We start from the raw sequence: 449,535 nt of genomic DNA on the forward strand, positions 1-449,535 counted from the left end.
TGGCCGTGCAGAATAATGTGGCCAAGCTGATGATGGCGGGCCGCGATGTCTGGCAGTTCGCGCCGGAGAAGGTGCTTGCCGCGCGACATGAGTGGGCCACGCAGAACGAGGACAGCGTGCGTCGCCTGATGCGGGCGGTATACCAAGCGTCGGCCTGGCTTGATGCGCCTGGAAACAAGCCGCTGGCGGTCGAGATTTTGGGCCGCAGTGAACACCTGAGCATGTCGCCCGATTTGATCGATCCGGCGCTGACCGGGCATATCGTCCCCCGAACGGGGGCCTCTCCGGTCACGGTGGACCGGTTCTTGCAGTTCCACAGCCATGCCGCCTCTTTCCCGTGGCGCAGTCAGGCGGCGTGGATCGCGCATCACCTTGGTGCCGACGCCGCGGGAATCGAGAAAGCCAAAACCTGTTTTCGCGCCGATCTTTTCCGCCAGAATCTGTCTGATATCGGCGCTGATATGCCCCAATCCTCCGAGAAAACCGAAGGGGCGATGATGTTTCCAACATCTGTAGCATCTGCACGGGGAGAGATGATTCTTTCGCCCGACGCCTTTTTTGACGGCAGAACGTTTGATTTCACCGCAGCTGTGCGATGAATTCTTAAGCGGCTTCTGCATGGGCCTCTGAAAAGCTGCCGCAATGCAGAAAATTCGTTGCGTGAAGCCGCGTCTATGAGCCACCCTTGATGCCAAGGGACAACGTTGTCCGACCTATACCGCTGACCAATGCTGGTCGCACATCACTCAGAGCAATGCCGCTCGTACGGAGCACGGATTTCTTCCCCGTGAACCATACGTGCGGCTTTTTTCGTTTCTGCCCTTCGGGGCCATGAAAGGACATGACCCATGAAAAATACATTCGCACTCCTGCTCGCCTCGACAAGTCTGCTGGCGACCGCGGCGTCGGCCGAAATGCTGGCGCTCGAGAAAGAGGAGCTGACCTTTGGCTTTATCAAGCTGACCGATATGGCACCTTTGGCTGTGGCCTACGAGCTGGGATATTTTGAGGACGAGGGCCTTTTTGTCAGGCTTGAGGCGCAGGCCAACTGGAAAGTGCTGCTGGACGGCGTGATCGACGGCCAACTGGACGGCGCGCATATGCTGGCGGGCCAACCGCTGGCGGCAACGATCGGCTATGGCACCAAAGCGCATATCATCACGCCCTTCTCGATGGACCTGAACGGCAATGCGATCACCGTTTCCAATGACATCTGGGACGAGATGAAGCCGAACGTGCCCACGATGGACGATGGTCGGCCGCAGCATCCCATCAGCGCCAGTGCTTTGGCTCCGGTGGTTGAAGGCTACAAGGACCGCGGCGAGCCGTTCAATATGGGCATGGTCTTTCCCGTTTCGACCCACAACTACGAGATCCGGTACTGGCTTGCGGCGGGCGGACTGAAGCCCGGCTACTATAGCGCGCAAGATATTTCCGGTCAGATTGATGCGGATGTGCTGCTGTCCGTGACGCCGCCACCGCAGATGCCTGCGACAATGGAAGCAGGGACGATATCGGGCTACGCCGTGGGGGAGCCTTGGAACCAGCAGGCGGTTTTCAAAGGGATCGGCGTGCCGGTGATCACCGACTACGACATGTGGAAAAACAACCCCGAGAAGGTCTTTGGCATTACCGCCGAATTTGCCGAGGAAAACCCCAACACCACGCTTGCATTGACCAAGGCACTGATCCGCGCGGCAATGTGGCTTGATGCTAACGACAACGCCAACCGCGAGGAAGCGGTAGAGATGTTGTCGCGCTCTGAATATGTGGGCGCGGATGCGGATGTGATCGCCAACTCCATGACCGGCTTTTTCGAGTTCGAAAAAGGGGATGTGCGCCCCGCCCCCGACTTCAACGTCTTCTTCCGCTACAATGCGACCTATCCGTTCTATTCAGACGCGATCTGGTATCTGACCCAGATGCGTCGCTGGGGCCAGATCGACGAGACAAAGCCGGATGAATGGTATTTCGAGACGGCTGCAGACGTGTATCGCCCGGACATCTACCTACAGGCCGCAAGGCTGCTGGTGGACGAGGGTATGGCCGACGAAGCGGCGTTCCCTTGGGATAGCGATGGCTTCAAAGCACCGACACCGGCTGCCGATATCATCGACGGGATCAGCTACGACGGACGCGCGCCGAACGCCTATATCGACAGCCTGCCCATCGGTCTGAAGTCCGGTCAAACGGTCGTCGACAGCAAGGTCGAAGGCTAAACCCCGCCCCTCCGCTTTGCCACACTGCAAAGCGGAGGGGGGAGGGAGCCACTTTCATCAAAAGCAGCAATTGGACAGCCGATATGACCGCGATTGACACAAACACACTCGATATCGAAGCCCGCCGCGCGCGGCGCTTTGCCCGGATCAACAAGGCCGACGCATGGTTCAGCGTCTTTGGCCTGTCTTGGATGACACCGATCCTGAAGGCCGCCGCGGGGGATAATCCGCGCGCGCAGGCGGGCGAGATCTGGCGGCTTCTGGGCGTGCCGCTCTTGGCGATTGCGATCTTCCTGACCCTCTGGGCAAGCTTGGCCCCCAAGGTTCAAACCTCGCTCGGGGCTGTGCCCGGCCCTGCCCAAGTCTGGGAGCAGGTGGGCGAGTTGCATCAGGACGCCATCCGCGAGGGCGAACGCGAAGCCGCCTTCTACGAGCGGCAAGAGGCGCGCAACGCCAAGCATATCGCAAGTGGCAACGCAGACCGTGTGCGTGATCGCGCCTATACAGGCAAGCCAACCTACTACGACCAGATCTGGACCTCGATCAAAACGGTGCTTTTCGGTTTTCTCATTGCGTCGATCGTTGCCATCCCGTTGGGCATCGCTGCGGGCCTGTCTGTAACGGCGAATGCGGCGCTGAATCCGCTGATACAGATCTTCAAACCGGTCTCGCCACTGGCATGGCTGCCCATCGTGACCATGATCGTATCAGCCGTCTATAGCACCAATGACGGTATGTTCTCCAAGTCATTCCTCATTTCGGCGATCACTGTTACGCTCTGCTCGCTCTGGCCCACGCTGATCAATACATCCCTTGGCGTCGCCAGCATCGACAAGGATCTTGTCAGCGTCAGTCGTGTGCTGAAAATGAATACCTATACCAAGATCACCAAACTGGTGCTGCCCTCGGCGCTGCCATTGATCTTTACCGGGCTGCGGCTGTCGCTTGGTGTGGGCTGGATGGTTTTGATCGCGGCGGAAATGCTGGCGCAGAACCCCGGGCTTGGAAAATTCGTCTGGGATGAATTCCAGAACGGCAGCTCGCAAAGTCTGGCGCGGATCATGGTCGCGGTGCTGACCATCGGCATCATCGGCTTCCTTCTGGACCGTGTGATGTATGCGCTCCAGTCCATGTTCACCTTCTCGAATAACCGGTGATCGATATGGGTATCTTGAACTTCAAAAATGTCACCAAAACCTATGACACCCAACCCGTTCTCAAGGACATCTCCCTTGACGTTGCCGAAGGTGAATTCGTCGTCATCCTCGGGTTCTCGGGCACCGGCAAGACCACGTTGATCAATCTGATGGCAGGGCTTGAGCAGCCGACCTCGGGCAGCGTGACCTACAAGGGAAAGCCCATCACCGAACCGGGCCGCGAACGCGGTGTGATCTTTCAGAACTATTCGCTGATGCCGTGGCTGACCGTGCAGGGCAACGTCAGGCTTGCTGTCGATACGATGTTCCCTGATCTCTCCAAAATCGAACGGGCGGCCAAGGTCGATCACTATGTCAACATGGTGGGTCTGTCCCATGCGGCCACGCGCCGCCCTGCTGAATTGTCCGGTGGGATGCGCCAGCGGGTCAATGTGGCACGCGCCCTGGCGATGGACCCCGAAATGCTGCTGCTGGATGAGCCGCTCTCGGCGCTCGACGCCCTGACCCGCGCCAATCTGGCGGATGAGATCGAGGCGATCTGGGACGAAGACAAGAAAACCTGTGTCCTGATCACCAATGATGTGGATGAAGCGATCATCCTGGCGGATCGGATCATCGCCCTTAATCCGGACGGCACGCTTGGGGAGGCATTCAAAGTCGACATTCCCCGCCCCCGCGACCGGATTGCGATGAACAATGACGCGGCATTCAAGGCGCTGCGTGGGCAGGTCACGACCTATCTGATGGACATCGGCATCGCCGCGAAAGTCGAAGAAACGCGTATGCTGCCCAATGTCACGCCGATCCATTCAGTGCCCGCGGCAGTCTCCAAGGCGCAGGAAGGTGCCATCCAGGAAAAATTCCTGAATTTCTCGCAGCTCGACAAGGTGTATCCGACGCCGAAAGGGCCGCTGACCGTGGTCGAGAACTTTGATCTCAAGATCAACAGGGGCGAATTTATCTCGCTGATCGGGCATTCGGGCTGCGGTAAATCCACTGTGCTGACGATGGCTGCGGGGCTGAACCCGATCTCGAAAGGGGCGATCCGTCTGGACGGGTGGAACGTCCAAGGTGCAGACCCCGAACGCGCCGTCGTGTTCCAGTCGCCCAATCTGTTCCCGTGGCTCTCGGCCAAGGAGAACGTCGCCATTGGTGTCGACAAGGTCTATCCCCGCGCGTCGCAGGCGGAACGTCAGGATGTGGTGGAATACTACCTTGAACGCGTCGGGCTGGCAGACAGTATGGACAAGAATGCCGCCAGCTTGTCGAACGGGATGAAACAGCGGGTCGGCATTGCCCGTGCCTTTGCCCTATCGCCCAAACTGCTGCTTCTGGATGAACCTTTCGGCATGCTCGACAGTCTGACCCGCTGGGAATTGCAGGAAGTGCTGATGGAAGTCTGGTCGCGCACCAAAGTGACGGCAATCTGCGTGACCCATGATGTGGACGAGGCGATCCTGCTGGCCGACCGCGTGGTGATGATGACCAACGGACCCCAAGCCACCATCGGCAAGATCACCGACGTAAACCTGCCGCGTCCACGCACCCGCAAGGCGCTGCTCGAACACCCCGACTATTACAGCTACCGGCAAGAAGTGCTCGATTTCCTCGAGGAATACGAACACGGCAATGCGCCGAAATCACCTGCCTCCGGCGGGACACCGAAACCCAAAGCAATCGCGGCGGAGTGAGACCATGAAACAGAAACTTGTCGTAATCGGTGCCGGTATGGCCTCCGGTCGGGTGCTGGAGCATCTTCTGGAACAGGACCGCGATGCCTATGACATCACCCTTTTCAACGCAGAGGCACGGGGCAACTACAACCGTATCATGCTGTCCCCGGTCCTGTCGGGGGAGAAGACCTATGCCGACATCGTGACCCATGATGATGGATGGTACGCCGAAAATGACATCACCTGCCGTTTTGGCGAAAAGGTGCTGGAAATAGACCGCGCAGCAAAGACGATCACGGGCGAGAACGGCACGGTGTCCTATGACAAGCTGGTTCTGGGCACCGGATCGAACCCCTTTATGATCCCTTTGCCGGGTCACGATCTGGACGGCGTCATCGCCTACCGCGATCTGGAAGACACCGAACGGATGATGGGGTTGGGCGAAGGCAGTAAATGCGTCGTGATCGGCGGCGGGCTGCTGGGGTTGGAGGCGGCGGCAGGCATGGCGGCCCGCGGCGTCGACGTGACCGTTGTGCACATCATGGGGCATTTGATGGAACGGCAATTGGACGAGGCCGCAGGATATCTGCTGCGCCGCGCCCTGACGGATAAGGGCATCACCGTCAAATGCGCCGCAAACTCCAAGGAGATCCTGGGCGAGAACGGAAAGGTCCGTGCCCTGCTGCTGGATGACGGGACGGAACTGCCCTGCGATTTGCTGGTCATGGCCGTGGGCATCCGCCCCAACGTGGCACTCGGGCAGGGCGCAGGCTTGGCCGTTGGAAAGGGCATCCATGTGGATGACCAGATGGTGACCTCCGACGTCGATGTGCTGGCTGTCGGGGAATGCGTGGAACATAATGGCGCGCTGTTCGGTCTGGTGGCACCGCTGTACGATCAGGCAAAGGTAGCGGCGCAGACCCTGCTGGGGCAGTCATCGACCTTTGTCCCGAAAGAGCTGTCGACCAAGCTCAAGGTGACGGGCTGCGATCTGTTCAGTGCGGGCGATTTTGCCGATGGCGAGGGGCGCGAGGATATCGTCTTTCGCGATCCGGCGCGGGGTGTCTATCGCCGTCTGGTGATCAAGAACAACGTGGTGATCGGGGCGGTGATGTATGGCGACACCGCCGACAGCAACTGGTTCTTTGGCCTGATACGCGACAAGACCGACATCGCGGACATGCGCGATACGCTGATTTTCGGCCCGGCCTACCAAGGGGGGACCCCCCTGGACCCTTTAGCAGCTGTTGCAGCCTTACCGCGTGACGCGGAGATCTGTGGCTGCAACGGTATCTGCAAAGGACAAATTGAAGACGCCATCGCGGCGGGCGCCTCTGATCTGGGCGCGATCAAAGCGACGACCAAGGCCAGCGCATCCTGCGGGACGTGCACCGGGCTGGTCGAACAGGTATTGGCGGTCACGCTGGGGGATGATTTCGTCGTGCCTGCCGCGGCGTCGATCTGCGGCTGCACCGACATGACCCACGAAGACGTGCGGCGGATGATCAAGTCGCAGCGACTGACCTCGATGCCGGCGGTCTGGCAGGAATGCGGGTGGAAGACGCCCGACGGCTGCCATGTCTGCCGCCCCGCGTTGAACTTCTATCTGCTTGCCGACTGGCCGCTGGAATATCGCGACGATCCGCAATCGCGTTTCATCAACGAACGCAAACACGCCAACATCCAGAAGGACGGCACCTACAGCGTCGTGCCGCGCATGTGGGGTGGGATCACCACGCCCGACGAACTGCGTGCCATTGCCGATGCGGCGGATAAATACATGGTGCCGACGGTCAAGGTCACCGGCGGGCAGCGGATCGACCTATTGGGTGTAAAAAGCGAGGATCTGCCCGACATCTGGGCCGATCTGAACGCGGCCGGCATGGTGTCGGGACATGCCTATTCCAAAGGGCTGCGCACGGTCAAAACCTGTGTCGGTACGGATCATTGCCGCTTTGGCACCCAGGACAGCACGGGTCTGGGCATCCAGCTTGAGAAAGAGCTTTGGGGGGCCTGGACGCCGCATAAGCTGAAACTCGGGGTGTCGGGCTGCCCGCGCAACTGCGCCGAAGCGACCTGCAAGGACATCGGCGTCATCTGTGTCGACAGCGGATACCAGATCAGCATCGGCGGGGCGGCCGGTATGGACGTCAGGGAAACCGAATTGCTGATCCAGGTGCCGACCGAGCAAGAGGCGATCAATGTGATCAAGGCGGTGACCCAGCTGTATCGCGAGAATGCCAAATACCTTGATCGCATCTACAAATGGATGGCCAAGGTCGGTCTGGACTGGATCAAGGAACGGGTTGCTGCCGAAGGCGACGCTTTGGTTGATCGCTTCGAGCTGAGCCAAACGATTTACCGCAAAGACCCGTGGGCCGAACATGTGACCCAGCAGGCCGAGCGCTACAAACCCCTTGCAACCCTGTCACTGGAGGCTGCGGAATGACCAGCTGGATCGATATCGCAGCCCTTGAGGAGGTGCCACAGCGCGGTGCGCGTATGATCAAGACCACGCTTGGCTGTGTCGCGGTGTTCCGCACCGCCGAGGATGAGGTCTTTGCGCTTGATAATGCCTGTCCGCACAAGGCGGGGCCATTGGCCGAAGGCATCGTGCATGGCAAATCCGTGACCTGCCCGCTGCACAACTGGGTATTCTCTCTCGAGACCGGAGAGGCGCAGGGCGCGGACGCGGGCCGCGTCGCGACCTATCCGGCGCGGGTGGAAAGCGGGCGCATCCTGCTGGACCGGACGTTCCTGCAAGCGCGGAGCGCCGCATGACCCTCACGCGCACCACTTGCCCTTATTGCGGTGTAGGTTGCGGTGTGCTGGCGGCCGCCGATGGTACAATCAAGGGGGATCCGGATCATCCGGCCAACTTCGGGCGGCTCTGCTCCAAAGGCGCTGCCTTGGGGGAAACCATTGATCTGGACGGGCGGCTTTTGCATCCGCAGATCAACGGGGTGCGGGCAAACTGGGATACGGCGCTGGATATGGTGGCGCAGAAATTCAGCGATGCCATCGCGCAGCATGGTCCGGAAAGCGTCGCCTTTTACGCTTCGGGCCAGATGCTGATCGAAGACTATTATGTCGCCAACAAGCTGATGAAGGGGTTCATCGGGGCGGCCAATATCGACACGAATTCACGTCTGTGCATGGCGTCCTCTGTCGCGGGGCACAAGCGTGCCTTCGGCACCGATACCGTTCCCGGCACCTATGAAGATCTGGAGCAAGCCGATCTGGTTGTGCTTGTCGGGTCCAATCTGGCGTGGTGCCATCCGGTCCTGCACCAGCGTATTGCCGCCGCAAAACAGGCGCGCCCCCATATGCGGATCGTCAATGTCGATCCGCGCCGTACGGCGACCACCGATCTAGCAGATGTGCATCTGAGGATCGCCCCCGACGGGGATGTTGCCTTGTTCAATGGGTTGCTGGCGTATCTGGCAGAGACCGGAAAACTCGACACGGCCTATACGGAAAACCATGTGAACGGGCTGGACGCGGCACTGGCGGCGGCACAGGCCAGTGATCCGGCGGACAGCGGGTTGAACGCTCGGGAATTGGCTGATTTCTATGCGCTTTGGGCAAACACGCCCAAAGTCGTCACCGCGTACTCCCAAGGCGTCAACCAATCGGTCTGCGGCACGGATAAGGTGAACGCGATCCTGAATTGCCATCTTGCCACAGGGCGCATTGGCAAGGCGGGGATGGGCCCTTTCTCATTGACCGGCCAGCCCAATGCCATGGGGGGACGCGAAGTTGGCGGTCTGGCCAATATGCTGGCAAACCACCTAGAGATCGGGGATGAAGCGCATCGCAGCGCGGTGCAGAGTTTCTGGCAAAGCCCGACGATCTGCACCAAACCGGGACTGAAGGCTGTCGATCTGTTCGAGGCCTGTGCCGACGGGCGGATCAAGGCACTGTGGGTTATCTCGACCAACCCCGCGGTGTCGTTGCCCGATGCCGATGGCGTGGCGGCCGCAATTGCAAATGTGCCCTTTGTTGTTACGTCTGACATCATGGAGAAGACGGATACCAACGCGTTGGCTGACGTCCTGCTGCCCGCCACCGGTTGGGGTGAAAAAGACGGGACCGTGACCAATTCCGAACGGCGCATTTCGCGCCAGCGCGCCTTTCTGCCCGCCCCCGGTGATGCGCGGCCCGACTGGCAGATCATCAGCGACGTGGCCAAGCGTATGGGGTTTTCGGGTGCCTTTTCCTATGGCTCATCCGCGGATGTCTTTGCCGAATATGTCGCGCTTGATCAGGCCGCTTCGGCCTTCCCGCGCGATCTTGATCTGAGCATTTTTGCCGATGCGGATTACGCGAAAATGGTGCCGACCCAATGGCCGCGCAATGGGGCGCGTTTCTTTGCGGACGGGCAATATTATCACCCTGACGGCAAGGCGCAGATGGTTGCCGTGACATCCCCTGTGTCGCTGAATTCACGCTTTACGCTCAATACCGGACGGAACCGCGACCAGTGGCACACGATGACGCGCACGGGCAAATCGGCGCGGCTTGGGGCACATCTGGCCGAACCGTATGTAGAGATGAACCCAGTTGATGCCGCCGCATTGGGGGCACTCCCCGGGGCGTTGATCGCGTTGCAAAACAGCCGTGGTCGCGTTTTGATGCGGGCGTTGATCACCCCGCGCGTCGCCCAAGGCGCGTTGTTCGCGCCAATGCACTGGACACGTCAGCGCAGCACCGCGGGCACGGTCAATAGCGTCATGACGCCGCTGACCGACCCGATTTCAGGTCAACCCGCCTTGAAGGCCAGCGCTGTCACTGCCGAGGTTTTCAAGGCGAAATGGTACGGCTTTCTGGCAAGCATCGCGGAACCCGCCCCGCGCACCACCTATGCCGCCGTGGCCCGCACCAATACGGGCTGGCAGGCAGAGCTGGCGGGCAGTAAAAACCCCGAGGATTGGGAGGCAGAGGCCCGTCTTCTGACGGGGCAGGCGGAGGGTGATCTCTCGCTCCAGTCCGACGCGGCGACCGGTGGCGTCCGGATTGCGATAACCCAAGGTGGGCGGATCACCGGGCTGCTTTTCGTATCCCCCAATCCGGTGGTCGTCTCGCGCAGTGCGATTATCTCGCTGATCGGGACGGACACATCGGCGTTGGCGGCGCTCGCCGGGCGCAATGCCGCTGACCGGCCGGACCCGGGTGCTACGGTCTGTGCCTGTTTTGATGTGGGGCGCAACACCTTGCTGGCGGCTATCGCCGGCGGGGCCTCTACCGTCGCGGCCTTGGGCGACGCCACCTGCGCGGGGACAAACTGCGGGTCGTGCAAACCCGAACTCGCCGCCTTGCTGGATCAGACCTTGCAACGGATGGCCGCAGAATGAGCCTGGCCCCCTATGTCCGGATCGTCGCGCGCGGCAAGGGGCGTGCCCGCGCTATGACCTTGGCCGAAGCTCAGGACGCCATGGCGCTGATCTTACGCGGTGATGCTGCCCCCGAAGCGGTCGGCGCGCTGTTGATGGTCATGCGTCTGCGCGGCGAAACCCCCGAAGAGATTGCCGGTTTCACCGCAGCATTGCGCGCACATGTGGTGGGCAAACTGCCCAGAGCGGATCTGGACTGGCCGTCCTATGCCGCAGGTCGCAGCCGGGGGGTGCCGCTGTTCCTGCTTGCTGCGCGGCTGGTGGGGCAGGCCGGTTACAGCATTTCGATGCACGGGTGGAATTCGCATCAATCGGCCAATGCATCGGTGCGCGAAGTGATCGATCTTGCCGGACCGCAGGTGACCTATACCCCGCTTGAAACCCTAAGCCCTGCGGCTTTCAGCATCTTGAACCTGCGCGATACGCTCGGCCTCAGATCGTGCTTCAATACGGTATTGCGGATGTGGAACCCGTCCGAGGCCCCGGCGACGGTGCAAGGTGTGTTCCACCCGTCCTACCGCAGCCTGCAGGCCCAAGCCGCGCAACTGTTGGGCCAGCAGGATCTGAGCATCATCAAAGGGGGCGGCGGCGAATTCGAGCGCCATCCCTCCAAGGACATCACCCTGTTCGGCCTGCGCGACGGGGCGCATATCCAGCAGACCGCCGCGCCAATCCTGGATGACACCCGGCGTTTGCATGAAACAGGCGATATCATCGACCTGCACGGCCTGTGGCAGGGGCGCGTGGACGATCCTTTCGCAATCGCCACGGTGACCGGAACTGCGGCACTTGCGCTGTGGACGCTGAAGGCGTCTCCGACGCTCTCTCAAGCCGACCAAATGGCGCGCAGCCTTTGGGACCAGCGACACCAGTCAAAGGAGCAATCCGCATGAAGACATTTCCAATGTTCCTGCAAATGGCGGGTCGCCGCGTCGTGATCATGGGCGGGGGCGAACAGGCCGCCCAGAAGGCGCGCCTGATCCTGAAAACCGAGGCGACGGTCGAGGTCTGGGCGACTACATTCGATGCCGAACTGTCGGACCTTGCTGCATCGGGCCGTGTCACACTTCACGACGGTCCAATCACCCCGCACAGCTTTTCAGACACCGCGCTGGCCTTTATCGCCACTGGCTGCCCTGGTGCGGACATGGCGCTGCATGTTTTGGCCAAAGAGACCGGGGCGATTGTGAACGTCGTCGACCAGCCACAGCTTTGCGACGCGATCACGCCTTCGATCGTGGACCGTGATCCGGTGGTCGTGGCCATCGGCACCGAGGGGACAGCCCCGGTGCTGGCCCGCCAGATCAAGACGAAAGTAGAGGAAATGCTGGAGCCGCGGCTGGGGGATCTTGCTGCTCTTGCGGGCCGGTTGCGGGGGAAAGCGTCTGCGCGCCTTGATCCGCGCGCGCGTCGCGATCTGTGGCGTTGGGTCTTCAACGACAGCCCGCGCTGGATGTTTGCCGCCGGTGCCAAACGCGCGGCGGCCAAGCGTATCAAGTCGGCCATCGAAACGGGCGACTTCGGCACCGCTGCGGGCGGCAGTGTCAGCCTTGTTGGCGCAGGACCGGGGGCGAAGGATCTGATCACCCTGCGCGGCGTGCAGCGCCTGCAAGAAGCCGATGTGATCTATTATGACCGGTTGCTTGACCCTGAAATCCTTGAATTGGCCCGTCGTGACGCCGAGCGCATTTACGTTGGGAAGGCTCCGGGCTGTCACAGTTGGCCGCAAGAGAAAATCACACAGACCCTGGTGATGGCTGCCAAACGCGGCCAGCGCGTCGTACGGCTGAAATGCGGTGATCCGGGGGTGTTCGGGCGCAGCACAGAAGAAGTCGATGCGCTGAAAGCCAGCGGTATCGCATTCGAGATCATTCCCGGCGTCACCGCGGCCTGCGCCGCGGCCGCGAGCATCGGTGAAAGCCTGACGGATCGGGGCAAGATCGACACCGTGGTGCTGACGACCGGCCATCGCCAAGATGGATATGCGGTGCCCGAACCGATCAAGGATATCAGACCCGGCACATGCGTGGCGCTTTACATGGCCGTGGGTGCTGCGCCACAGATTGTGGATCATCTAAAGACAGCGCATCCGGGGGTTCAGTTCGACCTGCAAATCGCCGTGAAAGCGCAGCGCAAGGATCAGAAGATTTTGCGGTGCTCCCTTCAAGATCTGGAAGCGACGCTGAGCGCTAATAGGATCGCAGGCGAGGCCATGCTGTTCATCCGGTGGCCTCGGGAGGCACAACAGGCCTATATGCCCTTGGTGCAAAGCGCAGTGGGGCGCGTCGTATCGATGGTGCAAGACTGACCCTTGGTGACGATCCCCGCGGGGATGTTGCGGAATTGACTTATCCGAGTAAATTTGTCAGAAAATGGTTTCAGAATTCTGGAGCTGTCTCAGCGCGTCGTCATGTCATCCGCCCCTCTATCAAAATCCTATGTGCCACAGGTTTTTGTCCCTCGTATGGAGGCGCAGACCCGGAACCTGCGCACGATCAAGCCCTTGCGGTTTCGGCCCTTGTCGGGGGCTATCGCAGATGTTTGGCATGTCGACGGGGACCAAGGGGGCGGCGGGTATTACACCGCACCGGATCCGCGCCTTGTGGTCTTTCTGGATGACACCCCGCCGCTGATCGCGCTTCGAACGGGCGAGGGGGCGACGGCCCAATTCGGAACGCGCGCTTTCTTTGTTCCGGCAGGCACCCCGTTGTGGAGCAAGCTGGGCAAGGCCCAAAGGCTCAGCCATATCGATTTCCATTTTGACGCGGCGGCATTGCAGACACGGCTTGGTGCGATCGGCGTATCAGAGCTGCCTCGCCGCGTGATGTTTGCGCCGGAGGATAGCGTGCTGCTGACCCTTGGCCGTCTGGCGGCCAGCGAAGTGGAGACCCCTCAACGTGGGACGATGGTCTTGGAAGGCCTGCTGCAATCGCTTTTGGGCGCAGTGATGGACCCGGCGTCGCAAAACGCCCTGCCTGCGTCCGGCGGGCTGTCGCCTCAGCATATGACGGCCGTGCGGCAGTACATGGCGCAGAATATATTTCGCCCCGTCGGTGTGGGCGAACTGGCAGATTTGGCGGGGCTCTCCGAAAGCTGGTTCAGCCGCGCGTTCAAGCAAACCTCGGGTCTGTCGCCCCAACGCTGGATAGCTGAATGCCGCGTCGTCGCCGCCAAGGAGATGATGGCCGACCCCGGACGCCCCCTTGCCGACATCGCCGCGGCAACCGGTTTTTCCGATCAGGCCCATCTGTCACGGGTCTTTCGCCGGTCTGTCGGGGTGCCGCCATCGCAGTGGCGACGCGATATTCAGTGATACGTTTACAGCGGATTGGGACAAATGACGGCGGATGCGTTCAAGACGTCGCCTTATAGCTGAGTTAAATACTCGGAAAAATAAACAGCGGGACGTACATCCATGAAGTTCACCTTTTTCTTGATGCTGGGGACCAGCGCGCTGGCCCTGTCTGCCGGTGTGGCGACGGCGCAGGACGCCGTTGATCTGGGCGAGATCATCATCCAGTCCGAAGAAGACCCGACCGGCCCGGTGGTGGGCTATGCCGCGGGCACCACGGCGTCGACCAAAAGCGGGCGGTCCTTGCTGGAAACGCCGTCCTCCGTCACGGTGGTCACCACCGACCAGATCGAGGATACGGCCGCCAACAATCTTTCAGAGGCGCTTGGCTATGCGGCGGGTGTCGTGACCGAAGCCTATGGGGCCGATCCGCGGTTTGATTCAATTTCGGTCCGCGGGGCTGACCTGCAAAACCAGATCTACCTCAACGGGTTGCAGTTCAGCCGCTCTACGCGCCCGAACTATGGCGCGCCCTCGCTTGATCTTTACGGCATGGAACGGGTGGAGCTTCTGCGCGGCCCAAATTCGGTGCTATACGGGGCAGGGTCGCCCGCCGGGCTGGTGAACCTGATCCAGAAACGCGCGCAATCTGATGGCGACACGACCGAGCTGGGCCTGCATGCGGATGGCAACGGGTCTTATTATGTCTTTGGTGATGCCAACCGCGTGGTCGATAACCGCTTTGCTTACCGCATCGTCGGCAAGGCGGGCAATCGCGTTCTGGGGATCGATGAATACGACAACCCCGGGGCCTATCTGGGCTTTGCCGCGAAATACCAGGCGACCGATGCTACGACGGTGGAATTCCTGCTGTCCTATCAGGATGACGACCCGGATTCCCCCTCGGGCGTGCCCAACGGGCTGGTCGGCACCCGTTCCGACGAAGACCTGCGCGACTTCTACTTTGGCAATGAGGCATTGGAATACGGCGACCGCAAAGTGCTTAATCTGGGCGCGCAGGTCACCCACACGTTCGATAATGGCTGGCGGCTGGTCAGCAACACGGGCGTGACGAAATTCGACTGGTCCTATTCCAACCTTTCTGTCGGCGGCGTGACCGGCACCGATGTGGCGCGCACACAGCTGTTGCAAGACGAAGATGTGACGTCTTATGCCACGGACCTGCGGCTTGAAGGCTCGGCGCTGACCGGCGATGTGCTGCATAATCTCGCCTTTGGTATCGATGCCAGCCGGTTCGAAGAAACTGCGCTCAGCGTGTTTTACTATGGTCAGGACAGCATTGATTTTGCCGCGCCAGACTACAGCCCGATCACGCCGGTGCGCGACGGGGCAAGCTGGTATGCGAACAAGAATGTGACCGTGGAACAGGTCGGCATCTACGCCAGCGACGAAATCGAATATGGCCATTGGCGCGCGGGTCTGGCCTTGCGCCATGATCGAAACAAATCCGAAGGGCAGTCCAACACCCTTTACACCGTTCCGGGCTCTGGCGGCACGCCCGGCACCGTTGATCTGACACGCGACGACAGCGCCACCACCGGTCAGGCAAGCGTTGGCTATGTCTGGGACAATGGCGTGTCGGCCTATCTGTCCTATGGCACCTCGTTCCAAAGCTTTGCAGAACCGGGCGATACGGGCACAGCGCTTGACCCGACCACGGGCGAGCAATGGGAAGTTGGCGCGAAATACCTGCCCGCCACCCTTGATGCCTATTTGTCGGCCTCGATCTATCAGCTCGAAGAGAAGAACCGCCCCGTCTATGTACAGAATGGGGCCGGGGTGCGGGCCTATGATCAGGTCGGCAAATCCCGCATCCGCGGGATTGAGCTGGAAGGCCGTGCCAATCTGGCCGACGGCTGGAGCGTGACGGGCGGCTATTCCTATACCGATAGCGAGATCATCGGCGGTGACAACAATGGCAACGAACTGGGGCTGACCCCGAAACATACCTTCAAGCTGTGGGCATCGAAAGAGATCCAGGGCGGACCGCTTGCCGGGCTGACCGTGGGCGCAGGCGCGCGGTTCATCGGGGAACGCTATGCGTTTAACGCCAATGCCAATCAGCTCGACTCTGTGACGCTGCTGGATGCGGCTGTGTCCTATGACTTTGACGACGGCACGGAACTGCAGGTCAATGTGACCAACCTGACGGACGAGGCTTATGTCTCGTCGGTGGGCTATTTCTCCACCTACTATGGCGACGGGCGCACGATCTCTGCGACGCTGTCCAAGAAGTGGTAAAACCCCTCGCCCTCACGCGCCGCGCGATCATTGCCACAGGAGCCTGCGCTCTTGTGGCATCTCGCGCGCGCGGCGCACGCGGTTGGGGGGGATCGCGCCTCGCCGCGATTGACTGGGCGATGGCGGAAACCGCGGCCGCCCTCGACCTGCCGCTGGTTGCCGTGGCAGAGAAACGTCAGTTCCTGCGCGGTACGGCGGTGACGCTGCCCCCGAACTGTGCGGATGTCGGGCTGCGCGGCAGCCCCAACCTCGAAGCGCTGAGCCTTGTCGCCCCTGACCTGATCCTGTCGTCGAATTTCTACAGTTTCGTTGAACCGCAGCTGGGACGTATCGCACCGGTGTTCACACAAAATATGTTCATCCCGACCGAACCGGCGCTGCCCAAAGCGCTTTCGGCGCTGGAGACGTTGGCAATACAGCTGGACCGCGGAGAGGTGGGCCATCGGGTGCGTCAGGACTTTGAGACCGCTTTCGATGCGCTGAGCGCACGGGCGACAGGCTTTGCCGCGCGCCCCTTTGTGTTGATGACGGTGGGGGATGCGCGTCATGTGCAGATCTATGGCAGCGACAGCCTGTATGGCGGGGCGCTTCACCGGATCGGTCTGACGAATGCCTGGGGCGGCGATACTGAACTCGGATTCAATGCCCCGGTCCCTCTGTCCAGATTGATCGATTTTCCGCAGGCGCATCTGGTCATCGCGGGCGCTTTGCCAGTGACTGCACGGCGCGCGATTGGCCAAAGCGCGCTTTGGTCCGCGCTGCCGCCCGTGCGGGCGGGTCGCGTGTCGTATCTGCCCGATCAGATGCCCTTTGGCGGCGCGCCTTCCGGGTTGCGTTTTGCGTCCCATCTTGTGACCGCGCTGGAAACCGCATGATCCGTCCGCCCTTTTTGACGCTGCCCCTTGTGGCCGCCATCGGCGCGGCGTGCCTATGGACCATCGCAGCGCTTGCCGCCCTGCCCGCTGCGCAATGGGTGCTGCCCGTCGCAGGTCCGCAAGACCTGTCGCCCGAACAGATCCTCTTTGCCTTCGGGTTGATGCCGAGGGCCGTGATTGCCCTGCTGATCGGGGCGCTTCTGGGGCTGTCGGGTGCCTTGATGCAGGCGGTGCTGCGCAATCCGCTGGCTGATCCAACGACCCTTGGCGTGGCCTCGGGTGCACAGCTGGCGCTGGTCTGCGCCACGCTCCTCTGGCCGAATATGCTCGCCCTTGGTCCCGGCCCTGTCGCATTGGTCGGAGGCGGGCTTGCAGCGCTCATTGTCATGGCGCTTGGCGCGCGGCGTGGCTTTGCGCCTGTTACGGTCACCATCGCGGGGATGCTGGTGGGCATGCTTGCTTCCGCCATCTCTACCGCGCTCACACTGGGGCAGGGGCATTACCTGCTGTCGCTGGTGATCTGGAACGGCGGGGCGCTTTCACAAGACAGTTGGCACGGGGTGACCCGACTGACTGTGGTGCTGGTGCTGGGGGCGGCGGGGGCCGCCTTGCTGGTGCGGCCGCTGGTGGCCCTAAGTCTTGGCGGGGCCACGGCCAAGGCGCTTGGGGCACAGGTCGGGGCGATACGGGTCGCGGCGCTGGCGTTGGCGGTGTTCGTCTCGGCCATGGTCTCTGCCGAGGTGGGGCTGGTCGGGTTTGTCGGGCTGGCGGCACCGGCCTTGGCACGGCGTTTGGGCGCGCGCAGCGTGGCGCAAGTCCTGCTGGCCGCGCCACTGGCGGGCGCGCTGCTGCTGTGGCTGGTGGACAGCGCGCTGCTGGCGCTTGCCGCCTTTGGGCTGCCAGAACTGCCGACGGGCGCGTTGACCGGGCTGATTGGCGGGCCGCTTTTGATCGCTTTGCTCCCGCGATTGCGCAACATTGTCCCGCCCGAGGCTGAACGTAACGACACTTTGCCACCGCGCGCGCCGCACCCGTGGCGGCGGGTTGCTCTGCTGGCCTGCGCGGCGGTCGCCTTTGCCGTGCTGAGCCTGTTTGGCACCCGCGGACCCGAGGGCTGGGGCGTGATATCGGGCGCGATTGCGGCGAGTTTCGTGCCATTGCGGGCCACGGCCATTCTGGCGGCTGCCGCTGCCGGAGCGCTGCTGGCGCTTTCGGGGGCGGCATTGCAGCGGGTGACGGCAAACCCGATGGCCGCGCCCGAGGTTCTGGGTGTGACCGGTGGTGCCGCGCTTGGCTATGCGGCGACGCTGTTCCTGCTGCCCGCCCCGTCGCCCGTGGCGCTGGCGCTCGGATCTTCGGGCGGGGCGGCGGCGACGCTGATCATCCTGTCCGCCTATGCGGCGCGCAGTGATATGGCACCGGCGCGGCTGTTGTTGGCGGGGCTGGCGATCGGAGCCTTCGCCTCGGCCCTTCTGGCAGCGATTATGGCGTCAGGTGATCCCAGAGCATGGTCCTTGCTGGGGTGGCTTGCGGGAAGCGCTACACGGGTCTCGGTCGCAGGGGCGATGGCGCTTGCCGCGATGGCGGTGGCGGCGCTTGGCGCGGCGCTTTTGTTGTCGCGCTGGTTCGACATCCTGCCGCTGGGATCGGGTGTCGCGCAGGGTCTGGGGGTGCCGCTTGGCACCGTGCGGCTTGCCGTTGTGCTGGCGGCAGGGCTGGCCACTGGCGCGGCAAGCGTGCTGGTCGGCCCGGTCAGTTTCGTCGGCCTGATGGCCCCCCATATCGCCCGCAGCCTTGGCCTGCTGCGCCCCGCGCCGTTTCTGGCGGCCAGCTGGTGTCTGGGTGCGTTGCTCATGAGCCTCGCGGCCTTTGGGGCGCGCACCGCCAGCTACCCCTACGACCTGCCGCTGGGGCTTTTCGCGACGCTGATCGGCACGCCCTGGCTTTTCATTGCCCTGCTCGGACGGAGACACGCATGACCCTCTTTACGCTCGAAAATGTCTGCTTTGACGTGCCCAAGCGGCGGCTGGTCGATCACCTTTCCTTGGCGATCAAGCCGGGGATCACGGCGCTTGTCGGGCGCAACGGGTCGGGCAAATCAACGCTGCTGAAAATGCTCGCCGCGCAAACCCGGCCGAGCGCTGGAACCATCCAATATGGCGGCCAAGACCTGAGGGACTGGACGCCGCGGGATTTTGCCCGCGATCTGGCATTTCTGCCGCAGGTGACCCCCTCGACCGAAGGGCTGTGGCTGGAGGAGCTGGTCGCGCTTGGCCGATACCCCTGGCGCGGCGCCTTGGGTCGATTGGGCCCCGAGGATCGCTTTATGATTGATACGGCGATTGCTCAATGTGGTCTGGAGCACAAGCGCGGCCAGATGGTCGACACCATGTCGGGCGGGGAAAAACAGCGGTCGTGGATAGCGATGATGCTGGCGCAGGGGGCGCGTAGCTTGCTGCTGGATGAACCGATTTCGGCGCTGGATGTGGCCCATCAGATCGACGTGCTGGGGCTGCTGCGTGAAACGGTCAACGCCGGTGCGCTTTCTGCCGTGGTGGTGCTGCATGACGTGAATATGGCGGTGCGCTTTTGCGATCATGTTATCGCGCTGGATGCCGGGCGCGTGGCGCTTGAGGGCGCGGCGCACTCCTTGCTCGACCCGGACGCGCTAGGGCGGATCTACGGCCTGCCCATGCAGGTCATCGACACAAAGCCCAGCCCCGTCGTTCATCCGATTTGACCCCGACCACATTTATCCGAAAGCCAGCCTTATGCTCCGCCAATTTTTCGAATACTATCGTCCCCACACGCGCCTGTTCTGGGTGGACTTCGGCTCTGCCGTGCTGTCCGGCTTGCTGGAGCTTGCCTTCCCGCTCGCCATCACCGCCTTCATAGATCACCTGCTGCCGCTTGGCGACCTGAGGCTGACCATACTGGCCGCGATTGGGCTGCTCTTGGTGTATCTGGTCAATACCGCCCTGATGGGGGTGGTGATCTATTGGGGGCACCGTCTGGGGATCGAGATCGAGACCGAGATGCGCCGCCGCGCTTTTTCGCATCTGACCCGGCTGTCTTGGCGCTGGTATGACCGGGCGCGCACCGGCAAGCTTGTCGCCCGCGTGACCCGCGATCTGGAAGAGATAGGCGAGGTCGCGCACCACGGACCCGAAGACCTGTTTATCGCGGTGGTCACTTTTGTCGGGGCCTTTGCGTTGATGATCAATCTGCATGTCACGCTTGCCCTGATTACGGTCGTGATCGTGCCGCTGATGGTCTGGGTGGTGGCCGTCTACGGCGCGCGCATGACCCGTTCTTGGCGCGATATCTATGCGCGTGTGGGGGCCTTTAACGTGCGCCTGGAGGAAGCCATCAGCGGCATCCGGGTCGTGCAGGCCTTTGCCAATGAAGGTCACGAAGAAACGTTGTTCGCGCGTGACAACGCAGCCTATCGCAGGACCAAACTGTCGGCCTATGCGATCATGGCGAAGGCCAGTGCGATCCACTACATGGGCCTGCGTTTCGTGCAGGTTGTGGTGATGGTGGCGGGTGCGGGTTTTGTGCTGGAAGGGTCGCTGACCACGGGCGGCTTTGTCGGCTTCCTGCTGCTGGTCAGCGTCTTTTTCCGCCCGCTGGAGAAAATTGCCGCTGTGATCGAAACCTATCCCCGCGGTATCGCCGGTTTCCAACGCTACACCGAATTGTTGCAGACCGACCGCGATGTCAGCGATCGGCCGGATGCCGTCGCAGTGACCGTCACGCAAGGCGAGGTCGCTTTTGAAGATGTGTCATTTGCCTATGACAGCCCGTTGCCCGTTCTGCACAACGTCACCTTGACCGCCAAAGCCGGTGAGACAGTGGCTTTCGTCGGGCCGTCGGGTGCGGGCAAGACAACGCTTCTGGCATTGCTCCCGCGGTTTTACGACCCTTCCGGCGGGCGGATTACGATTGATGGGATCGACATTGCGGATATGACCCTGAACAGTCTGCGCTCTCAGATCGGGTTGGTCTCTCAGGATGTGTTCCTATTCGGGTCCACCCTGCGCGAGAATATCCTGTACGGCAAACTCGATGCCACGGCGGCGGAACTGGATGCTGCGGTCGAGAATGCCCAGTTGGGCGCGCTGGTCTCCGCACTGCCCGAAGGGCTGGAAACCATCGTGGGCGAGCGGGGTGTCATGCTGTCGGGCGGGCAAAAACAGCGCGTCGCCATTGCTCGCGCTTTCCTGAAAAACCCGCCGATCCTGATCCTGGACGAGGCAACATCGGCGCTGGATCGGGAGACGGAGCGCGACATCCAGCAGGCGTTGGAGCGGCTTTCAAAGGGCCGCACCACGCTCATTATCGCGCATCGGCTCGAGACGGTGAAACATGCCGACCAGATCATCGTCATGGAGGCAGGGCGCAAGGTAGAAGCCGGAACACACGACAGCTTGCGCGCGCGCAATGGCCTTTACGCGCGGCTGACCTGACACGCATTTTATAACGCTTGGTGCTGCTTGGGCTCGCTTCCGGATCAGTTGGGGAAAGTCACCTTAGGCCGTTCGTCGTCTCGGGCAGGCGCAAGACGGCAGCAAAACCGCGCGGGCTCAGTTCCCGGGGTACGTAAATTTCAAGTTGGCATCCGGACTGGGCGCATAGATCTTGTATGATCGACAGTCCCAGCCCGTATCCGTCTGACAGCGCGCCACGCCGGTTGAACCGCTGCTTTATGCGGTCGAGGTCCGCAGGTGAGAGAGGGGCGCAATCGTTCACGACGGCAACTCTCCCCGATTGGCTGGCGTCTACAATCGTGGGCAAAGGGCCGCTAGCGTGCTTCAGGGCGTTGTCGAACATATTGTTCAGGATGATCCCAAGGGCATCCGGATCAACGCGCGTTAAAAAATGTGTTTCGGGAAACTTCAATTCGATCTTTCCCGGGGTGCGGCTTCGGCTGCGCATCTCGGACATCAAAAGCGTGATCACCGGGGAAACATCCGTCGCGACCGCATTGAGGCCCAGTCCTGATTGCGCCCTTGATAATTGCAATAGGCGCTCGATCAAGCGCTCAAGCCGCTTCAGACCTGTTTCGATTTCGACGATATTGTCGATCTTTGCGGGGTCGCTCAGCTTTGCCCGCAGCCGCTGCGCCTGCGCCAGACAAATGGCAACGGGCGTTCGCAATTCATGCGCGGCATTCGTGGCAAAGGCACGTTCTGCGGTGATGGCGCGGTCAAGTCGCCCCATGAGCCCATCAAGCGTATCAATCGCCGGGGTTATTTCGGAAAAGACATTCTCGCGTTCAATCGGAGAAAGGTTGTGTTCGTTCTTTTCTGCGATGTTCCGGCTGAGCTCGGCAATCATCGCGACTGATCGTCGAACCGCCCAGAAGGAGGATAACGCAAAAAGCGCCCCCAACAGGCCAAAACCGATCGCCACAGCGATCACCACATCGGTTATCGCCTCATTGCGTTCCACCATCGGCTCGGCCACAACGACGCTGCCCGTCTCGGGCTGATCTGAACGGAGCATGATAAAGCGATGCCCGGCGGCGGTGCTTAGCCCGGTGGCCAATGGCGTGGGAAGCGCGAAAGCACCAACGCTTTTTGACTGCGCGTAGACCTGACCATCCGGATCCAGATACCACATCAACGCGCGTTCATCCGGCTTACGCAGTTTGCTTTCAAAATCCAGCAAGCCGCCCACGTCAAAGCCCGCGTCGCCTTGGGTCGTTTCGATGAACTCCACCAAGAGATGCGCCTTGCCAATCAGGCTGGCATCAAGCAGCTCGTCATACTCGTCCTTGAAGATATGCTGGACGATCAAAACGCCAATCACCATCACCGCCAGCCCGGGCACAAGCAGCGATCCAAGCAGCGACTGAACCAGACTTTTGTGGCGGCGTGTCATGACGTCAAGGCGTAGCCTAAACCACGGTGCGTGGCGATAAGGTCTTTGCCTAATTTCGTGCGCAAACGGCTGATATGTGCCTCGATCGCGTTGCTTTCGACTTCTTCGCCGTAGTCATAGATGGCAGCTTCAAGGCTCTCCTTCGGCACGATCTGGGGTTTGCGGCGCAGTAGCGTTTCGAAGACACCCCATTCCTTAGCGGTCAGACGTACGGGCTGTTCAGCGCGCATGACGGTGTGATCGGACAGATTGACCACCACATCGTGCAGCTGAACCGTTTGGGCAAACTGGTTGGCGCTGCGTCGACAGACGGTATGGATGCGCGCTTTGACCTCATCTAGGTCAAAAGGCTTGATCACATAGTCATCAGCCCCCCTGTTCAACCCCTCTATCCGGTCCGACACCTTGTCGCGGGCGGTGAGAATGAGGATCGGCGTGCGTATGGCCTTTGCCCGCAGCTTGCTTAAAAAATCCAACCCGTCGCCATCAGGCAACTGCAGGTCCAGAAGTACCACATCATAGGATAGCGTACGCAGCGCGGCGTCTGCCTCGTCCAGGGTGCAGAACCATTCGACAATGTGACGATCCGCCTCCAGATGCTCTTTCAGCGGCCGCGCCAAAGCTTTTTCATCCTCGATCAAGAGTATGCGCATAATGTTACTGTCCAGTTCCCAGACGCGGCTTAGCCAATTCGGCTGCCGCTGACATGATCATAGTTTCAGGCTTAGGGCATTCTATTTTCTGCGACCGGTTCATCGGCATATCTCAGGCCATCCCGAAATAGCGCAAAGCGACCACAGCCATGAAAAAACCGTTCGCGAAAAGCAAACACATGGTCGCGAGCGAACCAAGGTCTTTGGCATCACGGGCGAAAACTTCCCACTGTGGAGCGAGGTGGTCGACGATGCATTCGATCGCCGTATTCAGAGCCTCGACCGCGACAAGAGCGGAAAAGAGGACCAGAAAGACCAGAAAATCAGCGACACCCGCATCCAGGATGTAGAGCAGAACACTACCGACTGGCAGCGCCACAATGATATGCCTGAACGCGGTTTCCATCCAAAGACGTCGCAGCCCGCCAATCGAATAGCCCGCAGCGGCAAACAGATGGGCGACCCCCGTAACGCGTTCGGGTTTCTCAAGCGGTTTGATAATTTCCGGCTTCATATCTTGGCCACCTCAGTATTTGTTTTGCAGGAAGCGAAGATATCCAGATCGGGGTTACGCTCTGCGGTGTTGATGTCGAGCATCCCAAGTAGGGAATGGAACAGGTTGTCGTGTGACAGCGGCTTGTCCTTCTGTTCCGCCACACAGCTTTCATCGATGCCAAAGCGGGTTCGGAATGCGTCTGACATCCATAGGAGCATCGGGACATGGGTCTGCGTGTCCGGGGCCATGAAATAGGGTGCCCCGTGCAAATACAGCCCGCGTTCGCCAAGCGATTCACCGTGGTCGGACACATAAAGCAGTGACGTGGCCAAAGCTTCATTCGCGGCAAGCATTTTTATCGTCTGGGCAAGGATCTGATCCGTATAGGCGATGGTGTTATCATAGGCATTGGTGATCTCCTGCGGGGTGCATTTCTTGAACTCCGCCGTACGGCATGCGGGTGTGAAGCGTTCAAATGCCGCCGGATAGCGCTGATAATAGGTCGGCCCGTGACTGCCGATCTGGTGCAGAACCAAGACCGTGTCCTGCTTGATCGATGCGATGTAGTCTTTCAACGGCTCAAGGAATATGCCGTCGATACATTCACCCGTTGCACAGAACTCCGGGTCGGTCAGATCGTTGAACCTGCGCGTCTTGAAACGTGCGGCAATCGCTTTGTCGCCGGTGTTATTGTCCCACCATTCGACCTGCAGCCCGGCATGCCCGAAGACATCTAGCACATTCTCGGTCGAGGTGCCTTTTTCAAAGCTGTAGTCATCTCGGCTGTATTTTGAGAACATACAAGGCAGTGACACCGCCGTGGCAGTGCCACAGGACTGGATATTGCTGAAGTTGATAATTGGCAGCTTGGACAGCTCTGGGTTCGTGTCGACGCCGTATCCGTTCAAGCTGAAATTCTGCGCCCGCGCGGTTTCCCCCGCAACGACAACGGTCAGCATAGGCTTTTGCGGCGCGTCATAGGCAGAACCGCCCCTTGCATCCGTTCCGGTGCTGGTGAGGACCAGATTGGCCGAACGCGACATCATCTTGGCGTATCGGATCGCGCCTACCAACGGGGCGCCGGGCTGGTAGCTGCTCATGAAATCCTTCCGCTCGCGCAGGATCGACGCATAGGATTTCAGGTCTGACATCAGCAACCCTGCGGCCAATGCAAGGCTGACAACAAAGGTCACTATCGGCGTTACAGCCGCCCTGATCCGCGTCTGGGGTCGAATGGGCACCCACATCACAATGAGCGCGGGCAACACACCGAAGACAATAATATGGGTGATGTAGCCAGGTGTTATCAGATGCCGGGATTCCGCGACGGTGGTCACCATGACATTCTGGATCATATCGCGGTCAACGATAATGCCAAGTGTATCGACGTAATAAGACGTCATGGCGGCCAGTATGAGCATCGAGACCAGAAACGGTTTAACCGTCCATGGGTATGCGAAAAGGCTGAAGGCGGCCAACGTCAAAAAGAACACAGCCCCCATAAAGCCCACGAGCGACAATAGGTGCCCCGAGAAGACATCCCTTGAGATGTTCCAGAATGTGCTATTATCGACACTGAACACGAATGCGATGGAAAGAACGGTCAGCAGCACGGGGGAGATGCTTATCCGTTCACGCAGAACGGCTAGCCGGGATAAAAGGGTCTTCACAGAGGCCATAATAGAGCTTTCGCAGATTTAGATGCGTGCTCATGACCAGCGTAAGCTTACGAAAAGCTTACGATCGGAATTTTTCATTTTTAAAAGGTAAATTGTACATGGAGAACGAAACCGGCGACGCAGCAGTTCGAGAAAGGCCCGGGCTCGTGCGCCTCCTTGCGTGGTACGCGATATTTGGCTGCATCCTGTTTTCGGTGATGATCCTGATCGCGGATTTTGTTGTTCCGGGCCACGACTGGATCGCCGACACCATCAGCGATCTTGGCGCGGGTGAATATGAATATATTGTCGATATCGGCATCTATGCGTTTTCGGCTTCACTGATATCGGTCGCTTTACTTGCCGCGCATATTCATCTGGGCAATTGGCGCTGGAGCGTCGGGATCGTGGGCTTCACCGTCTTGGGGCTGATCGTCTTCCTTGTTGGCGCGCGGAATGAATACGGCGACAACGACAACGATGGCGTCGTGATCCATAGCTACCTGGTCTATGCTCTTGGCCTTCTTATGGCGATCTTGCCGTGGTCCATGTCAGAAGGGGCGCGCTGCTGCGGTGCAATATACGCCAGAATTCTTGTCGGTCTCTCCGCGCTCTGGACCGTCTCGGCACCGGTTTTTTTCATGCTACCCACCGATGTCGATGGACTGTACGAACGGTATCTCGGTGTGATTGCCATGGCGACGGTGATCACTCTGGCGACGTTGTTTCTGCGCCGGCAGGGGCGCGGATAGGGTCACGGCTGCTGCATTCGCTTAGGCCCGCTTCGACGGGCGTGGCTGCGGCATGCGGCAGCTTCTGATGCGTCCGGCGAAAGCAAAGCAGCCCCGCCGGTCATCCGGCAGGGCTGCGCTTTATGTCTTACACGCTCGCGTCCAGGGCGGCGAGGATCGCGTCGCCCATCTCGGAGGTCGAGATGGGTGAGCCGCCTTCGGGGCCCATCAGATCCGCGGTGCGTGCCCCATCGGCGAGCACTTTTTCAACGGCTTTTTCCAGACGCGCGGCTTCATCGCCCTGGTCGAAGGAATAGCGCAGCGCCATGGCAAAGCTGAGGATACAGGCAATGGGGTTCGCCTTGCCTTGACCCGCGATATCGGGGGCAGAGCCGTGGACGGGCTCGTACAGCGCTTTGGGGCGGCCATCGGCATTGGGCGCACCCAGCGAGGCAGAGGGCAGCATCCCCAGCGAGCCTGTCAGCATCGCGGCACAATCGGACAGGATATCGCCGAACAGGTTGTCGGTGACGATCACGTCGAACTGCTTGGGCGCGCGCACCAGTTGCATCGCGCCGTTGTCGGCGTACATGTGGGACAGCTCGACATCGGGGTAGTCTTCGTCATGCACTTTCTGCACGACTTCGCGCCACAGGATGCCGCTTTCCATGACGTTGGCTTTCTCCATCGAGCAGACTTTGTTGCCCCGACGACGTGCCAGTTCAAAGGCTGACCGCGCGACACGGTCGATCTCGGATTCGGTGTAGCGCTGAGTGTTGATGCCGACGCGTTCGTTGCCTTCCTCGAAAATTCCGCGGGGTTCGCCAAAGTAGACACCCGATGTCAGTTCGCGCACGATCATGATGTCGAGCCCGGCAACGAGGTCTTTCTTCAGCGAGGAGAAATCCGCCAGCGCGTCGAAACACTGTGCCGGACGCAGGTTCGAAAACAGGTCCATTTCCTTGCGCAGGCGCAGCAGGCCGCGTTCGGGTTTGACGCTGAAATCAAGTTCGTCGTATTTCGGCCCGCCAACGGCACCCAGCAGAACAGCATCCGCCGCCAGTGCTTTGGCCATCGTGTCGTCATGCAGGGGGGTGCCGTGTTTGTCATAGGCGGCACCGCCGACCAGATCGTGATCCACGTCAAAGGCCAGATCGCGCTTGTCGCCAAACCAGTCGATGATGCGAACAACCTGGCCCATGACCTCGGGGCCGATGCCGTCACCGGCGAGGATTAGCAATGTGGGGTTGGCCATGCGATGTCTCCTGAAAAATACGTTGATAGCGGGGTAGCGCGGGGAGCCAGAGGGGTCAAGAACGGCTAGCGGTCAAGATCGACCCAGACCACGCCATGGCGGCTGGCAGCAGGGTCGCGGGTCACGCCAGCGGCGACGATGCGCCAGTCGGTTGAGGGCAGTAGATAGTCGACACGCATATCGCCCAAACCGTCGAAGGTGACGGTGGGCTGACCCGCTAGCGGGTCTTGCAGCGCGGGGTGATTCAACAGCGTCTGGATCGCGGCGCGCAGCCCTTCGCCTTTCGCCGGATCAAGATTTGCATCCCCGAGCAGGATAAAACGGTCTGTTGGCGGCGGGCCGAAGCTGCCCGCCAGATAGTGATCCCAGAACAGGATTTCATCATGGTTGCGTTTGCCGTTGCGGTCCTCTGGTCCGTCGAACACAGGGGGCGTGGCATAGAAGGTCAGCAGGGTCAGGGGCGCTTGATCTGGGATGTCGAGGGGCACGACCCATGCCCCGTGCGAAGCAAGCCGCTGCACCTCTTGCGCCGCGGCAGAGGGGAAGGGGCGATTGGCCGTCTGCGGCAGCAGCGCATCGGGCAGGTCACGCCACAGGAAATCGCTGTAATCCTGAACGTCGGTGCGCAGCACGGGATAGCGCGACAGGATCGCCATCGCGCCCGCGCCGAAGAAGCGGCCATAGCCCTGACCATCGCGCGCTCCGCCCGTTTTACCGTCGCCGTCCATATCCAGACCCGTGGGCCGTCCCGCATTCGGGGGCAGCGCGAAACGGTAGGGGTAGCTGGGGCCAGCCTCGCCAAGCCTGTCCGCCAAAGCGCCAAGCGTTGTGCCGCCAAGATCGTAATCCACCCCCTGCAGCACGATGATATCGGCAGCAACATTTTCCAGCAAGCGCGTCACAGCGGTAACCTGCGGGTCCGACCCTTTGGCAATGTCGCGCAGCAGCAGACCCGGTCCGGCCCGCGATAATTCGGTGTTGAAGGTGGCGATGCGCAGGGGCTCTGCGACCGCGGGGGATGCGGCCAGCAGAACGCCTGCGATCAGGCTGGCTGCAAGCCGTGATCTTTCTCCGCCTCGTCGGCATAGGCGCGACGGCGTTTCTCTTCGATCATCTCGGCGATCTTGCCCATGGCAATGCCGCGCATGATGATGCTGGCAGGAAGGAAGGCCCATGCGGCGACTGTCCAGATCTGGGTGTGCGGGTTCTGCAATGTAATCGGGTCTAGCAGATCGGCCGCCGCTTTGACTACTGCGGGGATCAGGAAGGGCAGAAGGAAGCCAAGCGCGATATTGATCCGTGCGTCCCGTTGCAGACGATAGATGACATCGCCGCCCGCGGTCGGGTCGAAGAGCGGCAGGTTCACCCAGACGTTAAAGGCCCCCTGACGCACTGGCCAATTCATGATGCGCACCAGCACCAGAAACGCCCCCATCGAGATCAGCGAGATCAGATAGGCCATGCCCGCGGACGTACGGACCGATGTCACCAGCGCGTCGCTGGCGCTTTCGGGCAGCATCAGGACAATCATGCGCACCGGCGAAAAGGGGAAATCCATCGCATTGCCAAGGATCGTCCCGATAGAGGTCATGGCACCGCCCAGAACCGAGGGGCTGACCTTTTGCTTCAGGATCAACGTCAGCAGGATGATCGTGACCAGCAAGCAGACATAGCGCAGCCGGTTGAAGGGGGCCGCGTCGCGGAATTCGATAATGCTGGGGAAGTTCGAGTTGTATTCGATGAACGTGAGGAAACAGGCGATCAGCGCCACCAGCATTGTGATCTGGCTGGAATCGTTCAACGCATCGGGTAACATGAGGGCGGGCGTTGCAATCAACAATGCTACCAGAATGCCACGCGCTGCCGCGCCGGATATACGTGCAATCACAAAACTACCCTTCCAAACTGGCCAGCCACGATTCTTTGCCGCGTACTTGTTCCAACTTGATGCCCTCGGGTGTCGAAGGCCTGCCTCAGAATTGCCTCAATTGTGTCTTCTTTCGCCACATTCCTCAAGCCCGTTCCTGACGATGCGCGCGGATCTGAGACATTTTGAGCGCAGGTGTGGTGCGATATTGCATCATAGCTGCGGCGAAAATGACGCAACCCGCGGTCTGTTGTGGGCAACAAAGCGGTGCCCACAACCATGTATAGAACTCAACCCGTGGTTAGGTCAAGCGCGCCAGCCCGTCGGGCCGGGCCCGTGAGGGTCAGACCCAGGGGCGTGCCTGCGCCGCGGCAGTTTCGAAGCTGTCGATAGAGGCCGCTTTTTCCAGCGTCAGACCAATATCGTCGAGCCCGTTCATCAGGCAGTGCTTCTTGAACGCGTCAACCTGGAAGCTGATGACCTCGCCGTCAGAGCTGGTAATCGTCTGCGCCTCAAGATCCACTTCGATCCGCGCGTTAGAGCCTTTTTCGGCGTCTTTCATCAACAGGTCTACCTGCTCTTGCGGCAGGGCGATCGGCAGGATGCCGTTCTTGAAACAGTTGTTGTAGAAGATGTCCGCGAAGCTGGGCGCGATGACACAGGTGATGCCGAAATCGGCGATGGCCCAAGGCGCGTGTTCCCGCGAAGAGCCACAACCGAAGTTATCGCCCGCCACAAGAATCTGCGCGTCACGGTATTGCGGTTTGTTGAGCACGAAATCCGGTACTTCGTTGCCGTCGCGGTCATAGCGCATCTCGTCAAACAGGTTAACGCCAAGGCCCGACCGTTTGATCGTTTTCAGGAACTGCTTGGGGATGATCATATCGGTGTCGATATTCACCATCGGCATGGGGGCCGCGATCCCGGAAAGCTTGTCGAATTTGTTCATGGTTTTGTTGTCCTTTGATCTGCTGGCCGCTTACGCGTCGAGCTTGCGGATATCGGTCAAACGTCCGGTAAGAGCGGCAGCGGCAGCCATCGCGGGGGACATCAAATGGGTGCGCCCCTTAAAGCCCTGACGGCCTTCGAAGTTGCGGTTCGATGTCGATGCGCAGCGTTCACCCGGTGCCAGTTGGTCGGGGTTCATCGCCAAACACATGGAGCACCCCGCAAGGCGCCATTCGAAACCGGCATCCTTGAAGATATCGGCAAGCCCTTCTTCCTCGGCCTGCGCCCGCACAAGGCCGGAGCCCGGGACGATCATGGCGCGCATGCCGTCCTTGATCTTCTTGCCTTTCAGAACCGCCGCCGCAGCGCGCAGGTCTTCGATGCGGCCGTTGGTGCAAGACCCGATGAACACGGTGTCGATCTCGATATCGGTCAGCGCCATGCCTTCGGTCAGGCCCATGTATTCGATCGCGCGTTTCGCTGCGTCGACCTTGCCGCCGGTAAAGTCCGATGCCGCGGGCACTTTGGCGGTGATGGGCAGAACATCCTCGGGCGAGGTGCCCCAGGTGACGGCTGGCGCGATGTCTTCGCCCTTGATCGTGATGACCTTGTCCCAATGGGCGTCGTCATCGGAATACAGAGTTTTCCACCAATCCATCGCGGCTTCCCACTGGGCACCCTTGGGCGCGTGGGGGCGGCCTTTGCAATATTCAAACGTCTTGTCGTCCGGCGCGATCAGGCCAGCGCGCGCGCCGCCCTCGATGGCCATGTTGCAGACGGTCATGCGGCCTTCCATCGACAGGTCACGGATCGCCTCGCCGCAATATTCGATGACATAGCCGGTGCCGCCCGCCGTGCCGGTTTCACCGATCACGGTCATGGTGATGTCCTTGGCCGTCACACCGGGGGCAAGTTTGCCGGTGATCTCGACCTTCATGTTCTTGGATTTCTTCTGGATCAGCGTTTGCGTCGCCAGCACGTGTTCCACCTCTGAGGTGCCGATCCCGTGGGCCAGCGACCCGAAGGCACCATGTGTCGCCGTGTGGCTGTCGCCGCAGACAACGGTCATGCCGGGCAGGGTCCAGCCCTGCTCGGGGCCGACGATATGCACGATGCCCTGACGCACGTCGGACACGGGGTAGTAGTGCAGGCCGAATTCCTTGGCGTTTGTATCAAGGGCGGCCACCTGAACGCGGCTGTCTTCGGTCATTGTCGCGGCGTTGGCGCGGTCCAGCGTGGTCGGCACGTTGTGATCGGGCACAGCGATGGTCTGGTCAGGGCGGCGCACGGTGCGGCCCGTCATCCGCAGCCCTTCAAAGGCTTGCGGGCTGGTCACTTCGTGGACGAGGTGACGGTCGATGTACAGAAGGCAGGTGCCATCGTCGGCCTCGTGCGCGACATGGGCATCCCAGATTTTATCATAGAGCGTTTTGGGGGACATGTGGTCCTCTCCCGTATGTTATGTAAGCGAAGTATAGGGGTGTACGAAAGACGAGCGCCAAGGCGCGGGCGGGCGTTTATAGTCGCGCCAGCACGGTGTGGGTTGCCCCGAAAAAGCGTTCGCGCAAGCGGGCGCGGTCGCAAATGTCGAACAGATCGTCTGAAACATGTGTCATAGCGGCTTAGCTAGACGCTTTCGGTCATGTGATCAAGGATTCTGACGGTGTGCGGTGGTGGCGCGGTGGTGGCGCGGCTGCATCGGATCACGTGCTTGTGCACGGACGGGGGTATCCCTTCTTGCGCGGTGCGCGGGATTGTCCCACCATTGAAGCCCTGTACAAGTTTGTTGCCTTGAAAGTTCATGATGACCCCAGACCCCTTTGCCCATTTCCTTGAGAGTATCCAGGCGTTGATCGCAGGGGGGATCGGATTGGCGGAAAGCCTGATGCAGCCCGGCTGGCGTCAGTACCAGATGTTCATCCTGCTCGGGCTTGCGCTGATATCATGGGGGCTGCATCACGCCACGGGCAACTGGCTGCAAAACTGGGTCCGCTCGCGCGAGGGGTGGTCCAAGTGGCAGCTGCGCATGGTGGTGCAGGTCAAGCGGCGTCTGGGGCTGATGTGGTTCGCCCTGCTGGCAGGGACGGTCTATCTGGTGATGCAGAACATCACCTGGCCGTCGCGGTCCTATCTGATCGGCATATTCGCAACGCTGGTGGCGGTCTGGGTCTGTATCGCCTTTGCGGCGCGGCTGGTGCGCAACCGCCCCATGCGGCGTCTGGTGACATGGGGGCTGTGGATCTACGCCACGCTCTATGCGCTGAACGTGGTTGATGATGTCTCGGCGTTTCTGGATTCGGTGGCGCTGTCGATCGGGGATTTCCGGCTGTCGCTGCTGACGGTGATCACCGCGCTGGTGGTGATCGGTCTGTTCTTCTCTGTGGCGCGGATCATCAGCCAGACCAGCGCTGCCACGATCCGCAAGAACGAAGACATCAGCCCCTCTATGCAGGTGCTGGCGGTGAAGGGCGTACAGCTGACGCTTTATGGCATCGCGTTCTTTATGGGGGTCAAGGCCGTCGGGATTGACCTTACCGGGCTTGCGGTGCTGTCGGGGGCGATTGGTGTGGGCCTTGGTTTCGGCCTGCAAAAGGTCGTGTCGAACCTTGTGTCGGGGATCATCATCCTCATCGACAAGTCGATCAAGCCGGGGGATGTGATCAGCCTTGGCGATACCTTTGGCTGGATCCAGACCTTGGGTGCGCGCTATGCCTCTGTCGTGACGCGGGACGGGAAGGAATATCTGATCCCGAACGAGGACCTGATCACCGGTCAGGTGGTGAACTGGTCCCACTCCAACGATTTTGTGCGGCTCGATATCTATTTCGGCACGGCTTACGGGGATGATCCCCATGTGGTGCGCAAGCTTGCGGTAGAGGCCGCAAGCGGGGTCGAGAGGGTGCTGAGCTTCAAGGCGCCAGTCTGTCATATCGTGGGCTTTGGGGACAGCAGCGTCGATTATATCCTGCGCTTCTGGATCAAGGACCCGACAGGCGGTCTGACCAATATCAGGGGCAATGTTTATCTGGCGCTTTGGGATGCGTTCAAGGAGCATGGCATTTCGATCCCCTTCCCGCAGCGCGAGGTCAAGGTTCTGGACGACAGCAAGCTCGCCCTGTCCCGCGCGGGTGCAGGTGCCGGATCAACACAGGAATGAGCGGCGGGAATCAGCGGGGCCGTGAACCGGTCGTGACTGCGCCCGAACCGCCATATCCCCCTGTCGCGGGCGCATGGCAGCTTTGCGACGCTGTGGCACGACTGCCAGCCCGAGCCGGACAGATGGCATATGCGCCTATCGGCCAGACCTTCATGGCGCTGCGAGGAGGGTGGTTGTCGTACCCCCTGACAACGCCAGTGCCGTCAGTAAAAATTCACAGCGGACAAGAGTTTGCCCGTCAGGGCGTGCCATTCTCTGGCCGCGTCACGGGCGGCCCGTCAAAGCGGTGGTGTCGCGGCTCTCGGAACGGTCCCGACTGGCGCGCGCCGGTAAATGCCGGTCATGGCCGCTTGTCATTGAAATTTCACTTCGGCGTGCCTATTCTAGGACATCCCCAGCGCCGGGGGACTGTCGGCGCGTCTAAAGGAGGACAATGTCCTGTCAACGCTTTCAAATGCAGTTCCGACTGCTACCCCGCAGGCAGCCCTGATGACTGCTGAACAAAACACAGCCACAAGCGACGCTCTGCTGGCTTCAATCCTTTCCCAACTTGACGACGACAAAGCCGAAGAAGTTGTGCAGATCGATCTGCGCGGCAAAACGGCGATTGGCGACTATATGGTTGTGTGCTCCGGCCGGTCTTCGCGTCAGGTTTCGGCAATCGCCGAAAAGCTGGCCCAGATGGTCAAGGACGACTATGGCCGTTCGCCCAAGGTCGAAGGCAAGGAAACAGGCGACTGGGTGCTGATCGACACAGGCGATGTGATCGTTCACGTGTTCCGTCCGGAAGTCCGCGAATTCTACCAGCTGGAGAAGATGTGGATGACCACAGAAGCCCCAGCCGTGATGCCGCATTAAGCTGCCTTTCAGGCAGGGTTCATGCGTGTTCACATCTGTGCGGTCGGGCGTTTGCGCGCCGGACCGGAAAAAGACCTCATTGATGATTATCTGAATCGGTTCGATCGAACCGGTCGCGCGCTGGGCCTAGGGCCCGCGCGCGTGATCGAGGTTGAGGATAAGAAAAATGGCGGTATGCCCGCCGAAGCCGCGTTGCTGCGCCGTGCCATTCCTGCGGGGTCGTTGATCTGCGTGATGGACGAACGAGGAAAGGTCGAAACCTCACCGGATTTCGCCAACCGTCTAGGGGGCTGGCGCGATCAGGGGCGGGGGGATCTGTGCTTTGTCATCGGCGGCGCAGATGGCATCGACAAAGAGCTACGCCGCGAGGCGGATCATGCGCTGTCATTCGGCAAGATGGTCTGGCCGCACATGCTGGTGCGCGTCATGCTGGCAGAACAGCTGTATCGCGCCGCCTCGATCCTGTCGGGCGGCCCATACCACCGCGTATAAATCCGCCAGCTCTGGGGTCCGGCAGGGCCCAAACCTTACTTGATCTGGACCTTCTTGATCTCCTTCCCCCAACCGGACTGCGTATCGCGGGCCTGAATGCCGACCTCTGTCGTGCCTGCGGGCAGCTCAACGCCGGACAGGGAACGGGTTAGCGGTTGTTCGTCCACGTGGGGGTGGATCAATTCGCGGATTGCCAGCTGGTTGCCATCGGCATCCAGAATGCGCCACGCGTCCGAAAAGTGGTCCCAGCCGGTATCATTATGGCTGATCGTCACGTCGAATTTATAAAGGCCGCCCTCTTTCGACACGCGCACCGAGTTGATGGAGGTCGGGTCAGCCGCAGCGACCTGTGCTGCAACCAGCAGCGGAATGGAAAGGATCAATTTGTACATGAATACACCAATGTCTGAAAACAGACATATAGACTAGCCTTGCTCATTTTCCAATAGAATGCGCCGTGACAGTGACGTGAACTCGCGCCGCCAGATGATGATGACGGTGACCATAGCGGCGATGGTGAGGGGGATCGGGCCGACGATCCAGCCCAGACTGGCCAGCGCAAAATAAAGCGATCGCAACCCCCGATTGAAACTGCGCGCGGCGGTGATGTTGATCTCTGCCGCCTTGGACGCCAGCGGGGGGGCGCGGCGGTCCTCGGGGTCATTTGGGACGGCGGCCATGAGCACCGAACAATAGCCAAACAGCCGGTTTGACCAGACGAATTTCAGAAAGCCGTTGGTCAGAAAGAACAGTGGCAGCAGCATTTTGAATTCCCACACCACGGTGGGCAGCTCGGTCAGGGCAAGGTCTTCGACCACCGTGGACAGACGCTCGCTGTTGCCCAAAAGCGCCAATGTCCCGCCCAAAGCGATCATGCTGGTAGAGGCGAAGAAAGCCGTGCTTTGCCGCAGGGTGCTGATCATCTGCGAATCGAAGATACGCGGCTGACGGGTGATCATCTGGGTCATCCATTCGCGCCGGTATTGCGCCATGATCAGCGACACAGAGGGTTTCGCGGGGTTCGGATGTTCGATGCGCCAGCCAATGGCCAGCCAGGCGCAAAAGATTATCGCCAACGCGGCATAATCCAGCGGTTGAAACAGGGCGATGCGGTCCATCCAAGTCATGCTAAGCTGCATACGCCGACGGGTTCTATGTTGCCAATGTCTTTAATTGGTCATATTATTTTACCAAACTGGAGGTTCGCCATGGAAATGCCCATTCCCAGCCAAGCCGTGATCGCGCGCAAGACGCGCGTGGTTGATCGGCTGCGTCAGGTTTTGCCGGCTGATGCTGTCATCTCGGATGAACGCGAGACGCGGGCCTATGAATGTGACGCGCTGACCGCCTATAAATGTGCGCCGATGGTGGCGGTGTTGCCCTATACCACACAGCAGGTGTCGGACGTGTTGCGCATCTGCCACGAAGAGGGCGTGCCCGTCGTGCCGCGCGGGTCCGGTACGTCGCTGGCGGGGGGCGCGCTGCCCACGGCGGACTGCGCGATCCTTGGCGTGGCGCGTATGAACGAGGTGATCGAAACCGATTACCCCAACCGCATCATCAAGGTGCAAACCGGGCGTACCAACCTGAGCGTCACAGGCGCGGTCGAGGAAGACGGCTTCTTTTACGCGCCCGACCCTTCAAGCCAGCTGGCCTGTGCCATCGCGGGCAATATCGCGATGAATTCGGGCGGGGCGCATTGTCTGAAATACGGGGTGACGACCAACAACCTCATGGGCGTTACGATGGTCTTGATGGATGGCGAGGTGATCGAGGTCGGCGGCGCGCATCTGGATGCGGGCGGGCTGGACCTGCTGGGGCTGATCTGCGGCTCTGAAGGGCAGCTGGGGGTCGTCACCGAAGCCACGCTGCGCATCCTGCACAAACCCGAAGGTGCGCGGCCCGTGTTGATCGGGTTCGACGACAACGAGGTCGCGGGGGAATGTGTCTCTGACATCATCAAGGCGGGTGTTTTGCCCGTCGCCATCGAATTCATGGACCGCCCCTGTATCGAAGCGACGGAAGCCTTCGCCAAGGCTGGTTATCCCATGTGCGAGGCATTGCTGATCATCGAGGTCGAAGGCTCCGACGCGGAGATTGACCACCAGTTGGGTCTGATTTCCGACATCGCGCAGCGGCACAGTCCGGTGGAGCTGCGGCAATCCAAATCCGCAGAGGAAAGCGCCAAGATCTGGCTGGGTCGGAAATCGGCCTTTGGCGCGATGGGGCAGATCAACGACTACATGTGTCTGGATGGCACCATCCCTGTGTCCTCGCTGCCCTTCGTGCTCAAACGCATCAAGGAACTCAGCGATCAGTTCGGGCTGAAGGTCGGCAATGTGTTCCATGCAGGCGACGGTAATATGCACCCGTTGATCCTGTTTGATGCCAACAAACCGGGCGATCTGGAACTGTGCGAGGAATTCGGGGCCGAGATCCTCAAGCTCTGCGTCGAAGTGGGTGGCTGTCTGACCGGCGAACATGGCGTCGGGATCGAGAAACGCGATCTGATGCATGTGCAATACGCCCCCGACGATCTGGAGGCGCAGATGGCGGTGAAGGATGTGTTCGACCCCGCATGGCTGCTGAACCCCGCCAAGGTCTTTCCGCTGGACGCGTCAGAGACACGCCGCGCCGTGGCGCTGGCGGCGGAATAACCCGCGCCAGATTAACTGCTGATCTTCAACAGATCACACGCACGACGAAGGAGCCGAGATATGGCCATCACATCCGAAGAGGCACTGGTCGAAGCGGTCAAAGGTGCCGCTGGCCCGATCTCGGTTCAGGGGGGCGGCACGCGCGGCCTGCCCGCGACAGGTCAGATCATGCGCGTCGCGGGGCTGCAGGGGATCACGCTGTATGAACCCGGTGCGCTGACGCTGGTCGCGAAACCCGGCACCCCCGTGGCCGAGATCGAAGAGGCGCTGGCCGCCGAAAACCAGCGTCTCGCGTTCGAACCGATGGACCATCGCGGACTATTGGGCACCAGCGGCACGCCGACGATCGGTGGGGTGATGGCAGGCAATATCAGCGGGCCGCGGCGGATCTCGGTCGGGGCGGCGCGGGACTTTCTGCTGGGGGTGCGCTTTGTCGACGGGCGCGGTGCCGTGGTCAAGAACGGCGGGCGCGTGATGAAGAATGTCACCGGCTATGATCTGGTCAAGCTGATGGCGGGGTCTTACGGCACTTTGGGTGTGCTGAGCGAGGTATCGATGAAGGTGCTGCCACGCCCTGAAACGCAGGCGACCTTGGTGTTGCACGGGCTGGACGATGGGGCCGCTGTGGCTGCGATGGCCCGCGCCCTTGGCAGCCCGTTCGAGGTGACAGGTGCCGCCCATGACCCTGCCACCCGCGAAACCGCACTGCGCATCGAAGGGTTCGAGGCATCGGTCAGCTACCGTCTGAGCCAGCTTCAATCGTTGCTCGCCGGCGCGGGGGCAGAGGTCGAGCAACGCGATGCAGCGGCGACGCAGGCGCTTTGGTCCGGCATCCGTGATGTGGCGGCGTTTCACGAGGGGCAGGGTGATGTGTGGCGCGTGTCGTGCAAACCCTCTGACGCGCCGGGGATCGCGGCGCGGTCGGGGGCAGAGCGCTGGACCTATGACTGGGCGGGCGGGCTGATCTGGCTGCGTAGCGCCGCGGGCCATGATCTGCGCGCGGCCATCGGGCCGATGGATGGGCATGCAACGCTGGTGCGGGCTGATGCGCAGAGCAAGGCGCGCTTGGGCGTGTTCCACCCCGAACCCGCCGGTGTGGCGCGGCTGACAGCGGCCCTGCGGGCGCAGTTCGATCCCAAGGGCATCTTCAACGCGGGCCAGCTGGACCGCGCGGCATGAGTTTGCTTGCGGTCTTCCTTGTCGTCTTTATCGGCGGGCCGTTGGTGTTCCGCCTCTTGACCCGTGGCAAGCCTGATCGGCGCAGCCTACGTGCGCTGGTGCTCTTGGCTTTTCTCTGTGCCGTGGCGGGGATGGCGATACGCTATGGCGTTGCGCAGTATTGGGGCGAAAACCTGCTCGCGTCGATGGGGGCGATTGCCTGTATCTGGCTGGGCTGGATCGCCGTTCTGGCCTTTGTCGCGCAGGTGTTGCGCCGCGCCTATCCCGGCCCCGTCACGCAGCGCTGGACCAATGTGCTGGGGATCTTGGCCACCACGCTGCCCTGGTTCGGCCTGATCTGGGCCAGCACCGTCGCCGCTTAACTCTTTACCTCGTCAGGGTCTCGTGCCCGCAATGCCGGAGCTTTCATGCAAACCACATTCACCGCAGAACAGTTGAAAAACCCCGCGACGGCGCGCAGCAACGAGATTCTGCGCGCCTGTGTGCATTGCGGCTTTTGCACCGCCACATGCCCCACGTATCAGGTGTTGGGTGATGAATTGGATAGCCCGCGCGGGCGTATCTATCTGATCAAGGACATGCTCGAAAACGACCGCGATCCGGATGAAAAGACGGTCAAACACATCGACCGCTGCCTGTCCTGTCTGGCGTGTATGACGACCTGCCCCTCGGGCGTGCACTATATGCATCTGGTGGATCACGCCCGCGATTACATCGAAAAACGCTACAAACGGCCCTTCAGCGACCGTGCCCTGCGGTGGATTCTGGCGCGTATCCTGCCCTATCCGACGCGGTTCCGGTTGGCACTTCTGGGGGCGAAGATCGGGCGGCCCTTCGCGCGGTTGATGCCCGACGCGCGGTTGCGTGCGATGATCGAGATGGCCCCCAAGACGATCCCTCCGGTCAGCCGCAACGACGACCCGCAGAGCTTCCCGGCGCAGGGGGCACCGCGCAAACGGGTGGCGCTGATGACGGGCTGTGCGCAAAAGGCGCTGAACACCGACATCAACGACGCCACCATCCGCCTGCTGACACGGCAGGGCTGCGAAGTGGTCGTCGCCGAAGGCGCGGGCTGCTGCGGGGCGCTGACCCATCACATGGGCAAAACCAGCGAAAGCCACGCCACCGCGGCGCGCAACATCAAGGCATGGTGCGCCGAGATGGACGGGCAGGGGTTGGACGCCATCGTCATCAACACCTCGGGCTGTGGCACCACGGTGAAAGACTACGGCCATATGTTCCGCAATGACCCGCTGGCGGCGGATGCGGCGCGGGTGTCGGCGATCGCCAAGGATGTATCCGAGGTGCTGCACGATCTTGCGGGGGACGCAGACCCTGTCGCCATGCCCAACCCCGCCAAGGGGGATATCGCGGGCATCGATGCGCCTAAGGCCCCCACGCCTGCCCATCACGGCCTGACCGTGGCCTATCATGCCGCTTGTTCCCTGCAACACGGCCAGCAGATCAAAAGCTACCCCAAGGATTTGCTGAAACGCGCAGGCTTTACCGTGGTCGAGCCTGCGGATTCACACCTGTGCTGCGGGTCGGCGGGGACGTATAACCTGATGCAGCCCGAAATCTCTAAGCAGTTGAAAGACCGGAAGGTCAGAACCCTGCAGGCCAAGAACCCCGATGTGATCGCGGCGGGCAACATCGGCTGCATGATGCAGATCGGATCGGCGGCGGGCGTGCCCGTGGTGCACACGGTAGAGTTGCTGGATTGGGCGTCGGGTGGGCCGAAGCCTCCGGCGTTGTCGCAAGAAAAAGGCACAAACTTGCAGATTCCTCGCCTCCGCTAGGGGTTTCGCCGCATTTTCGCCTTATCTCGCGGCTAGGAGAGGCTAAAGACCAGACCTCACCGAAGTAGGAGCGATATCCGTGCGCCGTTGGGTAGCCATCTCTATCATGTGCCTGACCGTCGCGACGGCTGGGCTTGCTCAGGATGCGCGGCTGCGCAGGCTGGACACGGGAGTGGATGCCGGCGCGTGGGAAGCCGTGGGCCGTCTGGATATCGGCGGTAAGGGGTTTTGCACCGGCGCGTTGATCGCGCCCCGTCTGGTGCTGACGGCGGCGCATTGTCTGTACGACAGGGAAAGCAAGCAGCGCATTGATCATGGCGAGGTAGAATTCCTTGCCGGTTGGCGCAACGGGCGGGCGGGGGCCTATCGCAATGTGCGCCGTGCGGTGGTGCATCCCGATTATGTCTACGACGGCGTCGTATCCTCGGACCGTGTGCGCAACGATCTGGCCCTGCTCGAACTTGACCGGCCGATCCGCAATACCACGATCAAACCCTTCGATACCGCCCGCCGTCCGCGCCGTGGCGACCAGTTAGGGGTGGTGAGCTATGCCAAAGACCGGTCAGAGGCACCGTCCCTGCAAGAGGTCTGCAGCGTGCTGGCCCGCCAAGAAGGCGTGCTGGTGACCACATGCTCCGTTGATTTCGGGGCCAGTGGTGCGCCGATCTTTACCTTTGAAAACGGGGTGCCGCAGATTGTGTCTGTCGTATCCGCCAAGGCCCATGTCGAGGACAAGGAAGTGTCTCTTGGTACCGCGCTTGGCGCGCCGCTGGCCCGGCTTCAGGCGGATCTGGTGGCAGGCAAGGGGGTGTTCCAAGGCGGAGGTGTTGTCAGCAAGCGCATCACGTCAGAGGATCGCCGCCGCACCACCGGCGCGAAATTCGTCAAACCCTGACCTTGTCATCGGGGTGATTTTGTCCCCTTGAAACGCGATTTACCCATCCCCACATGCATGTCACCGGAACGCCTGTTGAGGGTTCCGGCAGACAACCCAGGGTCTGTCCATGGTGGAAGGCCTGAATGATTATCGCTCAAACGAGGATGAATACCTATGCGTAGTTTTGATTTTGCACCGCTGCACCGTTCGACTGTCGGCTTTGACCAGATTGCCAATCTGATGGATCGCGTGATGGCCAACGACGCACCGCAGCCAAGCTATCCCCCTTACAACATCGAAAAACTGAACGATGATTCCTATCGTATCAGCATCGCCGTCGCCGGCTTTACCGAAGGCGACCTGAGCGTTGAAGTCCGTGAAAAATCGCTGATCGTCTCGGCGCGCAAAGCTGATGAGGATACGGACAAAACCTATCTGCATCGTGGCATCGCGACCCGCGCGTTCGAACGCCGCTTCCATCTGGCGGATCACGTGCAAGTGACCGGCGCGGCCCATGCCGATGGTATGCTGCACATCGATCTGGAACGTCAGGTGCCCGAAGCGCTGAAGCCGCGCCAGATCCAGATCGCGCGTGCGCCAAAGGCGATTGAAAAGGATGTGGTTGACGCGAACACCGTTAACTAAGCGACACCTCAGTGACAGACGAAGCCCGGTGCATTTGCGCCGGGCTTTTTTGTGCGCGCATGGGGGCTAGGTCACAGTTGTTGACTTAAAATAGCGCAGTGGGCACAGTGCCCCGATCCAGTCGGGGGAGGAACGCCGGATGTCACTGCAGGAAATATTTGCCACACGCGCCAATCGCATGAAGGCGTCGGAAATTCGCGAGCTGCTCAAGCTGTTGGACCAGCCGGATATCATCTCTTTCGCGGGTGGTATTCCTGACCCTGATCTGTTTCCAAAAACGGCGTTTCAGGACGCTTTTGCCGAGGCGCTGAACGGGCCGATGGCGGCGCAGGGGTTGCAGTATTCCACCAGCGAGGGGCACAAACCTTTGCGCGTCTGGATTGCCGCGCAGATGCAGGCGATCGGTATTCCCGCGACGCCGGACAACATCCTGATCACCTCGGGCTCGCAGCAGGCGCTGGATTATCTGGGCAAGCTGTTCTTGTCGCCGGGGGATACCGCGCTGGTGGGATGGCCGACCTATCTGGGGGCTTTGGGCGCCTTTAACGCCTACGAGCCGCGCTACGACAAGCTGGACCCGCTGAGCAACCGCAGTGGCGCGGATTATACCGCCGCCGCGAAAGAGGCAGGCGGCGCGGCCAAGTTCGCCTATCTTTCCGTTGATTTTGCCAATCCGACAGGGGCCACCGTCAGCCGCGCCGCGCGCGAGCGGGTGATTGATCTGGCCGAGGAAATGGACATCGCCGTGATCGAAGACGCGGCCTATCAGTCGCTGCGCTTTGACGGCGACGCGATCCCGCCGATCCTCGCGCTTGAGGCCGAACGCCGGAACGGTGATCTGGAAGCCTGTCGGACGATCTATTGCGGCAGCTTTTCGAAAACACTGTCGCCCGGGCTGCGTGTGGGCTGGGTCTGCGCCGCGATGCCGGTGATCTCGCAACTTGTGTTGATGAAACAGGCGGCGGATCTGCACAGTGCCACATTGAACCAGATTGCCGTGGCCTCGGTCGCGGAGCAGCATTTCGACAGCCACATCGACACGATCCGAAGCGCCTACCGTGCCCGTCGCGATGCTATGCTGGAAGCGCTGCAGGCGCATATGCCCGATGGGGTGAGCTGGACCAAACCCGAAGGCGGCATGTTCATCTGGGTGACACTGCCCGACACGCTGGACGGGGCCGATCTGCTGAAACAATCGCTGGAAAGCGAACGGGTCGCCTTTGTACCGGGGCACGCGTTTTTCGCGGACGGGTCGGGGCGCAATACATTGCGGCTCAGCTACTCCACGTCGACCGAAGGCAAGATCGCGGAAGGGATCGCGCGCTTGGGCCAGTTGATCACCCGCGCGCTGAACGGCTGATACGAAAAGGGGCGGCAGGATGATCCCGCCGCCCGTTTCTAATCCCAGATGATCCGCAGGTCAGACCGACATGCAGATGTATTTCATCTCAAGGTAATCCTCGATCCCGTGGTGGCTGCCTTCGCGGCCAAGACCGGACTGCTTGACGCCGCCAAACGGCGCGACCTCGGTCGAGATGATGCCCGTGTTCACACCCACGATGCCATATTCCAGCGCCTCTGCGACCTTGTACACGCGGCTCAGGTCTTTGGCGTAGAAGTAGGACGCAAGACCAAAGATCGTGTCATTCGCCATCTCGATCACGTCGTCTTCGTTGTCGAACTTGAACAGCGGGGCGAGCGGGCCGAAGGTTTCCTCTTTCGAGACTTTCATATCCTGCGTCACACCGGTGATGATGGTCGGCGCGAGGAAGTTGCCGTCCATCTTCTCTTCTTTGCTGCCCAGCAGGATTTCGGCACCTTTCGACACCGCGTCCTCGACATGTTCTTTCACCTTCTCGGAGGCATCGCCGTTGATCAGCGGCCCCAGCTCTACGCCGTCTTCAAAGCCGTCGCCGACCTTCATCTTTTCGACGCGGGCTTTCAGCTTTTCAGCGAAGGCGTCATAAACACCGGCCTGCACGTAGATGCGGTTCGCGCAAACACAGGTCTGGCCGTTGTTGCGGAACTTGCACAGGATCGCGCCTTCGACAGCGGCGTCCAGATCGGCGTCGTCAAAGACGATGAACGGCGCGTTGCCCCCCAGCTCCATCGAGCATTTCATGACCTGATCGGCAGCCTGTTTCAGCAGGATGCGGCCCACTTCGGTTGATCCGGTAAAGGTCAGTTTACGCACTGCGGGGTTTTCGCAGAACTCCTTGCCCACGGCAGAAGAAGAGGACGACGGCAGCACGTTGAACACGCCTGCGGGGATGCCCGCGCGTTCGGCCAGCACACCCATCACGATTGCCGACAGCGGTGTTTCCGCAGCGGGGCGCGCCACGAAGGCGCAGCCAGCGGCCAGCGCGGGCGCGGCCTTGCGGGTGATCATCGCGTTGGGGAAGTTCCAGGGCGTGATCGACGCGGCCACGCCGATGGGCTGCTTGATCACGGTGATCCGCTTGTCGCGCTGGTGGCCGGGGATGGTCTCGCCGTAGACGCGTTTGGCCTCTTCGCCGAAGAATTCGATGAAGGACGCGCCATAGGCGATTTCGCCTTTGGCCTCGCCCAGAGGCTTGCCCTGTTCAGCGGTCAGGATGGCCCCTAGATCGTCTTGGTTTTCCATCATCAGGTCGAACCATTTGCGCATGACGCCGGCCCGTTCCTTGCCAGTCCAGCTGGCCCATTCCTTCTGTGCCTTTTCCGCCTGGGCGATGGCACCGGCCACCTGCGCACGGCTGAGGTTGGCGACCTTGGCAATCACATCGCCGCGGGCGGGGTTCACCACATCAAAGGTGCCATCGTCGCCATCCACCCATTCGCCACCGATATAGGCGCGGGTCTCTAGCAGGCTTGGATCCTTGAGCATTGATTTCAGGTCAGTCTTTGCGTCAGTCATTTTGATCTCTCCGCTTTTGTCTGTGGTTACCCAAAGCAACAAACGCTATGATTGTCTAGTTCCAGTTCGTATCGGGACGCTGACGGAGGACCACATGCAGCTAGACGACGCCTATGCCAACGCCGCTTATATCGATAACGCAGAGGCATATCCGCCCCGCTGGAAAGACGCCGCAGCGGCATTCCGCAAGAAGCTGGGGTTTCGTGCGCAAAAGAATATCTCTTACGGGCCGACCGACCGCGAAGTCTATGATCTGTTTGAACCCGAAGGCGTGTCGCGGGGCACGGTGATCTTTGTTCACGGTGGCTATTGGAAAGCGTTTGCTCCTGCCGATTGGTCCCATCTGGCGGCTGGCCCTCTGGCGCGCGGCTATGCGGTTGCGATGGTCGGCTATGACCTGTGCCCCGATGTGCGGATCAGCCAGATCACCGGACAAGTCGCTCGCGCCATTTCCGAGATCGCCAAACGCACCCAAGGTGCGCTGGCGCTTGTCGGCCATTCCGCAGGGGGGCAGCAGGTTGCCCGCATGACCGACCCGCTGATCCTGTCCGGCGATGTCCGCGACCGGATCGAGAATATCGTGTCCATCTCGCCCGTGGCAGACCTGATGCCGCTGTTGCAGACCTCTATGAACGACATTCTTCAGTTGGACGAAGCCGAAGCGACGGCGGAAAGCCCCGTGAACATGACGCCGCCCCATGGGGTGAACGTCACGATCTGGGTCGGGGCCGATGAGCGCCCCGCCTTTCTGGAGCAGGCCGAGCAATTCTCGCGCGTGTGGGGAGCCAAGCAGTTCGTCGTCGAGGGGCGGCACCACTTTGACATTATCGATCTGCTGGAAGACCCCGACAGCGATATGGTGAAAGCGCTGCTTGGCATAAAGTGAGCCTTGATCGGGCCGCGCAAATCGGCGAGACAGGGGGTGGGTTGGGACGATGGCGTCGTCCTGCATTTCACGGCCCTTGCGTCCTGCACGCCGGGACCTTTCTGAGAAGGAGGGTCTGATATGACCAATACATCCAAAACCGCCCGTCCCGATATGTACCGTTTCCATAACGGCACGAAGTCTCCGCTGCCGTTTGACACCGCTGAATACGAAGCGCGTCTGGAAGAGCTGCGCGAACGGATGGATTCGGCCGGTGCGACGGCGGCGGTCTTCACCTCAATGCACAATATCGCCTATTATTCGGGCTTTCTGTATTGCGCCTTTGGCCGCCCCTATGGGCTGGTGGTGACCGAGACAGACTGTGTGACGATCTCCGCAGGCATCGACGCCGGTCAGCCGTGGCGCCGAAGCTTTTGCGACAACATCACCTACACCGACTGGCAGCGCGACAATTACTGGCGCGCCGTCGCCTCGGTTACGGGCAAGGGCGCGGTGATCGGCTATGAAGGGGACCACCTGACGCTAATGCAGCGCGACAAGCTGGAAGATTTCCTTGAGCCGGTGGTGATGATCGACCTGTTCGAGACGACCATGCGCCAGCGGATGCACAAGTCTCCGGCAGAGATTGCGTTGATCCGTCAGGCCGCTCAGGTTGCTGATGTAGGCGGCTATGCGATCCGCGATGCGGTCAAGATCGGCGCGCGCGAGATCGACATCGCAATGGCAGGCCGCGATGCGATGGAGCTTGAAATCGCCAAGCGGTTCCCCGACGCCGAATACCGCGACACCTGGGTGTGGTTCCAATCCGGCATCAACACCGATGGTGCGCATAATCCGGTCACTGCACGGCAGCTGGAGCGCGGCGATATCCTGTCGCTGAACACCTTTCCGATGATCTCGGCCTATTACGTGGCGCTGGAACGCACCATGTTCGCCGGAGAGGTGGACCCCGCTAGCCTGAAAATCTGGGAGGCCAATGTCGCCGCCCATGAATACGGGATGAGCCTGCTGAAGCCCGGTGTCAGCTGCGCCGATGTGACCCACAAGATCAACGCCTTCCTTGAAGAGCGTGATCTGCTGCAATACCGCACCTTTGGCTATGGTCATTCGTTCGGCGTGCTGTCGCATTTCTATGGCCGCGAAGCAGGGCTGGAGCTGCGCGAGGACATCGACACGGTGCTTGAACCCGGCATGGTCATCTCGATGGAGCCGATGCTGACCCTTCCCGAAGGTCAACCCGGCGCGGGCGGCTACCGCGAACATGATATTCTGGTGATCACAGAAGACGGTAACGACAATATCACCGGCTATCCTTATGGCCCTGATTTCAACGTCGTAGGCTGATTGCGCTGCCCCCTTTACGGGGGGCAAACGCCCTTTTGGCGGTTGGGGGTGACCGCGAGTACAAACAGGGAATATGGCTTGACGTACCCTGTCACGTCGATATCTTGACGCATCGCTGTCGCGGGATGGGGGTGTCAGGCCATATCCGTGCCTATCGTCTGCATCCTTAGTCTTGGTTAAAAGTGCTTTCCGCACGCTGTTTCGTGAGTGTTCCCGATGAAAGCATCTTTGATAGAACAAGAAGAAATGCGCCTCGCGTTGCTGCGGGGATATAATATTCTGGATACCGCCCCCGAAGAAGGATTCGATGACATCACGCGCCTCGCGGCAGAGATTTGCGAGGTGCCGATCGCGCTGATCTCTTTGGTGGATGAAGACCGCCAGTGGTTCAAATCCAAGGTCGGGCTTGAAATTGACGGTAGCGACATCACCGACAGTATTTGCGCCCATGCCATCGCGGGCGATGACTACCTAGAGGTGAACGACACCACCGCCGATCCGCGCACCGCTGACAATAATTTCGTCACCGGCGAGGATTCGATCCGGTTCTATGCCGGTGCCTTGCTGGAGGATGACAAGAATCTGCCGCTCGGGACGCTCTGCGTGCTGGATAAGAAACCGCATCAGCTGAATGATTTTCAGCGTCGCGCGCTCAAGGTGCTGGCGGGGCAGGCGATGCGCCAGATCGAGCTGCGCAAGGCACTGGCCGATGCCGAGGTGCTGCGCAAAGAGGTCGACCACCGCGTGAAAAACTCGCTCCAGTCCCTGGAGGCATTGATCCGCATCCAGATCCGCAGCGAAAAATCCCCCGAAGCCCGCGCCGCGCTGGACACCATTCAGGGCCGCCTGTCGACCATCAGTAGCCTGCATGAAGCGTTGTACCTGACTGAAACCGGTGCCGCGGTGGATATCGCAGCCTTCCTGAAGAAGGTCGCCCATTCCACCAGTGAACAATTGCCCGACGGGGTGCAGGTGAACATAGAGGTTGATCAGGCGCATCTGTCGTCCCGCTCTGCGTCATCGGTGGGGATGATCGTGAACGAGGCGATGACCAACGCTGCGAAATACGCCTACGAGGGCCGCAAGCGCGGGACACTCGACCTGCGCGGCGAACGCAAGGGCGGCTTCTACCACCTCAGCTGCATTGACGACGGCCCCGGTATTCCCAAAGATCGGACCACGGGCACGGGGCTCGGCATGCGCATCCTGCTTGCCGCCGCCCAACAATTGGGCGGAGAGCTGGAAACGCCAGAGCGTGAAAGCGGCGGCGAGATCAAGATCGTCTGGCCCGTCACCGACTGACACCCGGCCCGGGGCACAAGAGAGGCGCAGGGATTATGCTGGCTTTGTTAAGGTTGATCGTCATCGGGTTCGTCGTTCTAACGATCATCTATATCGCCCTGTCGATCTATTCGCGTCGGGTACGGCGCGGCAAGCTTTACCAGAAGTGGGCGGACGGGCCGCGTCTTGTGGATCGCGACATTTTCGTGCAACGAGGGCTCAAACGATATGACGGGTCGATCCGTCGCAAGCTGATCCTTGGGGTCTATATTGTCCCGGTGGGGCTGGTCATCCTGACCGTCTACCTCACTAACTTTAACTAAGGGGTAACGCCGATGGCGATCATCAAATGGACCTTCTGGGGTGTGATCTGGCTGATCATTGCCGCGTTCTTTCACTATACGCTGCCTCAGGTCGATATCGTACGGATCACCGACACCTATGAAAAGCGCATCGACTTTGGCGAGAACTCGATCTTCTGGTCACATGCGGATGTGGGCAACAGCACCGCCTTGGGCAACCGCGATGTTTTCTTCATCCAGACGCGTCGGGCCAAAGGCGACGTCATGGTTTACCGCAACGAGGATACCGGCTGGGGCTGGCCGCCGTATTTCAAGTTCGACACGACCAACCTGCAGGCCGAGGCATCTGATCTGAAATCCGCCGCCGGTACGCCGCAGTATGTCGCGGTCAAGCATTACGGCTGGCGCAACGAGTTCCTGTCGATCTTCCCCAACGCGGTGTCCGTGCGCGTGGTGGACGGGCCGGATGCGAGCAAGGGAATCCCGTTCCTGAATATCATCATCCTGATCCTGTTTGCCGCGGTGGTCTATGCGATCTGGGTCCGCTGGCGTCGGTTCAAACGCGCGCGCATCGATCCGACGTTAGAGCGGCTGGAAGATGACATCGCCGAAAAGCAGGGCCGTTTCGCGCGCTGGCGGGCGGGTCGTAAGAACAAATAAGCGCGGCGCAAGATCACGCCGCGCCTTTTGCGCACTGATTGATGTCGTGACGGGTTAGCTGGGGCGCGCCACCATGCGCCCCATGGGCCGACCGCCCAGAATATGCACATGCAGGTGCGGGACTTCCTGAACCCCGTGCGCGCCAGCATTGGCGATCATACGAAACCCTTCGCCCGCGTCCAATGTGACACCTTCGGCTTTGCAGACTTCCGAGATGGCGCGCACATAGCCGACGATTTCGGCATCGCTTGCCTCTGCCGCGAAGTGGTCAAAGCTGATGTAGGGGCCCTTGGGGATCACCAGCACATGCGTCGGCGCTTGGGGTTCGATATCGCGAAAGGCAAGCGCGTGGTCGGATTCATAAACGGTGTTGTTCGGGATTTCGCCGCGCAGGATTTTGGCAAAGATGTTCTGGTCGTCGTAGCTGTAAGCCATGGGATGTCCTTAATCGGTGAAAAGATAATGTGTGTCGGCAATGGGCTGCGCCTGTTCCGGAGAGATGCGCAGGAAAGCGGCCAGCGCCTCGGCATTGTCCTGCGCCGAGGCTGTTTCGCGCATCCGGGCGTAGTTTTCAAACTGCGCGTCGCGGATGCGGTCGGATTCAAGGGTCAGGTCGTTCCGGATGGTGGGCAGCAGCCGTTCCAGCGTGTCAGCCGAGGTGCGTTCGCCCGCCAGCCCCACGCGCATGGCGTGGCCGATCAGGTAGTCATCCGAGAACTGGCATTCGATCTCGAGGACCCGTGTCATCGACCGGTCAGAGGCAAAGTCGTTCAGCAGGTCGATATCGCCGGGGTCCATGCAGACGATCAGCCGGTCGGCCTCGTAATAGTCGAACAGCATCCGCATCAGGGACCGCCGGTGGCGGGTGCGCTTGCCCAGACTGTTCTGGATGCCGCCAAGATCGGGCAGGGGGGTGTCCTGTTCGCTGAAAAGATATTCGATCGCGGGCAGGTTGGTGACCTGACGCATCTGCTCTAGCACGCGTTTGGCGACATGCCACTTTTTGCACACGACAATCAGCAGCTCGCGCTCGCGCCCCAGCGTGCTCTCCGTCTCCCAGAAACGGGTAGAGAACCGCCGCCCGATCCGGCCCCGACCGGTCAGGAGCTTGAACAGGTTACGCCCTTCGTTGCTGATCTGCAGTTCGACATCTTTGGCCGAATAGAGCAACCCCAACCGGCGCTTGAGGTCCGTTGCCTCGCTGCTGATCTTGCGTGCGAACAGATAGTCTTGGGCCAGCAGCAGATCGTAGTGGTCGTTATAGAAGGTCACCGGCATGCCGTAGTCGGTAAACATCAGGAACGTCAGCGTGCGCGCACGAATTTCATTGTCGGGCACGATATGGCGCACGATGGTCTGAAAAAACGTCTCGTCCGGAATCCAGGTGGTCCTGAAAAACCGCATCACGTCTTTGCGCTTGCGGGTGAAGGCCATCACCGCCTCTATGGTCTGGCGGCGCAGGCACCACCACTGGCTGCCGATCTGGATTTGCAGGTCCGCAGGAATGTCGCGCGTCAGGCCAAGGCGTTTCTGCAGCTCGAACATGCCGTAGAACCGCTTTTTCTGGGTGCGCTCGTTGAACCAGTGACGGTAGATTAGCCGCTCTTCCTTCCAGCCGGTCTTGATCCAGTCGCTTTCGAAGTAGTCAAAACTTTCGATAAAATCGACGTCGTTATCATCAAGGTAGTCGTGGATGTATTCGGCGGATTTGATTGCCATGCAATCGCCCGACAGCATGTAGAAGTGTGTGGCACGCGGAAAGGCATCAATCGCGCTTTCGACGGCGTTCAGCGTCGCCTGTACCAGCGACCATTCTCCCCAACCGCAGCGGATGCGTTTGCTTGCGAAGGTCACATTGGGGTTCTTGCCAAGCGCTTGGGTGATCTGTGCGAAATCGGTCGGGCTGGCCGAGGCGTCAAAGTGGATCGACATGTAGTCGCCAGACGCCGTCAATCTCTCCGCCTGCTTGATGATTGCAACGGGGTCTTTGTGACACAAAAGGATATAGGCAATTCTGGCCATCGCGAAACACGCATCCCCTCTGCTCTGGACGAGTTTGTTAGATAAAGGCGAACAGCGATTGAATAAACCGCGAATATTTGCTTTTTCTATATTTCAGGCCATTCTGTCGCCATAAATGGCAGCATAAGTGCGAAAAAATTTAGGAGGCAGAGCCGATTATGGGTTTCCCAGGGACATGGATGACAGAAAGCGAAAGCGTGGTCTACCGCGTGGTGCCCAAATGCGCCTGTTCGACCATCGGGCAGATCATGTTCTATTCGGACCATGGCGAATTCTTTGACGGCGACATCCATGACGCGAAATCGGGCATGCACAAATGGGCGCATGACGACTCTCAGCCGCTGATCACGCGCAATGTGGAAAACCACAAATCCTACGCTTTCACCTGCGTGCGCAATCCATATACCCGCATCCTCAGCTCTTTCTTCGACAAGATCTGCGGCATCCAGCGCAATGGCCGGCGGTATCGCGGCAATCTGGTGCCGCTGCTTGTGCAAAAATATGGGATCGAGGTCGGCGGCGATGACGGCAAGCAAGAGTTTGACCAGATCGCCAGCTTCCGCCGCTTCCTGCTGTTTGCCCGTGACACCATTCGCTGGCGTCGCCCGATGGACCCGGACATCCACTGGTCCGCGCAATCGGGGCATGTCAGCACGTTCATCGTGAACGGCGGCACCTATGACAAGATCATCTGGACAGAGAAGTTCAACGACGGCATGCAAAGCGTGCTGGATGCCATCGACACGCCCCATGCGGTGAACCTGTCCGACATTCCGCGGTTTAACGAATCCGAAGGCCACGGACCCAAGCGCGCCCACCCGGTAGAGGATTACTTCGACGATCTGTCGATGCATCTGATGCGCGAGATCTTCAAAAAGGATTTCGAGCTGTTCAAATACGATTTCGACAATCCGGCAAACAAGATGCCCACGGGCGAGATCGACCTTGCCGAGGTGCACGCCAAGCTGGGCGACTAAGCGGGCAGGGCCGGCGCGCCCCGCCTGATGGTCCATGCGGTTATGCCCGCTGCGGCATCTTGCGCGCAGGGCCGCAACGCCCTACATCCTTGGCATGTCACAGGTTAAATCATCTTCCAAATCCGACCCGAACTACAAGGTCATCGCCGAAAACCGCCGCGCGCGGTTCGATTACGCGATCGACGATGATGTCGAATGCGGCATCATCCTTGAAGGGTCCGAGGTCAAATCCCTGCGCAACGGCGGTGCCAATATCGCCGAAAGCTACGCCGCCGTGGAAGATGGCGAGCTGTGGTTGGTGAACTCCTACGTCGCGCCTTACACGCAGGCCAAGACCTTCACCCACGAGGAACGCCGCCGCCGCAAGCTCTTGGTGTCCAAGAAGGAACTGTCGAACCTGTGGAATGAAACCCAACGCAAAGGCATGACGCTGGTCCCGATGGTGATGTATTTCAATCACCGTGGTATGGCCAAGATCAAGATCGGCATCGCCAAGGGTAAAAAGCTGCACGATAAACGGGAAACCGCCGCCAAGCGCGACTGGTCCCGCCAAAAGCAGCGTCTGCTGAAAGACCACGGCTGACGCCCCGTCCCGCTCTTGGGGCCTGAACGGAACACAATATGCCCATTTCCGGCCTGTGCTGCATGTGCACAGTCGCGGGCTCTTGCTTGCGGGGGCCGTCGCGGGTAGGCATTGAAAAACCTGTTCTAAAAGGGGGTGGACCCATGGCTGACAACCCGAAAACGCTTGTTTCAACCGATTGGCTGGCGCAGCACCTCAAGGATCCCGACCTGCGTCTGCTGGACGCGTCATGGTATTTGCCCGATGCAGGACGCGACCCCAAAGCCGAATATAATCAGGCGCATATCCCCGGCGCCCGCTTTTTCGACATCGACGAAATCTCGGATGGGCGGTCGGATATGCCGCATATGGCCCCGCCTGCTGAAAAGTTCATGTCGCGGATGCGCGGTATGGGTGTGGGCGACGGGCATCAGGTGGTGGTCTATGACGGGGCCGGCTTGCTGTCGGCTGCGCGTGTGTGGTGGCTGTTCCGTCTGATGGGGCAGGAAAATGTCGCCGTGCTGGATGGGGGCCTGCCCAAATGGGTCGCCGAAGGTCGCCCCACCGAAGACATGCCCCCGATCCCCCGCGACCGCCACATGACCGTGCGGTTCCAGAACCAACTGGTACGTGATGTGACTCAGGTCGCTCAGGCGTCCAAGCTCAAGGCACCGCAGATCGTTGATGCCCGCGCAGCAGCCCGCTTTCGCGGCGACGCGCCCGAACCCCGCGAAGGCCTGCGCGCTGGCCACATCCCCGGGTCGCGCAACCTGCCCTACACAGAGCTGTTGAACGACGACAAAACACTGAAATCCGTAGCCGAGACCAAAGCGGCTTTTGAAGCGGCGGGCATTGACCTGTCGCACCCTGTGATCACGACCTGCGGGTCCGGCATCACCGCGGCGATACTCGCGCTGGCACTGGAACGGATGGGCCATACCGATTGGTCCCTTTACGATGGATCTTGGGCAGAATGGGGGATGTTCCCCACCGTGCCCGTTGCGACCGGAGACGCATAATGTTCGAAACCCTACAGGCGCAGCCCGCCGATAAAATCCTTGCCTTGATGCAGATGTACAAGGATGACCCCCGCGAGACCAAGATCGACCTTGGCGTGGGCGTGTACAAGGATGCAACGGGGCTGACGCCCGTCATGCGCGCGGTCAAGGCGGCTGAACACCAACTGTGGGAAGCCCAGACCAGCAAGGCCTATACCGGTCTGGCGGGCGATCCTGCCTTTGGCGATGCGATGGTGCAGATGGTGCTTGGCGATGCGGTCCCCCGCGCACAGGTCGCCGCCGCCGCGACCCCGGGCGGGACCGGGGCGATCCGTCAGGCGTTCGAGCTGATCCAGATGGCGCGCCCGCAGGCGCGGGTGTTTGTGTCGAACCCGACATGGCCGAACCATCTGTCGATCCTTAAATATCTGGGGATGGAGATGGTCCCCTACCGCTATTTCGACGATGAAACCCGTGGCGTTGATTTTGACGGCATGATCGCCGACCTCAAGACCGCGCAAAAAGGCGATGTGGTCCTGCTGCACGGCTGCTGCCACAACCCGACAGGGGCCAACCTGAACGCCGCCGAATGGGACGCGGTGATCAAAGTGTTGCAAGACACCGGTGCCACCCCGATGATCGATATCGCCTACCAGGGCTTTGGCGACGGGCTTGACGCGGATGCGGCGGCCACGCGCAAGGTCGCGGCGGCGGTGCCGGAATGTCTGATCGCGGCAAGCTGCTCCAAGAACTTCGGGATTTACCGCGAACGCACCGGTATCCTGATGGCGCTGTCGGCAGACACCTCGGCGCAAAAGCTGAACCAGGGCACGCTGGCCTTTCTCAACCGCCAGAACTTCAGCTTCCCGCCCGATCACGGGGCCCGCATCGTCACCACCATCCTGAACGATGACGTCTTGCGCAGCGACTGGATGGCCGAGCTCGAAGACATCCGCAACACCATGCTGGGCCTGCGCAGCCAGCTCGCGGGCGAACTTCAGCGTCTCTCCGGCTCTGACCGTTTTGGATTCCTTGCCGAACACCGCGGCATGTTCTCGCGCCTCGGAACCTCGTCTGACATGGTCGACAAGCTGCGCGAAGACCACGGTATTTATATGGTGGGTGACAGCCGCATGAACATCGCGGGGCTGAACGCCGAAACCGTGCCGATCCTCGCCAAGGCGATCATCGAGGTCGGCATCTAACCCGCCGCTTCACCCTTTCAAAAATACTCAAACCGCCGCGCTGGCATCTGGCGCGGCGGTTTTGTTTGGGCGCATTGCCAGCCCTGCCCAGCATAACACGCGCGCAGCAAAAAGCCCGGGCGCGAACGCCCGGGCCTCTGCCTGCCTGCAGGAGTTTAGACCTTAGCTCTTGGAGAACTCAGGGTAGGCTTCCATGCCCAGTTCGGACACGTCCAGACCAGCGATCTCGGCTTCTTCGCTGACGCGGATGCCGGTGGTGGCTTTCAGGATCATCCACACAATCAGCGACACGATGAAGACAAAGGCACCGATTGAGGCAAAGCCGATGATCTGTGTCACAAAGGATGTGCCGTCGGTGTAGACGGGAACAACCAGCGTGCCCCAGAAGCCTGCGATCAGGTGAACCGGGATCGCACCGACCACGTCATCGATCTTGAGCTTGTCGAGGAAGGGCACCGCGAAGACCACGATCGCACCGCCCACAGCACCGATCCAGAGCGCACCGAAGAGCGTCGGGTCAAGCGGGCCAGCTGTGATAGAGACCAGACCGGCCAGCGCGCCGTTCAGCACCATTGTCAGGTCGGGCTTTTTGTACAGCAACTGGGTCAGGACCAGCGCGGCGATGGCACCAGCCGCAGCAGCCATGTTGGTGTTGGCAAAGATCTGCGCAACAGCATCGGCATCGATCATCGACCCCATCGCCAATTGCGAGCCGCCGTTGAAGCCGAACCAACCCAGCCACAGGATAAACGTGCCCAAAGTGGCGAGCGGCAGGTTCGAACCCTGCATCGGGATCACACGACCGTCTTTATATTTGCCGATACGGGGGCCAAGCACCAGCGCACCTGCCAGAGCCGCAAAGCCGCCCGCGGCGTGGACCAGAGTGGAACCCGCAAAGTCGCTGAAGCCCGCCTCAGACAACCAGCCTGCGCCCCACTGCCAGCTTGCTTCGATCGGATAGATAAAGCCGGTCAGTACGATGGTGAAGATCAGGAAGGGCCACAGTTTGATACGCTCGGCCAATGTGCCCGAAACGATGGATGCGGTGGTCGCGCAGAACATCAGCTGGAAGAAGAAATCCGACGCGTTGGAATAGCCGCCCGCGTCAATCGCCGTCTTGATGTCCTTGGTTGCAAAAGTGCCGAACACGCCGGGGATGATCCACGCGTCGCCGGGGTACATGATGTTATAGCCGACCAGCCAGTAGAGAATGGCGGCCAATGCGAAAAGCGCGATGTTCTTGGTCAGCTGGGTGGTCACGTTCTTGGACCGCACCAGACCGGCTTCGAGCATGGCAAAACCCGCCGCCATCCAGAACACCAGGAAGCCGCCGATCAGGAACAGGATCGTGTTGAAAATGAAAGCAGTGTCAGCCGCGGTTGCATATTCGGCCTCCTGCGCGAAACCCAAGGACGGCAGCAGCGTCGCTGCGGCGGCAAGGGGAATAAGAAGTCGTGATGTCATGTCGTCAATTCCTCGGACGTGGGGGTCAGATGGCGTCTTCGCCGGTTTCGCCGGTGCGCACGCGCACGGCTTGTTCAACGTCGAGGACAAAGATTTTGCCATCGCCGATCTTGCCGGTATGTGCGGTGCGGGTGATCGTTTCGACCATCTGGTCGGCCAGCGCATCTGCGACCACCAGTTCAAGCTTCACCTTGGGTACGAAGTTCACGACATATTCAGCGCCGCGGTAGATTTCGGTATGGCCGGATTGGGCGCCAAAGCCCTTGATCTCGGTCACCATCAGGCCACGCACGCCCGCTTCGGTCAGTGCTTCGCGCACCTCCTCGAGCTTGAATGGCTTGATTGTTGCGATAATGAGTTTCACCTATAATCCCTCTTCCAGATGGCAGGTACTTCCTGCGTTATGCCTTGGATAAAAGAGCGGCCGGTGCCCCTTGAAGGAAGGGTGCATCGCGCTTAGTGCCTCTCTGGGCGGGCGTGTTTGCCTGATTATTGGGCGCTGTGGGAAATGTGCCTAATTATTGGGCGTTAATTAGACGGCGCAGCGGGGCGTCTGCGCTAAACAAACCGCGCTGTGCAGGATAGAGTGCGAAAAAAAAGAATGGTTCAGCGAGCAGCATATGAGTGATTCATCCAAACGGAAGCGGCCCTTGGTTGCCGATAAACGCACCGCGGGCAAAGGCGGCAAACCGCCCCGCAAGCCGGTCGCGAAAAAGGCTCCGGCCAAGCGCAAGCCGGCACGTCGTGCGCCTGCGCGCCCCAAGGGGCCTATTGGCTGGCTGGCCGCGCTGGTGCGGTGGGTCTTTCGTTTGATCTGGACGATCGTCTGGCGGGTGACTGCCGTGGCGGTGCTGATGGTTGCCTTGGCCGTCGGCTATTTCTACACCACGCTGCCGCCGCTCGAGGCGCTGCTGGACGGCCGCGCGCGAGGGTCTGTCACGCTCAAGGATCGCTATGGTGATGTCTTTGCATGGCGCGGGGATCAGTTCGGCGGCGTCGTCACCGCAGACAGCGTATCCCCCGCTCTGAAGAACGCGGTAATCGCGACAGAGGACAAACGCTTCTATCGTCACTTTGGTGTCAGCCCGCGCGGCATCGCGTCGGCGGTCAAGATCAACCTGAGCGAAGGCCGCGGGCCGTTGTCCGGTCACGGGGGGTCGACGATCACGCAGCAGGTGGCCAAGCTGCTGTGTCTGGGTGAACCCTATGATGCGTCGTCGGGGCAGACGGAAAAGGAATACGAAGCCGAATGTCGCCGGTCCTCGCTGTCGCGCAAGGGCAAGGAAGCCCTGTTCTCCATGGCGATGGAGGCGAAGTATTCCAAGGATGATATCCTGTCGATCTACCTCAACCGCGCCTATATGGGCGGCGGTGCCTTTGGGGCCGAAGCTGCGGCGCAGCGCTTCTTTGGCAAACCGGCCGCCGCGTTGAAGCCTGCCGAGGGCGCGATGCTGGCGGGTCTGTTGACCGCACCGACCACGCTGTCACCGACCAATAATCTTGATCGGTCGCAAAGCCGTGCGGCAACCGTGATCCGCCTGATGGAGGATCAGGGCTATCTGTCAAAAGCCGAAGCGGATAACGCCATTGCCAACCCCGCCGAGCTGTCAGAAGCCGCAGAGGCCGAGGCGGGTGGCTATTTTGCCGATTGGGTGATGTCGTCGGGGCCGGAGTTCTTTACCCGCAACACGACCGAGGATGTGGTGATCAAGACCACCCTTGACCAAAAGATCCAGCGCGCCGCCGAGGAAGGTCTGAGCTGGGTGTTCGAAAACAAGGTCCGCGAAGGCTCCAAAGCGCAGGCGGCTGTGGTGATCATGTCTGCTGACGGGGCCGTGCGTGGTATGGTCGGTGGGCGCAAGACCAAGGTCGCGGGGGCCTTTAACCGCGCGACACAAGCGATGCGCCAGACCGGCTCTGCCTTCAAACCGTTTATCTATGCAGCGGCGCTGGATCTGGGGTATTCGCCGAACGATCTGATTGAAGACGCGCCCTATTGTCTGAACGTGCCCGGGTCGGGCCAATGGTGCCCGAAGAACTATACCAACAGCTTCAAGGGCAACGTGACGCTCACCACCGCGCTCAAAGATTCGCTGAACATTCCGGCGGTCAAAGTCTCGGAGAGTGTCGGACGCGATGTGGTCAGCCAGGTGGCCGAGCAATTCGGCATCAAAAGCGATCTGGCCGTCGGTCCGGCGCTGGCTCTTGGGGCGTCCGAAAGCACGTTGCTTGAAATGACAGGTGCCTATGCCGGCATCCTGAACGGCGGGTCATCCGTTAAACCCTATGGGCTGATTGATCTGACGTTGCAGGGCGACACTGATCCGGTAATGGGCACGGGCGGCGGTATCGGCGAGCGGGTCATTCAGGAAGATGCCGCGCTGCAACTGGTCTATATGATGGAAAAGGTCGTATCCGAAGGCACGGGGCAGCGGGCGCAATTTGGTGGTCGTGAACTGGCCGGTAAAACGGGCACGACACAGGCCAACCGCGACGCGTGGTTCATCGGTTTTTCCGCCGACTACGTGGCCGGTGTCTGGATGGGCTATGACGACAACACGCCGTTGACCGGTGTATCGGGGGGCGGGTTGCCCACCGAGATCTGGCAGCAGGTCATGATGCGCGTTCACGAAGGGCTGCCGAATACGCCGCTGCCGATGATCGTGCCGGAACCGCCAGTGGTGCAAGCCCCGCCGCAGCCTCAGCAACCGGCGCAGCCGCAGCGGGTGCCGCGTCAGGACAACCCACTGGGCGTCATCGACAGGGTGCTGCGCGATATCTTTGGCGGGTAAACACCCTGCCTCTGCCGCAGCACAGCGCTTTGGAAACGAAAGAAGGGAGGCCGGAATATTCCGGCCTCCCTTCCTTTTGTCGCATCCCCGAAGCCGGTACGAGGAGACCCGCCCCCGGGGGTTTGACGGTCTGGCTTAGAAGCCCAGAACCAGCGACACACCCAGGGTGTTGTCAGTGGATTTCAGGCCCGCAACCGGATCGGTGTTGTAGTCGGTACGGTAGCTTACGCGTGTCGACAGGTTGTCGGACATCTTGTAGTTGATGCCAGCGTCGTTCGACACGATGGTGTTCACATCAGAGCCGACGATGTCGGTGTCCATGGTGAAGGATACGATGTCGTTGAACGCGTAGAAGTAGCGCGACGAGGCGATGAAGCCGACTTCGGTTTCGGAGGTGCCGGTTGCGTCTTTAAAGTAGCGTACACCCGGGCCCGCTTGAACGCGCCATGTGTTGTCTTCTTTATTGATCGCGCGGTAACCCGGACCAAAGCCCAAGAATGCGTCTGTTTCGGAACCGTCAACGGCTGCACCGGATGTGTCGGTCAGGTAACCGTCATATTGATAACGGGCCAGGCCGAACGCATAGAACTCAGGCGTGAAGTAGCGGCTGCCTTCATAGGTACCAAAGAACTTCTCTTCGCTCTTGGTGCCGTTTGCTTCGCCGTATTCTACCGCAAAACCAACCAGGTGGTTCCAGTCGCCGACACCGTATGTCAGGCGGCCAGCGCCCGATACTTCGCCGTTGTCTGTGTTGCCGCTGGTGCCCGATGCGGACAGGGCGAAAGACCCGCGCCAACCTTGGGCAACGCCATTGGCGCCATAACGTTCTGCGTCGGTGCCGCGGGCCAGGTCGGTGTTCACATCATCGGTGATGTCGTCGATCTGGTCGTTCAGCGTTTCAATGCCAAGCGCACGTTGCTGCGCGAAAACTGGAGCAGCAGCCAAGAGTGCGATTACGGAAACCGCGGACGCTTTAAGTACTGTATTCATTGGGGAATCCTTTCCCTTAGAAGTGACCCACCTCGTTGATTGAGGCGAGAGCATCTCTGCTGAGAATGGATTTAAGATAGGGGGTCAGATAAGTGAAATTCGAATAAATCGTGCATGAAGCAAGTATTACTCGTGTTAACTGCCCTTGAAGCGGAATTAAGGCGTGTTCTGCCCGTTGTCCAAGCTCTCGATCAGGATATTTTGTTGATTTTCAGCCGCTTGAGCGAGGTCCATCAAACTACGCCGAGCGATCGACAGCATCTCGGGGTCCAGATCTTCGCGCCAGACCACCCATGCGGGGTACGCAAAGCGTGGGGAATTTGCCACAACATGCAGTTTTCCAACGTCGAGATACCGTTGCACTGCCCGTGCGGGCAGGTAGGCAGCGGCGCGACGGTTGACGATATAGTCGGCCGCAAGCCCGCCAAGGGCCAATGATCGCCCCGAATTGGTCAGATGGGGCAGGGCGCTGGCGTGCATATGCGTAAACTCGGGCCCCCAGTCGACTGCGACATATTCTTTGCCAAGGTCTTTGACGTCCGTTTCAAAGGACGCGACGAGAATCAGTTCTTCCTCCAGCACGGGTTCAACGCGCAAACCGGGGCGCAGCTGCGGGGTGTAAAGCAAGGCGGCCTGAATAACCCCTTCGACCAGAAACCGCGTCAGCCGGTCGGACATGCCCATTTCGGCGTGAATACTAAGTTCGGGCATCATCGCTTGCATCGCGTCGATCCAGCGAAAGCCAAGCTTGTGCCACAGCGCGTGCTGTGCGCCGAAGGAAAAGCTGCGGCTGTATCCTTCGGGGATAGCGATCTGCTGGCGCGCTTCTTCCCATATCTTGAGAAGGCTCAGCGCATATGAGGTGAATTGTTCGCCTTCCGAGGTCAGCACCGCCCCCGCTTTCGATCGTTTGAACAGCGGGTGGCCCAGGCTGTCCTCAAGCCGTTGCACGCGCAGGCTGACAGCGGATTGGGTGACAAACAGCCGTTCGGAAGCAGCGACAAAAGAGCCGGTGTTGGCGACTTCGATAAAGGTTTTGATCAGGGTGATATCCATGCCCTGATCATGATCCTCCGCAGGCCCGTTGCCAAGCTGCCCTGACCTGAATCGCGCGCCCCTATCCGAAAGAGACCGGAAGGGAGGCGCGAGTTATTTAATGCTTAGTCAACCATGCGCGGGCCGGTGGTGGCGGCGATGCTGGTGGGGCGCGCCAGATCGGCACGGCGCTTTTGCAGATAGTCCTTACGTGCCTGGGCATAGCTGTCGCCCGATGCGGAGATTGGCACTTGTTTGCCATTCACGATGCGGCGGTTTTTCTCGAATGCGCTATCGGCATAGCCGGTGACGGTGCCGACGTAGCTTTCGGGGCTATCAAGCGTATAGGACAGCGGGTTGGTGAACAGGTCCACCACGCGGCCGGCGGTGTCGCGGCGGGTCGATGGGCCGATCAGCGGAAGTTCGATATACGGGCCTTCGCCCACACCCCAGACATACAGCGTTTCGCCAAAGTCGGTATCATGCTCGGGCACTTTGAATTCGCTCGCGACGTCGAACAGGCCGCCCATCCCAAGCGTGCTGTTTACCAAGAAGCGGTAGGTAGACAGGCCAAAGCCCGCGACATCGGCCTGCAAGGCGCTGTTGACGGCAGCTTGCGGCATCGACAGGTTCTCGGAGACGTTATGCACGACCGTCTGGAATTCGATCGGCACCGCCCCCAGCACGCGGTTGGGTTTGCCCGATCCGCCGATCTTCTGATTGAAGGCGTGGACCTTGCGGTTACCGACCTCGTGCGGGTCATTGACCCCTGCGGGCTGGGGGCGCGATGCACCGCTACAGGCGGCAAGACCTGCAACCAAAGTGACACCCACAAGGGCGCGCAGCGATGTGGAGAGGGTCGTGGCCTTGAACATGGTATAAATCCCGAAAACGCGTGAAAAACATGGTTTGTTATGCGCAGCGTCCCCGAAATACGCAACATGAGTTTCCTTGGGCATCTCGCGTTGGTGGCAGGTGTTGCAGTTCCTCCCTCTTGGGTCTTTTCGTTTCGGCATCGCATCGCTATCGTCCCGCCAAAGCCATTCATTCCAAGGAAGTCCCCCATGAGCATCACCAGCCGTCTGAACGATCTTGGCGTCACCCTGCCTGACGCACCTGCCCCTGCGGCGAACTATGTGCCCTTCGTGAAAACCGGCAACACGGTCTATGTGTCGGGCCAGATCTCGAACGGGCCGGACGGGTTCATCACCGGAAAACTGGGCGCGGATATGGATGTCGCCGCGGGTGCCGAAGCCGCCAAGACCTGCGCGATCAGCTTGCTGGCGCAAGTCAAAGCCGCATGTGACGGCGATATCGAACGGCTCAAGCGGGTGGTGAAGTTGACGGCCTTTGTGAACTCCACCGCCGATTTCACCGACCAGCCCAAAGTGGTTAACGGGGCCTCTGACTTCCTTGTCGAAGCTTTGGGGGATGCGGGGCGTCACGCGCGCTCGGCCGTTTCTGCCGCCTCCTTGCCGCTGGGTGTCGCGGTCGAGATCGAAGGCATTTTCGAAATCGAATGACCCTACCACTGGCGTTTTATACGACCCCTATTGCGCATCGCGGTTTTCATCACCGCGATGCCGGTCGGCCCGAAAACAGCTTTGCCGCCTTTCAGGCCGCGATTGATCGAGGCTATGGCATCGAGCTTGATGTGCAACTGTCACGCGATGGTGTGGCGCTGGTGTTTCACGACTATGCGCTGGATCGCCTGACAGGCCAGACCGGTGCCATCCGGCAACGCGATGCGGATGACCTGTGCCAGATTACGCTCACCGGCGGCAGCGACACTATTCCCACCCTGCCGCAGGTGCTGGAACTGATCGCAGGACGCGTGCCGCTGCTGGTCGAGATCAAGGATCAGGACGGTGCAATGGGCACGAACATCGGGCCGCTGGAAGATGCGGTGGCAGAAGCCCTGCGCGACTATGCGGGCGATGTGGCTATCATGTCGTTCAACCCCAACAGCGTCGCGCGGATGGCAGAGCTGCTGCCGGATGTGCCGCGTGGATTGGTGACCAGCGCCTATCGCTATGTCGAATGGCCGCTGCCCAAAGCCACCTGTGACCGCCTGCGCGAGATCCCCGATTACGACCGCACCGGCGCGTGTTTCATCAGCCACGAGGTCGACGATCTGCCCCGCCCCCGCGTGGCAGAGCTGCGCGAGGCAGGCGCGATGATCTGCTGCTGGACCGTGCGCAGTCTTTCAGTTGAAAACGGCGCACGTGAATTTGCGCATAATATCACCTTCGAAGGCTATGACGCGCCGCTGCAAGGTTGAACCGTCCGGCTTCGGCCACAGATAAGGCCTATGACAACGGGACATCCAGTATGAACGCGCGCGACGTCGAAATCAGAATTGCCTCGCGCATCGCGCAAATCGGTCAGGCGGAATGGGACGCCTGTGCCTGCCCCGAAGCCGCCGGGGGCGCGCGCCCCGCGGACCCCTTTACCACCTTTCGTTTTCTTTCGGCGCTAGAGGAAAGCGGCAGCGTCGGCCCCGGTACGGGGTGGCAGCCGCAATACCTCAGCGCTGCCATTGACGGTCAGATCATCGCGGTGGCGCCGATGTACGCCAAGTCACACAGTCAGGGTGAATACATCTTTGACCACAGCTGGGCCCATGCTTTTGAACGGGCGGGCGGGCGCTATTACCCCAAGCTGCAGATCGCCGTGCCCCATACCCCTGCCACGGGCCGCCGTTTCCTGACCCGTCCGGGGTTTGAAGAGACAGGCACCGCGGCCCTCATCCAGGGGGCGGTCCAGCTGACGGATTCAAACGGGCTGTCGTCCTTGCACATTACCTTTTGTACCCAGGACGAGGCCGCTGCGGCAGAGCAACTGGGCATGCTGACCCGCAAAAGCCAGCAGTTCCACTGGCACAACGCGGGCTTTGAGGACTTCGACGGGTTCCTTGCCACGCTCAGCTCGCGCAAGCGCAAGAACATCCGCAAGGAACGCCAGCAGGCACAGGCCTTTGGCGGAGAGATAGAGGTGTTCACCGGTGACGATCTTCAGCCCGAACATTGGGATGCGTTCTGGCAATTCTATCAGGACACAGGTGCGCGCAAATGGGGCACGCCCTATCTGACACGCGCATTCTTCGACATCGCCCAGGACCAGCTACGCGACGACATGGCACTGGTGCTGGCCAAACGGGATGGTGCATGGGTGGCGGGCGCGCTGAACTTTATCGGTGCCGATGCGCTTTATGGGCGCTATTGGGGCTGCACCGAACATCATCCGTTCTTGCACTTTGAACTGTGCTATTATCAGGCCATCGATATCGCGATCAAGCTGGGCCTCTCTACCGTCGAGGCAGGTGCGCAGGGGGAACACAAGCTCGCGCGCGGTTACCTGCCACAGGCGACGTGGTCGCTGCATTGGATGCGGGACGAGGGTTTTATGCGCGCTGTTGAAGACTATCTTGTACAGGAACGGGCAGCCGTTGACGAAGAGATAGACATTTTGACAGATTACGGCCCATTCAAAAGGGTCGAGGTTGAGGAACAGGAATGAGCGAAAGATTAAGCGAAGAGACGCGCAAAACCGTATTGGCCCCCTTGTTCAGCACAGGCTGGGCTATGGTGGAGGACCGGGATGCGATCGTCAAAACCTTCAAGTTCAATGATTTCGCGGATGCTTTCGGCTGGATGACCCGCGCGGCGATCTGGGCCGAAAAATGGAACCACCATCCAGAGTGGGAGAACGTCTATAACAAGGTGATCGTTACCCTGACGACCCATGACGTGGATGGCCTAAGCTCGCTTGATGCTAAGCTGGCGCGCAAGATGGATGGATTGATGGGCGAGGTCAAAGCGGGCTAAGGCACCATTGACCGTCGCATTATCCAAAGAAAAACGCAGCCCCGGTGTCCCCGCGGCTGCGTTTTTCATTTTCAGGGTCGTGCCGGATTACATGTTGTCCAGCAGCGCCTCGCCGCCCGACATGTCGCAGACGCCGGGTTGGACCTCGGCCTGGAACAGCGTGACCTTGCCGTCATCCACCAGCATCGCATAGCGTTTGGAGCGCGAGATCAGCCCCGCGGGCTCGGCCGAGAATTCCATGCCGATGGCTTTGGTAAAGGCGCTGTTGGCATCGGCGAGCATGGTGATGCCAGCCGCCGTCGCGCCTGTCGATTCACCCCAAGCGGCCATAACAAAGGGGTCATTGCAGGACACGCAGATGATCTCGTCCACGCCTTTGGCGTCGAACTGGTCCTTGGTGCGCACAAAGCTGGGCACATGGGCGGAATCGCAGGTGGGCGTATAGGCACCGGGCACGGCAAAGACGACGACCTTGCGGCCCTTTAGCTTGTCAGCCATCTGCACAGGCTGCGGGCCGTCCGGCCCCATTTGCACCAGCGTTGCATCGGGCAGCGTGTCGCCTTGAGAAATCGTCATATGCGTGACCTTTCGTGTCATTGCGTTTGTCTTCACGGAAGATATAGGCTTTGCACGCAGGCAGGAACACGGTTTTTTCGAAAGGGGCAAGGATGGGTCATGTGGTGGTGATCGGGGCAGGGCAGGCGGGGTCATCCTGTGTGGCCAAGCTGCGCAACTCCGGCTTTGAGGGTAAGATCACGTTGATCGGGGCCGAAACCGTGCCCCCCTACCAGCGCCCGCCCTTGTCCAAGGCCTATCTGTTGGGCGACATGGCGCTTGAGCGGCTGTATCTGCGGCCCGAGAGTTTTTACGCCGACCACGGGATTGACCTGATGCTTGGCACCACGGTCGACAGCATCGATCCGGCGGCGCAGACCGTGCGGGTGAACGGCGGCGATATGGCCTATGACGATCTGGTGCTGACCACCGGATCTTTCCCGCGTCGTCTGCCCGCGCATATCGGTGGCGATCTGGCGGGCGTGCATGTGGTGCGCGACCTCAGCGATGTCGATACGATGGGCCCGCGCTTTACCAAAGGCGCGCGGGTGCTGATCGTCGGCGGTGGCTATATCGGGCTAGAGGCCGCCTCGGTCGCGGCCAAGCTGGGGTTGCAGGTGACACTGGTAGAGATGGGCGATCGCATCCTGCAACGGGTCGCGGCCCCGCAGACCTCTGACTTTTTCCGCGCGCTGCACGAGGCGCATGGCGTCACCATCCGCGAAGGCGTCGGGCTTGAGCGTTTGACAGGCGACACGCATGTCACCGGCGCTGAACTGTCGGACGGCACGACGCTGGACGTGGACTTCGTGATCGTCGGCGTTGGCATCGGGGCGGCGACGGCGCTGGCCGATGCGGCGGGGATCGTGAATGACAACGGCATTATGACCGACAGCCACGGGCGCACCTCTGCGCCGCATGTCTGGGCTGCAGGCGATTGCGCGTCCTTCCCTTATCGCGGCGGGCGCATCCGGTTGGAATCTGTGCCAAACGCCATTGATCAGGCCGAGCTGGTCGCGGAAAACATCATGGGTGCGGATAAGGAATATGTCGCCAAGCCGTGGTTCTGGTCGGACCAGTATGACGTGAAACTGCAGATCGCGGGGCTGAACATGGGCTATGATCGCGTGATCACCCGACGCAGCGACGCCGATAACGTGGCCTTCTGGTACTATCGCGGGGACGAACTGCTGGCGGTGGATGCAATGAACGATCCGCGCGGCTTCATGATCGGGCGCCGGTTGATCGAGGCGGGCAAATCCCCCGCGCCTGCGCTGATCGAAGACCCGAACACAGACCTAAAGGCACTACTGAAGTCATGAGGATCATCGCTGGCAAACACCGTGGCACCCAACTGGCCGACGTGGGCAAGGGCGATGCGGATGCGCATTTGCGTCCTACCTCTGACCGCGTACGCGAGAGCCTGTTTTCCATGCTGACCCATCACAATGTGATCAACGGCGCGCGGGTGCTTGACCTGTTCGCGGGCACCGGTGCCCTTGGGCTAGAGGCGTTGTCGCGCGGTGCACGCGAGGTGGTGTTCATCGAGAACGGGCGCGTCGGGCAAAAGCTGATCACCGAGAACATCAAGAAGCTGCGGGCCGAGAGCGCGACCACGCTGATGCGCTCCGACGCGACGGCCCTTGGGGGGTGGATCGCGGCGCCGTTCGATCTGGTCTTTCTCGACCCGCCTTATGGCAAGGGGATGGGCCAGACCGCCTTGGTCAAGGCGCGCGCGGGCGGCTGGCTGACACCCGATGCCATGATCGTCTGCGAGGAAAACGCCCCGCTTGATCCGCCACAAGGGTTCACGCGCGAGGACAAGCGCAAGTATGGCGACACCTGGATCACCCTGCTGCGCCAAGACTAGCCCAGTGGCCATCAACAGTTGCCGCTTTGCATTCGCTGCGCTGCGGCCTATGTGCTAACAAAGACGTAAAGGAAAGTAGACCGCCATGAGCCTGAGCATGACCAGCACCTTCATCAAGCCGATGCACCCCGAGGGGCGCAAGTTCGTGGCGATCTTTGCCGCGATCACGCTGGTGCTTTTTATCATCGCTGAACCACTAGGGTGGCTGGGTGTGGGCGCAACCGTCTGGTGCTACTACTTTTTCCGTGACCCTGAGCGGGTGACACCCAAGGGCGATAACCTTGTCATCAGCCCTGCCGATGGCATCGTATCGCTGATCGAACCTGCCGTGCCCCCCGCAGAGTTGGGAATGCCCGACACGCCGCTGACACGGGTCAGCGTGTTCATGAACGTATTTAACTGCCACGTGAATCGCGCCCCCGTCGCGGGCGAGATCACCGAAATCGCTTACCGCCCCGGCAAGTTTTTCAACGCCTCGCTGGACAAGGCGAGCGAGGATAACGAACGCAACAGCCTGCGCATCAAGATGGCCGACGGCCGCGAGGTCGCCGCCGTCCAGATCGCCGGTCTGGTGGCGCGTCGTATCGTGTGTTTCACCAAGAAGGGCGCGCATACGCAGGCGGGTCAACGCTTTGGTCTGATCCGCTTTGGGTCGCGCGTCGATGTCTACCTCCCCGAGGGGGTCACCCCGCGCGTCAGCATCGGTCAGACGATGGTCGCAGGCGAAACCGTGCTGGCAGAGCTTTCCTGAGATGACCGATCAGCCCCCCGTCGCGCCGGATAAGACGAAAACCGAATTCTCGTTGCTGCAGCTGTTGCCCAACATGCTGACCATTGCCGCGATCTGTGCCGGTATTTCCGCGATCCGTTTCGCCGCCGAGGGGAATATCGCGCTGGCTGTGGCGCTGATCACTCTGGCGAGTATCCTTGACGGGATGGACGGGCGCACCGCGCGCTATCTGGGCTTCAACAGCAAGATCGGGGCCGAGCTCGACAGTCTTGCGGATTTTGTGAATTTCGGCGTTGCCCCGCCTTTGGTGGTGTATTTCTGGGGGCTGCAGGATTCCTACCGCGCGGGCTGGCTGGCGGTGCTGGTCTTTGCGATCTGTTGCGTTATGCGGCTGGCGCGGTTCAACGTCGATTCCCGCACCAAAGACCCGCTGGACGATGGCGGCTACTTCACCGGTGTGCCGTCGCCTGCAGGTGCGATGCTGGTGATGCTGCCGATCTATCTGCCCTATGCCTTCGGCCCCGGTGCGGCTCTGCCCGACGTGGTATCCAGCCTGTATATCGTGCTGGTCGGCTGGGTCATGGTCAGCCGCATCCCCACGTGGTCGTTCAAATCGGTCAGCTTTTCGCGCGCCAACGTGACCTATTTCCTGATCTTCTTTACCGGCTTTATCGCCTGCCTGGTCAGCTTCCCCTGGGCCACACTGGTGATCTGCTGCTTTGCCTATGCAGGCAGCGTGCTGTGGGCCGTGATCGAGCTGAAGCTGGCCAAGCGCCGGGGCTGAGGATCAGCCCTGGCTATAGGTCGGGTGGAACATACCGGCGGGGGATTCGGTAAAGATCTCGTATCCGGTTTCGGTCACGCCGATAGAGTGTTCAAACTGCGCTGACAGGGATTTGTCGCGGGTGACCGCTGTCCAGTCATCGGCCAAGACCTTGGTCTCTGCGCGGCCCAGATTGACCATCGGTTCAATGGTAAAGAACATGCCGGGTTCCAGCACGGCACCGGTGCCGGGGCGGCCATAGTGCAGCACGTTTGGCGGTGCGTGGAACACGCGGCCCAACCCGTGACCGCAGAAATCTGTCACAACGCTCATCCGGTGGGATTCCGCGAAGGTCTGGATCGCGTGGCCGATGTCGCCAAAGGTATTGCCGGGCTTCACGACCTCGATCCCGCGCATCAGCGCGTCATGGGTCACGTTGATCAACCGCTCTGCCTTGCGCGACAGCTTACCCGCGACATACATGCGCGAGTTATCCCCGTACCAGCCATCGACAATCACGGTGACGTCGATGTTCAGGATGTCGCCATCCTTCAGCTTTTTGTCACCGGGGATGCCGTGGCAGACGACATGGTTCAGCGAGATACAGCTGGCGTGTTGATAGCCCTTATACCCGATGGTGGCAGACTTCGCGCCGGCGTCTTCGATCATCTGCGTGATCACACCGTCAATGGCACCGGTGGTCTGTCCGACAAACACATGTTCGGCGATGTCATCAAGGATTTGCGCCGCCAGCTTGCCCGCCGCGTGCATCCCCGCGAAATCCGAGGGGTCGTAAATGCGAATGCCATCTTTGGTCTGGCGTCCTCGGTGTTCGTTCATCACCGCTGTCTCCGTCATATGAATTTGGTGCTGTCTAACCCGCTTGGCCCCCAAGAGCCAGTGCAGGCGGGTCGATTAGGGGGATTGCGCCCGCAACGCTGACCCCGAGGGGGCTGATATGGGTGCCGATGACATGGGTTTCCAGCCCCGCGGCGCGGGCGTCGGCAAAAGCGGCGGCATAGGCGGGATCGATATCGGCCGCCACGCTAAAGGCGCTGCAATCGGTCCGCTGCACCAGATAAAGCAGCACGGCGCGGTGCCCGTCCCGTGCCATCTGCGCCAGCTCTCCCAGATGCTTTGCGCCGCGTTTGGTCACGCTATCGGGGAATTCGACCAGCCCCTCGCGGCGCGACAGGGTGGCGGATTTCACCTCGACATAGGCGTCGGGCAGGCCGGGCTCGGCCAGCAGAAAGTCGATGCGCGAGTTTTCACCATATTTCACTTCGGGCCGCACGGTCGTGTAGCCCGCGAACGGGGCGATCTGCCGATCCATTAACGCGGCCTTGATCGCACGGTTCGGCAGCGCGGTATCGACGCCGGTGAAATGCCCGTTCTCGTGGTCAACCAGCCGCCAGCCGTAATTCAGCTTGCGTTTGGGGTCGTCGTTCGGCTCAAGCCAGATTTTCATGCCCGGTGTGGCCAGCCCCATCATCGACCCGGGGTTGGCGCAATGAGCCGTCACCTCGGTCCCGTCCTCAAGCTGGCAATCGGACAGAAACCGTTTGTAGCGGCGGATCAGGCGGGCGGGGACAAGTTCGGTTTGAAAGCGCATGGGGGGTGACCTATACCTCAATCAACGGCCCCTCAAGGAGACAGCCATGCCCAACCCCACTGCTGCGATGATCGTCATCGGCGATGAGATCCTGTCGGGGCGCACCCGCGATTCAAACATGCACCATCTGGCGGGGCAGTTGACCAGCGTCGGGATCGACCTGAAAGAAGTCCGTGTGGTGGGGGATGAAAACGGCACGATCATTGCCGCCGTGCAGGAACTGTCGCGCGTCTATGACAGCGTGTTCACCAGTGGCGGCATCGGGCCGACCCATGATGACATCACCGCCGATTGCATCGCCGCTGCGTTCAACAAGCATATCGACGTGCGCGAGGATGCCCGCGCCATTCTGGCCGACCACTACGCCAAAAGCGCGACAGAGCTGAACACCGCCCGTCTGCGCATGGCGCGTATCCCCGATGATGCCACGCTGATCGACAACCCCGTGTCGGCGGCACCGGGGTTCAAGCTGGAAAACGTCTATGTCATGGCCGGTGTCCCCGCCGTGTTCGAGGCGATGGTCGCCAGCGTTCTGCCAACCCTGACCGGCGGGGCCCCCCTGATCAGCGCCACCCATCGCATCGAACGCGGAGAGGGCGACATCGCCGGACCGTTGGGAGAGTTGGCGCATAGCTATCCCAACCTCTCTATCGGGTCCTACCCCTTCCAGAAAGACGGCAAATACGGCGCGCATATCGTGATCCGTGGCAATGATCAGGCCGAGGTCGACGCGGCGATGGCAAAGCTCGCGCAGGTGTTCCCGTGACCGATCTGACGCAGCTTTATCAGGTCATCGACCACACATGGCCCGCCGTGAAAATCTGGACCGAAACCGGCTGGACCCTGCGGGACGGGCAGGGCGGGGGCAAACGCGTCTCTGCCGCGACGATGGCCGAACCCAATGCGGATATCGGTCTGGCCGAGGCCGCGATGCACGCCATGAACCAGCGCCCGATCTTCATGATCCGCGACGGCGACGACACGCTGGATACAGAACTGGCCGCGCGCGGGTATGACATCGTCGATCCGGTGAATGTCTATATCGCGCCGGTCGGCAAGCTGACCGATGTGCCGATGCCGCGGGTGACCGCTTTCCAGATCTGGGAGCCGCTGGCCATCATGACAGAGATTTGGGCCAAGGGCGGCGTTGGTCCTGAACGGATCAACGTGATGCACCGCGCCGCGACCAAAACCGCGATCCTGACCCGCTGGAACGAGATGCCCGGTGGCGTCGCCTTTGCCGCGCTGCATGATGGCGTGTGCATGGTCCATGCGGTCGAGGTGCTGGAACACCAGCGCGGGCAGGGTGTCGCCAAATGGCTGATGCGCAGCGCCGGTTTCTGGGCGCAGGCGCATGGGGCGACGCAGGTGGCGGTTCTTTGCACAAAGGCGAACGCGGCCGCGAACCGCCTGTATCAAGGACTGGGCTTTGATCTGGTAGGGCACTATCATTACCGTCAATCCCCTGACTAAAGGAGCCGCCCCATGGCGCATGATGCCCCCACTGCCCTGAACCTGCCGATGGTCGATCCGCTGCCCGAGGACACGCAGAAATACTTTGATGTCTGTCAGGAAAAGCTGGGGATGGTGCCGAATGTGCTGCAAGCCTATGCCTTTGACATCGACAAGCTGAACGCCTTTACCGCGATGTACAACGACCTGATGCTGGGCGCGTCGAACCTTTCAAAGCTGGAGCGCGAGATGATTGCGGTCGTCGTGTCGTCCGTGAACAAATGCTACTATTGCCTGACGGCCCATGGCTCGGCGGTGCGGCAACTGTCGGGCAATCCGATCCTTGGGGAACAGATGGTGATGAACTGGCGTGTCGCCGATCTGGATGCGCGGCAAACGGCGATGCTGGCTTTTGCCGAACATCTGACCGTCGCCAGCGCCAAAACCACCGAGGCGGACCGTCAGGCGCTGCGCGATGTGGGCTTTTCCGACCGCGATATCTTTGACATCGCGTCGGTCACGGGGTTCTTCAACATGACCAACCGCGTCGCCAGCGCGACCGAAATGAAACCGAACGACGCTTATCACGCGCAATTCAGATGATCATCTGGCGTGCCGGGCTGATCTGGCTTTTACTGGCGGGCACGGCCCATGCGCTGGACCTGTCGCTGCCCGCTGCGGCGCGGCAGACCGTGACGCGCGATACCGACCCTGACAGCTACCTTGCCCCGACCTCTGCCTTTGAGGACGGCGGCTTTGCCAGCGTCAAGATCGAAGGCGCGGTTGCGCGCTCTGCCTGGCGGTTAGAGGCTCCGGGCCTCACGCCCCTACAGATTATGCGGCCCCTGCGCACCCAGCTAGAGGACGCAGGCTACAGGATCGTTCTGGATTGCAGCGCCGAGGTCTGCGGCGGTTTCGATTTCCGCTTTGCGATCGAAACACTGCCCGCGCCGAACATGTATGTCGATCTGCGCCAGTACCAGTTTGTCACCGCCGTCAAAGGGTCGCTGCAATCACCTGACGCCGTTGCGACCCTTCTGGTCAGCACAACCGATACCTCTGCCTATCTGCAGATCGTTGAGGCGGATGCGCAAGGCCAGGCGTCCAGCCCGTCGGTGCGAGAGGTGGCGGAAGACACCCGGACCTTGGCCCCCGATGCCCCCGCGCAAAGCCAGTCAGAGATGGCTGCGGCGTTGCAGAATACCGGCCATGTGGTGCTGGCTGCGCTTGATTTCGGCACCGGCACCGCGGCCTTGGGGCAGGGGGAGTTTGATGCGCTGGCCAATCTGGCGGCGGTGCTGAAAGACCAGCCCGATCTGCGGATTGTTTTGGTGGGCCACACCGATAGCGTCGGCGGGCTGCAAAATAATATTGCCCTGTCGCGAAGCCGCGCGGCGGCGGTGCGGCGGCGGCTGATCACGGCGCATGGCATCTCGGGCGACAGGATCGAGGCGCAGGGCATGGGCTATCTGTCGCCAATCGCGTCCAACCAGACCAAAGCGGGGCGTGACGCCAATCGACGGGTCGAGGCCGTGCTTTTACCCGCGCCCTGACCCCGAACAGAAAAATCCCCGCATCCCTGAAAAGGGAGCGGGGGCAGCCACATGTGGGCTCAGTTCACCGAGGGCAGTTGGTGATCTCGTGTTACCAGTCCGTTGGACCTTTTTCGGCAAAGGTATGGGCTAGAAAATCAATGAAGGCGCGCACCTTGGGCTGGGTGAACCGGCCCGGAGGATAGACGGCGTAGATGCCTTGGGTCTCAAGCGGGAGATCGGGGATCGCGTCTTCGACCAGCCCTTTCTCCATCGCGTCGGCATACAGAAAGCTCGGCAGGTAGGCGATGCCAAGACCAGAGATGGCGGCGTTCAGCAGCGATTGCCCGTCATTGACCGACAGCCAGCCAGCGGTGCGCACCTGACGCTTTTCGCCCGACGGCGAGGTCAGCTTCCACATATTGCCGCTGGACTGGTTGGAATAATGCAGCAGCTTGTGATCGTTCAGATCGTCGATCTTTTCGGGGCGGCCGTATTTCTCGAAATAGGCGGGCGAGGCGATCATGCGTTTGGTCGTCTCGGTCAGCTTGCGGGCCCGCAGGGTGCTGTCTTCCAGCTCTCCGATACGGACGGCCATGTCGAAACCTTCGCTGATCAGTTCGACGTAGCGGTTGTTCAGCACCATATTGACGGTGATGTCGGGGAAATCGGCCAGAAACTCGGACAGGGCGGGTGACAGATGGTTCACGCCAAAGTCCGTTGCGACCGAGATCCGCAAAAGGCCCGAGGGCGCGGATTGCATAGAGGTCACAAGCGCATCGGCTTCGCCCGCGTCATTCAGCACGCGGCGGGCGCGGTCGTAATAGGCAAGCCCGATTTCGGTCGGGCTGACGCGGCGGGTCGTGCGGTTCAGCAACCGCGCCCCAAGCCGCGCTTCAAGCGAGGATACGTGTTTGGATACGGCGGATTTGGAGATACCCATCTTCTTGGCCGCATCGGTAAAGCCACCCTGGTCCACGACCGTGGCGAATGCTTCCATCTCTGTCAGGCGGTCCATACCCGTCCCCTTTCATCATCTGCGTCTGGAAAGGGTATGGCGGCCAAATCAGGCAGGATCACGGCAGCGGTGAGACAGTGGAGAGGTATTTATAGGGATCGTTCGCGGCGGGGAAACAGGGCGCGGCGTGCTGTGGTCAAATCCAGCGGACCAGTTTCAGGACCAGAAACATAAGCAGCGCCAGCCCCGCCATGCCAAGACAGAGGATGGTAAACGCCCAAGGATGGTCCACCCCCGGCATCCCGCCCACGTTGACGCCGAACAGACCGGTCAGAAATCCCAGCGGCAGAAAGATCGCCGCGGCGACCGACAGCACATAGCCGTGGCGCGCTTGGCGCTGCGCGATATTGGCGTCGTGCTCTTCCTGAACCGACACCAGCCGGTCGCGCAGCTCGTCCAGCTCTTCTACCGCGATCAGCGCGCTGTTGGCCTGCTCGCGCAGCTCAAGCTGGCTTTCGTCGGGGATCAGCGGAATATCAAAGGCGGCCAGCTTGGCCAGCGCCTCGCGTTGGGGGTCAAGATAGCGCCGCAGCCGGATCACGCTGCGCCGGATTTCGGGCAGCTCATGGGGCATCGGGGTGTTCTTGTCCTCTAGATCATCCTCGAAGAACTCCGCCTGTTCATCCAGCGTTGCAACATGTTCCTGCACCCGCAGGGTCAGGCGACCCACGAGCGCTTCGAGGAACTCGGCAGGGCTGGGAGGGGCCTTTTGCGCTTCGGCCTCGCGGCGGATCGCGTCGATGGCAAAGACTTTCTTGCGGCGCACGGTGATAAGCAGGTCGGAATCCACATACATCCGCACCGATACCATTTCATCGGCATCCTGCCCTTCGTTCATATTGATGCCGCGCAGGTTCAGGATCAGCCCGCCTTCAAAGCGGTCACAGCGCGGGCGGGTCTGTTTCTGGATCAGCGATCCGGCGGGGATTTCATGCAAGTGTTCGCGGACCCAGGGTTCAAGCATCGGGTCGGCCAGATCAAAGTGCCACCAGCGGTAGATGCCCGGCCCCGTAAGATGCGTGTCGGTGGGCACTTGGGTCGTGCCATCGGCAAAGATATCGAAAACGCAAATTGGCATGGCCACACCCTGAAACATCTATTGATCCGGGCATTTTGACAGACCGGCGCGGAGGCGCAAGATGTGCTGCCCTTGTGGCGCGGGCGAAAGACGGGGCAGGCCCCGACAGCCTGCCCCGTTTTCGTCGACATACCTTACAGCGCAGCGGCCAGACGGGTGCCTTGGTCAATCGCGCGTTTCGCATCCAGTTCAGCCGCGACATCCGCGCCGCCGATGACATGGCACGGGATGCCCTTGACCTCTAGCGCGTCGGCCAGCGACCGGTCCGACAGCTGACCGGCACAAAGCACGATCGTATCCGCCGCGATCACCTGCGGCTTTTCACGCGCTTCGCCAAAGCTGATGTGCAGGCCCTCTGCATCGATCTTCTCGTAGTTGACGCCCGCGATCATCTGCACGTTCTTCATGGTCAGGGACGCGCGGTGGATCCAGCCGGTCGTCTTGCCCAAGCCCTTGCCGACCTTGGTGGTCTTGCGCTGCAGCATGGTCACTTCGCGCGCGGGGGCGTGCGGCTGCGGACCTTCGGGCGCGAGGCCAGAGCGGTGATCGGCGGGGTCGGTGACGCCCCATTCCTTCATCCATTCGGGCAGGTTGGTGGTGGTGCTGTCCCCGTCATGCACCAGATGTTCGGACACATCGAAACCGATGCCGCCCGCGCCGATGACAGCGACACGCTGACCAGCGGTGACGGTGCCGTTCAGGATGTCAATATAGCTGACCACATTGCCCGCGTCCTGACCGGGGATTTGCGGGTCGCGGGGAATAACGCCGGTGGCGATAATCACCTCGTCATAATCGCCCAGATCATTGGCCGAGACCTCGGTGTTCAGCTTGACGGTGACGTCGTATTTCTTGATCATCTCCCGATACCAGTCGACGAGGCCCCAGAACTCCTCTTTGCCGGCGACCTGCTTGGCAAGGTTCAACTGGCCGCCGATCTCGGCTGCGCGGTCAAACACGGTGACCGTATGGCCGCGCTCTGCCGCGGTGATGGCGGCAGAGAGCCCCGCAGGGCCCGCGCCCACCACGGCGATTGTCTTGGCCGCGTCAACAGGATTGACGCGTAGTTCAGTCTCGTAGCAGGCGCGCGGGTTGACCAGACAGCTCGAGATTTTGCCGCCAAAGGTATGGTCCAGACAGGCTTGGTTGCAGGCGATACAAGGCGCGATCTCGGCCGATTTTCCGGCGGCGGCCTTGGCGACGAAATCGGCATCGGCCAGCATGGGCCGCGCCATCGACACCATATCGGCGCAGCCGTCCAACAGCACCTCTTCGGCGACCTCGGGCGTGTTGATCCGGTTGGAGGTGATCAGCGGGATGTTCACCTGACCCATCAGCTTTTTCGTGACCCATGCAAAAGCCGCGCGCGGCACCGAGGTCTGGATCGTCGGGATGCGCGCCTCGTGCCAGCCGATGCCGGTGTTGATGATCGTGGCCCCTGCGGCCTCTACCGCCTTGGCAAGCTGCACGACCTCTTCAAAGGTTGAGCCGTTGGGGATCAGGTCGATCATCGACAAACGGTAGATGAGGATGAAATCGGGGCCCACGGCCTCGCGGACGCGGCGCACGACCTCGACTGGCAGCCTCATGCGGTTCTCGTACGACCCGCCCCATTCGTCGGTCCGTTTGTTGGTGTGGGTGACGAGGAACTGGTTCAGGAAATACCCTTCGGAGCCCATCACCTCTACCCCGTCATAGCCTGCCTGTTTGGCACGCAGGGCGCAGGCGGCGATATCGCTGATCTGCTTTTCGATGCCTTCCGCGTCCAGTTCTTTCGGGGCAAACATCGAAATGGGGGATTTGATCGCCGAGGGGGCGACGCAATCGGGGCTGAAGGCATAGCGCCCCGCGTGCAGGATCTGCATCGCGATCTTGCCGCCTGCCTCGTGCACGCGGTCGGTGACGATGCTGTGGTTGTCCACGTCCTTTTGCGACAGCATCATCGCGGCACCATGCGCGACCGACCCTTCGGGGTTCGGCCCGATGCCGCCTGTCACCATCAGCCCCACATCGCCACGCGCGCGGGTGGCGTAGAATTCGGCGACGCGGTTCCAGTCCTGTGTTTCCTCAAGCCCGGTGTGCATAGACCCCATCAACACGCGGTTCTTCAACGTCGTGAACCCCAGATCAAGCGGGGCAAGCAGGTGCGGATAGTCGGACATTTGGCAAACCTTTCGAGGGCTGAATGTAGGGTACTGGACCGTTCTGTGCGGCAGTTCACCCCAAGCCTGCGGTTCTGTCACGCACAACGCTGCGTAAGCCAATATACATGGGCGCGGGATTCGTGCTAACGCCGGTATGACTTCTCTTGCCGCGAAAGGCCCCCGATATGACGCCAGAAGAAATCGCCCGACTGCCCTATCGCCCCTGTGTCGGGGTCATGCTGGTCAACGCCGACGGGCATGTGTTTGTCGGGCAACGTCGGGACCGGGATCAGGACGCATGGCAGATGCCGCAAGGCGGCGTCGAAAAGGGCGAACACGCCGAAGTTGCCGCCCTGCGCGAGCTGGAGGAAGAGACAGGCATCCCCCCAAGCTCTGTCACCGTGGTGGCACAGACCGAGGGCTGGTTGCCCTATGACCTGCCGATCGAACTGGTGCCCAACATCTGGAAAGGCCGGTTCCGCGGGCAAGAGCAGAAATGGTTCCTGCTGCGCTTTCACGGGTCGGATGACGAGATCAACCTGGACACCGAACACCCCGAATTCTCGGACTGGCGCTGGTTGCCGGTGCGCGAACTGGTTGACAACATCGTTCCGTTCAAGCGCGAGGTCTATACCGCTGTGGTCAACGCCTTTGTCGAGCATTTCGCCGACGCCTGACAAAGGGGCGGGCCGCGTTCACCCTCTGCCCGATTGCGTAGCGGATATGGGTCAATGTGCATGATCGGAAACCGATTGTGCTGATTTGACCGGCCGCGCAGGCGTCGCGTGTCTTTTTCGGCCGTCGCGAACTTGACGGGGCGGGGGCGGATAGGAAACAGGTGGCTATCGGCGCGCGACGTCGGACCGCTTTGCCACAGGAAAAATCCCGATGAAGACATATGCCCTGACCGTGACCTGCCCCTCTGCGCGCGGGGTTGTTGCGGCGATTGCGAATTATCTGGCCGATCAAGGCTGCAACATCTCGGACAGTGCCCAGTTCGACGATAAGGAAACCGGCGGTTTCTTCATGCGCGTCAGCTTTGAAAGCGAAGCCGAGGTTGATCTGGCGACCCTCTCAGACGGTTTTGCCGATGCGGCGCGGCCCTTTGACATGGCCTATGAGTTCCACGACGAAGCGGTGAAGATGAAGGTCGTCATCATGGTCTCGCGCTTCGGGCATTGTCTGAACGATTTGCTGTACCGCTGGCGTATTGGCGCGTTGCCGATCGATATTGTCGCGGTGGTGTCCAACCATATGGACTATCAAAAGGTCGTTGTGAACAACGACATCCCGTTCCACTGCATCAAGGTCACGCCGGAAAACAAAGCCGACGCCGAGGCGCGGATCATGGCTGTGGTCGAAGACGCGGGGGCCGAGCTGATCGTGCTGGCGCGCTACATGCAGATCCTGTCGGACGAAATGTGCCAGAAGATGTCGGGGCGGATCATCAATATCCACCATTCTTTCCTGCCCAGCTTCAAGGGGGCGAACCCGTATAAGCAAGCGTTCCAGCGCGGGGTCAAGCTGATCGGGGCGACATCGCATTATGTGACCGCTGATCTGGATGAAGGGCCGATCATCGAACAGGACATCGTGCGCGTCACCCATGCACAATCCGCCGAAGACTATGTCTCGCTCGGGCGGGATGTCGAAAGTCAGGTATTGGCGCGGGCCATTCACGCGCATATCCACCGGCGCGTGTTTGTGAATGGCAACAAGACGGTGGTCTTCCCTGCCTCGCCGGGGTCTTACGCCTCTGAACGGATGGGGTGAGCCACGGGGGCGCTAGCCGATGGTCGGCACATGCGCCCCTGCGTCCTTGTCCAACAGATCGATCAGCCGCGGATCATCCGCGACCTCGACCTGCCGCTTGAACGGGGTAAACCCGCTGCGGATGTAAAAGGACAGCGCCTGCGGACTGTCGAGCGTGCAGGTATGTAGATGGAACCGCGAGATCGGCCGCGCCCAAGCCGTGCGGATCGCGTGGTTCATCAGATAGCGCCCGGCACCCGACCCGATCAGCGCGGGGGTCAGTCCGAAATAGGCCAGCTCGCACGTGCCATCAGCCGTGAACTTGAGCTCGAGCAGCGCCTCGTCGCGACCGTCCTTGGTCAGCGTGAAAAACTGCGTGTCCGCATCCGACAACAGCGCCTGCAATTCGGCGTCGGTTTTTGTGAGCCGCCCGAACCACAGCCAATCCTGTCCGACCCGCCGAAAGATATCACGGTACCAGTCCGGTGTCGGGGTCAACGCGCGCAAGGTCACGCCCTCCGGGGCGGGGACATCCCGCAGGGGGGCGGCCTCGCGCATCTCAAGATGTGTGACAACCATCGCCAGCTTGCCAAGCGGTACGTCGTGATATCCGTCGGTCAGCATCAGACCAGCCCTTTTTCCTTGAACAGCTCCATCATCGAGGTCTGCGGGCGCGGGCCAATGTGGCTGATCACCTCGGCCGCGCAGATGTTGCCCATCTTGCCGCATGTCTCGAGGTCGCGGCCCGTGGCCATGCCATAGAGGAACCCCGCCGCGAATTGATCGCCGGCACCTGTGGCATCCACGGGGGTCACCTTGGTCACCGGCACGTCGACACGTTCGCCCTTGCGGATCAGCGTCACGCCGTCGCCGGAACGGGTGCAGACGACCGTGTCACAGATCGCCGCGGTGCGGGTCAGCGCGTCTTCCAGATCGTCGGTTTCCCACAGGGCGCGGATCTCGGCTTCGTTGCCGATGACGTAGCCCAGATCGTTTTCGATCAGCGCAAGGAAGTCATCCCGGTGGCGTTCCACGCAGAAGGGGTCGGAAATCGCGATCCCCGCCATGCCGCCGCCCGCCGTCGCTGCGCGGGCCGCTTCGCGGAAGGCGGTTTTGCCGGCGTCGTGGTCAAAAAGGTAGCCTTCGAGGAACATCAGCTTGGCCCTGGAGGCCACCGCCTGCGGAACGTCGTCCGAGGTAAGCCCAGTGGAGATCCCAAGATAGGTGTTCAAAGAGCGTTCCCCATCCGGGGTCACAAAGATCATGCAGCGCGAGGTCGGGTTCTCGCCCCCGGTCACAGGCGCGTTGACAAAATCAATGCCGATGTCTGTCATCGCTTTGGCATAGAACTGACCCAGCTCATCGTCATTCACCCGCCCGATAAAGGCCGTGGGCAAGCCAAGCGCGCCGATGCCCGCAATGGTATTGGCGACCGACCCGCCGGGGGTCTGCAGACGGTCTTGCATTGTCGCATACAGGTTTTCGGCGCGGTCACGCTCGATCAGCTGCATAATGCCTTTTTCAATGCCGTTATCTTGCAGAAAAGCGTCATCCGCATGCGAGATCACATCGACAACAGCGTTGCCGATGCCAACCACTTCGTATTGGGTCATTCGGTTTTTTCCTCATAGGGGCAAAGGTCACGGATGATGCAGGTTCTGCATAGGGGTTTGCGTGCTTTGCAATGGTATCGCCCGTGCAGGATCATCCAGTGGTGGGCATGGTGTTGGAAATCGACGGGGATATTATCCTCGATCGCGCGTTCTACGGCATCGACGGTTTTGCCGGGGGCGATGCGTGTGCGATTGCCGACGCGAAAGATATGCGTGTCCACCGCCTGCGCCGGATAGTGCCACCACATATTCAGCACGACATTCGCCGTCTTGCGGCCCACGCCGGGCAACGATTGCAGCGCCGCGCGGCTGTTGGGCACGACCCCGTCATAGTCATCCACCAGAATCTGGCTCAGCTTCATCACGTTCTTGGCCTTCTGGCGGAACAGGCCGATCGTCTTGATATGTTCGGTCAGCCCTTCCAGCCCGAGGTCCAGCATCTGCTGCGGGTGCTCGACAATCTCGAACAGGGATTTGGTGGCCTTGTTCACCCCCGCATCCGTGGCCTGCGCGCTCAGCGCGACAGCGACCAGCAACGTATAGACGTTGGTGTGATCCAGCTCGCCTTTCGGTTCCGCCTCGGCGTCCTGAAAGCGGGTGAAAATCTCGCGGATCGTGTGATAATCAAGGGTTTTGGCCATGCGCCAAGGGTATGCGTGGTTTCGCCTCTCAGGGCAAGCCGCGCGCGGCGGATTTTACGGGCGTCGCTGCGGCAGGGGGCTGCGTCATTTGGCGCATGTTTCGGGTCGCGCGGGGGCGGGGCCTGCCGTAGTCTGCCCCTATGACACATGCACAGCACACGCCCCAAACCACCGCCCCCGAAGGTGCCGCCACCGCAGACGGCAGCGCCTATCACTACGGTGTGATGCGGCGGGCGATTGATCTGATCGATGCCGCCGCCGACCCGCTGGCGCTGGATCAGATCGCGGGCGAAATGGGGATGAGCACGGCGCATTTCCAGCGGCTCTTCTCGCAGTGGGTGGGGGTGTCACCGAAACGCTATCAGCAATACCTGATGCTGGATCACGCCAAATCGCTGCTGCGCGACCGCTTTACCACGCTCGACACGGCGCACGAACTGGGGCTGTCCGGCTCTGGCCGGCTGCACGACATGTTCCTGCGGTGGGAAGCCATGAGCCCTGGCGATTTCGCCCGCAAGGGCGACGGGCTTGTGATCTCGTGGGGGTGGTTCGACAGCCCCTTTGGCCCGGCACTGGTCATGGGCACGCCACGGGGGATCTGCGGGCTGGCTTTCTCGGCCGAGATGGGCACCGAGGCCGCGATGGAGGATCTATGCCGTCGCTGGCCGGGTGCGACATTCCGCGAGGATCCGGCGGTGCTGCGCGACTGGGTGCAGATTGCCTTTGGCGTACAGGGAGACGGGACGGACAAAACCCCGATGTATCTGATCGGCGCGCCCTTCCAGATCAAGGTGTGGGAGGCTTTGCTGGCGATCCCGTCGGGTCATGTGACCACCTATTCCGAAATCGCCCAGACCATCGGTACGCCCAAAGCGGTCCGCGCTGTGGGCACGGCGGTGGGGCGTAACCCGATCAGCTGGTTGATCCCCTGCCATCGCGCCTTGCGCAAATCCGGTGGGCTAGGGGGCTATCACTGGGGGCTGCCGGTCAAACGCGCCATGCTGGCCTTTGAATCCGCCCGCGTCGACGCGTGAGGGTATCGGCGGGTTGCTGCCTATGGGTTTGAAGCTGCCGGTTCAACGGGAACAAAGGCTGGTGTAAAGCGTTATGTGACGATTGCCTCGCCCGAACGGGGCCACAACTTAAAGGCAGAATAAGATATGACACTTTCGAAAACCTCCATTGCTGTAGCTCTGACAAGCGTTCTGGCGCTGGCTGCTTGTGAACCCGGTCCGATTGGCGGCAACCCCAACGACCCGAACGCCAACACTCGTAACGGTGCGCTGATCGGTGCAGGTACCGGTGCTGTGATCGGTGCGCTGTCCAAAGGCGACGGCAACCGTGCGCAAGGTGCCTTGGCCGGTGCGGTCGCTGGCGGTGCATTGGGTGCTGGCTATGGCTATTCGCTGGACAAGCAAGAGGCCGACCTGCGCCGTCAGCTGGATTCCGACGTGATCATCACCAACACAGGTGACCGTCTGATCGTGACCCTGCCGCAGGACATCCTGTTCGCGACAGACAGCACGCAGGTTCAGGCCGGTATGCAAAACGATCTGGCCGCACTGGCGCGGAACGTGAACGTCTACAGCAACTCCACGCTGCAAATCGTCGGTCACACCGATAGCGATGGCGAAGCGTCTTATAACCAGCAGCTGTCCGAAGGCCGTGCGCGCGCCGTTGCGAATGTGCTGGTGTCGAACGGCGTTCCCGGCAGCCGCATCCAATCTGTGGGCCGGGGCGAAAGCCAGCCGGTGGCAAGCAACCTGAACGCAGCGGGCAAAGCGCAAAACCGCCGCGTTGAAATCGTGATCCTGCCAAACGCTGCCTAAGCGTTAGCGACATGAACGTGAAAGGGCCTCGGCATCTGCCGGGGCCCTTTTGCGATTAAGAGGTGCCTTAGGGGGCTGACGGGCCGCCGCGGCGCTAGAGGTTGTCTTCGACGCGGAACCCCTCGGGGATGGTATCGCGCCCGTCCAGCATCAGCTCGGCCATGACCTCGGCCACTTTGGGGGCCATGCCGAACCCGATCTTGAACCCGCCATTGGCCACGAACTGCCCCGGAGCGTCGGGCAAGGGCCCCAGCATCGGGGCACGGCTGCGGCTGCGCGGGCGCACGCCGGCCCAGCGGGTGATCACCGGCGCATCTCGCAACACGGGCACCGCGGCACGTGCGGCGGCGATCACGTCATCAAGCTGCGCGTCCGTCTCGGTGGGCGAGGTATAGGCGCGCTCTGTCGTTGATCCGATGGCGGTGGTGCCGTCGCTATGCGGGATGATATGCACACCGCCCGCAAAGAGCTGTGGTAAGCCGCGCGCGTCATAGTCCAGCAGCGCGGCCTGACCCTTGATGCCTGCGCCGACCAGACGGCTGTGATTGGCGGTCATTTGCGTCAGCCCCGCGACGCCCGTCGCCCACAGCACCTGTCCTCGATCTTCGCCTTCCGCCTGCACCGTCACGCCTTTGGCCGCCAGTGCCCGCACCAGCGCGTCGCAGGCGTGGCGGGGGTGGATCAGACCGCTTAGCGTGTCGTGGATCAGCCAGCCGGTGGGGCTGTCGGGCTGCCACGGGGTGTCACTCGCGCGGATCACGGACCATGTGGCCTGACCCTGCCACAGCGCCTTGGCGGTTTCGGCCCGCTGCTGTGCCAGTGCCAGTGCCGCGTCATCGGCCACGGGTTGCAGGCGCCCCTTGCGGGCATAGCCCGCGTTGCCGCCGCCCGCCTGTTCAACCGCTTGCCAGAACCCTTCGGCCATCAGCAGGCTGTCGCGTTGAAAAGCTTTCTTGGCGTTCCAGTTTTCAGGCACATGCGGGGCCAGCGCGCCGACGATGCCGCCGCTGCTGCCTGCGGCGGGCCCATTCGGATCGATCACCTGCACAACCGCGCCGCGTTGCACGCAGGCCCATGCCACGGATAGCCCGAATATCCCCGCGCCGCGTATCGTGATTTCGGCCATTGCCAATCCTTGCCCTTTTTGCGCAGTGTTCGGCATCGCCCATAGCACAAGGCCATCCCATGGAGAACCAGACAGCTGATATCGAATGGAAAGAAAGCGGTGTGCCCGTGTCCTCCAAGTTCGACGACCCGTACTTCAGCCTCGACAACGGGGTAGAGGAAACGCAGCATGTCTTTATTGACGGGAATGACCTGACCAACCGCTTCCGCGACGGGTTCCGCATCGGAGAGTTGGGGTTCGGCACGGGGCTGAACTTTCTCGTGGCTTGGGACGCGTGGGCGCGGCATGGCGCGAAGGGCACGCTGCATTTCACCTCTTTCGAAGCCTTCCCGATGTCCTCCGAGGATATGGCCCAAGCGCATCAGTCCTTTCCTGACTTCGATGGCAAGCGCGACGCGCTGCTGGACGCCTGGTCGCCCGAAGGTGGAGAGATGCGCTTTGGCGATGTGGTGCTGACCGTGGTGATCGGCGATGCGCGGCGCGCGGTGCCCGCGTGGGACGGGCTGGCGGATGCGTGGTTTCTTGACGGGTTTTCCCCCGCCAAAAACCCCGAGCTGTGGGAGCCGGAGCTGCTGCACGATGTAGCACGGCACACGGCACCGTTTGGCACGGCCGCGACCTATACCGCCGCTGGCGCGGTCCGTCGCGCGCTGGAAAGCGCGGGCTTCGCGGTCGAGCGCACGACCGGCTATGGACGCAAGCGACACATGACGCGGGCTGTGCGCGTATGAGCATGGCCACCAACCGCGCGGCGGCTGCGGCGCAGTCGAACAATATCCCGCTTGGCATCACCTTAATGGTGATCACGACCTTTGTGTTTGCGGTGCAGGACGGGCTGTCGCGGCATCTGGCGTCTGAATACAACGTGATGATGGTGGTGATGATCCGCTACTGGTTTTTCGCGGCCTTTGTGATCGCGCTGGCCAAACGCCATGCGGGCGGGTTGCGGGCGGCGGCGCGGACGAGCCAGCCGGTGCTCCAGATATTCCGCGGGCTACTGCTGGCGGCCGAGATCTGCGTGATGATCGTCGCCTTCACGATCCTTGGCCTTGTGGAAAGCCACGCGGTCTTTACCTGTTATCCGCTGCTGGTTGCCGCCCTGTCCGGCCCCGTTCTGGGGGAGAGTGTCGGCTGGCGCAGATGGGCGGCGATCGGGGTCGGTTTTATCGGGGTGTTGATCATTCTGCAGCCGGGGATGAGCGTCTTTGACCCCGCCGCCGTGATCCCGCTGGTGGCGGCCGCGATGTTCGCGGTCTACGGGTTGCTGACCCGCTATGTCGGGCGCAAGGACAAGACCGCCACCAGCTTTTTCTGGACCGGCGTCACCGGGTCAGTGGCGATGACAGCCACGGGGCTGTGGTATTGGGAGCCGATGATCGCCAGCGACTGGCTGATCATGGGGTGCCTGTGCATCACCGGCGTTACGGGCCACTGGCTGTTGATCCGCTGCTACGAAGTGGCCGAGGCGAGCGCGGTGCAGCCCTTTGCCTATTTGCAACTGGTCTTTGCCGCGATCATCGGCATCAGCGCCTTTGGCGAAACCGTGCGCCCCAATGTCGCCATCGGGGCGGCGCTGATCGTCGCGGCGGGGCTATTCACCTTTTGGCGCGAACGGCAAAAGGGTCGTGCCCGTTAGTTCCTCTGTAAAGGGTTGGGGCAGGGGGTCTTTGCCCATGCGCGCGCGGTAAACGGGCAGGCTTTCGGTCACCCGCATCACATAGTTCTGCGTCTCGCGGAAAGGGATCATCTCTATCCAGTCGACGATATCGATGTCGCCCTCGCGCGGGTCGCCGTAGGTGTCCATCCAGCGCGTCGGACGCGAGGGGCCGGCGTTATACGCGGCCGAGACCATGACCACATTCCCGTTAAACCGGCCCGCCATTTGCGACAGGTATTCGGACCCCAGCAAAGCATTGTATTCGGGGTCGGCGGTCAGTCGGTCGGTGGTGTGCAGCGCGCTGATCTCCAGATCGCGGGCGACATCCTTGGCCGTGGCGGGCATCAGCTGCATCAGACCACGTGCGCCCACATGGCTTTGGACCACGGGATCGAATTCGCTTTCGCGGCGGGCGATGGCCAGCACCATCTCGGGGGCCATGTTCAGGTCCAGCTTGATCGCATCATGCAGCGCGTAATAGGGGCCGGCGATGGTGATGCCCCGTTGCGCCACACGTTTGCCGATCATCACGGCCAGATGCGGTTGGCCCACGTCAATCGCGGCCTGTCCCAGAAGGGCAGCGTCTTCGGTGATCAGCTGCTCTGCCAGATGGGTCCAGAACCGTTCGGCGGTCGACAGCTCGCCCGAGGCTTGCAGCAGCAGCCCCGCCTGAAACAGCGGTGCCTGTGCCAGCGCCGATGTGCGCCAGTCCTGTTCAGGGGGCGCGCCCGCAAGGCTTGTATCGAACGGCAGATTGCCCCGCTCTGCCGCAAGCAGACCGTAGAAAGAGGATTGGAACTTCGCACCTTGGGCATAGGCTTTGGTCGCGCCCTCGGCATCGCCCATGGCTTGATACGCGCGGCCCTGCCAATAGCCGGCGCGCCCTTGGCTGATGGGGGATTCTACCGCGCCGTCATGGGCCTGAAAGTGACCAAGCGCCAGCTTGGGGTCTTTGAGGAACCGCAGGGCGATATAGCCCGACAGCCATTCAAGGTCCGCGAAATGTGACCCTTCGGACAGGAAGTGTTTCGACGCCATCTGATAGGCCCGCGCCGGATCGCCATTGCGCATTTCATCCCGCGCCAACGCGCGGCGGCGGTTGGCCCATGCGGCGGGCTGACCAAGGGCCGCAGCGCTGATCGATTGCGACAGCATCAGATCCTTGGCGCTGTCGCCGTAGCCTTTGCGGATGCGCCATTCAAAGCGGTCAGCCTGTAGCCCCGGATCACCGGCCTTGCTGGCGGGCAGCGCGTCGATCAGGGCGTTTACGTCGCCGTCCAGATTTTGCAAGGCGATGCGGGTTTCGGCCAGCGCCTTGTCGGCATCACTGACCAGATCGAACATCTGGCGGGCTTCGGCGTGTTCCCGTTGCCATAGCATCTCGTCCAGACGGGCGGCGTGGTGCGGTTTCAGCAAAGGCCCATGTGCGTCAATAAACTTTGCCTGATCGTTCCCGCTCATGGGGAGGGTACGCCATGCCAGCACCAGCCGCGCCTGTGCCTCGCCCAGACGATCCGCACGCAGCAGCGCTGCAGCATGGGCCAGCACACCCTCGGGCGTCTGCGGGCCCTGACCGGTAAAGAAATCCAGTATCGCCTTGTCACCCTCGCGGATCACGGCCTCTTCGGACTGTCTGCGCAGATAGGCCTCGCCCGGCCAATCAGGGCGGCGGCTAAGGAAATCTGTCACCTCGGCATAGGTGCCCCGTCCGGCGCGCAGGCGGTGCCATTCGATCACATCTACCGCAACGGCCCCGTCACGGCGCGCAATCAGGGCGGCATTATCCCAGCTGCCCGCGCGCATGGCGTCCATCGCCCATCCCAGCGGACGCGGCCTTTCGGCATGGGCCGGAAGGGCGAGGGCAAAAACCATCGTCAGCGTCGCCAAGGCGCGTCTCATCACTTGCATTTCCTACTGGTCAAAGGCTACAGCCTTGCAACATACGGCGCGGCGCGGGGGTTTCAACTCAACTTGCCGCTATCAGCAATTGGGCGCTTGCCCAGCAACGCAAGAATAGGAGCGTGCATATGCTACAAGGTTCACTACCTGCACTCGTCACGCCGTTCACGGACGGCGCGCTGGATTTGGCCACGCTCAAGAAGCTGGTGGAATGGCACATCGCGGAAGGATCGAACGGGCTGGTGCCTGTCGGGACCACCGGTGAATCGCCCACCCTGACCCATGCCGAGCATGAAACCGTTGTCGCAGAAGTCGTCAAAGCCGCCGCGGGTCGTATCCCCGTCGTTGCAGGTGCCGGTTCGAACAACACGACCGAAAGCATCCGTCTGGCCAAACACGCCGAAAGCGTCGGTGCCGATGCGGTTCTCGTGGTCACGCCCTATTACAACAAGCCGACCCAAGCCGGTCTGATCGCGCATTTCACCGCGATCCACGAGGCCTGCGGTCTGCCGATCATCATCTACAATATCCCTGGCCGTTCGGTCGTTGATATGCTGCCCGAAACCATGGCGGAGCTGGCCAAGCTGCCGCGCATCATCGGTGTCAAGGATGCCACCGGCGATCTGGCGCGGGTCTGTGACCAGCGGATGCTGTGCGGGCCGGATTTTGTCCAGCTCTCGGGCGAGGACGCCACAGCGCACGGGTTCAACGCCCAAGGCGGCGTTGGCTGTATCTCTGTTACCGCGAATGTCGCGCCCAAGCTGCTAAGCCAGATGCAGGCGTTCTGCCTTGCGGGGGACTATGCGTCGGCGCTGGAAATCCAGGACAAGCTGATGCCGCTGCACAACGCGATCTTCACCGAGCCGGGCCTGGTGGGTGTGAAATACGCGATGGCGCGTCTGGGGTTGTGTTCAGACGAGGTGCGCCTGCCGCTGGTGCCGCTGACCGATGCCACCAAAGCGCTGGTGGATCACGGGTTGAAGCACGCGGGTTTGCTCGACTGATGTCGCGGTAAAATCACGGTTAAGACGGGGCGGCATCTAGCCGCCCTTTTTTATGGGCGTCACTCAACCCGCCCGTCAGCGCATAAAAAAGGCCCCGGCGAAACGCCGAGGCCTAATGTGAATATCTGCCTTCGGGAGCAGAAAACGCTTATGGGCAAGCAGCCGTGTAACGCTGACCTGCGGAGTTCTGGTAGACACACTGGCCGTTTTTGCCGCGGCCCAGGTATGCACCTGCAGCAGCGCCAGCCAAGCCACCCAGAACGGCGCCTTTGGTTTTGTCATCGTCGCCCGACACGACAGCACCCAGAGCCGCACCAGCAGCAGCGCCGGTTACAGAAGATTGAGTCTGCGTTTCGCAAGCGGCGAGTGCGCCAACCATAGGCAGGACCAAAAGTAGCTTTTTCATGATATACTCCATACTAGCTTCAGTACTTAACGCTATATGACGGGTTTGGTTCCAGTAAGATTATTTTGATCGGCAACAAAGTGCCTGAGCGGCAGCTTATTTGCTGCCGAACACCCGACCCATTGCCCCGTCCACCGCCGCGATGATCTGATCAATATCGTCCTTCTTCGCGATCAATGCAGGGCTGAAGCAGAGCGTGTTGTTCTTGCCCGGCACCGACCGGTTGGTCGCCCCGATGATCACGCCCTGCGCCATACAGTCTGCGACGACCGCCTGAATCTGCGCTTCGACAACGGGAACGCGGGTGCTGCGGTCTTGGACCAGCTCTGCGCCAAGGAACAGACCCTTGCCGCGCACCTGACCGATCACGTCATATTTGTCCGACAGCTCTTCAAGCTCTTCGAGCATGTATTGCCCCATGTCGCGGGTGTTTTGCAGCAGGTTTTCGCGCTCGATAATCGCCATGTTTTCAATCGCGGCGGTGGGGCCCGCGGTGCAGCCCCCGAAGGTAGAGATATCGCGGAAGTAGTTCAGCGGGTCGCTGGCGTCGTCCTTGAACAGGTTAAAGACCTCTTCCGTCGTCACCAGACAGGCAATCGCCGCATAGCCCGAGGCCACACCCTTGGCCATCGTGACCATATCGGGCTGGACGCCGAAATGCTGGTAGCCGAACCATTCGCCGGTACGCCCGATGCCGCAGACGACTTCGTCGATGTGCAGCAGCACGTCATACTTGCGGCAAATCTCTTGCACCCGTTCCCAGTAGCCGTCCGGAGGCGTGATAACACCACCGCCCGCCGTGACGGGTTCAAGGCACAGCCCGCCCACGGTGTCGGGCCCTTCGGCGAGGATGATCTTCTCGATCTGATCCGCGGCCCAAACGCCGTAGTTATCCTCTGGCGCGCCGTCTTGCTCGAACTTGCGATACTCCAGACAGTGGGGGACGCGGACGAACCCGTCGGTGAAGGGGCCGTATTGCGCATTGCGTTCTTCCTGACCGCCCGCAGACAGACAAGCGATGGTCGTGCCGTGGTAGTCGCGGTCGCGATACAGGATTTTGTGCTTCTTGCCGCCATAGCGTTTGTGGGCGATCTGGCGGATCATCTTGAAGGCTTTCTCGTTCGCCTCGGAGCCGGAGTTGCAATAGTACAGGCGGCTCATGCCCGGCATCTTGTCGATCAGCTTTTCCGCAAAATGCGACCCCGGAATAGACCCGGCAGACCCCGCGAAATAGTTCAGCTTGATCAGCTGGTCGCGCACGGCGTTGGCAATGCTTTCACGGCCATAGCCAACGTTGACGGTCCAGACACCACCGGACACCGCGTCCAGATGCTCTTTGCCCTTCTGGTCCCAGACACGCATGCCTTTGCCTTCGACAATGATCCGTGGGTCCGTGGTTTCATAGGCTTTGTGCTGGCTGAGGTGGTGCCAGATGTGCGCGCGATCTGCCTCGACCACACGGGAGATATCGTTTTCGCTAAATGTACCATCCATGTGCGTGACCTTTCCGAGGTTGGGATTGGGGGCGGGTGGCAATGCACCCTGTTTTCAAGGCCCCATCGCAAACGCGCCTCGCGTCTGTTTCGGCCCATGTGCAGTGATTGTTAGGAGCAACTTCCCCCTCTGAAAAGGAAAAACCTGCCACATAGGGGGGCGGGACGGGGAAGATAGACGCAAAAAGGGCCGGAATTGATTAAAATTCCGGCCCCTAAGCGATTGATTGATCTGTATTTCCCCGTTTTCAGACCGGGGGTAGGTCTTGCGGCTTATTTCGGGCGAAAGCTCGACTTGCCGCGTTTGGGGGCTGCATCGCCGCCACCGGCTTTGCCCGAAGGTTTGCCACCCTTGGGTTTCGCGCCCAGTTTGCCCGGTGGGACAAAGCGTTTCGACGGGTCAGCGGCGCGGGCCTTGAACGGTTTATCCGCTGGTTTGCCGTCGCCACGGGGGCGGTCCGCCCCACGATCCGCTGGCTTTTCCTTTTTCCAGACGGCTTTGGCTTTGGGCTTGCCGCCGGGTTTGTCGAAGCTGTCAGGCTTGCCCGCAGACTTGGGTTTAGGCGTGGCACCGGGCTTCATCGGAGACCGTTCGGTCTTGTGCGACTTGGGCGGGCGTTCGCCTTTGGGGGCTTTGGGCTTGTCAAACTTCGGTTTGTCGCCGCGAGGTTTGTCGAACCCTTTGTCGGGGCGCGGGCCGCGAGGTTTGTCGTAGGTAACCGATGCTTCTTCGGTGCTGGCCGCACGTGGTTTGCGCGGTGCACGTGGTGCGTCGGGGTCATAGGGTGCGCGGTCGGGGCGTGGGCCACGATCGGGACGCGGGCCGTTGTCGGAACGGGGGCCGCCACGGTTCGGTTTGGGGCCACGGCCGCCGGGCTTGGGCCCGCGCGACAGATCGGGGGCCTTGTCCAGCTTGGTCACAACCGCGCCGTCTTCGACCTTCATGTCGGGGCCAAGCGCGTTGGTGAATTTATCTGCCGAGGTCGCGAGGATTTCGACAAAGGTATGGCTGGGCTGCACGCGGATCGCGCCCACGTCATCCTTGGTCAGATCGCCCATGCGACAGATCATCGGCAGGATGGTGCGGGGTTCGGCGTCATCATTGCGTCCGATCGAGATCGAGAACCAGACCGACGGGCCAAAGTCGCCACGGGGGCGTTCGTCGGCAGGGGTGCCGGGCTCTGCCAGCTGCTCGGGCGCGGACTGGCGTGCACGGTACAGGTTCACAAAGGCCGTCGCCAGTTGCTCGGCGCTGAACTGTTCGACCAGATTGGCAACAAAGCCCGCTGCGTCATCGGGGATCGGATCAGACCATGCGGAATCGGCCAGCAAACGCTTTTCGTCTTCGGCGTTCACTTCTTCAGCAGAGGGCGGGTTGGCCCATTCGACCTTCAGCTTGGCACCGCCCAGCAGACGGTTTGCCTTGCTGCGCATCTTGGCGGGAACGATCAGCGCGGACACACCCTTGCGACCGGCACGACCGGTACGGCCCGAGCGGTGCAGCAACGTGTCAGAGTTCGACGGCAGATCGGCATGCACCACCAGTTCGAGGTTGGGCAGGTCGATCCCGCGTGCGGCAACATCTGTCGCGATACAGACGCGCGCGCGCCCGTCGCGCAGCGCTTGCAGCGCGTTGGTGCGTTCGGATTGCGTCAGCTCGCCCGACAGCGCCACGACTGAAAAGCCGCGGTTGGTAAAGCGGGTGGTCAGGCGTGCGACGGCGGCGCGGGTGTTGCAGAAGACGATGGCGTTTTTCGCCTCGTAAAAGCGCAGTACGTTGATGATCGCGTTTTCAGTGTCGCGCGGGTGCACGTTCAGCGCACGGTATTCGATGTCGGCGTGTTGTTTCTTTTCGCCCACGGTTTCGACGCGCTGCGCATCACGCTGGTAGGATTTGGCCAGCTTGGCGATCGCCGCAGGCACGGTGGCCGAGAACAACAGTGTGCGGCGCTCTTCCGGCGCTTCGGAGAGGATGAATTCCAGCTCTTCGCGGAAACCCAGATCAAGCATCTCGTCCGCTTCATCCAGCACCACGGCACGAATGTCGGACAGGTTGATGTTGTTGCGTTTGATGTGGTCGCACAGGCGGCCCGGTGTCGCGACGACGATATGCGCGCCACGGTCCAGCGCACGACGTTCGGTGCGTGTGTCCATGCCGCCAACGCAGGTGGTCACGACCGCACCGGCCTTGCCATAAAGCCACGTCAGCTCGCGGCTGACCTGCATGGCCAATTCGCGCGTCGGTGCGATGATCAGCGCGAGGGGCGCGCCGGCGTGTCCGAATTTTTCATCATCGCCCAAAAGGGTCGGTGCGATGGCCAGACCAAAGGCCACTGTCTTGCCGGACCCCGTTTGGGCTGACACCAGAAGGTCGGCTTCGACCAGATCTGGGTTGGTAACCGCCTCTTGGACGGGGGTAAGCGAATCATAGCCTTGGGTGGCAAGCGCGTCTGCGATGGTTTGGATCAAGGGATTGTCCTGTCTGAGAAAATGTCGCGCTACAAATACGCGCGTCGCGGCAAAAGCGGATACGCCAGCCACGTGTTGCGCCCGTCCCTAGTCGGTTGTGACGCAAATGTACATCTCTTTGTCAGATGCGCAGGGCAAGGCAGCTATGCTTGCCCGTGGCTCTTTCAGGCGCTGACGGCATCCCCCCAAGCGGACATCACCTCTGTCACGCCGGTATTTTCGTCGCCTGCGCGCCCGACAGCAGAGGGGCAAGCGAAGTGGTAGGGGAAGATCGTGCGCGGCGCGGTCACCACATTGTCCAGCGTGTCTTGCAGCGTCGCGATCACCTGCGGCGGCAGCGCTTGATCCACGATGGTCACATCGGCAAGGCTCATATCCGTGCGCGGCGCATGAAAGGCGGCTTCCAGATCCATCCCGTAGTCCAGCAGCAGTGAGGTCAGTTCGACCACAGCGGGCATGATCTTGCGCCCGCCAGACGCCCCAAGCGCGAATTGCGCACCGTCGGCACGCTCCAGCAGGGTGGGGCACATATTCGCAAGGCAACGTTTACCCGGCCCAAGCGAGTTCGGCTTGCCCTGTTCAGGGTCGAACCACATGATGCCATTGTTCATCAGGATGCCCGATTGGGGCAGCATCATCCGCGAGCCAAAGATCGACAGCAGCGTTTGGGTGACGGCGACCATATTGCCCGCCGCGTCAACGACGCTGAAATGTGTGGTGCAGGACGGGTCGGGTTCATGTCTGATATCGCCCATCGTGTCATAGCGTTCCTGGTTGGCCTGCCGGATGGCACGGTCATAAGCGATGAACGCCTCGGCGTCGGGGGCGTCTGTGCCGGGCTGCCACGCGGTCATCAGATCAAGGGCGCGGCGCATGGTCGGGCCAGCGGTCAGGGTCGGTGTGGCGATGACCTCGTGCCCGCGGTAGGCATAGTGCATCGCGTCGACCAATGTCGCCTGATACTGCGCCAGATCCTCGGCCGTATGGTGCCCGCCGGCGGCTTGCAGATCGGCCACGATGGACTGCGCCAAAGGCCCCTCATAAAAAGCGCGTGGTCCGTCCTTGGCCACGGTGCGCAGCGACGCGGCAAGACGGCCAAGGTCGCATTTCGTCTCGCCCAAGGCGGTCCAGCCAGAGGATTTGGGAAAGCCGTCTTCGTCCAGAAACGTCTCGGCCGATGCGGGGAAGGGGGCGAGGTCTTTGGCCGAACCACCAAGGATCAGCTGCGTGTACCAGTCCACAGGAAGACCATCATCAGCAAGCTTGATCGCAGGGGCCAGCAGATCGGCCCAAGGTTTCGTGGCAAAGCTTTCATGCGCCAGACCCATGCCAGCGACCTGACCGGGAATGGCAATCGCCTTGGCCCCGAAGACATTGCGATCTTCCAGCACCGAAGGCCAGGGGAACAGATCGCCCGCCTTGCCGCCGACGATGGGGTAGTCCGCGATATCCAGCCCCTTGGGGGATTTCATCCCGAATTCGATGACCTTGGCCGTCTTTTCGCCCGCCATGCGCACGACCATAAAGCCGCCGCCGCCCATACCGCTCATCCAGGGTTCAGCCGCGCCAAGCGCAAAGGAGGTGGCAATTGCCGCATCCACCGCATTGCCGCCCTGCGCCATGACATCCGCCCCGACCTGCGCCGCGACACGGCTTTGCGAGGCGACGATCCCCTTGCGGCTGCGGGTCGCGGGTTTGTTGATCTGCCAAGAGGCATTCTGCTGCTGGGTCATTGGGGGCATCCTGATGTTTAGATGTGCCTACCCAACGCCAGTGTCAGCAGATTTGCAACCTTGAGGGGCGCTGCGGCCCCATTGGTCAGTTGCTTTGTGTCGGTGCCGCTGAAAATGCGAACACGGGGGGCTGCGTCATCTCGTTCGACGGCGCGGATTTCGCATCGGGATAGATGAACCCGTTGATCGGATAGACGCTGCCGTAGGACCCGGCCTGGCTTTCAAGGCGCACATCGGACCAGTCGTTCAGCGGAGATACGTCTTGCACGCTCATTCCAAGCGAGATCTTGTTGCGCTTCCAATTGGCGTGATCGACCTTGATCTCGCGCGGGGAAACGACTTCGGAGACGACGGCAACATGGCCCATAGGGTTCCGGCTGGTGCCTTTGAACGCCATGACCGACCCGACGACGGGTTCTTTGCCGCGCTCGTACAGGCCGTTGGCTTGCGCCCACCACGTATTGGCATTGCCGCGGATTTGAACGCCGCTGGCATTGCGAGCGAAGGGCACGCACCAGACGCGCTGCCCTTTGGATTGCAAAACGCGCACCTCGCGGATTGCCATGGCGTGCAGGTCGGGGTTGATACCCGCCTGACCAATGGTCTGAATTTCAGACGGGCCGCGGGCGCAGGCTGCTGTCATCAGCAGGGCCACACACAAAAAAGGAATTCCGACTTTCGATGACCACTGGCGTTTCACGCTCATTTATCTGTCCTGCTGCCCGTTTCACTCACCTTACTGTCCCAGTAAAGTCCGGCAGACATTCCGCGATTCTCGGCCAAAAACAAAGCGTCAGGATTTTTGTGGGCAAAATTCCGCCGCTATTATTGCAAATTGTTAATTTTCGGGAACCGGGCGGAGGCCGCCGATTTCGACAATCAGGTCCAGCAGCTCTGCCACACCCTTATCGTGTTTCATCTCGGCAAAGAGATAGGGCAGATCGCCGCGCATCCGTTTGGCGTCACGGTCCATCACCTCTAGCGACGCGCCCACATGCGGGGCGAGGTCGGTTTTATTGATGATCAGGATATCCGACTTGGTGATCGCCGGCCCGCCCTTGCGCGGGATCTCTTCGCCCGCAGCCACGTCGATGACATAAAGCGTCACATCCGCCAGTTCGGGGCTGAAGGTCGCCGACAGGTTATCGCCACCGGATTCGATGAGCACGCAGTCCAGATCGGGATGGCGGTCGCGCATCCGGGCGACGGCGGCAAGGTTGATCGAGGCATCCTCGCGGATGGCGGTATGGGGGCAGCCGCCGGTTTCGACCCCGATGATCCGGTCCTGCGGCAAGACCTGAAGCCGCATGAGCGCTTCGGCGTCCTCTTGGGTGTAGATATCATTGGTGATCACGCCGATCGACCAGCGGTCGCGCATGGCACGGCACAGGGCGGCGGTCGTTGTCGTCTTGCCCGCGCCAACGGGGCCACCAATGCCAATACGAAGCGGTCCATGGGGGGAGGTCATGTCTGGAACATCCTTGAGTAAAGCGTTTCATGTCGCATCGACGCGATATCGGCCAGAAAACAGGCGCTGCCGATGTCGTCGATGGTTTGGGTCAGGGCCAGCGTCACCGTGTCGTGGCACAGCGGGGCAAGGGCGGTGATCACCCGCTGCCCGTCCGTTTGCCCCAAGGGCACCGCGCGGATCGCGGCAGACACCAGTGCGCTGACGAAGGCGTGCAGGAACAGCTGCGCGCCTTGTTCTACGGGCAGCCCCTGCGCCGCGCAAGCCGCGCCAAAGGCGACGGGCAGCGTCAGGTCGGGAAGCTCATGCCCCCAGACGTCATTGACCACCCGCACAAAGGCCGCGCCCTGTTGGGCCATCTCGGTCAGCCGCTCTGACGAGGGGGCCAGCGCGCGCGCCAGCGCATCCACCTCGTCCATCCCCTTACCCGCAAAGCCAGCGTTCAGCAGGATCGCATCGGTCCGGCCTGCACCGTGGGTGATGATGTCCGACAGCCACGCCTGAAGGCTGGACGCATCGTGAATGGTGCCGTCCTGCACGGCCATTTCCAGCCCGTGGCTATAGCTGAACGCGCCGATGGGAAAGCTGGGCGACAGCCATTGCGCGAGCGTGATCAGGGCTTGGGTTTGCATCGTCCGGCGGGCCTAATGTGCGTGGCTATGGGTGCGCCCGTGGCCATAGGCACCGCCCTCGGGAATGAACGGTTCGGACACATCTCGCAGTGTCGCGCCGAGCTTTGTCAGCATGTCGCGGATCACGTGGTCGTTCTGGATCAGCAGGCGGGCGGGTTCAAGCTGGCAGGGGCAGTGCCGGTTGCCGATATGCCATGCCAGCCGCACCAGATCGTCGCCGGTGATTTCCAGCAAGGCTTCCTTGGCCGCGATGACCTCGATGATCTGCCCGCCTTCAAGCTCGAACGCATCGCCGTGGTTCAGCGATTCCGTATGGGCGAGGTCCACGAGGAACCCGCGGTTATGGCTGGTCAGCAGGCGTTTGCGGCGCAAGAAGCGGTCATCATAGGTCAGCACGCAGCTGTCATCCGCATGGTCCCACTGGCCGTGGCGCTTGATCGTATGGGCGGGAGGAAGGTCGGTCATCTAGGGGCCTCAGAACATGAAATAGCGTTGCGCCATGGGGACGGTCTCAGCGGGCGCGCAGGTCAGCAGCTCGCCGTCCGCGCGGACTTCGTAGGTTTCGGGGTTCACCTCTACCTTGGGGGTGGCCGCGTTGTGGATCAGATCGGATTTGCCGATATTGCGAGTGTTTTGCACGGCGATGGTCTGTTTACGCAGGCCAAGGCTGTCGCGCAGCCCGTTCGATTGCGCGGCTTCCGAAATAAAGGTCACCGCACAATGCTGGAGTGCACTGCCATAGGCCCCGAACATCGGGCGGGTATAGACCGGCTGCGGCGTGGGGATCGACGCATTCGGATCGCCCATCTGCGCCACGACGATCATGCCGGACATCAATACCATTTCGGGCTTCACGCCAAAAAAGGCGGGGTTCCATAGCACCAGATCGGCCTTCTTGCCCACTTCGATCGAGCCGACCTCGCGGCTGACACCATGAGCAATGGCGGGGTTGATCGTATACTTCGCGATATAGCGTTTGACGCGGAAGTTATCGTTGTCGCCGGTTTCTTCCGGCAAGCGCCCGCGCTGCTTGCGCATCTTGTCAGCGGTTTGCCATGTGCGGATCAGCACCTCGCCCACACGGCCCATGGCCTGACTGTCAGAGGCGATGATCGAGAAAGCACCGATGTCATGCAGGATATCCTCGGCGGCAATCGTCTCGCGTCTGATCCGGCTTTCGGCAAAGGCGACGTCTTCGGGGATGGATTTATCAAGGTGGTGACAGACCATGAGCATGTCCAGATGCTCTTCGAGCGTGTTCACCGTGAAGGGGCGTGTCGGGTTGGTCGAGGACGGCAGCACGTGTTCTTCGCCGCAAATCTTGATGATGTCGGGGGCGTGGCCGCCGCCTGCGCCCTCGGTGTGGAAGGCGTGGATGGTCCGACCTTTCATCGCGCCAAGCGTATGTTCGACAAAGCCGGATTCGTTCAGCGTGTCGGTGTGGATCATCACCTGCACGTCCATATCGTCGGCGACCGACAGGCAGCAGTCGATGGCGGCGGGGGTGGTGCCCCAATCCTCGTGCAGTTTCAGCGCGCAGGCCCCGCCGTTCACCATTTCAACCAGCGCGCCGGGTTGGCTGGCATTGCCCTTGCCCGAGAGGCCGATGTTCATCACCACACCGTCCATCGCCTGCAACATGCGCCCGATATGCCACGGGCCGGGGGTGCAGGTGGTGGCGAGCGTGCCATGCGCAGGGCCGGTGCCGCCGCCAAAGCAGGTGGTCACACCGGAATGCAGCGCGTCCTCCATCTGCTGGGGGGCGATAAAGTGGATGTGGCTGTCGAAACCGCCCGCGGTGAGGATGCGTCCCTCGCCTGCGATCACCTCGGTCCCCGGTCCGATGATGATGTCGACGTTGGGTTGGGTGTCGGGGTTGCCCGCCTTGCCAATCGCCGCGATGCGCCCGTCCTTCAGCGCGACATCCGCTTTGTAGATGCCCGAATGATCCACGATCAGCGCGTTGGTAATCACAGTATCCACCGCACCGTTTGCCCGCGTGACCTGCGACTGGCCCATCCCGTCACGGATCACCTTGCCGCCGCCGAACTTCACCTCTTCGCCATAGGTGGTCAGATCGCGTTCCACCTCGATGATCAGGTCGGTGTCGGCCAGTCGCAGCCGGTCGCCCGTGGTGGGGCCGTACATCGCTGCATATTCAGAGCGGGGGAGTGTGGTGGTCATAGGTCTCTCTTTCCTCGAAGCGCCTTAGAGCGCGCCCATCACTTCAGCGTTGAACCCGTACACCTTGCGGTCTCCCGCGAGCGGGATCAGTTGCACCTCGCGGCGTTGACCGGGTTCAAAGCGCACGGCGGTGCCGGCGGCGATGTCCAGCCGGTGACCACGCGCGGCGGCGCGGTCAAAGTCGAGCGCGGGGTTGGTTTCGGCAAAGTGGTAGTGGCTACCGACCTGCACGGGCCGGTCACCGGTATTGGCAACCATCAGGGTGATGGCCGTGCGATCGGCGTTCAGGGTGATGTCCCCCGCGGCGCACAGCACCTCTCCGGGGATCATTTGCGCGCCTTGCGAGGGGCCTTGACCCGCCCGCGCAGGGCGATGGCCGCGGCGGTTGCGATGACGGCGAGGCCCATGAAGACAGGCATCCATTCGGCCCCGTGAGGGGCGATATGCACACCGGGGTGGGCAAGTGCAGGGCCGGCCATCAGGGCGGCGGGCAGGATCATCAGATGTTTCATAGCAGGGGCCTTTCTTGCGAATGGGGTCTAGCGGATAGGGTTGTGCACGGTGACCAGCTTGGTCCCGTCGGGGAAGGTGGCTTCGACCTGCACGTCGTGGATCATCTCGGCGATGCCCTCCATACAGTCGTCGCGGGTGATGACCTGGGCACCGGCCTGCATCATCTCGGCCACGCTGCGGCCATCGCGCGCGCCTTCGACGACGGTGTCGGTGATCAGGGCAATCGCCTCGGGGTGGTTCAGCTTGACGCCACGGGCCAGACGCTTGCGCGCGACTTCGGCCGCCATGGCGATCAGCAGTTTGTCTTTTTCACGGGGGGTCAGCTGCATGTCAAAGCATCCATGTTTTAGGAGGGGCCGCACCGTGCAGGCGGGCGATGATCGGCACCAGAGACTGGCGCAGGATGTAACTGTCGGGCGCAATGAGCCGCGCATAAAGCACGCCGTCGCGGATCAGGCTGGCACCAGCGCTGGCAGGCAGCAGCGCGCGCAGGGGGGCAAGCAGCGCTTCGGCATCGGGGGCGGCGTAGATCACGCTGGCCATGGCGCAGTTGCCGCCCGCCGTGGCGGTGCCTGCAAGCTGTGCATGGATATCGCCGGACAGACGCACAGCATCGGCAAAGATAGGCTGCCCGTCGCGGCGGATCGTGATGTTATCGGCAAAGCGCGCGTCGCGCAGCGTTTCGCCCATGGAGACGCGGCCAAAGACCAGCGGCTCTACGCCGAAGAAACAGGCATCGCCCGTCAGGTCCACCTCAAGCTTGCGGCGCAGGGCGGAGCCGTTGAACAGGATCGTTTCCTGCGGCAGCCAATCGACCCGTGCCCCCGCTTTAGCCTCCAGCCGCGTGGTCATCTGCGCCATCGGGCCGGGTTGCGCCAGATAGACGCGCTCGGCGGCTTGGCTGGTCAGGGTCAGCCGGCTGCCCGCACCCGCCGTGGCGGTGATCGACAGTTCATCGCCGCCCGTCATCCCGCCCGAGGTATTGAGGAAAACCCCCGTCAGCCCGCCCGCCGCCGCGCGCGGAAACAGCGCTTTGAAGCAGCCTTGCTGGTAGAGATCGCCAATCACGGATGCGCTGCCATAGGTCTTGCTGCTGATGCGCAACGCCCCGCGGGCGCGGGGTTGCATCGGCACGGCAAGAGCCTGATCGGTATGGGCGGCGATGTTGATGGGGGGCCTCATCCAGCTGAAAATAACTCCCATCTGGATAGCGTGATTCCCGTCGGGTGCGATCCGAAACGGGCATTTTTGGCGCAATTTCAGGCTGTATATCGACGGCTGCCTAATATTTGAGCATATCCCGTCAGGGGCTTTGACCCGCAGCCGTGCCGCGGGTCAAGGCAGGTGTTTACAGGTCTACCCGTAGAAATACTTGGGCAGATAGGTCGCGATCTCGGGGATCAGAATGATCAGCAGAACCCCGATCAGCGTCACGATCACGTAAGGCGTCACAGAGGCATAGATATCGCCCATTGTGACATCCGGCGGGGCCACCCCTTTGAGGTAAAAGAGGTTAAAGCCGAAGGGCGGGGTCATATACCCGACCTCCATCATGATGATGAAGAGGATGCCGAACCAGATCGGATCAAAGCCATAACTCTGCACAACGGGCAGGAACACAGGCAGGGTGATCAGCATGATCCCCACCGGATCCAGCACCATCCCAAGGATGAAAAGCACCGCCAGCATGAACACCAGCGACCCCCAACGCCCACCGGGCACAAGGTTCATCATATCCTGGATCAGGCTTTGTGCCCCAAGCGCGGTATAGGCTGTGCTGAAGGCGTGGGCCGCGAAAAGGATCCACATGATCAGCGCGGTCAGTTTCAGCGTCGCGACAGAGGCGTCGCGGATCACGGCCCATGACAGCTGCCGGTTCACGCCCGTGGCGACCATTGCGCCAAAGACGCCGATGGCGGCGGCTTCCGTCGGCGTCGCGTAGCCGCCGAAGATGGCCCCCAGCACGATCACCACGATCAGGATCGGCAGGATCACCGCCTTGAGAGACCGCAGCTTCTGCCCCCAGTTCGCGCGTTCCTCTTTCGGGAGGGCGGGGCCCAGTTCCGGCTGCATCCAGCACCGCCCGCCGATATAGACGGAGACGAGGAAGAACAGCAGCAGACCTGGCCCGATACCGGCGGCGAACAGACGCCCGACCGATACTTCGGTCAGCAGCGAATACAGCACCATCAGGATCGACGGCGGGATCAGGATGCCCCAGCCCCCGCCCGCGTTGATCGCCCCGAGCGCGAGCTTCTTGTCGTAGCCGCGTTCCAGCATCTTGGGCAGCGCGATGGTCCCCATCGTGACAACCGCCGCACCCGAGATGCCCGACATGGCGGCAAAGATCACGCAGATCAACACCGTGCCGATAGCCAGACCGCCGCGCAGACCGCCCCACCATTCGTGCATCATATCGTAAAGGTCATTCGCGACCCCCGATTTTTCAAGCAGGATCGCCATGAAGACAAACAGCGGGATTGCCATCAGCGTGGGGGATTGCATCGTTTCCCACATTTTGGAGGCGAGCAGATAGAACCCCAGATCGCCCATTTCCGCATAGAGGAAGATGACCGATATCCCCCCAAGGGCAAAGGCCAGCGGCGTGCCGAGCATCACAAACAACAGCAGCGCGCCAAAGAACAGCATGGTCAGGATTTCAACGCTCATGACTGGCCTCCTGCGGCTTGGGCGGCTTGGGTGTCGCCGGTGGCCGGTTGTCCAAAGATCGCGGGATCATTGGGCAGCCCCATCAGGGTGCGCACATCGGCCCAAAGGCGTACGAAGCCCTGCAACAGCAGCAGCAAGGCGGCGACGGGGATCAGCGATTTTGTCGGCCACAGCGGGGCCTTCCAGACAGAGTTCGACCGCTCCATATCCGCGATGGCCTCGGACGCGATGTCGTAGCCTTGCCACAGCAGCACGCCGACAAAGATCAGGAACAGCGGCCATGTCACGATGTCCACCAAGGCTTTGCGTTTGGGGGAAAACTGGCCGTAGATGATATCGACGTTCACGTGGCCTCGTTCGGTCAGCAGATAACCGCCCCCGATGATCGCATAGACACCAAAGATCAGCGTCGCCAGCTCGGCAGTCCAGATCGCGGGCTGTCCGATCAGATAGCGCATGACCACATCGGCCAGCAGCAGGGCAAAGATGATCAGCACGCAAAAGCTGATCCAATAGCCGATCATGCGGTTCAATTGCGTGATGAAGCGCGCAAGTTTAAACAAAACGTTTCTCCCTCAAGACATAAAAGAAGCCGCCCGAAATGCAGGGACATGTCAGGCGGCTACATTGATTTTCACTGTGGCATCACCGGGGTTTAACCCCCGGATCAGGCCCCTAGAGGTAGCCGAGGTCGGTCATCAAGGTTTTGTAGATATCAGCCGCCTTGGCCGCGCGTTCGCCTTTCTGCGCCTCTGTGTCGAGGATCTTGGCCGAGGCATCGGCAAGGATCGCCAGAACGTCGTCGGGCAGTTCGGATACTTCGATATCGTTCTCGGCGATGCCCGAAGAAATCGCGATGGCTTCGGCGTGCTGGTATTCGGCCGACCGCTGGAAGAACCGCGTCTCCATCGTGTCGAGCAGGGCAGTGCGCAGATCGTCCTCCAGCCCGTCGACGGCCTCCATATTCAGGATAAAGGCGTCGGTGGTCTGACCAAGCGCGGGTTTGTAGTGGTATTTGCAGACCTCCCAAAGGGACATGGATTTCGCCCCGACGGCAGCGCCCCAATGCGCGCCATCCACAACGCCCGAGCTGAGCGATTGATAGAGTTCGGACCCGGGGATGTATTGCGGCGCGGCACCGGCGGATTGCAGGTAATCCAGCATCGTACCCGACGACCGCAGCTTGAGCCCTTTGAAGTCCTCGGCGGATTCGATCTTCTTCGACACGACGATTTCGACGGGCAGGACCTTTTCCGTCTTCATCATCACGCCATCGGCGTTCAGGTCTTCGTTCACCAGCGCCTCAAGGCCAAGGTTCTTGACCGCGTGTTCCATTTCCCAAGCTTGGCGGAAGGTGCCGGGGATGCCGAACAGGAAGGACGCGGCCTGCGCCTGATCTTGCACATAGGACGGGCTGACCGTCCCCATGGGCACCACGCCCTTGCGCACGATATTGTAGATGTCGGGGCCTTTGGCGAATTCGCCGGCACCCAGCAGATCCATCTTGAACGCGCCTTCGGTGCGCGTCTCAAGCACTTCGGCCAGTTTGCCAAGGCTGTCGGTGAAAGAGCTGGACGCTTTGGGCCAATGCGCTTGCACGCGCCAGTTGACCTTGCCCTGCGCGATCCCTTTGCCGACCAGCGCCGGTGTCGCCAGCGCGCCAAGAGCAGCGCCGCGCAGCATGGTGCGACGGTTCATATTGCCTTTTGTCATTCTATTTCCTCCCAGAAACTTCGGTTTCTCTTATCTGCGCGGCACGGGTTGCGCAGGCTCCCTAACGTCACCTTCACGTATCATTTGGGGTAGGTCAAACGGCTGTTAGCGATAACGGTTAATAATTCTGACATTTGTCAGTTTTGTGAGCACGGATTTGCCCAGCTTTCAACCTGTGGTCCTTTGGCCGCGATCTCAGGTTACGAATTGCTGGCGGTATTGCGATGGGGTCACCCCCTGCACGGTGCGGAAACGGCGCGAGAAATAGGACGGATCGGCAAACCCCAGACGATAGCCAACCTCGGCCACCGACAGGCGTGTAAAGGCCAGCATGCGGCAGGCTTCCTCGACATGGCGGGCTTCGATGTAGGCGGTGGCGGACAGCCCCTTTGCCGCGCGACACAGGCGCGACAGATGTCCGGTGCTGATCCCGAGGGTGCTGGCAAAGTCCTTGGCTGTCCAGCCGGCACTATCGGGATCGCCGATAAGCTGGTCGAGCCGCGACAAGCGATCATCCTGCGGTGCGTCGTTGCTGCGGTTTTGCGTGGTCCCCCATGCCGCGATGCTGGCCAGAACCGCATGCCCCAGCCCCACGGCAATCTGCGCCCGAAACGGTGCCCCCGTCTGGGCCGCCACAGTTTCCAGCTGGGTCATCAGCGCGATCAGCGGGCCCGCGGCGCGACCAACCGTCGGCTTGGTCAGCGCCTGTGCGACCTCGGCATTGACGGGCCCGATGCTGTGCAGGATCGCGATGGGAAAGGATTGCACCATGCCTTGGGTATTGGGAGCGAAGTCGAAACTATGCACCATGCGGGGCGGGATAAAGACGACCGATCCCTGCGTCAGGGCAAATCGGTCGCCATCGATGTTCGCCGTGCCACCCCCCGAAAGGATGTAGAGCACCTGCGCCAGCTGCGCGTGCCGATGCGGCGCGATGTGCCACGCGTGATCCGGCGCGCGGTCCTTAATCCGTTCGCAATGGAGAACATCGGGAAAGCCTTTGGTTTCGCCAAAAAGCGCATAGCTGGGGATCGGGGAAAGCTCTGTCATGCACGGATTGTACCAGCAATTGCGCTAACGATCCATTCATCATGCACGTTCCGTACAATAGGTTAACCCGAAAATCGGGCAGGGAGCAGCTATATGAAAACCGAAGTCGTCATTATTGGCGGCGGGCCATCGGGCTTGCTGCTGTCGCAATTGCTGAACGACGCAGGCGTCAGCACTGTCGTGCTTGAAAGGACCACCCGTGAACACGTGCTGTCCCGCATCCGCGCAGGCGTGCTTGAGGATGGCACAATGAATCTGCTGCGCCATGCCGGTGTCGGTGCGCGGATGGACCAGCAGGGCTTGCCGCACAAAGGCTGCTACCTGTCCGACAACGATCTGATGGTGCATATCGATTTCCACAAGCTGATCGGCAAGAAGGTCATGGTCTATGGCCAGACAGAGGTCACCCGCGATCTGTACGACGCACAGGACCGGATGGGCACTACGATCATTCACGAGGTCGAGGATGTGGTGATCGACGGTGCGGACAGCAATGCGCCCACGGTATCCTTCACCAAAGACGGCCAGCGGCAACAGATCAGCTGCACTTACGTCGCGGGCTGTGATGGGTTCCACGGTGTCAGCCGCGCGACGATCCCCGCCACCAAACGTCGGGAGTTTGAACGGGTCTACCCCTTTGGCTGGCTGGGGATTCTGTCGCGCACGAAACCGGTGAACGATGAATTAATCTATGCCAGTTCGGCGCACGGCTTCGCCCTTGCCTCCATGCGTAGCGCAAGCCTGAGCCGTTATTACATTCAGGTGTCGTCGACCGAAAAGGTCGAGGATTGGAGCGATGACCGCTTCTGGGAGGCGCTGAAGCAACGTTTGCCGCGACCTGTGTCAGAGGCGCTCGTGACCGGCCCGTCGATCGAGAAATCCATCGCGCCGCTGCGCTCCTTCGTGAGCGAGCCTTTGCGGTGGGGAAACCTGTTTCTGGTGGGGGATGCCGCGCATATCGTACCGCCCACCGGTGCCAAAGGGCTGAACCTCGCGGTGTCCGATGTCTTCTATCTGCATGACGCGCTGATCGCCGCGCTGAAGCGAGGGGATCACAGCGGGGTTGACGGTTATTCCGCCCACGCGCTGTCTCGGATCTGGAAGGCGATGCGGTTCAGCTGGCAGATGACAACAATGCTGCATCAGTTCGAGGGCGAAGACAGTTTCGCCCCGCAGATGCGGCGGGCGTCGCTGGCCCATCTGGCGCAAAGCGAAACAGCGCGGCGCGATCTGGCAGAGAATTATACGGGGCTGCCGTTCTAAAGATCGCGGCCACTCAAGCTAGAGTACCAAAATGAAAGCAGGGCGGCCCTTGATCCCGGATCAAGGGCCGCCCCGTTTGGTGCTGTGGTATTCGGCTGCGTTTAGCCGCGGATCATCATCTTGCCGGGGCGGCCCGGTGTCAGCGAGGCTTTCAACGCACCCGAAAGATCATCCAGCCCGAACTGCCCACCGTCTTCCAGCACCAATTCGCCTTTGGCGACCAGCGTGACCAGTTCAGTGATCAGGCGCTTGCGCTCTTCGGGGTCCATATCGCCGCTCACGCGGGAGCCCCAGAAGCCTTTGACGGTGATGTGCTTCATGATCAGCGCGCCAGAGTTCAGCGGCATCGGCGCACCGGTCGCGGTCCCGAACACGACAAGCTCTCCGTCCAGTCCCAGCAGATCGACCAGATCGGCAGAGATATCGCCCCCCACGGAATCGATCGCGGATGCGGCCCCTTTTTCGCCAATGATCTCGCGCGCTTTATCCTGCCAGCCCGCTTCCGAGGTCGACAGCACATTGTCGATGCCCAGATCCGTCAGCTCTTTCACAGCGTCTTCACGCCGCACGAGGTTCAGCAGGTTGATGCCACGGCTTTTGGCGAGCGTGGTCATGATCTTGCCGACGGCCCCGTTCGCAGCGGTCTGGACGATCCAGTCGCCTTTCTGCGCCTTGAGCGTTTCCAGCAGAGAGATGGCGCTGAAGGGCATCGCGATCAACTGTGCGCCAGCAACATCCGAGATCACGTCGGGCAGGGGCAGAACACCAGTGGCGGGGGCGACGAAGTATTCGGCCCATGTGCCATGCACACCCGCGATCGACACACGCTGGCCGATCATCGCGTCGTCCACGCCTTCACCGACAGCCTCGACGGTGCCAAGCGCTTCGCTGCCGGCAATCGCGCCGGGAAGCTCGGGCTTGTAGCCGTAGTTCCCGCGGATGGTCCAAAGGTCGTGGTTGTGGATTGGCGACAGGGTCATCTTGACCAGAACCTCGCCCGCCCCTGCAGTGGGGGTGTCGACTTCGGTCGCTTCGATAACGTCGATGGGTTCGCCAAAGCTGTTGTGCACGGCTGCTTTCATGGGGGTCTCGCTTTCGTTGGTTTATCGTATGGTTAGAAAATCGGTGGTTTCTGACAAAGCCTGCTGCAACGGGACCTGACCCTGCGACAGTTTCGACAGGATCGCGGCCCCCAGAAACTTGGCATAGAGCATCTGCGCTGCTGCCCGCGGATCATCGACCGACGGGACAGAGCCTTCTTCGGCCCCGGCAACCAGCAGCTGCGCAATGCGGCTGACCAGCTGAGCCACGCCATCATCCAAGATGCGCCGCATGTCGTCGGACAGATCGGCAACCTCGGCGCCAAGCTTCACAACGAGGCACTGGTTGGCGATGCCTTCGGAATGGGCATGGGCCAGCCACGCCGACCAGAAGGACAGCAGCTTGTCACGAACAGAACCCGGCCCGCTGCACAGCGCATCCATGCGCGCCAGATAATCGTCGACATAGTCGTGCAGCAAGGCCTGACCAAAGGCATCCTTGGACGGAAAGTAATAATAGAACGACCCCTTGGGGACATCGCTTTCCCTCAGGATGCGCGCCAGCCCGACAGCGCCAAACCCGTACTTGCTGATCAGCGCACGTCCGGCGGTCAGGATCTTTTGCCGCGTTTGATCTGATTTCTTTTGCTCTGTCATACGGGGGAGGTAAGAAGTAATAGACCGGTCGTCTAGTGGCGCGGCCAATTTAATTTTGTGCGCGGCTGTTCCTTGCCGTACAGCTTGAGATGGGGCGGCGTTTCAAGGGGCAGGGTGCGCAATGGGAAAGGTGACGGACCGAGCGGTCGTATGGGTGTTTTGCGTCTCAGGCGTGCTTTGTCTCGGGATCATCGCATTCCTTGCGGTGCAGCACTGGGTCGAAAGCATCCCCTTCGCCGACACATGGGCCTATTTCCGCAACTACCACCCGATCCGGCACAAGCTGCTCGTGGCGTTCGGATGGGTCTGCGCCGCCGTCAGCGTGACCGCGGGCTTTGTATACGTAGGTAGGCTTGCGATGCGTCGAAAACGCTGACGCATGACATCTGTGCTGGCATGTTCGGTGAAGGTTTGGTGGAGCCTAGCGGGATCGAACCGCTGACTCAGAGTGTCCGCCTCGCGGACGCGCGTCAGTCAGCCTCGCGTGGTGCGTGACGTGTATGCTGGAATGTTCGGTGAAGGTTTGGTGGAGCCTAGCGGGATCGAACCGCTGACTCAGAGTGCCCGCCTCGCGGGCGCGCGTCAGTCAGCCCCGCGTGGTGGGTGACGTGTATGCTGGGATGTTCGGTGAAGGTTTGGTGGAGCCTAGCGGGATCGAACCGCTGACCTCCTGCATGCCATGCAGGCGCTCTCCCAGCTGAGCTAAGGCCCCATCGTGGATCAGAGATCCGGGAAGTGTATCAACCATTCAAGGCCGATGCGCCGCTGAATAGGCGGTCGCGAAGGCGGGATCAAGAGGAAAATCTATCCCGCCCTCGCAAAATTCAATCAATCTTCGTCGTCGGATGCAACGTCGGCGATTTCTTCGAGTGGAACGGTATCATCATCGTCGTCGTCATCGTCCAGGATGTCGTCGTCCAGATCCACATCTACATCGTCGTCATCTACCAATGTCTCGTCATCATCCACATCGCCCTTCTTGGCTTTGGCGGTGACGGCATCTTCGGCATCTGCTGCGATCATGCGGGATTTGGAGTTATCCACCTCGACCACTTCGCCGGAGTAAGGGCTGATGATCGGATCTTTGTTCAGGTCGTAGAACCGCTTGCCCGTTGTGGGGCACAGGCGCTTGGTTCCCCATTCTTCATTGGGCATCGAAGTCCCCTTTTTGAAAGTGTTGTTGCGTATAGATGATTCAGGCCAAGTGCCATATGAGATAGGCACTGTCAAAGGCAATCGCCACCCCATCGCGACCCGGAACCCTGAAATGCCTGATCCTGTCCTGCCCGGAAACCCGCCTATCCCGCTGATCATGCGCCGCTCTGCGCGGGCGCGGCGGATATCATTGCGGATATCGCAACTGGATGGGCGGGTGACGCTTACCATGCCGAAACGCTTGAAGGAGGCAGAGGGAATCGCCTTTGCCCGCGAGAAAGAGGCGTGGATTCGGCAACATCTGGAAGCGCGTGGCGCTGATGTTCTGGTGGGCATCGGGGCAGAGTTTCCCTTGGGCGGTCGGATGCTGCGGGTTGAAGCCGGGCAGGGCAGACGGGTGGTGCTGGGGACCGATACGATTTCCGTGCCCGGCCCTGCAGCGCGTGTGCCGACCCGGCTTGCCGCGCATTTGAAAGAGCTCGCACGGGACCGGCTGACTGGCGCCTGCGACGATTATAGTGCGCTGCTGGGGCGGCCGTACAGCAAGCTAACCTTGCGGGATACGCGATCGCGATGGGGGTCTTGCACCTCGGACGGGGGGCTGATGTTTTCGTGGCGCTTGATCCTGACGCCGCCCGACGTGCTTGATTACGTCGCCGCCCACGAGGTCGCGCATCTGGCGCAGATGAACCATTCGCCCGCCTTCTGGGCCGAGGTCGAACGGATTTACGGACCCTATCAAGAGGCGCGTGGCTGGCTGCGCACCCACGGCAGCGACCTGCACCGGTTCAAGTTTACCGCGCAGACATAGGTCTCGCCCGCGTTTGCGACATTGACGCAGCGGCGATTCGTGATCACAACGGCGATATGAACCTGAACCCTCGTCCCCTTGATGCGCATCCTTTGGCCCATGACCGTGTCTATCGGCAGTTGCGGACCCGCATCATGCACGGCGATCTGGCCCCGGGACAGGCGCTGACCCTGCGGGGAATCGGGAAGGAATACGAGGTGTCTATGACCCCCGCCCGCGAGGCCGTGCGGCGGCTGGCGGCGGAAGGGGCGCTGACCATGTCGGCCTCTGGCCGGATATCGACGCCGGAGCTGAGCAACGAACGGATCGAGGAACTGGCCGCCCTGCGTGCCCTGATCGAGGTGGAGCTTGCGAGCCGCGCCCTGCCGCGGGCCCACCTTGCGCTGATCGACCGGATGCAGGCGATCAACAATGCCATCTCGGATGCGGTGATCCACCGTGACGCGGTGAGCTATATTCGCACCAATCTGGAATTTCACCGCACGCTATACCTGCGGGCGCAGGCCCCTGCGATGCTGGCGATGGCGGAAACGGTCTGGCTGCAGATGGGCCCGACGATGCGGGCGCTTTACGGGCGGCTCAGACGGACGGAGCCGCCGCATTTTCACAAGCTGATTATCGCGGCGCTGCGCGCGGGCGACGAACCCGGTCTGCGACTGGCAGTGCGCACCGATGTGACCCAAGGTCTGCGGATGCTGGCGACGTGATGCGCCAGCGGGCGGCGTAGATTACGCCGCCAGCCCCTTGGCCCCGAGGTCGAGGAATTTCTTGCGACGATCTGCCACCAGCGCCTTTGGGTCTTTGCCCGACAGGTCATCCAGCATCGCGGCAATCGCCTTGCGCACCGATGCAATTGCCTCTTTCCGATCCCGATGCGCGCCGCCACGGGGTTCGGGGATGATGCGGTCGTTGACGCCCAGCTGTTTCAGATCTTGCGCGGTCAGGCGCAGCGCTTCGGCGGCCTCGCGCATTTTCTCGGCATCTTTCCACAGGATCGATGCGCAGCCCTCGGGCGAGATCACGGAATAGACGGAATGTTCCAGCATGGCGACGCGGTTCGCCGTGGCAAAGGCAACCGCCCCGCCTGACCCACCTTCACCGATGATGACAGAAACCAGCGGCACACCGATCTGCAAGCATTTCTCGGTCGCGCGGGCGATGGCTTCGGATTGGCCACGCTCTTCCGCGCCTTTACCGGGGTAGGCACCGGGGGTGTCCACCAGCGTGATCACGGGCAGCCCGAACTTGTCGGCCAGTTCCATGAGGCGCACGGCTTTGCGGTAGCCTTCGGGGCGGGCCATGCCGAAATTGCGTTCGATACGGGATTTGGTGTCGTTGCCCTTTTCGTGGCCGATTACGACGACAGGCGTGTCGTTGAACCGTGCCAGACCGCCCATGACCGCAAGATCATCGGCAAAATTCCGGTCCCCCGCCAGCGGGGTATATTCGGTAAAAAGGGCCTCGATATAGTCTTTGCAATGGGGCCGGTCGGGGTGACGTGCCACCTGACATTTGCGCCACGGCGTCAACGACTTGTACAGATCGTCAAGCATTTGGTGGGCTTTTTCGTCCAGCGTTTTGGCTTCGGCGCTCACGTCCATCCCTTCTGAGGACCGCGCCAGAGCGCGCAGCTCTTCCGCTTTGCCTTCCACTTCGGCCAGTGGTTTTTCGAAATCCAGATACTGTGTCATCACCTGCTCCGCGCTTTGTTCAGGGCTATATGGCGTTGATTTGCGGTCTTTGCAACGGAACCTGTCAGCTGGCCGGCCAAAGGGCGGGCAGCAGCGACGCCACGAGCAGCGCGGCCATGGTCACGTTAAACACCCGCAAACGCCGGGGATTGGTTAGAAAACGGGCCATCTGCCCGCCAAGAAGGGTCCAGAGGGTGACCGACGGCAGCGCCATCACCGCCACGACAAGCGCCGTGATCACCAGCGGCAATATGCCGGCAGAGGGCACGTAGATCGTGATGATGCTGAGCCCGAAGGCCCAGGCCTTGGGGTTGACCCATTGAAACCCCGCCGCTTGCAGAAAGCTCAGCGGTTTGGCGTTCGAGTCTGCGCTTTGCACCGGGGCGGCGGTGGCGATCTTATAGGCAAGGTAGATCAGATAGATCAGGCTCAGGATCTTGAGCACCGTATAGATGACGGGAAAGGCGTCAAACACGCGGATCAGGCCAAAGCCCACCAGCAGCAACATGACCATAAACCCAAGGGTGATGCCCATCATATGCGGCACCGTGCGCGCAAAGCCGAAGTTCGCGCCCGATGCCATCAGCATCAGGTTGTTCGGCCCCGGCGTGATAGAGGTGATCAGCGCGAAAAGCGCGAGCGCAGAGAGGACATCGATGGTCATGCTGCCTTGATGCCCCAAGCCGCGGGGCATGCCAAGCCCGCTTTGCTGCGGGGGAGATGGCGCGGCGCGAGGGTCGCCTCGCGCCGCTGTTCAGTATCGCGGGGTTAGCGCGAGGCGATCATCTCGGACTGGCGCACGATGACTTCGGCCTGTTTGATGCTGGCGATATCGACCAAACGGCCCTTGTAGACGGTCGCACCTTCGCCGTTGGCCTTGGCTGTTTCCATCGCGGCCAGAATCTCGCGCGCTTCGGCGACAGCTTCGTCGGAGGGGGTGAACACCTCGTTCGCGACGGCGATCTGCTTGGGGTGGATGGCCCATTTTCCGACCATGCCCAAGGTCGCCGACCGACGCGCCTGCGCGCGGTAGCCTTCGTCGTCCGAGAAATCACCGAACGGACCGTCGACCGGCAGCACGCCATGGGTCCGGCAGGCGGCGACAATGGCGGTCTGCGCCCAATGCCACGGATCGGACCAATGCTTTGCCCCGTCGCGCAGCATGTAATAGTTTTCTTGCGTGCCACCGATGCCGGTCGTCTGCATCCCCATCGAGGCGGCAAAGTCGGCGGCACCAAGGCTCATCGCTTGCAGGCGCGGGCTGGCGGCGGCGATCTCTTCGACGTGGGCGATGCCTGCGGCCGATTCGATAATCACCTCGAACGAGATTTTCTTGGTGCGGCCCTTCGCGGTTTCGATCGCCGTGACCAGCGCGTCGACAGTATATACGTCAGCGGCACAGCCGACCTTGGGGATCATGATCTGGTCCAGACGCTCGCCCGCTTGCTCCAGCAGGTCGACGACATCGCGGTACCAGTAAGGTGTATCCAGCCCGTTGATCCGCACGGACAGTGTTTTGTCGCCCCAGTCTACATCGCTGATCGCCTTGATGATATTGGCGCGGGCGTTGTCCTTGTCCGTAGGGGCCACGCTGTCTTCCAGATCAAGGTTGATCACATCGGCGTCAGAGCTTGCCATTTTTTCGAAGATTGCCGGGCGCGAACCGGGGCCGAACAATTGGCAGCGGTTGGGACGTGCAGGTGCTGTAGGCTGGATGCGAAAGCTCATATGCGGAATCCTTGAGTAATAAAGTTACGACTTGCTTGCCTTGGGTGGTATTAAATTGCGCTGGTCCCTGCAAGGGTGATCTCGCACCTGCAGCATCAGCGGCTGAATTTCTGTGCACAGTTCTTGCTCGCATCGGCAGATACCTGCAAAATTTCTGCGCCATCTCTTGCGCCTACCACTCATTTGCAACCTTATCGCGCCGAAAGGCTGCGAAACTGAGCCAAAGCCAAATTGCAGGAGCATGTGATCATGATCAAAACACCTTATCTTCTTTTTCTGGGCGACGCGCCGGATCACCTTGCGGTTAAAGTGGCGCAGGGCATCAAGGACTGGCGTCCTGAAAATGCCGTCGGTCAGCTGCGGCTGCACGGGTGCAAGGCGGATCTGGGTCTGACCGATATGACGCTTGCGCAAGCGAAAGACGCAGGCGCGCAGACCCTGGTGATTGGCGTCGCCAACCGCGGGGGCACCATCAGCGCCACATGGCGCGCCGTGCTGGTCGACGCGCTGGAGGCCGGTTTCGATCTGGCATCCGGCTTGCATAACCTGCTGCGCAACGAGCCAGAGCTCGTGGCCGCCGCCGAGAAACACGGGCGCAGCTTGCATGATGTGCGTATCCCGTCGGTGCAGTACCCGATTGCGAATGGCGTCAAACGCAGCGGCAAGCGCGTGCTGGCGGTCGGCACCGATTGTTCGGTCGGCAAGATGTATACCGCGTTGGCGCTGGACGCGGCGATGAAAGAGAAGGGGCTGAAAAGCAGCTTCCGCGCGACGGGCCAGACCGGTATTCTGATCACCGGCGAAGGTGTGCCTTTGGATGCCGTGATCGCGGATTTCATGGCCGGCTCGATCGAGTATCTGACCCCCGACAATGACGATGATCACTGGGATATCATCGAAGGGCAGGGCAGCCTGTTCCACGTGTCCTATTCCGGCGTCACCATGGCGCTGATCCACGGCGGCCAACCCGATGCGTTGATCCTGTGCCACGAGCCGACCCGCAAGACCATGCGCGGACTGCCCGACTACACGCTGCCCACGTTGGAAGACGTGCGCGACGTGGCACTGACGCTGGCAAAGGTTGCCAACGCAGGCTGTCAGGTGGTCGGTATCTCGATCAATACCCAGCATCTGTCGGAGGCAGAGGCAGACGCCTATCTGGCCGAGGTCGAACAACGCTTGGGCTTGCCAGCCGTGGACCCGTTCCGCCAAGGTGCCGCGAGACTGGCGGAGGCTTTGGCAGCCCTCTGATCGGCCCTTCGGGGAGAGTTTAAGTTGCAAAATGAAGGAGCGGATATGCGTATTGAGGTAAGCCGGGATGTCTTTCGGCTGGCGCAGGTCTTTACCATTTCGCGTGGATCGCGGACCGAGGCGCAGGTGCTCACGGTGCGGATCACCGATGGCGGCGTGACGGGTTGGGGCGAATGTGTGCCCTATGCCCGGTATGGCGAGACGCTGGAGTCGGTCACGGCAGAGATCGAAGCGCTGCGCGGGCCGCTGACGCGTGATGCGCTGTATGACCTGCTGCCGGCTGGTGCCGCGCGCAATGCAGTGGATTGTGCCCTATGGGATCTGCAAGCCAAGCAGGCGGGTAAACCTGTGTGGGAGCTGGCGGGGCTGGCGCGACCGGGGCCCGAGATCACGGCCTTTACCCTGTCGTTGGATAGCCCCGAAAAGATGCGCGAACAGGCCGCCTTGCATGCGCATCGCCCGCTGTTGAAGATCAAGCTGGGCACGCCGGATGATATGCCCCGCCTTGAGGCCGTGCGCGCCGGTGCGCCTGATGCGCAGATCATCATCGATGCGAATGAGGGCTGGTCGGCTGCGGTATACGCCGATCTTGCCCCGCATCTGGTGCGGCTGGGTGTGTCTTTGGTTGAACAGCCTTTGCCCGCAGGGGATGACGATGCGCTCGTCGGGATGGAGCGGCCCGTGCCGGTCTGTGCCGATGAAAGCTGTCATGACCGTGCGAGCCTTGCTGCGCTGAAGGGCAAATACGATGTGGTCAACATCAAGCTGGACAAGACCGGTGGTCTGACAGAGGCGCTGGCGCTGCGCGATGCGGCTGTCGCGCAGGGCTATGACGTCATGGTGGGGTGCATGGTCGGGTCGTCGCTCGCGATGGCGCCGGCGGTGCTGGTGGCGCAGGGGGCAAAGGTCGTGGACCTTGACGGGCCGCTGCTTCTGGCCGAAGACCGCGACAACGCTTTGACATTTGACGCCGCCGGGGTGCATCCGCCTGCGGCCAAGCTTTGGGGATAAGACATGCGGACTGTATATGTGAACGGTGAATACCTGCCCGAGACCGAAGCCAAGGTTTCGATCTTTGATCGCGGGTTTCTGATGGCGGACGGGGTCTATGAGGTCACCAGCGTGCTGGACGGCAAGCTGATCGACTTTGACGGCCATGCCATCCGGCTCAGCCGGTCGTTGAACGAGCTACAGATGCGCAACCCGATCTCGAAGGAGGACCTGCTGGAGGTCCACCGCGAGCTGGTGCGCGTGAACGAGATCGACGAGGGGCTGATCTATTTGCAGATCACCCGCGGATCGGACGGGGACCGCGACTTTGCCTTCCCCGATCCCGAGACGACAGAGCCGACGATCGTCTTGTTCACCCAGTCCAAGCCGGGTCTGGCCGACAGCCCCGCCGCCAAGAAAGGTGCCAAGATCATCAGCATCGAAGACATCCGCTGGGGCCGTCGCGACATCAAGACGGTGCAGCTGCTGTATCCGTCGATGGGCAAGATGATGGCCAAGAAGGCGGGCTGCGATGATGCCTGGATGGTCGAGGACGGTTTTGTCACCGAAGGCACCAGTAACAACGCCTATATCGTGATGGGCAACAAGATCATCACCCGCGCCCTGAGCAACGAGATTTTGCACGGCATCACCCGCGCTGCGGTTCTGCGTTTTGCCAAAGAGGCGCAGATGGTGGTGGAAGAGCGTAACTTTACCATCCACGAAGCGCAGCAGGCGGATGAGGCGTTTACCACCTCCGCCAGCGCCTTTGTCATGCCCGTGGTCGAGATCGACGGCGTGGCCTTGGGCGATGGAACACCGGGCAAGGTCGCGCCGCGGCTGCGCGAGATCTATCTGGACGAGATGCGCAAGGCGGCGGTCTAACCCGCCTTGCCAAGGGGCTGGCTGCGCGCGGTCAGCCCTTTTCGCCGACGTTCTGTTCGAAGGCGACCTTGAACGCCTCTTTCTGCGCGTCCTTGGCGTCGGTCTGATAGTTGGCTTTCCATGCGTCCATGGTCATGCCGTAGAACAGCTCGCGCGCTTCTTCCTTGCCCATGTCGATCCCGCGTTCGTTTGCGGCTTCTTGATACCAGCGCGACAGGCAGTTGCGGCAAAATCCGGCCAGGTTCATCATATCGATGTTCTGCACGTCCGTGCGGTCTTGCATCAGGTGCTGTTGCAGCCGGCGAAACGCAGCGGCCTGAAGTTCGATTTCCTGTTGTGTGGGCATTATGCTCTCCTGCGTGTGGGGTGGGCCCAAGCTATGGGTTGGCCGGTGCGGGTTCAAGGCGGCGGGCCGTGAATGTGGCACGGCCTTCCGCCGCCCGCTGTCATCGTGCTGTCATATTGTGGTGGGCATAGACGGGGCAGGCGATCTTCGCTAAGTGTTAACGCTAACACATGTTAACGCTAACTTATTTACTATCCACTCTGACCGCCGCGCGTGTTAGACCCGTGGCAATGAGCGCAGGGGCTGCCAAAGCCCGCAGATGAAAAGGGACGTCACCAGTATGAAACGCACGCGGAATGTCAAAGTAGTTGCCACCTTGGGTCCGGCCTCGGACACGCACGAGACGATATCGGCACTGTTTCACGCGGGCGCGGATGTGTTCCGGTTGAACATGAGCCACGGCAGCCATGACGAAATCCGGATCAAGCACCAGATCATCCGCCAGATCGAAGAGGAAACGGGATCCACGATCGGTATTCTAGCGGATCTTCAGGGGCCAAAGCTGCGTGTGGGCGTCTTTTCGGGGGACAGCGAATTGCTGGTCGAGGGCGCGTCCTTCCGGCTGGATCTGGACGAGGCAGAGGGCAATGCCCGCCGCGTGTGCCTGCCGCACCCCGAGATTTTCCAGGCGCTTGAACCGGGCGCATCGCTGTTGGTCAATGACGGCAAGATCCGTCTGAAGGTCAAGGAATGCGGCCCCGATTTCGCGGAGTGCGAAGTGATGATCGGCGGCGTGATCTCTAACCGCAAGGGCGTGAACGTGCCGGATGTGGTGCTGCCGCTGGCCGCCCTGTCGGAAAAAGACCGCGCCGATCTGGAATTCGTGTGCGAGCTGGGGGTCGACTGGCTGGCACTGAGCTTTGTGCAGCGCCCCGAAGATGTGACCGAGGCGCGCGAACTGGCCAAGGGCCGTGCCGCATTGCTGAGCAAGATCGAAAAGCCGTCGGCGGTGGACCGGTTCGAGGACATCCTGGCGGTGAGCGACGGTATCATGGTTGCGCGCGGTGATCTGGGGGTTGAACTGCCGGTACAGAACGTGCCGCCGATCCAGAAACGACTGGTGCGCAAATGCCGTGCGGCGGCAAAGCCGGTGATCGTGGCGACGCAGATGCTGGAATCGATGATCGAAAGCCCGATCCCCACCCGGGCCGAGGTATCGGATGTCGCGACCGCCATTTATGAAGGGGCCGATGCGGTGATGTTGTCGGCGGAATCCGCGGCCGGTGCCTATCCGGTCGAGGCTGTGCGCACGATGGATAACGTGGCCACCGAGGTAGAGCAGGATCCGACCTACACCCAGATTATCGAATCGTCGCGCAAGGTGGACCGCATGACCGTGGCGGACGGTATCGTTGCCGCCGCACGCGAGATTGCGGAAACCGCGAACATCAAGGCGATCTGTTGCTTCACCCAAAGCGGGACCACGGCGCTGTTGACCGCACGTGAACGCCCGCGGGTGCCGATCATCGCGCTGTCACCTCTGGTCAAGACCGCGCGCCGTCTGGCGCTCACCTGGGGCGTAAATTGCGTTCAGACCGGCACGCTGGAACGCTTCAAGATGGCCGTGGTCAGCGCCGCGCGCGTTGCCCGTGACGAAGGCTATGCCGGGCCGGAGGATATGATCGTTGTCACCGCAGGCGTGCCTTTCAACGTCGAGGGCAGCACAAATATCCTGCGCGTCGCACCCTGCGACGAACGATTGATTTTTAATACCGATCCGGAATAACCTCTGGTCAGGTAACAAGAATATATCGAGCAAGGGCAGGAATAATGGATACTGATCTGATTTTGGTGATTGGTCTTGCCCTTGCTGTGCTTTCTATCCCCTCTGTCGTGTCGGCCTTCTCTGATGGCCGTGCGCCGCGCGCGTCGGCATTGACGGTGCTGATCGCGGGCGGGATGATCGTCTATGCCATCAACACCCATCCGGGCGGCTACGCGTTGGAAGACGTGCCAGACGCCGTTTTGCATGTGATTGCGCGCTACAAGTTCTGGTAAGCGCAGGCGTTTCGCGCTTTTGCCCTTGCTTTGGGCCCCTGTCCCTCCTATACGCCAGCTTCGTTCCGCGCGTCCGGCCTTCGTGGCATGCCGAGTCGCGCACTTACCGAACTCAAGTTAAGGAGACGGAAATGCCCAAGATGAAGACGAAATCGAGCGCCAAGAAGCGCTTTAAGATCTCGGCGACCGGCAAGGTCATCGGCGGTCAGGCTGGCAAACAGCATGGTATGATCAAACGGACGAAAAAATTCATCCGTGACGCGCGTGGGACAACAGCTTTGTCTGCACCCGACGCCAAGATCATCAAGGGCTTCATGCCCTACGACCGCTAAGATAGGAGAGCCGATATGTCCCGTACAAAAGGTGGTGTCGTTACCCACGCCCGTCACAAAAAGGTAATCAAAGCAGCCAAAGGTTACTATGGCCGCCGCAAGAACACCTTTAAGGTCGCCCGCCAGGCGGTCGACAAAGCCAACCAATACGCCACGCGCGACCGTAAGAACCGCAAGCGGAACTTCCGCGCATTGTGGATCCAGCGGATCAACGCCGCTGTGCGCAGCCACGACGAAGCACTGACATACAGCCGCTTCATCAATGGTCTGTCCCTGGCTGGTATCGAAGTGGACCGGAAGGTTCTGTCCGACCTGGCCATCAACGAGCCCGAAGCATTCGGTGCCATCGTGAAGCAAGCACAAGACGCACTGGCCGCGTAAGCGCCCTTTGCCGACCCCAAGTTTTAGAACGCCGCCCTGACATCGGGGCGGCGTTTTTCGTTTGTGCGGTGATCAGCCGTGGTCTTGTTGCGGCAGCGGTTTTTGAAACGCCACCACAGCGGCCCCTGTCAGCAGGATCGCAGCGGCAGCCAAGAGGCTGGACCCGATATTGCCCGTCAGGTCGCCCAAGGCACCGGCGGCGAAGGGGCCTGCGGTCTGCGCGATGGCAAAGACCACGGTGAACAGGCTCATCGCGGCGGCCCAGCTTTCGGCAGGCAGGTTCTGGCGGATAAAACTGGTGATCGCCCCGGGGGCCATGAAGACGCAAAGCCCGAAAACCACGGCTGAAATCACCACGGCTCCACCCGCAGGCAGGACGAGCGGCAGCGCCGATCCGATTGCGATGCCGGTCAGGATCATCGCCAAAGGCTTGCCCGAAGCGTGCCGCGCCAATACCCCGCGCCAGACGAAGGGCGAGGCGATCAGCGCCACCCCCATGATGATCCACACCGCCGAGATCAGCAGCGCCGGTGCCTGTTGATCCGTCATCCACGCAGACAGGAACGTCAGATAGACGATATAGCCCATGGCAAAACCGACGTAGCCTGCAAGCTCTCTCCAGATCAGGTGCAGCTTGATGCCGCCGGCTGCTGTATTCCGCTGTGCAGGCACCGACAAACGCGCCGCGGCCCATAGGGACAGGGGCAGGCAGGCGACGCTGATTACGCCGATGATATACCAGCCATAGCGCCATGATCCGGTGCCCCAGAACTCTATCATCAGGGGCAGGGACGCGCCTGCGAGCATGATCCCGATACCGCCGCCCGCGCCGAACAGGATCGCGATCGCCAGCGCATTGCGGCGCGCGTCGCCCGGAAACAGCCGCGCGGTCAGCACCCCTGCGGTGGAAAAGGACATCGCCCCGAACACCCCCGCCGCGATCCGCCAGAAGGTCTGCCAGCCCATCGTCGCCTCGTATCCCGTCGCCAACAGCGTCAGCGTCGTGGTCACCATGCCGAACCCGAACAACCGCGCAGGCGCGATGCGCCCGATCAGCAGCAGCGTCAGCACCGCGCCGATGATATAGCCGATGGCATTCGCCGTGTTCAGCCAGCCCGCCTGCGCATAGGTCCAGTCCAGCTCGGTCTTCATCGCGGGCAGGATCAGCCCGTAGGCAAAGCGCGCGAACCCGTTTGTGACCGTCACCCCCAGCGTCAGGCCAAGCAGCGCCAGCCAGGGCCGTGTGACAGGTCGGGGCAGGGACGGGTTGCCGTCGGGTTGTAAAATCTCTGCCACGCGCGGCACCCCCTTGATGGTTTGCGCCACTATGTGCCCGCGGTTTCAGCATCACAAGACCCGCTTCAAATAGCCCTGCCGCTTGTATTCGGGGCCAATTCTGCTAGCACCAGCCCGAGCAAAAGACATGAGGCCGATATGGACGACCTGAAAGCGAAATATCTGGGCCAGATCGCTGGTGCCGCCGACGAAGCCGCGTTGGAGGACATCCGTCTGGCCGCCGTGGGCAAAAAGGGCGAAGTCGCCCTGAAGATGCGCGAGCTGGGCCGTATGACGCCCGAAGAACGCCAGACAGTCGGCCCTGCGCTGAACGCGCTCAAGGACGAGATCAACTCCGCCATTGCCGCGAAGAAAGCAGCACTTGGGGATGCGGCCCTTGATGAACGTCTGCGCAGCGAATGGCTGGACGTGACACTGCCCACGCGGGCGACGCGTCAGGGCACGATCCACCCCGTCAGCCAGGTGACCGAGGAAGTGACCGCGATCTTCGCCGAGCTAGGGTTTTCAGTCGCCGAAGGGCCGCGCATCGACACCGATTGGTATAACTTCGACGCGCTGAACATCCCCGGCCACCACCCCGCTCGCGCCGAGATGGACACGTTCTATATGGCCCGTGCCGAGGGCGACGACCGTCCGCCCCACGTGCTGCGCACCCACACCAGCCCCGTGCAGATCCGCACGATGGAAGCCGAAGGCGCGCCCCTGCGCATCATCTGCCCCGGTGGCGTCTACCGTGCCGACTATGACCAGACCCACACGCCGATGTTCCATCAGGTCGAAGGTCTGGCGATCGACAAAGACATCTCTATGGCGAACCTGAAATGGACGCTGGAGGAATTCTTTAGCGCGTTCTTCGAGGTCGAGGGCATCAAGACCCGCTTCCGCGCATCGCATTTCCCCTTCACCGAACCATCGGCAGAGGTTGATATCCAGTGTTCCTGGGTCGACGGGCAGCTGCGCATCGGTGAAGGCGACGGCTGGATGGAGGTGCTGGGCTCCGGCATGGTCCACCCGAAGGTGCTGCAAGCAGGCGGGATCGACCCGAACGACTGGCAAGGCTTTGCTTTCGGTATGGGTATCGACCGTATCGCGATGCTGAAATACGGCATTCCTGATCTGCGGGCGTTCTTTGATTCAGACCTGCGTTGGTTGCGCCATTACGGGTTTGCAAGCTTGGACCAGCCGACGCTGCATGGTGGTTTGAGCCGGTGAGGCTGGAGTATGTGCTGGCGCTATTCCGTCCGTATAGGATCAATGCTGCGGAAAGAAAGATTGTCCAGCACAGAGCCGCTCCACTAGGTGGTCAAATGACTATGGATGGGCAGGTTCAGAACGGTGAGCGCTGGATATCCACGTTAGAAACTAAAGCTGGTGTCTTACTCGCTCACATTTCAATGATGATTGCTGTAACGGGGATTCTATTCGCGATTAACGGTGAAGCGGAGGGTTATAGGCTGGTGCTCGCTATCGAGCTGACAGCCTATTTGTTTTTGGCGCTGCTATGCATTCGATGTCAGAACCACTACGGTACAACTGACTTTTTGAAGTTCGTCCGAAAGCACGCTAACCCCAAACACAACGCTGCTCACCATGTCTATCAGAACGCGGTATTTGGGGAGTTATTTTATCGCGAATGGTTGTTTCGGTACATCCAGAGAGGGGTGTACCTTCTGACTTTCGTACTAATAGTTACCGTGTTCTGGGGGCTGTTCTTTGAAAACTTTGGTGCCTTCAATTAGCGGATATTCCTAAATCGCTTCAGAAACTGCTAGATTAGTAGCCTAATCACACCGCCGTCTATAGGGGGCATATGTGCCTAAATTAGTCAGTGGTAAGGCTTCCAAAATGTTCCATTCTATCCGTGAGCTGCGCTGGTGAAATATCTAATACTCCTATTCTGCTTCAGCCTCCTCCTCACCTCCCCCGCCACCGCCCAAGCCCTCCCGCCCTGCGGCGGTGACATCCCCTGCAAGCTCGGCAACCGCAGCTACAACATCCTGATGCCCGACGATTGGGACGGCACATCCCCCCTGCCGGTGATGATGCATTTTCACGCGTTCCTGCGGCGTGGGCGCACGGTGATCCATCATCCGCGCATCGGGTCCGAAACAAAGCCCCGTGGCGTGATGCTAGTAGCCCCGTCGGCACAGCATCGGGCGTGGCGGTTCTGGCAGGATGACCCTGCGGATATCGCCTTTGCCGACGCGGTGCTGGCGGATGTGGCGAAACGCTATCCGGTGGATCAAAGCCAGATCTATATCTCGGGGTTCAGCTTCGGCGCGGCGATGGCGTGGCGTTATGCCTGCGCGCGCGGCGACCGGATCGCGGGGCTGCTGACCATGTCGGGCACGATCAAACAGGCCAGCACCTGCGCCAACCCGCCGCGTCAGGTCCGCCATGTGCATGGGCTCAACGACCTGTGGATGAGCCTGCCGCGCGGGCCCGAACATGACACCACCAATGTCGTAGCACTCTGGCGCAAGGCGTTCCGCTGTGGCAAGGGCCGGCTGGATGGCGCGCTGACCCTCGCCCCGGGGGTAGAGTTCGCGCATTTCACCTGGGACAATTGCGCCGGCGACCGCAGCGTGACGCTGGACATCCATACCGGCGGACATTTCATCCCGACCGGATGGCTTGGCTACCAGCTGGACGGGTTGATGCCCAAAACACCGGGCTAGGCGCAAAACGCAGCCGCACCGCATTGAAACCGCGCCGATTAAACGCTACGCCCTAGCGCAAGCATTGCATGAGGATCACCGCCATGAAATTCACACTGTCCTGGCTGAAGGAACATCTCGACACCACCGCGTCGATTGATGAAATCACCTATGCGCTGACCGATCTGGGGCTCGAGGTCGAAGGCGTCGAAGACCGTGGCGCGAAGCTGGCGGATTTTACGCTGGGCTATGTGCAATCGGCAGAAAAGCACCCCGACGCGGATCGTTTGCAGATCTGTCAGGTGGATACCGACGAAGGCGTGCAGCAGATCATCTGCGGTGCCCCGAACGCGCGTCAGGGCATCACCGTGGTTGTGGCGAAACCGGGCGTTTATGTGCCGGGCATTGATACCACCATCGGCGTTGGCAAGATCCGTGGCGTCGAAAGCTTTGGCATGATGGCGTCAGAGCGCGAGCTTGAACTATCCGAAGAACATGACGGTATCATCGAGCTGCCCTCGGGCAATGTCGGCGACCGTTTTATCGACTGGCTGGCGGAAAACGACCCCGCCAAGGTCGACCCCGTGATCGAGATCGCGATTACCCCCAACCGACCCGATGCCTTGGGTGTGCGCGGGATCGCGCGTGATCTCGCGGCCCGTGGTCTGGGCACGCTGAAACAGCGCGATGTGCCTGCGGTCGAAGGGCAGTTCCCGTGCCCGATCTCTGTTTCGATCGACGAAGACACGCTGGACCAATGTCCGGTTTTCTACGGTCGTGTGATCCGCGGCGTCAAAAATGGCCCGTCGCCGGCATGGTTGCAGGACAAGCTGCGCGCTATTGGCCTGCGCCCGATCTCGTTCCTCGTCGATGTGACGAACTTCTTCACCTATGACCGCAACCGTCCTTTGCACGTGTTCGACGCGGATAAGGTCGCGGGCAACAGCCTGCGCATCCACCGCGCCAAGGGCGGCGAGACCCTGATGGGGCTGGACGACAAGGAATATACCTTCAGCGAAGGCATGACCCTGATTTCGGACGCTGAAAAGGTCGAAAGCATCGCGGGTGTGATGGGCGGCGCGGAAAGCGGCTGTTCCATGGACACGGTGAATGTCTTTGTCGAAGCGGCCTATTTCGATCCGGTGCGCACCGCCTACACGGGCCGCGCGCTCAAGATCAACTCGGACGCGCGCTATCGCTTTGAACGGGGGATCGACCCCGAATGGACGCCCTATGCCATCGAACATGCGACCCAGATGATCCTGGACATCGCAGGCGGTGAGGCGTCCGAAGTTGTCGTCGCGGGCAAGGTGCCGGACTATTCTCGCGCCTACAAGCTGGACGCGGCGCGCGTGCAGTCGTTGGTGGGGATGACCATTTCGGAAAGCGAGCAGCGCAAGACGCTGACAGCACTTGGCTTCCGTCTGGAAGGCGACATGGCGCATGTCCCAAGCTGGCGCCCCGATGTGCAGGGCGAAGCCGATCTGGTCGAGGAAGTCGCGCGGATTGCGTCACTCACCAAGCTTGAAGGGCGCCCCTTGCCGCGCCTGACGACCGGCGTGCCCAAGCCCGTCCTGTCGCCGATGCAGCGCCGCGAGGCGATTGCGCGCCGCGCCTGTGCGGCCTTGGGTTATAACGAATGTGTGTCTTACAGCTTTATCGATCAGGCGTCTGCTGCGCTGTTTGGCGGCGGCACTGATGACACCCGTCTGGAAAACCCGATCAGCAATGACATGAGCCATATGCGCCCGTCGCTGTTGCCCGCCTTGCTGCAGGCCGCGGCCCGCAATCAGGCGCGGGGCTTCCCTGACATGGCGCTGTTCGAGGTCGGCCCCGTCTTCACCGGCGGCGAGCCCGGCGATCAGCATCTGCAGATCAGCGGCCTGCTGACCGGCAGCACCGGCCCCAAAGATGTGCATGGCGCATCCCGTCCGGTCGATGTGTTCGACGTTAAAGCGGATATCGAGGCGGTCCTGTCCGCCATCGGTGCCCCCGCCAAGGTGCAGATCAACCGCAATGGCGCTGACTGGTTCCACCCCGGGCGTCACGGGCAGATCTGCCTTGGCCCGAAAAAAGTGCTTGGCGTCTTTGGCGAAATTCACCCGCGGGTGCTGGCGGCACTGGATGTGAAAGGGCCCGCGATGGGCTTCACCATCTGGCCAGCCGAGGTGCCCTTGCCGCGCAAGTCCGGTGCCACACGTCCCGCGCTGAACACCAGCGCTTTGCAAGCGGTGGAACGTGACTTTGCCTTTGTGGTGGATGCCGATATTGACGCGCTGACGCTGGTCAATGCGGCGATGGGGGCGGATAAGGCCCTGATCGACGATGTGCGCGTCTTTGATGAATTCATCGGCGGTGCCTTGGGCGAGGGGAAAAAATCGCTCGCCCTCACGGTACGGATGCAGCCAAGCGACAAGACACTGAAAGACGCGGATATCGAGGCGGTTAGTGCCAAGGTGATCGACAAGGTGACCAAAGCCAGCGGCGGCGTGCTGCGCGGCTAAAGCGAACGGAGGCGGTATGACACTGCATGTATATCTCTCGGGTGAAATCCACACCGACTGGCGCGATCAGATCATCGATGGCGCGGCAGGGTTGGATGTTGTGTTCACCGGCCCTGTCACCGACCACGCGGCCAGCGACGACTGCGGTGTGGCGATTCTGGGGGCCGAGGAAAACAAGTTCTGGCACGACCGCAAGGGCGCACAGCTGAACGCGATCCGCACCCGCAAGGGCATCGAAGAGGCGGATGTCGTGGTCGTGCGTTTTGGCGATCAGTACAAACAGTGGAACGCGGCTTTTGATGCGGGCTATGCGGCGGCTCTGGGTAAATCGCTGGTGATTCTGCATGGGGACGACCACGCGCACGCGCTGAAAGAGGTCGACGCCGCAGCTTTGGCTGTCGCCCAAGAGCCCGCTCAGGTCGTGCAAATCCTGCGCTATGTGCTGACGGGCACCCTGCCAGAGTAAGCACGCTTTGCACCGGATTGCGCGGTTTTCGCCTCTGTAAGGGGGAAAACCGTGCTTATCCGACAAAAATCCATCGTTATTTGGAAAACTTGTGCTAACGCATGCGCAGTATGTCGTGCGACGTAGCAGACACGGCTTTCAATCATACGAGGGACAGACATGATTCAAGAATTCAAGGATTTCATTGCCAAGGGCAATGTTATGGACCTGGCAGTCGGTATCATTATCGGCGCGGCGTTTACTGCTATTGTGACCTCGCTGGTCAGCGATCTGATCAACCCTGTGATCGGTCTGGTCCTTGGCGGCGTTGATTTCACCAGCATGTATGTGGTGCTGTCCGGCGATGTGCCTGCGGGTACCGGTCTGGACGCGGCGCGCGAAACCGGCGCGGCGATCTTTGCCTATGGCGCGTTCATCACGGCCTGCATCAACTTCCTGATCATCGCTTTTGTGGTGTTCATGCTGGTCAAATCCGTCAACCGGCTGAAATCGCTGGCCGAACGCCCCGATGATGTCGCCCCCGAAGTGGCGACTGGCCCCAGCCAGTTGGACGTGCTGCTGCAAATTCGCGATGAGCTTGCCAAGAAGTAAGCGTTTCAACCGCGTGAAACGAAAAGGCCCGCAGGTGCACTGCGGGCCTTTTGCGTGGTGCGTAGGGGGTGGTTAACCGGCGATGGCCTGATCGGCGGTGATCGCCTCCATCCCGAGCGCTTCGGCCACGGCGGCGTAGGTCAGCTGACCTGCGTGCACGTTCAGACCTGCCTTGAGGTGGGGATCGTCGGCGCAGGCTTGCTTCCAGCCTTTATCCGCCAGTGCCAGCATGAACGGCATCGTGGCGTTGCCAAGCGCGATGGTCGATGTCCGCGCCACGGCACCGGGCATGTTGGCAACGCAGTAGTGCATGATGCCGTCCACGTCGTATACGGGGTCTTGGTGGGTGGTCGCTTTCGAGGTTTCAAAGCAGCCACCTTGGTCAATCGCCACGTCCACCAGCGCCGCGCCGGGCTTGAGCTCGGACAGTTGCGCGCGGCTGATCAGCTTGGGGGCGGCGGCCCCGGGGATCAGGACGGCGCCGATGATCATATCGGCCTCGCGCGCCAGTTCGATCGTATTGCCCGCCGAGGCGTAAGAGGTGTTGAACACGCCGCCATAGATGTCATCCAGATAGCGCAGACGGGGCAGGGACCGGTCAAGCACGGTGACATCCGCGCCCATGCCAGCCGCAATCCGTGCGGCGTGGGTGCCGACAACACCGCCGCCGATCACGACCACACGCGCCGGACCAACGCCGGGGACGCCGCCCATCAGCACGCCGCGCCCGCCGTTGGCTTTTTGCAGCGTCCATGCGCCCACCTGCGGGGCCAGGCGACCCGCGACTTCGGACATTGGCGCAAGCAGCGGCAAGCCACCATTGCGGTCGGTGACGGTTTCATAGGCGATACAAGTCGCCCCGGAGGCAAGAAGATCCTTGGTCTGTTCGGGATCGGGGGCGAGGTGCAGATAGGTGAACAGGATCTGCCCTTCGCGCAGCATCTTGCGCTCGACCGCTTGGGGTTCCTTGACCTTGACGATCATGTCGGCGCTGTCGAAGACCTCTTGCGCGGTGGCAAGGATCGTCGCGCCTGCGTCGGTATAGGCGGCGTCATCAAAACCAGCGCCGATGCCGGCACCTGCTTCGATAACAACCTCATGTCCCTTGTTCACCGCCTCGTAAGCGGCATTCGGGGTCATGCCGACGCGGAATTCCTGTGGCTTGATTTCTTTGGGGCAACCGATTTTCATGAGTTCATCCTATTGAGGGTGCATTTGAATTACGGTACGCCCGTCGATACGCAATTGGGCACGGATTATGGGCCGTTATCCCCCTTGCTCTTCGAATACTCTGCTGCATATTGGTCATTTCACGCGAAAGTATTGCGCCACATGAATCTAGACGACATCGATCGCCGCATCCTTACTGCCCTGCAACGCAACGGGCGGATGTCGAACTCTGACCTGTCGGAAAAGGTACATCTGTCGCCGTCGGCCTGTCACCGGCGCGTGCAGCGGCTGGAAGCCGAAGGGTATATCCGCGATTACGTCGCCCTGCTGAATCCGCGCAAGATGGGCGTCCCCACGACGGTGTTTGTCGAGATCACCCTGCAAGGCCAAGCGGACGAGGTGCTGGACGCCTTTGAAAAGGCGGTTGCGCGTATTCCCGATGTGCTGGAATGCCACCTGATGGCGGGGGCCGCGGATTACCTGCTTAAGGTCGTGGCCGAAAATACCGAGGATTTCGCCCGCATCCATCGCCAGCATTTGGCGCGGTTGCCCGGTGTGGGGCAGATGCAATCCAGCTTTGCGCTGCGCACGGTATGCAACACCACAGCGCTGCCAGTCGGTTAAATCGCGGAGGGAAACAGCGCCATCCAGATGCCGGCGAACATCGCGATGCCGCCGATATTGACCCAAGCGTGCCACGTCGCATAGCGAAAGCGCATGGCGCGGCGCACATAAAAGCCGACGCCGATCACATAGGCAAATGCCCCGCCGATGATGCACCAGAGTGTTGCCAGCGGCACCCCTGTCAGGTCCGGCAGTGCGCAAAGGCCAATGGCGCCCAGCCCCAGATAGGATGCGGTGGACCACTTGCCCTGAACCTGCGGGTCGGTGATTTTTTTGTACATCGCCACCAGCGCCAGCCCCCATGACACACAAAGCAGCGTGATCGTCCATGTCGTGCCGGCCTGCACGAAGAACGGCGTAAAGGTGCCCGCGATGCTGGGATAGATCGCCGCATGATCAATCCGCCGCATGAGTTTGCGCGCGTCATGCCACGGCGCGAAGTGGTAGGCGCAGGATGCAAGGTTTGATGCCAGTGCGCAAAGCACATAGACCACCACCGCGACGGTCACCGCCGTTTGCAGCGATGTGGCCGATTTCATCACCAACGCGCCACCAGCCCCCAGAATCAGCGCAAGCCCCACAAGGTGGACGATCAGATCAGCCCGCCGGTGGATCGGGGCAACGCTGGGGTAGGTGGGCTGGGTCATGGTCTGTCCTGTCTTTGGCCGCTTTGCGATACGCTCTGCCGCCGGGTCCTGTCTACTGTACCCATGCGTCACCACGCGCGCAGCGGCAGACAAAAGAAAACCCCCGGCACCGAAAGGTAACGGGGGTTCGTATTCTTATGCGTCGCTTGGATGATTTACATCATGCCTTCGCGCTGCAATTTCTTCCGTGCCAGTTTGCGGCTACGGCGGATCGCTTCTGCTTTCTCGCGTGCTTTTTTCTCGGAAGGTTTCTCGAAATGCTGCTTAAGCTTCATTTCACGAAACACACCCTCGCGCTGAAGTTTTTTCTTCAGGGCGCGCAGCGCTTGATCGACGTTGTTATCGCGAACACTAACCTGCATGTGGTTTTCACCACCTTTCTAGTTTGAAGTTGCAAGGATTTGCAGGAACTGGCCATATAGCAACCGAAACCTATATTGTCTAGAGCAAAGCCAATCACCCCTTCAGGAGGCCGCTATGACGAACACGTCCCAGACACCGAAAGAACAGCTGCTGGATGCCGCGCTGATGCATGTCGCGTTTGACGGCTGGTCAGAGGCGACGTTCAAGGCTGCGGTCAGCGATACCGGCATGGACCCGACCGTCGCGCGTGCTGTCTGTCCGCGCGGTGCCGTTGACCTGGCCGTCGCCTATCACAAGCGTGGCGATCAGCAGATGATCGATCGGATGAAGGCCGAAAACATGACCGAGATGAAATTCTCGGCCAAGGTTGCCGCTATGGTCCGCTTCCGTCTTGAAGCCGCCACGGACAAAGAGGCCGTGCGTCGTGGGACAACCCTGTTTGCCCTGCCACAATATGCGCCGGAGGGGGCCAAACTGGTCTGGGGGACGGCGGATGCCATATGGGCGGCCTTGGGTGATACGTCCGAAGACGTGAACTGGTACACCAAACGGGCCACGCTGAGCGCGGTCTATTCCTCGACCGTGCTGTTCTGGCTGGGCGATACCAGCGAGGGCCACGCAGAGACATGGGCCTTCCTTGATCGGCGGATCGAGAACGTGATGCAGATCGAAAAGGTCAAGGCGCAGGTGAACAGCAGCCCGACGCTCAGCATGTTGATGGCCGGGCCCAACTGGTTGCTTTCCCATGTGAAAGCCCCCTCGCGGCTGAACCGCAGTGATCTTCCCGGCAGCTGGGGCAGCCCGCGACCCTAGGCTGGCTTTCCTCGCCAGACCAGACCTGCTAGGTGCTGCGGCGTCCGCATCCGGCGCGGGCGCGGCTTATTGGTACTCACGCATATGCACCCGTTTCTGATTGATCTGGACAAGGTTTCCTACACCCCCGAAGGAACCTCGGTGCTATGTGATGTGACACTGCAGGCATCCGAGCGGCGGATTGGTATTGTCGGGCGGAACGGGTCCGGTAAGACATCTCTGGCACGGGTGCTGGCGGGGCTGGTGGCCCCGTCGTCGGGCAAGCTGCGGATCAACGGGGTGGATGTGGTCAAGGATCGCAAGGCGGCCTTGCGGCAGGTCGGCATCCTGTTCCAGAACCCCGATCACCAGATTATCTTCCCCACGGTGGAAGAAGAGATCAGCTTTGGCCTGACCCAGCTGAAACACACCGCAAAAGAGGCCGCAGAGAGAACGGCGGATATCCTTGCCCGCTTTAACCGCAGCCATTGGGCGAAAGCGGCGATCCATCAGCTATCTCAGGGGCAGCGGCAGCTGGTCTGTCTGATGTCGATCCTTGCCATGCAGCCGCGCCTGATCATACTCGACGAACCTTTTGCGGGGCTTGATATCCCGACGATGATGCATCTCACGCGCGTGCTGCACGCGGTAGAGGCGCATCTGGTGCACATCACCCATGACCCCGCGCATCTCGCGACCTATGACCGGATGATCTGGATCGATCAGGGTCGGATCGTGCAGGACGGCGCGGTGCCTCAGGTGACCCAAGCCTTTGTGGCACAGATGCAAGAGATGGGGGAAAGCGATGATTTCACTCACCTCCCCGGTTGAGACCCGCGCACACGGTTGGCCTGCGGGGGCAAAGCTGGCAGCGCTTTGCGTGGCGACGATGGGGCTATTCAGCCTGACCCACCCCGCGCTGCAGGCGGCGGCCTTGGCGGTGACCCTGCTGCTTTATGCGCTGCCGGGATGGCGGTTTTTCAAGGTGGGGCTGGCGCGCTTGCGGGTGCTGCTGCCCTTCGTTGTGCTGATCATGGTCTGGCATATCGTGACCTATGACATCATGGCGGGCGCGACCGTGACGTTGCGGATGATGACAGCGGTGGCGCTGGCGAATCTGGTGACCATGACGACCAAGCTGGCGCAGATGGTGGCTGTGGTGACATGGCTGACAACGCCGCTGCGCCGTCTTGGCATCCAGACCCGAGCGATCGAACTGGGCATCGCCCTCGTCATCCGCTTTACCCCTGTTCTGGCGCAAAAGGGCCAGTTGCTGGCGCAGTCATGGCGCGCGCGATCCACCAAGCGGGTCGGCTGGCGGATGATCATCCCGTTTACCGTGCTGGCGATTGACGACGCCGAACATGTGGCCGAGGCCCTGCGTGCCCGTGGCGGGCTTTGACGTGAGACCCTCCGCGACCTGACGCCTGTCAGTTCGCATTGTGTGTGCCGAAAACCGTGCCTATGGTGCGGCAACACTGATTTACGGAGGAGACGTAGTCGATGACAGAAACCATGCGTGCGATAGAGATCACCAAGGCCGGCGGACCCGAAGTGCTGCAACCCACCGACCGCCCCATGCCTCAGCCGGCCCACGGGCAAGTAGTGATCAAAGTGGCCTATGCCGGTGTGAACCGCCCCGATGCGCTGCAACGCGCGGGCATGTATGCGCCGCCCCCCACTGCCAGCGATCTGCCCGGGCTTGAAGCCTCGGGCGTGGTGTCCGCCGTGGGTGAAGGCGTCAGCGGTTTGGCTGTCGGCGACAAGGTCTGCGCGCTGTTGCCCGGTGGCGGCTATGCGGAATATGTCGCGACGCCTGCGGCCCATTGTCTGCCGGTGCCCAAGGGCATGGACATGAAGGAAGCCGCCTGCCTGCCCGAGACATTCTTCACCGTCTGGTCCAACGTGTTCATGCGCGGTGGCCTGAAAGCGGGCGAACGGTTCTTGGTGCATGGCGGGTCGTCGGGCATCGGGACGACTGCGATCCAGCTGGCGCGCGAATTCGGCGCACGGGTTTTTGCCACGGCAGGGACCGACAGCAAATGCGACGCCTGCGCCAAACTCGGGGCCGAGGCCGCGATCAACTACCGTGACTCGGATTTCGTTGATGTGCTGAAAGCCGAGGGCGGGGCAGACCTGATCCTTGATATGGTCGGCGGCGACTACATCCCGCGCAACCTGCAAGCGCTGGCCGAAGACGGCCGTCTTGTGCAGATCGCCTTCCTCAGCGGGCCCAAGGTAGAGGTGAACTTTGCCACGCTGATGACACGCCGTCTGACGATGACCGGTAGCACCCTGCGTCCGCAAAGCGATCTGGCCAAGGCCAAGATCGCCGAAGAGCTGCGCGAGAAGGTCTGGCCACTGCTGGACGCGGGCAAGATCGCACCGGTGATGGACAGCGAATACGCGTTCGAGGACGCGAGCGAGGCGCATGCCCGCATGGAGACAAGCGGCCATATCGGCAAGATCGTGTTGAAGGTTGACGCCAACGCCTAAGCGGCTGGCAATAATATGACGCAAGGGGCGCTCTGATATCAGGGTGCCCTTTGTCGTTCAGGGGGCGTTACGCCGACAGGCGCGCCTCCCATGCATCAAGGGTTTCGGCCCATGCCGCGGGCACTTTGGCGACCTGATCACGGGCTTTTTCCACGTCGCCCTGTTTGCAGTCCTGTTCGATGGTGGCGAGCAGCGCGTGCATACGCTCTGCGCCGAACATGCCGCACAACCCGGCAAGGTCGTGGGTCTTGCGTTGCAGATCGTCGCGGTCCTCGGCAGAGGCTAGGGGCGGCAATTGCCCCTCTACACGTTGGCGCAGATTGCCAATGCGATCGGCAAGCTTTTCAGGACCAAGTAGTTCGAACAATTCGTTCACCTGATTGGCGTTCAACACCGGATGCTGCGGCTCGGCGTGCATCGCTTCAGCCGCATCAGAGGCACCGTCAGCGGCGGGCATCACAAGCTCGCTTAGCGCGGTTTTCAGACGGCGCGTGTTGATGGGTTTTTGCAGAAAGCCGGTCATCCCGCCCGCGGTAAATGCCGCGCGTTCGTTGGGCAGGGCGTGGGCGGTCACGGCCATGATCGGGGTATCGGCATTGGGCCCGCCCCCTTGAAGGATCACCTGCGTAGCCTGTAGTCCGCTCATCCCCGGCATCGAAATATCCATCAGGATCGCGTCAAACCTCTGTTCGGCCGCGCGATCGATGCCTTCAGGGCCGCTGCTGGCAAGGGTGACCTCGTGACCCAGACGGCCCAGCATTGCCTTAAGCAGGTCGCGGTTGATCTCGTTATCGTCGACAACCAGCAGGTTCATCGCGGGGGTGTCTTCGGTATCAAGCTGCGGTTGGGCGACGGGCTGCGGGGCTTCTGTCTGCACGAAGTCTGCTGGCAGTCGCACAATAAACCGCGCGCCTTTGCCAACCTCCGAGACGCAGGTGATCGTGCCGCCCAGACGGTGCACCAGCCGCCGCACGATGCCCAGCCCCAGACCGGTGCCCCCTGTGCGCCGCTCGTAGCGGCTGTCGAGCGATACGTAATCCTCGAAAATCCGCTTGAGGTCATCGGGCGGGATACCGGGACCATTGTCTGCCACTTCGATATGCAGCATCGGTGCATTGTCCGTTTCCATGTCATAGGTCGCGCTGAGCACAATATCGTCGTCGGGGCTGAACTTGATCGCGTTGCTGATAAGGTTGACCAGAATCTGCTGCACCGCGCGCGGATCTGTCAGGATGGGTGTGTCGGTCAGCCCGTCTTGATCCAGATGTAGCCGCGTGTCCGATGTCTTGGCCAGTGGCGTCATGGTGTTGACCATGCCGGCGGTCAGCGCGACCATATCACTGGCTTGCAACTCGTTGTCGTTGGTTTCGGCCTCGCTGCGTTCGATGGCCAAAACGTCGTCGATATGGCCCAGCAGGATGTCACCGGATTTCAGCGCCGCTTCGACGTATTTGCGCTGTTCGGCGTCCAGCTTGTCGTCATGCAGCAAGTGGATGGCGGAGAGGATGCCGTTCAGCGGCGTGCGCATCTCGTGGCTCATCATCGCGAAGAAACGCGATTTTTCCTGATAGGCATCCAGTGCCTCGTCGCGGGCGCGGATGATCTCTTGCTCTTTTTGCAGTTTGTCGGTGATGTCGCGGATATAGGTGACGAAAACCGGCGCGTCGTTTGACCGCGCCAGCGACACGGAAAGTTCGACAGGGAAGATGCGGCCGGTGCCGTCGATCATCTCTGTCTCGTGACGGCCGGTTTCGGCCAGCCGCGTTTTGCCGGTCTCGTTAAAATGGGCGAGGTTATCCCGTTGGCGATGGCGCAATTTAGGGGGGACCAGCAGTTCGATGTAGCTGCGCCCAAGCGCATGATCGCGCGAGATGCTAAAGACCTCTTCGGCAGAGCCGTTGAAATCGATAATCTCGCCATCCACCGACAGCACCATCACCGCATCAAGCGAGGCGCGTAGCATGGTCGCCAGTTGAGAGTGGTTGCGTTCGACCTCGCGCGAGGCTCGGTTGAGCGTGATCGTCTGGCGCGACAGCCGCAGGATCGCCCCCAGCAGCGCAATGGTCACGGTCACCACGATCACCAGCAAGATCTCGATCAGCTGCGCGATCTCTTTGCGCTCGGCCTCCGCCGCTTTGGCGGCAAAGGAGATGGAGGCAAGCCCGATGTTGCGCGGCATATCCTCGACCGTGTCCAGCGCTTCCGACAGGGCGGGCACACCGGCGGCGAGCGCCTCATCGCTGCCGTCGATCAGGGGGATCTGTGTGTCCAGAACCGCTTGTATCTTCTGGATTTCGCGGGTCAGGTCGCCGCTTTGCTGTACGCGTTCGGCGACTTCGGTGCGGCTGTAGAAGATGTCGAACCGTTTGCGCAGGTTCGCCAGATCATTTTCGGCACCCGACCGTGCCTGTTCAACGGCACCATCCAGTTTGAGAAAGTCGATTTCAAGCTGCGAGAACACCCATTCGGCATGGTCCTGCTGCGCGCTGCCAAGGGCGCGCACGCGGTCCCAGACGTTGAACGCCAGGTAGCCGGCAAGCAGGATGCCGACCATCAGCGCCAGGGCAAGAATATATCTTACCCTGTTGCGCTGTGGGCCGTCCTGCATCAAATCGGCCATGGTAAACATGCCTTGCGGTTACTTGATCGCCAGCCGGTTCAACTGCCAGATAGAACGGCTATAGATCGTTTCTGTCTGGTACTTTACGTCGCTGTCATAGGGATAGACAATCCATAGCGGACCTTTCCCGCGGCGCGACATCTCTTTGTCGTTGTTGGCATAGGCGATGATCGGCCCGTCGGACACCGCATCCTCCATCGGGATTTCGACCGCATAGTCGTTGATCGCGGTTGCTTCGATCATACCTTCGGACACGTCCAGCGTGTCCATCAGATCCTTGAGCGATACGCCCTGAAAGGTCTGCGCGCCTTCGGTCCAGATGGTTTCGGTCTCGAAGCTGGACGACGGCAGTTCTTTCAGCTGCTCCATCGTATAGGTGTGTTCCATGTCGCCTGCCGTGACGGTCAGAACGGCATCTTCTTGTGCACTCACAGCAGTGGCCAATGCGGCACCGCACAGTGCGGCGGTGATTGTCTTGGTGAAAGCTTGAAACGTCATAACTCGGTATCCTTCCCCTGTGTTTGTACATCAACCTTAGGTTAACGCCGTTTGGAGAGCGACTGAGATTAAGGGTATTCTTACTATACGAAGGTATAGCCGTCAAAAATTCGACACAGTTATCCTATCCTCATGTGTGCTATTATTCGCCCATAAGTTGGTCTACGACTACTTAAGCAGCATTGAGGTGGTGGCGAGGGAAGGAAAGAACTTATGGCATTACGGATACTGATTGCGGACGACCACGATATGGTCCGCGAAACGATTGCAATGTTTCTGGACGCCGATGGCGAGACAGAGACGGTTGCAGCAAGCGACCTGCCCGAAGCGATGGCCAAGATAGAGGCAGAGGGGCCGTTTGATCTGGTACTGCTCGACTATACGATGCCCGGCATGAAGGGGCTTGAGGCGCTGCCTAAGGTCATGAAAGCCAACGAGGAAAAGCCTGTCGGTCTGATTTCGGGCACGGCAACGCGGTTGATCGCGGAACAGGCGCTGGCCATGGGCGCGATCGGTTTCCTGCCCAAGACGCTGCCTGCGAAATCACTGGTCAACGCGGTCCGCTTTATGGCCGCGGGCGAGATTTACGCGCCCGTCAACTTTATGTCTGGCAAGGACGATCCCGAAGAAACCGACTTTGAAAAGGCCCTGTCAGAGCGGGAGCGTCAGGTTCTGCGCGGCTTGATGGAGGCGAAATCGAACAAGGAAATCGCCCGCGACCTAGAGTTGCAAGAGGTCACGATCAAGCTGCACGTCAAAACGCTGTGCCGCAAGCTGGACGCCCGCAACCGCACCGACGCCGCAATGATCGCCCGCAGTGCCGGGTTTATCTGATCGGGGTAAACAGCGCGTCGTCCAGCGTGCAATCCTTGATCACGTCGCGCCCGCAAGGCACCGGCTCCAGCGTTTTTGACAGGCATAGACGCACTTCTTGAATGTAGCCGCTTTTGCAGGTGACGGTAACGCCATCGGCCTCCAGCGTCGGGTTTGCTTTCAGAAACGCTTCCTCCACCACCGAGGCGGGCAGGCGGATGTCGCCCGTGACCTTGCGAAAGACCGCAGGGCGGGTCACGGCATCATAGGCCTGACGCGACAGATCGAAATATCCGGTGGCGGGCAGGCCGGTACAGCTGCCGTGTTTCTTCCATTGATGCCACGCCAGACCGGGCGTTCCCATAATGTCAGCCATGGCGGCGGTCATGCTAGGGGTGGGGGGCCGTTCGGCGGTGCGGCAGTAGGAGGGAAACCCCCGATGCAGCTGCGGCCAAAGCCCGTGCATGATCCAGCCGTGATCGTGGCGCGCGTCGCATTGCGCGGAATCGCGCGCATCGCCTTCCAGCGCGCACCAGTTGGGCGACCAGCTGAGCGCCAGCACGTAATAGTCGAATTCCCCTGCAATTTCGCCCTTGGCCGCCGCGGGGCGGGGCATCGCGGCCAGCAACAGACACAGGCAGAGGATCAGCAATCGCATTGGGGTCTTTCCTTATTTTGCCGGTCCGAGTATAAGGCGTTCAAGTTCCCCCACAATGGAAACCGTTCTGCCCCGCAGGACAGCCTATTTCAGGCGACGGGGAAAGTGCGTTTTAAGGAGAGACCGACATGGCAAAACCGATTATGGCCCGCGCCACTGCCGTATGGCTGGTGGACAACACAACCTTGAGCTTCAAACAGATCGCGGATTTCGTGGAAATGCACGAGCTTGAAGTGCAGGGCATCGCGGATGGTGACGTGGCGCAAGGCGTGAAGGGCTTTGACCCGATTGCCAACAACCAGCTGACTGAAGAAGAGATCGAAAAAGGGCAGGCGAACCCGCTGCACAAGCTCAAGCTCAAGTTCAACGCGTCAGCCCAAGGCGAAGAGAAACGTCGCGGCCCGCGCTATACGCCGCTGTCCAAACGTCAGGACCGCCCCGCGTCGATCTACTGGCTGGTCAAGTTCCACCCCGAACTCTCCGACGGTCAGGTCAGCAAGCTGGTCGGCACTACCAAGCCAACCATTCAGGCGATCCGCGAGCGGACGCACTGGAACATTGCGAACATCCAACCGATCGATCCCGTGGCTTTGGGGCTGTGCAAACAGTCCGAACTGGACGCTGCCGTCCAGAAAGCCGCTGCCAAGAAAGCCGCCGAAGGTGGTTTGATGACCGATGACGAACGCCGCCGTTTGGTCAGCACCGAACAATCGCTTGGCATGGATACGGAACCGAAGATGCCGACCTCTATCGAAGGTCTGGAAACGTTCACCCTGTCCGGCAACCCTGCGGATGACGAAGAAAAAGACCACGGCGACTATTCTGACGCCGACAGTTTCTTCAAGCTGCCCGAGGGCGGTTCCGACGCGGATGAAGACGACGACAAGTAATTCGGTTCCGCCCATCTGGCGGCTTCGGAACAAATCCGCTTAACCTTGTGTTGAGCTAGGGGTGCAGGGCAACCGCTCTGCGCCCCTTTTTTGACGTAGGGGGCATGCATGCTGGCGACGATACTACTCGGTCTGTTTTGGGGCGTTGTCGCACTCGTTGCTGCGATCAGCGTGCTTCCCTTTAGCAAGATACCGCACGGCGCGATCCGGGGGATGGCGTTCCCCCGTGAGCAGCTGTTCGTGTTGACCGTCGCGCTGGCTGCCGTGGCGCTGGTGTTTCTTGAGCCCGACCATCGCAACCCGGCGCTGGCGATCCTCGCTGTGATTGCGGCAATCCACACGGGCTACATCCTGAAATTCACGCCGCTCTGGCCGCGCCAATCGGTGGATGCGACCGAGGCACAGGCCGCCGATGCGGAAAACCGTGTCACCATCCTCGCGTCAAACGTGAAACAATCCAATCGCCAGTATCAGCGTCTGATCGACCTGATCCGCACCGAAGACCCCGACATCGCCGCCGCGCTTGAGGTGGACCCAGACTGGGTCGATGCGCTCTATGACGCGCTGAAAGACCAGTATCCCCATTGGGTGAAAGTGCCCAAGGATAACTCCTATGGCGTGGTCATGATGTCCAAGATGGAGCCGTCAGAGACGCAGGTGCGGGACCTGCTGGTTGATGATGTACCGTCGATCCGGACCAAGGTCGCGATGCCGTCAGGGCGGATGTGGCGTTTGTATATCGTGCACCCCGAACCACCCGTGCCCTATCACGACACCAAGGGCCGCGACGGAGAGATCGCGCTGGTCGGCATCGAAGCCAGCAAGGACGATCTGCCCGCGATCGTGACAGGTGATCTGAACGACGTTGCCTGGTCCACCACCACCCGTCGGTTTCAGCGGCTGTCGGGGCTGCTTGATCCACGGGTCGGACGTGGCTTCTATAACACGTTTCACGCGGGTATTGCCGTCATGCGCTGGCCGCTTGATCATCTGTTCCACGATGCAGAGTTCCGCCTGATCCGTATGTCGCGCTTGCCCAATATCGGGTCCGACCACTTCCCGATCCTGTTCTCGCTTGCCCTGACAGAGAAGCCACAGTCGAATTCCACGCCCGAACAAAGCGACGCCGAAGAGCGCGCCGAGGTGCGGGAAATGGCAGCCGAAGAACGCGAAAAGGACCGCGAAGCCATCGGCACGGATTGGGAGAAATAGCCCCGATCCGTCACCGCTCACCGGTACGCAGCGCTTTGCGTGCCTCCTTGAAAAACGAATTGTCGTATCAAGTATTTTGCCACTTGCGCGAATCTGAAAACAGCGTAAATGCGCGCTTACAGACGCCAACGCACGCGCCTCTGGCCGGTCCGTCTGTCCGCGGATTGACCCCGCGCCTATGCAGCGACGGTAACGTCTCTTGAAACGACATGTTAGGGTACTCCCGCCCTTCCTTGCTCTTTGGAGATGACCATGAACGCCACAGCTACCGCCACCGTGAACACATCCGCAGCATCGAACTATGACGAAGCGGCTGATTACATCTGGAACAACAGCTTCGACAAACCGACTCTCGTCGTCAGCCGCGCCCGTGTGGGTGTACAATACGACGCGCTGCAAGCCGGTCTGGGCGATGCACGAATCCACTATGCGGTAAAGGCGAACCCCGCCCCCGAGATCATTCGTATGCTGGTCGAACGCGGCTCGGGCTTTGATGCGGCGTCGCGTCAGGAGATCGAGCTGTGTCTGTCTCAAGGGGCGGATCCTGCGAAAATCTCTTTCGGCAACACCATCAAACGCGGCGTTGATATCGCCTTTGCCCATTCCATCGGGGTGACCATGTTCGCCGCCGACTGCGAGGCAGAGCTCGACAAAATCGCAGAGCACGCCCCCGGCGCGCGCGTCTATATCCGTCTGATCGTCGAGAATTCCATGGCGGACTGGCCGCTGACCCGCAAGTTCGGCTGCGCGGGCTCGCTGCTGCCAAGCCTGCTGGAGTACACCAAATCCGTGGGTCTCGTGCCTTATGGTCTGTCGTTTCACGTCGGGTCGCAAACCCGTCGCGCCGAATACTGGCACCCCGTTCTGGATCAGGTCGCCCCGCTATGGCACGCTGCGAAAGAAGCAGGGCACGACCTGCAACTGCTGAACATCGGCGGCGGTTTTCCTGCCTATCACGGTGATCCGGTGGATGCGCCGCGCGGCTATGCCGCCGCAGTCGTTGCTGCCGTCAAAGAACGCTTTGGCGAGATTCCGGTCCTGATGGCAGAGCCGGGCCGCGGCATGGTCGCAGAGGCAGGGCATATCGCGGCCGAAGTGTTGCTGGTGTCGCGCAAATCGGCAGAGGCGGCGCGCCGTTGGGTCTATCTGGATATCGGGCGTTTTTCCGGTCTGGCCGAAACCGAGGGCGAGGCGATCCGCTATCAGTTTGTGACCCCGCACGACGGCAAGCCCGTCGGCCCCTGTGTGCTTGCCGGCCCGTCCTGCGACAGTGCCGATGTGCTTTATGAAAAAAATCCGGTTGACCTTCCACTTGACCTAAGGGACGGTGACAAAATCATGATCAAGAACTGCGGCGCTTACACAAGCTCGTACAGTTCGGTCGGCTTTAACGGGTTTCCGCCGCTTGATGTACTGGTCCTGTAAGAGGATCATCAACGTCGCGCGGGAAGGGCCGTCTGCTTTGGGAGGAGCAGGCGGCCCATCTATTTTCAGCCCTATGGTTTAACGCGGGGGTTTTACCCGCGGTTTGTGCCGTTTTTACGGGAAACTCTTGACTTCCGCGGCCCCAAACGGTGTACCTGCCCCGAACAGTTCTAGCCCTCGAAAGGGACCCGTCATGCACGCATATCGCAGCCATACATGCGCCGATCTGAGCAAGGAAAACGTTGGCGACAAGGTTCGCCTGTCCGGGTGGGTGCACCGTGTGCGCGACCACGGTGGTATCCTGTTTATCGACCTGCGCGACCATTACGGCATGACCCAAGTGCTGTGCGACCCTGATTCCCCCGTCTTTGCCGAGGTGGAAAAGGTGCGGTCCGAATGGTGTATCCGCATCGATGGCGAGGTAAAGGCCCGCGACGCCGATCTGGTCAACACCAAGATCCCCACCGGCGAGATCGAAGTTTTCGTGCGCGACATCGAAGTGCTGGGGCCCGCGAAAGAACTGCCTTTGCAGGTTTTTGGCGATCAGGAATATCCCGAGGAAACTCGCCTACGCTATCGCTACCTCGATCTGCGTCGCGAAAAAATGCAGGACAACATGGTGCTGCGGTCCGATGTTGTGTCGTCGATCCGCAAGCGCATGTGGGACCAGAACTTCAAAGAATTCCAGACGCCGATCATCACCGCGTCTTCCCCCGAAGGGGCGCGCGACTTCCTCGTGCCATCGCGTCTGCACCCGGGCAAGTTCTACGCTTTGCCGCAGGCCCCGCAACAGTTCAAACAGCTGCTGATGGTGTCCGGCTTTGACAAGTATTTCCAGATCGCGCCGTGTTTCCGGGACGAAGATCCGCGCGCTGACCGGTCGCCCACCGATTTCTACCAGCTCGACCTCGAGATGTCCTTTGTCGAACAGCAAGACGTGTTCGACACCATCCAGCCCGTGCTGACCGGCATTTTCGAAGAATTCGGCGGCGGCAAGGCTGTGGATCAGGAATGGCCGCAAATCTCTTATAAAGATGCGGCGCTGTGGTATGGCTCTGACAAGCCCGACCTGCGCAACCCGATCAAGATGCAGGTCGTGTCCGACCATTTCCGCGACTCCGGCTTTGCGATCTTCGCGAAACTGCTGGAGCAGGAAGGCACCGAAATCCGCGCCATTCCCGCGCCCACAGGCGGGAGCCGCAAGTTCTGCGACCGCATGAACGCCTTTGCGCAAAAAGAAGGGCTGCCCGGCATGGGCTATATCTTCTGGCGCGAGAAAACCGCCGACAGCGTGGCACAGGAGCTGGGCATCACGGTGAAAGAAGCCCAAGCCAAGCTGAAAGCCGGTGAGGTCGAAGGCGGCATGGAAGCAGCGGGCCCGCTGGCCAAGAACATCGGGCCAGAGCGTACCGAAGCGATCCGCCAGCAATTGGGGCTGGACGTGGGCGATGCGGCGTTCTTCCTTGGCGGCAAGCCCAAGTCCTTCGAAGGTGTCGCGGGCCGTGCCCGTAACGTTATCGGTGCCGAATTGGGTCTGACGGACGAAAACCGTTTCGCCTTTGCCTGGATCGTCGATTTCCCGATCTACGAGAAAGACGAAGAAACCGGCAAGATCGACTTTGAACACAACCCGTTCTCCATGCCGCAGGGCGGGATGGACGCGCTGATGGGCGACCCGCTTGAAGTGCTTGGCTATCAGTATGACCTTGCGTGCAACGGCTACGAACTGGTGTCCGGTGCCATCCGGAACCACAAGCCCGAGATCATGTTCAAGGCGTTCGAGATCGCAGGCTACGGCAAGGACGAAGTCGAAAAACGCTTTGGCGGCATGGTGAACGCGTTCCAATACGGTGCCCCGCCCCACGGTGGTTGTGCCGCCGGTATCGACCGGATCGTCATGTTGCTGGCGGAAGAGGCGAACATCCGCGAGGTGATCCTCTTCCCGATGAACCAGCGCGCCGAAGATCTGATGATGAACGCGCCAAGCGAGCCGCAGTCGGATCAGTTGATGGAACTGGGTCTGCGGGTCATCCCGCAGGACTAAGCCCTGCAACATACCCATAGAAAAGCCCGCCTTGGATATGCCAAAGGCGGGCTTTTTCGTTTGAATCTCGTGGTGTCGGGCGGGGGCGGTCAATGTCAGGCAGGCCTGCGCCCAAAGGTCAGAAACCGGCTTGCGCAACCTCTACCACGGTCTGCGCGCCAAAGTCGCGCGCATGGGCAAAAGCCAGTGCCACGATCGCCACACCCACTACATTTGCCGCAAAGACGGTCCAGTCGAAACTGGTTTCCTTGGCGTAGATGCGGCGCAGTTTGGTGAACATGATGTGCCCCTTGGGATGGGTGACGTGGGTGGGTTGGTGGTTGCGGATGCCATCAGCCTCGCAGGGGTTTGTGGCAAAAACAGGACCTTTCTGCGCTCCAGATTGGGTGATGTCATATGACATTCGGGTCTTGGCGCTGACAGCGCTTGGCCTTAACGTAAGCGCATGAAACAAGATGACCAGCCCCCCGGCCCACTTGGTGCCCCTGTTGCAGATTTTTCCGTCCCGCCGCGCCCGCCGCGGACGGTGATGACGGGCCGCTACGCCCAGCTTGAACCGTTGAACGCCGAGGCCCACGCCGCCCTGCTGTTCCGCGCCTTTGAAGGGCAGGATCAACTGTGGCATTATATGTATGACGGGCCGTTCTCATCCTCTGCCCAGTTTCACCGTTGGGTGCGCGAGGTCGAAACCAAAGACGACCCGCTCTTCTATGCGATCAAGAACCTAGAGACAGGGCATATCGAAGGGGTGGCAAGCTATCTGCGCATCGCGCCAGAGGCCGGATCGATAGAGGTCGGGTCAATCACCTTTGGGCCCGCGTTGCAGCGCACGCGGGCGGCGACGGATTCCATGTATCTGATGATGAAATGGGCATTCGAGGCGGGATACCGTCGGTATGAATGGAAGTGTAACGCGCTGAACATGCCGTCACGCCGTGCAGCGCAACGCTTGGGCTTCAGCTACGAAGGCATCTTCCGGCAGGCGGCTGTCGTTAAAGGGCGCAACCGCGATACGGCTTGGTTTGCGGCGATTGACGCCGAATGGCCGGGCCTGCGTGAAGCCTTCGAAGCGTGGCTTTCCCCTGCAAACTTTGACGCAGAGGGTAAGCAGCGCGAACGCTTGGGCGATCTGACCAGCCTCGTGCGGGTGTCCAGTGACCCGCTGACGTGACCCGCGACTAGATCGCGATCTGCCGCATCAGCCGTTGGCGCAAGACCGATCGGATCACCCGTTGTTCTTCTATCGCGGGCAGGCCCAAGGTGCTGCGTGCTGCCAGCGCTGTCGCCGCCTGCTCCAGTGCTGCGTCCCGCGCGCTGCGCGCCACGCCTGTCAGAAACTGCGCGACATATTCCAGCGTCTGAGGCGTACAGGGGCCGGACAGAACGTCATCCATATGCGCCATGTCATCCTGCAACGCGATAGTGTCGGGCGTGATCGTTTCATCGGCAAGCACGGACAGTCCCAGCGGACGGTGATGCTGCGGCAGGGCGGCCAGCACGACCTGTTGAAACTGTGACAAAGACTGCAACGGTTTGCTCATGAAACGGTCTGCTCCTGCGGCCAGCGCATCCGCCGCCAGATGCGTCTCCCCCGAAATCGCCAGTAGCGCATCCACGCGGGGCTGCGATTGTGCCAGTTCCGCAATCAGATCAATGCCGTTTCCGTCTGGTAGCCCCAGATCGGCAATCACGATCGACGGGCGGTAGACCTGCAAATGCCGCCGCGCCGCGCGCAGGCTGTCGGCCCGTCTGATCCGCGCGCCAGAGCGGAGACAGAGCAGGCGCATCGCCTCGCAGGCAAAGCGGCTGTCTTCGATCACCAGAACGGTAAGGCCCAAAAGCGGGCGGTCGGCCGTGGGGGCGGGCAGGCTTTGGGCCTGATGTTCAAGCGTATCCATGATTCCTCCGTTATGCTTTGTGGGTGACCTATGGTTAGGCGCGCTTCGCTAATACGGTGTTAACGTGACGCATTGCTCTTGCGGCAGCGGCAGCCCATAAACCGGGTCAAATGTTGATTTGAGGGAGAAGAATGATGATCGGTCGCCTAAACCACGTAGCCATCGCCGTGCCGGACCTTGAGGCCGCTGCGGATCAATACCGCAACGCTTTGGGTGCGAATGTCGGTCCTGCGCAGGATGAACCCGACCACGGCGTCACCGTGATCTTTATCGAACTGCCCAATACCAAGATCGAACTGCTTTACCCGCTGGGGGACGATAGCCCGATCAACGGTTTTCTGGAGAAGAACCCCGCCGGTGGCATCCACCACATCTGCTATGAGGTCGAAGACATCATCGCGGCGCGGGATCGCCTGAAGGAAAGCGGCGCGCGTGTCCTGGGCAACGGTGAACCCAAGATCGGCGCCCACGGCAAGCTGGTGATTTTCCTGCACCCCAAAGACTTTAACGGCGCGCTGGTCGAGCTGGAGCAGGTGTAACCATGGCCGTCATGTCAGGTATCGTTCTGTTCACCGTGATCTGGTCGATGGTCTTTATGATCCTGCTGCCAGTACGGGTGCAGACCCAGGGGGATTTGGGCCAGATCGTCGAGGGCACCCACGCGGGGGCCCCCGAACATCACCATCTTAAAAAGAAAGCGCTGTGGACGACCGCTGTGTCGATCGTGCTTTGGGCGATCATCGCGGGGATCATCCTGTCGGGCTGGTTCACCGTGGCGGATGTGGAGCAGTGGCTCCACGGGGCGCCGACACCAATTGGTGGAACAAATGGGTAAAGGTCGCCGCCCCTAGGATCGGAATCACCAGATTCAGCAGCGGCACCGACAGGGGAATCGCCATCAACACGCCGGCGGCCCAGATTGTAAGGCCATGTTTCCCGCGCAGACGCTTTGCCTCGGTCCGGCCCACCCGCCGGATCGCGGCAAGCGTGAAATACTCGCGTCCCAGCAAAAAACCGTTCACGCTCCAGAAGATCAGCGGCGCGAAGGGGGCGAACATCAGGTACAGCACCAACGCCACGACGTTCACACCGATCAGCACCCCCATGAAGTTCACCGTGTCGCGCAGCGCATCGCCAAAGGGCACGGGGGTGGCGGGGGGCAGATGGGGGTAGTGTTCGGCCTCTACCGCGTCGGCCACATCATCCAGAAACATCGACGTGATGGCCGAGGCGACGGGCACCATCAGGAACACCGACAGCACCATCAACAGCAGCGCTGCCCCCCAGCTGAACAGATCGTCAAGCCACGAAACCTCGCCCAGAACGGGCAGCCAGTTGTCCTCTCCGGTCAGCCAGTCGATCAGCCAGACAAAGCCCGCAGACGCACCGACCAGCAGCAGCAACGCCAAGCCGACACCCAGCAGCAGCACGCGGCGAAAGCTTGGATCGCCGACTTGTCCAACGGCCAGCCCGAAGGCGCGACAAATCTGTGCTATTGCCATGTGGTGATCGCCGTGATGTCGGGGCGCCCGCGCTCTGGCGGGGCGGAGGTTTCGGTGCCGATATGGATGATGCCGGCGATGCGTTCGTGTTCCGCGAGGTCGAAAGCCTCGGTCATGAAGGCGCGGTCGTGGCTGACCCAACCGCTTAGCCAGTTCGCGCCCCAGCCAGAGGCGAGCGCGGCATTGACCAGCGACAGGCAGACCCCGCCCACGGCATAGGTCTGTTCCAACGGCGGGATCTTGGGCGAGGGTTTCTGCACCTCGACCACCACAACCGCCAGATCGCCCTGATCGAATTGCCCGCGGCCCTTCTGGATCTGCTCGGGGTCGAGCGCCAGGGCGGTGCCGCGTGCCTCGGCGATGTCGGTCAGACGCGCCATCGCGGGCTTTTCGATCACGATAAAACGCCAGGGCTCCAGCATCCCGTGATCCGGTGCGCGCGAGGCCACGGTCAACAGCTCGGTCAGCGTGTCGCGGTCGGGGACCGGTGTGGTCAGGGTCTTGGCGGGGCGCGAACGGCGGGTTTGCAGGAAATGCAGCGCGTCGGGATTGGGTGTCGGCATCGGGGTCTCTCTTATAGGTTCAGCTCTTGCGCCATGTCGTCGATGGACGCGCGCAGGAAAGCGTCGAATGCGGGGCTTGGCTGGCGAATGCGAAAGTTCTTCGCATGGGGATCTGGCGCTGTGATGTCACTGTCTGCGAGGGCTGCGATGGTGGCGTGGCCACAGAAGGGAACATAGGCCTCTGAATAGCCGCCTTCATGAACGAGCACCAGCTTGCCGCCGCAAAGTTTTTGCGCCGCGGCTTTGATCCGCTGTGTCATCTCGGCAAAGGTCTCCGCTGTGGCCTGCATGCGCGCCAGCGGGTCCACGATGGAGGCATCGAAACCGCAGGCGACGATGATCATGTCGGGTTGATACGTGTCGAGCGCGGGGAGCACGACGCGATCGAGCGCATGCAGATAGGCCGTATGCCCCGACCCCGCGTGCATCGGCAGGTTGATATTGTAACCGGCTCCCGCGCCGTCGCCCCGATCCGCCAGCGCGCCGGTATCAAGCGGGTAATTCCCTTCTTGATGGAGCGAGATCGTCAGCACGTCGTCGCGGTCATAAAAGATCGCCTCGGTGCCATTGCCGTGGTGCACATCCCAGTCCAGCACGGCAACGCGGCGCACCAGCCCCTTGGCCTTTGCTGCCTCGATCGCGATGGCGATATTGGCGAGCAGGCAGAAGCCGTTGGGGAAATCAGGCAGCGCGTGGTGCCCCGGTGGACGGCTGAGCGCATAGGCATTGTCGAGGTCACCTTTGGCAACGGCCTCTACCGCGGCGATGGAGAGGCCCGCGGACAGCGCCGCAATCTCGAACCCGCCGGCGGCGAAGGGGGTGCGCAACCCCAGCTCTCCACCGCCCGCGTCGGAAAGGCGCTTGAAGTCGTCTAGATAGGCAGCCGGATGGACGCGCAGCAGATCCTCGCGCGATGCAGGTGCTGCGCTGCGCAGGTCGAGTTCGGCCATCAGGCCGGTGACCTCCATCAGGTTGCGCAGGCGGCGTTTGGTCTCGGGGTTTTCCGGCAGGCCGCCCGCGGCCAGCGGCTGCACCAAGCCGCCCACGGGCATGGTAAAGGCATAGTTGCCACCTGCGTGCCAAAAGCAGCGTTCATCCATGAAAAAACCGGTGGTCATCGTCTATCCCCTTCGTGGTTCGGGCGAAGGCTGGCAAAACGCTAAAGGATTGTCCATGGGGGCAAGGCCCGCAGCCGTGGTGCTGCGGCGGATCTGTGGGAGGAGTATTTGGGAAAGGGTGAAGGGGCGGGCTGGTTTAGCCCACCATGCCCACAATCTCGTAGGTTTTCTTGAGGATCGGCGCGGTGATCTCGCGCGCTTGGGTGGCACCGTGGGCCAGAATGCGGTCGATCTCTGCCTCGTCGGCCATCAGCTCTGCCATGCGGGTGCTGATCGGGGCCATTTTGGCGACGGCAAGCTCAGCCAGTTTGGGTTTGAAGGTGCCGAACTGCTGGCCGCCCACATCGGCCAGAACCTGTTCAACGGTCTGGTCGTTCAGCGCGGCGAAGATATTTACCAGATTGCGCGCCTCTGGCCGGTCCTTGAGGCCGTCCACTTCGGAGGGGAGCGCATCGGCGTCGGTCTTGGCCTTGCGGATTTTCTTGGCGATGGTGTCGGCATTGTCGGTCAGGTTGATACGGCTGGCATCGGAAGGGTCGGATTTCGACATCTTCTTGGACCCGTCGCGCAGGGACATGACGCGGGTTGCAGCCCCTTCGATCACCGGTTCGGTCAACGGGAAGAAATCGACGCCGTAGTCATGGTTGAACTTGGCCGCGATGTCGCGGGTCAGTTCAAGGTGCTGTTTCTGGTCCTCGCCCACGGGCACATGGGTCGCGTGATAGATCAGGATGTCGGCGGCCATCAGCGCGGGATAGGCAAAGAGCCCCAGCGACGCGGCTTCGGCGTTCTTGCCGGCCTTGTCCTTCCACTGGGTCATGCGGCCCATCCAGCCCATGCGCGCCACGCAGTTGAAGACCCAGGCCAGTTGCGCGTGTTCGGGCACCTGGCTTTGGTTGATCAGGATGGATTTATCGGGGTCGATGCCCGACGCGATAAAACCGGCACAAAGCTCGCGCGTGCTGCGCTTGAGGTCCGCAGGGTCCTGCCAGACGGTGATGGCGTGCAGATCGACCATGCAGTAGATCGACTGTACCCCCTTGTCCTGCGCATCGGCGAAACGTTTGAGCGCGCCCAGGTAGTTTCCAAGATGCAAATCGCCCGACGGCTGGATGCCGGAAAACACACGCGGGGTGAAAGGGGTGTCGGTCATTGGATGCTCCGATAAGGCTGGAAACTACGGCCAGATGGGCTTACCCATGCGCACCATGCCCGTCAAGGAGGCCCTATGGAAGACCCAGATTTTCACCCCCCCGTGAACCCGATGCCCGCAACCGTGACGCTGCTTTTTCTGGCGCTGGCGGGGATAGAGGTCGTGCTGTCGCTGGCCGAGGCCGGGATCATCGGCGGTCCTGCTGCTGTGGGCTGGCGTCTGGCCTTGATCCGAGACTTCGGATTTTCGGGCGATGTCTTCGACTGGATGGTCGCCAACATGCAGTTCCCCCTGCGCGACCTGTCGCGGGTGGTGAGCTATAGTTTCATCCATCTGGGGTTCACCCATGCGATCTTTGCCTGCGTGCTGTTGCTGGCGCTTGGCAAGATGGTGGCCGAGGCGATGGGGCAGGTGGCGTTTCTGGCGATCTTCTTTGTGTCGGGCATTTTCGGCGCGGTGGTCTATGCGCTGGTGCTGGATGATCCGGTCTGGCTGGTCGGTGCCTACCCGTCGGTCTATGGGCTGATCGGCGGCTATTCCTTTGTCATGTGGCGCAAGCTGGCGGTGCAAGGGGAACAGCAGTACCGCGCGTTTTCCCTGATTGCCGTGCTGATGGGGTTGCAGCTGATCTGGGGCGTGTTCTTTGACGCGGGCACCCAGTGGGTGGCGGAGCTTTTGGGCTTTGCCTGTGGTTTCGCGCTGAGCTTTGTTTTTGCGCCGGGCGAATGGGGCAGGCTGCGGGAGCGTATTCGGCATCGGTGAGGCTTGCAGGCGGGACAGGCAGGGGGCCAAGCCCCCTGACCCCCGGGATTTAATGCCATTTGGAAGCGGGTCGGGTTAGCCGCGTTTTAGGGCGCGTTTGAATTCGGCCAGTTTGAACGCACCGATGAGCTGGCCGGTGCCGAAGTAGCTGACGGCCGCCAGGGCAATGAGGATCACCAGGGCGACCCCGCGCCACCAGGGTTCGGCGAGCAGGGGTTGCAGGGCCAGGTTGCCGATCCAGAGCGCGCCGCCCATGACCGCCGCCGCCGCCATGATGCGCCAGATGCGTTTGTGAAAACGCGCATCGAATTTCGCGGCAAGCCCGAAACCACGTGCGCCATAGGCCAGCAAGGCAAACATCGCCCATCCCGCCAGTGTCGTTGCGATGGCAGGGGCTATCCAGCCGATCACGGGGCTGAGGCCGACGGCCAGTACCACGTTCACCACCATTGCCACCACTGCAAAGTAGAACGGGCGGCGGGTGTCTTCACGCGCGTAGTAAAGCGGTTGCAGGATCTTTTGCAGCACGAAGGCCGGCAGGCCGAGCCCGTAGATCGCCACCGCAATGGCGATGGCCGCGGCGTCATCTGTGGTTGTGGCCCCGCGTTGGAACAGCACCGTGGCCAGCGTGAAGGGGATCACCATCAACGCAACCGCCGAAGGGATGGTCAGCGCCAGCGACACCTCGGCGGCGCGGCTGATCTGGGTGTGCGATCCCTGTTCGTCTCCGGCCTTGAGCCGTCGTGACAGGTCGGGCAGCAGCACCACGCCAATCGCGATCCCCACCACGCCCAAGGGCAGTTGGTAGAGGCGGTCTGCGTAATTGAGCCAAGCCACGGCCCCTTCGTAGAAGCTGGCGACCTGACGGCCGACCAGTAGGTTGATCTGCATAACTCCGCCTGCCAGGGCCGCAGGGGCGGCGATGATGGCGAGGCGTTTCAGCTCGGGCGTCAGGCGGGGGCGACGGCCGAAGGTCAGTGTGAAGCCCGCGCGTTTCGCGGCCCACCAGACCAGCGCCAGTTGCGCGATCCCCGCCAGCGGGACAGACAGCGCCAGCGTGTCGCCGATCTGCAGGCCAAGGGCCTTGTCGATGCCCATGCCGATCGCCTCTGATCCGTCGCGGCCCAGGGCGGCCCCGATCAGGACGGCGAGGATGAAGATGACGTTCAGCACCACAGGGGCTGCCGCCGCCGCCATGAAGCGGCCCGTGGCGTTCAGCACGCCCGATACAAGTGCGGCGAGGGAGATGAACAGGATATAGGGGAAGGCCAGCCGCCCGTATTCGACCGCTAGATCGAACCGTTCGTCCCCCGCAAAGCCCGAGGCCATCAGCAGCACCAGCCCCGGCATCGCGACGATCCCGATGATGGTGAACAGCGTCAGGATGAACGCCATCCCGACGAAAGCATCCTGCGCGAACTTCTCCGGATCATCGCCGCTTTCGAGCTTTTTCGAGAACATCGGCACAAAGGCCATGTTGAACGCCCCCTCGGCAAAGAAGCGGCGGAACATGTTGGGCAGGGAAAAGGCGACCAGAAACGCTTCGGCTGCGGGGCCGGAGCCAAGGTAGCCCGCGATCATCACATCGCGCACGAACCCCATGACCCTGCTGAGGAGGGTCCAGATCCCGACGGTGAAGAAGCCGGACATAAGGCGGATAGGTTTCATGGTGGTGCTGCCCCGTAACTGCGGTGCGAATGGCCTAGCCGTTGGCGCCGCACTGCGCAATCAGGGAAATGCGAACACAGCCGTCATGCCCGCGCGAAAGCGCCGATGTCAGTCCTGCGCCCGCGCAACACCGTCGATGATCGCCGCGCGCAACCGTTTCTCGAGCGTCTTTTGTTTGCTTTCGGTATAGTATTTCAACCCGAACATATCCTTGACGTAGAAGGTATCGACCACCTGTTCGCCATAGGTCGCGATCACCGCATTGGCGATATAGACGTTGGATTCAGACAGCGACCGCGTGAGGTCATAGAGCAGGCCGGGGCGGTCGCGGGTATCCACCTCGATAATCGTGTAGATCTCGGAGCCTTCGTTATCAAAGGTGATATGCGTGGGCACCTTGAACACTTTCTCGCGCTTTTTCACCTTGTCGCGGGATTTCAGCGCGTCGCGCGCCAGAATTTCACCCTTGAGCGTCTTGGAGATCATCTGCCGCAGCCGTGGCAGGCGCGAGACGTCGTAGGGGTTGCCCTCGGCGTCCTGGATCCAGAACGCATCGGTCACCCAGCCGTCCTTGGTGGTATAGCTGCGGGCATCGACGACATTGGCCCCGACCAGCGCCAGCGCACCGGCGAGCCGTGCAAAGATGCCCGGGTGGTCAGCCATGACAAAGCAGGCGCGGGTGGCGTCGCGGTCATCGTCAGGGTGCAGGTCAATGCGGATTTCACCGTCCTGAATATCGCGGAGCTGTTCGGCGAATACGACCTGAGAGGCCGTATGAAGCCCCTGCCAATAGGGCGGGTAGTGGCGTGCGGTTTCGGCCTGAAGATCCTTGCGCGGCCAATGGGCAAGGGCCGCACGCAGGGCCTTTTTGGCCCCCGCGCCGCGGTTCTCGCGGTTGAGGTCTTCGAGCCCGGTCTCAAGCGCGCGTTTGGTTTGCCGGTAGAGCCCGCGGATCAGCACGGCTTTCCAGTTGTTCCATGTGTTCGGGCCGACGCCGCGGATATCGCAGACGGTCAGCACACACAGCAGATCAAGCCGTTTGACGGTCTGCACAGCCTTGGCAAAGTCCCGCACGGTGCGCGGATCGGAAATATCGCGTTTTTGCGCCATATCCGACATCAGCAGGTGGTAGCGGACCAGCCATTCGACCGTGTCGACCTCGGCCTTGTTCAGGCCCAGACGGGGCGCGATCTTGCGGGCCATTTGGGCCCCGAGGATCGAATGGTCTTCGGGGCGGCCCTTGGCGATATCATGCAGCAATAGAGCCACATATAGCACCTTGCGGTTCACCCCACGTTGCAGGATCGACGAGGCGACGGGCAGGTCTTCTTCCAGCTCGCCCTTCTCGATCAGGGCAAGGTTTGTGATGCACTGGATCGTATGCTCGTCCACCGTATAGCTGTGGTACATGTTGAACTGCATCATCGCCACGATGGGCTCAAACTCGGGGATGAAGGCCGACAGCACGCCCAGTTCGTTCATCCGGCGCAGGCCGCGTTCGGGGTTGCCGTGTTTCAGCATCAGATCAAGGAAGATCCGCCGCGCTTCGGGCGTGTTGCGCATGTCGTCGTCGATCAGGGCGAGGTTCGCTTTGACCAGACGCATCGCATCGGGATGGATCAACATGCCGGTGCGCAATGCCTCTTCGAAGATGCGCAGTAGGTTCAGCTTGTCGCTGATAAACGCCTTGCCATCGGTGACGGCCAGCCGCCCGCCCACGACCTCATAGCCGTCGCGCAGCTTTGGGCGACGGCGAAAGATACGTTCGAGCAGGGGTTCCGCCTTGACGTGCAAGGCTTCGAGCTTGGTGAGGAAGATGCGCGTCAGCTCGCCCACTTCGGTGGCGTGGCGGAAATAGGCCTGCATGAACACCTCGACCCCGCGGCGGCCCCGCGTGTCACGGTATCCCATCGCCTCGGCCACGGCGACCTGCATGTCAAAGGTCAACTGTTCGGTCGCGCGTCCTGAAATGAGGTGCAGGTGTCCGCGTACCGCCCAAAGAAAATTCTCGGCCGCGACGAAGGTCTTGAATTCTTCCTCTAGAAACACGCCGCGGTCGACAAGATCGGCGGCATGTTCGACGCTGTAGATATGTTTGGCGATCCAGAACAACGATTGCAGATCGCGCAAGCCGCCCTTGGCCTCTTTGACATTGGGTTCCACAACATACCGTAGACCCTGCTTGCGGTGCCGCGCGTCGCGTTCCTCCAGTTTGGCTTCGATAAAGCTGCGACCGGTGCCTGCAAATAGATCAGTCTTGAGCGTTTCATCCAGATCCTGCGCCAAAGCCACATCGGCGGCGATAAAGCGGTGTTCCAGCAGGGCGGTCTGGATCGTAAAATCCTCGCGGCCAAGGGTCACGCAGTCGCGGATGGTGCGGGTGGAATGGCCGACCTTCAACTTGAGATCCCATAGCATGTAGAGCATGGATTCGATCAGGTTTTCAGTGCGCTGGCTGGGCGTTTGGGGGATGAGGAACAGTAGGTCCACATCAGAATAGGGGGCCATCTCTCCGCGGCCATACCCGCCGACGCCGATCACGGCGAGCCGGTCGTTCGGGCCAAGCGTTTCAACCGGGTGGAGCCGTTGTCCGGCGATCTGCAGGGTCGTGCGGACAAGCTGATCGGTGAGGTAGCAATAGGCCGACGTCATGGGGCGCGCGTTGAAGGGTGACGCCGCGAAGGCGCGGGCGATTTCGGCGCGCCCGTTCTTTTGCGCGTCTTGCAGGACGGCGACGGCGGCGGCCTGAATCTCTGCCGGATCGGTCAAACCGTCCAGCACGTCCTTGAGCGCGGCGGAAACAGCCGCTTCGTCAAAGATGCGTTTGGGGGTGCTGATCAGGTGACGCGCGGTGGCCTCACCTGATTCTGCTGGTGCAACAAGGGGTTTCACAAAAGGCGGTCCCTTAGAAACCGGCCCCGCCAAAGGCTTGGGGGGCAGGGCTGATGATGACGACCTGCTGATTGCGGATCGTGGCAATGGCAAGGCCGCGTTCGGCGGTGCCGTCCGCCTTGAGGCGGAACACGCCGCTCGCCCCGCGGAAGCCCGCGCCCTGGGTCAGACGTGCCGCGGACAACGCGTCGGATTTGCCGGATTTCGCCAAGGCCCCCACGGCTGCGATCCCGTCAAAGGCCAGACCAGCGATCGGGCCGGGTGTGTCGCCATAGGCTGCGGCATAGCGCTGCGAAAATGCGGTTGTCGCACCGGGATCGGGCAGGGCGAACCAGCCACCTTGCACGCCGGGCAGGGCCAGCGTTTGGGGCGGGATGTCCCAGCGGGTCAGACCGATGTATTGCGTGGTGGCACCGCTGATCCCTGCCTCTGGCAGCATCTGTGCGAAGAGCGGCAGGGCACTGGCCGAGGATGTTGTCAGGAAGATCGCATTCGCCCCGTTGCTTTCTACGGCAGCTTTCACGCGCGGCACGGCAGACATTACGGCTTCTTGGCTCAGCGCGTAATCAACCGTACCGGCAGAGGTCGCCCCGTTTGCGGCAATCGCCTTGAGGATGGCATCGCGACCCAGCTGGCCGGCCAGATCCTGACCGTGCAGTACGAGGATCTTGTCTTTTCCGTTGCTCTTGGCGTAGCGGACCAGACGGTTGGAGGTGTCGTTAAAGTTCTGACCCAGCACAAAGACATTGCCGCCCGCGATGCTGGGGTTGTTCGAGAAGGACAGGACATTCACGCCCTGCGCGGCAACCGCGTTGCCCGCCGCATTTGCGGCCTCGCCATAAAGCGGCCCCAGAATGATCTGAGCCCCGTCGGTGACAGCCTGCGCCGCCGCGGTGCCCGCAGTGCCGGCATTGCCGCCCGTACCATAGACCCGCAGGTCAATCTGCACGCCGCCCAGATCGCGGATCGCCAGACGCGCGGCGTTCTCAAGTTCTTGCGCCAGCAGGTTATCCGCCGCCGAACCGCCACGCGGGATCAGCAAGGCCACCGGAATAGGTTTGCTCGAGTCGACTTTGGGGCCCTTGGACCCGTTCATATTGGTCATCGCCACAGGTTCACAGGCGGCAAGCGCCAATGCAATCAGTGGCAGGATCAAAAGCCGCAGTGGCTTGCGAAGGATGTTGAAAACAGCGATCATAACAGTGTCACTCCATTGGTGGCAGGTCGGCGGCGATGGCCCCGGGGACATATGCACTGATCATAGAGGGTGCGAAAGGCGGGTCCAGCTTGAATTACCAAAAGATTCCCCTTGCGGCGGGGCTTTACTTTGTCGGGGTGCCGATCGGCTCTGCCCGCGACATAACCTTGCGGGCGCTCGACGTGCTGGCCTCGGCTGATGTGCTGGCGGCGGAGGACACGCGGAGCCTGCGTAAGTTGATGGATATCCATGGGGTGCCTCTCAACGGGCGACAGATTGTGGCGTTGCACGACCATTCGGGCAGTGGTGTGCAGGACAAGCTTGTCACCGCGATCCGTGATGGGCAATCCGTCGCCTATGCCTCTGAGGCTGGCATGCCGCTGATCGCGGATCCGGGGTTTGAACTGTCCCGCGGTGTGGGCGAGGCAGGGCTCATGCTGACCTGCGCCCCGGGCCCCTCGGCGGTGCTGACCGCGCTGGCTTTGGCAGGGTTGCCGACGGATGCCTTCTTTTTCGCAGGGTTCCTGCCCAATGCGAAAGGCGCACGGCTCACGGCGCTGCAAAAGTTGAAAGAGGTGCAAGGCACGCTGGCTTTCTACGAATCACCCAAGCGGGTGGGGGCGATGCTGCGCGATGCCGCACAGGCGCTGGGCGGGGAACGTTCCGCGGCTGTCTGTCGCGAGCTGACCAAGAAGTTCGAGGAAATTCAGCGCGGTACCCTGGATGAGTTGACCGAACACTACAGCGGTAAAGCCCCGAAGGGCGAGATTGTTGTGCTGATCGATCGCGGGCGTTTACCGGCTGTTAGCGAAAGTGATCTAACCTCTGACCTTGCGAACGCATTGGAAACGAATTCGATGCGCGATGCCGTCGATATGGTGGCGCAGGCATATGATGTGCCGCGCCGACAGGTGTATCAGGCGGCATTGGAACTGGGGAAAGAAACCTAAGATGACCGACACACTGACGACATTGGCGAAATCCGTTCAAGGGGCTGTTTCCTACCACGCAGGTCGTGCGGCTGAACTGCAGGTTTCGGATGACTACCGCCGCCGCGGCTTTGATCTGGCACATGAACGGTGGCGCGGTAAGGCGGGCGAAATTGATCTGATCATGCGAGACGGCGACGGGATCGTCTTTGTCGAAGTGAAGAAAAGCAAAAGCCATGACAGCGCCCTGCAGCGTTTGAACCGGAAACAGATGCGCCGTATCTATCGATCCGCCGAAGAATTCATTGGCGGCGAACCCAAGGGCGCGCTGACGGATGTGCGGTTTGACGTGGCGTTGGTCGATCAGACCGGTGACCTGCGGATCCTTGAAAACGCCTTCGGGCACGACTGACCCATTGCACCCCACGCCCTGCTGCGCCATCTAGAAAGGAACAACAGGGAGACCCCTTATGAAAATCGCCTTTCAGATGGACCCGATCGGGGACGTGAACATCAACGCGGACAGCAGCTTTCGCCTGGCCGAGGAAGCACAGGCGCGCGGGCACGCGCTGTTCTACTACACCCCCGATCACCTCGCCTATCAAGAGGGGCGCATAACCGCGCGGGGTCATAATCTGACCGTGCAGAGGGTGCAGGGCGATCACGCCACCTTGGGGCCTGAACGCGAGGTTGATCTGGCGGATTTCGACGTGGTCTGGCTGCGGCAGGATCCGCCGTTCGACATGCATTACATCACCTCGACCCATTTGCTGGACCGTCTGAAAGAGACAACGCTGGTGGTGAATGACCCGTTCTGGGTGCGGAACTACCCCGAAAAACTGCTGGTGCTCGATTTCCCGCAGCTGACCCCGCCGACCACAATCGCCCGTGATCTGGACACGATCAAAGCGTTCAAGGCGAAACATAAGGATGTCATCCTCAAGCCGGTTTACGGGAACGGGGGCGCGGGTGTCTTCCGTCTGGACACGAATGATCGCAACCTCAGCTCTTTGCACGAACTGTTCACCGGTTTCTCGCGCGAGCCGTTGATCGTACAGAAATTCCTGCCTGCTGTGTCCAAGGGCGATAAACGGGTGATTCTCGTGGATGGCGAAGCCGTCGGGGCCATCAACCGCGTCCCGGCAGAGGGGGAAACCCGGTCGAACATGCATGTGGGCGGCCGCCCCGAGAAGGTCGGCCTGACAGAGCGTGACCTTGAAATTTGCGCCGCCATCGGCCCGTTGCTACGCGAGAAAGGGCAGATTTTCGTCGGCATCGATGTCATTGGCGACTATCTGACAGAGATCAACGTGACCTCCCCCACGGGCATACAAGAACTGGAACGCTTCGACGGCACCAATATCGCGGCCAAGATATGGGAAGCGATCGAGCGTAAGCGCGCATGAGCCTGCTGCGCCCTCTGCTGAACGGCTATTTACGTTTGGTAGAGAAGCGCAAGCTGGCGCGCTCGCGCGACGTGCACAAGATACGTCGTGATTTTGCGAAAACCGCGCGGCTGCTGTTTCGGGCACCGCGCGGCACCCAGATCACCCGCAGCCGCTTGGTTGGCGCGGGCGATGTTCTGCGGGTGACCCCTGCGCAAACACGCTCTGATCTGGTGATCTTTTACATTCATGGGGGTGGTTTTGTGTTCGGCAGCCCCGATACCCACGGGGCGATGCTGGGGGCCTTGGCGCAGCGTCTGGGGGCTGCGGCGGTATTGCCCTATTACCGTCTTGCCCCCGAAGCGCCGTTTCCCGCCGCAATCGAAGATGTCGCCACGGCCTATCAGGCGTTGCTCGACAGCGGTGTGTCGGCGCAGAATGTCATTATCGGGGGCGATAGCGCAGGTGGCGCGCTGGCGTTCAATCTGCTTAGCCGGCTTTGTGCAGGCAGTCGACCCCTGCCGCGCGCGCTTTTTGCCTTTTCACCGCTGACCGATTTTCTGCACGAGGGGGCCAGCTTCCGCGAGAATGCGGCACGAGAGGCCGTATTGCCGGCCGCGCAGGCCGGTCTTATGGCAGAGATGTATCTGGCAGGTGCCGACCCCCGAGATCCCGATATAAGCCCCTTGCTTGCGAGCTATCCGGGGGCACCGCCAGTCTGGATCACCGTCGGTTCCACAGAGATTCTACGCGATGACGCGCGCCGGATGGCAGCGCATTTGCGGGATCAAGGTGTTAGCGCGTCGTTGGAAGAGGAGCATGACCTGCCCCACGTCTGGCCGATCTTCCACAATACCCTGCCCGAAGCGCGGGTCACGTTGGACGCATTGGCGGCCTGGATCACGCAAGTGCCACCGACGGCAACCGAAAGCTGAGCGCTTCGGCCAGATGCGGTTTGCGCACGTCGCCAGCCCCGTCCAGATCCGCGATGGTGCGCGCCACACGCAATACCCTGTGATACCCACGTGCCGATAGGTGAAACCGCTCTGCCGCGCGGGACAGCAGCTGTCGCGCCTCCGTATCCGGGGCGGCGATCTGTTCCAGCAGGTTCCCTTCGGCATCTGCGTTCAGGGCTGCTGTGGGATGGTCGGCAAAGCGGTCGTGCTGGCGGCGGCGCGCGGCTTGCACCCTTTGGGCGACTTCCGCCGAGCCTTCCGCACTGGGGGGCAGGTCGAGGTCGGTATAGCCCACGGGCGGCACATCTATTCGCAGGTCGAAGCGGTCGCGCAGCGGGCCCGAGACGCGATTCATATAATCCTCTCCGCAAGCGGGGGCTTTGCTGCATGCGCGGGACGGATCGCTGAGATAGCCGCACTTGCAGGGGTTGGCTGCGGCGACAAGCATGAATTTGCACGGGTATTTCACATGTGCATTGGCGCGGGCGATCATCACCTCGCCCGTTTCAACGGGTTGGCGCAGGGTTTCGAGCACGGTGCGCGGGAATTCGGGGAATTCATCCATGAACAGCACGCCGTTATGGGCAAGGCTGACCTCTCCCGGTTTGGCCAGCCGCCCGCCGCCAATGATCGCCGCCATAGACGCCGTGTGGTGCGGTTCGCGGAACGGGCGCAGACGAGAGATGCCGCCGTCATCCAGAAGCCCGGCAAGCGAGTGGATCATAGAGGTGCTGAGCGCCTCTTGTGGGGTCAGCGGGGGGAGGATGGAGGGCAAACGCGCCGCCAGCATGGATTTACCCGAGCCGGGCGTGCCGACAAACATCAGGTGATGACGTCCCGCGGCCGCGATTTCCAAGGCGCGTTTGGCGCGTTCCTGACCTTTGACATCACGCAGGTCATGCTGGCTGGGGCTTTGCGAGACTTCGCCCGGTGTGGCAGGGGGCAGCGGGGTTTGGCCGGTATAATGCCGCACCACCGCACCGAGGCTGGGGGCCGCGATCACCTGCGCATTGCCGACCCAAGCCGCTTCGGCACCAGAGGCAGCGGGGCACAGCAGGCTACGCCCGTTTTCCGCCGCAGCCATCGCCGCAGGCAGCGCGCCGATCACGGGGATCAGGCTCCCGTCCAGAGACAGTTCGCCCAAGGCGACGGTGCTTTGGATGACATCATTCGGCAGGATATCGATCGCCCCCAGCAGGGCCAGCGCGATCGGCAGGTCGAAATGGCTGCCTTCTTTGGGCAGGTCGGCAGGGCTGAGGTTGATCGTGATCCGTTTGCTAGGCAGGGCGATGGCCATCGCACCAAGCGCGGCACGAACCCTTTCGCGCGCTTCCGACACCGCTTTGTCGGGCAGGCCCACGATTGAAAAGGCGGGCATGCCAGCGGAGAGCGCGCACTGCACCTCGACGATGCGCGCGTCGATGCCCTGGAATGCGACCGTATATGCCCGTGCGACCATTCTACCCCTGATGACTTGCGATACCTCAGGGGTAGGGCGGGGGTGTTTAATAAGCGTTAACGGGCGTGGAAAGCGCGGGATTTGAGTTTAATTGGCAAAATGAAGGTAGGGGCGGGGCCGTCAGACCTGATGGTTGATCGTGCCGATGTCCCACCCCTGCGGGGTGATGTGTATATCCGTGACCGACAGGTTGTCGATCTTATGGGCCATCGCGGCATGGGCATCCACACCAAGCGCGCGTTGGACCTGTGTCAGGATCACGCCGAAATGCGCTACGGCGATGATATCTGTGTTCGGATGGGCCTGTGTGATCCGGTCAACGGCGGCGTTGATCCGGCGGGCCGCGTCGTTCCAGCTTTCGCCTTCGGGGGCGGCGATGTCACCCGGGGTGGTCCAATAGGCGCGGCTGAGCTCGGGGTGGCTTTGCGATACATCGCGGGCGTGCATGCCGTCCCACAGCCCGAAATCAAGCTCGCGTAGGTCGCGGTCATGGGGCAGGCGCAGGCGGCTGGCAGAGGCCAGCGTATCGGCGGTGGCAGACGCGCGGATGAGGTCCGAAGATACCATCACGGCCCTCTGCGGAAGATGCGCGTTGAGCCGACCGAGCTGTGCGACATCGGACAGATCGGCAGGGACATCGCGCCAGCCGACAAAGTTTTTCTCGTGGGTCGGGCCGTGGCGCACCCAATGCCAGATAGTCATGATCAGCGCGCCTTATTCGCCCAGTGGTTTGCGATTTATTTAGCGTCATTGTCACAAAGTCAAAGCAAGCTGCGCGGAAAAAAGCCGATTCTTTTTCGATTCCGCGTGAACCAACTGGCGGTTTTCCGCGTTTAGATGAAAAGGCGCAGACAGATGTGCCTCAATAGTAGGGATGGACATCATGACGCTGGCGCAATCACGTGAATTTTCTTTGACCCGCACCGCAATGAAAGCAGAGCTTTTAGATGCGGAGACAGAGCTGAAGCTTGCTTATGCCTGGCGGGACGAACGCGACGAGGAAGCGTTGCATCGGCTGATCACAGCTTACATGCGTCTAGCTATCTCGATGGCGGGTAAATTCAAGCGCTATGGCGCGTCGATGAACGATCTGATCCAGGAGGCCGGATTGGGCCTGATGAAAGCTGCCGACAAGTTCGACCCCGACCGCGGGGTGCGCTTTTCTACCTATGCCGTCTGGTGGATCAAGGCGAGCATTCAGGACCACGTCATGCGCAACTGGTCGATGGTGCGCACCGGCTCTACGTCCTCTCAGAAATCGCTGTTCTTCAACATGCGCCGTGTACAGGCACGTCTCGAGCGCGAGGCCCAGGCCGCGGGCGAGACCCTGGACAAGCATCAGCTGCGTCAGATGATCTCTACCGAGATTGGCGTGCCGATGCATGACGTCGAGATGATGGAGGGGCGCTTGTCCGGCTCTGACTTTTCGTTGAACGCGACGCAATCGGCAGAGGATGAGGGTCGCGAGTGGATCGACGCGCTGGTCGACGACAGTGCGCAGGCCGCCGAACGTGTCGAGGAAAGCCACGACACGCTGACACTGCGCAGCTGGCTGTTGTCGGCGATGCAGGCCCTGAACGAACGCGAACAATTCATTGTGCGCGAACGCAAGCTGCGCGATCAGCCGCGGACGCTTGAAAGTCTGGGTGCCGAGCTGAGCCTGTCGAAAGAACGCGTGCGCCAGCTAGAGGCCGCGGCCTTTGGCAAGATGCGCAAAACGCTTGAGACACAATCCTCCGAGGTGCGCCACTTCCTGATGTGAGCTCCCTGATATGATCCCGCGGTCTGCCCGCTCTGCCGCAGGAACGGGCTGGCGGAAAATGAACCGCCCCCCTATGGTCGGGACGAACACCGACGACGGGGGCGATCATGCTGGCTGGGAAACATATTCTGCTGATAATCGGGGGCGGCATTGCCGCTTTCAAATCCCTTGATCTGATCCGTCGCCTGCGCGAACGCGGGGCCACTGTGACGCCCGTGCTGACCCGCGCGGGCGAAGAATTTGTGACGCCTTTGTCCGTTTCGGCGTTGGCGGGGCAGAAGCTCTATCGCGACTTGTTCGATCTGGGCGACGAGGCCGAGATGGGGCATATCCAGCTCAGCCGTGTCGCGGATCTGGTTGTGGTGGCCCCTGCCACGGGGGATCTGATGGCCAAGATGGCGAGCGGCGTGGCGAATGATCTGGCCTCTACCCTATTGTTGGCGACAGATACGCCGGTGCTGATGGCGCCGGCAATGAACGTGCGCATGTGGGACCACCCCGCGACGCAACGCAACCTTGCGACCCTGCGCGGTGATGGCATCCATGTGGTCGGCCCGAATGATGGCGATATGGCCTGCGGGGAATTCGGCCCCGGGCGCATGTCCGAACCGCTTGAGATCGTCGCCGCGGTCGAGGCGCAGCTGGCCGATGGTCCGCTAAAGGGGCGACGTATTCTGGTGACCTCCGGCCCGACGCATGAGCCGATTGATCCTGTGCGCTATATCGCGAACCGGTCCTCGGGCGCGCAGGGCACAGCGATCGCGCGCGCGCTGGCAGCGTTGGGGGCTCAGGTGATCTTTGTCACTGGCCCTGCCGACGTGCCCCCGCCGGAGGGGGTAGAGGTGATCCGCGTGCAAACGGCGCAGCAGATGCAGGAGGCGGTAGAGGCCGCCTTGCCCGCCGACGCAGGCGTTTTTGCCGCGGCGGTGGCGGATTGGCGCATGGCCAGCGCCAGTGATCGAAAGCTCAAGAAATCGAAAGACGGGCCGCCGGTACTGAGCTTTGCGGAAAATCCCGATATTCTGAAAACCGTCAGCGCGGCGGGGGCGCGGCGGCCCAAGCTGGTCGTGGGCTTTGCCGCCGAGACGAATGACGTCGTTGAAAACGCCACGGCGAAACGGCTGCGCAAAGGCTGCGACTGGATCGTTGCGAATGATGTCTCACCGGCGACAGGCATTATGGGCGGGGCGGAAAATGCTGTGACCCTGATCACGGATGCGGGTGCCGAAAGCTGGCCGCGTAGGGGCAAGGATCAGGTGGCACAGCAGTTGGCCGCACGCATTGCAGAGGCGTTGCGCTAGAGTTTTCTTGCCTTCGGCGAGGATTTAAAACCATTTGGAAAGCGGGCGTGCGGTGGAGCGGATGATGAGCGAGATCAAATTCAAACGGGTCAGCGGCAATGATGATCTGCCGCTGCCGTCCTATGCCACTGCCGGGGCGGCGGGTATGGATTTGCGGGCCTTTCTGCCAGACGGGCCGATGGAATTTGTAAAAGGGCAGATCAGTCTGATCTCTATCGGGTTCTCGGTCGAGTTGCCGCGCGGGACAGAGATGCAGATTCGGCCACGGTCGGGCCTGGCGTTGAAGCACGGGTTTCTGATTCCCAATGCGCCCGGCACGGTGGATGAGGATTACCGCGGCGTGGTGATGGTCGGGCTGTACTATGTAGGGGATGCGCCTTTCGTTATCCGGCACGGGGATAGGATCGCACAGGCTGTTATTGCGCAGGTTCAACAATACGTCTGTGTCGAGGTCGATGCCTTGTCCGATACCACGCGCGGGGACGGCGGATTCGGCTCTACCGGCCTGAAATAGACGAGGATCGTGAAAGGTTCCGCTGTCGTGAAACTTTCATAAAGCTGAAACGAATGTGAATTAATGCCGCCCTAGGTTCCCCGAAAAAAGGGGAACCGAATGCTTCAGCTTCAAGCCGTCACAAAAACATTTGGCGCGAATACAGCCGTTCACGCAGCGAGCTTTTCCGTCGACCGCCCGATGATGATTGGCATCATTGGCAGTTCCGGTGCCGGTAAGTCGACGCTGCTGCGGATGATGAATTGCCTGACCCCTGCCAGTTCGGGCGAGATTCTGGTCAACGGGCGCGACATCACCAAGCTGCGCGGGGCCGAGAAGCGCGATTGGCAATCCCATTGCGCGATGATCTTTCAGCAGTTCAATCTGGTGCCGCGTTTGGATGTGGTGTCGAACGTACTGCACGGCACGTTGAACCGCCGGTCGACATTGGCGACGATGTTCAATCTCTACCCCGAAGACGACATCATCCGCGCCATCGATATTCTGGACCGTCTGGGCATTGCCGAGCACGCTCCCAAACGCGCCGAGGCCCTGTCGGGCGGGCAGCAGCAACGTGTCGCCATTGCGCGCGCACTGATGCAGGACCCCACGATTATTCTGGCCGATGAACCGATTGCCTCGCTTGATCCGATGAACGCACAGCTGGTGATGCAGGCGCTGCGGGATATCCACGAACAGGACGGGCGCATGGTGATCGCGAACCTGCACACGCTGGACACCGCACGTCGCTATTGCGACCGCGTGATCGGCATGCGGCAGGGGCGGATCGTGTTTGACGGCACACCCGCGCAGCTGACCACCGGTGTGGCGCGCGACATTTACGGGGCGGATGCCAGCTTTTCCGAAGCGACGACATCGACCCAGATCGAAACGCTGTCCGCCCGTCCCGAAACGGTGGCGGCGCAATAACCCCAATTATCTTTTCATCCCCAGCCTCCGATCCTCGGGGGCCTATCTGCAAAAAGAGAGACGACCGATGAACAAACTACTTGCTGCTGCTTTCGCGACGACCGCCCTTGCGACGGGTGCTGTGGCCCAAACCGAAGCCATTTCCGAATTCCGCATCGGTATTCTGGGCGGCGAGAACGCACAGGACCGGATGAATTCGAACGAATGTATGCGCGCCATGACCGAGGATGCCTTGGGCGTCCCGACCAAGCTGTTCGCGCCTGCCGATTATAACGGCGTTATCCAGGGTCTGCTGGGCGGCACGCTGGATATGGCATGGTTGGGTGCTTCGGCCTATGCCGCGGTATATCTGCAAGACGCTGAAGCGGTCGAGCCTGTGCTGGTGAAAATCAACGTGGACGGGTCCTATGGCTACCACTCCATCGGGTTTGCCCGCGCCGACAGCGGCATCACCAAGCTTGAAGACGTCAAGGGCAAGGTCTTTGGTTTCGGTGACCCGAACTCCACCTCCGGCTACCTGATCCCGTCGATCGAGATCCCCCAGATGGGCGAAGAGATCACCATGGACTCCGGCGCGTATTTTGGCGAGGTCAAGTTCACTGGCGGTCACGAGCAGACCATCGTTGCGGTCAACAATGGCGACATCGACGCAGGCGTGACCTGGGCTGATGGTCAGGGCAACTGGGAAGACGGCTACAACTCCGGCGCGCTGCGCAAGGCCGTGGACGCAGGCCTGGTCGATATGAACGATCTGGTGGAAATCTGGCGTTCCAAGCCGATCCCTGAAGGCCCCGTCGTGCTGCGCACCAGCCTGCCTCAGGACGTCAAAGACAAGATGACCGCGCTGGTCGACAACCTGTACGAGAACGACCCCGACTGCGCCTATGGCGTGGCGGCGGGCGACAGCCTTGGGTTCGATCCGATCACCCATGACGCCTATGTGTCGATCATCGAAGCCCGCAAGGCAAAATCGAATTGATCCAAGTGATTTAAGCACTGTCGCTGGCTCCGATCCGCATCGGGGCCAGCATTTTTACGTAAGGGCTTCCCATGACCGCGACATCGCAAACCGACCCCGACCTGGCAGGGATCCAGGAAAACTATCTGGCACTGGCCCGATCAAAGCGCTGGATGAATCTGGTGCTGCTGATCCTTTTCGTAGCGCTGCTGGTGGGTGGATTTAACACCGCAGGCAACCGCAATGCGGGCGGGTTCTGGGACGGCTTGCCGAATATTCTGGATTTCCCCGCCGATGTGATCGGCGAAGCGATTGAACGCGGGCACCTGCTGCCCGGCTATATGGCGAAGTACCTGCCGTCGCTGATCGAGACGGTGAACATCGCCGCTGCCTCGACCCTGCTGGGGGCGATGGTCGGGCTGTTCTTGTCGCTGATGGTCACGCGCGGGTTGGCCCCGGTGCCGTGGCTCGTGGGCCCTTTGCGCCGCGTATTGGATCTGCTGCGTGCCATACCCGAGATTGTCATCGCGCTGGTGCTGATCTTTCTGCTGGGGGGCGGGCCAGTGCCTGCGATGATCGCCATCGCGCTGCATACCATCGGTGCCTTGGGCAAATTGTTCTCGGAGGTGAATGAAAACGCATCGCTCAAACCGGTAGAGGGGCTTGCCTCTGTCGGGGCGGGGTGGAGCCAGCGCATGTGGCTTGGCGTGATCCCGCAGGTGGCCCCGAACTACATCAGCTATGCGCTCCTGCGGTTCGAGATCAATATCCGCGCCTCTGCGATCCTTGGCTTCGTCGGGGCAGGGGGCATCGGCTATGACCTGCGCAATACCATGAGCTGGGGGCAGGGCAAATTCGACGAAGCCGCTGCCATCTTCCTGCTGCTGTTCCTGACGATTGTGATCGTCGACCAGCTTTCTTCTGTTTTCCGTAACCGTCTGACCCACGGCCTGCCGAGCGCAAAGGTGACCCTATGACCGCGACCGCCCTTCACACCCAGACGATGGTCCATTTCTCGCGCAAGCGGATGGCTGCGCTGGCGCTGCCCGTGATCGTTCTGGCCTATTTCGTCTATATCTTCTTTGCCTTCGATATTCCGGGGCTGGGGGATCGGATCAACGTGGGCAATGCCCGCACGCTGGTGGCCGATGCCTATAGCTACAAGACCCATGTCACGCAGGACAACCGCGACGGCGCGTTTTCCGTCGCGATCGAAGGCGAGCGTAAGGGCGCATATGAAGCCGGCACGGCCCCCGATTGGGTCACGTTGGGGGATCGCCCTGTCGCGGATCTGGGGGGCGGGCATATCGTGACCTTTGGCCCGCAGGTCAGCTATGACATCCCGGGCTATGGCACGGTCGTGGCCGAGCCGGGGCAGCGCGGCGTTCAGGCGACATTCCCGCCCGGCGACATTCCCGACTATATCAGCGCGTCCAAGAACCGCGTGATGATCAACACCGAGGCAGGGCGGCTGACGATCACCCGCAACCGGACCGAGGTGTTCAAATACGACTACGGGTGGGAGCTGTTCTTCTTCACGCTCGACAGCCCCTATCACGGGCTGGGCCCGGTCGCGCTGATGAGCCGCGCGTTCAGCGGTGAAGCGGGCGCGATCTTCCATGACTTCTGGACCAACCGCATGTGGCGGCACAGTGATGTGGCCTGGGCGCTCTACGAGACTTTGCTGATGGCCTTTCTGGGCACATTCGGCGCAGCGATCATCGCCCTCCCGCTGGGGTTCCTTGCGGCCAAGAACTTTACCCCGCTGCGATCCTTGCGCTTTGCCGCACGGCGGATGTTCGATTTCCTGCGCGGTGTCGACGGGCTGATCTGGACCATCGTCCTGTCGCGCGCCTTCGGGCCGGGGCCGCTGACCGGAGCCTTGGCGATCCTGCTGACCGACACAGGGTCTTTCGGCAAGATGTTCTCGGAAGCGCTGGAGAATGTGGACGGCAAACAGATCGAAGGTATCGCCTCTACCGGGGCCAAGCCGCTGCAACGCTACCGCTTTGGGGTGCTGCCGCAGATCGTGCCCGTGCTGCTCAGCCAGGTCCTCTATTTCCTTGAATCCAACACCCGCTCTGCGACGATCATCGGGGCGATCACCGGCGGCGGCATCGGTCTGCTGCTGACGCAGGCGATTGCCACCCAGAAGGACTGGGAAGAGGTGACCTATTATATCGTGCTGATCGTGCTCATGGTCATGGCGATGGACAGTTTCTCGGGCTGGCTGCGCCGCAAGCTGATCAACGGTGACGAGGGCGGTCACTGATGCCGCGCCTGACTGCCGACAGCCCCTTCATCCACCCCGACTGCGAGATCAAAGATGCCACATTCGGAGCCTATACAGAGGTCGGGCGCGGGTCGCGGATCGCCCACAGCCAGCTTGGCGATTACAGCTATTGCGACCGCTACGCCGACATTGCCAACACCACCGTGGGTAAATTCTCGAACATCGCGGCCTATGTGCGGATCGGGGCCACAGACCACCCGATGGAAAAAGCCAGCCTGCATCACTTTCACTACCGCGCGGGCGACTACTTTGACGGCGCGGCTGACGATGACGCTTGGTTCGCACACCGTCGCAGCCGGCGCGTTACCCTTGGCCATGACACATGGCTTGGCAATGGCGCACAGGTGCGGCCAGAGGTAACGATCGGCCATGGCGCGGTTGTCGCGGGTGGGGCCATCGTGACCAAGGATGTCGCCCCCTATATGATCGTCGCGGGCATTCCCGCGGTGCCGCTGCGGGCGCGGTTCAGCGTGGGCATCGCTGACCGGATGATGGCACTGGCATGGTGGGACTGGCCCCATGACGCCTTGCACCGCGCGCTGGATGATTTCCGCACACTGTCAGCCGAGGCATTTCTGGAGCGCTACGAATAACGCCACGGGATTTCAGGTATCTGCCAGTGTCAGGGTCACCTTGTCCCCCGCAAACCACGTGCGCCCGTATTCCAGCGGTTGCCCCTGATCATCCACATTCAGGTTGATCGTGCGCAAGATCGGCGCGCCCTCGACCACGCGCAGATGCAGCGCCTGGGTTGCGCTGGCGAGCTTGGCGTTGATGCGGGTTGATGCGCGGGTATAATCCGTCACGCCCCCGAGCCGCAGCGCCGCCGTCACCGATTGCGCCTGTTCAAGATGGGCCAGCATGTCGGGGAAGCGCGCGGCAGAGAAGACGCTGCGAAACAGCGCGATCACCTGACCGTCGGCAAAGGACAGCCCCTCGCAGACCTGCACCTGTGCGTTCTGCGCCAGCGCAAGTGCGTCGCTTTCTTCGGAGCGCGCGGTGCGGGTTTCCAACGTCAGGAACTCCTTGCTTGGCATCCGCCCCTGCGCCGACAGGTTCTGGTGAAACCGCACGCGGCGGCCGATGGGGTAATCGGTGGGCGTCGAGGTCACGAACACCCCCGCACCGCGCCGCGGCAACACCAGCCCTTCGCCCGCCAGCGCCTTGATCGCGTGCCGCACCGTATGCCGGTTCACCCCGAACCGCGCGGCCAGCGCGCTTTCGGTCGGCAGCTTGTCGTCGGGGCCATAGACACCCGCTGCGATGTCGCTGCGCAGGCTATGGGCGATGGCGGTCCAGATCGGGGTGCGTTGGGGCATGTCACAAATATTTCGCAAAAGGAGGGCTTGGCGCTGATCGGCGTCACAGGTAGTATTTGTCTAGTTGTATAGACAACTCGAAAAGGTGTCTAGATGAATATGATGAACTCAGAAATCGACCCTCATGCGCGGCGTAAGGCATGGTTGGGTCTGCTTGCCAAATCCCCCGCCGCCGAGGTCGCGCGCCTTTGGGCCGCCTATGGCACCCACCCTGATCACAGCATTCTGCGCGCGCCGGAAATCGGCGGCGTAATGGTGCGCGGTCGGGCAGGGGCCGTCGGTGCCGCGTTCAACCTTGGCGAGATGTCCGTCACCCGTGCGTCAGTCAAACTGGGCTGCGGTACGGTGGGTCACGGCTATGTGCAGGGCCGCAGCAAGGATCACGCGCTGCAGACGGCGCTGATTGACGCGCTGATGCAAACCGATGCGGCGACGCAGGTAGAGGCCGCGATCCTCGCGCCCCTGCGCAAGGGGCGTGACACGGCCAAGGCCACCCGCGCGGCCACGGCGGCGGCGACCAAGGTGGATTTCTTTACAATGGTACGAGGGGAAGACTGATGCAGACCCATGCTTTGGAGGGCGGCTTTACCGACACCCCGATCGACGCCGCCCGCGCCTTTCGCGGGCTGATGACCGCGATGGCACGCCCGGGGACGATCTGTGACGTCTCAGGGGCCACACCGCCCGCCCCGCTTGGCGCGGCGGCGGGCACCGCGATCCTGACGCTGTGTGATCCCGATACGCCAATCTATCTCGGCAGCGCTTGTGACACCCAAGACGTGCGCGATTGGATCACCTTTCAGACCGGCGCGCCCTTTGTGCCACCCGCACAGGCGATGTTTGCCGTCGGGGCTTGGGATGATCTCCCGCTTTGCGAATTTGCCATCGGCACTGCTGAATATCCCGACCGCTCGGCGACGGTGGTTGTCGAGATGCCTGACCTTACGTCTCTGGGTGCGACCCTAAGCGGGCCGGGCATCAAGGATACCGCCAGCCTGTCGCTGCCGGATACTGCCGCGTTCCAACGCAACGCCGCGCTGTTCCCGCTGGGGCTGGATTTCATTTTCACCTGCGCAAACCGGCTTGCCGCGCTGCCGCGCACGACGAGGGTCCGCTGATGTATGTTGCTGTCAAAGGGGGCGAACGCGCCATCGACAACGCCCATGCCTGGCTGGCTGAGGAACGGCGCGGGGACCGTGATGTGGCGGAACTGGGGGTAGACCAGATCCGCGAGCAGATGACGCTCGCCGTTAATCGGGTGATGGCGGAAGGGTCGCTGTATGATCCCGACCTCGCCGCGCTGGCGATCAAACAATCGCGTGGTGATCTGATAGAAGCGATCTTTCTGATCCGCGCCTACCGTACCACGCTGCCGCGTTTTGGTGGTTCTAACCCGGTGGATACGGCCACCATGGCCTGCGACCGCCGCGTGTCTGCCACGTTCAAGGATGCACCCGGTGGGCAAGTGCTGGGGCCAACATTTGACTACACCCACCGTCTGCTGGACTTTAAACTCGCCGCCGATGGCGAGTTTGGCGAGATGCCGCAAACAGAGCCTAATGCAGGCGAAACGCCGCATATCATGGGGTTCCTTGACCGTGAGGATCTGATCCAGTCGGAACCCGCAGGGGCGGGCACACCGGACGATCTGACCCGCAGCCCGCTGGAGCTTCCGGCGAGCCGTGCCTTGCGTTTGCAGGCTCTAACACGGGGGGATGAGGGGTTTATCCTTGGCATGGCGTATTCCACCCAACGGGGCTATGCGCGCAACCACGCCTTTGTGGCAGAGCTGCGCATCGGTGCGGTCGCGGTCGAGATGGAGATCCCCGAGCTCGGCTTTGCCATCGACGTCGGCGAGATCACCCTGACCGAATGCGAAACCGTCAACCAGTTCAAAGGCTCGAAAACCGAACCGCCGCAATTCACGCGCGGCTACGGGCTGGTCTTCGGGATGACGGAGCGCAAGGCGATCTCTATGGCGCTGGTCGACCGCGCGTTGCGCTGGAAAGAATTGGGCGAGGATAACCTAGGTGCCCCCGCGCAGGACGAGGAATTCGTGCTGTATCACGCCGACAACATCCAGGCGACGGGGTTTCTGGAGCATATCAAACTGCCTCACTACGTCGACTTCCAATCCGAACTGGAGCTGATCCGCAAACTGCGCCGCGAGGCACAGGCATCAGAGCAAGCGGCGGGACAGGCCGAGGGGGAGGGCCCCTCCGGGGGGAGTTTAAAGGGCAAAATGAAGGAAGGGGTGGCGTCATGAGCGACTATAACTTCGCCTATCTGGACGAGCAGACCAAACGCATGATCCGCCGCGCTATACTGAAAGGATTGGCGATACCGGGGTATCAGGTGCCTTTTGCCAGCCGCGAGATGCCGATGCCCTACGGCTGGGGCACGGGCGGTGTGCAGGTTTCGGCAGCGGTACTGACGCCCGAGGACCGGTTCAAGGTGATCGATCAGGGCGCCGATGATACGACCAATGCAGTCTCTATCAGGCGGTTTTTCGAGAAAACGGCGGGTGTCGCCGTGACCGAGGCCACCACAGAGGCCAGCGTCATACAGACCCGTCACCGCATCCCCGAAACACCCCTGCGCGAAGACCAGATCCTTGTCTATCAGGTGCCGATCCCCGAACCCCTGCGGTTTCTTGAACCGTCAGAGGTCGAGACACGCAAGATGCACAGCCTTGAGGAATACGGATTGATGCACGTGAAACTTTACGAAGACATCAGCCAGCACGGCGCGATTGCCACGGCCTATGCCTATCCGGTGAAGGTCGAGGGGCGCTATGTCATGGACCCGTCCCCGATCCCCAAGTTCGATAACCCCAAGCTCGAGATGGCCGGTATCCAACTGTTCGGCGCAGGCCGTGAACAGCGCATCTATGCGGTGCCGCCCTATACGCAGGTGGTCAGTCTGGACTTTGACGATTATCCGTTCGAGCCGAGCAAGGCGGATCATGCCTGTGACCTATGCGGCGCGACGGACAGCTATCTGGACGAGCTGATCATGGATGACGCCGGCGGGCGGATGTTCATGTGTTCGGATACGGATTACTGCGGCGCGCGGCGTGCGGCGGGGCATCTGGGTGCGCAGGGTGCCGCCTTGGCGGAGGACGCGGCATGACCCCTTTGTTGCAAGTGGAAGGCATCGCCAAGATGTACGGCGCACGGATCGGCTGCACCGACGTGTCGTTTGATCTTTATCCGGGCGAGGTGATGGGCATCGTCGGGGAAAGCGGGTCGGGCAAGTCGACGCTTCTGAACTGTTTGGCAGGGCATTTGCAGCCCGACGCCGGGGCCGTCCGTTTCGACACCCGCGCCGAGGGCCTGCGCGATACGGTCATGATGAGCGAGCCTGAACGCCGCATGTTATCGCGCACCGACTGGGCCTTTGTGCACCAGCACGCCCGCGACGGGTTGCGCATGAATGTCAGCGCAGGCGGCAATGTGGGCGAGCGGCTGATGGCCGTGAACGCCCGCCACTATGGCGACATCCGCGACAAGGCGATCGACTGGCTGGGCCGCGTCGAGATCAGCGCCGACCGGATTGATGACCGGCCCACGGCGTTCTCTGGCGGTATGCAGCAGCGCTTGCAGATCGCGCGCAATCTGGTGACAGGCCCGCGGTTGGTGTTCATGGATGAACCCACGGGGGGTCTGGATGTCAGCGTGCAGGCGCGGTTGCTGGACCTGCTGAGGGGGCTCGTGCGCGAGATGGGGCTGAGCGCCATCATCGTCACCCATGATCTGGCTGTGGTGCGTTTGCTGGCCGACCGGCTGATGGTCATGAAAGACGGCCATGTGATCGAAAGCGGGCTGACCGATCAGGTGCTCGACGATCCGCAGCATGCCTATACGCAGCTTCTTGTTTCCTCTGTCCTACAGGTATGAACCCGATGATTACTGTTGAAAACGTGTCGAAATCTTTTGTGTTGCACAATCAGGGGGCTGCCGAAATCTCTGTTATGGCGGGGGCGTCGCTGTCGGTGGCACAGGGGGAGTGTATCGCTTTAGTCGGGGCGTCAGGCGCAGGTAAATCGACCCTGATGCGGATGATTTACGGCAATTACCTGACCCAGTCGGGGCGCATTATGGTGGGCGATCTGGATGTCGTGACCGCTGCTCCAAGGCAGGTGATCCAGCTGCGCCGCACCACATTGGGCTATGTCAGCCAGTTCCTGCGGGTTGTGCCACGGGTATCGACGCTGGACGTGGTGGCAGAGCCGCTGATGGCCACCGGATCGGACCGCGCCAGTGCCGAAGCGCAGGCGAAAACCCTTTTGCAGAGACTGAATATACCCGAACGTCTGTGGCAGCTGAGCCCCACGACCTTCTCGGGCGGCGAGCAGCAGCGCGTCAATATCGCACGCGGTTTTGCCTATCCCTATCCCGCGCTATTGCTGGATGAACCGACCGCCAGCCTTGATCCCGTGAACCGCGCCACCGTGCTAAAGATGATCGCCGAGGCGAAGGCGCGCGGCGCTGCCATCATCGGGATTTTTCACGATCACGCCGCGCGCGATGAAATCTGCGACCGGCAGTTTGACGTGACCCGGTTCACCCCGGGGATGGCCGCATGATGGGGCGGTTTATTGCAGTCGTCGGGCCTTCTGGTGTGGGGAAAGACAGCGTGATGGAGGGGCTGGCCGCGGCGGACCCGTCGCTTTGCCTTGCGCGGCGCGTGATCTCGCGGCCCGCAACCCTTGGCGGAGAAGCGTTCGACGGCGTGTCGGAGCGTGCCTTTAGGAAGGCAGAGGATGACGGTGCGTTTATCCTCAGCTGGCATGCGCATGGTTGGCACTACGGCATCCCGCAGTCCGTCGCGCTGGAGGTGGCGCAGGGGCGTGATGTGCTGGTGAACCTGTCACGGGCCGTCCTGCCACAGGCACAGGCCCTCTTTGCGCGGTTTTGCGTGATTTTGCTGCGAGCGGATCATGACATCCTTGCCGCCCGTCTGACGGCGCGCAACCGCGAGGACCCAGCCGAGATAGAGCGCCGCCTGGCCCGTGCGGATTTCGCCATGCCCCTCGGTATTCCCCATCAGGTGATCGACAACAGCGGCCCCTTGGCGCAGACCATTGCCACGATACGCCAGCACCTTTCCCAGACAGCCTGCGACGCTGGCCAGTCCAATCAGAAGATGATGCCATGACCCAAGAGACAATTTTCGCCAACGCCCGCCTGATCCTGCGGGATCGCGTCGAGACCGGAACGCTCCGCATCGCAGGCGGGGTGATCTCCGACATCGATTTCGGCACCGCCGTGCCCAAAGGCGCGCAGGACATGCAGGGCGACTACATCGCGCCTGGTCTGGTCGAACTGCACACCGATAATCTGGAACGGCATATGTCGCCGCGTCCCAAGGTCGACTGGCCGCACCGCGCGGCCATCCTCGCCCATGACCGTGAACTGGCGGGCACCGGCATCACCACCGTGTTCGATGCGATCCGCGTCGGGTCGATGATCTCGGCCGAGCACCAGTACCAGAGATATGCGCGCGGCATGGTCGATACCATTCTGGCGATGCGCGCCGCCGGAGCCCTGCGGATCAGCCACCACATCCACCTGCGGGCCGAGATCTGTTCGGAAACGCTGGCCGAAGAGCTGGCCGAATTCGGCCCAGAGGATCGCGTTGGCATCGTCTCGATGATGGACCACACGCCGGGTCAGCGTCAGTTCCGCGATCTGTCGAAATTCGAGGCCTATGTGCGCGGCAAACACAGCTTTGATGCCGCCGCCTTCCAGCGTCATGTGGACAATCTGTACGATGTGCAAAAGCAATATGGCAAAACCCACGAGGCCGCGACCGTTGCGGCAGCCGCCCGATATGGCGCAGCGCTTGCCAGCCACGATGACACCACCGCAGAGCAGGTCGAGACGAGCCACCGCTACGGCGTCCGGCTTGCCGAGTTTCCCACCACGCTCGAGGCGGCGCATAGCTGTCATGCCAATGGGATCGCGACCATCATGGGCGCGCCAAACGTCATTCGCGGCGGGTCGCATTCGGGCAATGTCGCCGCCCTTGATCTGGCGAAGGCGGACCGGCTGGATATCCTGTCGTCCGACTACGTGCCCGCGGGCCTGTTGATCGCGGCATTGCAACTGGGGGATCTGTGGGGGGATCTGGCGCGCGGGCTGGCGACGGTCACCCACGCGCCTGCACAAAGCGTCGGGCTGACGGACCGCGGCACGATAGAGGTCGGCGCACGCGGCGATGTGATCCGGTTTGCGCGGCTCGACGGCTTGCCGATCCTGCGCGAGACATGGGTCGAAGGGCAGCGCGTCTTTTGACCTGATGCAGCGGCGCGACGCTTGCGGCGCTCTGGCGGGCGGGGCGTAGCTTTGGGGTTGGTGTCGGCGGAAAAATGCTTAGGTTGCCGCTTTAGGGTCTGAACACCCGGAAACAAAGCGGGGGCCTTATGCGCCAATCATTCATGCAACCACATCCCCATGCCACCGGCGGAGGCGTCTGATGCTGTTGGTGCTGGGACTGGCCGCGTTGATCTGGGGCGCGGGGGCTGGGTTCGGCCAGCCGCGCGAACGGCGCGTCGTGGTGTTGGGCATGCTGTTTGGTCTGGTGATCGGGTTGAACCTCTTGCTGCCCGAAACGCACCCCTTGCGCATGGCGACGGGTGGCTCGGCAGCTCCGTGGCTACTGCTGACGGGATTTCTGCTGCTGATCTTTGGCTATAGCTGGGTGTTGAACCGCCTGCGCGCCCGCGCCGAACCGGTGGCCGCACCGACGCCCGCCGCGCAAACTGGCACATTCTCGGAAACGGAGCTGAACCGCTATGCCCGCCACATCGTGCTGCGCGAGGTCGGCGGACCGGGCCAGAAGGCGCTGAAGCAGGCGCGGGTGCTGGTCATTGGCGCGGGTGGGCTTGGCGCGCCGGTGCTGCAATACCTGACGGCGGCCGGTGTCGGCACGATTGGTGTGATCGACGACGACGTGGTCGAGAATGCCAATCTGCAACGGCAAGTGATCCACAAGGACAGCGCCATCGGCACGCCCAAGGTCTTTTCAGCGCAGGCCGAGATGGAGGCGCAGAACCCTTTTGTCACCGTGCGCCCCTATCACCGCCGCCTTACGGAAGACATCGCGGCAGAGCTTTTCGCCGACTACGATCTGGTGCTGGACGGCACGGATAATTTCGACACGCGCTATCTGGTGAACCGCACCTGTGTCGCCGCCGGTTTGCCGCTGATCTCGGGGGCGCTGTCGCAATGGGAAGGACAGCTAAGCATCTTTGACCCCTCCAAGGGCGCGCCATGCTACCAGTGCATTTTCCCGCAGGCCCCGGCGGCCCATCTTGCCCCCAGCTGTGCGCAGGCCGGGGTGATCGGCCCCTTGCCCGGCGTGATCGGCGCGATGATGGCATCCGAGGCGATCAAGCTGATCACCGGTGCCGGTGCGCCGCTGCGTGGTCAAATGCTGATGTATGATGCGCTCTACGGCGAGAACCGCGTGATCGGCGTCTCCAAACGCGACGACTGTCCGATCTGCGGAAACGCGGGCGACTAGACGACCCGTCATGGCGGCTTGGTGCGCGGGTATTGCGATTGTATTGCCCCGCCGCAGTGCATAGCTTGATCCGTAAAGGAGACCGCCATGACAAACCCTTTGCTACAGGATTGGGACACCCCGTTTCAGATCGCCCCTTTCGACAAGATTTCCGACGATGATTTCGCCCCCGCGCTGGACGAGGCCCTGCAGACCCACCGGATGGAGATCGACGCCATCGCCGACTGCGAATATGATCCGACGTTTTCCAACACGATCGAGGCGCTCGAGGAAGCAGGCAGCCAGCTGGACCGCGTGTTGGGCGTGTTCTTCACCGTCGCAGGGGCCGACAGCAACCCCACGCGCGAAGACCTGCAGCGCAAATTCTCGCCGCTGCTGTCGGCACATTTCTCTGACATCTCAAGCAACAAGGCGCTGTTTGCGCGCGTGGCCTCCGTCTGGGAAAATCGCGACAGCTTCGATCTGACGCCCGAACAGGCACGGGTGTTGATGCTGACCCACCGTGGCTTTGTGCGCGCAGGCGCGGCGCTGGAGGGAGCGGATGATGCGCGGATGAAAGAGATCAAGAACCGGCTGGCGGTGCTGGGGACACAGTTCACCCAGAACCTGCTGGCGGATGAACGCAGCTGGTTCATGCCGTTGGAGGAATCCGATCTGGAAGGGCTGCCCGACTTTGTCATCGATGCCGCCCGTGCGGCGGGCGAGGAGAAAGAGGCAGGCGGGCCGGTCATTACCCTTTCGCGGTCTTTGATCACACCGTTCCTGCAATTCTCGCCGCGCCGCGATCTGCGCGAAAAGGCGTTTCTCGCTTGGCAGTCCCGTGGGGCCAATGGCGGCGAGACCGATAACCGCGCCATCGCTGCCGAGATCCTCGCCCTGCGCGAGGAACGGGCCAAGCTTCTGGGCTATGACAATTTCGCGGCTTACAAGCTGGAAACAGAGATGGCGAAAACACCCAAAGCGGTGCGTCAGCTGCTGATGGATGTCTGGACCCCGGCAAAACGCCAAGCGCAGGCGGACGCCGAGGTACTGACCCGTATGATGCATGACGATGGCGTGAACGCCGATCTGGCCCCGTGGGACTGGCGCTACTATGCGCAGAAACGGCGCGTGGCAGAGCATGATCTGGATGAAGCCGCGTTGAAACCGTATTTCCAGCTGGATCGGATGATCGACGCGGCCTTTGACTGCGCCACGCGATTGTTCGCTCTCGAATTCAAGCCCCTCGACGTGCCGCTCTATCACCCCGATTGCCGCGCGTGGGAAGTGACCCGCAACGGCGAACATGTGGCCGTGTTCATCGGTGACTACTTTGCCCGCGGATCGAAACGATCGGGCGCGTGGTGCAGCGCCATGCGGTCTCAGGCGAAATTCCCCGACGTGCAGTCGCCCGTCGTGATCAACGTGTGCAACTTTGCCAAAGCCGCGCCCGCGCTGCTGTCCTATGACGATGCACGCACGCTGTTTCACGAATTTGGCCATGCGCTGCACCAGATGCTGTCGGATGTGACCTACGAATCCGTGAGCGGCACATCGGTCGCGCGTGATTTTGTCGAACTGCCCAGCCAGTTGTTCGAACATTGGCTCGAAGTGCCCGACGTGCTCAGCCAATTTGCAACCCACGCCAGAACAGGCGACCCCATGCCGCCCGAGATGCTGGAAAAGGTGCTGGGGGCCGCGAATTTCGACATGGGGTTCGCCACGGTCGAATATGTCGCCTCTGCGCTGGTAGACCTCGAATTCCACGACGGTGCGGCACCTGCCGATCCGATGGAGAAACAGGCGCAGGTGCTGGCCGATCTGGGCATGCCACCCGCAATCACCATGCGCCACGCCACGCCGCAGTTTGCCCATGTCTTTTCGGGCGACGGCTATTCCAGTGGCTACTATAGCTACATGTGGTCCGAAGTGATGGACGCAGACGCCTTCGCCGCCTTTGAAGAGGCCGGTAGCGCCTTTGATCCCGACCGCGCGGCCGCGCTAGAGCAGCACATCCTGTCCACCGGCGGCAGTCAGGACGCGGCGGAACTGTACAAGGCGTTCCGTGGCCGGTTGCCGGGGGTAGAGGCTTTGCTGAAGGGTCGCGGTCTGACAGCAGGCTGAGCGCCCGCGGCCGGCCTGCCTTCGGCGAGAGTTTAAGAGGCAAAATGAAGGGCGCGCGGCTGCAACTTCATTTTGCCAAATAAACTCAAATCCCGCCCTCGATACGGGGCGGGTCAGTAGCCTTTGGCGCGATCCACCAGATGCAGGAAATCCTCACCTGCTTCGCCGCGGCGGATGTTTTCGACGATGGCCTGCGCAGCGGTTGTCGCGCGGGTCTCGGCGGCGATGTGGGGTGTGACGGTCACCTTGGGATGCGCCCAATAGGGGTGGTCTGCGGGCAAGGGCTCGACACGGAACACATCCAGCGTGGCATGGGCGATCCGGCCGCTGTCGAGCGCCGCTAGCAGCGCGTCGTCATCGATCAGCGCGCCGCGGCCGGGGTTGATGATACAGGCACCAGCGGGCATTTGCGCCAGCGACTCGGCATTCAGCGTGTTTTCGGTATCGGGCGTGTTGGGCAGCAGCAGCACAGCGATCTCGGCACGGCGCAGGGCATCTGCGCGTCCGGCGTCCCCATGCAGGCAGGTGACGCCCGTGATGTCCTTGGGGCTGCGCGACCAACCGGTGACGTTGAACCCCAGATAGAGCAGAGTTTCCGCCACCGCCGCGCCCAAGGCCCCCAGCCCCAGAATGGTGACCTGTCGTTCCTGTGCCAGCGGTGGGGTGCGCGGGGTCCAATCGCTGTCCGTTTTGCGAATGTCTGTGTCCAGCCCCAGATGATAGCGCATCACATGGCCCGTGACCCATTCCACCATCCCCTTGGTCAGCCCCGGGTCCACCATCCGCGCCAGAGGGATCTTCAGCGTCTCGTTATTGGTGATGTTTTCCACCCCCGCCCAGAGGTTCAGCACCGCCTTGGCCCGCGTGTAGGGCGTGAAATCCTGCAAGGGGCTGTTGGGGGCATAGACGATGTAGTCCACGTCTTGCGGGGCGATATCCGTTGATAGGTGAGCCGCGATCCCCGCGGCATCAAGCGCTTGGCGCAGCGGCGTTTCATACGTCACCCAGCGTTCGGGGCGCGCGGCGAAAAGGATATTGAGAGGCATGGGCTTCCTATCTGGGGCGGTGGACATGGGCCGATTGTACAAGGCCAAAAGCCAGCAGCAACACCAGCATCGCCGACCCGCCGTAGCTGACCAGCGGCAAGGGGACACCGACAACGGGCGCCAGCCCCATCACCATCGACATGTTCACCGCGAAGAACAAAAAGAAGTTCAGCGCGATGCCAAGGGTCAGCAGCGACGAGAAACGGTCCTTGTTGATCAGCGCTGCCGCGACGCAGAAGACGATGATCAGCGCATAGAGACCCAGCAGGGAGAACCCGCCGACAAAGCCGAACTCTTCCGCCAGGGTGGTAAAGATGAAGTCGGTGTGTTTCTCGGGCAGGAAGTTCAGGCGCGACTGGGTGCCTTGCATGAACCCGCGCCCCGTCCAGCCGCCGGAGCCGAGCGCGATCTTGGATTGCGTGATGTGATACCCTGCGCCCAACGGGTCGGTGCTGGGATCGATAAACGTGTCGATGCGCCGGAACTGGTAATCCTTGATCAGCTGCCACGGCGTGCCGCGGGACTGGAACACCGCCGTCACCAGTCCGACGGCTCCGGTGATGACCACGGCGAAATAGCCCCAGTGGACACCGGCCAGAAACATCAGCCCGCCGCCCGCTGCCATCAGCAGGATCGCGGTGCCCAGGTCGGGCTGTTTCAGCACCAGTGCCGTGGGGATGAGGATCAGCAGGACCGGCAGCAGCACCCAAAGCGGGCGCGAGGTTTTCTTGGGTGGGAGCCAGTCGTAATAGGCGGCCAGCATCATCACCAGCGTGATCTTCATCAGTTCGGAGGGTTGCAGGCGGAACGATCCGAGCTCGATCCAGCGCTGCGCGCCCATACCGACAGCGCCGAAAAGCTCTACCCCGATCAGCAGGATTACGGTCCCGAAATAGGCCACGCCTGCAAGGTTTCGCCAAAGCCAGATCGGCACCATCCCCGCGGCGATCATCAGCGCGATGCCAAGCGCAAAGCGTTTCATCTGCGGTTCGGCCCAGGGGGTAAAGCTGCCACCGGCCACGGAGTAGAGCATCAGGAACCCCACCCCCGAAACAGCGGCCAGCAGGATGGTCAGCGGCCAGTTCAGGTGCAGGATCTTGGCAAAGCCCGTGGGGACATGTTTGACCGTATATTCAAGGTAGCTCATGCTTGGTCTTTCCCGCTGAAGTCCGCTTGCGGCTGGATCGCGCGCAGGGCTTTTTGCTGCTCGGCGATGCGGCCGCGGTCGGCGGTGGGGTAGGCCTCTAGCGGTGGTTCGCCGCCATAGATCGCTTGCAGTATGACATCGCGGGCGATGGGGGCCGCTGCGGTCGATCCGCCGCCGCCGTGTTCCACCAGCACCGATACCGCATAGCGTGGCTTGTCATAGGGGGCGAAGGCGACAAACAGCGCGTGGTCGCGGCGCTCCCAAGGCAGGTCCTCGTTGCGGCTGACCCCGCGCGCGCGTTCGGCTGCGGTGATGTTGCGCACCTGACTGGTGCCGCTTTTGCCGGCCATGCGCACACCCTCGGCGATGACGCGCGACCGGTAGCCGGTGCCGCGTCGGTCGTTTACCACCGAATACATGCCCTTGCGTACCTGCCGCATGTTGTTCTCGTTCATGCCCAAAGGCTCGCCCGCGCCGCTGGGTTGTTCGACACCGTCAATCGATTTGATCAGACGCGGGACCACGGCGCGGTTGGTGGCGATCCGCGCGGTCATCACCGCCAGTTGCAGCGGTGAACTGAGGGTGAAGCCTTGCCCGATAGAGGCATTAACCGTGTCGCCGATCACCCATGAATCGCCCTTGGTCGCTTGCTTCCACTCTTTCGTGGGGGCCAGACCGGCGGCGACCGAGGACAGCGGCAGGTCGTGTTTCCAGCCCAGTCCAAAGCGGTTCGCCATGGCCGAGATTTTCTCGATCCCGACTTTCATCGCCAGATCATAGTAATAGACGTCGCAGGATTGCTTGAGCGAGTTCTCAAGGTCGATCCAGCCGTGGCCTGCGCGCTTCCAGCAGTGGAAACGGCGACCGCCGACCTCTAGGTGGCCGGGGCAATAGACGGTTTCTTCGGGACCGACGATGCCCTCTTCGAGGGCGGCCATGGCCACGACCATCTTGTAGGTCGATCCGGGCGGGTAGGTGCCCTGCACGGTCTTGTTGACCAGCGGGCGGTATTCCGATTGCAGCAGCGGGTTATAATCGGCCGAGGATATCCCCCCGATGAACAGGTTCGGGTCGTAGCTGGGCGAAGACGCATTGGCGACCAGATCGCCGTTCTCGCAATCCATGATCACGACGGCGGCGCTTTCGCTTCCCAGACGGGCCTGCACAAAGTTCTGCAGCTTGGAATCGATGGTAAGCTGTAGATCCGCCCCCGATTGCCCTTCGCGGCGGGCTAGTTCGCGCATCACACGGCCGGTGGCGTTGACCTCGACCTGTTTGGTGCCGGCAGAGCCGCGCAACAGGGATTCCTGTCGGGCCTCTACGTTGATCTTGCCGATCTGGAATCGGGGGATGCGCAGCACCGCATCGGGATTTTCCAGCGCATCCAGATCGGCTTGGCTCACGCGGCCCACACGGCCGACGATATGCGCAAAGTCCGACCCACGGGGATAGACACGGGTCAGGCCGACCTCGGGGCTGACACCGGGTAGGGCGGGGGCGTTGACCGACACGCGGCTTACCTCGTCCCATGTGACATCATCGGCGACGGTCACCGGCAGGAACGGGGCGGAGCGTTTGATTTCGGCCATCGCGCGGTCGCGCATTTCGGGATCAAGGTCGATGACCTTGCCCAGCCGGTCCATCACCGCATCCACATCATCGGCATCCTCGCGTACGATCACGATCCGGTACGACGGCACGTTTTGCGCCAACCGCACGCCGTTGCGGTCAAAGATTTCGCCTCGTGCAGGCGGGATCAACCGGATGTTGATCCGGTTCTCTTCGGCCAGCAGGCGGAACTGGTCAGCCTGATCGACCTGCAAGTAATTCATCCGCGCGGCTAGACCGCCCATGAACAGCAGCTGCGCGCTGCCCAGCAAAACAGCGCGGCGGCTGAGCTTGGAATGGCTGGCTTCGCTATCGGCCCTGCTGCGTCTCATCTTGGTCTCCTCATGAGCGGTTGCCCATACTGTCCAGATCGCCGGGGGCGGATTTGCGCACGCCCATCAGCGCATGGGTCACAAACACCACAGCCGGATAGGTCAGGATCGTGACGGCCAGTTCAAACAGGCTCAGCGACCATTGTGGCGGTGGGACCAGCAGCAACGATAGCACGATCCGGTTCAGCATCAAAATAGCGATCAGCCATACGGAGACCGCCAGCCATTCCGCGCCAAAGGTGCTGTCGCGCAGGGTGCGGCCACGGGTTTTCATATTCTCGCATGCCAGCAACGCCAGCAGCGCCCAGAGGCCGGGCGGGCGTTGCAGCAACAGGTCCGTCAGCAGGAAGGCGACGGCAAGCAGTAGGGCGGGGACATAGTCGGGCCGCCGCACAGACCACGCCAGCGCAAAGGCGATCAGCAGGTCGGGGGCAATCCAGATGCGGTCGCTGCCTTGGTCCAGCAGGGCCCGCAGGCGCGCCTCTGCCGGGTCGATGGTGGCCAGTGGGGGCGACAGCTCGGGCGCGAACAGCGCGATCGGCTGGGTATCAAGCGGCAGCAGATGGAAGAACAGCAGCACCACCGTCAGCGCGAGAAACGCCGCGCGCATCAGCCACAATCGCAGGGGCGACAGTTCGTCCATCATTCGGTCGCAGGATCAAAGGGCAGGGGCGCGATCATGCCCGTGGCGTCATCCCGCACCACGGCCGCATCCTCGTTCACTTTTTCGGAGCCGTGGTGGCGCAGCACGCGCAGGAATTCGAGCCGCTCGAAATCCGCCGCAAGACGCACGCGCAGCCGCCCGCCGGGGTCGGCGGCGACCTGACCGATCAGGATACCCGCAGGAAACACGCCGCCATCGCCAGAGCTGCTGACCCGATCACCGGGACGCACGAGGTCGGGGTTCTCGAGGAAATCAATCGGTGGCGCGGCGGAGTTGTCGCCCGCAATAATCGCCCGCTGTCCCGACGGCTGGATCACCGCAGGTATGCGGCTAGAGGTATCGGTCACCAGAATGACGCGCGCGGTGTTTTCGCCCACGCCGGAAATGCGCCCTACCAGCCCGATGCCGTCCACCGTGGCCCAGCCATCGACAATGCCGTCACGGGCTCCGACGTTCAGCAGCACAGATTGGCGGAAGGGCGAACCGGAGTCCGCCTGCACCACACCGGTAATATGGGTCAAACGCGGATCAAGCCGCACCTTGTTCAGGTCCAGCAAACGGGCGTTTTCCTGTTCAAGCTGTAGCGCGGCCTCTTTCCAGGTCTGCATCTTGCGCAGCTCGGACCGCAGTTCCTGGTTCTGCACGGTCAGACGTTGATAGCTTTGGAAATCGCGGAACAGGTTCACCGTGCCGGTAACAGGGGTCATCGCCCAATCCAGATTGGGGACGATCCGGTCGGTGATCTGCGCGCGAAACCGTTCAACACGGGGGCTGTCGATCCGCCACAGCAGAAAGATGCCCGCCAGCACCAGCACGATGACGGCCAGCAGCAAGCGGCGCAGCGGGCGCCCAAAATCGTTCGAAGAGGATCGGTCGATGGCCATGCGTTATACGTTTCCCACCGCGAGGGCAGCGCCGTCCTGCCGCATCCCGGGCTATTATAGCTGAGCTGATTAGCTGTCGTAGTCGATGGCGTGGCGCAGCTGCTTTTCATACTCCAACGCTTTGCCGGTGCCCAAGGCCACGCAGTTCAACGGTTCATCCGCCACGGAAATGGCCAGCCCGGTCTGTTCGCGCAGCGCCAGATCCAGATCGCCCAGCAAGGCACCGCCACCGGTCAGCATGACGCCACGGTCCACGATGTCAGCCGCCAGATCGGGCGGGGTGGTTTCCAGCGCGGTCATCACCGCCTCGCAGATCTGCTGCACGGGCTCGGCCAGCGCTTCGGCGATCTGCGCCTGGGTCACTTCGATCTCTTTGGGCACACCATTCAGCAGGTCGCGCCCGCGGATCTGCATCGAGGTGCCGCGCCCGTCGTCGGGCATCCGTGCGGTCCCGATAGAGGTTTTCACCCGCTCGGCCGTTGTTTCACCGATCAGCAGGTTCTGCTGGCGACGCAGGTAGCTGATGATCGCCTCGTCCATACGGTCGCCGCCCACACGGACAGAGCGTGCATAGACGATATCGCCCAAGGACAGCACCGCGACTTCGGTTGTACCACCACCTATATCGACAACCATGTTCCCGGTCGGATCGGTGATCGGCATGCCCGCCCCGATGGCCGCGGCAATCGGTTCGGCAATCAGGCCGGCGCGGCGTGCGCCCGCAGACAGCACCGACTGACGGATTGCGCGTTTTTCAACAGGCGTCGCCCCATGCGGCACGCAGACGATGATCTTGGGCTTCGAGAAGGTCGACCGTTTGTGCACTTTGCGGATGAAATGCTTGATCATCTCTTCGGCGGTGTCAAAGTCGGCAATCACGCCCTCGCGCATGGGGCGGATCGCTTCGATGCTGCCGGGGGTCCGGCCCAGCATCAACTTTGCGTCTTCGCCCACGGCCAGCACCTTTTTGACGCCATCCTTGACGTGATAGGCGACAACCGAAGGTTCGGACAGGACGATGCCCTTGCCTTTGACATAAACCAAGGTGTTCGCGGTCCCGAGGTCGATGGCCATATCGGACGAGAACAAACCACGGAATTGATCAAAAACGGACATGGGCAGCAGGACCTTGCAAAAATTCATTTTGGCCCGTCGACTCTGACAAGTCACGGGCTAAACGGCTTATAGGCCGATGAGGTCAAAGACGAAAGGGGGGTTGACCTTTGTGGTGGCATGATGCCGCCACCGCGCTATGGTTTGCGGCAAGCCGGACAATAGGGGGAGAGAGAAATGCAGAAGATTCAAGTTATTGGTGTGCATCACATTACGCTGATGGGCGCGGACCGTCAGACCAGTATCGACTTCTGGGAGGGTCTGCTGGGCATGCCGTTCATCTTCGATCAGCCAAATCTGGACGATCCCGACGAAGGGCACCTGTATTTCGATCCCGGCGACGGCCGGTTGATCACGATCTTTACCAATGAAAACCGCAAACCCGTCTACAATCGTACGCCGATGGACGCGGGCTGCGTGCACCATCTTGCGTTCGAGGTCGACCGCGCCATGTTTGATCAAGTGCTCGACCGGCTCAAGGAGCGGGGGATCGGCAATTCAGGCGTGAAGGATCGCGGATTCATGCATTCGATCTACTTCAAGGATCCGCTGGGGTTCCTGATCGAACTGGCCTGCTACACCTTTATCCCGCCGCGCGGATCGTCCCACGCGGAAGTGATGCTAGAGGCGCATAAGATGCGCGTCGCACGCGGAGATCACCATATCGAACGCCAGCATCTGGCCGATGCCACAGTGATGATCGTCGAACGCTCGCAACGGTCGCTGTCAGAGGATCGCAGCCCCAAGGACCCCTATCGCTAAGGGGCGGCGGGCACCGGTTCAGGCGGGTCAAAAATACCACAAGTAAACGGATCGTAACGGCGGTTTCGCTTGGGTGTTGCGGGCGGATTCCGCTGCGCCTAAGAGCCATGGTACGAGCAACCGTAAATTGTGCGAAGGAACCAGCATGATCCGTAATATTTTTGTCGCCTCGCTTCTGAGCGTGACCGCAACCGCAGCTGCTGCCGAACTGACCTATGGCACGGCTTTCGCGAAATTCCACGACTTCGACGTTGACGGCGCAGGCACGATCGACGTGAAATCCTTTGGCGGCGGCATCGAATACCGCTACGACAACTTCATCTTCTCGGGTGAGCTGTCGAACATTTCTATCGAGGGTGTCGATATCGATCTGGGCACAGTGGGCGTCGAATACGCTCTGGCCAACGGCTTTAACATCGGTCTCGACTATTCGCGTTTTGACATCGAAGGCTTCGACGCGGATGTCACCAGCCTGTTCGGGTCGTATCAGTCCGGCGCGCATACCTTTGGTGCAGCGATCGGGGACTCCTCCGATCTGGACGACATGACCTTCAGCATCTTCGCCGCTTGGGATGTCACCCCCACCGGCACCGTCGGTCTGGACCTCGTTCACATCGAAGACGAGACGCTTTACGCCGCCTATGCCGATTATGATGTCGCGCAATACAACGTACAGGCAGACCTGCTGAAACTGGATGATCTGAGCGTTGTCGCTGTCGCAGGCGGCTATGAATTCGCCAACGGCTTCTCTGCTATCGGTTCTGTCGGGTTCCTGGATCTGGGCCCCGAAGACGTGCGGTCGATCACCATCGGCGGTCAGTATGAATTCACCCCCGGTGCGAACGTAGAGCTGGCCTTGGGCCGTCTGGACTTTGACAGTGGCGAGGACGTGGACCAGCTGACTTTCGGCGTGAACTATGAACTGGGTCGCCGTACCTCCAAGCGTCGTTCGCTGGGTAACATCTTTTCAAGCGCGACCGGTACTTTTGCGGGTCTGACCGATTTCTAATCTGCGCTGACAGAACACCAGATACAGAAAAGGCCCCCGACTTCGGGGGCCTTTTTGCGTTCGCGGGGGAAGAACGGGTGGGTTAGCCCACCACGTCTTTATAGCTGATCTCGCGCTTGTCGGTGCCGCCCTTCTCGCGGCGCACCAACAGACGGTTGAGCGCATGGATATAGGCGCGGACCGATGCGACCACGGTGTCTGTATCCGCCGACTGACCGGTCACGATGCGGCCGTCTTCCTCGAGCCGGACAGAAACGGTGGCCTGCGCGTCGGTGCCTTCGGTCACGGCGTGCACCTGATACAATTGCAAGCGCGCGCTGTGATCGACCAGCGCCTTGATGCAGTTGAACGCGGCATCCACAGGCCCGTCACCGGTTTGCGAGGTAGAGGTTTCCGCACCATCCACCGTCAGCGACATCTCTGCCTTCTGCGGGCCTTCGGTGCCACAGACGACGGTCATGCTACCCAGCACAATGCGGTCGCTTTCAGGATCGGTGGCGGTGCGCATCAAGGCGATGAGATCGTCGTCGTAGATCTCTTTCTTGCGGTCGGCCAGTTCCTTGAAACGGACAAACACATCCTTGAGCTGGTTATCCCCCAATTCATAGCCGAGGTTTTCCAGCTTCGAGCGTAACGCCGCACGGCCCGAGTGTTTGCCCATCACGATGTTGGTCTCGGTCAGGCCCACGTCTTCGGGGCGCATGATCTCGAATGTTTCGGCGTTCTTGAGCATGCCGTCCTGATGGATGCCGCTTTCATGCGCAAAGGCGTTCTTGCCGACGATGGCCTTGTTGAACTGCACGGCGAAGCCCGAAACAGCGGCAACGCGGCGCGAGATATTCATGATCTTGGTGCTGTCGATCTTGGTCTGGAACGGCATGATGTCATTGCGCACTTTCAGCGCCATCACGACCTCTTCCAACGCGGTGTTGCCCGCGCGTTCGCCCAAGCCGTTGATCGTACATTCGATCTGGCGCGCGCCCGCTTCGACGGCGGCAAGGCTGTTGGCGGTCGCCATGCCAAGGTCGTTGTGACAATGCGTGGCAAAGACGATCTCGTCCGCGCCGGGGACATTTTCCAAGAGCTTGCGGATCAAATCAGCGCTTTCGCGCGGCGCGGTATAGCCGACGGTATCGGGGATGTTGATCGTGGTCGCTCCCGCCTTGATCGCGATTTCGACGACACGGTACAGGTAATCAAGCTCGGTCCGCGTGGCGTCCATCGGCGACCATTGCACATTGTCGCACAGGTTGCGTGCATGGGTCACCGTTTCGTGGATGCGGTCGGCCATTTCGTCCATCGTGAGGTTCGGAATGGCGCGGTGCAGCGGCGAGGTGCCGATAAATGTGTGAATGCGGGGCTGGGCCGCGTGTTTGATCGCCTCGTAGCAACGATCGATGTCGCCGAATTGGGCGCGGGCCAGCCCGCAGATGACCGAGTTCTTCGACAGTTTCGCGATTTCGCTGACGGCGGCGAAATCCCCTTCGGAGGCGATAGGGAAACCGGCCTCGATAATGTCGACGCCCATCTCGTCCAGCAGGCCCGCGATCTCGATCTTTTCGGCGTGGGTCATGGTGGCGCCGGGGGATTGTTCGCCGTCGCGCAATGTCGTGTCGAAAATCAAGACGCGGTCTTGTTGTGTGGTATCTGTCATCGTTTGGGTTCTTTCATTCTGCTGTATAAATCCGTGGCGCGCGGCACATCCCTCTGAGCGGGCGCGCCGGATGGCACGCTCAGAGGCGGATTAGCAGCAGTAGGTTGGCACGCAGGAAAGTCGCGCAGCGGCGCGGCAGGATCGCAATATGATCGGCGTGTGTCATGGCGACAAGTTATACCCGTGCATTCGCAAATGGGAAGGGTTTTTCTGCGCCCTTTTTTCCGCGCTTGAAGGGAGGCTGTTTTCCGCTACCTCCCCTTGCATGAAACAGGTTTTGATCATCGGGGCGTCGGGCGGTGTGGGTGCCGCCTTGGCCGCCGCTTACGAGGCGCACGGCGATACGGTCACGCGGCTGTCACGGTCGGTGGACGGGTTCGACATCACGGACGAATGCAGTGTGGACCAGCACTTGACCGCGCTAAACGGGCCGTTTGATGTGGTGCTGGTGGCCACAGGCGCGCTTGAGATTGACGGCGCCGCACCGGAAAAGACGATCAAATCGATCAGCCAAAAGGCGATGTTGGACCAATTCGCGTTGAACGCCGTGGGCCCTGCACTGGTGCTGCGCCACGCGGGCGACCTGCTGCGGCGGGACGCGCCTTGTGTCTTTGCCGTATTCTCTGCGCGTGTGGGGTCGATCGGGGACAATCGGATCGGCGGCTGGATCAGCTATCGCAGCGCCAAGGCGGCGGTGAACCAGATCGTACACACCGCCGCGATCGAACTGGCGCGCAGTCACAAGAGCAGTATCTGCGTCGCCCTGCACCCCGGCACGGTCAAGACCGCCTTTACCGCGAAATACCTTGCCCGCCATCCCGCTGTCGCACCGTCGGAGGCGGCGGAAAATCTGCTGGCTGTGATCGACGGACTGACGCCTGCGAACACAGGCCAGTTCTTTGACTGGGCCGGAAAGCCGGTGCCATGGTAGGGCGTTTGGTGCTGGTTCTGGGCGACCAGCTGACAGAAACGCTTAGCGCCTTGGCGCAGGCGGATAAGGCACGCGATACGGTCGTGATGGCCGAGGTCGCGGACGAGGCGGCCTATGTCCGGCATCACCCCAAGAAAATCGCCCTGATCTTTGCCGCGATGCGCAAGTTTGCCCATGCGTTGGAACAGGACGGCTGGACGGTCGCCTATACGCAACTGGACGATACGGATAACGCGGGCTCTATCGTGGGGGAATTGCTGCGCCGCGCAGCGCAGACGGGGGCAAGCGAGGTGTTGGCGACAGAGCCGGGGGAGTGGCGCTTGATCGACAAGCTGAAATACGCCCCGCTGAAGGTGCATCTGCTGCCCGACGACCGCTTTCTTGCCACTCATGCCGAATTCGAGGCATGGGCCGAAGGCCGCAAAGCGTTGCGGATGGAGTATTTCTACCGCGAGATGCGCCGCAAGACCGGCCTGCTGATGGAAGGGGATCAACCCGCCGGTGGCAAGTGGAACTTCGACCACGACAACCGCAAAGCCGCGCCCGAGGATGTCACCGTAGATGGCCCCCTGCGGTTCGACCCGGATGCCACGACGCGCGAAGTGCTGGAACTGGTTGAAGCGCGTTTCGGCGATAACTTCGGCGCGCTAGAGCCTTTTGGGTTCGCCACCACCCGCGCCGAGGCGCTGCAGGCGCTGGACCATTTCATCGCGAATGCCCTGCCGCGGTTTGGGGACTATCAAGACGCGATGCTGAACGAGAATGAATTCCTGTATCACGCGATCCTGTCGCCCTACCTCAACATCGGGTTGCTGAACGTGACCGAGATTTGCGAGGCCGCTGCCAACGCCTATGCCGCAGGACACGCGCCGATCAACGCCGCCGAAGGGTTCATCCGGCAGATCATCGGCTGGCGCGAGTATGTGCGGGGCATCTATTTCCTTGAGGGGCCGGACTATACCGCCCGCAATATTCTGGGGCATGACCGCGACCTGCCGTGGTTCTACTGGGGTGGCGAAACGCGGATGAACTGTGTGGCCAAGGCCGTGGGGCAGACCAGGACCCAAGCCTATGCGCATCATATCCAGCGGCTGATGGTGACGGGCAACTTTGCCCTGTTGGCCGGGATTGATCCGGCGCAGGTGCATGAATGGTATCTGGCGGTCTATGCCGATGCCTTTGAATGGGTAGAGGCCCCCAATACCATCGGCATGAGCCAATTCGCCGACGGCGGCGTTATCGCGTCCAAGCCCTATGTCTCGTCCGGGGCCTATATCAACCGTATGTCGGATCACTGCAAAAGCTGCCACTATTCAGTCAGCGCAAAGACGGGTGACACCGCTTGCCCGTTCAACCTGCTTTACTGGCACTTTCTGGACCGCCATCGCGACCGGTTCTCGAACAATCCGCGCATGGGCAATATGTACCGCACGTGGGACCGGATGGACGCCGACAAACGCAAGACAGTTCTGGCCGAAGGCGATGCCTTGCTCGCCCGACTGGACGCGGGCGAGGTGATCTAGCCGTCGTTGCCTTCAGCCTCGTCCGTACTGTCGGCGGGTGCCTCTGACGGAGTGTCGGCGTCTGTCGGTGCCTCATCCGTGGCGTCAGGCGTGGGCACCGCACCAGCATCTTCGGCAGGGGCTGTGCCCGCTTCTTGCAGCGCGCCGTTGACCCACTGGCCCGAGACTTCCTCGCCCGTTTTATAGCGCATGGTGCCCTGACCCTGACGTTTGCCGCCCTCGAACGCGCCTTCGTAGATGTCGCCGTTAGGGTAGGTGGCGGTGCCGGTGCCTTCGATCTCTCCGCCGGACCACTGGCCGTCATAGGTGAACCCGTCGGGCATGGTGATCTTGCCCATGCCGTCGCGTAGCCCGTCGACAAAGCCGCCGGTGTAGACGGTGCCATCGGGGTAGGTCGCGGTGCCCATGCCGTTGCGTTGGCCGTCTTTCCAGCTGCCGTCATACTTATAGCCGTCGGCATAGGTCATCACGCCCTGACCGTCGTTGCGCGCGTTCTTGAACCCGCCCTCGTAGACGATGCCATTGGGGTAGGTCGCGCGGCCTTCGCCTTCGATCACGCCCGCGACCCATGACCCTTCGTAGGTTGATCCGTCGGGATAGGTGATCTTGCCCTCCCCATCGGCCAGATCATCGCGGAAACTGCCTTCGTAGACAGAGCCGTCAGGGTAGGTCACCTTGCCTGTGCCTTCGATCTGCCCGGCAACCCATGATCCGGTGTAGACATAGCCATCTGTGCCGGTGAACGTGCCCTGACCCTCGCGGCGGTCGTCCTCGAAGCCGCCCTCGTAAGTGTCGCCATTGGCATAGGTCACCTTGCCCGTGCCCTGGCGCTGACCGGCGACCAGATCGCCTTCGTAGACATCGCCGTTGGGCTGGGTCAGCGTGCCGGTGCCGTCGATCTGCCCATCTTTCCACTGGCCGGTATAGGTCAGCCCGTCGGGCATGGTCAGCGTGCCCGTGCCATTGCGTTCGCCATCGGCGATGTCACCGTCATAGAGCGCGCCATCGGGATAGGTGATCTTGCCCACGCCCTGCTTGACGCCATCGACCCAGTCGCCCTGATACTCGTACCCGCCGGGGGATTGCATGACGCCCTTGCCGTGGTGGTTCGCATTGCGGAACGACCCTTCGTAGCGCACCCCATTGGCATAAAGCGCGATGCCCTGACCGGTGATCGCACCGGCCTCCCATTCGCCCTCATAGGTGCCGCCATCGGCAAAGGTGATCTTGCCGAAACCGTCCGGTTTGCCCTTTTCAAAGTTGCCCTCGTAGACGGACCCGTTGGGGAAACGCGCGACGCCTTTGCCCTTGATCTCTCCGTCTACCCAGGCACCTTCGTATTCATAGCCGTTGGGCAGCGTATAGGTGCCGGTCCCGTGCTGTACGCCGTCCTTGAACGTCCCCTCATAGACGCCGCCATCGTCGTATTGCTTGCTTTGAACCTCGCCGTCCTGCGCAAGCGCGGGGAAGGGCAGTAGCCCAAGGCAAAGGATCAGCGGGGTCAGGGTCAATTTCGTCATACAGCAACTTTCAAAAGAGAGTGCGGCCAAGAGCGGCGGGCGAGTTTGTTAACGCTTAGCCTATTCAATGGCCTGCAAGGGGGCAATCGTCTTTTGACCGGCGGTGCGCCTTGGCCTTTCACTTGGCGCGTGATCTGCTACATCACTTGCGTAGATTATCGAAGGACCGCCCTATGACATCGCGTTTTCGCATCACGCTTGGCCAGTTGAACCCCACCGTCGGGGATCTGGCCGGAAACGCAGACCTCGCGCGGGAGGCCTGGGCGCAGGGCAAAGAGGCAGGGGCCAATCTGGTTGCTTTGCCCGAGATGTTCCTGGCCGGGTATAACGCGCAAGATCTGGTGATGAAGCAGGCGTTCCAGCTGGATGTGATGACCCACCTCGAAGCGCTGGCGGCTGATTGTGCCGACGGGCCCGCGCTGGCCATCGGTGCGCCCTGGGTCGAAGGGGCCAAGCTCTATAACGCCTATCTGATCCTCAGAAACGGCAAGATCGCCAGCCGTGTGTTCAAGCACAACCTGCCGAACGAGACCGTGTTCGACGAGGTGCGCATTTTTGACAGCGCGCCTTTGGGTGGGCCGTACGCCGTTGGCGATACCCGCATCGGCAGCCCGATCTGCGAAGACGCATGGCACCCCGATGTGGCCGAAACGCTGGCCGAAACCGGGGCGGAGTTCCTGCTGGTGCCCAACGGGTCGCCCTATTATCGCGGCAAATTCGAGACGCGGTTGAACCATATGGTTGCCCGCGTGGTCGAAACTGAACTGCCGCTGATCTACCTCAATATGGTGGGCGGTCAGGATGATCAGGTCTTTGACGGGGCGAGCTTTGCGCTGAATCCCGGCGGCAAGCTGGCGTTCCAGATGCCCGCCTTTGACGCGCAGATCGCGCATGTCGATCTTGAACGGACCCCCGAAGGCTGGCGCGTGGTCGAGGGCGAGAAGGCGCATATGCCGTCGGACCTTGAGCAGGATTACCGCGTCATGGTGCAGGGCCTGCGCGACTACATGGGCAAGACCGGGTTCAAGAAAGTGTTGCTGGGTCTGTCGGGCGGGATCGATTCGGCGATTGTGGCGACGATCGCTGTGGATGCGCTTGGCGCCGATAATGTGCGCTGTGTGATGCTGCCGTCCGAATATACCTCCCAAGCCTCGCTGGACGATGCTGAGTCCGTCGCCAAGGCGCTAGGCTGCCGCTACGACTATGTGCCGATTGCGCAGGGCCGTGCCGCGATCACCGACACGCTGGCCCCGCTGTTCGAGGGCACCACCCCAGACCTGACCGAGGAAAACATCCAGTCGCGCCTGCGCGGTTTGCTGTTGATGGCGGTCAGCAACAAGTTCGGCGAGATGCTGTTGACCACGGGCAACAAGTCAGAGGTGGCGGTGGGCTACGCCACGATCTATGGCGACATGGCGGGGGGCTATAACCCCATCAAGGATATGTATAAAACCCGCGTCTTCGACAGCTGCCGCTGGCGCAACGAGAACCACCGCGACTGGATGAAGGGCCCAGAGGGTGAGGTGATCGCGCCGCGCATCATCGACAAGCCGCCCTCGGCCGAGCTGCGCGAGGATCAGAAAGACAGCGACAGCCTGCCCGACTATCCCGATCTGGACGCGATGCTGACGATCCTTGTGGATGATGACGGGTCCATCGCCGATTGCGTGGCAGCGGGCTTTGACCGCGAGGTTGCCAAAAAGGTCGAACACCTGCTCTATATCAGTGAATACAAACGGTTCCAGTCCGCCCCCGGTCCGCGTTTGACCAAGGGCGCGTTCTGGTTGGACCGCCGCTATCCCATCGTGAACCGCTGGCGCGACCCCAGTTGACCGCGCGGGCGACGCTGCACGTTATCTAGACAATGGCGCCGCGCTGTGACAAGCCAGCAGCCAATCAGGAGAACCCAATGACCATCACCCGCTTCGCCCCGTCCCCGACCGGCTATATCCACGTAGGCAACCTGCGCACGGCGCTGATGAACTATCTGATCGCCCGCAAGAACGGCGGAGAGTTCATCCTGCGGATCGACGACACCGATCCGGTGCGCAGCAAGGAAGAATACGTCGACGGTCTGAAAGAAGACCTGACATGGCTCGGTCTGCATTGGGACCGCGTTGAGCGTCAGTCCGAACGGTTGGACAAATACCACGCCGCCGCGGACGAGCTGCGCAAGATCGGACGTTTCTATGAAGCCTGGGAAACCCCGACCGAGCTGGACCTCAAGCGCAAGAAACAGCTCAACATGGGCAAGCCGCCGGTCTATGACCGCGCCGCGTTGAACCTGTCGGAGGCCGAAAAAGCCAAGCTGCGCGACGAACGCGGCCCCGGCGTGTGGCGTTTCAAGCTGGATCAGGAACGGATCGAGTGGAAAGACGGTATCCTGGGCGATATCTCGATCGATGCGGCATCGGTGTCCGACCCCGTGTTGATCCGTGGCGACGGGCAGATTTTGTACACGCTGGCGTCTGTGGTCGATGACACGGAAATGGGTGTGACCAATGTCGTGCGCGGGTCCGACCATGTGACCAACACGGCGACGCAAATCCAGATCATGCAAGCGCTTGGCGGCACCGTGCCGACCTTTGCGCACCATTCGCTGCTCACCGGTCCGCAGGGGGAGGCGCTGTCGAAACGTCTGGGCGTGCTGGCGCTGCGCGACCTGCGCGAACGCGGTGTGCATCCTTTTGCGCTGCTGTCGACAATGGCGCGCTTGGGCTCTTCGGACCCGATTGAGCTGCGCACCGATATGGAGAGCCTGATCGACGGTTTCGACATCGAACGCTTCGGCTCGGCACCGACCAAATTCGACGTCGAGGACCTGTTCCCCATGACCGGCCGCTATCTGCAGACCCTGCCGCTTGAGGCCGTTGCAAGCGACATCGCAGCCCTCGGTGTGCCCGAGGATAAAGCCGCGCTGTTCTGGCAGGTCACCCGCGAAAACATCACCACGCTGCACGATCTGAAAGGTTGGTGGCAGATGTTCAGCGAAGGCGCAGAGCCTGTGATCGCGGACGAGGATAAAGAGTTCGTCGCCGAAGCCTTGGCGCTTCTGCCTGAGGGCGAGTTTGACGAAAGCACCTGGGGCACATGGACGGCCGCCGTGAAAGAGCAGACCGGCCGCAAGGGCAAGGGGCTGTTCATGCCGCTGCGTCTGGCGCTGACTGGCAAACCCCACGGCCCCGACATGGCGGCAGTGCTGCCATTGCTGCAAGTCGTGAAGGCGCGCGGGTGAAACGGGCCGGGTTCACGGGCGCAAGTTCGGGAGCCTTCGGCGAGAGTTTATCTGGCAAAATGAAGCCGCTGTCGGCTGACATAGGGCGCGTCCATCATGGTTGATGGGCGCGCCAAATTTTTGTCGGGTAATCTGTTCGGGCATGTCGCCAATATGTCTTTGCTGGCCTCTGTCGGGCTGGTGGCCGTGTTTCTTGTCGATTTCGTCGACATGATTTTCATCTCTATGTTGGGCAAGGCAGAGCTGGCGGCGGCCATAGGGTATGCCGGTGCGATCTTGTTTTTCACCACCTCCTTCGGGATCGGGTTGGGCATCGCGGCGGGGGCCTTGGTCGCGCGGGCCTTGGGGCAAGACAACGCGCAGCTCGCGACAGAGAGGACGACCCATGCGCTGTGCTATGGCGCGGTCTTTGGCGTGATCTTTGCGCTTTGTGTGTTCCTGTCGCTGGATGTGCTGGTCGGCTGGGTCGGCGCAGGCGGTGAGACGGCGGCGCTGGCGGTGGATTTCCTGCAGATCGTCGTGCCGTCGGTGCCATTTCTGATGGTCGGTATGATGGGCAGCGCGATCCTGCGGGCCCATGGGGATGCACGGCGGGCGATGATGGCGACGATCGCGGGGGGCATCGTGAATGCCATCCTCGATCCGATCCTGATCTTTACCTTTGATCTGGGCCTGACCGGCGCGGCCTGGGCGTCTTTCGTGGCGCGGGTGGTGATTGCCTATACCGCCCTGATGCCAATTGTGCGCCACTATGGCGGGATCGCGATGCCGCGCCCCGCGGGGCTATGGCGCGATCTGATGCCCGTGTTGTCCATCGCGGTGCCCGCCATTCTAACGCAGGTCGCCACGCCGGTGGGGCAGGCCTATGTGACCCGTGCAATGGCGGCCTATGGCGAGGATGCTGTCGCAGGCATGGCGATTGTCAGCCGCATGATGCCCGTTGCCTTTGCCGTGATCTTTGCCCTGTCGGGGGCGGTGGGGCCGATCATCGGGCAGAACTTTGGCGCGGGCGATCTGGGGCGGGTCAAGCGGACCTATGCCGCGGGAGTCAGCTTTGCCGCTTTGGTGATCGTCGTCATCTCGGCCGCGCTGTTTACGTTCCGCGCGCCGCTGGCGGCGATGTTTGATGCGCAGGGGATCACCTTGACGTTGATCTATCTGTTCTGTGGGCCGCTATCCCTGGCGTTCTTTTTCAACGGCGTGTTGTTCGTGTCGAATGCGGCGTTCAACAATATGGGCCACCCCTATTATTCGACCGTGACCAACTGGGGTCGCAACACGCTGGGGATGATCCCGCTGGTCTGGGGTGGCAGCCTGCTGTTCGGGGCCCCCGGTGTGCTGATCGGGCAGGCGGCGGCGGGGGTGCTGTTCGGGGCGCTGGCCTGGGTGCTCGCGCGGCGGATGATCGCGCAAGGGGGGCAGCGCAAACGCGCCAAGCCCGAAGCTTTCGCCCGCGACGGGCGGTTGATGTCGCTACTGCACCTGCGCCGATAGGCGGGTCAGATGCTGGTCGACCAGCGCGGTTTCCTGCGCGGTAAGCTCTTGCGCGCGCGGGTATTTCGGCGCGGCGCGGTCGTTCAGGATCGGCGTATCCCAGCCCCGCGTCGTGTCAAAGAAACGCTGCACCCCGTCGATGCCATATTCGCGCAGGAACCCCTGCACCACCACATCAAGATAGCTGAGCAAGATGGTATGGTCGCCCGATGTCACATGGGTGTCTGTGGGCACGGAATAATGCGCCATATCGGGGGCCGGGATGATGTCATGCACCACCGCCCCGTTCGACCCGATGCGATCATAGTTGGTTTCGCGCGTATCCAGCGCCACCCAATCGGCACCGGGGACCGCCGCGATCAACCCATCGATCACGGTGCCCTCTTCGGGCAGCACGCTCAGGAACACATGCGCGGCGCCTTCGATGCGCACCCAAAGCCGGTGCCAGCCGCGAAGCTGCGCCGGACGGGCGTCTGGATAGGCGTGGGTATTGCGGTTTACGAGGCTGCCGTAGCCGAAGAAATATGGTGTCATGCGGGTGTTTTGGCGCCGCTGCGCGATGATGTCCACATCTTGCACGCGCCGCACCCGGCGTGCTGCCCAATATCGCGGCACCGGATGAAAGTTTTCGCGCCGCCCTGTCAACTTTGCTTGACGCAGCGCCGCGTTCCGGCATAGCACTTGCCCACACCGTTACGGGAGAACCGGCGCAAGCCGGTGCCGAAGGAGCAACCGCCCCGGAAACTCTCAGGCCAAAGGACCGCAACGGGACCTAACAACTCTGGAGAGTGACGCGACAGCGTCCGCCGAAGGGATAACGATCTCAGGCGAAAGGACAGAGGGGGCATTTGACAGGCTGCATTCCTGCGGTCTGCTGGGTGCCAGTATGGTCGATGGCCTTCTGGATAGGGAAAGGCCGCGTGACCATGAGCGATTTGCAACAGACACCGCTATACGATCTTCATCTGGAACTGGGGGGCAAGATGGTGCCCTTTGCGGGCTATTCCATGCCTGTGCAGTATCCGATGGGCGTGATGAAAGAGCACCTGCACACCCGCGCCGCAGCGGGCGTTTTTGATGTCAGCCACATGGGGCAGGTGATGGTGACCGGCCCGTCGTGGGACGCCGTGGCGCTGGCGTTCGAGACATTGGTGCCGATGAATGTGCTGGGGCTGGAAGACGGGCGGCAGCGCTATGGGTTCTTCACCAATGACGCCGGCGGGATCGAGGATGACCTGATGTTCGCGCGCCGTGGGGATGACCTGTTCGTCGTTGTCAACGCCGCCTGCAAGGATGCCGATATCGCACGCATGAAAGCCGCGTTAGAGCCAGAGATCACCGTGACCCCGGTCACCGACCGCGCGCTGGTGGCGGTGCAGGGCCCTGCGGCGGGGGCGGCTGTGGCGTCGCTTGATGCCGCTGCGGACAAAATGCGGTTCATGGATTTCGGCACATTGACGCTGAACGGGGTAGAGGTCTGGGCCTCGCGGTCGGGCTATACCGGCGAGGATGGCTTCGAGATTTCGGTGCCGGAGGCGCAGGCCGAAGCGCTGGTCCGCCGATTGCTGGAGATCGAGGGTGTGGAACCCATTGGTCTGGGCGCGCGGGATTCGCTGCGGCTTGAGGCGGGCTTGTGTCTTTATGGCAATGACATCGACGCGGGCACCAATCCGGTAGAGGCCAGCCTGACCTGGGCGATCCAGAAAGCGCGCCGCACCGGTGGTGAACGCGCGGGCGGCTACCCCGGTGCCGATGCCGTTCAAGCGGCGTTTGACGATGGTGTCGGCCGCAAGCGTGTCGGTCTGGCCCCCGAAGGCCGTGCGCCGATGCGCGACGGGACACCGCTGTTTGACGCCGCGACAGGGGGCACACAAGTGGGCGAGGTCACCTCGGGCAGTTTCGGGCCGACGGTAGGCGGGCCTGTCGCAATGGGCTATGTCAGTGAGGTGCAGGCGGGTATTGATACGATGCTGTGGGGCGAAGTCCGTGGCAAGCGTCTGCCGGTGACCGTTGCCAAGCTGCCCTTTGTTGCGGCGAATTTTAAAAGATAATCTAGCGAAGGATGAAAGAATGAAGTTTACCGAAGAGCACGAATGGCTGCGGGTTGAAGGCGACGAGATCGTCGTTGGCATCACCATTCACGCCGCTGAACAACTGGGCGACGTGGTGTTTGTCGAACTGCCCGACGAAGGCACGACCGTCAGCAAGGACGACGAGGTCGTCGTGATCGAATCCGTCAAGGCCGCGTCTGATATTCTGGCACCGATCGATGGAGAGATCATCGAGGTCAACAGCACGCTGTCCGACAACCCCGCGATGGTGAATGACGATCCGCAGGGCGATGCGTGGTTCTTCAAGATGAAGGCGTCCGATCCAAGCCAGATGGACGAGTTCATGGACGAAGCCGCCTATCAGAAGTTCATCGGGTAAATCCCGCTGCCCCCGTCGGAGCCTCCGGCGGGGATTTTTATACCATTTGGAAGAGGGGCCCCGCGCCATGGTTTTCAAACCGACCGAATATTTGCCGTATGATTTTGCCAATCGCAGACATATCGGGCCGTCCCCGGCAGAGATGTCGGACATGTTGAAAACCGTCGGCGCACAGAGCCTTGCCGCGTTGATCGATGACACGATGCCCGCGCAAATCCGCCAGAAAGAGCCGCTGGATTTCGGCAAGCCCATGTCAGAGCGCGAAGTGCTGGAATACATGCGCCTGGTGGCGGGCAAGAACAAGGTGCTCACCTCGCTGATCGGGCAGGGCTATCATGGCACGGTGACGCCGCCTGCGATCCAGCGCAATATTTTTGAAAACCCCGCATGGTACACGGCCTACACCCCCTACCAGCCCGAGATCAGCCAAGGGCGTCTTGAGGCGCTGTTGAACTTCCAGACCATGGTCAGCGATCTGACCGGGCTTGAGGTCGCCAATGCGTCCCTGCTGGACGAGGCGACGGCCTGTGCCGAGGCGATGACCATGGCGCTGCGCCTGTCGAAATCGAAGGCCAAGGCGTTCTTTGTCGACCGCGATTGCCACCCCCAGAACATCGCCGTTATCCAGACCCGCGCAGCCCCGCTGGATATCGAGGTGATCATCGGCGACCCTGACAAGATGGACGCGAGCGCTGTCTTCGGGGCGCTGTTCCAGTACCCTGGCACCTATGGCCATGTGCGCGACTTTACCGACCATATGGCCGCGCTGCATGAGGCAGGTGCCTTGGGCGTCGTATCCGCTGATCCGATGGCGCTGACGCTGCTGAAAGAGCCCGGTGCCATGGGGGCCGATATCGCCGTCGGGTCCACCCAGCGGTTTGGCGTGCCCGAAGGCTATGGCGGTCCGCATGCGGCCTATATGGCTTGCAAGGATGCCTATAAGCGCGCAATGCCGGGGCGGATTGTCGGTGTCTCGATTGATGCGCATGGCAACCGCGCCTACCGTCTGTCCCTGCAGACCCGCGAGCAGCACATCCGCCGCGAAAAGGCGACCTCTAACGTGTGCACGGCGCAGGCTTTGCTGGCGGTGATGGCGTCCATGTATGCGGTGTTCCACGGGCCCGAGGGGCTGAAGGCCATCGCGCAGCGCATCCATCGCAAGGCGGTGCGTTTGGCGAACGGGCTGGAGGAGGCCGGCTTTAAGGTCGATCCCAAATCCTTCTTCGACACGGTGACGGTTGATGTCGGCCCCTTGCAGGCCGCGGTCATGAAATCCGCGGTGGACGAAGGCATCAACCTGCGCCGCGTCGGTGAAACACGTGTCGGCATCACGCTGGACGAACGTACAGTGCCCGAGACGATCGAAGCCGTCTGGCGCGCCTTTGGCATCCGCCGCAGTGACGAGACATTCGAGGCGCAGTATCGTTTCCCTGACGACATGCTGCGTGAAAGCGCCTATCTCACTCATCCGATCTTCCACATGAACCGCGCCGAGACCGAGATGATGCGCTACATGCGCCGTCTGGCCGACCGTGATCTGGCGCTGGACCGCGCGATGATCCCGCTGGGGTCCTGCACAATGAAGCTGAATTCGGCCGCAGAGATGATGCCTGTCAGCTGGCGCGAGTTCTCGATGATTCACCCGTTTGTGCCGCAGGATCAGGCGCTTGGTTACAAGCATATGATCGACGACCTGTCGGCCAAGCTTTGTGACATCACCGGGTATGACGCGATTTCCATGCAGCCGAATTCCGGCGCGCAGGGGGAATATGCCGGCCTTCTGGCGATTGCGTCCTATCACCGAGCCAACGGGCAGGGGCATCGCAACATCTGCCTGATCCCCATGTCGGCCCATGGCACCAACCCCGCCAGCGCCAATATGGTGGGGTGGAAGGTGGTCGTGATCAAGACAGCGGCCAATGGTGACATCGACCTGGACGACTTCCGCGCCAAGGCGGAAAAGCACAGCGAGAACCTTGCCGGTTGCATGATCACCTATCCCTCGACCCACGGCGTTTTCGAGGAAACCGTGACCGAGGTGACCAAGATCACCCATGATCACGGTGGGCAGGTCTATATCGACGGGGCGAATATGAACGCGATGGTCGGTCTGGCGCGTCCGGGCGATGTGGGCGGGGATGTCAGCCACCTGAACCTGCACAAGACCTTCTGCATCCCGCATGGGGGCGGTGGCCCCGGCATGGGGCCGATCGGCGTGAAATCACATCTCATCCCCCATGTGCCCGGCCATCCGAACGGCGGTGAAGGCGCTGTTTCGGCGGCACCCTACGGGTCGCCATCGTTGCTGCCGATCTCGTGGTCGTATTGCTTGATGATGGGCGGTGACGGGCTGACGCAGGCGACGCGGGTGGCGATCCTGAACGCCAACTACATTGCCAAGCGCCTCGAAGGGGCGTTCGAGGTGCTGTACAAGGGGCCGACAGGGCGCGTTGCACATGAATGTATCTTTGACGTGCGCCCGTTCGAGGACAGCGCAGGCGTGACGGTGGATGACATTGCGAAACGTCTGATCGACGCCGGCTTCCATGCGCCAACGATGAGCTTCCCTGTCGCAGGCACGCTGATGGTGGAACCGACGGAGTCGGAAACCAAGGCCGAGCTGGACCGTTTCTGCGACGCGATGCTCGCGATCCGTGACGAGATCCGCGCAATCGAGAACGGCGATATGCCGCGCGAGAACAACGCGCTGAAGAACGCGCCGCACACGGTCGAGGATCTGGTTGGCGAGTGGGATCGTCCCTACACGCGCGAACAGGGCTGTTTCCCCCCCGGCGCGTTCCGCGTCGACAAATACTGGCCTCCGGTCAACCGTGTCGACAACGTGCATGGCGACCGCAACCTGATCTGCACCTGCCCCCCGATGGAGGAATACGCAGAGGCGGCTGAGTAAGCTGTTCCCTATACATGTGATCGAACGGGTGCGGGGGAAACCTCGCGCCCGTTTTGCATTGCGGGCTCAGTCTTCGGCGAGGAAGGCAAAGACCTTGCGCAGGCGGTTCCATGTCGTTTTGTCCGGTGCCACCAGAATATGCCCTGTGCGCAGCGTCGCGTCATAAGGGCCGCCCGACAGCATCTCAACATGGGCACCGGCTTGGGTGCAGATCAACGCGCCGGCAGCATGGTCCCAAGGGTGCAGCGTCCCGCTGAGCACGAAATCGGCGTGCCCCTGGGCGACAGTACGGTATTCATGCGCCGAGCAACGAAGGGAGTTTACCTTGGCAAAGCTGGGCAGGGTGGCCGCGACTTTGCCCCGCAGCTCTTTGCTGAAGTTCCCCAGCGGAACGAAACCGCTGAGGTCCTCGATCTGTTTGCCCATGCTGACCCGCAGCGGGCGCGACTGCCCAAGGGCGCGTTCAAAGCGCGGGGGGCTGGTGTCATCGCTGATCACCCAGTCGTCATTGACCGGGTCATAGATGACGCCGAAGGCCGGTTTGCCAAAGCGCGTGACCGCAAGGATCATGCCGAAGGTGGACAGCCCGTGGGCGAAATTCGATGTGCCGTCGATGGGATCAAGGATAAAGGCCAGCGGGGCGTCGGCGATCTTGTCCTGCAGGGCGGGGTCGGCCGATACGGCCTCTTCTCCGATGATCAGCGCATCCGGATAGGCCGCGGCGAGGGCGCGGGTGATCATTGCCTCGGCCGCCAGATCGGCAGCGGTGACCAGATCATGGGGGCCGGATTTGGTGTCGATGTCAGCGGGGGCGAGGTTGCGGAAACGCGGCAGCACCTCGGCCCGTGCGGCACGGCGCAGGACGTTCACCACATGCGTTTGCTGGGCTGCCGTCAGAACGGGTGGCAGGGGGGCGGGCAGTGTCTGGGTGGTCTGCGTCATTGTTATATCCCTCTTTCGGTCTATCGGTTCCATCTATTCGCGGGCGCGCAGCACCTGTGCGGGTCTGGCGTTCAAGGCTTTGATCGCAAAGCCAAGCGAGGCAAGGATCGACGCCAGCGCGCCCCCAGTGACGATCAACAGCGCCGAAGGCCATACCACGGCAAAGCTGGTGTCCATCACAAAGCGGCTCACGGCCCATCCGCCCAAAATACCTGCCAGCAGGGCAACCCCGCCGGCGAAGAGCCCCAGCAGAGCGGCACGCATCAGAAAGCTGGCGGCGATGCTGCGGCGCGAGGCCCCCAGCGTTTTCAGCAAGGCGGCTTCATAGCGACGGGCATCCGCCCCGGCGGCGGCTGCCCCGATCAATACCAGAAAGCCGGTCAGAAGAGTAGCCGCCGCGCCGTAGGATGTCGCCGCAGCCAACCCGCTAAGCACCGCCGCTACGCGGTCGATTGCATCGCGCACGCGGATCGCGGTGATGTTGGGATAGGCGGTGGCCAGATCGCGCAGGATCGGTGCTTCGGCCTCTGCATCGGCGTAGACGGTCGAGATATAGGTATGCGGCGCGCCGGTCAGGGCGGCGGGGTTCATGGTCAGGATAAACCCGATCCCCGCGGTCGAGAAGTCGACCTCCTGGAAGCTGGCGATGGTGCCGGTGATGTCGCGCCCCAGCACGTTGATGGTCAGCGTATCGCCAAGCTCTAGCCCGATCTCCTCGGCCTCTTCGGCGGCAAAGCTAATGAGCGGCGGGCCCGCGTAATCAGGCGCCCACCATTCGCCCGCGGTGATCACCGTGTCGTCATCGGGGGCCTCGGCATAGGTCAGCCCGCGGTCGCCGCGCACCACCCAGTGATCGCCCGCGACCTCTTTGGCGGGCCTGCCGTTGATCTGGGTCACGACGCCGCGCAGCATCGGCGCGCTGTCGATGCGGCGCACGGCGGGGTCGTCGGTCAGCCGTTTGGTATAGCCGTCGATCTGGTCTTTCTGGATGTCGACAAAGAAATACGACGGGGCCACATCGGGCAGATTGCCCGAGATCGCCTGCCGCAGGTTGCCGTCGATCTGCCCCACGGCGGCCAGCACCGACAGACCGAGCCCCAGCGAGAGCACCACGGCCCCGGCACCTTCGCCACTGCCGCCAATCGCAGCGAGGGCCCAACGCAGCCGCGGTCGCCCGCGTGCCAGAACCGCTGCGCGTTGTGCGAGGAACCGCACCAGCAGCGCCGCCAGCGTGAGTATCCCGAGCGCGCCTGCGATGCCGCCCAATGTCCAGAGCGTCAGCCACCAACTGCCATTGAACCACCCCGCCAGCGCGACCAGCAGCGCCACGGTCATCACGATAATCGCCACATAGCGCGGTGCCGGAAAACGCGCGGCCCCGTCCCATGCATCGCGAAACAGCGTCGCTGCGCGGATATTCTCGCTGCGGGCCAGTGGCCACAGCGTGAAGGCAAAGGCGGTCAGCAACCCGTAAATCGCCGCCTCGGCCAAGGGGGCCGGATAGATGGCAAAGGCCGCAGGGATCGGCAGCCGCGCAGAGATCAGCGGCGCAAAGATCAGCGGGGCCACGGCCCCAAGCACCACGCCGATGGTGACGCCCAAAAGTGATAGCGCACCGATCTGCATGAAGTATGTCTGGAATATCGTCGCGCGGTCTGCCCCTAGCGCGCGGAGCACGGCGATGACTTCGGTCTTGCCGGTGAGGTAAGATCGCACCGCAGCCGATACGCCCACACCGCCCACAGCCAGACCGGATAGACCCACAAGGATCAGAAACGCCGTCAACCGTTCGACAAAGCGCGACACCCCCGGTGCCCCGTTGCGCGCATCGGTCCAGCGCATCCCGCTGTTTTCGAACCGCGTACGGGCGGCGGAGCGCAGTTGATCAAGGTCGGTATCGGCAGGCAGCAACATCCGGTATTTGGAGTTGAACAGCGTCCCTTCCGCCAGCAGGCCGGCCCCATCCAGCGCCTCGGTCCGGAGCAGGGTACGCGGCCCAAGGGCAAAGCCGCTGGCGGCGCTGTCGGGTTCGCGCACGATCAGGGCGGAGAGGCGGAATTCCTTGATGCCAAGCTTGAAGGTGTCGCCGGGGGACAGGCCCAGACGGTCGGACAAGGCGCGCTCCATCACCGCGCCGGACAGGCCGTTTTCCAGCCCGAGCGCCTGTTCCAGCGGCATCGCCGGTTCAAGCACCATCTCGCCCACCAGCGGATAAAGATCATCGACCGCCTTCACCTGCGTCAGCGCACGGTCAGCGGCGGCCCCATCACCCGCGACAGCCATGGACCGAAACTCGACAACCTCGGAGACGGCGCTGGCTTGGCTCTCGATCCAGTCGCGTTCGGCATCGGTGGCGAAACGATAGGTGAAATCAATCTCGGCCGCGCCACCAAGCAGGGCCGCACCTTCGCGTTGCAAGCCGCCCTCGATCGCAGAGCGGACAGAGCCGACGGCAGCAATTGCCGCGACGCCAAGGGCGAGGCAGGCCAGAAACAGACGGAAACCCCGCAGCCCCCCGCGCATCTCGCGGCGGGCAAAGCGGCCGGCCAGACGCAGGCTCATGCGCCCGTCCCGCTGACGATCCGCCCGTCGGTCAGGGTGACGATCCGATCACAGCGCGCGGCCAATTCATCGGCGTGGGTCACCAACACCAAGGTCGCGCCATGTTTTTCGCGCAGATCAAACAACAGCTCCATGATCGCGGCACCATTGGTACTGTCGAGGTTCCCTGTCGGCTCATCCGCCAAAAGGATCGCCGGACGCGGGGCAGAGGCGCGGGCCAATGCGACCCGCTGCTGTTCGCCGCCCGACATCTGTGCGGGATAGTGGTTGAGCCGGTGCCCCAGACCCACCGCGTGCAATTCCGCCTCGGCCCGGTCAAAGGCGTCCGCGACGCCGTTAAGTTCCAGCGGGGTGGCGACGTTTTCCAGCGCGGTCATGGTGGGGATGAGGTGGAAGGACTGGAACACGATGCCCATCCGCCCGCGGCGAAATTTGGCCAGCCCGTCTTCGGACAGGGTGCTCAGGTCTTCGCCCAAGGCGCGCACCGATCCGCCGGTTGCACGCTCCAGCCCGCCCATGACCATCAGCAACGAAGACTTGCCCGACCCCGACGGGCCGGTAAAGGCGACCGTCTCTCCTTGTGCGACGTCCAGGGTGATCCCATGTAGGATGTCGACCTTTCCGGCGTTGCCATTCAGTTTCAGGGATGCATCTTGAAGCTGGAACACCGGGTCGGTCATAGGGCTGCCTTTTGAAATACGGTCCCTGTTGGATATGGAGGTTCGACCATGATGCGCAAGGTTACGACGGCACTTGTTCTGGTATTATCAGGCCCCGCACTGGCGGAACCGCTTGTTATTGCAGCATTGGGCGACAGTCTGACGCAGGGCTACGGCCTGCCCGCCGAGGACGGGTTCGTGCCACAGTTGCAAAACTGGCTGGATCAGAACGGTGCAGATGTGACGGTGATCAACGCAGGCGTGTCGGGGGATACGACCGCTGGCGGGTTGGCGCGGGTCGCCTGGACCATGACGCCCGAGGTCGATGGCATGATCGTGACTCTGGGCGGGAATGACCTGTTGCGCGGGATCGACCCCGCGGTCAGCCGCGCCAATCTGGATGGAATCATGAAGGCCGCCCAAGACGCCGAGGTAGAGGTGCTGCTGGTCGGCATGACCGCGCCGGGCAACTTTGGCCCCGACTATAAAACCGCCTTTGACAGCATCTATCCCGATCTTGCCGCGCAATATGACGCGAGCCTGATGGGCAGCTTCTTTGACGGCCTGTCCGACAATGGCGAGACGCCAGATCTGGCGCAGGCACGCGGTTTTTTCCAGGCCGACGGGGTGCATCCGAACGCGCAAGGCGTCACGAGAATCGTCGACGCTTTGGGCCCGAAAGTGCTGACGCTGATCGATCAGATCAACGAAAACGAGTAGTTTTGCACAAAAAACGGGCACCGAAGCGCCCGTCGTCAAAAATATTGATGAACCGGTTTTGGGCCGGTTAGGCCAATGCGATATTCGCGGCGCTTTCGCGGCCGTCACGGCCCGCTTCTACGTCGAATGTCACCTTCTGGTTGTCGGCAAGCCCGGTCAGGCCAGCGCGTTCAACCGCCGAGATGTGAACAAAGATATCTTTGCCGCCACCATCAGGCGCGATAAAGCCGTATCCCTTTGTGGTATTGAACCATTTTACGGTGCCAGTCGCCATGCCCCGTTTCTCCTCGTGTTTGTCCTGCCCACATTATGCGGCAGCGTGGCTCGGTCAGAACTTGATCGCACCAGCGCCGGAGGGCTGAGGGGTCGAAAGTCTTTCGCGTCGCACCTCTGACTTTGGCGCCAAATAGGACAAAATCAAGAGTTTTTGCCCCGAAACGCGTAACCGGCGGGCATTTGCGCAAGAAATTTCACAGTTATGAAATAATTTTACCAGTTGATAAAAAAATCATTCCGTGGGAGCGTTTCAGCATAAATAGTGACAGCAGGGATAAAAAAATGTCGCAGAAAATCTTTGAACCGGGGGTGGCTGCCGGACGGCTGGACGCCGACGCCTATGCCGCGCAGTTTTCCGATTTGCACCCGCCACTGGATGTGCACGAAGCGCTTGTCGCGGCGGACCGATGCTACTTCTGTCACGACGCGCCGTGCATCACGGCCTGCCCGACGGATATCGATATTCCGCTCTTCATTCGGCAGATCGCCACGGGCACACCGGATGCCGCCGCCAAAACGATCCTGAGCCAGAATATCATGGGTGGTATGTGCGCCCGCGTTTGCCCGACCGAACAGCTTTGTGAACAGGCCTGTGTGCGCGAGGTGGCCGAGGGCAAGCCGGTCAAGATCGGCGAGCTTCAACGCTATGCCACCGACCATCTGCAAGCACAGGGCGCGCATCCGTTTGAACGCGCGGCCTCGACGGGCAAGCGCGTGGCCGTGGTCGGTGCAGGTCCGGCGGGGCTGTCTTGTGCGCACCGTTTGGCGATGATGGGGCATGATGTCACCGTTTTTGACGCGCGGCCCAAGCCCGGCGGCCTGAACGAATACGGGATCGCCACCTACAAGACACCCGACGGCTTCGCGCAGGCAGAGGTGGACTGGCTGCTCAAGATCGGCGGCATCACCGTGCAGAACAATGCAGCCCTTGGGGCGGCGATGACGCTGGACAGTTTGCGGGCCGACTATGACGCCGTGTTCCTTGGTATGGGCCTTGGCGGTGTGAACGCCTTGGGGGCCGAGGGCGAGGATAAAACCGGCGTGCTCGATGCGGTCGACTTCATCTCTCACCTGCGTCAGGCGAGCGATGTGGCTGCGGTCCCGATCGGTCGTGACGTGGTGGTGATCGGCGGCGGGATGACCGCGATCGATGCCGCCATTCAGGCGAAACTGCTGGGCGCGCTCAATGTGACGCTGGTCTATCGTCGCGGGCGCGACCGGATGAATGCCAGCGTGTTCGAGCAGGATCTTGCCGCCTCCAAGGGCGTGCGGATCGTGACCCATGCCACGCCGGTCGCCGTGATCGGCAACGGCGCGGTGCGCGAGATCGAATTCGAATATGTCGACGACCAGATGAATGGCACGGGCCAAACCCTGCGCCTGCCCGCGGATCAGGTGTTCAAGGCCATCGGCCAGACCCTTCAGGGCGACGCGCTGCCGATGCTAGAGGCGCGCAAGATCAAGGTGGATGGCACCGGACGCACCAGTGTCGACGGGGTCTGGGCCGGTGGCGATTGTGCGAGCGGCGGCGATGACCTGACCGTGACCGCTGTCGCCGAAGGGCGCGACGCGGCGATGGACATTCACATGGTATTGATGGGCTAAGCCCCTACAGGAGAACGCAAATGGCTGATCTAAGAAGCGACTTCGTGGGCATCAAAAGCCCCAACCCGTTCTGGCTGGCATCCGCGCCACCCACGGACAAGGAATACAACGTCCGCCGCGCCTACGAGGCAGGCTGGGGCGGTGTCGTGTGGAAGACCCTCGGCATGGAGGGCCCGCCCGTCGTCAACGTCAATGGCCCGCGTTATGGCGCGATCTGGGGCGCGGACCGGCGGCTGTTGGGGCTCAACAACATCGAGCTGATCACCGATCGCCCGCTGGAGGTGAACCTGCGCGAGATGAAGGCGGTGAAACGTGATTACCCTGACCGCGCACTGATCGCGTCGATCATGGTCCCGTGCGAGGAGGAAGCGTGGAAAGCGATCCTGCCGCATGTGGAGGAAACCGGCGCCGACGGGATCGAGCTGAACTTCGGCTGCCCACATGGCATGGCGGAACGCGGCATGGGATCGGCTGTGGGGCAGGTGCCGGAATACATTGAAATGGTCACCCGCTGGTGCAAGCAATACACGCGCATGCCGGTGATCGTGAAGCTGACGCCGAACATCACCAATGTGCTCTACCCCGCCGAGGCCGCGAAACGCGGCGGCGCGGATGCGGTGAGCCTGATCAACACGATCAACTCCATCACCTCGGTTGATCTGGACCTGTTCGCGCCCGAACCGATGATCGATGGGAAAGGCACCCACGGCGGCTATTGCGGCCCGGCGGTAAAGCCGATTGCGTTGAACATGGTTGCGGAAATCGCGCGCAACCCCGAGACGGCGGATATGCCGATCAGCGGCATCGGCGGCGTGACCACATGGCGCGACGCGGCAGAGTTTCTGGCCCTTGGCGCGGGCAATGTGCAGGTCTGCACGGCGGCGATGACCTATGGTTTCAAGGTTGTGCAAGAGATGATCTCGGGCCTGTCGGAATATATGGACGACAAGGGGATGACTTCGGTCGATCAACTGGTGCGCCGTGCGGTGCCGAATGTGACCGACTGGAACCAGCTGAACCTGAACTATGTCGCCAAGGCCAAAATCGATCAGGATCTGTGTATCTCCTGCGGGCGCTGCTTTGCCGCCTGCGAAGACACCTCGCATCAGGCGATTGCCATGTCCGAAGATCGCACCTTCAGCGTGATCGACGACGAATGCGTCGCCTGCAACCTCTGCGTCAATGTCTGCCCGGTCGAGGATTGTATCTCGATGGTGGAGCTGGCCCCCGGCACCACGGACCCGCGCACGGGCAAGCCCGTTGATCCGAATTACGCCAACTGGACGACGCACCCCAACAACCCCTCCGCCACTGCGGCCGAGTGACCCTTGCCCCCGTCGCTACTGTTGAGGCGCGGCGGGGGTTAACAACGTCGAGAACATCAGTCGCAGATGGTCCGACGCCTGCTGGTGCTGATCGGCATCGCCGTCCAGCAGCAGCGCGACTTGCGGCGCGAAATCAGCATAGTGTTGCGTGGTCGACCAGATCGAGAAAATCAGATGGCGCGGGTCCATCCGCGCGATCTTTCCCGCCGCCATCCAATCGGAAATAACCGCGCATTTCTCGTCGAACAGCGGTTTCAGATCGCTTTGCAAGCGCGGCTCCATATGGGGCGCACCGCGTAAAATTTCACCGGCAAACAAGCGGCTTTCACGGGGCAGATCCCGTGCCATATCCAGTTTGCGCTGCACATAATCCAACAGCTCTGTGTGCGGGTCACCATCGGCGTCGAGCTCTACCAGCGGGTCGAGCCATGTCTCCATCAGCTGGCTCAGCAGGGTCGTGTGGATTTCTTCCTTCCCGCTGAAATAATACAATATATTCGGTTTGCTCAGCCCCGCCTCGCTGGCGATCTGATCCAGCGTGGCACCGCGAAACCCATAGGTCGAAAACACATCAAGCGCCGCATCCAGGATCACACGGCGGTTGCGCCTTTGGATTCGGCTGGGCTTTTTCTTGGCGGTTGTCTCGGGCATGGCGCGTCCCCTTTCGGTGTAAGTGCCTGAAAATGCGGCACCCCACTTCGGACGGGTGGCCCCGAGGGAAAGCATTTCTTGACAGACTTAACCCTAGCCGCAATCGTGGATTTACCAAATGGTAAAAATTTACGCCTTGCACAAGGTAGAAAACGCAAAGGAAACCGCTATGGCCGCGCCCGGTGAAAACCTGAAGATCAACCCGGATCGTTTGTGGGACAGTCTGATGGAGATGGCCAAGATCGGCCCCGGTGTGGCGGGGGGCAACAACCGCCAGACGCTGACCGACGAAGACGCCGAAGGTCGCGCCCTGTTCCAGAAATGGTGCGAGGAGGCGGGCTGCACCATGGGCCTTGATACGATGGGCAACATGTTCGCGCAGCGCGATGGCACCGACCCCGATGCGCTGCCGGTCTACGTCGGGTCGCATCTGGATACGCAGCCCACAGGCGGCAAGTATGACGGCGTGCTGGGTGTGCTGGGCGGGCTGGAACTGCTGCGCACGATGAACGATCTGGGGATCAAGACGAAACACCCCGTGGTCGTGACCAACTGGACCAACGAAGAGGGCACCCGCTATGCCCCCGCGATGCTGTCGTCTGGCGTTTTTGCCGGCATCCACACGCAGGAATGGGCCTATGCCAAGACCGATGCCGAGGGCTTGCGCTTTGGCGACGAGCTCAAGCGGATCGGCTGGCAGGGCGACGAAGAGGTCGGCGCGCGCAAGATGCATGCGTTTTTCGAGCTGCACATCGAACAGGGCCCGATCCTGGAGGCCGAAGGCAAGGACATCGGCGTCGTGACCCACGGGCAGGGGCTGTCGTGGACCCAAGTCACCGTGACCGGCAAGGATGCGCATACCGGATCAACGCCGATGCCGATGCGCAAGAACGCAGGCCTCGGCATGGCACGTATGCTTGAAGCGGTGGACCAGATCGCATGGTCCCACGCGCCGCATGCGGTTGGTGCCGCGGGGCATATCGAGGTTTATCCGAACTCGCGCAATGTTATCCCGGGGCAGGTGATCTTTACCGTCGATTTCCGGTCGCCCGATCTGAGCGTGATCGAGGATATGGAAAAGCGCCTGCGCGTCGAGGGTCAGAAGATCGCCGATGACATGGGGCTTGAGGTCGCTTTTGAAAAGGTCGGTGGCTTTGATCCTGTCGCCTTTGACGAAGGCTGCGTCTCGGCCATCCGTTCCGCGGCAGAGCGGTTGGGGTATAGCCATATGGACGTCATCTCGGGGGCGGGTCACGATGCCTGCTGGATCAACGGGGTGGCCCCGACCGCAATGGTCATGTGCCCCTGCGTGGATGGGCTGAGCCATAACGAGGCCGAAGAGATCACCAAGGAATGGGCCAAGGCCGGTGCCGATGTTTTGCTGCATGCGGTGCTGGAAACGGCAGAGATTGTGGGCTGAACCCGTCGGGGGCCTGAGCGGGCGCGCCCTGGGGGCCAGCCCCCAGACCCCCGGGATTTGGACCATTTGGAAGACAGATAGGGGAGAGGACAGATGAGCAAGGTTATCAAGGGCGGCATGGTCTGCACGGCGGATCGCACCTGGAAAGCAGACGTGTTGATCGAGGGCGAGATCATCAAGCAGATCGGTGAGGATCTGGTGGGCGACGAATATATCGACGCCGAAGGGGCCTATGTCATCCCCGGCGGGATCGATCCCCATACCCATCTGGAGATGCCCTTTATGGGCACCACAGCGGCCGAGACATTCGAGACAGGCACCTGGGCCGCGGCCGTGGGGGGGACCACGATGATCGTCGATTTCTGTCTGCCGGGGGCGGACGGGTCGATCAAGAACGCGATCAACGAATGGCACCGCAAATCCGCGCCGCAGATCTGTTCGGATGTCGGCTATCACATGGCGATCACCGGCTGGAACGAGAATGTCTTTGACGAGATGAAAGACGCCGTCGACATGGGGGTGAATTCGTTCAAACACTTTATGGCCTATAAAGGGGCCTTGATGGTCGAGGATGACGAGATGTTCGCGTCCTTCCAGCGCTGTGCCGAACTGGGGGCGCTGCCGATGGTCCATGCCGAGAACGGCGATCTGGTCGCGGCCTTGCAGGAGAAGTATTTCAATCAGGGGATCACGGGGCCGGAGGGGCATGCCTATTCCCGCCCGCCCGAACTGGAGGGCGAGGCCGCCAACCGCGCGATCACCATTGCCGATGCCGCCGGTGTGCCGCTTTACATCGTGCATGTCTCGTGCGAGCAGACCCACGAAGCGATCCGCCGTGCGCGGCAAAAGGGGATGCGGGTCTACGGCGAGCCGCTGATCCAGTTCCTGACCCTGGACGAGAGCGAGTATTTCAACAAAGATTGGGACCATGCCGCACGCCGTGTCATGTCGCCGCCCTTCCGGTCCAAGGACCATCAGGACAGTCTATGGGCGGGCTTGCAGTCGGGGTCGTTGCAGGTGGTTGCCACGGATCACGCTGCGTTTTCGACCGAGCAGAAACGCGCGGGCCGCGATGATTTCCGCATCATCCCCAACGGGTCCAACGGGTTGGAGGAACGTCTGGCGGTGCTCTGGACCGAAGGGGTCGAAACGGGCCGTCTGACGCCGAATGAATTCGTCGCTGCCACCTCGACCAATGTGGCGAAGATTCTGAATATCTATCCGCGCAAAGGCGCGATTGTCGAAGGGGCCGACGCGGATATCGTGGTATGGGATCCCAAGATCAGCAAGACGATTTCGACGGCGAACCACCACTCCATTCTGGATTACAACGTCTTTGAAGGCTTCGAGGTCAAGGCACAGGCGCGCTATACCCTGAGCCGTGGCGAGGTGATCTGGGCCTGGGGGCAGAACTCGCAGCCCAACCCCGGACGCGGGCGCTTTGTGCCGCGGCCTGCTTTCCCGTCGGCCAACCTTGCGCTGAGCAAGTGGAAAGAGTTGACTGCGCCGAAACTGATCAAACGCGATCCGCTGAACATCCCTGCGGGGATCTGAACGCGGGACTATCAACGCAGCGCGGCGGTTGCGCCGCGCTGCCCTGAAGAAGAAAGAGGCCAGCATAGATGCGAGCACGTTGTACGGCAGAAGAGGGACGCAGCTTATGAGCACCGCGCCCGTGATCTCGGCCCAGAACCTATCCCTGACATTTGAAACCAACGACGGCCCTGTGCATGCGCTGAAAGACGTGTCGCTTGATATCGAGAAAGGCGATTTCGTCAGCTTTATCGGGCCGTCGGGCTGCGGCAAGACGACGTTCCTGCGCTGTATGGCGGACCTGGAGCAGCCCACGGGGGGCGAGATCACGGTGAATGGCGTCAGTGCTGCCGAGGCACGGCGGGCGCGGGCCTATGGCTATGTGTTTCAGGCGGCGGGGCTTTATCCCTGGCGGACGATTGGCGGCAATATCCGGCTGCCGCTTGAAATCATGGGGTATTCCAAGGCGGATCAGGCGGCGCGGGTTCGCCAAGTGTTGGAACTGGTGGAGCTGGCAGGGTTCGAGCGCAAGTTCCCTTGGCAGCTGTCGGGGGGCATGCAGCAACGGGCCTCGATCGCGCGGGCGCTGGCGTTTGATGCGGATATCTTGCTGATGGATGAACCCTTTGGCGCGCTGGACGAGATCGTGCGCGACCATTTGAATGAACAGCTGTTGCGCCTGTGGGCGCGCACGCAAAAGACGATTGCCTTTGTCACCCACTCGATCCCGGAGGCGGTGTATCTGAGCACCAAGATCGTGGTAATGAGCCCGCGTCCCGGACGGATTGCAGATGTTATCGACAGTCCTTTGCCGAAAGAGCGCCCTCTGGACATTCGCGAAACGCCCGAGTTTCTGGAGATCGCGCATCGGGTGCGGGAAGGATTGCGGGCGGGGCATGCGGATGATTGATCGCGCGCCCGCTGCTATCCGGCCCTTCGGGGAGGATTTTCGGACCATCTGGAAGCAGGGGGGCGCGCGATGAAGTCGAGCTTCTTGCCTGTCCTGACTGTGGTCGGGGTCTTGTTTGCGCTGTGGTATGCGGCGGCGGTCTGGCTGAATGCGGACTGGACCTATGACAAGGCCACACGGTCGGGCGAGACGGTGACCGCCACGTCTTTGGTCGCGGATACCTGGGCGCAGAAAAAGCCCAAACTGCCCGCGCCGCATCAGGTCGCGTCAGAGATCTGGGACACGACCGTGATGAAGAAAGTCACGTCGAAGCGGTCCTTGGTCTATCATTCCTGGATCACGCTCAGCGCGACCCTGCTGGGCTTTGGCATGGGCACCTTGCTGGGTGTCTTGCTGGCGGTGGGGATCGTGTTCAACCGGGTGATGGATATGTCGGTGATGCCTTGGGTGATCGCCAGCCAGACCATTCCCATTCTGGCGATTGCGCCAATGATCATTGTGGTTCTGAACGCCGTGGGCGTGTCGGGGCTGCTGCCGAAAGCGATGATCAGCATGTATCTGTCGTTCTTCCCCGTCGTTGTCGGCATGGTGAAAGGGCTGCGCAGCCCTGACCAGATGCAGCTGGATCAGATGCGCACCTGGCATGCCAGTGCGGGCCAGACCTTCTGGAAGCTGCGGTTGCCTGCGTCGATGCCGTATTTCTTTACCTCGCTCAAGATCGCGATGGCTGCGTCGCTGGTGGGGGCCATCATTGGTGAGCTGCCAACGGGTGCCGTTGCGGGTCTGGGGGCGCGGTTGTTGGCTGGCAGCTACTATGGCCAGACGATCCAGATCTGGAGCGCGTTGATCATGGCGGCGGCCCTGGCGGCGTTGCTGGTGGGGATCATCGGCTTGATCCAGCGTGTGACATTGAAACGGATGGGGATGGCGCGATGATCTGGCTGGTTTTTGCCGCAGTGGCCTGGGCCTTTGGCATGTGGGTCAACATCCGGTTGGCGCGATTGCGGCCGGCCCGCTGGGTGTCTTTTGCAGCGCCCTTGGTTTTTGGCGCGACGCTGATCGCTGTCTGGGAAGGCATTGTGCGCGGGCTCGAGATTTCGCAGGTCTTGCTGCCTGCGCCGTCGCTGATTGCCCTGCGGCTGGTGTCATCGCTTGATATCCTTTGGGTGGATTTCGTGCAGACCGTGCTGAAGGGCGCGTTGTCGGGCTATGTGCTGGGCTGTGGTGCCGCCTTCCTGATCGCCGTTGCGATTGACCGTTTCCCCTTCTTGCAACGGGGGCTTTTGCCGGTAGGGAACTTTGTGGCCGCGCTGCCGGTGATCGGGATGGCCCCGATTCTGGTGATGTGGTTCGGCTTTGACTGGCAGTCCAAGGCCGCCGTGGTCGTGGTCATGGTGTTCTTTCCGATGCTGGTGAACACGGTGCAGGGCTTGCAAGCCACCGACGCCATGCAGCGCGATCTGATGCGGACCTATGCGGCCAGCTATTGGGCGACGCTGTTCAAGCTGCGCTTGCCTGCCGCGATGCCTTTCGTGTTCAATGGGCTGAAGATCGGCATGACCCTTGCCTTGATCGGGGCGATTGTTGCTGAATTTTTCGGCTCTCCTGTGCGGGGGATGGGGTTTCGGATCTCTACCTCGGTGGGCCAGCTTGCGCTTGATCTGGTCTGGGCCGAGATTGTTGTCGCGGCGATTGCCGGGTCCGCATTCTACGGCGCGATGTCATTGTTTGAACGGCGGGTGACCTTTTGGCACCCGAGCCAGCGGAACTAACGCGGAACTAACCAAGACGACCAACCAACCAAGAGGGAGATATAAAAATGAAAAAACTGTCAACATATGTCGCCGGGGCCGCTGTGGGCCTGATGGGGACCATGGCCCAAGCGGCGGATGATGTGACGCTTCAGCTGAAGTGGGTCACGCAGGCGCAGTTCGCGGGCTATTATGTGGCGCAGGACAAAGGGTTCTATGACGAAGAAGACCTGAACGTCACGATCAAGCCGGGCGGCCCGGACATTGCGCCGACACAGGTGCTGGCCGGTGGTGGTGCCGATGTCGCCGTTGAATGGATGCCCGCCGCTTTGGCCGCGCGCGAGAAGGGCCTGCCGATGGTGAACATCGCGCAGCCGTTCAAATCCTCGGGCATGATGCTGACCTGCCGCAAGGACGCCGGGATCGAGACCACGGATGACTTCAAGGGCAAGACGTTGGGCGTCTGGTTCTTTGGCAATGAATTCCCCTTTCTCAGCTGGATGAGCAAGCTTGAGCTGCCCACCGAAGGCGGTGAGGATGGTGTGACCGTGCTGAAACAAGGCTTTAACGTGGATCCGCTGCTGCAAAATCAGGCCGCCTGCGTGTCGACCATGACCTATAATGAATACTGGCAGGTGATCGACGCAGGTCTGACGCCGGATGATCTGAACGTATTCAAATACGAAGAGCAGGGCGTTGCCACATTGGAAGACGGGCTTTACGCGCTGGAAGAGAACCTTGCCGATCCGGCGTTCGAGGACAAGATGGTGCGCTTTGTGCGGGCCTCTATGAAGGGCTGGAAATACGCCGAGGAAAACCCCGATGAAGCGGCGGAAATCGTGTTGGACAACGATGCCTCCGGTGCGCAAACCGAAGAGCATCAGAAACGCATGATGGGCGAAGTGGCCAAGCTGACCGCAGGCAGCAACGGCGCGCTGGACGAGGCGGATTACGAGCGGACCGTGCAATCGCTGCTGTCCGGTGGGTCGGACCCCGTCATCACGGTAGAGCCGTCGGGCGCATGGACCCATGCGATCACCGACAAAGCCTTGAACTAAGGCGCGCTGAACTAAGGGGACACGTCCCCGACACAGTGCAGAAATGCGAAGGGGCTGGCAGCGATGCCAGCCCCTTTTGCGTGATGACTAAAGTCAGCGGCGTTAAAGCACCGTGACCTTGGTGCCGATGGGCACACGTTGGTACAGGTCTTTGACGTGTTCGTTCAGCATGCGGATACACCCGTTCGAGACAGAGCGCCCGATGCTGCTGGGTTGGGTGGTGCCGTGGATGCGGAAGTATGTATCGCGGCCGTTCTGGAACAGATAGAGCGCGCGCGCCCCCAGCGGATTGGACGGGCCACCGGGTTGTGCATCGGTATTGCCGATGAACCGCGCATAGGTCTTGGGCTCCCGTTCGATCATCTCGTCCGTGGGGCGCCAGGTGGGCCATTCCTTTTTGACGTCGATCGTCGCGGTGCCGGTAAACTCCAGCCCCGCCTTGCCGACGCCCACGCCGTATCGCATGGCCTGACCGGGGGCGGTCACCAGATACAGGTAGTGGCTGCGGGGCAGGATCAGCAGCTCGCCCACGGCATATTGTGGCTTGATCGACACCATTTGCGGCGTGGGGTCATAGGCGGCACCCGCGGCAAACAGCGCGTGGGGAAAGGCGAGGGCGGCCAAAGAACCTGCGATAAACTGACGGCGGCGCATGGGGGGCTCCTTTAGGATGTGATGCCGGTATTTTGCCCCTTGGGTTGTGTTTGGCAACCCTGAGGACATAAAAAAACCGGCTGTCCCGTGAGGGTCAGCCGGCAAATTCATCCTGCGGGCCTAAGGCCCTGCATGGCTTATGCCAGTGCGATGTTCGACGCGGATTCGCGGCCGTCACGGCCAGCTTCGATGTCGAATGTCACTTTCTGGTTGTCGGCCAGACCGGTCAGGCCTGCGCGCTCAACAGCGGAGATGTGTACGAATACATCTTTGCTGCCGCCATCGGGTGCGATAAAGCCGAAGCCTTTTGTTGTGTTGAACCATTTTACGGTGCCAGTGGCCATATCCGTAGTCTCCTCTAGTATGCCATCCGCGTCGTGCGATGGCTTGGCGTTGTCGGTCTGGATCGAAGTCTGAACGCCGTATGAGGGAGACAGTTGGTCGAAAAAGAATAACGTTAGCCATTCGGATATGGCAGGTCGTGGGGATTCGCGCAAGGGGCTGTCAATGGGCCTTGAAAAACAGGCCGATCCTTGCTGATTCCGGCACATTTGCGCCTTATTCTTCGGAGGGGCAAGACGAAACCCTAACGCGCATTGGCAGAGGCAGCGGGACAAAGGGTTAACGGATTGGCCGAAATTGCCTAACTGCTGCCAGATTCATCTGCGATTTTGCTCCGAGCCATAAGAGAATTTAACCAGTCCCCCTTCTGCCGACACGACAACGAGTGAGCCACCGTATGAAAATCCTAGCCGTAGATGACGATCCCACCATTCTTGACCTGTTGCGCGACTGTCTGACGCCGTCGCTGGGGTTCGATCTGGTCTGTGCAGACTCGGCCGAGGATGGGTTGGCCAAGATCGACGAACACGGGGCAAGCTTTGACTGCTTCTTGCTGGATATCATGCTCCCCGGCGTTGACGGGATCACCCTATGTGACGACATCCGCAATATGCAGGCCTATAAAAGTGCGCCGATCATCATGATCACCGGCAGCCGGAAACATGATCTGATGGACACCGCCTTCCGCGCCGGGGCGACGGATTTCATCTTCAAGCCCTTGAACGGGATCGAATTGGGCGCGCGTATCAACATGGCGGGCATGCTCAGCGACAGCCTGCGGCGTGAACGCGAGGCCGCGCATACGCTGGCGGAGCTGTCGGGCCTGATGAAGGTACGGGTCGAGGAAAGCTTTGATCTGAACGTTGTCGGCGTCGACGATCTGCACGGGTTCGAAAACCATATGCTGCGTCTGCCCGAAGGCTGCTATGCCATGAGCCTTTTTGCGGTCAAACTGCCGCAAATCCGCAATATCTTCGAGGCCGCAAGCCCGGCTGAGTTCTGTCGCCAGATGGGCTTGGTCGCGCAGGCCACGGTCGCGGCGCTGGCGCATGAGAAATGCTTTATGGGCTATGCGGGCGAGGGGATCATCGTGGGCACCGTGATGGGCCGCCACCGGATCAAGCCCGAAGAGATCCAGAAAGACATCGAAGACATCCTGTCCCATGATGGCACCGCCGCACGTATCGGCGGGGATTTCAGCGCCGATGTCACGGTGAAGCTGGTGTCGAACCAGCGGCTGTGGTCGGGGCTGTCTGCCTGCAACACGCTGCGCGATTTTCTGGGCCGTGAAACCGTGCCCGACAGCACCAGCACCGACCGCACCGATGGCTATACGGAACTGGCCGACGGGCTGTAACGGCAAACCCGTGCCGCGTTTCGGCGTCGCGTTGACCGACACATAGAAAGGCCCCCGCAGTTTCCTGCGGGGGCCTTTTTCTTAAAGCTTTCGCCGAGATCAGCGCGAGAATTTCTTGTGTTTCATGCGCTTGGGTTCCATGGCGTCTTCGCCCAGACGACGCTTCTTGTCCTCTTCGTAGTCAGAGAAGCCGCCCTCGAACCATTCAACATGCGCGTCGCCTTCAAAGGCGAGGATGTGCGTACAAATCCGGTCAAGGAAGAAACGGTCGTGCGAGATGACCACGGCACAGCCCGCGAAATCGACCAGCGCGTCTTCGAGTGCGCGCAGGGTTTCAACGTCCAGATCGTTGGTAGGTTCATCGAGCAGCAGCACGTTGCCGCCTTCTTTCAGCAGACGTGCCATATGCACACGGTTGCGTTCACCGCCCGACAGCAGGCCGACTTTCTTCTGCTGGTCACCGCCCTTGAAGTTGAAGGCGCCGCAATAGGCGCGGGAGTTCACTTCGGCATCGCCAAGCTTGATGATCTCGGCCCCGCCCGAAATGGCCTGCCAGACGTTGTCATCAGGGTTCAGGTCATCGCGCGACTGGTCAACATAGGACAGATCAACGGTATTCCCCAACTCGATCGTGCCGGTATCGGGTTGTTCGTGGCCGGTGATCATCTTGAACAGGGTCGATTTACCCGCGCCGTTGGGGCCGATCACGCCGACGATCCCGCCGGGCGGCAGAGAGAAGTCCAGCTTTTCGATCAACAGCTTGTCGCCCATGGCTTTGGACAGGCCCTCTACCTCAAGCACCTTGTTGCCCAGACGGGGACCGTTGGGGATAACGATCTGGGCGCGCGTCAGGCGTTCGCGCTCTGAGCTGTCGGCCATTTCGTTATACGACTTGATCCGCGCTTTGGATTTCGCCTGACGGGCCTTGGCCCCCTGACGCATCCATTCCAATTCGCGCGACAGGGTCTTTTGCTTGGACTTGTCCTCGCGGGCTTCCTGTTCAAGCCGTTTGGCTTTCTGGTCGATCCAGCTGGAATAGTTCCCCTCGTAGGGGATGCCATTGCCGCGGTCGAGCTCGAGGATCCAGCTGGTGATGTTATCCAGGAAGTACCGGTCGTGGGTGACGATCAGGATCGTGCCCTTATAGTCGATCAGGTGCTGTTGCAGCCACGCGATGGTTTCCGCGTCCAGGTGGTTGGTCGGTTCGTCAAGCAGCAGCATTTCGGGCGCTTCAAGCAGCAGCTTGCACAGCGCCACGCGGCGGGCTTCACCGCCGGACAGTTTGGTCACATCGGCATCGTCTGGCGGGCAGCGCAGGGCTTCCATCGAGACGTCGATCTGGCTGTCGAGATCCCAGAGGTTCTCCGCGTCGATCTGATCCTGCAAGGCGGCCATTTCGTCGGCTGTCTCGTCGGAATAGTTCATCGCCAGTTCGTTGTAGCGGTCCAGAATGTCCTTCTTGGCTTTCACGCCCAGCATGACATTTTCGCGCACGGTCAGGGCGGGGTCCAGATAGGGTTCCTGTTCCAGGTAGCCGACCTTGGCCCCTTCAGCGACCCATGCTTCGCCCGAGTAATCCTTGTCCTTGCCGGCCATGATCTTCATCAGCGTGGATTTACCCGCGCCGTTGACGCCGACCACACCGATTTTCACACCGGGCAGGAAGTTCAGGTTAATGTTGTCGAAACACTTTTTGCCGCCCGGGTAGGTCTTTGAGACACCGGACATGTGATAGACATATTGATAGGCGGCCATTGAGAATCCTCGGATAAGCTGAATACGGTTTGGAACGTGCAATATCGCCACAGGCGGGCAAGAGCAAACATTCAATATATAAGGCCTGTGCCGCGGTTTTGAAGCCCGTGTGTTCCCGGGCGATTCACAAGGCGCAGGGGCAAGACGCACAAAGCGCTGATCGCGCGGGCGGCAAAGGCTGTTTTTCCGATAACTATCCTTTTTTACCGTTTTCGAACGGTGAACTGGGGACGAATGACCGAATTTTACGCGAAATTCAGTCGAAAAAAATTTTGGACCTCGTTTATATTCGCCTAATCCGGGTGCGTTCAGCGCCCCGGTACAACGCGGCCGCAAAAAGACCGCGTCATACACAAAGGGACAAATACATGACAGCATCCACTATTGTTGTTGGACTGGACGGGGGGGAAGCCGGGGCGCGCGCTTTGGATTTCGCAACGAAACAGGCCAAATTGATTGGCGATTGCGAGCTCAAACTCGTTTACGTGATTGAATGGTCTCCATTCAGCTTCCAGACCTCGGAAGAGAATGACCAGCGCCACAAACGGCGCGAAGAGGAACTGGCACTGGCCCGCGAACGTATCGTCGATCCGGCGGTCAAGAAGGTCAGCGAAGACGGCGTCACCGTTCAGGGCATCGTGAAACACGGCGATGTGGCCGATATTCTGGACGATCTGGCCAAGAAGCACGGCGCACAGCAGATCGTGGTGGGCCGTGTCGGTCTGCGCGGCCTGAAAGAGCGTATGTTCGGCGGCGTTACCGGCCGCTTGGCTGTGGCGTCCCGCGTGCCTCTGACGATCATTCCTTGAAAGGTCATATCATGAAAAAATTTCTGACAACGGGTGCGGGGGCTGCTGCTGTCTCTGCCTTGCCCATGGTTGCCGCGGCACAAGAAACCGTCGGCATGGATCAACGCATCAATGATATCTTCGCGGGTTCGACGGGCTGGTTCGTCAATCTGATCTTCATGTCGCTACCCGGCACCAACTTCCCGTGGATCGTGCTGTGGCTGGTGGTCGCGGCGACGGTATTTACGCTGTATTTCGGCTTCATTCAGGTCAAAGCGTTCTGGCATGCGATCTCGCTGGTCAAAGGCGATTATTCCGATCCCGATGACGCGGGCGAGGTGAGCCACTTTCAGGCGCTTGCAACGGCGCTGTCGGGGACTGTCGGTCTGGGCAATATCGCGGGCGTCGCGGTGGCCGTGGGCATCGGCGGTCCGGGGGCGACCTTCTGGATGATCCTGGCCGGTTTGCTGGGCATGGCCTCCAAGTTCACCGAATGTACGCTGGGTGTGAAATACCGCAATGAATACGCCGATGGCACCGTTTCCGGTGGTCCGATGTACTATATGACAAAGGGCTTCAAGGAGCGCGGCCTGCCTTTGGGCGGGGTGCTGGCGGTGATCTTTTCGATCTTTACCATCGGTGGTGCCTTGGGCGGCGGGAATATGTTCCAGGCCAATCAGGCCCATGCGCAGCTGTCCGGTATCATCGGAGACTACCCTGGCTGGATCACGGGCATCGTCTTTGCCGCAGTGGTCTTTGCGGTCATCGTCGGCGGGATCAAATCCATCGCCAATGTCACCGAGAAAATCGTGCCGCTGATGGGGGTGATCTATGTTGGTGCCGCGCTGATCATCCTGATCGTTGAATACGACAAGATCGGTTGGGCCTTTGGCCAGATTTTTGAAGGTGCGTTCAGTGGTCTGGGCGTTGCAGGCGGTCTGGTTGGCGCGCTGATCCAGGGCTTTAAACGGGCGGCGTTCTCGAACGAGGCGGGTGTCGGCTCGGCGGCGATCGCACACTCTGCCGTGCGCACCAAAGAGCCGGTGACCGAAGGCGTCGTATCCCTGTTGGAGCCCTTCATCGATACCGTTGTCATCTGTACGATGACCGCGCTGGTGATCACCATCTCTGGCGTGCTGGTGATGGACCCCGAAACGGGCCGCTTCATCCTGAATGACGCAGGCACCGCGATCCAGACCATCGACGGGTCAAGCGGCGTTCAACTGACATCGGCTGCCTTTGCGACCGGGTTCAGCTGGTTCCCCTATGTGCTGGCGCTGGCGGTGATCCTGTTCGCCTTCTCCACCATGATCAGCTGGTCCTACTACGGGCTGAAGGCGTGGACCTATCTGTTCGGTGAAGGCAAAACCAAAGAGATCGTGTTCAAGGTGATCTTCTGCCTGTTCATCATCGTGGGGGCGGCGGCCAATCTGGGCGCGGTTATCGACTTCTCTGATGCGATGATCTTTGCGATGGCGGTTGTGAACATCACGGCGCTGTACTTCCTGATGCCGATCGTGAAGCGCGAGATGAAGAGCTATTTCGCGCGTTTGAAATCCGGCGAGATCAAGAAGTTCGTCGATTAACGCTCGGATAACGCGATTGACAAAGGGGCGTTGCTGCCCTTCTTTCGGCCCCTGATGTATATCGGGGGCCGTTTTCGTTGGGTTATCCATTTCCATATGCGCCCCCGGGGCAGGTGATCGGGCTGCTTGGCGGGTCGTTTGATCCGGCGCACGAGGGGCACGCCCATATCACCCGCGAGGCGATCAAGCGTTTCGGGCTGGATCGGGTGTGGTGGATGGTCAGCCCGGGCAATCCGCTCAAGGCGCATGGGCCGGCACCGATGGCGTCCCGCTTGACCCGCGCGCGCGAGGTGATGCAGCACCCGCGGGTCGAGGTCACGGATATCGAGGCCCATCTTGGCACCCGCTACACCGCGCAAACCCTTGCCGCGCTGCGGGCCCGCTATCCCGGTGTGCGCTTCGTCTGGCTGATGGGGGCGGATAATCTGGCGCAGTTCCACCTGTGGCAGGATTGGCGGCAGATCATGGAGACTGTGCCCCTAGGGGTGCTTGCACGGCCCGGCCAGCGCATATCGGCACGGATGAGCCACGCCGCGACGCTTTATGCACCCTACCGGATTTCGGGGCGGCAAAGTCAGCTCTTGGGGCAGACACCGGCCCCCGCGTGGTGTTTCGTGAACGTCCCGATGGTCGATGTCAGCTCAAGCGCGATCCGGGCCGCGGGCAAATGGTCAGCGCAATCTGGCAGAGGCGATACCCGCCCCTAGGATCATCGCCATGCCGACCCATGTCAGCGCGTCGGGCCATGCGCCAAACACCAGCCACCCCAGCCCCACGGCGGACAGCAGTTGCAGATACACCAGCGGTGCGACCTTGGTCGCAGGGGCCATGCGATAGGCGTATAACATCAGCAGGTTGCCCAGCATCGAACAAAGCGCGCTTGCGAGGCTTAGCCCCAGGACGGGGCCGGTCAGCGGCGGGAAATAGACCAGCCCCAGCGGCAAAAGCAGCAGCCCGCTGATCACCAGCTGGCTGAAGGTCAGCGCAAGGGGCGGGGCCAGATGCGACAGCCAGCGCGACATCGTGAGGAACACGCCATAAAGCGTCCCCGCGGTCAGCGCCCAAAGCAGCCCCGCACTGGGTTCAAGACCCGGTCGGACCACGACCAGCACCCCCAGAAACCCCGCTACGATCAACGCGCTGCGTTGAAGCGATATCGCCTCGCGCAGGAAGAGCGCGGCCAGCACATAGCTGAGCAGCGGACCGATAAAGAAGGCGGCAAAGACATTGGCCACGTCCTCGGTCACCAGTGCTGTCTGGATGCAGGTAATGCTGCCGCACAGGATGGCGGCACGGACCCAGATGCGCCAGTTGCCGAAAAGGGCGCGCGTTTGCGGCGGGGCGAAGGGCACCAGCAGCAGCGCCCCTATGGCAAACCGCGACCACGCCACAAAAACGGGGGCCACGCCAAGCTGTGAGGTCAGGATCTTGCCCGCGCTGTCGCCTGCGGGAATCAGTGACATGGCGACAAACATGATCAAAATAACGCGTTGCATGTCTTGTCAGTTAGCATGGGCCCCCGCCCATGAAAATGTGATTTGCAAGCGCTTGTGTCGCTCTGTCCTGTCAGGTTTAAGTCGCCCCATGAAAACTGTTTTATCCCGTCGTTTGTTTCTGAGTACCGCTGCGGCGGCTGTTGTGGCTCCGGCGGCCTTTGCGGCACCGCCAACTGAATCGCTGCGCCCCGTCTTGCGCGGGGACGATTTGTTCCGGCAGGCGATCCCCTCGGCGCAAGAGCTGATCGACAAGGCGCGGTTGAACGGGGCTGTGACCTTTAGTCTGGCGGATGCGGAAACCGGTGCGGTGCTGGAACAGAACGGCCCGCTGGACGGGATGCCCCCAGCGAGCGTGACCAAGGCGATTACCGCGCTTTACGCGCTGGATACCTTGGGGGCGGCGCATCAGTTCCAGACGCGCATCATGGCGACCGGTGGCATTGTGGACGGCGAAGTGCAGGGCGATCTGATCCTTGTGGGCGGGGGCGATCCGACGCTGGATACGGACGGGCTGGCCAAAATGGCCGATGACCTCAAGGCGGCGGGCATTATCGGCGTCAAAGGCGGGTTGAAAATTTACGAACGCAGCCTGCCGGTCTTCCCGTTGATTGATGCGGATCAGCCGGATCATGTGGGCTATAACCCCGCTGTGTCAGGGCTGGCGCTGAACTTTAACCGCGTCCACTTTGAATGGAAGCGCGAGAACGGCAGCTATTCGGTGCTGATGGACGGGCGGTCGGGGTCTTATCGCCCTGACGTGGCGATGGCCGCGATGGAGATCAGCGACCGCAGTGCGCCGGTCTTTGCCTACCGTGACGCAGGCACCCGCGATGACTGGAGCGTCGCGAAAAGCGCCTTGGGCAATGGTGGGTCGCGCTGGCTGCCGGTGCGCAAGCCGGGGCTGTATGCGGGCGATATCTTTAAGACATTGGCGGGGGCACAGGGCATCCGTCTGCGCGACATGGCGTTGATCACCAGCTTGCCCGAGGGCGAGGTGCTGGTGACCCGTTCCAGCGCGCCGCTGCGCGATATCCTGCGCGATATGTTGAAGTATTCCAATAACTTGATCGCAGAGATGGCGGGGCTATCCGCCACGGTTTACCGCACGGGCACGCCCGCGTCACTGCGCGCGTCTGCGGCAGAGATGAACGTGTGGGCCAAGGCCAATCTGGGCATGGATGCACCCGCGCTGGTGGACCATTCGGGGCTAGGCGAAGACAGCCGCGTGACCGCGCAGGATATGGTGACGGCGCTGGTACGGGTCTATGGATCGGGCACATTGAAACCGTTGCTCAAGTCGATTTCCCTGCGCGATTCAAAGGGGCGGCCCGTGCAGGATCACCCGATCAAGGTGGAGGCGAAGACCGGCACGTTGAACTTTGTCTCGGCCTTGGCGGGGTATCTGACGGCACCGGACGGGCGGGTGATGGCCTTTGCCGTGTTCACCGCCGATATGCCACGTCGCGCCACCCTGACCCGCGCGCAACGCGAACGCCCCGAGGGGGGGCGGGCGTGGAACGGGCGCTCCAAACGGTTGCAGCAAGGGCTGATCGAACGCTGGGGGGCGTTCCATGTAGCTGCGGATTCGGCCTCTCTTTGATCGCGGTGACGCGGCCTATTTGACGTGACGGGCGCGGGCACCGCGTTCGATGGCGGCGGCGTGCAGGCGGTCGAGGTCAAGCTCGTAGCGGATTTCTTCCAGCAGACGCAGTTCGGCTTCGTCCAGCGTGCCGTCGGCGGCGGCCACATCGCAGGCCAGCGCATAGGCCGTTTCGTTCAGCCGGTCGGGCAGCGCGCCTTTGATCAGGCCGAACAGGGCATCCAGCCCGTCTTCCTGTTCGAACAGGTCGAACACCATCGAGCTGACAGAGCTGATGCGGTCCACATCATAGCCCGAAAAGACGGGGAGCATGTTTACAGCCGTCTGGATCTTGAGCAATTCGGTGGTGCGGATGTCCTCGTCTGATGCGGAAACCGCGATCATCACGGCGACAAGGCAATCCTGCGCGCTGAGGGTGAGGGAGGTGTCGTCATTCATGCGCATTTCCGTTCGGTCATTCCGTTGATCTGCAGATTATTGACGGGCCTACGGGGACGCAATAGGTACGGGCTGCCTGCGCGCATTGGGTGCGGGGTGAAAATGATGGAATTGATGACATGTCGCAGATGCGTGAAGCAGCCCTAACCAGTAAAGCGTGGCCGTTCGAGGAAGCACGTCGGGTGTTGAAACGCTATGCAAACAAGGCCCCCGAGAAGGGATACGTCTTGTTCGAGACCGGCTATGGCCCGTCGGGTCTGCCGCATATCGGGACCTTCGGCGAAGTTGCGCGCACGACGATGATCCGCCGCGCGTTTGAGCAGATCAGCGACATTCCGACGCGGCTGGTGTGCTTTTCGGACGATCTGGACGGGATGCGCAAAGTGCCGGGTAACGTGCCCGACCCCGCCGCATTGGAAGAACATCTGCAGCGCCCGCTGACATCGGTGCCCGATCCTTTCGGCAAATACGACAGCTTTGGCGCGCATAACAACGCCATGCTGCGGCGTTTTCTGGATACCTTCGGGTTCGAGTACGAGTTTATCTCTGCCACGGAATTCTACGGCTCAGGCAAGTTCGACGAGGTGCTTTTGCGCGCCGCCGAGAAGTATGACGAGATCATGGAAGTGATGCTCAAGTCGCTGCGCGAGGAGCGTCGGCAGACCTATTCGATCTTCCTGCCGATCCACCCTGAAACGGGGCGGGTAATGTATGTGCCGATGAAAGCGGTCAACGCCAAGGAAGGCACGATCACCTTCGACGATGAAGATGGCACCGAAATGACCCTGCCGTTGACCGGCGGCAATGTGAAGTTGCAGTGGAAGCCCGACTTTGGCGCCCGTTGGGCCGCCCTTGATGTCGACTTTGAGATGTACGGCAAGGATCACAGCACCAACACGCCGATCTATGACAAGATCTGCCGTATTCTGGGCAACCGCCCGCCCGAGCATTTTACCTATGAGCTGTTCCTTGATCAGGACGGGCACAAGATCTCCAAGTCTTCGGGCAATGGTCTGACCATCGACGAATGGCTGACCTATGCCAGCGCGGAATCGCTGTCGTATTTCATGTATCTCAAGCCCAAGACGGCCAAGCGCATGTATTTCGACGTGATCCCCAAGGCGGTCGACGAATACCACCAGCAGCTGCGCGCCTATGAAACGCAGGACGACAAGGGCAAGCTGAACAACCCCGTTTGGCATATCCACGGGGGCGATGTGCCCAAGTCGGATATGGTTGTGCCCTTCTCGATGTTGCTGAACCTCGCGTCGGTCTCCTCGGCCGAGGACAAGTCGCAACTGTGGGGCTTTATCCAGCGGTATGCGCCGGATGCGACGCCCGAAGGCAACCCCGGTATGGATGCGGCGGCCGAGCATGCGGTGCGCTATTACAATGATTTCGTGAAGCCCGCCAAAGTGTTCCGCGCCCCTTCCGAGCTGGAGCGGGAAGCTTTGGAAGATCTGCGGGACCAGCTGAAAACATGGGACGGCAGTCTGGATGCCGAGGCGTTGCAAACGATGGTTTTCGCCGTCGGGAAAGAGCGTTTCGACCCGCTGCGCGACTGGTTCACCGCGCTGTACGAAGTGTTGCTGGGCGCCAGCCAAGGTCCGCGGTTCGGTGGGTTCATCGCGCTGTATGGCGTGGATGAAACGGTCGCCCTGATCGACGACGCGTTGGCGGGCAAGCTGACCACGGCGTGAAACTATTGCCCTATGGTGTGCGTGGCTTAGGTTAAGTTCAACACATCATAGGGAGCATTCTCATGCGTGGCGCGGTTCTTTCGGCCTTTTTCGGAATGGTTTTGACCTTTGCGACGGCGTTTGGTGCCACGGCGCAGCAGGCGGATATCGAAAGTACGATCACAGGCCAGTTCGACGCTTTCAAGGCAGATGATTTCGAGGGTGCCTTCGCATATGCGAGCCCCAATCTGCAGATGATGTTTCAATCTACCGAGAATTTTAAACGTATGGTGACCACGGGCTATCCGATGGTCTGGAAACATGCCGAGGTGCGGTTTCTGGATCTGCGCGAGATCGCCGGTGCGCAGTGGCAGAAGGTTCAGGTCACGGACCTGAAAGGATTTACCTATTTGCTGGATTATCAGATGGTTGAGACGCCCGAGGGCTGGCGTATTGCCGCCGTTCAACTGCTGGATGCGCCAAGCGTTTCTGCCTGACCGGCGCGACATCTTTGGCACGCTCATGTGACCGCCTGCGGCGTACGCTGCGGTTAGGCGTGGTTAACCCTTTGTGCATAAATCTTTCCCCCTGCCGGCCAAGCGCCGGAGTTTTGCAATTCATGGGGGGCGACATCGCAACCCGACGAAGGGGATGACGATGAACAAGGCAATCACGGACGGTTTGCTGCTGACACCTGCGGCATTTGCGCAAGGCTTGGATGTGTATTCAAGCGGGGATGGCACGGCGGGGTCTGATACCTATGCCAATGCCATAAATGCGGCGTTTATCCCTGCGGATCAGGACTTTGGCGGGGCGCTTGAACTGATAAAAACGCAATCCACGCAAAAGCTGCGATATATGGGGCAAACGCCACTTTTGCCGGGGTGTTATCTGCGGATCACGGCGCGGGTGAAGGCGATCAGTGGGAATCTACCGTCGGTGCGGATCGCGGGGTATCCGGCGCTTGGCAATGGCAGCCGCGCGGGCGGGCTGGTCGAGGCCGGTCCGGCGGTGACGCTGACCAGCTATGGCGAGGTGGTCGAGGTCAGCGCGATTGTCGGGTCGGGGCTGCGCGGCGGGGTCGATATGGTCTGGGGCAATGCGCCGGTCTATGGGCATTTCGGGCTGGACCTGACGGGGCAGAATGGCGGGGTCGTTCGCATTGACGATTTGCAAATCGAGGATGTGACGGGCGTCTTTCTGCGCGACATGCTGGCACAGGTGGATGTGCGGGACTACGGCGCGGTAGGGGATGGCAGCACCGATGATACGGCGGCCTTTGTGGCGGCGAATGCGGATGCGCAGGGGCGCAGCGTGTTGATCCCGCGCGGGACGTATCTGCTGAACGGGGACGTGACCTTTGACGCGCCGACGCGGTTTGAGGGGACGGTGACCATGCCCGCCAGCGCGATCCTGCTTTTGCGCCGCAACTTTGATTTGCCGAACTATATCGAGGCTTTCGGGAATGAAGAGATCGCCTTTCGCAAGGCGTTTCAGGCGTTGCTGAACAATGCGGATCATGAATCGCTGGATCTGGGTGGGCGCAAGGTCAACGTGACCGGCCCGATCGATATGCAGGCCGCGACACCCGAACGCAGCAGCTATGCCACGCGGCGGGTGATCCGAAACGGCCAGCTTGAAGCGGCCACGAATGGCGATTGGGATACGGTCACGGTGCCCTCGCAGGCCAGCTATTCGCCCTCGGATGCGCGCAAGCTGACAAATGTGGTGAATGTGGCGAATGTGCCTGTGGGGGCGCTGATCACGGGCAATGGGGTAGGGCGCGAGATCTATGTGCGCGCCAAGAACGTCGCCACGCAAGAGATTACCTTGAACGCGCCCTTGTATGATGCGGCGGGGACGCAGAATTTTACCTTTACGCGGTTCCAGTATCTGCTGGATTTCAGCAACTACAGCCAGCTGAGCAAATTCGTTCTGGATGACATCGAATTCCAGTGCAACAACGTGGCCAGCGCCATCAACCTTGCGCCATCGGGGACGATTTTCCATGTGCGGGACTGCTTTATCTCGCGGCCCAAGGATCGCGGGATCACGTCGATCGGGGGGGGCTGTCAGGGGATGTTCGTGGACCGTTGCCAGTTCCTGTCCGCCGAAGATGCGCTGGACGTGCCGGACCGGACCACGATCGCGATCAACTGCAACGCCAATGACGTCAAGATCCGCGACAACCGCGCCACGCGCTTTCGCCATTTTGCGCTGCTGGCGGGGCAGAATAATATCGTCACGGGGAACCACTTCTTTCAGGGGGATACGGTCAAGAACGGTGTCCGCTCTGCAGGGTTGATCCTTGCGGCGCAGCACACGGCCAGCGTGGTCAGCGGGAACTATATCGACAATTGCTTTGTCGAATGGACCAACGAACAAGACCCCGCGCCGGACTACAGCAGCGAGTATTCTTTCAGCTCCCTGTCGATCAGCGGCAATATCTTTCTGTCGGGCGAGGTGGCCCCGTGGTTCAGCTATATCGTGATCAAGCCCCATGGGGCGGGCCATGTGATCAATGGGCTGACGATCAACGACAACCGCTTCCGCAGCATCAACGGGTTCATTGATCGGGTCGAACGGATCGATACCAGCTTTGCCGATATGGATTTCTCGCGGATGCGCAATATCGAGATGACCGGCAATTCGTTCCACGGCATCCATAATCCGGTGTCGAACCCTGTGCAGGTTGAACATACCGAAGCCAGTCTGGCCAAGACCTGGGTGGTGGATATTGCCGACCGCTTTCCGTTCGGCGGGTGGGCGATTGCGGTGGATAGCATCACGATGGACGGGCCGGTGCGCAACGGATCGAATGTGGCGCAATACAGCGTGCCCTATGTGCTGACGGATCAGGGTGCGGATCGCGATCTGCTGCATCTGGTCTGGAGCACCAGCGTCAAAGGGTCGATCTTTATGCAGGCGCGCATGGATAAACGCTAGAACTCGCGCCAGAGCGAGAGTTTTAGCGCGGGGTTGGACGTGTCGTTGATCAACGTCTCTGCCCCGATCTGGAAGCGGATATCGGGGCGGCTTTTCAGCGGGCGCATGACGATAGAGGGCGCGACAGAGGTGGCGCTGGCGGCAGAGGTCGAGGCATAGTAGATTTGCAGCATTCCCGAAAACCGGTCGCCGAAGTTGATGCCTATGGTGCCGTCGACTTTGGCGAGATGCTCTTGCAGGTAGATGTCCCACGCGAGGGAGCTGTCGATGGTCACCCAGCCGTGTTTCTGCCCCAGCGTATAGCCGCGACCCCAAGACAGCCCCGCTTTGACATTGGGATAGACCGCATCCCCCACCCATGCCGCGCCGAACCCCAGCTCTGCCGACCAGACGTTCGGGCGGTCGCGGCGGCCTAAGGGGCGGCGCAAGAAGACCGACCCAAACCCCGATTGCAAGCCGATGGAACTGGCGAGAAATCCGACCTCTGCCCCAAGGGTCAGGTCGTCGCGCACGCCATATTCCATGAAGGTGCTTTCCGAAATGTCGTAGCTGCGCGTGACGTTTACCGTGGTGGAGGTGAAGCCCGTGCCCTTTTCGCGCAGCCACGCGCCGCCCTGTGCAGGGGTGGGAAGCTGCAGTAAGCCAAGCAGAAGGATCGGCCAGTAGCGCATGGGATACCCTTTCGGCGGGTAGCTTGGCGCGTCATGCTTAACAAATTACTTACAGACCTTTGGGGCGGCATGCGAAAAGGCCCGCAGCAATGCTACGGGCCTTTGTCAAATCCTGTGTGCGTCGCTTAGACGTTGACGCTGCCGCCGCGTGGGCCAGCGATCAGCCATACGATAAAGCCGACGACCGGGAAGATCAGGACGCCGAGAATCCAGAGGATTTTCGCAAGCCCCGAAGCGCCGGAGGTGAAGATTTGATAGATCGCGTAGATGTCTGCGATCAGGATAATGAGTCCGAGAAGGCCGAATTCCATTGTAAAGCTCCTGGGTTGTAATCTGCATTACTGTCTGGAGTCACAACTTCCCGTTCGGCCCAGATGTTCCCGAAAATGTTACTGGAACCATTTCCCGTTTCGCCGAGTTGCCCTTGCATCGCCTAGAACGGCAAGTGAATTTGGAAGGAAATACTATGAAGACCTCTACAGCAGTAATCGCAGGCCTTGCCGCAATTCTGGTCATCGCATTCGCGATCTTTTTCATCGATATCGATCAGACTGAAGAAGGCGCGCTGCCGGATGTTGATGTGTCCGTCGAAGGCGGCAACCTGCCCGAGTTTGATGCACAGACCGGTTCGGTTTCCGTGACTGAAGAAGAGGTCGACGTTGAAGTTCCGGACGTTGAAGTGACCACCGAAGAGAAAACGATCACCGTCCCCGGCGTTGAGGTTACTCCGCCCGCAGGTGACTGATATCTTTTGATCGTTTGAACGCAGAAAGCGCCCTCTGATTTGGTCAGGGGGCGCTTTTGTTATGGGATAGGGCTTAGTTGCGGGTCAGCTTGGTCGCGGGTTTCGCACCGTTGTCGCCGTCGGAAGCGAAGGTCAGCGTGACTTTATCGCCGGCCATCAGGTCGGACGGGACAAGGGTTTTGGCATCCAGCGTCCAGGATGATTTGTCTTGTAGGACGATGATATTCGCAAGGCGGTCATAGGCAAGGATCGTGCCGGTTGTCTCATCGGCAAAGGCGGGGGCAGAGAGGGCGGTCAGGCCCAGTGTAGCAAGGGCGATCAGGCGCATTTGGGATCCTCCGGATAAAGCGCAGACTCCGAATGTGGGGTGGGTGCGGGCGCAAAGCAATCACCTTGCAACGGGCGCATGAAAATAATTATGCGCCAAGCCGTAGCAGGGGAACTGCGGGCGGGTGGACGGGTTGTGCCGCTACATCCAACTGACAGGAGACAGCGATGAAAGCCCAATCAAAAGCCCAACAACGCGCCGCCGGTGCAGCCCTGTCTGCCAAGAGGGGCGAGACCAAGGTCAAGGATCTGCAAGGCGCGTCAAAAGATATGTACGACAGCATGTCAGAAGACGAGCTGGAGGAGATGGCCTCGACCGACCATGACGGGTTGCCGGACGAGGTGGATGACTAGACGCGCCGCCTAGCGTTTCTTGCCGCCGTAGCGGGATTTGCCACCGCGCATCCCGCCGCGACCGCCGGTTGATCGGCCCGACGCCTTTTGCGCGTCGTCGACGGCTTTTTCGACAGCGTACTGACGCGCCATCGGATCGTCGGCGATGGCCAGATCGACGGATTCGAGCCGCTTGACCTCGTCGCGCAGGCGTGCGGCTTCTTCGAATTCGAGGTTCTCGGCCGCTTTGCGCATATCGGTGCGCAACCCGTCGAGCACGGTTTGCAGGTTGCCGCCTGCGAGCGGGTTGTCGATCTTGGCAGTGACGCGGCTCATGTCCACATCGCCTTTGTAGAGACCGGCGAGGATATCATCGACGTTCTTCTTGACCGTTGTCGGCGTGATCCCGTGTTCTTCGTTATAGGCGAGCTGCTTGGCGCGACGGCGGTCGGTTTCGCCAATCGCACGCTCCATCGAGCCGGTGATGCGGTCGGCGTACATGATCACGCGGCCTTCGGCGTTCCGCGCGGCCCGCCCGATGGTCTGGATCAGCGAGGTTTCCGAGCGCAGGAACCCTTCCTTATCCGCATCGAGAATCGCCACCAGCCCACATTCGGGAATGTCCAAGCCTTCGCGCAGAAGGTTGATCCCGATCAGCACGTCAAAAGCACCAAGCCGCAGGTCGCGCAGAATTTCGATGCGTTCGATCGTGTCGATATCGCTGTGCATATAGCGCACGCGGATGCCCTGTTCGTGCATGTATTCGGTCAGGTCTTCGGCCATGCGTTTGGTCAGCACGGTGCAAAGCGTGCGATAGCCGTCGGCGGCGACCTTGCGCACCTCGTCCAGCAGATCATCGACCTGCATCTCGACAGGGCGGATTTCGATTTTGGGGTCGATCAGGCCGGTGGGGCGAATGATCTGTTCAGTAAAGACACCGCCGGATTGTTCGATTTCCCACGCGGCGGGGGTGGCCGAGACAAAGACCGACTGCGGGCGCATGGCATCCCATTCCTCGAACTTAAGGGGGCGGTTGTCCATGCAAGAGGGCAGGCGGAACCCGTGTTCGGCCAGCGTGAATTTGCGTCGGTAGTCGCCTTTGTACATCCCGCCGATCTGCGGCACGGAGACGTGGCTTTCGTCTGCAAAAACAATCGCGTTGTCGGGGATGAATTCGAACAGCGTGGGGGGCGGCTCTCCGGGGGCGCGGCCCGTCAGATAGCGCGAATAGTTCTCGATCCCGTTGCAGACGCCGGTGGCTTCAAGCATCTCGATGTCGAAGTTGCAGCGCTGTTCAAGCCGTTGCGCTTCCAGCAGTTTTCCTTCGGCGACAAGCTGGTCCAGCCGCATCCGCAGCTCTTTCTTGATGCCGATCACCGCTTGGTTCATCGTTGGTTTCGGCGTCACATAGTGGCTGTTCGCATAGACGCGGATCTGGTCGAAACTGCCGGTCTTCTCACCCGTCAGAGGGTCGAATTCGGTAATGCTTTCCAGCTCTTCGCCAAAGAAGGACAGACGCCATGCGCGGTCCTCAAGGTGGGCCGGAAAGATTTCAAGGCTGTCGCCGCGCACGCGGAAAGTGCCGCGCTGGAAGGCGGCGTCATTGCGTTTATACGCCTGCGCGATCAGGTCTGCGATCACTTGGCGTTGGTCATAGTTGTTGCCGGTCTTGAGGTCCTGCGTCATCGCGCCATAGGTCTCGACCGAGCCGATCCCGTAGATGCACGACACCGACGCGATGATGATCACGTCATCGCGTTCCAGCAGCGCCCGCGTGGCAGAGTGGCGCATCCGGTCAATCTGTTCGTTGATCTGGCTTTCCTTCTCGATGAAGGTATCGGACCGCGCGACATAAGCTTCTGGCTGGTAGTAGTCGTAGTATGAGACGAAATATTCCACGGCGTTGTCGGGGAAGAACCCTTTGAATTCGCCGTAAAGCTGCGCCGCCAGCGTCTTGTTCGGCGCGAGGATGATCGCGGGGCGCTGCGTTTCCTCGATCACCTTGGCCATCGTGAACGTCTTGCCCGTCCCCGTGGCCCCCAGCAGCACCTGATCGCGTTCGCCCGACCGCACCCCTTCGGACAGTTCCTTGATCGCCGTGGGCTGGTCGCCTGCGGGTTCGAATTCGGTCGCCAGTTTGAACTTCTTGCCGCCCTCGAGCTTGGGGCGTTCGCGCACGTTGGGCGCGGGATTGGCAAGATAGGCGTCTTTGCGCTCGGGCAGACTGTCAGAGTGGGCGTAGGCCATAACATCGTCCTTTGGGGGTGTTCCCTAAGGTGTCATGTTTTCGCGCGGGTTCAAGGGGCACAGCCTTGCGCGACGCGCATATGTCGCTTTCGTCGCAGGCTTATTTGGTCAGTCGCTTGCGGTTGGCGCTGACCTTTTTGCTGACCGGGACCATCGCGGCCGAGAAAATCTGGTCGGGCGTGCCCCCGGCAAAGGCGGCTTTGGTGGCCGCCTGATAGGCTTTGGCCATGGCGGGGCCTTTCTCATTCACCATGCGGGCGTTCTCTCCGCGGGTCTGGGGAAGGGCACCGGCCATCCCCAAAAGCCTAAGCGTCATAACGGCTTGGGTGTCGATCATCAGCTTGGCGAGGTTGGCATTGAGCGTCATCAGGGTCAGGGGGTTCATGAGAGGTGCTCCGATTGCATAAGGTCAGTCTATGCTGCGCCGCAGCATATGTAACGCGAATTCGGCACAAATCACTGTGATGCCTTGATCCTTGGCCGCATTTGGCTGATAAACCGCCTGATCACAGCGGAGATTCAGCTATGCGCGCGCGTATTTATCAGCCTTCCCGAACTGCCATGTCCTCTGGCACGGCCAAAACCCGTGTCTGGTTGCTGGAATTCGACCCAGAGCACGCGCGCGAGATTGACCCGTTGATGGGCTGGACCTCGTCGAAGGACACGCAAACGCAGGTGCGTTTGCAGTTCGCCACCAAGGAAGAAGCGGTGGAATACGCCCGCGACCACAACATCGACGCGCTGGTGCAAGACCCCAACAAACGCCGCGCAAATGTCCGCGCCGGCGGCTATGGCGAGAATTTCGCCACAGGGCGCCGCGGGGCCTGGACGCATTAACTCTTTCTACGTTTTCTTATGCTAGGCCCGTGACGGGCGGTGTGAGCGATACATATTCACAGGGCGGCCCCTCGCACGGTCGCCCGTTTTCATTTCGACCTGCTGAACAGATGCGCAAAGGTACAGAAACATGACGATCACCCAACTCGTGACCCACTCAGGCGGTTTTCATGCGGATGAACTCCTATCCTCTGTCATCCTGACGCGGCTGTTTCCAGACGCCACGGTGCTGCGCAGCCGCGACAAGGCGCTGATCACACCGGCCGAGGGGCGCATCATCTACGACGTGGGCGGTGACTTTGATGCCGAAGCAGGGATTTTCGATCACCATCAACGTCCCAATCCGCTGCGTGAAGACGGGCAGCCCTATAGCTCTTTCGGGCTGATCTGGGCGCATTACGGGCATGATTATCTGCGCGCGCTCGACGTGCCCGAGGCGGATGTGAATGCCATCCACGACAGTTTTGATCGCGGGTTTGTTCTGCCGATCGACCTGCTGGATAATGGTGCCGTCAACGCGTCAGAGGCGGGGCCGCTGTTTGCCGGTCTGACCTTGCCCGCGCTGTTGGAAAGCCTGAAACCCGTCTTCGATGACCGCGAGGAAGGCGTGGACGACCGCGCCTTTGCCGCCGCCTTGCCCATTGCGCGCGCCTTTGTCGAAGCGTCGATCCGTCGCAAAGCCGCCAAGTTCCGCGCCGAAGCGATGGTCATGACCGCCATTGATGCTGCGGGCGAGGGCCATGTGCTGGACCTGCCCATGGGCATGCCGTTTCGCGGGGCCGTGGTGAAGGCGGGGGCGGATCATCTGCTGTTCGTCATCCACCCGCGCGGCGAGGAATGGACGCTGACAACGATCCGGTCGGGGGATGATACGTTCGAGAACCGCGCTGATCTGCCGGTGGCTTGGGCGGGTCAAAAAGACGCCGCGCTTGAGGAAGCATCAGGCGTCAAAGGGGCAAAGTTCTGCCACAACGGCCGCTTTATCGCCGTCGCCGATAGCCGCGAGGCGATTTTGCAGATGGCCGACATCGCGGTGAAGGAAGCGCTGGCAGCGTAACCCGCGGGGCGGGTGCCCTTGTTAGTCGCCCGCTATTGGCCTGCGTTCCGGCTTGCCCCCGTGGCCCGCGCGATTACACTGCGCGTTCAGCCATCGGGGGGCGTGAAGCGTGAACAGCCAGCTTAGACATTTGCCACAGATCGATACGCTGTTGCAGCAACCGCATGTGGCGTCTTTGGTTGCGACTTACAGCCACGACGAGGTGCGTCGCGCCCTGCGCGAAACGCTCGACCAGCTGCGCCGTGATATTCGGGGCGGCGGGGTGGTCGATTTGCCCGATTACGCCGGTGAACCCTTTGCCCATAGCCTTGCCGACCGGATAAAGGCAGCCCGCCAGCCGAACCTGCGCCCTGTCATCAATGCCACGGGTATCATCATCCACACCAATCTGGGCCGCGCCCGTCTTGCCCCCGAGGCGCTGCAGGCGATGGACCAGATCGCTGCACGGCCTTCGAACCTTGAGCTGAACCTGAAAACCGGAAAGCGCGGGTCGCGCTATGACCATGCCGAGGCGCTGATCTGTCAGTTGACAGGCGCAGAGGCGGCGCTGATCGTGAATAACTGTGCCGCAGCGGTGGTCTTGGCGCTGATGGGCGCTGCCGCGGGGCGCAAGGTGATCGCCTCGCGCGGGGAGCTGGTCGAGATTGGCGGGTCTTTCCGTCTGCCCGATGTGATCGCGCAAAGCGGTGCAGAGCTGAAAGAGGTCGGTGCCACCAATAAAACGCGGCTTAGCGATTATGCCGATGCGGTGGACGAGGATACGGCGGTTCTGTTGAAAAGCCACACCAGCAACTTTCGCATTGTGGGCTTCACCTCTGCCCCGTCACGCACAGATTTGGCGCAACTGGCGGCGGAGCGGGATCTGATCCTGATGGAGGATCTGGGCAGCGGCGTGCTGATTGACCTTGCCCCCTTTGGGCTGCGCGATGAGCCCGTGGTGGGGGATATCCTCAAGGCGGGTGTCGATCTGGTCATGTTCTCGGGCGACAAGCTGCTTGGTGGGCCGCAGGCGGGGATCATCGCGGGACGGGCGGATATTATCGCGGGGCTACGCAAGCACCCGTTGCTGCGGGCTTTGCGCATCGACAAGCTGTCGCTGGCCGCGCTCGAGGCGACCTTGCGTCTTTACCTGCCGCCCCATGATCCGCTGGCGCGGGTGCCGGTCTTGCGCGCGCTCTCGCAGCCTTTGGCAGAGGTAGAAGCGCGGGCGCAAAGGCTCGCGGGTTCCCTCGTTGCGGTGAAGGGGGTGGATGTTGAGGTGATGGCGTCAGCCGCCTATGTCGGCGGCGGGTCGCTGCCGCAGCAGGATCTGGACAGTTGCAGCGTCGTCGTGGCCTCTGCCGCGCTGTCTACTGAAAGCTTGGCAGATCGTTTACGGGGCGGGGTGGTGCCCATTGTCGGTCGTATCCATCAGGGCAAGCTGTGGCTGGACATGCGCACGGTAATGGATGACGAACTACCCGATATCGTCGCGGCGCTGGGCGCGATCGCCGCCATATGACATCGGCCTGCGTCATTGTGATCGGCCATGTGGATCATGGCAAGACGGCGCTGGTGCGGGCGCTCACGGGGATGGAGACGGACCGGCTGGCCGAGGAAAAAGCCCGTGGCCTGTCGATCGCGCTGGGGTTTGCCCATTGCGAGATGGCGGGTGGGACGCTTGACCTGATTGACGCGCCGGGGCACGAGGATTTCATCCGCACCATGGTGTCGGGTGCGAGCGGCGCGCAGGGCGCGATGCTGGTCGTCTCGGCGGTGGAGGGCGTCGCGGCGCAAACGCGCGAGCATGTGCAGATCGCGAGACTGTTGCAGGTGCCCGTGGCGGTGGTCGCGGTCACCAAGGTGGATTTGATCCCCGAGGCGACATTGCCTGCCCGTCTGGTGGAAATTGCGGATGCCCTTACCGCGCAAGGCGTTACCGGGGCCGAACTGGTGCCCTGCTCGGCGACAACCGCTGGCGGGACGGATCATCTGCGGCAGGTCTTGGCGCGGCGGTTCAACGCTTTGCCCGCGCGGGCCGCGCCGATGGGGGCGTTCCTGCCGGTGGATCGCGCGTTCACACTGGCGGGACGCGGAACGGTGGTGACGGGCACGCTGCTTGGCGGCGCGTTGGCGGTTGGCGAAGTGTTGACCGTGCAGCCAAGCGGTGCGGCCACGGTGGTACGTGGCCTGCAAGCACGCGGCGCGGCGCGGGAGAGGGTTACGGCGGGAGAGCGGGTCGCGGTGAACCTGCGCGGTATCGCGCTGGAGGATATTGCCCGCGGCGATGTGATCTGTACGGGCGGGCAGGGGGCGACGCTTTGTATGGATGTGTGGTTGACCGTCTCTGACACGGCACCGCGACCGGTCAAACATATGCAGGATTTGCGCGTGCTGTGGGGCACGGCGCATGAGGTCGCGACCCTGCGGCTGATGGGCGGTGGCCAGATCGCGCCGGGGGGCGCGGGGCTGGGGCAGCTGCGCTTCAAACGCCCCGTGGTGGGGTTCGCGGGGCAGGCGGCGGTGTTGCGTCAGCTTTCCCCTGCGGCGACGCTGGCGGGTGCGGTGATCCTTGACCCGCAGGCCACGGCAGTCGGGGCGGGCGACAGACGGCGGTTGGCGGTGATGCAGGCGGCACAGCAGCAGGATTGTACCGCGCTTGCCGCAGCGCTTTGTGCGCAGGGGCGCGGGGTGGCGCTGTGGTCTGATCTTGTCCGGTTGGCGCGCTGCGATGCGACGGCTGCGCTGCCCACAGGCGTTGTGCGGTTATCGCCGGAACATATCGCGCTGGCCGACGACCTCGCCACGGTACGGACGGCGGTGGTGGCGGCTTTGCAGCGCTTTCACGCTGACCACCCGATCAAGCAGGGGGCGGCGCTTTCGATGCTGCAACAGGTGACACCACTGCGGGGTTTGGTGCCCTTTGCCCAAGCTGAGTTGCACAGGGGTGGAGAGGTTGTTTTGCGCGACGGTTTGGTCAGTCTCGCACGGCATGACCCCTTTCCAGCACTTGCCCCGCAACAGCTTGCCCGCCTGACCGAGATCGAAGAGAGGATGCGCGCAGGCGGCACCTCCCCCCCGGATGTACGGCAGTTCGATGCGCCTGATGACGCGGATCTGATCGCGCTGATGGTGGCGCAGGGGCGGTTGGTGTCCTTGGCGAATATCGCGTTGAAAAAGCAGGTCGTGTTTCACGCGGCGACCATCGGCCAAGCGCAGCGGAGCCTTGCGGCAAGCTTCCCCCCGCCCACGGCCTTTACCGCCAGCGCAGCGCGCACCGCCTTGGGCACCACCCGCAAGTTCATCGTGCCGCTGCTTGAGCATCTGGATGCGCTAGGCATGACCCTGCGCGATGGTGACACGCGGCAGATCGCGCCGCAGACGCATTAGGCTTTCGCTTGCCCTGCGGCAGGGCTACGGTGTGGCAACGCGGAGACGACCGGAGTCTGGTGGCTTCCCTGGTCTTCAAAACCATGGACGCGTCGATACGGCGTGTGGTGGGTTCGATTCCCATCCGTCTCCGCCAAGCTGTCTGGACATGCCTGACGATCCCCCACAGTATGCAGCGGCATACTTGGGAGGGGGCGACATGAGTGATCGGAAACCGGAATTTACCCTGAAGGATCTGCAAGGGGCGGCCCACTTTTTTGACGGCACGGGCCCTGCGCTGGTCTGTTTCGTGAAAGAGGATTGCGAGACCTGCAATATTGTGGGGCCGGTGCTGCAAGCGCTGTCGCAGGCCTATGGCGATGCGGTGCGGTTTCTGGTGCCGGGGCAATCCGGCGAGAAGAACGGCGATTTCGCGCAGCGCCACGGGCTGACCATGCCGGTGCTTGAGGATGCGGGCTGCAAGACCTCGTTCGACTGGGATTTCGAGATCGTGCCCGCGCTCTACTGGATTGATGAAAGCGGCGCTGTCGTGACCCACTTTGAAGGCTTCGTGCGCGATGACTGGCAGGCATTGTCCGACCAGATGGCCCATGCGACGGGCAAAGCTGCGGCGCAGATCGATTGGGACAGCCTGCCCGCCTGGCGTCCGGGATGCGGGTCGAAACACTTTGACCCCGAGGTCTACGACGCGCTGCGGGCAGAAGCCGAAGGCAGCCGTCTGCGCGCCCGCAAGGTCGAGGTCGCCAGCGGCGATGACATGGCGGAATTTATGTTCGATCAGGGCTTCTCGGACGGGTTGCCCTTGGTGCCGCCGACGCCCGAACGGGTGATCCGCATGTTGGAAGGGACGCATCGTGATCCGCAGGATGTCATCGCCACGGTGCCGCCGAATATGGGCATCGCCACGGTCGAAAAGATCGCGATCAATGCGGTGATGGCAGGGTGTAAGCCTGAATATCTGCCCGTGGTGATCGCAGCCGTCGAAGCCGTCTGCACGGATGAATTCAACATCCACGGGGTCACCGCGACAACCATGGGCGCGGCGACGGTCATGGTGGTGAACGGGCCGATCGTGGACAAGATCGGGCTGAACGGCGGCTTGGGCGCATTGGGTGCGGGGAACCGTGCCAATGCCACCATCGGGCGCGCGCTGCGGCTGATCATCCGCAATGTCGGCGGGGCGACCACGGGCGGGGTCGAACGGTCTGTTCTGGGCAATCCGATGAAATACACCATGTGCTTTGCGGAGAACGAGGCGGCCTCGCCATGGGAGCCGCTGCATGTAGAACGCGGGTTCAAGGCGGAGGATTCGGTCGTGACTGTCTTTGCCATGACCGGCGGGCCGGTGCATCTGGTGGACCAGACCTCGCGCAGGCCGGACCAGATCGCGGGCTCGTTGGGGCAGGGGCTTGAAGGGGTGTTCCTGCCAAAGATGCACAACCTGCCGATTGACGCGCTGCTGGTGGTCTGCCCCGAGCATATCCAGACGCTGACCGTCGATGGCCCCTATTCCAAAGACCGGCTGCGCGACCGTATCCAAGAGGTCACGGCGCGCCCCTTGTCGGAGATGGTGCAGGATGACCATTCGGGCGCGGGTATCCCCGTGGCGGACGCGGAACGCATGGGGTCGGAAAAACTTGCGCAGTTGGCCCCTAAATTTGCGAGCAAGGAATATATCCATATCGTCGTGGCCGGTGGCGATGCGGGCAAATTCTCGTCCGCGTTCCACGGGTGGGCCACGGGGGAGGTGGGGTCGATTTCCGTTTCCAGAAAGATCGATCTAGGCTAGCTTTCACAGCAGAGGAGGACGTGAATGACAATAATTCTTGACCCGACGGACGAACGTGTCCCCGTCGCGCGTCAGATCAGCGAACGGTCCGGTTCGGTGCAGGGGGTTGTCGGGCTGCTGAACATCAGCAAGCCGCGCGGCAATATCCTGCTGGATGAACTGGACAGGTTGTTGACCGAAAACGCACCCGGCGTTGAGATCCGGCATTATACCAAGCCGACTTTCGCCAAGCCGTGCCCCGACACGCTACGCCACCAGATCCGCGATGAATGCGACTTTCTGGTCGAAGGGCTGGCGGACTGAGGATCATGTACCACGTGCAGTATGCACGATACAGTCTGGTTTGAAATCCAGGGGATCCCGTCTGTTTCCATCGCTTCAAGCGTGTTTGGCCAAGCCGCTGAAACGCAGCGCAAGGCCTTAGGCATGGAGGGCGCGCGCTATGTGCTGGTGCCGCATCCTATTCAGGATGCCACGGACGACGAAATGCGCGCCAAGGCGCGTGAGGCGTTCGACCAGATCATCGGGGCGTTGCGCGACGCGTGACTGACGTGAAAAAATGTAAGGCGGCGCGGAGAGATCCGGGCCGCCTTTTTCGTGGGCTTGGGGTGGGCGGGCGTTACAGCTCGGTCAGCCAGTGCAGCTCTGACAGGTCGTCGTTGATCCAGATCATCGCATCGACGCTGTCCGCTTCGGGTGGGTGCGCCAGCAGTTGCGCAGGGATTGCTGTGGCACGGGCCAGCGCCCGCGCTAACGGCTCGCCCACGGTGTTGTGCATATAGCGCACGGCTTGCAGCAAGGTCAGGTCGGCCCCGGCCAGCGTTCCGTCTGCCAGCGTCAACCGTCCGTCGCGGCGCAGGATCTCGCGGTCGTTCAGGGTGAAGCTGGTGATATCAGAGCCGCCAGTCGCCATCGCGTCGGTCACCAGAAACACCTCTGCCGCGCCGCGGTTGGCGGCAAGTGCGGCGCGGATCATGGCCGGATGGACATGCACCCCGTCGGCAATCAGGCCGGATGCCACGCGCGGATGATCAAGTGCCGCCCCCACCAGCCCCGGGCTGCGCGCGTTGGCCTGGCTCATGGCGTTGAACAGATGCGTTGCCATGCGGGCACCGGCGTCGAAGGCGCGCATGGCGGTGTCATAGTCGCAATCGCTATGGCCCAGCGATACCAGCACGCCCGCCTGCGTCTGCGCCGCGATCTGATCGGGGGTGGCGTTTTCGGGGGCGAGGGTCATCATCAGGTTGGGGATCCGGGCCACGGCATCGGTCAGCATCGCCATATCATCGTCAGACAGGGGGCGAATCAGGCTGCCGTCATGGGCACCTTTGCGGGCAACGCTCAGATGCGGCCCTTCAAGATGGAGCCCCGCAATACCCGGCATGCCCAGGTGCAACGCCTCTGCCACGGCGGCGATGGCGGCGCGGCTATGGGCGGGGGTGTCGGTGATCAACGTGGGAAGAAATGCGCGGGTGCCAAGCCGTCGGTGCGCGGCGGCCATCGCGCGCAGCGTGTCCAGATCGGGCGCGCTATTGAGCATCACGCCGCCCCCGCCGTTCACTTGCAGATCCACAAACCCGGGGGAGAGGATGCCCCCGTTCAGCCTCCGGGTTTTGGCCCCCACCGGTAGCGCGGTCAGGGGTGTGATGCGCGGGATGCCGTCGGAGTGCACCACAAGCGCGTGACCGGTCAGCAGATCCTGCCCGTCAAAAATGCGCGCGCCGGTATAGGCGGTGAGGGGTGCGGTCATGCCCGCGCGGCGCGCAGGGCCAGTGCGACGGCCCCATCCAGTGCGCGGCCTTTGGTTTCGACCAGATGGGCAGTCTGCGTGTCGGGCAGATAGGCGGCGTAATGGGGGCCGACGCCGCCGGTCAGGCACAGCGGGCCGCCGGGTTGATGGTCGAGCGCGATCAGGGCGCGGGTCAGGTAATCGGCCCCGCTTGCCATCAGCGCCCGTCCGATGCTGTCGCCCGCCGCGGCGGCCTGTACCACATCGGGGGCAAGGGTGGCGAAATCGCCGGGCCGCGCCTTGAGGCTGAACTGCACGATGCCCGCGCCACCGCCGAATTTATCCAGCATCTGCTGCGACAGGGGGCTGGCGGGGGTGATCCCGTCGACGACGAGCAAGGTCTGCTCCAGCACGCCATGCCCCAGCCACGCGCCCGATGCCTGATCCGAGACCTGATAACACCAGCCGCCGATACAGGTCTGCACGCCGGCCTTTTGGCGGCCCACGATGGTGCCGGTGCCAAGGGCGATCAGGTGGCAGTCCTGCTCTCCGACAGCGCCGACGATGGTGGTGGTGGTGTCTTCGGTCACGACGGATTTGGCAAAGGGCAGACCCGCCTGCACGCGCGGGCCCATTTCCGGCCCCGTGTATCCCGCAAGCCCCAGATGAGCCACGGCACGGGGCATATCGGCGACATCCAGACCGGCGCTCTCTATCGCGTTGCGCGTCGCGGTGAGCACGCTGTCGATTGCGGTGGCGCAATCGGTGCTGACATTCGCCCGCCCGCCTTTGCCTTCGGCAAGGATACGGCCATCGGGGGTGGCAACAGCGGCGCGGCAACCGGTGCCGCCTCCGTCAACGCCGATCAGGAAAGGAGGGTCTATTTGTGTCATCCGAATTGTTTAGGGCACCTGTTTTGGCGGGGAAAGACAATTTTCGCCATTCGTTTTACCCATGGTCGCAACGGGTTTGCAAATGGCACATGCGCGTGATAAGTTAGCGCTAACATACTCACGTCTTTGTAGGAAGGCCCTTAGGCCCACCCACGTCACGAAGGAAAGCATGATGTTGAACGATACCGTAGCCCGTGTCACCGACCGGATCATCGAACGCAGCGCGCCAAGCCGGGGGGCCTATCTGGCGCGGATGCGCCGCGCCGCCGAGGAAGGGCCGGCACGGGCGCATCTTTCGTGCAGCGGGCAGGCGCATGCCTATGCCGGTGCGGGGCAGGACCAAGCCGCGCTGGCGACGCAATCGGCGGGCAATATCGGGATTATCACGACTTATAATGACATGCTCTCGGCGCACCAGCCGTTCGAACGCTTTCCGACCCTGATCCGCGACACCGCGCGTGCGGCGGGCGGGACGGCACAGGTCGCAGGCGGCGTGCCTGCGATGTGTGACGGCGTGACCCAAGGCACCCCGGGGATGGAGCTGAGCCTGTTTTCGCGCGACATCATCGCCATGGCGGCGGGGGTCGGGCTAAGCCACAACACTTTCGATTCCGCGATCTATCTGGGGGTCTGTGACAAGATCGTACCCGGTCTGGTGATCGCGGCGCAGGCTTTCGGGCATCTGCCAGCGGTGTTCCTGCCTGCGGGGCCGATGACCTCGGGCATCTCCAACGACGAGAAAGCGATCGTGCGCCAGAAATTCGCCGCAGGCGAGGCCACGCGCGAAGAGCTGATGGCGTCGGAGATGGCGGCCTACCACGGCCCCGGCACCTGCACTTTCTATGGCACCGCCAACACCAACCAGATGTTGATGGAGTTCATGGGCCTGCACCTGCCCGGCGCGTCCTTTGTGAACCCCAATACGCCCCTGCGTGATGCTCTGACCGTTGCGGGGACGCAGCGGGCGCTGGCGATCAGCCATCTGGGCAATGAATACACACCCGTTTGCGATGTGCTGGACGAAAAAGCCTATGTGAACGGCATCGTCGGCCTGCATGCGACAGGCGGGTCGACCAACCTGCTGATCCACCTTGTCGCGATGGCGCGGGCCGGTGGGATCGTGCTGGATTGGCAGGATTTCTCGGATCTTGCTGATGTCACGCCGCTGCTGGCGCGGGTCTATCCGAACGGCTTGGCCGATGTGAACCACTTCCACGCGGCGGGGGGCTTGGGCTTTATGATCGGTCAGCTCATGGCGGGCGGCTTGCTGCATGACGAGGTCAAGACCATCGCGGGCGACGGGCTGTCGCGCTATACCCAAGACCCCAAGCTCAAGGATGGCGCGATCGAATGGGTCGCAGGCCCGACTGAGACGCTGAACGAAAAGATTGTGCGCCCCATTGGCGACCCTTTCCAGCCCACGGGCGGGTTGAAACGTCTGGCGGGGAACCTTGGCAATGCGGTCACCAAAGTCTCTGCCGTGAAGCCGGAGCATCACATCGTCGAAGCCCCGATCCGCGTGTTCCACGACCAGGAAAGCGTGAAAGACGCTTATCGCAATGGTGAGTTCAACGAGGATGTCATCGTCGTCGTGCGTTTTCAGGGGCCCAAGGCCAACGGCATGCCCGAATTGCACAGCCTGACGCCGGTGCTGGCGAACCTGCAGGCGCGGGGGCTGAAGGTGGCGCTGGTCACCGACGGGCGTATGTCCGGTGCTTCGGGCAAGGTATTGAGCGCGATCCACGTGTGTCCCGAAGCGGTGGACGGCGGGCCGATTGCACGTTTGCAAGACGGTGATATCGTGCGCGTCGACGCCCGCGACGGGCAGCTGACGGTCCTGACCCCCGGCGCGATGGATCGCCCGGTTGCCACGGCTGATCTGTCGGGCAATGAATACGGGCAGGGGCGCGAGCTGTTTGCCACTTTCCGCAACACTGTTGGCGCGGCTGATACCGGCGCCAGCAGCATTTGAACCTGACCAGAGGATGATCCGATGACCCCGCAAGACGCCAGCGCCGCTGCCTATGCCATCTGTAAACGTGCCCCCATCGTGCCGGTCCTGGTGGTGCATGACGCACTGCACGCCCGCCCCCTGGCCGAAGCTTTGGTTGCAGGCGGATTGCCCGCGCTAGAGGTGACGCTGCGCACTGATGCCGCGCTTGAGGTCATTGCCGAGATGGCAAAAGTCGAAGGCGGCGTTGTCGGGGCGGGCACGTTGCTCACCCCCGATGATGTCAAACGTGCGGTGGATGCGGGCGCGACCTTTGGGGTGTCGCCGGGTGCCACGGATAAACTGCTGCAAGCGGCCGAAGATCTGGGCCTGCCGATGTTGCCCGGTGCTGCCACCGCGTCAGAGGCGATGCGTCTTTTAGAACGCGGCTATGATATGCTCAAGTTCTTCCCCGCTGAAGCTGCGGGTGGGGCACCCTTCCTGAAATCGCTGTCCTCGCCGCTGCCTCAGGTGCGGTTCTGCCCCACGGGCGGCGTGAGCCCTGCCAATGCGGAAAGCTACCTGTCGCTGCCTAATGTGGTTTGCGCGGGCGGCAGCTGGGTCGCGCCGGACAATCTGATGCGCAAGGGCGATTGGGCGGCGATCACCGAACTGGCCCGCGCCGCCAGCACCCTAGGCAGCCGCGGCTAAAGCGACGCCGCCGCGCGACTGGCCTGATCATACTGACCCGAGATCGCGCGTAGCTGCGCCGCGATCTCGCGCAGGTCGTCGCCTTTGATATCGGTGCGCCCCATGCTGTCGATCAGGCAGGTGTTGCGCACCGCGCGGTAGGTCTCTATCAGCTCGGCCCCGCTGGCGGAGGTGCGATAGAACACCTCTTTTCCGCGTTTCTCGGCCTCTAGCAGGCCGGATTTCAGCAGTTTGCGCAGCGCGTAGTTCACCGTATGCGTATCTTCGATATTCAGCAGAAAGCAGATGTCCGTCAGCCGTTTTTCACGGTCGCGGTGGTTGGTGTTGTGCAGCACCAGTATTTCCAGCGGGGTCAGGTCGGCATTGCCCGCCGCCGCCATGCAGCGCGACATCCAGCGCGAGAAGGCGTTGTAGGCGATGATCATCCCGTATTCGAGCTCGGACGCCTCCCATCCTTCGCCCTCGGCAAGGTGACGGGACGAGACGATACGGCGGGACGGGTGCGATTTTGGGTCTGACATCAGTGCCTCAAGGCTGGTTTTCACTGTCGTTATGTTAGCGAATTGTCGGTATCGCGCAATCGGTCTGTGCGCCAAGGACACGCCCGCCCGAGAAAAATGTACCAAGGATAGCGCGACGCGGCAGGGCGCGGTAGCAAAGGGGCAACGGGTGCCGACCCTTACAGCCATTGCGATAGGAGTGACGATGCTGCGATTTCTTGTGCCGGTATTGGCCGCGCTTTTGCTTTTGCCCGTGGGTGCGCAGGCGACAGAGCGGGAACGCCTTGGCTATGGCCGTCTGATTTCCAATGATTCCATCGGAGAGTTTCGCGACCGCGAGCGCACGGGCTCCTATGTGTCGTCCCGCGTCTGGGGGCCTGAGTGGACGGGGCGCTTGCCGGACCGCTTTGGGCAGTTGATCGAGCTGCGTTTGGGGGTAGAGGTACTGGCACCCGCGAACCTGCGTCGCCCGCAAGCCGGATCGCGGCCCTGGGCCGGTGCCCTGTCCGTCGGAATGCACACCCATTTCGAACGCGATGCTGTGGAATATTCGGTCGGGGCGGCGATCTATGCCACCGGTCCGCAGACCTATCTGGATGATCTGCAACGGGGGCTTCACGACATCATCGACGCGACCTCGCCCTCTGATCAGGTGCTTGATGACCAGATCGAAGACGGCTTTCACCCTACGGTTCTGGTCGAGATCGGGCGCAGCTTTCCGATGGGCGCGCGGACAAGCCTGCGCCCCTTTGTCGAAGGGCAGGCGGGGATAGAGACATTCGTTCGCGCGGGCTTCGACCTGACCTTTGGCGACATCACACGCGGGGAAATGTTGGTACGCGACAGCACCACCGGCCAGCGTTACCGCGTGGTGCAGAACCGCGACGCGACGGGCTTTGGCTTTGTCGTTGGGGCCGATATCGCGCGGGTCAGCGACAGCGTGTTCCTGCCGTCGGATCGTGGCTATGACCTGACGCCGCGCCGCGATCGTGTGCGTGCCGGGGTGCATTGGCAGGGCAAGCGGGCCTCGGCGTTCTATGGTCTGACGTGGCTGGGCAAGGAATACGAGACGCAGCCCGATCACCAGCTTGTCGGCTCTGTACGCATCAAGATCGACTTCTGACGCGCAGGCCCCGTGCATAGGGTGATTCGTTCTTTCCAGCGGGGAACGGTTTTGATAGCCTTGGGGCAATAATAATACGACGAGGCACGAACAGTGGTCAAAACGGGCTTTCGAGGCACGTTTGTCATAAGCTGGTCGCAGACAGAAATAGACGGGCTGGACGCCGCACCGGTGCAATCCCTCAAGGTGGGGGCAGCCTGGGCGTGGCGTGGCGATTCAATTCGCGTTGACGGGCCGAATGACGTGTTGCGGCTGGATCAGGCGGACGAGGCAGGGGATCTGCGCAGACGGGCTGCGCGGATGGTGCATCGTTTGGTCGGGGCCGCGCTGGACGGCACCACGCCGCCGCACCGGTCTTTCGCCAGTGACCGCGACACCCCTTTGATGGACAACAGCTTTACCGTGACCGACGGCGCGCAGACCTATCTGGTGACAGTGATCGAGGTCGGTCAGGGCAGCCAGCCGCTGCTGATGTTCCTTGACGCGCTGCCGCCGCGCAATACCGATCTGTGGGTCGTCGCGCATACGTTGAACACCGCCGCGGCGGATCGTGCGGCGCAATACAGCAGCGGCGTCATCTGCTTTACCCCCGGCACGATGATCCGCACCGCCGATGGCGCGCGCCGGATCGAACAACTGCGCGAGGGCGATCACGTCCAGACGAAAGACAACGGCCTGCAACCCGTGCGCTGGATCGGTAGCCGTCGGATGAGCGGGGCGCGATTGTTCGCGATGCCGCAGCTGCGCCCCATCCGGTTTCGCGCCGGTGCTTTGGGGGCTGCGCAGCCTGACGCGGATTTGCTGGTGTCGCCCAGCCACCGGATGCTGGTGAAGGGGCGCGTCGCGCATGACTTGTTCAACACGGACGAGGTGCTTGTCACCGCGCGGGATCTGGTGAACGGGCGCAGTGTCACCATCGATGCCCATGCGCGCGAGGTGACTTATATCCATCTCCTGCTCGATTTCCACGAGGTGCTTTGGGCCAACGGCGTAGAGACGGAAAGCTTTCACCCTGCCTCTGCCGCGCTAGAGACATTGGACGCGACCGACCGCGCGCGGCTGCTGGACCAGTTTCCGCAGATCGCCTTTGATCCGCATACCTATGGCGGCTATGCGCGGCGTAATCTGTCGATGTCCGAAGCGGCGATCCTCGCGCACGCCGCCTGACGCTGCCGGATCGCCTGCTTTCTTGGGGCGGGCCTAGCTGTCTGCCTTGCCCGCGATCAATGCCTGCACGATGGCTTTTGCGCTGTCGCTCGACCAATCCGCATCACCGCGCAGACGCGCGATTTCACGTCCCTCAGGGTCCATGATCACGGTGATCGGCAGGCCGAAAATGCCCATCTGACTGGCCAGCGCCTGTTTCGGGTCCTGGTGGCGTGGCAGGCTATCGACGCCCGCATCCGCAAAGAACCGTTTGATCCCGTCGGGGGTGTTGCGACCCGTGGCGATGGTCAGCACCTCGAAATCATCGCCGCCGAATTCCTTTTGCAGCGCGTTCAGCTGCGGCATTTCCTTGCGGCAGGGGGCGCACCATGTGGCCCAGAAGTTGATCAGCACATATTTGCCCTGCCACGCCTCAAGCGTCGTCTCGCCGCCGTCATCCTCAAGCTGGAACGCGACAGAGGAGGTGGCAACGGGGGAATCGTGCACGACCAGTTTCTTCATATCACCGTCGCGCAGGGGCTTGATGTCGGCGCTTTGCCCAAAGCTGGGGTTTGCACCAAGGGCAAGGGCCGTATAAACGAGCGCGAGCATAATCTTTTTCATTTTCCCTCCGAGGGGTTGCCTGATGACCGATACGACTTCGAACAAAATGTGGGGTGGCCGTTTTGCCGCCGGACCAGACGCGATCATGGAGGCGATCAACGCCTCGATCTCGTTTGACCAGCGTATGGCCGCCCAGGACATTGCCGGGTCGCGTGCCCATGCTGCCATGTTGGCTGCACAAGACATCATTAGTGATAGCGATGCCGACGCCATTCGGAAAGGGTTGCTCACGGTGTTGTCAGAGATTGAGGGCGGGACATTCGCCTATTCGACCGCGCTGGAAGACATCCACATGAACGTCGAGGCGCGCCTGAAAGAGGTGATCGGCGAACCCGCAGGCCGTCTGCACACGGGCCGGTCGCGCAACGATCAGGTCGCGACCGATTTCAAACTGTGGACCCGCGACCAGTTCGACGCCGCCGAAAGCGGATTGTTGGCGTTGATCAAGGCCTTGCTGGGTCAGGCAGAGGCCGGAGCCGATTGGGTCATGCCCGGTTTCACCCATTTGCAGACCGCGCAGCCGGTCACTTGGGGCCACCACATGATGGCCTATGTCGAGATGTTTGGCCGCGATCTGAGCCGGATGCGCGACGCACGGGCACGGATGAATGAATCGCCTTTGGGCGCGGCTGCGCTTGCGGGCACGTCCTTTCCGATCGACCGCGACATGACCGCACAGGCGCTTGGCTTTGACCGTCCGGCCGCCAATTCGCTGGACGCGGTCAGCGACCGTGACTTCGCGCTTGAATTCCTGAGCGCTGCGTCGATCTGCGCCATGCACCTGAGCCGTTTCGCCGAAGAGCTGGTGATCTGGTCCTCGGCGCAGTTCCGTTTCGTGACCCTGTCAGACCGTTTCTCGACCGGGTCGAGCATCATGCCGCAGAAAAAGAACCCCGACGCGGCAGAGTTGATCCGCGCCAAGATCGGCCGGATCATGGGGGCCAATGTGGCCCTGATGATGGTGATGAAGGGGCTGCCGCTGGCCTATTCCAAGGACATGCAGGAAGACAAAGAACAGGTCTTTGACGCCGCTGACAACCTGATGCTGGCGTTGGCCGCGATGGAAGGCATGGTCAAGGATATGTCCGCCAACCGCGAAAGCCTTGCTGCAGCGGCGGGATCGGGCTTTTCCACCGCGACCGATCTGGCCGATTGGCTGGTCCGCGTGCTGGGGCTGCCGTTCCGCGATGCGCATCACATCACCGGATCGTTGGTGGCGCTGGCCGAACAGAACGGCTGCGACCTGCCGGACCTGACACTGGAACAGATGCAATCGGCCCATGGCGACATCACGGCAGATGTCTTTGACGTTTTGGGCGTGGAAAATTCCGTCAATTCGCGTATGTCTTACGGGGGCACCGCGCCCGCACAGGTGCGCGCGCAGGTGGCCCGCTGGAAAGGGATCATCGGATGAAACCCGTCGCTGCTATTGCCTTGTTGCTGACTCTCGCCGCCTGTGGTGTGGACGGGGAACCCGTGCCGCCGCAGGTCAATAGCACGGTGACGCTGTCGTCGTCAGGCATGTCGGTGGGCACTGGCGTCACCCTTGGCCGTGGCCCGTTCCGGCTGGGTCTGGGGGCGGCGCTGTGATCCGCGCGGCGGTGCTGGCCGTGGTTGCAATGGCGGTGCTGGCGGGCTGCGACAGCGCGCAACGCCATGCGCCAAGCGCCCATGACAGCCGCGCCTATCCCCCCGCGACGGATACCGCCACCCGCAAGCATCGCAGCAACTATGAACCCGGTGTGCATATCTCGGGGCATGTGGATGTGGGCGTTTCCAAAACATTCTGACCGGCGGGGCGGGTGGCGCTGATTGCCATTCCCGCCGCCTTTGGTATTGGGGTAAGCTGTGGTCTGCCGCGATGCCTTTCCCTGCGGTTCGCCGCCCGTAAACGATCGCCGGCAGCTTTCGGCGGGAAAAGCTTAGGAGCCTGAAACTATGGATCATTTCCTGTACCGCGATGGCGCGCTGTTCGCCGAGGATGTCGCCATCTCCGAGATCGCAGCCGCGGTCGGCACGCCCTTTTACGTCTATTCAACCGCCACGTTGTTGCGCCACTTCAAGGCCTTTGACGATGCGCTGGACGGGATGGACCATCTGGTCTGCTACGCGATGAAGGCGAACTCGAACCAAGCGGTGCTGAAAACGCTCGCGCAGGCGGGGGCGGGCATGGATGTGGTGTCGGCGGGGGAATACCTGCGTGCCAAGGCGGCAGGCGTGCCCGGCGACAAGATCGTGTTCTCGGGCGTGGGCAAGACCGTGTCGGAAATCCGGCTCGCGCTTGAGGGCGGCATCCGCCAGTTCAACGTCGAATCCGAACCCGAGATGGAGGTGCTGGACGCCGTCGCGCGGTCGATGGGCAAGGTCGCGCCGATCACCATCCGCGTGAACCCCGATGTCGACGCCAAAACACATGCCAAGATCGCGACCGGCAAGTCCGAGAATAAATTCGGTATCCCCATCGCCCGCGCGCGCGAAGTCTACCGCATGGCCGCCGCGATGCCGGGCCTGGAGGTCGTGGGCATCGACGTGCACATCGGCAGCCAGCTGACCGATCTGACGCCGTTCGAACTGGCGTACCAGAAGGTTGCCGAACTGACAGAGCAGCTGCGCGCCGACGGGCACACCATCCGTCGTCTGGATTTGGGCGGCGGGCTGGGAATCCCCTATGAGCGTAGCAATGCCGCCCCGCCGCTGCCCACGGATTACGGCGCGATGGTGCAAAAGACGCTTGGCCACCTGGGCTGCGAGATCGAGATCGAGCCGGGCCGTCTGATCGCGGGCAACGCCGGCCTCATGGTGAGCGAGGTGATCTATGTCAAATCCGGCGAGGGCCGCGATTTCCTGATCATCGACGGTGCGATGAACGACCTGATCCGCCCCGCCATGTACGAAGCCCATCACGATATCATCCCCGTCGTCGAAGCCGAAGCAGGGGCAGAGCAGCAGCCCTATGACATTGTCGGGCCGGTCTGCGAATCCGGTGATACCTTTGCCAAGCAGCGTATGATGCCAAAGCTGGCGGCGGGCGATCTGGTGGCCTTCCGCAGTGCCGGTGCCTATGGCGCGGTGATGGCCAGCGAATACAACTCTCGTGCGCTGATCCCCGAGGTGCTGGTCCATGGCGATCAATTTGCGGTTATCCGCCGACGCCCGACCTTTGACGAAATGATAAATCGCGATACCATTCCTGAATGGCTGTGACCGCGCCTTGCGTGTCCGGCTTTTGAAAGCAGGGCCCGCATGACGCTTTTCACCGCCAAGGATGACGACCACTCGCCCGAGCAGGGTCTCAAGTCGATCCGTTGGCCCCTGCGTCTGACCTGGGCCGGTATCTGGGCCGAGGTGTTGGTGCAGGCGTTCTGGCCGCTGATTGCCTTGGTGCTGTCTGTTCTGGCCGTGCTGATGCTGGGGCTGCACGATACCGTTCCGATGTCCGTCGTGACCGGCGCTGTCGTTGCTGTGACGTTGGCCGCTGTCGGGGCGCTGGTCTATGCGCTGCGGCATTTACGCATTCCCCGCCGGATAGAGGCGCTGACCCGCCTTGACGCCAGCCTACCCGGACGCCCGATTCAGGCGCTGATGGATGTGCAGGCGATCGGCACGGGGGATGATGCCTCTGCTGCGGTGTGGCAGGCGCATCAGCGCCGCATGGCCGCCCGTGCCGCCGCTGCGCAGGCGGTGCCTGCGGACTTGCGCATGGCGCGCCGTGATCCCTTTGCCCTGCGCTATGTCGCGCTGCTGGCTTTCGTTACGGCGCTGGTCTTTGGGTCGGTGCTGCGCATCGGGTCGGTAGCGGGTCTGACGGCGGGCGGGGGGGCTTTGGCCTCCGGTCCGGTCTGGGAAGGATGGGCGGAGCCACCGCGCTATACCGGCAAGCCGACGCTCTATCTCTCCGACCTTGCCGAAGGCCCGCTGAACCTGCCTGCCGGCACGCTGATCACCCTGCGCATGTATGGCGAAGTGGGGGCGCTGTCGGTTTCCGAGACCGTCTCGGGCCAGCCCCAGCCAGAGGGGGACACCCCCGCAATCGTGCAGGATTTCAAAGTCAGCCAAAGCGGGCAGATCGCCATCGACGGGCCGAACGGGCGCGCGTGGGACGTGACGATGCTGCCTGACGCCAAGCCGCAGGTCGAGATTGCAGGCCCGCCCGAGGTGACCGCCCTTGGCGAGATGCAACTGCCCTTTGTGGCGCGGGACGACTATGGCGTTGAAGCGGGCGAGGCGCGGATCGATCTGGATCTGGCCGCTGTGGACCGCCGCTATGGGCTGGCGATTGACCCTGACCCGCGGGCCGAGATGATCGTGCCGCTGTCACTGCCCATTGCCGGGGACCGCCGCGATTTCGAAGAGAACCTGATCGACGATTTTTCCAAACATCCTTGGGCCAACCTGCCGGTCACGGTCACGCTGAGCGTGCTGGATGCGTCGGAACAACAGGCGACCACCCCGCCGACGCAGATGACCCTGCCGGGACGACGCTTTTTCGATCCGCTGGCGGCGGCCGTTATTGAACAACGGCGCGATCTGCTCTGGGCCAAGGGCAACGCCGACACCCTCGCGCAGGTCTTGCGGGCGGTGTCCTATCGTCCGGCGGATGTATTCCGCTCTGACACGGCGGCGCTGCGCTTGCGGCGGCTGATTGAACGGATCGAAATTCGCGCCCGCTATGGTTTGTCCGACGAGGTGCAGACCGAGATTGCGGATGATCTATGGGATCTGGCGATTGAACTGGAGGAAGGCGTGCTGGCCGATGCGCTGGACCGGATGCGCCGCGCACAGGAGCGTTTGCAAGAGGCGATGAAGAACGGTGCCTCGGACGCCGAGATCGCAGAGCTGATGGAAGAGCTGCGCCGCGCCACCGACGACTATATGCGTCAGTTGCAACGCCAGCAGGCGCAAGAAGGTGAGAACGGCGACCAGCAGCAAGGTCAGCAGGGCGAGACCATGCAGATGACGCAGGACGACCTGCAACGCATGATGGACCGGATTCAGGAACTGATGGAGCAGGGCCGCATGGCAGAGGCCGAACAGGCGCTGCGCGAGCTGCAAGAGATGATGGAGAACATGCGCGTTACCCAAGGCCAGCCGGGCGAAGGTGGGCAATCCGAGGGTGAACAGGCGATGGAGGGGCTGGCCGATAGCCTGCGTGAGCAGCAAGAGCTAAGCGATCAGGCGTTCCGCGATTTGCAGGACAGGTTCAACCCCAATGCCGATGATGGCCAGCAACAGGGGCAGGGCCAGGGCCAGCAACCCGGCCCGCAACAGGAGGGCAACCAGCCCGGCCAACCGGGGCAGCAGCCGGGCCAGAACAACGGCCAGGGCGAACCGGGGCAGGGACAGGGATCGATCGCTGACCGTCAGCAAGCGCTGCGCGATGAACTGCGCCGTCAGGAAGGGCGTCTGCCCGGTGGCGGCACCCCGGAAGGTGACGCCGCGCGCGATGCGCTGGACCGTGCCGGCCGCGCGATGGACGGCGCCGAAGAGGCTTTGCGCCGCGACGATCTGGCCGAAGCGATCGATAACCAGTCGCAGGCGATGGAAGCGCTGCGCGAGGGGATGCGCGCCTTGGGCGAGGCGATGGAACAGGACCAGCAAGCGTCCGAACCCGGACAAGGCACCGCGCAGGGCAACCGCCGTGCCGAGAACACGGACCCTTTAGGGCGCGAACAGGGGGCGAATGGCGCGCAGGGGTCAGAGGGTGATCTGGCGCTGGATAATGACGCCTATGGCCGCGCGCGTGAACTGCTGGACGAGATCCGCCGCCGCTCGGGCGAGGCGACGCGGCCAGAGGTCGAACGCGACTACCTGCGCCGTCTGCTGGACCGCTTCTGATAGGATTGATGACGCAAGGACGGGGCCGCCAAAAGGACGGGCCCGATCCGTTTTAGCTGCCCGACTGCGACGCCCGTGCATCCAGCCATTGCAACGTTGATTGCAACATCTCGTCCAGCCATTGGCGCGCGCTGTCCACCTGCGCGACGTAAAGCGCAAGATAGGGGCGCAGCGCGGGCACCGCTTCCGAGATTTGCGGCGAAAAGACGTATAGCAGCACCAGCACAGAGGCGAGCGCGACAATCAGCACGAACCCGCGGCTGAACCCGCTACGCTGTTTCGGGTCCGCATGGGTATCGCGCCCGGCGTCTGCGCCCGTGTTCGGGATCACGCGCCGTTCTGATCCGGTGCGCAGGGTGGAGTTGATCTCTTCGATATCGGGCAGCAATTCGCGGCGCGATGCAACGGCCGCAGCGGCGGCTGTGGTCTCGGCAGCGCTGTGCTGCTCTTCGCCGCGCAGACGCGACATGCGGGCCTTGGCCTGCTGCGCACGGTCGCTTTCGCTGGGTTGGTCTGCTTCTTCAAGCCCCAGATCGGGCTGGCTTTCAAGGGTCTGAGCCTGACGGCGACGGCGGGCTTCTTGTTCCGCCTCGGCCTCTTGCCGGAGAATATCGGCGACCGAAGGGTCAAGCTGCTTGCGCGGTGGCGGGGCGGGATGCGCGGATTCGCCCGCGTCGGGGTCTTCCGCTGCGTCTTCGTCGGGCTCGGGTGTGCTTGCCGGGGCGGGCGTATCTGCATCGCCTTCGCGCGCGACGCCGTCATCCGCATCCTCGCGCGCGGACAGAGCGGCGGAAACCGTGCTGATCCTGCCGTCGTCCTCTTCATCGAGAGGGGGGAAATCGGGGTGGTGCTGGAACCAGGTCTGGCCACAGTTCGAACATTGCACATCGCGACCGGAAGAGGGCATCACCTCGTCCGGGACCTCGTACTGCGCATCGCAATTGGGACAGATCAGTCTCATGTTGCGCCCCGAACCATTGGAAACCTCTTCGTTTTCACGTCAGATCAACCTTATGTCCTAGAAAACCGTAGGAAAAGTGCAATCTTCATGCAATGGCTGCGCCGGGGTGCATTGAAACCCAAGCGGTGCTGGGGCACAACAGTTCAAACCAAGCGGGATATGCGTGTGATCGAGTTTGAAAACGTGGCCTACAGCTATGGCGGGGGCGAGCTTTTGTCCGATATCTCGGTCAAGCTGGCGCCGGGGTCGTTCCATTTTCTGACGGGTCCGTCCGGCTCTGGCAAGACCACTTTGATGAAGCTCTGCTATGGCGCGCTTCTGCCCACGGCGGGGCATGTGTCGCTGTTTGGCAAGGACGTGCGTGCGATGGACCGCGATGATATCGCGATGATCCGGCGACGTGTGGGCGTGGTGCACCAGGATTGCCAATTCCTGAACCATTTGCCGGTTGCGGAAAACATCGGTTTGCCGCTGACCGTGTCGGGCCGCCATGCGGAAACCGGCGGCGACGACCTGCAAGAGCTGCTGTCGTGGGTCGGGCTGAGCAGCCGCGCCGATGCCCTGCCGCCAGAGCTGTCGGGCGGTGAGCGCCAGCGTGCGGCGCTGGCCCGTGCGGTGATCATGTCGCCAGATGTGGTGCTTGCGGATGAACCCACGGGCAACGTCGATTGGGAAATGTCGCAGCGCCTGCTTCGCCTGCTGGTAGAGCTGAACCGCATGGGCAAGACCGTGTTGATCGCGACCCACGATCTGGGGCTGATCCGTGCCACCAAGGCGCAGGTGCAGGCGCGTGTCTTGCGCATCGCCAACCGGCGCATCCAGCTGGCGGGGGCGGATCTATGAAGATGTTGCGCATTGCGCTGACCGCGCTGTGGAACGGCGACCGTCAGGCGGACCGTGTGGTGCCGCCGTCGGGGTTTACCGCGCAGTTGACCCTGTTTGCCGCGGGAACGATGGCGTTTCTGGCGGTCTTTGCGCTGGCGCTGTCGCTGGCGTCGGGGCGGCTGGCGAATATCTGGGGGCAAGAGTTGGCTCGCACCGCGACGATCCGTGTTGTGGCCCCTATCGACCAGCGCAGCGCCCAGACCGAGGCCGCCTTGCGCATCCTCGAGACCACCAAAGGGGTCGCCACAGCCCGCGCCCTCACGGATGAAGAGCAGCAATCCCTGCTGGCCCCCTGGTTCGGACCGGAACTGGCCATTGATGCCCTCCCGGTACCCCGCCTGATCGAGATCATCGAAGAGGACGACGGCATGGACGCCGATGGCCTGCGCCTGCGCCTCGCGGCAGAGGTGCCAGGGGCGGTTCTGGACAATCACAGCCGCTGGCGCGCGCCGCTGGTCAAGGCCGCGTCGCGGCTGAAGCTTCTGGGCTGGGTCTCCATGATCCTGATCATCGCGACGCTGGCCGCGATGGTGACACTTGCCGCCAATGCGGCGCTGTCGGCCAACGCTCAGGTCATTGCCGTTTTGCGTCTGGTGGGGGCGACCGACAGCTATATCGCGCAGGCCTTTATCCGGCGTTTCACCCTGCGCGCGCTGACCGGCGCTGCGGCGGGCACGGGGGTCGGGCTGCTGGCGATACTGCTGTTGCCAAGCACCGCTGACGCGGGGGGCTTTCTGACCGGTTTGGGCTTTCAGGGCTGGCACTGGGTTGTGCCGCTGGTGATCCCGTTTCTGTCCGGTGGTGTCGCCTTTGCGGCCACAGGGGCGGCCGCGCGCCGTACATTAAAGGAACTCGCATAATGTTGCAGTGGATACGATCCTTGACCTTCATCGTGCTGGCCACGGTCTATATGCCGCTTTTGGGGCTGTTCTATGCGCCTTGGGCGATGTTCTCGCGGCGGGGGGCCTATGCGGCGTGCAAGGCCTATGCGGCGGGGACCATGTGGATGGCGAAGGTCATCGTCGGGCTGCGGTGCGAGGTGCGGGGCGACGTGCCGGACGGGGCCGTGTTGGTCGCCGCCAAACACCAGTCTTTCCTTGATATCCTGATGATCTTTCACATTCTGCCGCGCGCGAAATTCATTATGAAACGCGAGATTTTGATGACCCCGGTGATCGGGCAATATGCCAAGCGCATGCAGATGGTCGCGGTGAACCGTGGCAAACGTGGCGCGGCGATTTCCAAGATGCTGGCCGATGTCAAAGCGGGCGAGGCCGAACCGGGCCAGCTTGTCATCTATTCACAAGGCACACGCGTCGCGCCCGGCCTGTCGGTCCCCTATAAGGCAGGTACTGCCGCACTGTACGAGCAGATGAACCAGCCTTGCGTCCCCGTCGCCACCAACGCGGGTTACTTCTGGCCACGGCGCGGGCTGTACCGGCGTCCGGGTGTGGCAGTGGTCGAGTTCCTGACCCCCATCGCACCGGGGTTGGAGCGGGCCGCCTTCATGAAACGGCTTGAAGAAACGGTCGAGACACGGTCGGACGCGCTCTTGGCCGAGGCGGGGTTCAAAGCCCCTCAACCGAGATAGGTGCTGCCCCTACCGATCGGCGCGCACGACGGTTAGGATACAACGGTTAGAACACAAAAAAGGGTGGGCCAAACGGTCCACCCTTTGTCGTTTCAATACAGGCGGCTGCCTTACATGTGGATCGGGCCGTCGCCACAGGCCAGCGCCGCTTCGCGGACCGCTTCGGAGTAGGTCGGGTGCGCGTGGCAGGTCATCGCCAGATCCTCGGCAGAGGCTCCGAATTCCATCGCAACGCAGACCTCGTGAATCAGATCGCCTGCGCCGGGGCCGATGATATGCGCGCCGAGGATGCGGTCGGTTTCCTTGTCGGCGATCAGCTTGACGAAGCCTTCGCCCGCGAAGACGGCCTTGGCACGGGCGTTGCCCATAAAGCTGAATTTGCCGACCTTATAGGCGCGGCCTGCTTCTTTCAGTTGCTCTTCGGTGGCACCGACATTGGCAACCTCGGGGTGGGTGTAGATCACGCCGGGGATCACGCCATAGTTCACGTGGCCATGTTTGCCCGCCACGACCTCTGCTGCGGCCATGCCTTCGTCTTCGGCCTTATGCGCCAGCATCGGGCCTTCAATGACGTCGCCGATGGCGTAGATGCCTTTGACCGAGGTTTCCCAGGTGTCGCTTACCGCGATCTGGCCGCGTTTGGTCAGCTCGACCCCCAGACCTTCAAGGCCCAGACCGTCGTGGAACGGCTTGCGGCCGGTGGAGACGAGAACGACATCGGCGTCCAGCGTGTGTTCACTGTCATCCTTGCGCAGCTTGTAGGTCACCTTGGCTTTGGTCTTGGAGGCCTCGGTGCCTTGTACGGCGGCACCCATGACAAAGTTGACGCCCTGCTTTTTCAGGATGCGCATAAAGTTCTTCTGCACTTCGCCGTCCATGCCGGGGGTGATCGCATCGAGATATTCGACAACCGTCACCTCGGCCCCCAGACGCGCGTAGACAGAGCCGAGTTCGAGCCCGATGACGCCCGCGCCGATCACGACCAGCTTTTTCGGGATCTTGTTCAGCGACAGCGCGCCGGTAGAGGTGACGACGACCTTTTCGTCAACCTCGACACCGGGAAGGGCAGAGGGTTCGGACCCTGTGGCGATGATGATGTTCTTGGCCTCGTGGACCTCGTCACCGACCTTGACCTTGCCAGCTTCGGGGATGGTGGCCCAGCCTTTGATCCAGTCGATCTTGTTCTTCTTGAACAGGAACTCGATCCCCTTGGTGTTGGTGTCGATCGTGTTCTGTTTGTAGGTTTGCATCTGCGCCCAATCGACCGAAGGGCTTTTACCCTTGAGGCCCATATCGGCAAAGTTGTGTTCGGCTTCGTGCAGCATATGCGTGGCATGCAGCAGCGCCTTGGACGGGATACAGCCGACGTTCAGGCAGGTGCCGCCCAACGTCTCGCGGCCCTCGACACAGGCGGTTTTGAGGCCCAGTTGGGCGCAGCGGATGGCGGATACATAGCCGCCGGGGCCGGAGCCGATGATGATGACATCGTAGCTGGACATGGAAGGTCTCCTTGGTGGTCGGGAATTGGGGTAGAGTAGAAAGTGTGGCGTTCAGGCATGCAGGGGCGGGGCGTGTTGCGGTCAAGGCTAGGGGGCGCTGCCCCCGTGCGCAAGCGCACGCCCCCGGGATCTATGCCATTTGGAAGATCAAAACAGCGCGGCCAGCAGCATCAGCACCGTCGCACCAAGGCCCACGGCCCAGATCAGCGAGCGTCCGGGACGCAGGCCAAGCGCATAGGCGGGCACATAGGCGACGCGGGCCGCGAGGAAGATCCATGCGAGAATGGCGGTGTAGGTCGTGTTCTGGCCGGACATTTGCAGCACCACGACGGCGACGGCGAAAAGCGCCAGCGCTTCGAACATATTGTTGAACGCGCGGCCCAGACGGGCGGTCCTGTCAGAGAGCGATTTCGACGGTTCTCGGTCGCGCGCGGACATGGTGTAGCCGGGGCCGACCTCGCGGTTGGCAGGGATCGCATAGGCGACAAAGGTCACGACCTGGAGCAGCGCCGCGAGGGTCAGAACAGTGAGTTCGGGTGTCATCTTGGCGGTCCGCTATAGCGCGAGGAAATAGAGAATGGCGGTGGCGGCAAAGCCCGCCAGCCATGCGAGGGTCCGGATCGCGGGCACGCCAAGCGCATAGACCGGCAGATAGATGATCCGTGCGATGAGGAAGACCTGTGCGGCCAGCAGGGACGTGGCATTGGTGCGGTCCAGCATTTCGAGGATCAGCACCGCCGGGGCAAAGAGCGCCATTGCCACGATGGAGTTGTCCAATGCGCGTTTCAGCCGGGCCGTCATGCCGGTCATCGACCGGTCCTCGTCGCGCGACGAGAGCAGATAGCCCAGGCTGAGTTGTTGCGCACCGCCCAGAACCTGAAGCAAGATTGTCAGCATAACGAGCAGGCCATAGGCGGCGAGTATCGTGGTCTCTGTCATCATTTGTCCTTTCCGGGCGGTGGGTGTGGTGGGTTACAGGTCCATCAGCAGGCGGCGTGGGTCTTCGAGCGCTTCTTTCACGCGGACGAGGAAGGTCACGGCACCTTTGCCGTCCACGATGCGGTGGTCATAGCTGAGCGCCAGATACATCATCGGACGGATCACAACCTGACCGTTGATCGCCATGGGGCGGTCCTGAATCTTGTGCATCCCGAGGATACCCGATTGTGGCGGGTTCAGGATCGGCGAGGACATCAGCGAGCCATAGACACCACCGTTAGAGATAGTGAAAGTGCCGCCCTGCATTTCCGCCATGGATAGTTTGCCGTCGCGGGCCTTGGCCCCCAGTTCACCGATTTCCTTTTCGATGTCGGCAAAGGACATCGCTTGCGCGTCCTTGACCACGGGCACGACCAGACCGGTGGGGGTGCCGGCCGCGATGCCCATGTTGACGTAGTTCTTGTAGACCACATCGGTGCCATCGATTTCGGCATTCACTTCGGGCACTTCGTTCAGGGCGTGGATACAGGCCTTGGTGAAGAAGGACATGAAGCCGAGTTTGACGCCGTGCTTTTTCAGGAACAGGTCTTTGTATTCGTTCCGCAGGGCCATGATCTCTGTCATGTCGACCTCGTTATAGGTCGTCAGCATGGCGGCGGTGTTCTGGCTGTCTTTCAGACGTTTCGCGATGGTCTGGCGCAGACGGGTCATCTTGACGCGTTCCTCGCGGGCGGCGTCCTGGGGGGCCGATGGGGCGCGTGGCGCGGCTGCGGCAGGTTTTGCCGCGTTCTTGCCAGCGGCAACAGCCTTGGCCACGTCTTCCTTCATTACACGTCCGTCACGGCCTGTGCCGGTGACCTGATCGCGGCTGATGCCGGCTTCGGCCATGGCTTTCTTGGCGGAAGGCGCGTCTTCGACATCGCCCGAGGGCGCGTTGCCGGGGGCAGGGACCTGACCGCCCGCTTTGGGTTCAGCGGTATCACCGGCGGGTTTGCTTGCGCTGCCGCCTTCGCCCTGGCTGATCACGGCGAGCTTGCCGTTGGCCTCGACCGTGCTGCCTTCTTCGGCGATGATCTGGGTCAGCGTGCCCGATGTCGGCGCGGGCACTTCGACGCTGACCTTGTCGGTTTCCAGCTCGCACAGCATTTCATCGGCTTCGACGTGGTCACCGACGGTCTTGAACCACGTGCTGACGGTCGCCTCGGACACGGATTCGCCCAAGGTGGGGACCATGACGTCGACATCGTCGGCAGCGTCGCGGGGTTTCACGTCTTCGGCACCGGCATCGACCGCCTTGGGGGCTTCGGATTTCGCCGGGGCCGCATCCCCTTCGGAGATATTGGCCAGCAGCGCGTCAACGCCGACGGTTTCGCCTTCGGCGGCAACGATGTCGGCCAGAGTACCCGCCACGGGGGAGGGCACTTCGACGGTGACCTTATCGGTTTCCAGCTCGCAGAGCATTTCGTCGACTGCGACGCTATCGCCGGGCTTTTTGAACCATGTTGCCACGGTCGCTTCGGTTACGGATTCACCCAAGGTAGGGACGCGTACTTCGCTTGTCATGGTTATTTTCCTTCGATGGTCAGCGCTTCGTCAACGAGGGCTGCTTGTTGTGCTTTGTGTTGGGAGGCAAGGCCGGTCGCAGGCGAGGCCGAGGTGGCGCGACCGACATAGGTCGGACGGGTGTGGGTGGCGTCGATACGGCCCAGAACCCATTCGATATTAGGTTCGATGAAGGACCATGCCCCTTGGTTCTTGGGCTCTTCCTGACACCATACCATTTCCGCATTCTTAAAGCGTTCCAGCTCTTTCACAGCGGATTGCGCGGGGAACGGGTAGAATTGTTCGAAACGCAGCAGGTAGATGTCGTCGATGCCACGGGCGTCGCGTTCTTCCAGCAGGTCGTAATAGACCTTGCCCGAACACATGACGACGCGCTTGATCTTGTCGTCCGCCGCCAATGTGGTGTCCGAGTTGCCCTGTTCCGCATCGTCCCAGAGGACGCGGTGGAAAGAAGAGCCGGTGGTGAATTCCTCGGCCTTGCTGACGGCCAGCTTGTGGCGCAGCAGGGACTTCGGCGTCATCAGCATCAGCGGCTTGCGGTAGCTGCGGTGCAGCTGGCGGCGCAGCAGGTGGAAGTAGTTCGCAGGCGTGGTGCAGTTCGCCACGATCCAGTTGTCACCGCCGCACATGGTCAGGAAGCGTTCCAGACGCGCGGAGGAGTGTTCGGGCCCTTGCCCTTCATAGCCATGGGGCATCAGGCAGACGAGGCCGGACATGCGCAGCCATTTGCTTTCGCCCGAGGAAATGAACTGGTCGAACATGATCTGCGCGCCGTTGGCAAAGTCGCCGAACTGCGCTTCCCACAGGGTCAGCGCGTTGGGTTCCGCCAGCGAGTAGCCGTATTCAAAGCCCAGAACCGCGTATTCCGACAGCATGGAGTCGATGACTTCGTATTCTGCCTGACCTTCGCGGATGTGGTTCAGCGGGTAGTAGCGGTCTTCGTTTTCCTGATTGATCAGGGCCGAATGACGCTGCGAGAAGGTGCCGCGGGCGGAGTCCTGACCGGACAGGCGGACCTTGTACCCTTCGGTCAAGAGCGAGCCAAAGGCCAGCGCCTCGGCTGTGGCCCAGTCGAAGCCTTCGCCGGATTTGAACATCTCGGCCTTGGCGTCGAGCAGGCGCGCCACGGTTTTATGCAGCGGAAAGCCGTCGGGTGCGGCGGTCAGCGCCTTGCCCACATCTGCCATGGTTTCGGCGGCGATGGCTGTCTTGCCACGCTGGTATTTCTTTTCCTTGGCCTTATCGAGGTGCGACCACTTGCCATCCAGCCAATCGGCCTTGTTGGGGCGGTATTCCTTGCCGGCCTCGAATTCGGTGTTCATCTTCTCCTGGAAGGCGGCTTTCATATCCTCGATCTCGCCCTCGGGGATCAGGCCGTCTTTCACCAGCCGCTCGGTATAGAGCGTCAGCGTGGTCTTTTGCTTTTTGATCTTCTTGTACATCACCGGGTTGGTGAACATCGGCTCGTCGCCTTCGTTGTGACCAAAGCGGCGGTAGCAGATCAGGTCGATGACCACGTCTTTCTTGAACTTCTGACGGAATTCCGTCGCCACGCGGGCCGCGTGCACAACCGCTTCGGGGTCGTCGCCGTTGACGTGGAAGATCGGAGCCTCGACGACCAACGCGTTATCGGTCGGATAGGGGCTGGAGCGGCTGAAGTGCGGCGCTGTGGTGAAACCGATCTGGTTGTTCACCACGATATGCATGGTCCCGCCGGTACGGTGCCCGCGCAGGCCCGAAAGGGCGAAACATTCGGCGACGACACCCTGACCGGCAAAGGCCGCATCCCCGTGCAGCAGGATCGGCATCACGGAGGTGCGTTCCTTGTCGTTCAGCTGGTCCTGCTTGGCGCGGACCTTGCCCAGAACAACGGGGTTCACCGCTTCAAGGTGGGACGGGTTGGCGGTCAGCGACAGGTGGACGGTGTTGCCGTCGAATTCACGGTCGGAGGACGCGCCGAGGTGGTATTTCACATCGCCGGAGCCGTCGACATCATCGGGTTTAAAGCTGCCGCCCTGAAACTCGTTGAAGATCGCGCGGTAGGGTTTCTGCATGACGTTTGCCAGCACCGACAGACGGCCACGGTGCGGCATGCCGATCACGATGTCCTGAATGCCCAGCTGACCGCCGCGCTTGATGATCTGCTCCATCGCGGGGATCAGGCTTTCGCCCCCATCAAGGCCGAACCGCTTGGTGCCCATGTATTTGACGTGCAGGAATTTCTCGAAGCCTTCGGCCTCTACCAGCTTGTTCAGGATGGCTTTGCGGCCATTGCGGGTGAACTGAATTTCCTTGCCGTAGCCCTCGATCCGCTCTTTCAGCCACGCGGCCTGTTCGGGATCAGAGATGTGCATATATTGCAGCGCGAAGGTGCCGCAGTAGGTGCTTTTGACGATATCGACGATCTGTTTCATCGTCGCGATCTCAAGGCCAAGCACATTGTCGATAAAGATCGGGCGATCCATGTCCTTGGGCCCGAAGCCATAGGCGGCCGGGTCCAGTTCAGGATGGGTGTCGCTGTCGCGCATGCCAAGCGGGTCAAGATCGGCGGCAAGGTGGCCACGGATACGGTAGGCGCGGATCAGCATCAACGCGCGGATACTGTCGAGCACGGCACGTTGTACCTGCGCGTCAGACAGTTCGATCCCCTTGGAGGAGGCTTTTTCGGCAATCTTCTGACCGGCGGCTTTCGCTTCGGTCGGGACGGGCCACTGGCCGGTCAATGCAGAGGTCAGATCGTCCTGCGGGACGGGGGGCCAATCGCTGCGCGCCCAGGACGGGCCTGCGGCCTCTGCCTGAACATCGGCGTGGTCGTCGTCCATCGCTTCGAAGAACGCCTGCCATGCGCCATCAACCGCATTGGGATCGCTGGCATAGCGGGCATACATTGCCTCTAGGTATTCGCCGTTCTGCCCCTCGAGAAAGGAGGTATCGTGGAACTGGTCGTTTTTGGGTTGGTCTGTCATGGCGATACCTCTGATGAGAGCGCGACGTTTAAGTAAGAGCGGCGGGGCCTGAAAAGTCAGGCCCCACCATCTGGCGTTAGCCTTTGTTGATAGCTTCTTGAACAGCTTCACCCAGCGTTGCGGGGCTATCCGCAACAACGATGCCTGCTTCTTTCATAGCTGCGATCTTGGATTCCGCGTCACCTTTGCCGCCTGCGACGATCGCACCGGCGTGGCCCATACGACGGCCGGGAGGGGCTGTGCGGCCCGCGATGAAACCGGCTGTGGGCTTCCAACGGCCTTTTTTCTTCTCGTCGGCCAGGAATTGCGCCGCTTCTTCTTCGGCAGAACCGCCGATTTCACCAATCATGATGATCGACTGTGTTTCTGGATCGGCCAGGAACATCTCGAGGATATCGATATGCTCGGACCCTTTGATGGGGTCGCCGCCGATACCAACCGCAGAGGATTGGCCGAGGCCAAGATCGGATGTCTGTTTCACAGCTTCGTACGTAAGCGTGCCCGAGCGCGAGACAACCCCGCAGGTGCCGCGCTTGTGGATGTGGCCGGGCATGATGCCGATTTTGCAGGCGTCAGGCGTGATCACGCCGGGGCAGTTTGGCCCGATCAGGCGGGATTTGGACCCTTCGAGCGCGCGCTTGACGCGCATCATGTCCAGAACAGGAATGCCTTCGGTGATGCAGATGATCAGCTCCATCTCGGCGTCGATCGCCTCGAGGATGGAATCCGCGGCGAAGGGGGGCGGCACGTAGATGACCGTGGCGTTGGCTTCGGTGACGTGACGGGCTTCGTGGACAGAGTTGAACACGGGCAGGTCAAGATGCGTCTGGCCGCCTTTGCCGGGGGTCACACCGCCGACCATTTTGGTGCCATAGGCGATGGCCTGTTCGGTGTGGAACGTGCCCTGCGAGCCGGTGAGGCCCTGGCAGATCACTTTGGTGTTTTCGTTTACGAGTACGGCCATGTTATGTGCTTTCTTCTCAAGTTCAATTCAGGTGGCGCCGGTCTCAGGGCGCGGTGGAAGGTGCCGCCGCCGCAAGGCGCGGCAGTCGGTATGTCAGATAGATTGCAACAGCGAACATCAGCGGGATGCCCAGTTCGCCGACTTCCTCGATGACGTAGGCCAGATCGATCTGATCCTGGCCTAGCGTGATGCCAAAGGGTTCCAGCTTGCGCGCCAGCCCGTCGGTCAGCTTGTAGACGACGATGAACAGCAGCCCGATCAACACAGCAAGCTGCGGTGCCGCGCCTTTGGCGACCCCACGGATGAAGCCCCATGTCTCGCGGCGCAACAGGATCAGACCGGTTGCAATGATCGCCAGCAGGATGACGCCGGCAACGCCCTTTTCCATCAGGCTGACGCCATCGCTGGAAAATTGCCGCGCTTTCAGCAGGCCTTCGGTGAACGGCTTTTTATCAAGGTCCAGTTCGCGGGCCGCGAACAGGGCCATGAACACCGCAAAGTACCACCGACGCGCCGCCGAAGCCGCGGGCCACAGCACGAACATCAGCAAGATGCATAGGCCATAGCCAATGACCGACAGCGTCTCGAACGGGCCGCCTTCGGCCAGCAGGGAATCCTGCATCGGCATGGGCAGCTGTGCGACGACAGCCATCATTGCGAAGACCAGAACGGTCATCCCAAAGACGATGGCCTTGCCACCGGTGACGGTGTTTTGCGCGGACGCGGTCATTGGCTTGCCTCGTTCAGCGGGATCAGGCGTTCGACGCGGGCAAAGGTTTCAACCCCCTGCGCCCCATCGCGTACCCCCGATTGTACCACAGCCATGCGGTTGGGGTTCAGCATGACGGCTGCGCGATAGGTGGCCCCCGTCGTGATGGGGAACCCCGCGGGGACATCTACCAGATCGGTCAGGTTTTCCTGTGCCAATCCGGTGGCGATCCCCTGTTGCGCAACCTGCGGTGCCGCCCCGTCAAAGGACACTTCGCAGCGGCGGTCTGTGCCCGCCGTTGCTGCCGCGCCCGTCACCGGAGACTGTGGTGCCGAGGTAAAGGGACGCAGATCATAGAAATCGACCCGTGCCCCTATGCTGCCAAGCTGTGCCTGCGCTGTCCGTGCGGTCAGACGCGGGCTGAAACAATGGTCTGCAAAGGCCTGTGCGATGTCCGCCGCGCGCGTTGTCTGTGCCATAGCGTTACTGGCCGCCCCGAAAGGGACAGCCAGCGCGGCAATGGAAAAACAAAAGGCGAGACGATGCATCATCCAAGCTTTCCAGCCAGTTTTAGCCTTTGACCGCTTTCACGATCTTTTGCGCGCCATCTTTCAGGTCGTCCGCAGCGATCACGTCCAGGCCGGAGTTGTTGATGATGGCTTTGCCTTCTTCAACGTTTGTGCCTTCCAGACGGACAACCAGCGGAACCTGCAGGCCGACTTCCTTCACGGCTGCGACCACACCTTCGGCGATGACGTCACAGCGCATGATGCCACCGAAGATGTTGACCAGAATACCTTTGACCTGCGGGTCGGAGGTGATGATCTTGAACGCTTCGGTCACTTTCTCTTTGGTGGCACCACCACCAACATCAAGGAAGTTCGCAGGCTCGGCGCCGTAAAGCTTGATGATGTCCATTGTAGCCATCGCCAGACCGGCACCGTTCACCATGCAGCCGATTTCACCGTCCAGAGCGATGTAGTTCAGGTCGTACTTGGACGCCTCGAGCTCTTTGGGGTCTTCTTCGGTGGTGTCGCGCAGATCGGCAATATCGCCGTGGCGGTACATCGCGTTGCCGTCAAAGCTGACTTTGGCGTCCAGCACTTTGAGGTCGCCGCTGTCGGTGACGATCAGCGGGTTGATTTCCAGCATTTCCATGTCTTTTTCGACGAAGGCTTTGAACAGCTGGCCCATCAGGGTCACACATTGTTTGACCTGCTTGCCTTCCAGCCCCAGGGCGAAAGCAACGCGGCGGCCGTGGTAGGGCTGGAAGCCCGCGGCGGGGTCAACAGAGAAGCTGATGATTTTTTCAGGGGTGGACTCGGCTACTTCTTCGATGTCCATGCCGCCCTCGGTGGAGCAGACGAACCCGATGCGCGAGGTCTGGCGATCCACCAGCAGCGCGAGGTACAATTCGGTTTCGATGCCCGAACCGTCTTCGATGTAGATCCGGTTGACCTGTTTGCCCGCGGGGCCGGTCTGATGCGTGACCAGGGTGCGGCCCAGCATTTTCTTGGCTTCCTCGGCGGCTTCTTCAACCGATTTGGTCAGGCGTACACCGCCTTTGTCGCCAGCGTCGGCTTCTTTGAAAGACCCCTTGCCGCGGCCACCTGCGTGGATCTGTGCCTTGACGACCCAAAGAGGTCCGTCCATCTCGCCTGCGGCTGTTTTCGCTTCTTCAGCTTTCAGCACGACCCGGCCGTCGGATACTGGCGCGCCGTAGCTACGCAAAAGGGCTTTTGCCTGATATTCGTGGATGTTCATAAAAAACGGTCCCGTCTTTGTTCCAGTCTAATCGCGGTATACGATTGAGTCTTGATACTCGGTAAACAGTTTTTCGGAGAAATACAGGGTTTTCCAGATAAAAGCGACATTTGTGATCACACGAATTTCGCGTGTGATCACAAAATAGCGCTAACGGTGGAAAATCTGCGGAATGTTGCCGACGCAGCGGCTGTTGCGCTAGGAAACCCCACGTTTTAAGGGCCGAACGCGACATATAGTTGTTTGTTTTGCGACCGGTCAGCCGTCGTCAAGGGGTCGTCCTACTTGGGAATCAGTGCCCAGTAATCGAGGTCGAGCAGGACATCGGGCAGGTATTTGCCGTCTTCACCCTTCAGCTTGAACGGCTCTCCGCCTTTGGTGGCGACCAAGCGCAAGCGCAATGCGCCGACACCTGGTTTGTCGGTATCGACTTTGTCCAGAACCTCGGTCCAGGCGCGGATTGTGTCGCCAGACAGGCAGGGGTTCGCATGCGCCCCGCCGTTCAGCCCCACGATCATCTGCGCATTGGCCAGCCCGTTGAACGACAGCGCCCGCGCCATAGAGATCACGTGCCCGCCATAGATCAGCCGCGACCCGTCGGGGCGGGCAGAGGTGTCAAAGTGCACTTTCGCCGTGTTCTGCCACAGGCGGGTGGCCATCATATGCTCCGCCTCTTCGACGGTGACGCCATCCACGTGGTCGATCATCTCGCCCACGGTATAATCATCCCAGCGATGCGCCTCGCCCGCGAGGGTAAAGTCGTAATTGCTGAAGTCGAGCGTTTCGGGAATCGACAGATCTTCAACCGTCAGCGCCTTGGGAAGATCGGGCACGACCGTTTCGGGGGCGGGGGCATCGACATCACGTTTGCGCACCATTACCCAGCGGACATACTCCAGCACCTTGGTGTCGTTCTGGTTAAAGCCGGTGGTGCGTACATAGACGACGCCGGTTTTCCCGTTAGAGTTCTGCTTGAGCCCGATCACCTCGGATTCAGATCGCAGCGTATCGCCAGGCCAGACCGGCGCCAGCCAGCGCCCCTGCGCATAGCCAAGATTGGCGACCGCGTTCAGCGATACATCCGGCACGGTTTTCCCGAACACGATGTGAAAGGTGATCATATCGTCCAGCGGGCTGGCAGGCAGGCCGCAGCTTTGGGCAAACTGGTCAGAGGAATAAAGCGCATGACGTGCGGGATACAGCGCGTGGTACAGCGCGCGTTCACCATCCTTGACCGTGCGAGGCACAGCATGATGCAACGTCTCGCCTACTTTATAGTCCTCGAAGAAACGGCCCTTGTTGGTCTTTGCCTGTGCCATCAATGCGCCCCCAGTTTGGTGTCGGGCGTATAGGTGCCTTCGACTTCCTTGGTCACAGCCTGACCGCAACGCATGACATTTGCCTTGGCATCCCATGTCTGCGTGGGCGTGCCGTAAAGCTCCCACCCCTTGTTCAGCGCGTCGGTGACCTTGTGGCAAAAGGCGGAAGTGTCCTCTTCGGACAGGAAACGATAGAGTTTCATGGGGGTTCTTTCAGTAACTCAGGAAAAGGGAGAGACGCCAAGCAGGGTATGGATCGCGGTCACAACGACCAGCATCACCAGCGTGATCACCGCAAGGCGGATATAGGTGGCCTTGCCCGCGGGGGCAGGGGGTGTCCAGTTGGGTTCGGCGCGGTTGATCAGGATCACGGAACCGACCGCCCATGCCAGCATAGAGCCAAACAGCAGGATAGAGGCGAGATCCCCGTTCACCAGCAAATGCGCGACCGCCCAGATTTTGACAGCCATCAGCTGCGGGTGGCGGGTTTTATAGGCGGGCCAGGCCTTGGCCCCTTTGGCCGCACTGGACCCGTAGACCCAGAATGCCAGCACCATCAGCAAGTTGTTCAGATGCGTCAGGAAGGGCGGGGGAGTCCAGACGGGGATAAACGCGGCCCCGCGGTATCCGATAATGATCATGACCAGCGCCGCCACGATGGCAACGGCGATGATGCCTTTGCCCCGTCGGCCCATAGCTGCGCGCTGGTCCGGCATGAAGCGACGGAAATAATGGGCACCGACCCATAAGATCAGACCAAGGATCAAAAGTGCCATCATCAGGTTTACTCCGTTTGCAGGGCCGCGATCGCGTCCAGCTTTGCCAATGTTTCGCGTGCGGTGGCGACATGCAGGTTTTCAACGATGCGCCCGTCCACAACGGCCACACCCTGACCTGTCGCCTGCATTTCGTCAAACGCCTCGATCTGGCGGCGGGCCAGGTCGGCTTCGGCCTCGGAGGGGGAGAATGCCTCGTTCGCGACGTCCAGCTGCGCGGGGTGGATCAAGGTTTTGCCGTCAAAGCCCATGTCGCGGCCCTGATCACATTCAACGCGGTGGCCTTCGTCATCCTTGAACGCATTGTAAACGCCATCGACAATCGCGATGCCGTTGGCCTTGGCTGCCAGTACGCAGAGGCCAAGCCCGGTCATCAGGGGCAGGCGGTCGGCGCGCACGCGGGTTTGCAGGTCTTTGTTCAGGTCGTTGGTGCCCATCACCATACATTGCAGCTTGGGATGCGCGCCAATCGCGGCGGCATTCAGCATCGCACCCGGCGTTTCCATCATCGCCCAAAGCGGGATGTCGCCGGTGATTTCGGCCAGTGCGTCCAGATCGGCGGGGTTGCCGACTTTGGGCAGCAAAATGGCGTCGCAGTCCATCTTCGCCGCGGCGCGGGCATCGTCGGCACCCCATTCGGTGTCCAGCCCGTTGATGCGGATCACCTTATACCGGCTGCCATAGCCGCCGTCTTTCAGCGCCGTGGCGAGTGTTTCACGTGCAGCGGTTTTTTCTTCCGGGATCACGGCGTCTTCGAGGTCAAAGATAATCGCATCGGCCGGCAGCCCGCGGGCTTTGTCTAACGCGCGGTCCTTGGAGCCGGGGATATACAGAACGGAACGCAGGGGGCGGGTGATTTTCGACATTTGCGACTCTCCAAGAAATAATGTTGCGTGCAGGTCTGCATTTTTAGACGAAAACTTCAAGCGCAAACGCGCCGCAGCGCAGCGTCAGATAATTTGCGGCTTTAACGCGGCCTTCAGGTTTTGCTGCCAGAAGGAAAGGCGTCTTGGTGCGTGTGTAAGTGTAAGAGGTGTAGAATGGTAAAGCTGTTTAACCTGATCGGGCTGGCAACTGCCGCGGCGGCGGTGGTGGCGCTGACGCAGGATGTCGCGGCGGGGACGCGAACCGCAGGTTGTGACGGATGCCACAAGATTTCCGCAAAAATTTCGCACCCGCCGCAGGATCAACAAACTAAGGAGGTGGGCCCCATTTGATATGTCATAGATTATAAAAGCGGCGAAAAAAGATACGGATCGCCGGAACGCAATCGCCACATCATCGTTGATATCACAACCGAGTGATTATCACCCGGAACTTCTAAAGGAGTATCAACAATGAAACGTATTCTTGGCACAACCGCAATCATCCTGAGCTTGACTGGTCCCGCATTTGCAGATGCACATGCAGCTGGTTTTGGTACCGTGACAGCGCAAGAAACTGACTTCTTCGCGTCCGACCTGATCGGCATGCGTATCTACAATTCCGAGACAGAAGTTGAAGCAAACTCCACCATCGCCGCTGACGGCGAAAAGGAATGGGACGACATCGGCGAGATCAACGACGTCCTGCTGGATTCCGAAGGCAACGTTAAGGCCGTTATCCTCGGCATTGGCGGCTTCCTCGGCATGGGTGAGCGTGACGTAAGCGTGAACATGGACGAGATTCGCATCGTGACCGAAGAAGGTGACAGCGACGACCGTTTCCTTGTGGTGAACACAAGCAAAGAGATGCTTGAAAAAGCCCCAGCGTTCGAACGTATGGACGACGAAGCTGACATGGAAACCGAAGCAAACATGGACGCCAACGCCGACATGAACGCTGACACAGACATGGCAGCGACCGACATGAACGCCGAAGCTGAGGTCGACACAGAGACCGAAATGGAAGCGGATGCCGAAGCACTGGCAAACGAAGCTGAAATGGAAGCCGAAGAAGCAGCCGCTGAAACAGAGCAGGCCGTTGATGAAGCAACCACTGAAATGGCCGAAGGGGCAAACGAACTGGAGCAAGACATGGAACGCCCCATGCTGACAGCCCCAGCGGTTGAGCGTGAAGGCTATGCAAACGCCACAGCTGATGAAGTTGCCGCGCTGACAGCAGAAGACCTTGAAGGGTCCTATGTTTACGGTGCCAACGACGAGACCGTCGGTGAAATCGGTGCCCTTGTTATGGGTGACAACGGCGAAGTTGGCCAAGTTGTGATCAACGTCGGTGGTTTCCTGGGCATTGGCGAAAAGCCAGTAGCCGTTACATGGGACGAACTGCAAATCATGAAGAACGCTGAAGGCGACGACTTCCGCATCTACATCGACAGCAGCGAAGAAGCGCTTGAAGCACAGCCCGAATACCAAGGCTAAGCTTAACGCTAAGTCAAATTCGGCAATAGCTTGCTGAAAAGCTGACCAAGACGGGATCGTTTCGAAAGGAACGGTCCCGTTTTTTATGGCTCTGCGTGATGTGACGTGATGCCGGACCAAGCGCAACTTGCACGGTGCGCTTCATTTCGGTATCCCGAAGCGAAATGTAACCCTGTCGGAGTATACCACATGGCCAGACCCAAGATCGCGCTTATCGGCGCAGGGCAAATCGGGGGCACGCTTGCCCATCTCGCAGCAATCAAGGAACTGGGCGACGTTGTCCTGTTCGACATCGCCGAAGGTATCCCGCAGGGTAAGGCCCTCGATATCGCAGAATCGGGCCCATCCGCCAAATTCGACGCGACCATGACCGGCGCGAACGACTACTCGGAAATCGCTGGCGCAGACGTATGCATCGTGACTGCCGGTGTTGCGCGTAAGCCCGGCATGAGCCGTGATGACCTGCTGGGAATCAACCTGAAGGTCATGAAATCGGTTGGCGAAGGCATTGCTGCCCACGCACCAGACGCATTCGTTATCTGCATCACCAACCCGCTGGACGCGATGGTTTGGGCGCTGCGCGAATTCTCCGGTCTGCCTCACCACAAGGTTTGCGGTATGGCTGGTGTGCTTGATTCGGCACGCTTCCGTCACTTCCTCGCGACTGAATTCAACGTCTCCATGAAAGACGTCACTGCCTTCGTACTGGGCGGCCACGGCGATACAATGGTGCCCCTGACGCGCTATTCCACCGTTGCGGGTATCCCATTGCCTGATCTGGTGAAAATGGGCTGGACCACACAGGATAAGCTGGATGCGATCGTTCAGCGGACCCGTGATGGCGGTGCCGAAATCGTTGGCCTGCTGAAAACGGGTTCGGCGTTCTACGCGCCTGCGACATCGGCAATCGAAATGGCCGAAGCCTATCTGAAGGACCAAAAACGCGTTCTGCCATGCGCCGCCTATGTTGACGGTGCCTATGGTCTGGACGGCTTCTACGTCGGCGTGCCCACCGTGATCGGTGCTGGTGGCGTCGAGCGTGTGGTCGAGATTGCGATGAACAAGGACGAACAGTCCATGTTCGACAACTCTGTGAACGCCGTTAAAGGCTTGGTCGATGCGTGCAAAGGCATCGATGAATCGCTGAAGTAATACCCCAAGGTGCAGCGGGCGGGTGTGGTCGAGATCACGGTAAACCCCGGCCGCTGCACCTGCACTTGCTATTGGACGATCCCGCGGGGTGAAGCCAAAGCCGCTTGCTCCCCCCGCTCAGATCAGTCTCCGCAGGTAGCCAAATCTGCCGCGTCGTAAGTTGAAGACATGCGCATCATGCGGCGCGCAAACGGACGCTTGGGGCTGAGTTTTCGCCCAAACGGCTGCCGAAAAACCCGATGAATTTGGTTGGCTTTAGTGCTTGTGATCACAGCTGGAAAATTAGTGATCACAAATTGCAGAAATGTCCGGCGCTAACCGAAGGGTTTGGGCAACTGCGCCAATAAACCGCTTCAAATTCACGCCTCTGGACGTGACAGTCCCAAAAATACCGTTATCTATGACCGCAACCTGACGAGAAAAGGAATCCATCATGGCAGATGTGAACCGGGGCAATCGCCCGCTGTCACCCCACCTGACGATCTATCGCCCGCAACTGACCTCCATGACGTCGATCCTGACGCGCATCACCGGCAACGCGATGCTGGTTGCCGCGCTTCTGATCGTCTGGTGGTTCCTCGCGGCAGCAACGTCGGCGGAGTATTTTGATATCGCGAACGGTTTCATCACCAGCTGGTTCGGTGATCTGGTCATGTTCCTGTCGCTGCTGGGGCTGTGGTATCACACGCTGGCCGGTATCCGGCACCTGATTTGGGACAACGGCTATGCGCTGGATATCCCGACGGCTGAAAAGCTGGGCTGGGCCGCGCTGATCGGTTCAGTCGTTTTGACCATCATCACCGCGCTGATCATCTGAGGGATAGACACATGGCTTATTTGACAGACCGCAAACGCGCTATGGGCATGGGCTCGGCCAAATCGGGCACCGCACATTTCTGGGCGATGAAAGTCAGCTCTGTTGCGCTGCTGATCCTGATCCCGCTTTTCGTCTTTACCTTCGGGTCCGCCCTTGGGGGCACCTACGAAGAGATCATCGCCTACTACAGCAGGCCTTTCCCCGCGATCGTCGCCGCCCTGACGCTGATCGTTGGCTTCAAACATTTTAACGACGGTGTCCAAGTGCTGATCGAGGATTACGTCCACGGGCTGTCGCAGAAAGTTGCGATCATCCTGATGACCTGCCTCAGCTATGGTGCGGCCGCGGTTGGCGTTTTCGCCATCGCCCGCATCGCGCTTTAACACACGCCTACGCTATACCGGAGACCGAGACATGGCTGCATATGAATATGAAACGCATGAATATGATGTCGTTGTCGTGGGGGCTGGCGGCGCTGGCCTGCGTGCGACACTTGGCATGGCAGAGCAAGGGCTGAAAACAGCCTGCGTGACCAAAGTTTTCCCGACCCGTTCGCACACGGTTGCGGCGCAGGGCGGTATCGCGGCGTCGCTGTCCAACATGGGCCCCGATAACTGGCAGTGGCATATGTATGACACGGTCAAGGGCTCTGACTGGCTGGGTGACACCGATGCGATGGAATACCTCGCACGCGAAGCCCCAAAAGCGGTGTACGAGCTTGAACACTACGGTGTGCCTTTCTCGCGGACCGAAGCGGGCAAGATCTACCAGCGTCCCTTCGGCGGCCACACCACCGAATTTGGCGAAGGCCCCCCCGTGCAGCGGACCTGTGCCGCCGCCGACCGGACCGGCCACGCGATCCTGCACACGCTTTACGGCCAGTCGCTAAAGCATAACGCGGAATTCTACATCGAGTATTTCGCCATTGATCTGATCATGTCGGATGATGGTGTGTGTCAGGGTGTGCTGTGCTGGAAGCTGGACGACGGCACCATGCACCTGTTCAGCGCCAAGATGGTTGTTCTGGCGACAGGTGGCTATGGCCGTGCCTATTTCTCGGCGACATCGGCGCATACCTGCACCGGCGACGGCGGCGGTATGGCGGCGCGCGCGGGCCTGCCTTTGCAGGATATGGAATTCGTGCAATTCCACCCCACCGGCATCTATGGCGCGGGCTGTCTGATCACCGAAGGCGCACGTGGCGAAGGCGGGTATCTGACCAACTCCGAAGGCGAACGCTTTATGGAGCGGTATGCCCCCACCTACAAAGACCTTGCCAGCCGTGACGTTGTTTCGCGCTGTATGACGATGGAAATACGTGAAGGCCGCGGTGTGGGCGAGAACAAGGACCACATCCACCTGCACCTGAACCACCTGCCCAAGGAAACGCTTGATCTGCGTCTGCCCGGTATCTCTGAATCCGCGCGCATCTTTGCCGGTGTAGACCTGACCAAGGAGCCGATCCCGGTTCTGCCGACCGTACACTACAACATGGGCGGCATCCCCACCAACTATTGGGGCGAAGTGCTGGCACCGACCGAAGACGCGCCGGACCGCGTGGCACCGGGCCTGATGGCCGTGGGCGAAGCGGGCTGTGCCTCGGTACACGGGGCGAACCGCTTGGGCTCGAACTCTCTCATTGACCTTGTGGTCTTTGGCCGTGCCGCCGCGATCCGCGCGAAAGAGGTCGTCGACGCAGAGGCACCCGTGCCGACACCGAACCAGAAATCGGTCGATGCCGCCTTTGAACGCTTCGACGGCCTGCGCTATTCCAAGGGCCAGATCCCGACCGCCGAGCTGCGCCTTGAAATGCAGAAAACTATGCAGGCCGATGCTGCGGTTTTCCGTACCGACAAGACGCTGAACGACGGCAAGGTCAAGATGGACGAGGTCGCTGGCAAGATCGCTGACCTGCACGTGACCGACACATCGCTGGTCTGGAACTCTGACCTGATGGAAACGCTTGAGCTGACCAACCTGATGCCGAACGCCGTGGCCACCATCACCGCCGCTGCCGCCCGCAAGGAAAGCCGCGGGGCGCATGCCCACGAAGATTATCCTGATCGCGATGACGAGAACTGGCGCAAGCACAGCCTCGCGTATTTCGACGGGAACGCGGCAACGCTCAGCTACCGTGGTGTGCACCTTGACCCGCTGACCGAGGAATCCGAAGGCGGGATCGACATGAAAAAGATCGCACCCAAAGCACGGGTGTATTGATCTGAAACCCTGCCTCCGCTTTTGGGGGCAGGGGACCAAACCGGGGGCCATGCCCTCGTCCTGCAGGCGGAGGGCAGGCGACATGAAACAGTTTATCGCTATGACCATGATTTTGGCCGCGTCCGCTTGTGCGCAAGCAACGCAGCAGGTCGACAGCATCGCCCGCGAAGGTACCAAGGGGGTCATCACCGAAACCCTTGCCACGCGCTTTCCGCAGGTGCCCAAGCAGCTGATCACGCCCTTCACCGATTGTATCGTCGACAATGCCGATGCGGCTCAGGTGCGCGTTTTCGCCAAATCCGCCGTGATCGGCGTGGATGACACCACCGTCGCCACCGTGCGCGCGGTACTGTCGCGCCCCGAAACCGTGCAATGCCTGTCGCGTTCCGCTGGCAGCGTCCCGGGGTTGCTGGGCTAATGGGTCACCCGAACGTCACGCCGGATACGCAGGGCAAGGATGCAGGCCATATGGCCGATCTGCGCGCGCAATTCCGTGACGGGGACACCAGCGAACGCACCCGCATCAAGTCGCAGCTTGGCCCCACAGAGGTGGAGTTCGCTGACATCCGCATGGTGGTGGACCCGCGCGATAACTATACCGAAACCTGCCTTTGGCTGAACGAATACCCGCCCGAGATCAAATCGCTGGTGGCTTTGGTCGAACTGGTGGAAGACCGCAACATGCTGGTCTTTGACATCGGTGCCAACTGCGGGGCCTATTCGATCCCGCTGGCGATGGCCGCGGGCGACGGGTCGCGCGTTGTTGCATTCGAACCCAACCCGCTGATGATTGGCCGGCTTGGCATGAACATCGCGCTGAACAATCTGACCGACCGCGTGCGTATCGAAGGCTGCGCGCTGTCCGACCGCGAGGGCGAGGCGATGCTGAACTTCCGCGGGCACAACTACGGTCAGGCATCACTGCTCCCGATCGAGGGCAAGCAACAGAACGGCGGCGTGCTGGTGCCCACACGGCCCCTGTCCGCCTTTACACACGCCGCACGGCACCATGACGGCACGATCCTCAAGATCGATGTCGAAGGGGCCGAGGAGGTCGTGCTGAACCCCATCCTCGCGCAGGGCAAATCCGGCGGCTGGCTGCCGGATGCGATCTTGATAGAGGTCCGCCATGCGGATCAGTGGGACGGCGACCTTTGTGCAGAGATACTGGCCGCCGGGTACCGTCAAACCCTGCGCGCCGAGGGAAATGCGCTTTACATCCGAAAGACGTAAGCGCCAGAATTGTAACGAACTGGGCAACTGCCCGACAGACCAGGAGAAGCGATATGGTTCAACTCACGCTCCCCAAGAACTCCCGGATGACGACCGGAAAAACATGGCCCAAACCCGAAGGTGCCAAGAACCTGCGGCAGTTTCAGGTCTATCGCTGGAATCCGGACGACGGCAAGAACCCGGCCATCGACACGTATTTCGTCGATATGGACACCTGCGGCCCGATGATTCTGGACGCGCTGATCAAGATCAAGAACGAGATCGACCCGACCCTGACCTTCCGCCGGTCCTGCCGTGAAGGCATCTGCGGATCCTGCGCGATGAACATCGACGGGATCAACACGCTGGCCTGTACCTATGGCGTGGACGAGGTGAAAGGCGCGGTGAAGATCTATCCGTTGCCACACATGCCCGTGGTCAAGGATCTGATCCCCGATCTTACGCATTTCTACGCGCAGCATGCCTCCATCCAGCCGTGGCTTGAAACCAAGACGGCAGAGCCCGCGAAAGAATGGAAACAGTCGATCGACGATCGTGCCAAGCTTGACGGGCTTTACGAGTGCATCATGTGCGCCTGCTGTTCGACATCCTGCCCCAGCTACTGGTGGAACGGCGACCGCTACCTCGGGCCAGCCGCATTGCTGCATGCCTACCGCTGGATCATCGACAGCCGCGATGAAGCCACAGGCGAACGTCTGGACGATCTGGAAGACCCGTTCAAACTGTACCGCTGCCACACCATCATGAACTGCGCCAAGACCTGCCCCAAGGGCCTGAACCCTGCCGCAGCCATCGCCAATATCAAAAAGATGATGGTCGAACGCACCGTTTGATCCCATCGCAACCTGCGCCTCCCGCTGCCCATTGGCGCGGGGGGCGTGACATGTGCCCCCTATGATCCTGATTGCCTTTGCCATCGCTTTTGCGATCGTCGCCTATGTTGCCTACCGTGATAAGGGGGTGCGTGGATGCCGCTGGCGCAAGGACAGTAACCGCGACAAAGGCAGCCTGCAGTTCTACCACTGTGTCGCCTGCGGAGCAGAGGCCTATACCGCCACCCAATCGGCCCCCCGCGACTGCAAGGCCAATGTCGGCGCACGGCCTCTCTGACGCCGTGCGCGATGGCCTCAGGATCGGACCCGACAGTCAGGAGTTTCCGCTATGACACCGCCCCATGATGCCGACGCCCGCCGCGCTGTTGCGCCCGTGATCTGCTATCCCGTCGAAACGCTGCCCGTGCCTGACATGGCGCTTTACGGACGCGCGCGCGAAACGCTGACCAAAGTGGACGAGGTCACCGTCGCCCCTCGTGACGCAAGCTGCTTTACCGTGCCTGCGGGACATTTCTTTCGGATCACCTCGGTAGAGGGGCCACAGGTCGGTGACCTGAACCTCTGGGCGCAAGACGATCTGTCCGAACGGTTCTACTCCGGCAAAACCCGCGCACTGCATGGCACGCATATCACCACCGGACAGCGCATGTGGAGCAGTTTTCCCACGCTGCGCCCTATGGCGACGCTGACCCATGATACGCTCGACTGGTACGGCATGGATGCCTTCGGCGGCTCGGTGCATGATGTGATCGGCACGCGCTGTGATCCCTATACCAACCAGCTGTTGTCGGGCGGGCAATACCACCATTGCTGCCACTCCAACCTGATCCGGGCCTTGGCCGATCATCAGGGCATCACGCACGCCGAGGCAGAGCCTTTCGTGCATGATGTGCTGAACGTCTTTATGTGCACCGGCTTTACCCGCGACACCGGCCAGTATTTCATGAAGGCCAGCCCCGTGCGTCCCGGCGACTACCTTGAATTTTTCGCCGAGATCGACCTGCTTGGCGCGCTCAGCGCCTGTCCGGGGGGGGATTGCTCCGCCAAACACTCCTCGGACGTTGCCGCCTGCTATCCGCTGCTGGTAGAGGTGTTCGCCCCCGCCAAAGGCGCGCTTGATGGGTGGCAAAGCCCGCCTCCCAACGGCTACGACCGCAGCCACGGGGGCTAAGGGATCGAGGATAGCGCCTGGCCGTGCTTCCAAATGGATATAAATCCCCCGCGGAGCGTCCGACGGGGGATCATCGCGCATCAGCTGTTGGGGAAAGCCGCCTGTAGCGCGATTTCGACCATATCGCCAAAGGATTTCTCGCGCTCTTCCGCGGGCAGCGCTTCGCCGGTTTGCAGGTGGTCGCTGACTGTCAGCACCGCCAGCGCACGGCGTTTGTGGCGCGCGGCGAGGGTATAAAGCTCTGCCGCTTCCATCTCGACGCCTAGAATACCGTGGCGGGTCATCTGCTCGTCCAGATCGGGGCGTTCGGCATAAAAGACATCCGAAGAATAGATACCGCCGACATGGGTTTTCGTGCCTTTCGCCTCTGCCGCGTCCACGGCAGCACGCAGCAGGGACCAATCGGCGCAGGGGGCGTAATTCATCTCGCGGAAGATACCGGAAGAAGGCGAGGTAATTGTCGTGGCGGTCATGGCAATAATGACATCGCGAATACCAACCTGCGGCTGCATCCCGCCACAAGATCCAATCCGAATAAGGGTTTGCGCGTTATATTCGGAAATCAATTCATTGGCATAAATCGACAGCGAGGGCATCCCCATGCCAGAGCCTTGAATAGTGACGCGGTTGCCATTCCATGTGCCGGTGAAACCCAGCATGCCGCGCACTTCATTTACAAGTTTTGCATCTTTAAGGAATGTTTCAGCAGCCCATTTCGCGCGATACGGGTCGCCGGGCATAAGGACTGTTTCGGCAATATCGCCGGGTTTCGCGCCAATATGGATTGTCATAGGATGCTCTTTATATTTCCAAAGCCAAGGGGATGCGCCAAGGGGACGCAATAACCGCGCGCGGTGCGCATGTCAGGCTGATTTACAGTTCCAACGTTTCCGGATCGGTGCCGCTGGCGATCAGGTCGCGGAACCAGTTGGGTTGGCGGCCCTTGCCGGTCCATGTCTGGCTGGGGTCTTCGGGGTTGGCGTATTTCGCGGCAGCTTTCGCGGCTTTGCCCTTTTTCGCACCGCCGGATACTTCATCCAGCGAGAACCCGTATTCGGCGGCTGCTTTTTCAGCGGCTTTGCGGGCTTCTACGCGGTCGCGTTCATATGCGTTTTTAATCGCCATCTTCACGTCTTCCAAATGCTGTTCCAGCTGTTTGTGGGACATTGTGCTTAGATCAATACTCATTCTCGCTCATTCCTTTGTCGAAAAGCCAATTAATGCTTTACGCCAAAAGAATGAACAAACAAAGAGTTTTTGAATTGGCCGCTTTTATTCGGCGGCCACAGTTTCGGGATCGGCGAGTGTGACGATGTCTGCCATAATTGTATTCAATTCAAAGTCTTTCGGCGTGTAAACGCGGGCGACACCCATAGCGCGCAATCTTTTGGCGTCTTCTTCTGGAATAATACCACCCACGATTACGGGAATGTGATCCAATCCGGCGGCGCGCATTTGTTTCATTAAATCCTCGACCAATGGAATATGCGATCCCGAAAGAATCGAAAGCCCGACAACGTGATGCTCTCCTTCGGCGGCGGCGGAAACAATTTCCGACGGCGTCAGGCGAATACCCTCATAGGCAATTTCCATGCCGCAATCGCGGGCGCGGACGGCGATCTGTTCCGCGCCGTTCGAATGGCCGTCGAGCCCCGGTTTCCCGACAAGGAAACTCAGCCGGCGGCCCAGGCGGCTGCTGACGGCGTCCACGGCGTCGCGCAGGTCGTCCAGCCCCTCGGTCTTGTTTGACCGGCCAGAAGCAACGCCTGTTGGCCCACGGTATTCACCGTGCACGCTGCGCATCTGTTCGGCCCATTCGCCGGTGGTAACCCCCGCCTTGGCGGCGGCGATAGAGGGCTCCATTACATTGCGCCCTTCGGCAGCGGCGGCGCGCAGATCGGCCAGCGCCTTGTCCACGGCGGCCTGATCACGGCTGTCGCGCCATGCGTTCAGACGGTTGATCTGGTCGGCCTCGACCGCGGGGTCCACGACCATGATTCCGCCATCGCCCGTCATCAGCGGCGAGGGTTCGCCCTGTTGCCATTTATTCACGCCCACGACGATGGTCTCGCCGGCCTCGATCCGACCCAGACGGTCCGCGTTGCTTTCGACCAGACGCGACTTCATATAGTCAATCGCCGAAATCGCGCCGCCCATATCGTCAAGGTTCGCCAGCTCGGCCCGTGCGCCCTCTTTCAGCGCTTCGACCTTGCGGTCCACGGCGGGGTTGCCATCGAACAGGTCGTCAAACTCCAGCAGGTCGGTCTCGTAGGCCATGATCTGCTGCATCCGCATCGACCATTGCTGGTCCCACGGGCGTGGCAGGCCAAGCGCTTCGTTCCACGCGGGCAGCTGCACGGCGCGGGCGCGGGCGTTCTTTGACAGGGTCACCGCAAGCATCTCGATCAGGATGCGGTAGACGTTATTTTCAGGCTGCTGTTCGGTCAGCCCGAGGGAGTTCACCTGCACCCCATAGCGGAAGCGGCGGTATTTCGGGTCTTCAACGCCATAGCGGTCGCGGCAGATTTCGTCCCAAAGGTCGCCAAAGGCGCGCATCTTGCACATTTCGGTGACAAAGCGGATGCCCGCGTTCACAAAGAAAGAGATCCGCCCCACCAGCATGGGGAAGTCCTCTTCGGGAACGCGGGGGCGCAGGGCGTCCAGCACGGCGGTGGCGGTGGCAAGGGCAAAGGCCAGCTCTTGCTCGGGCGTGGCACCGGCCTCTTGCAGGTGGTAGGAACAGACGTTCATCGGGTTCCACTTGGGCACGTTGGTATAGCAATACTCGGCCACATCCGCGATCATCTTGAGAGACGGGGCAGGCGGGCAGATATAGGTGCCACGCGACAGGTATTCCTTGATCAGGTCGTTCTGCACGGTGCCTTGCAGCTTGGACACATCCGCGCCCTGTTCCTCGGCCACAGCAATATACAGCGCCAGCAGCCACGGCGCGGTGGCGTTGATCGTCATCGAGGTGTTCATCTGTTCAAGCGGGATATCCTTGAACAGGCTGCGCATATCGCCCAAATGCGCCACGGGCACGCCCACTTTGCCGACTTCGCCGCGCGACAGGATGTGATCGCTGTCATATCCGGTCTGGGTGGGCAGGTCGAAGGCGACCGACAGGCCGGTCTGCCCTTTCAAAAGGTTCGCGCGATACAGCGCATTGGATGCCTCGGCGGTGGAGTGTCCGGCGTAGGTGCGGATCAGCCAGGGGCGGTCTTTTTGCGGTTGCGACATGGGGCGGCCTTTCGTGAATCGAATGGGTAATATTCTTGCGCTGGTCGATTGATACGTGAAATAATCAGGCTCTGTCAATTCGCTGCGTTGCGGCATGGGCGAAAGCCGCTGCGTTACGGTTGCGTGTGCCGTGCCTAGGGGCACCCTATGTGTGGTTGACTGTTTTATGTTGCCCAGACAGCGCGGGTCCTGCAAGGGTTGGGCGATGACGCAAACGATTGAACTTCCCGTCTGGCTTTTCGCGGTGATCCTGCTGTTCGCGGCTGTAACCGCGCTTAGCCATTTCCTGTTGCCCTCGGTCCGGTGGTTCTTTCGCAGACGGCTGGAGAAAGCTGTCGCGCAGCTGAACACGCGGCTGACCCGCCCGATTGAACCGTTCAAGCTGGCGCGGCGGCACGATATGATCCAGCGGTTGATCTATGACCCGCAGATCAGTCAGGCGATTGTGGATCACGCGCGCGCCGAAGGTATCCCCGAGAACGTCGCCTCTGAACAGGCGCGCCGCTATGCCCGCGAGATCGTCCCGAGTTTTAGCGCCTTTGCCTATTTCAGTTTTGGCATCCGGCTGGCGCGGTTTCTGGCGAATGCGCTGTATGATGTGCGCACCGGATCGCGCAACGACGCGGTGATCGAAGGTATCCCGTCAGAGGCCACGGTCATCTTTGTGATGAACCACCGTAGCAACATGGACTACGTGCTGGTGACCTACCTCGCGGGGGAGGCGTCGGCGCTTAGCTATGCCGTGGGGGAATGGGCGCGTGTCTGGCCGCTCAGCCGGTTGATCCGGTCGATGGGGGCGTATTTCATCCGGCGCAAGTCGCGCGGCGCGCTGTATCGCAAGGTCTTGGCCCGCTATGTGCAGATGGCGACCGAAGGCGGGGTGACCCAGGCGATCTTCCCCGAGGGCGGGCTGAGCCTGAACGGCAAGTTGATGCCGCCCAAGATGGGTCTGCTTGGCTATGTGCTTGAGGCCGAGTTGAAGGACCGCGATGTCGTCTTTGTACCGGTGGCGATCAACTATGACCGTGTACTGGAAGACCGCGTGTTGATTGCTGCGGACGCGGCAGGCACGCGCCGCTTCGATGCGCAAATCTCGGTCATTTTGAAATTCATTGTTCGCAAGATCTGGCTGCGTATGCGCGGCAAATTCCTGCGCTTCGGTGAGGCGGTGGTCGTGTTCGGCACGCCGGTACATTTGCGCGACTATGGCGACGCGCCGAATGTGGACGGGCTGGCGCAGGATCTGATGGGGCGGATCGAACACGAGATGCCACTGTTGTTCGTGCCCTTGCTGGCGCGGGTGCTGTTGCTGGCGGAAAAGCCGCTGGATGGCGTCGCGCTGGAACAGGAAATGCAAGGCATGGCCGCGCGGGCCTCTGACGAGGCTGCGGTTGTGGCGCAGGACTTCGCCGCCAATGTCGCCAGAGCACGCGATCATCTGGTGCAGCGCGGGATGATCACGGCGTCGGATCGTGGCTATGCCCCCGCCGACGGGCAACGCCCCGCCTTGCGGTTCTACGCCAACTCTATCGCCCATTTCTTTGACAGATAGGTCACACAAGCGAAACTACTGCCGAAATTGCTGCGAATGCAAAGTCATAAAATTACAATTACAGGTCAAATGGTGTTGCATTGTTGCGCGAAGGATCATATTCCACCAGTAGACGCCGCGATTCTGCACTGCGGCACAAACCTATTCTGACTGTGGAGACCGACATGGCCTTGGACACGAATATCGCGCAATACGACGCACCGGAAAAAGACCTTTACGAGATCGGGGAAATCCCGCCGATGGGCTACGTTCCAAAGCAGATGTACGCATGGACCATCCGCAAGGAACGCCACGGGAACCCCAATACCGCGATGCTCGAAGAGGTCGTGGACGTGCCGACGCTCGACAGTCACGAGGTGCTTGTCCTCGTGATGGCGGCGGGTGTGAACTATAACGGTGTCTGGGCTGCCTTGGGCAAACCCATCAGCCCCTTCGACGGCCACAAGCAGCCCTTCCACATTGCGGGCTCTGACGCGTCGGGCATCGTCTGGGCGGTCGGCGACAAGGTAAAACGCTGGAAGGTCGGCGACGAAGTCGTGATCCATTGCAACCAGGATGACGGCGACGACGAAGAGTGCAACGGCGGCGATCCGATGTATTCCCCCAGCCAGCGTATCTGGGGCTACGAGACCCCCGACGGATCCTTCGCCCAGTTTACCAATGTGCAGGCGCAGCAGCTGATGCCACGCCCCAAGCACCTGACATGGGAAGAGGCCGCTTGCTACACGCTGACGCTGGCCACCGCCTATCGGATGCTGTTCGGCCACGAGCCTCATGACCTGAAACCGGGCCAGAACGTGCTGGTCTGGGGTGCCTCGGGCGGTCTGGGGTCCTATGCGATCCAGCTGATCAACACCGCTGGCGCGAATGCGATTGGTGTGATCTCGGATGAATCCAAGCGTGACTTTGTGATGGATCTGGGCGCCAAGGGCGTTCTGAACCGCAAGGACTTCAACTGCTGGGGCCAGATGCCCACCGTGAACACGCCCGAATATGCGGCTTGGTTTAAAGAGGCGCGCAAGTTCGGTGCCGCGATCTGGGAGATTACAGGCAAGGGCGTGAACGTCGACATGGTGTTTGAACACCCCGGCGAGGCGACGTTCCCTGTTTCCACCTTCGTCTGCAAAAAGGGCGGCATGGTCGTGATCTGCGCGGGGACTTCGGGTTTCAACCTGACTTTCGACGTGCGCTATATGTGGATGCACCAGAAGCGTTTGCAGGGCAGCCACTTTGCCCACCTCAAGCAGGCGTCCGCCGCCAACAAACTGATGGTGGAGCGCCGTCTTGATCCGTGCATGTCCGAAGTGTTCACCTGGGCCGATCTGCCCGACGCACACATGAAGATGATGGCGAACGAGCATAAGCCGGGCAACATGTCGGTACTGGTGCAATCGCCCAAGACCGGCCTGCGCACGCTCGAAGACGCGCTGGACGCGAAAAAATAAGTCGGTGGCCCCCGTTCAGGGGGTGCTGACAACCGGCTGACCAGACACCCGCGCACCAATCCATCGGTGCGCGGGTGTTGTCGTATCCGGCATCACGCGGCGGTTTGGCACGGGCTGATTGCGCGAATAGCGGCGATGCCATCTGGCCCCCGGTGCCGCGCTGAATTAGGGTCGCGCCATGACAGTACCTGCCCTTACCTATTCCGCCGATCAGGCGGCTGCCTTTGACAGCGTGACCGAGATGTTGCGCCATGCGGGCATCGATCTGGATGACAATCTGCTGATGCCCCCTGCGGGCGGGGCGGACCAAGTGCTAGCGGTGACTGGCAAGGCGGGGTCGGGCAAAACCCTGCTGCTGGCAGAACTGTACAAGGCGCTGGAAAATGCCGGCGTCGACATCGTTTCGGGTGATTACGAACGCAAGAAGAAAGACAAGCGCACGCTCGCCATTCTGGCCCCCACCAACAAGGCGGCATCGGTCCTGCGGCTGCGCGGTGTGCCCGCGACGACGATCCACCGCATTCTCTATACGCCGGTCTATGACCCCGAATACGAACGCATCGCGGAATGGCTGGCGGGCAGCGGTGAACGCCCGGTGATCGAGGGGATGAACGAAGTCTCGCTGGACCGCGCCTTCGCGTTCTACGAGAACAACAAATCCATTCCCGGTGCCTTGGCCGCTGCGGGGCTGCGCGGTAGCGATTTCATCACCGGATGGAAGCGTCGCGAGGAACCGCTGGATATCGGGTTTGTCGATGAAAGTTCGATGCTGGATGACAAACAGTTCGAGGATCTGAAAGAGATCTTCCCGACGTTGCTGCTGTTTGGCGATCCGGCGCAGTTGGCCCCGGTGGGGCAGTCGGGCACGATGGTGTTTGAAAAGCTGCCCAAGGAACGGGTGCTGAACCTTAGCCGAATTCACCGGCAGCAGGCCGACAACCCGATCCTTGATCTGGCCCATGCGCTTGCCGATCCTGACCTGAGTTTTGAACAGTTCGAGCGTATGGTCGAAGACGCGTCAAAGAAAGACGACCGTGTCGTCTGGGGCCAGCGGGTAGAAGTGGACTTGATGGCGCGGTCGCCTGTGCTGGTCTGGCGCAATGCCACGCGCATCCGGCTGATCAACGCTTTCCGGTCGGTCTATGGCGCGCCCGAAGACGCGCTGCTGGAGGGGGAGCCACTGATCTGCGACGGGATCGAGCTGCCGCTGAAACACCGCAAGAAACGGCTCGACCTTGAAGCGCGCGGCCTGATCAAGGGCGCGCAGGTCGTCTATCTGGGGGCAGGGCGCAAGCCGGGCTTTAGCCGCTTGCATGTGATGGGCGCGGAAGACCCGCAAATCTCTGCCGCGTCGATCGTGAAGATCGAAAAACCGGACGAGGAAGAGCCCTTTATTCCTTTTGCCGCGCGCATGGGGGCAACATTTTTGCATGGGGCGGCGGTGACGATCCATAAGGCGCAGGGCAGCCAGTGGGACACGGTGCAGGTCTTTGCGCCCGACCTTTATGCAGCGGCGCGGATGGGCCGGTCAGAGGCGGGGCAGCCGCTGTGGAAGCGGCTGGCCTATGTGGCGATCACCCGTGCGCAAGAGCGGCTGATCTGGGTCGTGCGCAACCGCCTGTCGAAACCGTCCGGAATGCTGCGGGTGGACGATCTGCGCGCGGCCCCTGCCGCCCCGCTGAGCCTTGAGACACAGACGGATGATCCCGCCTAGCGGCGCAGCGCCGCAAAAAGGCTAGAGGCCCCCCAGCCCGCCGCGATGGCAATCGCCAGCGACAGCAGCCCGTAGACCAGCGCATTTTCCCGCGACAGGTTGAACAGCCAGCGTTCCAGCCCGACCTTGCGCACGTCGATCAACGTCCCGTATTGCGCCACGACGGACCCGCCGCGGGTCAGGAAAATGCGGGTGTTGTAATCGCCCTCGATCAAGGACGCGGGCAGTTGCACCGTCGCGCGGAACAGGGTCTGTTCGTCCACGGTCACGCCTTCCTCGTCCAGTTGATACTGGTTCGCCTTGCTGCGGATGCGCACAAGCGCGTCCGAGAAGGCGGCGGAATCCTCGATATTCATCGGCGCACCGACCGACCGGATCGCCCGCGGGACAGAGATTTTATAGCGCAGGTCCTCGGTGCGGTTCAGCACGTCCTGCAAGGGGCCACTGGTGGCGACGGCATAGAAGCTGGGGGCACGGTCGACCTCGACGGCAGCGGTGTTCACCCAGATGCCAAAGGTCTTTTCCTTGCGCCGTACCGTGACCGGGGCCGACGGGCCGGACACGGTCACCACGACCTCAAGCTCGGGGCCTTCGGGGATCGGGGTCTCGCGTTTGACGGCCCCGAAGATGATGATCTCGGACCCGTTGAAATTGGTGGAGATAGAGACTTCGCTTTGGTTCAGGCCCAGCACAATCGCCTCGTCCGCGGTGGCGGAGAAAGACAGGCAGGCCAGCGCTGCCACCAAAAGGGCACGCAGACGGATCATGATGTGAACCCGACGGAATAAAGCTCTGCTGGTTGCAGCAACAGTTCCAGCGCCAGCTTGCCGCAGACGACCAGCACCAGAAGCGCAAGCAGGATCCGCAGCTGTTCCGCCTTGAGCTTGGTGCCAAGGCTGGTCCCGAACTGCGCGCCGATCACCCCGCCGATCAGCAGCAGCACGGCCAGTACGATGTCGACGGTATAGTTGGTGGTGGCGTGTAGCATCGTGGTAAACGCGGCGACAAAGATGATCTGGAACAACGATGTCCCCACAACCACCTTGGTCGGCATCCCCAGCAGATAGATCATCGCCGGCACCATGATAAAGCCGCCGCCCACGCCCATGATCGCGGCCAAAAGCCCGACAAAAGCCCCGACCAGTAGCGGTGGAATGACCGAGATATAAAGCCCCGTGACCCGAAAGCGCATCTTGAACGGCAGCTTCTGGATCCACGTGTGTTTCTTGCGCGGGGGGCGTTTGCCGCTGCGGGTCTTGTACATCGCATTCAGCGATTCAATCAGCATCAGCCCACCGATGATGCCAAGGAAAACGACATAGCACAGGTTGACCAGCAGATCGACCTGACCCAGCGATTTGAGGTAGTTGAAGATGGTGACGCCCGCGGCGGCCCCGACCAGCCCGCCCGCCAGCAGCACGCTGCCCATGCGCAGATCCACCGTCTTGCGTTTCAGATGCACCAGCAGCGCCGAAAAGGAGGAGGCAACGATCTGGTTCGCGCCGGTCGCCACAGCGACCGCAGGGGGGATGCCGATAAAGAACAGCAGCGGTGTGATCAGAAATCCGCCCCCGACGCCGAACATGCCGGATAGAACGCCCACGATACCGCCCAACCCCAAAAGGAGGAACGCGTTGACCGACAGCTCGGCAATGGGCAGGTAAATTTGCATAGAAGCAGTTAGACCGATCCAAAGGTTGAAATCAATCGTGGATGCTGCGCCGCCGCAATTTGCGACGGCGCGGGGAGCGTTAACGCTCTTTGACGTAGGGCTCGCCACCGGCACGGGGCGGGATCGCCTTGCCGACAAAGCCCGCGAGGATGATCACGGTCATCACATAGGGCAGGGCGGCCAGCAACTGGCCCTGAACCTTGAAGTTCACCAATGCCTCGATCACGTCGGGGCGGGTTTCCAGCGCGCCGAACAGGCCGAACAGCAGCGTGGCCCACAGCGCGTACCACGGGCGCCACTTGGCAAAGATCAGCGCCGCCAGCGCGATATAGCCACGGCCTGCGGACATATCCTTGATGAAGCCGGCCTGCAGCGCCGTGCTGAGGTAGGCACCGGCAATACCGCAAAGCACGCCACAGATCAGCACCGCGGCATAGCGCAGCCCGATGACGGAAACCCCAGCGGTATCCACCGCCGCGGGGTTTTCGCCCACAGCGCGCAGACGCAGGCCAAAGCGTGTCCGGTACAGCAGCCACCATGTCGCAGGAACCGCGAGGAAGGCGAGGTAGACAAGGATCGAATGGCCCGAGATCAACTCGGCATAGAGCGGGCCGATGATCGGGGTCTGGGCGATGTCATCGGCAAAGGGCAGGGTGATCGGATTGAACCGCGCCCCGCCGATCAGCGACGGCGTGCGACCGCCTTGCTGGAACCAGTCCTGCGCGATCAGCACCGTCAGACCGGCGGCAAGAAAGTTGATCGCGACGCCGGAAATCAGCTGGTTGCCGCGGAAGGTGATGGAGGCAAGCCCGTGCAGCAGGCTCAGCGCCATCGACGCGGCGATGCCGGCCAGCAGCCCCAGCCAGACGTTCCCCGTCAGCGACGCCACGGCCGCCGAAAAGAACGCCGCCGCCAGCATCTTGCCATCAAGGCCGATGTCGAAAATACCGGCGCGTTCGGAAAACAGACCGGCAAGGCAGGCCAGCAGCAGCGGTGTGGCAAGGCGCACGGTGCTGTCGAACAGTTGGATGAGCGTGATATAATCCATTATTCAGCAGGCTCCACCGGTTTGCGTTCGGGCTTGGGGGCCCGTGCGGCGCGCAGCGCCAGAAAGATTTTCTCGAGCGGCATACGCACCATGTTATCCAGCGCTCCGGTAAAGAGGATCACCAGCGCCTGAATGACGACGATCAGCTCGCGCGGGATCGAGGTCCAGAGCGCCAGTTCAGCACCACCCTGATAGAGGAACCCGAACAGGATCGCGGCAAGGAAAACGCCCAGAGGATGGCTGCGCCCCATCAGCGCCACGGCGATCCCGATAAAGCCCGCGCCTTCCGTGGCGTTCAGCACCAGCCGTTCGGCTTCGCCCATGACGTTGTTGATCGCCATCATGCCCGCCAAACCACCCGAGATGATCATCGCGATCATTGTGATCTTGACCGGAGAGATACCGGCGTATTTCGCGGCCGATTCCGAATGGCCATAGGCGCGGATCTCATACCCCAGCCGCGTGCGCCAGATCAGCACCCACAGGAAGATACAGGCCGCAACCGCCACCAGCAGCGAGATATTGGCGGGCGCGGCCTTGGAAAACTCGATCCCCAGCGGGGCAAGGATATCATGTAGCGTCGGCAGTTTGGTCGCGTCAGGAAAACGCGCCGTTGCGGGATCCATGCTGCCTTGGGGGCGCAGCATATTGACCAGAACATAGTTCAGCACCGCCGCCGCGATAAAGTTGAACATGATCGTGGTGATCACGATATGGCTGCCCCGTTTGGCTTGCAGGAACGCGGGAATCGCGGCCCAGGCGGCGCCGAACACGGCAGCCATCGCAGCCGCACCGATCAGGGCCAGTGACCAATGGGGCCACGGGATATACAGACAGGCCAGCGCCACGCCCAAACCGCCCAGCATTGCCTGGCCTTCACCACCGATATTGAACAGCCGCGCGTGAAAGGCGATGGCAACGCAAAGGCCGGTGAACATGAAGTTCGTGGCGTAATACAGCGTATAGCCCCAGCCATAGGTGCTGCCCAATGCGCCGGACACCATCAGTTTGACGGCCGCAACGGGGTCTTCCCCGATGCCCAGAATGACCAGCGCCGACAGGATCGCTGCCAGCAATAGCGAAATCAAAGGCACGAGGACGACCTCGGCCCATTTTGGCATTACGTCCATGTTACACTTCCTTATGCGGATCGCCGCCCGCATGGGCCAGATTGTCTTCGATCTCTTCGATGGAATGGGGCGCATCGGTATCGGTGATGCCCGCCATCAGCAAGCCCAGTTCCTTTTCATCGGTCTGGCTGGCGTCTCGGATGCCCATGACTTGACCGTCGAACATGACAGCCACCCGGTCGCTGAGTGCGAGAATCTCTTCCAGCTCGACCGAGACCAGCAGGATCGCCTTGCCCTGATCGCGCAGGGCGACGATCTGTTCGTGGATGAATTCGATCGCGCCGATATCCACACCACGGGTCGGCTGGCCGATCAGCAGCAGGTCGGGATTGCGTTCGATCTCGCGCGCTAGAACGATCTTTTGCTGGTTCCCGCCGGAAAAGTTCTTGGCCGCCAGTTTGGGGTTTGGCGGACGCACGTCGAAACGTTCCATCTTTTCAACGGTGTCGGCCTTGATCGCGGCGTTGTCCATCAATATGCCGCTACGGTAGGCAGGGTCTTTGTGATAGCCGAAGGCGGTGTTTTCCCACGCCTGATAATCCATGATCAGACCTTCGCGCTGGCGGTCTTCGGGGACGTGAGCGATGCCGTGGTTGCGGCGGGATTGGCCGTCGGATTTGTTGCCGGTCAGGTCCAGTGCCGTGCCATTGACGCGCACGCTTCCCTTGCCGGTCTGGTATCCGCCCAGAACCTCAAGCAGTTCGGACTGGCCATTGCCGGCCACGCCTGCAACGCCAAGGATTTCGCCCGCGCGGACTTGCAGATCGATGCCGCGCAGACGCTCGACGCCCTTGTCATCAACGACGCGCAGCCCTTCGACATCCAGAATGACCGGACCGGGGGCCGCGGGTTTCTTGTCAACACGCAGCAATACCTTGCGGCCGACCATCAGCTCCGCCAGTTCGGCGGGCGAGGTTTCGGCGGTCTTGACTGTGGCGGTCATCTCGCCGCGGCGCATGACCGATACGGTGTCCGTCGTCTCCATGATCTCGCGCAGCTTGTGGGTGATCAGGATGATCGTCTTCCCCTCGGAGCGCAGACGCCCGAGGATGCGGAACAGCTGGTCCGCCTCGGCTGGGGTCAGTACGCCGGTGGGCTCATCCAGAATGAGGATATCGGCCTGACGATACAGCGCCTTGAGGATTTCCACCCGTTGCTGCATGCCGACGCCGATGTCTTGCACCAGCGCGTCGGGATCGACCTTGAGCCCGTAGTCATCGGCCAGCTTCATCAGCGATTTGCGCGCCTTGGCCAGTGATGGCTTCAACAGCCGCCCGTCTTCGGCACCCAGAATGATGTTTTCCAGGACCGTGAAATTTTCAACCAGTTTGAAGTGCTGGAACACCATCCCGATGCCTGCGGCAATCGCGGCCTGGCTGTCAGGGATGTCGGTCTTTTTACCGGCGATAAAGATGTCGCCTTTATCGGCTTTGTAGAATCCGTAAAGGATCGACATCAGCGTCGATTTGCCCGCGCCGTTTTCCCCGATGATCCCATGGATCGTGCCGGGCATGACGCGGATAGAGATGTCTTTATTGGCCTGTACCGGACCAAAGGCCTTGGAGATGCCTTTCAGCTCGATCGCCGGAGCGGCAGTTTCCTGCCGCTCCGTATGTGTTGCAGTGCTCACGCTTAGAAGCTCAGGCTCGGGCAGCTGTCGTCGGACATGTAGTCATGTACCTCAAGCGACCCGTCTGCGATCTTGGCTGCTGCTTCATCCACAGCGGCCTGCATTTCAGCGGTAACCAGTGCCTTGTTGTGTTCGTCAATCGCGACGCCCACGCCTTCGTTGCCAACGCCCATGACGTTAAAGCCTTTTTCCATGCCGGGGCCATCGGACATCGCGTCAAACACAGCGTTGTCCACGCGTTTGATCATCGAGGTCAGGACTTTGCCCGGGTGCAGGTGGTTCTGGTTGCTGTCCACGCCGATCGACAGGATGTCTTCGTCCGCTGCGGTTTGCAGAACGCCAACGCCTGTGCCGCCCGCGGCTGCATAGACAACATCAGCACCCTGGCTGATCTGCGCTTTGGTCAGTTCGGACCCTTTCACGGGGTCGTTCCATGCGGCAGGGGTCGAACCGGTCATGTTCGAAATCACGGTCGCGTCGGGGTTCACGGCCAGAACGCCTTGGGCGTAGCCGCAGGCGAACTTGCGGATCAGGGGGATGTCCATGCCGCCGATGAAACCGACAGTGTTGGATTCGGAGGCCATCGCCGCCATCATGCCGACCAGATAGGACCCTTCGTGTTCGTTGAAAACAACGGAACGGACGTTGGGTGCGTCGACAACCATGTCGATGATGACAAAGTCGGTATCAGGGTAATCGCCCGCAACCTGACCAAGCGCATCACCAAAGGCAAAGCCGGTCATCACGATAGGGTTGGAGCCCGCTTCGGCGAAACGGCGCAGCGCCTGTTCACGCTGTGCTTCAGACTGCAGTTCGATCTCGCGGAAGCTTTCACCGGTCTCTTCGGCCCAGCGTTGCGCGCCAGCAAAGGCGGCTTCGTTGAAGGATTTGTCGAATTTGCCGCCAAGGTCGAAGATCAGGGCGGGTTCGGCCAGAGCCGCACCGGCACTAAGAGCCGTGGCCGCAGCAGCGCCGAGGAATTTGGTCATAAGGGTCATGGAGTGTCTCCCGGTTTATTGTGTTGGGGCGCAAGCGCGAAGCCTTTGCCCGGTCGCAGTTCCGCGCTTGCGCCCGGTTCCGTCGATCAGATGTACGATACTGCGTAGCCCATGGGTAGGGTCAACCGGATTCTCAAGCGCTTGGGGATGATATTGCCTATTAACCGTGCGTAAACTGACGCGAAAGGATCAATGCATCAACGGATGGCGCATCTTTACGCTGATAATACCCGCGACGTGTGGCCGTCTGGCGAAACCCTGCGGAAGTGTAAAGTGCGATGGCAGCGGTATTGTCGGCGGCGACCTCCAGAAAGGCGGTGTCGGCCTGCGCTTCAAGCCCGTCGATCCAGCGGTGCAGCAAGCAGCGGCCCATGCCCTGACGTTGGGCTGCGGGATCAACGGCGAGGGTCAGCAGCTCTGCCTCTCCCGCGATGAGGCGGGTCAGAGCAAAGCCCTGCGGCTCCGCCAGATACGTCACGAAAGGGGAGGCCAGCAGATCGACGATCTCTTGCGCCGTCCACGCACGGTCGTGCACAAAAGCGGCGGCGTGAATCCGCGCCATATCCTGCGGCGTCATGAAAAGATCGCGGGCGGTGTGTCGCGGGCCGGGGCGGCATCGGCGGGGCGCAGATACAGCGGGGCAGGGCGCGGGGTCTGGGTGCCAAGCTTCGTGGCGGCAATGCGTGCCGTTGCCTCTGCCACGGGCATACGAGGGGGCAAGGCGGTGCCGTTACAGAGTGCTGCGATCATATCGGCCTGATGACCCACACAGACGGGATCAGCGCGCGAGGGCACCGAAGGCAGATCATCCAGCCCACACATCACAGGGTCGCGGTCATCCATCGTGCCGAACACCTGCACGAACAGCTTGTCCTGCCGCGCATCGATGCTGCTGATGACAACGCCATCATGCCCGAAGGCCAGCGCCTGAAGATGCGAAACACCTATCGCAGGCACCCCAAGGCCAAGCGCCAGCCCGCGCGCGGCCGAGACCGCGATGCGGATCCCGGTGAAGTTCCCCGGCCCGATGCCGACGCCAATCGCTGTCAGATCGCTATAGGCCACATCTGCGCTGGCCAGCACCTCGGCACATAGGCCAAGCAGCCGTTCGCCCTGACCCTTGTTCATCGGTTCCTCGACGCTGGCGATGATCTGGTCGCCCGACAGCAAAGCGGCCGCACAATGTGCGGCCGATGTATCAAACGCCAGGAGAAGAGGCGTCTTAGGCAACCGGGCGTACCTCGGTCACTTCGGGGATGTAGTGGCGCAGCAGGTTCTCGATGCCCATTTTCAACGTCAATGTGGACGATGGGCAGCCCGCGCAGGCCCCTTGCATGTGCAAATAGACAACGCCGCGCTCGAACCCGTGGAAGGTGATGTCGCCGCCGTCCTGTGCCACGGCAGGGCGCACGCGGCTGTCCAGCAATTCCTTGATCTGGCCGACGATCGCACCGTCTTCGCCCGTATGCTCCGCATGGCCCGACGCGTGGTCATGGCCGGTTTCCATCACCGGCTGGCCGGATTGAAAATGCTCCATAATCGCGCCAAGCAGGGCGGGTTTCAGGTGGTCCCATTCGATCCCGTCAGCCTTGGTGATGGTCACGAAATCGGTGCCGAAGAACACGCCGGTCACGCCTTCGACAGCGAACAGACGCGTGGCCAAAGGCGAGGCGCTGGCGGCTTCGGGGGCGGGGAAATCGGCGGTGCCCATCTCTAGCACGGTCTGACCGGGCAGGAATTTCAACGTTGCGGGGTTGGGCGTGGATTCGGTCTGAATAAACATCACATGCTCCTGAAAGGGTTGATGCAGATATGCGACCTGAGCGCGCGCAAGTCAAGGTTTGGAACGATTCTAAGTTTGAGGCGGCCTGCGGTGCCGCCTCAGGTGATCATCTCGAGCCGTTCTTTGCTCATGTCACCGGGAACGATGGTAATCGGCACCGGCAGCGAGCCTGCGTTGCGGGAAAGCTGGGTCACCAAGGGGCCGGGGCCAGATTTCTTGTCGGTGCCCGCGCCAAGCACCAGCACGCCGACTTCGGGGTCATCGGCCAGCTGGTTGATGATCTCGTCCACGATCACACCTTCGCGAATAACCAGCGCGGGCTCCACGTTCAGCCGGTCGCGCATCCATTTGGCGAAGACCTCGAAATGCACCTCGATCCTTTCGCGGGCTTCCTCGCGCATGACCTCGGCCACACCGATCCAGTGATTGAATTCGTCAGGCGGGATGACCGACAGCACCACCACCCCGCCGCCAGAGTTGGACGCCCGCATCGCGGCAAATCGCATGGCGTTCAGGCATTCGCGGCTGTCATCCAGCACAACCATAAATTTACGCATAGCATCCTCCTGTTGAACGGCGGGGGGCGGGGTCAGCCACGGTCAGAGGCCGCCCAATCCCAATACATCTCGCGCACGCGGCGGGTCATGGGGCCGATCTGGTACTGCGTGTCGTCAAAAGCTTTGACCGGCGTGACCTTCATCATATTGCCGGACAAAAAGACCTCGTCCGCGGCGTGGAAATCGTCAAAGCTAAGCACTGTTTCGTGCACCTTGATCCCGTCGGCGCGCATGTTCGACATATGCCGCGCGCGTGTGATACCGGCCAGAAACGTGCCATTGGGGATCGGGGTGAACACCTCGCCATCCTTGACCATGAACACATTGGCAGAGGCCGATTCGGCGACATTGCCCATGGCGTCGGCGACCAGCGCGTTGCCAAAGCCCTTGGCGCGGGCTTCAACCATCATGCGGGCGTTGTTGGGATAAAGGCAGCCCGCCTTGGCATTGACGACGTTGTCTTCAAGCACGGGACGCCGGAAACGGGTCCGTGTCAGCGTCGTGGCCGCATCGGGTGCCGCCATAGGAATCTGTTCAAGGCTGATGGCAAAACCGGTCGCGTCCTTTAATGGCACGATCCCCAGCTCGTCGCCCGCCAGCGCCCAATACATCGGGCGGATATAGACGGCGGCGTCCTTGGGGTAGCTTTTCAGACCCTCGCGTACCATCTCGACCATATCGGCGGTCTCGACCGTGGGGGTGATCATCAGTGCCTTGGCCGACCGGTTGATCCGCGCGCAATGCGCCTCCAGATCGGGGCTGAGACCGTCGAACAGCCGCGCCCCGTCAAATACGGTCGTGCCCAGCCATGCACCGTGGTCCGCGGCCTTGATGACAGAGATGTCACCCTCGTGCCAACTGCCTTCGTAAAATGTCTTGATATGTGTGCCAGTGGCCATTGCGTGTCCTTTGGTTACCGCTTGGGCGCGGTGCGGTAGATGCCCTCGGGCAGGTTCAGCGCGGCTGTCAGATCGTGCAGCTGCTCGGGCGAGAGGCTGATCTTGCAGACAGAGTTGGTGCGCGGGTCCCATTGCTCGAATGTGATAACGCTGGCAAAGGCCTGCACCGTCACATCTTCACGCAAGGGTGCTTTGCCTTCGTCGATCAGAGTGATCACACTGGCATCGAATTCGTGTTCAATCGTAAACATGAAGGCACAGTATTCTTTCGGTGGTCCAATGCAAGAGCAGCACTGCGCCGTCTGTTCAAATCCGCGCCGCCGCGTTAAAACGGTGGCAGATCTATTCGTTGCCCTTTTGAGGATGCGTTACGTGATGTTGAGATACTGTTTTGCTCTGGCTGCTGCGGCATTTATGGCTGCCTGCGAACCGACGACCATGTCGGGGCCTGTTTCCACCCAACCCGAGCAAGGGCAACCCGCTAGTTTTTCCGCCAATGAATCCGCCCGCAGCTTTATCCGCGTGTTGCAAACGGTCGAACCTGTCGCTGAACGCGAATGTCGCGTGCGGACCTCGCAGGTGAATTGCGATTTCAACATCGTGGTAGACGACCGCCCCGGCCAGCCTGCCAACGCCTACCAGACCGAGGATAAGGCCGGGCGTCCGGTCATCGCCTTCACGCTCGCCCTGATCGCGGATGCGCGTAACGAGGACGAGCTTGCCTTTGTCATGGGGCACGAGGCTGCTCACCACATCGAAGGGCATATCGCACGCCAACAGCAGAACGCGGTCGCCGGTGCGGTAATCTTTGCCGGTCTCGCCACGCTGAGCGGGGGCGATGCCACTGCGGTCGAATCGGCACAGCGCCTTGGGGCGCAGGTGGGCGCGCGGACCTATTCCAAAGACTTCGAGCTTGAGGCAGACGCCTTGGGCACCATTATCACCGCACGCGCAGGGTATAACCCGCTGCGGGGGGCCGAATTCTTTACCCGTATTCCTGACCCCGGTGACCGTTTCCTGGGCACGCACCCGCCCAATGCATCGCGTCTGGATACCGTACGGCGGACCGCGGCGGGGCTGTAACTGAACCGCATGAAGCAGCTTGGCCAGATACTGTCGGACCGCGGGTCCAAATATGCCGTGTCAGGCTGCCCCGCGTCCGATCGCGCCGCCGTGGATGCTGCGCTGAAAGAGCTCAAGCGCGATAAATCCTATGCCAAGGCAACCCACAACACCTGGGCGGTGCTGCTGTCAGACGGCGGCCCGCTGAAAGGCGATGATGGGGAATCCGGTGCGGGGATGGTGATCATCCGGATGCTAGAGCGTGAGGGTCTGGAGGATCACCTGATCGTGGTCACGCGCTGGTATGGCGGGAAACATTTGGGCGGCGACCGGTTCCGCCACGTGCAATCCTGCGTGCGCGCCTATCTGGACGCGGCCTGACACGGGCTTACAAGCTGATAGAGATGGCGGCGAAAAAGCAGATAGAGGCGGCAAGCACAAAGCTGTGCCAGATCGCATTTTGAAAGCGCATGCCGGGGTGTGCAAAGACGATCGTCCCCAGCGTATAGATCAACCCGCCGATGCCGATCAGCGTCAGCGCCGTGGTGGGCAGGCTTTCCCACATCGGCCAGACCAGCAGCACAGACAGCCACCCCATGCCAAGATAGAGATACAGCGACGCTTTAGACTCCGTGCTCCAGAAAGACAGTTTGGCGACCGCGCCGATAATGGCCAGCGCCCAGACCACGGCGAGGATGCCATAGGCGAACCCCGTTCCGATGAGCACAACAAACGGTGTGTAGGTGCCCGCGATCTTGAAGTAGATCGCCGCATGGTCAATCCGCCCCAGCAGGGCACGGGTACGATCAAACGGCAAAAGGTGGTAAATTGCCGACGCCAGAAGCGACAGAACGAAGCAGGCCGCATAAACCAGCGTCGGTGTAAGCTGCTCCCCCTGGCTTGCAGCATAGGTTGTCAGCAGGATTGTTGCCGGTATCGCAAATCCCAGACCCAACACGTGGATCGTGCCATCGGCGAGAGTGTCAGCGGTTGGGTGCGGATAAGCCATAGGTCAAATCTAGCACCCGTTTACAACATTCCCATGTCAGATTTCGTCTAATGCATGGCGCTTTGGTATCTCGACCTATCCATTCGTATAGGAGGTTATGCCGACGCGTGGCGCGCGTCCGGATCAACGGGGTTTATTGCCGTCGATCCAGCGCGACATCATCGTCTTGTCGCGGAAACATTCCTGCGGGATATCGCGACGCTTCAGACGGGCGATGCGTTCGGCAAAAGCGACCTGCTTTGACGACGGATACTGCGAAAACGGCCCATCCACCGGCTTGGGCTTATGGGCGTCGATCCATTCAGACAGCGCGGCGCTGTCGGTCAACGCCCGCTTTGGAACAGGCGCGCCGGTCTTGAGGCTAAGCGAGGTAGCATAGTGCATCTGCTTCTCCGTCGGCGGCAAAGCGGCGCGCGCGTCGCGGGCTGAATCTTCTGCACGGGCAGGTACGGCCCCGTTGTCGGGATCGAACATGCCGGGAAACTGCGGTTGGTAGGACATCGTATAGGCCCCCTTGTTCTGGTTGGAACATATATAGAACATCGCGTGCGCATTTTCAAGGGTTTCACCTCTGATACGCCATCGTATGTCTATATGTAGGGTGCGGATTTACTATTTCCACTACATGGGCTGCGCCTGCAATCGGGCCTGCCTGCGCGAATAGGAACGCCAGGACGCTCGGATTGTTCCACGGTTGAGAAGGGGGGAGGGTGGTGGCCTAGACCACGCGCCCCCAAAGATCGTATTCGCCAGCTTCTTCGACTTCGACGGTCACGATCTGGCCCACGCTCAGGTTTTCGAAGCCTTCGTCGATGAACAGGTTGCCGTCGATCTCTGGCGCGTCTGCCTTTGTGCGGCAGGTGGCGGCCTCGTCGTCGATCTCGTCGATGATCACATCCATGCGGCGACCGACTTTGGCTTCCAGCTTGGCGGCCGAGATGGCTTGCGCCTTCTCCATAAAGCGGTTCCAGCGGTCTTGTTTGACCTCGTCCGGCACGTGATCCGGCAGGGCGTTCGACCGCGCCCCGTCAACGTTTTCGTACTGAAAGCAGCCCACGCGATCCAGCTGCGCCTCGTCGAGCCAATCCAGCAGGGTCTGGAACTCTGCCTCTGTCTCGCCGGGGTAGCCGACGATGAAAGTCGACCGCAGGGTGATGTCGGGGCAGGTGTCACGCCACGCGGCGATTTCATCCAGCGTCTTTGCCGCCGCCGCAGGACGGGCCATGCGTTTCAGCACGTCGGGATGCGCGTGCTGGAAAGGAATATCCAGATAGGGCAGTACCAGACCTTCAGCCATCAGCGGGATCAGGTTGCGCACATGGGGGTAGGGGTAGACGTAATGCAGCCGTACCCACGCCCCGAGCGACCCCAGATCACGGGCCAGATCGGTGATATGTGCGCGGTGGCCACGGTCTTCGGCATGTTTGATATCGACGCCGTAGGCCGACGTATCCTGAGAGATCACCAGCAGTTCGTTCACGCCGTTCTGCACCAGCTTTTCAGCCTCGCGCAGGATCGCATGGGCGGGGCGCGATTGCAGGCGGCCGCGCATGTCGGGGATGATGCAGAACTTGCACTTGTGGTTACAGCCTTCCGAGATCTTCAGATAGCTGTAGTGGCGCGGCGTCAGGCTGACGGCCTGCGCGGGCAGCAGATCGATAAACGGATCGGGCGAGGGCGGCACTGCCCCATGCACCGCGTCCAGCACCTGTTCATATTGGTGCGGGCCGGTGACGGCCAGAATACGCGGGTGATGTTCGCGGATGTAATCCGGCTCGGCCCCCAGACAGCCGGTCACGATCACTTTGCCATTTTCGTTCAGCGCCTCGCCAATCGCGTCAAGGCTTTCGGCCTTGGCGGAATCAAGGAACCCGCAGGTGTTCACAATCACCGCATCCGCCCCGGCGTAGTCCGGCGACACGCCGTAGCCTTCGGCGCGCAGGCGCGTCAAAATCCGTTCGCTGTCGACCAGCGCCTTGGGGCAGCCCAGCGATACCATGCCGATGGTCGGCTGGCCGGGGCGGGACGGATTGCTGATCTGGGCCTTTGGCGCAAGATCGGGGCGTAGATTTGGTGGGTTTGTGCTCATGAACTGCGCTATAAGCCATGCAAAGGGTCTGGGAAAGGCCCCGCATCAGGCAAGGAGACGGGCGATGAAGTGGATTATTCGGGCAATTGGCATACTGCTGCTGATTTTGGTGGTCGCGGTGGGGTCGCTGTTCTTGCTGCCCGCCGACCGTATTGCGCGAATCGCGGCGGACCAGCTGCGCAACCTGACAGGGCGCGAGGTCACGATCACGGGCGATGTGGGGCTGACCTTCTGGCCGGTGCTGGGGGTGACCGCAGGCGGGCTCGAGGTCGGGAATGCCGATTGGGCCAAGGATGGGGCGATGCTCTCGGCCGCCAATGCCGCCATCGGGGTTGATGCGATGGCGCTGATCCGGGGCGAGATCAAGATCACCAACATTGAAGCCCAAAGCCCCACCATCCGGCTGGAGCAACGCCGCGACGGGCGCGCCAGCTGGCAGTTCAGCGACGGCGGCGGCGAGGCAGCCATCGAGACCGCTCCGACCGCGCCTGCGCGCAGCCCGCGCCCGCTGACGATTCAGCGGCTCAATATCACCGACGCCACGTTGATCTATGATGCCGAGGGCAGCGATCTGGTGCGATTTGACGGTGTGGACCTGTCGCTCGACTGGCCCGAACGGGCGGGCGATGCGGTGATCAAGGCCGCCCTGCGCCCCGCGGCCGATCGCGTGTCGATCGAGGCGACGATCAACCGGTTTGACCAATTCCTGAACGGCGACATCCGCCCGCTGCGTGCCCGTGTGGACACCAAAGGCGGTGGCGTCTCGCTGACCGGGAGGGCGGGGCTGACCGGCGCTGTCGCGGGGGATCTCTGGCTCAAGACGTCGGACACAGGGCGTTTTCTGGCAGCGCTCGGGGTGGGTGACATCGCACTGCCGCAGGGCTTGGGAAAGACGGCGGATATCAACCTTGATCTGACCCTGACGCCCGACCGGCGCTTGGCCCTGCGCGAGGTGGTGGCCGATCTGGGCGGGAACGCCCTGACCGGCGCGGCGGATATCACGCTGAACGGCACGCCCGATGTGAACGCGCAGATCAACGTCGGCGCGCTGGACCTGACCGGCTTTGCAGGCAGCGCCCCCAGTGGCACCGCGCCCGCGTCCAGCAGCCCCGCGCCTGCGTCCCCGACAGGGTGGTCGAAAGCACCGATTGATGCGTCCGCGCTATCCGCCTTCAACGGCGAGGTCGCGCTGCGGGCAGATAGCATCGATCTGGGCACTCTAAGCTTGGGCGCGACGCGCGTATTGCTGCGCAACGACCGGTCGCGTCTGGTCGCCGAGCTGCGCGAGATCAGGGCCTATGCCGGTGTGATCAGTGGCGAGTTCGTGGTCAACAACCGCAACGGCCTGTCGGTGGGCGGGGCGCTGAACGCGACCTCCATCGCCATGCAGCCTTTGCTGCAACAGACCGCAGGGCTGGGCCGGTTCCACGGTACGGGCGATGCAGAGGTATCTTTCCTCGGGTCCGGCGCATCGCTGGACGCGATCATGCGGTCGCTTAGCGGATCGGGCGCGGTGAATGTCGGGCGTGGGCATATCGAGGGGATCGACCTTGATGCGCTGATGGGCAATTTCGACGTCGAGGGTGGCACGACGGTCTTCGATTCCCTTGCCGCGACATTCGACATGGATCAAGGCGTACTGCGCAACGACGACCTGCTGATGCAGCTGCCGAACTTTACCGCCACGGGCACAGGGCAGGTGGGGCTGGGGGCGCAGACGCTTGATTATACCGTCACGCCCAAGGCACTGCGGGTGAACGGCGATCGGGGGCTGGCCATTCCGGTGCGCATCTTCGGGCCGTGGGCCGCACCGCAGATCAAGCCGGATTTGCAGGCGGCGCTGGACATGAACTTTGCCAAGGAAAAGGAACAGGCCCGCCAAAAGCTGAACGAAAAGCTGGAGGAGGAACTGGGCGTATCGCGGCAGGACGGGCAATCGGTCGAGGATGCGGTGAAACAAAAGGTAGAGGACGAGCTGCGGCGCGGGCTGTTCAAGCTCTTTGACTAGCGGCGCGCCACGCGGGCGGTGTATTTCCAAAACCTCGGTTTGGAAAATTGCAATTTTCCGTGGCGTTTTACGGGCGAGGGGCGGTACGGGCCCTTCGCCGCCTCCACCCCGTCTTTACCTGTCGCGGCGGGGGCGTTAAGGCTGGTCGCCAAGCGCAAGGAGCACCTCCATGGACAATGATCTTTTCAACTCTTTCATGACCGGACCTGACGAGAATGGCCGCTTTGGCGATTTCGGGGGGCGGTTTGTGTCGGAAACCCTGATGCCGCTCATCCTCGAACTGGAAGCGGAATATGAAAAGGCCAAGACAGATGACAGCTTTTGGGCCGAGATGGACGACCTGTGGACCCATTATGTCGGTCGCCCCAGCCCGCTGTATTTCGCAGAGCGTCTGACCGAACATCTGGGCGGTGCCAAGGTTTACATGAAGCGCGACGAGCTGAACCACACCGGCGCGCATAAGATCAACAACGTGTTGGGCCAGATCATTCTGGCGCGGCGCATGGGCAAGAAACGGATCATCGCGGAAACCGGTGCGGGTCAGCACGGTGTGGCGACGGCCACAGTTTGTGCCAAGTTCGGACTGCAATGCGTTGTTTATATGGGTGCGCATGATGTTGAACGGCAGGCCCCCAACGTTTTCCGCATGCGTCTGCTGGGTGCCGAAGTGATCCCCGTCACCTCGGGCCGTGGGACGCTGAAAGACGCGATGAACGACGCGTTGCGCGATTGGGTCACCAATGTGCGCGACACATTCTATTGCATCGGCACGGTCGCAGGGCCGCACCCCTATCCGGCGATGGTTCGCGACTTTCAGGCGATCATTGGCAAGGAGGTGCGCGAACAGATGGACGCCGCCGAAGGCCGTCTGCCCGACACGCTGGTCGCCGCGATCGGTGGCGGGTCGAACGCGATGGGGCTGTTCTATCCGTTCCTTGATGACAAGGACGTCAATATCATCGGCGTCGAAGCTGGCGGCAAGGGCGTGAACGAAAAGATGGAGCATTGCGCATCATTGACCGGTGGCCGCCCCGGCGTGCTCCACGGGAACCGTACCTATCTGTTGCAGGACGACGACGGTCAGATCCTCGAAGGGTTCTCTATCTCGGCCGGTCTGGATTACCCCGGGATCGGGCCCGAACATTCCTGGCTGCACGACATTGGCCGCGCACAATATGTGTCGATCACCGATAAAGAGGCGCTTGAGGCGTTCCAGCTGAGCTGCGCGCTTGAAGGGATCATTCCCGCGCTCGAACCCAGCCACGCGCTGGCGCATGTGATGAAGATCGCGCCAGAGCTGCCCAAGGATCACATCATCTGCATGAACATGTGTGGGCGCGGCGACAAAGACATTTTCACCGTCGCCAAGGCGCTTGGTTTTGACATGAAGGTCTGAGGATCAGACGAAAATCTGGACTCACGATCACGAAGGGGGCGGCGCATCGCCCCCTTTTCTTTTGGCGTTGGCCCTATCGGGTCAGCTCTAGGATATCAAAGTCGCTTTCGACCACCGGCGCAGGAAACATCAGCCGAGCCCGCTGGTTGCTGACACGTTCGAACACCGCGACATCGGGTTGCATCGTGCCATCACCGGCAAAACCGGGTGGCAGGGCGTCGTAAGCGGGCGGCACCTCTCCCGCGACATAGCCAACGCCAGCATAGACCGCACGCCCGTCTCGCAGCGTGATGACCCCCGTGGTGCGCTGCGACCCGCTGAGCTTTTCGAACAGATACCCGTTGCCCTGAAAGGTCAGGCGGCATTTGAACGGGCTATAGACCACCAGCGCGGGCAGCCCGCCCAGTTTCATCGTGCGGCAGGACCAATCGCCGGCCAGCCCCTCGTCAAAGGCAACTTGCGGCGTGCCGGACAAGGCGCGCGACAGAGCGGACAGGTCATCCGCGCTGCCGCTTTGGAACGCTTGCAGCAGGGCATCGCCCGCCGTGGCCTCGAACCGGTCGAGGCGGAGCTGCTCTTGCGGGCGCAGGGCGTCTTGGGCGATGGCAGGGGCGGCGCAGAGCACTGCGGTCAAGACAGCAGTCAGGGCAGCGGTCAGGCGCAGCATCAGTCTGCCCCGCCGTTCGGGCGCAGGGCATGGGCCTGCAGGATGTTCAGCGGCACGATATCCAAGGCGCGCTGATGGGTTGCCTCAAGATGCACCTTTGGCGCGCAGCCCTCGTCCGCCGCTTGCAAGAAACGCCCCGCACAAAGACACCACGGATCGCCCGCCGACAGTCCGGCAAAGCCGAATTCGGGGCGCGGTGTGCTGAGGTCGTTGCCGACATATTTGGAATAGGCCAGGAATTCGGCCGTCATGATCGCGCAGACCGTGTGGCTGCCCTGATCGGCGGCACAGGTGTTGCACGACCCGTCGCGGAAAAAGCCCGTGACGGGGTCGCTGCCACAGACGGCCAGCGGGCCGCCCAGAATATTGATGCTTTCGTCAGGTGTCATGTGCCCCCCAAGGCTGCGCTGATCTGGCGGAAGATGGCGATGTTCTGATCGCTGACCCCGGCCTCGCGGAACTTGCGGTCGGCGGCATTGGTCGCGATCACCACCCCGTCAGCGCGGTTGATGTAGATATACTGACCATACACACCGCGCGCCATGAATTCACCCTCTGTCGCACCTTGGGGAATCCACCACTGATAGCCATAGCCGATCTGCCCCTCTGCCGTCGGGGCCGATGGCGCGGTAGAGGCGGCGACCCAGTCTGCCGGTACAATCTGCTGACCGTTGTAGCGACCGTTTTGCAGGAACATCTGCCCCATGCGCGCGTAATCGCGGGTCGTCAGGTTCAACCCGCCCAAGACAAAAGCGACACCCGCGCCGTCCGTCACGTAGTAGGGCGCGTGCTCCAGCCCCATGGGGGTGATGATCTTTTCCGACAAAAGATCGGTGACGGACCGGCCTGTTGCCCCCCGAACGACCATGCCGATGACATGGGTGTCGATCGACACATACTGCCACTGGCTGCCGGGCGTGGTGAAAGTGTCTTTCAGGCTTGCGGTGAAATCGTCCAACTCTCCGCCAAGGGCGAGGGCGCGGCCCATCTTGTTGATGTCGGAATCCGGGTCGAGGTAATCTTCGTCAAAGGTAACCCCGCTGGCCATGTTAAGCACGTTGCGCAGCGTCGCCCCGTCATAGGCGGTGCCTTTCAGCTTGGGCGCATAGGTCGTGACGGGGTCGTCAAGCGATGCAATCGCCCCTTCGTCCAGCAGGATACCCACAAGCGCGGAAAGGTAGCTTTTGGCGACAGACCAGCTGATCCGCAGATCATCGGGCTGGGTGCCTTTAAAGTAGTTCTCATAGACAATCTGACCGTCTTTCAGCACAACCAATGCCGTCACATCCCGCGCTTCGATCCAGTCGTTGACCTCGGCAGGGGGGGCGTATTCGGGTCCATAAGACAGCTCTGCCGTAGGGCCATCACCGCGCGACAGGGGTTTGGACAGGAAGGCCTCGTCCATGTGGCTGAAGTTATGCACGATCTTGTCTTCGGCAAAGAGCGAGTTCACCGCCAGCAGCCGCGTGATCTCTTCGCGTTTCCACAGGCCGACAACGACCACAGCCACCACTAGAGCCAGTAAAATACGGCCCAGCCATTTCCCGAATGTGCGCATGAAATCCTCCCTGATATGCGGGGATACCCAAGCACGAAGGCTGCGGTGGTGCCAGATAAACTTGGCGTCAGCCGGTGTAGGTCCAATCGATCCAGCGACCGTGGAAATCGACCCGCGCCAAGGGCAGGGTGATGTCACCGGGCCAGAGCCTGAGCGTCAGCGCGGCCCCCTTGAGGCCCGATCCGTCCTGCTCCATCGACAGCCATGCCAGCGGGCGGTTGCGCGTGGCGCGTTTGCCAGCAGCCTCGATCAACGCTTGGCCACGGGCCTGCGCCTCTTTGGGAAAATACTGCCACGCGACGGTGTGCTGGATCAGGTGCAGACACCCTTCGGGGGATTGGGGCAGGGTGCGCGCCAGCCAGTCAATCGCATCGCCGCGTTGCACCTGCGCCGTCATGACAGAGGCCGCGGTCCGCGTCAGTGTCAGGCGTTCGGGTTGGTCCGCCCAGATATAGGACATCAGCCGCAACAGGTGGTCGGGCCGCGTCGGGTCCAGCGGGTTCAGATCAACGCCGCGACGTTTTTCGACCTGCGGGTTGATCGCCGGTGGCAGTTTGCCTGTCCAGTCAGGCGACAGCAGGATCGTTGACATATTCGACCCGAAGCGATGCCCCTCGATCTCGAGCACGAAGTGGTCCCACATCAGGTTGAGCCCGCCGCTGGCCCCAAGTTCGGACAGGCGGATCGGCAGATTGAAATGCTGCGCCGCGACGCGGGCCCCCGCGATCAACGCGGCAGAGCGGCGGACCTCGTTCGTTTGCGGCGCGCTGTCGGTCCAATCAAGCAAGAAGGCTTCATGCGTGGTGATCGCGTCGCGCACGGCCTCTGACAGGGCTTGGTCGCTCGCCTTGTGTGGCGGGTAAACGGCCATCAGCGCAGGCGCTTTGCGTTTCAATACCAGCGCATGCAGCCCGCCCGCGATGCGCAGGGGAAGGGACGCGCCCGACGGGCCGATATCCCCTTTGAACGCCGCAAATTTGCGGCCAAGGGCTGTGTCGGCGGGCCAGTCCCGCGCCAGCACGCCCATCAACTGGCCCATGAAGGGAGACCCAAGTGCGATGCAATGCCCGGCTTGCTCTTCAAAGGCGGCTTGCAGTGTCATTTGAACCGGTCCAGCAGTTTTTGCATGGCGCTGCGGTCGTCGGTCTGGGGGGCAGGCTCTGCCTTGGGCTGCGTTGGGGCTGGCTGCGCGGGCTTTGGCGCAGCGGCTTGAGCTTTGGCCGCAGTGCCCGCGGGTTTCTTGGTGCCCGTGCCGGATCGTGGTGGGGCAACACGCAGGGCCACGGCGTTCATGAACTTGGCCGTATCGCCGCGCGCCAGGTCCGCAGCACCGTCGCTGATCCCGCGCAATACGTCGTCCAGCCACTCCTGCTCTGCCTTGGCAAAGTCGCGCAGGACATAGCCAGGTACGGCGTCCTTATGCCCCGGATGGCCTACGCCAAGGCGCACACGGTCATAGTCGGGACCGATATGCGCATGGATCGACCGCAAGCCATTGTGCCCCGCATGCCCGCCGCCGGTCTTGCATTTGACCTTGCCGGGGGCGAGGTCGATTTCGTCGTGCAAAACGATCACATCTGCCGATTCAAGCTTGTGAAACCGCATGGCGGATTGCACCGACTGACCAGAGTTGTTCATGAATGTCTCGGGCTTGAGCAAGACCACGCGGTCTGCGCCAAAACGCCCTTCGACCGTTAGCCCGTTGTGCTTGGTCTTCCATGCGGCAAAGCCGTGGTCCTGCGCGATGCGGTCCAGCGCCATAAAGCCGATGTTATGCCGGTTGCCCGCGTATTTGGCACCCGGATTGCCAAGCCCTACGATCAGTTTCATGCGGACCCCTTTAGATGGATAAAAACGTTTGTTTGGCCAAGGATAGCAGACCGCGGGGCCAAACGAAATAACGCCCCAACGAAAAACGGGGCCGCCCATGGCGACCCCGTCTCGACCCATCCGCGCCCGCAGGCGCGACGGATATATCGGTATCAGTCTTCTTTGACTTCTGTTGCGGGCACTTCGTCTGCTGCAACATCTTCGTCTTCATCATCGTCCTGGCTGGCCAGACCGGAAGGCGCGGAAATCTGCGCGATCACGAAGTCACGGTCGATGACCGGCTTGGTGCCGTTTGGCAGCTTCACGCTCGAGATGGTGAGGCTGTCGCCGATTTCCAGTTCGGAAACGTCGATTGTGATGTGATCAGGGATATCGCCTGCGGTCACAACCAGTTCGACTTCGGGACGTACCAGCGTCAGAACGCCACCTTTTTTCAGGCCGGGGCTGACTTCTTCGCCTTCGACTTCAACCTGGATGAAGAGGTTGATTTTGGTGGTGCGCTTCAAACGCATCAGGTCGACGTGCGTTGGCAGGTCTTTAACAACGTGACGCTGAACGTCGCGGCAGATGACGCGGACGTCTTCTTGGCCTTCAACCTTGAGGTTGAACAGGGTCGCCTTGAAGCGGCCTGCGCGCAGTTTGGTCAGCAGCTTGTTAAAGTCCAGGTTGATCGGCAGCGGATCAAGGTCACCACCGAATACGATACCAGGAACCATGCCGTCGCGGCGTGCCTGACGAGCGGCGCCCTTGCCTGTCCCCGTGCGTTCGAAAGCTTCAAGATCAGGAATCTCTCCAGCCATTGTAATCTCCAATATGTTTAGGGCGGACATCCTCCAAGGCTGTATGTCCGCGTGAAGCCGCGCATATAGACGGGTTTGGGCGTTTGGGAAAGACTAAAACGCCGCTTTTGCGCAAGTTGGCCTTGGTTTGCGACCTATGCGGGGCGGGGCAGGGGCTGCGCGCAGGGTTTTCGCCCGCCCTGACATATCAGCCAAGGCGGGCGCATTTTGCGAAGAAGGCGCAGGCTCAGGGCTGCCAGTCGCCTTCAAAACCTTTTGGAATAAGCAGGTTATGCTTGCCCAAACCCGCAACAGAGGTTTCACCGCAAAGCGCCATGGACAGGTCGAGCTCCTTGTGGATGACCTCCAGCGCCGAGGTAACCCCGGCCTGACCCATCGCACCAAGCCCGTAGATGAAGGCGCGCCCGATATAGGTGCCTTTGGCCCCCATCGCCATCGCCTTGAGCACGTCCTGACCGGACCTGATTCCACTGTCCAGATGGACTTCGATCTGGTCGCCCACGGCCTCCAGGATCGACGGCAGCGCCCGGATAGAGCTGATCGCCCCGTCCAGCTGGCGCCCGCCGTGGTTGCTGACGATGATCGCATCCGCCCCGACTTTCAGCGCCATCCGCGCATCGTCGGCGTCAAGAATACCCTTGAGGATGACCTTGCCGCCCCATTGCTCTTTCAGTTTGGCGATCTTGCCCCAGTCGAGGGTGGGGTCGAATTGCTCTGCCGTCCATGCGCCGAGGTTGGCTGTGTCGTCGACGCCGTGCACATGGCCCACGATATTGCCGAAGCTGCGCCGCTTGGCCCCCATCATGCCGATGCCCCAGCTCCATTTGGTTGCCAGATTGGCGAGCGTTTTGGCGGTCAGCTTGGGCGGGGCAGAGAGGCCGTTCTTCAGATCCTTGTGGCGCTGGCCGAGGATTTGCAGATCAAGCGTGATGACAAGGGCCGAGCATTTGGCATCCTTGGCGCGCTGGATCAGCCGCGCGACGTAGTCTTCGTCGCGCATTGTATAAAGCTGGAACCAGAAGGGTTTTGTCGTCGCCTCTGCCACATCCTCGATCGAATTGATGGACATGGTCGACAGGGTGAAGGGCACGCCAAAGGCTTCGGCGGCGCGGGCGGCTTTGATCTCTCCGTCAGCGTGCTGCATGCCGGTCAGGCCGACTGGGGCAAGCGCCACAGGCATCGCCACATCCTGCCCGATCATCTGCGTTTTGGTGCTGCGCCCGCTCATATCCACGGCGACGCGCTGGCGCAGGCGGATCTGTTCAAAATCGGTCGTGTTCTCGCGAAAGGTCTGCTCTGTCCAGCTGCCCGATTCCGCGTAGTCATAGAACATCCGCGGCACGCGGCGTTCATGCAGGCGCTTGAGGTCGTCGATGGTGGTGATCACGGGCATGGTGGCAAGTTCCTATGTATTGGTCAGATGATCTAACCAATACGGCCCGTTGAAATCAATTGCTTTACGCCACGACATCGGGCGTCGGGCGGGGCGCTCAGGCCCGATGCGCACCATCCGACAGGGTTTTGACAAAGCTCAGCACGTCTTCGACAGGCAGCCCATCTGCGATTTTTGACACGATGGCAGAGCCGACAACAACCCCATCAGCAACGCTTGCAATGGCTTCGGCCTTGGCGGGGGTGTTCACACCGAACCCGACAATGACGGGCAGGCCGCTGGCCTTCTGGATGCGCTCAACCTCGGGGGCGACATCGCCCGCATCCGCTTCGGCAGAGCCGGTGATGCCGGTGATCGACACGTAATACACAAAGCCCGAGGTGTTCTGCACAACCCGCGGCAGGCGTTTGTCATCGGTCGTAGGGGTCGCAAGGCGGATAAAGTTCATACCGGCGGCTTGCGCGGGCAGGCACAGCTCGGCGTCTTCTTCCGGTGGCAGGTCCACGACGATCAGCCCGTCCACGCCGGCCTTCTTGGCCGCCTCAAGGAATGTATCCACGCCTTTGGAATAGATCGGGTTGTAATAGCCCATCAGCACGATCGGGGTCGTGTCATCCTGTTCGCGGAACGCCGCGGCAAGCGCCAGCGTCTTGTCCAGCGTCATCCCGCCTTCAAGCGCACGCTGTCCCGCCAGCTGAATGGCAGAGCCATCGGCCATCGGATCGGTAAACGGCAGCCCCAGTTCGATAATATCGACGCCCGCGCCAGGCAGGCCGCGCACCACCTCGAGCGACGTGTCAAAGTCGGGATCGCCTGCCATCACATAGGCGACAAAGGCTTTCTTGCCTTGGGATTTGAGGTCAGCGAATTTGGCGTCGATACGTGTCATGAGGGCGGCCTTTTTACGTTACCCTGCTGCAATGCCGAATATATCACGGGAAATCAATCCAACTCCGCCGGTGGGCTTGGGCGATTTTCCGAAAAACAGGTGCCAAGGGCGTTGGATTTATGCAGGTGTGCATCACATAGTCCTTTAAATCCCGCCGCCGGTGCCTACATTTATCGCATGAATTATGTACTCGCCCTGCTGTTGCCGCCGCTTTCCATCCTGCTGACAGGACGGATCTTCACGGCGATTATCGTCTTCCTGATCTGGATTCCGGCCGTGATCTTTTCGGGCGGGTTGACCCATCCGATGTTCATCGTGCTCGCATGGATCCTGATTTACCAGACGCACGAGGACCGACGCCTGCGCTAAGACTTGCGCAAAGGCGGCCAAAACCCTAGGACAACGCCAACTTATAAAGGATGCTTGTCATGGGCTTTAAGATGGGAATCGTGGGTCTGCCGAATGTCGGCAAGTCGACCCTCTTCAACGCGCTGACCAAAACAGCGGCAGCGCAGGCGGCCAATTTTCCGTTCTGCACAATCGAACCGAACGTCGGTGAAGTCGCGGTGCCGGATTCGCGCCTTGATAAACTCGCCGCGATTGCGGGCTCCAAGCAGATTATCCCGACGCGGATGACCTTTGTGGATATCGCAGGCTTGGTCAAAGGCGCATCCAAAGGCGAAGGCCTCGGCAACCAGTTCCTGGCCAATATCCGCGAGACGGACGCGATCGCCCATGTGCTGCGCTGCTTTGAGGACGGCGATGTGACCCACGTTGAAGGGCGCGTGGACCCCGTGGCCGACGCCGAGACCATCGATACAGAACTGATGCTTGCCGATCTGGAAAGCATCGAAAAACGGCGCGCCGGTCTGGTCCGCAAGATCAAGGGCAACGATAAGGACGCAGCGCAGCAAGACCGCCTGTTGGCCGCCGCGCAAGAAGCCATCGAAAACGGCAAACCCGCGCGCACCGTCGAGGTTGACGCGGATGACGCAAAAGCCTGGCGCATGTTGCAATTGCTGACGACCAAGCCCGTGCTTTATGTCTGCAACGTCGGTGAATCCGAAGCGGCCGAGGGCAATGCCCTTTCTGCCAAAGTCGCGGAAATGGCCGCGGCGCAGGGCAATAGCCACGTCGTGATCTCTGCCCAGATCGAGGAAGAAATCAGCCAGCTAGAGCCCGAAGAGGCCAGCATGTTCCTGGACGAGATGGGGCTAGAGGAAGCCGGGCTTGATCGGTTGATCCGCGCGGGCTACGAGCTGCTGCACCTTGAGACATACTTCACCGTCGGCCCGAAAGAGGCCCGCGCCTGGACGATCAAGGCTGGCACCTCTGCGCCGAAAGCCGCAGGCGTGATCCACGGTGATTTTGAAAAAGGCTTCATCCGCGCCGAAACCATCGCCTATGACGATTTCGTGGCCTTGGGCGGTGAAGGCCCCGCCAAGGAAGCTGGCAAGATGCGCGCCGAGGGCAAAAGCTACACCGTTAAAGACGGCGACGTGCTGCACTTCCTGTTCAACACCTGATCCAATCCGGCGGGCCGCTTTCCAGGCGGCCCGCCGATCTGGCGCGTGAGCGGCACCTCCCGCTGCCATCGCGCCACTTCTCTGCCCGCCTCCCCCCTCGGCCCACGGATGCCCCCGGCCAGCGCCGCGCGCATAGCGCCGCAAGCCGTATCCCGCCCCCGATATCCTCCGCTATCCCCGCGATCCCAACATTCCCGGTATTTTCTGAGATTACCGCTTGTGCCCCATGCGTTTTCTTGGATATACGCGTCGACGGAGACGTGGCCGAGTGGTCGAAGGCGCTCCCCTGCTAAGGGAGTAGGCCCGGAAGGGTCTCGAGGGTTCGAATCCCTTCGTCTCCGCCATACACCTCGACATTTTCTACATACTTGATCAGGTGTTGCGCGGCCCGAGATGGGGCGCGACGTTGCGCTTGGCTTTCTGCTCCGACAGTTTCGCCGCCACCGGCCTTTTGCAAACCGTGCGCCCATGCTTTCGCGAGGAAACGAGGTGGGATAGAGGGGGTGTAATACTCAGGAGCGGATCATGGAATTAAAGAACAAGCGTATCATCGTCACTGGTGGCAGTGATGGTATCGGGCGGCATATTTGCCTTAAACTCGCGGCAGTAGGGACGCGTCTGGCCATTCTGGGGCGCAATGCTGACCGTCTGGCTGCGGTAGAGGCTGAATGCGTCGCCGCTGGTGCCAGCGAAGCGATCGGCATTGCATGTGATATCCAGAACCCGGATGCGATCAGCAAGGCGGTGGAGCAGGTGACCGCTGCCTTTGGCGGACTGGATATTCTGATCAACAATGCGGGCATCTGGCACAAAACCGGCCCGCTGGATGAAATCCCGCCGCAGCTTTTGCAGGCGACCGTGCAGACCAACCTGACGGGCTTGATGCAGATCACGCAAGCCGCCATTCCGGCGCTGCGGGCGAATGACGAGGGGATCATTCTGAATGTCGTCTCCAAGTCCGGCGTCGTCGCGCAGGCCGGGCAATCTGTCTATACCGCCACGAAATACGGGGTGCGTGGCTTTACCGAGGTGCTGAAAGCGGACGAGGAAAACACCGGCGTGCGCGTGGGCGGAGTTTACCAGTCGGGGACGAACACGGGGATGTTCTCGAAGGCGGGGGAGGATGTGCCCAACCATATCTTTACCGAGCCCGACGATCTGGCGGATGTGGTAGTCTTTGTGCTCTCGCGGCCGCCAAAGCTGTGGATCCACGATATCCGCATCGAATTGTGAGCCGCGGGCGCACCTGTCGCGCCTGCTGGCAAGACGGGTGCCGTCCCAAACATCGCGTCACGTGAAACATGGGGGCGGGGGTGAAGCCCCGCCCCGCCCTCAAGGCATCAGGTGGTTTTCTTGTCGTTGACGATGTTCATTGACGCCACGCCGCTTTCGCCGAGGTCGACCGCGGCAAAGGGGCCACCGTGGTGCATCTGGCCGGGGTCTTTCAGATCGACCGGTGGTGCTTCGGCAAGGATCTTCTCGGCGAACTGCTCTGCGTTGTCTTTCGGGCGATAGCCGAGGAAGGACGCTTTGGCATTGTCCACCGGCGCGCGGTCGTTATTGGACACGCCGTAGACCACGCTGAAGCCGACTGATGGCGTATCGATGGCGCGGGTGACCAGCTGGATCAGATCGTCATAGGACAACCACGATCCCAAGGCACGGGTGTTGTTGACCTGCGCGCAGCTGAGGATGCGCAGGCACACGGCCTCTAGCCCGCGTTTGTCCCAATACATGGACGCAAGGTCTTCGCTAAAGCATTTGGCGAGGCCGTAGAATGTATCGGGCTTGTGGGGCGCGTCGATGCCGATGAAATCGGATTTCTTGTGCATGCCCACAGCGTGGATGGACGAAGCATAAACGACCCGTTGAAGCCCGTGCTGATAGGCGGCTTCCCATACGTTGTAAGATCCGACGAAATTCGGGCCCAGCAGTTCCTCGAAGGGTTTTTCGTCGACGATGGCGCCGAAGTGGACAACCATATCGGCACCCTCCAGCAGCGGCGCGATCTGGTCATAGACGGCGACATCGGCCTTGGCGTAGCTTTCGCCTTCGTAGAGCTTGCCGATGTCATCGACGATGTCGGTGCTGACCAGTTCTTGGCACATCTTGGACAGGGGTTCACGCAGGTAGGACCCAAGCCGCCCTGCGGCCCCCGTCAGAACCAGTTTCTTCATCATGTCGTTTTCCTTCCACTATCGTTTCGCGAGGCCAAGCAAGGCTGCGCGCCCGCACAAAGGGGTGTTGCCTGGCATGGGTATGTCATCGGGGCAGGGGGATCAAATCACCGCCTTTTCAATCAGCGATTGGTTTTCCTCGATCCGGCGGTAGGCGTAGGGGCTTAGGTCCAACGTGCGGTATGCGCCATAGGCGATCCATTCAGCGATGCCACGGCCAAGGGCGGGTGCCTGTTGCAGCCCGTGACCGGAAAACCCGTTCAGGCACAGAAAATTCTCGACCACACTGTGCGGCCCGACAATCGCGTTCTGGTCCAGCGTGTTGTAATCGTAGTGCCCGACCCATTCGTTGATCACCTTGACCTGATCGAACTGCGGGACGCGGGTGGCGATGGCGGGCCACACCTTGTCCTCCCACAGGCTGTAATCAAAGCCAAAGTCATCATAGGCGACCGCAGGATCTTCGCGCGGGGGGCAGCCCGCCATGTAGTATTTCCCTTCGGTCCTGAAATGCACGCCGGACGGGTCGATTGTCAGCGGCAGGTCGCGGTCCAGCGGTTTGGCGGCATCGAACACAAAGGTATAGCGTTTGCGCGGCTCGACCGGGAGGGTGATGCCGGCCATGCCCGCCGTCGCGGCCGCCCGCGGGCCAGAGGCGTTGACCACCGTCCCGCACGCCACCGTCGCGCCGGATTTCAGCGTGACATGGGTGACGGATGTGCCATCGGCGGCTTTGGTCATCGCGGTCACTTCGTCGTGCAGGTATTCCACCCCGTTGCGGCGAGCCATGCGCTTGAACCAGTCAAACATGGTGCCGCCGTCGAAATAGCCTTCGTCCACACGGTTGTGGTTGGCGGCAATGATGTCATCAAGCTGATAGAACGGGTAGGCGGCAGCGACCTCGGTGGCGGTCATGTGCTGCGTGCCCGCCCCCAGTGCCATCTGTATCTGCTGGTTCTGTTGCAGCGTCTGTGCAAATTCGGGCGTGTCCGCGAGGTAGAGATAGCCAAAACTCTGCAACGCCAGATGCGGCACCTCTGGATCATCGCCCATAAACCGGCGGAAGTTCTTGATAAACTCGGCCCCGAACTGCGACACCTTCACGTTAATGGCCGAGCTGAACTGCTGGCGGATGCAACTGTTGGTATGGCTGGTGGCGGCGTATTCATAGGTGGGGTCACGTTCGACTACCAGAACCTTGCCGTCAAAACCGGCCATCTGGGTCAGCCACCATGCGACCGACGATCCAAAGATCGCGCCACCGATAATGACAACGTCATAGGTGCTGTGATTGGGCTGCGGCATCGCGATACTCCTTCCACATATGGGCCACATAGGGGCCTGACAGACGGGATGCCGTGCAGCGGTGTACAACAGGGCAGCCCTGCCACGACTAAACGCGCAACACCGGCCCCCGTCCATAGCTTGTGAACGCGGGGGGCCATTTCCGCGCCCGCTTGCCGCCCGATATATTACCCATTGGCCAACGCGATGCGCCTGGGTTACACAAAGTTGTCCAATGACAACGCTTTGCTGGACAAATGTAGTGAGTGCCGTAGGTTTCGGTGTAACGCTGGAAACCCGTTCAGGTGGAGAAATGGCCCGTGCAAATGGACCGACAAGAAATCGAAAACTTGATTGCCCGTGTCGCGTTGAAAGACCGCGCGGCGTTTGACCAGCTCTATGATCGTGTTTCTGCGAAACTTTTCGGGGTTTGTCTGCGTGTGTTGAACAAACGCGCCGCAGCAGAGGACGCCATGCAAGACAGTTTCGTCAAAATCTGGAACAATGCCGATAAGTATAATGCCAATGGCCTGAGCCCGATGACGTGGCTGATCACCATTGCACGGAATACCTCTATCGACCGTCTGCGGGCCCGCAAAAAAGGCCATCAGGACGTTAATACGCCCGGTTTTGAACTTGTCTCCCCCGGTCCCACGCCCGAACAATACGCCGTTGCCTCGTCAGAGGCGTCGCGCCTGTCGGGCTGTCTTGATACGCTGGAAGAAGACCGTGGCAAAGCCATTCGGGGTGCCTATCTGGATGGCGAGACCTATTCCGATCTGGCTGAACGCTTTGGCGTGCCGCTGAATACGATGCGAACCTGGCTGCGCCGTGGCCTGATCGCCCTGCGGGAGTGTATGAGCCAATGACCCAAACGCCCGAAACACCCCATGATGATGATCTTCTGGCCGCCGAAATGGTGCTGGGCCTGTCGTCTGACGACGATATGATCGCAGCGCGTCGCCGTGTCGCGACTGAACGTGATTTTGCTGATCGCGTTGTGTTCTGGCAGGAACGCCTGACGGCCATGACCGACGGGATCGACCCCGTCTCGCCGCCCGCGCGCGTGAAGAAAAAGCTGATGGCGCAGGTCTTCCCCAAGCAGCGGGTTTCGATCCTGCAACGTTTGTGGCTCTGGCAGGGGATGGCGATGGCATCGCTGCTGTTTGCGGGCTACCTTGGCGTGCAACTGCTTGAGATCAACACACGTCCGGGCGGCGATCAACCGACCGTTCTGGCCGCACAGCTGGTCAGCGACACCAGCCCGTTGCAAGTGTTGGCCGTGGTCGAACCGGTCAAGCACGAGATCGCGCTGCGCCGCGTTTCGGGCGCCGCGAACGAGGGGCGTGTGCTAGAACTTTGGGCGATCCTGCCCGATCAGGCTCCGGTTTCCTTGGGCGTTCTGCCCGACAGCGAGACGGCGCGGATTCTTGTTCCGGCAGAGCTGCGCAGCCAGGCGGCACAGATCACGCTGGCGATTTCGGATGAGCCCGTCGGCGGCTCGCCCACGGGGGCACCTACGGGCGATGTCCTGGCCGCAGGGGCTATGTCTGAACTGTAATCCGGGTTTTATCGGGGTCGCTGACTATTCAAACAAAGACTTCGTCCGCTTTCATGTGGGCGAAGTCTTTGTTTCTTAACGGTATTTTATAAAGTTGAATAAAAACTGCGGTTTTTTGCGTTTTCGGTGAAACTTCTCGTTTTCTACTTCCGTGTATTTCCACAACTCAGGCCGACACTGGTTGCAAGCCCATGTCGCTGAGGGACCGTGCCGTGTTTTTGGCGCGGTTTGGTAACGAGTTTGTTGGCGTGGAACCATGCATTCCGCCAACGGGTTTATCCAGTATCGGCACCTCGCGTGCCTTGTAACGAGTACCGCCGGATGTCAGCGCCACGCGCGACGTCCGGCGGCCCTTTCAACAGACATCCAATCTATCCGCAGTACCGCAACCTTAAGGGGGCATTATGAAACGCCGGAATTTCCTGAAATGCACAACGATGACGATGGCGGCCTTGCCGTTTGGCGTAGGCGCGGCGGCGCAGGCCGGGACCGTGGCACCGGGCGACTTTGAAGTCAGCCGCACCCCTGCCGAATGGCGCGCGCAGCTGGGCGATGACGCATATGCCGTCCTGCGCGAAGGGGATACCGAACGCGCATTTACCAGCCCGCTGAACGATGAGGTCCGCAAAGGCGTGTTCCATTGCAAGGGTTGTGATCAGGCGCTTTATAGCTCCGAGACCAAGTTCAAAAGCGGCACCGGCTGGCCAAGCTTCTTCGCCCCGCTGGACGATGCTGTCGAAACGATGCCGGACAAGGGATTCTTTACCACGCGGACCGAGGTGCATTGCGACCGCTGCGGCGGCCATCTGGGCCATGTGTTCGATGATGGTCCTGCACCCACGGGCAAACGCCACTGTATTAACGGTTTGGCGATGACCTTTAAGCCCGCCGCCGCCTGATGCAGCGGGTTGAGAGGATTGCGATTTACACGGGCCGCCTGCTTTTGGCGGCCCTTTTCGTCGCGGGATTCGTGCAAAAGCTCGTGGACCCTGCAGCGGCGCAGGGTTTGCTGTCGGATCGCGGATTGCCCGTGTTCCTCGTCTGGCCCGCGATGCTGTTCAACGGCGTGGCGGCGATCAGCCTGATCTTCGGTCTCTGGCTCGCCCCCATGAGCGCAGCACTCGCGCTTTATTGTATGGCAACGAGCATCTTCCACTTCATACCTGATGACCCGTGGCAGATGTCGATCTTTGTCAAGAACTGGGCGATTGCGGGCGGATTACTGGTACTCGCAGGGCACGCTGCGCAACACCGTCGGGGCTCAGGTGCCGCGGGGTTTGGCCCGTAGCGTCGGATCGGCCTGCGTCGGGTCTTCGGGCCAAGGGTGGCGCGGATAGCGGGCGCGCATGTCCTTGCGCACATCAGCATAGGATCCGGCCCAGAACCCCGGCAGATCGGTGGTCACCTGCACGGGTCGCTGCGCGGGGGACAGCAGCGTGATCTGCAAGGGCTGCCCTGCGATCATGGGGTGACGGGTGGTGCCAAAGACCTCTTGCAGACGCAGGGCGATCTGGGGCTGCGTTTCGCTATAATCAATTGCGATCTTGCGCCCCAGCGGCGTGGTGAAATGCGCAGGCGCGGCACGATCAAGCGCTTGCTGGTCGTCCCAGCTCAGCCGCGCGGTCAGGGCAGGCAGCAGGTCAAACGCCTTCCAGTCGGCGGTGCTGCGGACACCTGTCAGATGACCGGGCAACCAATCCTCCAAGGTCTCAAGCAGGTGATCCTCGCTGAAATCGGGGAAATCATCGCCCATCAGCCGCGCCCGCGCCAGAAACAGCGCCGCCGTTTTGCCGGGCATCAGTCCCAGCTGCCGCACCCCGTCGAGCATGGCCTGCGCTATGTCTTCGGCGGGGGCGTCGGACCACGCCCTGTCGTCCAGCACCAATGCACCAAAACGTTCCTGCTGCCGCGCCAGCACGCGGCCCTCGCGGCGGGACCAGACGCAGAGTTTATGCCATCCGATTTGATCCGCGAAGCTTTCACGCAGATCGCTGTCGGACAGGCGCGCGGCTTGGCGAATGCGTGCTTCTCGCGGGTCGCCGTCAAGATCGGTCGCCACCAGCAAGCGTTCCCCCGCCAGCGGATCACTCTCGGGCAGGATCGCGCCTTTGCCGCCCGACATAACGTATCGCGGCGCGTCGCCCTTGCGCCGCAGCGCCACCCTATCGGGGTAGGCAAGGGCCGCCAGCACCCCCAGCGTATTGGGGCCGTCACCGGTTTGCCCTCTGGCCAGCCGTTTGGCGTCTTGCTTGATGCGTGAAAGGGCAGCGTGGTTGACCTCGGCCGGGACGCGCTTGCCCGCGACCGCATCCAGACGCAGCGCCAGATCGACAGAGCCGCCGCGCAAGGGGTCACGCTCCGACAGGATCGCGGCCAGCGTCGGGGCGCTGTGCCCGCCTTTGGCGACCATATGCGCCAGACGGGGATGCAGCGGCATCTTCGCCAAGCTGCGGCCATGCTCTGTGATCCGACCCGTCGAATCCAGCGCCCCCAGCATGTGCAGCACGGCCTGTGCTTCGGCCAGACGGCCTGCATGGGGCGGGGTCACGAACTTCAGTTCATCGGCCTGCGCCCCCCAGACCGCGAGCTCTAACGCGAAGGCGCATAGATCGCCGGCCTCTATCTCGGCGGGGGGGTAGGCGGCCAGCGCGCCTTCCTCGCCGCGGGTCCAGAGTTTGAACGCGGCCCCTTCCGACACACGCCCGGCACGGCCCGCGCGCTGCGTCGCTTCGGCGCGGGTCACGCGGTCGGTGATCAGCCGCGACATACCAGAGGACGGATCGAACTGCGCCCGCCGCGCGCGGCCCCCGTCCACCACGATCTGCACCCCTTCGATGGTCAGCGAGGTTTCCGCGATAGAAGTCGCGAGCACGACCTTGCGGCCTGTTTTGGCCGGTGCAATCGCAGCGCGCTGCGCTTTGAAGTCCATCGCTCCGAACAGCGGGGCGAGCGTGCAATCGGCGGGCAGCCGTCCCGCCAGCGCGCTTTCAACCCGTCGGATTTCACCTTCGCCGGGCAGGAACACCAGCGCCGATCCGGGGGCGGTATCCAGCGCGTGTAACACCAGATCAGCGACTGCCTGCTCGAACCGTTGTTTGCCTACGGGCCGGTCCAGCCAATGGGGCGTCACCGGAAAGCTGCGCCCTTCGGAGGTGACCACCGGAGCCTGCATCAGCGCAGCGACGGGGGCGGCGTCCAGCGTGGCGGACATGGCGACGATCAACAGGTCATCGCGCAGCGCTTCGGCCACCTCTAGACAAAGCGCGAGGCCCAGATCCGCGTTCAGGGATCTTTCGTGGAATTCGTCAAAGATCACCGCGCCGACACCGGGCAGGTCGGGGTCGTCTTGCAGCATGCGGGTCAGAATGCCCTCGGTCACGACCTCGATACGGGTGGATTTGCTGACGGCGCTGGCACCGCGGACGCGAAAGCCCACGGTTTGCCCCGGTTCTTCGCCCAAGGTCGCAGCCATGCGTTCGGCAGCTGCACGCGCGGCAAGGCGGCGCGGTTCCAGCATCAGGATGCGGCCGTTGGTCAGCCCCGCGTCCAACATCGCCAGCGGCACGCGCGTGGTCTTGCCTGCACCGGGGGGCGCTTGCAGCACAACACGGCCCTGACCGCGCAGCGCGTCAATCACCTGCGGCATCACATCATCAATGGGAAGGGTAAAAGCCATACGCGTGGTTATGGGCGAAACCCGGCGCGGGGCCAAGACCCGGCCTGCGGTCTGGACATTTGCGCCGCCGGGATCGAAACATGGGCCAAAGGGCGTGAGGGGCAGAACCTATGAACATCGACGATCTGGCAAAGGGTATCGCAGCAGGGGAGCGCCGCGCGCTGGCGCGGGGGATCACCTTGATCGAATCCGGTCGCGAGGATCACCGTGCGCAGGCGACAGAGCTGCTTGCCGCGCTGCCCAAGGGGCGCGAAGCGCTGCGTATCGGGTTGTCGGGGACGCCGGGGGTGGGGAAATCCACCTTTATCGAAAGCTTCGGCATGATGCTGATCGGGCGCGGGCTCAAGGTCGCGGTGCTGGCGATTGATCCGTCCTCTTCGCGTTCGGGCGGGTCGATCTTGGGGGATAAGACGCGGATGGACCTCTTGTCGCGCGAACGCGATGCCTTCATCCGCCCGTCGCCCAGCCAGACGCATCTGGGCGGCGTGGCCCGCCGCACCCGCGAGGCGGTGACCCTGTGCGAGGCCGCAGGTTTTGACGTGGTGCTGATCGAAACGGTCGGTGTCGGCCAGTCAGAGACGGTGGTGGCAGAGATGTCCGATGTTTTCATGCTGTTGCTGGCCCCTGCGGGCGGGGACGAGCTGCAAGGCGTCAAGCGCGGCATCATGGAGATGGCGGATATCATCGTGATCAACAAAGCCGATGGGGATTTGAAACCCGCCGCGTCGCGGACCTGTGCCGATTACGCCGGTGCCCTGCGGTTGCTGCGCAAACGGCCGCAAGACCCCAAGGGGTTTCCCAAGGCGATGATGGTCTCAGCGCTGGAGGAAAACGGGCTGGACGAGGCATGGGCAGAGGTAGAGGCGCTGACCGAATGGCGCCGCGCCGAAGGGTTCTGGCAACATGCTCGTGCCGCACAAGCCCGCTATTGGTTTGAACAGGCGGTAAAGCAGGCGTTGCTTGCGCAGTTGGAAAAGCCCAAGGCCAAGGCGGCGTTGACCGAGCTTAGCGATCGTGTGGCACAGGGGCTGGCGGACCCCACCAAAGCCGCGCAGGATTTCGTCACCCAGCTGGACCGTTAACTGCCGCCGCCCGCCTTGGGGTGGGCGCGGTTATAGACATCCATCAGACGCGCGGTATCGACAGCCGTATAGGCCTGCGTGGTCGAGAGCGAGGCATGGCCCAAAAGCTCTTGGATCGCACGCAGATCGCCCCCCGCATCCAGCAGATGCGTGGCAAAGCTGTGGCGCAGCGCGTGGGGTGTGGCGCTGGCAGGCAGGCCAAGCTGCATCCGTGCATCCGCCATCACCTGCGATATCGCCCGCGCCGCCAAAGGCCCGCCGCGCATTGCGCGAAACAGCGGCGCATCCCGTTCCTTCCCAAAGGGGCAGACGCGCAGATAGGCATCCACGGCATCGCGCGCCGCAGGGAGCACGGGCACCACCCGTTCCTTACCGCCCTTACCGATGATACGCAGCACCTCGGGCAGGGGCGCGTCGGCCCCCTTGAGGCCAAGCGCTTCGGATATCCGCAGCCCGCACCCCCACAGCAGGGTCAGAACCGCCACATCCCGCGCGGCGACCCAGGCGTGACGCGACTGCATTTCCACGCTGTCGATCATCGCCTGAGCGGCATCAATCGCCAAGGGGCGGGGCAGCTTTTTGGGAAACTTCGGCGATCTGGTCGACAGCACCGCGGTAGGCTCGAACCCCTCGCGCTCTGCCAGCCAGCGATAGAACGCCTTGACCGCCGACAGCTTGCGCGCCATCGACCGTGGCCCGACATCCCCACTGCGGGTCTGTGCCATCCAGGCGCGCATGTCTGAGATGGTGATCTTTGACAGCGCGCCCAAGCCTTGGCTGTCGCCCTTATGCAGCGTCATGAACGCAAGGAAATCGACCAGATCCCCCTGATAGGCGGTGATCGTGTTCTCGGCAGCCCCTTTCAGGGCGCGTTGATGGTCCAGCCAGCTTTGCAGGGCGTCCCGCGCGGCGGGGCTGATCAAAAGCGCGTTTGCCCCGCTCAAGACAGCCAGCGGCGCATCGTCCGCTCGAACACGCCAGCGAAGAAGCCCAGCAGATCGGTGCCCTGTTGCGGGCTGAACATATGCGGGTCTTCGGAGCCAAGGATCAGCAGGCCCGGCAACCGGCCCGCGCCAAAGTTCAGTTTCAGGCAGGCTTCCGACCGGATCCAATCCGCCGCGCCGCCGTAGATATGTTCGGGGCTGTGCTGCACACCGCGCAGGGTCACCTGACGCACCGTGCCGCCGCGCCCGTTCGACAGGTAGTCGTCGATAAACCCCGGTTCGGCGACGTTCAGCACATCGCCCAAGCGTTTGATCGCGGGATCATCGTCATTCTCGGCAGATTCCAGCACCAGCCGCACAGCGTCGACCCGCAGGATATCGGCAACCTCGCCCCCGAGATCCTTGAGGAAGGGTTCGAAGTCTACAGGGTCAAGCATGCGCAGTATCGCGCGGTGGATCTGGTTGGTCCCCGCAAGGTTTTCATAGGCCGCGGCGATCACGTTGCGGTGCGTGTCCTCAAGCCGGTCCAGACGGGTTTCCAGCCGGTCCATGGCGATGCCGCGCAGATCGACAATATTGCCCCCCATCGCGCGTTCATTCGCGGCGATCAGGGCCTGCATCACGTCGTTGTCGTCAAGAATGACGTCGGGCTGTGAAATAATCGCTTCCCGAAGGGAATCTTCGATCTTGTGGTTACTGCTCATGCGGGTCTCTTTTTATATTTGGCACTGACATAGCATGCGCGTCAGGCTAAATCTGCTTTTTTCTTTTGGCGTATGGCTGGTTTTTCGGCATCAAACCGCCCGCTCGCCGCGCATGGACGGGGCAGAGGTAGGGCGAGGCTGCTGCGGTTTGCTGCGAGGGCACGGGCCAACTACGGGCACATGCAGATCGTGGTGGGCACGCGCAGCCTGTGACGCGCGTGCCCCTTTGTCGTCGCCGTAAGGCGGGATCAGAGGATGTTCTGACCTGTCTTTGCCCAATCGGCCATGAAGGTCTCGAGCCCCTTGTCGGTCAGCGGGTGCGCGGCCAGCTTCTTGATCACTTCTGGCGGGGCGGTCATGACATCGGCACCGATACGCGCGGCATCCAGCACGTGGTTCACGGTACGGATCGACGCGGCGAGGATTTCAGTCTCGAACCCGTAGTTGTCATAGATCGTGCGGATGTCCTGGATCAGGTCCATACCGTCAAGGTTGATGTCATCCAGACGCCCGATGAATGGCGAGATGAACGTGGCACCGGCCTTGGCGGCGATCAATGCCTGGTTCGCCGAGAAGCAGAGCGTGACGTTGACCATCTTGCCTTCGTCCGACAGCACTTTACAGGCTTTCAGACCGTCCCATGTCAGGGGCAGCTTCACGGTGATGTTTTCCGCGATCTCGGCCAGTTTGCGGCCTTCGGCGATCATGTCGTCCGCTTTGGTCGCGACAACTTCGGCAGAGACGGGGCCGTCGACCAGATCACAGATCTCTTTCGTGACTTCCAGAATGTTGCGGCCGGATTTCAGGATCAGCGACGGGTTTGTTGTCACCCCGTCTACCATGCCCAGATCGTTCAGCTCGGCGATGGCATCGATTTCGGCGGTATCTACGAAGAATTTCATGTTACGTCCTTCAGGTTGGAATAGGCAGCAGGAATGGCTATGTCTGTCGCCTAGGGCTTTAGCGCATCATCCGCCAAGCTGGAACCCTAATTCCCGTAACCCCGTTCCGGAGCGATTGGTGAAACCGCCAGAATTTTTTCATGCAAATGAGCTGGTGGCCGTGATGACCACCCAGCCGCTGGGCCGTGCGCTGGATTACAAAGCGCCCGAAGGTGGCTGCCATATGGGGGCCTTCGTCGAGGTGCCTTTGGGCCCGCGCAAGGTGATCGGTGTCGTCTGGGGCGCTGGGCAGGGGGATTACGATCTGTCCAAGATACGGTCGGTGATCCGCGTGCTCGATGCGGCCCCCATGCGCGAAGAACTGCGCAGTTTTCTGACCCGTGCCGCCGCCTATACGCTGACGCCGATGCCCGCGATGCTGCGGCTGGCGACGCGTGCGCCGGGGTTGGGCGACCCGCCGTCGATGCGCAAGATTTACCGGCGCGGGGAGGGGGAGCCTGACCGGATGACCGACGCGCGCCGTCGCGTGCTCGAAACTCTGGCGGAGTATGGCGACCTTTCGTTCACGCTCAAGGAGCTGGCCGAGATGTCGGGGGTGACGGCGTCGGTGATCAAGGGGTTGGTGACCCAGGGCGCAGTGCTGGAACAGGACAGCCCGCGCGATCTGCCGTTCATGCGCATGGACCCGAGCTTGCCCAGCAAAGAGCTGACGGAGGATCAGGCCTCGGCCTCGGCGCTTCTGGCGGCGGGGGTGGCCTCGGGCGCATATGGCACCACCTTGCTGCGGGGCGTGACCGGATCGGGCAAGACCGAAGTCTATCTGGAGGCCGTGGCCGCCGCGCTGAAATCGGGCAGGCAGGCTTTGGTGCTGCTGCCGGAAATCGCGCTGACCGAACAGTTCTTGCACCGTGTGCAGGCGCGGTTTGGCGCAAAGCCTGCGGAATGGCATTCGGGTGCCACCATGACAGAGCGGCGTCGCATCTGGAAAATGGTCGGGCAGGCACAGGCTCAGGTGGTGATCGGTGCGCGGTCGGCGCTGTTTCTGCCGTTCCAGAACCTTGGTCTGATCGTCGTCGACGAGGAACATGACACCTCCTACAAGCAGGAAGAAGGCGTGCTGTATAACGCCCGTGACATGGCGGTGCTGCGGGCGTCGATCTGCGGGGCGCAGGTGGTTCTGGCCTCTGCCACACCATCGTTGGAAAGCTGGGCCAACGCCGAGGCGGGCAAATATACGCGGGTCGAGCTGACATCGCGCTTTGGGCCGGCGGTGATGCCGACGATGGGCGCGATCGACATGCGCAGCGAAGGCCTGCCGAGCGATAAATGGGTGTCGCCCACGTTGAAGGTCGAGGTCGACAAGCGGCTGGAACGGGGCGAGCAGGCGATGCTGTTCATCAACCGCCGCGGCTATGCGCCGGTGACCCTGTGCCGCGCCTGCGGGCATCAGATCGGCTGCGATCACTGCGATGCGCGGATGGTCGAACACCGCTACCTCAAACGGCTGGTCTGCCACCAATGCGGCGAAAGCAAGCCCATGCCCGAGGTCTGCCCCTCGTGCGAGGTCGAAGGCAAGCTGGCTGCCGTGGGGCCGGGGGTGGAACGTCTGGGCGAAGAAGCCGCCGCCCTTTGGCCCGAGGCGCGGGTCGCGACGCTAAGCTCGGACATGTACGGTTCGGCCCGCGCGCTCAAGGCCGAGATTGCAGGGATCGCCGACGGGGCGGCGGATATCATCATCGGTACGCAGCTGGTTGCGAAGGGGCACAACTTTCCCAACCTCACACTGGTGGGGGTCATCGACGCGGACCTGGGGCTGATGGGATCGGACCTGCGCGCGGCAGAACGAACCTATCAGTTGATGCGGCAGGTGGCGGGGCGCGCCGGACGGGCCGAGGCTCCGGGCACCGCGCTGTTGCAGACCTTTCAGCCGGATCACCCGGTGATCCGCGCCATTCTGGCAGGGGATGAGGAGGGGTTCTGGAAAGCCGAAGCCGGAGAGCGCCGCCACGCCGGCGTGCCGCCCTATGGCCGGATGGCGGGCATCATCCTGAGCGGCCCCGATGTGGCCACGCTGTTTGATGCGGGCAACCAGCTGGCGCGGCAGGATGCGCCCCTGCGGGCCGTCGGCGCGCAGGTCTATGGGCCCGCGCCCGCGCCAATCGCACGGGTGCGCGGGCGCCATCGGGTGCGGCTGTTGGTCAAGGCCGAAAAGGCCGCCCCCTTGCAAGAGGCATTGGCGAAATGGGTCGCACAGCTGCGGTTGAAGAATGATGTGCGCATCGCCGTCGATATTGACCCGCAGAGTTTTTATTAGCGGTGCGACGCGCTTGCCCCTGTGGGGCAAGGGCCTTCGGCGAGGATTTTGGGCCATTTGGAAGCTGCGGTTGCGCGGAGCATGGGCGTGAGGCGGGTGATTTGATCTCGTCAAGGGGCAGGAACGGGGGTAAGGAATTGCCCATGACCCAATATGTGACCCTTGAAGATGCCAAGCATCAACCGTTCTGGCGCCGCCCCGTGGCGCTGCTGTTCCTGATGGCGCTGGCGATGCCCATTGCCTTCAACACATGGTCGGCGCTGCTGAATAACTTTGTGATCGAGGTCGCCGGGTTCGACGGATCAGACATCGGGTTGCTGCATACGGTGCGCGAGATACCGGGCTTTCTGGCGGTCGGCGTGATCGCGATTATCCTGTTCGTGCGCGAACAGGTATTGGGGTTGGTATCGCTGGTGCTGCTGGGGGTGGCGACGGCGCTGACCGCGTGGTTCCCGTCGATGGGCGGTATCCTGACGATCACAATGCTCAGCTCTATCGGGTTTCACTATTACGAGACGGTGAACCAGTCGCTGCAGTTGCAGTGGCTCAAGATCGAGGACGCGCCCCGCATGATCGGCTGGCTGATGGCGGCGGGGTCGGCGGCGACGCTGGTGGCCTATCTGGCGATCATGGCGCTGTGGGATACCTTGTCGCTGTCCTATAACATCGTCTATCTGATTGGCGGCGGGGTGACGGCGGTGATCGCGCTGGTCGCGTTGCTGGCCTATCCGCAGTTCGAGGCCCCGACACCGCAGGTCAAGAAGATGGTGCTGCGCAAGCGGTACTGGCTGTATTATGCGCTGCAATTCATGTCTGGCGCGCGGCGGCAGATTTTTGTCGTTTTTGCGGGCTTCATGATGGTCGAACGCTTTGGGTTTGATGTGCATGAAATCACCCTGCTCTATCTGATCAACCTGATCGCCAATATGATCTTTGCCCCGCTGATGGGCCGTGCAGTCGGCTTCTTTGGCGAACGCCGCACGTTGAGCTTTGAATACATCGGGCTGATCATCGTGTTTCTGGCCTATGGCGGCGTCTATTATCTGGGCTGGGGCGTGGTGGTGGCCGCGACGCTTTATGTGCTGGATCACATGTTCTTTGCGCTGGCGCTCGCGCTCAAGACCTATTTCCAGAAGATCGCGGACCCTGCCGACATTGCGCCGACAGCGGCGGTGGCCTTTACCATCAATCACATCGCGGCGGTGTTCCTGCCTGTGGGGCTGGGGCTGCTGTGGCTGATCTCGCCCGCGGCGGTGTTTTTCCTTGCGGCGGGGATGGCGCTGGTGTCGCTGTTGCTGTCGCTGATGATCCCGCGCCATCCCGTGCCGGGCCACGAGACGATCTTTTCCAATCCGCTGCCGGCCCCGGCCGAGTAGCACCCCCTGACATAGCCGGATGTCGCGCGGCGATATCGGCGATCCTGACGGAGTTTCCCATGCCAACATTCACAGCTTTGACGACCCTTGAAGGACGCAAGCCCGCCTATGCTTTGGGCGAGGCGATGGAGCGGCTGGTGCCCGAACCCACCGGTGTCGGCGTTTTCGAGATGGAAGACGGCTCGGGCCTGTGGGAAGTCGGCGGCTATTTCGAGGAACGCCCGGATGAGACAGCGCTGGCGGTGCTGGCGGCCTCTATGGGGGCGAAGGAATTTGTCGTGTCAGAGCTGCCGGAAACCGATTGGGTCGCCCATGTGCGCCGCGAGCTATCGCCGGTCGAGGCAGGGCGGTTCTTTGTTTACGGCAGCCATGACGCGGACAAGGTGCCCGAAGACTGCGAACCGTTGTTGATCGAGGCGGCAATGGCCTTTGGCACCGGGCACCACGGCACCACATTAGGCTGCTTGCGCGCGTTGGACCGTTTGGCGAACGGCGGCATGGTCGGGCAGAACGTGGCAGATATTGGCTGCGGTACAGCGGTGCTGGCGATGGCGGCGGCGCGCATCTGGCCGAACCCCGTGTTGGCCAGCGACATCGACGAGGTTGCCGTCGACGTGGCCCGCGCCAATGCGGCCGCGAATAATCTGGCCGACCGTTTGATCTGCGTCGAGGCAGCGGGGTTTGACCATCCCGAACTGGCATCGCGCGCGCCCTTCGATCTGGTATTCGCCAACATCCTGAAAGGGCCGTTGGTCGCACTTGCCCCCGATATGGCCGAGGCGCTGGCCCCCGAGGGCTATGCGATTCTATCTGGTATTTTAAACGAACAGGCGGATGACGTGATCGAGGTTTATGCGCAATCCGGCATCAATCTTGTCAACCGAGAGGTGATTGGTGACTGGACCACGCTGACTGTCCAGAAAATGCCATAATCTTTGTCACTTTTCGCCACGAACAAGGTCGAAATGCAGAGAATTTGACACATTCTTGCTTTATTATGATCTTGCGAGAGGTGGGGGCCTTTAGCGACTAGAGGCTGCCATGGTTGATGCTCGTCAACAATTTGGGACACGCGTAAAGAGTTTAGAGAGTAAGAACGTCAAGCTCGCGCGGGGCTATTACACCACCATCCGTGCCGACGGGCTGGTTGTCGCGCGGCCGGCGCGGCGCGGCCTGCGGGTACCGACCAAATTACTGGTCGCGTTGGTGGCCCTGTTCGTCTGCTTCAAAGGGTTCGTTCTGGCGGCGATCGGCCCCACGGCCTATGACAGCAGGCTGGACAGTTTGGCGCAGGGCACCGTGATCGAACAGGCGGGGGCTTGGGTTTTGCAGGTCGATCCGGTGACGCAAACGCTTGCCCGTAAGCTGGGGCCGGTCTTTCGCGGATAGGGACGCTGCGGGACGGTGGCCTGCACCGTCATATTTCACTGTCGTGGAATAAATGAAGCCACGCAGATCATTCAGATGTGCGTGGCTTGTGCTTTGGGTTGGCAGCCCCTTGGGCGCTATGAAACATCGACCCTTAGCGGATGAAGTGGTTCATTGCGACGCGTTCGATGTCGCCACGGACCAGACCGATATCGTCGAGTTCACGGTCGGACAGCGCGGACAGGGCGTTGCGTGTGACCCGTGCGTCGTTCCATTTGATGATGCTGCCGACAACGTCGCCAAGATGCGCGAAAAAGCGGTTAACAGCTGCGGCGGTGCCGTAGGTGGTTGGGGTATTATAGTAAACAGCCATTGGAGCCATCCTTGAATAAAGAAAAGCCGGATAATCCGGCGGTGCGCTGTGCAATTAGGCAGAATGAAAACACTTCACAACACCCACCGGCGCATGTGTGTTCTGCGTTTGCTGCATAGCAGCATTTGGCGGTTTAACGCTTATGCATAAGGGGTTTGCCGCCATTGACGCCGGGGTCGTTTTCAGTGGCTTGAGCGTCGCAACCCGCCCCGAAATTCAGGTTCCAGATTGAATTGTGACTTTTGTGTGGCGCGGTGCAAAAACCTTGGTGGATGTTCGCGTTTCGTGCTACTGCCTTGGAAAAAGAAAATTCTTGAGGATAATGGGCATATGATACGGGTAATCGGCATTGATCCGGGCTTGCGCAATATGGGCTGGGGCGTCATCGACGTGGCCGGCAGCCGCATCACGCATGTGGCGAACGGCATTTGTCAGTCCGAGGGGGCCGATCTTGCTACGCGTCTTTTGTCGCTCCATGCGCAGTTGACGCGCATCATGGTGACCTATCGACCCGATGCCGCGGCGGTGGAACAGACTTTTGTGAACAAGGATGGTGCCGGGACGCTCAAGCTGGGGCAGGCGCGGGGGATCGCGATGCTGGTGCCTGCGCAGGCGGGGCTGGCGGTGGGTGAATATGCACCCAATACGGTCAAGAAAACGGTCGTTGGCGTCGGCCACGCGGATAAGGGGCAGGTGCTTCATATGGTACGCATGCAATTGCCGGGGGCAGAGATTGCCGGCCCCGATGCCGCGGATGCCTTGGCGATCGCGATCTGTCACGCGCATCACGGGGGGGCGTCGACCTTGGCGCAGGCCGTCGCAAGGGCAAGCGCATGATTGGCAAGATCACAGGACGTATTGATTATCGCGCGCCGGACCATCTGCTGATTGACGTGCGTGGTGTTGGTTATCTGGTCTATTGCTCTGACCGGACAATGGCTGCGCTGCCCGGCGTGGGCGAGGTGGTGGCGCTTTTCACCGATCTGGTGGTGCGCGAAGACCTGATGCAGCTTTTCGGCTTTCAGACATTGGCGGAGAAGGAATGGCACCGGCTGCTGACCTCTGTTCAGGGGGTGGGGGCCAAGGCCTCGCTGGCCATTCTGGGCGCACTTGGGCCAGATGGTGTCAGCCGCGCCATCGCGCTTGGGGACTGGAACGCGGTCAAAGTGGCCAAGGGCGTCGGTCCCAAGATCGCGCAGCGCGTGGTGCTGGACCTCAAGGATAAGGCACCGGGGGTGATGGCGATGACCGGTTCGCTGGCCGAGGCGCATGGCGAGGTCGAGGCCGCAGCAGAGGTGATCGAAACCGCTGCCCCCAAACGCCGCCCCGTGGCCCCGCCGAACCAGTCCGCGCAGGCAGAGGCGCTGTCGGCGCTTGGCAACCTCGGCTATGGTCCGGGCGATGCGGCAGGGGCCGTGGCGCAAGCCGCCGGAGAGATGCCAGAGGCCGACACCCCGCAGTTGATCCGCGCGGCGTTGAAACTGCTTGCCCCCAAAGGATAGGATGCGCATAGCCGCGTGGCCGTCCGTATGAACCTTGCTTGGATATTTGATGATCGACAGTGACCCAACTTTGCGGCCGGACCCGCAGCCCGGTGATATAGACCGCGCCCTGCGCCCGCAGATGCTGGATGAATTCGTCGGTCAGGCCGAGGCGCGGGCCAATCTCAAGGTGTTCATCCAATCCGCCAAGCAGCGGGGCGAGGCGATGGACCACACGCTGTTCCACGGCCCGCCCGGATTGGGGAAGACCACGCTGGCGCAGATCATGGCACGCGAGCTGGGGGTCGGGTTCCGCATGACCTCTGGCCCTGTGCTGGCAAAGGCGGGCGATCTGGCGGCGATCCTGACCAACCTCGAAGCCCGCGATGTGTTGTTCATCGATGAAATCCACCGTCTGAACCCAGCCGTGGAAGAGGTGCTGTATCCCGCGTTGGAAGACTTTGAACTGGACCTCGTGATCGGCGAAGGCCCCGCCGCGCGCACCGTGCGCATCGAATTGCAGCCCTTCACGCTGGTTGGCGCGACAACGCGCATGGGACTGCTGACCACGCCGCTGCGCGACCGTTTCGGCATCCCGACGCGTTTGCAGTTCTATACCGAGGATGAGTTGTTCATCATCGTCGATCGCAATGCCCGCAAGCTGGGGGCCCCCGCCGATGAGGGGGGCGCACGCGAGATCGCCAAGCGCGCCCGTGGCACCCCGCGTATCGCGGGCCGTCTGCTGCGGCGCGTTGTGGATTTCGCCGTGGTCGAAGGCGACGGCCGCGTGACCCGCGCGCTGGCGGATATGGCGCTGACCCGTCTTGGCGTCGACAAGCTGGGGCTGGACGGGGCCGACCGCCGCTATCTGCGTCTGATCGCCGAGAATTATCAGGGCGGACCGGTCGGGATCGAAACCATGTCGGCGGCGCTGTCTGAATCCCGTGATGCGCTGGAAGAGGTGATCGAGCCGTACCTGCTGCAACAAGGGCTGATCCAGCGCACGCCGCGGGGACGGATGCTGGCGCAGAAAGCCTGGTCGCATCTGGGGATGGCACCGCCCAAACCCCAAAGCGATTTGTTTGGCTGAGGGCGGGGAAGCCTTCGGCGAGGATTTAAGACCATTTGGAAGTTGAGATGACACCACAAGAGATCGAAGCGCTGTTTACCCGAAGCGACGACAGCTATGCCTTTGCCCGCTGGGGCCGCCCGTTGGCGCCTGTCGTCTTTGGCGTGGATGATGCGACGCTGACCGTGGTCAAAAGCGCGATCGAGGCGGTCTGTCAGTTGGCGGGGCACAGCATGTCAGAGACCGACCCCGAGCTTGGCAGCAATCTGATGATGTTCTTTTTCAAGGATTGGGCAGAGCTGTTGGAGGTGCCCGATCTGGACCGTCTGGTGCCTGATCTTGCCCCGCTGGTGGAAAAGCTGGATGCGGCGGGGGCCAATCAGTATCGTCTGTTCCGCTTTGACGAGTCAGGTGCCATCAAGGCATGTTTCGTCTTTCTACGCATGGACGAGCAGCTGAGCGCGATGCCCGCGCAAGCCCTGGCACTGGGGCAGATCGTGCAGTCTTTCTTGCTGTGGTCTGATACTGCGTTCCGCGAGGTGTCGCCACTTGCTCTGCACGAGGGGGCGACGATCCTGAAGCCAGAGGTGGCGGCACTGTTGCGTGCGGCCTATGACCCCGTGATGCCCGTGGCAGCGCAAGACCCGTCTCATGCACTGCGTTTGTTCGCGCGGGTGGGGGGGGCGCAATGACCCACCATCTGCCGATCCGCGTTTACTATGAAGACACCGATATGGCGGGGATCGTCTATTACGCGAATTACCTGCGCTATATCGAACGGGCGCGCAGTGACTGGGTGCGCGAGATGGGAATTGACCAGCTGGCCATGAAGGCCGAGGGCGTGGTCTTTGCCGTGCGGCGGGTAGAGGCGGATTACATTCAGCCTGCGGTCTTCGACGATATGCTTGATGTAGAGACATGGGCCACGTCGATCACTCCGGCCCGCATGGTGATGCAGCAAGAGGTCAAACGCGGCGATACGGTTCTGTTTCGGGCGGTGGTCACGATTGTTTGTATCGCGGCGTCAGGCAAACCCTGCCGATTGCCAGCGAAACTTCGCTCAATCCCCGTTTAGCAGGCGGATTGGCCCCATAATCCTAGCAATAGATATTGCACTCGGCTAAGCTTGTGCCAAATAGCGCCTTGGAAAACAGGGCCGTTGAGGCAGATGAAGCCCCTTTTGGGCGCAACAAAAAGAGCAGAACCGATGGAAGCAGAAACGCTGGCGGCGGCAAGCGAGATTGATTTCTCGCTCTTGGGTCTATTTCTCCGCGCAACGATTACCGTAAAACTCGTGATGATCATGCTGATCGTCGCGTCCTTCTGGTCGTGGTCGATCATCATTCAGAAGATGATCCAGTACCGCCACGCCAAAGCCGAGGCAGAGCGGTTTGACCAAGCATTCTGGTCGGGCGAGCCGTTGGACGGGTTGTATGACACGATCGGGCCGGATCCGGATGGGGCCGCAGAAAAGATTTTCGCCGCCGGTATTACGGAATGGCGCCGGTCGCACCGCGAGGATGGCGGGCTGATCCCCGGTGCCACCGCGCGGATCGACCGCAGCATGGATGTGGCGATTGCCAAAGAGGCAGAGCGTCTGCAAAAGGGCTTGCCTGTGCTGGCGACCACAGGGTCCACCGCGCCATTTATCGGTCTGTTCGGGACCGTGTTCGGGATCATGAACTCTTTCATCGAGATCGCGGCCCAGCAAAACACCAGCCTCGTCGTCGTCGCCCCCGGTATTGCCGAAGCGCTTCTGGCCACAGGCATCGGCCTTCTGGCGGCTATTCCCGCGGTTATCTTCTATAACAAGCTGAGCGCGGATTCAGACCGTATTCTGGGCGGCTACGAAGCCTTTGCTGATGAATTCGCCACCATCCTCAGCCGTCAGCTGGATAGCTAAGCCATGGCAGGTGGGGTGATGAAAAAGCAGGGCGGGGGTGGCCGTGGCCGCCGTCGCGGCCGTGCGCAGCCGATGGCAGAGATCAACATCACGCCGTTCGTTGACGTGATGCTGGTGCTCTTGATCATCTTTATGGTCGCGGCACCTTTGCTGACCGTTGGCGTGCCGGTCGAGCTGCCCAAAACAGCGGCCACCGCCCTGCCGTCCGAGCAGGAGGAGCCGTTGACCGTGACCGTTCTGGCGGACGGGTCCGTGCAGATCCAGAAGACAGAAACCGGGCGTGATGATCTGGTTGCCAAGCTGCGTGCCATTTCGGCGGAGCGTGCGAGCGACCGCGTGTTCCTGCGTGCGGATGGGGCTGTGCCCTATGCCTCGATTATGGAAGTCATGGGGGCGCTGAACGCAGGTGGCTTTAGCAACATTGGTCTGGTGACTGAAACCGGCGGGCCGAAGTTGGACGGCACAGGCGCGTCAGGCGGGTAACCATGCACAAGGGGCATTACATCTCTGGCGCGGGTCACTTGGGGCTCATCGGCTGGTTATTGCTGGGGAATATCTTTACCTCGCACAGCGACCCTGTGGAGATGCAGGAGGTGTCGGTCATCTCTGCCGCGCAATATGACGAGATGGTCGCCGCAGCGCAATCCGCGCAGGCGGAGGCCGCAGCGCAGCCTGAGCCTGCCCCTGAACCGGAACCTGCCCCCGAACCGGAACCGACCCCTGAGCCTGCGCCGGAGCCCGAGCCCGCCCCGGAACCCGTGCCTGTACCAGAGCCTGAACCCATCGCACCGCCCCCCTCGGAGGACGTGAGCGATCAGGCCCCCGAGCTGCCCGAGCCGCCTGCCGATGTCGCCGTTCTGACGCCAGAGGAAGCACCCGTCGCCGTGCCGCGCCCTGTAGAGCGTGTGGCCCCCGAACCCGTAGAGGCCCCGGATCCCGAGGCGCGCACCGATGATGTGCTGCGCGAGGCCGCGACACCGGATGCGCCGGCAGAGAAGGTCGTGGAAGAGGCACAGGAAGCCACCGCCCCCGAAGAGGCGACGACGCAGATTGTGACCGAAGCAACGGAAGCGCCCAAAGCGTCGCCGACCCAATCCGCACGTCCTCCGGCCCGCCGCCCCACACCTCCTGTGCCGCAGGTGGCAGAGGCCCCCGCCGAGACGCCGAAACCCGAAGCGCCAAAGCCCGCCACACCGAAGCCGGAAACACCCAAGCCCGAGGCTCCCAAGCCGACGCCCGAACCGACAACGGATAAGGACGCCGTGGCAGCCGCCCTCGCCGAGGCCATGGGAGAGACCGACGCGCCTGCAACGCCGGCGGCACCCTCTGGCCCGCCATTGTCGGCTGGCGAGAAAGAATCGCTGCGCGTGGCGGTATCGTCGTGCTGGAACGTGGGGTCCCTTTCCTCTGAGGCATTGCGCACTACTGTAGTGGTGAGTGTCGCAATGAACCAAGATGGCACGCCACAGACCAATTCGATCAAGATGACCAGCAGTTCGGGCGGATCACAGGGGGCTGCCAATCAGGCGTTCGAGGCCGCACGGCGGGCAATTATCCGCTGCGGCGCGCGCGGGTATCAGCTTCCTGTAGAAAAATTCGGTCAATGGCAGAATATTGAGATGACCTTTAATCCTGAAAGGATGCGCATCAAATGATTGTACGAATTCTGAGCCTCTGTCTCGCGCTTATCGGCGGTGTTGCCTCGGTCGCGCAGGCGCAGGATGGACCATTGCGGATCGAGATTACCGAAGGTGTGATTGAACCCTTGCCATTTGCCGTGCCCAGCTTTCAGCCCGAAAGCGGGGACGCGGGGCAGATGGCCGTTGATCTGGCGCGGGTCGTGTCCGAAGATCTTGTCGGTTCTGGTCTGTTCCGCGAAGTACCGGCAAGCGCCTATATCTCGACCGTCAGCGATTTCAACGCGCCGATCCAATATGCTGACTGGAAGGCGATCAACGCGCAGGCGCTGATCACTGGTGCCGTCAGTGTCTCGGGCAATACGTTGAATGTGAAGTTCCGTCTGTATGACGTATTTTCGGGCGCTGAACTGGGGTCGGGCTTGCAGTTTTCGGGCACGGTCGATGGCTGGCGTCGCATGGCGCATAAGGTGGCCGATGCCGTCTATTCGCGTATCACGGGCGAAGGGGGCTATTTCGACAGCCGCGTCGTCTATGTCTCCGAGACGGGGCCCAAGGACGATCGCGCGAAACGGCTGGCTGTGATGGATTACGATGGGGCCAATGTGCGCTATCTGACCGACAGCTCGTCCATCGTGCTGGCACCGCGGTTCTCGCCCTCGGGGGATCGTATTCTCTACACCAGCTACGAAAGCGGCTTCCCGCGGATCTATGTGCTCGACATCGGGTCGGTGCAGCGTCGCGTGCTGGAAAGCGCCGAAGGCACCATGAGCTTTGCGCCGCGGTTCTCTCCGTCCGGCAATACGGTTGTCTATTCGCTGACCCAAGGCGGGAACACGGATATCTACACGATGGATATCAACACCGGCCAGTCGACACGGCTGACCAACACGCCTGCAATTGAAACCGCGCCCAGCTATTCGCCGGACGGCAGCCGGATCGTTTTCGAAAGCGACCGTTCGGGGTCGCAGCAGCTCTATATCATGCCAGCAACAGGCGGCGAGGCTACGCGGATCTCGTTTGGCGAAGGGCGCTATGGCACGCCGGTCTGGTCGCCGCGCGGCGATCTGGTGGCCTTTACCAAGCAGAACAAGGGCCGGTTCCACATCGGCGTGATGCGGCTGGACGGGTCGGAAGAACGTCTGCTGACCGCGTCGTTCCTGGATGAAGGCCCCACATGGGCCCCCAACGGCCGCGTCATCATGTTCGCGCGGGAAACCCAAGGGGCAGGCGGGGCGTCGTCGCTGTATTCGGTCGATATCTCGGGCCGGAACCTCAAGCCTGTGCGCACCCAAGAGGGCGGATCGGATCCGTCTTGGTCGCCGCTTCAGAAGTAAACAACAGCCATAGTGCCTTGGTGTTTCCCAATACCAAGGCACTATGGTAAAACCGTCACAACAGACACATTAAAATGCTATCGTCAAAAAGGCACAGTCCATGAACCGCATTCTCACCGCAACTCTATTGATCGCAGCCCTGGCCGTATCGGCTTGTACCAACCCTGACCGCTTTGGCGCGGACGGCATGAATAACGGTGCCGCGAATGGCGCAGGCCTGAACGGGGGCATTATCCCCGGCAGCGCGAACGACCCGGCTTCTACGGCATATTTCCAGCAAGCCGTTGGGGATCGCGTTCTGTTCCTGGTCGACCAATCCAACCTGACCCCCGAAGGCCAAGCGACGCTGGACGGTCAGGCAGCCTGGTTGAACACCAACACCGATTACCAAGCCGTGATCGAAGGCCACGCGGACGAGCAGGGCACACGGGAATACAACCTTGCGCTTGGCGCACGCCGCGCCAATGCAGCGCGCGAATATTTGATCTCGCGCGGGATCGCCGCCAGCCGTCTTCGCGTTGTAAGCTATGGTAAGGAACGCCCGATCGAAGTCTGTTCGAGCGAGGCATGCTATGCCAAGAACCGTCGGGCCGTGACCGTACTTGCGGGCGGTCTGACCAGCTAAGTCGTCTACGTTAGGTTAGGATTTTAATATGCGGTTTGCTTTGATTGTAGCGCTTGGACTGGCCTTTGGGCCGGTCGCGGCGCAGGCGCAGGATGCGCAGACTTTGGCGGATGTGCGTCAGGAACTGACGGTGCTGAACGTCGAGGTGCAAAAGCTGCGCCGGGAACTGTCCACCACGGGCGGCGCGAGCGTTGCCGTGACCGGTGGGTCGGTGCTTGAGCGCGTCAATGCAATGGAAAGCGAACTGCAGCGCCTGACCTCTAAAACCGAAGAGCTGGAAAACCGGATCAACCGCGTGGTCACCGATGGGACCAACCGGATCGGTGATCTGGAATTCCGGCTCGTGGAGCTTGAAGGCGGCGATGTGGGCAGCCTCGGCCAGACCTCTACCCTTGGCGGGGGCGAGATGCCCGCGACCATGGCACCCGCCACGCCCGTGCCCGCACCAGCGGACCCGTTGGCCAATACTTCTACCCCCACCAATACCGCGGAACTTGCGGTGGGTGAAAAAACAGACTTCGAGCGGGCGAAGGCGGCGCTCGCTGACGGTGACTTTCGCAGCGCCGCAGACCAGTTTGCGACCTTCAATCAGACCTATCCGGGCGGACCGCTAGGCCCCGAAGCCGACCTGCGGCGCGGCGACGCGCTGGACGGTCTGGGCGATACCCGCGAAGCGGCACGCGCCTATCTGGCAAGCTTTAGCGCCGATCCCGCGGGGCCTGTCGCGGCAGAAGCACTGTACCAGCTTGGCAGCTCTTTGGGGGCCTTGGGCCAAACCCAAGAAGCCTGCGTGACCTTGGGCGAAGTCGCATCGCGCTTCCCCACAAGCCCTTTCGTCGCGCAAGCCCAATCCGAACGCAGCGTGCTTGCCTGCCAGTGATCCGATGACCGACCCGCTGGCGCAGAGCATCGCCGCCAGCTTTGACCCCGCGCCGCCGCCCGTATTGGGTGTGGCGGTGTCGGGGGGCGGCGACTCTGTCGCGCTTTTACATCTTTTGAACGACTATGCCCGCAGTCGCGGGATCGCGCTGCACGCAGCGACCGTCGATCACGGCCTGCGACCCGAGGCCGCCCGCGAAGCCGCGATGGTCGCCCGCCAGTGTCGCGCGCTTGGCGTTCCGCATGATACGTTGAGGTGGACGGGCTGGGACCACAGCGGCAATTTGCAAAACGAGGCCCGCATGGCGCGTTACCGGTTGTTGGCGGATTGGGCACGGGGGCAGGGCATCGGCGCTGTCTGCATCGGGCATACCGCCGACGATCTGGCAGAGACTTTCGTGATGCGTTTGGGGCGCCGGGCAGGGGTCGACGGGCTATCCGCCATGCCTGCGGTTTTCGACCGACACGGCATGCGTTGGCACAGGCCCTTGCTCAACGCCCGTCGCGCCGACCTGCGCGCGCATCTGACGCAACGCGGCGTGACTTGGGTCGATGACCCCAGCAACGAGGATGACAGCTTTGCGCGGGTGCGCATCCGCAAGGCGCTGGCGGTGCTGACCGATCTGGGCGTTGATTCTGCCGCACTTGCCGATGTCTCGCGCCACCTTGCCCATGCCCGTGCCGCGCTCGACGCGCAGATGTTTGCCGCCGCACGCGCCCATGCTCACGTTCAATGCGGTGCCGTGGCGATGGATTGGCAGGCGCTGTGTGACCTCCCGACAGAGACACGCCGCCGTTTGCTGACCCATACGATCGCCTGGATCAACGGGGCCACCTATGCGCCACGCAGCAGTGCCGTGGCAGAGGTGCTGACGGCGCTTGATGATGCCGGTGCCGCGACCGTGCAGGGGTGCGAGCTGCGTTTGAAGCGCGATAAACTGTGGATTTACAGAGAGTTGCGGGCAGTTCGGGCAGTTGATGCGCCCGTGGATGCACTCTGGGACGGCCGCTGGCGTCTGGAACCTTGCGGCGATACGCCCGCGCCCGACACGCAAACCACGATCCGTGCCTTGGGCGCTGAGGGGCTGCGCAGCTTTGCTGATTGGCGTGATTTGGGCGTGCCGCGCGGTGTCTTGCTGGCCTCTCCGGCGGTGTGGCAGGGCGCGGAACTGGTCGCTGCCCCCCTTGTCGGTCGGTCGCAAAACTGGCAAGCAGTGCTCGAACGCGGCGAAGATGCCTTTTTCGCCGCACATATGACGCATTGAACATGCGCCGATCGTGTCTATCTTACACGCATTGGGCGCTGTGTTTGGTGCCGTCCCCCGGATGTAGGAGACTTTCCTTTGGGTAATATGCGCAATCTCGCCTTTTGGGTTGTATTGATGCTTTTGGTTTTGGCGCTGTTCAATCTGTTCAGCGGCTCGACTGGCGGGCTGCAAAGCCGTGAAATCAGCTATTCCGAATTTGTGACCGCTGTCGAAGCAGGGGACGTGCGCAACGTCACGCTTGATGGTGAACAGGTCCGTTTCCGTCGTGCCGATGGCAGTGACTATGTCACGATCCGGCCCGAAGACGCCGAGGTCACCAGCCTGCTGATGTCCAAGGACATCCCTGTGCGCGCTGAACCCCAGCAGCAATCCGGTTTCCAGACCTTCCTGATGTCGCTGTTGCCCATCCTTCTGCTGATCGGTGTGTGGATCTATTTCATGAACCGCATGCAGGGCGGTGGCAAAGGCGGGGCGATGGGGTTCGGCAAGTCCAAGGCCAAGATGCTGACCGAAAAACACGGTCGTGTGACGTTTGACGACGTGGCGGGCATCGACGAGGCGAAGGAAGAGCTGGAAGAGATCGTCGAATTCCTGCGCAACCCGCAAAAGTTCAGCCGTTTGGGCGGCAAGATCCCCAAAGGCGCACTGCTTGAGGGCCCTCCCGGTACCGGTAAGACCCTGCTGGCGCGGGCGATTGCTGGCGAGGCGGGTGTGCCGTTCTTTACCATTTCGGGCTCCGACTTCGTCGAGATGTTCGTGGGTGTGGGTGCCAGCCGCGTGCGCGACATGTTCGAACAGGCCAAGAAAAATGCGCCCTGCATCGTGTTCATCGATGAGATCGACGCCGTGGGCCGGTCCCGTGGGGCGGGCTACGGTGGTGGCAACGACGAGCGCGAGCAGACCTTGAACCAACTGCTGGTCGAGATGGACGGCTTTGAGGCGAACGAAGGCGTGATCATCATCGCCGCGACCAACCGCAAAGACGTGCTGGACCCTGCCTTGCTGCGTCCGGGCCGCTTTGACCGTCAGGTCACCGTGGGCAATCCCGACATCAAGGGCCGCGAGAAAATCCTTGGGGTGCATGCGCGCAAGACGCCGCTTGGCCCTGACGTAGACCTGCGCATTATCGCGCGCGGTACGCCCGGTTTCTCGGGTGCGGATTTGGCGAACCTCGTGAACGAGGCCGCGCTGACCGCCGCACGCGTGGGCCGTCGCTTTGTCGCGATGATGGATTTCGAGGCCGCGAAAGACAAGATCATGATGGGTGCCGAGCGCCGGTCGATGGTATTGACGCAGGACCAGAAGGAAAAGACCGCCTACCACGAAGCCGGTCATGCCATCGTCGGGATCAAGTTGCCGAAATGCGACCCTGTCTATAAGGCCACGATCATTCCGCGCGGTGGTGCCTTGGGTATGGTGATGAGCCTGCCCGAAATGGACAAACTGCAGATGTTCAAGGACGAAGCCGAGCAAAAGATCGCCATGACGATGGCGGGCAAAGCGGCTGAGATCTTCAAATATGGCGCTGAAACCGTGTCGTCGGGCCCGATGGGCGATATCATGCAGGCCAGCCAGTTGGCGCGTGGCATGGTGATGCGCATGGGCATGTCCGACAAGGTCGGGAACATCGACTATTCGGAAGCGGCGGCTGGTTACCAAGCCAACGGCGGCGCGGGCGGGTTCAGCGTTTCTGCGGCTACGAAAGAGCTGATCGAATCCGAAGTGAAACGCATCATCGACGAAGGCTACGACCGCGCCTATAAGATGATCACCGATCACGAGGAAGAATTCGAACGTCTGGCTCAAGGTTTGCTGGAATACGAGACTCTCACCGGTGAGGAGATCAAGCGCGTCATGGAAGGCAAACCGCCCCAAGACCCAGACGGCGACGACACCAGCGGCATGGACAAACCAAGCCTGACCGCGATCCCCAAGGCCAAAGGCAAGAAGACGCCTCCGCCAAGCGGGATGGAGCCTGAGCCAAGCGTCTGACGCCTAGGCATTGATCACCAGAATAAGAAAGCAAAGGCCCTGCACCCGCGGGGCCTTTTCTTTTGTCGCGGCTTTGCGCAGGTTACGGACAACGCAGCGCGAAAGGATGCCGGTCATGCCGACGATGAAAGAAACCGAGTTTACCGCAACGATCACATGGCTTGGTGTAGTGCCCAAGCTGGCCAAGGGCATCCGCGCCGAACCCCGGAGCGAAGCTTTCGCCAGCTACGCCGGTTTCGAGGATGACGTGCACGCGGGGCTGACCCGCGCGTCCTGTGTGCGGGTCACGAACCTCTATCCCAAGGGTACCGAGATCCGGAACGTGCGCCAGCTGTCGATCCTGTCTGCGGAAGAAATGGCCCTGATCGCGGCCGACATGGGGATAGAGGCACTGGACCCCATGCACCTTGGCACGTCGATGGTGATCAAGGGCATCCCCGATTTCACCCATGTGCCGCCCAATGCGCGGCTGCAGTCTGCCTCGGGTGCGACGATCACGATTGATACCGAAAACCGCCCCTGCGTATTGCCCGGTCGCGAGATCGAACAAGATACCCCCGGCCACGGTCCCAAGTTCAAATCCGCCGCCGAGAACCGTCGCGGCGTGACCGCCTGGATCGAACGCGAGGGGCTGTTGCGCGTCGGTGATACGCTGCGCCTGTTCATCCCCGACCAGCCAGCCTGGCAGCACGGCTAGGCCCATCGGGGCGCGGGCTCACAGCGACCCGCCCGCTCAAATCAGCGACACACCCGCCGGATCGCCGCATCAAGCGCCGGATATGTCGGAATTGCCCCCTCTGCCCATGCCCTCACAGGCGTATTGAGGACATAAGAAACATAGAACGCCGACGGCGCATCAGGGAGGACATATGACCTTTAAATCCGACATCCAAATCGCACGCGAAGCCAGCAAACGCCCCATTCAGGAGATCGGGCAAAAGCTGGGCATCAGCAGCGATGATCTGCTGCCCTACGGCCATGACAAGGCGAAGGTGTCGCAAAAGTTCATCGACTCAGTGCAGGACCGTCCCGATGGCAAGCTGATCCTCGTCACCGCGATCAACCCCACACCCGCGGGCGAGGGGAAAACCACGACCACCGTCGGTCTGGGCGACGGGTTGAACCGCATCGGCAAAAACGCAGCCGTCTGTATCCGCGAGGCGTCTCTTGGTCCGAACTTCGGCATGAAGGGCGGGGCGGCGGGGGGCGGCTATGCGCAAATCGTCCCGATGGAAGAGATGAACCTGCATTTCACCGGTGACTTCCACGCCATCACCTCGGCGCATAACCTGCTCAGCGCGATGATCGACAACCACATCTATTGGGGCAACGCGCTGGAGATCGACCTGCGTCGTGTCGTCTGGCGCCGCGTCGTCGACATGAACGACCGCGCCCTACGCCAGATCACGGCGTCCTTGGGCGGTGTGTCGAACGGTTTCCCCCGCGAGGCCGGATTCGACATCACCGTCGCGTCCGAAGTCATGGCGATCCTGTGCTTGGCCAAAGACCTGAACGACCTACAAAAGCGCCTTGGCGACATGATCGTCGCCTATACCCGCGAGCGGAAACCGATCTATGCGCGCGATATCAAAGCGGATGGTGCGATGACCGTGCTGTTGAAAGACGCGATGCAGCCGAACCTTGTCCAGACGCTGGAAAACAACCCCGCTTTCGTCCACGGCGGGCCTTTCGCCAATATCGCGCATGGCTGTAACTCTGTCATCGCGACCACCACCGCGCTGAAGCTGGCCGATTACGTGGTGACCGAAGCGGGCTTTGGTGCCGATCTGGGGGCAGAGAAGTTCCTGAACATCAAATGCCGCAAGGCGGGGTTGGCACCGTCCTGCGTCGTGGTCGTGGCCACGGTGCGCGCGATGAAGATGAACGGCGGCGTGGCCAAGGCCGATCTGGGCGCTGAAAACGTCGACGCCGTGCAGGCCGGTTGCCCCAACCTTGGCCGCCACATCGAGAACCTGAAATCCTTTGGCGTGCCCGTCGTCGTCGCGATCAACCATTTCGTCACCGACACCGACGCAGAGGTGCAAGCGGTCAAAGACTATGTCGCCTCGCAAGGGGCCGAGGCCGTGCTGTCCCGCCACTGGGAATTGGGCAGCGCTGGCTCTGCCGAACTTGCCGAGAAAGTGGTCGAGACGATCGATAAGGACCAGGCGGATTTCGCCACGCTCTACCCCGACGCGATGCCGCTGGCAGATAAGATCAACACCATCGCCACAAAGATCTATCGCGCGGATGGGGCGGTGATGGATCAGAAGATCCTCAACCAGTTGAAAGACTGGGAAGAGCAGGGATATGGCGATCTGCCGGTCTGTATGGCCAAAACGCAATACAGCTTTACCACCGACCCCGAAGCCCGCGGCGCGCCAACCGGCTTTACCATCCCCGTGCGCGAGGTGCGCCTGTCTGCCGGCGCGGGCTTTGTCGTGGCCATCTGCGGTGAGATTATGACCATGCCGGGCCTGCCGCGGGTGCCTTCTGCCGAAAATATTCGTCTCAATGACATCGGCGATGTTGAAGGTCTGTTCTAAGCGCGTATGAACAGGGCGCGGAGGGTCGCCCCTTCGCGCCTTCGCCTGCTGTGGCAGGTGATAGCAGCGCCACAACAGACAAAGGACGGTCCCCATGACAGCGACGATCATTGACGGCAAGGCATTTGCAGCACAGGTGCGGGGGCAGGTCGCCCAGCATGTCACGCGGCTGAAGGACGATCACGGGATCACGCCGGGGCTGGCTGTGGTGCTTGTCGGGGCCGATCCTGCCTCCGAGGTTTATGTCAAATCCAAGGGCAAGATGACCAAGGAAGTGGGCATGAAATCGGTCGAACACCGGCTGGCAGACACCACATCAGAGGCGGAGCTTCTGACCCTGATCGACACGCTGAACAACGATGATACGATCCACGGTATCCTCGTACAGCTCCCCTTGCCCGATCATCTGAACGAAGACCTTGTGATCAGCGCGATTGATCCGGCCAAGGATGTCGACGGGTTTCATATCTCGAACGTCGGTCTGTTGGGCACGGGGCAGAAATCCATGGTGCCCTGCACGCCGCTTGGCTGTCTGATGATGCTGCGCGACCACCACGGCACCCTGTCGGGGATGGATGCCGTCGTGATCGGGCGCAGCAATATCGTGGGCAAACCTATGGCCCAGCTTCTGCTCAACGACAGCTGCACCGTGACCATCGCCCATTCGCGGACCAAAGACCTTGCCGCTGTTGTGCGCCGCGCTGATATCGTGATCGCCGCCGTGGGCCGCCCCGAGATGGTGCCGGGCGACTGGATCAAACCGGGGGCCACAATCATCGACGTGGGCATCAACCGTCTCGACGCGCCAGAGCGGGGTGAGGGCAAGACCCGTCTGGTCGGGGATGTGGATTTTGACAGCTGCGCCAAGGTGGCCGGTGCGATCACCCCGGTGCCGGGGGGCGTGGGCCCGATGACGATCGCCTGCCTGCTGGCCAATACGGTCACGGCCTGTTGCCGTGCCCATGACCTGCCCGAACCCGAAGGGCTGACCGCCTAAGCGGCGGTTGCCGGAACCGGCACCGGCACCATCGTGCCCTGAAGCAAGGCGATCAGCACCTGCTGGACGCCGGTTTGGGCAAAGACCTCGGCCGTGACCACACAAAGCCGCTTGCCCGGTTTCACCACCTTGCCAATCGCGATCAGCCGGTCTCCGCGGGCGGGGGCCAGCAGGTTGATCTTGATCTCTGCGGTGACGACCTCGGTATCCAAGGGCAGTGTCGTCAGCGCGGCATAGCCCGCAGCGCTGTCCCCGATAGAGAAAGTCAGCCCCGCGTGGCCAAACCCCTGCTGCTGGCGCGTGCCGGGCAGAATCGGTGCCTCGATCCGGATGAGCCCCTTTGATACATCACTAAGTTCAGCGCCGAGGGTCTGCATCATCGATTGTGCGGCAAAGCTGTCGCGGATGCGGGCGATTTCTTGCGGGGTCATAGGGGCTCTTTCAACATGGATAGCGGGCCCCGTGGCTGCGCTTAGCGCGGCATGGGGATCGCGGTGGGCTGCGGTCCGGTAAGTATGGCGCAGGCCTGCGGACCCATCAATGCCTGTAGCACCGGCGCGTCACTGTACAAGCCACCGGTATAGGTGCCAAAGGCAGGCATGATCAGCCGTCGGTCGTCATACAGGAAGGCCGGACGCGTCACCGACCGCCCGCGCAGCCGCAGCCGAGCCTTGGGGTGATAATGCCCCGAAACCTCGGCCTGCGCGCTTGCCTGCGCGATATGCCGGAACTGCAAGGGGCCGATCACAAGCTCGGCCAGATGCTCCCCGCCCAGTTCGACGGGGCCGGGGTCGTGGTTGCCCTCTACCCACAGCCACTGCCGGCCCGCCTGCAGCTGCGCCAACGTCAGCCGTGCCGGTTCGGGCAGGGCGCGGGCCGCGTGCAGATCGTCGAAACTGTCGCCCAGACACATCACGACACGCGCGGGCACACGGTCAAGCGCCGCCGCAAGCCGGGTCAACGTGTCCATCGTCTCGTAAGGGGGAAGCGCCGTGCCGCCGCGCCGCGCAATCCGTTCGGCTTTGCCAAGATGCAGGTCGGACACGCAGAGCAGCCCGTGATCTGCCCACCACAAGGCACCAGAGCCAAGCGCCGTCAGCCGCGCGCCGCAAAAGTCGAATTCATACCCGATGTTCATGCTGCGTTCATCACCAAGTTTGCCCGCGGGCGCAAGGGGCGCTGGCCGATGGACGCGCCTATGGCGGGGCGCAGGAGTATTTAAAAAAGGGTGAAGCGGAAGACGCCCCCGCCTGATCCCGAGGGGCGTGGGGGCGTCTTCACCCTTTGCGGTCATCGGCTCTCCAGCCTGTACCGCGGGGTGATCATGGGGCAAAATACCTAAGCGAAGGTTAATTCACCCTTTCAAAAATACTCAGCTGCGCAGCGATTGCCACGTCTAGCGCCGTTTGAGGGGGATGTTATCCGGCGCGGGCGTGATCTGTGCGAGGCCGGAGGCTTCCATCAATCGCGCGGATTCCTCGGCCAGCAGACGCTCTTCTGCCTGCCCCTTGACCGGCACGCGGCCCATTTCCAAAAACAGCGGTGCGGACAGCGGGCTGACACGGGCGAGGATACGGTGGTCAATCCGGCCCTTGATACGATGCAGCATTTCCTCGATCCGGCCAAAGTCGACCAGTCCGCGCAGGGCCTCTTCGCGGGTGATATCGAGCAAGAGGTGATCGGGTTCGTATTTCTGCAAGGTGTCATACAGGATATCAGAGCTGAAGGTCGCCTGCCGGCCAGACTTACGGGCTTGGGGAGTGTTCCGTTCGATCAGCCCTGCGATGGTGGCGGCGGCGCGGAACGTGCGTTTCATCACCGCATTGCCGGCCAGCCAATGGTCCAACCCGTCATGCAGGGCTGTGGCATCAACGAGCGGGGCGGGGTCATCGACCGGATCCAGCCCCCAGATCAGGGTGGCATAATCGGTGGCGACGAAGCCCAGGGGGTTCAGGCCCAGTTCCTCCATCCGTTTTGTCAGCAGCAGGCCGAGCGTTTGCTGCGCGTTGCGACCGGCAAAGCCGTAGAAGACCGTCTGGGCGCGGCCCTCATGGGGAAAGCTTTCGATCAGCAGTCGGCCCGGCTGCGGCAGTTGGCTGACTTCGCGTTGCAGGGTCAGCCATTGGGCCGTGTGGCGCGGCAGCTCGGGCCAGCTGTCTTGGGTGAACATGCGTTGCACGCGGGCGGAGAGCTGGGTCGAGGTGGCGAATTTGGTGCCCATGAACGTCGCGACGCGTGGTTTCTTGGCGGCGGAGCGGCTGACCTCTACGGTCATTTCCCGCAGCCCTTCGTATTTGACGATCTGGCCGCCGATTAGGAATGTGTCGCCCGCGCTGAGCGAGGCGGCGAAACCTTCCTCGATTTCGCCCAAAGGGGCACGGCCGCGGTTGCGTTTCATGCGGACCTTCAGCGTGTCCGTGTCCTGAATGGTACCGATGTTCATACGGATACGCTGGCTGCTGCGGGGGTCGCGCAGGTGCCATTTGCCGTTGGTGCACATCAGACGTTGCCACCTGTCGTAGGCGCGCAGGGCGTAGCCGCCTGTGGCACAGAAATCGAGGCAGGCGTCAAAGGCGGCGCGGCTGAGGCTGGCATAGGCCCCGGCCGAGGTCACCTCGGCATAGAGCGCATCGGCGTCCAAGGGGCCGGCGCAAGCGGTGATCAGGATATGCTGGCATAACACATCGCGAGGGCCGGGGCCGCGCGGGTCGCCGTCAAGATCGCCTGCCAATACGGCGTCGAGGGCGGCGACACATTCGACCACCTCGAACCGGTTGGCAGGCACCAGCAGCGCTTTGGAGGGCGCGTTATAGCGGTGGTTGGCCCGCCCGATGCGCTGGACCAGCCGTTTGACATTCTTCGGCGCACCGATCTGGATCACGAGATCGACATCGCCCCAGTCGATCCCCAGATCAAGGCTGCCGGTGCAGACAATCGCGCGCAGATCACCGCGCACCATCGCGGCTTCGACCCGTTCGCGTTGCTGCCGATCGAGCGACCCGTGGTGGATGCCGATGGGCAGGCTATCTTCGTTGGCGAGCCAGAGATTGTGAAAGAAAATCTCGGCCTGAGCGCGGGTATTGTGGAAGATCAGGGTGGTTTTATGCTGGCGTACCTGGTCGAGCACTGCCGGAATCGCATAGGCAGCCCCATTGCCGGACCACGGCGGAGCCGCCTCCGTGCGCAGCATCCGGATGTCGGGCGGCGGGCCGGGATCGGCCAGCAGGATCGGGCAGGGGTCGGGGTGACGTGCCATGAAATGCGCGATGGCGGCGGGATCTTCGACGGTGGCGGACAGGCCCACCCGTTTCAGCCCCGGGCACAGGCGTTGCAGCCGCGCCAGCGCCAGCATCAGCTGGTCGCCCCGCTTGCTGTCGGCCAGCGCGTGGATCTCGTCGATCACGACACGTTTGAGCCCTTTGAACATGCGCGGTGCATCCTCGTAGGAGGTCAGCAGCGCAAGGCTTTCGGGGGTGGTCAGCAGGATATGAGGCGGGTCGGCGCGTTGCCGGCGTTTGCGCGTTTGCGAGGTGTCGCCGGTGCGGTCCTCGATCCGGATGGGGAGGCTCATTTCGGTCACCGGGGTGGTGAGGTTGCGCTTGATATCCGCGGCCAGCGCCTTGAGCGGCGAGATATAGAGCGTGTGCATGCCGTCGTGATCGCCCTCGGCCAGATCGACCAGCGTGGGTAGAAAACCCGACAGCGTCTTGCCGCCCCCGGTCGGCGCGATCAACAGCAGGGCGGGCGCGTCGGCGCGGTCCAGCATGTCTTGCTGGTGGGGGTGGATGGACCAGCCTTTGGTGGCGAACCAGTCGGAGAATTTGGGGGGCAGGGTCTGCATGGGGTGCAAGATAGGCTGTTTGCACGCGGGGGCCAGCCCCCGCACCCCCGGAGTTTATCTGGCAAAATGAAGCAGATGCCCGCGCCGGTGTCGAGCGCGGTGCTACCTGACGATGGTTTCATCCTCGACGAACATATTGGCCCAGGCACGGTCAATCAGATCAGGGCGCATCTGGTGCGGGATACCTTCGAAATCGCAGATGGAAATCATCTGGTCGATCAGGAAGATCGGCTGATAGTTGGCGAACACATTATTTATCGTAGGGTATTTTGTTTTCAGCAAATGGATCAGCGTCGCCTCGTCCAGTTTGATGTTTCGCTTCTTTGCGACCATGGCAAAGATCTTGAGGAAGTTTTCCTGATTGGGCCCGTCGATCTTGATCTTGAAGAAGATCCGGCGCAGGGCGGCCTGGTCGAAGATCTCATTGGGGTGGAAGTTGGTGGAGAAGACCACCAGCGTGTCGAAGGGAACTTCGAACTTCTCACCGGATTGCAGGGCGAGGATGTCCTTGTTTTCTTCCAGCGGCACGATCCAGCGGTTGACCAGCGCCTGTGGCGATTCTGCCTGGCGCCCAAGGTCGTCGACGATGAAGATGCCGCCGGTGGATTTCAGCTGCAGCGGGGCCTGATAGGTCCGTGCGGTGGGGTTGTAGACCAGATCAAGCATATCGAGCGTCAGTTCGCCCCCGGTGATCACCGTGGGGCGTTCGCATTTGACATAGCGGGTGTCAAAGCGCGTCACGCGGCGCAGGGATTTCGGGTCTTGTTTTTCCTCGGAAATGGCGGTGTGCACGATGGGGTCATAGACCGTGATCACCTGACCGGCGTATTCAATCGCGCGGGGGACATAGATGCGGTCACCAAGCGCGTCGCGAATGCCGTTGGAGATGCTGGATTTACCATTGCCGGGGGGGCCGTACATCAGGATGGAGCGACCGGCCGTGACGGCTGGGCCAAGGTTGCCGATCAGCTCGGACGGGAGCACCAGATGGCCCATTGCCGCTTCGAGTTTTGCACGGGTGATCTGCATGTTGCGCACGGACTGGCGCTTGATCTGTTCGCGGTAGACATCAAGCGGCACGGGCATCGGGCCGAAGTATTCCGATTGCGCCAAGGCATCCAGCGCGCGGGCCTTGCCCAGATCGGTCAGCTGGTAGCCCATTTCATTGCCGTTATTCGCGTTAAGCGTGCCCGTTGCTTCGAGAAGGCGTTGTTCGCGCGACAGATCCACCAGTTCCTGCGTGACCTGAAGCGGCAGGCAGATCGCCGCTGCGAGTTCGCTGACCATGGTGACGTTCTTGCGGAACATCGTCTTGATCATGATGTCGCGCATCATCACCACGGGCAGCTTCATCTCTTGGATGGTGCGCGGCGGAGGGGGGGCCATGACGGCGCTGGTTTGCATATTCATGAAGGCTTCTTTCATGGGGACACGGGCGTGCCCCAAGGCGTAGCGGTTGAATATGGCGAAATCAGGCCCCGAAGTAGGCACCGAGCATTAAATATGCGGCAAGCACAGTTCCAAGGGCGAGGCCCATGGGGAATTTCTTGGCTTCGTGCCAGCTGACCCATTGCGGGGCAAGCTTGCGCAGGGGGGAATATTTGGCGGCGCGGTGAATGATATAGGCGGCAACCAGCGTCGCCATGAACAGCGCCATGACAAAGCGCACATCCCCGAGCGCGATAAAGGGTGTGGCGGCGGCGATGAATTTCGCATCCCCCGCGCCCATCAGCCCGCCTGCGTTCATGAAGATGCCCACAACAAGCGCCACCACCATCGCCAGCAGGTGCCAGAGGTAGCTGTCAAAGGGTAGGGCAATCGGGCCGATCAGCACAAACACGGCGGCCAATGCGATCACCGTGACATTGGTGATCCGCATAAAGGCCAGATCGGTGTAGATCGTATAGGCACAAAGGGGCAGCGCGAAGGGCAGGAACCACAGCGCTGCGGAGCTGGTGATCTCCACGCGTTAGCCTGCGTTTTCCAGCGCGCGCAGCGACCGGACGGCGGCCTCGAAGTGCTGCGGGTGGGTGCTGATGGCGTCGCGCAGCAGCCCTTTGCCGGTTTCAACGTCGCCCTTCTTGATCGCGGAGAGCGCGAGGGTGTGCAGCAGTTGCGCGCGCTCGGTCTGGTCCATCTCGATCGGGGGGAGGCTGTATTCACGTTGCGCGCCACGGGCGAGGATCAGGTTGTTCTTGGCGGTAAACAGCGTCGAATCCTGTTTCACAGCCTCGCCGAAAAGGCGTTCGGCAGCCTGATAGTCGCCGCGCGTCAATTTGGAGTAGCCCCAGTTGTTCATGACCGAACCGGGTTTGGTGGTCAGACCAATGGCGATCTCGTAAAAACTGTCGGCCTTGTCCCATTCCTGCTTGCTGTCAGCGACGATCGCCTCAAGCCTGTAGCGGTTGTAGGTTTCATGGGTGGGCGGGACGGAATCCAGCGTCTTTTCCGCCTTGGCCCAATCGCCCGCGCGGATCAGCGCATCGGCGTAATTAACCTTGTCGTCGGCGGTGGCATCCTTGGAAGCGGCGACTTTGCCCCAGACGGATGCGGCCTCTTGGTTGCGTTTGGCGCGGATCAGGGATTTGCCCAAGCTGCGCTGGATGTCGATGCGGTCGGGGTTTTCCTGCGCGGTGCGGGTGAAATAGCTGACCGCCTCGTTCGGGTCGGCCACTGTCAGCATCACATCATTGAGGTTGCTTTCATCCACGACGTTCACGTCCTGGAAGGCGCGGGTGACGGTATCCTCGCCGGATTTCTTGCCGCAGCCTGCTACTGCGACGACGCCTGCAATGCAGGCGGCCAATAGGATAGGGTGGCGCATTTTTGCGTCCTTTTACTGCTCTGCCTCGTTATGATGCTGGCCGAACCAGATAGTCGCCCGAGCCGCGCCGCACCAATTTATAACTGTCTTCTTGATCCGGGATCGTAACAGAGTTTTCCGATTTTGCGAGTGCTAAGCGCAAATTGTCACGGATTGCGTCACTTTCGCCATTATCGAGCGCATAGGCCTTGCGAAAGGTCAGCTGGGCTTCGGCGAGTTTGCCGCGCTCCATCAACACAACGCCGAGATTATTCCAGACCTCGGGGTGGGTTTCGTCCTTTTCTACAGCGTCGCGCAGCAGCTTTTCCGCCTGACCCAATCGCCCTAGCCCAAGGTTGGCGCTGCCCAGTCCCGACAGGATTTCGGCGTCCAACTGGGAGGCGAGCGCGGCGCGGTTGAAGGCGCGGATGGCCAGTTCGTATTCGCCCGCGCGCATCAGACGATGGGCGACCTCTACCCCGTCTTCGGCGTCCTTGCGGGTGTTGACACCGGGGGCAAAGGGGTTCTCAGGGCTGGCGCGCTTGCCCCCAAACGCGGAAAGACCGCCTGCAGAGCAAGCGGCCAATCCGGCGATCAGGGTCATACAAAGCGCGAGCCTGAAGGGTAACGCGCGCTTGGGAATGTGGATCATGCAGAGCCTTACTGACCTAGTTTGGTAATGTTCATCACCGATGGCGCGACCAGAATGATCAGCAGCGGAGGAACGGTCAGCATCATTGTGGCAAGTGTCATCTTGGTTGGCAACTTGTTTGCGGCCTCTTCGGCGCGCATCACGCGTTTGTCGCGCATCTCGGCGGCATAGACCCGCAGCGCGTCGGCGATGGATGTCCCGAAGGCGGCGGATTGTACCAGCACTGTCACAAAGGACGACACATCTTGCACACCGCAGCGTTCGCCCATGGCGTTCAGCACGCTGACCTTGTCTTTACCGGCCTTCATCTCATAGGCGACGATTTCGAACTCTTCCGCCAGCGCAGGGTAGGAGGCGCGCAATTCGCGGGCCACACGGACGATACATTGATCAAGCGACTGGCCGGCTTCGACGCAGACGAGCATCATGTCCAGCGCATCGGGAAAACCGCGTGTGATTTCCTCTTTCCGCTCGGCGACGCGGCGGGTCACCCAATAGCGCGGCAGGAAATATCCGATGCCGCCGGGGCCCACGGTATACAGCATCATCTTGTTGGTGGTCATGCCTTCGCCGCCACCAAGGAAGTTGATGTAGACGGTGCCGATCACCAGCCCGGCAATACCAAGCGCCATCTGTGCAAAGTGAAAGAACCGTACCGCATCGCGCGAGCTATAGCCCGCCTGACGCAGCAGCAGCGCCTTGGCGCTTAGCTCTTCCACGTCTTCGGGTTCAAGGAACTTGGCGAATTTTTGCAGCTTCTCGTTGCGGTCCGACTGGCGCAGGCGCTGTTGCTTGCCTGCATCGGCAGCCTCGGTCTGGCTACGTTTGAGCTTGGCCAAAGGGTCTTCGGGCTGGCGCAGGATCATGACAAGCGTTGCGCCCACCATGGTTAGGCCCAATGCGCCCAGAATGGCGATCCAGCCCATGGGACCAAGTGCGGTGTCGAGTGAGTTGAGGAAATTCACAGTGAGGCCCCCTTAGACTTTGATATCGGTCAGCTTGCGCATGACGATGAGGTTAAGCGACAGGAACAGGACAACCGCGATACAGCCGGGGATGAACAGCGGGTGGGTCATGACTTCGTCATAGTAATGCGGGTCACCGAGTTTGATCACGATCAGCGCGAGGATCGGGAAGGCGGACAGGAACTTGCCGGACCATTTCGCCTCGGCGGTGATAGCGCGCACGCGGCGGAACAGGCGGAAGCGGGCGCGGATGACCTTGGCCAACCCCGCAAGGATTTCGGCAAGGTTACCCCCCGATTGCTGCTGGATGGTCACAGCCACCGCGAGGAAGCGCAAATCCTGCATATCAAGCCGTTCGGCCATATCTTTGAGCGCCTCGCCAATGTCGCGGCCATAGGCGGTTTCATCGGCAATTACGCCGAATTCCGACGCCAGCGGGTCCTGGATTTCCTTGGACACGATAGAGATTGCGCTGGTGAAAGGGTGGCCCACGCGCAACGACCGCACCATCAGTTCCACCGCGTCAGGCAGCTGCTCTTCGATCATGTCCATGCGCTTTTTCGCTTTGGACGAGATCCAGAAAAACACGGCCCCGACACCGATCCCGACAGAGATCAGGATGCGCACGGGCACTTCGGTATTGGTGCCGATGGTCAGCCCCAGAAAGGCGACGACCGAAAGGCCGGCCATGATCATGATCAGCTGTTTCGGCGCAAAGGCGATCGCGGCCTTTTGTGCTTTCTCGGCGAGCAGGGAATAGACCGGAATGGATTTATTATCCATGTGCTGCTGCATTTCCTTGCGCAGCTTGTCCAGAACCTCTTCGCGGCGGGCCCCTTTTTCCAGCATTTCAAGCCGGCGGTTGACCTTGCTGTTGAGGCTGATGGATTTACCGAAAGCGACCAGATACAGCCCTTCGACCAGCACAAGGACACCGACGAAGATCAGGCCATAGATAATGGGTTCTGCACTCATGATTGATAATCCTTACTTGACCACAACGGGTTCATAGATCGACGATGGCAGGTCATAGCCCCACATCTTGAAACGTTCAGAGAAGTGGCTGCGCACGCCGGTGCCGGTGAAGTGGCCGATGATCTTGTTTTCGGGCGTCAGGCCGACGCGCTGAAAGCGGAAGATTTCCTGCATAGAGATCACGTCGCCCTCCATGCCGGTGATTTCGGTGATCGACGTCATGCGGCGCGACCCGTCCTGCAAGCGCGACGCTTGTACGATCAGGTTCACAGCCGACGAGATCTGGCTGCGGACCGCTTTCAGCGGCATTTCGATACCGGCCATGGCGATCATGTTTTCCAGACGGCTGACACCATCGCGGGCAGAGTTGGCGTGGATCGTGGTCATCGACCCGTCGTGGCCGGTGTTCATGGCCTGCAGCATGTCGATCACTTCCTCGCCGCGCGTCTCGCCGACGATGATCCGGTCAGGCCGCATCCGCAGGGCGTTTTTCAGACAGTCGCGCGGGGATACCTCGCCCTTGCCTTCAACGTTGGGCGGGCGGCTTTCCATGCGGCCCACATGGGTCTGTTGCAGTTGCAGTTCGGCGGTGTCTTCGATGGTCAGGATACGTTCATCGTTGGCAATAAACGATGACAGCGCGTTCAGCGTGGTGGTTTTACCAGAACCTGTACCGCCCGAGACGATGATATTCAGACGGGTGGCCACGGCGGCTTGCAGATAGGCTGCCATCTCTTCCGAGAAGGCCCCAAAGCTTACCAGATCATCAATGCCCAGTTTGTCTTTCTTAAACTTACGAATGGAGACAAGGCTGCCGTCCACGGCAATCGGCGGGACCATTGCGTTGAAACGCGAGCCGTCTTTCAAGCGCGCATCGACATAAGGGTTGCTTTCATCGACGCGACGGCCAACGGCGGAAACGATCTTGTCGATGATCCGCAGCAGGTGCTTTTCGTCTTTGAAGGTCACGTCGGTCAGCTGCAGTTTACCCGCGCGTTCCACAAAGATCTGTTGCGGGCCGTTGACCAGAATATCGTTGACGCTGTCGTCTTTCAGCAGCGTTTCCAGCGGGCCAAGGCCGGTCACCTCGTCATACAGTTCGGAGTTCAGTTGAACGCGGTCCTCGCGGTTCAACACGATGGATTTCTCGGCCAGAATCTCGGTCGAGATTTCGTTGATCTCGCTGCGCAGATCCTGCTCCGAGGCATGTTCAAGGGCGGCGAGGTTCAGGTTCTCAAGCAGGGCACGGTGCAGTTCGAGCTTGATGTCGCTCATGCGTTGCTTGCGCTTCACGTCGCGATCCTGCGGGGCGACGGTTGCAGCTTGAGCCACGCGGCGCATGCTGGCGGGTTTGGGCGCGACCGCTTCCTCTGGCTGTTGCTGGGGCGCGGGAGCCTTCGCCTTTGGGGCGGGTGTGGCTACGGCAACGTCACCTGGCTTTTTATACTTCGAGAACATCTGAATACTCTTTCTAAATTATCTGGCGCTTGGGCCGGATCAGGCGGCTTTGGCTTCGTCAGCCTTGAGGTCGTGGATAGAAGACGCGAGCTTTGCGATCTCGCGGCGTAGCGGGTTCTTGGCGGCGGTATTGGCGAGCGGCAGACCGTGGTCGTTGGCCTGCGTCACCTGCTTGCCGCCATCAGGCAGCTGCACGTCGATGGAAATACCAAGGCTTTCTGCCATCCGTTTGACCCGCGCTTTGGCGTTAAGGTCGGTAAATTTCGGCGCGCGGTTCATGACATAGCGCAGCTTTTCGACCGGCAGCTCTTCGGATTGCAGCGCGCGTTTGAAACGCAAGGCGTTTTGGGCGCAGCGCATATCCAGTTCGAGCATGGCAAAATAGACATGCGCATTGCTCAGCACGGTTTCGGTCCATTGCACCAGCGTCGACGGCATATCGACAACAACGTAGTCGAACTGGTTGCGCGCCATATCCAGAATTCGTGTCACATCTTCCGAGGTGATCAGATCGAGCGGCAGCATATCAGCGGGGGCGGTCAGCACCTGAAGCGTGTCTTCATAGGTCAGCAGAGCCTGACCAAAGCTTTCCTCGTCCATCTCGTCTGTCTCGATCAGCATGTCATAGACGACTTCGCGGCGCGGCAGGTCCAGATAGGTCGCCACGGCCCCGAACTGCAGATCGAAATCCAGCAGGCAGACCTTTGGCGGGTTCTTTTTGTCGGAGGTCGCCAGTTCCCACGCCAGATTAACGGCCATGCTGGTCGCACCGGTGCCACCGGCCAAACCATGTACCACGATCACAGCGCCGTCTTTATCGGCACCGGGTTTCAGCTTGGGGCCTGCCTCGATATGTTCGGCTGTGGGCTCGGGGCCTGCGCGCAGACGTTCGATGGTCGCCGCCAATTCGCCTTCGGGCAGCGGGTAGGGGACGAATTCATCCGCACCTTGACGCAACAGGGAATGGAGCGAGGCCGGGGACATGTCTTCGGCGATCAGGATCACCTTGATATGACGCGATTTGGCCTGCGAGATGATCTCGGACATCATCGGCAGGTTCTCTTCGTCCTCGGAATCAAGCGCCAGTGCAATCAGTTCGAGCGTCGCCGCTTCGGGCTGGCTGAAAAAAGCGAGGCTTTCAGAAAAGCCGAGATCACCCCAGGCTTCGCCCAAAGCTGATTCCATATCCTCGATCAGCAGGTCAAAGTTCTGTACATCACGGCTGACAGTGCAGGCGATGATCTGTGGTGCGTCAATCTGTGGCATACTGCTGCTCATACCTAAACTTCCCCTTCTTCTCTTTGGGGCGCGGCAAGGGCTAATCGGGCGTCGCCCTGTTCTTTGCCTTGCGGTCCCCTGCGTCAGACCACGGTGGCCGGGCGCAACTGTCCTATTGCAGTGAATATCCCTGCCAAGTTGGGCAAGATTGGGGCTAAATAGTTTCTATTGTTTGGTCTTTTGAAACGATCCGCAGGGATTTGCCGGATTGAAACGCAAAAGGCCCGACCGTCAGCGACGATCAGGCCTTTCACGAGGTATCTTTTATCCGGCTATTCCGTCGTGGTCCCGGTCGATGTCGCACCGCCCGATAGCTGAGTCGGCGGCACGGCGCTGGCAACGTAATCGCGATAGATGATCTGCGCGTATTTGCCGTCCAGAACGGTGGGATGACGCCCGACAAAGCCGCTGACTTCGGTCACGGTGCGACGGTTTGCCCGTTCGCGGCCCTGTGTCACGATCAACGGCTGTGTTTCGCCAAAGGAAACAACGGCCTCAAGACGGCTTCGGCTGATGCCTTGCGTTGACAGAAACGCAACAACGGATTGTGCTCGGCGCAGGCCCAACGCCTTGTTGTAGCTGTTCGAACCGACGGCATCGGTATGGCCATACACGCGGAACCGGACCTCGGGGAACTGGCGGATCCATCCCGCTTGGCGCCGCAGCACAGCCTGCGCGGCCCCGTCCAGCTGGGCCGAGTTAAAGGCAAAGGTCACCGTGGATTCGACTTCGCCGGCAAAGCGGTTGGCCAGATCGAAGGTGTACTGGCGTTCGCCTGTCATCACCAAACGGTTGTTCAGCGTGGCGTTACCGAAGGTGCCCAGATCGGTCAGGGATCCTGCTTCGCGGTGGAACTGGGTATAGACCGGATCAGGGCTGCTGACGCAGCCTGCTACGGTCATCGCCAAAGCGGCGCATAACCCGGTGATTTTACCTGTCGAAGGGATCGCTGAAGTCATCTGATCAATCCAATACATAGCCATATGACCCGCTAAAGTCCTGTTTGGCAACCTCGCCAGCGGCCCCTTTGGTGGGCGCTGTGCTGCCTTTGGACGTGCGACCTGACAGGAACAATTCGCTTTCCGTGGGCGGTTTGATCCGGTCGGTGGGCAGGGCCAAAGCCTCGCCTCGGGTGGGGGTCACAAGATGGGCCGTGATAATGATCACCAGTTCGGACTGGCTGCGCTGATAGTTCGCGCTGCGGAACAACGCGCCCAATACAGGCACATCGCCGATCCAGGGTAGCTGGCTGGAGTTATCGGTGAAATCGTCGGTCAGCAGACCCGCGATCGCAAAACTTTCGCCGTCGCGCATTTCAACCGTGGTCGAGGTTTCGCGGCGGGTGAAGGCCGAGATGTCGAAACCATTGCCCAAGGACACGCTGTTGCTGGCATCAATCGCCGACACAGCAGCTTTGAGTTCGAGGTTAATCAGGTCTTTATCCACGACACGGGGGATAAAGCTCATCTCTACGCCGAAGGGTTTGTACTGCACCGAAATCTGGTCGCCGGTCTGGGCGACAGGCACGGGGTATTCGCCACCGGCAAGGAACGTCGCCTCTTGCCCGGACAGCGCGACGAGGTTCGGTTCGGCAAGGAAGCGTACGGCGCCCTTCTGCTCCAGGGCTTCAAGCAGCAGGCCGACTTGGGTGGACCCTGCGTTAAAGCCGAACAGTACCGCGCCTGCGTTGCTGTTGGACGCAGGTGTCGTGCCGCCAAGAGAGTTCGCAATCGCGCCTGATGTATTTGTCGTATTGGTCCCGCCATTGATCGCAAGATCGTTGCCCACCAACCCGTTCAACGCGAGCGACGCGCTTAGGGATTTGGAGACAGATCGGCTCATTTCGGCGAAGCGGACTTTCATCATCACCTGCTGGATGCCGCCGACGCTCATCAGGTTGGAGACGCGTTCCGGCGCGTAGCGTTCGGCCAGATCAAGGGCGCGCTGCAGGCGTTGGGTGGAGGAAACGATGCCCGACAGGACGATACCGTCGTTGGCTGTGCGCACTTCGATCTTTTCGCCGGGCAGGATCTGCCGCAGGCGTTCCTTGAATTCAGAGACATCCGCCGCGACGCGCACATCCACGTTGGTGATCAGCTGACCGGCCGCATCCAGCAGGGTCAGCGTGGTCAGGCCAGGGGATTTGCCCAGCACATAGATGGTGCGATCGGAGAGGGATGATATATCTGCGATCCCCGGGTTGGCGATGCTAAGCTCGGCAAAGGGGATATCGCTTTCAACCACAACCGCGCGGTTCATCGGGACTTCCAACACACGGTTGGTGCCCTTCTTGACCACACGGAGAGTGTTGGCCTGCGCGTCGATCGGCGCAGTCAATGCAAATGGCATCGCGCCAATGGTCAGTCCCAATAGGGCTGCTTTAATAAACTTATCGATTTTCATGTGACCTGCCTTTGTGATCACGCCTCAAAATAGGGTCTTTGCGCCCGCCGTTTGCGACACTGTGCGGTCCTTTGCGTTTTTTTGCAAGAATCAATGACAGGGGGTGGCGGGTATATGTGGATTAACAGCAACATATCCGAAATGGCAAAACGCCGCGCAAAGTGATGCGCGGCGGTGCTGAGGTCCGTATTTGCCCCGCCTGACAAGCAGATCAGTTGGTGCAGGGGATCGGGATTTCGACCACTTCGGCACCACGACGGGTCCGGATGGTGCAGACTTTTTCTGTCGTCGTTTCGACTTTGACCGTTTCTTCTGTCAGGCCGAGCAGGCGGCGCTGGTCGACTTCGATCTCACCGGCGACGGTGTCATCCTCTGCCCCGACGAGCGAGAGGGATAGGTCACCCGTCGATTGAGCCTGTGCCAATGCGGCAACTTGATAGGGCTGAACGGCAACAGTCACAGTATTCGCGATGGCCGCCTCGCTGCGTTCGCCGCCGGCGCTTTGGTCGATCGCGATGATCTTGACGCCTGCCTCGATCAGTTTGGTCACGTCTCCGGTATCGGCGCGGTCATTGCCACCCCGGTTGATGCGGCCGGTCCAGTAGACATCGACACGGTCACCGGGGCGCAGGAAGCCCGAGACGCCGCTTGATACATCGACGCGGATCGCGAAAGCACGGCTGCCCCGTTCCAGCTGCGAGGTGAGGCCGGTATCGGCACCGGGTTCGGTCACCTTCACTGCCATAATGGCTTCGTCTTTCTCCATCGCACGCAGTACGACACGCAGGTCATCGCTGTTTTCGGGGAAGAGTTCAGCTTCTTCGATAAACGCGCCTTCGGGGATCGCATTTTCAGGCCAGTTCACCTGCCGCACATCTTCGCGGGTCAGGCGTTGACCGTATTTCAGCGGCCCGTTTGCCACATATACACCAACCGTCGGCACGATCTGCGCCAGAGCCTCTTGCGCCTGTTGGTTGGCGCGTTGATATTCACTGATGCGGCCCTTTGCTAGATACACAGCACCACCTGCCAAAGCGATACCGGCGAGCAGGACCAGTCCAAAAACCATCCGCATGTTACTTACCTCTCTTGAGTGTGTGCCGGTCCCAAGACGCGGCGCGAAACTTATACCAATGGATAGGCGGTGATTGTGTCCAGACTATGGATAATCCGCGACCAGGCTGGGTCATTATCAGGGTGGCTTGGGTTAGATGTCGCCCGGCGTCTGGGTCATCACCCGGTCTGCTAGATCCACAGTTCCGGTAGTCATGCTGACGACAATGAGAACCGCCAGAGATACCACGGCCGCACATAGAACCACCCAGTCAACTGTGACCGCACCGCTTGGACTTTTCCAGAATTTGATAAGCTTCGAGAGCATTGTTTTGCCTTGCGTGATGAAGGTCTAAAAAACTGGCCGCATTCTGTCGAGCAGAATGCGGCCAAAGGTACCGTAGATGACGATAGCTTATTGGCTTGGGTTCTGTTTTGCCATGAAGGACTGAGTATTCGCTGTCAGGTTGGAAGCGCCTGTTTCGATCGAGGAGTAAGCTGCCACGGCCAGGCCAACAACGGCGGCGGTCAGAACGACCCAGTCAACAGTTACAGCGCCGGATTCGTCGTTTTTGAAGTTCTTGATAAAGTTCATCATGGTATGTCCCTCCAAGGATCATAAAGTTTTCAATCTCAACCCTGTCGTCCGTTTCGATGCTTCTCTCTCAATTCCGCATCTGGCTGACTTGGTATGAGCCTATATAGCCTTGTGAATGGGGCACGAATTTGGCGGCAATTGTGACATTTCATTTTTCCGGGCCGGTTTTCGGCAGAATTATTGTAGCCCGCTGATACAAAACAATTTTCCATCTTCATTTTTTGTTATCCTTGATGGGAAGCGGGGCAGGATTGCATCAATTATGGCGAAATCGCCATGTTCCCTGCCATGTTTGGTTGGTTTGGCGAGGGTTTCCGTGCGAGATTGCTGAAAAAGAGCATTAAATAATCAGTGCAGGCAGCGATGTTTCGACGAATGACCGTATCTTTGATGGTGGGGATGCTGGCGGCCTCGGCTGTCTGGGCAGACGCGCCCAAGCCGTTTCCCAAGTTCGAGGCAAAACGTGTGAAGCCGCCCAAGCCGGGCAGTACCAATCGGATCAATGTCTTTATCGAACCCAAGGCCGACGACGTACCCGAGGTTGTCGCAACCGACTCCGGTGCCATCGTGCCAGCGTCGCCGGGGCAATATGATTGGTTCTGGGATCGTGTCTCTCCGGCGGTCGAGAAATCTGGCCCGGGCCGGCTGGAGGCCGCGATGATCACGCTGGCAACCGCCAGCAGCAAAATCCCCGCGCCACGCATGCAACAGATGCAAGAGATCGCCAAGGCCAACGGGATCGACATCCTCCGCTCTACGATCGGGACACAGGTGTCACCTGCGCTTGTGCTCGCGGTGATCACGGTTGAATCCGCAGGGCGGCCCGATGCCATCAGCGGGGCGGGGGCGCAGGGGTTGATGCAGCTGATGCCTGATACAGCGTCCCGCTTTGGGGTGACCGATAGTATGGTCCCGACGCAGAATATCGCGGGCGGCGTAAAATATCTTGATTGGCTGATGGGCGAATTCGACCGCGATCCGATCTTGGTGCTGGCGGGCTATAACGCGGGCGAAGGGTCCGTGCACAAGCACGCGGGCGTGCCGCCTTTTGCCGAAACCCGTGACTATGTGCCCAAGGTGCTGGCCGCTTTTCAGGTCGCCAAGGGCCTGTGCCAGACCCCGCCCGAGCTGATTTCGGACGGGTGTGTCTTTGCGGCGATGAACTGACGCCAGTTCGGGGTGGATGTAAAAAGGGGCGCGGCCATCGCTGGCTGCGCCCCTCGTCGTTCATCGCGTCAGCAGATTAGACGATTGTCGCTTCGGTCGCGGCGCGCAGTTCGTCTTCGGTGACGCCATCGGCGCATTCAACGATCTTCAGCCCGCCTTCAACGACATCCAGCACACCTAGATTGGTGATGATGCGGTCAACGACGTTCTTGCCGGTCAGCGGCAGGGTGCATTCTTTCAGTACCTTGCTGTCGCCATGCTTGCTGGCGTGGTCCATGACCACCACAACGCGGCCCACACCCGCGACCAGATCCATCGCGCCGCCCATGCCTTTGACCAGCTTGCCGGGGATCATCCAGTTGGCGAGGTCGCCGTTTTCAGCCACTTCCATCGCGCCCAGAATGGCCATGGCGATCTTGCCGCCGCGGATCATCCCGAAGGAGGTCGAGCTGTCGAAATACGAGGTGCGATCCAGCTCGGTGATGGTCTGCTTGCCTGCGTTGATCAGGTCGGCGTCTTCTTCGCCCTCGATGGGGAAAGCCCCCATGCCCAACATGCCGTTTTCCGACTGCAAGGTCACATCCATCCCATCGGGGATGTAGTTGGACACCAGCGTCGGAATCCCGATGCCAAGGTTCACATACCAACCGTCTTGCAGTTCCTGCGCGGCGCGTGCCGCCATTTGATTGCGATCCCAAGCCATTATGCCGTCCTCACTGTGCGCTGTTCGATGCGTTTCTCGTGATCACCCTGAATGATGCGGTGCACATAGATGCCGGGCAGATGGATCGCGTCGCCGCCAAGGCTGCCACGGGGAACGATCTCTTCGACCTCGGCGATGCAGATCTTGCCACACATGGCCGCTGGCGGGTTGAAGTTGCGCGCAGTCTTGCGGAACACGAGGTTCCCAGTGTCATCCGCTTTCCACGCTTTGACAATCGCCAGATCCGCAACGATGCCCCGCTCAAGGATATAGGTCTCGCCGTCGAAATCCTTGTGCTCTTTGCCTTCGGCGATCACGGTGCCAACGCCAGTTTTGGTATAGAAGCCGGGGATGCCCGCACCACCCGCACGCATACGTTCGGCCAAGGTGCCTTGCGGGTTGAATTCCAGCTCAAGCTCGCCGCCGAGATACTGGCGCATGAATTCCTTGTTCTCGCCGACGTAAGAGCTGATCATTTTCTTGACCTGCTTGGTCTGCAACAAGATACCGATGCCGAAATCATCTACGCCCGCATTGTTCGAGGCAAAGGTCAAATCCTTGGTGCCCGCGTCCCGGATCGCGTTCAGCAGCAGTTCGGGAATACCGCAAAGGCCAAAGCCTCCCGCTGCGATCAGCATGCCATCGTGCAGCACGCCTTCCAGCGCCTCGGCAGCGCTTCCATAGATTTTCTTCATTCCGGCTCCTTTCAAGAGAGGCTCACGGCCCTGTCGTATTATCGTTATACGACTTCTATGACGCGGCGTAACGAACGTGTCAAACCGCCGACGCTAATGTCAGCGGTACCAGTGGAGCTTGCCGGAAAATTCGGGGGATGTGCGCCCACCCTGCGTCGGGTGGGCAGCTGTCGTTGCGGGGCCAGTGCAGCCCGCAGCGAGGTCAGACGATGCGTACCTGCGTGCCGATGGGGGCAATCTGGTACAGCGCCTCGATCATGTGGTTGTAAAGCCCGATGCACCCGTCCGAGCTTTGCCGCCCGATCTTGCGCGTGTCATGGGTGCCGTGGATCAGATAGGCGGGCCAGCTGAGGTACATCGCATGGGTGCCAAGCGGGTTGTCCGGACCGGGCGGCATATACTTCAGATCGGGGTCGCGTTCGATCATGCTGGGTGTCGGTGTCCAGTCGGGCCCGACACGTTTGCGCACAATGCGGGTGTAGCCGCGTTTGGTCAGCTCGTCGCTGCGGGGCACGGAGGTCGGGTAAATCTTGTAGGTCTCGCCATCGCCGCCCCAATAGTGCAGCGCGCGGGAAGAGGTATCAGCCACGATCGCGGCTTTGCCCAATGTATCAAAGTGGTCCTGCCAGTTCTGGCTGGAAAATCCATTGGTGTTATGACGTACCGGTGCCGCGATCTCTGGCACCGGCGTCTGTGCGCGCAACAGGGCCGGCGTGAAAAGCGCCGCGCCCGCTGTCAGGATCAACCCGCGTCTTGAGAATGTCTGCTCTGCCATCTTTATGTCCTTCTACCGTGGCGATTGTCACAGGTAAAAGCAGCAAGGGCAGGGCGGGGCAACTCACATATATGTCATTTCATGAATATGTGAGTTGCGCTCTCACTCTTCCGGTGCAGCGGCCGATTTTGCGGGTGCCTTTTGGGCCGCTGGTTTCTTTGCGGGTGCCTTTTTGGCCGCTGGTTTCTTTGCGGGGGCCTTCTTGGCAGCCGTTTTCTTGGCCGGAGCCTTTTTCGCAGCGGTTTTCTTTGCTGCGGGCTTCTTTGCTGCGGGCTTCTTGGTTGCGGCTTTGCGCTTGGCAGGGGATTTCGCCAGCTTTTCCTCGATCAGCTCAACCGCACGTTCCATGGTCAGATCGGCAGGCTCGACCTCTTTGGGGATGGTGGCGTTGACTTTCTCCCACTTCACATAAGGGCCGTATTTGCCTTCCATGATGTTGACCTCGCCGCCCAGATCGGGGTGTTCGCCCATCTCGCGGATCGGTTTTGCCGCTTTGCCACGTCCGCCACGGCTGGCGACTTTCTCGGCCAGCAATTGCACGGCGCGGTTCATGCCAACGGTGAACACCTCGTCCAGACTTTCGAGGTTCGCATTGGTCCCGCCACGGTTCGACGTGCTGTCGGCGTGTTTGATATAGGGGCCGTAGCGCCCGATATTTGCCCAGACCATCACCCCATCTTCCGGGTGCGGGCCGATCTCTCGCGGCAACGACAGCAGCATGACAGCGCGTTCCAGCTCCAGCTCTTCGGCTGGCCAGTCCTTGGGCACCGATTGACGCGGCGGTTTTTTGTTCTCTTCGGTGACGGGGCCGCGCTGTACATAAGGGCCGAAGCGCCCTTTGAACACGCGAATCTCGTCGCCCATATCCTCACCCAGCAGTTTGCCATCGGGCGGAATAGCCGAGGCTTCGGCCTCGGGGTCGGGCGGGCCGAAGGGGCGGGTATAGCGGCATTCAGGGTAGTTCGAACAGCCGATGAACGCGCCGCCGGACCGTGCGGTGCGCATCGACAAACGCCCGATCTCGCAGTTGGGGCACAGGCGCGGGTCGCTACCATCCTCATTGGGCGGGAAGAGATGCGGCTCGAGTACCTCGTTGATCTTTTCCAACACCTCGGTGATGCGCAAATCGGCGGTTTCAGCAATCGCAGCCGAAAAATCCTGCCAGAACCGGCCCAGCACATCCTTATAGTCGGCATCCGCCGCGCTCACCTTATCAAGCTGGTTTTCCAGATCGGCGGTGAAGTCATAGCCCACATATTTGCGGAAGTAATTCTCGAGGAAGGCCGTCACCAAACGGCCCTTGTCCTCGGGGAACAGACGGTTGCCTTCCTTGCGAACGTATTCGCGGTCCTGAATGGTCGTGACAACGCTGGCGTAGGTCGATGGGCGCCCGATTCCCAGCTCTTCCATGCGCTTGACCAATGTCGCTTCGGTGTAGCGGGGGGGCGGCTGGGTAAAGTGCTGCTCTGGCGTGACGGCGCGTTTGTCCATCTTGTCGCCTTGGGTGATCTGCGGCAGGCGCTTGTCATCCTCGTCCACGACATCGTCGCGGCCTTCTTCGTAGACGCGCAGGAAGCCGTCGAATTTCACCACCTGACCGGTGGCGCGCAGCCCGACCTGTTCGTCCTTGCTGCCGATCTCTACCGTGGTGCGTTCCAGACGCGCGCTTTCCATCTGGCAGGCCAGCGTGCGCTTCCAGATCAGGTCGTAAAGCTTGCGTTGATCCGGTTCGGTCAGTTTCAGCGCGTCGGCATCTTTGGTCATGTCGGTGGGGCGCACACATTCGTGCGCCTCTTGCGCGTTCTTGGCCTTGTTCTTGTAAATGCGCGGCTCAGACGGGACATACTCCGCCCCGAACCGGTCCGAGATGGCGTCCCGTGCCATCGTGATCGCTTCGGGGGCCATGTCGATGCCGTCGGTCCGCATATAGGTGATGTGACCGGCTTCATAGAGCCGCTGCGCCGTGCTCATGGTCTGGCGTGCGCCCATGCCGAACTTGCGGCTGGCTTCCTGCTGCAACGTCGAGGTCATGAACGGGGCCGAGGGGTTGCGGCTCGCGGGTTTCGCCTCGACGCTGGTAACCGTCAGATCGCGACTGGTAATCGCCTGTACCGCCATCTCGGCCTGGGTTTCATTGCCAAGATCAAAACGGTCCAGCTTTTTACCGGCAAGCGTCACCAGACGGGCCTCGAACTCTTGCCCGCGCGGCGTGGCGACCAGCGCCTTGACGCTCCAGTATTCGCGGTTGCGGAAGGCCTCGATCTCCATCTCGCGCTCGACGATCAGACGCAAGGTGACCGACTGTACCCGCCCCGCCGATTTCGCGCCCGGCAATTTACGCCACAGGACAGGCGACAGGTTGAAGCCCACCAGATAATCCAGCGCGCGCCGTGCCAGATAGGCCTCGACCAGTGGCATATCGACCTGACGCGGGTTCGCCATCGCTTCGGTTACGGCCTTTTTGGTGATCTGGTTGAACACCACGCGGCTGACCGGTGTGTCCTTCTTGATCGACTTGCGTTTGGTCAGCGCCTCTTGCAGGTGCCAGCTGATCGCTTCGCCTTCGCGATCAGGGTCAGTCGCGAGGATCAATGCGTTGTCGTCTTTCAGCGCATCAGCGATGGCTTTGACGTGTTTCTTGCTTGCTGCGGCGACTTCCCAAGTCATGTCGAACCCGTTTTCCGGGTCGACCGATCCGTCTTTGGGCGGCAGATCGCGGACGTGGCCGTAGGACGCAAGCACGGTGTAATCACTGCCGAGATACGAGTTGATCGTTTTAGCTTTGGCAGGTGATTCGACGACGACAACTGGCATAAAATTCGGCACCTTGGATCAAATTAATTCGCGTGGCTTATGCTGTGACATGTGGCGTGAAGCGAAGTTTGTCAATCCGCAGAACAGCGCGCCCCCTTTGATACACGGGCTATAAAGCGCGTTTTCGGGGGTGTTTCACGGTGTAATCCGGCCGGGGTTCCGGCTTCCAGATGGTCTAAATCCCGGGGGCGCTTTGGAGGGTCTCCAAAGCGGGGGCTGGCCCCCGATCTGCGGCCGCGTCACGCTCAGTCCGCGCGGGATACCAGCCCGCCTGCATGGCGCAGGATATGCCCGTTCAACTCAAGCTCGACCAGAACAGGTGTGGCGATCCCCGGTGCGACCGCCAGATCGCGCAGCAGCTGGTCTTCGGCAACGGGGCTGGGGCCAAGGCGTGACAATATATCGGTGTGCAGCGCTGCAATGTCGCGCTGCGGCGCGGGGGCGGCTGCTGTGGAAATGGGCGGGCTGGCGGCGGCAGCCTTTGCCGGTCCCAGTTGATCAATCACATCTGCGGCATTGCGCACCAGCGCCGCCCCGTCACGGATCAGCATGTTGCAGCCCGCGGCACGGGCATCGAAGGGATGGCCGGGCACGGCAAGCACCTCTCGCCCCTGATCCAGCGCGTCACGGGCGGTAATCAGGCTGCCGGATTTCGCCGCCGCTTCGACCACGACCGTTGCGCGGCTTAGCCCTGCGATGATCCTGTTGCGGCTGGGGAAATGCCGCGCCATCGGTTGCAGCCCCATCGGTTGTTCCGAAATGCGCAGCCCTTGGGCCGCGATGTCTTGGGCAAGCGTCGTATTCTCTACCGGATAGATCACATCGACGCCCCCCGCTTGCACCGCGATTGTGCCGGATTGGAGCGTCGCCAGATGTGCCGCGGCATCAATCCCCCGCGCCAATCCCGAGACGACCGTAAACCCCGCCTCCCCCAAGCCGGATGCCAAGGCGCGGGCCATGCGCGTCCCGAGCGATGAGGCGTTTCGCGCGCCCACAATCGACACCAAGGGGCGGTGCAGCAGCTCGATATCTCCGATTGCCCATAGAAACGGGGGGGCGTCGTCGAGCTCTGCCAGATGAGGGGGATAGGCTGCGCAATCATGGGCAATCAATCGCGCATTCGCGGCCTTTGCCGCGCGCAGCTCTGCGTGGACGACATTCTCGGGGCAGATGCGATAATCTTTCACACCTGCGGCGCGGGCGACGTCCGGCAATGCCTCAAGCGCGGCACGCGCTGTGCCGTATTCGCGCAGCATACGGTAATAGGTGACAACGCCGACACGGCGCGAGCGCAACAGACGAAGCCGCGCAAAGCTGTCGTCTTCCAGGGTGGGTGGGACCAAGGGGGGCGTGGAAGAGGAAGGAGTGTTGTTCCTGTCAGTCATCCCGCGTCTCCGTCCGTTGCATCACCAGCTTTAGGCAAAGCTGCTTAACGAAACGTGAACGGCGAAGGTTTAATCCGAACTACTAATCTTCTTCGGTGTGCTATCCGGTATCGGATTTCCGGATCACCGGAGCACCTAGGCGCACTCCGGTAATCCGTTTGTACTTAGGCGGCAGCGGCACCGCCGACGGTCAGGCCGCCGATCATCAATGTGGGCTGTCCGACGCCAACGGGCACCCATTGGCCCGCCTTGCCGCAGTTGCCCATGCCCGGATCCAGCGCGGGATCATTGCCGATGGCGCGGATCTGTTGCAGCGCCGTGGCCCCGTCTCCGATTAGCGTTGCCCCTTTGACGGGGTCCCCGACCACGCCATTGCGCACACGGTAAGCTTCGGTGCAGGAGAAAACGAACTTGCCGTTGGTGATATCCACCTGCCCGCCGCCAAAACCGACCGCATAGATGCCGTCCTTGAGGTCCGCGACGATATCACCGGGGGCCACGTCACCGCCCAGCATATAGGTGTTGGTCATGCGGGGCATCGGGGTGTGGGCATAGGATTCGCGGCGGCCATTGCCGGTTGGGGCCACGCCCATCAGCCGGGCGTTCTGCCGGTCCTGCATATAGCCTACCAGCACACCGTCCTCGATCAGCACATTCTTGGCCGAGGGCGTGCCCTCGTCATCCACAGAGATAGACCCGCGCCGGTCGGGGAGGGTGCCATCATCCAGCACCGTCACGCCTTTGGCGGCGATGCGTTGGCCCATGAGGCCGGCAAAGGCGCTTGAGCCCTTGCGGTTGAAATCCCCTTCCAATCCGTGACCGATGGCCTCGTGCAGCAGGATGCCGGGCCAGCCGGGGCCAAGCACAACATCCATGACGCCCGCAGGCGCAGGCACGGCACGCAGGTTGACGCAGGCGATGCGCAGGGCTTCGCGGGTTTTGGCCTGCCAGTCGGCGGGGTCCAACAGCCCGTCCAGCCCGACACGCCCGCCGCCACCGGCGGTCCCGCTTTCGCGGCGGCCATCCTGTTCGACAATGACCGATACGTTCACCCGCGTCATCGGGCGCACATCGCGGACAGAGGTGCCCTCTGGGCGCAGAATCTCGACCTCTTGGATGGAGGCAGAGATAGAGGCAGAAACCTGCACGACACGCGCATCAAGGCTGCGGGCGAAATCGTCGATCTCGCGCAGGGTGTCGACCTTGACGGGAAAGGCCGCGCCCGCGATCGGATCTTCGTCGGTATAGAGCTTTTGATTGGTCGCGGCTGGCGCATCCGCCCATGTGCCGCCTCCCGCACCCACGGCCAGCCGTGCTGTCTCGCTTGCGCGGCGCAGGGCGGCTTCGGTGATCTCGGTCGAGTGGGCATAGCCAGAGACATCGCCCCGCACCGCCCGCAAGCCAAAGCCTTCGGAGGCATCGTAGCTGGCCGTTTTCAGCCGCCCGTCGTCAAACACCAACCCTTCAGACCGCCGGCGTTCGAAAAACAGTTCCCCGTCGTCGGCACCTGCCACAGCGTCGCGCAGGATGGACAGCGCGGCGTCACGGTCAAGCTGCGCCTCAAAGGGGTTGAAAGGCGGCTGGCTCATAAAAATGTTCCCTGAATCGTGTCATAAAAATCGCTTCGCGTCCGTTTGACGCAAGCAGAAGTCTTTATCTTGAAGTTAGAATATGATTGTAAGCGTACAGATTACAACGGGACAGCTGCCTCCAATTGCGGGGTGCTGCTGGGATTCGCTTATCAATGGTCACAAGATCAGGACGACATATGAAACATCTTCTCTCTTTTTCGGGTCTCATGGCCGCTTTTTCCGCCGTGCCAGCAATGGCGCAGGAAAACCTTCGCATCGACGGGCTGGAAATCATTGGTGAGCCGGTAGACGGCAAGATGGGCTTTCAGCCAGCCGTGACCCGCGTCGCGCAAGACATCCACGATCTGGACCACCTGATCCTGATCGTCATCACCTTGATCACCATCTTCGTGACCGGTCTGATCCTTTGGGTGGCGATCCGCTATAACCGCAAGCGCAACCCCGTTGCCGCATCCTTCACACACCACACGCCGGTTGAAATCCTCTGGACCGTCGCACCGATCGTGATTCTGGTGCTGATCGGGGCCTATTCGCTGCCGATCCTGTTCCGTCAGCAGGAAATCCCGCAGGCCGACCTGACCATCAAAGCGACCGGCAACCAGTGGTACTGGTCCTATGAATACGTCGACGAGGGCTTTGGCTTTGACAGCTATATGATCGGTGCACCGGCTGTTGGCGGCGAAAACCGCAAAACACCTGAAGTGATCGCGCAGCTTGAAGCGGCCGGCTATACCGAACAGCAGTTCCTGCTGGCGACCGATACCGCCGTTGTGATCCCTGTCGGTCAGACCATCGTTGTTCAGGTCACCGGTTCCGACGTGATCCACTCCTGGGCGATGCCTGCCTTCGGTGTGAAACAGGACGCCGTGCCCGGCCGTCTGGCGGAAACATGGTTCACCGCCGAGAAAGAAGGCGTGTACTTCGGTCAGTGTTCCGAGCTGTGCGGCAACGCCCACGCCTATATGCCGATCACTGTGAAAGTCGTCTCGGAAGAGGCCTATGCCCAGTGGCTTGGCAACGCGAAAGAAGAGTATGCGGGCATCCCGCAGACTCTGACCGTTGCGTCCAAGTAAGGCACAATTGCTGATGCGGGGTGCGCGAGGCGCGCCCCGGGTTCCTTTTGTATGAGAGATCGCATGACAGATACCAGCACGACACCTGCGGGCGAGTATGAGGCGCAGTTCGGCGATTATTTCGCCCTGATGAAGCCGCGCGTCATGCAGTTGGTGGTATTTACCGCACTTGTTGGCATGCTCGCCGCGCCCGAGTCTGTGCACCCCGTGATCGGCTTTGCCTCGATCCTGTTTGTCGCCATCGGGGCAGGGGCCTCGGGCGCGCTGAACATGTGGTGGGACGCCGACATCGACGCGATCATGCGCCGGACCCAAGGCCGCCCGATCCCGTCGGGGCGCGTCCAGCCGGGTGAAGCGCTGGCGATCGGTGTGGCGCTGTCGGGTATGTCTGTCGTCATGCTGGGGCTGGCGGCCAACCTGCTGGCCGCGGGTATGCTGCTGTTCACGATCCTCTTCTACGCCGTTTTCTATTCCATGTGGCTTAAGCGTGCGACGCCGCAGAACATTGTCATCGGCGGTGCTGCGGGGGCGTTCCCGCCCGTGATCGGCTGGATCATCGCCACCGGCAGCTTCTCTGTCGAGGCATGGCTGATGTTCGCGCTAATCTTCATGTGGACCCCGCCGCACTTCTGGGCCTTGGCGCTGTTCATGCGCAATGACTATGACGACGCGAAGGTGCCGATGCTGACCGTGACCCACGGCCGCCGCTCCACCCGTCGTCACATTCTGGCCTATACTGTTTTGCTGGTCATTCTGGCGGTCGGCACCGGCTTCACCTCGATCGGCGGGCCAATCTATCTGGCGACCGCGGGCGTGCTGAACCTGTTGTTCCTGATCGGGGCCTTCCGCATCTGGCAGCGTGATGAAGATGACAGCGAAGCCGATGATTTCCGCGTAGAACGCAAGTTCTTCCGCCTGTCGCTATGGTATCTCTTCTTGCACTTCGGTGCCATTCTGCTTGAGGCCACCCTGCGGGGCTACGGTTTGGGAGGCTGGTAATGGGCATTCGCGCCGAACACGAGATTCACACACGCCGCCGCGGGCGCAACCTTGGCGTCGGTCTGCTGCTGGCCGCCTTCGTCGTGCTGGTCATGGCGCTGACCTTTGTCAAAATCACCAACATCGATTTCAACGATCTGCCCGGTGGTGAGCTTCAAACACAGGAGAGCAACTGATGGCCCTGTCCGGACCCGCGAAGACTGTGGTGCAAACCGTCTCTGTCGTCATCCTGATGGGGGGGCTGGCCTGGGCATCGGTACCGTTCTACGACTGGTTCTGCCGCGTCACCGGCTTTGGCGGAACGCCGGGGCAGGTCGCCGGAGCCGAGGGCGAGGTGCTGGATCAGACGATCAAGGTGCGTTTCGACGGCAGCTTGAACGAAGATATGCCGTGGGAATTCAAACCCGTCGTCAACGAGATGGAACTGCGCATCGGCGAGACCGGGCTGGCGTTCTACGAGGCCTATAACCCAACCGATCACCCCGTCGCGGGGCAGGCGTCCTACAACGTGACGCCCTATGCCGCCGGGGCCTTCTTTGAAAAGATCGAATGTTTCTGCTTTACTGAACAGGTGCTCGCCCCCGGTGAGCGTGTTCAAATGCCCGTCAGCTTCTTTGTTGACCCCGAAATCGTCGAAGACCGTGATGGCAAGTATGTACATACGATCACACTGTCTTATACGTTCTATGAAATTGACCTGCCCGAGGACTATGAAGCCCCCGATCAGGACAGCGAGACAAACCTGAATTAAGAAAAAGGTGAGGGACTGAACCAATGGCCCATGAAAAGAACCATGACTATCACATTCTGCCGCCGTCCACATGGCCATTGCTCAGCTCCATCGCCGGCTGTGTCATGCTGGTTGGTGGTGTCTTCTGGATGCACGATGTAACCCCCTTCGTCTTCTTGGGTGGTCTGGTTGCCGTTCTGTACTGCATGTTCGGATGGTGGTCCGAGGTTGTTGCTGAAAGCCACGTCGGCGATCACACCAACGTCGTGCGCATAGGTCTGCGCTATGGCTTCATCCTGTTCATCATGTCCGAAGTGATGTTCTTTGTGGCGTGGTTCTGGACCTTCTTCAAAGAAGCCCTGTACCCGATGGATGAATTCCCGGGTTCCACATATGTGCAGCCGGATATCATTCCCGTTGACGCCTTCCACCTGCCCCTGATCAACACGCTGATCCTGCTGCTGTCGGGCTGTGCTGTCACATGGGCACACCACGCGCTGGTGCATGAAAACAACCGCAAAGACCTGATCGCCGGCCTGTCCATCGCGATCGTTCTGGGCATGCTGTTCACCGCGTTCCAGGCCTATGAGTACTATGAACTGCTGGCCCATGACGACTGGACCTTCGGCGGCGACCTGTTCTTCTCCAGCTTCTTCATGGCGACAGGCTTCCACGGTTTCCACGTTGTGATCGGCACGATCTTCCTTGCGGTCTGCCTGTTCCGCGCGATGAAAGGCCACTTTACCCAAGAGCAGCACGTAGGCTTCGAAGCCGCTGCCTGGTACTGGCACTTTGTTGATGTGGTCTGGCTGTTCCTCTTCTTCGCCGTCTACATGTGGGGCATCTAAGCCCGCAGTCGGCTTGCAAACCGGGCCGCAATCACTAAAAGCAACAGGCGCGCGAGGGGGACCTTGCGCGCCTTTGCATTGCCGCCACCCGTCCACGGGTGCCAACCTCAAGAGAGCTTTATGCGTCGTACGCTATTCCTGCTGATTGTCGGCCTTGGCGGGGCTGCTATCCTGATCTGGCTGGGCGTTTGGCAGATCCAGCGGCTGGCGTGGAAAGAGGCGATCATCGCCGACATCAACACCCGCATCGCCGCCGCCCCCGTTGGCCTGCCCCCTACCGTCAACGCCGAGGATGACGCCTATTTGCCCGTCGCCGTGACCGGTGCCTATCACGCAGGCGAGGTCCATGTGCTTGTGTCCCAGAAAGACGTCGGCGCAGGATACCGCGTCATCGCGCCTTTCGCGCTAGAGGATGGCCGCCGCATCATGGTCGACCGCGGCTTTGTCCGGACGACGGACAAGGACGCCCCCCGCGATTTGGGCCCCGCGACGGTGACGGGCAATCTGCAATGGCCGCGCGAAACCGATAGCTTCACCCCCGAGGCCGACCTGAAGGGCAACATCTGGTTCGCCCGCGATGTGCCGGATATGGCGCAAACGCTTGGCACCGACCCCGTTCTTCTGGTTGCGCGCAGCAGCACGCCTCAGCCAGCGGGGATCAGCCCGTTGCCCGTCGATACCGCCCGTATTCCCAACGACCACTTGCAATATGCCATCACTTGGTTCTCTCTTGCCGCGATCTGGCTTGGGATGAGCCTGTTCTTCTTGCGCCGCCGCCGCGCGCCCAAAACCGAAAGCTGACCCTTATGCGTTATGTCTCCACCCGTGGTTCCGCCCCCGTTTTGTCATTCGAAGAGGCGCTGCTGACCGGCCTCGCCCGTGACGGCGGCCTGTATGTGCCCGAAACGATCCCGACGCTTGGCACCGATGAGCTGCGCGAGATGGCCACGATGTCCTACGAGGATGTCGCCTTTCGTGTTATGAAACCCTTTGTCGGCGACACATTCAGCGACGATGAATTCAAGGCACTGATCGCCAAGGCCTATGCGGGCTTCAACCACAAGGTGCGCGCGCCGCTGGTGCAGCTTGAACAGGGGCACTTCCTGCTTGAACTGTTCCACGGTCCCACGCTGGCGTTCAAAGACTTTGCCATGCAGTTGATCGGCCACATGTTCCAGGCCGTTCTGTCGCGCAAGGGTGAACGGGTGACCATCGTCGGTGCGACCTCGGGCGATACCGGATCGGCCGCGATCGAAGCCTTCCGCGGGCTGGATAACGTCGATGTCTTTATCCTCTTCCCCCACGGCCGCGTGTCCGAAGTGCAGCGCCGACAGATGACCACACCATCGGAAAGCAACGTGCACGCGCTGGCGCTGGACGGTGATTTCGACGACTGTCAGGCGCGCCTGAAAGACATGTTCAACGACCACGCTTTCCGTGACGGGGTACAACTGGCAGGGGTCAATAGCATCAACTGGGGCCGCGTGCTGGCGCAGGTGGTCTATTACTTTACCGCAGGGCTCGCTTTGGGCGCGCTGGACCGCAAGGTCAGCTTTACCGTGCCCACGGGCAACTTCGGCGACATCTTCGCGGGCTATATCGCGCGCGAAATGGGACTGCCGATTGCCGATCTGGTGGTTGCGACGAACCAGAATGACATCCTGCACCGCTGCCTGACCACAGGCGGCTACCACAAGGGCGAGGTTCATGCCTCTATCAGCCCATCGATGGATATTCAGGTCAGCTCCAACTTTGAACGCGCCTTGTATTTCGCCTACGGCCAAGACAGCGACGCGATCAATGCGCTGATGGGCGATCTGGCGAAGGGTGGGTTTGACGTCGGCGACAATGCCCTGCGCGACCTGCAAAATACCTATAAATCGGGCCGCGTGTCCGAAGAGGAAACCAGCGAGACGATCAAGACCTTCTACGCCGACACAAACGAACTGCTGTGCCCGCATTCTGCCATCGGGGTGCGCGTGGGGGCGGCCTTGCGTGATCCGGCGACGCCGATGATCACGCTGGCCACCGCGCATCCGGCCAAGTTCCCCGACGCGGTCGAAGCCGCCACAGGCCAGCGCCCGCCGCTGCCTGACCACATGGCCGATCTTTTCGACCGCGAAGAACGCGTGACCCGCGTGCCGAACGCCCTTGAGGCGCTCAAGGATATCATTAAAGGGGGCATCGCTCAGTGAGCTTGCAACAACACCGCCTGTCCAACGGCTTTCGTATCGTAACCGAGCATATGCCGGGGCTTGCATCGGCATCTATCGGGGTCTGGGTTTCGGCGGGCGCGCGGCATGAGACGGCCACGCAAAACGGTATCGCGCATTTCCTTGAGCATATGGCGTTCAAGGGCACGGCCAAGCGCACCTCGTTGCAAATCGCAGAAGCGATCGAGGATGTGGGTGGATATATCAACGCCTATACCTCGCGTGAGGTGACGGCATATTACGTGCGCGTGTTGGAAAATGACGTGTCGCTGGGGCTGGATGTGATCGCGGATATCTTGCGCAATCCCGTCCTTGATAATGGCGAGATCGAGGTAGAGCGCGGCGTGATCCTGCAAGAGATCGGTCAGGCGCTGGATACGCCGGATGATGTGATCTTTGATTGGTTGCAGGAAAAGGCATACCCCAACCAACCCATCGGGCGCACCATTCTGGGCCCGTCCGAACGCGTGTCGAATTTCAGCCGCGAAGACCTGTCGGGCTTTATCAGCCAGCATTACGGCCCCGACCAGATGATCCTCGCCGCCGCAGGGGCGGTGGACCATGACGAAATCGTGCGCCTTGCTGAACAGCTGTTCGGCGACATGCCCCCCAAGCCTCTCTTCGACGTGGATGCTGCCAAATTCAGCGGCGGTGAAGTGCGCCAGTTGAAACCGCTTGAGCAAGCGCATTTCGCGCTCGGGTTCGAAGCGCCCGGCTACCGCGCTGATGATATCTATGTCGCGCAGATCTATGCCTCTGCCCTGGGGGGCGGCATGTCGAGCCGCCTGTTCCAGGAGGTCCGCGAGAACCGCGGCCTGTGCTATACGATCTTCGCGCAGGCAGGGGCCTATGCCGATACGGGCATGATGACGATCTATGCTGGCACCAGCGGCGAACAGCTGCCCGAACTGGCGGGCATCACCATTGACGAGATGAAGCGCGCCGCCTCCGACATGTCCCCGGCCGAGGTTGCAAGGGCACGGGCGCAGATGAAGGCTGGGCTGCTGATGGGGCTGGAAAGCCCGTCGAACCGCGCCGAACGTCTGGCGCGATTGATCCAGATCTGGGACCGCGTCCCCCCGCTGGAAGAGACCATCGCGCAGATTGACGCGGTCACCACAGGCGACGTGCGCGACTTTGCCCAGAATATCGCCGCCAGCGCCCCTGCGGCATTGGCGCTTTATGGTCCCGTAGACGGCGCCCCCACATTGGAAGAACTTCAGGAGCGTCGCGCTGCCTGATGCAACTGCTGAAACGAAAGCTTGCCATTGAAACCGAAAGGCTGACGTTGCGGCCACCGGTGCATGCTGACTTCCGCCCCTGGGCCACCCTGCGGTCGGACAGCATCACCTACCTCACCCCGTGGGAGCCGTCCTGGGCACCGGACCACCTGTCGCGCAAAGCCTTTACCAATCGGGTCTACTGGGCCAACCGGTCGGTCTCTGCGGGGACGGCGCTGCCGCTGTTCCTGATCCGCCGCAAGGATAACATGCTGATCGGGGCGATCACGCTGGATAACATCCGTCGCGGCCCGGCACAGGCGGGCACCTTGGGGTATTGGACCGGCGAACAATTCGCCCGCCGTGGCTATATGCGCGAAGCGATCGAGGCGACGGTGCACCACGCCTTCACCCGTCTGGACATCAGCCGTGTCGAGGCCGCCTGCCTGCCCGAGAACATCGCCTCGCGCGGGTTGCTGGAAAAGACCGGTTTCAAATACGAAGGCGTCGCGCAAAGCTATCTGCAAATCGATGGGCGCTGGCGGACCCATGTGCTTTATGCGCAGTTGCGCGGGGACCGACGGGGCAAGACCGCAGCGGGGTAGGGGTTTCTTATGATCGCTTATGTTACTGTCGGGGCAGACGACCTTGCACGTGCCAAACGCTTCTATACGGCTTTCCTGCCAGCCTTGGGCTATGCGTTGACCGAAGGTCCCGAGGGCCTGAGCTTTGTGCTGCCGAAGACTGCGGGGCAGCCCGTGGCCTTGCCGGATTTCTACGTCAAACCGACCTTTGATGGCGCGCCGGCTTCTGCTGGCAACGGGTCCATGATCGCGTTCGAAGCAACCAGCCAGGCGGAGGTGCGCGTGTTACACGCCGCAGCGCTGGCCGCGGGCGGCAGCGATGAGGGCCAGCCGGGGTTTCGCGCCACCTATGGTCCGCGTTTCTACGTCAGCTACCTGCGCGACCCCCAAGGCAACAAGATCGCGTTGTTCTGTGATAATCCGGCAGAGCCGGGCAGGGATGATCCACCCACTGCACCGACGCGTTGATGCGAAAAAGGCCAGACATCGCTGTCTGGCCTTTCGTTACTCTGATGTCCGCAGTGGCTGACTGGCAGCTTAGCGGCGGCGGTCGCGCCGCGCGCTCATCGGTTGGAAGGCGACGCCGACATGTGCCTCGCAATAGGGCTTGCCCTGCTGTACGGGCAGACCACAGAACCAGAAATCATCCGTTGCAGGGTCACCGACGGGCCATTTGCAGGTCCGCTCTGTCAGGTCCATCAGGCCGATCTTCTTCGACTTTTTCTCGACCTCGCTCACCTTGGCAAGCGCTTCCGGGCTGATCTCGTTCGCGGAGGGCTGCGGCGGCAGCGGCTGACCGGCGGGAATGATCTTGGCGCGCGCGGGCAGGTTGGGGCGGGGCGCTGGCGCGGCCTCCGCCGGTTCCGGCTCTGCGGCTTCGGGGGCGGGTTCAGCCTTGGGCTTGGCGGCTGCGGCGGGTTTCGCGGCGGGCTTGGCCTTGGCTTCCGGTTTGGCCGCCGCAGCAGGGGCGGCGGCGGGCGCTGCGGTTGCGGTCCGGTTGGACAGCCCCAGACGATGCACCTTGCCGATCACGGCATTGCGGGTCACACCGCCCAACTCCTTTGCAATCTGGCTTGCGGATTGGCCCTCGCCCCACATTTTCTTCAGGATCTCTACGCGGTCATCGGTCCAAGACATTTGGCGTCCTTAGCTAACAAGCGGCCCTTCTCAGGACCGCCGTGGAAAAATCTCAAGCCCCTATACTAATCACTGACAGCTTGGGTGCAAGGCGCGAACGGGCGATTGGGGCGGCAGCGGGGGCAAACGCTCCCTTAAAACCACAGCAAAGCATCCCCGGCACCGTTCGTGGCACAGATTGCGGCGATCGCGCGCCAATTTTTGCTTTGCAAGCCGCGAAAAGCTGCTTATGCAAACAGCATGATCAACCGTTCGACATCCTCTTTGCGACGACGCCAAGGCTAATTGGCGACACCGGCCCCTGACACGGGGGGCATGGCATTGATCTTTTGCGACATAAATTGCGTCGCACCCCTTCAAATCTTATTGACCCTCTCCGTCACACATGGCCTTTTGTGCCTTTGATGCGGCCAACCCATAAGGATGATCCTGATGATCCCATCTGTTCTGCCGACCTATTCACGCGCCCCCCTGAGCTTTGTCAAAGGCGAAGGGTCCTGGTTGATTGAACAGGACGGCCGCCGATTTCTGGATCTGGGCGCAGGCATTGCGGTGAACGCGCTTGGCCATGCGCATCCCGCGCTGGTGGCGGCGCTGACCGAACAGGCGGGGCAGCTTTGGCATACCTCGAACCTCTACGAGATCCCCCAGCAACAGGAACTGGCCGACCGGCTGGTCGCGCTCAGCTTTGCCGATACGGTGTTCTTCACCAACTCCGGCACCGAGGCATGCGAACTGGCGGTCAAGATGGCGCGCAAGTATTTCTACGACAAGGGCCAGCCCGACCGGACCGAGATCATCACCTTCTCGGGTTCGTTCCACGGGCGGTCATCTGCCGGGATCGCGGCGGCAGGGTCCGAGAAAATGACCAAAGGCTTCGGCCCGCTGCTCCCCGGTTTCAAACATATCGAATTTGGCGATATGGAGGCGCTTGGCGCGGCGATCACCGATACCACAGCCGCCATCATGATCGAACCGGTGCAGGGCGAAGGCGGCATCCGTCCCGTGCCGGATGCGGACCTCAAACAGATGCGCGCGCTGTGCGAAACACACGGGCTGCTGCTGATCTTTGACGAGGTACAATGCGGCGTGGGCCGCACCGGCAAGATGTTCGCCCATGAATGGGCCGGCGTCACCCCCGACATCATGATGGTCGCCAAAGGCATCGGCGGCGGTTTCCCCCTGGGTGCCGTGCTGGCTACAGAAAATGCGGCCTCTGGCATGACGGCGGGCACCCACGGGTCGACCTATGGCGGCAACCCGCTGGGCTGTGCCGTGGGCAATGCTGTGGTCAGTATCATCGGCACAGACGCCTTTCTTGACGATGTGAACCGCAAGGCCGGCCTGATGCGCCAAAAGCTTGAAGGATTGGTCGCCAGCCACCCTGACGTGTTCGAAAGCGTGCGCGGCAGCGGGCTGATGCTGGGGCTGAAATGTAAAGCCACCAACAGCGATGTCGTCGCCGCAGGGTACCGTCACGAGGTCATCACAGTACCGGCGGCGGATAACGTAATCCGCCTGCTGCCCCCTCTCAATATCACCGATGAAGACATCGCCGAGGCCGTCTCCCGCCTTGATCAAGCGGCCAGCAGCCTTGCTGCCAGCTGACCTTCATTTTGCCCTATAAACTCCGGGGGGCCGGGGGGCTGGCCCCCCAACTCCCTAAAATTAAAAGAATACCCCATGAAACATTTTCTCGACATTCACCAAACCGATCCGGCTGACCTGCGCAGCATCATCGACAATGCCGCCACGATGAAATCGTCCCGTCTGGGCCGCCCCCGTGGTGCGCCGGATGATGAACAGCCGCTCAAGGATCACATGGTCGCGCTGATCTTTGAAAAGCCCTCGACACGGACGCGGGTCAGCTTTGACGTGGGCGTGCGTCAGATGGGCGGGCAGACAATGGTGCTGTCTGGCGCAGATATGCAGCTCGGCCACGGCGAGACCATCGCCGATACGGCACGGGTGCTCAGCCGCTATGTCGATCTGATCATGATCCGCACCTTTGAAGAGGCGACCCTGCTGGAGATGGCGGAATATGCCTCTGTCCCGGTGATCAACGGGCTGACCAACCGCACCCACCCCTGCCAGATCATGGCCGATATCATGACCTTTGAAGAGCATAGCGGCCCAATCAAGGGCAAAAAGGTGGTCTGGTCAGGTGACGGTAACAACGTTTTTGCGAGCTTCGCGCATGCGGCCAAAGCCTTTGATTTCGAACTTGTGTTTACCGGCCCGCAGACACTGGACCCCGAGGCCGCGCTGAATGGCCTTTACACAACCGAGCGTGACCCGAACAAAGCGGTAGAGGGCGCGGATCTGGTCGTGACAGACACATGGGTGTCGATGCATGATCCGCAATCGGCGCGCGAACGTCGGCACAACCAGCTGCGCGGCTATCAGGTGAATGACGCGCTGATGGCCAAGGCAAAGCCTGACGCGCTGTTTATGCACTGTCTGCCCGCGCACCGCGACGACGAGGTGACAAGCTCTGTTATGGACGGCCCAAGCTCGGTCATTTTTGACGAGGCTGAAAACCGGCTGCACGCGCAAAAGTCGGTCATGCGCTGGTGCTTGGGGAAATGAGCGATCGGCGGCCCATCGTTGTCGCGGGTGCGGGGGCGATCGGCTGCTTTGTGGGTGGCATGCTCGCCGCCCACGGTCGCGATGTCACGCTGTTGGTACGCCCTCGCGTGGCAGAGCAGATCCGCAAGCATGGCCTGCGGCTGACGGGTTTTGACGGGCTCGACCAACAGGTGCCTGCCGCAAGCCTGACCCTCTCCCAGGACCCTGCCTGTCTTGCCGAGGCGGGGATCGTGCTGGTCACGGTCAAGACCGACGACACCGCCGACATCGCGCGGCTGGTGGCGCAGCACACGCCGGCGCTGTCGACCATTGTCAGTCTGCAAAACGGCCTCGACGCGGCCGAGATCCTGCGCGAGGCCTTGCCGCTGCATGATGTACGCGGGGGCATGGTGCCTTTCAACGTCGTCCCCCATGGCGACGGGCGGTATCACCGCGCGACCAGCGGGGATATTTTCGTCGAAACGGGCCGGATGCCACTGGCAGGCTATCTGTCGGTGCCGGGGTTGCAGGTGACGGGGACGGGGGCGATCATCGGCGTTCAATGGGGCAAGCTGTTGCTGAACCTGAACAACGCGCTGAACGCCCTGTCAGGGCTGACCTTGCAGCAACAACTGCTTGACCGGCGCTGGCGACGCGTGATGGCCGCCCAGATGGCCGAGGCGCTTGCCGTGCTGAAGGCTCATGGCATCCACCCTGCATCCTCTACGCCATTGCCCGCACAGCTGATCCCTTGGGTGCTGCGCCTGCCGACGCCGCTGTTCTCACGTGTCGCGGCCAAGATGCTGACGATTGACCCGATGGCGCAGACCTCGATGTCCTATGACCTAGAGGCGGGTAAACCGACCGAGATCGACGCGCTGCAGGGGCGGATCATCGCGATGGGGGCGCAGGAAGGCGTCGCCACGCCGCTGTGTCAGCGGGTCTCTGATCTGGTGAAAGAGGCGCAGGCGCGCGGTCCGGGGTTGCCCGATATGGACCCCTCGGACCTTCGCTAGACGGCAAGGCCATGCGCCGCAGCGCTTAGTTGACCAGCGCGTTCAGCCCCAGAAAGATCATCGCTGACATGGTTGCTGCCGCGGGGACAGTGATGACCCAGGCCGCGACGATGGTCATGAAGTGCGACCGGCGCACGAGTTTTCGGCGGCGGCGTTCCTCTACAGCGATGCGTTTGACCTGACCGGCTTTGGCACCGGGGCGACGCAGGCGGCGCTCCATATGCCATTCGCGGTAGAAGCCTACGCCAAAAACGCCCCCCACAGCGATATGGGTAGAGCTGACGGGCAGGCCCAGCCACGAGGCGATGATCACGGTGATCGCCGCAGAGAGGGCGACGCAATAGGCGCGCATCGGGTTCAGCTTGGTGATCTGGCTGCCCACCATGCGGATCAGTTTCGGCCCGAAAAGGAACAGCCCGAAGGAAATGCCGAAGGCCCCGATCACCATCACCCACATAGGGATAGAGACTTTGGCCTCGAACCCGCCGAACTCCGAGGCGTGGACGATCGCGGCAAGGGGCCCAACCGCGTTGGCGACATCGTTGGCCCCATGGGCAAAGCTAAGCAGCGCTGCGGAAAAGACCAGCGGCAGGCCGAACAACACTTTGACGGATTTGTTGCGGTTTTCCATCCCGACCGACGCGCGGCGGATGGCGGGGTAGGAAATGGCATAGGCCAGAACGCCACAGGCCAAACCGATCAACAGGGCAGAGCCCATGTTGATCTCGACGATCTTTTTAAGTCCCTTGAGCGCCAGATAGGTGGCAAAGACACCGGACATGACGCCAATCAGGATCGGCACCCAGCGACGCGAAGCTGCGATCTTGTCGTCTTGGTAAAGGATTTGCGACTTGATCAGCGCAAGGAACATCGCCGCGACAGCGCCGCCCAAGACGGGCGAGATGATCCAGCTGAGGGCGATCATACTCATCGAAGGCCAGTTCACTGCCGCCATCCCCGCAGCCGCGATGCCGGCCCCCATGACGCCGCCCACGACCGAGTGTGTGGTCGAGACCGGCGCGCCCACCCATGTGGCCAGATTGACCCATAGTGCCGACGAGATCAGCGCGGCCATCATGGCCCAGATGAACACTTGGGAATCCGCGACCGACGCGGGGTCGATGATCCCTTTCGAGATGGTCGATACCACGTCGCCACCAGCCAGAAGGGCACCGGCACTTTCGCAAATGGCAGCGATGATGATCGCACCGCCCATGCTCAGCGCCTTGGCCCCGACGGCGGGGCCCATATTGTTGGCAACGTCATTGGCCCCGATGTTCACCGCCATATAGGCCCCGAAGGCCGCGGCGGCGATCACCACATAGTTGGACGGCTGCGCGCCAAAGAACAGACCGGCGACCAGCGCGGCCAATACGATGAAGGCAAGGGCAATGCCAAATCCGACCATAGGCCGCGCCACATAGGTCGCGGCCTGTTCCACCCGCGAGATGCGGTTCAGGTCAGAATCCAGTGTTTTCCACTGTTGGCCTTTGGGTCCGTCGGTCATTGCTGCCTCATTTTCTAAAACCATGCGCTCGTGGCACAGTGAAAACGGTTTCGCAAGGCCGCACGGGGGGCTATCGGGCGTGGCGACTAGAGGTTCAGAAGGATTTCGCGCAAATCAGGCTCTGCCACCAGTTCGGCGGCTTCCTTCGGGGGCATCCAGCGGCGGGTGCGCATGTCAACCTCGGGGTATTCATCCTCGATGTGACGGACGCGGGTCAGGTAGACCTGTGCGATGACCGGCGTGGTCATCCCTTCGGACAGACCCTTGTCATAGTCATAATACCCGATCGGCTCGCTTTCGATATCGGCCTTGGACACGCCTGCCTCTTCCCATGCTTCGCGCAGGGCGGCACCGGCCCCGTCCAGCCCGTCAATAGGCCAGCCTTTCGGGACGATCCACCGGCCGGTGTCACGGCTGGTGATCATCAGGACTTCTTTACCTTCGGGAGTTTCACGGTAGCACAATGCGGCGACCTGAATACGTTTGGGGCGGCGCCAGATGGGGAGGATCATCCCCTCCCACGCGCGTTTGAGTTCATGTATCATAATTAAAACGTTAACCTGTAACTTCGTTGTTCTTGCTTTTATCCGGTCATCGTAGCTGAAAAAGAGACGAGAATCAATTTCACCCCCGCAAACCCTTGTGCAGCGGCGGTGTGCATCCCACTGTTTGATGGACCTTATAGGAGATTTAGCGCGATGGCCGCAGATTTAAAGACCGCAGATATTGGCGTTTATGGTCTGGGGACGATGGGCAGTGCGTTGGCGCTCAATCTGGCCGAGCAGGGGTTCCGTGTGGCGGTCAGCAACCGCGAAGCCGATTGGATCGCGCCCTTTCTGGAAGAGGCCGGACCGCTGGCGGGTCAGCTCTCGGGCCACGCGACGCTTGAGGATTTTGTCGACAGTATCGCGCAGCCCCGCAGCATCTTGTTCATGATCCCGTCGGGTGCTCCGATGGATGCGATGATCGACGCGGTGATGCCGCTGCTGGATGAGGGCGACACCATCATTGATGGCGGCAACGCCGATTTCCACGACACCCGACGCCGCGCCGCCGCCTTTGAAGGTACGGGGCGGCATTTCGTCGGCATGGGCGTGTCGGGCGGCGAAGAAGGCGCGCGTCATGGCCCGTCGATGATGGTGGGTGGTACCGATCACAGCTGGACCCAGCTGCGCCCCATGCTCAGCGCGATTGCGGCCAAGTTTCAGGGCGCGCCTTGCGTCGATCATCTGGGGCCGGACGGGGCGGGGCATTTCGTCAAGACCGTGCACAACGGGATCGAATATGCCGACATGCAGATGATCGCCGAAGTCTACGGGCTGCTGCGCGACGCCGGTGGGCAAACGGCACCGCAGATCGGGGCGCTGTTTGAAAGCTGGCAGAAAGGGCCGCTCAGCTCTTACCTGATCGAGGTGTCCGCCGCCGCGCTGCAAACCGTGGATGCCGAGAGCGGGACGCCAATGGTGGATCTGATCCTTGATAAGGCGGGTCAGAAAGGCACGGGCCGCTGGACCCTGATCGAGGCGCTGAAGCTTGGCCAGTCGGCCAGCTCGATCGAGGCGGCCGTCGGCGCCCGTGGCTGGTCCAGCGAGAAAGCCTTGCGGGTCGCGGCGGCGCCGCTCTTGCCGGATGCGGTGACCGGCGGCACGCTGCCCACCGAGGATGAGATGAAATCGGCCCTGCTGGCCGCGCGCATTCTGGGTCACGCGCAGGGGTTCCGCGTGTTGTCCGCCGCCTCGGACGAATTTGGCTGGCAGCTGGATATGGCCCGCATTGCAGAGATCTGGCGTGCGGGCTGTATCATCCGGTCAGCCTTGCTGGACGATCTGGCCGATGCGTTCCACGCAGGATTGCCCGAGGGGGCCTTGATCCTCGCCCCCGCCATCCGCGATATGCTGGGCGATCACCTTGCTGGCCTGCGCAAGACCGTCGCCGCGGGGGTGAGCCTGGGCGTGCCCATGCCCGCGCTGAGCGCGTCACTGGCGTGGTATGACAGCATCCGAACCGCACGCGGGTCTGCGAATTTGATCCAGGCGCAGCGCGACTTTTTCGGCGCCCATGGGTTTGAACGCGGCGATATCGCGGGGGCGCACCACGGGACGTGGAACGCGATCCGGCGCGGCTAGGGCGCTGGCCTAGCCGCGGCGCAGGGGCGATTGCGCGAAAGGGTCTGTCTCGTAGGTGACATGCGACAGATACAGACCCTGCGGCGGGGCGACGGGGCCGCAGGCTTGACGGTCCCGCGCAGCGAGCATCTGTTTCACGTCGTCGGGCGCGAATGATCCGGCCCCGACGCGTTCAAGCGTGCCCACGATGCTGCGCACCTGATTGTGCAGGAACGACCGCGCGCGCACGTCGAACTGCACCTCGACACCGCCGCCGACGGGATGCTCTGTCATATCCACACGGTCCAGCGTTTTGACCGGCGTTTGCGCCTGACAGATGGTCGAGCGGAAGGTGGTGAAATCATGCTCGCCGATCAGGTGGGTCGCGGCCTCGCGCATGCGGTCGATGTCCAGCGGCTTCTTGACCTGCCAGACCAGACCCGCCTGATGTGTCGCCGGTGGGCGACGTACCAGCACACGAAACAGATACCGGCGTTCAAGCGCGGAAAAGCGGGCGTGAAAATCATCATCCACCGCGACGCAATCGACAATCGCAATGGGCAGTGGTTTCAGATGATAGTTGATCGCCTCGGACAGGCGGAACGGGGTCCAGTCACGTTCCATATCGCAATGGGCGACCTGCGCCAGCGCGTGGACACCGGCGTCGGTGCGCCCTGCGGCGGCGATGTTATGGGCGCGCGGTTCGATCTTGGCCAAAGCGTCCTCTATCGCGCCTTGGACAGACGCAAGGTCGATCTGGCGTTGCCAGCCGACAAAAGGTGCGCCGTGGTATTCAATTTTCAGGGCATAGCGTTGCATGGCGGGCGTTTACCCCGAGGGTGCCCATCTGGCAATCCCTGACCCGCGTGCCTATGTTAGAGCGTAACGACAGGTGAAGGCGGGCACGGGCTTTGGTACTCTCAAGAATTGCCGATGGCATTTGGCGGCAGGTGGAAAATGTGCAGGACGGGGTGTCCGAGACGTTTTTCGAGCCTGTGATCCGTCTGGGCGTGACCGGTTTGGCGCGCTCCGGCAAGACCGTCTTTATCACCTCGCTTGTGGCGAACCTGCTGGATCGCGGGCGGATGCCGGGGCTGCTTGCTGCTTCCGAAGGGCGGATCGAGGCGGCGTTCTTGCAGCCGCAGCCCGACGATACTGTGCCGCGGTTCGAATATGAAAACCACCTTGCCGCGCTGACGGGGCCCACGCCGCATTGGCCCGACAGCACCCGCGCCATATCGGAACTGCGCTTGTCCTTGCGGGTGCGGCCAAACGGCTTGCTTGCGGGGTTTCAGGGGCCGCACACGGTGCATCTTGATATCGTGGATTACCCCGGCGAATGGCTGCTGGATCTGGCGCTGATGGATGTGGATTATGCCACGTGGTCGGCGCAGGTGCTGGCGCGGATCGCCAACCGCGAAGAGGCCGCGGGCTACCGCGCGCTGGTGGAGGCGACCGACCCCGAGGCGGCGTTGGACGAACCCGTGGCCCAAGCGCTGGCCGCCAGCTTTGCCGAGTATCTGCAAACGGCACGTGCGAATGGCTATTCCGACTGCACACCGGGGCGGTTCCTGCTGCCCGGTGATCTGGCCGGATCGCCGGTGCTGACTTTTGCGCCCCTGCCGGGCGGCGAGGGGCCGCGCGGGTCACTGCTACGCGAGATGGCGCGGCGGTTCGAGGCGTATAAGCGGCAGGTGGTCAAACCGTTCTTTCGCGATCACTTTGCGCGGATCGACCGGCAGGTCGTGCTGGTGGATGCGCTTGGCGCGATCAATCAGGGCCCCCGTGCCGTCGAGGATCTGCGCGCTGCCATGAGCGATATCCTTGGCAGCTTCAAACCCGGACGCAACGGATTTCTGACGCAGCTTTTGCGCGGCAAACGGGTCGAGAAAATCCTCTTTGCCGCGACCAAGGCCGACCATTTGCACCACAGTCAGCACGCCAGCCTCACCGCGATTATGGAGGCGCTGACACGGGATGCCCGCGACCGCGCGCGCTTTGCGGGGGCTCAGACATCGGCCATGTCGCTGGCGTCTTTGCGTGCCACGACCGAAGCCACGATGACGCACAACGGCGAAACTCTGGAGGTCGTGCGCGGCAGCCTGCTGGATACCGGCAAAGAGGCCGCGTTCTATCCCGGTGAACTACCCAAAGACCCGGCCCATCTTCTAAGCCCCGCGCGGGCGGGGGCGGAAAAATGGCTGGATCAGGATTATCAGATCATGCGTTTCGCGCCTGCTCGGCTGAACCTGCGCCCCGGTGACGGGCCACCGCATATCCGTCTGGACCGCGCGGCGGAATTCCTGATCGGGGATCGTCTGTGACCAGTGATAATGTGACCATCGCACCCGCGCGGGTGCTGGATGCCGGTCGCCTGTCAGAGGTGATGGCTTGCGCCAATGCAGATCACGATTGGCTGCCTCAGGCCCACAGCCGCGCAGAAGAGATCGGCACCCTGGGTGACATGATCGACGTGGGCTGGGTACAGGTGGCGCGGACCGAGGGGCATGTCGTGGGCTTTCTGGCACGGCGTGCGGCCGAGATTCACGGGCTGTATCTGCACCCCAAGGCCCAAGGCAAAGGCATCGCGCAGCGTTTGCTGAACGGGGCCAAGGCGCAAAGCGATCGGCTCGCGCTGTGGAGTTTCGAGGCGAACCTGCGTGCGTCGCGGTTCTACCGTGCCGCGGGCTTTATCGAGGTGGCGCGCAGCGACGGGGCAGGCAATGATTTCGGGCTACCCGATGTGCGGTTTGAGTGGATGAAAGGGGCGGCGTGATGGCCAAGGGTCCGGTTCTATTTGATCTTGAAGAAGACACAACCGCGCGGCCTTCGGTATCGGATGCGCCGCCGGTGCCCGACGTAGGTGCGCCCGCGCCGCAAGGGCAGGCGATGCAGATCGCGGCACGGCTGGCCGCGCGCAAGCCGTCAAAGCTGGTACGCCTGTTCTGGTGGTTGCTGACCACGCTCATTGGCGCGCTGGTGTCGATTGCCGCGTGGAACTTTATCACGGGGCTGCTGGCGAGCTATCCGCTGCTGGGGCTGGCGATGACCGTGCTTATTGGTGCGGTGCTGTTGGTTCTGGTGTTGCTCTGTTTGCGCGAATTGGCGGCCTTTAGCCGTCTGGCGCGGCTTGACGGTTTGCATCACGATGTGGGCGAGGCGCTGGCGCAGAATGATCTGACTGCGGCGCGGGCTGTGACCGACCGGCTGGTCGGCCTGTATCAGGGCCGCGAGGATACCCGTTGGGGCCGCGACCGTCTGGCAGAGCTGCGCGGCGATCAGTTGGATGCGCAGACCCTGCTGGCCCTGACCGAGGCAGAGCTGTTGGGCCCTCTCGACATCGCCGCCAGCCGCGAGGTCGAGGCGGCGGCCCGTCAGGTCGCGACGGTGACAGCGCTGGTGCCCTTGGCGCTGGCCGATGTGGTCGCGGCGATGACCAGCAACCTGCGCATGATCCGCCGCGTGGCCGAGATCTACGGCGGGCGCTCGGGCTTCTTTGGCTCGTGGCGTCTGACGCGGGTGGTGCTGTCGCATCTGGTGGCGACGGGGGCCGTGGCTGTGGGCGACGACATGCTGGAACCGATCCTTGGTGGAACGATGCTGGCGAAACTGTCACGCCGCTTTGGCGAAGGGCTGGTGAACGGTGCGTTGACGGCCCGCGTTGGCGTCGCCGCGATGGAGGTTTGTCGCCCCATGCCGTTCTCGGAAGCGCGCCGCCCCAAGGTGCGCAGCATCATCAAACGCGCGCTGTCGGGGCTGTTTTCCAAGGGCAGCTAGATGCCGGGGCGAGGGGGCTTGTCGGTCGATCTGCTGCGGCCTATAAGGCTGCATATGACCCGGAACTCCGCGATCATTATTCGAATTATTTTCCCGGCGCTCTGATTGACGAGACGCCGGGCAGAGGTGCTTGAGTTTTTCGCACCGCATCCGAACATTCACCATTCCGAAATACCGTTGCCAAAGGACGCCCGCCATGTGCGCCGACACCCCCGAAACGCTTGACTATAAATCCACGCTGAACCTGCCAAAAACCGATTTCCCGATGCGCGCGGGCCTGCCCAAACGCGAACCCGAATGGCTGGAGCGGTGGGAAAAGATCGGCGTCTATGACCGCCTGCGCGAAAAGCAGGGGCGCAAGCCCTTTACGCTGCACGACGGCCCGCCCTATGCGAATGGCAACCTGCATATCGGCCACGCACTGAACAAGACGATCAAGGACATGATCGTGCGGTCGCACCAGATGATGGGCTTTGACGCGCGCTATATCCCCGGTTGGGATTGCCACGGTCTGCCCATCGAATGGAAGATCGAAGAGCAGTACCGCCAGAAGGGCCGCGACAAGGACGATGTGCCGATCAACGATTTCCGCGCCGAATGCCGCAAGTTCGCCGCCGGCTGGGTCGATGTGCAGCGCGAGGAATTCAAACGTCTGGGCATCACCGGCAACTGGGCAGACCCCTATCTGACGATGGATTTCCACGCGGAACGTGTGATCGCCGAAGAATTCATGAAGTTCCTGATGAACGGCACGCTCTATCAAGGCTCCAAACCCGTGATGTGGTCGCCGGTTGAAAAGACCGCGCTGGCCGAGGCCGAGGTGGAATACCACGACAAGGAAAGCTTTACGATCTGGGTGAAGTTCAAGGTTGTTGGCACGGATGACGCCACCCTTGACGGCGCGCACGTCGTGATCTGGACCACGACGCCCTGGACCATGCCGTCCAACAAGGCCGTCGTCTATGGCGAAGATATCTCTTACGGTCTGTACGAAGTCACCGGCCGCCCCGAGGAATCCTGGGTCACTATCGGTGATCGCTATCTGCTGTCGGACAGCATGGCGATGGATGTGTTCGGGCGTGCGCGTCTGGATGACACCATGGTGCGCCGTTTGCGGGATGTGACGCAGGACGAACTGGCAAAGATCAAGCTGCAGCACCCGCTGGCGGGGGCCGAAGGCAGCAATGGCGAATGGGACGATCTGCGCGACTTCCGCGCCGCTGATTTCGTGACCGACACCGAAGGCACGGGCTTTGTCCATTGTGCGCCGTCGCATGGTCTTGAGGAATATGAACTTTACCGCGGTCTGGGGATGCTGGATCAGGTGATCACCTATAACGTGGTCGAAGACGGGTCTTTCCGCGCCGATCTGCCGTTCTTTGGCGGCAAGAAGATCCTCAAACCCAACGGCAAGGAAGGCGACGCCAACACGGCCGTGATCAACAAGCTGGTCGAGGTCGGCGGGCTGCTGGCGCGCGGCAAGATCAAGCACAGCTATCCGCATTCCTGGCGCTCCAAGGCGCCGGTCATCTACCGCAACACGCCGCAGTGGTTTGCCGCGATCGACCGGCCCGTTGGTGACGGGCAGGACACATTCGGCAAGACCATCCGTGAACGCGCCCTGACCGAGATCGACAACGTCAACTGGGTGCCCAAAAAGGGCCGCAACCGTCTGCACTCGATGATGGAAGCACGCCCCGACTGGGTGCTGTCGCGTCAACGGGCCTGGGGCGTGCCGCTGACCTGCTTTACCAAGAATGGCGCGCTGCCAACGGATGAAGACTTCTTGTTGCGTAACCCCGAGGTCAACCAGCGCATCGTCGAGGCGTTCGAGGCTGACGGTGCTGATGTCTGGTACGAAGACGGCGCGAAAGAGCGGTTCCTTGGCGGCATCGTGAACCCCGACGACTATACCCAAGTGTTCGACATTCTGGACGTGTGGTTCGATTCCGGTTCGACCCATGCGTTTGTGCTGCGCGACCGCGAGGATGGCTCGGAAGACGGTATCGCGGATGTCTATATGGAAGGCACGGACCAGCACCGGGGCTGGTTCCATTCGTCGCTGCTGCAATCCGTGGGCACCACAGGCCGCGCGCCTTATCGTAACGTGGTGACGCATGGGTTCACGCTGGATGAGAAGGGCATGAAGATGTCCAAATCCATCGGCAACACCATCGTTCCCGAAAAGGTCGTGCAGCAATATGGCGCGGATATCCTGCGTCTGTGGGTGGCGCAGACCGATTACACTGCGGACCAGCGGATCGGGCCGGAAATCCTGAAAGGCACCGCCGACAGCTACCGCCGTCTGCGCAACACCATGCGCTATATGCTGGGCGCGCTGTCGGACTTTACCGATACCGACCGGACCGAACCCGCGGAGATGCCAGAGCTTGAACGCTGGGTGCTGCACCGTGTGGCAGAGCTGGATCAGATCGTGCGCGAAGGCTATGCGCGCTACGACTTCCAAGGCGTGTTCCAGGCGGTGTTCACCTTTGCCACAGTTGATCTGTCCGCGTTCTATTTCGACGTGCGTAAGGATGCGCTGTATTGCGACGGCGACACGCTGCGCCGCCGTGCTGCGCGCACGGTGCTGGATATCCTGTTCCACCGTCTGACGACATGGCTGGCCCCTGTGCTGGTGTTCACCATGGAGGAAGTCTGGCTTGAACGGTTCCCCGGCGACGAAAGCTCGGTTCACCTGACGGATATCCCTGAAACGCCCAAGGCGTGGCTGGATGCTGATCTGGCGGCGAAATGGGCCAAGGTGCGTGCCGCGCGGCGGGTTGTGACCTCGGCTTTGGAAGTGCAGCGGGTCGAGAAGGTCATCGGGGCCTCGCTTGAGGCCGCACCAATGGTGTTTGTTGCCGATGACGCTCAGCGGGCGGCGCTTGAAAGCGTTGCGTTCGAAGACGTTTGCATCACCTCGCAGATCGCCATCACCGGCGATGACGCCCCGGCAGAGGCGTTCCGTATGCCAGAGACCGACGGCGTTGCCGTGGTGTTCGAGAAAGCTTCGGGCGAAAAATGCGCACGTTGCTGGAAGGTACTGCCGGATGTCGGCACCCATGATCACGCGGGCGTTTGTGCCCGGTGTGACGAAGCCGTGTCCTAAGATGACGCCGCGCCGCTTGATCCGGAAGCTCGGGTGAAGCGGCGCAGCATCCCCACGCGCTTTGGCACCTTGGTCGTGACCGAGGATGCGGGCGCGATTACCTACCTGCATTGGGGGCAGGATACCCTACACCAAGACAAAAGCGCGCTGCTGGATGAGGCCGAGGCGCAGCTGCGTGCCTATGATGCGGGGCGGCTGACACAGTTCACTTTGCCACTGCGCATTGGCGGAAGTGCCACGTTGCAAGCGGTCTGCGCCGAGATGTCGGCGATCCCCTTTGGCGATACAGTGACCTACGGTGACATCGCGACCAAGTTGGCGATCCCAGCGCAAGTGGTGGGGCAGGCCTGCGGGCAGAATCCTGTCCCGGTCATCGTGCCCTGCCACCGTGTGATGGGGGCCAAGGGGCTGACCGGATACTCGGGTGCTGGCGGGGTAGAGACCAAGGTTGCCCTGCTACGCCACGAAGGGGCGGCAGGGCTGCTTATCTAGTTTAGAGGTTTCGTGCCGCTGCCTTGGCCCTGCGTGCCTCTATCAGGCCTCGCGGTCGTAAAGATACTGCTGCGCGACACCGGCAAACATCAGATAGACGCTGGTGATGATCAGGCCCCAATGCGCCCAGCTTTGCGGGTGGAAATCGACCCACGCGGCCCAGCCGGCAAAGAACGTCCAGCCCAATGCCATGGGCAGGGTGACCATGCGCCAACGCTCTGTCCGGACGGGGTGCACGAATTTCAGCGGGGCGAACATGGTAATGGCCAAGACCGTGACAAGCACCAGCGACACCCACCATGGCGGCGACAGGGCAAAGAGCACCAGCACCAGCATGTTCCAGCATCCGGGGAAGCCCCAGAAGGAGTTATCCTTGGTTTTCATGCGTGTGTCGCAGAAATACATGGCGCTGGCGAAGGTGACGATGATGATCATGACCCAACCGCTCCACCCGTCCATGAGGCCGGAATGGAATAGCGCAAAGGCCGGAATAAACACATAGGTGAGATAATCGATGATCAGATCAAGCAGCACGCCGTCGAATTCCGGCGCGTTGGTCTTTACGTCGTATTTACGCGCCAGCGGCCCGTCGATGCCGTCGACAAAGAAGGCGACAACCAGCCAGAGAAACATCATATCCCAGCGTTCGTCGGCGGCAGCAAGCATGGCCAGCATGGCGAAAATCGCACCCGTCGCAGTGAACAGATGGACAAGAAGGGCACGGGAATGAATATTCATATGCGACAGATGACAAATCTTTTCGACGGATGCAAAAGGAAAAGCGTGTGTTGCCGCGCAGGCTTGGGTTGACCCCGCTCGCGATTCCGCCTAAAGCCAGCAAACCAATTTCAGGGTTTGCCGTAGCGCGGCCCATATGGGTATTGCACCGGATCGCCGGAAATGCCCCGCAGCAAAAGGATAGACCCATGTCGCGCGTTTGCGAATTGACCGGAAAAGGCCCGATGACGGGCAACAACGTAAGCCACGCCAAGAACCGTACACGTCGTCGGTTCTTGCCAAACCTGAACGATGTCACCCTGCAGTCCGAAGCACTGGGCCGCGGTTTCAAGTTCCGCATCTCGGCAGCTGCTTTGCGCACTGTTGACCACCGCGGTGGCTTGGACAAGTTCATGGCGAAGGCAAAGGACACTGAACTGTCCGTCAACGCGTTGAAAGTTAAGAAAGCAATTGCAAAGTCCAGCGCCACAGCCGAAGCGCTGTCGTAAGACTTTTCAATCGTTACGATGTTGTAGCCCTGGCCCTTGGCCGGGGCTGCGTCGTTTTGGACTGGTGCTTTTTCAAGCGCTTCGTCTAGGGTGCGGCCCATGACCCTGCGTTCCCTTTCAGCTTTGGTTCTGGCGTTGATGCTGGCCCTCACGGGGCAAAGCATGGCCGTCGCGCGCGGGGCTTCTGCGGCTACGGGGCAAATGGTGCTGTGCACCGGTGCGGGCCCTGTGGCGATTTATGTGGATGCGCAGGGCAAGCCGACCTCGGCCCCGCATATCTGCCCCGATTCGGCGCTTAACGTTGCAATGGCAGGCACGGTGGTTCTGGCGGCCGCACCGATGCGGATCGTGACCTTTGTCGCGCCGGCGGTGCATGTCCTGACAGCCGATGTGCCGCGACGTAAAACGCGCCAGGACCCAAGGGCCCCGCCTGTCGCTGTCTGACCCACACCCTTCACAGACATTTTGAATATGACGACAGGATATATCAATGACACCTGCTTTGCTGACCCGCGCTGTCTGCGCATTGTTTCTCTTTTCCGCTCCTCTCGCTGCCGAAGGCATCATGGTGGATGACGCCTACATCCGCAGCTCGACCGCGAAATCCACCTCCGGTGCGGCGTTTATGGTGGTGATGAACCACTCTGGCGCGGATGACCGTTTGATCGGGGCGTCCTCTGACGTGGCCGACAAGGTCGAATTGCATTCCCACACCTCTGACGACAATGGCGTCATGCGGATGGGCGAGATCGAAGGCGGCGTGGCCATTGCGGCGGATGAAATGCATGCCTTCAAACGCGGCGGCGATCACCTGATGTTCATGGGCCTGAAAGGCCCGCTGGAGCAGGGCGCGATGGTGCCCGTCACACTTGAGTTCGAAAAGGCCGGTGCGGTCGAGATCGAGGTGATGGTCGATCAGGACCGCAAGCCGAACCATGGCAAGATGAGGCATGACCACGGTGATATGGATCACACCGGTCACGAGATGCCAAAAGACTGAGCCCTTTCGCCCCCATGAATGGTAGCGGCCCGATCTGTGTTAAAACGCGGGCCGCTGCTGGGGTGGGGTGCTCAAGAGTTCCTCCACCCAATCGGTGACCACACGTGTCGCCGGACCGGTGCGGTGTTCGGCGAACTGGTTACCCACGGCCGAACGTTCGAGGTTCAGCTCTACCGTATGGGCCCCATTGCGCCGCGCCTCTGCCACGAAACCGGCGGCGGGGTAGACGTTGCCAGAGGTGCCGATGGCTGCAAAGATATCGGCCTCGGCCAGATGGTCAAAAATCTCGTCCATGTCATAAGGCATTTCGCCGAACCACACGATGTCGGGCCGCGCGGCTGGGGCATTGCAGGCGGGGCAGGGATCACCGACGGCCATGACCATAGGTGCGGGCCAACGGTGGTCGCAGGCAGCGCAGAGCGCTGAATTCAGCGCGCCGTGCATATGGATCACCCGCGCGCCGCCCTGTTCGTGTAGATCATCGACATTCTGCGTCACAATCACCACCTGTCCGGCATAATTCGCCTGCAGTCTGGCCAGCGCTTGATGCGCGGCGTTCGGCGATACCTCTGCCGCCTGTTTGCGGCGACCGTTATAGAAATCGACGACCAGTTGCGGGTCGCGGGCAAAGCCTTCGGGAGTGGCGACGTCCTCGACCCGGTGCTGCGCCCAAAGCCCGTCTTCGGCACGGAAGGTATCAATGCCGCTTTCCGCAGAAATGCCCGCGCCGGTCAGAATGACGATCTTGCTCATGTCAGCCCCTTTGTTTTACGCGCCAAGTGAACCAGCCGCGCAGCTTTTGCGCAAGCGGTCAGCCCTCTAACGCCTCGAAGCTGGAAGAAAGCCACGGCAACTGCGCCACCGTTGGCGCGATCATGTGGGACCGAAGCAGTTGCCGCATCGTGTCGGCAATGTTCTGCGGCACCGGCCCCGTCCAGTCTGACCCCGCAAACAGCGAGATCTGTCGCGTTAATCCGGGCGTGGGGAGCGGGTGCACCGCAAGCTGCTGGTGAAACCGCTCTGCGCGGCAATAGCCGAAGGGCGTCGTGATGGCCCAGCCGATGCCCCGTGCCACCATCGCCATCAGGGCGAGATGGCTGCCGATCTCGAATTGCGAGGGCAGGGTGATATTGCTGCGCGTCAGATGGTTGTTGATCTGGTCGGCGATCAACTGGTCCGCCGCGTATTTAACAAAGGGCAGGGCGGATCGCCCCGTCATCAGCGCGGCGCTGTCGCCGTCGAAGCTGGCCGGGGTGACGATAACAAAGGGATCGCGGGCCAGCGGAATCTCGATCAGCCCGCTTTTGGCATCCCCGCTGGTGGCGGCAATGGCGACATGAAGCGATTTGTCCTGCACCGACTGGATCAGCCCCTTGCTGCCGTCGGTCACCATGCGAAAGCGACAGCCTGCCATACTGTCGGCCAGAAGGGTCGCCAGACGCGGGGTGACATCGTTGTCAAAGTCGTCGATCACGCCAAGGCTCAGGTCGCTGAGGTTGGCAAGATCCATGACCGTCAGCTCGGATTGCGCGAGCCGGATATGGGTCAGCGCCGCGCCGCTGTGACGCAGAAAGCTTTCGCCCGCCGCGGTCAGGCGCATGGGGCGCGTGCTGTGGTCGATCAGGGCGGCTCCCATGGCGGCTTCGAGGTTGCTGATCTGCTGGCTCACGGCGGGTTGGCTTAACCCTGTCAGCGCGGCGGCCTGTGCGACCGAACCACGGCTGGCCAAAGCCTCGAATACCTCTATACCGCGCAGGGTGATGCCCTTTTTGATCATGGTGCTCGCCCCCTTCGTTCTTTCCAATTTTGTGAAGCATGCCCGATAAATTGGCAAGCTTGTCGCGGATCATGCACCCATAGTTTCACAAAAGTGAAATGAGCCCTGGGGTGTGTGGCGGTACTTGAAGCTTGGCCGCGCGCGGCGCACCATAAGGGAAATCACGCACCGGAGGCCTCATGAAAATCGCAACCGCCGCATACCCGCTGGATGTCCTGACCAGCTGGGCGCAATATGAAGACAAGCTTGCAGGCTGGGTCGCAACGGCGGCCGCCAGCGGGGCGGAGCTGTTGGTTTTTCCCGAATACGGCGCGATGGAGCTTGCGACGCTCGCTGGCCTTGACGTGGCGGGCAATCTTGAGGCGTCGCTCTTTGCAGTCTCTGACCGGTTGGCGGATGCGGATGCGGCGCATCTAAAACTGGCGGCGGAATATGGCGTGCATATCGTTGCGGCATCGGGGCCCGCGGTGACGCCTGCCGCTGCCCGTCCGGTGAACCGCGCACGTCTGATCACCCCTTCAGGTCAAGTCGGGGTGCAGGACAAGCAGATCATGACCCGATTCGAACGCGAGGTCTGGGGCGTGGTCGGCGGGGAGCCTCTGCGTATCTTCGAGACCACATTGGGCAAGATCAGCATCCTCATCTGCTACGATAGCGAGTTTCCCCTGCTGGGCCGTGCCCTTGCCGATTGTGACATCATCGCCGTGCCGAGCGTGACCGAGGCGCTGGCAGGCTACTGGCGTGTCCGCATCGGATCCATGGCGCGGGCACTGGAAAATCAATGCGTTACGGCCATGTCATCCTGCATCGGCCCTGCGGATTGGTCAGAGGCGCTTGGCACATCCTACGGGGCGGGCGGCATCTTCTGCCCGCCGGATGTGGGCTTTCCATCCACCGGAGTCCTTGCCGCCGCCGAGATCAACGTGCCCGGCTGGACCTTCGCCGAGGTCGACATCGCCCAGATCAGCCGCGTGCGTGCAGACGGGGTGGTTTTGAACCGAAACCACTGGGAGGATCAGTTCGGGCGTGACGCAACGGCCATAAACGTGCCTTTGATGTGAATACCCCTTGAAAAAAGGGAAAATTGCGCCCATTTAAGCCTGCGTCCTGAAATTGCAGGGCAAAGTGTTCAAGGAGAGACCATGGCCAAGGAAGACACGCTCGAATTCCCCGGTATCGTGAAAGAACTTCTGCCGAACGCGACGTTCCGGGTCGAGCTTGAAAACGGCCATGAGATCATCGCACATACGGCAGGAAAGATGCGCAAGAATCGCATCCGTGTTCTGGCTGGCGATAAGGTACAGGTGGAAATGACCCCCTATGATCTGAGCAAAGGCCGGATCAATTACCGCTTTAAATAATACGCTTTTCCGAGAATCACCTAGTGGTTTTCGGGCAGCGATCTAGGATCGCATATGAGTTTTATCCTCGGATCAGGAAGTCCGCGCCGCAAGGAATTGCTGGCGCAAATCGGCGTTGTGCCTGACGATATTCGCGCGCCCGATATCGATGAAACCCCCCATACCGCCGAACTGCCGCGCCCCTATTGTGCGCGTATGGCCCGTGAAAAAGCCGCCGCGGTGCAGGCGGGGTCCGATGATATCGTGCTGTGTGCCGATACCACCGTCGCAGTGGGGCGGCGAATCCTGGGCAAGCCTGCGGATGAAGCAGAGACGATCCGTTTCCTGCGCCTCATGTCGGGGCGTCGCCACAAGGTCATCACGGCTGTCGCGGTCAAGCGCGGCGACAAGCTGTGGCAGCGCGATGTGGTCAGCACCGTCCGCATGAAACGACTGTCGGACGCCGAGATCTCGGCCTATCTGGCAACCGGTGACTGGCAGGGCAAAGCTGGCGGCTATGGTATTCAGGGGCCGGCTGGAGCCCTTATCCCGTGGATCAGCGGATCATTCACCGGCATTGTCGGCCTGCCACTGGCCGAAACCGCAAACCTGCTGCGTGCTGCAGGATATGTTTTCGCAGGAGAGACCTCATGAAGGGCCGTACGATCGTTCTGGACCATTTTGGCGACATCGAAGCCGCCGCGCTGATCGTGGACGGCAAGCTGGATGATCTTCTGATCGACAGCGACGGCCCGCGCCCCGGCACGATCTACCGCGCCATCGCGGATCGTCCGGTCAAGGGGCAGGGGGGGATGTTTTTGAAAACGCCCGACGGCTCTGCTTTTCTGCGCCAGATCAAGGGGCTCGCACCGGGGCAACCCATTCTTGTGCAGGTGTCCGGCTATGCTGAACCCGGCAAGGCCGTTCCCGTCACCCAGAAGCTGCTGTTCAAAAGCCGCTATGCCATCGTGACGCCGGGCGCACCCGGCACCAATATCTCGCGCAGTATCCGCGACGAGGAAGAACGGGACCGGCTGCTCGAAATTGCGCATGAAGCGTCCGACGGGGCCGCACATGGCCTGATTCTCCGGTCCTCTTGCGCTGGCGCGGATGCCGATGACATCGCCGATGATATCGACGCGATGCTGGCGCTGGCGGATAAGGTATTGGACGACCCATCCACCGACATGGAGGTTCTGTCCGAAGGCGATGGTCCGCATATTCTGGCTTGGCGCGACTGGGTCGAGCCCGCCGACGTCGTGACCGACCCCGGTGGTTTTGAAACCCATGGCGTGTTGGACACTGTCGACAGCCTCTCGCAGCCGCGCGTCGCGCTTGACGGCGGTGCCTTTATGTTTGTGGAACCTACCCGTGCGTTGGTGGCCGTTGATGTGAACACCGGTGCGGACGTGTCCCTTGCTGCCGGGATCAAAGCGAATATGGCCTGTGCCCGCGCCTTGCCCCGTGCCCTGCGTCTGCGCGGGTTGGGCGGGCAGATCACGCTTGACCTTGCGCCCATGCCCAAAAAAGATCGCCGCCCGTTCGAGACCGCGTTGCGCCAGGCCTTCCGCGCCGATGACGTGGAAACGACGCTGGTCGGCTGGACCCCTTTGGGCCACTACGAACTGCAACGCAAACGCGCCCGTATGCCTTTGGCTGAGGTTCTGAAGTGACCTGCCCGATCTGCGACCGTGAAACCTCTCCCAAGTATCGCCCCTTCTGTTCCGGGCGCTGCGCTGACGTGGATCTGGCCAAGTGGCTGAACGGCAGCTACGCGACCCCCAGCCGCGACCCCGAGGATATCGAGGCCGCAATCGAAGCCACCGAGGCCGCTTTGAACGCCCCCGACAAGCCGCATTAGAATTTTCCGAAAAAACCTTTGCCAAACATGGCAAAACCCTCTGGACACCCCCGCCGCAAACTCCTAGAACCCGCACACCCGACCACTACGGTGGTCTCCGGTGCCCGGGTAGCTCAGGGGTAGAGCAGTGGATTGAAAATCCTCGTGTCGGTGGTTCGATTCCGCCCCTGGGCACCAACTTTTATCATAACCTGCTGATATCCCTCGGTTTCTTTGAGAAACTGCGCGGGCGTAGGACATGGTGTATGACAATTTGGTGCCTTTCTCGTTCACAAAGAACGGCATATTCTATTTCGAGAGACGTGTCCCAACGGACCTCTTGAGGCATTACGACACACGGAAAATTTCATATTCTTTGAGAACGAGGTCTGCGCAGGTCGCTACAACTCGGGCTAGGCGGGCGGCTGATCAACTCGACGAATACTGGTACTACCTCCGTTGCAAGGATGCGGAGCTGCCCGGTAAGCACCGCTTGCGGATGACCTCGAGTTCCGCCCTTGCAGCGCCAGAGGTGGCGATAAGCGACGCTGTGCTTCTATCTGAGGCCGTGTCTATCTATCTTAAACAAAAGGGTCATGGGCGTCCTGTGACCTTTCACAGGGCTGCGGAGCGTTCCTGTGGGTACGTGATCGACGTCGCGGGAGATAAAGACCTTCGAGGCTATACGAAGAAGGACGCCAATGCCTTCCGGGATGCGCTGATCGAGCGCGGGCTGTCGGGGAGCAGTATCACCCGCATCTTCGGCACCGTCCGGTCCGTCACTAACTTCGCAGCAAGTGAGGCAGGAGTATCGTTCAATAACCCTTTCAGCGGGGTATACTTCGACCGTCAGGCTGGGGTGCAAGAGCGTGAGCCGCTAGTGGGAGAAGTAATCAACACTGTGCAGGCGGAATGCGTTTCACTGGATGACGACCTACGTTGGCTTGTGGCGTTGGTTTCCGACACAGGTATGCGCTTAGCTGAAGCGACAGGGCTAGCTTTGACTGATCTGGTGGTGGAAGGTGACTGTAAGAAAGTCATCATCCGAGAGCACCCCTGGCGACGCCTCAAAACGGCTGGTAGCTCCCGGGAAATCCCCCTTGTCGGTAAAGCGCTATGGGCCGCTCAGCGTATCCAGTTTCACGCAGCGGGCCAAGTTCACGCCTTCCCAAGGTACAACAGAGGCCAGCTAACGAATGCTAACTCAGCCAGCGCCGCATTAAATAAGTGGTTGAAGCCGATGGTGCCGACTGGGTGTACCATGCATAGTTTCCGCCACTCACTAAGAGACCGCCTCCGCGCCGTTGAGTGTCCTTCAGACATCGTAGATCAGCTCGGGGGGTGGCAAACTGATGGCGTTGGGCATGCCTACGGAAGGGGTTACCCCCTTGAGGTTCTTGCGAAATGGATGCGGAAATTGGTGTGAGGGGCAGTGTGGGTCGTTATGACTTAGCCGCCCCTCGTGTGCCTGTTTGTTGGCGCTTATGCAATTGGACCGGATGTGGTCCCTGCTAGCTGAGTGCCAGGCACGTCGTATATTAATTTGTCCAAGATAACCTCAACGCACAGGCTGGGCTGCAACACCCCTGTAGCTGTATCGTAAAGCTCGGTCTGGATCAGTTGGTCCAATGGTTGGGCGTATCGCCTGTCTTCGCTCTCGCCGTGCTCAGCAATCGTCTTGGCTCTGAGTTCCTCCAAGGCATTCTTGGCGGCTTCGAACAGAGTGTCGAGGTTTTGCACCTCGTAATCCAGCGTGATGCTGACGTTCTTAACGGTATCGGTCAACAGGTTGCTCCTTCATAAGGCGAGCAAGGTTGGTACGGACACACCATGTCCTACGCCCGCGCAGTTTCTCAAAGAAACCGAGGGATATCAGCAGGTTATGATAAAAGTTGGTGCCCAGGGGCAGCTTGGGTTTCCCCGTTGTGTTCCCGTTACAGGCATCCTGTCTGCCGACAGCCTCAGTAAAACTTGGGGTATCAGTAGATAACTCTGAGGGTCAACAGGCACGATATGCCCTACGTTTTGTCCTACGGCGGCAGCTAAGCACCATAGTCGTCCTGCAGCCCACTTCGTAATCCTGGAGCAGCAACGCTCACATTGGTTGCGGACGGAGGCCGTCAGCGCGTCCCACAGGCGATCGTAGAGGTATCTCGAAACCATCCCCCGGGTATTACTTTCGGTTCCACCTGCAGACGCCCCCCAGAGGGGGGGGGGAGGTGAAGGTATGATGTACAGAAGGACGCACAGATTTTTGGGGTGCAATTCAGAGGCGCGGGTGTGTATGTGGAGCGCCTTGTTACTGATGGACTGTTAAAACCTGCCAAGATAGTATGACCATGTCTGACCATTAAGCTCAGGCTGACAAATTGGTTTTCCTTGGGTCAGATGAAAAAAACACACGATATTTCTGACGCAAGTAAAATCATCGAGAGAACTTTAGCCTGGGTAAATAGTTTTTGGTTCGTGCGCGGTCTTCTTGGGTGCGTGTTGTTCGTCAGCCTGTTAGAAACGTTTGTCGACATCGGTAGATGGGAAATTATCCGAGCTCTCTACGCCATCACTGTTAGCTGGAACAGATTGGCAGAATTGATTGGCGGCTTGATTGGAGAGATACCGTATCTGATTGCATTACCAGGGGAGATAGTAACTCTGACTTCACTTGCGACACTATCTTTGCCCGGTTTGTTGGGAGAGGAAAAAATACTTAACGACAGAGAGTACGAAACAGGAGACCGCATTGAAACTTTCATATTCTACTGCGCGATCTTCATCTCGTACCTTATAGTATCCGCTTTTCTGGTGTTGTTGTTCGGAGGTAACAGCTACGCTTTTTTGATTGTCTGTATCGTTTGTTTTTTTATGTTTATCCGTGGTTTACAAGTCAAAAAACCGTTTCGACATGGAGCACAGACAGCGTTTGGTTTCGTCGCCGGCATCCAAGTACTGTATCTACTCGGCCACCCAGCAACTGCCGAATGGATCAAAGATCAAACCTGTTTCACCCTCGAACAATCGTACAGCGACTGTGGTAATAGATAGCACGCATCAACGAAATGGCGATATGTCCGCGCAGCAGTAGTCGTTCCTGCTTAACTCAATGTCTACTTTGGGCTGGGAGCTGCCATTAGACGCGTTTCACACGAACGCCCGCTAAGGGCCGGAAACGGAAATTAGCGTATTCGAGCGGACCACCAGCGTGAAGCGCAAAGATGGCTTCGGTGGGGGCGGGCTCACCCCCTCTGTCGAATGTATCAAAAAAGGTAGGGAAACAGAAACTTGTCGCCTTGTAACCAGTTCGGCTCATAACACTGAATGCCCCCGCCTATTGTGGCGAGGGCCTCGATACCTACGCGGCAAGCCGGTTTCGTCCTGGATGCAGAGCTTCAATTAGTTCAGATGAGCTTTCAGTATCGAGCCAGAGCTTGAACAAGTGGCGCATCCGCTCGCTTGGTATGTACAGCATGACAGGTTCATCGTTCCTTATCGCCGTTCTCCAAAGTACCTGGATCATCTCTGAGATCGCATAGATATCATCGTCCATATCGATCCCGCGACCAGCAAAGTAATTCCTTAGGATCGGTAGAGAGAACCTGTTCGCCAAGTACGCCATGGATTTCTTGTGGGCGAATGCATTGGTCGCCTTCGTGTTCAGAGGTATCCAGCACCCTTTTCCTGAATACCCTTCCCCTTTCAACTTTGGCCGAAAGTCCTTGAAGGTCGCCCAACTGTTAGAACCCGCAGGCGTCTTTGCGTGGTTCTTGAAGAAGGTAACAGTGTTTCCCCGGAGCTTTTTCAGAGTTGCGGCGTCAGCTCGTTTAAGCCACGACGATGACAGCGGTTGCTCCCTGCCTTTAGGGATACCTATGTCGTTTCCTTTACCTTCGTAGATCGTGACGAGCTCTCTGATTTTGGCTTTTATCTGTTGTTCATTGCAATCATCCCAAGCAACAAGTTGATAACCACGTTCTCGGTCGCCTGAGACTGCTTTGAGGGTCAAAGAGACGCCCTCGGCTTCGAGATAAGATCGCATATCTGAGCCCTCAAAGAGATATGTCAGAACATAGACCTCGTCGAAGCACTCCAGAAATTCTGTTGGAAACTGCCAGACCAAGACCCGCTTGCTCTTTGAGCCTTCGGCGTAGACAGCCAAGTTACCGTTGTCGCACAGATGCTTGACGTGAGAGAACTTGCCTACGTAGTTACCATGCGTCCCATGGTTCCAGCGAAGACGCCTTGTTTCCGCGTCAACGAATACTTTGCCTGTGTCGAAGAGATCATCTTGATCATACTTGGTCAAACCGTCGAATAAATCGCAGCATGTCAGCACTTCGTCGATGACCAGCGTATAGTTCGCGGCCAGTAAGGCTTCTCGTGTCTCTTGTGTGAGCAGCTTGAACAGCTCATGTGTGGTCGCGATGTTCTCTCTGCCTTCTATAAGTGCCTGCAGACCATAGTATTTGCGACCATGGATTGGTTTGGGGTCTTTGAAACTCAGATCAGGACAAGCCTCTTTCACCCTCTCAACTTCGTCTAGGAGAGGCGTGACATAGATAAATCGGCGATCAGATGAATTAAACAGGCCAGCTACGTAGGCTCGGTTCATGTATTCGATCATGTATGAGGTTTTACCGGCACCCATGATGGTGTCGATGACAGTGACGTTAGTCATATCAATATTTCCTATTGGGGCAGAGGTGCCTGCTAGGGCTTGTTCTACGATTGTTGGGAAGGGAATGTCGTATTTTAGCTGTTCAAAAAGACGACAGCTGGGGTGGAGTTGTCGAAAAATACATTATAATACAATGACTTATATACCCGCCGGGGGAGCCGCCCTTAAAGGGCTAAGGTAGTATGGTAAGGGTGGCATATGAGATCGTTTTCCGAGATATCGATTAGTTGAGATTTGAAGAACAACCACCCATCGGCAACCAATGCGCATTTCTCGATCTGGTTTTGAAGCCGGGGATAGAACGGTTCATCAAACATGGTCCTCTGGTAGGCTATAACTTGACCCACCACATAATAGGCGTTCTCTGTTATATCAGGAGAGGGGTAAAACTAATTTAGGGTGTGTCGAAGCACCGGATGGTTTTAGCATATTCTAAAAACTTAAAGCCGTTTTGCTTTTATTCACTGGGCGAGGGGTAATTACTTGTGTCGAGGACGTCGGCTCGCAGGAGACACCGTTTGTCGCGACAAAAAGCTCGTTAGTTTGTTCGTAATCTCCTGTCAGAGAGTTTGGAAAATCACCTTTTTATATCACAGGGGAGCAGTAATCCCGCAGAGAAGCCCCGGCCTGCCACCCCCCCGCGCCTCTGAATTGCACCCCAAAAATCTGTGCGTCCTTCTGTACATCATACCTTCACCTCTCCCCCCCCCCCTCTGGGGGGCGTCTGCAGGTGGAACCGAAAGTAATACCCGGGGGATGGTTTCGAGATACCTCTACGATCGCCTGTGGGACGCGCTGACGGCCTCCGTCCGCAACCAATGTGAGCGTTGCTGCTCCAGGATTACGAAGTGGGCTGCAGGACGACTATGGTGCTTAGCTGCCGCCGTAGGACAAAACGTAGGGCATATCGTGCCTGTTGACCCTCAGAGTTATCTACTGATACCCCAAGTTTTACTGAGGCTGTCGGCAGACAGGATGCCTGTAACGGGAACACAACGGGGAAACCCAAGCTGCCCTGGGCACCATTTAAACTCTCCGTTGAAAACTTTCCCGCCGTAGACGCCCGCACTGGCTCCTTCCGCTTCCGATGACCCTCCGGCTTGCAGTTTCCGCTTCTTGGCGCGAGGTTGCGATCGTGGGCGTTCGTTTTGGGAGAGGCGGCGTGGACAGCATATTTGGGGGAGGACAGACCGATGGCGGTTGATGCGGGGCGGTTGACGGATTTTGCGACGGCTATTTTGGCGCAGGCAGGGAAGGATGCAGGGCGGGCGGCGAAGGTTGCGGCGCGGTTGGTGGGGGCTAATCTGGCGGGGCATGACAGCCACGGGGTGGGGATGATACCCGCCTATGTGGACGGTATTCTTGCAGGGCAGTTGGACGCTGCGGCCGATATCGAGCTGGTGCAGGACAAGGGGCCGTTCCTCTTGGTCGATGGCCACCGTGGCTTTGGCCATATCGTGGCAGAGCAGGCGATGACGCTGGCGATTGATCGTGCGCAGACCCACCATTTCGCGATGCTGTCCTTGCGCAACAGCTTTCACCTTGGGCGGTTGGGCGACTGGGGCATCATGGCGGCGGAGGCGGGGTTTATCTGCATCCTTTACGCGAATGTTCAGTCCGCGCGCCCCCTGGTGGCACCCTTCGGCGGCAGTGATGCGCGGTTTGTCACCAACCCTTACTGCACGGCGATACCGGCGACCGAAAAGCATCCGATGTTTGTGCTGGATATGGCGACCAGTACCATCGCCATGGGCAAGGCGCGTGTCGCTCAGCTTAGCGGCAAGCCTGCGCCCGAAGGGGCGTTGATTGATGCGCAGGGCAATGCCACGCGTGATCCGTCGGTGGTATTTGACGGTGCAGGCGGGGCGTTGACGGCCTTCGGGCAGCATAAAGGGTTCGGGCTCGCCTTGCTGGGGGATATCTTAGGTGGATCGTTCAGCGGGGGCGGGGCCTATGCGCCCGAGCGCGAGGTGCCCGACCGGATCGTGAATAACATGATGGCGATCTTGATCGATCCGAATGTCTTTGGTCTTGCGCAAAGCTTTGGCGTGGATGTGGACAGCTATATAGATTGGGTCAAGGCATCCCCCGCAGCGCCCGGAACGGCGGGGGTGCAATTCCCCGGCGACCCCGAAAGACGCAGTACGGCAGAGCGATCGGCCAAGGGTATTCCGCTGGATGCAGGCACATTGGCGCAACTGTCGGAGGCGGCGCGCAAGGCGGGTGTTCCCGCGTCAGAACATCTTTGCTCTACCTCTGATTGACGTCACCCTGCGCAATCGCGCCTCTCGCGGTCTTTTGTTGACTCACGGAAAGGCGCGCTCTTATCCTTTTCCACAGGGCGGAACCACGTTTCACAAGAAAACGGGCCGCTAACCTTGCCGCAAACGCGAATGTTTTGCGCCGCAGGAATTTCTGGGAGGAAAGATATGAACGTATTGAAGACGACGGTCGTGGCATTTGGGTTCACGGCTTCCATGGGAGTCGCGCAGGATCTGGACCTGCCGCGCCAATTGAGCTGGACGGCCTATGACACCGGGTCGGCGGGCTATAATCAGGCCGTGGCAATCGGTGCTGCGTTGCAAGATGCCGCGGGGGTGAACCTGCGCGTGCTGCCGGGCAAGAACGACGTGTCGCGCACAGAGCCGCTGCGCCAGGGACGGGTTGAATTCTCGGCCACGGGTGTGGGCGGTAGTTTTATGGCGCAGGAAGGTGTGTTTGATTTCGGGGCCGAAAACTGGGGCCCGCAGCCGATCCGCGTGCTGCTGGCGAACAACGGCGGCGCGATCAACCTTGCGGTCGGTGTCGCGGGCGATCTGGGGATCGAGACCTATGCCGACCTCAAGGGGAAGCGCGTGTCCTATATCGTGGGTGCCCCTGCGTTGAACGTGAACACCGAAGCCTATCTGGCCTATGGCGGCTTGACCTGGGACGATGTGGAGCGGGTTGATTTCGGCGGGTTCGGGGCCAGCTGGACCGGCCTGATCGAAGGGCAGGTCGATGCGGCTTTTGCGTCGACCAACTCGGGCAAGGCATATGAGGCCGAAGCGGGGCCGCGCGGGCTGTTCTGGCCGCCGATTGATCCCGACGACACCGAGGGTTTCGCCCGCATGCAGGAAATTGCCCCCTTCTTCACGCTGAACAAAGCCAAGGTCGGGGCCACCATCGACGGGACCGACGGCTATCAGGGCGCGGGCTATGCCTATCCGGTGCTGACCTCGATTGCGGCCACGGACGAAGCGCTGGTCTATAATATGACCAAGGCGATGGTAGAGCTGTTCCCGAAATATGACGGCAATTCCCCCGGCATCGGTGGCTGGGCGCTGGACAAGCAGAACATGGAATGGGTGGTGCCCTACCACGAAGGGGCGATCCGCTATTTCGAAGAAGTGGGCGCTTGGTCCGACACCGCGCAGGCGCATAACGACAACCTCGTGAAACGCCAAGAAGCGCTGGCCGCGGCATGGGAAGCGACGAAAGCGTCTAACCCTTCAGACTGGGAAGCCGCCTGGTCCGAGGCGCGCCGCAAGGCCTTGGCAGACGGCGGGTTCTCTGTCGTTTTCTGAACCTTTCGAAAGTTCGGGGCGGGCTGGTCATGGTGCCGGCCCGTTCCTGCTGTGCCTCTTACCGGCCCGTACCCCTAATATGAAAGCGTTTTTATGACCGATCCCGATACATCGCGCGCCCCGCAGCCGAAGTTCGAGGAGGTGGCGATTGACGGTGCCACCCCGGCGGAGCGGATCTCGGGGGTGGCACGTTGGGTCGTGGTGATCACCACGCTGCTGTCGCTGGTGCTGGTGGTGAACCAGCTTTTCAACCTTCAGCTTTTCGGGATTGTGCTGATCGACGGGCGCTATCTGTATATCCTCGGGGGGATGTTCCTGGCGTTGACGTTCCTTATCTTTCAGGCCCGCGGCGGCAAGGGGGGGGAGCCGACACTGCTGGACTGGGTGCTGTTTGCCGCTTCGGTCGGGACCACGGGCTATCTGGCGCAGACCGCGCAGCAGAACCTGTCGCAGGGGTGGGAATATGCAGCCCCTGAAACGGCGCAATATGTCTCGGTCATATTCTTCTTTCTGATCCTAGAGGCAACGCGGCGGGCAGGGGGGCTGGTGCTGTTTCTAATCGTCACGCTTTTTGCGTTCTATCCAACCTTCGCGGGCCACGTGCCGGACCCGTTTTCGGGCTTTCAAAGCACGTTTCTGCAAACGGTGCCCTACCATATCTATTCCGCCGAAAGCTCTTTCGGCATTCCGATGAAGGCGTTCGGCGGTGTTGTCATCGGCTTCATCCTGTTCGGCGCGGTGCTGCAACGGACAGGCGGCGGGCAGTTTTTCAATGATCTGGCGCTTGGGCTCGTGGGCGGCTACCGCGGGGGCGCGGCGAAAGTGTCTATCTTTGCCAGCGGCTTTATGGGGTCGATGTCTGGCTCTGTCATTTCGAATGTCTTGACCACGGGGGCGGTGTCGATCCCCGCGATGCGCAAGACCGGATTCTCGGCCAAGACCGCCGCCGCGACCGAGGCCTGCGCCTCGACTGGCGGGGTATTGATGCCGCCGATCATGGGGGCGACGGCCTTTGTCATGGCGTCCTTCCTGTCACGCCCCTATGTCGAAATCGCACTGGCCGCGGCCATCCCTAGCGTATTGTTCTACTGGGGGCTGTTTGCCCAGATCGACGCCTATTCCGCGAAACGCGGGCTGCGTGGTTTGCCCAAGCCTGACCTTCCGCGTCTGCGTCAGGTGATGATCGAAGGCTGGCCCTATATCTTCGTTTTCGCGCTGCTGCTCTATATGATGATCGGGCTGCGGCAGGAATCCTCTGCGCCCTTCTATGCAACGGCACTGCTGTTGGTTGTGAACCAGTTCCGCGCCAGCCATCGTCTGAACCTGAGCCGCCTTGGCAATATGATCGTCGGTGTCGGCATGGGGCTGTCAGAACTGACCGCGATCCTGCTGGGCGTCGGGCTGATCGTCGGGTCGTTCTCTGCTACAGGGCTGGCGGGCACATTGGTGAACGAGCTGGTGTTTCTGGCCGGCGACAGCACGTTGATCCTGTTGCTGATGGGGGCGATCACCGCCTTTATCTTCGGCATGGGGATGACGGTGACCGCCTGCTATATCTTCCTTGCGGTGGTGCTGGCCCCCGCGCTTGAGGCCGGCGGGCTGAACCAACTGGCAGTGCATCTGTTCATTCTCTACTGGGGCATGGTCAGCTATATCACACCTCCGGTAGCGCTTGGCGCTTTTGCGGCCTCTACCATGGCAGGGTCCAACCCGATTGCTACGGGGTTCGAGGCGATGCGCCTTGGCGGTGTGATCTATATCGCGCCCTTCTTCTTTGTGCTGAATCCTGCGTTGATTGGTCAGGCCCCCGCGTGGGAGGTCGTCGTCGCGCTGAGCTGTGCGATGATCGGGGTGACCCTGATCTCGGCGGCGCTGCAGGGTTACATCAGCCTTGTCGGCCCGATTGAAGGCCGTGGGGCGCTACCGATGCGGGTGGCGCTGTTCTTTGGCGGCGTGCTGATCGCCATGCCGCAGAACGATCTGGCCGGTTTGGGCTACAGCCTGTCCTTTCTCATCGGGGTCGCCCTTTGTGCGCTGCCGATGTTGCGGGCGTGGCAGGCGACCTCCGCCGCGCGCGTCACCCCCTAAGGCGAAGGTGCTGGCGCGCGCTTGTCGCGCGCCTTTCCCCGCAGCCGTGTGCCTGCCGGTTACATTTTAAGCGATTCCGATCTTTGGTGCCAAAAAATGAGGCGCGGCTAGGGGCGTGTCCTGTGACATGCCATTTTTTCTAGCGACTCCGCCACTGCCCTAGGCATCTTGGCCTTGTGCCGACACAGGCAACACCGTCGCACGGCAAGCGATCCTGGCAGATGTAACAAGCCATGCGACGATCACAACAATATGCTGCGCCTCCTGTCTAACGTGCTTGGGGGCCCCGGAAAAGTGCGTTCTGACGCGCGGGGTAGCAGCGCCAACAGGGGATAGAAGATGACAACATTCACCAAACTCGCCGCCTGCGCGACCGCTGCATTGATGGGCTCCACCTCGCTGGTGATGGCGCAGGACTGTGCCGATCCGGTCAAGGTCGGCGTGCTGCACTCGCTGTCGGGGACCATGGCGATTTCCGAGACGACGTTGAAAGACACCATGCTGATGTTGATCGACGCGCAGAACGAAAAGGGTGGCGTATTGGGCTGCGAGATCGAGGCGGTCGTGGTTGACCCTGCCTCCGACTGGCCCTTGTTCGCAGAGAAGGCGCGCGAGTTGCTGACCGTGAACGAGGTCGACGTGATCTTTGGCAACTGGACCTCTGTGTCGCGCAAATCCGTGCTGCCCGTGATTGAAGAGCTGAACGGCCTGCTGTTTTACCCCGTGCAATACGAGGGCGAGGAATCATCCAAGAACGTGTTCTACACGGGTGCCGCGCCCAACCAGCAGGCGATCCCTGCGGTTGATTACTTCCTCGAAGAGCTGGGGGTCGAGAAATTCGCCCTGCTCGGGACCGACTATGTCTATCCGCGTACCACCAATAACATTCTGAAATCCTATCTGATGTCCAAGGGCATTGCCGAAGAAGACATCTTTGTGAACTACACCCCGTTTGGCCATTCCGATTGGGCCACGATCGTGGGCGATGTCGTGGCACTGGGCCAGGACGGCAAGCAGGTGGGCGTTGTGTCGACCATCAACGGTGACGCGAACATCGGTTTCTACAAAGAGCTCGCCGCGGCGGATGTGTCGGCGGATGATATCCCCGTCGTTGCCTTCTCGGTGGGCGAGGAAGAGCTGTCGGGGCTCGATACATCGAACCTTGTCGGACATCTGGCGGCGTGGAACTACTTTATGTCCGCAGACACCCCTGCAAACGCTGAATTCATCGAACAGTGGAAAACATCCATCGGCGACGACAAACGCGTGACCAATGACCCGATGGAGGCGCATTACATCGGCTTCAACATGTGGGTGAATGCGGTTGAACAGGCGGGCACCACCGATGTCGATGCCGTGCGCAGCGCGATGTACGGGCAGACCTTCCCGAACCTGACCGGCGGCACCGCCGAGATGCTGGTGAACCACCACCTGTCCAAACCCGTGCTGATCGGCGAGATCACGGCAGACGGTCAGTTCGACATCATCAGCCAGACCGATCCGGTGCCCGGCGATGCCTGGACAGACTTCCTGCCCGAAAGCGTTGTGCTGACCTCCGATTGGAAAGATCTGGAATGCGGCATGTACAACACCGAAACGGAAACCTGCGTTCAGCTGACCTCTAACTACTGATCCTGAACGCCGGGGCGGGCAGGCTGACTGGCCGCCCCATCACCTTATTTCCCAGACTTACCACAAGGGTTCCCTATGTTCCGCCACCTGTTAATGCTCCTCTGTTGGGTGGGCATCGTGGGAACGGCACAGGCGCAAGATTTGCAGCCCGTGCTTCAAGCTCATGCCGATGAAATTGCCAAACCCTCGCGCAGCTCTGTCTCTGTCGCGCTGGATGATCTGGTTGCCTCCGGTGCGCCGCAGGTCAGCGCGTTTCTTGAACGCTGGCAGGACAAAGGGGTCTGGCAACGCGACGCGGATGGTGTGTTCTTTTTCGGCACCGAGACAGGCGACACGCTGATCTTGCGCGATATCGACAGCGATGCGGAAAGCACGGCACCGGCAAGCGGGTTTTCGCAGCTGAAACCCAATGGTGGTGTGCGCCGCCTGATCGGCACCGCGCTTGTGCAGTTCCAACTGACCGACCCTGATCTTGCACGCCGTCAAAGTGCCGTCGATTCAATCGCCCGCCGCCCGGAGGCGGACCAACTGGCCCCCCTGCGCGCCTCGATCGAGGCAGAGACAGACGCGGCGCTGAAGGCCCGCAAGATCCAGCTGACCAACTTCCTCTCTGCCAGTTTTGGCGACACAGCCGCCGATCGTATCGCCGCGATCACGTCAATGGCCAGCGATACCTCGATCGAGGCGCGGGCGGTGATGAACCAGATTCTATCGACCAAAACAGCGACGCCGTCTGAAACACCCAGCGGCAACGTCGCGCGGGTGCTGTCACCGGGGGAGGATATTTCACCCGATGCGGCCTATGCGCAGCTTGTGGCGGCTGATCTGGCCCCCGCGCCTGTGCCCCCTGCCGCGATCCGCGACGCTTTGGCGGCGAACGTTGTCAACGGGCGTGTGGGTGGCATCCCAACAGCGCGGCTGAATACCGATGCGGCGCGTGCGACGGCCTATGCCGCACTCGCCGCTGCGGGCACCGTGCCGCCGCTGGTGACTGCGCGGGACCAGCAAGATGCCATCGCGGGCATGACGTTCTACGAGGTGTATGATGAGCCCGACAGCGCCGTCACAGACGCCGCGCGGGCCGCGCTCGACAGCATCGAGACCCGCGTCGCCGCTGCGCAAACCGTTGACCTGACGCTGGACGCGTTGTCGCTCGCGTCGATCTATTTCCTTGCCGCTATCGGCCTTGCCATCACCTTTGGCGTCATGGGGGTCATCAACATGGCCCATGGCGAGTTTATCATGATGGGGGCCTATACCGGCTATGTCGTGCAGCTGTTCGTGCCCGATTACACGCTGTCGATCATCATCGCCCTGCCGCTGGCCTTTGCGGTCACATTCGCCGCCGGTGTGGTGATGGAGCGGTTGGTGATCCGGCACCTCTACCACCGTCCGCTGGAGACGCTGCTGGCGACTTTCGGCATCTCTATCGCGTTGCAGCAACTGGCCAAGAACATCTTTGGCACGCAGGCACGCCCGCTGACCTCTCCGGCTTGGCTGGACGGGGCGTGGGTGATCTCGGATGTGATCCAGATCAGCTATATCCGCATCGCGATCTTCGTGTTGGCGCTGCTGTTCCTGGGGCTGATCCTGTTTGTGCTGAAACGCACCCGACTGGGGCTAGAGGTGCGCGCGGTGACGCAGAACCCCGGTATGGCGGCCAGTATGGGCATCAACCCCGACCGTATCAACATGATGACCTTTGGCCTTGGCTCGGGCATCGCGGGGATCGCGGGGGTAGCCATCGGGCTTTATGCCAAGGTCACGTCCGAGATGGGGGCCGATTACATCGTGCAATCCTTCATGACCGTGGTCGTGGGCGGCGTGGGCAACGTCTGGGGCACGCTAGCCGGGGCCTCGCTCATCGGGTTCCTGCAAAAGGGGATCGAATGGTTCAACCCGTCCAATACCCTCGCGGCACAGACCTATATGGTGCTGTTCATCATCCTGTTCATTCAATTCCGTCCCAAGGGCATCGTTGCCCAAAAGGGTCGGGCAGCGGCGGATTGATCCATGCGTAAAACATTCATTTCTGAAAACCCTTCCGTCCTGTGGTTCATTGCGCTGTTGGGGCTGTTTACCCTCGCGGTCGCCATCGGGTCAGAGGCGACAGGCACCGGCCTTATCTCTACCTCTATGGTCAAGACATTGGGCAAAACGCTGTGCCTGTGTCTGATCGCCATCGCGATGGATGTGGTCTGGGGCTACTGCGGTATCCTGAGCCTCGGTCATTTCGCTTTCTTCGGCATCGGCGGTTATGCCATCGGCATGTGGCTGATGTATGCACGGACGGAAGGCATCGTATTGTCCAGCCTTGAAGGTCAGGTGATCCCGCCCACACCGCAAGAGGTGCAGGACGCCATCGGCAACCAGATCTTCGGCGTCGTTGGCAGCTCTGACTTTCCGTGGCTCTGGGCCTTTTCCGACAGTCTGTTCCTGCAATTGCTGATGGTGGTGATTGTGCCGGGGCTGCTGGCGCTGGTCTTTGGCTGGCTGGCGTTCCGCAGCCGTGTCACGGGCGTTTACCTGTCGATCCTGACGCAGGCGATGACGCTGGCGCTGTCGCTGTGGCTGTTCCAGAACGACAGTGGCCTGCGCGGCAACAACGGGCTTTCCGGTTTGCAGAATATTCCGGGGTACGAAGACACCTCGCAGGCGACCATCAGCCTGGTGTTCTTTATGGGGTCGGCGCTGGCGCTGGCGCTTGGGTATATCCTGTTTGCATGGGTGGTATCGGGCAAGATGGGCAGCGTGGTGCAAGGCATCCGCGATAACGAGGCCCGCGTCCGCTTCCTTGGCTACCGTGTGGAACGCTACAAGCTGTTCATCTTTACCCTGACCGCCGTGATCGCCGGTATCGCCGGGGCGCTTTATTACCCGCAGGCGGGTATCATCAACCCGGCAGAGATCGCGCCGATTGCATCGATCTATCTGGCGGTCTGGGTCGCGATTGGCGGGCGCGGGCGGCTTTACGGCGCGGTGATCGGGGCGGCATTCGTATCCTTGCTGTCGAGCTGGTTCACAGGGGGCGGTGCCCCTGCCATTAACCTCGGGTTCTATACGATCCTATGGACCGACTGGTGGCTGGTACTGCTTGGCGTATCCTTTGTTTGCGTCACCTTGTTCTTCCCCAAGGGGATCGGCGGCCTGTTTGATTATCTGGTGAGGAAACCGTCATGAACGATACCCTGTTAGAAGTCTCCGGCGTGTCGAAATCCTTTGACGGGTTCAAGGCGATCAACAACCTGTCGATCCAGATCGCAGAGCCCGAGCTGCGCGCTGTGATCGGGCCGAACGGGGCGGGAAAGACCACCTTTATGGACATCATCACCGGCAAGACGCGCCCCGACAGCGGCCATGTCGTCTGGGGGGAGCGGAACATATCGCTGCTTGGTATGTCAGAGGCGGATATCGCGAACGAAGGGGTGGGGCGCAAGTTTCAGAAACCCACCGTGTTCGAGGCGCAGACCGTGCGGCAAAACCTTGCGATGGCGCTGAAGAACCCGAGGGGGCCGCTGGCCGTCCTGCTGCACCGCAAGACCCCGTCCAACGCTGCGCGGATCGAAGGCATCGCGGCAGAGATCGGCCTGACCGACAGCCTGACCCGCATCGCCGGCGAGTTGAGCCACGGCCAGAAGCAATGGCTTGAGATCGGTATGCTACTGGCGCAGGAGCCGCGTCTGCTGCTGGTCGACGAACCCGCCGCCGGCATGACGGTTGAGGAACGCGAAAAGACCACCGATATTCTGAAACGTGCCGCCAAGACCCGCGCCGTGGTAGTGGTCGAACATGACATGGAATTCGTGCGCAGGCTCGACTGCAAGGTCACGGTGCTGCACGAAGGATCGGTGCTGGCCGAAGGCAGTCTTGACCACGTGACATCCAACCCGAAAGTGATCGAAGTTTATCTGGGGCGCGGCCATGCTTGAAGTCGAAAATCTGGACCTGCACTATGGTCAAAGCCGCATTCTTTACGAGGTGTCCTTTCAGGCCCCCAAGGGGCAAATCACGACCTTGATCGGCAACAACGGGGTCGGCAAGACCTCCACCCTCAAGGCGATTGCCGGGCGGCATCCGGCGTCGGCGGGCACGATCACGGTTGACGGGACTCTCGTGCGTTTGACCACGGCCTTTCAGGCGGCGAATGCGGGCATTGCCTATGTGCCGCAGGGGCGCGAGGTGTTCCCGATGATGACGGTGGAGGAGAACTTGGAGACGGGGTTTGCCTGCCTGCCCAAGGCCGACCACCATATTCCCGATCACATTTACGATCTGTTCCCTGTCTTGCGGGATATGAAGGCGCGGCGCGGGGGGGATCTGTCGGGCGGGCAGCAGCAGCAACTTGCTATTGCACGGGCGCTGATCACGCGACCGCGGGTCTTGTTGCTGGACGAACCGACTGAAGGCATCCAGCCCAATGTGATCCAGCAGATCGGGGATGCGCTGCGGTTGCTGCGCACCCAAGGCGAGATGGCAATTGTATTGGTCGAACAGAATGCCGATTTCGCCTATGCGCTGGGCGACAGCTTTATCGTGGTCGAAGGCGGGCGCAACGGGCCGCGTAAGCTGAAGGCCGATTACACCAAGGACATGCTGATCGCCGATCTGGCGCTTTAGGCCACCATCGCCACGTCGGGGTCTTCGGTCGAGGGGCAGGTGAACCAGAACACGGTTTCCTCCCCCGGCACACTGTCGAACCCGATTTCCCCGCCCATGGCCTCTACCAGATGGCGTGAGATATTGAGCCCAAGCCCGGTGCCACCGCGCTGTCGCGTGTTCGATGCCTCGGCCTGCGAGAACGGCTGGAAGATGCGTTCGCGGAACTCCTCCGAAATGCCGTTGCCCAGATTGGTGACAGAGATTTTGGTCATGTCGCCCACCGGCGCTGTGGTCACGGTCACGGCGGTTTCGGGGTAGGCGAACTTGCAGGCATTGGACAAGAGGTTGGTCAGCACCTGCATGATCCGGTTCTTGTCGGTCAGCACGTGGTGATCGGGATCGGGCGTGTCTACGTCGATCTCGACCTTCCACTCGCTGGCATAAGGCTCTACCTGCTCGGCGGCGAGGGTGACGATATCGCCCAGCTTCTCCGGTTTCGGCACAACGGTCATGCTGCCTGCGTTGATCTTTTCCATGTCCAGAATGTCATTTACCAGCGCGACAAGCCGGTCGCAGTTGGCCGTGGCGATCTGCACCAGACGCACCGCGCCGGCATCCGGATCGTCCTGTGTCTGGGCCTCAAGCAGCCCCAACGCCCCCTTGATAGAGGTCAGCGGCGTGCGCAGTTCGTGGCTGACGGTGGCGACAAAGTCGTGCTTCATCTGTTCAAGCTTGTTGCTTTCGGTGATGTCGATCTGAATACCCAGCATCCGCAGGGCGCGCCCGTTCTTCGCCCGCTCTACCACGACCGCATCCGATTTGATCCAGCGCCAGTTGTCCTGACCGACGCGGATGCGAAAGCGGGCCTCGGCGCGGTCGGTCATCCCGTTCAGACAGGCGAGCTCTATCTTCTTGACCACCGCCGCATCGTCGGGATGCACATGCTGCATCTTATCGTAATAGGGGTTCTGACAGGCGGGATCAGCGGGGTGGTGCATGATGTCGCGCCATGTGTCCGACACCACAGATGTGCCATTTTCCAGATCAATGTCAAAGACCCCGATATGCGCACTGCTGAGCGCGAGGCTCCACCTTTGTTCGGTTTCCGCGATCTTGAGCGTGCGGCGTTCGCTGTCGGTGATATCGCGCAGCATCAAGGTGATACGCGTCTCTGCGTCGGCGGTAAGCCAGGTGTTCTTCTCGACCTCAAGCGTGCGGGGTTCTGTCGTACCTTTGTGGGGCGGCACCACGATTTTCACACCGCCGTCGGCACGGTGGATGTCGACCTCGGGCAGCAGGTCTTGCACGAAGTCGCCCGTCGCATCCTTGCGGTGACCGGCCGCGATCAGATGCTGTCGTGCGGCATCGTTCAAATGCAGAATCTCACCCGATTGCCGGACCGAGATAATCGGCAGCATCGCATTTTCGAGGATCGAGCGTTTCTCTTGGTGCTGCGTCTCAAGCTCGCGGGTTTTGTCGGCCACCGTCTGGTTGATTGTCAGATTACGTTTCAGGATCACCGACTGGATAATCAGGATCAGCGCCGTGATGGTAAGCGACAGCGCCAGCACGATCCATTTGGCGTTGTTCGGTTGCGCGGCCTCGAACGCCGGGGTGCTGGCCCAGTGCAGGGTCATGCGTTGGCCATAGCCCGTATGGTCACGCGAAAACTCAAAGGCCGGGGCGGGGGCATCGCTGGCGACGGTTGGATCGTGCTGGAACGGGGAGCCATTCTCATCATAGAAGGACACATCCAGCGTGATGAGGTCATTTTGCGCGGCGAAGAGATCGCTAAAGATTTCGTCCACATCGACCATCGCAAAGGCGACGCCCAGAAACGCCGCATCAGGATCGCGGGTGCCGTCAGAAGCGGCGCCGGGGCGGAAAATCGGTTTGATCAGCAGGGCATGGCAGTTTTCACCGTGGAGCGCAGGGGGTGTCGAAAGCGTCTTGCCACTTGCATAGGTGGCGAGGGCCGTGGCCAGAAGATCTGAGTTGCTTGAAAACTCTGTCCCGACCATGCCGGCGAAGTTTTCCGTCGGTGTGGCGCGCTGGATCACGAAATCCTTCAGCGTGCCGTCGGTTTCGTCATACACAGGGACGGCAAAGCCGATGGCGTCCAGCACGTAAGAACCGTCTGCAATATGGACCGACGTGGCGTAGGTCTCCATATCCTGCGCCGTCACCTCGTCAGAGGCAGCGACAAAGCCCGCGACACCGTCGAGCGTCCTGCCGTATTCGTCGGCGCGTTGCCCCATTGACGACAACCCTTGGCTGACCAACGCGTGAAACCTGTCCTGCGCTTGGACCTGCACAGTATTGCCCGCCACAAAGAAGAACAAAAAGGAAAGCCCGATGCAGACGCAAAGGGTAAACAGTTGAAAGTAGGCTAGCTTGCGCGGAATTGTCATCGTTGCCCTGTCACTCAGTCCTGCACAGAGGGTCGTACGCTCTGCATCACTTGAATTTCTCTGCCATCGTTAATGGTTTCTGAAACTGGCGGAATTATGGCGCTGTTGCTCATTTCACACAAAGCGCTTGCGGCCTTGGACGTGTTTGCAGCGCATATACCAAGGGTGTTTCGGGAACCCGCCGCTGTTTCGGGTCGTTTGTCTTGGGGATGTGATCAAATAGCCACGGGAGAGCGGGCCTTTTGCGCTCCCGCTGATTCAGTAACGAGTAAGGAAGAACCCATGGAAGAAGTCGACGCCAACCCCGGCCTGATTTTCGATAAACTTGACGGCTGGTTGGACGGCTTTTTCAGATTGCTCCCGAATATCGGCGTCGCGCTGGTTGTGGCCGTGGTGTTCTGGTTTCTGGGAATGGGCATCGGCGCGCTGATCCGCAAATCCGCCGGACGCCGCGGACGCGAGAATTTGGGCGACGTGGGCGGGGCACTGATGCGGTGGGCCGTGACCATCATCGGCTTCATGCTGGCGGTGACCATCGTCGCCCCGACGGTCACACCGGGGGATCTAATTGCCGGCTTGGGCGTCAGCTCTGTCGCGATCGGCTTCGCGTTCAAGGATATTTTGCAGAACATGCTGGCAGGTATCCTGATCCTGCTGCGTCAGCCCTTTGAAGTCGGCGACCAGATCGTGTCGGGCGGGCATGAAGGCACGGTCGAAAAGATCGAGACCCGCGCCACGATGATCAAAACCTATGACGGTCGCCGCGTGGTGATCCCGAATTCGGACATTTATACAGACAGCGTGGTGGTCAATACCGCCTTTGACACGCGCCGGTCGGAATATGACATCGGCATCGGCTGCAGCGACGACTGGGATACCGCGCGCAAGGTCATGCAGGATGCCTGCGCCAGCGTTGAGGGTGTAGAGACCGACCCAGCCCCCGAAACGATACCGGTCGAACTGGGCGATTCCGCCAACATCGTCCGCTTGCGCTGGTGGACGAAGTCGGACCGTGCGTCGCAGATCCATACCTTCGGGGCGGTGCTGCAGGCGGTCTATAAAGCGCTGGATGAAAAAGGGATCGATATGCCCTATCCAACGCAGGTGCATCTGTTCCACGACCAGACCGAAGCGACCGACGGCGACCGCCGCGCGCAGCGCGAGGGGTGGCCCGCAGGCGAGGGCGACGTGCCGAAATCGCGCGCTCAGCAACGCGACGAGAAAGAAGAGAAAGCGCGTCGATCCGACGCCTGATCAATTCAGAAAAGAAGGAATGATATGTTTTTCGACAATACGGTACTGGATGTTCTGGCCCGCGGCTTCGTGCTCAGCGGTGTGGCGCTGATCTGGATCATCCTCATGGTGCGGATCGTCGGGCTCAATTCCTTCTCCAAAATGACGAACTTCGACTTTGTGACCACCATCGCCTTCGGCTCTTTGCTGGCGGGGGCGGCGCAAGCGTCGGATTGGAAGGCGTTCTTCCAGACCTTGGTTGCGACGGCCTGCCTGTTTCTTTTCCAGTTCGGCCTATCCTATCTGCGCCGTCGGTCAGAAACCGCTTTGCATACCATCCAGAACGCGCCGGTCTATCTGATGGAGAATGGCAAGATCTGTGAAGAAGCGATGCGGGTCAATCGTGTGTCGCGCAGTGACCTGATGGAGAAGCTGCGCGAATCCAACGTCATGCGGCTGAGCGATGTGCGTGCCGCCGTCTTCGAGACGACGGGCGAAGTCTCTGTTCTATGCGGGGACGAGGTTGATGACGCGATGCTGGAATACGTCCAACGCGTCTAACCGATATACCTGAGTAATTAAGTCGCTTGTGGCGGCGGGCGTTTTGCGCGATCTGTGGGCTATGCCTGTGACCTTATCAGATTTCGAAGCCTCCGCCCACGCGACCCTTGCCGCTGATGTGTTTGCCTACCTTGAAGGCGGCGCAGAAGGCGAGCTGTCGCTGCGCCAGAACCGCGTCAGCTTTGGCCGGATAGGAGTGTTGCCGCGCCTGTTGGCGGACTGTGCTGGCGGCCATACGCGCACGACGATATCGGGGCAGCCCGCGGCGCATCCGATCATAGTCGCGCCGATGGCGTTTCAACGGCTGTTCCACTCGGAAGGGGAAACTGCGACTGCAATGGCCGCTGCCGCTCAAGACGCGGTGATGGTGGTCAGCTGCCAGACCAGCACGGCGCCCGAAGACATCGCCACCATTCCGGGGCGACGCTGGTTCCAGCTTTATATGCAGGCGGATCACGATAGCACGATGACTTTGGTCAACCGCGCGGTGGACTGCGGGGCAGAGGCGCTGGTGGTGACGCTTGACGCGCCGATCAACGGGCTGCGCGACCGCGAGGTTGCCGCGGGCTTCGTGCTGCCAGATGGCGTGCGCCCCGTGATGCTGGACCCGCTGCCACAACCACCGCGACCGCAGTTGCAAGACGGGCAGAGCGTGGTGTTCGACGGGATGATGGTCTTCGCCCCCACATGGGTAGACCTGACGCGGCTGATTGCGGACAGCCCCGTTCCGGTGATCATCAAAGGCTGTCTGCGTGCCGCGGATGCGCGGCGGTTTGTCGATGCCGGTGTTGCGGGGATCATCGTGTCAAACCACGGGGGCAGGGTGCTGGATACTGTTCCGGCCCCCGTCACGCAGTTGCCCGCCGTGGTGCAGGCGGTGGGGCAGGATGTGCCGGTCTATCTGGATGGCGGCATCCGGCGCGGGAGCGATGTGTTCAAGGCGCTGGCGTTGGGGGCCGAGGCTGTGCTGGTCGGTCGCCCCGTGATGCACGGGTTGATCGTCGACGGGGCACGCGGGGCCAGTCAGGTGTTGCGTCGCTTGCGGGACGAGCTGGAAGTGACGATGGCCCTATGCGGCTGCGCAACAGTTGCGGACATCACCCCGGATATGATCACAGCCTTCGGCGGCGACCCGATCAGCGAAAGCGATAGCTGATCGGGATTGCCAGATTGAACGGGCCGGCACCCATGGCAGAGGGCGGGCGCGGCAGTGTTTGCAGGCGGTCAAAGATATCCAGCGCCGCCTGATCGAGCACGGGCCAGCCGGAGGATTTGGACACCTCGCGCGCTTTGATCTGACCGTATTGATCCAGCGTGAAGGCCACGGTTGTGGTCCCCTCGGCGCGGGCTTCGCGGGCGCGGCGGGGATAATCCTTGGCGGCGTTTAACGCCAGAACCAGCGATTTTTGCCAATCCGTGATCTCTGCCCGTTCGGCATCTGTCAGCCCCTGTTCCTTGGCCGCGCTTTGGTCCTGTTCGTCCTGACCCGCGCTTGCCTTGGGGGCGGCAGCCGTGCTTTGCGCGGCGTTCTCGTTTTCGGTCTCTTCCTGCAACTCGGTCGGCGTTTCGGTCGCCTCCTTGTCGGTGTCGACTTCCTGATCGGGGTTGGCGATCTTGAACTGCAGTTCGGGGTCGTCCGGCGTGTGCGGTATCTGTGCCAGCAGCGGATCGTTTGACGCTTTGGCTTCCTCGCGTTCGGCCGGGCTTTCGAGCGTGGCTTGGCTATCCTCGGCGGGTGGCCCGTCGGGGAGGTCGGTTTCAGGCGCGGCCATGATCATCTCGACCTCGGCCAGATCGATCAGCTCGCGGCCCTGAATGCCCGCTTCTTCCGGTGGCTCGTAGGCCGCGGCCTTTGTCAGCCAAAGTGCGACCAGCGCGCCATGCACGCCGATGCTCAGCCCGGCCCCCAGCATCAACCCGGCACCATATCGCGGGGCGTAGGTAAAGCTCATTCTGAGGTGTCCTGCGCAGCGGGGGCAGGCGAAGCGGTTGCCACGTCACCTGCTGCCGCAGGGGCGGCCCCGCCCTCGTCCTCAATCCCGACGAGGCCGATCTTCAGATAGCCTTCGCTGCGCATGCGGTTCATCACGGCCATCACCTCGCCATAGGGAACCGAACGATCGGCATTGATATAGATGCGCGTGCCCAGATCCAGACGGGTCAGGATGCCAAGCCGCATGTTCAGATCCCCCAAGGATACCTCTTCTTCGCCCACGCTCAGGCTGAGGTCCTGATGGATGGTGACAAAGACCGGATCATCGGGGCGCGGCGCGGGTTTGCCGGTGGCGACCGGCAGCTCTACGTTGACGTCCACGGTAGACAGCGGGGCCGCCACCATAAAGATGATCAGCAGGACCAGCATCACGTCGATAAACGGTGTGATGTTGATATCCGCATTGGGGGCAAGATCGTCGCCGCCGTCAGAAAGTCGCACGCCCATCGGGGTTACTCCGCTGCCAGTTTGGTGGCGATATCAGGGGTGGTATGGGGCACGTCGGCGGTACGCTCTGCACGGTCCAGATCACGCGACAGGCAGCGCTCCACCAGCGCCGCGGCATCCCCCACACGCGCGCGGTAGCCGGTGACGACGCGGGTGATGTGGTTATAAAGCAGCACGGCGGGGATCGCGGCGACCAGACCGATGGCGGTAGCCAGCAGCGCTTCGGCGATACCGGGGGCGACGACTGTCAAGCTAGTGCTGCCGCTTTCAGCGATGCCGATAAAGCTGTTCATGATGCCCCAGACCGTGCCGAAAAGCCCGATGAACGGTGCTGTCGACCCGATGGAGCCCAAGATCATCGCACCGGACTGCATCGCGCGCGCGGCCCCTGCCTCGATCCGCGAAAGTTCGGAGGCGACGCGTTCCTTGATGCCCGCCTTGTTCAACCCGTCAGAGATGTCGATCTCGGCCAAAGCGGCGCGGATCATGGCGCGCATGGGGCCGGAAAAGGACTTCGCCTGCGCGCCTTTGACGGCACCTGCCTTGGCAAGCTTGCGGTAGGACCGGCGCAGCCGTGCGTTGGCCCAGCTCACCTGCAGGATCTTGCCCGCCCATACGGCCCAACCCAGAACCGAGGCGATGGCCAGCCCGAACATCACCGCCTTCACGACGATATCGGCCCCCATGAACATCGCCAGCGGCGAATGGCCACCCTGTTGCGCGGCCACGCGCATCGGCTCGGACAGGGCAGGGCCGATCCATTCGTCAGCCCATGTGATCAGCGCGATATTGACCGACGCAGTGTCGGCTGCGGCCAGTTGCGGCGTCGCGACAAGGACGGCCGCCAGAAGGATGCTTGGAAATTTCATATCAGGTCTCTGCCCATTGTCGGATGAGGTTGTGGTAGATGCCGGTCAGGCGCACAGCGGTCGGGTCGTTCAGACCCGCGCTGGCCGACAGCTCTTGGATGGATTGATCCAGATCGAAGAGAATCTCGCGCTGGCCGCCGTCGCGGATCATCGACTGCACCCAGAAGAAGGACGCAACGCGCGCACCACGGGTGACAGGCGTGACCTGATGCAGCGAGGTTGACGGATAAAGCACGCAGTGCCCCGCCGGCAGTTTGACCGACTGGGTGCCGTAGTTGTCTTCGATGACCAGCTCGCCACCGTCATAGTCTTCGGGATCATTCAGGAACAGCGTGCACGACAGGTCGGTCCGCAGGCGCTGGCCGGTTTGCGGGTTCACGCGGATGGCGTTGTCGACATGCACGCCGAAGGTCTCTGCCTCTTCGTAGCGGTTGAACATCGGAGGCAGGACATGCAGCGGGAGGGCAGCGGAAACCCACGTGGGGTTGCCCATCAACCGCTGGAGCACCAGCGTCTGCAAATCAGGCAGAACGGGGCTGTCGAGGGGAATTTGCTGATTGCGCTTGGTTTGCGCCGATTGCGCGCCGGCGGTGTTGCGGCCGTCGTCCCATTGGGCCGTGTCGATCACAGATCGGATATGGGCAACTTCCTGCGGTGACAGGATATTTTCGACGCAAAGCAACATGGTGTATCCTTTCGAGGGGATCGGCTGGCGGCGCGGGTCTGCGCCGCCAGCCTTGGTGTGTGGTTTAGAACTTCATGCTGACAGAGATGGACGCAGAGCGACCCGGTGCCACATAGACGAACGGCGAGCCGGAGCGGTACAGCGCGTCATAGTAGGTTTCGTCCAGCACGTTATCGATGCGGAAGTTGACCGAGGCATCATCCGTGATGTGGTAATCCGCCATCAGGTCAAAGCGCCAGTAGCTGGGCAGCTCGTTGCCGTTGGTCGCCGCGAATGTGCCGCCCTGAACGCTGCCGCGCCATGTGGCTTGGCCGCCAAAGCTCCACTGGTCGTTATAGTCGTAACGGGCCAGTACGTTGAACTGTTCGTGCGCGATATTCGCGAACTCTTCGCCAACGTTGTCGGGGTTGCTGCTTTTCAGCACTTCGCTGTCCATCAGGGTCGCACCGCCGAACAGGCTCAGCTTTTCGGTGATGTTACCGCCAAAGCCCAGTTCGATCCCGCGCACGCGGTATTCGCCGGTCGCGGTGGTCACAACAGGTGCGCCGCGGCCGCCTGTGCTTTCACGGGCATTGTCCTTGGTGGTTTGGAACAGCGCAGCGGTGGCGGTCAGATTGCCGAACTGCCATTTGGTGCCCAGTTCAATCGCGGTGTTTTCTTCGGGCTCCAGCAGCAGGTTCGAGGAATCGATCCCGTTGTAGCTGCCGCCGCCTGCGTCCAGTTCATCCCCGACAGGATTGGTTGAGGTGGCATAGGACAGGTAGATCGACCCGTTGTCGCGGGGTTTCCACACAACACCGGCATTCCAGTTGAACATGGTGTCATCGCGCGACAGCGTATCGGCACCGGCTTCCGTGGTGGTCCGGCTGACGCTGTAGTCATCCAGACGGGCACCAAGGTTCAACTGCCACTGCGGATTAAAGGTGATCGTGTCGTTCAGATACAGCGACCGTGTGGTAACATCGGTCAGCGTCGCATCGGCGCTGCGGACAGGTGTCGCTGTGGAACAGCCGCTGACATCGGGGTTGTAGATCGCGACAGAGCACCCTTCGAGACGGTCCTCAGCAGTGCCGCCCCCCACTTCGGAGGATAGGCCGACATAGCCGCGCTGGCTGATCTCTTCACGCGACAGCGCAAAGCCCGCAATCATGTCATGGCGCGCCGACCCGGTGTTGAAACCAAAGGAAAGCTCGCTGGTGTTCGACGCCACTTCGTTGACCTGATACCGGCTTTTGGGGGAGGCCGTCAGCGTCCAGTTCTGCGGATCGGCGTCCGAGGTGTCAGGGCGTTCAGGCGCCGACACGATATAGTCGTTCTCGGTCCGGCTGAGACGGGAGCGGTTGGTGAAGGTCATGCCCGGGGTGATTTCAAAGGTCGCGCCGAAGGTGGCAACGCTTTGTGTCGCATCGTGGAAATCGCGGTCTGGGTTGCCGTAGAATGTGTCACGGTCCAGCGTCGGACGGCCTGCGGCGGATTCGGTGAAGGGCACGCCGTTTGTGCCATCCCATGGCACGCCCCAATCCGGCATCTGTTTCATCTGCAGCTGGTAGGCTTCGAAATCCAGTGTCAGACGGTCGGTCGCTTCGTATTCGGCAGCGATGGACAGACCCAGACGGTCGTCTTTGCTCCCGTCGCGGCCGGCAACATCACTGACTTGGGCGACGGCACCGATGCGGGTCTTGAAGCGGTCGTTCCAGACCTTGTTCCAGTCGACTTCCTGACGCGCCAGATCGGCGGTGCCAAAGGTCGTGGTGGTTTTGACGAAGTCCGTATCCTGCGCCTTTTTGGTCACCAGATTGACCGCGCCGCCGGTGGTCGAGCGCCCACCGATGGAGCCAGACGGGCCTTTGGTGATCTCGACCTGTTCGGCCATAAATGTTTCGCGCACGGCAACACCGGAATCACGCACGCCGTCGATGAAGACGTCGTTGGAGGACCGGAAGCCGCGGATGAACAGAACGTCGCCGAATGCGTTGCCACCTTCGCCGGTGCCCAATGTGATGCCGGGGGTGGTGCGGGCGAGCTCGCGCACCGATGTCGCGTTCTTGTCGCGCAGCACTTCCTGGGTGACGGCGGTAACCGTGCGCGGTGTATCGACCAGCGGTTGCGTCAGCAGCGAGTTGCCCGATTGAACGGCCTGATATCCGGCTTCGGGGTTGGCGTAGGGCGACAGACCGTTCTCGCCAGCGACGGGCGCGGCGGGGGCGGCAGCAATGGGGGCTTCGGCCACGACGGGTGCAGGGGCGGGTGCCGGTGTCGCGCGGGGGGCAGGGGCCGCCGCGGCGCGTTTCTTGGCGGGTTGTGGCTTGGGCTTGGCGGCCTGCGGCTCGGAGGTTTCGACCTCGATACCGGGAAGTAGCAGCGGCTCGTCGCTGGATTGCGCATAAAGTGCTGCAGGAGACGTCGCGCCGATGGCGGCGGCCGTCATCATGCCGATGCTGCGGCTGGCCGTGTGGCCACGCAAGCTGTGTGGTGTTTTCGTCTGAGTCATATCGCCCTCGTCATTGCCCATTCGGGCTGTTTTTAGGGGGCTGGTCTGGACGATTGGCTACCTATTCACGGGCGGGTTACTAAGGCTGATAAAAACAATCAAGTATTAAACTTCGGCAACCTTACAAAAATTTCAATGGGTTGTAGCGTTGCACATAAGGCGTCGATCGGGCGCGGGAAACGCCCGTTAATGCAGCGTCGGTGCTGCTTCCATTTGCGCGACCTCGCTTGGTGCGCTCAGGCGCATCCGTTTGAGCGCCAGCCCGAAATCCGCAGCAAGCGATGCCACCAGCGGGGCCATATCGGCGCGTACCAGCAGGGTCGCGATCAGCATCGCGTCTTCGCGCTGTCCGTCCGTGGCTGTCGCGATGAAGTTCGCAAAGCAGGATTCGTCCGATCCCAGACATTTGCACGTGACCGAATGGCGCATCAAAGGCCGCCGCCCGAACCGTGCACAAAGCGAGCATAGCTGTTCAAACGTAGCGAGCGCCTTGCTCCCGTTGGTGTGGCCGAGGACGCTGGCAAAATCGCTGCTGACTTTTTCCTGTGCGTCAGGCCCGTCACACCACATCCGCAAATAGATGACCGACGCGGCCTGAAGGCTGTCCAGCTCTGTGATGAACCCTACCGGGGCACCGCCGGGGTGCTGATGTGCGTCATTCATTTGGTCAGGATCAATTTGCCAGCGCGTGTGATTCGCAAGGTGTAGGTCTGGGTATCCAGCACGATTTGCGCCAGATCTCCGCCTTCGGTCAGGTCGCGGGCAGAGTAGGTCGGCAGCGCGTTCATCGGGGCTTGGGTCTTTGGGGGGGCATGGAATGTCATAGGGCTGCTCTATCGATGGTCATGGAAAAGGAACGTTGCACGCGGCACCGATCATCAGGCAGCCCTGCGGCTTGGTCCTGACGGTGAACGGCAGTCTGCGTTCTGGGGAATGGTCTCATCGTGGGACTCCTCACATCATATGTGTCGGGCGTCCCCGTGATCGCATGCGGGGTGGCTAGACGTTTCCATAAACCTGATTGAAATTATAGGGTATGTCAATCCGACAGTTTTAGTCGGAATACTTAGGGCGCATTTTTGTTTGTCTGTGTCGTGCAAAAGAATACCCCCCGCAGCACGGGGCGGCGGGGGGGTATAAGGCGCTTTGACCGGCAAAGCACAAACGTCGGTTAGGGGTGCGTTATTGCGTCTTCATCTCGGCGCGCAGGCCGCGGAAGATTGCGTAGCACAGGAACAGCAGCACCACAGTAAAGGGCAATCCGGTAGAGATAACCATCGACTGAAGCGACTTGAGCCCGCCTGCAGACAGCAGCAGCACAATCGCTACGGCACCTTCGAAGATGCACCAGAACACGCGCTGTGGCGCAGGTGCGTCGACCTTGCCGCCTGCCGTGATCGTATCGATCACCAGCGAGCCGGAGTCAGACGAGGTCACGAAGAACACGATGACCAAGACGATACCGATCAGCGATGTGATCCCGGCAAGTGGCAGCGCATCCAGCATGGCGAACAGCTGGCGTGGCAGCTCGGCTTCTTGCGCGGCTGTGTAGCCGTCGCTGATCACCTGATCGATTGCCATGCCACCAAAGACGCTCATCCACAGGACGCAAACAAGGCTCGGGATCAGCAGGACGCAGGTCAGGAACTCGCGGACCGAACGGCCACGGCTTACGCGGGCGATGAACATGCCGACGAAAGGGGACCAGCTGATCCACCATGCCCAGTAGAACGATGTCCAGCCCTGCATAAAGTTCACGTCTTCACGGCCGATCGGATTGGACAGACCTGGCAGATATTCCACATAGGCCAGCAGCGATGACCCGAAGGTCGACAGGATCGCCAGCGTCGGTCCGACCAACAGCACGAAGGCCAACAGCAAAAACGCCAGACCCATGTTGATCTCTGACAGGACTTTGACACCGCCATCAAGGCCGCGCAGCACGGATACGGTCGCAATCGCGGTGATGCCGGTGATCAGCAGAACCTGAGTTGTGGGGCCAACCGCCACACCAAAGAGCTCGTTCAAGCCCGCGTTGGCTTGCGTGGCACCCAGACCAAGCGATGTCGCCAGACCAAAGAGCGTTGCAAATACGGCGAGAATGTCGATCACGTGACCGGGCCAGCCCCAGACGCGTTCCCCCAGGATCGGGTAAAAGGCAGAGCGGATGGTCAGGGGAAGACCCTTGTTATAGCTGAACAGCGCCAGCGCCAGACCAACAACGGCATAGATCGCCCAAGGGTGCAGGCCCCAGTGGTAGATCGTGGCCGCCATACCCAAACGCACCGCTTCGGCCTGATCGCCCGCTGCCGCGCCCAAAGGTGCCCAATCGGTGCGCAGGCCGTCTTCGCCAACAGCTGTGCCACCCATGGAGCTCGAGAAATGCGATAGCGGTTCAGAGACGCCATAGAACATCAGACCGATGCCCATGCCCGCCGCGAACAGCATCGAGAACCATCCAAGGTAGGTATAGTCGGGGCTTGCTTCGGCCCCGCCAAGACGCACACGGCCCAAAGGCGTGACGATCAGGAACAGGCAGAACAGCACAAAAATGTTGCCGGCAGAGATAAAGAACCAGTCAAAGCCCTTTGTCACCGACGAAAACAGCCATGTGAACAGCGCGCCAGACTGTTCGGGCAGCGCGAGTGTATAGAATACAAAGGCAACAATACACACACCCGAGATCGCGAAGACCGGGTTGTGAATGTCGAAGCCGAAGGGCCCCACGCTGCCTTCTTTGTTGTCTTGGCCGATCTCGTAATCCGTGTCGATTACGGCAGCGGCCCCGTCGGGTGTCGGGATACCCGGCGACGTTTCATCTGTCATTAGATGCTCTCCATTTTATGTATTTGCGACTAATCATAGCGCAACTCCGACAAAACGACCACCGCTGCGCGGGAATTAAGTAAATGAATATCATGGCTTAGCCCCCGGATGCGGGCTTGACGCCCCGTTTGCGGGTCGCGGGCTATGCGTTTTTTCCGTGGTTTACCGCGAATCCCCTCTTTGGATTCGGGTGAAACACCGGGGCGGATCCGCGTGCCTCAACGCCCAAGCCCGTCTGAACGGAGGGGGCAACCGCACCGCGGGATAGCGCCCTATCCCAAAAGATATGCCGTCCTATCCGTCCATGGCCCCGACCCACCTGCTTGCGCAAATGAAAGCGCGGGCGTCTGCGGTCACCATGGTCCCATGACAAATTTTTTCATCATGGGGGATGATATGAAAGTTACTTGCACACTACCAATTATCGCAACCGCGGCACTTCTGGCCGCTACCACTGTCAGCGCCGAAGGGTTCAGCCTGTCCGGTGCGCGCTCTGCCATGCAAAGCGACATCTCGTTCAACGTCATGCAATCCGCAGGGCAGGGTCAGATCAAGCTGCGCCATAAGGTCCAGCCCAAAGCGCAGGTCCGGTCCAAAACCGTGAGCAGCCGCAGCCGGTCTTTCCAAGAGCTCAGCGGGGTCAGCACGGCCGCGGACCTCAAAAGCCTCATCGCTTGGGCCGAGGCGGGTCCGAAGGGCTATGACGCCGTGCAATACGGGGCCAAACGGCTGCCGCCACAGCGTCCGACGCAAATGACCATCGGCGAGATCTACCGCTGGATCGACCGCACGCCGGGCCAACCGCATGCCATCGGTCGATACCAATTCATTCCATCCACGCTGCGCAGTCTGGTGCGACAGGCGGGGCTAAGCAAGAATGACCGCTTTACCTCGGCCGTGCAGGATGGGCTGGCGGATATCCTTTTGGTCGATGCGGGATTTAACGCGTTCAAGAAAGGCAAGATCAGCCGCCACCGCTTTATGGAAAACCTCGCACGTATCTGGGCCGGTTTCCCGACCTCTAACGGGCGGTCCTATTATCACGGCTATGCGGGCAACAAGGCCGTCATCTCGTGGAACGAGTTCGACGCCGTAATGAAGAAGATTTTCGCAACCAAACGCGGCTGATCCCCGCGTTAGGGCTTGTTCCGGGCGGACAGCCGTGGCCCAATGGCCGGGTCTGGTGTCCGCCTCGCGGAAGAATCGGGAAGCTGGTGAAACTCCGGCACGTGCCCAACGCTGTAATGGGGATGGTTTGCGCATAGGCCACTGGAATATTCCGGGAAGGCGCGCGGACCAAACGACCCTAAGTCAGAAGACCGGCCAGACAGTACAGCTTGCCCCGCATGGACAGCGGGATTGGCGCATAAACGTATTGTTGGGGACTGAACAATGCCGATACCCTCTGCGCTGGCACCCGCCGCGCCTTTTTCAGATACTGAACGCGACGCCGTCTACAAGGCGATCTTCACCCGCCGCGATGTACGTGATCAGTTTTTACCCGATCCAGTGGCCGAGGATATGTTGCACCGCATACTGACCGCCGCGCATCACGCACCGTCCGTCGGGTTGTCACAGCCGTGGAATTTCATCGTCATCCGCGATCAGGCCGCACGCGATCAGGTCTGGCAAGCCTTCAACCGCGCCAACGAGGAAGCCGCCCAGATGTTCGAGGGCGACCGCCAGACAACCTACAGGTCGCTGAAGCTCGAAGGTATCCGCAAGGCGCCGGTCAATATCTGCGTGACATGTGACCGCAGCCGTGGCGGCAGGGTCGTGCTGGGGCGCACCCATAATCAAAGCATGGATTTGTATAGCACCGTCTGCGCGATCCAGAACCTCTGGCTTGCCGCCCGCGCCGAGGGCATCGGGATGGGCTGGGTCAGCGTGTTCCGCGATGCCGATCTGCGTGACCTGCTGAATATCCCCGACCGGATAGAGATCGTCGGCTACCTCTGTCTAGGGCACGTGGACGAGCTTTACCAGACGCCCGAACTCGAGGTGAAAGGCTGGAGCAAACGGCTCCCCGTGGACGAGATGATCTTTGACGGTACGTGGCAGGGCGACCCGTAGTCCCCGCCCGTCCCGCTCACGTTGCCACCTCCCGCAATGCGGGTAATTTGCGCGGTCAGCGGAACTATGCCGGTTCCCTGACGTTGCCTTTGTGAAGCCAGTGCATCCCGCGTCTGGCACGCAAAGAGGAAGTATTCAAAATGGGCGGTATCATTTATCTCGTTGGTCTTGTGGTCGTGGTTATGGCGGTGCTGTCGCTGGTCGGCTTGGCGTAATCAAACGCCGGGGAGGCATTTACATGAACACGACACTTACTGAAAAAACTGCCGATGGATCCTATGTCGACTGGCCCGCAATTTTCGCGGGCACTGTTGTCGCTGTGGCGATCGGCCTTTTGCTGACCACCTTCGGCGCGGCACTTGGCCTGTCGTCGATCACGCTGGACGGAACTGACAATTCATCGACGCTTGAACTGGTGCTGACCGCGCTGTGGATGGTGATCACGCTCGTCGCCTCCTATCTGGCCGGTGGTTATATCGCGGGCCGCATGCGCCGCCGCGTCGAAAGCGCTACGGATGATGAAGTCACTGCACGTGACGGGATCAACGGTCTGGTTGTTTGGGGCCTCGGCTCTGTGATCACCGCCGTGATGCTATCCAGCGCGCTGAGCTTTGCAGCCAATACCGCGGGCAATGTCGCAGCGGGTGCGGGCAAAGCGGCTGGTACGGTCGTCGAAGCTGCGGGCTCTGCCGTGGGAGGTGCTGCCTCCGGACTGGCCGATGCGGCGGGTGCTGCAATCCCGGATGAGGCCAAGAATGATCCGACAGATTACCTGTCGAACCAGCTTTTGCGCCCCAATCAGGTCGACCCGCTGACAGCCGATCCCGAGCAATTGGCAGAGCAGACCGCCAGCATCGTCGCGAATATCTACCGCACGGGTGAGGTCAGCGAGGAAGACCGGACCTATCTTGCCGGCGCTGTTGCTGCACGCACCGATCTGACCCAGGCCCAGGCGAAAGAGCGTGTGGATCAGATCGTGACCCAAGCGCAAGAAGCACGTCAGGAAGTCGAAGACGCTGTAGCCGCTGCCAAGGCCGAGGCTGAACAGGCCGCAGCAGAGGCGAAAGAAGCAGCGGTTGAAGCTGCGCAAACCGCACGTAACGCCGGTATCCTGACCGCCTTTGTACTGGCCGCCGCGTCGCTGATTGCCGGTGTGGCATCCGTTGCAGGGTCGGTCCATGGGGGCCGCCACCGCGATCAGGGCCGTCTGTTTGCCGGTCTGACATATCGCGGCTAAATTGCTTCACGTGAAAATCAAAACCCCGGCGGCGCAAGCGGTCGGGGTTTTCTTCTGCCATCGTGATTCGGGATGTTTCGGGGCAGGGGACGCTGCGACGACTTCAGGCGCATCCATGGCACATGCCAAAACCGCAACGCCAGATAAATAAGGCATCAGGGCAAAGCGATATGTTTAAAGGGGGGATCTGGTGCTGAAGGGGAGGATTGAACTCCCGACCTCGTCATTACCAATGACGCGCTCTACCACTGAGCTACTCCAGCACTGTGGGCGGGTGATTAGACCCATTCGCAATATGGTGCAAGCGTAATCTGGACCATATCGGTCCGCTGCGCTAGACAATCGACATGTCAAAGGATACCGCCCCACAAAAGCCGCCAAAACCCAATGTATTGCGGGAAGACAGGCTGAAAGCCGCGCTGAAAGCCAATATGGGCCGACGCAAGGCGCAAGCGCGTGCGCGCAGCGACAAAAGCCAAAGCGACGACACGCAAAATAATAACGCGCAGACAGATAACGGGCCGACCGGCCAAACCAAGGAAGGCTGAAGGATGGATTCGATTGTGGTCAAAGGCGGCGGTGCGCTGTCGGGACAAATTCCGATTGCGGGGGCCAAGAACGCCTGTCTGACGCTTATGCCCGCGACCCTGCTGTCCGAAGAGCCGCTGACGCTGACCAACGCGCCACGCCTGTCCGACATCCGCACCATGACCGAATTGCTGCGGTCCCTTGGGGCAGAGGTGACATCGATGCAGGACGGTCAGGTTCTGGCGATGTCCTGCCATGGCGAGATCAACACGCGCGCCGAATATGACATCGTGCGCAAGATGCGCGCGTCGAACCTTGTGCTAGGGCCGCTGCTGGCCCGCGAAGGGCACGCGCAGGTATCACTGCCGGGCGGCTGCGCGATTGGTGCGCGTCCGATGGATATTCACACCGATGGTCTGGCCCTGATGGGCGCAGAGATCGACTTGCGTGACGGTTATCTGCACGCCAAGGCGCAAGGCGGGGCCTTGAAAGGTGCGGTCATCGACTTCCCCTTTGCCTCTGTCGGCGCGACCGAGAACATCATGATGGCCGCGACCTTGGCCAAGGGCACGACGGTGATCAACAACGCCGCGCGCGAGCCCGAGATCGTGGATCTCGCGGATTGTTTGCGTGCTATGGGCGCGCAGATCGAAGGCGACGGCACCAGCCGGATCGAGATTCAGGGCGTTGACCGCCTGCATGGGGCGACCCACCGTGTTGTGACCGACCGGATCGAACTGGGCACCTATATGCTCGCCCCTGCGATGTGCGGTGGCGAGGTTGAATTGCTGGGCGGGCGCATCGACCTGCTGTCGGCTTTCTGCGAAAAGCTTGACGCGGCAGGGATCGACGTGACCGAGACGGACAAAGGTCTGAAAGTCGCGCGGCGCAATGGCGTGATCAACGCGGTGAATGTCACGACTGAACCTTTCCCCGGTTTCCCCACCGACCTGCAAGCCCAGATGATGGCGCTGCTGTGTACGGCGGACGGTACCTCGGTGCTGGAAGAGAAAATCTTCGAGAACCGCTTTATGCACGCGCCCGAGCTGATCCGCATGGGGGCCGATATCGAGGTCCACGGCGGCACCGCGACGGTGCACGGCGTCAAAAAGCTGAAAGGTGCGCCGGTGATGGCGACCGATCTGCGCGCATCGATTTCCCTGATCCTTGCCGGTATGGCCGCCGAAGGCGAAACGCGCGTCAGCCGTGTCTACCATCTGGATCGCGGGTACGAACATGTGGTGGCGAAACTGCGCGGCGTGGGCGCAAATATTGAACGGATCAAAGACCAATGACCGAAGATGCACGTTTCGAAGACGGGCGCGAAGCCCCGCTGAACCTCGGCGCGCTGGATGCCGATGACCTCAAGGTGATCTCCTCGCTTGCGCAGGATGCTGTGTTTCCGGGATCGGAAATGCGCTGGCTGCAAAAAGAAGGGCGCTTTGCCCTGCTGCTGAACCGCGTGCGGTGGGAAGACGCGGGCAAATCGCGCCACGCCCCGGAACGCGTGCAAACAATCTTGATGTTCAGCAACGTGCAGCGCGTGTCCAGCCAAGGCGTGAACAAGGGGGATGCGGATACCATCCTGTCGCTGTTGCAGATCGAGTTCACCGAAACCGATGCGCCCTCGGGCGACGTGCTGCTGACCCTCGCGGGGGACGGCGTGATCCGGCTGACGGTCGAAGCGCTGGATGTGACCTTGAAGGACGTGACGCGCCCCTATGTGGCCCCGTCGCGCAAGCTGCCGGAACATCCGGCATAAGCGTTCTTCCACATTCTGTGCCGTGCGGGTCGCCCGCGTGGCATCCCTTCAAAGCCCATTGCACGTTGCAAAGGACATCCGATGCCCCAATTCCTAGACTTCGATCAGCCCGATTTCGAACAGGCGTTCACCGCGCTGCTCTCTGCCAAACGTGAAGACAGCCCCGACGTGGACGACACGGTGGCCAAGATCATCGCGCAGGTGCGGTCCAAGGGCGATGCCGCTGTGATCGAGCTGACCCAGAAGTTCGACCGCATCGCGCTGACCCCCGACACCCTGCGCATCACCGCTGCTGAAGTTGACGCCGCGGTTGCCGAAGTCTCGGACGCGGATCGCACAGCGCTTGAACTCGCCGCGGCGCGTATCCGTGCCTATCACGAACGGCAGCTGCCCGAGGATGCGCAGTGGCAGGACGACGCCGGTGCCACGCTTGGCTGGCGGTGGAGCGCGGTATCCGCCGCAGGGCTTTATGTGCCCGGTGGTCTGGCAAGCTATCCTTCCTCTGTCTTGATGAACGCGATCCCGGCCAAGGTCGCGGGGGTTGAGCGGCTTGCGATGGTCGTGCCCACGCCGGACGGGGTGCTGAACCCGCTGGTGTTGCTGGCCGCGCGGCTGGCGGGCGTCGATGAGATTTACCGCATCGGTGGGGCGCAGGCGGTGGCCGCACTGGCCTATGGCACCGACACGATCCCCCCCGTCGACAAGATCACCGGCCCCGGCAATGCCTATGTCGCTGCCGCGAAACGGCGGGTGTTTGGCAAGGTGGGCATCGACATGATCGCGGGCCCATCCGAAATTCTGGTAATCGCGGATGGGGACAACGATGCTGACTGGATCGCCCTTGATCTGCTAAGCCAGGCCGAACACGACGAAAGCGCCCAATCGATCCTGATCACCACGGACAAGGCGTTTGGCCGCGCGGTGTCGGATGCTGTGGATGCGCGGCTGGAAACGCTGGAACGGCGCGCGATTGCGGGCACCAGCTGGCGCGAGAACGGGGCGATCATTACCGTGCCGGATCTGGCGACAGCCGCCAAGCTGAGCAACCGTATCGCACCTGAACACCTTGAACTTTGCGTCGCGGATGTGGATGCGCTGAGCGCGCAGATCACCCACGCGGGGGCGATCTTCCTTGGTCAATGGACGCCCGAGGCGATTGGCGATTACGTCGGTGGGCCGAACCACGTGCTGCCCACGGCGCGCTCTGCGCGGTTTTCCAGCGGGCTGTCGGTGCTGGACTTTATGAAGCGCACGACACTGGCACGGATGACGCCGGACGCGCTGCGCGCGATCGGCCCGTCGGCGGAACGTCTGGCGCGATCCGAAAGCCTTGAGGCGCACGGTCTGTCGGTCACCGCAAGGCTGCGCAAACTGAACGACTGACGCAACGGCCCTTTGCCCGGCCCGCCGATGTCAATTGTAGAACCCCGCCGCCCGGTCTAAGGTCGGCGGGATAGACACTAAATGAGACGTCCCCATGTCCCGGATCACGCATATCGCGCTTGACGACGCGAACCTGCCCCCGCCCACGCCCGAGATAGAGCAAGAGCGCAAGGTCGCCATGTTTGATCTGCTGGAGGACAATGTTTTTACCCTGCCGTCGCGCGATGATCGCCCGGTGCCACAAGGGCCGTACCATCTGGGCCTGTCGATCCGTGACAAACGGCTGGTGTTTGATGTGAACACCGAAAGCGCTGAAAAGGCGGCGGAATTCCATCTGTCGCTGGGGCCGTTCCGGCAGGTTGTCAAAGACTATTTCCAGATTTGCGAATCCTATTTCGAGGCGGTCAAGAAATCCGCCCCCTCGCAGATAGAGACCATCGATATGGCACGGCGCGGGATTCACAACGAAGGGTCTCGGGTGTTGCAAGAGCGGCTTGAAGGCAAGGCCGAGATCGATACAGATACGGCCCGCCGCCTGTTCACCCTCATCTGCGTTCTGCACTACGGCGGCTAGATGACCCAGAAACTGCCCCAATCGGTGCTGTTTTGCTGCGATCACAACGCGGTGCGGTCGCCTATGGCCGAAGGGTTGATGAAAAAGTTCTACGGCACGGGCACCTATGTGCAATCCGTCGGCGTGATGAACGATCTGGAAATCGACGGTTTCTCTATCGCGGTGTGCCAAGAGCTGGACGTGGAATTATCCCGCCACCGGTCCCGCAGTTTCGACGAGATGGAGAACTGGGGCGATGATCTAAGCTCTTTCGATCTGATCATCGCGCTGAGCCCCGCCAGCCAACGCCGCGCGCTGGAACTGACGCGGTTCTATCATCTGACCGTGGAATATTGGCCGATCCTGGACCCGACAGGGCTGGGGGAAACGCGCGATGCCAAGATCGCGCAATACCGCGCCGCCCGTGATCAGATCAAAGACCGTCTGATTGACCGTTTCGGCCCGCCTTCGCGGACACAGAACTAGGGCAGGGGCGTGCCCCTGCCGCCGGTGTCACGGTCTTAGGTGGCGCTGCATAGGGTCGATGCTGTCTGGCCATAGGCTTTCCATACAGCCCAGAAATCATTGTCGCTTTTGCGGTCGGACTGGCGTGCCTCTTGCAGGCTGTGAGGGTCCGAGAAAACGCGTACGCCACGGCGCTGTTCTGACGAAGAAAGCTCTTTGTCGGCAACGGCTTGGATACAGCCGCAGCGCGCCGCGCTCGCCTGTTTGCGCCCCGATTTCATGCAGGCGTTGTGGATCGGCCCGGTGGCGAACAAGACAGCGCCCCGGCCAAAGCCGCCGCTGGGGTTATAGCCGCGTGGTCCGCCGCAAGCGGCCAGCGTGCCAACAACACAGATCATCGTGAAAAGTCGTACCATCGTTTTGCCTCATCTCTCGGACGCCGGGTTGATCCCGAGGCTGCCCTAACTGCTGCTGGCATTTATGCCGGAAAACTGCAGATTGAGCAATTCACGATTGAGGGCGCAAAACGGAAATGCCTTTGCCCGAACAGGTCGGGCAAAGGCCTGTGTTGCTTAGAACTTCCAGCGCGCACCAACGAAGGTCACGTCCAGATCCTGATAGGATGCCGACGGATCGTCGAAGTCATAGGTGCGGTGTGTTGCGTAAAGCTCGGTGTTGTACGCGTCGAGGCGCTGAACAACGGCGACACCCACGGAAGAGGTGCTGGACCCTGCGACAACGAAGTCGTTCCCGTCGTAGTAATCAACGGAGAAGGATGTCGAACCCGCCGCGATGTAATCACGGGTGATGCCCGCTTTGATGTAGGCGTAGTCTGCGTCACCCGCAACGCGGCGACCTGCGGAAACCGCGAGGTTCAGACCGGTTGGTTGGTGCAGAACAGCGGCGGAGCCCATGACCAGATCGTTGCTGGTGTCGCGGAACGAATAGCCCAAGCGCGCGTCGACCGAATAGTCGCCGTAGTCTTGAACGTAGCGTGTGCCGACATCGGTGTAGTCGTTGTCATCGCCCGAGCTCAGGACTTCCTGACCGTAGGAAACCGATGCGGAGAAGCCGTTGAACACAGGTGTGTCATAGCGCACGCGGAAACGGCGGCTGCCGTCGAAAGAGCTGTTGGTGCCCCCGATTGTAACGGTCGACAGGGTGCCATCCGCGAAACGCAGTTGTTGGCTGCCCGCGATGTCGCTGATGCCCACATAGGCGGCAACACCGGTGCCCGAGAAGTCAGCTTCGGCGGAGCCATCTGTCGACGTGCTGCCTTGACCAAACGAGAAGATACCCGCGTTTGGCGTGCGGTATGTCAGGTCCAGTTTGCGCAGTTCGGTGCGGTGGTAGTCGAAATCCAGGCTGTCGTCGTCGCCATTGATGGCAGAGGACCCGGTCAGGCCAAGGCCTGCTTCGAAGGTCAGACGCAGTTCGGACCCGTTTTGCAGCGCTTGGGTCATGGTCAGACCAACGCGGCTGTTGGAGTTGTCGTTGTCGATAAACGTGGTGTTTGTGTCTTCACCATCGTCAACGCTCAGAACGCCAAAGTTCAGTTGGCCGTAAACGTCCCAGACGGGGCCTTCTTGGGCCTGTGCCAGCGCGGGAAGCGACGCCAGACCAAGGGCTGCAACGGTCACTGTGCCAAGCGAGTGTTTCATCTTCATCTCAAAATTCCTTATTCGCCCGATCTGCAAGGGTGCAGACCATTTGAGAAGGCCGATCTAACGCCGCCGCCCGCGGGATAAAACCATAAGGCAGCCATACGAAATGCCGGTGTTGCAACATTGCTAAAGGGGGCGGTACCGCGCAGTACCGCCAAGCGCCTTGATATATTGGTGCTGGCGGCGGTATGCGGTTTCTGCATGGCAGGTGACCGCGAAAAAATCGCATCCCCCCTTTGACGTTTGCGATCAGAATGCAGGTAAATCCGCCGACGCGCGTTAAATGCCCTAAGGATCAAGGGGAACCGGCGATCCAGCCCATTGACCAGCGCTTGAATCCGCACCATATCCTTGCCTCATGACACCACTTTCACATATCCGCAATTTCTCCATCGTCGCGCACATCGATCATGGTAAATCCACGCTCGCCGATCGCCTGA

Annotated in this window: 442 protein-coding genes, 5 tRNA genes and 2 riboswitches (2 of these 449 cut by a window edge); of the genes, 255 read left to right on the forward strand and 192 right to left on the reverse strand. The window is 61.3% G+C overall.

The genetic code is table 11. The features are described from left to right. From AADW22_RS02905 to AADW22_RS02975, 15 genes are all read left to right on the forward strand, one after another. Nucleotides 1–599 carry the 3' portion of an ABC transporter substrate-binding protein gene (locus AADW22_RS02905; protein ID WP_407474220.1) on the forward strand. Its footprint begins 547 nt before the window's first position, so 599 of the gene's 1,146 nt are visible here — the last part of the coding sequence; its start codon lies beyond the left edge, outside the window; the stop codon is at nucleotides 597–599. Between the two features lie 249 nt (nucleotides 600–848). Next, nucleotides 849–2,219: a CmpA/NrtA family ABC transporter substrate-binding protein gene (locus AADW22_RS02910; protein WP_037942965.1), complete on the forward strand. Its 1,371-nt coding sequence runs from the start codon at nucleotides 849–851 to the stop codon at nucleotides 2,217–2,219. Between the two features lie 83 nt (nucleotides 2,220–2,302). Further along, complete coding sequence (locus AADW22_RS02915; RefSeq protein ID WP_005850988.1) at nucleotides 2,303–3,376, forward strand: ABC transporter permease; 1,074 nt, start codon at nucleotides 2,303–2,305, stop codon at nucleotides 3,374–3,376. A 5-nt stretch (nucleotides 3,377–3,381) separates the two neighbouring features. Then, nucleotides 3,382–5,067, forward strand: coding sequence for an ABC transporter ATP-binding protein (locus AADW22_RS02920; protein WP_407474221.1), 1,686 nt, complete (start codon nucleotides 3,382–3,384; stop codon nucleotides 5,065–5,067). Nucleotides 5,068–5,071: 4 nt separating this feature from the next. Further along, nucleotides 5,072–7,498, forward strand: coding sequence for a nitrite reductase large subunit NirB (gene nirB / locus AADW22_RS02925; RefSeq protein WP_407474222.1), 2,427 nt, complete (start codon nucleotides 5,072–5,074; stop codon nucleotides 7,496–7,498). Next, nucleotides 7,495–7,830, forward strand: a complete 336-nt coding sequence (gene nirD / locus AADW22_RS02930) for a nitrite reductase small subunit NirD (protein ID WP_132997456.1) — start codon at nucleotides 7,495–7,497, stop codon at nucleotides 7,828–7,830. Before nirB ends, nirD begins: the two co-directional genes overlap by 4 nt. Then, nucleotides 7,827–10,403 (forward strand): molybdopterin-dependent oxidoreductase, encoded by a 2,577-nt coding sequence (locus tag AADW22_RS02935; protein WP_407474223.1) that lies wholly within the window; start codon nucleotides 7,827–7,829, stop codon nucleotides 10,401–10,403. Before nirD ends, AADW22_RS02935 begins: the two co-directional genes overlap by 4 nt. Further along, a complete protein-coding gene (locus AADW22_RS02940) occupies nucleotides 10,400–11,335 on the forward strand; it encodes a glycosyl transferase family protein (RefSeq protein ID WP_407474224.1) in 936 nt (311 codons plus the stop codon). Before AADW22_RS02935 ends, AADW22_RS02940 begins: the two co-directional genes overlap by 4 nt. Continuing rightward, complete coding sequence (gene cysG / locus AADW22_RS02945; RefSeq protein WP_407474225.1) at nucleotides 11,332–12,750, forward strand: siroheme synthase CysG; 1,419 nt, start codon at nucleotides 11,332–11,334, stop codon at nucleotides 12,748–12,750. The genes AADW22_RS02940 and cysG overlap by 4 nt, the downstream gene beginning before the upstream one ends. A 102-nt stretch (nucleotides 12,751–12,852) precedes the next feature. Next, nucleotides 12,853–13,755, forward strand: a complete 903-nt coding sequence (locus tag AADW22_RS02950; RefSeq protein WP_235183741.1) for an AraC family transcriptional regulator — start codon at nucleotides 12,853–12,855, stop codon at nucleotides 13,753–13,755. Nucleotides 13,756–13,857: 102 nt separating this feature from the next. Beyond that, on the forward strand, nucleotides 13,858–15,996 hold the full coding sequence (locus tag AADW22_RS02955) for a TonB-dependent siderophore receptor (protein WP_407474226.1): 2,139 nt from the start codon (nucleotides 13,858–13,860) through the stop codon (nucleotides 15,994–15,996). A gap of 53 nt (nucleotides 15,997–16,049) precedes the next feature. Continuing rightward, nucleotides 16,050–16,871, forward strand: a complete 822-nt coding sequence (locus AADW22_RS02960; RefSeq protein WP_407474227.1) for an ABC transporter substrate-binding protein — start codon at nucleotides 16,050–16,052, stop codon at nucleotides 16,869–16,871. Then, complete coding sequence (fhuB, locus tag AADW22_RS02965; RefSeq protein ID WP_407474228.1) at nucleotides 16,868–18,850, forward strand: Fe(3+)-hydroxamate ABC transporter permease FhuB; 1,983 nt, start codon at nucleotides 16,868–16,870, stop codon at nucleotides 18,848–18,850. Before AADW22_RS02960 ends, fhuB begins: the two co-directional genes overlap by 4 nt. Beyond that, entirely contained in the window at nucleotides 18,847–19,611 is a 765-nt protein-coding gene (locus tag AADW22_RS02970) for an ABC transporter ATP-binding protein (RefSeq protein ID WP_407474229.1), read from the forward strand. Before fhuB ends, AADW22_RS02970 begins: the two co-directional genes overlap by 4 nt. Nucleotides 19,612–19,642: 31 nt before the next feature. After that, nucleotides 19,643–21,340, forward strand: coding sequence for an ABC transporter ATP-binding protein (locus tag AADW22_RS02975; protein WP_407474230.1), 1,698 nt, complete (start codon nucleotides 19,643–19,645; stop codon nucleotides 21,338–21,340). A 58-nt stretch (nucleotides 21,341–21,398) separates the two neighbouring features. Here AADW22_RS02975 and AADW22_RS02980 read toward each other — a convergent pair whose 3' ends face one another. From AADW22_RS02980 to AADW22_RS02995, 4 genes are all read right to left on the reverse strand, one after another. Beyond that, nucleotides 21,399–22,757 (reverse strand): sensor histidine kinase, encoded by a 1,359-nt coding sequence (locus AADW22_RS02980; RefSeq protein WP_407474231.1) that lies wholly within the window; start codon nucleotides 22,755–22,757, stop codon nucleotides 21,399–21,401. Next, a complete protein-coding gene (locus tag AADW22_RS02985) occupies nucleotides 22,754–23,410 on the reverse strand; it encodes a response regulator transcription factor (RefSeq protein ID WP_037964708.1) in 657 nt (218 codons plus the stop codon). Before AADW22_RS02985 ends, AADW22_RS02980 begins: the two co-directional genes overlap by 4 nt. A gap of 112 nt (nucleotides 23,411–23,522) precedes the next feature. After that, nucleotides 23,523–23,924, reverse strand: a complete 402-nt coding sequence (locus AADW22_RS02990) for a diacylglycerol kinase (protein WP_407474232.1) — start codon at nucleotides 23,922–23,924, stop codon at nucleotides 23,523–23,525. Continuing rightward, on the reverse strand, nucleotides 23,921–25,585 hold the full coding sequence (locus AADW22_RS02995; protein WP_407474233.1) for a phosphoethanolamine transferase: 1,665 nt from the start codon (nucleotides 25,583–25,585) through the stop codon (nucleotides 23,921–23,923). The genes AADW22_RS02990 and AADW22_RS02995 overlap by 4 nt, the downstream gene beginning before the upstream one ends. Nucleotides 25,586–25,683: 98 nt before the next feature. Between AADW22_RS02995 and AADW22_RS03000 the strand changes: the two genes are divergently transcribed. Next, nucleotides 25,684–26,316, forward strand: a complete 633-nt coding sequence (locus AADW22_RS03000; protein ID WP_407474234.1) for a DUF998 domain-containing protein — start codon at nucleotides 25,684–25,686, stop codon at nucleotides 26,314–26,316. A gap of 127 nt (nucleotides 26,317–26,443) precedes the next feature. On the opposite strand, the gene leuB is transcribed toward AADW22_RS03000, so the two are convergent. From leuB to AADW22_RS03030, 6 genes are all read right to left on the reverse strand, one after another. After that, on the reverse strand, nucleotides 26,444–27,550 hold the full coding sequence (leuB, locus tag AADW22_RS03005) for a 3-isopropylmalate dehydrogenase (protein WP_340244465.1): 1,107 nt from the start codon (nucleotides 27,548–27,550) through the stop codon (nucleotides 26,444–26,446). Between the two features lie 65 nt (nucleotides 27,551–27,615). Next, nucleotides 27,616–28,581 carry an endonuclease/exonuclease/phosphatase family protein gene (locus AADW22_RS03010; RefSeq protein ID WP_407474573.1) on the reverse strand — a complete coding sequence of 322 codons (966 nt, stop codon included), beginning with the start codon at nucleotides 28,579–28,581 and terminating at the stop codon, nucleotides 27,616–27,618. Between the two features lie 11 nt (nucleotides 28,582–28,592). Continuing rightward, complete coding sequence (locus AADW22_RS03015; RefSeq protein ID WP_005851026.1) at nucleotides 28,593–29,438, reverse strand: hypothetical protein; 846 nt, start codon at nucleotides 29,436–29,438, stop codon at nucleotides 28,593–28,595. 322 nt (nucleotides 29,439–29,760) lie between these two features. After that, nucleotides 29,761–30,366, reverse strand: a complete 606-nt coding sequence (leuD, locus tag AADW22_RS03020; RefSeq protein WP_407474235.1) for a 3-isopropylmalate dehydratase small subunit — start codon at nucleotides 30,364–30,366, stop codon at nucleotides 29,761–29,763. A 30-nt stretch (nucleotides 30,367–30,396) separates the two neighbouring features. After that, entirely contained in the window at nucleotides 30,397–31,806 is a 1,410-nt protein-coding gene (gene leuC, locus AADW22_RS03025) for a 3-isopropylmalate dehydratase large subunit (protein WP_037942994.1), read from the reverse strand. 76 nt (nucleotides 31,807–31,882) lie between these two features. After that, nucleotides 31,883–31,981 carry a hypothetical protein gene (locus AADW22_RS03030; protein WP_037942997.1) on the reverse strand — a complete coding sequence of 33 codons (99 nt, stop codon included), beginning with the start codon at nucleotides 31,979–31,981 and terminating at the stop codon, nucleotides 31,883–31,885. Nucleotides 31,982–32,166: 185 nt separating this feature from the next. Here AADW22_RS03030 and AADW22_RS03035 point away from each other — a divergent pair, with 185 nt between their 5' ends. From AADW22_RS03035 to rlmH, 3 genes are all read left to right on the forward strand, one after another. Continuing rightward, a complete protein-coding gene (locus AADW22_RS03035; RefSeq protein WP_005851033.1) occupies nucleotides 32,167–33,522 on the forward strand; it encodes a mechanosensitive ion channel family protein in 1,356 nt (451 codons plus the stop codon). 489 nt (nucleotides 33,523–34,011) lie between these two features. Further along, a complete protein-coding gene (rsfS, locus tag AADW22_RS03040) occupies nucleotides 34,012–34,380 on the forward strand; it encodes a ribosome silencing factor (RefSeq protein ID WP_005851034.1) in 369 nt (122 codons plus the stop codon). Between the two features lie 21 nt (nucleotides 34,381–34,401). After that, nucleotides 34,402–34,872, forward strand: a complete 471-nt coding sequence (gene rlmH / locus AADW22_RS03045; protein ID WP_009825853.1) for a 23S rRNA (pseudouridine(1915)-N(3))-methyltransferase RlmH — start codon at nucleotides 34,402–34,404, stop codon at nucleotides 34,870–34,872. 35 nt (nucleotides 34,873–34,907) lie between these two features. On the opposite strand, the gene AADW22_RS03050 is transcribed toward rlmH, so the two are convergent. Beyond that, complete coding sequence (locus tag AADW22_RS03050) at nucleotides 34,908–35,264, reverse strand: hypothetical protein (RefSeq protein WP_064216286.1); 357 nt, start codon at nucleotides 35,262–35,264, stop codon at nucleotides 34,908–34,910. 33 nt (nucleotides 35,265–35,297) lie between these two features. Then, a complete protein-coding gene (locus tag AADW22_RS03055) occupies nucleotides 35,298–35,999 on the reverse strand; it encodes a DUF599 domain-containing protein (RefSeq protein WP_037954554.1) in 702 nt (233 codons plus the stop codon). An 81-nt stretch (nucleotides 36,000–36,080) separates the two neighbouring features. Here AADW22_RS03055 and AADW22_RS03060 point away from each other — a divergent pair, with 81 nt between their 5' ends. The 7 genes from AADW22_RS03060 to AADW22_RS03090 all read left to right on the forward strand — a co-directional run bounded on the left by AADW22_RS03060 (nucleotide 36,081) and on the right by AADW22_RS03090 (nucleotide 43,389). Beyond that, nucleotides 36,081–37,529: an FAD-linked oxidase C-terminal domain-containing protein gene (locus AADW22_RS03060; protein ID WP_407474236.1), complete on the forward strand. Its 1,449-nt coding sequence runs from the start codon at nucleotides 36,081–36,083 to the stop codon at nucleotides 37,527–37,529. 60 nt (nucleotides 37,530–37,589) lie between these two features. Then, nucleotides 37,590–38,708: an FAD-binding protein gene (locus tag AADW22_RS03065; RefSeq protein ID WP_407474237.1), complete on the forward strand. Its 1,119-nt coding sequence runs from the start codon at nucleotides 37,590–37,592 to the stop codon at nucleotides 38,706–38,708. Continuing rightward, a complete protein-coding gene (locus AADW22_RS03070; protein ID WP_037943001.1) occupies nucleotides 38,705–39,070 on the forward strand; it encodes a hypothetical protein in 366 nt (121 codons plus the stop codon). Before AADW22_RS03065 ends, AADW22_RS03070 begins: the two co-directional genes overlap by 4 nt. A gap of 45 nt (nucleotides 39,071–39,115) precedes the next feature. Then, complete coding sequence (gene glcF / locus AADW22_RS03075) at nucleotides 39,116–40,507, forward strand: glycolate oxidase subunit GlcF (protein WP_407474238.1); 1,392 nt, start codon at nucleotides 39,116–39,118, stop codon at nucleotides 40,505–40,507. A 106-nt stretch (nucleotides 40,508–40,613) separates the two neighbouring features. Next, on the forward strand, nucleotides 40,614–41,402 hold the full coding sequence (locus tag AADW22_RS03080; RefSeq protein ID WP_037944884.1) for a serine protease: 789 nt from the start codon (nucleotides 40,614–40,616) through the stop codon (nucleotides 41,400–41,402). 156 nt (nucleotides 41,403–41,558) lie between these two features. Beyond that, nucleotides 41,559–42,029, forward strand: a complete 471-nt coding sequence (locus AADW22_RS03085; RefSeq protein WP_317937539.1) for an Hsp20 family protein — start codon at nucleotides 41,559–41,561, stop codon at nucleotides 42,027–42,029. A 139-nt stretch (nucleotides 42,030–42,168) separates the two neighbouring features. After that, complete coding sequence (locus AADW22_RS03090; protein ID WP_407474239.1) at nucleotides 42,169–43,389, forward strand: PLP-dependent aminotransferase family protein; 1,221 nt, start codon at nucleotides 42,169–42,171, stop codon at nucleotides 43,387–43,389. Nucleotides 43,390–43,449: 60 nt separating this feature from the next. Here the strand turns inward: AADW22_RS03090 and AADW22_RS03095 are convergent, their stop codons facing one another. Beyond that, nucleotides 43,450–44,925 carry an NAD-dependent succinate-semialdehyde dehydrogenase gene (locus AADW22_RS03095; protein WP_260004617.1) on the reverse strand — a complete coding sequence of 492 codons (1,476 nt, stop codon included), beginning with the start codon at nucleotides 44,923–44,925 and terminating at the stop codon, nucleotides 43,450–43,452. A gap of 94 nt (nucleotides 44,926–45,019) precedes the next feature. Here AADW22_RS03095 and AADW22_RS03100 point away from each other — a divergent pair, with 94 nt between their 5' ends. The 5 genes from AADW22_RS03100 (at nucleotide 45,020) to AADW22_RS03120 (ending at nucleotide 49,398) form a co-directional block, all read left to right on the forward strand. Then, entirely contained in the window at nucleotides 45,020–45,811 is a 792-nt protein-coding gene (locus AADW22_RS03100) for an alpha/beta hydrolase (protein ID WP_180828596.1), read from the forward strand. Nucleotides 45,812–45,931: 120 nt separating this feature from the next. Then, the gene (locus tag AADW22_RS03105) at nucleotides 45,932–47,155 is read left to right on the forward strand and encodes an aminopeptidase P family protein (RefSeq protein WP_407474240.1); all 1,224 of its coding nucleotides are present in this window, start codon (nucleotides 45,932–45,934) and stop codon (nucleotides 47,153–47,155) included. A 216-nt stretch (nucleotides 47,156–47,371) separates the two neighbouring features. After that, nucleotides 47,372–48,457, forward strand: a complete 1,086-nt coding sequence (locus tag AADW22_RS03110) for a histidine kinase dimerization/phosphoacceptor domain -containing protein (RefSeq protein ID WP_132997477.1) — start codon at nucleotides 47,372–47,374, stop codon at nucleotides 48,455–48,457. A 35-nt stretch (nucleotides 48,458–48,492) separates the two neighbouring features. After that, nucleotides 48,493–48,759, forward strand: a complete 267-nt coding sequence (locus AADW22_RS03115; protein ID WP_005851057.1) for a hypothetical protein — start codon at nucleotides 48,493–48,495, stop codon at nucleotides 48,757–48,759. Nucleotides 48,760–48,771: 12 nt separating this feature from the next. Continuing rightward, on the forward strand, nucleotides 48,772–49,398 hold the full coding sequence (locus AADW22_RS03120) for a DUF1523 family protein (RefSeq protein WP_005851059.1): 627 nt from the start codon (nucleotides 48,772–48,774) through the stop codon (nucleotides 49,396–49,398). 54 nt (nucleotides 49,399–49,452) lie between these two features. On the opposite strand, the gene AADW22_RS03125 is transcribed toward AADW22_RS03120, so the two are convergent. Next, nucleotides 49,453–49,833, reverse strand: coding sequence for a histidine triad nucleotide-binding protein (locus tag AADW22_RS03125; RefSeq protein ID WP_005851062.1), 381 nt, complete (start codon nucleotides 49,831–49,833; stop codon nucleotides 49,453–49,455). 9 nt (nucleotides 49,834–49,842) lie between these two features. After that, nucleotides 49,843–51,420, reverse strand: coding sequence for a DUF5928 domain-containing protein (locus AADW22_RS03130; RefSeq protein WP_407474241.1), 1,578 nt, complete (start codon nucleotides 51,418–51,420; stop codon nucleotides 49,843–49,845). A 158-nt stretch (nucleotides 51,421–51,578) separates the two neighbouring features. Between AADW22_RS03130 and AADW22_RS03135 the strand changes: the two genes are divergently transcribed. The 4 genes from AADW22_RS03135 to AADW22_RS03150 all read left to right on the forward strand — a co-directional run bounded on the left by AADW22_RS03135 (nucleotide 51,579) and on the right by AADW22_RS03150 (nucleotide 55,162). Continuing rightward, a complete protein-coding gene (locus tag AADW22_RS03135; RefSeq protein WP_037943017.1) occupies nucleotides 51,579–52,397 on the forward strand; it encodes a sulfotransferase family protein in 819 nt (272 codons plus the stop codon). Between the two features lie 94 nt (nucleotides 52,398–52,491). Then, nucleotides 52,492–52,980 carry an SsrA-binding protein SmpB gene (smpB, locus tag AADW22_RS03140; protein WP_009825868.1) on the forward strand — a complete coding sequence of 163 codons (489 nt, stop codon included), beginning with the start codon at nucleotides 52,492–52,494 and terminating at the stop codon, nucleotides 52,978–52,980. Nucleotides 52,981–53,123: 143 nt separating this feature from the next. Next, the gene (sseA, locus tag AADW22_RS03145; protein ID WP_407474242.1) at nucleotides 53,124–53,978 is read left to right on the forward strand and encodes a 3-mercaptopyruvate sulfurtransferase; all 855 of its coding nucleotides are present in this window, start codon (nucleotides 53,124–53,126) and stop codon (nucleotides 53,976–53,978) included. Next, nucleotides 53,978–55,162, forward strand: coding sequence for an aromatic amino acid transaminase (locus tag AADW22_RS03150; protein WP_407474243.1), 1,185 nt, complete (start codon nucleotides 53,978–53,980; stop codon nucleotides 55,160–55,162). Before sseA ends, AADW22_RS03150 begins: the two co-directional genes overlap by 1 nt. A 162-nt stretch (nucleotides 55,163–55,324) precedes the next feature. On the opposite strand, the gene AADW22_RS03155 is transcribed toward AADW22_RS03150, so the two are convergent. Together AADW22_RS03155 and AADW22_RS03160 are read right to left on the reverse strand one after the other, a co-directional pair. Beyond that, complete coding sequence (locus AADW22_RS03155; RefSeq protein WP_407474244.1) at nucleotides 55,325–56,626, reverse strand: ammonium transporter; 1,302 nt, start codon at nucleotides 56,624–56,626, stop codon at nucleotides 55,325–55,327. Nucleotides 56,627–56,651: 25 nt separating this feature from the next. Next, complete coding sequence (locus AADW22_RS03160; protein WP_005851080.1) at nucleotides 56,652–56,990, reverse strand: P-II family nitrogen regulator; 339 nt, start codon at nucleotides 56,988–56,990, stop codon at nucleotides 56,652–56,654. A 256-nt stretch (nucleotides 56,991–57,246) separates the two neighbouring features. Here AADW22_RS03160 and AADW22_RS03165 point away from each other — a divergent pair, with 256 nt between their 5' ends. Continuing rightward, nucleotides 57,247–59,418 (forward strand): transglycosylase domain-containing protein, encoded by a 2,172-nt coding sequence (locus AADW22_RS03165; RefSeq protein WP_180828601.1) that lies wholly within the window; start codon nucleotides 57,247–57,249, stop codon nucleotides 59,416–59,418. A gap of 135 nt (nucleotides 59,419–59,553) precedes the next feature. On the opposite strand, the gene AADW22_RS03170 is transcribed toward AADW22_RS03165, so the two are convergent. The 3 genes from AADW22_RS03170 to AADW22_RS03180 all read right to left on the reverse strand — a co-directional run bounded on the left by AADW22_RS03170 (nucleotide 59,554) and on the right by AADW22_RS03180 (nucleotide 62,318). Continuing rightward, nucleotides 59,554–60,408 (reverse strand): YdiY family protein, encoded by an 855-nt coding sequence (locus AADW22_RS03170; protein ID WP_005851082.1) that lies wholly within the window; start codon nucleotides 60,406–60,408, stop codon nucleotides 59,554–59,556. Between the two features lie 156 nt (nucleotides 60,409–60,564). Next, the gene (locus tag AADW22_RS03175; RefSeq protein WP_005851083.1) at nucleotides 60,565–61,464 is read right to left on the reverse strand and encodes a LysR family transcriptional regulator; all 900 of its coding nucleotides are present in this window, start codon (nucleotides 61,462–61,464) and stop codon (nucleotides 60,565–60,567) included. Nucleotides 61,465–61,568: 104 nt separating this feature from the next. Next, complete coding sequence (locus AADW22_RS03180) at nucleotides 61,569–62,318, reverse strand: VacJ family lipoprotein (protein ID WP_407474245.1); 750 nt, start codon at nucleotides 62,316–62,318, stop codon at nucleotides 61,569–61,571. A gap of 189 nt (nucleotides 62,319–62,507) precedes the next feature. Here AADW22_RS03180 and AADW22_RS03185 point away from each other — a divergent pair, with 189 nt between their 5' ends. The 4 genes from AADW22_RS03185 to AADW22_RS03200 are packed head-to-tail and all read left to right on the forward strand — an operon-like array spanning nucleotide 62,508 to nucleotide 65,270. Further along, on the forward strand, nucleotides 62,508–62,966 hold the full coding sequence (locus AADW22_RS03185) for a RidA family protein (protein ID WP_009825875.1): 459 nt from the start codon (nucleotides 62,508–62,510) through the stop codon (nucleotides 62,964–62,966). Next, nucleotides 62,963–63,724: a glycerophosphodiester phosphodiesterase family protein gene (locus tag AADW22_RS03190; RefSeq protein ID WP_260004641.1), complete on the forward strand. Its 762-nt coding sequence runs from the start codon at nucleotides 62,963–62,965 to the stop codon at nucleotides 63,722–63,724. Before AADW22_RS03185 ends, AADW22_RS03190 begins: the two co-directional genes overlap by 4 nt. A 50-nt stretch (nucleotides 63,725–63,774) precedes the next feature. Next, on the forward strand, nucleotides 63,775–64,962 hold the full coding sequence (locus AADW22_RS03195; protein ID WP_260004643.1) for a GNAT family N-acetyltransferase: 1,188 nt from the start codon (nucleotides 63,775–63,777) through the stop codon (nucleotides 64,960–64,962). After that, complete coding sequence (locus AADW22_RS03200) at nucleotides 64,959–65,270, forward strand: 4a-hydroxytetrahydrobiopterin dehydratase (RefSeq protein WP_005851091.1); 312 nt, start codon at nucleotides 64,959–64,961, stop codon at nucleotides 65,268–65,270. The genes AADW22_RS03195 and AADW22_RS03200 overlap by 4 nt, the downstream gene beginning before the upstream one ends. A gap of 87 nt (nucleotides 65,271–65,357) precedes the next feature. Here the strand turns inward: AADW22_RS03200 and AADW22_RS03205 are convergent, their stop codons facing one another. Further along, nucleotides 65,358–65,846, reverse strand: coding sequence for a peroxiredoxin (locus tag AADW22_RS03205; RefSeq protein WP_005851093.1), 489 nt, complete (start codon nucleotides 65,844–65,846; stop codon nucleotides 65,358–65,360). A 92-nt stretch (nucleotides 65,847–65,938) separates the two neighbouring features. Here AADW22_RS03205 and AADW22_RS03210 point away from each other — a divergent pair, with 92 nt between their 5' ends. The 4 genes from AADW22_RS03210 (at nucleotide 65,939) to pssA (ending at nucleotide 69,209) form a co-directional block, all read left to right on the forward strand. Next, on the forward strand, nucleotides 65,939–67,147 hold the full coding sequence (locus AADW22_RS03210) for an NAD(P)/FAD-dependent oxidoreductase (RefSeq protein WP_407474246.1): 1,209 nt from the start codon (nucleotides 65,939–65,941) through the stop codon (nucleotides 67,145–67,147). Continuing rightward, complete coding sequence (gene rsmD, locus AADW22_RS03215; RefSeq protein WP_037964734.1) at nucleotides 67,144–67,695, forward strand: 16S rRNA (guanine(966)-N(2))-methyltransferase RsmD; 552 nt, start codon at nucleotides 67,144–67,146, stop codon at nucleotides 67,693–67,695. The genes AADW22_RS03210 and rsmD overlap by 4 nt, the downstream gene beginning before the upstream one ends. A gap of 91 nt (nucleotides 67,696–67,786) precedes the next feature. Next, entirely contained in the window at nucleotides 67,787–68,446 is a 660-nt protein-coding gene (locus tag AADW22_RS03220) for a phosphatidylserine decarboxylase (protein WP_174226618.1), read from the forward strand. A 1-nt stretch (nucleotide 68,447) separates the two neighbouring features. Next, on the forward strand, nucleotides 68,448–69,209 hold the full coding sequence (gene pssA / locus AADW22_RS03225; RefSeq protein WP_005851102.1) for a CDP-diacylglycerol--serine O-phosphatidyltransferase: 762 nt from the start codon (nucleotides 68,448–68,450) through the stop codon (nucleotides 69,207–69,209). A gap of 3 nt (nucleotides 69,210–69,212) precedes the next feature. On the opposite strand, the gene map is transcribed toward pssA, so the two are convergent. Both map and sfsA read right to left on the reverse strand, forming a co-directional pair. Then, entirely contained in the window at nucleotides 69,213–70,028 is an 816-nt protein-coding gene (gene map, locus AADW22_RS03230) for a type I methionyl aminopeptidase (protein WP_037944888.1), read from the reverse strand. 34 nt (nucleotides 70,029–70,062) lie between these two features. Further along, nucleotides 70,063–70,800: a DNA/RNA nuclease SfsA gene (sfsA, locus tag AADW22_RS03235; RefSeq protein ID WP_407474247.1), complete on the reverse strand. Its 738-nt coding sequence runs from the start codon at nucleotides 70,798–70,800 to the stop codon at nucleotides 70,063–70,065. Nucleotides 70,801–70,846: 46 nt separating this feature from the next. Here sfsA and AADW22_RS03240 point away from each other — a divergent pair, with 46 nt between their 5' ends. The 4 genes from AADW22_RS03240 to AADW22_RS03255 are packed head-to-tail and all read left to right on the forward strand — an operon-like array spanning nucleotide 70,847 to nucleotide 73,805. Further along, nucleotides 70,847–71,566, forward strand: a complete 720-nt coding sequence (locus AADW22_RS03240) for a molybdopterin-binding protein (RefSeq protein ID WP_132997486.1) — start codon at nucleotides 70,847–70,849, stop codon at nucleotides 71,564–71,566. Next, on the forward strand, nucleotides 71,563–72,273 hold the full coding sequence (locus tag AADW22_RS03245) for a GNAT family N-acetyltransferase (protein ID WP_289081539.1): 711 nt from the start codon (nucleotides 71,563–71,565) through the stop codon (nucleotides 72,271–72,273). The genes AADW22_RS03240 and AADW22_RS03245 overlap by 4 nt, the downstream gene beginning before the upstream one ends. Nucleotides 72,274–72,285: 12 nt before the next feature. Beyond that, entirely contained in the window at nucleotides 72,286–72,855 is a 570-nt protein-coding gene (locus tag AADW22_RS03250) for a peroxidase-related enzyme (RefSeq protein WP_407474248.1), read from the forward strand. Next, on the forward strand, nucleotides 72,852–73,805 hold the full coding sequence (locus AADW22_RS03255; protein WP_407474249.1) for an OmpA family protein: 954 nt from the start codon (nucleotides 72,852–72,854) through the stop codon (nucleotides 73,803–73,805). Before AADW22_RS03250 ends, AADW22_RS03255 begins: the two co-directional genes overlap by 4 nt. Nucleotides 73,806–73,896: 91 nt before the next feature. On the opposite strand, the gene AADW22_RS03260 is transcribed toward AADW22_RS03255, so the two are convergent. The 3 genes from AADW22_RS03260 to AADW22_RS03270 all read right to left on the reverse strand — a co-directional run bounded on the left by AADW22_RS03260 (nucleotide 73,897) and on the right by AADW22_RS03270 (nucleotide 78,042). After that, on the reverse strand, nucleotides 73,897–74,802 hold the full coding sequence (locus AADW22_RS03260; protein ID WP_005851116.1) for a LysR family transcriptional regulator: 906 nt from the start codon (nucleotides 74,800–74,802) through the stop codon (nucleotides 73,897–73,899). A gap of 136 nt (nucleotides 74,803–74,938) precedes the next feature. Further along, nucleotides 74,939–75,880 carry a zinc transporter ZntB gene (locus AADW22_RS03265; RefSeq protein ID WP_037965142.1) on the reverse strand — a complete coding sequence of 314 codons (942 nt, stop codon included), beginning with the start codon at nucleotides 75,878–75,880 and terminating at the stop codon, nucleotides 74,939–74,941. Between the two features lie 134 nt (nucleotides 75,881–76,014). Beyond that, the gene (locus AADW22_RS03270) at nucleotides 76,015–78,042 is read right to left on the reverse strand and encodes an FAD-dependent oxidoreductase (protein WP_407474250.1); all 2,028 of its coding nucleotides are present in this window, start codon (nucleotides 78,040–78,042) and stop codon (nucleotides 76,015–76,017) included. A gap of 167 nt (nucleotides 78,043–78,209) precedes the next feature. On the opposite strand from AADW22_RS03270, the gene AADW22_RS03275 reads away from it, so the two are divergent. Beyond that, nucleotides 78,210–78,701, forward strand: coding sequence for an RNA pyrophosphohydrolase (locus AADW22_RS03275; protein ID WP_005851121.1), 492 nt, complete (start codon nucleotides 78,210–78,212; stop codon nucleotides 78,699–78,701). 211 nt (nucleotides 78,702–78,912) lie between these two features. After that, nucleotides 78,913–79,797, forward strand: a complete 885-nt coding sequence (purU, locus tag AADW22_RS03280) for a formyltetrahydrofolate deformylase (protein ID WP_005851123.1) — start codon at nucleotides 78,913–78,915, stop codon at nucleotides 79,795–79,797. Nucleotides 79,798–79,809: 12 nt separating this feature from the next. On the opposite strand, the gene AADW22_RS03285 is transcribed toward purU, so the two are convergent. Genes AADW22_RS03285 through nth form a run of 3 tightly spaced genes read right to left on the reverse strand, consistent with a single transcriptional unit; the run spans nucleotide 79,810 to nucleotide 82,030 of the window. Then, on the reverse strand, nucleotides 79,810–80,400 hold the full coding sequence (locus AADW22_RS03285) for a GNAT family N-acetyltransferase (protein WP_407474251.1): 591 nt from the start codon (nucleotides 80,398–80,400) through the stop codon (nucleotides 79,810–79,812). After that, complete coding sequence (locus tag AADW22_RS03290) at nucleotides 80,400–81,389, reverse strand: adenosine kinase (protein ID WP_407474252.1); 990 nt, start codon at nucleotides 81,387–81,389, stop codon at nucleotides 80,400–80,402. Before AADW22_RS03290 ends, AADW22_RS03285 begins: the two co-directional genes overlap by 1 nt. Continuing rightward, entirely contained in the window at nucleotides 81,386–82,030 is a 645-nt protein-coding gene (gene nth / locus AADW22_RS03295) for an endonuclease III (RefSeq protein ID WP_005851129.1), read from the reverse strand. The genes AADW22_RS03290 and nth overlap by 4 nt, the downstream gene beginning before the upstream one ends. Before the next feature lie 140 nt (nucleotides 82,031–82,170). Here nth and AADW22_RS03300 point away from each other — a divergent pair, with 140 nt between their 5' ends. Beyond that, complete coding sequence (locus tag AADW22_RS03300) at nucleotides 82,171–83,064, forward strand: methylated-DNA--[protein]-cysteine S-methyltransferase (protein WP_407474253.1); 894 nt, start codon at nucleotides 82,171–82,173, stop codon at nucleotides 83,062–83,064. A 126-nt stretch (nucleotides 83,065–83,190) separates the two neighbouring features. Further along, complete coding sequence (locus AADW22_RS03305) at nucleotides 83,191–83,859, forward strand: OmpA family protein (RefSeq protein WP_005851133.1); 669 nt, start codon at nucleotides 83,191–83,193, stop codon at nucleotides 83,857–83,859. Between the two features lie 94 nt (nucleotides 83,860–83,953). On the opposite strand, the gene AADW22_RS03310 is transcribed toward AADW22_RS03305, so the two are convergent. Then, nucleotides 83,954–84,985 carry an NAD(P)/FAD-dependent oxidoreductase gene (locus tag AADW22_RS03310; protein ID WP_407474254.1) on the reverse strand — a complete coding sequence of 344 codons (1,032 nt, stop codon included), beginning with the start codon at nucleotides 84,983–84,985 and terminating at the stop codon, nucleotides 83,954–83,956. 59 nt (nucleotides 84,986–85,044) lie between these two features. Here AADW22_RS03310 and mnmD point away from each other — a divergent pair, with 59 nt between their 5' ends. Together mnmD and AADW22_RS03320 are read left to right on the forward strand one after the other, a co-directional pair. Beyond that, nucleotides 85,045–85,716, forward strand: coding sequence for a tRNA (5-methylaminomethyl-2-thiouridine)(34)-methyltransferase MnmD (gene mnmD, locus AADW22_RS03315; RefSeq protein ID WP_407474255.1), 672 nt, complete (start codon nucleotides 85,045–85,047; stop codon nucleotides 85,714–85,716). Next, a complete protein-coding gene (locus tag AADW22_RS03320; protein ID WP_051577598.1) occupies nucleotides 85,713–86,621 on the forward strand; it encodes a DMT family transporter in 909 nt (302 codons plus the stop codon). Before mnmD ends, AADW22_RS03320 begins: the two co-directional genes overlap by 4 nt. Here AADW22_RS03320 and AADW22_RS03325 read toward each other — a convergent pair. Then, entirely contained in the window at nucleotides 86,577–88,550 is a 1,974-nt protein-coding gene (locus AADW22_RS03325) for a lytic transglycosylase domain-containing protein (protein ID WP_407474256.1), read from the reverse strand. The two genes, AADW22_RS03320 and AADW22_RS03325, sit on opposite strands and share 45 nt — an antisense overlap. Nucleotides 88,551–88,669: 119 nt before the next feature. Between AADW22_RS03325 and dapA the strand changes: the two genes are divergently transcribed. Beyond that, nucleotides 88,670–89,545, forward strand: coding sequence for a 4-hydroxy-tetrahydrodipicolinate synthase (gene dapA / locus AADW22_RS03330; protein ID WP_009825897.1), 876 nt, complete (start codon nucleotides 88,670–88,672; stop codon nucleotides 89,543–89,545). A 148-nt stretch (nucleotides 89,546–89,693) separates the two neighbouring features. Here the strand turns inward: dapA and AADW22_RS03335 are convergent, their stop codons facing one another. From AADW22_RS03335 to AADW22_RS03415, 17 genes are all read right to left on the reverse strand, one after another. Then, nucleotides 89,694–89,951 carry a glycine zipper 2TM domain-containing protein gene (locus tag AADW22_RS03335; protein WP_037944890.1) on the reverse strand — a complete coding sequence of 86 codons (258 nt, stop codon included), beginning with the start codon at nucleotides 89,949–89,951 and terminating at the stop codon, nucleotides 89,694–89,696. Between the two features lie 96 nt (nucleotides 89,952–90,047). After that, on the reverse strand, nucleotides 90,048–91,445 hold the full coding sequence (locus AADW22_RS03340) for an aspartate aminotransferase family protein (protein WP_009825899.1): 1,398 nt from the start codon (nucleotides 91,443–91,445) through the stop codon (nucleotides 90,048–90,050). A gap of 272 nt (nucleotides 91,446–91,717) precedes the next feature. After that, nucleotides 91,718–93,913: a DEAD/DEAH box helicase gene (locus tag AADW22_RS03345; RefSeq protein WP_005851151.1), complete on the reverse strand. Its 2,196-nt coding sequence runs from the start codon at nucleotides 93,911–93,913 to the stop codon at nucleotides 91,718–91,720. A gap of 164 nt (nucleotides 93,914–94,077) precedes the next feature. After that, on the reverse strand, nucleotides 94,078–95,646 hold the full coding sequence (locus AADW22_RS03350; RefSeq protein WP_407474257.1) for a gamma-glutamyltransferase: 1,569 nt from the start codon (nucleotides 95,644–95,646) through the stop codon (nucleotides 94,078–94,080). 85 nt (nucleotides 95,647–95,731) lie between these two features. Continuing rightward, nucleotides 95,732–96,352, reverse strand: a complete 621-nt coding sequence (locus tag AADW22_RS03355; protein WP_005851155.1) for a CHAP domain-containing protein — start codon at nucleotides 96,350–96,352, stop codon at nucleotides 95,732–95,734. A 132-nt stretch (nucleotides 96,353–96,484) separates the two neighbouring features. After that, entirely contained in the window at nucleotides 96,485–97,114 is a 630-nt protein-coding gene (ureG, locus tag AADW22_RS03360; RefSeq protein ID WP_037943062.1) for an urease accessory protein UreG, read from the reverse strand. Beyond that, on the reverse strand, nucleotides 97,111–97,746 hold the full coding sequence (locus AADW22_RS03365) for an urease accessory protein UreF (RefSeq protein ID WP_407474258.1): 636 nt from the start codon (nucleotides 97,744–97,746) through the stop codon (nucleotides 97,111–97,113). The genes ureG and AADW22_RS03365 overlap by 4 nt, the downstream gene beginning before the upstream one ends. Before the next feature lie 12 nt (nucleotides 97,747–97,758). After that, nucleotides 97,759–98,211 (reverse strand): urease accessory protein UreE, encoded by a 453-nt coding sequence (locus AADW22_RS03370; protein WP_005851160.1) that lies wholly within the window; start codon nucleotides 98,209–98,211, stop codon nucleotides 97,759–97,761. A gap of 9 nt (nucleotides 98,212–98,220) precedes the next feature. Next, nucleotides 98,221–99,930 (reverse strand): urease subunit alpha, encoded by a 1,710-nt coding sequence (gene ureC / locus AADW22_RS03375; protein WP_009825906.1) that lies wholly within the window; start codon nucleotides 99,928–99,930, stop codon nucleotides 98,221–98,223. A gap of 24 nt (nucleotides 99,931–99,954) precedes the next feature. Beyond that, entirely contained in the window at nucleotides 99,955–100,260 is a 306-nt protein-coding gene (locus tag AADW22_RS03380) for an urease subunit beta (RefSeq protein ID WP_009825907.1), read from the reverse strand. Continuing rightward, nucleotides 100,257–100,442 carry a hypothetical protein gene (locus tag AADW22_RS03385; protein ID WP_005851166.1) on the reverse strand — a complete coding sequence of 62 codons (186 nt, stop codon included), beginning with the start codon at nucleotides 100,440–100,442 and terminating at the stop codon, nucleotides 100,257–100,259. Before AADW22_RS03385 ends, AADW22_RS03380 begins: the two co-directional genes overlap by 4 nt. A gap of 27 nt (nucleotides 100,443–100,469) precedes the next feature. Further along, nucleotides 100,470–100,772, reverse strand: a complete 303-nt coding sequence (locus AADW22_RS03390) for an urease subunit gamma (RefSeq protein ID WP_005851167.1) — start codon at nucleotides 100,770–100,772, stop codon at nucleotides 100,470–100,472. 1 nt (nucleotide 100,773) lies between these two features. Further along, on the reverse strand, nucleotides 100,774–101,646 hold the full coding sequence (locus AADW22_RS03395) for an urease accessory protein UreD (RefSeq protein ID WP_407474259.1): 873 nt from the start codon (nucleotides 101,644–101,646) through the stop codon (nucleotides 100,774–100,776). Between the two features lie 153 nt (nucleotides 101,647–101,799). Further along, a complete protein-coding gene (locus tag AADW22_RS03400) occupies nucleotides 101,800–103,113 on the reverse strand; it encodes a TRAP transporter large permease subunit (protein WP_005851171.1) in 1,314 nt (437 codons plus the stop codon). Continuing rightward, entirely contained in the window at nucleotides 103,110–103,676 is a 567-nt protein-coding gene (locus AADW22_RS03405) for a TRAP transporter small permease subunit (protein ID WP_037943073.1), read from the reverse strand. The genes AADW22_RS03400 and AADW22_RS03405 overlap by 4 nt, the downstream gene beginning before the upstream one ends. A 112-nt stretch (nucleotides 103,677–103,788) precedes the next feature. Beyond that, complete coding sequence (locus AADW22_RS03410) at nucleotides 103,789–104,826, reverse strand: TRAP transporter substrate-binding protein (RefSeq protein WP_005851174.1); 1,038 nt, start codon at nucleotides 104,824–104,826, stop codon at nucleotides 103,789–103,791. A 195-nt stretch (nucleotides 104,827–105,021) separates the two neighbouring features. After that, a complete protein-coding gene (locus tag AADW22_RS03415; RefSeq protein WP_005851175.1) occupies nucleotides 105,022–105,876 on the reverse strand; it encodes a helix-turn-helix domain-containing protein in 855 nt (284 codons plus the stop codon). Nucleotides 105,877–105,969: 93 nt separating this feature from the next. Between AADW22_RS03415 and pobA the strand changes: the two genes are divergently transcribed. Beyond that, nucleotides 105,970–107,139, forward strand: coding sequence for a 4-hydroxybenzoate 3-monooxygenase (pobA, locus tag AADW22_RS03420; protein ID WP_407474260.1), 1,170 nt, complete (start codon nucleotides 105,970–105,972; stop codon nucleotides 107,137–107,139). Between the two features lie 101 nt (nucleotides 107,140–107,240). Here the strand turns inward: pobA and AADW22_RS03425 are convergent, their stop codons facing one another. Both AADW22_RS03425 and AADW22_RS03430 read right to left on the reverse strand, forming a co-directional pair. After that, the gene (locus AADW22_RS03425) at nucleotides 107,241–108,221 is read right to left on the reverse strand and encodes a zinc-binding dehydrogenase (protein ID WP_407474261.1); all 981 of its coding nucleotides are present in this window, start codon (nucleotides 108,219–108,221) and stop codon (nucleotides 107,241–107,243) included. Between the two features lie 21 nt (nucleotides 108,222–108,242). Then, nucleotides 108,243–108,836, reverse strand: a complete 594-nt coding sequence (locus AADW22_RS03430; RefSeq protein ID WP_407474262.1) for a TetR/AcrR family transcriptional regulator — start codon at nucleotides 108,834–108,836, stop codon at nucleotides 108,243–108,245. Between the two features lie 121 nt (nucleotides 108,837–108,957). Here AADW22_RS03430 and AADW22_RS03435 point away from each other — a divergent pair, with 121 nt between their 5' ends. Continuing rightward, a complete protein-coding gene (locus tag AADW22_RS03435) occupies nucleotides 108,958–109,212 on the forward strand; it encodes a hypothetical protein (RefSeq protein ID WP_407474263.1) in 255 nt (84 codons plus the stop codon). Nucleotides 109,213–109,472: 260 nt separating this feature from the next. Here AADW22_RS03435 and AADW22_RS03440 read toward each other — a convergent pair. Continuing rightward, nucleotides 109,473–109,548: transfer RNA gene (locus AADW22_RS03440), tRNA-Ala, on the reverse strand. Between the two features lie 116 nt (nucleotides 109,549–109,664). After that, nucleotides 109,665–109,991 carry a TIGR02300 family protein gene (locus AADW22_RS03445; RefSeq protein ID WP_005851186.1) on the reverse strand — a complete coding sequence of 109 codons (327 nt, stop codon included), beginning with the start codon at nucleotides 109,989–109,991 and terminating at the stop codon, nucleotides 109,665–109,667. A 112-nt stretch (nucleotides 109,992–110,103) separates the two neighbouring features. On the opposite strand from AADW22_RS03445, the gene AADW22_RS03450 reads away from it, so the two are divergent. Then, nucleotides 110,104–110,802: a M48 family metallopeptidase gene (locus AADW22_RS03450; RefSeq protein ID WP_407474264.1), complete on the forward strand. Its 699-nt coding sequence runs from the start codon at nucleotides 110,104–110,106 to the stop codon at nucleotides 110,800–110,802. A gap of 56 nt (nucleotides 110,803–110,858) precedes the next feature. Beyond that, a complete protein-coding gene (locus tag AADW22_RS03455) occupies nucleotides 110,859–111,509 on the forward strand; it encodes a GntR family transcriptional regulator (protein WP_005851189.1) in 651 nt (216 codons plus the stop codon). A 21-nt stretch (nucleotides 111,510–111,530) separates the two neighbouring features. On the opposite strand, the gene AADW22_RS03460 is transcribed toward AADW22_RS03455, so the two are convergent. From AADW22_RS03460 to AADW22_RS03470, 3 genes are all read right to left on the reverse strand, one after another. After that, nucleotides 111,531–112,493 carry an acetyl-CoA carboxylase carboxyltransferase subunit alpha gene (locus tag AADW22_RS03460; RefSeq protein ID WP_005851191.1) on the reverse strand — a complete coding sequence of 321 codons (963 nt, stop codon included), beginning with the start codon at nucleotides 112,491–112,493 and terminating at the stop codon, nucleotides 111,531–111,533. Between the two features lie 64 nt (nucleotides 112,494–112,557). Beyond that, entirely contained in the window at nucleotides 112,558–113,187 is a 630-nt protein-coding gene (locus tag AADW22_RS03465) for a LysE family translocator (RefSeq protein ID WP_407474265.1), read from the reverse strand. Nucleotides 113,188–113,261: 74 nt separating this feature from the next. Continuing rightward, the gene (locus AADW22_RS03470; RefSeq protein ID WP_340240180.1) at nucleotides 113,262–114,221 is read right to left on the reverse strand and encodes an L-malyl-CoA/beta-methylmalyl-CoA lyase; all 960 of its coding nucleotides are present in this window, start codon (nucleotides 114,219–114,221) and stop codon (nucleotides 113,262–113,264) included. Nucleotides 114,222–114,470: 249 nt separating this feature from the next. Between AADW22_RS03470 and dgcN the strand changes: the two genes are divergently transcribed. Genes dgcN through AADW22_RS03485 form a run of 3 tightly spaced genes read left to right on the forward strand, consistent with a single transcriptional unit; the run spans nucleotide 114,471 to nucleotide 117,347 of the window. After that, nucleotides 114,471–115,472 (forward strand): N-acetyltransferase DgcN, encoded by a 1,002-nt coding sequence (gene dgcN, locus AADW22_RS03475; protein ID WP_407474266.1) that lies wholly within the window; start codon nucleotides 114,471–114,473, stop codon nucleotides 115,470–115,472. A gap of 45 nt (nucleotides 115,473–115,517) precedes the next feature. Continuing rightward, complete coding sequence (dgcA, locus tag AADW22_RS03480; protein ID WP_407474267.1) at nucleotides 115,518–116,483, forward strand: N-acetyl-D-Glu racemase DgcA; 966 nt, start codon at nucleotides 115,518–115,520, stop codon at nucleotides 116,481–116,483. Between the two features lie 3 nt (nucleotides 116,484–116,486). Next, nucleotides 116,487–117,347, forward strand: coding sequence for a D-amino-acid transaminase (locus AADW22_RS03485; protein WP_005851201.1), 861 nt, complete (start codon nucleotides 116,487–116,489; stop codon nucleotides 117,345–117,347). A 31-nt stretch (nucleotides 117,348–117,378) separates the two neighbouring features. Here AADW22_RS03485 and AADW22_RS03490 read toward each other — a convergent pair whose 3' ends face one another. Next, nucleotides 117,379–117,693 carry a DUF1244 domain-containing protein gene (locus AADW22_RS03490; protein WP_009825922.1) on the reverse strand — a complete coding sequence of 105 codons (315 nt, stop codon included), beginning with the start codon at nucleotides 117,691–117,693 and terminating at the stop codon, nucleotides 117,379–117,381. Nucleotides 117,694–117,973: 280 nt separating this feature from the next. On the opposite strand from AADW22_RS03490, the gene pyk reads away from it, so the two are divergent. The 4 genes from pyk to rplT all read left to right on the forward strand — a co-directional run bounded on the left by pyk (nucleotide 117,974) and on the right by rplT (nucleotide 120,404). Next, nucleotides 117,974–119,419: a pyruvate kinase gene (pyk, locus tag AADW22_RS03495; protein WP_037964794.1), complete on the forward strand. Its 1,446-nt coding sequence runs from the start codon at nucleotides 117,974–117,976 to the stop codon at nucleotides 119,417–119,419. Nucleotides 119,420–119,463: 44 nt separating this feature from the next. Then, nucleotides 119,464–119,691 carry a hypothetical protein gene (locus tag AADW22_RS03500; protein WP_005851207.1) on the forward strand — a complete coding sequence of 76 codons (228 nt, stop codon included), beginning with the start codon at nucleotides 119,464–119,466 and terminating at the stop codon, nucleotides 119,689–119,691. A 131-nt stretch (nucleotides 119,692–119,822) separates the two neighbouring features. Continuing rightward, nucleotides 119,823–120,023 carry a 50S ribosomal protein L35 gene (gene rpmI / locus AADW22_RS03505; RefSeq protein ID WP_005851209.1) on the forward strand — a complete coding sequence of 67 codons (201 nt, stop codon included), beginning with the start codon at nucleotides 119,823–119,825 and terminating at the stop codon, nucleotides 120,021–120,023. A gap of 15 nt (nucleotides 120,024–120,038) precedes the next feature. Next, complete coding sequence (gene rplT, locus AADW22_RS03510) at nucleotides 120,039–120,404, forward strand: 50S ribosomal protein L20 (RefSeq protein ID WP_005851211.1); 366 nt, start codon at nucleotides 120,039–120,041, stop codon at nucleotides 120,402–120,404. Nucleotides 120,405–120,476: 72 nt separating this feature from the next. Here rplT and AADW22_RS03515 read toward each other — a convergent pair whose 3' ends face one another. Continuing rightward, a complete protein-coding gene (locus AADW22_RS03515) occupies nucleotides 120,477–121,700 on the reverse strand; it encodes a YbfB/YjiJ family MFS transporter (RefSeq protein WP_407474268.1) in 1,224 nt (407 codons plus the stop codon). A gap of 138 nt (nucleotides 121,701–121,838) precedes the next feature. Between AADW22_RS03515 and pheS the strand changes: the two genes are divergently transcribed. From pheS to mscL, 6 genes are all read left to right on the forward strand, one after another. Continuing rightward, nucleotides 121,839–122,912 carry a phenylalanine--tRNA ligase subunit alpha gene (pheS, locus tag AADW22_RS03520; protein WP_184583296.1) on the forward strand — a complete coding sequence of 358 codons (1,074 nt, stop codon included), beginning with the start codon at nucleotides 121,839–121,841 and terminating at the stop codon, nucleotides 122,910–122,912. 11 nt (nucleotides 122,913–122,923) lie between these two features. Further along, complete coding sequence (locus tag AADW22_RS03525) at nucleotides 122,924–123,439, forward strand: hypothetical protein (RefSeq protein WP_407474269.1); 516 nt, start codon at nucleotides 122,924–122,926, stop codon at nucleotides 123,437–123,439. 135 nt (nucleotides 123,440–123,574) lie between these two features. Then, the gene (locus AADW22_RS03530; RefSeq protein ID WP_407474270.1) at nucleotides 123,575–124,378 is read left to right on the forward strand and encodes an alpha/beta hydrolase family esterase; all 804 of its coding nucleotides are present in this window, start codon (nucleotides 123,575–123,577) and stop codon (nucleotides 124,376–124,378) included. A gap of 83 nt (nucleotides 124,379–124,461) precedes the next feature. Continuing rightward, entirely contained in the window at nucleotides 124,462–126,861 is a 2,400-nt protein-coding gene (gene pheT / locus AADW22_RS03535) for a phenylalanine--tRNA ligase subunit beta (RefSeq protein WP_407474271.1), read from the forward strand. A gap of 16 nt (nucleotides 126,862–126,877) precedes the next feature. Then, nucleotides 126,878–127,327, forward strand: a complete 450-nt coding sequence (locus tag AADW22_RS03540; RefSeq protein WP_009825928.1) for a YtoQ family protein — start codon at nucleotides 126,878–126,880, stop codon at nucleotides 127,325–127,327. Between the two features lie 159 nt (nucleotides 127,328–127,486). Then, nucleotides 127,487–127,918: a large conductance mechanosensitive channel protein MscL gene (mscL, locus tag AADW22_RS03545; RefSeq protein WP_005851224.1), complete on the forward strand. Its 432-nt coding sequence runs from the start codon at nucleotides 127,487–127,489 to the stop codon at nucleotides 127,916–127,918. Between the two features lie 72 nt (nucleotides 127,919–127,990). Here mscL and ald read toward each other — a convergent pair whose 3' ends face one another. After that, nucleotides 127,991–129,109 carry an alanine dehydrogenase gene (gene ald, locus AADW22_RS03550; protein WP_180828634.1) on the reverse strand — a complete coding sequence of 373 codons (1,119 nt, stop codon included), beginning with the start codon at nucleotides 129,107–129,109 and terminating at the stop codon, nucleotides 127,991–127,993. Between the two features lie 141 nt (nucleotides 129,110–129,250). On the opposite strand from ald, the gene AADW22_RS03555 reads away from it, so the two are divergent. Then, nucleotides 129,251–129,712 (forward strand): Lrp/AsnC family transcriptional regulator, encoded by a 462-nt coding sequence (locus AADW22_RS03555; RefSeq protein WP_407474272.1) that lies wholly within the window; start codon nucleotides 129,251–129,253, stop codon nucleotides 129,710–129,712. Here the strand turns inward: AADW22_RS03555 and AADW22_RS03560 are convergent. Together AADW22_RS03560 and rpsU are read right to left on the reverse strand one after the other, a co-directional pair. Beyond that, a complete protein-coding gene (locus AADW22_RS03560; protein ID WP_009825931.1) occupies nucleotides 129,709–130,359 on the reverse strand; it encodes a hemolysin III family protein in 651 nt (216 codons plus the stop codon). The two genes, AADW22_RS03555 and AADW22_RS03560, sit on opposite strands and share 4 nt — an antisense overlap. Before the next feature lie 155 nt (nucleotides 130,360–130,514). Then, on the reverse strand, nucleotides 130,515–130,721 hold the full coding sequence (rpsU, locus tag AADW22_RS03565; RefSeq protein WP_005851231.1) for a 30S ribosomal protein S21: 207 nt from the start codon (nucleotides 130,719–130,721) through the stop codon (nucleotides 130,515–130,517). A gap of 115 nt (nucleotides 130,722–130,836) precedes the next feature. Here rpsU and AADW22_RS03570 point away from each other — a divergent pair, with 115 nt between their 5' ends. The 4 genes from AADW22_RS03570 to AADW22_RS03585 all read left to right on the forward strand — a co-directional run bounded on the left by AADW22_RS03570 (nucleotide 130,837) and on the right by AADW22_RS03585 (nucleotide 134,010). Further along, entirely contained in the window at nucleotides 130,837–131,535 is a 699-nt protein-coding gene (locus tag AADW22_RS03570) for a COQ9 family protein (protein ID WP_005851232.1), read from the forward strand. Between the two features lie 84 nt (nucleotides 131,536–131,619). Next, nucleotides 131,620–132,345, forward strand: coding sequence for an energy-coupling factor ABC transporter ATP-binding protein (locus AADW22_RS03575; RefSeq protein ID WP_407474574.1), 726 nt, complete (start codon nucleotides 131,620–131,622; stop codon nucleotides 132,343–132,345). Next, the gene (locus AADW22_RS03580) at nucleotides 132,320–132,916 is read left to right on the forward strand and encodes a CbiQ family ECF transporter T component (protein ID WP_407474273.1); all 597 of its coding nucleotides are present in this window, start codon (nucleotides 132,320–132,322) and stop codon (nucleotides 132,914–132,916) included. Before AADW22_RS03575 ends, AADW22_RS03580 begins: the two co-directional genes overlap by 26 nt. Nucleotides 132,917–133,017: 101 nt before the next feature. Then, on the forward strand, nucleotides 133,018–134,010 hold the full coding sequence (locus AADW22_RS03585) for an NAD(P)H-quinone oxidoreductase (RefSeq protein ID WP_037943108.1): 993 nt from the start codon (nucleotides 133,018–133,020) through the stop codon (nucleotides 134,008–134,010). A 67-nt stretch (nucleotides 134,011–134,077) separates the two neighbouring features. Here AADW22_RS03585 and AADW22_RS03590 read toward each other — a convergent pair whose 3' ends face one another. Both AADW22_RS03590 and AADW22_RS03595 read right to left on the reverse strand, forming a co-directional pair. Next, a complete protein-coding gene (locus AADW22_RS03590; RefSeq protein WP_407474274.1) occupies nucleotides 134,078–136,630 on the reverse strand; it encodes an ATP-binding protein in 2,553 nt (850 codons plus the stop codon). Between the two features lie 18 nt (nucleotides 136,631–136,648). Further along, nucleotides 136,649–137,128, reverse strand: a complete 480-nt coding sequence (locus AADW22_RS03595; protein ID WP_009825937.1) for a molybdopterin-dependent oxidoreductase — start codon at nucleotides 137,126–137,128, stop codon at nucleotides 136,649–136,651. A 213-nt stretch (nucleotides 137,129–137,341) separates the two neighbouring features. Here AADW22_RS03595 and AADW22_RS03600 point away from each other — a divergent pair, with 213 nt between their 5' ends. Beyond that, nucleotides 137,342–137,962, forward strand: a complete 621-nt coding sequence (locus AADW22_RS03600; protein ID WP_064216337.1) for a response regulator — start codon at nucleotides 137,342–137,344, stop codon at nucleotides 137,960–137,962. Here AADW22_RS03600 and AADW22_RS03605 read toward each other — a convergent pair. Beyond that, complete coding sequence (locus AADW22_RS03605; protein ID WP_407474275.1) at nucleotides 137,955–138,599, reverse strand: ribonuclease T2 family protein; 645 nt, start codon at nucleotides 138,597–138,599, stop codon at nucleotides 137,955–137,957. The genes AADW22_RS03600 and AADW22_RS03605 overlap by 8 nt on opposite strands. Before the next feature lie 128 nt (nucleotides 138,600–138,727). On the opposite strand from AADW22_RS03605, the gene AADW22_RS03610 reads away from it, so the two are divergent. The 4 genes from AADW22_RS03610 to aspS all read left to right on the forward strand — a co-directional run bounded on the left by AADW22_RS03610 (nucleotide 138,728) and on the right by aspS (nucleotide 144,170). Continuing rightward, nucleotides 138,728–139,489: a DUF1013 domain-containing protein gene (locus tag AADW22_RS03610; RefSeq protein ID WP_009825939.1), complete on the forward strand. Its 762-nt coding sequence runs from the start codon at nucleotides 138,728–138,730 to the stop codon at nucleotides 139,487–139,489. A 108-nt stretch (nucleotides 139,490–139,597) separates the two neighbouring features. Continuing rightward, on the forward strand, nucleotides 139,598–140,701 hold the full coding sequence (locus AADW22_RS03615) for an endonuclease/exonuclease/phosphatase family protein (protein WP_407474276.1): 1,104 nt from the start codon (nucleotides 139,598–139,600) through the stop codon (nucleotides 140,699–140,701). Between the two features lie 246 nt (nucleotides 140,702–140,947). Next, the gene (locus AADW22_RS03620; RefSeq protein WP_340287550.1) at nucleotides 140,948–142,126 is read left to right on the forward strand and encodes a type III PLP-dependent enzyme; all 1,179 of its coding nucleotides are present in this window, start codon (nucleotides 140,948–140,950) and stop codon (nucleotides 142,124–142,126) included. Between the two features lie 193 nt (nucleotides 142,127–142,319). Continuing rightward, nucleotides 142,320–144,170, forward strand: a complete 1,851-nt coding sequence (gene aspS / locus AADW22_RS03625; protein WP_037943121.1) for an aspartate--tRNA ligase — start codon at nucleotides 142,320–142,322, stop codon at nucleotides 144,168–144,170. Nucleotides 144,171–144,288: 118 nt separating this feature from the next. Here aspS and AADW22_RS03630 read toward each other — a convergent pair whose 3' ends face one another. Continuing rightward, nucleotides 144,289–144,450: a hypothetical protein gene (locus tag AADW22_RS03630; RefSeq protein ID WP_235602514.1), complete on the reverse strand. Its 162-nt coding sequence runs from the start codon at nucleotides 144,448–144,450 to the stop codon at nucleotides 144,289–144,291. Nucleotides 144,451–144,615: 165 nt separating this feature from the next. On the opposite strand from AADW22_RS03630, the gene AADW22_RS03635 reads away from it, so the two are divergent. Continuing rightward, a complete protein-coding gene (locus tag AADW22_RS03635) occupies nucleotides 144,616–145,341 on the forward strand; it encodes a GNAT family N-acetyltransferase (RefSeq protein WP_407474277.1) in 726 nt (241 codons plus the stop codon). Between the two features lie 7 nt (nucleotides 145,342–145,348). On the opposite strand, the gene AADW22_RS03640 is transcribed toward AADW22_RS03635, so the two are convergent. Further along, nucleotides 145,349–146,068, reverse strand: a complete 720-nt coding sequence (locus tag AADW22_RS03640) for a response regulator (protein ID WP_184583278.1) — start codon at nucleotides 146,066–146,068, stop codon at nucleotides 145,349–145,351. A 134-nt stretch (nucleotides 146,069–146,202) separates the two neighbouring features. Here AADW22_RS03640 and mce point away from each other — a divergent pair, with 134 nt between their 5' ends. Beyond that, nucleotides 146,203–146,607, forward strand: coding sequence for a methylmalonyl-CoA epimerase (gene mce, locus AADW22_RS03645; RefSeq protein ID WP_407474278.1), 405 nt, complete (start codon nucleotides 146,203–146,205; stop codon nucleotides 146,605–146,607). Nucleotides 146,608–146,609: 2 nt separating this feature from the next. Beyond that, on the forward strand, nucleotides 146,610–146,903 hold the full coding sequence (locus AADW22_RS03650; protein WP_005851259.1) for a DUF1467 family protein: 294 nt from the start codon (nucleotides 146,610–146,612) through the stop codon (nucleotides 146,901–146,903). Here AADW22_RS03650 and AADW22_RS03655 read toward each other — a convergent pair. The 4 genes from AADW22_RS03655 to trpS all read right to left on the reverse strand — a co-directional run bounded on the left by AADW22_RS03655 (nucleotide 146,836) and on the right by trpS (nucleotide 150,404). Then, nucleotides 146,836–147,570: an EI24 domain-containing protein gene (locus AADW22_RS03655; RefSeq protein WP_407474279.1), complete on the reverse strand. Its 735-nt coding sequence runs from the start codon at nucleotides 147,568–147,570 to the stop codon at nucleotides 146,836–146,838. The two genes, AADW22_RS03650 and AADW22_RS03655, sit on opposite strands and share 68 nt — an antisense overlap. Further along, entirely contained in the window at nucleotides 147,561–148,133 is a 573-nt protein-coding gene (locus tag AADW22_RS03660; RefSeq protein ID WP_407474280.1) for a nitroreductase, read from the reverse strand. The genes AADW22_RS03655 and AADW22_RS03660 overlap by 10 nt, the downstream gene beginning before the upstream one ends. A gap of 11 nt (nucleotides 148,134–148,144) precedes the next feature. Continuing rightward, a complete protein-coding gene (locus AADW22_RS03665; protein ID WP_407474281.1) occupies nucleotides 148,145–149,251 on the reverse strand; it encodes a class II histone deacetylase in 1,107 nt (368 codons plus the stop codon). Nucleotides 149,252–149,387: 136 nt separating this feature from the next. After that, nucleotides 149,388–150,404, reverse strand: a complete 1,017-nt coding sequence (gene trpS / locus AADW22_RS03670; protein WP_243251136.1) for a tryptophan--tRNA ligase — start codon at nucleotides 150,402–150,404, stop codon at nucleotides 149,388–149,390. A 75-nt stretch (nucleotides 150,405–150,479) separates the two neighbouring features. On the opposite strand from trpS, the gene AADW22_RS03675 reads away from it, so the two are divergent. After that, the gene (locus AADW22_RS03675) at nucleotides 150,480–151,166 is read left to right on the forward strand and encodes a rhomboid family intramembrane serine protease (RefSeq protein ID WP_005851267.1); all 687 of its coding nucleotides are present in this window, start codon (nucleotides 150,480–150,482) and stop codon (nucleotides 151,164–151,166) included. A gap of 75 nt (nucleotides 151,167–151,241) precedes the next feature. Here AADW22_RS03675 and murJ read toward each other — a convergent pair whose 3' ends face one another. The 3 genes from murJ to AADW22_RS03690 form a co-directional block, all read right to left on the reverse strand. Beyond that, entirely contained in the window at nucleotides 151,242–152,834 is a 1,593-nt protein-coding gene (gene murJ / locus AADW22_RS03680; RefSeq protein ID WP_074636055.1) for a murein biosynthesis integral membrane protein MurJ, read from the reverse strand. A gap of 108 nt (nucleotides 152,835–152,942) precedes the next feature. After that, entirely contained in the window at nucleotides 152,943–155,726 is a 2,784-nt protein-coding gene (locus AADW22_RS03685) for a [protein-PII] uridylyltransferase (protein ID WP_037964853.1), read from the reverse strand. Between the two features lie 13 nt (nucleotides 155,727–155,739). Then, complete coding sequence (locus AADW22_RS03690) at nucleotides 155,740–156,924, reverse strand: penicillin-binding protein activator (protein WP_064216349.1); 1,185 nt, start codon at nucleotides 156,922–156,924, stop codon at nucleotides 155,740–155,742. Between the two features lie 89 nt (nucleotides 156,925–157,013). On the opposite strand from AADW22_RS03690, the gene rsmI reads away from it, so the two are divergent. From rsmI to AADW22_RS03710, 4 genes are read left to right on the forward strand one after another with little or no spacing between them, the layout of a single operon-like run. Then, on the forward strand, nucleotides 157,014–157,874 hold the full coding sequence (gene rsmI, locus AADW22_RS03695) for a 16S rRNA (cytidine(1402)-2'-O)-methyltransferase (protein WP_304951261.1): 861 nt from the start codon (nucleotides 157,014–157,016) through the stop codon (nucleotides 157,872–157,874). Nucleotide 157,875: 1 nt separating this feature from the next. Continuing rightward, entirely contained in the window at nucleotides 157,876–158,265 is a 390-nt protein-coding gene (locus tag AADW22_RS03700) for a YraN family protein (protein WP_005851276.1), read from the forward strand. A gap of 58 nt (nucleotides 158,266–158,323) precedes the next feature. Further along, on the forward strand, nucleotides 158,324–159,259 hold the full coding sequence (gene gshB, locus AADW22_RS03705; RefSeq protein ID WP_407474282.1) for a glutathione synthase: 936 nt from the start codon (nucleotides 158,324–158,326) through the stop codon (nucleotides 159,257–159,259). After that, nucleotides 159,256–160,173, forward strand: coding sequence for an alpha/beta hydrolase (locus AADW22_RS03710; RefSeq protein WP_304951263.1), 918 nt, complete (start codon nucleotides 159,256–159,258; stop codon nucleotides 160,171–160,173). Before gshB ends, AADW22_RS03710 begins: the two co-directional genes overlap by 4 nt. On the opposite strand, the gene AADW22_RS03715 is transcribed toward AADW22_RS03710, so the two are convergent. Beyond that, nucleotides 160,139–161,653, reverse strand: a complete 1,515-nt coding sequence (locus tag AADW22_RS03715) for a YifB family Mg chelatase-like AAA ATPase (protein ID WP_304951266.1) — start codon at nucleotides 161,651–161,653, stop codon at nucleotides 160,139–160,141. The genes AADW22_RS03710 and AADW22_RS03715 overlap by 35 nt on opposite strands. Before the next feature lie 120 nt (nucleotides 161,654–161,773). Beyond that, the gene (locus tag AADW22_RS03720; RefSeq protein ID WP_064216353.1) at nucleotides 161,774–162,355 is read right to left on the reverse strand and encodes a histidine phosphatase family protein; all 582 of its coding nucleotides are present in this window, start codon (nucleotides 162,353–162,355) and stop codon (nucleotides 161,774–161,776) included. Nucleotides 162,356–162,527: 172 nt separating this feature from the next. On the opposite strand from AADW22_RS03720, the gene AADW22_RS03725 reads away from it, so the two are divergent. From AADW22_RS03725 to AADW22_RS03760, 8 genes are all read left to right on the forward strand, one after another. After that, nucleotides 162,528–163,415 (forward strand): RNA polymerase factor sigma-32, encoded by an 888-nt coding sequence (locus AADW22_RS03725; RefSeq protein ID WP_005851286.1) that lies wholly within the window; start codon nucleotides 162,528–162,530, stop codon nucleotides 163,413–163,415. A gap of 107 nt (nucleotides 163,416–163,522) precedes the next feature. Further along, complete coding sequence (gene coaBC / locus AADW22_RS03730; RefSeq protein ID WP_407474283.1) at nucleotides 163,523–164,716, forward strand: bifunctional phosphopantothenoylcysteine decarboxylase/phosphopantothenate--cysteine ligase CoaBC; 1,194 nt, start codon at nucleotides 163,523–163,525, stop codon at nucleotides 164,714–164,716. 64 nt (nucleotides 164,717–164,780) lie between these two features. After that, complete coding sequence (gene dut, locus AADW22_RS03735; protein ID WP_037944894.1) at nucleotides 164,781–165,230, forward strand: dUTP diphosphatase; 450 nt, start codon at nucleotides 164,781–164,783, stop codon at nucleotides 165,228–165,230. A 99-nt stretch (nucleotides 165,231–165,329) separates the two neighbouring features. Then, the gene (gene phnC, locus AADW22_RS03740) at nucleotides 165,330–166,139 is read left to right on the forward strand and encodes a phosphonate ABC transporter ATP-binding protein (RefSeq protein ID WP_005851291.1); all 810 of its coding nucleotides are present in this window, start codon (nucleotides 165,330–165,332) and stop codon (nucleotides 166,137–166,139) included. Nucleotides 166,140–166,206: 67 nt separating this feature from the next. Further along, nucleotides 166,207–167,118 carry a phosphonate ABC transporter substrate-binding protein gene (phnD, locus tag AADW22_RS03745; protein WP_005851293.1) on the forward strand — a complete coding sequence of 304 codons (912 nt, stop codon included), beginning with the start codon at nucleotides 166,207–166,209 and terminating at the stop codon, nucleotides 167,116–167,118. 71 nt (nucleotides 167,119–167,189) lie between these two features. Next, entirely contained in the window at nucleotides 167,190–168,074 is an 885-nt protein-coding gene (phnE, locus tag AADW22_RS03750; protein ID WP_005851294.1) for a phosphonate ABC transporter, permease protein PhnE, read from the forward strand. Continuing rightward, on the forward strand, nucleotides 168,071–169,369 hold the full coding sequence (gene phnE / locus AADW22_RS03755; RefSeq protein ID WP_407474284.1) for a phosphonate ABC transporter, permease protein PhnE: 1,299 nt from the start codon (nucleotides 168,071–168,073) through the stop codon (nucleotides 169,367–169,369). The genes phnE (AADW22_RS03750) and phnE (AADW22_RS03755) overlap by 4 nt, the downstream gene beginning before the upstream one ends. Continuing rightward, entirely contained in the window at nucleotides 169,369–169,983 is a 615-nt protein-coding gene (locus AADW22_RS03760; protein WP_407474285.1) for a chloramphenicol acetyltransferase, read from the forward strand. Before phnE (AADW22_RS03755) ends, AADW22_RS03760 begins: the two co-directional genes overlap by 1 nt. Before the next feature lie 12 nt (nucleotides 169,984–169,995). Here AADW22_RS03760 and phnF read toward each other — a convergent pair whose 3' ends face one another. Beyond that, entirely contained in the window at nucleotides 169,996–170,709 is a 714-nt protein-coding gene (phnF, locus tag AADW22_RS03765) for a phosphonate metabolism transcriptional regulator PhnF (RefSeq protein ID WP_243251142.1), read from the reverse strand. Nucleotides 170,710–170,811: 102 nt separating this feature from the next. Here phnF and phnG point away from each other — a divergent pair, with 102 nt between their 5' ends. The 10 genes from phnG (at nucleotide 170,812) to AADW22_RS03815 (ending at nucleotide 180,342) form a co-directional block, all read left to right on the forward strand. Beyond that, entirely contained in the window at nucleotides 170,812–171,267 is a 456-nt protein-coding gene (phnG, locus tag AADW22_RS03770; RefSeq protein WP_407474575.1) for a phosphonate C-P lyase system protein PhnG, read from the forward strand. Continuing rightward, nucleotides 171,267–171,827, forward strand: coding sequence for a phosphonate C-P lyase system protein PhnH (gene phnH, locus AADW22_RS03775; protein WP_407474286.1), 561 nt, complete (start codon nucleotides 171,267–171,269; stop codon nucleotides 171,825–171,827). The genes phnG and phnH overlap by 1 nt, the downstream gene beginning before the upstream one ends. Beyond that, the gene (locus AADW22_RS03780; protein ID WP_407474287.1) at nucleotides 171,827–172,975 is read left to right on the forward strand and encodes a carbon-phosphorus lyase complex subunit PhnI; all 1,149 of its coding nucleotides are present in this window, start codon (nucleotides 171,827–171,829) and stop codon (nucleotides 172,973–172,975) included. Before phnH ends, AADW22_RS03780 begins: the two co-directional genes overlap by 1 nt. Beyond that, the gene (locus tag AADW22_RS03785; protein ID WP_407474288.1) at nucleotides 172,972–173,841 is read left to right on the forward strand and encodes an alpha-D-ribose 1-methylphosphonate 5-phosphate C-P-lyase PhnJ; all 870 of its coding nucleotides are present in this window, start codon (nucleotides 172,972–172,974) and stop codon (nucleotides 173,839–173,841) included. The genes AADW22_RS03780 and AADW22_RS03785 overlap by 4 nt, the downstream gene beginning before the upstream one ends. Further along, nucleotides 173,838–174,608 (forward strand): phosphonate C-P lyase system protein PhnK, encoded by a 771-nt coding sequence (gene phnK / locus AADW22_RS03790; protein ID WP_278376351.1) that lies wholly within the window; start codon nucleotides 173,838–173,840, stop codon nucleotides 174,606–174,608. Before AADW22_RS03785 ends, phnK begins: the two co-directional genes overlap by 4 nt. 5 nt (nucleotides 174,609–174,613) lie before the next feature. Then, entirely contained in the window at nucleotides 174,614–175,297 is a 684-nt protein-coding gene (gene phnL / locus AADW22_RS03795) for a phosphonate C-P lyase system protein PhnL (protein WP_037944895.1), read from the forward strand. Beyond that, nucleotides 175,294–175,869 (forward strand): phosphonate metabolism protein/1,5-bisphosphokinase (PRPP-forming) PhnN, encoded by a 576-nt coding sequence (gene phnN / locus AADW22_RS03800; RefSeq protein WP_306285435.1) that lies wholly within the window; start codon nucleotides 175,294–175,296, stop codon nucleotides 175,867–175,869. Before phnL ends, phnN begins: the two co-directional genes overlap by 4 nt. After that, entirely contained in the window at nucleotides 175,866–177,008 is a 1,143-nt protein-coding gene (locus tag AADW22_RS03805) for an alpha-D-ribose 1-methylphosphonate 5-triphosphate diphosphatase (protein WP_407474289.1), read from the forward strand. The genes phnN and AADW22_RS03805 overlap by 4 nt, the downstream gene beginning before the upstream one ends. A gap of 181 nt (nucleotides 177,009–177,189) precedes the next feature. Continuing rightward, nucleotides 177,190–178,239, forward strand: a complete 1,050-nt coding sequence (locus AADW22_RS03810) for a HesA/MoeB/ThiF family protein (protein WP_407474290.1) — start codon at nucleotides 177,190–177,192, stop codon at nucleotides 178,237–178,239. A gap of 87 nt (nucleotides 178,240–178,326) precedes the next feature. Continuing rightward, nucleotides 178,327–180,342: a M3 family metallopeptidase gene (locus AADW22_RS03815; protein ID WP_407474291.1), complete on the forward strand. Its 2,016-nt coding sequence runs from the start codon at nucleotides 178,327–178,329 to the stop codon at nucleotides 180,340–180,342. Between the two features lie 113 nt (nucleotides 180,343–180,455). Here the strand turns inward: AADW22_RS03815 and AADW22_RS03820 are convergent, their stop codons facing one another. The 6 genes from AADW22_RS03820 to AADW22_RS03845 all read right to left on the reverse strand — a co-directional run bounded on the left by AADW22_RS03820 (nucleotide 180,456) and on the right by AADW22_RS03845 (nucleotide 187,139). Continuing rightward, nucleotides 180,456–181,388, reverse strand: coding sequence for a 2-hydroxyacid dehydrogenase (locus tag AADW22_RS03820; RefSeq protein ID WP_407474292.1), 933 nt, complete (start codon nucleotides 181,386–181,388; stop codon nucleotides 180,456–180,458). A 7-nt stretch (nucleotides 181,389–181,395) separates the two neighbouring features. After that, the gene (gene rodA, locus AADW22_RS03825; RefSeq protein WP_037943167.1) at nucleotides 181,396–182,535 is read right to left on the reverse strand and encodes a rod shape-determining protein RodA; all 1,140 of its coding nucleotides are present in this window, start codon (nucleotides 182,533–182,535) and stop codon (nucleotides 181,396–181,398) included. Beyond that, nucleotides 182,532–184,475, reverse strand: coding sequence for a penicillin-binding protein 2 (mrdA, locus tag AADW22_RS03830; RefSeq protein WP_005851326.1), 1,944 nt, complete (start codon nucleotides 184,473–184,475; stop codon nucleotides 182,532–182,534). Before mrdA ends, rodA begins: the two co-directional genes overlap by 4 nt. A 10-nt stretch (nucleotides 184,476–184,485) precedes the next feature. Further along, nucleotides 184,486–185,121 carry a hypothetical protein gene (locus AADW22_RS03835; RefSeq protein WP_005851327.1) on the reverse strand — a complete coding sequence of 212 codons (636 nt, stop codon included), beginning with the start codon at nucleotides 185,119–185,121 and terminating at the stop codon, nucleotides 184,486–184,488. Beyond that, on the reverse strand, nucleotides 185,118–186,023 hold the full coding sequence (mreC, locus tag AADW22_RS03840) for a rod shape-determining protein MreC (RefSeq protein ID WP_009825979.1): 906 nt from the start codon (nucleotides 186,021–186,023) through the stop codon (nucleotides 185,118–185,120). The genes AADW22_RS03835 and mreC overlap by 4 nt, the downstream gene beginning before the upstream one ends. 69 nt (nucleotides 186,024–186,092) lie before the next feature. Then, on the reverse strand, nucleotides 186,093–187,139 hold the full coding sequence (locus tag AADW22_RS03845) for a rod shape-determining protein (protein ID WP_037944896.1): 1,047 nt from the start codon (nucleotides 187,137–187,139) through the stop codon (nucleotides 186,093–186,095). Nucleotides 187,140–187,313: 174 nt separating this feature from the next. Between AADW22_RS03845 and AADW22_RS03850 the strand changes: the two genes are divergently transcribed. Further along, nucleotides 187,314–187,898: a VOC family protein gene (locus AADW22_RS03850; protein ID WP_407474293.1), complete on the forward strand. Its 585-nt coding sequence runs from the start codon at nucleotides 187,314–187,316 to the stop codon at nucleotides 187,896–187,898. Between the two features lie 145 nt (nucleotides 187,899–188,043). Continuing rightward, entirely contained in the window at nucleotides 188,044–188,907 is an 864-nt protein-coding gene (locus AADW22_RS03855; RefSeq protein ID WP_037943172.1) for a porin, read from the forward strand. 82 nt (nucleotides 188,908–188,989) lie between these two features. Here the strand turns inward: AADW22_RS03855 and AADW22_RS03860 are convergent, their stop codons facing one another. Next, complete coding sequence (locus AADW22_RS03860; protein ID WP_005851337.1) at nucleotides 188,990–190,561, reverse strand: 2-isopropylmalate synthase; 1,572 nt, start codon at nucleotides 190,559–190,561, stop codon at nucleotides 188,990–188,992. Nucleotides 190,562–190,826: 265 nt separating this feature from the next. Here AADW22_RS03860 and AADW22_RS03865 point away from each other — a divergent pair, with 265 nt between their 5' ends. Then, nucleotides 190,827–191,492 carry an SDR family NAD(P)-dependent oxidoreductase gene (locus AADW22_RS03865; protein ID WP_132997546.1) on the forward strand — a complete coding sequence of 222 codons (666 nt, stop codon included), beginning with the start codon at nucleotides 190,827–190,829 and terminating at the stop codon, nucleotides 191,490–191,492. After that, nucleotides 191,486–193,015: a cryptochrome/photolyase family protein gene (locus AADW22_RS03870; protein ID WP_132997547.1), complete on the forward strand. Its 1,530-nt coding sequence runs from the start codon at nucleotides 191,486–191,488 to the stop codon at nucleotides 193,013–193,015. The genes AADW22_RS03865 and AADW22_RS03870 overlap by 7 nt, the downstream gene beginning before the upstream one ends. Here the strand turns inward: AADW22_RS03870 and AADW22_RS03875 are convergent. Beyond that, nucleotides 193,012–194,535, reverse strand: coding sequence for a 2-isopropylmalate synthase (locus AADW22_RS03875; RefSeq protein ID WP_353628178.1), 1,524 nt, complete (start codon nucleotides 194,533–194,535; stop codon nucleotides 193,012–193,014). The genes AADW22_RS03870 and AADW22_RS03875 overlap by 4 nt on opposite strands. Nucleotides 194,536–194,708: 173 nt before the next feature. On the opposite strand from AADW22_RS03875, the gene AADW22_RS03880 reads away from it, so the two are divergent. The 3 genes from AADW22_RS03880 (at nucleotide 194,709) to AADW22_RS03890 (ending at nucleotide 199,264) form a co-directional block, all read left to right on the forward strand. Continuing rightward, the gene (locus AADW22_RS03880) at nucleotides 194,709–196,367 is read left to right on the forward strand and encodes an NAD+ synthase (protein ID WP_407474294.1); all 1,659 of its coding nucleotides are present in this window, start codon (nucleotides 194,709–194,711) and stop codon (nucleotides 196,365–196,367) included. 77 nt (nucleotides 196,368–196,444) lie between these two features. Continuing rightward, a complete protein-coding gene (gltX, locus tag AADW22_RS03885) occupies nucleotides 196,445–197,770 on the forward strand; it encodes a glutamate--tRNA ligase (protein WP_407474295.1) in 1,326 nt (441 codons plus the stop codon). A gap of 96 nt (nucleotides 197,771–197,866) precedes the next feature. Further along, nucleotides 197,867–199,264: an MATE family efflux transporter gene (locus AADW22_RS03890; RefSeq protein ID WP_407474296.1), complete on the forward strand. Its 1,398-nt coding sequence runs from the start codon at nucleotides 197,867–197,869 to the stop codon at nucleotides 199,262–199,264. Here AADW22_RS03890 and AADW22_RS03895 read toward each other — a convergent pair. Further along, a complete protein-coding gene (locus tag AADW22_RS03895) occupies nucleotides 199,244–199,798 on the reverse strand; it encodes a gamma-glutamylcyclotransferase family protein (RefSeq protein ID WP_037944899.1) in 555 nt (184 codons plus the stop codon). The genes AADW22_RS03890 and AADW22_RS03895 overlap by 21 nt on opposite strands. Nucleotides 199,799–199,950: 152 nt before the next feature. Continuing rightward, nucleotides 199,951–200,037: riboswitch (glycine riboswitch) on the forward strand. Between the two features lie 153 nt (nucleotides 200,038–200,190). Here AADW22_RS03895 and gcvT point away from each other — a divergent pair. From gcvT to gcvP, 3 genes are all read left to right on the forward strand, one after another. Next, nucleotides 200,191–201,315, forward strand: coding sequence for a glycine cleavage system aminomethyltransferase GcvT (gene gcvT / locus AADW22_RS03900; RefSeq protein ID WP_407474297.1), 1,125 nt, complete (start codon nucleotides 200,191–200,193; stop codon nucleotides 201,313–201,315). A 19-nt stretch (nucleotides 201,316–201,334) separates the two neighbouring features. Beyond that, entirely contained in the window at nucleotides 201,335–201,694 is a 360-nt protein-coding gene (gene gcvH / locus AADW22_RS03905) for a glycine cleavage system protein GcvH (RefSeq protein ID WP_037943184.1), read from the forward strand. 67 nt (nucleotides 201,695–201,761) lie between these two features. Next, nucleotides 201,762–204,605 (forward strand): aminomethyl-transferring glycine dehydrogenase, encoded by a 2,844-nt coding sequence (gene gcvP / locus AADW22_RS03910; RefSeq protein ID WP_407474298.1) that lies wholly within the window; start codon nucleotides 201,762–201,764, stop codon nucleotides 204,603–204,605. 66 nt (nucleotides 204,606–204,671) lie between these two features. Here gcvP and AADW22_RS03915 read toward each other — a convergent pair whose 3' ends face one another. Genes AADW22_RS03915 through AADW22_RS03925 form a run of 3 tightly spaced genes read right to left on the reverse strand, consistent with a single transcriptional unit; the run spans nucleotide 204,672 to nucleotide 208,789 of the window. Then, nucleotides 204,672–205,547: an inositol monophosphatase family protein gene (locus AADW22_RS03915; protein ID WP_407474299.1), complete on the reverse strand. Its 876-nt coding sequence runs from the start codon at nucleotides 205,545–205,547 to the stop codon at nucleotides 204,672–204,674. Nucleotides 205,548–205,580: 33 nt separating this feature from the next. Beyond that, on the reverse strand, nucleotides 205,581–208,109 hold the full coding sequence (locus AADW22_RS03920) for an ABC transporter permease (RefSeq protein ID WP_407474300.1): 2,529 nt from the start codon (nucleotides 208,107–208,109) through the stop codon (nucleotides 205,581–205,583). After that, on the reverse strand, nucleotides 208,106–208,789 hold the full coding sequence (locus AADW22_RS03925) for an ABC transporter ATP-binding protein (protein ID WP_009825994.1): 684 nt from the start codon (nucleotides 208,787–208,789) through the stop codon (nucleotides 208,106–208,108). The genes AADW22_RS03920 and AADW22_RS03925 overlap by 4 nt, the downstream gene beginning before the upstream one ends. A gap of 48 nt (nucleotides 208,790–208,837) precedes the next feature. Here AADW22_RS03925 and AADW22_RS03930 point away from each other — a divergent pair, with 48 nt between their 5' ends. Continuing rightward, nucleotides 208,838–209,488 (forward strand): arylesterase, encoded by a 651-nt coding sequence (locus AADW22_RS03930; RefSeq protein WP_037964913.1) that lies wholly within the window; start codon nucleotides 208,838–208,840, stop codon nucleotides 209,486–209,488. A 67-nt stretch (nucleotides 209,489–209,555) separates the two neighbouring features. On the opposite strand, the gene AADW22_RS03935 is transcribed toward AADW22_RS03930, so the two are convergent. After that, nucleotides 209,556–209,762 carry a cold-shock protein gene (locus AADW22_RS03935; RefSeq protein WP_005851368.1) on the reverse strand — a complete coding sequence of 69 codons (207 nt, stop codon included), beginning with the start codon at nucleotides 209,760–209,762 and terminating at the stop codon, nucleotides 209,556–209,558. Between the two features lie 284 nt (nucleotides 209,763–210,046). Between AADW22_RS03935 and AADW22_RS03940 the strand changes: the two genes are divergently transcribed. Further along, the gene (locus AADW22_RS03940; protein ID WP_407474301.1) at nucleotides 210,047–211,369 is read left to right on the forward strand and encodes an NAD(P)-dependent oxidoreductase; all 1,323 of its coding nucleotides are present in this window, start codon (nucleotides 210,047–210,049) and stop codon (nucleotides 211,367–211,369) included. 20 nt (nucleotides 211,370–211,389) lie between these two features. Next, nucleotides 211,390–212,694, forward strand: coding sequence for an NAD-dependent dihydropyrimidine dehydrogenase subunit PreA (preA, locus tag AADW22_RS03945; RefSeq protein ID WP_005851372.1), 1,305 nt, complete (start codon nucleotides 211,390–211,392; stop codon nucleotides 212,692–212,694). Nucleotides 212,695–212,709: 15 nt separating this feature from the next. Here preA and AADW22_RS03950 read toward each other — a convergent pair whose 3' ends face one another. After that, the gene (locus AADW22_RS03950; protein WP_260004819.1) at nucleotides 212,710–213,345 is read right to left on the reverse strand and encodes a TetR family transcriptional regulator C-terminal domain-containing protein; all 636 of its coding nucleotides are present in this window, start codon (nucleotides 213,343–213,345) and stop codon (nucleotides 212,710–212,712) included. 169 nt (nucleotides 213,346–213,514) lie between these two features. Between AADW22_RS03950 and AADW22_RS03955 the strand changes: the two genes are divergently transcribed. The 6 genes from AADW22_RS03955 to AADW22_RS03980 all read left to right on the forward strand — a co-directional run bounded on the left by AADW22_RS03955 (nucleotide 213,515) and on the right by AADW22_RS03980 (nucleotide 220,017). Beyond that, nucleotides 213,515–214,765 carry a Zn-dependent hydrolase gene (locus tag AADW22_RS03955; RefSeq protein ID WP_005851376.1) on the forward strand — a complete coding sequence of 417 codons (1,251 nt, stop codon included), beginning with the start codon at nucleotides 213,515–213,517 and terminating at the stop codon, nucleotides 214,763–214,765. A 93-nt stretch (nucleotides 214,766–214,858) separates the two neighbouring features. Continuing rightward, entirely contained in the window at nucleotides 214,859–216,319 is a 1,461-nt protein-coding gene (gene hydA, locus AADW22_RS03960) for a dihydropyrimidinase (protein ID WP_037943194.1), read from the forward strand. A 106-nt stretch (nucleotides 216,320–216,425) separates the two neighbouring features. Continuing rightward, on the forward strand, nucleotides 216,426–217,208 hold the full coding sequence (locus AADW22_RS03965) for an ABC transporter ATP-binding protein (protein ID WP_005851381.1): 783 nt from the start codon (nucleotides 216,426–216,428) through the stop codon (nucleotides 217,206–217,208). 69 nt (nucleotides 217,209–217,277) lie between these two features. After that, nucleotides 217,278–218,144 carry an ABC transporter permease gene (locus tag AADW22_RS03970; protein ID WP_184583230.1) on the forward strand — a complete coding sequence of 289 codons (867 nt, stop codon included), beginning with the start codon at nucleotides 217,278–217,280 and terminating at the stop codon, nucleotides 218,142–218,144. Next, a complete protein-coding gene (locus AADW22_RS03975; RefSeq protein WP_407474302.1) occupies nucleotides 218,141–218,980 on the forward strand; it encodes an ABC transporter permease in 840 nt (279 codons plus the stop codon). The genes AADW22_RS03970 and AADW22_RS03975 overlap by 4 nt, the downstream gene beginning before the upstream one ends. Before the next feature lie 47 nt (nucleotides 218,981–219,027). Next, on the forward strand, nucleotides 219,028–220,017 hold the full coding sequence (locus tag AADW22_RS03980) for an ABC transporter substrate-binding protein (protein ID WP_005851387.1): 990 nt from the start codon (nucleotides 219,028–219,030) through the stop codon (nucleotides 220,015–220,017). A gap of 102 nt (nucleotides 220,018–220,119) precedes the next feature. Here the strand turns inward: AADW22_RS03980 and AADW22_RS03985 are convergent, their stop codons facing one another. Both AADW22_RS03985 and AADW22_RS03990 read right to left on the reverse strand, forming a co-directional pair. Then, nucleotides 220,120–220,671 carry a L,D-transpeptidase gene (locus AADW22_RS03985; RefSeq protein WP_005851389.1) on the reverse strand — a complete coding sequence of 184 codons (552 nt, stop codon included), beginning with the start codon at nucleotides 220,669–220,671 and terminating at the stop codon, nucleotides 220,120–220,122. A 137-nt stretch (nucleotides 220,672–220,808) separates the two neighbouring features. After that, on the reverse strand, nucleotides 220,809–221,015 hold the full coding sequence (locus tag AADW22_RS03990) for a cold-shock protein (RefSeq protein ID WP_005851393.1): 207 nt from the start codon (nucleotides 221,013–221,015) through the stop codon (nucleotides 220,809–220,811). A gap of 395 nt (nucleotides 221,016–221,410) precedes the next feature. Between AADW22_RS03990 and AADW22_RS03995 the strand changes: the two genes are divergently transcribed. Further along, on the forward strand, nucleotides 221,411–222,370 hold the full coding sequence (locus AADW22_RS03995; RefSeq protein ID WP_037943198.1) for a two-component system response regulator: 960 nt from the start codon (nucleotides 221,411–221,413) through the stop codon (nucleotides 222,368–222,370). Nucleotides 222,371–222,469: 99 nt separating this feature from the next. Here the strand turns inward: AADW22_RS03995 and ettA are convergent, their stop codons facing one another. Then, the gene (gene ettA, locus AADW22_RS04000; RefSeq protein WP_005851397.1) at nucleotides 222,470–224,125 is read right to left on the reverse strand and encodes an energy-dependent translational throttle protein EttA; all 1,656 of its coding nucleotides are present in this window, start codon (nucleotides 224,123–224,125) and stop codon (nucleotides 222,470–222,472) included. 368 nt (nucleotides 224,126–224,493) lie between these two features. Here ettA and AADW22_RS04005 point away from each other — a divergent pair, with 368 nt between their 5' ends. The 3 genes from AADW22_RS04005 (at nucleotide 224,494) to AADW22_RS04015 (ending at nucleotide 227,206) form a co-directional block, all read left to right on the forward strand. Further along, the gene (locus tag AADW22_RS04005; protein ID WP_005851399.1) at nucleotides 224,494–224,934 is read left to right on the forward strand and encodes a universal stress protein; all 441 of its coding nucleotides are present in this window, start codon (nucleotides 224,494–224,496) and stop codon (nucleotides 224,932–224,934) included. Nucleotides 224,935–224,945: 11 nt separating this feature from the next. Then, nucleotides 224,946–226,499 (forward strand): sodium:alanine symporter family protein, encoded by a 1,554-nt coding sequence (locus AADW22_RS04010; RefSeq protein ID WP_168592809.1) that lies wholly within the window; start codon nucleotides 224,946–224,948, stop codon nucleotides 226,497–226,499. Nucleotides 226,500–226,576: 77 nt separating this feature from the next. Then, nucleotides 226,577–227,206, forward strand: a complete 630-nt coding sequence (locus tag AADW22_RS04015; protein WP_168592810.1) for a nicotinate-nucleotide adenylyltransferase — start codon at nucleotides 226,577–226,579, stop codon at nucleotides 227,204–227,206. On the opposite strand, the gene AADW22_RS04020 is transcribed toward AADW22_RS04015, so the two are convergent. Beyond that, a complete protein-coding gene (locus AADW22_RS04020; protein ID WP_407474303.1) occupies nucleotides 227,171–227,995 on the reverse strand; it encodes a DMT family transporter in 825 nt (274 codons plus the stop codon). The two genes, AADW22_RS04015 and AADW22_RS04020, sit on opposite strands and share 36 nt — an antisense overlap. Nucleotides 227,996–228,083: 88 nt before the next feature. Here AADW22_RS04020 and AADW22_RS04025 point away from each other — a divergent pair, with 88 nt between their 5' ends. Next, nucleotides 228,084–229,595 (forward strand): D-alanyl-D-alanine carboxypeptidase/D-alanyl-D-alanine-endopeptidase, encoded by a 1,512-nt coding sequence (locus AADW22_RS04025; protein ID WP_005851407.1) that lies wholly within the window; start codon nucleotides 228,084–228,086, stop codon nucleotides 229,593–229,595. Nucleotides 229,596–229,610: 15 nt separating this feature from the next. Here AADW22_RS04025 and AADW22_RS04030 read toward each other — a convergent pair whose 3' ends face one another. Beyond that, a complete protein-coding gene (locus AADW22_RS04030; RefSeq protein WP_037944901.1) occupies nucleotides 229,611–230,033 on the reverse strand; it encodes a tellurite resistance TerB family protein in 423 nt (140 codons plus the stop codon). Nucleotides 230,034–230,152: 119 nt separating this feature from the next. Here AADW22_RS04030 and AADW22_RS04035 point away from each other — a divergent pair, with 119 nt between their 5' ends. The 3 genes from AADW22_RS04035 to AADW22_RS04045 all read left to right on the forward strand — a co-directional run bounded on the left by AADW22_RS04035 (nucleotide 230,153) and on the right by AADW22_RS04045 (nucleotide 234,658). Next, nucleotides 230,153–231,733, forward strand: a complete 1,581-nt coding sequence (locus AADW22_RS04035; protein ID WP_407474304.1) for a lysine--tRNA ligase — start codon at nucleotides 230,153–230,155, stop codon at nucleotides 231,731–231,733. A gap of 62 nt (nucleotides 231,734–231,795) precedes the next feature. Further along, complete coding sequence (locus AADW22_RS04040; protein ID WP_407474305.1) at nucleotides 231,796–232,209, forward strand: DUF4864 domain-containing protein; 414 nt, start codon at nucleotides 231,796–231,798, stop codon at nucleotides 232,207–232,209. A gap of 160 nt (nucleotides 232,210–232,369) precedes the next feature. Beyond that, nucleotides 232,370–234,658, forward strand: coding sequence for a glycosyl hydrolase family 28-related protein (locus tag AADW22_RS04045; RefSeq protein ID WP_407474306.1), 2,289 nt, complete (start codon nucleotides 232,370–232,372; stop codon nucleotides 234,656–234,658). On the opposite strand, the gene AADW22_RS04050 is transcribed toward AADW22_RS04045, so the two are convergent. Together AADW22_RS04050 and AADW22_RS04055 are read right to left on the reverse strand one after the other, a co-directional pair. Then, a complete protein-coding gene (locus AADW22_RS04050; protein WP_407474307.1) occupies nucleotides 234,655–235,329 on the reverse strand; it encodes a hypothetical protein in 675 nt (224 codons plus the stop codon). The two genes, AADW22_RS04045 and AADW22_RS04050, sit on opposite strands and share 4 nt — an antisense overlap. Before the next feature lie 125 nt (nucleotides 235,330–235,454). After that, nucleotides 235,455–235,640 carry a PLDc N-terminal domain-containing protein gene (locus AADW22_RS04055; protein WP_005851419.1) on the reverse strand — a complete coding sequence of 62 codons (186 nt, stop codon included), beginning with the start codon at nucleotides 235,638–235,640 and terminating at the stop codon, nucleotides 235,455–235,457. Nucleotides 235,641–235,795: 155 nt separating this feature from the next. Here AADW22_RS04055 and AADW22_RS04060 point away from each other — a divergent pair, with 155 nt between their 5' ends. After that, nucleotides 235,796–236,074: a hypothetical protein gene (locus AADW22_RS04060; protein ID WP_005851422.1), complete on the forward strand. Its 279-nt coding sequence runs from the start codon at nucleotides 235,796–235,798 to the stop codon at nucleotides 236,072–236,074. 73 nt (nucleotides 236,075–236,147) lie between these two features. Here the strand turns inward: AADW22_RS04060 and AADW22_RS04065 are convergent, their stop codons facing one another. Next, complete coding sequence (locus tag AADW22_RS04065; protein ID WP_005851424.1) at nucleotides 236,148–236,402, reverse strand: hypothetical protein; 255 nt, start codon at nucleotides 236,400–236,402, stop codon at nucleotides 236,148–236,150. Nucleotides 236,403–236,569: 167 nt separating this feature from the next. Here AADW22_RS04065 and AADW22_RS04070 point away from each other — a divergent pair, with 167 nt between their 5' ends. Continuing rightward, nucleotides 236,570–236,755: a DUF3008 family protein gene (locus AADW22_RS04070; protein WP_005851426.1), complete on the forward strand. Its 186-nt coding sequence runs from the start codon at nucleotides 236,570–236,572 to the stop codon at nucleotides 236,753–236,755. A gap of 9 nt (nucleotides 236,756–236,764) precedes the next feature. Here AADW22_RS04070 and uvrB read toward each other — a convergent pair whose 3' ends face one another. Beyond that, nucleotides 236,765–238,981 carry an excinuclease ABC subunit UvrB gene (uvrB, locus tag AADW22_RS04075; protein WP_009826016.1) on the reverse strand — a complete coding sequence of 739 codons (2,217 nt, stop codon included), beginning with the start codon at nucleotides 238,979–238,981 and terminating at the stop codon, nucleotides 236,765–236,767. 100 nt (nucleotides 238,982–239,081) lie between these two features. Continuing rightward, nucleotides 239,082–239,366, reverse strand: coding sequence for a hypothetical protein (locus tag AADW22_RS04080; RefSeq protein WP_037964940.1), 285 nt, complete (start codon nucleotides 239,364–239,366; stop codon nucleotides 239,082–239,084). A 140-nt stretch (nucleotides 239,367–239,506) separates the two neighbouring features. On the opposite strand from AADW22_RS04080, the gene AADW22_RS04085 reads away from it, so the two are divergent. The 7 genes from AADW22_RS04085 (at nucleotide 239,507) to AADW22_RS04115 (ending at nucleotide 246,579) form a co-directional block, all read left to right on the forward strand. Next, nucleotides 239,507–239,818 carry an ETC complex I subunit gene (locus AADW22_RS04085; RefSeq protein WP_005851432.1) on the forward strand — a complete coding sequence of 104 codons (312 nt, stop codon included), beginning with the start codon at nucleotides 239,507–239,509 and terminating at the stop codon, nucleotides 239,816–239,818. A 130-nt stretch (nucleotides 239,819–239,948) separates the two neighbouring features. Continuing rightward, nucleotides 239,949–240,875 carry an MYG1 family protein gene (locus AADW22_RS04090; RefSeq protein ID WP_005851434.1) on the forward strand — a complete coding sequence of 309 codons (927 nt, stop codon included), beginning with the start codon at nucleotides 239,949–239,951 and terminating at the stop codon, nucleotides 240,873–240,875. Nucleotides 240,876–240,984: 109 nt separating this feature from the next. Continuing rightward, nucleotides 240,985–242,376, forward strand: coding sequence for an L-seryl-tRNA(Sec) selenium transferase (gene selA, locus AADW22_RS04095; RefSeq protein WP_407474308.1), 1,392 nt, complete (start codon nucleotides 240,985–240,987; stop codon nucleotides 242,374–242,376). Next, nucleotides 242,373–244,244, forward strand: a complete 1,872-nt coding sequence (selB, locus tag AADW22_RS04100) for a selenocysteine-specific translation elongation factor (RefSeq protein ID WP_407474309.1) — start codon at nucleotides 242,373–242,375, stop codon at nucleotides 244,242–244,244. The genes selA and selB overlap by 4 nt, the downstream gene beginning before the upstream one ends. Nucleotides 244,245–244,285: 41 nt before the next feature. After that, nucleotides 244,286–244,380 (forward strand) — tRNA-Sec (locus AADW22_RS04105). A 63-nt stretch (nucleotides 244,381–244,443) separates the two neighbouring features. Further along, entirely contained in the window at nucleotides 244,444–246,033 is a 1,590-nt protein-coding gene (locus AADW22_RS04110; protein WP_407474310.1) for a TlpA family protein disulfide reductase, read from the forward strand. A 24-nt stretch (nucleotides 246,034–246,057) separates the two neighbouring features. Then, nucleotides 246,058–246,579, forward strand: coding sequence for a UGSC family (seleno)protein (locus AADW22_RS04115; RefSeq protein WP_258182285.1), 522 nt, complete (start codon nucleotides 246,058–246,060; stop codon nucleotides 246,577–246,579). A gap of 73 nt (nucleotides 246,580–246,652) precedes the next feature. Here the strand turns inward: AADW22_RS04115 and nagA are convergent, their stop codons facing one another. After that, complete coding sequence (gene nagA / locus AADW22_RS04120; RefSeq protein WP_407474311.1) at nucleotides 246,653–247,783, reverse strand: N-acetylglucosamine-6-phosphate deacetylase; 1,131 nt, start codon at nucleotides 247,781–247,783, stop codon at nucleotides 246,653–246,655. Continuing rightward, entirely contained in the window at nucleotides 247,780–248,655 is an 876-nt protein-coding gene (locus tag AADW22_RS04125) for a BadF/BadG/BcrA/BcrD ATPase family protein (protein ID WP_005851462.1), read from the reverse strand. The genes nagA and AADW22_RS04125 overlap by 4 nt, the downstream gene beginning before the upstream one ends. Nucleotides 248,656–248,824: 169 nt before the next feature. Between AADW22_RS04125 and edd the strand changes: the two genes are divergently transcribed. Next, on the forward strand, nucleotides 248,825–250,627 hold the full coding sequence (gene edd / locus AADW22_RS04130; RefSeq protein ID WP_348002205.1) for a phosphogluconate dehydratase: 1,803 nt from the start codon (nucleotides 248,825–248,827) through the stop codon (nucleotides 250,625–250,627). 21 nt (nucleotides 250,628–250,648) lie between these two features. Further along, nucleotides 250,649–251,296 (forward strand): bifunctional 4-hydroxy-2-oxoglutarate aldolase/2-dehydro-3-deoxy-phosphogluconate aldolase, encoded by a 648-nt coding sequence (gene eda, locus AADW22_RS04135; RefSeq protein WP_407474312.1) that lies wholly within the window; start codon nucleotides 250,649–250,651, stop codon nucleotides 251,294–251,296. Here the strand turns inward: eda and AADW22_RS04140 are convergent. After that, nucleotides 251,293–251,817 carry a winged helix DNA-binding protein gene (locus AADW22_RS04140; protein ID WP_174226595.1) on the reverse strand — a complete coding sequence of 175 codons (525 nt, stop codon included), beginning with the start codon at nucleotides 251,815–251,817 and terminating at the stop codon, nucleotides 251,293–251,295. The two genes, eda and AADW22_RS04140, sit on opposite strands and share 4 nt — an antisense overlap. Nucleotides 251,818–252,001: 184 nt before the next feature. Here AADW22_RS04140 and AADW22_RS04145 point away from each other — a divergent pair, with 184 nt between their 5' ends. Together AADW22_RS04145 and AADW22_RS04150 are read left to right on the forward strand one after the other, a co-directional pair. After that, a complete protein-coding gene (locus tag AADW22_RS04145; RefSeq protein WP_407474313.1) occupies nucleotides 252,002–252,919 on the forward strand; it encodes a lipid A-modifier LpxR family protein in 918 nt (305 codons plus the stop codon). 93 nt (nucleotides 252,920–253,012) lie between these two features. Next, entirely contained in the window at nucleotides 253,013–254,086 is a 1,074-nt protein-coding gene (locus AADW22_RS04150; protein WP_132997170.1) for a Hint domain-containing protein, read from the forward strand. A gap of 33 nt (nucleotides 254,087–254,119) precedes the next feature. On the opposite strand, the gene AADW22_RS04155 is transcribed toward AADW22_RS04150, so the two are convergent. Continuing rightward, nucleotides 254,120–254,689 (reverse strand): TlpA disulfide reductase family protein, encoded by a 570-nt coding sequence (locus AADW22_RS04155; protein ID WP_009826027.1) that lies wholly within the window; start codon nucleotides 254,687–254,689, stop codon nucleotides 254,120–254,122. A 22-nt stretch (nucleotides 254,690–254,711) separates the two neighbouring features. Here AADW22_RS04155 and argH point away from each other — a divergent pair, with 22 nt between their 5' ends. The 5 genes from argH (at nucleotide 254,712) to AADW22_RS04180 (ending at nucleotide 260,524) form a co-directional block, all read left to right on the forward strand. Continuing rightward, nucleotides 254,712–256,103 (forward strand): argininosuccinate lyase, encoded by a 1,392-nt coding sequence (gene argH, locus AADW22_RS04160; protein ID WP_005851479.1) that lies wholly within the window; start codon nucleotides 254,712–254,714, stop codon nucleotides 256,101–256,103. Beyond that, nucleotides 256,100–256,279, forward strand: a complete 180-nt coding sequence (locus AADW22_RS04165) for a hypothetical protein (protein ID WP_005851482.1) — start codon at nucleotides 256,100–256,102, stop codon at nucleotides 256,277–256,279. Before argH ends, AADW22_RS04165 begins: the two co-directional genes overlap by 4 nt. After that, on the forward strand, nucleotides 256,276–256,479 hold the full coding sequence (locus AADW22_RS04170; protein ID WP_037964972.1) for a hypothetical protein: 204 nt from the start codon (nucleotides 256,276–256,278) through the stop codon (nucleotides 256,477–256,479). The genes AADW22_RS04165 and AADW22_RS04170 overlap by 4 nt, the downstream gene beginning before the upstream one ends. Before the next feature lie 148 nt (nucleotides 256,480–256,627). Next, the gene (gene lysA / locus AADW22_RS04175) at nucleotides 256,628–257,893 is read left to right on the forward strand and encodes a diaminopimelate decarboxylase (RefSeq protein WP_064216993.1); all 1,266 of its coding nucleotides are present in this window, start codon (nucleotides 256,628–256,630) and stop codon (nucleotides 257,891–257,893) included. Between the two features lie 39 nt (nucleotides 257,894–257,932). Continuing rightward, on the forward strand, nucleotides 257,933–260,524 hold the full coding sequence (locus AADW22_RS04180) for a TIGR02302 family protein (protein WP_407474314.1): 2,592 nt from the start codon (nucleotides 257,933–257,935) through the stop codon (nucleotides 260,522–260,524). 52 nt (nucleotides 260,525–260,576) lie between these two features. Here AADW22_RS04180 and AADW22_RS04185 read toward each other — a convergent pair whose 3' ends face one another. Further along, nucleotides 260,577–261,485 (reverse strand): zinc-ribbon domain-containing protein, encoded by a 909-nt coding sequence (locus tag AADW22_RS04185; RefSeq protein WP_288960796.1) that lies wholly within the window; start codon nucleotides 261,483–261,485, stop codon nucleotides 260,577–260,579. A 165-nt stretch (nucleotides 261,486–261,650) separates the two neighbouring features. Here AADW22_RS04185 and AADW22_RS04190 point away from each other — a divergent pair, with 165 nt between their 5' ends. The 3 genes from AADW22_RS04190 to AADW22_RS04200 are packed head-to-tail and all read left to right on the forward strand — an operon-like array spanning nucleotide 261,651 to nucleotide 263,961. Continuing rightward, nucleotides 261,651–262,328: a cell division ATP-binding protein FtsE gene (locus AADW22_RS04190; protein WP_037954577.1), complete on the forward strand. Its 678-nt coding sequence runs from the start codon at nucleotides 261,651–261,653 to the stop codon at nucleotides 262,326–262,328. Beyond that, nucleotides 262,325–263,230, forward strand: coding sequence for an ABC transporter permease (locus AADW22_RS04195; protein WP_005851493.1), 906 nt, complete (start codon nucleotides 262,325–262,327; stop codon nucleotides 263,228–263,230). Before AADW22_RS04190 ends, AADW22_RS04195 begins: the two co-directional genes overlap by 4 nt. Next, nucleotides 263,230–263,961 carry a 1-acyl-sn-glycerol-3-phosphate acyltransferase gene (locus AADW22_RS04200; RefSeq protein WP_286759254.1) on the forward strand — a complete coding sequence of 244 codons (732 nt, stop codon included), beginning with the start codon at nucleotides 263,230–263,232 and terminating at the stop codon, nucleotides 263,959–263,961. Before AADW22_RS04195 ends, AADW22_RS04200 begins: the two co-directional genes overlap by 1 nt. 110 nt (nucleotides 263,962–264,071) lie before the next feature. On the opposite strand, the gene lpdA is transcribed toward AADW22_RS04200, so the two are convergent. The 13 genes from lpdA to AADW22_RS04265 all read right to left on the reverse strand — a co-directional run bounded on the left by lpdA (nucleotide 264,072) and on the right by AADW22_RS04265 (nucleotide 277,326). Next, on the reverse strand, nucleotides 264,072–265,460 hold the full coding sequence (gene lpdA / locus AADW22_RS04205; protein WP_005851497.1) for a dihydrolipoyl dehydrogenase: 1,389 nt from the start codon (nucleotides 265,458–265,460) through the stop codon (nucleotides 264,072–264,074). A 147-nt stretch (nucleotides 265,461–265,607) separates the two neighbouring features. Continuing rightward, a complete protein-coding gene (locus tag AADW22_RS04210) occupies nucleotides 265,608–266,003 on the reverse strand; it encodes an MAPEG family protein (protein ID WP_005851499.1) in 396 nt (131 codons plus the stop codon). 12 nt (nucleotides 266,004–266,015) lie between these two features. Next, nucleotides 266,016–266,402, reverse strand: a complete 387-nt coding sequence (locus AADW22_RS04215; protein ID WP_005851501.1) for an MAPEG family protein — start codon at nucleotides 266,400–266,402, stop codon at nucleotides 266,016–266,018. 30 nt (nucleotides 266,403–266,432) lie between these two features. Beyond that, nucleotides 266,433–267,962: a 2-oxoglutarate dehydrogenase complex dihydrolipoyllysine-residue succinyltransferase gene (odhB, locus tag AADW22_RS04220; protein ID WP_407474315.1), complete on the reverse strand. Its 1,530-nt coding sequence runs from the start codon at nucleotides 267,960–267,962 to the stop codon at nucleotides 266,433–266,435. 2 nt (nucleotides 267,963–267,964) lie between these two features. Continuing rightward, the gene (locus AADW22_RS04225) at nucleotides 267,965–270,928 is read right to left on the reverse strand and encodes a 2-oxoglutarate dehydrogenase E1 component (RefSeq protein ID WP_407474316.1); all 2,964 of its coding nucleotides are present in this window, start codon (nucleotides 270,926–270,928) and stop codon (nucleotides 267,965–267,967) included. Nucleotides 270,929–271,004: 76 nt separating this feature from the next. Continuing rightward, on the reverse strand, nucleotides 271,005–271,892 hold the full coding sequence (gene sucD / locus AADW22_RS04230; RefSeq protein ID WP_009826038.1) for a succinate--CoA ligase subunit alpha: 888 nt from the start codon (nucleotides 271,890–271,892) through the stop codon (nucleotides 271,005–271,007). A 43-nt stretch (nucleotides 271,893–271,935) separates the two neighbouring features. Further along, on the reverse strand, nucleotides 271,936–272,622 hold the full coding sequence (locus tag AADW22_RS04235) for a hypothetical protein (protein ID WP_407474317.1): 687 nt from the start codon (nucleotides 272,620–272,622) through the stop codon (nucleotides 271,936–271,938). Next, a complete protein-coding gene (locus AADW22_RS04240; protein WP_180828697.1) occupies nucleotides 272,619–273,080 on the reverse strand; it encodes a succinyl-CoA synthetase subunit beta in 462 nt (153 codons plus the stop codon). Before AADW22_RS04240 ends, AADW22_RS04235 begins: the two co-directional genes overlap by 4 nt. Nucleotides 273,081–273,171: 91 nt before the next feature. After that, nucleotides 273,172–274,365 (reverse strand): ADP-forming succinate--CoA ligase subunit beta, encoded by a 1,194-nt coding sequence (gene sucC, locus AADW22_RS04245; RefSeq protein ID WP_005851509.1) that lies wholly within the window; start codon nucleotides 274,363–274,365, stop codon nucleotides 273,172–273,174. A 281-nt stretch (nucleotides 274,366–274,646) separates the two neighbouring features. Beyond that, nucleotides 274,647–275,684: a MaoC family dehydratase gene (locus AADW22_RS04250; protein WP_407474318.1), complete on the reverse strand. Its 1,038-nt coding sequence runs from the start codon at nucleotides 275,682–275,684 to the stop codon at nucleotides 274,647–274,649. Continuing rightward, nucleotides 275,684–275,887: a DUF1737 domain-containing protein gene (locus tag AADW22_RS04255; protein ID WP_009826044.1), complete on the reverse strand. Its 204-nt coding sequence runs from the start codon at nucleotides 275,885–275,887 to the stop codon at nucleotides 275,684–275,686. Before AADW22_RS04255 ends, AADW22_RS04250 begins: the two co-directional genes overlap by 1 nt. Nucleotides 275,888–275,905: 18 nt before the next feature. After that, on the reverse strand, nucleotides 275,906–276,463 hold the full coding sequence (locus tag AADW22_RS04260) for an NnrU family protein (protein ID WP_005851514.1): 558 nt from the start codon (nucleotides 276,461–276,463) through the stop codon (nucleotides 275,906–275,908). Between the two features lie 5 nt (nucleotides 276,464–276,468). Then, nucleotides 276,469–277,326: a CoA ester lyase gene (locus AADW22_RS04265; RefSeq protein WP_064216135.1), complete on the reverse strand. Its 858-nt coding sequence runs from the start codon at nucleotides 277,324–277,326 to the stop codon at nucleotides 276,469–276,471. Between the two features lie 174 nt (nucleotides 277,327–277,500). On the opposite strand from AADW22_RS04265, the gene AADW22_RS04270 reads away from it, so the two are divergent. The 11 genes from AADW22_RS04270 (at nucleotide 277,501) to AADW22_RS04320 (ending at nucleotide 286,246) form a co-directional block, all read left to right on the forward strand. Then, nucleotides 277,501–277,677, forward strand: a complete 177-nt coding sequence (locus tag AADW22_RS04270; RefSeq protein ID WP_288961064.1) for a hypothetical protein — start codon at nucleotides 277,501–277,503, stop codon at nucleotides 277,675–277,677. A gap of 120 nt (nucleotides 277,678–277,797) precedes the next feature. After that, on the forward strand, nucleotides 277,798–278,820 hold the full coding sequence (locus AADW22_RS04275) for a PRC-barrel domain-containing protein (RefSeq protein ID WP_341204824.1): 1,023 nt from the start codon (nucleotides 277,798–277,800) through the stop codon (nucleotides 278,818–278,820). Nucleotides 278,821–279,009: 189 nt separating this feature from the next. Next, nucleotides 279,010–279,972 (forward strand): malate dehydrogenase, encoded by a 963-nt coding sequence (mdh, locus tag AADW22_RS04280; RefSeq protein WP_037943261.1) that lies wholly within the window; start codon nucleotides 279,010–279,012, stop codon nucleotides 279,970–279,972. Between the two features lie 433 nt (nucleotides 279,973–280,405). Then, nucleotides 280,406–280,789 carry a succinate dehydrogenase, cytochrome b556 subunit gene (gene sdhC / locus AADW22_RS04285; protein WP_005851524.1) on the forward strand — a complete coding sequence of 128 codons (384 nt, stop codon included), beginning with the start codon at nucleotides 280,406–280,408 and terminating at the stop codon, nucleotides 280,787–280,789. Nucleotides 280,790–280,800: 11 nt separating this feature from the next. Beyond that, nucleotides 280,801–281,172, forward strand: a complete 372-nt coding sequence (sdhD, locus tag AADW22_RS04290; RefSeq protein WP_037964988.1) for a succinate dehydrogenase, hydrophobic membrane anchor protein — start codon at nucleotides 280,801–280,803, stop codon at nucleotides 281,170–281,172. 31 nt (nucleotides 281,173–281,203) lie between these two features. Continuing rightward, complete coding sequence (sdhA, locus tag AADW22_RS04295; RefSeq protein ID WP_407474319.1) at nucleotides 281,204–283,009, forward strand: succinate dehydrogenase flavoprotein subunit; 1,806 nt, start codon at nucleotides 281,204–281,206, stop codon at nucleotides 283,007–283,009. 82 nt (nucleotides 283,010–283,091) lie between these two features. After that, nucleotides 283,092–283,427: a hypothetical protein gene (locus AADW22_RS04300; protein ID WP_005851528.1), complete on the forward strand. Its 336-nt coding sequence runs from the start codon at nucleotides 283,092–283,094 to the stop codon at nucleotides 283,425–283,427. Beyond that, nucleotides 283,427–284,242: an FkbM family methyltransferase gene (locus tag AADW22_RS04305; protein ID WP_005851530.1), complete on the forward strand. Its 816-nt coding sequence runs from the start codon at nucleotides 283,427–283,429 to the stop codon at nucleotides 284,240–284,242. Before AADW22_RS04300 ends, AADW22_RS04305 begins: the two co-directional genes overlap by 1 nt. Nucleotides 284,243–284,295: 53 nt before the next feature. After that, nucleotides 284,296–285,075 carry a succinate dehydrogenase iron-sulfur subunit gene (locus AADW22_RS04310; protein ID WP_005851531.1) on the forward strand — a complete coding sequence of 260 codons (780 nt, stop codon included), beginning with the start codon at nucleotides 284,296–284,298 and terminating at the stop codon, nucleotides 285,073–285,075. A gap of 61 nt (nucleotides 285,076–285,136) precedes the next feature. Continuing rightward, nucleotides 285,137–285,352, forward strand: coding sequence for a hypothetical protein (locus AADW22_RS04315; RefSeq protein WP_407474320.1), 216 nt, complete (start codon nucleotides 285,137–285,139; stop codon nucleotides 285,350–285,352). Between the two features lie 51 nt (nucleotides 285,353–285,403). After that, a complete protein-coding gene (locus AADW22_RS04320) occupies nucleotides 285,404–286,246 on the forward strand; it encodes an urea carboxylase-associated family protein (protein ID WP_407474321.1) in 843 nt (280 codons plus the stop codon). Nucleotides 286,247–286,326: 80 nt separating this feature from the next. Here AADW22_RS04320 and deoD read toward each other — a convergent pair whose 3' ends face one another. The 3 genes from deoD to AADW22_RS04335 form a co-directional block, all read right to left on the reverse strand. After that, nucleotides 286,327–287,037, reverse strand: coding sequence for a purine-nucleoside phosphorylase (gene deoD / locus AADW22_RS04325; protein WP_005851536.1), 711 nt, complete (start codon nucleotides 287,035–287,037; stop codon nucleotides 286,327–286,329). An 82-nt stretch (nucleotides 287,038–287,119) separates the two neighbouring features. Further along, nucleotides 287,120–287,434, reverse strand: coding sequence for an H-NS family nucleoid-associated regulatory protein (locus AADW22_RS04330; protein ID WP_005851537.1), 315 nt, complete (start codon nucleotides 287,432–287,434; stop codon nucleotides 287,120–287,122). Nucleotides 287,435–287,518: 84 nt separating this feature from the next. Further along, entirely contained in the window at nucleotides 287,519–289,510 is a 1,992-nt protein-coding gene (locus AADW22_RS04335; RefSeq protein WP_407474576.1) for a methylmalonyl-CoA mutase family protein, read from the reverse strand. A 181-nt stretch (nucleotides 289,511–289,691) separates the two neighbouring features. Between AADW22_RS04335 and AADW22_RS04340 the strand changes: the two genes are divergently transcribed. The 3 genes from AADW22_RS04340 to AADW22_RS04350 all read left to right on the forward strand — a co-directional run bounded on the left by AADW22_RS04340 (nucleotide 289,692) and on the right by AADW22_RS04350 (nucleotide 294,197). Next, nucleotides 289,692–291,038, forward strand: a complete 1,347-nt coding sequence (locus AADW22_RS04340; RefSeq protein ID WP_407474322.1) for a 1-acyl-sn-glycerol-3-phosphate acyltransferase — start codon at nucleotides 289,692–289,694, stop codon at nucleotides 291,036–291,038. 164 nt (nucleotides 291,039–291,202) lie between these two features. Continuing rightward, nucleotides 291,203–292,483 (forward strand): crotonyl-CoA carboxylase/reductase, encoded by a 1,281-nt coding sequence (gene ccrA / locus AADW22_RS04345; protein WP_009826059.1) that lies wholly within the window; start codon nucleotides 291,203–291,205, stop codon nucleotides 292,481–292,483. Between the two features lie 178 nt (nucleotides 292,484–292,661). Next, nucleotides 292,662–294,197: an ATP-dependent RecD-like DNA helicase gene (locus AADW22_RS04350; protein WP_037964998.1), complete on the forward strand. Its 1,536-nt coding sequence runs from the start codon at nucleotides 292,662–292,664 to the stop codon at nucleotides 294,195–294,197. Here the strand turns inward: AADW22_RS04350 and AADW22_RS04355 are convergent. The 12 genes from AADW22_RS04355 to AADW22_RS04410 all read right to left on the reverse strand — a co-directional run bounded on the left by AADW22_RS04355 (nucleotide 294,194) and on the right by AADW22_RS04410 (nucleotide 304,165). Continuing rightward, nucleotides 294,194–294,964 (reverse strand): TIGR02186 family protein, encoded by a 771-nt coding sequence (locus AADW22_RS04355; protein WP_005851546.1) that lies wholly within the window; start codon nucleotides 294,962–294,964, stop codon nucleotides 294,194–294,196. The genes AADW22_RS04350 and AADW22_RS04355 overlap by 4 nt on opposite strands. Next, entirely contained in the window at nucleotides 294,961–295,869 is a 909-nt protein-coding gene (locus AADW22_RS04360; RefSeq protein ID WP_005851548.1) for a sulfite exporter TauE/SafE family protein, read from the reverse strand. Before AADW22_RS04360 ends, AADW22_RS04355 begins: the two co-directional genes overlap by 4 nt. 79 nt (nucleotides 295,870–295,948) lie before the next feature. Next, nucleotides 295,949–296,917 carry an ABC transporter permease gene (locus AADW22_RS04365; RefSeq protein WP_005851549.1) on the reverse strand — a complete coding sequence of 323 codons (969 nt, stop codon included), beginning with the start codon at nucleotides 296,915–296,917 and terminating at the stop codon, nucleotides 295,949–295,951. Next, on the reverse strand, nucleotides 296,917–298,047 hold the full coding sequence (locus tag AADW22_RS04370) for an ABC transporter permease (protein ID WP_407474323.1): 1,131 nt from the start codon (nucleotides 298,045–298,047) through the stop codon (nucleotides 296,917–296,919). Before AADW22_RS04370 ends, AADW22_RS04365 begins: the two co-directional genes overlap by 1 nt. 1 nt (nucleotide 298,048) lies before the next feature. After that, nucleotides 298,049–299,677: an ABC transporter ATP-binding protein gene (locus AADW22_RS04375; RefSeq protein ID WP_407474324.1), complete on the reverse strand. Its 1,629-nt coding sequence runs from the start codon at nucleotides 299,675–299,677 to the stop codon at nucleotides 298,049–298,051. Between the two features lie 2 nt (nucleotides 299,678–299,679). Then, complete coding sequence (locus tag AADW22_RS04380; protein ID WP_005851554.1) at nucleotides 299,680–300,675, reverse strand: BMP family protein; 996 nt, start codon at nucleotides 300,673–300,675, stop codon at nucleotides 299,680–299,682. A 160-nt stretch (nucleotides 300,676–300,835) separates the two neighbouring features. Beyond that, on the reverse strand, nucleotides 300,836–301,237 hold the full coding sequence (locus AADW22_RS04385; RefSeq protein ID WP_407474325.1) for a GNAT family N-acetyltransferase: 402 nt from the start codon (nucleotides 301,235–301,237) through the stop codon (nucleotides 300,836–300,838). Nucleotides 301,238–301,248: 11 nt separating this feature from the next. After that, nucleotides 301,249–301,905 carry a tRNA (adenosine(37)-N6)-threonylcarbamoyltransferase complex dimerization subunit type 1 TsaB gene (tsaB, locus tag AADW22_RS04390; protein WP_386172806.1) on the reverse strand — a complete coding sequence of 219 codons (657 nt, stop codon included), beginning with the start codon at nucleotides 301,903–301,905 and terminating at the stop codon, nucleotides 301,249–301,251. Next, nucleotides 301,898–302,458, reverse strand: coding sequence for a NifU family protein (locus tag AADW22_RS04395; RefSeq protein ID WP_005851560.1), 561 nt, complete (start codon nucleotides 302,456–302,458; stop codon nucleotides 301,898–301,900). Before AADW22_RS04395 ends, tsaB begins: the two co-directional genes overlap by 8 nt. A gap of 98 nt (nucleotides 302,459–302,556) precedes the next feature. Next, entirely contained in the window at nucleotides 302,557–303,015 is a 459-nt protein-coding gene (locus AADW22_RS04400) for a universal stress protein (protein ID WP_005851562.1), read from the reverse strand. Nucleotides 303,016–303,047: 32 nt separating this feature from the next. Continuing rightward, the gene (locus AADW22_RS04405; protein ID WP_005851564.1) at nucleotides 303,048–303,914 is read right to left on the reverse strand and encodes a branched-chain amino acid aminotransferase; all 867 of its coding nucleotides are present in this window, start codon (nucleotides 303,912–303,914) and stop codon (nucleotides 303,048–303,050) included. Nucleotides 303,915–303,928: 14 nt separating this feature from the next. Further along, nucleotides 303,929–304,165, reverse strand: coding sequence for a hypothetical protein (locus tag AADW22_RS04410; RefSeq protein ID WP_005851566.1), 237 nt, complete (start codon nucleotides 304,163–304,165; stop codon nucleotides 303,929–303,931). A 124-nt stretch (nucleotides 304,166–304,289) separates the two neighbouring features. Between AADW22_RS04410 and AADW22_RS04415 the strand changes: the two genes are divergently transcribed. Beyond that, nucleotides 304,290–304,997 (forward strand): M48 family metallopeptidase, encoded by a 708-nt coding sequence (locus tag AADW22_RS04415; protein ID WP_407474577.1) that lies wholly within the window; start codon nucleotides 304,290–304,292, stop codon nucleotides 304,995–304,997. Between the two features lie 9 nt (nucleotides 304,998–305,006). After that, entirely contained in the window at nucleotides 305,007–305,357 is a 351-nt protein-coding gene (locus AADW22_RS04420; protein WP_009826067.1) for a YigZ family protein, read from the forward strand. Between the two features lie 7 nt (nucleotides 305,358–305,364). On the opposite strand, the gene AADW22_RS04425 is transcribed toward AADW22_RS04420, so the two are convergent. The 3 genes from AADW22_RS04425 to rimO all read right to left on the reverse strand — a co-directional run bounded on the left by AADW22_RS04425 (nucleotide 305,365) and on the right by rimO (nucleotide 308,074). Then, entirely contained in the window at nucleotides 305,365–305,985 is a 621-nt protein-coding gene (locus tag AADW22_RS04425) for a hemolysin III family protein (RefSeq protein ID WP_342579832.1), read from the reverse strand. 123 nt (nucleotides 305,986–306,108) lie between these two features. Next, nucleotides 306,109–306,528: a hypothetical protein gene (locus tag AADW22_RS04430; protein WP_407474326.1), complete on the reverse strand. Its 420-nt coding sequence runs from the start codon at nucleotides 306,526–306,528 to the stop codon at nucleotides 306,109–306,111. Between the two features lie 175 nt (nucleotides 306,529–306,703). Continuing rightward, nucleotides 306,704–308,074 carry a 30S ribosomal protein S12 methylthiotransferase RimO gene (gene rimO, locus AADW22_RS04435; protein ID WP_037943285.1) on the reverse strand — a complete coding sequence of 457 codons (1,371 nt, stop codon included), beginning with the start codon at nucleotides 308,072–308,074 and terminating at the stop codon, nucleotides 306,704–306,706. A gap of 64 nt (nucleotides 308,075–308,138) precedes the next feature. Here rimO and AADW22_RS04440 point away from each other — a divergent pair, with 64 nt between their 5' ends. Both AADW22_RS04440 and trpB read left to right on the forward strand, forming a co-directional pair. After that, nucleotides 308,139–310,082, forward strand: a complete 1,944-nt coding sequence (locus AADW22_RS04440; RefSeq protein WP_407474327.1) for an AsmA family protein — start codon at nucleotides 308,139–308,141, stop codon at nucleotides 310,080–310,082. A gap of 169 nt (nucleotides 310,083–310,251) precedes the next feature. Then, nucleotides 310,252–311,478, forward strand: coding sequence for a tryptophan synthase subunit beta (trpB, locus tag AADW22_RS04445; protein ID WP_005851582.1), 1,227 nt, complete (start codon nucleotides 310,252–310,254; stop codon nucleotides 311,476–311,478). A gap of 73 nt (nucleotides 311,479–311,551) precedes the next feature. Here the strand turns inward: trpB and AADW22_RS04450 are convergent, their stop codons facing one another. The 8 genes from AADW22_RS04450 to trpA form a co-directional block, all read right to left on the reverse strand. Beyond that, on the reverse strand, nucleotides 311,552–312,145 hold the full coding sequence (locus AADW22_RS04450) for a DUF4893 domain-containing protein (protein ID WP_407474328.1): 594 nt from the start codon (nucleotides 312,143–312,145) through the stop codon (nucleotides 311,552–311,554). After that, nucleotides 312,145–312,534, reverse strand: a complete 390-nt coding sequence (locus AADW22_RS04455) for a DUF2237 family protein (protein WP_005851586.1) — start codon at nucleotides 312,532–312,534, stop codon at nucleotides 312,145–312,147. The genes AADW22_RS04450 and AADW22_RS04455 overlap by 1 nt, the downstream gene beginning before the upstream one ends. After that, nucleotides 312,531–313,703, reverse strand: coding sequence for a serine hydrolase (locus AADW22_RS04460; RefSeq protein WP_288959743.1), 1,173 nt, complete (start codon nucleotides 313,701–313,703; stop codon nucleotides 312,531–312,533). Before AADW22_RS04460 ends, AADW22_RS04455 begins: the two co-directional genes overlap by 4 nt. A 67-nt stretch (nucleotides 313,704–313,770) precedes the next feature. After that, nucleotides 313,771–314,805 carry a DUF2332 domain-containing protein gene (locus AADW22_RS04465; protein WP_407474329.1) on the reverse strand — a complete coding sequence of 345 codons (1,035 nt, stop codon included), beginning with the start codon at nucleotides 314,803–314,805 and terminating at the stop codon, nucleotides 313,771–313,773. After that, the gene (gene pth, locus AADW22_RS04470; RefSeq protein ID WP_407474330.1) at nucleotides 314,802–315,533 is read right to left on the reverse strand and encodes an aminoacyl-tRNA hydrolase; all 732 of its coding nucleotides are present in this window, start codon (nucleotides 315,531–315,533) and stop codon (nucleotides 314,802–314,804) included. The genes AADW22_RS04465 and pth overlap by 4 nt, the downstream gene beginning before the upstream one ends. 152 nt (nucleotides 315,534–315,685) lie before the next feature. Next, nucleotides 315,686–316,333, reverse strand: coding sequence for a 50S ribosomal protein L25/general stress protein Ctc (locus tag AADW22_RS04475; RefSeq protein WP_005851594.1), 648 nt, complete (start codon nucleotides 316,331–316,333; stop codon nucleotides 315,686–315,688). A gap of 226 nt (nucleotides 316,334–316,559) precedes the next feature. Next, a complete protein-coding gene (locus AADW22_RS04480; protein ID WP_009826077.1) occupies nucleotides 316,560–317,726 on the reverse strand; it encodes an alpha-hydroxy acid oxidase in 1,167 nt (388 codons plus the stop codon). Nucleotides 317,727–317,823: 97 nt separating this feature from the next. Beyond that, nucleotides 317,824–318,615 (reverse strand): tryptophan synthase subunit alpha, encoded by a 792-nt coding sequence (gene trpA, locus AADW22_RS04485; protein ID WP_009826078.1) that lies wholly within the window; start codon nucleotides 318,613–318,615, stop codon nucleotides 317,824–317,826. Nucleotides 318,616–318,792: 177 nt separating this feature from the next. Here trpA and AADW22_RS04490 point away from each other — a divergent pair, with 177 nt between their 5' ends. The 4 genes from AADW22_RS04490 to AADW22_RS04505 all read left to right on the forward strand — a co-directional run bounded on the left by AADW22_RS04490 (nucleotide 318,793) and on the right by AADW22_RS04505 (nucleotide 321,374). Further along, nucleotides 318,793–318,984 carry a hypothetical protein gene (locus tag AADW22_RS04490; protein ID WP_005851599.1) on the forward strand — a complete coding sequence of 64 codons (192 nt, stop codon included), beginning with the start codon at nucleotides 318,793–318,795 and terminating at the stop codon, nucleotides 318,982–318,984. Nucleotides 318,985–319,043: 59 nt separating this feature from the next. Continuing rightward, nucleotides 319,044–320,141 carry a redox-regulated ATPase YchF gene (gene ychF / locus AADW22_RS04495; protein WP_005851601.1) on the forward strand — a complete coding sequence of 366 codons (1,098 nt, stop codon included), beginning with the start codon at nucleotides 319,044–319,046 and terminating at the stop codon, nucleotides 320,139–320,141. A gap of 254 nt (nucleotides 320,142–320,395) precedes the next feature. Then, nucleotides 320,396–320,485, forward strand: a tRNA-Ser gene (locus AADW22_RS04500). Between the two features lie 181 nt (nucleotides 320,486–320,666). Continuing rightward, entirely contained in the window at nucleotides 320,667–321,374 is a 708-nt protein-coding gene (locus tag AADW22_RS04505) for an SDR family oxidoreductase (protein WP_407474331.1), read from the forward strand. A gap of 107 nt (nucleotides 321,375–321,481) precedes the next feature. Here AADW22_RS04505 and AADW22_RS04510 read toward each other — a convergent pair whose 3' ends face one another. Both AADW22_RS04510 and AADW22_RS04515 read right to left on the reverse strand, forming a co-directional pair. Next, nucleotides 321,482–322,318 carry an NAD(P)-dependent oxidoreductase gene (locus tag AADW22_RS04510; protein WP_064216193.1) on the reverse strand — a complete coding sequence of 279 codons (837 nt, stop codon included), beginning with the start codon at nucleotides 322,316–322,318 and terminating at the stop codon, nucleotides 321,482–321,484. Between the two features lie 102 nt (nucleotides 322,319–322,420). After that, complete coding sequence (locus tag AADW22_RS04515; protein WP_407474332.1) at nucleotides 322,421–323,623, reverse strand: NAD(P)/FAD-dependent oxidoreductase; 1,203 nt, start codon at nucleotides 323,621–323,623, stop codon at nucleotides 322,421–322,423. Between the two features lie 305 nt (nucleotides 323,624–323,928). On the opposite strand from AADW22_RS04515, the gene AADW22_RS04520 reads away from it, so the two are divergent. From AADW22_RS04520 to AADW22_RS04535, 4 genes are all read left to right on the forward strand, one after another. Then, entirely contained in the window at nucleotides 323,929–324,471 is a 543-nt protein-coding gene (locus tag AADW22_RS04520; RefSeq protein ID WP_005851609.1) for a sigma-70 family RNA polymerase sigma factor, read from the forward strand. Next, complete coding sequence (locus AADW22_RS04525) at nucleotides 324,468–325,163, forward strand: anti-sigma factor domain-containing protein (RefSeq protein ID WP_407474333.1); 696 nt, start codon at nucleotides 324,468–324,470, stop codon at nucleotides 325,161–325,163. Before AADW22_RS04520 ends, AADW22_RS04525 begins: the two co-directional genes overlap by 4 nt. 404 nt (nucleotides 325,164–325,567) lie before the next feature. Next, nucleotides 325,568–326,062 carry a peptide-methionine (R)-S-oxide reductase MsrB gene (gene msrB, locus AADW22_RS04530; protein ID WP_407474334.1) on the forward strand — a complete coding sequence of 165 codons (495 nt, stop codon included), beginning with the start codon at nucleotides 325,568–325,570 and terminating at the stop codon, nucleotides 326,060–326,062. Then, on the forward strand, nucleotides 326,062–326,451 hold the full coding sequence (locus AADW22_RS04535) for a DoxX family protein (RefSeq protein WP_386169882.1): 390 nt from the start codon (nucleotides 326,062–326,064) through the stop codon (nucleotides 326,449–326,451). Before msrB ends, AADW22_RS04535 begins: the two co-directional genes overlap by 1 nt. Here AADW22_RS04535 and hrpB read toward each other — a convergent pair. Then, nucleotides 326,425–328,839, reverse strand: coding sequence for an ATP-dependent helicase HrpB (gene hrpB, locus AADW22_RS04540; protein WP_407474335.1), 2,415 nt, complete (start codon nucleotides 328,837–328,839; stop codon nucleotides 326,425–326,427). The two genes, AADW22_RS04535 and hrpB, sit on opposite strands and share 27 nt — an antisense overlap. A 110-nt stretch (nucleotides 328,840–328,949) precedes the next feature. On the opposite strand from hrpB, the gene meaB reads away from it, so the two are divergent. Beyond that, nucleotides 328,950–329,921: a methylmalonyl Co-A mutase-associated GTPase MeaB gene (meaB, locus tag AADW22_RS04545; RefSeq protein WP_005851619.1), complete on the forward strand. Its 972-nt coding sequence runs from the start codon at nucleotides 328,950–328,952 to the stop codon at nucleotides 329,919–329,921. Here the strand turns inward: meaB and AADW22_RS04550 are convergent. The 3 genes from AADW22_RS04550 to fsa all read right to left on the reverse strand — a co-directional run bounded on the left by AADW22_RS04550 (nucleotide 329,918) and on the right by fsa (nucleotide 332,471). Then, nucleotides 329,918–330,865, reverse strand: coding sequence for a tyrosine recombinase XerC (locus AADW22_RS04550; RefSeq protein ID WP_260004869.1), 948 nt, complete (start codon nucleotides 330,863–330,865; stop codon nucleotides 329,918–329,920). The two genes, meaB and AADW22_RS04550, sit on opposite strands and share 4 nt — an antisense overlap. After that, entirely contained in the window at nucleotides 330,862–331,569 is a 708-nt protein-coding gene (locus AADW22_RS04555; RefSeq protein WP_037943304.1) for a DUF484 family protein, read from the reverse strand. Before AADW22_RS04555 ends, AADW22_RS04550 begins: the two co-directional genes overlap by 4 nt. A 248-nt stretch (nucleotides 331,570–331,817) precedes the next feature. Then, nucleotides 331,818–332,471: a fructose-6-phosphate aldolase gene (gene fsa / locus AADW22_RS04560; RefSeq protein ID WP_009826101.1), complete on the reverse strand. Its 654-nt coding sequence runs from the start codon at nucleotides 332,469–332,471 to the stop codon at nucleotides 331,818–331,820. 118 nt (nucleotides 332,472–332,589) lie between these two features. On the opposite strand from fsa, the gene AADW22_RS04565 reads away from it, so the two are divergent. The 4 genes from AADW22_RS04565 (at nucleotide 332,590) to AADW22_RS04580 (ending at nucleotide 337,550) form a co-directional block, all read left to right on the forward strand. Beyond that, nucleotides 332,590–334,785, forward strand: a complete 2,196-nt coding sequence (locus tag AADW22_RS04565) for a primosomal protein N' (protein ID WP_407474336.1) — start codon at nucleotides 332,590–332,592, stop codon at nucleotides 334,783–334,785. Between the two features lie 143 nt (nucleotides 334,786–334,928). Next, nucleotides 334,929–336,161 carry an MFS transporter gene (locus AADW22_RS04570; protein ID WP_037965038.1) on the forward strand — a complete coding sequence of 411 codons (1,233 nt, stop codon included), beginning with the start codon at nucleotides 334,929–334,931 and terminating at the stop codon, nucleotides 336,159–336,161. Between the two features lie 59 nt (nucleotides 336,162–336,220). After that, on the forward strand, nucleotides 336,221–337,093 hold the full coding sequence (locus tag AADW22_RS04575) for a 50S ribosomal protein L11 methyltransferase (RefSeq protein WP_005851631.1): 873 nt from the start codon (nucleotides 336,221–336,223) through the stop codon (nucleotides 337,091–337,093). 109 nt (nucleotides 337,094–337,202) lie between these two features. Then, nucleotides 337,203–337,550 (forward strand): hypothetical protein, encoded by a 348-nt coding sequence (locus AADW22_RS04580; protein ID WP_037943314.1) that lies wholly within the window; start codon nucleotides 337,203–337,205, stop codon nucleotides 337,548–337,550. Nucleotides 337,551–337,683: 133 nt separating this feature from the next. On the opposite strand, the gene AADW22_RS04585 is transcribed toward AADW22_RS04580, so the two are convergent. Further along, nucleotides 337,684–337,902, reverse strand: coding sequence for a DUF1127 domain-containing protein (locus AADW22_RS04585; protein WP_005851636.1), 219 nt, complete (start codon nucleotides 337,900–337,902; stop codon nucleotides 337,684–337,686). Between the two features lie 330 nt (nucleotides 337,903–338,232). Here AADW22_RS04585 and ruvC point away from each other — a divergent pair, with 330 nt between their 5' ends. The 16 genes from ruvC (at nucleotide 338,233) to folD (ending at nucleotide 353,636) form a co-directional block, all read left to right on the forward strand. After that, a complete protein-coding gene (ruvC, locus tag AADW22_RS04590; protein ID WP_009826106.1) occupies nucleotides 338,233–338,739 on the forward strand; it encodes a crossover junction endodeoxyribonuclease RuvC in 507 nt (168 codons plus the stop codon). After that, nucleotides 338,736–339,404, forward strand: a complete 669-nt coding sequence (ruvA, locus tag AADW22_RS04595; RefSeq protein ID WP_037943315.1) for a Holliday junction branch migration protein RuvA — start codon at nucleotides 338,736–338,738, stop codon at nucleotides 339,402–339,404. The genes ruvC and ruvA overlap by 4 nt, the downstream gene beginning before the upstream one ends. Before the next feature lie 49 nt (nucleotides 339,405–339,453). Further along, on the forward strand, nucleotides 339,454–340,473 hold the full coding sequence (ruvB, locus tag AADW22_RS04600) for a Holliday junction branch migration DNA helicase RuvB (RefSeq protein WP_037944909.1): 1,020 nt from the start codon (nucleotides 339,454–339,456) through the stop codon (nucleotides 340,471–340,473). A 47-nt stretch (nucleotides 340,474–340,520) separates the two neighbouring features. Continuing rightward, the gene (locus AADW22_RS04605; RefSeq protein ID WP_407474337.1) at nucleotides 340,521–341,144 is read left to right on the forward strand and encodes a hypothetical protein; all 624 of its coding nucleotides are present in this window, start codon (nucleotides 340,521–340,523) and stop codon (nucleotides 341,142–341,144) included. Continuing rightward, entirely contained in the window at nucleotides 341,141–341,527 is a 387-nt protein-coding gene (gene ybgC / locus AADW22_RS04610; RefSeq protein WP_005851645.1) for a tol-pal system-associated acyl-CoA thioesterase, read from the forward strand. Before AADW22_RS04605 ends, ybgC begins: the two co-directional genes overlap by 4 nt. 132 nt (nucleotides 341,528–341,659) lie before the next feature. Then, nucleotides 341,660–342,355: a protein TolQ gene (tolQ, locus tag AADW22_RS04615; protein WP_407474338.1), complete on the forward strand. Its 696-nt coding sequence runs from the start codon at nucleotides 341,660–341,662 to the stop codon at nucleotides 342,353–342,355. A gap of 3 nt (nucleotides 342,356–342,358) precedes the next feature. Then, complete coding sequence (tolR, locus tag AADW22_RS04620; protein ID WP_005851648.1) at nucleotides 342,359–342,838, forward strand: protein TolR; 480 nt, start codon at nucleotides 342,359–342,361, stop codon at nucleotides 342,836–342,838. A 2-nt stretch (nucleotides 342,839–342,840) separates the two neighbouring features. Beyond that, nucleotides 342,841–344,010, forward strand: a complete 1,170-nt coding sequence (locus AADW22_RS04625) for an energy transducer TonB (protein ID WP_407474339.1) — start codon at nucleotides 342,841–342,843, stop codon at nucleotides 344,008–344,010. Further along, a complete protein-coding gene (gene tolB / locus AADW22_RS04630; RefSeq protein ID WP_005851653.1) occupies nucleotides 344,007–345,329 on the forward strand; it encodes a Tol-Pal system beta propeller repeat protein TolB in 1,323 nt (440 codons plus the stop codon). Before AADW22_RS04625 ends, tolB begins: the two co-directional genes overlap by 4 nt. Before the next feature lie 100 nt (nucleotides 345,330–345,429). Next, a complete protein-coding gene (gene pal, locus AADW22_RS04635) occupies nucleotides 345,430–345,954 on the forward strand; it encodes a peptidoglycan-associated lipoprotein Pal (protein ID WP_005851654.1) in 525 nt (174 codons plus the stop codon). 28 nt (nucleotides 345,955–345,982) lie between these two features. After that, nucleotides 345,983–346,834 carry a tol-pal system protein YbgF gene (gene ybgF / locus AADW22_RS04640; protein ID WP_005851655.1) on the forward strand — a complete coding sequence of 284 codons (852 nt, stop codon included), beginning with the start codon at nucleotides 345,983–345,985 and terminating at the stop codon, nucleotides 346,832–346,834. Nucleotides 346,835–346,838: 4 nt separating this feature from the next. Continuing rightward, nucleotides 346,839–348,098 carry a tRNA lysidine(34) synthetase TilS gene (tilS, locus tag AADW22_RS04645; RefSeq protein ID WP_407474340.1) on the forward strand — a complete coding sequence of 420 codons (1,260 nt, stop codon included), beginning with the start codon at nucleotides 346,839–346,841 and terminating at the stop codon, nucleotides 348,096–348,098. Between the two features lie 78 nt (nucleotides 348,099–348,176). Beyond that, nucleotides 348,177–350,093, forward strand: coding sequence for an ATP-dependent zinc metalloprotease FtsH (gene ftsH / locus AADW22_RS04650; RefSeq protein WP_005851657.1), 1,917 nt, complete (start codon nucleotides 348,177–348,179; stop codon nucleotides 350,091–350,093). Nucleotides 350,094–350,208: 115 nt separating this feature from the next. After that, nucleotides 350,209–350,790: an MOSC domain-containing protein gene (locus tag AADW22_RS04655; protein ID WP_407474341.1), complete on the forward strand. Its 582-nt coding sequence runs from the start codon at nucleotides 350,209–350,211 to the stop codon at nucleotides 350,788–350,790. Between the two features lie 172 nt (nucleotides 350,791–350,962). After that, entirely contained in the window at nucleotides 350,963–352,639 is a 1,677-nt protein-coding gene (locus AADW22_RS04660; RefSeq protein WP_407474342.1) for a formate--tetrahydrofolate ligase, read from the forward strand. A 94-nt stretch (nucleotides 352,640–352,733) separates the two neighbouring features. Beyond that, complete coding sequence (gene folD, locus AADW22_RS04665) at nucleotides 352,734–353,636, forward strand: bifunctional methylenetetrahydrofolate dehydrogenase/methenyltetrahydrofolate cyclohydrolase FolD (RefSeq protein WP_037943327.1); 903 nt, start codon at nucleotides 352,734–352,736, stop codon at nucleotides 353,634–353,636. On the opposite strand, the gene AADW22_RS04670 is transcribed toward folD, so the two are convergent. From AADW22_RS04670 to AADW22_RS04740, 15 genes are all read right to left on the reverse strand, one after another. Further along, nucleotides 353,633–354,067, reverse strand: coding sequence for a PaaI family thioesterase (locus AADW22_RS04670; RefSeq protein WP_407474343.1), 435 nt, complete (start codon nucleotides 354,065–354,067; stop codon nucleotides 353,633–353,635). The genes folD and AADW22_RS04670 overlap by 4 nt on opposite strands. A gap of 41 nt (nucleotides 354,068–354,108) precedes the next feature. Then, on the reverse strand, nucleotides 354,109–354,774 hold the full coding sequence (pdeM, locus tag AADW22_RS04675) for a ligase-associated DNA damage response endonuclease PdeM (RefSeq protein WP_407474344.1): 666 nt from the start codon (nucleotides 354,772–354,774) through the stop codon (nucleotides 354,109–354,111). 258 nt (nucleotides 354,775–355,032) lie between these two features. Continuing rightward, nucleotides 355,033–357,477, reverse strand: a complete 2,445-nt coding sequence (locus tag AADW22_RS04680) for a ligase-associated DNA damage response DEXH box helicase (RefSeq protein ID WP_407474345.1) — start codon at nucleotides 357,475–357,477, stop codon at nucleotides 355,033–355,035. Nucleotides 357,478–357,579: 102 nt separating this feature from the next. Beyond that, nucleotides 357,580–358,887: a hypothetical protein gene (locus tag AADW22_RS04685; protein WP_005851665.1), complete on the reverse strand. Its 1,308-nt coding sequence runs from the start codon at nucleotides 358,885–358,887 to the stop codon at nucleotides 357,580–357,582. A gap of 61 nt (nucleotides 358,888–358,948) precedes the next feature. Further along, nucleotides 358,949–359,443 carry a prepilin peptidase gene (locus tag AADW22_RS04690; protein WP_037943330.1) on the reverse strand — a complete coding sequence of 165 codons (495 nt, stop codon included), beginning with the start codon at nucleotides 359,441–359,443 and terminating at the stop codon, nucleotides 358,949–358,951. Between the two features lie 3 nt (nucleotides 359,444–359,446). Next, on the reverse strand, nucleotides 359,447–360,301 hold the full coding sequence (locus tag AADW22_RS04695; RefSeq protein WP_407474346.1) for a tetratricopeptide repeat protein: 855 nt from the start codon (nucleotides 360,299–360,301) through the stop codon (nucleotides 359,447–359,449). A 28-nt stretch (nucleotides 360,302–360,329) separates the two neighbouring features. Then, nucleotides 360,330–360,884 carry a tetratricopeptide repeat protein gene (locus tag AADW22_RS04700; RefSeq protein WP_037965060.1) on the reverse strand — a complete coding sequence of 185 codons (555 nt, stop codon included), beginning with the start codon at nucleotides 360,882–360,884 and terminating at the stop codon, nucleotides 360,330–360,332. 56 nt (nucleotides 360,885–360,940) lie between these two features. Further along, nucleotides 360,941–361,897 carry a type II secretion system F family protein gene (locus tag AADW22_RS04705; protein WP_373276849.1) on the reverse strand — a complete coding sequence of 319 codons (957 nt, stop codon included), beginning with the start codon at nucleotides 361,895–361,897 and terminating at the stop codon, nucleotides 360,941–360,943. 12 nt (nucleotides 361,898–361,909) lie between these two features. Next, nucleotides 361,910–362,872, reverse strand: a complete 963-nt coding sequence (locus tag AADW22_RS04710) for a type II secretion system F family protein (protein ID WP_005851670.1) — start codon at nucleotides 362,870–362,872, stop codon at nucleotides 361,910–361,912. Between the two features lie 12 nt (nucleotides 362,873–362,884). After that, nucleotides 362,885–364,330 (reverse strand): CpaF family protein, encoded by a 1,446-nt coding sequence (locus AADW22_RS04715; RefSeq protein ID WP_037943335.1) that lies wholly within the window; start codon nucleotides 364,328–364,330, stop codon nucleotides 362,885–362,887. 39 nt (nucleotides 364,331–364,369) lie between these two features. Next, nucleotides 364,370–365,608: an AAA family ATPase gene (locus tag AADW22_RS04720; protein ID WP_064216185.1), complete on the reverse strand. Its 1,239-nt coding sequence runs from the start codon at nucleotides 365,606–365,608 to the stop codon at nucleotides 364,370–364,372. A gap of 272 nt (nucleotides 365,609–365,880) precedes the next feature. Continuing rightward, nucleotides 365,881–366,585, reverse strand: a complete 705-nt coding sequence (locus tag AADW22_RS04725; protein WP_037943337.1) for an OmpA family protein — start codon at nucleotides 366,583–366,585, stop codon at nucleotides 365,881–365,883. Further along, nucleotides 366,572–368,011 (reverse strand): type II and III secretion system protein family protein, encoded by a 1,440-nt coding sequence (locus AADW22_RS04730; RefSeq protein WP_037943338.1) that lies wholly within the window; start codon nucleotides 368,009–368,011, stop codon nucleotides 366,572–366,574. Before AADW22_RS04730 ends, AADW22_RS04725 begins: the two co-directional genes overlap by 14 nt. A 211-nt stretch (nucleotides 368,012–368,222) precedes the next feature. Continuing rightward, on the reverse strand, nucleotides 368,223–369,086 hold the full coding sequence (gene cpaB / locus AADW22_RS04735) for a Flp pilus assembly protein CpaB (protein WP_407474347.1): 864 nt from the start codon (nucleotides 369,084–369,086) through the stop codon (nucleotides 368,223–368,225). A 393-nt stretch (nucleotides 369,087–369,479) separates the two neighbouring features. Next, nucleotides 369,480–369,662, reverse strand: a complete 183-nt coding sequence (locus tag AADW22_RS04740; protein ID WP_407474348.1) for a Flp family type IVb pilin — start codon at nucleotides 369,660–369,662, stop codon at nucleotides 369,480–369,482. 375 nt (nucleotides 369,663–370,037) lie between these two features. Here AADW22_RS04740 and AADW22_RS04745 point away from each other — a divergent pair, with 375 nt between their 5' ends. Further along, on the forward strand, nucleotides 370,038–370,829 hold the full coding sequence (locus tag AADW22_RS04745; RefSeq protein WP_407474349.1) for a lytic transglycosylase domain-containing protein: 792 nt from the start codon (nucleotides 370,038–370,040) through the stop codon (nucleotides 370,827–370,829). Between the two features lie 76 nt (nucleotides 370,830–370,905). Here AADW22_RS04745 and AADW22_RS04750 read toward each other — a convergent pair whose 3' ends face one another. The 6 genes from AADW22_RS04750 to tldD all read right to left on the reverse strand — a co-directional run bounded on the left by AADW22_RS04750 (nucleotide 370,906) and on the right by tldD (nucleotide 378,790). Next, the gene (locus tag AADW22_RS04750; protein ID WP_009826130.1) at nucleotides 370,906–371,532 is read right to left on the reverse strand and encodes a 3-oxoacid CoA-transferase subunit B; all 627 of its coding nucleotides are present in this window, start codon (nucleotides 371,530–371,532) and stop codon (nucleotides 370,906–370,908) included. Continuing rightward, nucleotides 371,532–372,227 (reverse strand): CoA transferase subunit A, encoded by a 696-nt coding sequence (locus AADW22_RS04755; protein ID WP_005851680.1) that lies wholly within the window; start codon nucleotides 372,225–372,227, stop codon nucleotides 371,532–371,534. Before AADW22_RS04755 ends, AADW22_RS04750 begins: the two co-directional genes overlap by 1 nt. 202 nt (nucleotides 372,228–372,429) lie before the next feature. After that, nucleotides 372,430–373,002, reverse strand: coding sequence for a L,D-transpeptidase (locus AADW22_RS04760; RefSeq protein WP_005851682.1), 573 nt, complete (start codon nucleotides 373,000–373,002; stop codon nucleotides 372,430–372,432). A 102-nt stretch (nucleotides 373,003–373,104) separates the two neighbouring features. Further along, nucleotides 373,105–375,816: a type I DNA topoisomerase gene (topA, locus tag AADW22_RS04765; protein WP_407474350.1), complete on the reverse strand. Its 2,712-nt coding sequence runs from the start codon at nucleotides 375,814–375,816 to the stop codon at nucleotides 373,105–373,107. A 245-nt stretch (nucleotides 375,817–376,061) separates the two neighbouring features. Beyond that, nucleotides 376,062–377,201, reverse strand: coding sequence for a DNA-processing protein DprA (gene dprA, locus AADW22_RS04770; protein ID WP_407474351.1), 1,140 nt, complete (start codon nucleotides 377,199–377,201; stop codon nucleotides 376,062–376,064). 164 nt (nucleotides 377,202–377,365) lie between these two features. Next, nucleotides 377,366–378,790, reverse strand: a complete 1,425-nt coding sequence (gene tldD / locus AADW22_RS04775; protein ID WP_005851686.1) for a metalloprotease TldD — start codon at nucleotides 378,788–378,790, stop codon at nucleotides 377,366–377,368. 179 nt (nucleotides 378,791–378,969) lie between these two features. On the opposite strand from tldD, the gene coxB reads away from it, so the two are divergent. From coxB to AADW22_RS04825, 10 genes are all read left to right on the forward strand, one after another. Further along, nucleotides 378,970–379,866, forward strand: coding sequence for a cytochrome c oxidase subunit II (gene coxB, locus AADW22_RS04780; protein ID WP_407474352.1), 897 nt, complete (start codon nucleotides 378,970–378,972; stop codon nucleotides 379,864–379,866). A 63-nt stretch (nucleotides 379,867–379,929) separates the two neighbouring features. Further along, a complete protein-coding gene (cyoE, locus tag AADW22_RS04785) occupies nucleotides 379,930–380,865 on the forward strand; it encodes a heme o synthase (RefSeq protein ID WP_005851689.1) in 936 nt (311 codons plus the stop codon). Next, on the forward strand, nucleotides 380,865–381,041 hold the full coding sequence (locus AADW22_RS04790) for a hypothetical protein (protein ID WP_005851690.1): 177 nt from the start codon (nucleotides 380,865–380,867) through the stop codon (nucleotides 381,039–381,041). The genes cyoE and AADW22_RS04790 overlap by 1 nt, the downstream gene beginning before the upstream one ends. Then, nucleotides 381,041–381,616 (forward strand): cytochrome c oxidase assembly protein, encoded by a 576-nt coding sequence (locus AADW22_RS04795; protein WP_005851692.1) that lies wholly within the window; start codon nucleotides 381,041–381,043, stop codon nucleotides 381,614–381,616. The genes AADW22_RS04790 and AADW22_RS04795 overlap by 1 nt, the downstream gene beginning before the upstream one ends. Nucleotides 381,617–381,639: 23 nt before the next feature. Next, nucleotides 381,640–382,443, forward strand: a complete 804-nt coding sequence (locus AADW22_RS04800; RefSeq protein ID WP_005851694.1) for a cytochrome c oxidase subunit 3 — start codon at nucleotides 381,640–381,642, stop codon at nucleotides 382,441–382,443. Nucleotides 382,444–382,563: 120 nt separating this feature from the next. Next, nucleotides 382,564–383,244 (forward strand): SURF1 family protein, encoded by a 681-nt coding sequence (locus AADW22_RS04805; RefSeq protein ID WP_407474353.1) that lies wholly within the window; start codon nucleotides 382,564–382,566, stop codon nucleotides 383,242–383,244. A gap of 5 nt (nucleotides 383,245–383,249) precedes the next feature. After that, nucleotides 383,250–384,638 carry a threonine synthase gene (gene thrC, locus AADW22_RS04810; RefSeq protein WP_407474354.1) on the forward strand — a complete coding sequence of 463 codons (1,389 nt, stop codon included), beginning with the start codon at nucleotides 383,250–383,252 and terminating at the stop codon, nucleotides 384,636–384,638. Next, nucleotides 384,635–385,897 (forward strand): pitrilysin family protein, encoded by a 1,263-nt coding sequence (locus AADW22_RS04815; RefSeq protein WP_005851699.1) that lies wholly within the window; start codon nucleotides 384,635–384,637, stop codon nucleotides 385,895–385,897. Before thrC ends, AADW22_RS04815 begins: the two co-directional genes overlap by 4 nt. After that, nucleotides 385,897–386,481 (forward strand): GNAT family N-acetyltransferase, encoded by a 585-nt coding sequence (locus tag AADW22_RS04820; protein WP_005851700.1) that lies wholly within the window; start codon nucleotides 385,897–385,899, stop codon nucleotides 386,479–386,481. Before AADW22_RS04815 ends, AADW22_RS04820 begins: the two co-directional genes overlap by 1 nt. A 9-nt stretch (nucleotides 386,482–386,490) precedes the next feature. Next, nucleotides 386,491–386,928, forward strand: a complete 438-nt coding sequence (locus AADW22_RS04825) for a VOC family protein (RefSeq protein ID WP_407474355.1) — start codon at nucleotides 386,491–386,493, stop codon at nucleotides 386,926–386,928. A gap of 69 nt (nucleotides 386,929–386,997) precedes the next feature. Here AADW22_RS04825 and AADW22_RS04830 read toward each other — a convergent pair whose 3' ends face one another. Then, nucleotides 386,998–387,597 (reverse strand): GcrA family cell cycle regulator, encoded by a 600-nt coding sequence (locus AADW22_RS04830; protein WP_005851702.1) that lies wholly within the window; start codon nucleotides 387,595–387,597, stop codon nucleotides 386,998–387,000. A 432-nt stretch (nucleotides 387,598–388,029) separates the two neighbouring features. Between AADW22_RS04830 and AADW22_RS04835 the strand changes: the two genes are divergently transcribed. The 3 genes from AADW22_RS04835 (at nucleotide 388,030) to AADW22_RS04845 (ending at nucleotide 391,181) form a co-directional block, all read left to right on the forward strand. Continuing rightward, on the forward strand, nucleotides 388,030–389,205 hold the full coding sequence (locus AADW22_RS04835; RefSeq protein WP_407474356.1) for an aspartate aminotransferase family protein: 1,176 nt from the start codon (nucleotides 388,030–388,032) through the stop codon (nucleotides 389,203–389,205). Nucleotides 389,206–389,280: 75 nt separating this feature from the next. Beyond that, the gene (gene argF / locus AADW22_RS04840) at nucleotides 389,281–390,186 is read left to right on the forward strand and encodes an ornithine carbamoyltransferase (RefSeq protein WP_009826142.1); all 906 of its coding nucleotides are present in this window, start codon (nucleotides 389,281–389,283) and stop codon (nucleotides 390,184–390,186) included. Continuing rightward, nucleotides 390,183–391,181 (forward strand): 2-dehydropantoate 2-reductase, encoded by a 999-nt coding sequence (locus AADW22_RS04845; protein ID WP_407474357.1) that lies wholly within the window; start codon nucleotides 390,183–390,185, stop codon nucleotides 391,179–391,181. Before argF ends, AADW22_RS04845 begins: the two co-directional genes overlap by 4 nt. A gap of 25 nt (nucleotides 391,182–391,206) precedes the next feature. On the opposite strand, the gene AADW22_RS04850 is transcribed toward AADW22_RS04845, so the two are convergent. Beyond that, the gene (locus tag AADW22_RS04850) at nucleotides 391,207–392,688 is read right to left on the reverse strand and encodes an inorganic phosphate transporter (protein WP_184583119.1); all 1,482 of its coding nucleotides are present in this window, start codon (nucleotides 392,686–392,688) and stop codon (nucleotides 391,207–391,209) included. An 86-nt stretch (nucleotides 392,689–392,774) separates the two neighbouring features. Beyond that, on the reverse strand, nucleotides 392,775–393,233 hold the full coding sequence (locus AADW22_RS04855) for an NUDIX hydrolase (protein ID WP_005851707.1): 459 nt from the start codon (nucleotides 393,231–393,233) through the stop codon (nucleotides 392,775–392,777). A 153-nt stretch (nucleotides 393,234–393,386) separates the two neighbouring features. Between AADW22_RS04855 and gndA the strand changes: the two genes are divergently transcribed. Then, nucleotides 393,387–394,814 carry an NADP-dependent phosphogluconate dehydrogenase gene (gene gndA / locus AADW22_RS04860; protein WP_407474358.1) on the forward strand — a complete coding sequence of 476 codons (1,428 nt, stop codon included), beginning with the start codon at nucleotides 393,387–393,389 and terminating at the stop codon, nucleotides 394,812–394,814. A 9-nt stretch (nucleotides 394,815–394,823) separates the two neighbouring features. Here the strand turns inward: gndA and truA are convergent, their stop codons facing one another. Further along, nucleotides 394,824–395,612: a tRNA pseudouridine(38-40) synthase TruA gene (gene truA / locus AADW22_RS04865; protein ID WP_074635813.1), complete on the reverse strand. Its 789-nt coding sequence runs from the start codon at nucleotides 395,610–395,612 to the stop codon at nucleotides 394,824–394,826. 92 nt (nucleotides 395,613–395,704) lie between these two features. Between truA and AADW22_RS04870 the strand changes: the two genes are divergently transcribed. The 5 genes from AADW22_RS04870 (at nucleotide 395,705) to AADW22_RS04890 (ending at nucleotide 402,174) form a co-directional block, all read left to right on the forward strand. Beyond that, on the forward strand, nucleotides 395,705–397,117 hold the full coding sequence (locus AADW22_RS04870; RefSeq protein ID WP_407474359.1) for a YcjX family protein: 1,413 nt from the start codon (nucleotides 395,705–395,707) through the stop codon (nucleotides 397,115–397,117). Further along, nucleotides 397,114–397,569, forward strand: a complete 456-nt coding sequence (locus AADW22_RS04875; RefSeq protein WP_288959626.1) for a GNAT family N-acetyltransferase — start codon at nucleotides 397,114–397,116, stop codon at nucleotides 397,567–397,569. The genes AADW22_RS04870 and AADW22_RS04875 overlap by 4 nt, the downstream gene beginning before the upstream one ends. Next, on the forward strand, nucleotides 397,569–398,570 hold the full coding sequence (locus AADW22_RS04880) for a YcjF family protein (protein WP_407474360.1): 1,002 nt from the start codon (nucleotides 397,569–397,571) through the stop codon (nucleotides 398,568–398,570). Before AADW22_RS04875 ends, AADW22_RS04880 begins: the two co-directional genes overlap by 1 nt. Before the next feature lie 196 nt (nucleotides 398,571–398,766). Then, nucleotides 398,767–401,682 (forward strand): isoleucine--tRNA ligase, encoded by a 2,916-nt coding sequence (ileS, locus tag AADW22_RS04885; RefSeq protein ID WP_407474361.1) that lies wholly within the window; start codon nucleotides 398,767–398,769, stop codon nucleotides 401,680–401,682. Between the two features lie 33 nt (nucleotides 401,683–401,715). Then, complete coding sequence (locus tag AADW22_RS04890) at nucleotides 401,716–402,174, forward strand: methylated-DNA--[protein]-cysteine S-methyltransferase (protein ID WP_180828753.1); 459 nt, start codon at nucleotides 401,716–401,718, stop codon at nucleotides 402,172–402,174. Between the two features lie 42 nt (nucleotides 402,175–402,216). Here the strand turns inward: AADW22_RS04890 and AADW22_RS04895 are convergent, their stop codons facing one another. Next, nucleotides 402,217–402,912 carry a phosphatidylcholine/phosphatidylserine synthase gene (locus tag AADW22_RS04895; protein ID WP_074635803.1) on the reverse strand — a complete coding sequence of 232 codons (696 nt, stop codon included), beginning with the start codon at nucleotides 402,910–402,912 and terminating at the stop codon, nucleotides 402,217–402,219. Between the two features lie 188 nt (nucleotides 402,913–403,100). On the opposite strand from AADW22_RS04895, the gene rpmB reads away from it, so the two are divergent. The 3 genes from rpmB (at nucleotide 403,101) to AADW22_RS04910 (ending at nucleotide 404,400) form a co-directional block, all read left to right on the forward strand. Then, a complete protein-coding gene (gene rpmB, locus AADW22_RS04900) occupies nucleotides 403,101–403,400 on the forward strand; it encodes a 50S ribosomal protein L28 (RefSeq protein ID WP_005851725.1) in 300 nt (99 codons plus the stop codon). A gap of 99 nt (nucleotides 403,401–403,499) precedes the next feature. After that, nucleotides 403,500–403,844 carry a hypothetical protein gene (locus AADW22_RS04905; RefSeq protein ID WP_407474362.1) on the forward strand — a complete coding sequence of 115 codons (345 nt, stop codon included), beginning with the start codon at nucleotides 403,500–403,502 and terminating at the stop codon, nucleotides 403,842–403,844. Between the two features lie 46 nt (nucleotides 403,845–403,890). Then, nucleotides 403,891–404,400: a copper chaperone PCu(A)C gene (locus AADW22_RS04910; protein WP_407474363.1), complete on the forward strand. Its 510-nt coding sequence runs from the start codon at nucleotides 403,891–403,893 to the stop codon at nucleotides 404,398–404,400. 39 nt (nucleotides 404,401–404,439) lie between these two features. Here the strand turns inward: AADW22_RS04910 and AADW22_RS04915 are convergent, their stop codons facing one another. Next, on the reverse strand, nucleotides 404,440–405,153 hold the full coding sequence (locus AADW22_RS04915) for an NAD-dependent deacylase (RefSeq protein WP_407474364.1): 714 nt from the start codon (nucleotides 405,151–405,153) through the stop codon (nucleotides 404,440–404,442). Nucleotides 405,154–405,211: 58 nt separating this feature from the next. Next, a complete protein-coding gene (locus AADW22_RS04920; RefSeq protein WP_407474365.1) occupies nucleotides 405,212–406,177 on the reverse strand; it encodes a LysR family transcriptional regulator in 966 nt (321 codons plus the stop codon). Nucleotides 406,178–406,356: 179 nt separating this feature from the next. Here AADW22_RS04920 and AADW22_RS04925 point away from each other — a divergent pair, with 179 nt between their 5' ends. The 7 genes from AADW22_RS04925 (at nucleotide 406,357) to AADW22_RS04955 (ending at nucleotide 410,783) form a co-directional block, all read left to right on the forward strand. Then, nucleotides 406,357–407,238 carry a carbon-nitrogen hydrolase family protein gene (locus AADW22_RS04925; protein WP_037943382.1) on the forward strand — a complete coding sequence of 294 codons (882 nt, stop codon included), beginning with the start codon at nucleotides 406,357–406,359 and terminating at the stop codon, nucleotides 407,236–407,238. 81 nt (nucleotides 407,239–407,319) lie between these two features. Beyond that, nucleotides 407,320–407,538, forward strand: coding sequence for a translation initiation factor IF-1 (gene infA, locus AADW22_RS04930; RefSeq protein ID WP_005851736.1), 219 nt, complete (start codon nucleotides 407,320–407,322; stop codon nucleotides 407,536–407,538). Nucleotides 407,539–407,592: 54 nt separating this feature from the next. Further along, on the forward strand, nucleotides 407,593–408,171 hold the full coding sequence (locus AADW22_RS04935) for a Maf family protein (RefSeq protein ID WP_348000648.1): 579 nt from the start codon (nucleotides 407,593–407,595) through the stop codon (nucleotides 408,169–408,171). Further along, complete coding sequence (locus AADW22_RS04940) at nucleotides 408,168–409,190, forward strand: ribonuclease E/G (protein ID WP_005851740.1); 1,023 nt, start codon at nucleotides 408,168–408,170, stop codon at nucleotides 409,188–409,190. The genes AADW22_RS04935 and AADW22_RS04940 overlap by 4 nt, the downstream gene beginning before the upstream one ends. Next, nucleotides 409,187–409,378, forward strand: coding sequence for a DNA gyrase inhibitor YacG (locus AADW22_RS04945; protein ID WP_037943388.1), 192 nt, complete (start codon nucleotides 409,187–409,189; stop codon nucleotides 409,376–409,378). The genes AADW22_RS04940 and AADW22_RS04945 overlap by 4 nt, the downstream gene beginning before the upstream one ends. Nucleotides 409,379–409,480: 102 nt before the next feature. After that, nucleotides 409,481–409,555 (forward strand) — tRNA-Phe (locus AADW22_RS04950). A 61-nt stretch (nucleotides 409,556–409,616) separates the two neighbouring features. Continuing rightward, nucleotides 409,617–410,783 carry a DUF6538 domain-containing protein gene (locus AADW22_RS04955; protein WP_348000650.1) on the forward strand — a complete coding sequence of 389 codons (1,167 nt, stop codon included), beginning with the start codon at nucleotides 409,617–409,619 and terminating at the stop codon, nucleotides 410,781–410,783. Between the two features lie 56 nt (nucleotides 410,784–410,839). On the opposite strand, the gene AADW22_RS04960 is transcribed toward AADW22_RS04955, so the two are convergent. Next, entirely contained in the window at nucleotides 410,840–411,142 is a 303-nt protein-coding gene (locus AADW22_RS04960; RefSeq protein ID WP_407474366.1) for a hypothetical protein, read from the reverse strand. A 603-nt stretch (nucleotides 411,143–411,745) separates the two neighbouring features. Between AADW22_RS04960 and AADW22_RS04965 the strand changes: the two genes are divergently transcribed. After that, nucleotides 411,746–412,399, forward strand: coding sequence for a hypothetical protein (locus AADW22_RS04965; protein WP_348199467.1), 654 nt, complete (start codon nucleotides 411,746–411,748; stop codon nucleotides 412,397–412,399). Nucleotides 412,400–412,706: 307 nt separating this feature from the next. Here AADW22_RS04965 and AADW22_RS04970 read toward each other — a convergent pair whose 3' ends face one another. Further along, entirely contained in the window at nucleotides 412,707–414,029 is a 1,323-nt protein-coding gene (locus AADW22_RS04970) for a hypothetical protein (protein ID WP_407474367.1), read from the reverse strand. A gap of 1,193 nt (nucleotides 414,030–415,222) precedes the next feature. Here AADW22_RS04970 and AADW22_RS04975 point away from each other — a divergent pair. The 8 genes from AADW22_RS04975 (at nucleotide 415,223) to urtE (ending at nucleotide 425,932) form a co-directional block, all read left to right on the forward strand. Next, on the forward strand, nucleotides 415,223–416,293 hold the full coding sequence (locus tag AADW22_RS04975; RefSeq protein ID WP_407474368.1) for a malate/lactate/ureidoglycolate dehydrogenase: 1,071 nt from the start codon (nucleotides 415,223–415,225) through the stop codon (nucleotides 416,291–416,293). A 165-nt stretch (nucleotides 416,294–416,458) separates the two neighbouring features. Beyond that, nucleotides 416,459–417,595 carry a TAXI family TRAP transporter solute-binding subunit gene (locus AADW22_RS04980; RefSeq protein WP_005851845.1) on the forward strand — a complete coding sequence of 379 codons (1,137 nt, stop codon included), beginning with the start codon at nucleotides 416,459–416,461 and terminating at the stop codon, nucleotides 417,593–417,595. 93 nt (nucleotides 417,596–417,688) lie between these two features. Further along, entirely contained in the window at nucleotides 417,689–419,683 is a 1,995-nt protein-coding gene (locus tag AADW22_RS04985; protein ID WP_407474369.1) for a TRAP transporter permease, read from the forward strand. A 339-nt stretch (nucleotides 419,684–420,022) separates the two neighbouring features. Then, nucleotides 420,023–421,315, forward strand: coding sequence for an urea ABC transporter substrate-binding protein (gene urtA, locus AADW22_RS04990; protein WP_407474370.1), 1,293 nt, complete (start codon nucleotides 420,023–420,025; stop codon nucleotides 421,313–421,315). A 75-nt stretch (nucleotides 421,316–421,390) separates the two neighbouring features. After that, nucleotides 421,391–423,325 carry an urea ABC transporter permease subunit UrtB gene (urtB, locus tag AADW22_RS04995; protein ID WP_407474371.1) on the forward strand — a complete coding sequence of 645 codons (1,935 nt, stop codon included), beginning with the start codon at nucleotides 421,391–421,393 and terminating at the stop codon, nucleotides 423,323–423,325. Between the two features lie 3 nt (nucleotides 423,326–423,328). Continuing rightward, nucleotides 423,329–424,495, forward strand: a complete 1,167-nt coding sequence (gene urtC, locus AADW22_RS05000; RefSeq protein WP_037963576.1) for an urea ABC transporter permease subunit UrtC — start codon at nucleotides 423,329–423,331, stop codon at nucleotides 424,493–424,495. After that, a complete protein-coding gene (urtD, locus tag AADW22_RS05005) occupies nucleotides 424,492–425,244 on the forward strand; it encodes an urea ABC transporter ATP-binding protein UrtD (protein WP_037943507.1) in 753 nt (250 codons plus the stop codon). Before urtC ends, urtD begins: the two co-directional genes overlap by 4 nt. Beyond that, nucleotides 425,237–425,932, forward strand: coding sequence for an urea ABC transporter ATP-binding subunit UrtE (gene urtE / locus AADW22_RS05010; protein WP_260004951.1), 696 nt, complete (start codon nucleotides 425,237–425,239; stop codon nucleotides 425,930–425,932). The genes urtD and urtE overlap by 8 nt, the downstream gene beginning before the upstream one ends. Here urtE and AADW22_RS05015 read toward each other — a convergent pair. Next, the gene (locus tag AADW22_RS05015; RefSeq protein ID WP_243251344.1) at nucleotides 425,929–428,325 is read right to left on the reverse strand and encodes an ATP-binding protein; all 2,397 of its coding nucleotides are present in this window, start codon (nucleotides 428,323–428,325) and stop codon (nucleotides 425,929–425,931) included. The genes urtE and AADW22_RS05015 overlap by 4 nt on opposite strands. 282 nt (nucleotides 428,326–428,607) lie before the next feature. On the opposite strand from AADW22_RS05015, the gene AADW22_RS05020 reads away from it, so the two are divergent. The 3 genes from AADW22_RS05020 to AADW22_RS05030 all read left to right on the forward strand — a co-directional run bounded on the left by AADW22_RS05020 (nucleotide 428,608) and on the right by AADW22_RS05030 (nucleotide 431,275). Continuing rightward, nucleotides 428,608–429,579 (forward strand): mechanosensitive ion channel family protein, encoded by a 972-nt coding sequence (locus AADW22_RS05020; RefSeq protein WP_243251346.1) that lies wholly within the window; start codon nucleotides 428,608–428,610, stop codon nucleotides 429,577–429,579. A gap of 24 nt (nucleotides 429,580–429,603) precedes the next feature. Beyond that, on the forward strand, nucleotides 429,604–430,119 hold the full coding sequence (locus AADW22_RS05025) for a DUF421 domain-containing protein (RefSeq protein ID WP_037963563.1): 516 nt from the start codon (nucleotides 429,604–429,606) through the stop codon (nucleotides 430,117–430,119). A 61-nt stretch (nucleotides 430,120–430,180) separates the two neighbouring features. Then, the gene (locus tag AADW22_RS05030) at nucleotides 430,181–431,275 is read left to right on the forward strand and encodes an alpha-hydroxy acid oxidase (RefSeq protein WP_407474372.1); all 1,095 of its coding nucleotides are present in this window, start codon (nucleotides 430,181–430,183) and stop codon (nucleotides 431,273–431,275) included. On the opposite strand, the gene AADW22_RS05035 is transcribed toward AADW22_RS05030, so the two are convergent. From AADW22_RS05035 to AADW22_RS05070, 8 genes are all read right to left on the reverse strand, one after another. Further along, nucleotides 431,256–432,071, reverse strand: coding sequence for a TonB family protein (locus AADW22_RS05035; protein ID WP_407474373.1), 816 nt, complete (start codon nucleotides 432,069–432,071; stop codon nucleotides 431,256–431,258). The two genes, AADW22_RS05030 and AADW22_RS05035, sit on opposite strands and share 20 nt — an antisense overlap. Continuing rightward, nucleotides 432,068–432,559 (reverse strand): TonB system transport protein ExbD, encoded by a 492-nt coding sequence (gene exbD / locus AADW22_RS05040; protein ID WP_407474374.1) that lies wholly within the window; start codon nucleotides 432,557–432,559, stop codon nucleotides 432,068–432,070. Before exbD ends, AADW22_RS05035 begins: the two co-directional genes overlap by 4 nt. A gap of 5 nt (nucleotides 432,560–432,564) precedes the next feature. Then, nucleotides 432,565–433,428, reverse strand: a complete 864-nt coding sequence (exbB, locus tag AADW22_RS05045; RefSeq protein WP_051577565.1) for a tonB-system energizer ExbB — start codon at nucleotides 433,426–433,428, stop codon at nucleotides 432,565–432,567. A 1-nt stretch (nucleotide 433,429) separates the two neighbouring features. Beyond that, nucleotides 433,430–434,113, reverse strand: coding sequence for a Fe2+-dependent dioxygenase (locus AADW22_RS05050; RefSeq protein WP_184582886.1), 684 nt, complete (start codon nucleotides 434,111–434,113; stop codon nucleotides 433,430–433,432). 64 nt (nucleotides 434,114–434,177) lie between these two features. Continuing rightward, entirely contained in the window at nucleotides 434,178–436,604 is a 2,427-nt protein-coding gene (locus AADW22_RS05055) for a TonB-dependent receptor (protein WP_407474375.1), read from the reverse strand. Nucleotides 436,605–436,790: 186 nt separating this feature from the next. Beyond that, a complete protein-coding gene (locus AADW22_RS05060) occupies nucleotides 436,791–437,267 on the reverse strand; it encodes a hypothetical protein (protein WP_005851872.1) in 477 nt (158 codons plus the stop codon). Beyond that, a complete protein-coding gene (gene hemP / locus AADW22_RS05065) occupies nucleotides 437,264–437,428 on the reverse strand; it encodes a hemin uptake protein HemP (RefSeq protein ID WP_009826214.1) in 165 nt (54 codons plus the stop codon). The genes AADW22_RS05060 and hemP overlap by 4 nt, the downstream gene beginning before the upstream one ends. 358 nt (nucleotides 437,429–437,786) lie before the next feature. After that, nucleotides 437,787–439,430, reverse strand: coding sequence for a BCCT family transporter (locus AADW22_RS05070; RefSeq protein WP_037963554.1), 1,644 nt, complete (start codon nucleotides 439,428–439,430; stop codon nucleotides 437,787–437,789). 366 nt (nucleotides 439,431–439,796) lie between these two features. Between AADW22_RS05070 and AADW22_RS05075 the strand changes: the two genes are divergently transcribed. The 3 genes from AADW22_RS05075 to AADW22_RS05085 all read left to right on the forward strand — a co-directional run bounded on the left by AADW22_RS05075 (nucleotide 439,797) and on the right by AADW22_RS05085 (nucleotide 442,740). After that, complete coding sequence (locus AADW22_RS05075) at nucleotides 439,797–440,558, forward strand: hypothetical protein (RefSeq protein WP_005851877.1); 762 nt, start codon at nucleotides 439,797–439,799, stop codon at nucleotides 440,556–440,558. A 36-nt stretch (nucleotides 440,559–440,594) separates the two neighbouring features. Next, nucleotides 440,595–440,773, forward strand: a riboswitch (cobalamin riboswitch). 49 nt (nucleotides 440,774–440,822) lie between these two features. Then, entirely contained in the window at nucleotides 440,823–441,503 is a 681-nt protein-coding gene (bluB, locus tag AADW22_RS05080) for a 5,6-dimethylbenzimidazole synthase (RefSeq protein ID WP_407474376.1), read from the forward strand. Between the two features lie 238 nt (nucleotides 441,504–441,741). Beyond that, nucleotides 441,742–442,740: a hypothetical protein gene (locus AADW22_RS05085; RefSeq protein WP_005851883.1), complete on the forward strand. Its 999-nt coding sequence runs from the start codon at nucleotides 441,742–441,744 to the stop codon at nucleotides 442,738–442,740. A 188-nt stretch (nucleotides 442,741–442,928) separates the two neighbouring features. Here the strand turns inward: AADW22_RS05085 and AADW22_RS05090 are convergent. Continuing rightward, nucleotides 442,929–443,003 (reverse strand) — tRNA-Thr (locus AADW22_RS05090). 84 nt (nucleotides 443,004–443,087) lie between these two features. Between AADW22_RS05090 and AADW22_RS05095 the strand changes: the two genes are divergently transcribed. The 6 genes from AADW22_RS05095 to AADW22_RS05120 all read left to right on the forward strand — a co-directional run bounded on the left by AADW22_RS05095 (nucleotide 443,088) and on the right by AADW22_RS05120 (nucleotide 447,452). Beyond that, nucleotides 443,088–443,288, forward strand: a complete 201-nt coding sequence (locus AADW22_RS05095; protein ID WP_009826219.1) for a hypothetical protein — start codon at nucleotides 443,088–443,090, stop codon at nucleotides 443,286–443,288. Between the two features lie 3 nt (nucleotides 443,289–443,291). Continuing rightward, complete coding sequence (gene murA / locus AADW22_RS05100) at nucleotides 443,292–444,563, forward strand: UDP-N-acetylglucosamine 1-carboxyvinyltransferase (protein ID WP_037943535.1); 1,272 nt, start codon at nucleotides 443,292–443,294, stop codon at nucleotides 444,561–444,563. After that, nucleotides 444,560–445,030 carry a DUF2948 family protein gene (locus AADW22_RS05105; RefSeq protein WP_005851890.1) on the forward strand — a complete coding sequence of 157 codons (471 nt, stop codon included), beginning with the start codon at nucleotides 444,560–444,562 and terminating at the stop codon, nucleotides 445,028–445,030. Before murA ends, AADW22_RS05105 begins: the two co-directional genes overlap by 4 nt. Nucleotides 445,031–445,111: 81 nt before the next feature. Then, nucleotides 445,112–446,413, forward strand: coding sequence for a histidinol dehydrogenase (gene hisD / locus AADW22_RS05110; RefSeq protein ID WP_407474377.1), 1,302 nt, complete (start codon nucleotides 445,112–445,114; stop codon nucleotides 446,411–446,413). A gap of 94 nt (nucleotides 446,414–446,507) precedes the next feature. Next, nucleotides 446,508–446,987, forward strand: a complete 480-nt coding sequence (locus tag AADW22_RS05115) for a UPF0262 family protein (RefSeq protein ID WP_009826222.1) — start codon at nucleotides 446,508–446,510, stop codon at nucleotides 446,985–446,987. Beyond that, on the forward strand, nucleotides 446,988–447,452 hold the full coding sequence (locus AADW22_RS05120) for a low molecular weight phosphatase family protein (RefSeq protein ID WP_407474378.1): 465 nt from the start codon (nucleotides 446,988–446,990) through the stop codon (nucleotides 447,450–447,452). 35 nt (nucleotides 447,453–447,487) lie between these two features. On the opposite strand, the gene AADW22_RS05125 is transcribed toward AADW22_RS05120, so the two are convergent. Both AADW22_RS05125 and AADW22_RS05130 read right to left on the reverse strand, forming a co-directional pair. Continuing rightward, the gene (locus AADW22_RS05125) at nucleotides 447,488–447,847 is read right to left on the reverse strand and encodes a hypothetical protein (protein WP_107277672.1); all 360 of its coding nucleotides are present in this window, start codon (nucleotides 447,845–447,847) and stop codon (nucleotides 447,488–447,490) included. Nucleotides 447,848–448,003: 156 nt separating this feature from the next. Continuing rightward, nucleotides 448,004–449,098, reverse strand: a complete 1,095-nt coding sequence (locus tag AADW22_RS05130) for a porin (protein WP_132997040.1) — start codon at nucleotides 449,096–449,098, stop codon at nucleotides 448,004–448,006. Nucleotides 449,099–449,453: 355 nt separating this feature from the next. Between AADW22_RS05130 and lepA the strand changes: the two genes are divergently transcribed. Beyond that, nucleotides 449,454–449,535, forward strand: partial view of a translation elongation factor 4 gene (gene lepA, locus AADW22_RS05135; RefSeq protein ID WP_037963537.1) — the 5' end (the start) only. 1,718 nt of this gene lie beyond the right edge of the window; 82 of the gene's 1,800 nt are visible here — the first part of the coding sequence; it begins with the start codon at nucleotides 449,454–449,456; its stop codon lies beyond the right edge, outside the window.

Origin of the sequence: Sulfitobacter sp. PM12 (genome assembly GCF_045586035.1) — a bacterium.
GTDB lineage: Bacteria > Pseudomonadota > Alphaproteobacteria > Rhodobacterales > Rhodobacteraceae > Sulfitobacter > Sulfitobacter pontiacus.

Bases quoted from the DNA above. Each gene is read 5' to 3' on its own strand.
- AADW22_RS02910 (WP_037942965.1), top strand. From the start codon at position 849: ATGAAAAATACATTCGCACTCCTGCTCGCCTCGACAAGTCTGCTGGCG.
- AADW22_RS02915 (WP_005850988.1), top strand. From the start codon at position 2,303: ATGACCGCGATTGACACAAACACACTCGATATCGAAGCCCGCCGCGCG.
- AADW22_RS02920 (WP_407474221.1), top strand. From the start codon at position 3,382: ATGGGTATCTTGAACTTCAAAAATGTCACCAAAACCTATGACACCCAA.
- nirB (WP_407474222.1), top strand. From the start codon at position 5,072: ATGAAACAGAAACTTGTCGTAATCGGTGCCGGTATGGCCTCCGGTCGG.
- nirD (WP_132997456.1), top strand. From the start codon at position 7,495: ATGACCAGCTGGATCGATATCGCAGCCCTTGAGGAGGTGCCACAGCGC.
- AADW22_RS02935 (WP_407474223.1), top strand. From the start codon at position 7,827: ATGACCCTCACGCGCACCACTTGCCCTTATTGCGGTGTAGGTTGCGGT.
- AADW22_RS02940 (WP_407474224.1), top strand. From the start codon at position 10,400: ATGAGCCTGGCCCCCTATGTCCGGATCGTCGCGCGCGGCAAGGGGCGT.
- cysG (WP_407474225.1), top strand. From the start codon at position 11,332: ATGAAGACATTTCCAATGTTCCTGCAAATGGCGGGTCGCCGCGTCGTG.
- AADW22_RS02950 (WP_235183741.1), top strand. From the start codon at position 12,853: ATGTCATCCGCCCCTCTATCAAAATCCTATGTGCCACAGGTTTTTGTC.
- AADW22_RS02955 (WP_407474226.1), top strand. From the start codon at position 13,858: ATGAAGTTCACCTTTTTCTTGATGCTGGGGACCAGCGCGCTGGCCCTG.
- fhuB (WP_407474228.1), top strand. From the start codon at position 16,868: ATGATCCGTCCGCCCTTTTTGACGCTGCCCCTTGTGGCCGCCATCGGC.
- AADW22_RS02970 (WP_407474229.1), top strand. From the start codon at position 18,847: ATGACCCTCTTTACGCTCGAAAATGTCTGCTTTGACGTGCCCAAGCGG.
- AADW22_RS02975 (WP_407474230.1), top strand. From the start codon at position 19,643: ATGCTCCGCCAATTTTTCGAATACTATCGTCCCCACACGCGCCTGTTC.
- AADW22_RS02980 (WP_407474231.1), bottom strand. From the start codon at position 22,757: ATGACACGCCGCCACAAAAGTCTGGTTCAGTCGCTGCTTGGATCGCTG.
- AADW22_RS02985 (WP_037964708.1), bottom strand. From the start codon at position 23,410: ATGCGCATACTCTTGATCGAGGATGAAAAAGCTTTGGCGCGGCCGCTG.
- AADW22_RS02990 (WP_407474232.1), bottom strand. From the start codon at position 23,924: ATGAAGCCGGAAATTATCAAACCGCTTGAGAAACCCGAACGCGTTACG.
- AADW22_RS02995 (WP_407474233.1), bottom strand. From the start codon at position 25,585: ATGGCCTCTGTGAAGACCCTTTTATCCCGGCTAGCCGTTCTGCGTGAA.
- AADW22_RS03000 (WP_407474234.1), top strand. From the start codon at position 25,684: ATGGAGAACGAAACCGGCGACGCAGCAGTTCGAGAAAGGCCCGGGCTC.
- leuB (WP_340244465.1), bottom strand. From the start codon at position 27,550: ATGGCCAACCCCACATTGCTAATCCTCGCCGGTGACGGCATCGGCCCC.
- leuD (WP_407474235.1), bottom strand. From the start codon at position 30,366: ATGAACAAATTCGACAAGCTTTCCGGGATCGCGGCCCCCATGCCGATG.
- leuC (WP_037942994.1), bottom strand. From the start codon at position 31,806: ATGTCCCCCAAAACGCTCTATGATAAAATCTGGGATGCCCATGTCGCG.
- AADW22_RS03030 (WP_037942997.1), bottom strand. From the start codon at position 31,981: ATGACACATGTTTCAGACGATCTGTTCGACATTTGCGACCGCGCCCGC.
- AADW22_RS03035 (WP_005851033.1), top strand. From the start codon at position 32,167: ATGATGACCCCAGACCCCTTTGCCCATTTCCTTGAGAGTATCCAGGCG.
- rsfS (WP_005851034.1), top strand. From the start codon at position 34,012: ATGACTGCTGAACAAAACACAGCCACAAGCGACGCTCTGCTGGCTTCA.
- rlmH (WP_009825853.1), top strand. From the start codon at position 34,402: ATGCGTGTTCACATCTGTGCGGTCGGGCGTTTGCGCGCCGGACCGGAA.
- AADW22_RS03050 (WP_064216286.1), bottom strand. From the start codon at position 35,264: ATGTACAAATTGATCCTTTCCATTCCGCTGCTGGTTGCAGCACAGGTC.
- AADW22_RS03055 (WP_037954554.1), bottom strand. From the start codon at position 35,999: ATGACTTGGATGGACCGCATCGCCCTGTTTCAACCGCTGGATTATGCC.
- AADW22_RS03060 (WP_407474236.1), top strand. From the start codon at position 36,081: ATGGAAATGCCCATTCCCAGCCAAGCCGTGATCGCGCGCAAGACGCGC.
- AADW22_RS03065 (WP_407474237.1), top strand. From the start codon at position 37,590: ATGGCCATCACATCCGAAGAGGCACTGGTCGAAGCGGTCAAAGGTGCC.
- AADW22_RS03070 (WP_037943001.1), top strand. From the start codon at position 38,705: ATGAGTTTGCTTGCGGTCTTCCTTGTCGTCTTTATCGGCGGGCCGTTG.
- glcF (WP_407474238.1), top strand. From the start codon at position 39,116: ATGCAAACCACATTCACCGCAGAACAGTTGAAAAACCCCGCGACGGCG.
- AADW22_RS03080 (WP_037944884.1), top strand. From the start codon at position 40,614: ATGTGCCTGACCGTCGCGACGGCTGGGCTTGCTCAGGATGCGCGGCTG.
- AADW22_RS03085 (WP_317937539.1), top strand. From the start codon at position 41,559: ATGCGTAGTTTTGATTTTGCACCGCTGCACCGTTCGACTGTCGGCTTT.
- AADW22_RS03090 (WP_407474239.1), top strand. From the start codon at position 42,169: ATGTCACTGCAGGAAATATTTGCCACACGCGCCAATCGCATGAAGGCG.
- AADW22_RS03095 (WP_260004617.1), bottom strand. From the start codon at position 44,925: ATGACTGACGCAAAGACTGACCTGAAATCAATGCTCAAGGATCCAAGC.
- AADW22_RS03100 (WP_180828596.1), top strand. From the start codon at position 45,020: ATGCAGCTAGACGACGCCTATGCCAACGCCGCTTATATCGATAACGCA.
- AADW22_RS03105 (WP_407474240.1), top strand. From the start codon at position 45,932: ATGACCAATACATCCAAAACCGCCCGTCCCGATATGTACCGTTTCCAT.
- AADW22_RS03110 (WP_132997477.1), top strand. From the start codon at position 47,372: ATGAAAGCATCTTTGATAGAACAAGAAGAAATGCGCCTCGCGTTGCTG.
- AADW22_RS03115 (WP_005851057.1), top strand. From the start codon at position 48,493: ATGCTGGCTTTGTTAAGGTTGATCGTCATCGGGTTCGTCGTTCTAACG.
- AADW22_RS03120 (WP_005851059.1), top strand. From the start codon at position 48,772: ATGGCGATCATCAAATGGACCTTCTGGGGTGTGATCTGGCTGATCATT.
- AADW22_RS03125 (WP_005851062.1), bottom strand. From the start codon at position 49,833: ATGGCTTACAGCTACGACGACCAGAACATCTTTGCCAAAATCCTGCGC.
- AADW22_RS03130 (WP_407474241.1), bottom strand. From the start codon at position 51,420: ATGGCCAGAATTGCCTATATCCTTTTGTGTCACAAAGACCCCGTTGCA.
- AADW22_RS03135 (WP_037943017.1), top strand. From the start codon at position 51,579: ATGGGTTTCCCAGGGACATGGATGACAGAAAGCGAAAGCGTGGTCTAC.
- smpB (WP_009825868.1), top strand. From the start codon at position 52,492: ATGTCACAGGTTAAATCATCTTCCAAATCCGACCCGAACTACAAGGTC.
- sseA (WP_407474242.1), top strand. From the start codon at position 53,124: ATGGCTGACAACCCGAAAACGCTTGTTTCAACCGATTGGCTGGCGCAG.
- AADW22_RS03150 (WP_407474243.1), top strand. From the start codon at position 53,978: ATGTTCGAAACCCTACAGGCGCAGCCCGCCGATAAAATCCTTGCCTTG.
- AADW22_RS03155 (WP_407474244.1), bottom strand. From the start codon at position 56,626: ATGACATCACGACTTCTTATTCCCCTTGCCGCCGCAGCGACGCTGCTG.
- AADW22_RS03165 (WP_180828601.1), top strand. From the start codon at position 57,247: ATGAGTGATTCATCCAAACGGAAGCGGCCCTTGGTTGCCGATAAACGC.
- AADW22_RS03170 (WP_005851082.1), bottom strand. From the start codon at position 60,408: ATGAATACAGTACTTAAAGCGTCCGCGGTTTCCGTAATCGCACTCTTG.
- AADW22_RS03175 (WP_005851083.1), bottom strand. From the start codon at position 61,464: ATGGATATCACCCTGATCAAAACCTTTATCGAAGTCGCCAACACCGGC.
- AADW22_RS03180 (WP_407474245.1), bottom strand. From the start codon at position 62,318: ATGTTCAAGGCCACGACCCTCTCCACATCGCTGCGCGCCCTTGTGGGT.
- AADW22_RS03185 (WP_009825875.1), top strand. From the start codon at position 62,508: ATGAGCATCACCAGCCGTCTGAACGATCTTGGCGTCACCCTGCCTGAC.
- AADW22_RS03190 (WP_260004641.1), top strand. From the start codon at position 62,963: ATGACCCTACCACTGGCGTTTTATACGACCCCTATTGCGCATCGCGGT.
- AADW22_RS03195 (WP_260004643.1), top strand. From the start codon at position 63,775: ATGAACGCGCGCGACGTCGAAATCAGAATTGCCTCGCGCATCGCGCAA.
- AADW22_RS03200 (WP_005851091.1), top strand. From the start codon at position 64,959: ATGAGCGAAAGATTAAGCGAAGAGACGCGCAAAACCGTATTGGCCCCC.
- AADW22_RS03205 (WP_005851093.1), bottom strand. From the start codon at position 65,846: ATGACGATTTCTCAAGGCGACACGCTGCCCGATGCAACGCTGGTGCAA.
- AADW22_RS03210 (WP_407474246.1), top strand. From the start codon at position 65,939: ATGGGTCATGTGGTGGTGATCGGGGCAGGGCAGGCGGGGTCATCCTGT.
- rsmD (WP_037964734.1), top strand. From the start codon at position 67,144: ATGAGGATCATCGCTGGCAAACACCGTGGCACCCAACTGGCCGACGTG.
- pssA (WP_005851102.1), top strand. From the start codon at position 68,448: ATGACCGATCAGCCCCCCGTCGCGCCGGATAAGACGAAAACCGAATTC.
- map (WP_037944888.1), bottom strand. From the start codon at position 70,028: ATGAACGAACACCGAGGACGCCAGACCAAAGATGGCATTCGCATTTAC.
- sfsA (WP_407474247.1), bottom strand. From the start codon at position 70,800: ATGCGCTTTCAAACCGAACTTGTCCCCGCCCGCCTGATCCGCCGCTAC.
- AADW22_RS03240 (WP_132997486.1), top strand. From the start codon at position 70,847: ATGCCCAACCCCACTGCTGCGATGATCGTCATCGGCGATGAGATCCTG.
- AADW22_RS03250 (WP_407474248.1), top strand. From the start codon at position 72,286: ATGGCGCATGATGCCCCCACTGCCCTGAACCTGCCGATGGTCGATCCG.
- AADW22_RS03255 (WP_407474249.1), top strand. From the start codon at position 72,852: ATGATCATCTGGCGTGCCGGGCTGATCTGGCTTTTACTGGCGGGCACG.
- AADW22_RS03260 (WP_005851116.1), bottom strand. From the start codon at position 74,802: ATGGACCGCCTGACAGAGATGGAAGCATTCGCCACGGTCGTGGACCAG.
- AADW22_RS03265 (WP_037965142.1), bottom strand. From the start codon at position 75,880: ATGCCAATTTGCGTTTTCGATATCTTTGCCGATGGCACGACCCAAGTG.
- AADW22_RS03270 (WP_407474250.1), bottom strand. From the start codon at position 78,042: ATGTCCGACTATCCGCACCTGCTTGCCCCGCTTGATCTGGGGTTCACG.
- AADW22_RS03275 (WP_005851121.1), top strand. From the start codon at position 78,210: ATGACGCCAGAAGAAATCGCCCGACTGCCCTATCGCCCCTGTGTCGGG.
- purU (WP_005851123.1), top strand. From the start codon at position 78,913: ATGAAGACATATGCCCTGACCGTGACCTGCCCCTCTGCGCGCGGGGTT.
- AADW22_RS03285 (WP_407474251.1), bottom strand. From the start codon at position 80,400: ATGCTGACCGACGGATATCACGACGTACCGCTTGGCAAGCTGGCGATG.
- AADW22_RS03290 (WP_407474252.1), bottom strand. From the start codon at position 81,389: ATGACCCAATACGAAGTGGTTGGCATCGGCAACGCTGTTGTCGATGTG.
- nth (WP_005851129.1), bottom strand. From the start codon at position 82,030: ATGGCCAAAACCCTTGATTATCACACGATCCGCGAGATTTTCACCCGC.
- AADW22_RS03300 (WP_407474253.1), top strand. From the start codon at position 82,171: ATGACACATGCACAGCACACGCCCCAAACCACCGCCCCCGAAGGTGCC.
- AADW22_RS03305 (WP_005851133.1), top strand. From the start codon at position 83,191: ATGACACTTTCGAAAACCTCCATTGCTGTAGCTCTGACAAGCGTTCTG.
- AADW22_RS03310 (WP_407474254.1), bottom strand. From the start codon at position 84,985: ATGGCCGAAATCACGATACGCGGCGCGGGGATATTCGGGCTATCCGTG.
- mnmD (WP_407474255.1), top strand. From the start codon at position 85,045: ATGGAGAACCAGACAGCTGATATCGAATGGAAAGAAAGCGGTGTGCCC.
- AADW22_RS03320 (WP_051577598.1), top strand. From the start codon at position 85,713: ATGAGCATGGCCACCAACCGCGCGGCGGCTGCGGCGCAGTCGAACAAT.
- AADW22_RS03325 (WP_407474256.1), bottom strand. From the start codon at position 88,550: ATGCAAGTGATGAGACGCGCCTTGGCGACGCTGACGATGGTTTTTGCC.
- dapA (WP_009825897.1), top strand. From the start codon at position 88,670: ATGCTACAAGGTTCACTACCTGCACTCGTCACGCCGTTCACGGACGGC.
- AADW22_RS03335 (WP_037944890.1), bottom strand. From the start codon at position 89,951: ATGAAAAAGCTACTTTTGGTCCTGCCTATGGTTGGCGCACTCGCCGCT.
- AADW22_RS03340 (WP_009825899.1), bottom strand. From the start codon at position 91,445: ATGGATGGTACATTTAGCGAAAACGATATCTCCCGTGTGGTCGAGGCA.
- AADW22_RS03350 (WP_407474257.1), bottom strand. From the start codon at position 95,646: ATGACCCAGCAGCAGAATGCCTCTTGGCAGATCAACAAACCCGCGACC.
- AADW22_RS03355 (WP_005851155.1), bottom strand. From the start codon at position 96,352: ATGAGCGTGAAACGCCAGTGGTCATCGAAAGTCGGAATTCCTTTTTTG.
- ureG (WP_037943062.1), bottom strand. From the start codon at position 97,114: ATGACCTCCCCCCATGGACCGCTTCGTATTGGCATTGGTGGCCCCGTT.
- AADW22_RS03365 (WP_407474258.1), bottom strand. From the start codon at position 97,746: ATGCAAACCCAAGCCCTGATCACGCTCGCGCAATGGCTGTCGCCCAGC.
- AADW22_RS03370 (WP_005851160.1), bottom strand. From the start codon at position 98,211: ATGACCGACCTTCCTCCCGCCCATACGATCAAGCGCCACGGCCAGTGG.
- ureC (WP_009825906.1), bottom strand. From the start codon at position 99,930: ATGACCACCACACTCCCCCGCTCTGAATATGCAGCGATGTACGGCCCC.
- AADW22_RS03380 (WP_009825907.1), bottom strand. From the start codon at position 100,260: ATGATCCCCGGAGAGGTGCTGTGCGCCGCGGGGGACATCACCCTGAAC.
- AADW22_RS03385 (WP_005851166.1), bottom strand. From the start codon at position 100,442: ATGAAACATCTGATGATCCTGCCCGCCGCCCTGATGGCCGGCCCTGCA.
- AADW22_RS03390 (WP_005851167.1), bottom strand. From the start codon at position 100,772: ATGCAGCTGACCCCCCGTGAAAAAGACAAACTGCTGATCGCCATGGCG.
- AADW22_RS03395 (WP_407474259.1), bottom strand. From the start codon at position 101,646: ATGGGAGTTATTTTCAGCTGGATGAGGCCCCCCATCAACATCGCCGCC.
- AADW22_RS03400 (WP_005851171.1), bottom strand. From the start codon at position 103,113: ATGAGCGTTGAAATCCTGACCATGCTGTTCTTTGGCGCGCTGCTGTTG.
- AADW22_RS03410 (WP_005851174.1), bottom strand. From the start codon at position 104,826: ATGACAAAAGGCAATATGAACCGTCGCACCATGCTGCGCGGCGCTGCT.
- AADW22_RS03415 (WP_005851175.1), bottom strand. From the start codon at position 105,876: ATGACAGAGCTTTCCCCGATCCCCAGCTATGCGCTTTTTGGCGAAACC.
- pobA (WP_407474260.1), top strand. From the start codon at position 105,970: ATGAAAACCGAAGTCGTCATTATTGGCGGCGGGCCATCGGGCTTGCTG.
- AADW22_RS03425 (WP_407474261.1), bottom strand. From the start codon at position 108,221: ATGAAAGCAGCCGTGCACAACAGCTTTGGCGAACCCATCGACGTTATC.
- AADW22_RS03430 (WP_407474262.1), bottom strand. From the start codon at position 108,836: ATGACAGAGCAAAAGAAATCAGATCAAACGCGGCAAAAGATCCTGACC.
- AADW22_RS03435 (WP_407474263.1), top strand. From the start codon at position 108,958: ATGGGAAAGGTGACGGACCGAGCGGTCGTATGGGTGTTTTGCGTCTCA.
- AADW22_RS03445 (WP_005851186.1), bottom strand. From the start codon at position 109,991: ATGCCCAATGAAGAATGGGGAACCAAGCGCCTGTGCCCCACAACGGGC.
- AADW22_RS03450 (WP_407474264.1), top strand. From the start codon at position 110,104: ATGCCTGATCCTGTCCTGCCCGGAAACCCGCCTATCCCGCTGATCATG.
- AADW22_RS03455 (WP_005851189.1), top strand. From the start codon at position 110,859: ATGAACCTGAACCCTCGTCCCCTTGATGCGCATCCTTTGGCCCATGAC.
- AADW22_RS03460 (WP_005851191.1), bottom strand. From the start codon at position 112,493: ATGACACAGTATCTGGATTTCGAAAAACCACTGGCCGAAGTGGAAGGC.
- AADW22_RS03465 (WP_407474265.1), bottom strand. From the start codon at position 113,187: ATGCCCCGCGGCTTGGGGCATCAAGGCAGCATGACCATCGATGTCCTC.
- AADW22_RS03470 (WP_340240180.1), bottom strand. From the start codon at position 114,221: ATGAGCTTTCGCATCCAGCCTACAGCACCTGCACGTCCCAACCGCTGC.
- dgcN (WP_407474266.1), top strand. From the start codon at position 114,471: ATGATCAAAACACCTTATCTTCTTTTTCTGGGCGACGCGCCGGATCAC.
- dgcA (WP_407474267.1), top strand. From the start codon at position 115,518: ATGCGTATTGAGGTAAGCCGGGATGTCTTTCGGCTGGCGCAGGTCTTT.
- AADW22_RS03485 (WP_005851201.1), top strand. From the start codon at position 116,487: ATGCGGACTGTATATGTGAACGGTGAATACCTGCCCGAGACCGAAGCC.
- AADW22_RS03490 (WP_009825922.1), bottom strand. From the start codon at position 117,693: ATGCCCACACAACAGGAAATCGAACTTCAGGCCGCTGCGTTTCGCCGG.
- pyk (WP_037964794.1), top strand. From the start codon at position 117,974: ATGAAACGCACGCGGAATGTCAAAGTAGTTGCCACCTTGGGTCCGGCC.
- AADW22_RS03500 (WP_005851207.1), top strand. From the start codon at position 119,464: ATGGATACTGATCTGATTTTGGTGATTGGTCTTGCCCTTGCTGTGCTT.
- rpmI (WP_005851209.1), top strand. From the start codon at position 119,823: ATGCCCAAGATGAAGACGAAATCGAGCGCCAAGAAGCGCTTTAAGATC.
- rplT (WP_005851211.1), top strand. From the start codon at position 120,039: ATGTCCCGTACAAAAGGTGGTGTCGTTACCCACGCCCGTCACAAAAAG.
- pheS (WP_184583296.1), top strand. From the start codon at position 121,839: ATGGACGACCTGAAAGCGAAATATCTGGGCCAGATCGCTGGTGCCGCC.
- pheT (WP_407474271.1), top strand. From the start codon at position 124,462: ATGAAATTCACACTGTCCTGGCTGAAGGAACATCTCGACACCACCGCG.
- AADW22_RS03540 (WP_009825928.1), top strand. From the start codon at position 126,878: ATGACACTGCATGTATATCTCTCGGGTGAAATCCACACCGACTGGCGC.
- mscL (WP_005851224.1), top strand. From the start codon at position 127,487: ATGATTCAAGAATTCAAGGATTTCATTGCCAAGGGCAATGTTATGGAC.
- ald (WP_180828634.1), bottom strand. From the start codon at position 129,109: ATGAAAATCGGTTGCCCCAAAGAAATCAAGCCACAGGAATTCCGCGTC.
- AADW22_RS03555 (WP_407474272.1), top strand. From the start codon at position 129,251: ATGAATCTAGACGACATCGATCGCCGCATCCTTACTGCCCTGCAACGC.
- AADW22_RS03560 (WP_009825931.1), bottom strand. From the start codon at position 130,359: ATGACCCAGCCCACCTACCCCAGCGTTGCCCCGATCCACCGGCGGGCT.
- rpsU (WP_005851231.1), bottom strand. From the start codon at position 130,721: ATGCAGGTTAGTGTTCGCGATAACAACGTCGATCAAGCGCTGCGCGCC.
- AADW22_RS03570 (WP_005851232.1), top strand. From the start codon at position 130,837: ATGACGAACACGTCCCAGACACCGAAAGAACAGCTGCTGGATGCCGCG.
- AADW22_RS03575 (WP_407474574.1), top strand. From the start codon at position 131,620: ATGCACCCGTTTCTGATTGATCTGGACAAGGTTTCCTACACCCCCGAA.
- AADW22_RS03580 (WP_407474273.1), top strand. From the start codon at position 132,320: ATGATTTCACTCACCTCCCCGGTTGAGACCCGCGCACACGGTTGGCCT.
- AADW22_RS03585 (WP_037943108.1), top strand. From the start codon at position 133,018: ATGACAGAAACCATGCGTGCGATAGAGATCACCAAGGCCGGCGGACCC.
- AADW22_RS03590 (WP_407474274.1), bottom strand. From the start codon at position 136,630: ATGGCCGATTTGATGCAGGACGGCCCACAGCGCAACAGGGTAAGATAT.
- AADW22_RS03595 (WP_009825937.1), bottom strand. From the start codon at position 137,128: ATGACGTTTCAAGCTTTCACCAAGACAATCACCGCCGCACTGTGCGGT.
- AADW22_RS03600 (WP_064216337.1), top strand. From the start codon at position 137,342: ATGGCATTACGGATACTGATTGCGGACGACCACGATATGGTCCGCGAA.
- AADW22_RS03605 (WP_407474275.1), bottom strand. From the start codon at position 138,599: ATGCGATTGCTGATCCTCTGCCTGTGTCTGTTGCTGGCCGCGATGCCC.
- AADW22_RS03610 (WP_009825939.1), top strand. From the start codon at position 138,728: ATGGCAAAACCGATTATGGCCCGCGCCACTGCCGTATGGCTGGTGGAC.
- AADW22_RS03615 (WP_407474276.1), top strand. From the start codon at position 139,598: ATGCTGGCGACGATACTACTCGGTCTGTTTTGGGGCGTTGTCGCACTC.
- AADW22_RS03620 (WP_340287550.1), top strand. From the start codon at position 140,948: ATGACCATGAACGCCACAGCTACCGCCACCGTGAACACATCCGCAGCA.
- aspS (WP_037943121.1), top strand. From the start codon at position 142,320: ATGCACGCATATCGCAGCCATACATGCGCCGATCTGAGCAAGGAAAAC.
- AADW22_RS03630 (WP_235602514.1), bottom strand. From the start codon at position 144,450: ATGTTCACCAAACTGCGCCGCATCTACGCCAAGGAAACCAGTTTCGAC.
- AADW22_RS03635 (WP_407474277.1), top strand. From the start codon at position 144,616: ATGAAACAAGATGACCAGCCCCCCGGCCCACTTGGTGCCCCTGTTGCA.
- AADW22_RS03640 (WP_184583278.1), bottom strand. From the start codon at position 146,068: ATGGATACGCTTGAACATCAGGCCCAAAGCCTGCCCGCCCCCACGGCC.
- mce (WP_407474278.1), top strand. From the start codon at position 146,203: ATGATCGGTCGCCTAAACCACGTAGCCATCGCCGTGCCGGACCTTGAG.
- AADW22_RS03650 (WP_005851259.1), top strand. From the start codon at position 146,610: ATGGCCGTCATGTCAGGTATCGTTCTGTTCACCGTGATCTGGTCGATG.
- AADW22_RS03655 (WP_407474279.1), bottom strand. From the start codon at position 147,570: ATGGCAATAGCACAGATTTGTCGCGCCTTCGGGCTGGCCGTTGGACAA.
- AADW22_RS03660 (WP_407474280.1), bottom strand. From the start codon at position 148,133: ATGCCGACACCCAATCCCGACGCGCTGCATTTCCTGCAAACCCGCCGT.
- AADW22_RS03665 (WP_407474281.1), bottom strand. From the start codon at position 149,251: ATGACCACCGGTTTTTTCATGGATGAACGCTGCTTTTGGCACGCAGGT.
- trpS (WP_243251136.1), bottom strand. From the start codon at position 150,404: ATGACCGACACCCCTTTCACCCCGCGTGTGTTTTCCGGCATCCAGCCG.
- AADW22_RS03675 (WP_005851267.1), top strand. From the start codon at position 150,480: ATGGAAGACCCAGATTTTCACCCCCCCGTGAACCCGATGCCCGCAACC.
- murJ (WP_074636055.1), bottom strand. From the start codon at position 152,834: ATGAAACCTATCCGCCTTATGTCCGGCTTCTTCACCGTCGGGATCTGG.
- AADW22_RS03690 (WP_064216349.1), bottom strand. From the start codon at position 156,924: ATGATCGCTGTTTTCAACATCCTTCGCAAGCCACTGCGGCTTTTGATC.
- AADW22_RS03700 (WP_005851276.1), top strand. From the start codon at position 157,876: ATGACCGACACACTGACGACATTGGCGAAATCCGTTCAAGGGGCTGTT.
- gshB (WP_407474282.1), top strand. From the start codon at position 158,324: ATGAAAATCGCCTTTCAGATGGACCCGATCGGGGACGTGAACATCAAC.
- AADW22_RS03710 (WP_304951263.1), top strand. From the start codon at position 159,256: ATGAGCCTGCTGCGCCCTCTGCTGAACGGCTATTTACGTTTGGTAGAG.
- AADW22_RS03715 (WP_304951266.1), bottom strand. From the start codon at position 161,653: ATGGTCGCACGGGCATATACGGTCGCATTCCAGGGCATCGACGCGCGC.
- AADW22_RS03720 (WP_064216353.1), bottom strand. From the start codon at position 162,355: ATGACTATCTGGCATTGGGTGCGCCACGGCCCGACCCACGAGAAAAAC.
- AADW22_RS03725 (WP_005851286.1), top strand. From the start codon at position 162,528: ATGGACATCATGACGCTGGCGCAATCACGTGAATTTTCTTTGACCCGC.
- coaBC (WP_407474283.1), top strand. From the start codon at position 163,523: ATGCTGGCTGGGAAACATATTCTGCTGATAATCGGGGGCGGCATTGCC.
- dut (WP_037944894.1), top strand. From the start codon at position 164,781: ATGAGCGAGATCAAATTCAAACGGGTCAGCGGCAATGATGATCTGCCG.
- phnC (WP_005851291.1), top strand. From the start codon at position 165,330: ATGCTTCAGCTTCAAGCCGTCACAAAAACATTTGGCGCGAATACAGCC.
- phnD (WP_005851293.1), top strand. From the start codon at position 166,207: ATGAACAAACTACTTGCTGCTGCTTTCGCGACGACCGCCCTTGCGACG.
- phnE (WP_005851294.1), top strand. From the start codon at position 167,190: ATGACCGCGACATCGCAAACCGACCCCGACCTGGCAGGGATCCAGGAA.
- phnE (WP_407474284.1), top strand. From the start codon at position 168,071: ATGACCGCGACCGCCCTTCACACCCAGACGATGGTCCATTTCTCGCGC.
- AADW22_RS03760 (WP_407474285.1), top strand. From the start codon at position 169,369: ATGCCGCGCCTGACTGCCGACAGCCCCTTCATCCACCCCGACTGCGAG.
- phnF (WP_243251142.1), bottom strand. From the start codon at position 170,709: ATGCCCCAACGCACCCCGATCTGGACCGCCATCGCCCATAGCCTGCGC.
- phnG (WP_407474575.1), top strand. From the start codon at position 170,812: ATGAACTCAGAAATCGACCCTCATGCGCGGCGTAAGGCATGGTTGGGT.
- phnH (WP_407474286.1), top strand. From the start codon at position 171,267: ATGCAGACCCATGCTTTGGAGGGCGGCTTTACCGACACCCCGATCGAC.
- AADW22_RS03780 (WP_407474287.1), top strand. From the start codon at position 171,827: ATGTATGTTGCTGTCAAAGGGGGCGAACGCGCCATCGACAACGCCCAT.
- AADW22_RS03785 (WP_407474288.1), top strand. From the start codon at position 172,972: ATGAGCGACTATAACTTCGCCTATCTGGACGAGCAGACCAAACGCATG.
- phnK (WP_278376351.1), top strand. From the start codon at position 173,838: ATGACCCCTTTGTTGCAAGTGGAAGGCATCGCCAAGATGTACGGCGCA.
- phnL (WP_037944895.1), top strand. From the start codon at position 174,614: ATGATTACTGTTGAAAACGTGTCGAAATCTTTTGTGTTGCACAATCAG.
- phnN (WP_306285435.1), top strand. From the start codon at position 175,294: ATGATGGGGCGGTTTATTGCAGTCGTCGGGCCTTCTGGTGTGGGGAAA.
- AADW22_RS03805 (WP_407474289.1), top strand. From the start codon at position 175,866: ATGACCCAAGAGACAATTTTCGCCAACGCCCGCCTGATCCTGCGGGAT.
- AADW22_RS03810 (WP_407474290.1), top strand. From the start codon at position 177,190: ATGCTGTTGGTGCTGGGACTGGCCGCGTTGATCTGGGGCGCGGGGGCT.
- AADW22_RS03815 (WP_407474291.1), top strand. From the start codon at position 178,327: ATGACAAACCCTTTGCTACAGGATTGGGACACCCCGTTTCAGATCGCC.
- AADW22_RS03820 (WP_407474292.1), bottom strand. From the start codon at position 181,388: ATGCCTCTCAATATCCTTTTCGCCGCGCGCCCCGAACGCTGGGTGACG.
- rodA (WP_037943167.1), bottom strand. From the start codon at position 182,535: ATGAGCTACCTTGAATATACGGTCAAACATGTCCCCACGGGCTTTGCC.
- mrdA (WP_005851326.1), bottom strand. From the start codon at position 184,475: ATGAGACGCAGCAGGGCCGATAGCGAAGCCAGCCATTCCAAGCTCAGC.
- AADW22_RS03835 (WP_005851327.1), bottom strand. From the start codon at position 185,121: ATGATGGACGAACTGTCGCCCCTGCGATTGTGGCTGATGCGCGCGGCG.
- mreC (WP_009825979.1), bottom strand. From the start codon at position 186,023: ATGGCCATCGACCGATCCTCTTCGAACGATTTTGGGCGCCCGCTGCGC.
- AADW22_RS03845 (WP_037944896.1), bottom strand. From the start codon at position 187,139: ATGTCCGTTTTTGATCAATTCCGTGGTTTGTTCTCGTCCGATATGGCC.
- AADW22_RS03850 (WP_407474293.1), top strand. From the start codon at position 187,314: ATGCAGAAGATTCAAGTTATTGGTGTGCATCACATTACGCTGATGGGC.
- AADW22_RS03855 (WP_037943172.1), top strand. From the start codon at position 188,044: ATGATCCGTAATATTTTTGTCGCCTCGCTTCTGAGCGTGACCGCAACC.
- AADW22_RS03860 (WP_005851337.1), bottom strand. From the start codon at position 190,561: ATGACAGATACCACACAACAAGACCGCGTCTTGATTTTCGACACGACA.
- AADW22_RS03865 (WP_132997546.1), top strand. From the start codon at position 190,827: ATGAAACAGGTTTTGATCATCGGGGCGTCGGGCGGTGTGGGTGCCGCC.
- AADW22_RS03870 (WP_132997547.1), top strand. From the start codon at position 191,486: ATGGTAGGGCGTTTGGTGCTGGTTCTGGGCGACCAGCTGACAGAAACG.
- AADW22_RS03875 (WP_353628178.1), bottom strand. From the start codon at position 194,535: ATGACGAAATTGACCCTGACCCCGCTGATCCTTTGCCTTGGGCTACTG.
- AADW22_RS03880 (WP_407474294.1), top strand. From the start codon at position 194,709: ATGACATCGCGTTTTCGCATCACGCTTGGCCAGTTGAACCCCACCGTC.
- gltX (WP_407474295.1), top strand. From the start codon at position 196,445: ATGACCATCACCCGCTTCGCCCCGTCCCCGACCGGCTATATCCACGTA.
- AADW22_RS03890 (WP_407474296.1), top strand. From the start codon at position 197,867: ATGGTTGATGGGCGCGCCAAATTTTTGTCGGGTAATCTGTTCGGGCAT.
- AADW22_RS03895 (WP_037944899.1), bottom strand. From the start codon at position 199,798: ATGACACCATATTTCTTCGGCTACGGCAGCCTCGTAAACCGCAATACC.
- gcvT (WP_407474297.1), top strand. From the start codon at position 200,191: ATGAGCGATTTGCAACAGACACCGCTATACGATCTTCATCTGGAACTG.
- gcvH (WP_037943184.1), top strand. From the start codon at position 201,335: ATGAAGTTTACCGAAGAGCACGAATGGCTGCGGGTTGAAGGCGACGAG.
- gcvP (WP_407474298.1), top strand. From the start codon at position 201,762: ATGGTTTTCAAACCGACCGAATATTTGCCGTATGATTTTGCCAATCGC.
- AADW22_RS03915 (WP_407474299.1), bottom strand. From the start codon at position 205,547: ATGACGCAGACCACCCAGACACTGCCCGCCCCCCTGCCACCCGTTCTG.
- AADW22_RS03920 (WP_407474300.1), bottom strand. From the start codon at position 208,109: ATGAGCCTGCGTCTGGCCGGCCGCTTTGCCCGCCGCGAGATGCGCGGG.
- AADW22_RS03925 (WP_009825994.1), bottom strand. From the start codon at position 208,789: ATGACCGACCCGGTGTTCCAGCTTCAAGATGCATCCCTGAAACTGAAT.
- AADW22_RS03930 (WP_037964913.1), top strand. From the start codon at position 208,838: ATGATGCGCAAGGTTACGACGGCACTTGTTCTGGTATTATCAGGCCCC.
- AADW22_RS03935 (WP_005851368.1), bottom strand. From the start codon at position 209,762: ATGGCGACTGGCACCGTAAAATGGTTCAATACCACAAAGGGATACGGC.
- AADW22_RS03940 (WP_407474301.1), top strand. From the start codon at position 210,047: ATGTCGCAGAAAATCTTTGAACCGGGGGTGGCTGCCGGACGGCTGGAC.
- preA (WP_005851372.1), top strand. From the start codon at position 211,390: ATGGCTGATCTAAGAAGCGACTTCGTGGGCATCAAAAGCCCCAACCCG.
- AADW22_RS03950 (WP_260004819.1), bottom strand. From the start codon at position 213,345: ATGCCCGAGACAACCGCCAAGAAAAAGCCCAGCCGAATCCAAAGGCGC.
- AADW22_RS03955 (WP_005851376.1), top strand. From the start codon at position 213,515: ATGGCCGCGCCCGGTGAAAACCTGAAGATCAACCCGGATCGTTTGTGG.
- hydA (WP_037943194.1), top strand. From the start codon at position 214,859: ATGAGCAAGGTTATCAAGGGCGGCATGGTCTGCACGGCGGATCGCACC.
- AADW22_RS03965 (WP_005851381.1), top strand. From the start codon at position 216,426: ATGAGCACCGCGCCCGTGATCTCGGCCCAGAACCTATCCCTGACATTT.
- AADW22_RS03970 (WP_184583230.1), top strand. From the start codon at position 217,278: ATGAAGTCGAGCTTCTTGCCTGTCCTGACTGTGGTCGGGGTCTTGTTT.
- AADW22_RS03975 (WP_407474302.1), top strand. From the start codon at position 218,141: ATGATCTGGCTGGTTTTTGCCGCAGTGGCCTGGGCCTTTGGCATGTGG.
- AADW22_RS03980 (WP_005851387.1), top strand. From the start codon at position 219,028: ATGAAAAAACTGTCAACATATGTCGCCGGGGCCGCTGTGGGCCTGATG.
- AADW22_RS03985 (WP_005851389.1), bottom strand. From the start codon at position 220,671: ATGCGCCGCCGTCAGTTTATCGCAGGTTCTTTGGCCGCCCTCGCCTTT.
- AADW22_RS03990 (WP_005851393.1), bottom strand. From the start codon at position 221,015: ATGGCCACTGGCACCGTAAAATGGTTCAACACAACAAAAGGCTTCGGC.
- AADW22_RS03995 (WP_037943198.1), top strand. From the start codon at position 221,411: ATGAAAATCCTAGCCGTAGATGACGATCCCACCATTCTTGACCTGTTG.
- ettA (WP_005851397.1), bottom strand. From the start codon at position 224,125: ATGGCCGCCTATCAATATGTCTATCACATGTCCGGTGTCTCAAAGACC.
- AADW22_RS04005 (WP_005851399.1), top strand. From the start codon at position 224,494: ATGACAGCATCCACTATTGTTGTTGGACTGGACGGGGGGGAAGCCGGG.
- AADW22_RS04010 (WP_168592809.1), top strand. From the start codon at position 224,946: ATGAAAAAATTTCTGACAACGGGTGCGGGGGCTGCTGCTGTCTCTGCC.
- AADW22_RS04020 (WP_407474303.1), bottom strand. From the start codon at position 227,995: ATGCAACGCGTTATTTTGATCATGTTTGTCGCCATGTCACTGATTCCC.
- AADW22_RS04025 (WP_005851407.1), top strand. From the start codon at position 228,084: ATGAAAACTGTTTTATCCCGTCGTTTGTTTCTGAGTACCGCTGCGGCG.
- AADW22_RS04030 (WP_037944901.1), bottom strand. From the start codon at position 230,033: ATGAATGACGACACCTCCCTCACCCTCAGCGCGCAGGATTGCCTTGTC.
- AADW22_RS04035 (WP_407474304.1), top strand. From the start codon at position 230,153: ATGTCGCAGATGCGTGAAGCAGCCCTAACCAGTAAAGCGTGGCCGTTC.
- AADW22_RS04040 (WP_407474305.1), top strand. From the start codon at position 231,796: ATGCGTGGCGCGGTTCTTTCGGCCTTTTTCGGAATGGTTTTGACCTTT.
- AADW22_RS04045 (WP_407474306.1), top strand. From the start codon at position 232,370: ATGAACAAGGCAATCACGGACGGTTTGCTGCTGACACCTGCGGCATTT.
- AADW22_RS04050 (WP_407474307.1), bottom strand. From the start codon at position 235,329: ATGCGCTACTGGCCGATCCTTCTGCTTGGCTTACTGCAGCTTCCCACC.
- AADW22_RS04055 (WP_005851419.1), bottom strand. From the start codon at position 235,640: ATGGAATTCGGCCTTCTCGGACTCATTATCCTGATCGCAGACATCTAC.
- AADW22_RS04060 (WP_005851422.1), top strand. From the start codon at position 235,796: ATGAAGACCTCTACAGCAGTAATCGCAGGCCTTGCCGCAATTCTGGTC.
- AADW22_RS04065 (WP_005851424.1), bottom strand. From the start codon at position 236,402: ATGCGCCTGATCGCCCTTGCTACACTGGGCCTGACCGCCCTCTCTGCC.
- AADW22_RS04070 (WP_005851426.1), top strand. From the start codon at position 236,570: ATGAAAGCCCAATCAAAAGCCCAACAACGCGCCGCCGGTGCAGCCCTG.
- uvrB (WP_009826016.1), bottom strand. From the start codon at position 238,981: ATGGCCTACGCCCACTCTGACAGTCTGCCCGAGCGCAAAGACGCCTAT.
- AADW22_RS04080 (WP_037964940.1), bottom strand. From the start codon at position 239,366: ATGAACCCCCTGACCCTGATGACGCTCAATGCCAACCTCGCCAAGCTG.
- AADW22_RS04085 (WP_005851432.1), top strand. From the start codon at position 239,507: ATGCGCGCGCGTATTTATCAGCCTTCCCGAACTGCCATGTCCTCTGGC.
- AADW22_RS04090 (WP_005851434.1), top strand. From the start codon at position 239,949: ATGACGATCACCCAACTCGTGACCCACTCAGGCGGTTTTCATGCGGAT.
- selB (WP_407474309.1), top strand. From the start codon at position 242,373: ATGACATCGGCCTGCGTCATTGTGATCGGCCATGTGGATCATGGCAAG.
- AADW22_RS04110 (WP_407474310.1), top strand. From the start codon at position 244,444: ATGAGTGATCGGAAACCGGAATTTACCCTGAAGGATCTGCAAGGGGCG.
- nagA (WP_407474311.1), bottom strand. From the start codon at position 247,783: ATGACCGCACCCCTCACCGCCTATACCGGCGCGCGCATTTTTGACGGG.
- AADW22_RS04125 (WP_005851462.1), bottom strand. From the start codon at position 248,655: ATGACACAAATAGACCCTCCTTTCCTGATCGGCGTTGACGGAGGCGGC.
- edd (WP_348002205.1), top strand. From the start codon at position 248,825: ATGATGTTGAACGATACCGTAGCCCGTGTCACCGACCGGATCATCGAA.
- eda (WP_407474312.1), top strand. From the start codon at position 250,649: ATGACCCCGCAAGACGCCAGCGCCGCTGCCTATGCCATCTGTAAACGT.
- AADW22_RS04140 (WP_174226595.1), bottom strand. From the start codon at position 251,817: ATGTCAGACCCAAAATCGCACCCGTCCCGCCGTATCGTCTCGTCCCGT.
- AADW22_RS04145 (WP_407474313.1), top strand. From the start codon at position 252,002: ATGCTGCGATTTCTTGTGCCGGTATTGGCCGCGCTTTTGCTTTTGCCC.
- AADW22_RS04155 (WP_009826027.1), bottom strand. From the start codon at position 254,689: ATGAAAAAGATTATGCTCGCGCTCGTTTATACGGCCCTTGCCCTTGGT.
- argH (WP_005851479.1), top strand. From the start codon at position 254,712: ATGACCGATACGACTTCGAACAAAATGTGGGGTGGCCGTTTTGCCGCC.
- AADW22_RS04165 (WP_005851482.1), top strand. From the start codon at position 256,100: ATGAAACCCGTCGCTGCTATTGCCTTGTTGCTGACTCTCGCCGCCTGT.
- lysA (WP_064216993.1), top strand. From the start codon at position 256,628: ATGGATCATTTCCTGTACCGCGATGGCGCGCTGTTCGCCGAGGATGTC.
- AADW22_RS04180 (WP_407474314.1), top strand. From the start codon at position 257,933: ATGACGCTTTTCACCGCCAAGGATGACGACCACTCGCCCGAGCAGGGT.
- AADW22_RS04185 (WP_288960796.1), bottom strand. From the start codon at position 261,485: ATGAGACTGATCTGTCCCAATTGCGATGCGCAGTACGAGGTCCCGGAC.
- AADW22_RS04195 (WP_005851493.1), top strand. From the start codon at position 262,325: ATGAAGATGTTGCGCATTGCGCTGACCGCGCTGTGGAACGGCGACCGT.
- AADW22_RS04200 (WP_286759254.1), top strand. From the start codon at position 263,230: ATGTTGCAGTGGATACGATCCTTGACCTTCATCGTGCTGGCCACGGTC.
- lpdA (WP_005851497.1), bottom strand. From the start codon at position 265,460: ATGTCCAGCTACGATGTCATCATCATCGGCTCCGGCCCCGGCGGCTAT.
- AADW22_RS04210 (WP_005851499.1), bottom strand. From the start codon at position 266,003: ATGACACCCGAACTCACTGTTCTGACCCTCGCGGCGCTGCTCCAGGTC.
- AADW22_RS04215 (WP_005851501.1), bottom strand. From the start codon at position 266,402: ATGATGACAGAGACCACGATACTCGCCGCCTATGGCCTGCTCGTTATG.
- odhB (WP_407474315.1), bottom strand. From the start codon at position 267,962: ATGACAAGCGAAGTACGCGTCCCTACCTTGGGTGAATCCGTAACCGAA.
- AADW22_RS04225 (WP_407474316.1), bottom strand. From the start codon at position 270,928: ATGACAGACCAACCCAAAAACGACCAGTTCCACGATACCTCCTTTCTC.
- sucD (WP_009826038.1), bottom strand. From the start codon at position 271,892: ATGGCCGTACTCGTAAACGAAAACACCAAAGTGATCTGCCAGGGCCTC.
- AADW22_RS04235 (WP_407474317.1), bottom strand. From the start codon at position 272,622: ATGACCGCGTCCGCGCAAAACACCGTCACCGGTGGCAAGGCCATCGTC.
- AADW22_RS04240 (WP_180828697.1), bottom strand. From the start codon at position 273,080: ATGGCACAGACAACGCGCGCGGCGGACATCGCACAGGCCTTTGCAGAC.
- sucC (WP_005851509.1), bottom strand. From the start codon at position 274,365: ATGAACATCCACGAATATCAGGCAAAAGCCCTTTTGCGTAGCTACGGC.
- AADW22_RS04250 (WP_407474318.1), bottom strand. From the start codon at position 275,684: ATGGCACAGGCAAAGACCAACAAGGGCCGTTTCTTCGAGGACTATAAA.
- AADW22_RS04255 (WP_009826044.1), bottom strand. From the start codon at position 275,887: ATGAAACTCTATCGTTTCCTGTCCGAAGAGGACACTTCCGCCTTTTGC.
- AADW22_RS04260 (WP_005851514.1), bottom strand. From the start codon at position 276,463: ATGATGGCACTTTTGATCCTTGGTCTGATCTTATGGGTCGGTGCCCAT.
- AADW22_RS04265 (WP_064216135.1), bottom strand. From the start codon at position 277,326: ATGTCGAAAATCACCCGCCCCCTGCGTTCCGTTCTGTATATCCCCGGC.
- AADW22_RS04270 (WP_288961064.1), top strand. From the start codon at position 277,501: ATGGTAAAGCTGTTTAACCTGATCGGGCTGGCAACTGCCGCGGCGGCG.
- AADW22_RS04275 (WP_341204824.1), top strand. From the start codon at position 277,798: ATGAAACGTATTCTTGGCACAACCGCAATCATCCTGAGCTTGACTGGT.
- mdh (WP_037943261.1), top strand. From the start codon at position 279,010: ATGGCCAGACCCAAGATCGCGCTTATCGGCGCAGGGCAAATCGGGGGC.
- sdhC (WP_005851524.1), top strand. From the start codon at position 280,406: ATGGCAGATGTGAACCGGGGCAATCGCCCGCTGTCACCCCACCTGACG.
- sdhD (WP_037964988.1), top strand. From the start codon at position 280,801: ATGGCTTATTTGACAGACCGCAAACGCGCTATGGGCATGGGCTCGGCC.
- sdhA (WP_407474319.1), top strand. From the start codon at position 281,204: ATGGCTGCATATGAATATGAAACGCATGAATATGATGTCGTTGTCGTG.
- AADW22_RS04300 (WP_005851528.1), top strand. From the start codon at position 283,092: ATGAAACAGTTTATCGCTATGACCATGATTTTGGCCGCGTCCGCTTGT.
- AADW22_RS04305 (WP_005851530.1), top strand. From the start codon at position 283,427: ATGGGTCACCCGAACGTCACGCCGGATACGCAGGGCAAGGATGCAGGC.
- AADW22_RS04310 (WP_005851531.1), top strand. From the start codon at position 284,296: ATGGTTCAACTCACGCTCCCCAAGAACTCCCGGATGACGACCGGAAAA.
- AADW22_RS04315 (WP_407474320.1), top strand. From the start codon at position 285,137: ATGATCCTGATTGCCTTTGCCATCGCTTTTGCGATCGTCGCCTATGTT.
- AADW22_RS04320 (WP_407474321.1), top strand. From the start codon at position 285,404: ATGACACCGCCCCATGATGCCGACGCCCGCCGCGCTGTTGCGCCCGTG.
- deoD (WP_005851536.1), bottom strand. From the start codon at position 287,037: ATGACAATCCATATTGGCGCGAAACCCGGCGATATTGCCGAAACAGTC.
- AADW22_RS04330 (WP_005851537.1), bottom strand. From the start codon at position 287,434: ATGAGTATTGATCTAAGCACAATGTCCCACAAACAGCTGGAACAGCAT.
- AADW22_RS04340 (WP_407474322.1), top strand. From the start codon at position 289,692: ATGACGCAAACGATTGAACTTCCCGTCTGGCTTTTCGCGGTGATCCTG.
- ccrA (WP_009826059.1), top strand. From the start codon at position 291,203: ATGGCCTTGGACACGAATATCGCGCAATACGACGCACCGGAAAAAGAC.
- AADW22_RS04350 (WP_037964998.1), top strand. From the start codon at position 292,662: ATGACAGTACCTGCCCTTACCTATTCCGCCGATCAGGCGGCTGCCTTT.
- AADW22_RS04355 (WP_005851546.1), bottom strand. From the start codon at position 294,964: ATGATCCGTCTGCGTGCCCTTTTGGTGGCAGCGCTGGCCTGCCTGTCT.
- AADW22_RS04360 (WP_005851548.1), bottom strand. From the start codon at position 295,869: ATGCAAATTTACCTGCCCATTGCCGAGCTGTCGGTCAACGCGTTCCTC.
- AADW22_RS04365 (WP_005851549.1), bottom strand. From the start codon at position 296,917: ATGGATTATATCACGCTCATCCAACTGTTCGACAGCACCGTGCGCCTT.
- AADW22_RS04370 (WP_407474323.1), bottom strand. From the start codon at position 298,047: ATGGACGTAATGCCAAAATGGGCCGAGGTCGTCCTCGTGCCTTTGATT.
- AADW22_RS04380 (WP_005851554.1), bottom strand. From the start codon at position 300,675: ATGACCCTTATGACCAAATTCCTCGGCGCTGCTGCGGCCACGGCTCTT.
- AADW22_RS04385 (WP_407474325.1), bottom strand. From the start codon at position 301,237: ATGGCGCGGATTCACGCCGCCGCTTTTGTGCACGACCGTGCGTGGACG.
- AADW22_RS04395 (WP_005851560.1), bottom strand. From the start codon at position 302,458: ATGTTTATTCAGACCGAATCCACGCCCAACCCCGCAACGTTGAAATTC.
- AADW22_RS04400 (WP_005851562.1), bottom strand. From the start codon at position 303,015: ATGCGTAAATTTATGGTTGTGCTGGATGACAGCCGCGAATGCCTGAAC.
- AADW22_RS04405 (WP_005851564.1), bottom strand. From the start codon at position 303,914: ATGGCCACTGGCACACATATCAAGACATTTTACGAAGGCAGTTGGCAC.
- AADW22_RS04410 (WP_005851566.1), bottom strand. From the start codon at position 304,165: ATGTTTACGATTGAACACGAATTCGATGCCAGTGTGATCACTCTGATC.
- AADW22_RS04415 (WP_407474577.1), top strand. From the start codon at position 304,290: ATGTTGAGATACTGTTTTGCTCTGGCTGCTGCGGCATTTATGGCTGCC.
- AADW22_RS04420 (WP_009826067.1), top strand. From the start codon at position 305,007: ATGAAGCAGCTTGGCCAGATACTGTCGGACCGCGGGTCCAAATATGCC.
- AADW22_RS04425 (WP_342579832.1), bottom strand. From the start codon at position 305,985: ATGGCTTATCCGCACCCAACCGCTGACACTCTCGCCGATGGCACGATC.
- AADW22_RS04430 (WP_407474326.1), bottom strand. From the start codon at position 306,528: ATGTTCTATATATGTTCCAACCAGAACAAGGGGGCCTATACGATGTCC.
- rimO (WP_037943285.1), bottom strand. From the start codon at position 308,074: ATGAGCACAAACCCACCAAATCTACGCCCCGATCTTGCGCCAAAGGCC.
- AADW22_RS04440 (WP_407474327.1), top strand. From the start codon at position 308,139: ATGAAGTGGATTATTCGGGCAATTGGCATACTGCTGCTGATTTTGGTG.
- trpB (WP_005851582.1), top strand. From the start codon at position 310,252: ATGGACAATGATCTTTTCAACTCTTTCATGACCGGACCTGACGAGAAT.
- AADW22_RS04450 (WP_407474328.1), bottom strand. From the start codon at position 312,145: ATGCTGCGCCTGACCGCTGCCCTGACTGCTGTCTTGACCGCAGTGCTC.
- AADW22_RS04455 (WP_005851586.1), bottom strand. From the start codon at position 312,534: ATGACACCTGACGAAAGCATCAATATTCTGGGCGGCCCGCTGGCCGTC.
- AADW22_RS04460 (WP_288959743.1), bottom strand. From the start codon at position 313,703: ATGCGCACATTCGGGAAATGGCTGGGCCGTATTTTACTGGCTCTAGTG.
- AADW22_RS04465 (WP_407474329.1), bottom strand. From the start codon at position 314,805: ATGACACTGCAAGCCGCCTTTGAAGAGCAAGCCGGGCATTGCATCGCA.
- pth (WP_407474330.1), bottom strand. From the start codon at position 315,533: ATGAAACTGATCGTAGGGCTTGGCAATCCGGGTGCCAAATACGCGGGC.
- AADW22_RS04475 (WP_005851594.1), bottom strand. From the start codon at position 316,333: ATGGCTGGAGAGATTCCTGATCTTGAAGCTTTCGAACGCACGGGGACA.
- AADW22_RS04480 (WP_009826077.1), bottom strand. From the start codon at position 317,726: ATGCCCGTGATCACCACCATCGACGACCTCAAGCGCCTGCATGAACGC.
- trpA (WP_009826078.1), bottom strand. From the start codon at position 318,615: ATGACACGTATCGACGCCAAATTCGCTGACCTCAAATCCCAAGGCAAG.
- AADW22_RS04490 (WP_005851599.1), top strand. From the start codon at position 318,793: ATGAATTATGTACTCGCCCTGCTGTTGCCGCCGCTTTCCATCCTGCTG.
- ychF (WP_005851601.1), top strand. From the start codon at position 319,044: ATGGGCTTTAAGATGGGAATCGTGGGTCTGCCGAATGTCGGCAAGTCG.
- AADW22_RS04505 (WP_407474331.1), top strand. From the start codon at position 320,667: ATGGAATTAAAGAACAAGCGTATCATCGTCACTGGTGGCAGTGATGGT.
- AADW22_RS04510 (WP_064216193.1), bottom strand. From the start codon at position 322,318: ATGAAGAAACTGGTTCTGACGGGGGCCGCAGGGCGGCTTGGGTCCTAC.
- AADW22_RS04515 (WP_407474332.1), bottom strand. From the start codon at position 323,623: ATGCCGCAGCCCAATCACAGCACCTATGACGTTGTCATTATCGGTGGC.
- AADW22_RS04520 (WP_005851609.1), top strand. From the start codon at position 323,929: ATGGACCGACAAGAAATCGAAAACTTGATTGCCCGTGTCGCGTTGAAA.
- AADW22_RS04525 (WP_407474333.1), top strand. From the start codon at position 324,468: ATGACCCAAACGCCCGAAACACCCCATGATGATGATCTTCTGGCCGCC.
- msrB (WP_407474334.1), top strand. From the start codon at position 325,568: ATGAAACGCCGGAATTTCCTGAAATGCACAACGATGACGATGGCGGCC.
- AADW22_RS04535 (WP_386169882.1), top strand. From the start codon at position 326,062: ATGCAGCGGGTTGAGAGGATTGCGATTTACACGGGCCGCCTGCTTTTG.
- hrpB (WP_407474335.1), bottom strand. From the start codon at position 328,839: ATGGCTTTTACCCTTCCCATTGATGATGTGATGCCGCAGGTGATTGAC.
- meaB (WP_005851619.1), top strand. From the start codon at position 328,950: ATGAACATCGACGATCTGGCAAAGGGTATCGCAGCAGGGGAGCGCCGC.
- AADW22_RS04555 (WP_037943304.1), bottom strand. From the start codon at position 331,569: ATGAGCAGTAACCACAAGATCGAAGATTCCCTTCGGGAAGCGATTATT.
- fsa (WP_009826101.1), bottom strand. From the start codon at position 332,471: ATGAAATTCTTCGTAGATACCGCCGAAATCGATGCCATCGCCGAGCTG.
- AADW22_RS04570 (WP_037965038.1), top strand. From the start codon at position 334,929: ATGACCCAATATGTGACCCTTGAAGATGCCAAGCATCAACCGTTCTGG.
- AADW22_RS04575 (WP_005851631.1), top strand. From the start codon at position 336,221: ATGCCAACATTCACAGCTTTGACGACCCTTGAAGGACGCAAGCCCGCC.
- AADW22_RS04580 (WP_037943314.1), top strand. From the start codon at position 337,203: ATGGTTGATGCTCGTCAACAATTTGGGACACGCGTAAAGAGTTTAGAG.
- AADW22_RS04585 (WP_005851636.1), bottom strand. From the start codon at position 337,902: ATGGCTGTTTACTATAATACCCCAACCACCTACGGCACCGCCGCAGCT.
- ruvC (WP_009826106.1), top strand. From the start codon at position 338,233: ATGATACGGGTAATCGGCATTGATCCGGGCTTGCGCAATATGGGCTGG.
- ruvA (WP_037943315.1), top strand. From the start codon at position 338,736: ATGATTGGCAAGATCACAGGACGTATTGATTATCGCGCGCCGGACCAT.
- ruvB (WP_037944909.1), top strand. From the start codon at position 339,454: ATGATCGACAGTGACCCAACTTTGCGGCCGGACCCGCAGCCCGGTGAT.
- AADW22_RS04605 (WP_407474337.1), top strand. From the start codon at position 340,521: ATGACACCACAAGAGATCGAAGCGCTGTTTACCCGAAGCGACGACAGC.
- ybgC (WP_005851645.1), top strand. From the start codon at position 341,141: ATGACCCACCATCTGCCGATCCGCGTTTACTATGAAGACACCGATATG.
- tolQ (WP_407474338.1), top strand. From the start codon at position 341,660: ATGGAAGCAGAAACGCTGGCGGCGGCAAGCGAGATTGATTTCTCGCTC.
- tolR (WP_005851648.1), top strand. From the start codon at position 342,359: ATGGCAGGTGGGGTGATGAAAAAGCAGGGCGGGGGTGGCCGTGGCCGC.
- AADW22_RS04625 (WP_407474339.1), top strand. From the start codon at position 342,841: ATGCACAAGGGGCATTACATCTCTGGCGCGGGTCACTTGGGGCTCATC.
- tolB (WP_005851653.1), top strand. From the start codon at position 344,007: ATGATTGTACGAATTCTGAGCCTCTGTCTCGCGCTTATCGGCGGTGTT.
- pal (WP_005851654.1), top strand. From the start codon at position 345,430: ATGAACCGCATTCTCACCGCAACTCTATTGATCGCAGCCCTGGCCGTA.
- ybgF (WP_005851655.1), top strand. From the start codon at position 345,983: ATGCGGTTTGCTTTGATTGTAGCGCTTGGACTGGCCTTTGGGCCGGTC.
- tilS (WP_407474340.1), top strand. From the start codon at position 346,839: ATGACCGACCCGCTGGCGCAGAGCATCGCCGCCAGCTTTGACCCCGCG.
- AADW22_RS04655 (WP_407474341.1), top strand. From the start codon at position 350,209: ATGCCGACGATGAAAGAAACCGAGTTTACCGCAACGATCACATGGCTT.
- AADW22_RS04660 (WP_407474342.1), top strand. From the start codon at position 350,963: ATGACCTTTAAATCCGACATCCAAATCGCACGCGAAGCCAGCAAACGC.
- folD (WP_037943327.1), top strand. From the start codon at position 352,734: ATGACAGCGACGATCATTGACGGCAAGGCATTTGCAGCACAGGTGCGG.
- AADW22_RS04670 (WP_407474343.1), bottom strand. From the start codon at position 354,067: ATGACCCCGCAAGAAATCGCCCGCATCCGCGACAGCTTTGCCGCACAA.
- pdeM (WP_407474344.1), bottom strand. From the start codon at position 354,774: ATGAACATCGGGTATGAATTCGACTTTTGCGGCGCGCGGCTGACGGCG.
- AADW22_RS04680 (WP_407474345.1), bottom strand. From the start codon at position 357,477: ATGCAGACCCTGCCCCCCAAATTCTCCGACTGGTTCGCCACCAAAGGC.
- AADW22_RS04685 (WP_005851665.1), bottom strand. From the start codon at position 358,887: ATGAATATGCAAACCAGCGCCGTCATGGCCCCCCCTCCGCCGCGCACC.
- AADW22_RS04695 (WP_407474346.1), bottom strand. From the start codon at position 360,301: ATGCGCCACCCTATCCTATTGGCCGCCTGCATTGCAGGCGTCGTCGCA.
- AADW22_RS04700 (WP_037965060.1), bottom strand. From the start codon at position 360,884: ATGACCCTGATCGCCGGATTGGCCGCTTGCTCTGCAGGCGGTCTTTCC.
- AADW22_RS04710 (WP_005851670.1), bottom strand. From the start codon at position 362,872: ATGAGTGCAGAACCCATTATCTATGGCCTGATCTTCGTCGGTGTCCTT.
- AADW22_RS04715 (WP_037943335.1), bottom strand. From the start codon at position 364,330: ATGTTCTCGAAGTATAAAAAGCCAGGTGACGTTGCCGTAGCCACACCC.
- AADW22_RS04720 (WP_064216185.1), bottom strand. From the start codon at position 365,608: ATGAGCAGCAGTATGCCACAGATTGACGCACCACAGATCATCGCCTGC.
- AADW22_RS04725 (WP_037943337.1), bottom strand. From the start codon at position 366,585: ATGTATTGGATTGATCAGATGACTTCAGCGATCCCTTCGACAGGTAAA.
- AADW22_RS04730 (WP_037943338.1), bottom strand. From the start codon at position 368,011: ATGAAAATCGATAAGTTTATTAAAGCAGCCCTATTGGGACTGACCATT.
- cpaB (WP_407474347.1), bottom strand. From the start codon at position 369,086: ATGCGGATGGTTTTTGGACTGGTCCTGCTCGCCGGTATCGCTTTGGCA.
- AADW22_RS04740 (WP_407474348.1), bottom strand. From the start codon at position 369,662: ATGATGAACTTTATCAAGAACTTCAAAAACGACGAATCCGGCGCTGTA.
- AADW22_RS04745 (WP_407474349.1), top strand. From the start codon at position 370,038: ATGACCGTATCTTTGATGGTGGGGATGCTGGCGGCCTCGGCTGTCTGG.
- AADW22_RS04750 (WP_009826130.1), bottom strand. From the start codon at position 371,532: ATGGCTTGGGATCGCAATCAAATGGCGGCACGCGCCGCGCAGGAACTG.
- AADW22_RS04755 (WP_005851680.1), bottom strand. From the start codon at position 372,227: ATGAAGAAAATCTATGGAAGCGCTGCCGAGGCGCTGGAAGGCGTGCTG.
- AADW22_RS04760 (WP_005851682.1), bottom strand. From the start codon at position 373,002: ATGGCAGAGCAGACATTCTCAAGACGCGGGTTGATCCTGACAGCGGGC.
- topA (WP_407474350.1), bottom strand. From the start codon at position 375,816: ATGCCAGTTGTCGTCGTCGAATCACCTGCCAAAGCTAAAACGATCAAC.
- dprA (WP_407474351.1), bottom strand. From the start codon at position 377,201: ATGACTGACAGGAACAACACTCCTTCCTCTTCCACGCCCCCCTTGGTC.
- tldD (WP_005851686.1), bottom strand. From the start codon at position 378,790: ATGAGCCAGCCGCCTTTCAACCCCTTTGAGGCGCAGCTTGACCGTGAC.
- coxB (WP_407474352.1), top strand. From the start codon at position 378,970: ATGAAACATCTTCTCTCTTTTTCGGGTCTCATGGCCGCTTTTTCCGCC.
- cyoE (WP_005851689.1), top strand. From the start codon at position 379,930: ATGACAGATACCAGCACGACACCTGCGGGCGAGTATGAGGCGCAGTTC.
- AADW22_RS04790 (WP_005851690.1), top strand. From the start codon at position 380,865: ATGGGCATTCGCGCCGAACACGAGATTCACACACGCCGCCGCGGGCGC.
- AADW22_RS04795 (WP_005851692.1), top strand. From the start codon at position 381,041: ATGGCCCTGTCCGGACCCGCGAAGACTGTGGTGCAAACCGTCTCTGTC.
- AADW22_RS04800 (WP_005851694.1), top strand. From the start codon at position 381,640: ATGGCCCATGAAAAGAACCATGACTATCACATTCTGCCGCCGTCCACA.
- AADW22_RS04805 (WP_407474353.1), top strand. From the start codon at position 382,564: ATGCGTCGTACGCTATTCCTGCTGATTGTCGGCCTTGGCGGGGCTGCT.
- thrC (WP_407474354.1), top strand. From the start codon at position 383,250: ATGCGTTATGTCTCCACCCGTGGTTCCGCCCCCGTTTTGTCATTCGAA.
- AADW22_RS04820 (WP_005851700.1), top strand. From the start codon at position 385,897: ATGCAACTGCTGAAACGAAAGCTTGCCATTGAAACCGAAAGGCTGACG.
- AADW22_RS04825 (WP_407474355.1), top strand. From the start codon at position 386,491: ATGATCGCTTATGTTACTGTCGGGGCAGACGACCTTGCACGTGCCAAA.
- AADW22_RS04830 (WP_005851702.1), bottom strand. From the start codon at position 387,597: ATGTCTTGGACCGATGACCGCGTAGAGATCCTGAAGAAAATGTGGGGC.
- AADW22_RS04835 (WP_407474356.1), top strand. From the start codon at position 388,030: ATGATCCCATCTGTTCTGCCGACCTATTCACGCGCCCCCCTGAGCTTT.
- argF (WP_009826142.1), top strand. From the start codon at position 389,281: ATGAAACATTTTCTCGACATTCACCAAACCGATCCGGCTGACCTGCGC.
- AADW22_RS04845 (WP_407474357.1), top strand. From the start codon at position 390,183: ATGAGCGATCGGCGGCCCATCGTTGTCGCGGGTGCGGGGGCGATCGGC.
- AADW22_RS04850 (WP_184583119.1), bottom strand. From the start codon at position 392,688: ATGACCGACGGACCCAAAGGCCAACAGTGGAAAACACTGGATTCTGAC.
- AADW22_RS04855 (WP_005851707.1), bottom strand. From the start codon at position 393,233: ATGATACATGAACTCAAACGCGCGTGGGAGGGGATGATCCTCCCCATC.
- gndA (WP_407474358.1), top strand. From the start codon at position 393,387: ATGGCCGCAGATTTAAAGACCGCAGATATTGGCGTTTATGGTCTGGGG.
- truA (WP_074635813.1), bottom strand. From the start codon at position 395,612: ATGCAACGCTATGCCCTGAAAATTGAATACCACGGCGCACCTTTTGTC.
- AADW22_RS04880 (WP_407474360.1), top strand. From the start codon at position 397,569: ATGGCCAAGGGTCCGGTTCTATTTGATCTTGAAGAAGACACAACCGCG.
- ileS (WP_407474361.1), top strand. From the start codon at position 398,767: ATGTGCGCCGACACCCCCGAAACGCTTGACTATAAATCCACGCTGAAC.
- AADW22_RS04895 (WP_074635803.1), bottom strand. From the start codon at position 402,912: ATGAATATTCATTCCCGTGCCCTTCTTGTCCATCTGTTCACTGCGACG.
- rpmB (WP_005851725.1), top strand. From the start codon at position 403,101: ATGTCGCGCGTTTGCGAATTGACCGGAAAAGGCCCGATGACGGGCAAC.
- AADW22_RS04905 (WP_407474362.1), top strand. From the start codon at position 403,500: ATGACCCTGCGTTCCCTTTCAGCTTTGGTTCTGGCGTTGATGCTGGCC.
- AADW22_RS04910 (WP_407474363.1), top strand. From the start codon at position 403,891: ATGACACCTGCTTTGCTGACCCGCGCTGTCTGCGCATTGTTTCTCTTT.
- AADW22_RS04915 (WP_407474364.1), bottom strand. From the start codon at position 405,153: ATGAGCAAGATCGTCATTCTGACCGGCGCGGGCATTTCTGCGGAAAGC.
- AADW22_RS04920 (WP_407474365.1), bottom strand. From the start codon at position 406,177: ATGATCAAAAAGGGCATCACCCTGCGCGGTATAGAGGTATTCGAGGCT.
- AADW22_RS04925 (WP_037943382.1), top strand. From the start codon at position 406,357: ATGAAAATCGCAACCGCCGCATACCCGCTGGATGTCCTGACCAGCTGG.
- infA (WP_005851736.1), top strand. From the start codon at position 407,320: ATGGCCAAGGAAGACACGCTCGAATTCCCCGGTATCGTGAAAGAACTT.
- AADW22_RS04935 (WP_348000648.1), top strand. From the start codon at position 407,593: ATGAGTTTTATCCTCGGATCAGGAAGTCCGCGCCGCAAGGAATTGCTG.
- AADW22_RS04940 (WP_005851740.1), top strand. From the start codon at position 408,168: ATGAAGGGCCGTACGATCGTTCTGGACCATTTTGGCGACATCGAAGCC.
- AADW22_RS04955 (WP_348000650.1), top strand. From the start codon at position 409,617: ATGGTGTATGACAATTTGGTGCCTTTCTCGTTCACAAAGAACGGCATA.
- AADW22_RS04965 (WP_348199467.1), top strand. From the start codon at position 411,746: ATGAAAAAAACACACGATATTTCTGACGCAAGTAAAATCATCGAGAGA.
- AADW22_RS04970 (WP_407474367.1), bottom strand. From the start codon at position 414,029: ATGACTAACGTCACTGTCATCGACACCATCATGGGTGCCGGTAAAACC.
- AADW22_RS04975 (WP_407474368.1), top strand. From the start codon at position 415,223: ATGGCGGTTGATGCGGGGCGGTTGACGGATTTTGCGACGGCTATTTTG.
- AADW22_RS04980 (WP_005851845.1), top strand. From the start codon at position 416,459: ATGAACGTATTGAAGACGACGGTCGTGGCATTTGGGTTCACGGCTTCC.
- AADW22_RS04985 (WP_407474369.1), top strand. From the start codon at position 417,689: ATGACCGATCCCGATACATCGCGCGCCCCGCAGCCGAAGTTCGAGGAG.
- urtA (WP_407474370.1), top strand. From the start codon at position 420,023: ATGACAACATTCACCAAACTCGCCGCCTGCGCGACCGCTGCATTGATG.
- urtB (WP_407474371.1), top strand. From the start codon at position 421,391: ATGTTCCGCCACCTGTTAATGCTCCTCTGTTGGGTGGGCATCGTGGGA.
- urtC (WP_037963576.1), top strand. From the start codon at position 423,329: ATGCGTAAAACATTCATTTCTGAAAACCCTTCCGTCCTGTGGTTCATT.
- urtD (WP_037943507.1), top strand. From the start codon at position 424,492: ATGAACGATACCCTGTTAGAAGTCTCCGGCGTGTCGAAATCCTTTGAC.
- urtE (WP_260004951.1), top strand. From the start codon at position 425,237: ATGCTTGAAGTCGAAAATCTGGACCTGCACTATGGTCAAAGCCGCATT.
- AADW22_RS05015 (WP_243251344.1), bottom strand. From the start codon at position 428,325: ATGACAATTCCGCGCAAGCTAGCCTACTTTCAACTGTTTACCCTTTGC.
- AADW22_RS05020 (WP_243251346.1), top strand. From the start codon at position 428,608: ATGGAAGAAGTCGACGCCAACCCCGGCCTGATTTTCGATAAACTTGAC.
- AADW22_RS05025 (WP_037963563.1), top strand. From the start codon at position 429,604: ATGTTTTTCGACAATACGGTACTGGATGTTCTGGCCCGCGGCTTCGTG.
- AADW22_RS05030 (WP_407474372.1), top strand. From the start codon at position 430,181: ATGCCTGTGACCTTATCAGATTTCGAAGCCTCCGCCCACGCGACCCTT.
- AADW22_RS05035 (WP_407474373.1), bottom strand. From the start codon at position 432,071: ATGAGCTTTACCTACGCCCCGCGATATGGTGCCGGGTTGATGCTGGGG.
- exbD (WP_407474374.1), bottom strand. From the start codon at position 432,559: ATGGGCGTGCGACTTTCTGACGGCGGCGACGATCTTGCCCCCAATGCG.
- exbB (WP_051577565.1), bottom strand. From the start codon at position 433,428: ATGAAATTTCCAAGCATCCTTCTGGCGGCCGTCCTTGTCGCGACGCCG.
- AADW22_RS05050 (WP_184582886.1), bottom strand. From the start codon at position 434,113: ATGTTGCTTTGCGTCGAAAATATCCTGTCACCGCAGGAAGTTGCCCAT.
- AADW22_RS05055 (WP_407474375.1), bottom strand. From the start codon at position 436,604: ATGACTCAGACGAAAACACCACACAGCTTGCGTGGCCACACGGCCAGC.
- AADW22_RS05060 (WP_005851872.1), bottom strand. From the start codon at position 437,267: ATGAATGACGCACATCAGCACCCCGGCGGTGCCCCGGTAGGGTTCATC.
- hemP (WP_009826214.1), bottom strand. From the start codon at position 437,428: ATGACATTCCATGCCCCCCCAAAGACCCAAGCCCCGATGAACGCGCTG.
- AADW22_RS05070 (WP_037963554.1), bottom strand. From the start codon at position 439,430: ATGACAGATGAAACGTCGCCGGGTATCCCGACACCCGACGGGGCCGCT.
- AADW22_RS05075 (WP_005851877.1), top strand. From the start codon at position 439,797: ATGACAAATTTTTTCATCATGGGGGATGATATGAAAGTTACTTGCACA.
- bluB (WP_407474376.1), top strand. From the start codon at position 440,823: ATGCCGATACCCTCTGCGCTGGCACCCGCCGCGCCTTTTTCAGATACT.
- AADW22_RS05085 (WP_005851883.1), top strand. From the start codon at position 441,742: ATGAACACGACACTTACTGAAAAAACTGCCGATGGATCCTATGTCGAC.
- AADW22_RS05095 (WP_009826219.1), top strand. From the start codon at position 443,088: ATGTCAAAGGATACCGCCCCACAAAAGCCGCCAAAACCCAATGTATTG.
- murA (WP_037943535.1), top strand. From the start codon at position 443,292: ATGGATTCGATTGTGGTCAAAGGCGGCGGTGCGCTGTCGGGACAAATT.
- AADW22_RS05105 (WP_005851890.1), top strand. From the start codon at position 444,560: ATGACCGAAGATGCACGTTTCGAAGACGGGCGCGAAGCCCCGCTGAAC.
- hisD (WP_407474377.1), top strand. From the start codon at position 445,112: ATGCCCCAATTCCTAGACTTCGATCAGCCCGATTTCGAACAGGCGTTC.
- AADW22_RS05115 (WP_009826222.1), top strand. From the start codon at position 446,508: ATGTCCCGGATCACGCATATCGCGCTTGACGACGCGAACCTGCCCCCG.
- AADW22_RS05120 (WP_407474378.1), top strand. From the start codon at position 446,988: ATGACCCAGAAACTGCCCCAATCGGTGCTGTTTTGCTGCGATCACAAC.
- AADW22_RS05125 (WP_107277672.1), bottom strand. From the start codon at position 447,847: ATGGTACGACTTTTCACGATGATCTGTGTTGTTGGCACGCTGGCCGCT.
- AADW22_RS05130 (WP_132997040.1), bottom strand. From the start codon at position 449,098: ATGAAGATGAAACACTCGCTTGGCACAGTGACCGTTGCAGCCCTTGGT.